The 365,138-nt window shown below is 33.6% G+C and carries 280 protein-coding genes, 55 pseudogenes and 4 riboswitches (1 of these 339 cut by a window edge); of the genes and pseudogenes, 162 read left to right on the top strand and 173 right to left on the bottom strand.

The annotated features are described in order from the left end of the window. Positions 1–49 precede the first annotated feature (49 nt). From MKY90_RS30250 to MKY90_RS30220, 6 genes are all read right to left on the bottom strand, one after another. Positions 50–1,162 carry an RNA-guided endonuclease TnpB family protein gene (locus MKY90_RS30250; RefSeq protein ID WP_341093809.1) on the bottom strand — a complete coding sequence of 371 codons (1,113 nt, stop codon included), beginning with the start codon at positions 1,160–1,162 and terminating at the stop codon, positions 50–52. Between the two features lie 11 nt (positions 1,163–1,173). Then, on the bottom strand, positions 1,174–1,572 hold the full coding sequence (gene tnpA / locus MKY90_RS30245; RefSeq protein WP_341093807.1) for an IS200/IS605 family transposase: 399 nt from the start codon (positions 1,570–1,572) through the stop codon (positions 1,174–1,176). Between the two features lie 218 nt (positions 1,573–1,790). Then, positions 1,791–2,438, bottom strand: a complete 648-nt coding sequence (locus MKY90_RS30240) for a lysozyme family protein (protein WP_341093804.1) — start codon at positions 2,436–2,438, stop codon at positions 1,791–1,793. A gap of 645 nt (positions 2,439–3,083) precedes the next feature. Further along, entirely contained in the window at positions 3,084–3,659 is a 576-nt protein-coding gene (locus MKY90_RS30230) for a replication-relaxation family protein (RefSeq protein WP_341093829.1), read from the bottom strand. Positions 3,660–3,681: 22 nt separating this feature from the next. Then, complete coding sequence (locus tag MKY90_RS30225) at positions 3,682–4,848, bottom strand: FtsK/SpoIIIE domain-containing protein (protein WP_341093802.1); 1,167 nt, start codon at positions 4,846–4,848, stop codon at positions 3,682–3,684. Between the two features lie 15 nt (positions 4,849–4,863). Next, positions 4,864–5,184, bottom strand: a complete 321-nt coding sequence (locus MKY90_RS30220) for a hypothetical protein (RefSeq protein WP_341093800.1) — start codon at positions 5,182–5,184, stop codon at positions 4,864–4,866. 303 nt (positions 5,185–5,487) lie between these two features. Here MKY90_RS30220 and MKY90_RS30215 point away from each other — a divergent pair, with 303 nt between their 5' ends. The 3 genes from MKY90_RS30215 to MKY90_RS30205 all read left to right on the top strand — a co-directional run bounded on the left by MKY90_RS30215 (position 5,488) and on the right by MKY90_RS30205 (position 7,432). Continuing rightward, positions 5,488–5,718 (top strand): helix-turn-helix domain-containing protein, encoded by a 231-nt coding sequence (locus MKY90_RS30215; protein WP_000498616.1) that lies wholly within the window; start codon positions 5,488–5,490, stop codon positions 5,716–5,718. 110 nt (positions 5,719–5,828) lie between these two features. Further along, on the top strand, positions 5,829–7,094 hold the full coding sequence (locus MKY90_RS30210) for a Y-family DNA polymerase (protein WP_341093799.1): 1,266 nt from the start codon (positions 5,829–5,831) through the stop codon (positions 7,092–7,094). Then, on the top strand, positions 7,091–7,432 hold the full coding sequence (locus MKY90_RS30205; protein WP_064472538.1) for a YolD-like family protein: 342 nt from the start codon (positions 7,091–7,093) through the stop codon (positions 7,430–7,432). The genes MKY90_RS30210 and MKY90_RS30205 overlap by 4 nt, the downstream gene beginning before the upstream one ends. Before the next feature lie 491 nt (positions 7,433–7,923). Here the strand turns inward: MKY90_RS30205 and MKY90_RS30200 are convergent, their stop codons facing one another. After that, on the bottom strand, positions 7,924–8,184 hold the full coding sequence (locus MKY90_RS30200) for a hypothetical protein (protein ID WP_016127851.1): 261 nt from the start codon (positions 8,182–8,184) through the stop codon (positions 7,924–7,926). A gap of 48 nt (positions 8,185–8,232) precedes the next feature. Further along, entirely contained in the window at positions 8,233–9,030 is a 798-nt protein-coding gene (locus MKY90_RS30195; protein WP_003193333.1) for a cell wall hydrolase, read from the bottom strand. Between the two features lie 451 nt (positions 9,031–9,481). Here MKY90_RS30195 and MKY90_RS30190 point away from each other — a divergent pair, with 451 nt between their 5' ends. Next, the gene (locus MKY90_RS30190; RefSeq protein WP_000789922.1) at positions 9,482–9,610 is read left to right on the top strand and encodes a hypothetical protein; all 129 of its coding nucleotides are present in this window, start codon (positions 9,482–9,484) and stop codon (positions 9,608–9,610) included. A gap of 160 nt (positions 9,611–9,770) precedes the next feature. Here MKY90_RS30190 and MKY90_RS30185 read toward each other — a convergent pair whose 3' ends face one another. The 4 genes from MKY90_RS30185 to MKY90_RS30170 all read right to left on the bottom strand — a co-directional run bounded on the left by MKY90_RS30185 (position 9,771) and on the right by MKY90_RS30170 (position 12,151). Beyond that, on the bottom strand, positions 9,771–10,655 hold the full coding sequence (locus tag MKY90_RS30185; protein ID WP_341093795.1) for an Rpn family recombination-promoting nuclease/putative transposase: 885 nt from the start codon (positions 10,653–10,655) through the stop codon (positions 9,771–9,773). A 302-nt stretch (positions 10,656–10,957) separates the two neighbouring features. Beyond that, positions 10,958–11,677, bottom strand: a complete 720-nt coding sequence (locus MKY90_RS30180; protein ID WP_341093793.1) for a hypothetical protein — start codon at positions 11,675–11,677, stop codon at positions 10,958–10,960. Positions 11,678–11,793: 116 nt separating this feature from the next. Beyond that, complete coding sequence (locus MKY90_RS30175; RefSeq protein ID WP_341093791.1) at positions 11,794–12,003, bottom strand: hypothetical protein; 210 nt, start codon at positions 12,001–12,003, stop codon at positions 11,794–11,796. Beyond that, positions 11,993–12,151: a hypothetical protein gene (locus MKY90_RS30170; RefSeq protein ID WP_341093828.1), complete on the bottom strand. Its 159-nt coding sequence runs from the start codon at positions 12,149–12,151 to the stop codon at positions 11,993–11,995. Before MKY90_RS30170 ends, MKY90_RS30175 begins: the two co-directional genes overlap by 11 nt. A 487-nt stretch (positions 12,152–12,638) precedes the next feature. Between MKY90_RS30170 and MKY90_RS30165 the strand changes: the two genes are divergently transcribed. After that, a complete protein-coding gene (locus tag MKY90_RS30165) occupies positions 12,639–13,538 on the top strand; it encodes a GIY-YIG nuclease family protein (RefSeq protein ID WP_341093789.1) in 900 nt (299 codons plus the stop codon). A gap of 120 nt (positions 13,539–13,658) precedes the next feature. Here MKY90_RS30165 and MKY90_RS30160 read toward each other — a convergent pair whose 3' ends face one another. The 8 genes and pseudogenes from MKY90_RS30160 to MKY90_RS30125 form a co-directional block, all read right to left on the bottom strand. Then, the gene (locus MKY90_RS30160) at positions 13,659–14,372 is read right to left on the bottom strand and encodes an endonuclease/exonuclease/phosphatase family protein (protein WP_341093787.1); all 714 of its coding nucleotides are present in this window, start codon (positions 14,370–14,372) and stop codon (positions 13,659–13,661) included. A 155-nt stretch (positions 14,373–14,527) separates the two neighbouring features. After that, positions 14,528–14,968 carry a hypothetical protein gene (locus tag MKY90_RS30155; protein WP_341093785.1) on the bottom strand — a complete coding sequence of 147 codons (441 nt, stop codon included), beginning with the start codon at positions 14,966–14,968 and terminating at the stop codon, positions 14,528–14,530. A 449-nt stretch (positions 14,969–15,417) separates the two neighbouring features. Then, the gene (locus tag MKY90_RS30150) at positions 15,418–16,071 is read right to left on the bottom strand and encodes a DUF2306 domain-containing protein (protein ID WP_341093784.1); all 654 of its coding nucleotides are present in this window, start codon (positions 16,069–16,071) and stop codon (positions 15,418–15,420) included. A 242-nt stretch (positions 16,072–16,313) separates the two neighbouring features. Next, a complete protein-coding gene (locus MKY90_RS30145) occupies positions 16,314–17,285 on the bottom strand; it encodes a hypothetical protein (protein ID WP_341093782.1) in 972 nt (323 codons plus the stop codon). Next, a pseudogene (locus MKY90_RS30140) lies at positions 17,285–18,154 on the bottom strand (RNA-binding protein). Before MKY90_RS30140 ends, MKY90_RS30145 begins: the two are co-directional and overlap by 1 nt. A gap of 423 nt (positions 18,155–18,577) precedes the next feature. Beyond that, complete coding sequence (locus tag MKY90_RS30135) at positions 18,578–18,841, bottom strand: DUF3937 family protein (RefSeq protein ID WP_080018263.1); 264 nt, start codon at positions 18,839–18,841, stop codon at positions 18,578–18,580. Between the two features lie 446 nt (positions 18,842–19,287). Then, positions 19,288–19,581, bottom strand: a complete 294-nt coding sequence (locus MKY90_RS30130) for a hypothetical protein (RefSeq protein WP_000964484.1) — start codon at positions 19,579–19,581, stop codon at positions 19,288–19,290. A gap of 5 nt (positions 19,582–19,586) precedes the next feature. Beyond that, complete coding sequence (locus tag MKY90_RS30125; protein WP_000903070.1) at positions 19,587–19,787, bottom strand: helix-turn-helix transcriptional regulator; 201 nt, start codon at positions 19,785–19,787, stop codon at positions 19,587–19,589. 544 nt (positions 19,788–20,331) lie between these two features. Between MKY90_RS30125 and tnpB (MKY90_RS30120) the strand changes: the two genes are divergently transcribed. Continuing rightward, positions 20,332–21,453: an IS200/IS605 family element RNA-guided endonuclease TnpB gene (tnpB, locus tag MKY90_RS30120; protein WP_341093777.1), complete on the top strand. Its 1,122-nt coding sequence runs from the start codon at positions 20,332–20,334 to the stop codon at positions 21,451–21,453. Between the two features lie 150 nt (positions 21,454–21,603). On the opposite strand, the gene MKY90_RS30115 is transcribed toward tnpB (MKY90_RS30120), so the two are convergent. The 10 genes from MKY90_RS30115 to MKY90_RS30070 form a co-directional block, all read right to left on the bottom strand. Then, positions 21,604–22,308, bottom strand: a complete 705-nt coding sequence (locus MKY90_RS30115; RefSeq protein ID WP_341093775.1) for an alpha/beta hydrolase — start codon at positions 22,306–22,308, stop codon at positions 21,604–21,606. A gap of 335 nt (positions 22,309–22,643) precedes the next feature. Next, a complete protein-coding gene (locus MKY90_RS30110) occupies positions 22,644–23,240 on the bottom strand; it encodes a hypothetical protein (RefSeq protein ID WP_000724391.1) in 597 nt (198 codons plus the stop codon). A gap of 51 nt (positions 23,241–23,291) precedes the next feature. Next, positions 23,292–24,530 (bottom strand): bifunctional lytic transglycosylase/C40 family peptidase, encoded by a 1,239-nt coding sequence (locus MKY90_RS30105; RefSeq protein ID WP_341093771.1) that lies wholly within the window; start codon positions 24,528–24,530, stop codon positions 23,292–23,294. A 27-nt stretch (positions 24,531–24,557) separates the two neighbouring features. Next, on the bottom strand, positions 24,558–27,116 hold the full coding sequence (locus MKY90_RS30100; protein ID WP_341093769.1) for a CD3337/EF1877 family mobilome membrane protein: 2,559 nt from the start codon (positions 27,114–27,116) through the stop codon (positions 24,558–24,560). A 32-nt stretch (positions 27,117–27,148) separates the two neighbouring features. After that, positions 27,149–27,631 carry a hypothetical protein gene (locus MKY90_RS30095; RefSeq protein WP_098319465.1) on the bottom strand — a complete coding sequence of 161 codons (483 nt, stop codon included), beginning with the start codon at positions 27,629–27,631 and terminating at the stop codon, positions 27,149–27,151. A 1-nt stretch (position 27,632) separates the two neighbouring features. Next, positions 27,633–30,173, bottom strand: coding sequence for an ATP-binding protein (locus MKY90_RS30090; RefSeq protein WP_341093766.1), 2,541 nt, complete (start codon positions 30,171–30,173; stop codon positions 27,633–27,635). Between the two features lie 59 nt (positions 30,174–30,232). After that, entirely contained in the window at positions 30,233–30,637 is a 405-nt protein-coding gene (locus tag MKY90_RS30085; RefSeq protein WP_341093764.1) for a TcpE family conjugal transfer membrane protein, read from the bottom strand. Positions 30,638–30,678: 41 nt separating this feature from the next. Continuing rightward, complete coding sequence (locus MKY90_RS30080; protein ID WP_000421388.1) at positions 30,679–30,969, bottom strand: hypothetical protein; 291 nt, start codon at positions 30,967–30,969, stop codon at positions 30,679–30,681. A gap of 2 nt (positions 30,970–30,971) precedes the next feature. Then, positions 30,972–32,078: a conjugal transfer protein gene (locus MKY90_RS30075; RefSeq protein ID WP_341093761.1), complete on the bottom strand. Its 1,107-nt coding sequence runs from the start codon at positions 32,076–32,078 to the stop codon at positions 30,972–30,974. 1,005 nt (positions 32,079–33,083) lie between these two features. Continuing rightward, positions 33,084–34,793: a hypothetical protein gene (locus MKY90_RS30070; RefSeq protein WP_341093759.1), complete on the bottom strand. Its 1,710-nt coding sequence runs from the start codon at positions 34,791–34,793 to the stop codon at positions 33,084–33,086. A gap of 2,085 nt (positions 34,794–36,878) precedes the next feature. Here MKY90_RS30070 and MKY90_RS30065 point away from each other — a divergent pair. Together MKY90_RS30065 and MKY90_RS30060 are read left to right on the top strand one after the other, a co-directional pair. Then, the gene (locus MKY90_RS30065; RefSeq protein WP_098169017.1) at positions 36,879–38,567 is read left to right on the top strand and encodes a helix-turn-helix domain-containing protein; all 1,689 of its coding nucleotides are present in this window, start codon (positions 36,879–36,881) and stop codon (positions 38,565–38,567) included. A gap of 570 nt (positions 38,568–39,137) precedes the next feature. Then, positions 39,138–39,791, top strand: a complete 654-nt coding sequence (locus tag MKY90_RS30060; protein WP_046960426.1) for a hypothetical protein — start codon at positions 39,138–39,140, stop codon at positions 39,789–39,791. 176 nt (positions 39,792–39,967) lie between these two features. Here MKY90_RS30060 and MKY90_RS30055 read toward each other — a convergent pair whose 3' ends face one another. The 3 genes from MKY90_RS30055 to MKY90_RS30045 form a co-directional block, all read right to left on the bottom strand. Then, a complete protein-coding gene (locus MKY90_RS30055; protein ID WP_098169015.1) occupies positions 39,968–40,558 on the bottom strand; it encodes an SUKH-4 family immunity protein in 591 nt (196 codons plus the stop codon). Between the two features lie 171 nt (positions 40,559–40,729). Continuing rightward, the gene (locus MKY90_RS30050) at positions 40,730–43,807 is read right to left on the bottom strand and encodes a type IV secretory system conjugative DNA transfer family protein (protein WP_341093756.1); all 3,078 of its coding nucleotides are present in this window, start codon (positions 43,805–43,807) and stop codon (positions 40,730–40,732) included. Beyond that, a complete protein-coding gene (locus MKY90_RS30045) occupies positions 43,779–45,329 on the bottom strand; it encodes a replication-relaxation family protein (protein WP_098169013.1) in 1,551 nt (516 codons plus the stop codon). The genes MKY90_RS30050 and MKY90_RS30045 overlap by 29 nt, the downstream gene beginning before the upstream one ends. A 538-nt stretch (positions 45,330–45,867) precedes the next feature. Here MKY90_RS30045 and MKY90_RS30040 point away from each other — a divergent pair. The 3 genes from MKY90_RS30040 (at position 45,868) to MKY90_RS30030 (ending at position 49,013) form a co-directional block, all read left to right on the top strand. Further along, positions 45,868–46,554, top strand: coding sequence for a hypothetical protein (locus MKY90_RS30040; protein WP_098169012.1), 687 nt, complete (start codon positions 45,868–45,870; stop codon positions 46,552–46,554). A 576-nt stretch (positions 46,555–47,130) separates the two neighbouring features. Further along, positions 47,131–47,565 carry a hypothetical protein gene (locus MKY90_RS30035; protein ID WP_098169011.1) on the top strand — a complete coding sequence of 145 codons (435 nt, stop codon included), beginning with the start codon at positions 47,131–47,133 and terminating at the stop codon, positions 47,563–47,565. Continuing rightward, a complete protein-coding gene (locus MKY90_RS30030) occupies positions 47,565–49,013 on the top strand; it encodes a cell division protein FtsZ (RefSeq protein ID WP_098169010.1) in 1,449 nt (482 codons plus the stop codon). Before MKY90_RS30035 ends, MKY90_RS30030 begins: the two co-directional genes overlap by 1 nt. 25 nt (positions 49,014–49,038) lie before the next feature. Here the strand turns inward: MKY90_RS30030 and MKY90_RS30025 are convergent, their stop codons facing one another. Beyond that, on the bottom strand, positions 49,039–49,788 hold the full coding sequence (locus MKY90_RS30025; protein WP_098169009.1) for a MerR family transcriptional regulator: 750 nt from the start codon (positions 49,786–49,788) through the stop codon (positions 49,039–49,041). A 2,996-nt stretch (positions 49,789–52,784) separates the two neighbouring features. Here MKY90_RS30025 and MKY90_RS30020 point away from each other — a divergent pair. From MKY90_RS30020 to MKY90_RS29990, 7 genes are all read left to right on the top strand, one after another. Next, on the top strand, positions 52,785–54,098 hold the full coding sequence (locus MKY90_RS30020; protein WP_098169007.1) for a DUF3854 domain-containing protein: 1,314 nt from the start codon (positions 52,785–52,787) through the stop codon (positions 54,096–54,098). A gap of 531 nt (positions 54,099–54,629) precedes the next feature. Beyond that, a complete protein-coding gene (locus MKY90_RS30015; protein ID WP_098169006.1) occupies positions 54,630–54,860 on the top strand; it encodes a hypothetical protein in 231 nt (76 codons plus the stop codon). 106 nt (positions 54,861–54,966) lie between these two features. Beyond that, on the top strand, positions 54,967–55,608 hold the full coding sequence (locus MKY90_RS30010) for an IS607 family transposase (RefSeq protein WP_098169005.1): 642 nt from the start codon (positions 54,967–54,969) through the stop codon (positions 55,606–55,608). Beyond that, on the top strand, positions 55,571–56,689 hold the full coding sequence (locus tag MKY90_RS30005) for an RNA-guided endonuclease InsQ/TnpB family protein (protein ID WP_098169004.1): 1,119 nt from the start codon (positions 55,571–55,573) through the stop codon (positions 56,687–56,689). Before MKY90_RS30010 ends, MKY90_RS30005 begins: the two co-directional genes overlap by 38 nt. 160 nt (positions 56,690–56,849) lie before the next feature. Continuing rightward, the gene (locus MKY90_RS30000) at positions 56,850–57,821 is read left to right on the top strand and encodes a sigma-70 family RNA polymerase sigma factor (protein WP_098169003.1); all 972 of its coding nucleotides are present in this window, start codon (positions 56,850–56,852) and stop codon (positions 57,819–57,821) included. Positions 57,822–58,135: 314 nt separating this feature from the next. Further along, on the top strand, positions 58,136–59,455 hold the full coding sequence (locus tag MKY90_RS29995) for a hypothetical protein (protein ID WP_098169002.1): 1,320 nt from the start codon (positions 58,136–58,138) through the stop codon (positions 59,453–59,455). A gap of 20 nt (positions 59,456–59,475) precedes the next feature. Next, positions 59,476–61,845 (top strand): adhesin, encoded by a 2,370-nt coding sequence (locus MKY90_RS29990; protein ID WP_341093748.1) that lies wholly within the window; start codon positions 59,476–59,478, stop codon positions 61,843–61,845. Positions 61,846–61,950: 105 nt separating this feature from the next. Here the strand turns inward: MKY90_RS29990 and MKY90_RS29985 are convergent, their stop codons facing one another. Both MKY90_RS29985 and MKY90_RS29980 read right to left on the bottom strand, forming a co-directional pair. Then, positions 61,951–62,487 (bottom strand): DUF4158 domain-containing protein, encoded by a 537-nt coding sequence (locus MKY90_RS29985; RefSeq protein WP_176523468.1) that lies wholly within the window; start codon positions 62,485–62,487, stop codon positions 61,951–61,953. A 36-nt stretch (positions 62,488–62,523) separates the two neighbouring features. Next, a complete protein-coding gene (locus MKY90_RS29980; RefSeq protein ID WP_098168982.1) occupies positions 62,524–62,862 on the bottom strand; it encodes a DUF4158 domain-containing protein in 339 nt (112 codons plus the stop codon). Positions 62,863–63,197: 335 nt separating this feature from the next. Between MKY90_RS29980 and MKY90_RS29975 the strand changes: the two genes are divergently transcribed. Together MKY90_RS29975 and MKY90_RS29970 are read left to right on the top strand one after the other, a co-directional pair. Continuing rightward, positions 63,198–63,428: a hypothetical protein gene (locus MKY90_RS29975; protein ID WP_098168983.1), complete on the top strand. Its 231-nt coding sequence runs from the start codon at positions 63,198–63,200 to the stop codon at positions 63,426–63,428. Between the two features lie 13 nt (positions 63,429–63,441). Then, the gene (locus MKY90_RS29970; protein WP_098168984.1) at positions 63,442–63,681 is read left to right on the top strand and encodes a hypothetical protein; all 240 of its coding nucleotides are present in this window, start codon (positions 63,442–63,444) and stop codon (positions 63,679–63,681) included. Between the two features lie 152 nt (positions 63,682–63,833). Here MKY90_RS29970 and MKY90_RS29965 read toward each other — a convergent pair whose 3' ends face one another. Continuing rightward, positions 63,834–64,304, bottom strand: coding sequence for a DUF5065 family protein (locus MKY90_RS29965; protein WP_012260090.1), 471 nt, complete (start codon positions 64,302–64,304; stop codon positions 63,834–63,836). A gap of 286 nt (positions 64,305–64,590) precedes the next feature. Between MKY90_RS29965 and MKY90_RS29960 the strand changes: the two are divergent. The 3 genes and pseudogenes from MKY90_RS29960 to MKY90_RS29950 all read left to right on the top strand — a co-directional run bounded on the left by MKY90_RS29960 (position 64,591) and on the right by MKY90_RS29950 (position 66,268). Further along, positions 64,591–64,780: pseudogene (locus tag MKY90_RS29960) on the top strand (hypothetical protein). A 68-nt stretch (positions 64,781–64,848) separates the two neighbouring features. Beyond that, entirely contained in the window at positions 64,849–65,193 is a 345-nt protein-coding gene (locus tag MKY90_RS29955; RefSeq protein ID WP_098168985.1) for a hypothetical protein, read from the top strand. Positions 65,194–65,842: 649 nt separating this feature from the next. Then, positions 65,843–66,268 carry a DUF4879 domain-containing protein gene (locus tag MKY90_RS29950; protein WP_002167259.1) on the top strand — a complete coding sequence of 142 codons (426 nt, stop codon included), beginning with the start codon at positions 65,843–65,845 and terminating at the stop codon, positions 66,266–66,268. A 192-nt stretch (positions 66,269–66,460) separates the two neighbouring features. Here the strand turns inward: MKY90_RS29950 and MKY90_RS29945 are convergent, their stop codons facing one another. Genes MKY90_RS29945 through MKY90_RS29935 form a run of 3 tightly spaced genes read right to left on the bottom strand, consistent with a single transcriptional unit; the run spans position 66,461 to position 68,466 of the window. Then, complete coding sequence (locus MKY90_RS29945; protein ID WP_098168986.1) at positions 66,461–67,615, bottom strand: FRG domain-containing protein; 1,155 nt, start codon at positions 67,613–67,615, stop codon at positions 66,461–66,463. 50 nt (positions 67,616–67,665) lie between these two features. After that, entirely contained in the window at positions 67,666–68,142 is a 477-nt protein-coding gene (locus tag MKY90_RS29940; RefSeq protein WP_098168987.1) for a stress protein, read from the bottom strand. Positions 68,143–68,160: 18 nt separating this feature from the next. After that, a complete protein-coding gene (locus MKY90_RS29935) occupies positions 68,161–68,466 on the bottom strand; it encodes a DUF4429 domain-containing protein (RefSeq protein ID WP_098168988.1) in 306 nt (101 codons plus the stop codon). 450 nt (positions 68,467–68,916) lie between these two features. On the opposite strand from MKY90_RS29935, the gene MKY90_RS29930 reads away from it, so the two are divergent. Next, positions 68,917–69,141: a Blp family class II bacteriocin gene (locus MKY90_RS29930; RefSeq protein ID WP_033728831.1), complete on the top strand. Its 225-nt coding sequence runs from the start codon at positions 68,917–68,919 to the stop codon at positions 69,139–69,141. 147 nt (positions 69,142–69,288) lie between these two features. Here MKY90_RS29930 and MKY90_RS29925 read toward each other — a convergent pair whose 3' ends face one another. Further along, positions 69,289–69,483 carry a hypothetical protein gene (locus MKY90_RS29925; RefSeq protein WP_033728830.1) on the bottom strand — a complete coding sequence of 65 codons (195 nt, stop codon included), beginning with the start codon at positions 69,481–69,483 and terminating at the stop codon, positions 69,289–69,291. A 235-nt stretch (positions 69,484–69,718) separates the two neighbouring features. Here MKY90_RS29925 and MKY90_RS29920 point away from each other — a divergent pair, with 235 nt between their 5' ends. The 4 genes from MKY90_RS29920 to MKY90_RS29905 are packed head-to-tail and all read left to right on the top strand — an operon-like array spanning position 69,719 to position 74,266. Next, positions 69,719–71,938 carry a peptidase domain-containing ABC transporter gene (locus tag MKY90_RS29920; RefSeq protein ID WP_033728829.1) on the top strand — a complete coding sequence of 740 codons (2,220 nt, stop codon included), beginning with the start codon at positions 69,719–69,721 and terminating at the stop codon, positions 71,936–71,938. Continuing rightward, on the top strand, positions 71,931–73,235 hold the full coding sequence (locus MKY90_RS29915) for an HlyD family efflux transporter periplasmic adaptor subunit (protein ID WP_098168989.1): 1,305 nt from the start codon (positions 71,931–71,933) through the stop codon (positions 73,233–73,235). Before MKY90_RS29920 ends, MKY90_RS29915 begins: the two co-directional genes overlap by 8 nt. Before the next feature lie 43 nt (positions 73,236–73,278). Continuing rightward, positions 73,279–73,962, top strand: coding sequence for an autotransporter (locus MKY90_RS29910; protein WP_098168990.1), 684 nt, complete (start codon positions 73,279–73,281; stop codon positions 73,960–73,962). Positions 73,963–73,987: 25 nt separating this feature from the next. Beyond that, complete coding sequence (locus MKY90_RS29905) at positions 73,988–74,266, top strand: hypothetical protein (RefSeq protein WP_033728824.1); 279 nt, start codon at positions 73,988–73,990, stop codon at positions 74,264–74,266. 1,221 nt (positions 74,267–75,487) lie between these two features. Here the strand turns inward: MKY90_RS29905 and MKY90_RS29900 are convergent. Further along, positions 75,488–75,724, bottom strand: a pseudogene (locus MKY90_RS29900) (NUDIX pyrophosphatase); the annotation flags it as partial. A gap of 391 nt (positions 75,725–76,115) precedes the next feature. Here MKY90_RS29900 and MKY90_RS29895 point away from each other — a divergent pair. Both MKY90_RS29895 and MKY90_RS29890 read left to right on the top strand, forming a co-directional pair. Beyond that, positions 76,116–76,676 carry a helix-turn-helix domain-containing protein gene (locus tag MKY90_RS29895; RefSeq protein WP_098168991.1) on the top strand — a complete coding sequence of 187 codons (561 nt, stop codon included), beginning with the start codon at positions 76,116–76,118 and terminating at the stop codon, positions 76,674–76,676. Between the two features lie 258 nt (positions 76,677–76,934). After that, complete coding sequence (locus tag MKY90_RS29890; protein WP_341093737.1) at positions 76,935–77,264, top strand: 6-aminohexanoate hydrolase; 330 nt, start codon at positions 76,935–76,937, stop codon at positions 77,262–77,264. Between the two features lie 169 nt (positions 77,265–77,433). Here MKY90_RS29890 and MKY90_RS29885 read toward each other — a convergent pair whose 3' ends face one another. The 6 genes from MKY90_RS29885 to MKY90_RS29860 all read right to left on the bottom strand — a co-directional run bounded on the left by MKY90_RS29885 (position 77,434) and on the right by MKY90_RS29860 (position 81,448). After that, positions 77,434–77,679, bottom strand: a complete 246-nt coding sequence (locus tag MKY90_RS29885; protein ID WP_098168994.1) for a cytoplasmic protein — start codon at positions 77,677–77,679, stop codon at positions 77,434–77,436. A 492-nt stretch (positions 77,680–78,171) separates the two neighbouring features. Then, positions 78,172–78,696, bottom strand: a complete 525-nt coding sequence (locus MKY90_RS29880) for a hypothetical protein (RefSeq protein ID WP_098168995.1) — start codon at positions 78,694–78,696, stop codon at positions 78,172–78,174. A gap of 122 nt (positions 78,697–78,818) precedes the next feature. Further along, positions 78,819–79,520 carry a class D sortase gene (locus tag MKY90_RS29875; protein ID WP_341093732.1) on the bottom strand — a complete coding sequence of 234 codons (702 nt, stop codon included), beginning with the start codon at positions 79,518–79,520 and terminating at the stop codon, positions 78,819–78,821. A 57-nt stretch (positions 79,521–79,577) separates the two neighbouring features. Then, positions 79,578–80,096 (bottom strand): excalibur calcium-binding domain-containing protein, encoded by a 519-nt coding sequence (locus MKY90_RS29870; protein ID WP_098168996.1) that lies wholly within the window; start codon positions 80,094–80,096, stop codon positions 79,578–79,580. A 488-nt stretch (positions 80,097–80,584) separates the two neighbouring features. Then, a complete protein-coding gene (locus MKY90_RS29865; RefSeq protein ID WP_012260097.1) occupies positions 80,585–81,007 on the bottom strand; it encodes an ImmA/IrrE family metallo-endopeptidase in 423 nt (140 codons plus the stop codon). A gap of 15 nt (positions 81,008–81,022) precedes the next feature. Beyond that, positions 81,023–81,448: a helix-turn-helix domain-containing protein gene (locus MKY90_RS29860; protein WP_012260098.1), complete on the bottom strand. Its 426-nt coding sequence runs from the start codon at positions 81,446–81,448 to the stop codon at positions 81,023–81,025. A 274-nt stretch (positions 81,449–81,722) separates the two neighbouring features. Here MKY90_RS29860 and MKY90_RS29855 point away from each other — a divergent pair, with 274 nt between their 5' ends. The 9 genes and pseudogenes from MKY90_RS29855 to MKY90_RS29815 all read left to right on the top strand — a co-directional run bounded on the left by MKY90_RS29855 (position 81,723) and on the right by MKY90_RS29815 (position 87,739). Further along, on the top strand, positions 81,723–81,908 hold the full coding sequence (locus tag MKY90_RS29855; protein WP_098168997.1) for a helix-turn-helix domain-containing protein: 186 nt from the start codon (positions 81,723–81,725) through the stop codon (positions 81,906–81,908). A 559-nt stretch (positions 81,909–82,467) separates the two neighbouring features. Further along, positions 82,468–84,000: an AAA family ATPase gene (locus MKY90_RS29850; RefSeq protein ID WP_098168998.1), complete on the top strand. Its 1,533-nt coding sequence runs from the start codon at positions 82,468–82,470 to the stop codon at positions 83,998–84,000. Then, entirely contained in the window at positions 83,993–84,934 is a 942-nt protein-coding gene (locus tag MKY90_RS29845; RefSeq protein WP_341093729.1) for a RecT family recombinase, read from the top strand. The genes MKY90_RS29850 and MKY90_RS29845 overlap by 8 nt, the downstream gene beginning before the upstream one ends. 167 nt (positions 84,935–85,101) lie before the next feature. Beyond that, positions 85,102–85,323: a hypothetical protein gene (locus MKY90_RS29840; RefSeq protein ID WP_088037665.1), complete on the top strand. Its 222-nt coding sequence runs from the start codon at positions 85,102–85,104 to the stop codon at positions 85,321–85,323. Further along, positions 85,324–86,085: a phage replisome organizer N-terminal domain-containing protein gene (locus MKY90_RS29835; protein ID WP_255256175.1), complete on the top strand. Its 762-nt coding sequence runs from the start codon at positions 85,324–85,326 to the stop codon at positions 86,083–86,085. A gap of 22 nt (positions 86,086–86,107) precedes the next feature. After that, positions 86,108–86,425 (top strand): annotated as a pseudogene (locus MKY90_RS29830) (conserved phage C-terminal domain-containing protein); the annotation flags it as partial. Next, a complete protein-coding gene (locus tag MKY90_RS29825) occupies positions 86,376–87,257 on the top strand; it encodes an NB-ARC domain-containing protein (protein WP_098169000.1) in 882 nt (293 codons plus the stop codon). The pseudogene MKY90_RS29830 and the gene MKY90_RS29825, both read left to right, overlap by 50 nt. A 12-nt stretch (positions 87,258–87,269) precedes the next feature. Beyond that, on the top strand, positions 87,270–87,461 hold the full coding sequence (locus MKY90_RS29820) for a hypothetical protein (RefSeq protein ID WP_341093723.1): 192 nt from the start codon (positions 87,270–87,272) through the stop codon (positions 87,459–87,461). Then, positions 87,458–87,739, top strand: a complete 282-nt coding sequence (locus MKY90_RS29815) for a hypothetical protein (protein WP_012260108.1) — start codon at positions 87,458–87,460, stop codon at positions 87,737–87,739. Before MKY90_RS29820 ends, MKY90_RS29815 begins: the two co-directional genes overlap by 4 nt. 405 nt (positions 87,740–88,144) lie before the next feature. Here the strand turns inward: MKY90_RS29815 and MKY90_RS29810 are convergent, their stop codons facing one another. Next, entirely contained in the window at positions 88,145–88,393 is a 249-nt protein-coding gene (locus tag MKY90_RS29810) for a hypothetical protein (protein ID WP_000141885.1), read from the bottom strand. Between the two features lie 1,315 nt (positions 88,394–89,708). Here MKY90_RS29810 and MKY90_RS29805 point away from each other — a divergent pair. The 6 genes and pseudogenes from MKY90_RS29805 to MKY90_RS29780 all read left to right on the top strand — a co-directional run bounded on the left by MKY90_RS29805 (position 89,709) and on the right by MKY90_RS29780 (position 93,118). Further along, on the top strand, positions 89,709–89,885 hold the full coding sequence (locus MKY90_RS29805) for a hypothetical protein (RefSeq protein ID WP_176523469.1): 177 nt from the start codon (positions 89,709–89,711) through the stop codon (positions 89,883–89,885). A gap of 2 nt (positions 89,886–89,887) precedes the next feature. After that, positions 89,888–90,517 (top strand): annotated as a pseudogene (locus tag MKY90_RS29800) (Holliday junction resolvase RecU). 137 nt (positions 90,518–90,654) lie between these two features. After that, positions 90,655–91,023, top strand: a complete 369-nt coding sequence (locus tag MKY90_RS29795; protein ID WP_341093718.1) for an ArpU family phage packaging/lysis transcriptional regulator — start codon at positions 90,655–90,657, stop codon at positions 91,021–91,023. 864 nt (positions 91,024–91,887) lie between these two features. Further along, positions 91,888–92,166 (top strand): hypothetical protein, encoded by a 279-nt coding sequence (locus MKY90_RS29790; protein WP_012260114.1) that lies wholly within the window; start codon positions 91,888–91,890, stop codon positions 92,164–92,166. Between the two features lie 482 nt (positions 92,167–92,648). After that, positions 92,649–92,873, top strand: coding sequence for a hypothetical protein (locus MKY90_RS29785; protein WP_000486589.1), 225 nt, complete (start codon positions 92,649–92,651; stop codon positions 92,871–92,873). Positions 92,874–92,947: 74 nt separating this feature from the next. Beyond that, entirely contained in the window at positions 92,948–93,118 is a 171-nt protein-coding gene (locus MKY90_RS29780; RefSeq protein ID WP_012260115.1) for a hypothetical protein, read from the top strand. A gap of 331 nt (positions 93,119–93,449) precedes the next feature. Here the strand turns inward: MKY90_RS29780 and MKY90_RS29775 are convergent, their stop codons facing one another. The 3 genes from MKY90_RS29775 to MKY90_RS29765 all read right to left on the bottom strand — a co-directional run bounded on the left by MKY90_RS29775 (position 93,450) and on the right by MKY90_RS29765 (position 95,038). Then, complete coding sequence (locus tag MKY90_RS29775; RefSeq protein ID WP_255256153.1) at positions 93,450–93,584, bottom strand: hypothetical protein; 135 nt, start codon at positions 93,582–93,584, stop codon at positions 93,450–93,452. A gap of 580 nt (positions 93,585–94,164) precedes the next feature. Beyond that, the gene (locus tag MKY90_RS29770) at positions 94,165–94,734 is read right to left on the bottom strand and encodes a DUF2812 domain-containing protein (RefSeq protein ID WP_098168692.1); all 570 of its coding nucleotides are present in this window, start codon (positions 94,732–94,734) and stop codon (positions 94,165–94,167) included. Then, positions 94,721–95,038 (bottom strand): PadR family transcriptional regulator, encoded by a 318-nt coding sequence (locus MKY90_RS29765; RefSeq protein ID WP_017151361.1) that lies wholly within the window; start codon positions 95,036–95,038, stop codon positions 94,721–94,723. The genes MKY90_RS29770 and MKY90_RS29765 overlap by 14 nt, the downstream gene beginning before the upstream one ends. A 227-nt stretch (positions 95,039–95,265) precedes the next feature. On the opposite strand from MKY90_RS29765, the gene MKY90_RS29760 reads away from it, so the two are divergent. The 3 genes and pseudogenes from MKY90_RS29760 to MKY90_RS29750 form a co-directional block, all read left to right on the top strand. Then, a complete protein-coding gene (locus MKY90_RS29760) occupies positions 95,266–95,625 on the top strand; it encodes a DUF3796 domain-containing protein (protein ID WP_098168693.1) in 360 nt (119 codons plus the stop codon). Then, a complete protein-coding gene (locus tag MKY90_RS29755; RefSeq protein WP_001128818.1) occupies positions 95,615–95,815 on the top strand; it encodes a helix-turn-helix transcriptional regulator in 201 nt (66 codons plus the stop codon). Before MKY90_RS29760 ends, MKY90_RS29755 begins: the two co-directional genes overlap by 11 nt. A 208-nt stretch (positions 95,816–96,023) precedes the next feature. Continuing rightward, positions 96,024–96,341 (top strand): annotated as a pseudogene (locus MKY90_RS29750) (hypothetical protein); the annotation flags it as partial. Positions 96,342–96,508: 167 nt separating this feature from the next. Here the strand turns inward: MKY90_RS29750 and MKY90_RS29745 are convergent. Then, entirely contained in the window at positions 96,509–96,829 is a 321-nt protein-coding gene (locus tag MKY90_RS29745) for a DUF960 family protein (RefSeq protein ID WP_341093709.1), read from the bottom strand. Beyond that, positions 96,826–97,236 (bottom strand): hypothetical protein, encoded by a 411-nt coding sequence (locus MKY90_RS29740; RefSeq protein ID WP_341093707.1) that lies wholly within the window; start codon positions 97,234–97,236, stop codon positions 96,826–96,828. The genes MKY90_RS29745 and MKY90_RS29740 overlap by 4 nt, the downstream gene beginning before the upstream one ends. Before the next feature lie 541 nt (positions 97,237–97,777). Here MKY90_RS29740 and MKY90_RS30535 point away from each other — a divergent pair. The 7 genes and pseudogenes from MKY90_RS30535 to MKY90_RS29710 all read left to right on the top strand — a co-directional run bounded on the left by MKY90_RS30535 (position 97,778) and on the right by MKY90_RS29710 (position 101,997). Further along, positions 97,778–98,044: a helix-turn-helix domain-containing protein gene (locus MKY90_RS30535; RefSeq protein WP_445661562.1), complete on the top strand. Its 267-nt coding sequence runs from the start codon at positions 97,778–97,780 to the stop codon at positions 98,042–98,044. Next, positions 97,948–98,166 (top strand): annotated as a pseudogene (locus MKY90_RS30530) (zinc ribbon domain-containing protein); the annotation flags it as partial. The gene MKY90_RS30535 and the pseudogene MKY90_RS30530, both read left to right, overlap by 97 nt. Before the next feature lie 212 nt (positions 98,167–98,378). Continuing rightward, complete coding sequence (locus MKY90_RS29730) at positions 98,379–98,978, top strand: hypothetical protein (protein WP_088081596.1); 600 nt, start codon at positions 98,379–98,381, stop codon at positions 98,976–98,978. A 63-nt stretch (positions 98,979–99,041) separates the two neighbouring features. Next, positions 99,042–99,497, top strand: a complete 456-nt coding sequence (locus MKY90_RS29725) for a hypothetical protein (protein ID WP_341093823.1) — start codon at positions 99,042–99,044, stop codon at positions 99,495–99,497. A gap of 186 nt (positions 99,498–99,683) precedes the next feature. Continuing rightward, positions 99,684–99,905 carry an aspartyl-phosphate phosphatase Spo0E family protein gene (locus MKY90_RS29720; RefSeq protein ID WP_078214643.1) on the top strand — a complete coding sequence of 74 codons (222 nt, stop codon included), beginning with the start codon at positions 99,684–99,686 and terminating at the stop codon, positions 99,903–99,905. A gap of 234 nt (positions 99,906–100,139) precedes the next feature. Continuing rightward, positions 100,140–100,655 (top strand): transposase, encoded by a 516-nt coding sequence (locus tag MKY90_RS29715; RefSeq protein ID WP_341093701.1) that lies wholly within the window; start codon positions 100,140–100,142, stop codon positions 100,653–100,655. Positions 100,656–101,238: 583 nt separating this feature from the next. Then, entirely contained in the window at positions 101,239–101,997 is a 759-nt protein-coding gene (locus MKY90_RS29710; protein WP_341093699.1) for a DUF975 family protein, read from the top strand. Between the two features lie 692 nt (positions 101,998–102,689). On the opposite strand, the pseudogene MKY90_RS29705 reads toward MKY90_RS29710, so the two are convergent. Both MKY90_RS29705 and MKY90_RS29700 read right to left on the bottom strand, forming a co-directional pair. Next, a pseudogene (locus MKY90_RS29705) lies at positions 102,690–103,567 on the bottom strand (LysR family transcriptional regulator). A gap of 119 nt (positions 103,568–103,686) precedes the next feature. Further along, a complete protein-coding gene (locus MKY90_RS29700) occupies positions 103,687–103,965 on the bottom strand; it encodes a hypothetical protein (protein WP_341093698.1) in 279 nt (92 codons plus the stop codon). A 451-nt stretch (positions 103,966–104,416) separates the two neighbouring features. Between MKY90_RS29700 and MKY90_RS29695 the strand changes: the two genes are divergently transcribed. The 5 genes and pseudogenes from MKY90_RS29695 (at position 104,417) to MKY90_RS29675 (ending at position 111,215) form a co-directional block, all read left to right on the top strand. Continuing rightward, the gene (locus MKY90_RS29695) at positions 104,417–105,796 is read left to right on the top strand and encodes an erythromycin esterase family protein (protein WP_341093697.1); all 1,380 of its coding nucleotides are present in this window, start codon (positions 104,417–104,419) and stop codon (positions 105,794–105,796) included. A 270-nt stretch (positions 105,797–106,066) separates the two neighbouring features. Further along, positions 106,067–108,883, top strand: coding sequence for an AAA domain-containing protein (locus MKY90_RS29690; RefSeq protein ID WP_341093694.1), 2,817 nt, complete (start codon positions 106,067–106,069; stop codon positions 108,881–108,883). Positions 108,884–109,117: 234 nt separating this feature from the next. Next, positions 109,118–109,306: a helix-turn-helix transcriptional regulator gene (locus MKY90_RS29685; RefSeq protein WP_002165486.1), complete on the top strand. Its 189-nt coding sequence runs from the start codon at positions 109,118–109,120 to the stop codon at positions 109,304–109,306. A gap of 23 nt (positions 109,307–109,329) precedes the next feature. Then, positions 109,330–109,716, top strand: coding sequence for a hypothetical protein (locus tag MKY90_RS29680; protein WP_201063577.1), 387 nt, complete (start codon positions 109,330–109,332; stop codon positions 109,714–109,716). Positions 109,717–109,784: 68 nt separating this feature from the next. Further along, positions 109,785–111,215: pseudogene (locus MKY90_RS29675) on the top strand (IS4 family transposase). 436 nt (positions 111,216–111,651) lie between these two features. Here the strand turns inward: MKY90_RS29675 and plsY are convergent. Beyond that, entirely contained in the window at positions 111,652–112,284 is a 633-nt protein-coding gene (gene plsY, locus MKY90_RS29670; RefSeq protein ID WP_070144491.1) for a glycerol-3-phosphate 1-O-acyltransferase PlsY, read from the bottom strand. Positions 112,285–112,401: 117 nt separating this feature from the next. Next, positions 112,402–112,593, bottom strand: a pseudogene (locus MKY90_RS29665) (3-hydroxyacyl-ACP dehydratase FabZ); the annotation flags it as partial. A gap of 146 nt (positions 112,594–112,739) precedes the next feature. Here MKY90_RS29665 and MKY90_RS29660 point away from each other — a divergent pair. The 5 genes from MKY90_RS29660 (at position 112,740) to MKY90_RS29640 (ending at position 119,091) form a co-directional block, all read left to right on the top strand. After that, on the top strand, positions 112,740–113,729 hold the full coding sequence (locus MKY90_RS29660) for a ketoacyl-ACP synthase III (RefSeq protein ID WP_070144492.1): 990 nt from the start codon (positions 112,740–112,742) through the stop codon (positions 113,727–113,729). 161 nt (positions 113,730–113,890) lie between these two features. Beyond that, positions 113,891–115,321 carry an IS4 family transposase gene (locus tag MKY90_RS29655; RefSeq protein WP_341093685.1) on the top strand — a complete coding sequence of 477 codons (1,431 nt, stop codon included), beginning with the start codon at positions 113,891–113,893 and terminating at the stop codon, positions 115,319–115,321. 503 nt (positions 115,322–115,824) lie between these two features. Next, positions 115,825–116,337, top strand: a complete 513-nt coding sequence (locus MKY90_RS29650) for a GNAT family N-acetyltransferase (RefSeq protein ID WP_199663589.1) — start codon at positions 115,825–115,827, stop codon at positions 116,335–116,337. A gap of 479 nt (positions 116,338–116,816) precedes the next feature. Then, positions 116,817–117,812, top strand: a complete 996-nt coding sequence (locus tag MKY90_RS29645; RefSeq protein ID WP_098167458.1) for an ETX/MTX2 family pore-forming toxin — start codon at positions 116,817–116,819, stop codon at positions 117,810–117,812. A 646-nt stretch (positions 117,813–118,458) separates the two neighbouring features. Further along, positions 118,459–119,091: a recombinase family protein gene (locus tag MKY90_RS29640; RefSeq protein WP_098167460.1), complete on the top strand. Its 633-nt coding sequence runs from the start codon at positions 118,459–118,461 to the stop codon at positions 119,089–119,091. Positions 119,092–119,150: 59 nt separating this feature from the next. Here MKY90_RS29640 and MKY90_RS29635 read toward each other — a convergent pair. Further along, a pseudogene (locus MKY90_RS29635) lies at positions 119,151–119,315 on the bottom strand (IS4 family transposase); the annotation flags it as partial. Between the two features lies 1 nt (position 119,316). Between MKY90_RS29635 and MKY90_RS29630 the strand changes: the two are divergent. From MKY90_RS29630 to vanY, 8 genes and pseudogenes are all read left to right on the top strand, one after another. Next, a pseudogene (locus tag MKY90_RS29630) lies at positions 119,317–119,502 on the top strand (ATP-binding protein); the annotation flags it as partial. 82 nt (positions 119,503–119,584) lie between these two features. Then, positions 119,585–119,856 (top strand): annotated as a pseudogene (locus MKY90_RS29625) (D-Ala-D-Ala carboxypeptidase VanY); the annotation flags it as partial. Between the two features lie 2 nt (positions 119,857–119,858). After that, positions 119,859–120,425, top strand: a pseudogene (locus MKY90_RS29620) (N-acetylmuramoyl-L-alanine amidase family protein); the annotation flags it as partial. Between the two features lie 107 nt (positions 120,426–120,532). Continuing rightward, positions 120,533–120,874, top strand: a complete 342-nt coding sequence (locus MKY90_RS30525; RefSeq protein WP_445661561.1) for a hypothetical protein — start codon at positions 120,533–120,535, stop codon at positions 120,872–120,874. A gap of 157 nt (positions 120,875–121,031) precedes the next feature. Further along, entirely contained in the window at positions 121,032–121,745 is a 714-nt protein-coding gene (locus MKY90_RS29610) for a M15 family metallopeptidase (protein WP_098167462.1), read from the top strand. Positions 121,746–122,610: 865 nt separating this feature from the next. After that, positions 122,611–123,309 carry a response regulator transcription factor gene (locus MKY90_RS29605; protein WP_098167463.1) on the top strand — a complete coding sequence of 233 codons (699 nt, stop codon included), beginning with the start codon at positions 122,611–122,613 and terminating at the stop codon, positions 123,307–123,309. Beyond that, positions 123,302–124,411, top strand: coding sequence for a sensor histidine kinase (locus MKY90_RS29600; protein WP_341093679.1), 1,110 nt, complete (start codon positions 123,302–123,304; stop codon positions 124,409–124,411). The genes MKY90_RS29605 and MKY90_RS29600 overlap by 8 nt, the downstream gene beginning before the upstream one ends. Before the next feature lie 82 nt (positions 124,412–124,493). Continuing rightward, a pseudogene (gene vanY / locus MKY90_RS29595) lies at positions 124,494–125,354 on the top strand (VanY-A/VanY-F/VanY-M family D-Ala-D-Ala carboxypeptidase). 691 nt (positions 125,355–126,045) lie between these two features. Here the strand turns inward: vanY and MKY90_RS29590 are convergent. Further along, positions 126,046–126,312 (bottom strand): hypothetical protein, encoded by a 267-nt coding sequence (locus MKY90_RS29590; protein ID WP_098167466.1) that lies wholly within the window; start codon positions 126,310–126,312, stop codon positions 126,046–126,048. A 573-nt stretch (positions 126,313–126,885) separates the two neighbouring features. Between MKY90_RS29590 and MKY90_RS29585 the strand changes: the two genes are divergently transcribed. The 3 genes from MKY90_RS29585 (at position 126,886) to MKY90_RS29575 (ending at position 129,878) form a co-directional block, all read left to right on the top strand. Next, a complete protein-coding gene (locus MKY90_RS29585) occupies positions 126,886–127,656 on the top strand; it encodes a hypothetical protein (RefSeq protein WP_098167467.1) in 771 nt (256 codons plus the stop codon). 640 nt (positions 127,657–128,296) lie between these two features. Further along, entirely contained in the window at positions 128,297–128,902 is a 606-nt protein-coding gene (locus tag MKY90_RS29580; protein WP_098167499.1) for a recombinase family protein, read from the top strand. A gap of 10 nt (positions 128,903–128,912) precedes the next feature. Beyond that, positions 128,913–129,878 carry a tyrosine-type recombinase/integrase gene (locus MKY90_RS29575; protein WP_078205372.1) on the top strand — a complete coding sequence of 322 codons (966 nt, stop codon included), beginning with the start codon at positions 128,913–128,915 and terminating at the stop codon, positions 129,876–129,878. Positions 129,879–130,410: 532 nt separating this feature from the next. Here MKY90_RS29575 and MKY90_RS29570 read toward each other — a convergent pair. After that, positions 130,411–130,530 (bottom strand): annotated as a pseudogene (locus MKY90_RS29570) (MFS transporter); the annotation flags it as partial. Positions 130,531–130,906: 376 nt separating this feature from the next. Between MKY90_RS29570 and hemA the strand changes: the two are divergent. The 12 genes and pseudogenes from hemA (at position 130,907) to MKY90_RS29510 (ending at position 145,431) form a co-directional block, all read left to right on the top strand. Next, the gene (gene hemA, locus MKY90_RS29565) at positions 130,907–132,139 is read left to right on the top strand and encodes a 5-aminolevulinate synthase (protein ID WP_078205370.1); all 1,233 of its coding nucleotides are present in this window, start codon (positions 130,907–130,909) and stop codon (positions 132,137–132,139) included. Continuing rightward, positions 132,136–133,050, top strand: a complete 915-nt coding sequence (locus MKY90_RS29560; RefSeq protein ID WP_341093674.1) for a DMT family transporter — start codon at positions 132,136–132,138, stop codon at positions 133,048–133,050. Before hemA ends, MKY90_RS29560 begins: the two co-directional genes overlap by 4 nt. Before the next feature lie 268 nt (positions 133,051–133,318). Then, positions 133,319–133,978, top strand: coding sequence for an L-serine ammonia-lyase, iron-sulfur-dependent subunit beta (gene sdaAB / locus MKY90_RS29555; protein WP_078205368.1), 660 nt, complete (start codon positions 133,319–133,321; stop codon positions 133,976–133,978). A gap of 703 nt (positions 133,979–134,681) precedes the next feature. Then, on the top strand, positions 134,682–134,894 hold the full coding sequence (locus MKY90_RS29550; RefSeq protein WP_341093671.1) for a hypothetical protein: 213 nt from the start codon (positions 134,682–134,684) through the stop codon (positions 134,892–134,894). 296 nt (positions 134,895–135,190) lie between these two features. Continuing rightward, positions 135,191–136,087 carry an Rpn family recombination-promoting nuclease/putative transposase gene (locus tag MKY90_RS29545; protein ID WP_215571649.1) on the top strand — a complete coding sequence of 299 codons (897 nt, stop codon included), beginning with the start codon at positions 135,191–135,193 and terminating at the stop codon, positions 136,085–136,087. A gap of 131 nt (positions 136,088–136,218) precedes the next feature. Further along, positions 136,219–136,714, top strand: a pseudogene (locus MKY90_RS29540) (Rpn family recombination-promoting nuclease/putative transposase); the annotation flags it as partial. A gap of 1,301 nt (positions 136,715–138,015) precedes the next feature. Continuing rightward, a complete protein-coding gene (cas6, locus tag MKY90_RS29535; RefSeq protein ID WP_215571648.1) occupies positions 138,016–138,735 on the top strand; it encodes a CRISPR-associated endoribonuclease Cas6 in 720 nt (239 codons plus the stop codon). Further along, a complete protein-coding gene (gene cas8a1, locus MKY90_RS29530; RefSeq protein ID WP_341093666.1) occupies positions 138,732–140,423 on the top strand; it encodes a type I-B CRISPR-associated protein Cas8b1/Cst1 in 1,692 nt (563 codons plus the stop codon). Before cas6 ends, cas8a1 begins: the two co-directional genes overlap by 4 nt. Further along, a complete protein-coding gene (gene cas7i, locus MKY90_RS29525) occupies positions 140,423–141,340 on the top strand; it encodes a type I-B CRISPR-associated protein Cas7/Cst2/DevR (protein ID WP_341093664.1) in 918 nt (305 codons plus the stop codon). Before cas8a1 ends, cas7i begins: the two co-directional genes overlap by 1 nt. Next, entirely contained in the window at positions 141,330–142,001 is a 672-nt protein-coding gene (gene cas5b, locus MKY90_RS29520) for a type I-B CRISPR-associated protein Cas5b (protein WP_098102422.1), read from the top strand. Before cas7i ends, cas5b begins: the two co-directional genes overlap by 11 nt. Positions 142,002–142,032: 31 nt before the next feature. Continuing rightward, entirely contained in the window at positions 142,033–144,228 is a 2,196-nt protein-coding gene (gene cas3, locus MKY90_RS29515) for a CRISPR-associated helicase Cas3' (protein WP_341093661.1), read from the top strand. Between the two features lie 693 nt (positions 144,229–144,921). Then, positions 144,922–145,431 carry a ClbS/DfsB family four-helix bundle protein gene (locus tag MKY90_RS29510; RefSeq protein WP_061674712.1) on the top strand — a complete coding sequence of 170 codons (510 nt, stop codon included), beginning with the start codon at positions 144,922–144,924 and terminating at the stop codon, positions 145,429–145,431. Positions 145,432–145,684: 253 nt separating this feature from the next. Here MKY90_RS29510 and MKY90_RS29505 read toward each other — a convergent pair whose 3' ends face one another. Continuing rightward, a complete protein-coding gene (locus MKY90_RS29505) occupies positions 145,685–146,542 on the bottom strand; it encodes a glycine betaine ABC transporter substrate-binding protein (RefSeq protein WP_061674713.1) in 858 nt (285 codons plus the stop codon). Between the two features lie 247 nt (positions 146,543–146,789). Here MKY90_RS29505 and MKY90_RS29500 point away from each other — a divergent pair, with 247 nt between their 5' ends. Both MKY90_RS29500 and MKY90_RS29495 read left to right on the top strand, forming a co-directional pair. Continuing rightward, the gene (locus MKY90_RS29500) at positions 146,790–147,995 is read left to right on the top strand and encodes a quaternary amine ABC transporter ATP-binding protein (protein WP_341093659.1); all 1,206 of its coding nucleotides are present in this window, start codon (positions 146,790–146,792) and stop codon (positions 147,993–147,995) included. After that, a complete protein-coding gene (locus tag MKY90_RS29495; protein WP_061674715.1) occupies positions 147,988–148,818 on the top strand; it encodes an ABC transporter permease in 831 nt (276 codons plus the stop codon). Before MKY90_RS29500 ends, MKY90_RS29495 begins: the two co-directional genes overlap by 8 nt. Positions 148,819–149,070: 252 nt before the next feature. Here MKY90_RS29495 and MKY90_RS29490 read toward each other — a convergent pair whose 3' ends face one another. Then, a complete protein-coding gene (locus tag MKY90_RS29490; RefSeq protein WP_002169661.1) occupies positions 149,071–149,301 on the bottom strand; it encodes a transposase in 231 nt (76 codons plus the stop codon). A gap of 62 nt (positions 149,302–149,363) precedes the next feature. After that, positions 149,364–149,559: pseudogene (locus MKY90_RS29485) on the bottom strand (IS3 family transposase); the annotation flags it as partial. Positions 149,560–150,224: 665 nt separating this feature from the next. Between MKY90_RS29485 and MKY90_RS29480 the strand changes: the two are divergent. Continuing rightward, entirely contained in the window at positions 150,225–151,190 is a 966-nt protein-coding gene (locus MKY90_RS29480) for a hypothetical protein (protein ID WP_002144228.1), read from the top strand. Positions 151,191–151,847: 657 nt separating this feature from the next. Here MKY90_RS29480 and MKY90_RS29475 read toward each other — a convergent pair. Then, positions 151,848–152,222, bottom strand: coding sequence for a hypothetical protein (locus tag MKY90_RS29475; protein ID WP_002187324.1), 375 nt, complete (start codon positions 152,220–152,222; stop codon positions 151,848–151,850). Between the two features lie 203 nt (positions 152,223–152,425). Here MKY90_RS29475 and MKY90_RS29470 point away from each other — a divergent pair. The 9 genes and pseudogenes from MKY90_RS29470 to MKY90_RS29430 all read left to right on the top strand — a co-directional run. After that, a pseudogene (locus tag MKY90_RS29470) lies at positions 152,426–152,983 on the top strand (recombinase family protein); the annotation flags it as partial. Between the two features lie 84 nt (positions 152,984–153,067). Further along, positions 153,068–153,309: pseudogene (locus tag MKY90_RS29465) on the top strand (Rpn family recombination-promoting nuclease/putative transposase); the annotation flags it as partial. A 596-nt stretch (positions 153,310–153,905) separates the two neighbouring features. After that, a pseudogene (gene ltrA / locus MKY90_RS29460) lies at positions 153,906–155,734 on the top strand (group II intron reverse transcriptase/maturase). Positions 155,735–155,807: 73 nt separating this feature from the next. Next, a pseudogene (locus MKY90_RS29455) lies at positions 155,808–156,452 on the top strand (Rpn family recombination-promoting nuclease/putative transposase); the annotation flags it as partial. Positions 156,453–156,975: 523 nt separating this feature from the next. Beyond that, positions 156,976–157,884, top strand: coding sequence for an acyl-ACP desaturase (locus MKY90_RS29450; RefSeq protein WP_002065481.1), 909 nt, complete (start codon positions 156,976–156,978; stop codon positions 157,882–157,884). 217 nt (positions 157,885–158,101) lie between these two features. Further along, entirely contained in the window at positions 158,102–158,563 is a 462-nt protein-coding gene (locus MKY90_RS29445) for a CarD family transcriptional regulator (protein ID WP_002130368.1), read from the top strand. A gap of 546 nt (positions 158,564–159,109) precedes the next feature. Continuing rightward, positions 159,110–159,256 carry a BC1881 family protein gene (locus MKY90_RS29440; protein ID WP_000738547.1) on the top strand — a complete coding sequence of 49 codons (147 nt, stop codon included), beginning with the start codon at positions 159,110–159,112 and terminating at the stop codon, positions 159,254–159,256. A gap of 294 nt (positions 159,257–159,550) precedes the next feature. After that, a complete protein-coding gene (locus MKY90_RS29435) occupies positions 159,551–159,784 on the top strand; it encodes a hypothetical protein (protein ID WP_002144216.1) in 234 nt (77 codons plus the stop codon). 238 nt (positions 159,785–160,022) lie between these two features. Then, a complete protein-coding gene (locus MKY90_RS29430) occupies positions 160,023–160,256 on the top strand; it encodes a YuzF family protein (RefSeq protein WP_002068860.1) in 234 nt (77 codons plus the stop codon). Between the two features lie 67 nt (positions 160,257–160,323). Here the strand turns inward: MKY90_RS29430 and MKY90_RS29425 are convergent, their stop codons facing one another. The 5 genes and pseudogenes from MKY90_RS29425 to MKY90_RS29405 all read right to left on the bottom strand — a co-directional run bounded on the left by MKY90_RS29425 (position 160,324) and on the right by MKY90_RS29405 (position 163,589). Then, positions 160,324–160,599, bottom strand: a complete 276-nt coding sequence (locus tag MKY90_RS29425; protein ID WP_002144215.1) for a hypothetical protein — start codon at positions 160,597–160,599, stop codon at positions 160,324–160,326. Positions 160,600–160,947: 348 nt separating this feature from the next. Next, positions 160,948–161,682, bottom strand: coding sequence for a Bax inhibitor-1/YccA family protein (locus tag MKY90_RS29420; protein WP_002169667.1), 735 nt, complete (start codon positions 161,680–161,682; stop codon positions 160,948–160,950). A 39-nt stretch (positions 161,683–161,721) separates the two neighbouring features. Next, the gene (locus MKY90_RS29415; RefSeq protein WP_341093655.1) at positions 161,722–162,516 is read right to left on the bottom strand and encodes an ABC transporter permease; all 795 of its coding nucleotides are present in this window, start codon (positions 162,514–162,516) and stop codon (positions 161,722–161,724) included. After that, positions 162,513–163,211, bottom strand: coding sequence for an ABC transporter ATP-binding protein (locus MKY90_RS29410; protein WP_002144211.1), 699 nt, complete (start codon positions 163,209–163,211; stop codon positions 162,513–162,515). The genes MKY90_RS29415 and MKY90_RS29410 overlap by 4 nt, the downstream gene beginning before the upstream one ends. After that, positions 163,208–163,589 (bottom strand): annotated as a pseudogene (locus MKY90_RS29405) (GntR family transcriptional regulator). The gene MKY90_RS29410 and the pseudogene MKY90_RS29405 overlap by 4 nt, the downstream one beginning before the upstream one ends. 784 nt (positions 163,590–164,373) lie before the next feature. On the opposite strand from MKY90_RS29405, the gene MKY90_RS29400 reads away from it, so the two are divergent. The 4 genes and pseudogenes from MKY90_RS29400 to MKY90_RS29385 form a co-directional block, all read left to right on the top strand. Beyond that, positions 164,374–166,356: a methyl-accepting chemotaxis protein gene (locus tag MKY90_RS29400; RefSeq protein WP_341093653.1), complete on the top strand. Its 1,983-nt coding sequence runs from the start codon at positions 164,374–164,376 to the stop codon at positions 166,354–166,356. Between the two features lie 437 nt (positions 166,357–166,793). Then, positions 166,794–167,483 (top strand): IS6 family transposase, encoded by a 690-nt coding sequence (locus MKY90_RS29395; RefSeq protein ID WP_061675864.1) that lies wholly within the window; start codon positions 166,794–166,796, stop codon positions 167,481–167,483. 494 nt (positions 167,484–167,977) lie between these two features. Beyond that, a complete protein-coding gene (locus tag MKY90_RS29390) occupies positions 167,978–168,199 on the top strand; it encodes a hypothetical protein (RefSeq protein ID WP_235706420.1) in 222 nt (73 codons plus the stop codon). A gap of 215 nt (positions 168,200–168,414) precedes the next feature. Then, a pseudogene (locus tag MKY90_RS29385) lies at positions 168,415–168,641 on the top strand (DinB family protein); the annotation flags it as partial. 644 nt (positions 168,642–169,285) lie between these two features. Here MKY90_RS29385 and MKY90_RS29380 read toward each other — a convergent pair. Continuing rightward, the gene (locus MKY90_RS29380) at positions 169,286–171,079 is read right to left on the bottom strand and encodes a hybrid sensor histidine kinase/response regulator transcription factor (protein ID WP_341093651.1); all 1,794 of its coding nucleotides are present in this window, start codon (positions 171,077–171,079) and stop codon (positions 169,286–169,288) included. A gap of 293 nt (positions 171,080–171,372) precedes the next feature. Here MKY90_RS29380 and MKY90_RS29375 point away from each other — a divergent pair, with 293 nt between their 5' ends. Beyond that, positions 171,373–172,563 (top strand): serine hydrolase domain-containing protein, encoded by a 1,191-nt coding sequence (locus MKY90_RS29375; RefSeq protein WP_215553235.1) that lies wholly within the window; start codon positions 171,373–171,375, stop codon positions 172,561–172,563. 326 nt (positions 172,564–172,889) lie between these two features. Here MKY90_RS29375 and MKY90_RS29370 read toward each other — a convergent pair. Together MKY90_RS29370 and MKY90_RS29365 are read right to left on the bottom strand one after the other, a co-directional pair. Continuing rightward, a pseudogene (locus tag MKY90_RS29370) lies at positions 172,890–173,171 on the bottom strand (IS6 family transposase); the annotation flags it as partial. 284 nt (positions 173,172–173,455) lie between these two features. Continuing rightward, positions 173,456–175,486, bottom strand: a complete 2,031-nt coding sequence (locus MKY90_RS29365) for a serine hydrolase (protein ID WP_341093648.1) — start codon at positions 175,484–175,486, stop codon at positions 173,456–173,458. Between the two features lie 281 nt (positions 175,487–175,767). Between MKY90_RS29365 and MKY90_RS29360 the strand changes: the two genes are divergently transcribed. The 6 genes and pseudogenes from MKY90_RS29360 to MKY90_RS29335 all read left to right on the top strand — a co-directional run bounded on the left by MKY90_RS29360 (position 175,768) and on the right by MKY90_RS29335 (position 182,727). Next, positions 175,768–175,911 (top strand): hypothetical protein, encoded by a 144-nt coding sequence (locus tag MKY90_RS29360; protein ID WP_002191445.1) that lies wholly within the window; start codon positions 175,768–175,770, stop codon positions 175,909–175,911. 152 nt (positions 175,912–176,063) lie between these two features. After that, positions 176,064–177,229: pseudogene (locus tag MKY90_RS29355) on the top strand (serine hydrolase domain-containing protein). A 233-nt stretch (positions 177,230–177,462) separates the two neighbouring features. Continuing rightward, a pseudogene (locus MKY90_RS29350) lies at positions 177,463–178,293 on the top strand (IS4 family transposase); the annotation flags it as partial. Between the two features lie 175 nt (positions 178,294–178,468). Continuing rightward, positions 178,469–179,059: a sensor domain-containing protein gene (locus MKY90_RS29345; protein WP_002191450.1), complete on the top strand. Its 591-nt coding sequence runs from the start codon at positions 178,469–178,471 to the stop codon at positions 179,057–179,059. A 4-nt stretch (positions 179,060–179,063) separates the two neighbouring features. Then, complete coding sequence (locus MKY90_RS29340; RefSeq protein ID WP_061675849.1) at positions 179,064–180,854, top strand: helix-turn-helix transcriptional regulator; 1,791 nt, start codon at positions 179,064–179,066, stop codon at positions 180,852–180,854. A gap of 817 nt (positions 180,855–181,671) precedes the next feature. After that, positions 181,672–182,727: a serine hydrolase domain-containing protein gene (locus MKY90_RS29335; RefSeq protein ID WP_341093821.1), complete on the top strand. Its 1,056-nt coding sequence runs from the start codon at positions 181,672–181,674 to the stop codon at positions 182,725–182,727. Positions 182,728–183,329: 602 nt separating this feature from the next. On the opposite strand, the gene MKY90_RS29330 is transcribed toward MKY90_RS29335, so the two are convergent. Continuing rightward, positions 183,330–184,235, bottom strand: coding sequence for a TetR/AcrR family transcriptional regulator (locus MKY90_RS29330; RefSeq protein ID WP_033728683.1), 906 nt, complete (start codon positions 184,233–184,235; stop codon positions 183,330–183,332). A gap of 185 nt (positions 184,236–184,420) precedes the next feature. On the opposite strand from MKY90_RS29330, the gene MKY90_RS29325 reads away from it, so the two are divergent. The 6 genes and pseudogenes from MKY90_RS29325 to MKY90_RS29300 all read left to right on the top strand — a co-directional run bounded on the left by MKY90_RS29325 (position 184,421) and on the right by MKY90_RS29300 (position 192,246). Continuing rightward, on the top strand, positions 184,421–185,920 hold the full coding sequence (locus MKY90_RS29325; RefSeq protein WP_098633309.1) for a DHA2 family efflux MFS transporter permease subunit: 1,500 nt from the start codon (positions 184,421–184,423) through the stop codon (positions 185,918–185,920). A 126-nt stretch (positions 185,921–186,046) separates the two neighbouring features. Further along, positions 186,047–186,658, top strand: coding sequence for a GTP pyrophosphokinase (locus MKY90_RS29320; RefSeq protein WP_033728681.1), 612 nt, complete (start codon positions 186,047–186,049; stop codon positions 186,656–186,658). 1,618 nt (positions 186,659–188,276) lie between these two features. Further along, positions 188,277–190,640 (top strand): putative mucin/carbohydrate-binding domain-containing protein, encoded by a 2,364-nt coding sequence (locus tag MKY90_RS29315; protein WP_113937277.1) that lies wholly within the window; start codon positions 188,277–188,279, stop codon positions 190,638–190,640. A 172-nt stretch (positions 190,641–190,812) separates the two neighbouring features. Then, positions 190,813–191,521, top strand: a pseudogene (locus MKY90_RS29310) (IS6 family transposase). 129 nt (positions 191,522–191,650) lie between these two features. Beyond that, a complete protein-coding gene (locus MKY90_RS29305; protein WP_098167474.1) occupies positions 191,651–192,013 on the top strand; it encodes a cell division protein SepF in 363 nt (120 codons plus the stop codon). 74 nt (positions 192,014–192,087) lie between these two features. Further along, positions 192,088–192,246, top strand: a complete 159-nt coding sequence (locus MKY90_RS29300; RefSeq protein ID WP_002204060.1) for a DUF3954 domain-containing protein — start codon at positions 192,088–192,090, stop codon at positions 192,244–192,246. Positions 192,247–192,684: 438 nt separating this feature from the next. Here MKY90_RS29300 and MKY90_RS29295 read toward each other — a convergent pair whose 3' ends face one another. Together MKY90_RS29295 and MKY90_RS29290 are read right to left on the bottom strand one after the other, a co-directional pair. Further along, on the bottom strand, positions 192,685–193,284 hold the full coding sequence (locus tag MKY90_RS29295) for an undecaprenyl-diphosphatase (protein ID WP_098167475.1): 600 nt from the start codon (positions 193,282–193,284) through the stop codon (positions 192,685–192,687). Between the two features lie 234 nt (positions 193,285–193,518). After that, positions 193,519–194,721: a collagen-like protein gene (locus tag MKY90_RS29290; protein ID WP_341093641.1), complete on the bottom strand. Its 1,203-nt coding sequence runs from the start codon at positions 194,719–194,721 to the stop codon at positions 193,519–193,521. A gap of 805 nt (positions 194,722–195,526) precedes the next feature. Between MKY90_RS29290 and MKY90_RS29285 the strand changes: the two genes are divergently transcribed. The 4 genes and pseudogenes from MKY90_RS29285 to MKY90_RS29270 all read left to right on the top strand — a co-directional run. Next, positions 195,527–195,679 carry a hypothetical protein gene (locus MKY90_RS29285; RefSeq protein WP_176523409.1) on the top strand — a complete coding sequence of 51 codons (153 nt, stop codon included), beginning with the start codon at positions 195,527–195,529 and terminating at the stop codon, positions 195,677–195,679. 425 nt (positions 195,680–196,104) lie between these two features. Beyond that, positions 196,105–196,314, top strand: a complete 210-nt coding sequence (locus tag MKY90_RS29280) for a hypothetical protein (RefSeq protein WP_002204055.1) — start codon at positions 196,105–196,107, stop codon at positions 196,312–196,314. Positions 196,315–196,703: 389 nt separating this feature from the next. Then, the gene (locus MKY90_RS29275) at positions 196,704–196,898 is read left to right on the top strand and encodes a hypothetical protein (RefSeq protein WP_235675284.1); all 195 of its coding nucleotides are present in this window, start codon (positions 196,704–196,706) and stop codon (positions 196,896–196,898) included. A gap of 380 nt (positions 196,899–197,278) precedes the next feature. Beyond that, positions 197,279–197,499: pseudogene (locus MKY90_RS29270) on the top strand (recombinase family protein); the annotation flags it as partial. A gap of 143 nt (positions 197,500–197,642) precedes the next feature. Here MKY90_RS29270 and MKY90_RS29265 read toward each other — a convergent pair. Continuing rightward, the gene (locus MKY90_RS29265; protein WP_016096711.1) at positions 197,643–197,837 is read right to left on the bottom strand and encodes a hypothetical protein; all 195 of its coding nucleotides are present in this window, start codon (positions 197,835–197,837) and stop codon (positions 197,643–197,645) included. Positions 197,838–198,653: 816 nt separating this feature from the next. Between MKY90_RS29265 and MKY90_RS29260 the strand changes: the two genes are divergently transcribed. Beyond that, a complete protein-coding gene (locus MKY90_RS29260; protein WP_154214060.1) occupies positions 198,654–198,821 on the top strand; it encodes a hypothetical protein in 168 nt (55 codons plus the stop codon). A gap of 135 nt (positions 198,822–198,956) precedes the next feature. Further along, positions 198,957–199,139 (top strand): hypothetical protein, encoded by a 183-nt coding sequence (locus MKY90_RS29255; protein ID WP_341093637.1) that lies wholly within the window; start codon positions 198,957–198,959, stop codon positions 199,137–199,139. Positions 199,140–200,595: 1,456 nt separating this feature from the next. On the opposite strand, the gene MKY90_RS29250 is transcribed toward MKY90_RS29255, so the two are convergent. Beyond that, entirely contained in the window at positions 200,596–201,303 is a 708-nt protein-coding gene (locus MKY90_RS29250) for an IS6 family transposase (protein WP_098167478.1), read from the bottom strand. A 569-nt stretch (positions 201,304–201,872) separates the two neighbouring features. On the opposite strand from MKY90_RS29250, the gene MKY90_RS29245 reads away from it, so the two are divergent. The 4 genes and pseudogenes from MKY90_RS29245 to xerS all read left to right on the top strand — a co-directional run bounded on the left by MKY90_RS29245 (position 201,873) and on the right by xerS (position 206,494). Then, entirely contained in the window at positions 201,873–202,241 is a 369-nt protein-coding gene (locus tag MKY90_RS29245) for a DUF898 family protein (protein WP_341093632.1), read from the top strand. A 734-nt stretch (positions 202,242–202,975) separates the two neighbouring features. After that, positions 202,976–204,097, top strand: coding sequence for an IS200/IS605 family element RNA-guided endonuclease TnpB (gene tnpB / locus MKY90_RS29240; RefSeq protein ID WP_098167481.1), 1,122 nt, complete (start codon positions 202,976–202,978; stop codon positions 204,095–204,097). A 151-nt stretch (positions 204,098–204,248) separates the two neighbouring features. Further along, positions 204,249–204,389, top strand: a pseudogene (locus MKY90_RS29235) (HNH endonuclease); the annotation flags it as partial. Positions 204,390–205,420: 1,031 nt separating this feature from the next. Further along, positions 205,421–206,494: a tyrosine recombinase XerS gene (gene xerS / locus MKY90_RS29230; RefSeq protein WP_016097047.1), complete on the top strand. Its 1,074-nt coding sequence runs from the start codon at positions 205,421–205,423 to the stop codon at positions 206,492–206,494. A gap of 745 nt (positions 206,495–207,239) precedes the next feature. Here xerS and MKY90_RS29225 read toward each other — a convergent pair. Then, positions 207,240–208,724, bottom strand: a complete 1,485-nt coding sequence (locus MKY90_RS29225; RefSeq protein ID WP_308027094.1) for a WD40/YVTN/BNR-like repeat-containing protein — start codon at positions 208,722–208,724, stop codon at positions 207,240–207,242. Between the two features lie 263 nt (positions 208,725–208,987). Here MKY90_RS29225 and MKY90_RS30520 point away from each other — a divergent pair. Further along, positions 208,988–209,074 (top strand): annotated as a pseudogene (locus MKY90_RS30520) (DUF4878 domain-containing protein); the annotation flags it as partial. 181 nt (positions 209,075–209,255) lie between these two features. On the opposite strand, the gene MKY90_RS29220 reads toward MKY90_RS30520, so the two are convergent. The 3 genes from MKY90_RS29220 to mgtE all read right to left on the bottom strand — a co-directional run bounded on the left by MKY90_RS29220 (position 209,256) and on the right by mgtE (position 213,590). Further along, positions 209,256–210,149 carry a cation diffusion facilitator family transporter gene (locus MKY90_RS29220; protein ID WP_016119303.1) on the bottom strand — a complete coding sequence of 298 codons (894 nt, stop codon included), beginning with the start codon at positions 210,147–210,149 and terminating at the stop codon, positions 209,256–209,258. An 854-nt stretch (positions 210,150–211,003) separates the two neighbouring features. After that, entirely contained in the window at positions 211,004–212,101 is a 1,098-nt protein-coding gene (locus MKY90_RS29215; protein ID WP_002169385.1) for a phosphodiester glycosidase family protein, read from the bottom strand. A 160-nt stretch (positions 212,102–212,261) separates the two neighbouring features. Continuing rightward, positions 212,262–213,590, bottom strand: coding sequence for a magnesium transporter (mgtE, locus tag MKY90_RS29210; RefSeq protein WP_016093729.1), 1,329 nt, complete (start codon positions 213,588–213,590; stop codon positions 212,262–212,264). Between the two features lie 277 nt (positions 213,591–213,867). Next, positions 213,868–214,035: riboswitch (M-box (ykoK) riboswitch) on the bottom strand. Between the two features lie 520 nt (positions 214,036–214,555). Then, positions 214,556–214,732: riboswitch (M-box (ykoK) riboswitch) on the top strand. Between the two features lie 188 nt (positions 214,733–214,920). Here mgtE and MKY90_RS29205 point away from each other — a divergent pair. After that, entirely contained in the window at positions 214,921–216,048 is a 1,128-nt protein-coding gene (locus MKY90_RS29205) for an FtsW/RodA/SpoVE family cell cycle protein (RefSeq protein WP_061675988.1), read from the top strand. Between the two features lie 236 nt (positions 216,049–216,284). Here the strand turns inward: MKY90_RS29205 and MKY90_RS29200 are convergent, their stop codons facing one another. From MKY90_RS29200 to MKY90_RS29175, 6 genes and pseudogenes are all read right to left on the bottom strand, one after another. Then, a complete protein-coding gene (locus MKY90_RS29200) occupies positions 216,285–217,322 on the bottom strand; it encodes a serine hydrolase domain-containing protein (RefSeq protein ID WP_215599825.1) in 1,038 nt (345 codons plus the stop codon). Between the two features lie 171 nt (positions 217,323–217,493). Then, positions 217,494–218,480 (bottom strand): choloylglycine hydrolase family protein, encoded by a 987-nt coding sequence (locus MKY90_RS29195; RefSeq protein ID WP_341093627.1) that lies wholly within the window; start codon positions 218,478–218,480, stop codon positions 217,494–217,496. A 107-nt stretch (positions 218,481–218,587) separates the two neighbouring features. Further along, positions 218,588–220,119, bottom strand: a pseudogene (locus MKY90_RS29190) (prolyl oligopeptidase family serine peptidase). A gap of 974 nt (positions 220,120–221,093) precedes the next feature. Then, a complete protein-coding gene (locus MKY90_RS29185; RefSeq protein ID WP_061675668.1) occupies positions 221,094–221,873 on the bottom strand; it encodes an alpha/beta fold hydrolase in 780 nt (259 codons plus the stop codon). A gap of 432 nt (positions 221,874–222,305) precedes the next feature. Continuing rightward, positions 222,306–222,797, bottom strand: coding sequence for an MgtC/SapB family protein (locus MKY90_RS29180; protein WP_016127973.1), 492 nt, complete (start codon positions 222,795–222,797; stop codon positions 222,306–222,308). Between the two features lie 25 nt (positions 222,798–222,822). Beyond that, a complete protein-coding gene (locus MKY90_RS29175) occupies positions 222,823–224,319 on the bottom strand; it encodes an amino acid permease (protein WP_080448148.1) in 1,497 nt (498 codons plus the stop codon). Between the two features lie 89 nt (positions 224,320–224,408). Next, positions 224,409–224,554, bottom strand: a riboswitch (cyclic di-AMP (ydaO/yuaA leader). A 197-nt stretch (positions 224,555–224,751) separates the two neighbouring features. Between MKY90_RS29175 and MKY90_RS29170 the strand changes: the two are divergent. From MKY90_RS29170 to MKY90_RS29160, 3 genes and pseudogenes are all read left to right on the top strand, one after another. After that, a pseudogene (locus tag MKY90_RS29170) lies at positions 224,752–225,201 on the top strand (LysE/ArgO family amino acid transporter); the annotation flags it as partial. Positions 225,202–225,342: 141 nt separating this feature from the next. Continuing rightward, a complete protein-coding gene (locus MKY90_RS29165; RefSeq protein WP_061675669.1) occupies positions 225,343–225,639 on the top strand; it encodes a hypothetical protein in 297 nt (98 codons plus the stop codon). 172 nt (positions 225,640–225,811) lie between these two features. Then, the gene (locus tag MKY90_RS29160) at positions 225,812–226,066 is read left to right on the top strand and encodes a DUF1093 domain-containing protein (RefSeq protein ID WP_341093625.1); all 255 of its coding nucleotides are present in this window, start codon (positions 225,812–225,814) and stop codon (positions 226,064–226,066) included. A 236-nt stretch (positions 226,067–226,302) separates the two neighbouring features. Here the strand turns inward: MKY90_RS29160 and MKY90_RS29155 are convergent, their stop codons facing one another. The 4 genes from MKY90_RS29155 to MKY90_RS29140 form a co-directional block, all read right to left on the bottom strand. Next, entirely contained in the window at positions 226,303–226,806 is a 504-nt protein-coding gene (locus tag MKY90_RS29155) for a DM13 domain-containing protein (RefSeq protein ID WP_061675672.1), read from the bottom strand. A gap of 76 nt (positions 226,807–226,882) precedes the next feature. Next, on the bottom strand, positions 226,883–227,962 hold the full coding sequence (locus MKY90_RS29150) for a sensor histidine kinase (protein ID WP_033728918.1): 1,080 nt from the start codon (positions 227,960–227,962) through the stop codon (positions 226,883–226,885). Next, complete coding sequence (locus MKY90_RS29145) at positions 227,959–228,672, bottom strand: response regulator transcription factor (RefSeq protein ID WP_341093624.1); 714 nt, start codon at positions 228,670–228,672, stop codon at positions 227,959–227,961. The genes MKY90_RS29150 and MKY90_RS29145 overlap by 4 nt, the downstream gene beginning before the upstream one ends. A 779-nt stretch (positions 228,673–229,451) precedes the next feature. Next, positions 229,452–231,707, bottom strand: a complete 2,256-nt coding sequence (locus tag MKY90_RS29140) for an N-acetylmuramoyl-L-alanine amidase family protein (protein WP_341093622.1) — start codon at positions 231,705–231,707, stop codon at positions 229,452–229,454. An 850-nt stretch (positions 231,708–232,557) separates the two neighbouring features. Between MKY90_RS29140 and MKY90_RS29135 the strand changes: the two genes are divergently transcribed. Next, a complete protein-coding gene (locus MKY90_RS29135; protein ID WP_033707526.1) occupies positions 232,558–233,151 on the top strand; it encodes a TasA family protein in 594 nt (197 codons plus the stop codon). A 371-nt stretch (positions 233,152–233,522) separates the two neighbouring features. Here the strand turns inward: MKY90_RS29135 and MKY90_RS29130 are convergent, their stop codons facing one another. The 7 genes and pseudogenes from MKY90_RS29130 to MKY90_RS29100 form a co-directional block, all read right to left on the bottom strand. Then, positions 233,523–233,777, bottom strand: coding sequence for a SunI/YnzG family protein (locus MKY90_RS29130; RefSeq protein ID WP_341093620.1), 255 nt, complete (start codon positions 233,775–233,777; stop codon positions 233,523–233,525). A 501-nt stretch (positions 233,778–234,278) separates the two neighbouring features. Further along, complete coding sequence (locus tag MKY90_RS29125; RefSeq protein ID WP_002144117.1) at positions 234,279–234,425, bottom strand: hypothetical protein; 147 nt, start codon at positions 234,423–234,425, stop codon at positions 234,279–234,281. Between the two features lie 283 nt (positions 234,426–234,708). Continuing rightward, positions 234,709–235,551 carry an arylamine N-acetyltransferase family protein gene (locus MKY90_RS29120; RefSeq protein WP_061676092.1) on the bottom strand — a complete coding sequence of 281 codons (843 nt, stop codon included), beginning with the start codon at positions 235,549–235,551 and terminating at the stop codon, positions 234,709–234,711. Positions 235,552–235,820: 269 nt separating this feature from the next. Next, positions 235,821–237,551: a methyl-accepting chemotaxis protein gene (locus tag MKY90_RS29115; RefSeq protein WP_078204014.1), complete on the bottom strand. Its 1,731-nt coding sequence runs from the start codon at positions 237,549–237,551 to the stop codon at positions 235,821–235,823. 438 nt (positions 237,552–237,989) lie between these two features. Then, complete coding sequence (locus tag MKY90_RS29110) at positions 237,990–238,811, bottom strand: peptidoglycan-N-acetylglucosamine deacetylase (protein WP_078204015.1); 822 nt, start codon at positions 238,809–238,811, stop codon at positions 237,990–237,992. A gap of 73 nt (positions 238,812–238,884) precedes the next feature. Continuing rightward, positions 238,885–239,391, bottom strand: coding sequence for a DUF3902 family protein (locus MKY90_RS29105; RefSeq protein ID WP_061676089.1), 507 nt, complete (start codon positions 239,389–239,391; stop codon positions 238,885–238,887). A 54-nt stretch (positions 239,392–239,445) separates the two neighbouring features. Then, positions 239,446–240,121 (bottom strand): annotated as a pseudogene (locus MKY90_RS29100) (D-serine ammonia-lyase); the annotation flags it as partial. A 197-nt stretch (positions 240,122–240,318) separates the two neighbouring features. Here MKY90_RS29100 and MKY90_RS29095 point away from each other — a divergent pair. After that, positions 240,319–240,873: a helix-turn-helix domain-containing protein gene (locus MKY90_RS29095; RefSeq protein ID WP_061676088.1), complete on the top strand. Its 555-nt coding sequence runs from the start codon at positions 240,319–240,321 to the stop codon at positions 240,871–240,873. Between the two features lie 149 nt (positions 240,874–241,022). Here MKY90_RS29095 and MKY90_RS29090 read toward each other — a convergent pair. Beyond that, positions 241,023–242,449, bottom strand: a pseudogene (locus MKY90_RS29090) (S-layer homology domain-containing protein). Between the two features lie 637 nt (positions 242,450–243,086). On the opposite strand from MKY90_RS29090, the gene MKY90_RS29085 reads away from it, so the two are divergent. Continuing rightward, the gene (locus MKY90_RS29085) at positions 243,087–244,736 is read left to right on the top strand and encodes an S-layer homology domain-containing protein (RefSeq protein WP_341093616.1); all 1,650 of its coding nucleotides are present in this window, start codon (positions 243,087–243,089) and stop codon (positions 244,734–244,736) included. 615 nt (positions 244,737–245,351) lie between these two features. Here MKY90_RS29085 and MKY90_RS29080 read toward each other — a convergent pair. Together MKY90_RS29080 and MKY90_RS29075 are read right to left on the bottom strand one after the other, a co-directional pair. Further along, complete coding sequence (locus MKY90_RS29080) at positions 245,352–245,561, bottom strand: hypothetical protein (protein ID WP_341093615.1); 210 nt, start codon at positions 245,559–245,561, stop codon at positions 245,352–245,354. A 640-nt stretch (positions 245,562–246,201) separates the two neighbouring features. Beyond that, positions 246,202–246,501: an ArsR/SmtB family transcription factor gene (locus tag MKY90_RS29075; RefSeq protein ID WP_061676085.1), complete on the bottom strand. Its 300-nt coding sequence runs from the start codon at positions 246,499–246,501 to the stop codon at positions 246,202–246,204. Between the two features lie 522 nt (positions 246,502–247,023). Between MKY90_RS29075 and MKY90_RS29070 the strand changes: the two genes are divergently transcribed. Continuing rightward, complete coding sequence (locus MKY90_RS29070) at positions 247,024–247,404, top strand: DUF4878 domain-containing protein (RefSeq protein WP_201053812.1); 381 nt, start codon at positions 247,024–247,026, stop codon at positions 247,402–247,404. A 37-nt stretch (positions 247,405–247,441) separates the two neighbouring features. Here MKY90_RS29070 and MKY90_RS29065 read toward each other — a convergent pair whose 3' ends face one another. From MKY90_RS29065 to MKY90_RS29050, 4 genes and pseudogenes are all read right to left on the bottom strand, one after another. Continuing rightward, a complete protein-coding gene (locus tag MKY90_RS29065) occupies positions 247,442–247,894 on the bottom strand; it encodes an SMI1/KNR4 family protein (RefSeq protein ID WP_215588181.1) in 453 nt (150 codons plus the stop codon). 14 nt (positions 247,895–247,908) lie between these two features. Beyond that, positions 247,909–248,100: pseudogene (locus tag MKY90_RS29060) on the bottom strand (HNH endonuclease); the annotation flags it as partial. A 536-nt stretch (positions 248,101–248,636) separates the two neighbouring features. Then, positions 248,637–249,149, bottom strand: a complete 513-nt coding sequence (locus MKY90_RS29055) for a helix-turn-helix domain-containing protein (protein WP_341093610.1) — start codon at positions 249,147–249,149, stop codon at positions 248,637–248,639. A gap of 21 nt (positions 249,150–249,170) precedes the next feature. Beyond that, positions 249,171–249,521, bottom strand: coding sequence for a transposase (locus MKY90_RS29050; protein WP_341093608.1), 351 nt, complete (start codon positions 249,519–249,521; stop codon positions 249,171–249,173). Between the two features lie 232 nt (positions 249,522–249,753). Here MKY90_RS29050 and MKY90_RS29045 point away from each other — a divergent pair, with 232 nt between their 5' ends. From MKY90_RS29045 to MKY90_RS30510, 3 genes and pseudogenes are all read left to right on the top strand, one after another. Beyond that, positions 249,754–250,797, top strand: a complete 1,044-nt coding sequence (locus tag MKY90_RS29045; RefSeq protein WP_016093774.1) for a tyrosine-type recombinase/integrase — start codon at positions 249,754–249,756, stop codon at positions 250,795–250,797. A 285-nt stretch (positions 250,798–251,082) separates the two neighbouring features. Further along, positions 251,083–251,145: pseudogene (locus MKY90_RS30515) on the top strand (XRE family transcriptional regulator); the annotation flags it as partial. Between the two features lie 6 nt (positions 251,146–251,151). Further along, complete coding sequence (locus tag MKY90_RS30510; protein WP_003193172.1) at positions 251,152–251,334, top strand: hypothetical protein; 183 nt, start codon at positions 251,152–251,154, stop codon at positions 251,332–251,334. A 239-nt stretch (positions 251,335–251,573) separates the two neighbouring features. Here MKY90_RS30510 and MKY90_RS29035 read toward each other — a convergent pair whose 3' ends face one another. From MKY90_RS29035 to MKY90_RS29015, 5 genes and pseudogenes are all read right to left on the bottom strand, one after another. Continuing rightward, on the bottom strand, positions 251,574–251,786 hold the full coding sequence (locus MKY90_RS29035; protein WP_002187131.1) for a hypothetical protein: 213 nt from the start codon (positions 251,784–251,786) through the stop codon (positions 251,574–251,576). Between the two features lie 57 nt (positions 251,787–251,843). Then, the gene (locus MKY90_RS29030) at positions 251,844–252,122 is read right to left on the bottom strand and encodes an AbrB/MazE/SpoVT family DNA-binding domain-containing protein (protein ID WP_002187129.1); all 279 of its coding nucleotides are present in this window, start codon (positions 252,120–252,122) and stop codon (positions 251,844–251,846) included. Positions 252,123–252,193: 71 nt separating this feature from the next. Then, positions 252,194–252,421: a hypothetical protein gene (locus MKY90_RS29025; RefSeq protein ID WP_002187128.1), complete on the bottom strand. Its 228-nt coding sequence runs from the start codon at positions 252,419–252,421 to the stop codon at positions 252,194–252,196. A 24-nt stretch (positions 252,422–252,445) separates the two neighbouring features. After that, entirely contained in the window at positions 252,446–252,886 is a 441-nt protein-coding gene (locus MKY90_RS29020; protein ID WP_061676080.1) for a hypothetical protein, read from the bottom strand. 544 nt (positions 252,887–253,430) lie between these two features. Further along, positions 253,431–253,607: pseudogene (locus MKY90_RS29015) on the bottom strand (zinc ribbon domain-containing protein); the annotation flags it as partial. Between the two features lie 125 nt (positions 253,608–253,732). Here MKY90_RS29015 and MKY90_RS29010 point away from each other — a divergent pair. Then, positions 253,733–254,444, top strand: a pseudogene (locus MKY90_RS29010) (IS6 family transposase). A gap of 103 nt (positions 254,445–254,547) precedes the next feature. On the opposite strand, the gene MKY90_RS29005 reads toward MKY90_RS29010, so the two are convergent. From MKY90_RS29005 to MKY90_RS28975, 7 genes and pseudogenes are all read right to left on the bottom strand, one after another. Continuing rightward, entirely contained in the window at positions 254,548–254,730 is a 183-nt protein-coding gene (locus MKY90_RS29005) for a hypothetical protein (protein WP_080448182.1), read from the bottom strand. A gap of 220 nt (positions 254,731–254,950) precedes the next feature. Further along, positions 254,951–255,226, bottom strand: coding sequence for a hypothetical protein (locus tag MKY90_RS29000; protein WP_003193761.1), 276 nt, complete (start codon positions 255,224–255,226; stop codon positions 254,951–254,953). Positions 255,227–255,605: 379 nt separating this feature from the next. Further along, positions 255,606–256,559: a nucleoside 2-deoxyribosyltransferase gene (locus MKY90_RS28995; RefSeq protein WP_016093785.1), complete on the bottom strand. Its 954-nt coding sequence runs from the start codon at positions 256,557–256,559 to the stop codon at positions 255,606–255,608. A gap of 277 nt (positions 256,560–256,836) precedes the next feature. Further along, complete coding sequence (locus MKY90_RS28990; RefSeq protein WP_016093786.1) at positions 256,837–257,331, bottom strand: DUF2716 domain-containing protein; 495 nt, start codon at positions 257,329–257,331, stop codon at positions 256,837–256,839. Positions 257,332–257,412: 81 nt separating this feature from the next. Beyond that, positions 257,413–257,487, bottom strand: a pseudogene (locus MKY90_RS28985) (site-specific integrase); the annotation flags it as partial. Next, positions 257,487–257,950: pseudogene (locus tag MKY90_RS28980) on the bottom strand (ArpU family phage packaging/lysis transcriptional regulator). The pseudogenes MKY90_RS28980 and MKY90_RS28985, both read right to left, overlap by 1 nt. Positions 257,951–258,152: 202 nt before the next feature. After that, positions 258,153–258,755 (bottom strand): DUF6944 family repetitive protein, encoded by a 603-nt coding sequence (locus MKY90_RS28975; protein WP_341093601.1) that lies wholly within the window; start codon positions 258,753–258,755, stop codon positions 258,153–258,155. A gap of 692 nt (positions 258,756–259,447) precedes the next feature. Between MKY90_RS28975 and MKY90_RS28970 the strand changes: the two genes are divergently transcribed. After that, positions 259,448–260,599 carry a BclA C-terminal domain-containing protein gene (locus MKY90_RS28970; RefSeq protein ID WP_341093599.1) on the top strand — a complete coding sequence of 384 codons (1,152 nt, stop codon included), beginning with the start codon at positions 259,448–259,450 and terminating at the stop codon, positions 260,597–260,599. 725 nt (positions 260,600–261,324) lie between these two features. Here the strand turns inward: MKY90_RS28970 and MKY90_RS28965 are convergent. Continuing rightward, positions 261,325–262,761 (bottom strand): IS4 family transposase, encoded by a 1,437-nt coding sequence (locus MKY90_RS28965; protein WP_061674704.1) that lies wholly within the window; start codon positions 262,759–262,761, stop codon positions 261,325–261,327. 210 nt (positions 262,762–262,971) lie between these two features. On the opposite strand from MKY90_RS28965, the gene MKY90_RS28960 reads away from it, so the two are divergent. Together MKY90_RS28960 and MKY90_RS28955 are read left to right on the top strand one after the other, a co-directional pair. Next, complete coding sequence (locus tag MKY90_RS28960; RefSeq protein ID WP_061674705.1) at positions 262,972–263,544, top strand: histidine phosphatase family protein; 573 nt, start codon at positions 262,972–262,974, stop codon at positions 263,542–263,544. Between the two features lie 185 nt (positions 263,545–263,729). Next, complete coding sequence (locus MKY90_RS28955; protein WP_061674706.1) at positions 263,730–264,113, top strand: hypothetical protein; 384 nt, start codon at positions 263,730–263,732, stop codon at positions 264,111–264,113. 286 nt (positions 264,114–264,399) lie between these two features. Here MKY90_RS28955 and MKY90_RS28950 read toward each other — a convergent pair whose 3' ends face one another. After that, on the bottom strand, positions 264,400–267,387 hold the full coding sequence (locus MKY90_RS28950) for a Tn3 family transposase (protein WP_341093595.1): 2,988 nt from the start codon (positions 267,385–267,387) through the stop codon (positions 264,400–264,402). Between the two features lie 201 nt (positions 267,388–267,588). On the opposite strand from MKY90_RS28950, the gene MKY90_RS28945 reads away from it, so the two are divergent. From MKY90_RS28945 to MKY90_RS28935, 3 genes and pseudogenes are all read left to right on the top strand, one after another. Next, positions 267,589–268,155, top strand: a complete 567-nt coding sequence (locus MKY90_RS28945) for a site-specific integrase (RefSeq protein ID WP_341093593.1) — start codon at positions 267,589–267,591, stop codon at positions 268,153–268,155. Between the two features lie 23 nt (positions 268,156–268,178). Then, complete coding sequence (locus MKY90_RS28940) at positions 268,179–268,931, top strand: GNAT family N-acetyltransferase (RefSeq protein WP_341093591.1); 753 nt, start codon at positions 268,179–268,181, stop codon at positions 268,929–268,931. A 224-nt stretch (positions 268,932–269,155) separates the two neighbouring features. Next, positions 269,156–269,311 (top strand): annotated as a pseudogene (locus MKY90_RS28935) (spore germination protein); the annotation flags it as partial. An 87-nt stretch (positions 269,312–269,398) separates the two neighbouring features. Here MKY90_RS28935 and MKY90_RS28930 read toward each other — a convergent pair. From MKY90_RS28930 to MKY90_RS30505, 10 genes and pseudogenes are all read right to left on the bottom strand, one after another. Beyond that, the gene (locus MKY90_RS28930) at positions 269,399–269,677 is read right to left on the bottom strand and encodes an AbrB/MazE/SpoVT family DNA-binding domain-containing protein (protein WP_016093792.1); all 279 of its coding nucleotides are present in this window, start codon (positions 269,675–269,677) and stop codon (positions 269,399–269,401) included. A gap of 357 nt (positions 269,678–270,034) precedes the next feature. Beyond that, positions 270,035–270,112, bottom strand: a pseudogene (locus tag MKY90_RS28925) (restriction endonuclease); the annotation flags it as partial. A gap of 172 nt (positions 270,113–270,284) precedes the next feature. Then, a complete protein-coding gene (locus MKY90_RS28920; protein ID WP_255256123.1) occupies positions 270,285–270,659 on the bottom strand; it encodes a putative mucin/carbohydrate-binding domain-containing protein in 375 nt (124 codons plus the stop codon). A 30-nt stretch (positions 270,660–270,689) separates the two neighbouring features. After that, complete coding sequence (locus tag MKY90_RS28915; protein ID WP_003192753.1) at positions 270,690–271,412, bottom strand: thioesterase II family protein; 723 nt, start codon at positions 271,410–271,412, stop codon at positions 270,690–270,692. A 16-nt stretch (positions 271,413–271,428) separates the two neighbouring features. Continuing rightward, entirely contained in the window at positions 271,429–272,103 is a 675-nt protein-coding gene (locus MKY90_RS28910) for a 4'-phosphopantetheinyl transferase family protein (RefSeq protein ID WP_003192751.1), read from the bottom strand. Positions 272,104–272,517: 414 nt separating this feature from the next. Then, positions 272,518–287,427 (bottom strand): non-ribosomal peptide synthetase, encoded by a 14,910-nt coding sequence (locus MKY90_RS28905; protein ID WP_341093588.1) that lies wholly within the window; start codon positions 287,425–287,427, stop codon positions 272,518–272,520. Then, positions 287,424–293,894: an amino acid adenylation domain-containing protein gene (locus MKY90_RS28900; protein WP_341093587.1), complete on the bottom strand. Its 6,471-nt coding sequence runs from the start codon at positions 293,892–293,894 to the stop codon at positions 287,424–287,426. Before MKY90_RS28900 ends, MKY90_RS28905 begins: the two co-directional genes overlap by 4 nt. 2 nt (positions 293,895–293,896) lie before the next feature. Further along, on the bottom strand, positions 293,897–298,453 hold the full coding sequence (locus MKY90_RS28895; RefSeq protein WP_341093584.1) for an amino acid adenylation domain-containing protein: 4,557 nt from the start codon (positions 298,451–298,453) through the stop codon (positions 293,897–293,899). A 14-nt stretch (positions 298,454–298,467) separates the two neighbouring features. Next, positions 298,468–299,730 (bottom strand): MFS transporter, encoded by a 1,263-nt coding sequence (locus MKY90_RS28890; protein ID WP_341093581.1) that lies wholly within the window; start codon positions 299,728–299,730, stop codon positions 298,468–298,470. Between the two features lie 22 nt (positions 299,731–299,752). Beyond that, positions 299,753–299,884 (bottom strand): DnaB-like helicase N-terminal domain-containing protein, encoded by a 132-nt coding sequence (locus MKY90_RS30505; RefSeq protein ID WP_003192741.1) that lies wholly within the window; start codon positions 299,882–299,884, stop codon positions 299,753–299,755. A gap of 550 nt (positions 299,885–300,434) precedes the next feature. Between MKY90_RS30505 and MKY90_RS28885 the strand changes: the two genes are divergently transcribed. Then, positions 300,435–301,604: a serine hydrolase domain-containing protein gene (locus tag MKY90_RS28885; protein WP_098167925.1), complete on the top strand. Its 1,170-nt coding sequence runs from the start codon at positions 300,435–300,437 to the stop codon at positions 301,602–301,604. Between the two features lie 1,300 nt (positions 301,605–302,904). Here the strand turns inward: MKY90_RS28885 and MKY90_RS28880 are convergent. The 3 genes from MKY90_RS28880 to MKY90_RS28870 form a co-directional block, all read right to left on the bottom strand. Continuing rightward, entirely contained in the window at positions 302,905–305,151 is a 2,247-nt protein-coding gene (locus MKY90_RS28880) for a putative mucin/carbohydrate-binding domain-containing protein (protein WP_098167924.1), read from the bottom strand. 238 nt (positions 305,152–305,389) lie between these two features. Next, positions 305,390–307,381: a DUF3472 domain-containing protein gene (locus MKY90_RS28875; RefSeq protein ID WP_341093578.1), complete on the bottom strand. Its 1,992-nt coding sequence runs from the start codon at positions 307,379–307,381 to the stop codon at positions 305,390–305,392. A 140-nt stretch (positions 307,382–307,521) separates the two neighbouring features. After that, a complete protein-coding gene (locus MKY90_RS28870; RefSeq protein ID WP_341093576.1) occupies positions 307,522–309,768 on the bottom strand; it encodes a M60 family metallopeptidase in 2,247 nt (748 codons plus the stop codon). A 486-nt stretch (positions 309,769–310,254) separates the two neighbouring features. Here MKY90_RS28870 and tnpA (MKY90_RS28865) point away from each other — a divergent pair, with 486 nt between their 5' ends. Together tnpA (MKY90_RS28865) and MKY90_RS28860 are read left to right on the top strand one after the other, a co-directional pair. Next, positions 310,255–310,653, top strand: a complete 399-nt coding sequence (tnpA, locus tag MKY90_RS28865; protein ID WP_016093708.1) for an IS200/IS605 family transposase — start codon at positions 310,255–310,257, stop codon at positions 310,651–310,653. 11 nt (positions 310,654–310,664) lie between these two features. Further along, the gene (locus MKY90_RS28860) at positions 310,665–311,777 is read left to right on the top strand and encodes an RNA-guided endonuclease TnpB family protein (protein ID WP_341093574.1); all 1,113 of its coding nucleotides are present in this window, start codon (positions 310,665–310,667) and stop codon (positions 311,775–311,777) included. A 619-nt stretch (positions 311,778–312,396) separates the two neighbouring features. Here MKY90_RS28860 and hfq read toward each other — a convergent pair. The 19 genes and pseudogenes from hfq to MKY90_RS28760 form a co-directional block, all read right to left on the bottom strand. After that, positions 312,397–312,585: an RNA chaperone Hfq gene (hfq, locus tag MKY90_RS28855; RefSeq protein ID WP_341093572.1), complete on the bottom strand. Its 189-nt coding sequence runs from the start codon at positions 312,583–312,585 to the stop codon at positions 312,397–312,399. Positions 312,586–312,624: 39 nt separating this feature from the next. Continuing rightward, positions 312,625–312,948, bottom strand: coding sequence for a hypothetical protein (locus tag MKY90_RS28850; protein ID WP_002069661.1), 324 nt, complete (start codon positions 312,946–312,948; stop codon positions 312,625–312,627). A 248-nt stretch (positions 312,949–313,196) separates the two neighbouring features. Next, a complete protein-coding gene (locus MKY90_RS28845; protein WP_002069660.1) occupies positions 313,197–313,475 on the bottom strand; it encodes an AbrB/MazE/SpoVT family DNA-binding domain-containing protein in 279 nt (92 codons plus the stop codon). A 1,235-nt stretch (positions 313,476–314,710) separates the two neighbouring features. Beyond that, on the bottom strand, positions 314,711–315,454 hold the full coding sequence (locus MKY90_RS28835; RefSeq protein WP_098168514.1) for a lipoprotein BA_5634 family protein: 744 nt from the start codon (positions 315,452–315,454) through the stop codon (positions 314,711–314,713). 23 nt (positions 315,455–315,477) lie between these two features. Beyond that, a complete protein-coding gene (locus MKY90_RS28830; protein WP_098168515.1) occupies positions 315,478–317,448 on the bottom strand; it encodes an FtsX-like permease family protein in 1,971 nt (656 codons plus the stop codon). Next, positions 317,423–318,193, bottom strand: a complete 771-nt coding sequence (locus MKY90_RS28825; protein ID WP_033729084.1) for an ABC transporter ATP-binding protein — start codon at positions 318,191–318,193, stop codon at positions 317,423–317,425. Before MKY90_RS28825 ends, MKY90_RS28830 begins: the two co-directional genes overlap by 26 nt. A 143-nt stretch (positions 318,194–318,336) precedes the next feature. Next, positions 318,337–318,438, bottom strand: a pseudogene (locus tag MKY90_RS28820) (sensor histidine kinase); the annotation flags it as partial. Beyond that, on the bottom strand, positions 318,434–319,435 hold the full coding sequence (locus MKY90_RS28815) for a DUF418 domain-containing protein (RefSeq protein WP_098168516.1): 1,002 nt from the start codon (positions 319,433–319,435) through the stop codon (positions 318,434–318,436). The pseudogene MKY90_RS28820 and the gene MKY90_RS28815, both read right to left, overlap by 5 nt. A 141-nt stretch (positions 319,436–319,576) precedes the next feature. Beyond that, a complete protein-coding gene (locus MKY90_RS28810) occupies positions 319,577–320,563 on the bottom strand; it encodes a sensor histidine kinase (protein ID WP_078179054.1) in 987 nt (328 codons plus the stop codon). Continuing rightward, positions 320,560–321,267: a response regulator transcription factor gene (locus MKY90_RS28805; protein ID WP_033729090.1), complete on the bottom strand. Its 708-nt coding sequence runs from the start codon at positions 321,265–321,267 to the stop codon at positions 320,560–320,562. The genes MKY90_RS28810 and MKY90_RS28805 overlap by 4 nt, the downstream gene beginning before the upstream one ends. Positions 321,268–321,940: 673 nt before the next feature. Next, positions 321,941–323,371 (bottom strand): annotated as a pseudogene (locus tag MKY90_RS28800) (IS4 family transposase). Positions 323,372–323,489: 118 nt separating this feature from the next. Beyond that, positions 323,490–323,879: a DUF3021 domain-containing protein gene (locus tag MKY90_RS28795; protein ID WP_002139696.1), complete on the bottom strand. Its 390-nt coding sequence runs from the start codon at positions 323,877–323,879 to the stop codon at positions 323,490–323,492. 23 nt (positions 323,880–323,902) lie between these two features. Next, the gene (locus MKY90_RS28790; RefSeq protein WP_002139695.1) at positions 323,903–324,421 is read right to left on the bottom strand and encodes a hypothetical protein; all 519 of its coding nucleotides are present in this window, start codon (positions 324,419–324,421) and stop codon (positions 323,903–323,905) included. Between the two features lie 94 nt (positions 324,422–324,515). Further along, positions 324,516–324,968, bottom strand: coding sequence for a LytTR family DNA-binding domain-containing protein (locus tag MKY90_RS28785; RefSeq protein WP_002139694.1), 453 nt, complete (start codon positions 324,966–324,968; stop codon positions 324,516–324,518). A 438-nt stretch (positions 324,969–325,406) separates the two neighbouring features. Beyond that, positions 325,407–325,569, bottom strand: a pseudogene (locus MKY90_RS28780) (DNA cytosine methyltransferase); the annotation flags it as partial. Between the two features lie 754 nt (positions 325,570–326,323). Beyond that, a pseudogene (locus tag MKY90_RS28775) lies at positions 326,324–327,157 on the bottom strand (anthrax toxin lethal factor-related metalloendopeptidase); the annotation flags it as partial. Positions 327,158–327,314: 157 nt separating this feature from the next. Further along, positions 327,315–327,668 (bottom strand): annotated as a pseudogene (locus tag MKY90_RS28770) (IS4 family transposase); the annotation flags it as partial. Between the two features lie 518 nt (positions 327,669–328,186). Further along, on the bottom strand, positions 328,187–329,308 hold the full coding sequence (gene tnpB, locus MKY90_RS28765) for an IS200/IS605 family element RNA-guided endonuclease TnpB (protein WP_149191235.1): 1,122 nt from the start codon (positions 329,306–329,308) through the stop codon (positions 328,187–328,189). 740 nt (positions 329,309–330,048) lie between these two features. Beyond that, a complete protein-coding gene (locus MKY90_RS28760) occupies positions 330,049–330,861 on the bottom strand; it encodes an S-layer homology domain-containing protein (protein ID WP_340853779.1) in 813 nt (270 codons plus the stop codon). A gap of 199 nt (positions 330,862–331,060) precedes the next feature. On the opposite strand from MKY90_RS28760, the gene MKY90_RS28755 reads away from it, so the two are divergent. From MKY90_RS28755 to MKY90_RS28745, 3 genes are all read left to right on the top strand, one after another. After that, entirely contained in the window at positions 331,061–331,294 is a 234-nt protein-coding gene (locus MKY90_RS28755; RefSeq protein WP_016127790.1) for a hypothetical protein, read from the top strand. A gap of 224 nt (positions 331,295–331,518) precedes the next feature. Next, positions 331,519–331,764 (top strand): hypothetical protein, encoded by a 246-nt coding sequence (locus tag MKY90_RS28750; protein WP_002169373.1) that lies wholly within the window; start codon positions 331,519–331,521, stop codon positions 331,762–331,764. A gap of 31 nt (positions 331,765–331,795) precedes the next feature. Continuing rightward, positions 331,796–332,773 (top strand): CgeB family protein, encoded by a 978-nt coding sequence (locus tag MKY90_RS28745; protein WP_003193071.1) that lies wholly within the window; start codon positions 331,796–331,798, stop codon positions 332,771–332,773. A gap of 124 nt (positions 332,774–332,897) precedes the next feature. Here the strand turns inward: MKY90_RS28745 and pseI are convergent, their stop codons facing one another. Genes pseI through MKY90_RS28700 form a run of 9 tightly spaced genes read right to left on the bottom strand, consistent with a single transcriptional unit; the run spans position 332,898 to position 342,036 of the window. Further along, entirely contained in the window at positions 332,898–333,947 is a 1,050-nt protein-coding gene (pseI, locus tag MKY90_RS28740) for a pseudaminic acid synthase (protein WP_002169371.1), read from the bottom strand. After that, positions 333,940–334,500, bottom strand: a complete 561-nt coding sequence (pseH, locus tag MKY90_RS28735; RefSeq protein ID WP_341093565.1) for a UDP-4-amino-4,6-dideoxy-N-acetyl-beta-L-altrosamine N-acetyltransferase — start codon at positions 334,498–334,500, stop codon at positions 333,940–333,942. Before pseH ends, pseI begins: the two co-directional genes overlap by 8 nt. Position 334,501: 1 nt before the next feature. After that, positions 334,502–335,602, bottom strand: coding sequence for a UDP-2,4-diacetamido-2,4,6-trideoxy-beta-L-altropyranose hydrolase (gene pseG / locus MKY90_RS28730; RefSeq protein ID WP_061675967.1), 1,101 nt, complete (start codon positions 335,600–335,602; stop codon positions 334,502–334,504). A 39-nt stretch (positions 335,603–335,641) separates the two neighbouring features. Continuing rightward, positions 335,642–336,637 (bottom strand): cytidylyltransferase domain-containing protein, encoded by a 996-nt coding sequence (locus MKY90_RS28725; RefSeq protein WP_098168519.1) that lies wholly within the window; start codon positions 336,635–336,637, stop codon positions 335,642–335,644. Then, the gene (gene pseC, locus MKY90_RS28720) at positions 336,638–337,843 is read right to left on the bottom strand and encodes a UDP-4-amino-4,6-dideoxy-N-acetyl-beta-L-altrosamine transaminase (protein WP_098168520.1); all 1,206 of its coding nucleotides are present in this window, start codon (positions 337,841–337,843) and stop codon (positions 336,638–336,640) included. After that, complete coding sequence (locus MKY90_RS28715) at positions 337,843–338,805, bottom strand: dTDP-glucose 4,6-dehydratase (protein ID WP_016127793.1); 963 nt, start codon at positions 338,803–338,805, stop codon at positions 337,843–337,845. Before MKY90_RS28715 ends, pseC begins: the two co-directional genes overlap by 1 nt. Continuing rightward, a complete protein-coding gene (locus MKY90_RS28710; protein ID WP_016127794.1) occupies positions 338,802–339,827 on the bottom strand; it encodes an SDR family NAD(P)-dependent oxidoreductase in 1,026 nt (341 codons plus the stop codon). Before MKY90_RS28710 ends, MKY90_RS28715 begins: the two co-directional genes overlap by 4 nt. Positions 339,828–339,860: 33 nt before the next feature. Next, positions 339,861–341,264, bottom strand: a complete 1,404-nt coding sequence (locus MKY90_RS28705) for a CDP-glycerol glycerophosphotransferase family protein (protein WP_341093561.1) — start codon at positions 341,262–341,264, stop codon at positions 339,861–339,863. A 4-nt stretch (positions 341,265–341,268) separates the two neighbouring features. Then, positions 341,269–342,036, bottom strand: coding sequence for a glycosyltransferase family 2 protein (locus MKY90_RS28700; RefSeq protein WP_016093944.1), 768 nt, complete (start codon positions 342,034–342,036; stop codon positions 341,269–341,271). A 307-nt stretch (positions 342,037–342,343) separates the two neighbouring features. On the opposite strand from MKY90_RS28700, the gene MKY90_RS28695 reads away from it, so the two are divergent. Continuing rightward, complete coding sequence (locus MKY90_RS28695) at positions 342,344–343,633, top strand: glycosyltransferase family 2 protein (RefSeq protein ID WP_098168522.1); 1,290 nt, start codon at positions 342,344–342,346, stop codon at positions 343,631–343,633. Between the two features lie 485 nt (positions 343,634–344,118). On the opposite strand, the pseudogene MKY90_RS28690 reads toward MKY90_RS28695, so the two are convergent. The 4 genes and pseudogenes from MKY90_RS28690 to MKY90_RS28675 form a co-directional block, all read right to left on the bottom strand. Continuing rightward, a pseudogene (locus tag MKY90_RS28690) lies at positions 344,119–344,832 on the bottom strand (IS6 family transposase). A gap of 32 nt (positions 344,833–344,864) precedes the next feature. Continuing rightward, the gene (locus MKY90_RS28685) at positions 344,865–345,029 is read right to left on the bottom strand and encodes a hypothetical protein (protein WP_003193050.1); all 165 of its coding nucleotides are present in this window, start codon (positions 345,027–345,029) and stop codon (positions 344,865–344,867) included. Positions 345,030–345,146: 117 nt separating this feature from the next. Then, complete coding sequence (locus MKY90_RS28680) at positions 345,147–345,380, bottom strand: hypothetical protein (RefSeq protein ID WP_098169172.1); 234 nt, start codon at positions 345,378–345,380, stop codon at positions 345,147–345,149. Positions 345,381–345,728: 348 nt separating this feature from the next. Further along, the gene (locus tag MKY90_RS28675; protein WP_002069589.1) at positions 345,729–345,926 is read right to left on the bottom strand and encodes a hypothetical protein; all 198 of its coding nucleotides are present in this window, start codon (positions 345,924–345,926) and stop codon (positions 345,729–345,731) included. Positions 345,927–346,567: 641 nt separating this feature from the next. On the opposite strand from MKY90_RS28675, the gene tnpA (MKY90_RS28670) reads away from it, so the two are divergent. Next, positions 346,568–346,864 (top strand): IS200/IS605 family transposase, encoded by a 297-nt coding sequence (tnpA, locus tag MKY90_RS28670; protein WP_098169173.1) that lies wholly within the window; start codon positions 346,568–346,570, stop codon positions 346,862–346,864. Positions 346,865–346,875: 11 nt separating this feature from the next. Continuing rightward, positions 346,876–347,988 (top strand): annotated as a pseudogene (locus tag MKY90_RS28665) (RNA-guided endonuclease TnpB family protein). A gap of 332 nt (positions 347,989–348,320) precedes the next feature. On the opposite strand, the pseudogene MKY90_RS28660 reads toward MKY90_RS28665, so the two are convergent. Further along, positions 348,321–348,830: pseudogene (locus tag MKY90_RS28660) on the bottom strand (DUF6944 family repetitive protein). Positions 348,831–350,564: 1,734 nt separating this feature from the next. Between MKY90_RS28660 and MKY90_RS28655 the strand changes: the two are divergent. From MKY90_RS28655 to MKY90_RS28640, 4 genes and pseudogenes are all read left to right on the top strand, one after another. Beyond that, positions 350,565–350,708 (top strand): annotated as a pseudogene (locus tag MKY90_RS28655) (IS6 family transposase); the annotation flags it as partial. 19 nt (positions 350,709–350,727) lie between these two features. Next, a pseudogene (locus MKY90_RS28650) lies at positions 350,728–351,138 on the top strand (DUF6998 domain-containing protein); the annotation flags it as partial. Between the two features lie 227 nt (positions 351,139–351,365). Further along, positions 351,366–352,031 carry a response regulator transcription factor gene (locus tag MKY90_RS28645; RefSeq protein ID WP_002090432.1) on the top strand — a complete coding sequence of 222 codons (666 nt, stop codon included), beginning with the start codon at positions 351,366–351,368 and terminating at the stop codon, positions 352,029–352,031. Next, on the top strand, positions 352,024–353,448 hold the full coding sequence (locus MKY90_RS28640) for a sensor histidine kinase (protein ID WP_098168883.1): 1,425 nt from the start codon (positions 352,024–352,026) through the stop codon (positions 353,446–353,448). Before MKY90_RS28645 ends, MKY90_RS28640 begins: the two co-directional genes overlap by 8 nt. 225 nt (positions 353,449–353,673) lie before the next feature. Here the strand turns inward: MKY90_RS28640 and MKY90_RS28635 are convergent. The 4 genes and pseudogenes from MKY90_RS28635 to mmuP all read right to left on the bottom strand — a co-directional run bounded on the left by MKY90_RS28635 (position 353,674) and on the right by mmuP (position 360,704). Then, a pseudogene (locus MKY90_RS28635) lies at positions 353,674–354,873 on the bottom strand (S1C family serine protease). 751 nt (positions 354,874–355,624) lie between these two features. Then, positions 355,625–357,226 (bottom strand): S-layer homology domain-containing protein, encoded by a 1,602-nt coding sequence (locus tag MKY90_RS28630; protein WP_012259800.1) that lies wholly within the window; start codon positions 357,224–357,226, stop codon positions 355,625–355,627. 1,116 nt (positions 357,227–358,342) lie between these two features. Beyond that, positions 358,343–359,320 carry a homocysteine S-methyltransferase gene (mmuM, locus tag MKY90_RS28625; protein WP_098168882.1) on the bottom strand — a complete coding sequence of 326 codons (978 nt, stop codon included), beginning with the start codon at positions 359,318–359,320 and terminating at the stop codon, positions 358,343–358,345. Beyond that, positions 359,295–360,704: an S-methylmethionine permease gene (gene mmuP, locus MKY90_RS28620; protein ID WP_002136377.1), complete on the bottom strand. Its 1,410-nt coding sequence runs from the start codon at positions 360,702–360,704 to the stop codon at positions 359,295–359,297. Before mmuP ends, mmuM begins: the two co-directional genes overlap by 26 nt. Positions 360,705–360,787: 83 nt before the next feature. Continuing rightward, positions 360,788–360,895, bottom strand: a riboswitch (SAM riboswitch). A 341-nt stretch (positions 360,896–361,236) separates the two neighbouring features. Between mmuP and MKY90_RS28615 the strand changes: the two are divergent. Further along, positions 361,237–361,401, top strand: a pseudogene (locus MKY90_RS28615) (IS4 family transposase); the annotation flags it as partial. A 50-nt stretch (positions 361,402–361,451) separates the two neighbouring features. Here the strand turns inward: MKY90_RS28615 and MKY90_RS28610 are convergent. Next, positions 361,452–361,784 carry a carboxymuconolactone decarboxylase family protein gene (locus MKY90_RS28610; RefSeq protein ID WP_012259796.1) on the bottom strand — a complete coding sequence of 111 codons (333 nt, stop codon included), beginning with the start codon at positions 361,782–361,784 and terminating at the stop codon, positions 361,452–361,454. Next, a complete protein-coding gene (locus tag MKY90_RS28605) occupies positions 361,777–362,196 on the bottom strand; it encodes a tautomerase family protein (protein ID WP_012259795.1) in 420 nt (139 codons plus the stop codon). Before MKY90_RS28605 ends, MKY90_RS28610 begins: the two co-directional genes overlap by 8 nt. Positions 362,197–362,305: 109 nt before the next feature. On the opposite strand from MKY90_RS28605, the gene MKY90_RS28600 reads away from it, so the two are divergent. Beyond that, on the top strand, positions 362,306–363,178 hold the full coding sequence (locus MKY90_RS28600) for a LysR family transcriptional regulator (RefSeq protein ID WP_341093552.1): 873 nt from the start codon (positions 362,306–362,308) through the stop codon (positions 363,176–363,178). A gap of 163 nt (positions 363,179–363,341) precedes the next feature. On the opposite strand, the gene MKY90_RS28595 is transcribed toward MKY90_RS28600, so the two are convergent. After that, positions 363,342–364,616, bottom strand: a complete 1,275-nt coding sequence (locus MKY90_RS28595; protein ID WP_341093550.1) for an alpha/beta hydrolase — start codon at positions 364,614–364,616, stop codon at positions 363,342–363,344. 247 nt (positions 364,617–364,863) lie between these two features. Here MKY90_RS28595 and MKY90_RS28590 point away from each other — a divergent pair, with 247 nt between their 5' ends. Continuing rightward, positions 364,864–365,138: the 5' portion of a MarR family winged helix-turn-helix transcriptional regulator gene (locus MKY90_RS28590; RefSeq protein ID WP_002090399.1), read on the top strand. 175 nt of this gene lie beyond the right edge of the window; only the first 275 of its 450 coding nucleotides appear in the window; its start codon is at positions 364,864–364,866; its stop codon lies beyond the right edge, outside the window.

Raw genomic sequence — 365,138 nt, 5'->3', positions numbered from 1 at the left:
TAAGACAGCCGAGCTAACTCCCTTGTTCCAAAGGTTATTTTATTGCTATTTATGCTAACGCTAATAGGCGTATTGCTTCATTTTTGATATTGATAGCTGCGTTATAATCTCTATCGAGATTTACACCGCATATACAAGAATAGACTCGTTCAGACAATGTCATATTTTTTACATTTCCACAACTGCTACATGCTTTTGTGGAAGGAAACCATTTGTCTATTTTCACAAGTTGTTTTCCTTGTTCGTTTAGTTTATAAGCTAAGAAAGAAGTGAACATACCCCACCCATTATCAGCAACACTTTTTCCAAAATGAAGTGCTTGCGACATTCCTTTCATGTTTAGGTCTTCAATAGCTACAATATCAAAATTAGCAGCTAACTTTTTAGACTCATGATGAAGGAAATTCTTACATTGGTTCGCTACTTTTTCATGTAACTTAGCTACACGGATACGTTGTTTATTCTGACGAATAGAACCTTTAGTTCTTCTTGATAATACTCGTTGTGCCTTTGCTAACCGGTCTAACATGTTACGATAGAACTTAGGATAATTGGCTTTCTCATCCTCAGAACTTACGTATAATCCATCCATCGCAAAGTCTAATCCAACAACTGTTTCTACTTCTTTTTGTACAATCTCTTTTTCGTATTCAGTCAAGATGGACACATAGTATTTACCGGTAGGTGTCATAGAAATCGTACATGACTTGATCATATAATCTTGTGGTATTTCTCTATGTTGTTTGATACGTACCATTTTCAGTTTTGGCAATTTGATATGACCATTAAGCAACATAATATTTCCGTTTACTACATTCGTTGTATAAGACTTTCTGTCCTTTTTACTTTTGAATGTTGGGAAGTCATTTTGACCACTAAAGAAATTCTTATAGGCAGTTTGCAAGTTTAGTTGAGCATTTGCCAAAGCTAATGAATCAACTTCTTTTAACCACTCAAATTCTGCTTTATATTTCGCAGGAGTTGGAAGCTTTTGTTTCTTTAGTTGTTCCTTATCATCTTTGTATTTTTCGTACGCTTCTTTTCGTTCAGCTAACATTTTATTATACACGAAACGTACACAACCGAAGGTTTTACGCATAAGATATGCTTGTTCTTCTGTTGGATACAAACGGAATTTATATGCTTTATTATGCTTTGTCATATCATTTCACCTCACTTTTCACCTTGATTTTCAATATATTTCTTTACTACGTCTATTGGCGAACCACCAGTTGTTAGTAAGCAAAAACTTCTTGACCAAAACATCTCTTTCCAAAGTTTCTTTTTCACTTGTGGAAAGTCTCTCTTGATTAGTCGAGAACTTGCACTTTTATAAGCATTAATAAATTTTGTCATTTCTGTATTCGGATGTGCCTTGAACAAAATATGAATATGGTCTACATCATGATTCCACTCTATCAGTGTTATGTTGTAATTCTCGGATAACCTGACAAACATGTCTTTTGCATAGTCTGATATATCATCATCGAACACATTTCTTCTGTATTTTACGACCAACACAAGATGATAATACAACAAGAACACTGAATGATTATTGCTATCTAATTTCATTCGTATACCAACCTTTATTCTTTATAAGACTGATTTTATCAGAGGCAAAATAAAAAGCAAAGCCTTTTGGCTACACCAAACCGAAATTCCTCTCCCACCTATCGTTGGGCTACGCCCTTCACACGCTTGAGGAAGGAGAATTCTTTCGGGGAATGCGTTAAAGTATAAGTTACATTCTAATATTTTATTGTCGATAACTGACGGTATCATTATACAGCTTATTTAGAAGATTCATGTACATTTCGAAGAAGTTCTTCAATAAGTATTGTTTTTTCATTCACCTTTGTGGCATATGTAAAATCACCATAACAATATGGATACCTAAAATTATTTTTATTTCCACCACAAGTGTACATCGCTGGATTTTGATCAACTTTCATCTTAGAAAACTTTTTGGCCGAATCTTCCGAGTGTTGTTTAACTTCTTGACTAGCAATAAAATCAATATACCCTGGCCCCATATTATAGCTTTGAATAATTGTATCCATGCTAACATCTTTTTCCGTTCCATATTTGTACATTTTAGCAAAGTGTTTTACCCCTTGTTTAATGCTCAAGCTTGTCTCTTGAATTTCATTTGGCTTTAATCCAAGTGATTCAGATGACTGCATAGGGTCGTTTCCCTCACCTCTACTCTCTTGGTACATAATTCCTAATAAAACTGCTGTTTTCCCTCCTAAATTATATTTTTCTAATTCTTTTTTCAAGGTAGGCTCATATTGCAATACACGTTTTTCGGTAGCGAGCGCTTTATTTTGTTGAATATTAGTTTTATGATTAAAATATAGTATTCCAAGCATTGTTCCTAAACCTAAAATACTAATAAACAATAATATAATAATTCGTATTTTACTCGTATTCTTCATATATTCCTCCTCGTATAAGAAATTCTATTTTTCAAAGGTAATTGGTTATTTACAAAATATGTAATAAACATCTATCTCCCGCTCCTTTTTAGACTCAAACATCAATACTTTAAGGTTTAAGGTTTAAAGTTTAATATAAAAATTTAAAGATAAGGTAAAGATAAGATAAAGATAAGATAAAGGGCCTTTTTTATGCGTACATTAAAAAGGTATTGGTACAAACGGATATGTGGGACAACTTGTTGATATGAATGGATTTAGTGATAATTGAGAGGTTATTGTACAAGTTATTAATTTTGGAGGTATCATTCCAGAAGAAGGTTTACCCTATCTTTTTAATATACTTTATATAGAAAACTAAGAGATAAAATATAATAAAAAACGGCTAACCCTCCACGTAAGAGAATCGGCCGTCACAAATAACTAATTATTTCATACTTGAGATATTATCACACTTAGCGCTATACAATGAGATATTCGCTTAACCATTGAAAATTATTGAAAGGATTACTTTCTTCATTTTTTTACTATTTCATAACTTGCTTCAAATTTACTCTTCGTATTTACCGCCTTCTAACAATCAGCATCACACATGGCTTAATACATTACTGAAAAGAAAAAAGCTCTGCACTATGCAGGCTTTCTTTATGATTTCACCGCTAAATTTTTCATAAAACTTTCTATAGAATTCGCCTGAAATATACGTAAATGGGGAGATTGAACGTCGTAATGTTTGTCAGTAATTATAAGGATTGAAGGAAAGAATTTAGAACCCTTCGGTTGCCAGGATTCATTGTGCCATTCTTGGCTATGGAAGTATAACTCGTATCTGTTTATCTTATCTTGCATTATTTTTTTACTGTACACTGACTTTTGAACTTCAATAAAGAATGGTGATCTACGCCATATAGTAAAAGCATCCGGCTCCATATATTCTTTCCCATACTTTGGTTCAACTTTGAATAGTTTAGGATTTTCATGATGAACGAGTTGTTTGTATACGTCCACAATACCAAGGAAATGAGGGGTTTTTTGACTTGTCTTTCTGATAGAACTCGGTTGCGGAAAATAAATGTATGGGTGCTGCGAAACATTAGCATCAACATGGCCATCTCTTCTTAATCGTTTCATAACCGTATTACAGCAAGTTACCGCATTCTTTAAGCCTTGAAAATGCAAGTCAATAATATCGTCACGGGACATGCATCTAAATCGCTTCAAATCATTCAAAATTCCTTTATCTCTACTCTTCATCCTCTAACACCCCAAATAACGGAATTTCTTCTTGCGATGAATTCTGGAGTATTTTCTCCTCTTTAGGCATGCGATATGGTTCAACAATTTGTTTCGCCTTACTTAATTCCAAATAAGGAGCTTGCACTTTCTTTAATCCATTTCGTTTCAAAATCATTTGGCCAGATTTCTCTAAATGCTCTGAACCAGGAGTGCCCATAATATTACTATTAATTGCACTATCACATTTAAAGCCGATTCTAACGGTCATATTTAGTTTTAACTTACCATCTAACACTTTCGCATCTGGCCGCTGCATACTAAGCATAAGAAAAACTCCAAGTGATCGACCGACTGCTGAAATCTTTTCAATTGTAGTCATACACTCTTTTTCATCTTTAAGCATAGCCACTTCATCGATAGCAAGTAGAATATATGGTTTTTGATAATCTGGATTTAATTTGTTGTACGCATCAATATGATCAACCTCATATTCTTCCATAAGTTTTCTTCGTTCTCTAATTTCCTTCCACACCTTTTGAAGCATTATTTTCATTTCAATTTCTTCCATACAAACTTCTTTTACATGCTTCACTCTTCGCAAGAAATGAAATTCAGAGTTTTTTAAATCTCCAAGATACAAATGCAACGTATCAGGAGACATATATTGAATGAGTGTGGATAGTACAACACGTACCATACTACTTTTCCCGCTTCCCGTTTCCCCTGCAATTAATAAGTGCGGTGAATTGGAGTCAATCATATCGTACGCAATCATTTTTCCGAATTGGTCCCTGCCAACCACAACAGGTAAACGGTAACCTTTTAATAGTGGCTGCCACTCTTTATAACAATAATTGTACGGTTTTAGCCCAGCATTTGAACGGAATACATGTAGGACGAATCTTTTCACATCACCTTCAATCGTAATATTCCGTCCTAATATTTGCTGAAAACAAAACCACTTCTTTTCAATCTTCTGTGGATCTAATCCGTTTGGTATGGTAAAAACATACCTCACGCTTTCTGCTGAAGAAGAAACAGTATGTACCTTTGGATAAATAGGCACTTTTCCCCCGCGTGTTTGATGTTCCGTATATAAACCTGCTTTTCCGAACACCTCCATAAGCTGATTCCTTAACCTTTGCGTACGAAGCCACTCCTTTATAATCCCCATTACTCCCTTCCCTCCTTAAAACATGATTACGATACGAACAAATACATATCCAATCAAGCAAACTCCACCAATTCGCGTTCCGTGATAAATACCTTCACTTACAAATTTAGCTGCTGATATATAGTCATGTCGCACCAAGTATTTTTCTAACATGACTGCTCCGATTAAAATCGTTCCCATAACTCCTAATGCAATGTAAGTATGTAATACCTGATCCGACATATGAAGGAATGCGAAAGGACTTAATGAATTGTATTTACGTATTTTTTTTTCTTTATCTTCGTATGACCGATCCATAAACTCGCGAAAAGGAATTGTTTCTTTACTAGCACGCATTTAAATGCCCCCTTTATAAACAGAATTTAGAATGTAGATATTACATAGCTTCATCTACTTAATACCGTGGTAGTTTTATCTTGGTAGATATCTTGGTAGATATCTTGATAAATACTGTGGTAATCATTCGCAACTTACTTTGGTAACCTCGTATTCTTCTACCTTAATAAATAACGTGGTAGCTGCTTTGATACATCATATTGTGGACAGCTTGTACATTATGTAAAAAACTTTTTCCGTCTATGCGAATAGTTTTTTACATTTATGTCCACAATGTTGAAAATAGGTTCAGGAGGGATTTAAGTGTTTTGGAAATTCGGAGGTAAAAACCGAACGAAATTAGGTAATTTTTTAGATCGGAATGGCTTCACCCAAAATGATTTAGAAAAGACCGCGAAATTAAGTCGTCCTACAGTTTCAAAGGCGTGCAATGATAAAGAATACATACCTAGTCCAACTGTAATGAAAAAGATTTTAAAAGTTATTAGGCAAATAAAACCCAACGTTAAATCCACCGACTTTTGGGATATGTAAAAACTGGATAACTAGAGTCAGTTTTATTTTTTTATAAAAAACCCTTTATAAAAGAACGTATATTCGCATATAATAAGAACGAATGTTCTGTTGTTTAAGGGGGAATAAAAGTGTATGACTACTCAATTTTGCCAAATCGAATTGTTTTATGTGTAGATCTTCGTAGCTTTTATGCAAGCGTGTCCTGTATCAAGATGGGCTTAGACCCACTGCATACCAAATTAGCTGTAGTAGGAGACGTAAACAGGAGTGGTTCCATTGTTTTAGCTGCAACACCACCACTAAAGGCATTAGGTGTTAAGAAAATGGCAAGGTTGTACGAAATACCACGACGCAAAGACATTCTTGTGGTAAACCCAATCATGGGCACTTATATAAAATGCTCAAATTACATAACAAAATTAGCTTTACAATACGTTCCGATTGAGGATTTCCACCAATACAGCATCGATGAATTCTTTATGGATATTACAAATAGTATCCATCTGTTTGCGAATGAGCCATATGAATTTGCGTTGAAATTCAAGCGTGAAATATATGAGAAAACAAGAATTGAATGCACGATTGGGATTGGGCCTAATCCTTTAATGAGTAAGATCGCTTTAGATGTGGAAGCGAAGAAGACAAAAGACTGCATCGCATATTGGAAGTACGAAGATGTACCCATAAAATTATGGCCGATACGACCACTTAGTAAGTTTTGGGGGATTTCGGGTAAAACAGAAGCAAAGTTAAATCGAAAAGGAATATATTCAATCGGAGATTTAGCGCAATACCCGCTCAAATACTTAAAACAAAGTTTTGGGGTTATTGGCGAAGAATTACACTTACATAGCAACGGCATTGATTTTAGCCGCATTGCAGAAAAATACATACCAGCAACAACTTCAATTGGTAAAAGCCAAATACTCATGCGTGATTACACAATAGAAGAATTTCCGATTATCCTTCTGGAACATATCGAGGAAGTTTGTTATCGGATGAGAAGACAAAACAAACTAGCTCAAACAATCCATTTTTCCATTGGTTACAGTAAAAATTACGCTGGTGGTTTCAGAAAAACTCACACTATGAACCGACCAACTAATTTAACAATGGATATCTATCATATTTGTACATATTTTTTACATAAGTTTTATACCGGGGAACCAATTAGATCTATCAATGTTTCTTTAACCAACTTAATCAATGAAGGTGAAGAACAAATATCTCTTTTTGACAATGTAATACAACGAGAAAAAGAAATGAAATTAACGAAGGTAATGGATGAAATACGCACTAAGTTTGGTAAGAACAGCATATTAAGAGGAATTTCTTATACAAATAGTGCTACAGCAAGATACAGAAACACATTGTTAGGAGGACACAAATCATGAACAACGCTAACATGCCAAAGGGAAGAGGAATGGTGAAATGGACGCCATTTGCTGCAATGACAGAACAATTTGATGGTATACGTGAGATTATTAAGGAAAAGAATAAAGTAGCACGTCCAATCTTAACTTCTGAAGAAAAAGAACTTATCGAGAACATGTTATTATGCTCATTACTATCTGAAGAAGAGGTGTTGATTACATATTACGAAGATGGCTATTTGCTTACTAACTATATGACCGTAACTGATATTGATCCATTGAATTGTTCTATACTATGTACAGATGCTTTTTATAACAGAATTAATCTTAAATTCATGGATATTATTGATGTAAAATAAAAGAATTCCATGCTAAGTATAAATGTTAAATGTGATGATTGCGCTCCCCCCTTGAAATAAATGAATTCGAAGCTAAGGATATGAAACTATATTTTAAAGATATAATAAATGAAACTTGAGTCAAAAATATCTTATAGTAAAAGAGACTCCATTATAGAGTCTCTTTTGCTAGTATACTCATATGGAAGTATCTACTTTAGAATGAAAATAAAGTTGTTTAATTTTTGATAAAAAATATTTCACCAAACGAAAAAATAACAATAAAGTCGTTGAAAATCTAAGTTTTATAGAAAACTAACTGTACAATAAGCAAAAGAATCCAATCCAAACGCATTTAAAATTATTTGGTCAATGAGATAAAGCATCGCATCATTTTTATAAACATCGCAACTTTGTTCAAAGCTTCACGTCTTTCTTACAAACATCGTGGATTTATTTCAAACCCACAGAAAGAACATTATCAGAGAGATTTTGATATAGATGTAAAACTACTATATTTCCAAAGAACGTGTATAAACTGTGACAAACAAAAGATATAGTGTTAATAGCAATAATATTAATACACAAGTAAAATATACGATAGAAATACGCTTTCTATTTACTTTCCAATTACGTATACTAGAAATCATAAAACTTACTATCACCATGCAACAAATCCCTACCAAAAACACCAATACATACTCGTGAATAATAACACCACAAATTAAAAATATAACTGCTAATATTGCTAATAGTGAATGAACTACACGCAAAAATAACCTCTCCTTATCTCATTGGAAACCTATTAATGTAATATTATTTTATTTAGCAAACAGATGGTTTCCAATTTGTGCAACGGTTTGACGTGTTGTAATCCATTTGTCAGTCGATGTTTGAGGATTATAGAAATAAAGCCATTCAGAATTTGTTCCTTTTGAAGTGAGAGCCTCTTCTACTGCCATTCTTGCTTCCTGTGTAGCAGGCTGATTAATTCTACCGTCTGTAACAGGAGTAAATGCATAACCATTTTTAATGGGTTCATAAATTACGTCTGTAATTGTATTTGGAAAACCATTTGCATTAGCCCGATTTAATACTACCTTTGCCACTGCAACCTTGCCTGCATACGGTTCCCCTCCTGCTTCTGCATTTACTAATCGTGCCATTAAGTCCACTTCTTGTAATGAAATACCAGTATCAATCTTTAAGTGTTGACCGACAAAAATTTGACTTCCGTCCACATTATTGGTTTGTTTAATAGACTGTATTGAAACCTTATATTGTTGTGAAATAGAACTTAATGTATCCCCGCTTTTCACTTGGTAAATTGCTTGATATGTATTAGTTGAATCTGTTGAATTATTTTTTTGAACATATTCGTTTGTAGTTGATGAACTTGGAATGGTTACGTTTTCTCCAATATTAATTTGATCATTAGCTTTGCTATTAGCTTGTTTAATTAATTGTACGGACACTCCATATTGTTTACTTATTGCTTCTAGAGTATCATTCTTTTGAACCGTATAATCTGTTGAAGCCGCAGCTCCTACTGGATTTGATACTATTGTAATCATTGCAGCAGATAATGGTAGCCAGGTTTTCACCTTACATAACTTCATTCAAAAAAGCCTCCTAAAAATTATTAAGTACTCTTAATATGTTTAAGTTAAAAACAAATCAAGCTATTTATAGCGTAACAAAACATTGAATTCAAGTCATTGAATTTGTATTTCTATATAATAATTGAGTTGCCTATGATATTGAAATTGAAATTGAATTATTATAGTTATGTTTCAAAAGAATCGGACAATCTAATTTTCAAACTAAATATGGTGAAAGTAGAGGCTTACTTCAATTGCTTAATAGTTTCTTTCCTAAGAACTGTTTCTATATGCTATACTGACTCCTAATTACGTGTAGAAGGAATGATAAAAATAAAGGTTTTGTTATCCATTATTTTGTTTAGTTCTCCTTCAATTAAGTATCTTTCTTTACATTATATTGACTGTCAATCATTATATTTGAGATAATAAATATAATGATATAAATAATGCCATGGAGGTTTACAACATGAAAAACATAATGGAACTCCTCAACAATCCATATATTAAATATCCATTAATTGTGATTTCAGCTATAGCTATAATAAAAACAGGTTATGATTTAGGTTCCTTTATTAAAAAGTTAAAATATTTTTAAATCGTAAAAAGGCAATTGACTTTTTTAACAAAAGATCAATTGCCTTAAATGATATAGAAAAAGCACTGCTGAAACCTTCAGCAATGCTTTCCCATTAACCGTACTATGATAATGAACGTCTAATTTTTTCTACTCATGAGTTCTGTATACTCACATATATTTATTTTAGATTTAAGATACGTTCTATTTCCTTCACACTCAACTTACTTGCTTTTGCAATAGTTTCAAGCGGTACACCAATTTCATACATCCCTCGAATCATCTGCATCTTACCTTGCTCAATTCCTTTTTCCATGCCCTCTTGTTCTGCATGCGCTAACTTAGCTTGTTCATCTAGAAGTAATTTCTCTCGAGCTTCATATGCTGTTCGGAAAGAAGAATCATGGCTCATATTTTCCCATTTATTTATTGCCTTTTGTAAAATTGGATCTTGATTCATCGCAATCTCCTCCAATGTTTGAGTTAAATGTTCATCTTCATGTGCTGGTAATAATAACATCCAACGAACAAATGTATTTTCCCATGGATTCACTTTTTCTTCACGCCATTGTTTTACCAATTTCGGTATCTCTACAAAATGGATTTCAATGTCGTCACTTAAGAGTTGCTGCATTTTAATATTCCATAATTGTCCGATGGTATGAAATGCATCATCCTGAGAAAATAAAATAAAATCTAGTAAGTTAATGGTAATAGTTTTCCGAAGTGAACGATATGGCATTCCTTCTTGCATTTGGGATGTATAAAGTTTACTCCAGTAATATAAAGATCGCTTTACCATATCATGTGTATTTCGAAGCTGAATTTCAATATTTACTTGCGTTCCATTATCTAGCGTTGCTAATAGGTCTAAAATCGATAACTTATCATCTTCATAAGATTTATGGAGATGTGGATCATCTAATTGTAGCGAAGTAATAGGTGCATCTAAAGATTCCTCTAAAATTGCATTTAGGAAACCCGTTAAAATTTCCTCATTTCCTTTTGTTCCAAATAACTGTTTAAAAGCAAAATCAATGCGTAAATTTACTAATTTAGTGGACATGGATTTCCTCTCCCTGTCTATATCATCTCTTATTACTATTGTACATAAAAAAAGGTAGCACATGCAAACAGGCTCTTATGTTATCAGCTTGCCTAAACCTATAAAAACTTGTAATTCCGACAAAAAGCGATTGCAAATAACATCGTTTTACGCCACAACCTTTATTATTCGTCTATTCCTTGATCACATTATTATCAAACTAAAAACCTGCCATGAATCTATACGGATTCGAGGTAAACTCGGAGAGTGTTTTTTTATGCCCCATTCATAGGGTTCCTTTAGCAATGATAATAGCATTTTTATTAATCAAAACTAATTTCATCATCTTTCTTTTCTAATTTCCCATTAAATATAACCAGTTGTAGTTGTTCATAAATTTTCTGTGTATCTGGTGTACTTTCAGCCTGTTTGCGCTCACGTTTTACCGTAGTACCATTTTCCACTAATACATCACCTTTAGTTTCTTCGACCATTTCTATTTGTTCAAGTACCATAATACGTTCTAATCCTTCCATTCCCTCTAACTCTTCAACATCATCTGCATCATCAATTATTTCTAGCTCTTCTGTTTTTCTAATTTCCTTCTGTTCTTTTTTCAGTTCAATTACTAGTCGCTCTTGTACTATGTTCTCTTTTTCAATATTAACTTCAGCAGCTTCAATTACCTCTAAAGGCTTATTTTTAGCATTTGCTATTTTATTTGCTTTTCCTATAGCACTCTTCACTTTTATCGCTCTTAAAGAAGAGGATATTTGATTTAGTTTTCTTCCTAACCCATAGAAACGAATTGCCTCAACTATAACACCCATTACAATTCCAAAAAACCATGAATTAGAAAAGTATCCAACTAAACCAAATGTTATAACTCCTGGTAAATATAAGCTAGCATAGGCTATTAAATTAGGTATAGCTTTTTCTACTGTTAATTTGAAGCTATATTTAATTATTAAGTATATGGCACTTAACCCCACTATTAAACCAGCCAAACTTAATAATAAATTTTTAAAAGTCTCACCTATCATTACAATTTCCTCCCTTAATTTTTTAATTTTTTTATTAAAACCTCCTTTACTTTCGCATTTTTCAAAAAACAAATGAATTAATCACTAATTAACCTTCTGCCATTTTCCGTTTCTTCTTAATTGTTTTTTTTCGTCTCAGTTACAATTTCGATATCTTCAAATTGTATATAGGCTGCCACATGATACAAATGCTCGTAAACATCTGAATCTGATAAAATAGTTGTACCAAATACGATTATTTCATCAATCACAAATTCTGTTTCTTCATATTCAAACCCTTTTACTTTATCTTTTAGTATTCGTTCTACTTTCTTCTTAATTTGCATTACAGCAGTAATCTAAAAATTCCATAGCAACTTTGCTTCGAGCCTTATCTACCTCAACTCCGTATGTTTTTATTAGATTTTTTTTACTATCTAGATGCTCTGCTATTTGCTTTAATATTCGCCCTTCGCCGCAAGTTGGATCAAATATGTTTATTTAGCCTTTTGGTTTATTAAATAGTTCAACTAGATATTTTCCTTATTGCTCCGGCGTCGCGAAAAAGCCACTTCTTAACTTGTTACCTATATTACTCATACTCACATCTCCCTTTAATATTTTTACTTTTTAATACCACAAAAAAGCGGTCTTCGGATAAAGATATTAAGCACATTAAGCTTAATTCTCAGTCCGAAAGACCGCTGATAATTGTGGATATAAAAATAAAATTAAAAAGTATACTTTTATTTTAACTATAAATCTAAAAAGATTCAATTTAATTAAGTATAAATCAACCCTTGATTCAAGTGTGATTTGGTATATTACGAACTACTACTAACAGAAGATGCTGCGCTGCAAATGAAGCGGCAATCGTTGTGCTATCATAGCCGCCTACTGCGCCTGTATAAGGACTTCTATCCATAAATATTATGATGTTTCTTTATCCAAATAATACTATCATATAAGTAGGAGGGGAATTATGCTTACAGTAGAGAAAATGTTAGAGAGTTATGGCTTAGATTTATCTAAAAACATTAAAATCTTTCGGCATAAAGATGAGGATAGAATTGATGTTGTTGATTTATATGAAAAAGGACAATTAGAGTTATACCAGAAACATCAAAAAGATGATGTATTTGGAGAATGTGAATATGTGGTTAGCTTCCTAGACTTTGAGGAAGGTAAAAAAGCTGTATTTATAGGTGTTTACAAGGTGTTAAGCAAATCCAATCCCAAAAAATTCATTACTGATAAACTTTATGATTGGATGAAACCTGAGTACAAAAAGGGTAATGAATACTATTATGAAATGGAAAAAGTCAAAGGATTTGAGGAACTAGAGGATCGGATAATCATTAATTGGTCAGAGCGAACATTTCACATGTGGTTTGCACCACTAAAAAAGGTAAAGGCAGCCAGAAAGAGAAAACAATTTGATATCATAGAAATTATTCAAAAAGGAGCAATTCGTAAGTTTCCAGGATTTCTAGATTTTACACTTACATACAACGATTTAAAAAAATTATACGATAACCCTGATGTTAACTCCACTTGGTGTAAAATGCTTTCCTCAGTAGCAGGAATCTATGCAATTTTAGATAGAGAAACAGGGAAATTATATGTAGGTAAAGCAAATGCATATGGTGGAATAGGAAAAGGCGGGATATGGGGAAGATGGGAATCTTACGCTAAAACTGGACATGGAGGTAATAAGCAATTAATTGAGCTATTAGAAAATAATCCAGAACGTAAACAAGATTTTCTTTTTTCGATATTACGTACTTTACCCAAAACAATTACTAATGATGAAATACTCGATATTGAAAATATTTATAAGGAAAAGTTGGGTACACGTGAATACGGGTATAATGCGAATTAGTAACTTTTAATATAAAAAAGATAATAGAAAATTATTTGTATTTAAAATTGGCAGAAAAAACACCTGTTTTTTTAATAGGTGGTTTTTCCAATTTAATTTAAGATACTATAAAATTATTTTTCACCTATTAAATTCAGCACTTATTGGCATATGATCACTGAACTCAATCCAATCTTCACGAGATCCTATATGAAAAGATTTTAGTTGATCCAGTAATATTTCTGAAGCGAACAGAAAATCAATATGAAATGGTCTCGCTTTTTCTTTTCTAAAATAATGGGTCGCTTTCGACTCTTCACCATGTTCTTCCTTAGAAAAATGATGATAGGCACTCTTAATCCCAAACCCTTCAAGAAATTTAACAACCTCAGAATGTGTCTTAACTCTTTTGATACGATCAAATAGCTTATTACTGTTCCAGTCACCTACAATAATACATGGCTCTTTTAACAAAGATGCATATTTCTCTAGCGCTAAATATATTTGACCTATGTAACTATTATAACGTTTTTCAACCTTTTGTGACCAAACTGCAAACATTATAAACTCCTGTTTACCAGCAGAGACTTTTAATGGAACAATATAGCGAAATGATTTATCATAATCAGGATGAATTTCAATTTGATACCTTTTATCAAAAGTAATTATTCCAATACCCTTGTTTGGATTATCCCCTTCCCATAAAAAATTATCGATACCTTTTTCATCAATAATCTGTCCCCATTTTTCCGGCTTTTCACACTCTGAAATTACTAATATATTTGCTTTAAGCGGTAATATTTTATCGACTTTCTTCCTAAATGCCATTCCTGCATTCCATGCAATTATTTTCATTTACCCAGCTCCTATATGTGATTACATAATATTATACAACCCATCAACAACTTTAATGTTTGTGTACATCCGAGGTAATTAATTCATACATATTCAAGTAAAAAGGTCATTGCAATTAATAACTGTTTCCTTTCATGTATTACGACATGAACTAACTATTCCTGTTTGTTTTTTGGTAAATTAAAAGCTTTAAAAACTTCTAAATGTAATTCTGTAATTTCCCTCTCTACAAAATCGATAAATTTATTAATCCCCATATCAGGTGTCTTTGAATTTAGATTGAAATCATAGGATACAATACCTTTAGCATCATCAATATCATAGTATGTTAAATTAAATTTCGGATGATTTTCTACTCCTTTGACTAGTTCATCAAAAAAGTCTTTAATTGAGAAACCATACACCTTTGGTCCTTCTCTCTCTTCAATCACTTCTACTTTAAGTTTCATATCTTCAATTTTAGTAATATTTATTTGAACCTTCTTCATAAGAGCAGTTTTTGGTTCACCATAATTTACAAGTGCATACGTAGTATTCATTTCAAGTTGTCTTAAATCCATGTTCACCGCTGCATCCCTGGATAAAAACACTCTCATAATTATATCCCCCTTCTAAAATATTTCACAAAATAAACACCGGATATATAAGCATGTTTGGCATAGCCAAAGACTTTTGATAAACTAGCTATTTGAAGTTCTTTGATAACTTGATATATGAGGTGGCAGGAAGAAAATAGAGTGCGAAAACCAAGCCATTTGGTTCCTGCGTAAAATATCAACTGTACTAAGAGAGCGTCCAAGCGTTGGACATCTAGGGGTGGAACACCCTGAAGTAACGCTTAGAGAGACGAAAGGTTACATTCGTCGTGGAGCTGAGAAGCTCCCACATCATGCTTTGCTAAGTGGCGGGTAGTTCACAGCTCCAATAATTCCTTTATTTTTCCGCTAACGTCACGATAGCTTACTGCATAATCTCAACGGGAAAAATTATAAAAAAACATTGAATTGCTGAGGAATTCTGTCCTCAACATTAATTTAGATTTGCATCAAAAATGTAAATCCTCATTTCCCTGGTATTGTCCTTTAATAAGTCTATGTCTTATAAATAATTCTGCAATAATTAAATTTGGTACCCACGCTAACCAAGCAATAACAGCGTAACTAAGCTCAAACTGCTCTAATCCAAACAGCAATACAAACAAAGGTAGCCAAATTCTTAATGTAACTGCCGCAAAGGTTAAGGAATAATTTCTGATCATCCAATTCCGATGGTCTTCAATTTTTTTATTCTTAGCTCTATTTAATGCTTGATATGCTGATGTTAGCCAAAACACGGCTAACAAACCGAAACCAATCTTTGCTACCAATCCCCCCATAGCGTAAAAGGATAAGTATAGTCCTGAAACGCCCCCTAATAATATACCAACCATATAGATTCTCCCAACTATTCGATGACGGTTGATATTTCTTCCTCTAAATTTTGTGGATAATGTAAACGGACCGATTACTAATGCTACTATACTAGTTGTAATATGTATAAATAACATAATGTACCAAAAACTACTTAATTTAGATACAAACATAAGCTTCGTTTTGACAAGCCCTGTTTGAAATCCATCCATAATAAAATATTGGACAACAACATAGCCAGCTACTAAAAGAGCAAAAAAAGTAAATACAAACCAGATTTTCCTGTTCAAATTTTACTGCCTCCTTGCTACATTTAGGGAAGTTAGATTATACATTACTGTTCATTCTAGGGAAAAATAGAAAAGCCTTCTTTAATTATTTATTCACCACATTCTTTTCATCAAAACAACTCTAATTGAAATCTATAAAAATGAAACTAGATATACCGCAAACAAAAGTTGAGTTATGAATATCGATTCATTGTTAAAGCAACAAAGAGCCGCTTCAGCATATTTACCTGAAGCAGCTCTTGTTATCTCAAAAATGGTAATGGTGCTTGCTGAATTCCGTTTTGAGTTGAAATATAAAAAGATTTTGCGAATCCCTCACTGTGAATACATTCGTCTATTACGAGCATGATAGGAATTTTACGTAAGTCTAACATTAGCTCCTCTCTAACATGTTCTGCTAAAGCGAGATTAGATATAGATAAAATAAAAATACCTGGTAAACTCTTCGTATTTTCGAAGTTCAATAAATTATTTGGTCCATTTTGAATTTGATCTTCCCAAATTTTCAATCGCGATTTTAAATGTTGTGCATATCGCTGCCCCTGTTGTACCCTTTCAAATATGAAGTTTTGATTTCCAATCGGAGTTTTAACTTCTCCAACAGCAATTGGATTATACCCAGTACCAGTACCTTGTAGCCTCGGATACCAGCACCAGTTTTTTAATATTTGTTGGCCTACTGCAAACTCATATTTTAATTGATTCATAGTGACAAATCTTTGTACCCCTGCTACTCCAAGTTTTAACCACTGTTCTGGCTTTAAAGAATAGCTTGTATTACGGTTATGATAAGCCCACATCATCAAATGACCGGCAGTATTTAAAGTGATTGGAGCAGAGGTTTTGGGCTGTTCCGGAAATAGCCCCGATTTTATCTCCCATCGACTAACAAATCCATACAGTACCAGTTTTTTCAGCGATTCTGAAACCTGTGACCTACTAATTTTAGATTCCACAAAATTTTTAATTTGAGCTTCAGTAATCGCTAATGAATCCCAAATAAGCTTTAGTATTAAATTGTCTTTTTCATTTATAAAACCTGAATTAATTCTGTCATATATACTACGTAAATCTGTGAGTGGTTTAAATTTATCTGGAAGAATTGGTCCCCCCTGTAAAGAGGGGTCATCCCAAAGTGATAACGATTCGTCCCTATTAAGCCAATATTGAACCGCCTTTCCATTCTCTTGTACGGAAACCTGCGGCGCACTCATTAGTTATATAAAAACGCCGTTGGATCGTTAACTTTTTTGCGTCCAAATGGAAACTTAAAGATAACCCCCGACCCTCTCTCTTTTTCCACATCCACACTTACAATTCTCATACTTACTACGTCATCCAATACTGGTTGTTCGATTGTTTTAGGGACAATTCATTTAATTGTGCAGCCTTGGTCCAATTCAACAAAAACTCCAAAACGCGGGTCAACATTTACAACCCTTCCTACAATTGTATCCCCTTCAGCTAATTCAGATAATAACTGATAAGGATTTTCCACGGCGGCTTTTCTAGAAACGTGGATTAGTCGCTGTTCTGGATTAAATTGTAGAACCTTAACTGGGATATGTTCTCCAATTGGTGCATAGCGATCCACAGCGTTTTTATACACTCTTCCATAGTTTAGTTCATGTAATTTCATGAAGCATTCTGCACCATTGATGCGTAAGAATATGGTTGGAACCTGAGCATTCATGTTATATCCAGTTACCTCAGCTTCGTAAGTAGGTTCCTGAAGTCTTTCATCTTGCTCCAATTCTATTAACTCACGAATTAAGGCATCTGCAGATCTCCTGCTTGCTTCTTTTACTGAAACCTGAACTTTATTTACATCCAGTTCATCAGAAATTTGAGTAATTACTACGTTAAAAATATTTCCTGTGAATTGTGTAATACTTCTAAAAGAGTAATCAGAGAAGTCCTCTTTTTTACAAATACCTATAATCTTACCGTTTTCAAGGGCAAACTCAGCATATTCAGTATCTGGATCGTCTTTATCTTGTCTTTTAACCGTTCTCAATACTGCTTGAATTGGCTCTTTATATCTACGTAGTGCCTGTAGCTTTTCATAAGTTTTTGAATCCATAAAAATATCTCCTCTCCCTCATTCAATATTTAAAAATCCCAAAATAATACTTCTACTAGAATTATTGTTACTTTTAACTGAGAAACTAAGTTTTTTAGAAATATTCTCTAAAATTTTTAATTGTTTTTCACTAGATCTGCACCTTACCTTATTCATAAAGATTAAAGAATGGACAACTTTTCGTATATGATTATATGGATGGACAGTATACAAAAAAATTAGCTTTAAAGGGCTAAAAAAGTAGATATAGATGGACTTGAGAAAAAAGCTTATTTGAAGGATTAGAAGATGAGCCTTTTACAACCGCTATTAGTGAATACATTATTAAAAAAACCTCTTTCTGCATTCTTATAGACAGAAAAGAGGTTTTATATTGTACTTTATAAGAGCCTTTAGAGTTTTACGAATTATAAAAAGGCGCATTTAGATTGATACGTTTTTTTGCGATGTCTCTTTTGTGAATTGATATAAGGCAATTGCACCTAACAGAACAAGTACGTCTTCAGGAGCATCAATCAAAATAAATCTCCAAATTTCAGGAACTACCCAATTAATCCCTGCTGCTGATTCAAGATATGTTTGAAAATAACTGATTGTAAAATCAATTATAGATAAACATATAAATAATGTTAGACCAAATCGAATTAATTTCTTATTTTTAAACATGTAACACCTCTCAATATTCATTAGATATTCTTATTTTGGTTCTTTATATTTTTACATCATTATATTTAATTTTAACATAAAAAAACCAAATAAATACAATATGCAGCATATTCTTTTGATGCCGTGTTAATTCATTATATTGATATGAAGTACTATTATTTTTTATAAAAGTGAATTTTGAGCTTACAAAATAATTGTTTAAACTCCCTTTCGTAATATATACTGCTTTGAGATGAAATTATAGAAAAAATCCACACACTTTGAAAAGGTTTAATCAAAATGTATAGATTTTAATTTTGGATTCCTTAAGCTTTTATAAAAAAGATTGTTTATTTTATGTAATTTACTTAAATGAATGCAGTTTTCAGTTTAATAATATTCCTTCATGATCAGCATATAAATTTCACTTTTTAAAGATACATTTTGTTCATTGGCCTAACAGAAAAAGTTAAAAATCCTAACCCATGTTAGTAATTTTTCCTGTTTCTGTTGATAAATATAAAAATACTGCCTAGTACACTTAATGAAAGCACGAAATATAACAATAAATCAGGTAGAAATTCTGAAGAAACTATATCTATTGATTGAAAAATATATATGGCAATGATACCTACAGATAAGATATTGTACAACACATTATTTGTTTTATATTGAATTTCTCTTCCTCTTTCGTCTTTTGCTTCATCACTGGACTGAAATTGTATTACGTACATCTGACTGATGAATATTACAACTAAAAATAAAATTTTTAACCACAACATATGACTCACTCCTCCTGATAATCGAACACGTCAGTTATTGGCTTTTCAAATTCATTTGCGATTTTAAAGGCAAGAATTAGAGAAGGGTTATATTTGTTTTTTTCAAGAGTAGCGATAGTTTGTCGACTAACACCCACCCTTTTTGCCAGTTCTTCTTGCGTCCAACCTTTTTCTGCTCGGCAAACTACAATTCTATTATGTAACAAAAGCAACACCTCTTAAGATAATTGTAATTTATTTCTTACAATTCGTAAAGTATTTTTGACAAAACGCTTTTTATAAACAGTTAATCTTCTTTCAAAATGGTTAAACTTTATTGCAAATCCACACTTTCTTTAAAACAGTACGACTTTATTTCAAAGTTACAGTAAACACTTAAAAACCCCTCTTATTAACAACGCTAAGAGGGGTTTTTCTATTGTAAATCGATAATATAGTTATTTAATTTTCTTATGAAAATATAAGAGCCTTGCTACAATCTAGTGTGTGGTAAGGATCCTTAAAGTTGTTTAATTCTTATTGAACTAAAGCACCTGTTTGTTTAAGTGATTACATTCACATTTATCATTTTAGCCAAGAAAACTCCTTCCTCAAGGAACGCGAAGTGAGTAGGTGGGAGATGAATTGGCTTCGAACAAGGGATGGCAGGAAGCCATCTTAATTGTTCGACATACAGAAGGTGTTACTTTACTATCTATCGAATATATGTTCTGTGTATAATAGTTATATACCGAAATGGAGGTGAATGAAATGATGTTCAATAAAGCCTATAAGTTTCGTATCTATCCAAATCAAGCACAAGCAATTCTAATAAACAAAACGATTGGTTGTTCCCGCTTTGTATTCAATCATTTTCTATCCTTATGGGATCACGCATACAAAGAGACAGGAAAAGGCTTGACCTATGGTACATGCTCTGCCAAACTTCCTGCCATGAAGAAAGAGTTTGTTTGGCTGAAAGCAGTGGATAGTATTGCGATTCAGTCGTCTGTTCGCAACCTTGCCGATGCTTATACACGCTTTTTCAAAAAACAAAACAGCGCACCGCGCTTTAAATCTAAGAAAAACAACGTACAATCTTATACCACAAAACAAACAAATGAAAATATTGCCGTTGTAGGAAACAAAATGAAGTTGCCAAAACTAGGTCTTGTTCGATTTGCCAAAAGTCGTGAAGTAAAAGGACGTATTTTAAATGCTACAGTTAGACGGAACCCTTCTGGCAGATACTTTGTGTCATTGTTAGTTGAAACAGAAGTGCAAGAACTTCCGAAAACAAATTCTTACATTGGAATGGATGTGGGACTAAAAGATTTCGCCATTTTGTCAGATGAAACAACCTATAAAAATCCGAAGTTTTTTCGATCATTAGAAGAGAAGTTGGCAAAAGCACAGCGTGTTCTTTCTAGAAGAATGAAAGGATCTTCTCGCTGGAATAAACAACGAGTAAAAGTAGCTAGAATTCATGAATACATGACGAATGCTAGAAAAGATTACTTGGACAAAGTCTCAACTGAAATCATCAAAAACCACGATGTTATTGGTATAGAGGATTTGCAAGTATCGAATATGTTAAAAAATCGTAAGTTAGCAAAAGCAATTAGTGAAGTATCTTGGTCACAGTTTCGAACCATGTTGGAATATAAAGCAAAATGGTATGGCAAACAAGTCATTGTCGTATCGAAAACATTTGCTTCCAGCCAATTATGTTCTTGTTGTGGATATCAAAACAAAGACGTTAAAAATCTAAACCTACGTAAATGGGACTGTCCTTCTTGTCGTACACACCATGATAGGGATATTAACGCAAGTATCAATATAAAGAATGAAGCAATAAGGCTTCTAACCGCAAGGACTGCGGGGTTAGCCTAATCAATTAGAGTTCGATAGAACTCTTTACTTAGGAATCCCCCACTTCTAAACGAAGTGAAAGTGGGGGTAGTTCAAAATATCTCTCAAATATAATATCAGTTTATATATTCACCATTCTTCTCTAACAGGTTCAAGATAAATTGTAATTTGTTAATCGATATGTTTGTTTAACCACTGTTTAAATATCTTTAACTGTTCTTCAGTATGAAAGTAATGTTCACCTGTCTCCATGACTTCTAATTCACAACGATGTTTTTTTGTAAAATAGTTAATAGTTTCAAATTCGCACAGTTCATCCTTGGCTCCATACATAATATATGTATCTGTATTCCATGTATTAATAGGATGTTCTTTTACATAGCATAAATAATCCCAATATAACTTTTGACCAATAGGTGTCTCTATAGTCATTTCTTTTTGCAAAAGCTCTGGTGTTATATTAAACCATTTCATCATATTTTCGATAATTCGTTCCATATTAACTACTGGTGATAATAATAATGCCTTTTTTAACACATCATTTTGATAAGCTAAAAGGCTAAAATAAGCTCCCATACTACATGCAAACACGCTTACTTCTTTCCAATGTTCTTTTGCGTAATTCATAATTATAGATAATTCACTAATACAAAACTGTACTTTGCAAGGAGTATTATCATTTTTTCTTTCTCCATGCTCAGGTAAATCAAAGCTTAATACTTGATAACCTTTTTGATTGGCTTCTTCAGCTAATATTTGAATAACTGCATCTTCCTTATTTGACATATTTCCATGTACTGCAATAAAAATTTTTTCACTCTTACCTCCCCATAAAACCGTGGGAATATTACTAATTTTAAAATTATCTTTAAGCATATTTCCTCCGTCGAATAAGACATATAAGAATTGGCCAAAAACTGCACACACTTTATAATCCTCTACTCAGTTTTAAACAAATCAAACTATTACTAATTTATCACAAATGAATTTCACTCTCCCTCTGCCTCTATATAACAGAGTCTATTTTGTATTTAAAATCTTTCTTTTTTTTATTTCTTCAGAAGCTATAAGTTCTTATTTTGATCCTTATTGAGCTAATCTACTCTGTTAGCGGAAGAAGGATTTTTAAACAATTATATTATTTTTTAAATGACTATATTATAAATTAAACAGCTTTATTATCTCTGCACCTCTATTACTGGTTACACCACTTAAGGCATACGATCTTTTAAATCTGCTAAAGGTATAAGCTTGTCGACAAGCCATAACTTCTTATTTCCATCATAGATAAGGTTTATTTGCATTAATGACATATTATCAGATGAAACACCATTAACTGTAATTTTGCTTTTCACTTTTGCTAATACATTTGCTTTTGTAGTATCCAAAAATGCATAATACAACTCGCCACCTGTGTATTCAGATTGAAATGAAACTTTCTTCTTTTCTTTCTCATCTCCAGCCCCAGGAGCAGATTGCGTCGGTCCACCTGGTGGTGTTAATTCTTTCTTTGCATTCGGTGTTATATATGCATCGATATTAGCAAGGTATGATTCGCCTTTACCCGTATCATAAGTACGGAAAGCTTTAAGAAATCGTTCTGCAGCTTCCTTTACTTGTTGTTGATTGTTACTCTTTAGAGCTGATAATTCCTTTTTCGTATCATTGTATTGTGCCTCCACCTTTTCCACTTTTTTCGTTAATTTTATATTATCAGTTTTAAGTTTCTCATTATCAGATTGATATTTTATTAAAAACCCTACACTAGCTATTAATAAAATTGCTATTATAATGGTAATTTTCTTCATCATTTACCTCCTTTTCGCAGTTTCATAAGTTGCTAGGTGTTACATGCATTATTATCTAACTACACGACCATATCCCGCAAAATGCTGTTGAAAATATGATTTACTTAAATCAGCATAGCCAATCGGATCGCCAGCATGATACATTGTATTATTTCCTACATAAATGCCAACATGCGTAATGTAGTTACTTGTAGCATAAGTACTATGGAAAAATACTAAATCTCCTGGCTTAGGATCTGTTATACGTTGGGTTTTATCCCATTGGGTTTGTGCAGTACCAAATAAATTAATACCAACTCTTGAATACGTATACTCAATAATTCCACTACAGTCGAATGACGTATTTGGTGTTCGCCCTCCAAAAACATATGGCCATCCTTGATACTTTAGTGCTTCTGCCATAATGGCTTGGAATACATCATCACCTAAAACGCTACCACCAGCAATTCCACCAGAACCACCAGGGGTTTGACCAGGTTGATAGTATCTCATAATATATGGGACATAATCTGGATCACCATAACACCAATTATTAGCTACTGCCTCCGCACTTCGCCATGATGCACATCTATAACCATTTTTAGCTGATTGCTCTGCAGAAAATGCCCTTGCATTCTCGTGAGTATATCCACCTTTCGAAACTGCATAGTTAGCGTAGCCAGTTCCGTAGTTATAACATTGTAATGTAGTATTTTGATCACCATTTGATTTTTTATGACAATCAGCAAAATGCATTAAACCATATTTAATACTTTCTTCTGGATCAGTAAAATACCCAGGAGGATACCCTTGTGATTCTGAACTTTGCATAACATCCAATTGCGTCCCAGAACTTTCTTGTTGAATAAGAGCTAATATTAATGGAGTCATTGCTTCTATGCCATGTTGCGCCGCATATTTCCTTACCAATGGCTCCCATCTCATTACTTCAGGACTGACACTTGCAGTACCTGGTGCAAAAGGACCACTAATTCCCCCAGGGCTGACTTCATCTTCACTCATTGTGGCAGTTAATAAAAATATCACAATTCCTAAACCTGCAACAACAGCTAGAATAACACCGGCTACTATTAATAATGGCTTTGCAACAGCAACTGTAGCTGCCTTCTGTGCTACTTTAACTGCTACTTTCTTACCTACTTGTGCAACTGCCTTACCCGCTAATTTTGATCCTTTACCAGCCGCCTTCCCTAAAGAATGGCCTGCCTTTTTCAAGGCAGGCTTAGCATTCCCTAGTTCAGCTTCAGGATGATGTTCATTTTCAAGCTCGCGATTTGGTTCCGCACTCAATGTATAAACCCTCCCTCATGAGCTGAATTATTTAGGTTTTTTGGTTTCTTTTGCTTTTACATTTTTTAAAGCTTCTTGTTGTGTTTGTGCTTTCGTGTCAACTTTTTTAATTGCTGCCCCTTCTTTTACCTGTTGCTGATTATTCACTTTAGGAACATCTTTAGTTTGTTGTGGATTAACCGGTTTTACCTCTACTTGTTTTTGTGGCGTACTTACATGTGAAGTAGTGACTGGTTTACTCTCAATCGGTTTCGGTTGTGTTGGTGTTGTTCCTGACTGTGGTGTTGTGATTGGCTTACTTTCCATCGGATTCGCTGGTGTTGGTGTTGTCCCTGACTGTGGTGTTGTGATTGGCTTACTTTCCATCGGATTCGCTGGTGTTGGTGTTGTTCCTGACTGTGGTGTTGTGATTGGCTTACTTTCCATCGGATTCGCTGGTGTTGGTGTTGTTCCTGACTGTGGTGTTGTGATTGGCTTACTTTCCATCGGATTCGCTGGTGTTGGTGTTGTTCCTGACTGTGGTGTTGTGATTGGTTTGCCATCCATCGGATTCGCTGGTGTTGGTGTTGTTCCTGGCTGTGGTGTTATGATCGGTTTGCCATCCATCGGATTCGCTGGTGTTGGTGTTGTTCCTGGCTGTGGTGTTGTGATCGGTTTGCCATCCATTGATTCTATTTGACCCGTTGGTGTTTTAATTGTTGCTACTGGTTTTGCTTCCGCCTTTACATCTTCTTGCTTATTCTCAAGTCCACCATTATTTTGACTTGCTACCGGTCTAACTTGAGCTTTTACATCTTCTTTATCTTTTAGTTCCTCATTTGATTGCACTACTGGTTTAACATCCGCTTTTACATCCTCTTCTTTATCTTTTAGTTCTGCTTGTTGTATTTCAGGATTATTATCTTCATGTTTCTCTCGTACTGCTAATTCTGGATTCTCTTTAGTTGCGGCTACTTCTTCCTTAACCCTTTCATGCTCCTGATCTCCTTTTCTATCGCGAACACCTAAATCTTCTTCTTTTTTCATTTGATTAATATTTTTTTCTTTTTCTGCTTGCATTTGTTCTTTTTCCTTGCGTTTACCATCTGCTACCTTTTCTTTTCTATCTGCATAGTTTTCTTTCAACTGTTTAAACTTACTGTAGCCTGATTTACCCACTTTTCCTGCCACCGCAGCACTTGCAACACCCGCGGCGCCAGCTACTGCTACACCCCTTCCAACTGTCTTAGATCCACGTCTAACATCACGATATTTCTGCCTAATATTACTCATAGCATCTGATGCGCGTGCAGCTCCGGCACTTGCTGGTACTGTAGTAATAGCATCGAAAATTGTTTTACGATATAACCAAACACCTAAAAACGAAAGTACTTGTAATGCAGCAACTACTAAATAACCATACTTATCAGTTGCGCTAAATAAGATCGAAGAAACCCAAAACATTAAAGTGATAAGAAAGCCAATTGCAACTTTCATAAGCAGTGTTCGGAACAATTCAGATAAAAATCTCTTTGCTGTCCCAGTCCATGCAGGTACTAAAGCCATCAATAACATTACTGGTGACATTAGCGCTACGATAATAAACATTAATTGGTAGAACAACATCGCCATACTACATAAGCCTAAGACAACCCATAAAGGTCCATTGATTAAGAAAAGTAGTAATACTAAAGCGCCACGCTCAAAAGTAGCATCCAAAGTTAATATCGTATTTTTCTTCTGTTCTACTTCCTCTTTTAATAGATCCTGCCTTTCATCTGCTCCTGTTGTTGTTAACATTTTCTTAATTCTTTCATCACCGATTTTCTTCATATCTGTTGTACCAAACTGCAGTAATGTATAAGGTTGTTTTATTAATAGAGTGTGTGTTAAATCAGTAATGGAATCGACACCGCTTGAATATCCTTGACTTGCTCCACTAATACTTTGAGTGGAATCAAGAACAGTTTTATTTACTTGTTCAGAGAAAGTGTTCAGTCCTTTGATAATATAACTTGAATTTGCGAAAAAACCTAAAGTAAAAACTAAGATACCTAATGCCTTTAACAATCCTCCTAGCATCTCTGACTGGCGTCGTTGTACAAAACCTACCCAGATAACCCAGCAGGCTAATAAAGCTAACATGAGTCCAATTAATTCACTATATATTCCATTACCCCAAGAACCATTGAATCCTGCTGCTTTAGATATTACATCGCCTAATTTATCTCCTACATCAGCTACAATATTGAGACTCATAGATTGGCCGACCATACTTGTAACAAAAGTACTAACTGCAAGATTAATGGTCCATCCAATACTTACAAGACTAAATAACACAGCAACCATTTGTTCTTTTACTTTGTCTCCCCATTTCCAAAACTTGAGAGATTCACCAAATCCCCCTTCTGGTGTATAAATGTCAATTCCATAGCTACTTGCAGGGTATTCTTCATATTTTAATTTTTCTTTATTCTTTGGAATGATATCATCTATAAGAGAAGGTCTGGGTTCTTCCTCTGCATATACTGGAGCAGCTTTAAAAAGTAAATTAAATGCTAAAAGCAAAGTACAAATTAATAACAATAGGGTAATAAACTTTTTCATTACATGTTACTCCCCCTTTTATGGGAAACCTATTAATCTTTCGAACTAAACTCATTTGTCGGTTTAGTATTTGCTACCTCATCAATTTCATTTCGTTGAGGGCCAGAATAACTTCGAACTTTAAATCCATCCTCTGTACGAACTACTCTTACCCATTTCACTGCTTTATCGATGTTTTTAGGGGGCTTCTTTGAAATAAAGTTATACATAATTGTATCCTTATCTACCACATACTCTTTTACTGTATAGTCTTTGTAAGATAAATTATTTTGTGGCCCTTGATTCGGATCTAAAATTTTATTTTTATCTCCATCGACGATAAGTTTTCTAATTGTTTTATTATCATGTTGTAAGTCGGCCTTTACAAAGTCCAACATCATTTCTCTAGGAGTGTGCCCCTGTTTATCTTTTTCTTCTCCTACATTTGTTTCGCTATTTCCACATGCTGCGCTCAAAATTAGAGCGCCAGCACATAGGCTAGAAAGTATTAATTTTTTTAGTTTAGTTTTTAACATATTAACTCACTCCTACGTTTATTTTTTCTCCCCCTTCCTCGACAAAGGTTGCATTAACTTCCTGCTTTTCATCATCATTTGACCTTCTATAATTCTTTCTCGCATTTGGTCTTGTATCAAATGCATCATATAAATCCTTAAACACTACATCCATTGTGACAACACCTGTTCTTCCTTGGATATCTTGGAATAAACATTGTCCTGTTTCTAAATTAGTAATAATCGCATGATTTTCTTCATTATCAGGTAATCCAAAGAAATCTAAGATTGAAGAAATTTCTTTACTGTCTGTATTACGGAATGAGAACTTCATACCGATATTATTTTTAAATGTCTCATCCCCAAGGTCACTTGCACTTTGAGTTGCAAAGTATACTGCAGAGTTTAAGGCACGACCTTCACGGACTAACTTACGAGCTAACTCTCGCCCTTGAGAAGTCCCCATTATTGCCCATGCTTCATCCAATAAAACAATTTTGAATTTAGTAGGATCCTTTTGAAAGAATTTTCTTGCAAAAGAAGATAGAGACATTAGCATACTAACCGATAAATTTTCTTGTAGGGTATAATCTTTCGGATCTTTTTGAATATCTGGCATGTCAAGATGCTGAATTTGTATGATATTTACTGCTGTATCAAGTTCAATATCTCTATTTGTTCCATCACCAAAGATTAAGTGTGCAAATGATAAATTCTCAAATGCTTGAATATGAGCGGCTAATTGTTGATCCACTTTATCCTCACTATCTTCAAGGTATTGAGATACAGCCGTTAAGCATGGCTCTTCCATTCCTGCAACAAATTCTACAGCAGAAGCCAAGCGCGGGAATTTTTCCGAGTTATCAGGTTTAATACCTGTAATGAAAGTAAGAATTGTCATCGCTAACTCAATTGCATCTTTTCGGCTATGTTTATGAATGATAAATGGGTCAAGTTTCCCTTCATCTCGTCTATCAGTCCCTAGTGTAATTACGTTTACTTTACCTTCTAAACCATGTAAATCTTCTGTCCAGTTCCCCCTCTCACCTTTCGGATCGACTATCAGTGTTTGTGCTCCTCCAAGAACAGCTAAGTAAACAATTAAGTTCGTTCCAAATGATTTACCAGAACCAGTACTTCCCGTTACTGCAACTGAAAGTGCGCTTGTTTTTTGATTTGCAACGGTATTTGTTGCTGCGAGAGAAGGTGTCATATAGACTGCTTTGTTTAAAATACCAGTTGTTCCAATATAAAACCCGATATTATCCCCTAAATCTTGTGTTGCTCCAAACATACCGGCCGCAAGTACTCCAGGTTCCATAAAGTGTATATAATCATTTACATACCTTCTTGCCCCAGGGATATGTTCATTAAACAGGAGGAACTGATCTCCATATGGTCTTACTAGTTCAATCATCATCTCTCTATAAATAGAAATGAGTGAATTTGTATTCCGACGCATTGTATCTAAATCTTCGGCACATATACAGAAAGATACTGATGTTTTTACTAACGGCATACGTGTCTTTTGTATGAGGGCTTGTAGCTCAGTAGCTTCCTGAACACCTTCATACACATTTAATCCAACAGTTTGTGCATTTTCCCTTGCATGCATTTCTTGATCTTCTAAATCCTTTTTCTTCTTATTTAGTTTAGATAGTGCTTTACGATGATTTATGTTTTCTGTACGGACACTTAATTCAATAGGGAAATCTATGTTTTGAATCATATACATCCACTCTTGGTCTGGAAACTCCATCTTATATGGGATTTTAGATGTAGATAAAAAGCTCATATATGCTGGATATTCTAACCCGTCGGTACCAATCTGGGACATTTCAATATGTCTTCCTTTAACATCAAATTCTGCTTCGGATAATCGTAATAAGCTTTCTTGATTTGGTATTATTGCAGAGTCGTCATTCTGTACGGGAGGTGTCCATCCAGCAGTTACTGGCGCCTCTAATGTGCGATAGAAGTTTCTTAATATAATCCATTGCGTTTCATTAGTTTCTAGAGCCCTTACAGCCAAATGTTTTCTTATTTTATTTTTAAAAGCGCTAGCTTCTCTTTTAAACATCTCCAAATCAGTTTTTAGTATTTTGGTATCACCAAGTAACCCAAACTGTTCTGCAGTGTTTTTAAAGGTATGAAATGCTGTGTACAACATTTCTTTAAACCCTTCTTGTATGTGTCTTACCTTTAATTTCACGCCAATAAAATATCGGTACTCTACTGCATTTTTACCAAATTTTCGTTCTAGCTCATGTACGACATCATCTGTATGATCAATTGCAAGTTCTTTTAATTCACCGCTTACTGTTTCTTTGAATTCATCTGCTTTTTCTTGGAAGTTCTGATAAACAGGAATCATTAAGAGGTGCTTTTCTTCATCAAAATTCCAAAACAAGCCAAGTTGACGCATGAATAAGGTATTTTTATCATCATCGCCTCGGAACTCGTATGGTATTCCGTATGCCTCATAATACGCCCAGCAAGAGCCATCTTGGTTAAAAATCAAATTTTCGTGAAAGTATTTGACTGGAAATTCAACCTGATTCATTTTACCCTCCTTAGAGAAGAATATGAGACTAAAATAATTCTTCCGTATAGATTAATTAATTACTTATTATTGATTGAATCATCCTTGAATCGTATTAAGGTTTTATATTGATAGTTTCCAATATTATCAGTTGTATCTTTATAGCGGCTAATCTTCTTATTTTCGAACATAAACACGAAAAATCGAAACAAAAATTTATGTGGGCTTTTTCCATCCAATTCTACATTGCCAAAGAAGTATGCTATTCCACCTGGTAGTATTAAATATTTTAAAAACACATTATTTCCTAAAGGTAAAAACTGATCTAGAATTAAAATTAAAAGTAAAGATCCAACAAAGAAGCCCAACTGTCTATAAGGAACTGGGAAAGGGAGGGTTAAGTCCCTTATCCCGTATAAACTCTTAGGAATATCCCATATCGAGTTGTATGTCCTAACTTCTTTACGAGTCGGCTTTTGAGTCATTTCTACCAACCCCTTTAATATTTTCAGAGATTTTTAATTTATCACTTGAATACTAAATTATATAATTTTGTACCAAGATCTTTGAAAACGTCTGGTGAGAATACAAAAACTGATAATAGTGCACAAACAATTATCCAACCAAGTAAACCAGCCATTTGTCGTTTAACTGCAAAGATAATTACTCCAATAAGTGCTACAACTAAAAAGATTGGACCTAATTGAGCTACTAACCAATTTTTAATATTTACTCCAAAATTAATATTACCTATTACAGCTGCATCTGTAATAGCAGGTAATTGGTGAGCTAACATATCTAATCCCAAAAGCTCCATAATTATTTACCCTCCACTTTCTCTAATGTGTTTTCAAATTTCTTCATAGAGCTAATTGAAAACTTGTTATCTTTATTTACAAGATTTAAATCATATGTGTATGTGTACTCTAAGCTGCTATCATTGTCTTTTAACTTGGCATCAACTAAGACTCTGTACCCTTTATCTCTATCTTCATAAATTCGTAGGTTTTCTAATTTGCTAAATGTCATAATACCTTTTAGTCCATTTGTTATATTACTTTTTTCAAAGTAGTAAGCAATTTCTTCTGGTGTTCCTTCTGTATACACTTTAAATACAGATTGTAAAAATTGTTCTACTTTTTTTATTTCTGCATCTGTATTAATTTCTCGTCCTTCTGATTTGAAAGTGGCTACTTTATAAGGAGCCTTTTCTCTCTCTCCATGAACGATCGTAGGATTGTTAGGGACTACCATCCTCCCTTTCTCCATTAAAATTGGAATAGAGAAGTACCTTGTAACTTCTTTTGGTTCTTTTGATGTGTCTGGAGCTTGTGTCGTCCCAGGAGCAGGATTATTTACAGGTTCTAGTTTCTGAATGATTTTCAATGTAACTTCTGCTTCATTTCCTTTTTGTCGGACCCCTACTGCTTCCGATTTAACTAAAGTACTAGAAGCGTTTTTTAAAGTATCTCTATTTAATCCACCTTGCTCATCGGATCCTTCAACTAGAAATTTCTCTAATCGTTTTTTTCGTTCTTCAGCTACATTCATATCAACTTTCCAATTAAAATAATTAGTGGCAAAACTATTCGCATATGCAATTAATTCTGCTTCTGACATTTTAATTTTTACGGGTTCCTCCTTCTTTTCCTGAACAGCTACTGCTCTAGGAGGACCAGCAAGTTGGATAAATGAAAGGGAGCTTCCGGCAAACACGAATCCCATCACACACCAAAATGTAACCTTACCTACTTTTCTTCCTGTTATCGCTGGAACTTTCTCCCTTGTTTTACGTTTCTTCTTTTCTTTAAGTGCTTCTGAATTTTCTTGTTGCATATCTAATATTTCAGTTGTTTTATTCTTTGCTTTTTTAAAGAATGTAAATTTCTTTTTTTCGGCGTTTTTCTGGGATTTCTTTTTTACCATGTCTTCACCTCTCTTTTTAAATGGTTCGGAGATTACAAAGTTCATTGTAATTTCCACTAATCAACTATCTACTTTAAGTATGATTTACTTTTTTCGGAAATCTAAGAGAAACAAAAAAAAATTATGTTTTATATCAAAAATTTTTTAGGACAATTAAAACTAAATATAATGTTTATTAAAGTACATAAAAAACCCAATTCCATTAAGAAATGAAATTGGGTTTACACAGGGTCTATTCTCTATAGTAAGTATTACACAATATAAAAACCTAATATAATATATATCTTTAATATATATATAAAGAAAAAAGATAATACTTTTATACAGAGGAAAAATCATGTTAAAACATTGCCGTGCTAGGGGTTCATACTTACTCTAGCCGCAAAAAATCATAAAAAGTAAATACTGGGAATGTACTTAATGAGCTGGATGAGGATTAAAAACTACAAAATATCGTAAAGTAGGTATATAAAAACTACATATAATCATCGTTAATTTGATGCAAGTAACGGAATAAATAATAAATGTAAATTCTGATGACTTACGAACAAACTTTCCACATTTATAAAAAAACTACACACAATTTATTAACAAATTGGTCAAAGTTAGGAACAGTATCCACTTTTTAAACAGAATTAACAGCTATTTTTCTGATTTTAAGTAGATTAAGAGATAGAACAGGATAAGAACAGTACTTATGGCTATATATTATACACATCAGATCAAATTTATTAAGATATCAACAGAAAAATAATAAATATTTCTGCTTTTTTGTAGATGAAATGATATAAAGAGAATGAATATTCAGATTTAAAATCTTAGAAATTGTGAATATCTCCTTTTGTTTCACGTGCAATGTATGGAATTGCATAAAAAATAGAGAGTAGTAATCATTTAAATTGAAAACTTTCTCTCTGTTTTGTTTGAAGTAATACACTCTATACGTTACCTCCAACACGAATAGCCCTCTACTTTTGTTTTTTTCAAAAATAGAGAGCTGTATCTTTACATTGCAGGAAGCAGCTGATCAACCGTATGTGGTATTTCACTTGTTGAACGGTAATATGCTTCTAAGGACTGTAGAAACTGAATTAAATCAAAGTCTTCAGGGACCTCAATTACACGAATCTTTTCCTTCGGCAATTTATCAATTTTTTCAATGAACAGTTCACGAATATCGCTAGGGATTTGATTTCCTTTATGCCCACTAGACTTTAAGAGTTCGCGAATTTCAATTTCTAATGCTGTATATGCGTTAATATTTACTCCTTGCTCATAAGCATATTTTCTAAATAGTGATTCCTCTTGATACTGCATGTAATTACGATGGTAAGTATCTATAGTTACAGGTACAGCATATTTCGCATGAAGCAGGTCATGCGCTTTACGGAATAGCTTTTGAACATTTCGTAAAGAGTATATAGCAAAATGAGTACCAAATTTAAAAATGGCCTCTTCTTGATCGTGTTTAGGTACATTGTGTGTAATCAAAGGATAAATTCCAGTTTTAGCAGCTGTGTCTAATACACGATATTGAGAAGATTGCTTTAATAATTTACTTAGCGTATAAACAAGCTTTTTCGGATATCCTTCTTGTCGATCAATCATTTCTCGTAAGCCACGAACTACTTGGCGAATCTGACGATGACAAGAGTATTTTAAAACGTTAATGAATTGGTTCATATCCTTGGCAAATTCAGCAATATTCATTTCAACTAACAAGTTTTCTATAAATTTAGCTTTACGCTTATATGTATCGCGTGGTGTAAATGGATCACGGTATTCTGCTCCTTCTTCTTTCGCGCATAAGAAATCAGGATGTACAGATAAATGCAATGTTGTGTATTGCTTTTTATTCTTCTTCCCTTTTTCTAACTTGCAAATTTTAAATAAAGGAGATCCGGTAGCAGAAAGTTTTGTTTCTAATTCCTCAAGTACAGCACGAATCTGATGTGGGTATTTCTTATGTAAGTAACGATACATACCACCAAAGTGTGTTGAGTTTCCTTGTTCATCAACTTTGAATAAAGAACGTTTCAGGGTAGTTTCGCGTTTCTGCTGCATTGCTACATCCATGAATAGTTTCTTAGCTGCAATGGATAACTCAAAGAATTCTTTGGTAAATACTATCGGGCTAATAAATGTATATGCATTTGCTTTATTCGTTTCCTTATTCATGAAATCAGTTAAGGTGATTTTATATTTACCACTGTACTCATTTTCAATTGTAATGATGTTATGGAAACTTAACTTCTTCAAAGCCACATAAAATTGTGAGTGGTGAATATGTGCAAATGCTTCTTTATAATTTTTATAATCTTCCCAAAGCATGTGGATTGATACATGTGAAAGCTCACCATATGTATTACATTTTTTATGAAGAAATAGAAATACTTCTAGATCAGCATTTGTAATACCATATAGCTTATGTTTTCTGCCTTCGTTTTTATCAAATCCACTTACTTTATCTACAATCTTTTTCATTTTCAGTGAAAAAGATGGCTTTGCTTGTTCAACAAATCCCTCTTCATCTGCAATTCGTTCTTCATAGGACATTGACTTCACAATGTCTTCTAGATAAGTATCTTTAAAACTGTAATACTTACCTTCTAAAGCATCTACTAATCTTTGCCATGATTTAATTGTTACAATTACTGGTGTTGTTGTTTCACCATTCAAACTACGTTTGTTCTTTATAACGAAAGGTTTTGCCATCTTTTTCACCTCCTTTTATTTTAAGTTGCAGTTTTCCCCACAATTAGGTATAGAATTACATTTTTGATTATATCAAATCGAATGCTGGTGAAATTTGTCCCTTTAAGAGGAAAAATAAAAAAATGAAACGTGCCTCAATCCCTTGTGCGACAAGGGGTTTGACGTTTCATGAAAAAAAGTTTGTTGCCACCATAGGTCTATGAAGTTTAGTAAATATGAAATGTGGTATAAATTGTGGTAAATCTTTATTAAGCATTGGTTTAATAGGGTTTTTCGCTGATTTCGTTTTACAGTTGTAGCCATCATATAGCTATAACGTTTCATGTTTTGGTTGAATAATAATATTTTGTAAATACCACATAAACGTTGTTATATAGGGATGTAGCTTTGCTTTTACTTGAAAAGTTGTAGCCATCATACCGCTATAAACGTTTCATTTCATTTCATATTTCCTGCCGTCATATAGCTATAGCGTTTCATGTTTTCAAAACAACTTAACTTATATAAAAAACCGATTTAACCTTTGGTATATAAGGATTTGTGTGAGTTTTTATGATGATAGTTGTAGCCATCATATAGCTATAATGGTTTAATCGAGTTTTCAATCATATTTTATGAAATGGCTTTATATCAACGTTTATCATAAAATCATATAGAATAAAATTTTTTTTAGAAGGATAATAATCAGGGCATGCTCGTTTCATTTTTTAAGAGTTGTAGCCATCATATAGCTATAACGTTTCATAAATTACTAAATTGTAGCCACAATAGAGCTATGTCTAATTAAAGATAAAGAGTTGCAGCCATGATAAGGCTATATAATTTCAAGTAAGGGAGTATCGCCATAATAAGGCCGTATAATTTCAAGTAAGAAGTTTATAGCCACAATAAGGCTGTAGGATTTCAAGTAAGAAGTTTATAGCCATAATGAAGCTGTAGGATTTCAAGTAAAGAGTTATAGCTACAATAAGGCTGTAGGATTTCAAGTAAGAAGTTTATAGCCACAATAAGGCTGTAGGATTTCAAGTAAGGAGTTATAGCCATGATAAGGCTGTAGGATTTCAAGTAAGGAGTTATAGCTACAATAAGGCTGTAGGATTTCAAGTAAGGAGTTATAGCCACAATAAGGCTGTAGGATTTCAAGTAAGGAGTTATAGCCATGATAAGGCTGTAGGATTCCAAGTAAAGAGTTATAGCCACAATAATAGGATTTCAAGTAAGGAGTTATAGCTACAATAAGGCTGTAGGATTTCAAGTAAGGAGTTATAGCCACAATAAGGCTGTAGGATTTCAAGTAAGAGTTATAGTTATAGCCATGATAAGGCTGTAGGATTTCAAGTAAGGAGTTATAGCCATGATAAGGCTGTAGGTCAAGTAAGGAGTTATAGCCACAATAAGGCTGTAGGATTTCAAGTAAGGAGTTATAGCCATGATAAGGCTGTAGGATTTCAAGTAAGGAGTTATAGCCATGATAAGGCTGTAGGATTCCAAGTAAAGAGTTATAGCCACAATAAGGCTGTAGGATTTCAAGTAAGGAGTTATAGCCATGATAAAGCTGTAGGATTCCAAGTAAAGAGTTATAGCCACAATAAGGCTGTAGGATTTCAAGTAAGAAGTTTATAGCCACAATAAAGCTGTAGGATTTCAAGTAAAGAGTTATAGCCACAATAAGGCTGTAGGATTTCAAGTAAGAAGTTTATAGCCACAATAAAGCTGTAGGATTTCAAGTAAAGAGTTATAGCCACAATAAGGCTGTAGGATTTCAAGTAAAGAGTTATAGCCACAATAAGGCAGTAAAATAATGTAGCAAGAAAATCAGAGTAAATAGCTAATTTACTTTTAAAAATTGAAACTGTATTGTAAAGTAGTAATTTTACAAATAGAAACAGTTTTATATAATAAAGACAAGCACAGAAGAAATTAAATGATTCCATAATTAGATTGTATAAGAAAGCTGACACCTGTAAGGACTATTCTGATAATATTTCAACTTCAAGGCTATGTAGCCATCATATAGCTATGACGTTTCATAGTGTTAGGATTTAAATTATATTTGTTATTAACATTGTTAGGAGGTACTTAAATATGGAAAAAGTATTAGTATTGTTCAGTGATGCCCTCCTACTTGCTGCTCCAATTTATGAAGAAAACAAGCAGTTATGGGCCAAATGGAATAAATACTATAAAGAAGTACAAGAGAATCACGATAAATTAGTAACATCAGCTAATATGTCCCCTTCCTTTTCAACACTTGTTTCTTGGTTAGGTCAGAAACAAGAGCAAGGAATATCGTTGTTGAACATTTATGCCAATCTGGATAAATATAAAATTGAGATTCAAAATGTACTAGATAAGATCATTGAACAAGAATTCGGAAAAAAAGTTGAAGCAGTTGAACCAACTCAAATTTCAATTTTTGAAGATAGTCAGGTAACAGAACATATAGAAGATATATCGGATGATTACTATCCTGTAACCAATGACGCAATGTATTATCAACTACGTGATGGAATAGCAAAAAATCATTTTGAGGAAGATGAAGCAGTAGCAAAACCGGTATTGCCATTAGAAACGAAAAATTCAAGTGGAGTTGCACAACTATCCTCACATAAGGATGAGGATTTGAGATTAGTGAATACAAACGAAGCAGAAAGATGGTCTATATTGGTTGATGGAGTAATTAGTAATATGGATGATCTTACAGCAGACTGTTTGGATACCATTACAATACAATGGTTAAATCAAGCTAAATCTCCAGATGAATTCATAGATTTTAGTTATGAAAATGTATTGGAATTATGTAATATGCCAAAAGCATCAGCAAACGGTGTAGAGTATTATCGTGCAGAAGATAAGATAAAGGTAGCGCAACGTATTGCAGCGCTGGCTAGTATCTTTATTTATTTGAATGATGATAATGAAGTCGTAGTACTGAATGATCAAGCAGAAACTGGCAAACAATTCGAAATGAAACGTGAAGTAATCAAAAGGCTGTTCGTACTTGATTCTGTAGTGCTATGGAGAGATAAGAATACTAATGAATACATGGGAATAGAATCCTGTAAGATTAAGCCAGGGAGTTTCTTATCAGGCTATTTGTATGGTTCTAATAGTACAACTGCTTTATTGTCAAAAAAAGCATTAGAGTATAATAGTTATAGACACAAGTTTCATAAACGTTTAATACGTTATTTATCCTGGCAGTGGCGAATTCGTCAACAATACAGTACTTTAAAAAGACCATACTCCATTGGTGGAGAAAAAGGTCTACTATCTGTAATAGGTATTAAAACAACGAAGGGTCGCCCAACTCGAATCCGAGAACAACTGGAAAATGTTTTAATTGACTTAGAAAAAGAAAATGTCATTTCACATTGGGCATATGCAGAAGAATTGGATGAAACAAAGATAGGAGAACGTAATTGGTTTAAGAATTACTATTCAAAATTAGGAATCATTATCTTACCACCAAAAGAATTGATGAATAATATAGATAGTATGGTAAAGAAAAAAGCAATAGGTATGCAAGAGAACCATTATATTCTAGATACAGTAAAACAAACTCCTGAAGGATCAGAAGATGTGATACGAGAAAAAATTATGTATCAGCATATGCATCAAAATAAAACAATGCGTGAGATAGCAGATGAAATAGGTCTATCCCCTGCTACGCTATCAAGATTCTGTAATAACAAAATGAAGCGTATTTCAAAAAGTGTTAATGAAAAACTAAACAAGTGGTATGAAAGACAAATAATTATAGAATCTATGTAAAAAGAAGCAGATACCTTTAAATTTATTATCAATACCTAAAACACAAAAAGTCATAAAAAATAAAGGGTGATACATATTAGTCATGTGTAATATGTATCACCCTTGTAATTTTTGTTCAACAATCGCGCCCGATTGTTGAAGATGCTTATTGAAGAAAAGCGCCCGTTTGTTTAAGTTTAATTGTTCACAAAGCATTAAAGGAATGCTTTGTCCGTTGTTGAAGAAAGAAAACACCTCAGTCATTTTTCTTCAGGGTAATAGCCATATGTATTCTTCCGTTCATCATGACGGGTAATTGAGAATCCATTGATAGTCTAAAAAGTTTCTAGCAGTAATAAAGTCCCCTTCTAAAAGACTATGTAGCAATAGACTATTCATATATCCAGATTCAAACACGTAGTACATTTATGCGTTTCTATACTTTACAGGCGAAATGCAAGTCAAGCGGATCGGAAATGAATTGAGCCTTGGTTTGTTTTTGCTAAAATTTTTAATTGATATGCGGCTTCCAATGTTTTATGCTAATTATGCTCTTTATTGCAAATATTTCACATAAAAGGACGGGTCAACTTGAGAAAATCGACAAAGCTAATCATTGCCGGAGTTGTAGCAGCAGTACTATTGCCCTTGGTTTATCTTCAATTAGAGACAGGAGCTGTAACAAAGAAAGCAAGCAATGTCATCTATGACAGCAAATATGGTAAGTGCGGGTTTCTTGACAAGGAATGGGACCAGTTGGAAGAAGCTGGGATCACAAACGCCAGCATAGATGAAATGGTTGCAAATGCTTCGAGTCCTGGGGTTGTGTGTGACGACCTGGAAGACATGCTGTATAACATTCAAAATCCAGAGTTAACAGAAGAAGAGGAAGCCGCTAAAGAAAAAAAATCTGCTAAGTTGGAGGAGGCAGCAAACCAGGCGATTGAGAAAGACAATAGGAGAATCGAAAAAGCAAGAACCTTCATAGATACTGACCTTAAAGCCATGATTGACCCCGTGTTGGTCGATGATTTCAATATGGAGTATAGGGTTGAGGCGGATGAACATTATGCAGGGAATATTAATGTGTTTGTAGATGCTGAGCAAGAAAGCAAGCAGGGAAAAAAATTGCGAAAAGCCTTTATTCAGAAATTTGGTGACGGAGATGTGGATGCCAATTATCAAATTTTGATTTTAACTGAAGACGAAAGTGTTATTGCAAGGGTTTCATTACCTGAATTATAAAAGGAAGGGGCAGTCTGTTGCCCTTCCTTTTTGTTATTGTCTTTTTAATTGAATTTAAACTAACCTGCCCCGTCTGTTTAAGTGAAAATCATCACAATTTTGATTTTACATTTTAACAAAATATCTCCCATAGTATTGAACACGTTCCTCCAGTAAGTATCTCAATTAAAGATAATCTATTTCTCGTCTGACTTTTCCAAAAGAAAGTTTAAATTGCCATGATATAAACAATTCCAAAAGTGTCTATTGTAGTTATCATCATTAATTAATATGTTATTATCAAGCTCCACTAATTTGTTCTTTAAATCATAAAAAGTCTTTGTTAGATTACAATCTTTGTAGTGCCCCTGCTCTATTAGCTGAACCCAATACTTTTTAAAGTAATTGAAGCAGGAATACATTTTCTCTATAGAAGAATTGACAAAATATCTTTCTACTCTTTCCGTAATTTCATGTTCTAGCTCATATATTTCTCCTGTGGGCTGATAGATAGCAATTAGATTACCTGAATCCATATTACTCCCAATAACAAGGTAGGGTTTAAACTTCTCTAAACTCGCTAAAAACGCTTCTGTATATTCTTTATCCAATATCGATAAAGAAAAATCATTTTGTTTTGTCCATTCCACTACATCTAAAAGAAAACCATTTGAATATGTGTAAAATTCTACATTAAGACATTCGAATTCATTTCCTTCAATTTGATGATTAAGTAAAAAGTGCATACTATCAATGGGCAAATTTAATTTGGCTATTTCCAATGTCATTCCTCCAACCCTAAATATTTAGTCTATTTTCTGCTTCTACACAAACTCAATTAAATTTTAGCATAAAGAAATGGTCTCCTTGCGGAAAGTGCAATATGAAATTATAAAAAGGTATGAGTATACAACCCACACCTTTTTACCGGTAGAAATATTCGTTATATGCTTAGTGCATCAATCATGATCAATGTCACCTTCGATATATTGACTGAGTTTATCCTTAATTGCTGCACTTTCTGGAGTGATCTCAGCCACTCTTCGATTATGAAGTCGAGAACCCTCTGCTGTCTTGTCTAGAGATAATGTATTATCATCATCTTGAGAAACAGTAGCGGCCATTTGTTGCTGTAACCATTGCATTGTTAAGTTAGATGTTGTATTTTTACCATTGATTTCTGCAGTTCGTTGAATTTCCTGTTCCTGCTGATTATGAGTTACATTCGATGTATAAGCTGGCTCCCTATATTGTGGTGTATGCTTCGTCCTTGGCACTTCTATAGGAGTTTCAGTAATTGCGGGTGCCTTTTTGTTAAAATCAATAGGCTCTCTATGTGTACCTGTATCTGGTACATTATCTTTTTGCGTATTAGCTACTTCATTAATTATTACATGCTCTAATGAATTGTTACCAGGAATTGACGCTATAGTTTCCCCTTTTTCAAGTCTTGGAGCAGATTTTCTTGAGTTATCTTGCACAGGTTGATTATTTGTTAATTCATCTTCATTGTCAGTATCATCTTCGTTATTGTAATAATCATAAGTATCAGGATTTAACTTCTGTAACCAACCTTCTATTGCAGTCGGCACTGTTGTAGGTGTACTCAATTCCTCAATTACATTTTCTTCACTATCAACATCTGTATCTGTGACATAATCATCATATTTAATTTCCGCATTCAATGACTCTTCTCGAATTTTCAACCAATAAGCAGCTGCTTCTGCATCAACTTGAATTTTAGCTGTTTTAAACTCAATAGAAGGAACAAAGTTTGCATTTACTTGTATTCCACCCTGTGGGGCGTTATCTTTTACAATTTTAGCAGCACACTGGAATGCTTTTTGAATCAATATATCATTTTCAGATAGAATGGGTACCTCTGTTTTCGAATAAGAGTAGGATGTTCTACGGGTACTTTGTGTTTTCGTTTCAGCTGTTACCATATCAATTTCTTGATCACCTTCACGTGCTTCATAAATTGTTTTCGTACCCATAAGTTTACTAAACAATTTAGCGTCTTCATTAGTAACATCACCATAAACAAGTTTATTACGAAATGTACCTAACAGGATATCCATGAATCTTGGGCCATGTTCAATTGCTAATTGACTAATGGTTTGTGCAATAACAATTAAAGGGGCTTTATATTTACGTGATTGAGCAGGAAAACTTTTAAATGCTTTATAAATGTAATCAGCAAACTCATCGACTAAAACAGGATGGTAAGGAGATACGTTAGGCTTACGACGGAAAACGGCATTCTGCACGGCATACAAACATAATTTACCGAATACATCAGATAAATCAGAAAGTTCCCCTTTCGCAGTATTGATTAAAAGGATGCCTCCAAATTCCAAATGCTTTTCAAAGTCAAAATCTGATGGACCACATAATACGCGACGAAGCAGAGGTTGAGCTGAAATATCATTTAATGTGTTTCGTAAACCACGAACGAAGGTTTCTTGTTTATCGATAATCTTTGGCTGCCCATAGTATTTCCCTTCAGTATGATAAATAACTTCCCCTCCTCCACGACCGCCAGAAATTTCAGGCACATAATTTAAATCAAACCATTCATCAACTTGCTTCAATATGCGCCAATGATTTCTCTCATCTCTATCAGGTATAGATTCAATATCATTTGGAAGTCGCCCTTTTAACTTAAGATGCATCTCAAAAACGAGGTTAGCATCATTATACATATCAATTAAATGTTCAAATCTAGCTTCAAATTTTGAATCATGGAGTTTTAACAAGTAAATATGTTGTTTAAGATGGGAACGCTCAGATTGAACGAAGAAAGGATTTCCTGCTCCATTATCAGAGAGCCCCGTTAATACTGAACATAACATCTCAGCAACTTTATCAACTGGACCACGTACGAAATTTATTGAAGGGGTATCAGGATTTGTTGGATCTAAATAGAAAATAACACTATCGGGAATCTTGTGTGCCAATACCAAGTTATATACCTTTTCGCAGAAGTCATTAGATGGCTCGATAACTGTAAGACCATTTACCTGCGTTCCTTTTACATCCTCTGAATGATAATCTTTTCTTGCATATAAGGTTTTAAAGTTATTAATCATTGAAGCCATATAGTCAAGAATTTGATTAGCAATTGGTAAACCTAGTGCAGCTGATTTACCTGTACCAATGTTACCGATGATCATTATATTAAGTGTTAAAGACTTGCCTTGTATTACTGCCATTTCCCGTGTAGCACTGTTAGGACCAAGAAAGATATCGGGTTCTGGCAATTTTGATGGATTTTTTTCAGTGAAAAATCTGTGTAATGAAGTAGCAAGTTTCCGTTGACAATCATCATTCAAAAAGGAAAGCATCCAACCAGGTATTTTAAATACGTATTCCCATTTTCCGAATTCATCTAAAAGCTCTTTTTTATGTTCATAAAAAATCTTAAAGAGCCATAAGAGCACGAGAATAATAATAATTACAGGTATAGCAAATACAAGGTGCATGATATTACTAAAATTTGAAAGTATAGTAGCCTCTAATCCTTTGTCATTTAGTGAAACTTCTCCAGCTTTCGAATGTAAGAATGGAATAAATATCTTAGCTAATGGAACACTAAATGCCCATAAGTACTGGGCAACTATACCAATTAACATCATCGAGAAAATAAACCATCTACGCTTTATCTCCTGATAGGTCTTAACCTTGGTTGATAGTTGCCAAGTATAAATTAAAATCCAAAAGCTAAAAAAGGTTTCAATGTAATAATTAGTTTCAAACGGATTACCCAAGATACTTAAAGTAGGTAATGGAGCCCCCATTTGTATTGACCAGAAAGAAACGTATTTATATATTCCTCTAAAAGCAAAATACCAAGCTAGCAGAAGTAGTAATGTCACAACATAGTAAGATGAGCGGGCTGCTAAACGATATTTCCAGCTTTTTGTAATGTCGATTGTAACTGTATAGGAATTTTTTTTGCTCTTTCCGGCTTTTGGATCCTCCCCATTACCTGGTGCATTATTGAGTTCAGCATTTTTTTGAACTGCATTCTCCAAATTCTTGTTTCACCCTCTCTTTTAACGAATAAAAAGCAGCGGTGAAATTAAGCAATTCAGCAGAAGTAGCCAATAATATATTCTCTGGTGCTATGGAATTGTGATACAAATCAGTAAAAATGGCTTGCTGCCCATGCTCTAATTCATCCGCTTCATATATCCCCAAAATCTTAATTGGGTTTAGTGTTCGGTGTTGATTTTGCATGGCCAACAATCCTGATAATTGTTGTAATTTAAAGTGTGTGTTAACCTCCCCTACCTTAAGTATTGTTAATAGACATAATATTTCTAAGTAATCTAAAGGTTTTTTTTCTTCATCAGGTGATTTTTTTCGTAATACCAAAATGTCATCTGTTAGCTCAAGTAGTTTAGAATGCTGAATCCCTTTCGCTTGCATTTCATTTTTATTAGATATCCACTCTACAGAATAAGGGAAAGAAGAATTTATATTTAAACGTGAAGTGATTTTTTTGAGCATATGACTTTTGCTTAAACTATTAACTTCGCGAATTTCTTGAAGAATATTATTTATTACAAGTGCCGATCCACCCATATTGCATACGTAGACATTTAGGTTATTCACTACACTTAAACGTGGTATATTGCTGAAAGCTTTTTTTAAATTTGTTACACGTGTAGTCCTTTTTTTGTAAGTAGAAATTGTGTGATAGGAGTCATCAATCACTGAAAATAACACGTAAAATTGTTTAGATGGGTTAGCAGCAGCGATATCGAGATATTTTTTTAGTTTGTTTTCTAAAAATGGAATGTTTTCTGATCCAGTATCAACTTCAATATTGATAATAGAATCTTTACAAGTAAGAACCCAATCAGGAATGATTAAAGGGTTTCCGTTTGAATCGGGATAAAACTCTTTAGATGGACGAAATGAATAAACGAGTTGAGGTAGATCTGGTTGGAAGGAAACGGGTTGAAGTTCTGGCTGAAACATTTCGCGATATTCTTCATCTTCGTATAAAAAGTAAACATTATTTGAATTGGAATACATTAGGTTGGGCAAATGTAAGTTTTGCTTCACAATTGAGTTTAGTGGAAAAAGATAATCGCCATTACCACCTACAATTGCACCGGTATGTTCATTTAGGGATTCTGCTTCAAGTAGATTTAGCACAAATTGTGTAATAGCTATATTGTGTTCATATTGCCTTTTGGTAACAAACGAGGTACTGCAATCAGTGATTAATTTTAAACGATATAATATTTCTGCTCCCTTTGAAGTGATAGAAACGAAATCCAATGTAAAGCCACGCTTTTTTCTCACACTTATATTTTCTTTTTTTATTAATTTCATTTTTGCCCATTTAGTTAACTTGGATGAAAATGTGGTTCGACTTATAGGCTCCCCACTTATCAATTCATAGAATTTTCGTAATTGAATTTGAGATACAGTTCGTTGTTCATATAAAAATAAAACTGTAAAAATATCAGAACGATTAAAATAAACACCACGATCATTCTCTCCGACGATATATTTAACGGCATGGTCAAATGATTTTTTCAATTTTAAACACTCCTTTGAAATGGAAAAAATATACGTAAAATTGCATAAAATCGAGTGCGATTATCATGAAATGAAAGTAATTAATGTTGGATAAATTAAGCAGTTCAGTACATAAAAATGATTAATGTATATTTTAACTGAAATTTGCAAAAAAGTAACCCGTTATCCCCCATGGACTCTTGGTTTAAAAACACCTATTATTTCGTCAGGTGTGAGTAATAAACTTCAATGTTATTAAGTAGAAATTTGCTATTAGAGTTCGTCTTATGTACTTCGACATAGATAAGAGAACATATGACGAACTCTAATGATGAAAAAAGGGTTCGTCATATGTATTCCGTCATATATGTGTAGAGTATCTAAAATAGATAAAATGTACAGTGAATATACTTTTGCATAGATGAAACTAAGTATTAAACAGAATTGCATTTAATTCTGTAGAGGTATTTGGTTATCAGAAGGAAAAATTACATCATAAAAGAAATAAGTAAATAAACATAATAAAGTAAATGAAAATTGTGTATATTTCATATTTTGCATGTTACAATCTGATTTAAGGGGTGAAAAAATGCGGAATTGGAACACAGAATATGGGTTAATAACAAAGATAATACAAATTGAATTTGAAACGGACCTTCTTTATACCAAAGTAATCAACACATTATGTAACGAACATGAGATAATCCCATTAAAGTTTGCAGCTCTAGATCCTTATAAAACGTATAATACCGCACAAGTCAGTAGAATTTTGAGGATAAAATCTAATCAATTAAGATTTCTAATCAACAAATACGGTGAATACATCCAATTAAGAAAAAAAAGAACTAAATATATTATTTCATTTAAAGCTGTATATAGGATATATTTAGTGCATCTATGCTTAACAAAGAAATTAATTAGTTCATCTGAATTTAATCGCTTCATGACCTTACATGTTAGTTATAGTGATTATATTGATATGAAATTGACAAGTTATACTGACAAGTTTGTAGAACTTAATTTCAAAGAGAATCAAATGAATGAAAATGAATCACAATTTTATGTGCTATTCCTACAAATCTCAGAAATAACTTCCGAATTAATAAAAGAAATAACTACATATAACATGACATTGACATCCCCTTTCCTTTCTGTAGACAACCAACAGAAAAGTGAGTTATTAAAAAAGAAGCGGGATCATAAAGATTTGTTTAATAAACTAAGTGTTTTATATAAAACTATATAGTTAAAAGAGTAATACTCAAGAAGTATTACTCTTTTTTTTAGGGGTATATACACGTCTTATTTATAAGTCTTTTATATAAGTCTTTCAAATATGACGTATGAAATTTCTTGGTAATATTTTATTGACATGAAATTAATATAAAAGTATATAAAACCTTTAATGATAAGTGTTTTTCTGTACATCTTATATGTAGTTCGTATATATAAGACGTATAAATCTAATGGCCATGATAATAGAATTTTATTTTAGAAGTATTATATATCGGAATTATAATTCTAGATAAAAATATACATAAATACTGCACCCATATTTATAATTTAATAGTTATTGTTAGTTATATGAAACCTGATATTAACATGTTTTGTTCACTGCTTATATGAACGACTTTCATGTACGTCTTATATAATTGTTGTTGGTATATAAGACATTAGTTCAATTTTACATTTTGTGAATCTTATATAAGCCTTATATATAACAACTTGATATAAGTCTTATATATAATGACTTGATATACGTCTTGCAATGATGTAATATATTTTTAGGAATAATTAACCAACGTTTTAAGGGGGGAACAACTTGAACGAGGTATTAAGTGAAAAATATAAACAAAACAAATTTACTGAAGAAGCTGTGGAAATGTTTGCAGACATTATTGAAGAAGACGAAATACTCTACAATGTATTTCATTACATAGGATCTCAAGTAAACAAACAATACCAAGAAACAAAATATATGAGAGGTATTTCAATAAATGAGATAGTAGAAAGTGTTGTTATTGATAGGAGAGTAAAGAAACCTAAGGGTAAATCCTATTCATTAGAACTTGAAAGAACTAACATTTCAAGAAGATCAGCGGAAGGTAGTGTTGCTACTTTAGCTTCAATGTCATTAATAACAGAAAAAATTATGCATCCGTATAAGTTTTTAATTTCAACTATTAGGGGGCAGCAAGTATTAGTTGAATTAAGCAAACGTAAGAAAAGTAATGAGAATAAGGGAGAGATAAAATAATGGCAAAAAACTTTCTGAAAAACGAAGTAGCAGTGAAAATGACTATGGTTGGTTTTGGTCAAGCTGGAACTAGAATGGTAGATAAGTTTGCTGAGTATAAGCATACAGACGGTACAGCAGTTTATAATTGCCTAGCATTGAATAGTAATGATGGGGATTTAGCAGAACTGAAAAACGTGCCAAAAAGCAACCAAGTTTCACTAAAATTAGGTGGTTTGGGTAAGAATCCTGAGCGTGCTGTAAAGGTGTTAGAATCTAATGAAGAAGCTAAGGACAAACTAAAAGAATTTATAACGCAACGTGTCAGACCAACTGATGAGTTAGTGCTATTTTTTGCAGGTTTAGGTGGTGGTACAGGTACATCTACAATTATTCAAGCAATTGAAGAATTCTCTGCTTTTCATAATAAACCTGTAATTGCTGAAGAACTTAAAAGTATGGCAATGAAAATTCCTAGAGAAGAATTAATCAAAAATCAACAAAAGTATGCAAGAATTGCTTTCAATAATGCAATTGAACGTAAAGATTTTATTAAAATGGGTATTGTGGTTACACTCCCAGTTAGAGCAGATGGGCCGGATGTACTAAGACAGGTGAATAAATTTTCACAAGAAATTTGGAAGTTAGCTAATGATCCAGCGAAAGGCGTTGCATTTGTTGTATTTGCAGATAACCAACACTTCTATGATGAGTTTAAGGGATTAAACGAAAATGAGAAAAAAGGCATTGGAAACTCACGAGATTATGCAAACCAACGCATTGGAGATATTATTCATGAGTTAAATACAGCTGCAAATGGTTCAGGAACATCAGTAATTCTAGATTCTCAGGACTTTAAACGAATTTTACTAGAAAGAACAGGCTGTTTAGTAATTAATAAGGTTTCACGTAATATGAATCAAATTGAAAACAGTGAAGAAATTGTAGATATGTTCTCAGAATCATTGAAAGGAAGCTCATTCCATCACCCTATTGACCTGATGAAGACAAATGAAAATGGAGATTTAGAGGCATCGAAGGTACATCATTTTGGTATGTTAGCAATTTTAGATGAACAGAAGAACATTGATGATTCATTTATGGATGATGCAAAAGTAGAAGTGACAAATAAACTACCAATCAATGGAACTGTTTTTAATGGTTATTTAGTGAGTAAAAATGACTTTATGGGCAGCGTGTATACTTTCTATAAGACAGATGCACTACCATCACGTTTATCTAAAGGATTAGTTGAGGAATATAACGAATTTAAGGAAAAACAGAGTCAAATTCAATATACAAAGTCACAAATTAATACTATTGAAGCGCAAGACTCGGACGATGACTTCAATATTAACTTTGGTGATTACTTTGAATTAGAACCAGTTAAAGATGAAGAACCACAAACGCAAGATGATGAAGAATTAGCTGCATTTATGGATCCCGATAAGATGTTTGGAACAAAATAAAAAATAAGCCTGGAATTTTCCAGGCTTATTTTTCTGTTCTCATTACATTTTTCATGTATTCAATCATGTTCTCATCAATATAGTTTTCTATGAAAAGTTGTTTTCTCGCAAGATCTTCCTCTTTTTTAAACCAGCCAACTTTTTTAATACGAGTTTCTTCTGGTTGTGAACTCCACTCTCTTTCAGCTTGTTTTCTTAATTCTGTACGCGCTCTATGTTGAATTATCATATTATCTAGTCTTTCTTGTCTTTGGCGCTCTTTTAACATTTCAGGGTCTTCTGGTTCAGGGAGCACTGCACGTATAGCATCTTCAAACTTTCCTTGATACTCTAATTCAATGTTTTGTAAATGCATTTGAATCTTTTGCTCGACTATTTTTTCAATAGTCGCTGCAGCTTCCTGCATGTTTAATTGGGTTGATACTTCACTGTTTTGATTTTCTGGAGAAACTGGTCTTAGTTCAAATTGATGTGGTAAAAGCTCAATAATTGCATCTAGCGACCACTTTTCATCCCTTTTTAGCTTGATAAATAAAGCTATGTCTAAATCCAGTGTGTTATATAGCTTTTCATTTGTATTATTGGTTCTTAATGTTCCGTGTAACCCCTTTTCCTCTAGGATATTGAACCAATTGTATACAGTGTTATGATGTCGGCCTACTAGTTTTGAAAACTCTGTTATTCGCCAAGCTTTTTCAAAAGTATCTTCATGACTAGAGTTTGTATTATTTGACTCCATATGTTCAGTTGTATTTTTGTTATCTTGTTCAATCATCGTTGTACCTCCTTGAAATATAATGGCCATAGCAAAATGGAATTAACATATAAAGTGAGATTGATATGTTAAGTGTCTTTCGACGATATAAACCTCAATACCTTTATCGATTGACATTCACATGAAATGTGTCATTGATATATAAAGCACCACTTGTTAACATGAAGTTGATAAATGAGGATTTAGAATTAACTATTGCTAATGTCCAGTTAATAATCCGTTAGTTATTAATGATTATTGTTGCTATGAAATTAACAAATTAGTCTACAATATATTAATGATAAGAAAATATTAGTGATTTGTAAATAAATTATAAGGATATAGCATTAAACTTAAAGACTTAAAAGCTAAAAAATATGTATAAATCTAAAGCGAAAAGCCCATACTAATAGTAAATAAAGGCCTATATTTATTGTAATTTATGATACTCGGTAGTAGAAAACCAAGAATGGTATAATTAATTGGTTTCAGTAGGTCTTTAGAATGCACGTGATGGCTATTATAGGTTATTGATGTACTTTTATGTGGTTTAATATAAACTCACTTTTTCTAGGGGGTATCGCCCTTTACAAGTGATTTCTATATAATCAAAATTGATTCATACAATTGCTACTTTTAAATCGGAAGTAATAAAAAGTAATTTATTGTTTTTGGCTACTATCAAAATACTTTCAAGAATGATATCTTCTCCGATTTATCCAGTGAATCTTGCTATAGAAAAAAGCCATTTAATAGATGTAGAATCTAAAGCTCTATTTGTATGTATATTCTCAACTTTATAATCAATGATTGTTAATGTTATATCAACACGTATGGGTGATAGTTGATATGACACTACTATTGATGGATAACTATCCCTATTAACATGTCAATCTCAGGTCACATATCAATTACAAATAAAGAGAAAACTGTTAATTTTGTTGTGTTACTAATAAGAAACTATCAATTGTATGGAGTTCTTGTTAGTTTCTAGCCACAATTATTGTTCTTTTAGGATGTTTTCTTTTTTTGATTTTCCAATAGAAACCTGTTGTGGTAGATAAATTTTTAACTAATGCAAATTCCGAAGAACCAAGATCTGCATCTATGCGTATTACAACTACATAATTGTTAATGTTATATCGATGTTTAATGCATATTGTTGATATGACATTAACAATATAGATAGCGTTTCTCTCTACGTATCGCTTTTAGACTATATACCAATGATAAACAAAGGCTGAAAAGCATTGAATTACTGTCATCATTTGTTATTGCGATTAAATTTTAACTATTTTTTGATAGTGTGAAAACAACTTCTAGGATAGATCATCACTAGATTTACTTCGAGCAAACTACCACAGAAGAAAAAAAACACCAATATAGATTTTGAAATCTTGAAAGCTATAAACACTTCTCCTTTTTGACACCTTATTGTTAATGTCATATCAATATTAATTAGAATGATATTGATTGCAAAAGAAAACAACTGCTTAACATGTCAATTTCAGGTTACATATCAATGATAAACAAAGGGAAAACTGTTGATTTTTTGGTGTCACTAATAAGAAACTATCAATTGTATGGAGTTCTTGTTAGTTTCTAAGTGCAATTATAGTTCTTTTAGAGTGTTTTTTGATTTTTCGTTAGAAATCTGTTGTAGTAAATAAATTTATAACTAATACAGATCTCGATGACCCAAGACATGTATTTATGCGTATTTCAACTACTTAATTGTTAATGTCATATTGATGTTAAATAAAAATTATTGATATGACATTAACAATATAGACAGTATTCCTTTCTATGTGTTGTTTTTAGACTGTATGTCAATGATAAATAAAGGGTAAAATGCTGTCATCATTTATTATCCCGATTAAATTTTTAACTATGTTTTGATGGTGTCGAGACATTTTCTAGGATAAATCGTCACTAGATTCACTTCGAGAAAACTGCCGCAGAAGAAAAATTTCAACCGATATAGATTTTGAAATCTTGAAAGCTATAAACGATTCTTCTTTTTTGACACCTTATTGTTAATGTTATGTCAATCTTATTCAAAATGATATCGATAACAAAAGAAAACAATTAGTTAACATGTTAATCTCGGTTGACATGTTAATAACAAATGAAAGATTAAAAATCAGTTATCTTTTCATCGGTATCAACATGAAATCGATAGTTTCAAGGTGTTTCTTTTTTTATGTCTTACTAGCATTGAAACATTTTCAAAGGTAGTTTATTAATCAACTTATTTCCGTGCAATCTGTTGCAATGGACTAATGTTCAACTAATATAGATCTTGAAGTTTAGATAGGTACAAACATTTTTGATAAGTAATCGCTTGTTAATGTTATGTTGATGTTAACCGGTGGATACTAGTGATAAAGTTGGTGCGCTTCGTTTGATATGTTAATCTCATTTGACATGTCAATGTCAAATTTGGGTGAGATGTATTGATTTTCTGTTGGTATCAACATGAGATTGATAATTATATGACTGTTTTATAGTCCTTATTCTAAAGTGTTTTTGAGTAGGATTAATTAATTTTGAACAAAATATAATGTTGTGATGATTGTTTACAAGAAATATATTATGGTCAACAAGATTACGCTTAATAGCGCAGTTAATTGGTTAGTAGAGAGTATACTGTACCAAAAAAAGTAAGCAGAAAAACATTAGTGAACGGTTAATAAGGGGGACCCTTATAGCTTAGTAAATATAGATTGCTAAAATAGTATCTAATTCCGAAGAAGTTCTCGCTTCAAAAGGTCCAAAAGGGGTTAAGCGGTGAGATGCCCATGTATAATTATAGTGTGGAGTTTTATAATATTAGAAGATTATTTGATTAAATAAAGAATTTTTGGTATATTCTTACTATAGATTGTTAATTTTTTTATTTTCTAGTGATTACATAAAGCCCTTCGGGTTACGGATTAAATTACACGTTTGTGTGGTATTTAACCTCCGTATTCCAAAGGGCTTTTTTATTTGATCAAGGGAAAAGGAGATATGTGATGTCAATTGAAAAGTTAGCAGCAAGTAGAATATTAAGGCCAGTGAGAAGCATGAATAAGGGGAGTAATGAGAGATGGTTTGAATATTATAGAACAACGTGCCCTATATGTGGTAAGCAAGGATGGTGCATGGTTAATAATTCTGAAACCAAAATAATATGTGGACGAATTCCATCAGAAACAGTATTCGGGGAAGCAGGCTATTTACATATAGTAGCTGAAGATCAAAAAAGGGGATATGACTTTTCTCAAGAACAGATGATTAAGGAACATAGGCGGAAAAATGATTACACTCTTGATATTATTTACACTTTATTCCTAGAATCTTTAGACGTGCGAGATGAACATATTAAAATGTTAATGGGATCAAAGCGTAGGATTACAAGAGAAGTAATAAGTGTTAGAAATTACAAAAGTTTTCCTATTAAACCTTGGGATACTACGAAAGAGCTAATAAAAAAAGTAGGGGGGAAAACAAGCTATGTTGTTGGAATTCCAGGATTTTATGCAAAAGGAACAAAGGATGGAAGATATTTTACATTTGCAGGAAGGAGAGATTCTTTATTAATACCTCAGAGAAATATATATAATCAGATATGCGGTTTTCAATGTAGAATTGATAATCCTGAATATATGACAGTTGTAAAAAATTATAAACCAAGCTTTAAGGCAGAAGTTATTGAGCAACCCAATACTATAGAGGTGACCTATGAAATTAATGGGAAGATAGAGTCTATATTTAAAGGTGAAATCGATGTTAAAGAATGGTATGAAATTAATTATGAAGGTGAAAAATTAGGTGAAGTACAATTAAAGTTAGAAAGTAAATATATTTGGGTTAGCTCAGGTGGGAGATTTCATGGCACGGGAGCAGGGAACCCATTGCCAATACATGTAGCAGTACCTAGTCGAGAGCTGAAAAATTGGGAACGTGGAGAATTAATAAAAAAGGATAATGTATGGATTTCAGAAGGTAGTCTAAAGTCTGATATTGCTGCAGAAAACTTAGACGAGCTTCTAACAAATGAGGAAAAAGTAATGTATGGTACCACAGTTGTATCAATACCTGGGGTTAAAGTATGGAGAATATTAATTGAACCATTAAAAAAAATGGGAGTTAAACAGGCGACGTTTGCTTTAGATATGGATATGATTACAAATTCAGATGTTCAGCGGTCGTTATTAGAATGTGCGCAAGCGTTTTATCAAGAAGGGATAAGTATTAATTATGCAAGTTGGGATATTAATCTTGGAAAGGGGCTAGATGATTTACTGTTAAACGATTATATTCCAGCAATAGAGAAAGTGAGATAAACGCTATTTTAATTGAAATAAGTTAAAAAACATATTAATAAGGGATAGAAATGATTAATTACTTTTCTATACCATAATTAGAATGAGTGTTTTTATAAAATCGAAATTTCTATGTTAATTATACAAAAATTACATATGAGGTTCGAGGAAATATAAATTTGGAAGCTTTAAAGGTAAATTTATTTTTTACTCTTTCTAAACGGATGTTTTGTATAGAAGAATATAAAACATCTATTATTTTATACGTGTTCTTGATAGTCATCAGGGTTTAAATTGTATATAAACCTTGATGATTATCAAGATTTATATAAATATAATTAGTTTAATCATAAGGAAATGATGGATATTTTAATATCTCGGTAATCTCTTGAAATTTTTAGAATAATTCATTTTACATTTTGTTATAATCCTATATCATATACATACAGGATAAATTTGGAAGAGTTTTAGGGCGAAGTTTCGTATCTATGTAATATCGATAGTAGTTTTTAATTACTAAATAATACTATTCATGTATACGAGGTGAAACAAATGGGGAGACGAGTAAGCGAGAAGAAAACGAAAGAGCAGTTTTTATATGAAAGAAGAAGACAATTAGAAATAATGGAAGGTATTAGTAGCATCTGCAAAGGATGTGATATTTATATAGAATTGAGAAAAACGAAAGCACATAAAGAAGTTGCCAATACATGCGCAAGGAATTGTAAGTTGATTAGTAACGTACAAAAGGAGACAAAGATGTTTTTAGAAACAATTCTATAAAATGAGAAGGGAGGGGAGTAACAGTTGAAATAAATCTATAAAACTTTATAAAAGACCCTCTAATTATTATAAAGTTTAAGTAATAATAATTAGAGAGGTGATATAGATGAAGTACTATTTCATAGGTGAATTTGCTAATTTAATAGGAAAGACAACTCAAACGTTAAGAAACTGGGATAAACAAAATGTTTTTAAACCACATCACGTAACGGATAGTGGTTATCGATATTACTCACAAGAACAACTTAATCACTTCTTGGGTATTAAAGGTGAAATGCAGTTAAACAAAATAGTGATAGGATACTGTAGAGTTAGCTCTCATAAACAGAAAGATGATTTGGAAAAACAAATTGATAACGTAAAAACGTATATGTTTGCTAAAGTCTATAAATTTGAAATCATCACTGATATAGGAAGTGGGATTAACTATAATAAAAAGGGATTAAATGAATTAATTGATAAGGTCACTAATTCGGAAGTAGAAAAGATTGTTATTCTATATAAAGATCGGTTAATTCGATTCGGGTATGAATTAATCGAAAACCTATGTAATAAATATGGAACGACTATTGAGGTCATTGACCATACAAAAAAGATCGAGGAACAAGAATTAGTAGAAGATTTAATTCAGATTGTCACTGTTTTCAGCTGTAGATTGCAAGGCAAAAGAGCCAATAAAGCCAAGAAGATGATTAAGGAGTTGATGGAAAATGATACTTGCGAGAAAAGTAAGAATAAGACCAAATAAAGAACAAGAACATCAACTTTGGAAATCCGTTGGAACAGCCCGATGGGCTTATAACTGGACATTAGGTAAACAAGAAGAAAATCACAAGCACGGTGGTAAATTTCTATCTGACGGCCTCCTTCGTAAAGAATTAACAGTTCTGAAACAAACAGAAGAATATGTATGGCTATACGAAGTATCCAATAACATTACAAAGCAAGCGATCAAAGATGCTTGTGAAGCATATAAGCGATTCTTCAAGGGACTGGCTAATAAACCATGTTTCAAAAGCAGAAGAAAATCCAAGCCGTCTTTTTACAACGATAATGTGAAATTGAAAGTTCGAAATAACGAAGTGTTGATTGAAAAAGTTGGATCGATGAAAATTTCAGAATCATTACCAGTCGATGTAAAGTATACGAATCCACGTATTCATTTCGACGGAAAGTATTGGTATTTGTCCGTTGGCGTAGAAAACGAGTGTCCCAAAATAGAATTAACAGATGTCTCACTAGGTATTGATGTTGGTGTGAAGGAACTGGCTGTTTGCTCGGATGGAGAGAAAAAGAAAAATATCAACAAAACACAAACAGTAAAAAAGGTAGAGAAACGCCTTCGTAGGTTGCAACGTCAAGTTTCTCGCAAATATGAAATAAATAAGGAGGGAAACCGTTTCATCAAAACCAGCAACATTATAAAAGTCGAAAAGAAAATACAACACTTGCATAGAAGGTTGACCAATATCAGAACAAATTATCTTCATCAAGTCACGAAAGATATCGTGAAAACCAAGCCATATCGAATCGTGATGGAAACCTTGAACATCAAAGGAATGATGAAGAATAAGCACTTGTCTAAAGCTATTGCAAAACAATGTTTATATGAGCTTAAGCGACAAATTCAATATAAAAGCGAAAAATACGGTATTGAATTTATTGAAGCTGATAAATGGTATCCATCTTCTAAGACGTGTTCAAGTTGTGGAAGCATCAAGAAAGATCTAAAGCTATCTGATCGCACATACAAATGTGCTTGTAGTCATGTCATAGATCGGGATTTGAATGCAGCCATCAACTTGTCACGTTATGAATTAGCCAATTAACACCTAAACGTTATGGCTAATATGTAGGATGCGTTGTATCCGAATTTACGCCCTCGGAGAGTTATATCAAACGGTAGTTGCTTTGGCAAAACCGGACTCGTAGAACAGGGAAATAAACAAACTTTATAGACTTTTATAAGGTTTTGGCAACGGAATAGGTATGAATCAATCATATAGCAGCTTGAATCGCGATGAGTCATTAAATAAAACTATAACACAAGGTTCTACTGCAAGAAGTATTAAGCCAATGGCTAATCCAGAAGAAAACACTTTTGAAATTAAGGGAATTGGGAATTATAAGGTACTATCAAAACAAGAAAGTTTAAAATTATTTCAGCGGTACAAACATGGTGAAAAGGATCTACGTGATTATTTGTTTCATGTGAATGTAGGACTAGTATTATCTATTGCAAGAAAGTACAAAAACAAGCACCCTGAAATAGAGTTTGATGATCTAGTTCAAGAAGGTAATGAGGGAATGTTACGGGCAATGGAAGATTTTAATCCGGCTTTAGGTTATTGCTTTTCCACGTACGCTTTTTGGTGGATACAAAAAAGTATGTTAGGAATTATATGTAAAAAAAAGTCTGGGCCTTTTAAAATCCCTAATTATGTGAATCAATTTAATTTAAGATATGTCGAGTTAGAAGATAAATATCTACAAATGTACAACAGGACCCCTTCAGTGGAAGAAGTAGTAAAAGAGTTAAATGTAACTAGCGAAACAGTCATTAAGCATAACGTATATTATAAGCGGGCTACTACTATGACTTTGGATATAGATACAATAAATGAAGATATAGGTATATCAAATCCATTCTATGATGATAGTTCAGCAATTCCGTCAACAAATGAGATGGTAATTGAGGACCTAAATTACGAGATATGGTTAATATTTGATGAAGTATTAAACCCAAAGCAAAAGATGGTACTAAATCTATGTTTTGGTCTTCTAGATAGTAAAGTATATTTGCATAAAGAAATTGCAAAAGCACTTATGATAACAACTGAAAGAGTGTCACAAATAAAGGATGAAGCAATTAAAAGATTGAAGAAATGTGACTATAAAGATGAAATTTTTGATCTACTACATGAAAAGTTGAGAGTAATGGATGAACTTAATATGGCGTGAAAATATATATTCTTATTTATCAGAATATACAGTGTAACGAGCGTGTTGTATCTTTTTTATCTGAAAATTGGAAACAAAGTGATGTATTAAGGGTATAACATGTACTAAAAACTCAATAGATGATAAATAAAAAGAAGGATAAATGGGTGCTACCTGTTTATCCTTCTTTTTATTTATCATGCTTAAAAAAATAATATTATCTTTATTTTTCCTTAGTTTTTCTATAGAAATATCTCATGATTAATTATGAAGGATAAATAATTTAATTACTCTCATTTATGAGGTACCAATAGAAAGGAGGCCATTGTTGTTATATGCAAAATAATAGAAAAAGAAACGTAATTAAAGAAAGAATTAGACAAGAAAAAGAACGAAGAGAACGATTACTAGCAGAGGAAGAAGAACAATATGGAGATTTCCATGAGGATCAAGTAAGTGAGCAATTCCAGCAAGAGCGTTCAGAACAACCACTGAAACAAAGTGAAGAAAGTGTAGTTTTAAATACACCTAAAAATGAAGCTTCAAAAAGTAATCCGGCTCTTGATTGGATTACAACAATTCAAAAACAGTCAAGCACTTCTGAAAGCGAATTTAATATAGAACAACCAGAAGCAGAAGAAGAAGCAAGAGAACGTGAAGAAGAGGAAGCGCGTAGAAGGGCCGAGAAAGAAACAAGGAAACGTGAAGAAGCAGAAGCATGTAGAAAAGCAGAGGAAGAAGCAAGGGAACGTAAAGAAGCGGCAGCACGTAGAAGGGCCGAGGAAGAAGCAAGGGAACAGGCAAAAGCACGACGGAAAGAAGAAGAGAAAAAACTTGAAGAAGTAAGAAAAAGAAGATTAGAGGAAGAAAAGAAAATAGAAGAAGCTCAAAAGAGACAAAAATTAGTTGTGGCTAAAAGGGAACCAGAAAGTGATGAAATTAATTTAAATAAGGAAAGAAATCTAGCAAATGTAACTAAATTTGAACAGGATGAGAAAGTAGTAATCGATAAAAAAGGAATCTTAAATAATATGAAAAAGTATAAGTACGCTATTATAGGAGTCGCATCAATTGTTTTATTAGTAGTAGCAGGTTTTGCCTTTAGCGATATGAAAAATTCACAGGCTGCATCTGCAAATAATGTAAATAGTTTAGAAGTTAATGCAAATTTAATAAATGGATTAAGGTTATCTGCAGTTCAAAAATATCAAGATGCTGCCTTGGAATTTGATAAAGTCGATTATAAAAAGTTAGGAAAAGAAGATAAAAAGGCAGTTTTATTTACGTATCTATTAAGTGGTAAAGCACAAAAGGCAATTGACTTAGAACAAGATTTTGCAGAATCAGTAGTTTCATATTATATAGCTGTAGATAATTTGAAAAAAGTAAAAGAATTAAAAACAAAAAATCCACTAATTAATTTTGAAATTTCTGCATTAGATAACAAACATGAAGAAGTTATCAAATTAAGAGATCAAGTGCCACTAGATGGCAGAAGAGAAGGAATCATTGTTAATAGTTATTTGAAATTAAATAAATCTGAGGAAGCTAAAAAGTTTGCTCAAAAGGTTGGGAATAAAGATTTACTTGAAAAAATCAACAATTCTGCACCTAATAGCTCTGCTACATCTGTAGCAATTATAAGTGCAGGCTAAGTAATAGGGAGGAATTGATTGTGCCTTTAGATTATTCAAAAATTTTAAAGAAAGTGTTACTGACGACTACTGTAACTACCTTAAGTGTTGGGGTAGTTACAGGCTGCTCGCTGTTCTCTTCAGAAAAAAAGAGCACTAAAACAGCAACAGTATCTAAAAAGAATAAGGAAAGTGAAAAAGAAAAGAAGAAAGATGAGAAAAAAGATGAAAGTAAGAATGAAACAACTGAAAATTTAAATGCTAATGATTTTGATGAAATCATTGATAATGCAAAACGTAGCTCTGATCAAAATTTAGCTGGTATCATTGAAAATAACAAAACTAAAAAGAAATTTGATGATTTAACGGATTCAATTGCAACCGCAGCTATAAATTCAGACCGAAACTTAGCATCAGTTATTGACGGTGATAAATCAAGTAATCGTTTTTCGGATTTAAATTCTTCTATAGCATCAGCAACAAATAATCCTTCTGTCTCGGATAATAAGGATAGTAAGAACTTTGTATTTGGTGGCGATCTAAATATCAATGATGGAGTGGCTATTGCAGATAACTCAATACCTCCAATTAATAATGATAAAAAACCACCAACTTCTGGTGACACAGGTGTCGGGGAAGTGAAACCGCCAACAGGTGGTGAAGGTAATAATGGTGGAGGAGGTACAAAACCACCAACAGGAGGAGATGGTAACGATGGTGGAGGAGGTACAAAACCACCAACAGGAGGAGATGGTAACGATGGTGGAGGAGGTACAGAACCACCAACAGGTGGGGATGGTAACGATGGTGGTACAACAAAACCAGAGAAACCTGAAAAAGATACAGTGGCACCAGTAATTACAGCAAAACAAGGTGTAACTGTTTATGTAGGAGATAGCTTAAATGCAGGAGATTTGGTAGAAGTTAAAGATAATAAAGATCCAAACCCAGTAGTAACAGTAGGAGCGTACGATACAAGTAAGGCAGGGGAAATTCAAGTAACAGTAACGGCAACAGATGAATCAGGAAATAGCTCAAGTACAACAGTAACCGTTAAAGTAGTAGAAAAGGATACAGAAGTACCAGTAATTACAGCGAAGCAAGGTGTGACAGTGCATGTAGGAGATAGTCTAAATGCAGGAGACTTAGTAGAAGTAAGAGATAATAAAGATCCGAATCCAGTAGTAACAGTGGGAACGTACGATACAAGTAAGGCAGGGGAAATTCAAGTAACAGTAACGGCAACAGATGAATCAGGAAATAGCTCAAGTACAACAGTAACTGTTAACGTAGTAGAAAAAGAAGAGGAAAAAGATACAGAAGCACCAGTAATTACAGCAAAACAGGGTGTAACAGTACATGTAGGAGATAGCTTAAATGCAGGAGATTTAGTAGAAGTAAAAGATAATAAAGATCCAAACCCAATAGTAACAGTAGGAACGTACGATACAAGTAAGGCAGGGGAAATTCAAGTAACAGTAACGGCAACAGATGAATCAGGAAATAGCTCAAGTACAACAGTAACCGTTAAAGTAGTAGAAAAGGAAGAGGAAAAAGATACAGAAGCACCAGTAATTACAGCGAAGCAAGGTGTGACAGTACATGTCGGGGATAGTCTAAATGCAGGAGATTTAGTAGAAGTAAAAGATAATAAAGACCCAAATCCAGTAGTAACAGTGGGGGCATATGATACAAGTAAAGTAGGAGAAATTCAAGTAACAGTAACAGCAACAGATGCATTAGGAAATAGCTCAAGTACAGCAGTAACAGTAAAAGTAGTAGAAAAAGAAGAGGAAAAAGATACAGAAGCACCAGTAATTGCAGCAAAACAAGGTGTAACCGTAAATGTGGGAGATAAATTAAGTCCAGAAAGTTTAGTAAGTGTAAAAGATAATAAAGATCCAAACCCAGTAGTAACAGTAGGAGCGTACGATACAAGTAAACCAGGCACAATATCAGTTCAAGTAACGGTAACAGATAATGCGGGTAACAGTTCAACTGCAACGGTAACAGTAAAAGTAATAGAAAAGGAAGAAGAGAAGGATACGGAAGCACCAGTAATAACAGCGAAGCAAGGTGTAACCGTACATGTAGGAGATAAATTAAGTCCAGGAAGTTTAGTGTGTGTAAAAGATAATAAAGATCCAAATCCAGTAGTAACAGTAGGAGCGTATGATACAAGTAAGCCAGGCGCAATATCAGTTCAAGTAACGGCAACCGATAAGGCAGGAAACAGCTCAACTGAAACAGTAAATGTGGTAGTGCTTGAGAAAGAAAAACCAGAACAGAAACCAGAACAAAAGCCAGAACAGAAACCAGAGCAAAAGCCAGAACAGAAAACTGCAGGAACAACTTCTAAAGAGCAGGGTAATGGATTACTTGCATCAAATTCTAATGATGTAGCTAAATAAGATTTTAGCGGAAAATTATAATAGTGAAGATTTTAGAAGGTTCATCTATAAGTTTTTGTATCAGTAAAACTTAACTAATCAAAATTATATTGTAAAAAGCTCCGACTATCCTACATTTGGAGCTTTTTTTATTAGCATTTCACCAATATTATCAAGTATTCTTGATGTTTGTACAGAAACTAAAGAGATGGCTAACGTATATCTTTTCTTCTTTTCTATTTCTGACATACGATAAGAATCTAGGGTTTTAGCTTCAGCAGCCATTTGTTTTATTTTGGTTGAAGAAAAGCTTTCAAGAAGGTGAACAGGTATTTTTTGATGTATTAACCAATCGTAATGCAGAATTAACTCTTTTAAATGAAATAAAGAGGCACGTTTGGCGTCTTCTTTGAGACGATTCCACGGGCTATAAAAAGTGTCAGGTCCTGTTTCAAATAAACAGTCTATTTGTTGTAAGTGTTGCTCTTGTAAGGATTCATATACTTGCTCATAAATTAAACGATACGATTTATGTCTTATTTCATTAGCGGCTTCTTTAAAAGTATTATAAACGGGTAATTCATATCTTTGATGTATTAATTCTTCAATAGCTGCATTAATTAAATCGGCTGGATCATCTTTGCTTCCAGCTACATGTTTCATTGTATCGAGCATAATTTGACGAGCATTATGATCAAATTATTGGATTTTTAGATACTGTCTTACAAAGTGATACTGTCTTTTTACAGTACGTGTTTTACCGTATGTTTCCCATTCAGTTTCAGTAGGAATAGGTAATTGAGCTGACTGAGCAATGTGTTTAATTATAATTGGAGGTATATCTGAAATACGTGTAAAAAAGCCAAGATTTTGTACAGTTTTCAGCAAAATTATTAGCGCTAGCTGCTGTAATGTTCCTTTTGTTTTCAAACTTGTCCATTCTATTTCACTTCTTGTTGGCGTATATACACTACTTAATTCTTCCGTACTTAAATTATGTTTGATTCTTGGATATATCGTATCTTGAATACTAGGCATAACTAATCCCCCTAGAATTTATATATGTTTCAATATTCAACCATCTTCATTGTAAAATAAAAACCTATCCGCAGATAGGTTTCTTGTTTATATTCATAGTATTTATTTGAATATTTTTCCAGAGTGGCCCCTCATACCCAGAATCGTTTCCGTACCCCTTTTAGAATATTAAATTGATATATTGACGAAAAAAGAAGCGGGATCGGGAAGATTCGCGATAAAAACCGATGCATTATATAGTTTTTTATGAGAATCCAAATTACACGTGACATGTAGCAGGGATTCTCAAATTTACGATAGGTGTAGTAAACTATCAATAAGAAAGGAGGAAACAAATGGGAGAAATCACAAGCGCAAAAATTTTAAATGAAAATAATGATACGTTTTTGGAACTAGAGGTAGTAATTGATGGCGTGACTTATAAAGATAAAATGCGTAGAGATACAATGACTATGCTAAAGCCTGCTCTTCAAAAACAACAAGATGAGATTATCGAGCGTATCGGAAGAAATAAGTTAAATGTGAAATGTAAGCATAAACAAGATTCATTGCTGTGGAATATTTAAAGGGGGAAAGGTAATGAGTAATATTGATTGGGCTGCTCCAATGGGAGTTATGTCAGATGGAGAAGAATTAACAATTGATATTGGTTTCGAAGGTGATAATGAAGATGCAGAAAGCTTCACTTTAAATCAGGATGGTATAGTAGGTTGTGATAATTCTTTCTCAAAAGAAATTTTAGAAAAAATTCAAAACCATCACTTATATAAGAATTATAAATATATGAAAAGCTTACGTTTGAAGGCTATATATTGGTAAAATAACTTAATATTTTCTGCGGCGAATACCGTTAGCACATGGGGAATAACCATGTGCTTTTTGTTATGAAAAAAGACACCCTAAGGTGCCTTCCTCCGACTTGAACCACTTTATTATTGTAATAAAGATGGTGTTTACAAGGATACTTGTTATTATTTATTAATTGTAAACCAATCACTTACGCCGTAACCTATTGAATCATTGACATGGTTTATAACAGCAATATAGCTACCAGGAGTATATACATCTGTAATCACAGTTGACCAAGTAGGGTTTTGGTAATTAGCATCAAATTGAGGATAAATTGTTCTATAGCGTACAGGTTTTTTTCCAGCTTCAACTTTAAAAATCTTCATAACAGCTCCTGGGCCATCTTTTATTGAGCTAAGAGAGTAATTTAAGATATCTCCAGTTCTATATGATTTTTTAATCATGTGTGCATTTGGAAATTGGGATAGATATTCAAAATTAGTTGGTGATACAAATCCCCAACTATCATTATATGGATCAGAATATGGTTCTTCATAAGCTGCTGCGGCTTGTGAAGTAGGTTTAATCATTTCTACTGCAGTAAATCCACCGAATGTTAATGCTCCAACTAATGCTAATTTTCCTAATTTCATTAAAAAATCCCCCTAAATATTTCTGGTTATACAATTCATTTCTATATAATGATATAACACTTTGTATAATATTTCAAATATTTTCTAAAAAAAGTTATAAATATAAAAAAAAGACACCCAAAGGTGCCTTCCTCCGACTTGAACTATCCTATCGTAATGTTGTATCGATTAATAAAGTAATTTATGCAAATAATTTGTTATACTTCCATCTGCCCTAGCTGATATAATGTATAAGGCAATTATTGGTTAATTAATAACGCACATATATTAGGGAGGTACATAAGCCATGTTAGAGGTAATTACGGCATTTTTTCTTACTAATTTTCAATTCCATTGTTTATCTCCTTTCAAGTGGAGAAACTAAGCAAATAGCAAAAGATCATATAAAAAAAATTGTTAATAGTCCTGATGGAGTAATAATATTAATCGTTGCTGCAGCACTTTTAATCGGGGGGATATATTTATTATCAGTATGATTTCAGATATCTTAGCTTAAAACGTATAAGGAAATTAATAGTACACATATAGTAGGGGGACATAAGTAATGGTATTTATAATTGTGCTATTTTTCATATTTATCATATCTATTATTTTTTCATTATTCTCAAAAGGTGAAACTCAGCAAGAATCAAAAGAAGTTGTAAACGATATTGTTACTGGTCCTAATGGGAAAATACTTTTAACGGTTGCTGTGGTATTAGGAATTGCAAGTATATTTTTTATTAATATGATTAATAATTTTGACTATGAACCACCTTCAAATCCAAGTGCGCGAAACGATCGTACACCTGGGAAGTGTGCTCATTATGGTGGCGAATGGGACACTGGTGGTCTTTTTGGAGAAGCTAAATGTGTCTATAATAAAACTGATGAATCGGATAATAAGTAGTATATATAAAGGCCTTACCATTTCCATAGGATGGTGAGGCTTTTTAATGTACAAAAGAAAAGACACCCTAAGGTGCCTTCCTCCGACTTGAACCATCTTAATTTTATTGTGTTGTTATCATATAAGAAGGTATTGTATTGCTTAAAAAACATAAAAAAATATAACAATCATCGAGTAAGCTTATTATAGCATCGATAAATAGGATTTCCTATATGTAATATTGCATATATGTAGATTTATTTATGTTTTATCTATATAGTTTAATTGACTGTTATTTGTTTTAATTCATTTACTTATATTATTTTTTGAGCGCTCCAGCAATGGAGCCTTTTTTTATGCAATAAAACATTTTCTTTACATTATTTAGTCGATCTATATTAGCTTTTCCTTCTTAAAAGATACCTATATTTTACCAAACTATTGTATAGACGACCATTCTTTTTATGAGAATTTAGTGAGTTAATAGTATTAAATTTGAAAATAGTTTTTATATCGAAAGTAGTGGATGGGTTATTCTGTATGTCAATCGATATGTTAAATTGCATATCGAAAAAAGTAGAATTTGTTAACGTTTTCAAAATAAGGAATATTCTTATAAATTTCTGCTAATATCAAACTTGTACTTATTATAAAACAAGGGGATGTTTATATGTTTAAAAAAGTTACATTAGGGATATCATCATTAGCGGTGGCAGCGGTAGTTGGGTTAGGAATGGCATCGGAGGCATCAGCAGGACCAGCAGCACCTCTAACTTCTTTAAGTGTAGTAAAAGTGGAATCACAATTGGGTGGAGTTGAATACATTACTCCTAATAGTTTTAGTACAACTAAAGATCATGGGGGAAGTTACTTATATGTTTACACAAAAGAAATAGGATATGGCCAATTTCCTTTTGCCAAAATGAATGGATTTGATGTGAAAAGTATTGGTTCACAAATAATTGGTGGTAATCCTATTGTAGGTTGGGAATATAAATGGGATGCATCAAATCATCAAGAAGGGACTTTTGAATATCAAAAGACTTCAATAAATTATCCAAGAGATACGTGGCGCACTTCGTTATATATTAAATAATCAGTTTTATATATTCGTAGCATGAAAATCCCTGTACCTTGTGTAGGGATTTTTTCATGAAAAAAGACACCCTAAGGTGCCTCCCTCCGACTTGAACCACTTTAATTTTAATAACATTGGACTCTCATCCAAATATAATTTTACCACGTTAAGTTATATTGGTGATTGAGAAATGCTGTTCAAATCTATATTTTATTTAAATTTGTTTCTTATGTAAGAAGCGATATGATCATAACCACCGTAGATAAATTTTTCGTTAATCCCCATAAAATCAAGTTCCTTAAGTATTTTTTCTTTGTTGTTAATAACAATTATTTTATTGGGCCAAACTCTTTGAAGTACTGCAACTGGGGTATTATATGTTTCCTCAATGTAATTCAAATATGTTTGATATATGAATAAGCCTTGTTGGTTACGTCCACGTTCAAAAGTTAATATAGGTGCATATTTAAAATCAGGCATTATGTGATTAAACCACCAAATTGTTGTGGTAAAACTTAGTATATTATTTAAAAACAATTGTAGGTAAGCAGTGTATAAAAAAACTGCAGGAGAAACATCTTCTAGTTGTCGATAAAAACCATTTAATTTCCGACTCTCTATGAGACTAGGAATATAATCAAATATTTTTAATTTATATGCTCCATTATTATATGGTTCAAGGTTTTCAGGGACATTATAATTAACGTAGTTGCTGAAATATTCGTGATGTTCTTGTATTAAGTTCTTAAAATGATTGTAAAATGCAATAGGATATTTTGATTCGTACTTTAAGAATAAATTGTACATGTCTATAAATATATCGTTTCGATCATAAGCGAATACTTCTAATATATTTTCATCTTCAAATTTAGCTAAAACATCCGTAATATCAACGAATTTATTTTCAAATGAGTATACAAATCCTTTATCCTCATCAAATTGATCGTTACCACCTTGTACGTTTTTGAAATTTTGACAAGCGAAATATAACGCTACTAATGGCGAAGTAGTTATATCAATAAGGTTTGTTGGAATCCCATGATGTTGGGAAAAAGCCGAAAAGTGCATTCGTTCGTCAGAAGATAACTTATACCAAACTTCTCTTTTAAATTCTTTTTTCATATTAAGGAATGGAACTTCTGTATTTGGTTCTATTTGCGCATTAAATCCTATATTAGACGCTACATCTCTTAAACCTGAAGATATTGTATTGTGGTAATTAGTAGGTTCGCCTCTAAAATAATTATTTGTAAATTCTCCATTGGAGAATAATTGAATATAACTTGATAAATCCTCTACAATAATTTCCTCAGGTGTAGGAAGACCTTTTAATTCTCGTTTTGAATATCTTTTAGAAATTCCCATAATAACCTCCAAAATTCAAATAATAAAAGCACTCCTTAGAGTGCCGTTACTTATTTCACTACTTTATCCATAATAATTTTATAATTATTAAACTCATCATCTTTCATTTGCCCGCTCATTTGTAATAGATATTTACCTTTAGCATATGTATGTGAGAAGAGTATTGGTGAAGAATTTCCTAATTCATCATAGTAACTCTTCGCTTTTTCTAGGTCTTCTTTATTTTTAAACTTATAAATACGTCCACCTTGATCTTTACCTAAATGCGGCACAAGAATTCTCTTGCCTTCCTCACGAATATTTCCAAATTCTTTCTGAGGTAAATCTGTAGGGTCTTTAGCATCTAATCCAGCATTATTGAATTCGGATATGATTTCATCGACTGTTATCGTTTTAAATACTGTAGCAGGCGCTTGGCCACCAACGAACCATAATAATGCAAAGAAAAGAGCAACAGAGCCAACAAGTATACCTAATCCCCAACTGATATACTCTATAATTTTCTTATTTCGCAAAGACTCTTCCATATATAAAATCCCCTTTTATTATAAATGACTTTCAATTAATTTCTTAGCTGCTTCTATATCCTTCATGTGTTTTTTAGTAAAGAAAACAGCATTTTCTTCTCTTGTTACTTCTAATTTAGTTCTTTTTGCACCTGATTTGCTAATTAATTCGAAACGAAGATAACCATTTGTTAATAGTTTAGGTTTCTCAAACTCTATTTTCTTAATATCCTCGTAATAAATTTCCATAATTCTTTTGGTAATGCCTAACACTTTTGAAGGTTTAATAGTAATTTTCTCGTCATCGACAATCAAAACACCGTTATAAGCCTTGAATTCCTTCATCTTCATATCCCCCAAATGTAATATTTACAGAAAGCATAACAAATCCAGTTACAACTATTTTGTTGTATCATGTCGAACGAAAATAAAAAAAGAGAGCTATAGCCCTCGATAATATCCATAAGAAAAGACACCCTAGGTGCCTTTCTCCGACTTGAACCACTTTAATTTTAATAATATGTATTGGACTCCCATCCAAATATTAAATTATGTTTTGAATGTATTCTTTTGTTGTCTACTTTGAGGACATTAGAAGAGTCGTTGAAGAGTCAATAAAATCTGAGAAATGAAAGTAAACTAATATCTAAAAGTTTACATTGGGGCATAAAAAAGAGACCTATTTATTTTTATTTTCTAAATAATATTTATTTTTCGTAAGATATGTATAATTACATATTTTTATATATGATTTGAATGTTATTATTGTTTTGTATTAACAAAGGAGGTAATAACATGGAAAACTTACAAATGTTAACTGAGAAAGAATTAATGGAAATTGAAGCTGGTGGCTGGTGGAACAGCTGGGGTAAATGTGTTGCTGGAACTGCAGGTGGAGCCATTGGTGGTGGATTAGCAGGCGCTGCAACAGGTTCAGCTGTTCCTGTTATTGGTACTGGTATTGGAGCTGCAGCAGGTGGAATTGGTGGCGGTTTAACAGGCGCTGCTTCTGCTTGCTAATACTATATAAATTAATCTTTTAATTTTTTATTTAATACTGTATAGATAATTAAATCTTTGGTGTTTTTATAAAAATTAAGACAAAATATATAGTAAAAAAAAGATAAAATAGGCCTTAAACCTATTTTATCTTTTTTTGTTATACATTTAGTTTTTAATTTGTTTCATTAGTGTTGTAGCTGCTATAAGTAACATGAAACTGCTGAGGACTAAACCTCCTAAATTTACATAAAAAAGATTTGTTTTTGTAAAATTGTATATGCCGGTTAATACAAAAACGGAAAAGATAAGTGTAGCTATTATGAGTGATACTGTTTTTTGTTTATTTGTGTATGTGTTCATCTTTATTCCTCCTTAAAATTATTTCTAAGGGGCAATAACTGGAAAATAAAATGTATTAACTTTTTTTAATGGATACCTATAATTATATAGAAAAAATTAATATATTCAAGCGTACTTATCTGATTAACATTTATTTAGCAATATAAATGCTTTTATAACTCATAAAACAGAAAACTACATTTAGATATATTAATATAAAATTTTTATTAAAATAAAAATATATAAGAGGTAATATATGATATCTAGAAAATTCACATGTATAAAACAAAACGATTTAAAAGATTGTGGGCCAGCTTGTCTTGCAATGATTTCACGTTACTATGGATTAACTATGCCTATTTCAAAAATTAGAGAAATAGCGGGTACAGATTTACAAGGTACAAATATACAGGGATTAATAAAAGCTGGAGAGAGATTGGGTTTTGAAGTAAAAGGTGTAAAGGCAACGAATAAAAATGCTTTAGAAGAAATTCAATTGCCTGCTATTGCTCATATAGTAGTAAATGGAGGTTTATTACATTATGTAGTGATTCATAAAATAAAAAAAAATAAAATTTATATTGCAGATCCAGAAAAAGGTTTAATGACGTATATGTTAGATGAATTTTGTCAAATATGGACTGGTATTTTGGTATTAATGAGCCCTAGTAAAAACTTTCAAAAGGGAAATGAATCTCAGAATACACTTTCTCGTTTTTTATTTTTATTGAAGGAACAAAAGAGTTTGCTTGTACCTTTATTTTTCACTTCTATCTTTTTTAATTTATTTGGTTTATTAGGAGCGTTTTATTTTAAGTTTTTGATTGATGATATTGTGACTAATCAGTTATTGCAAACACTTCATATTGTATCGATTGGGATTATTATGTTGTATGTTTTTAAAGTTCTTCTTTCTTATTTTCGTACACATTTAATTTTATATTTGAGTAGGAGGATAGATATTCAATTAATACTTGGATATTATCGTCATGTTATAGGTTTACCAATGAACTTTTTTGAAACAAGAAAAGTAGGAGAAATAATTTCTAGATTTATGGATGCTAGTAAAATAAGAGACGCTTTATCAACAGTAACAGTTACATTAATGATTGATACAGTAATGGTTACAGTGGGAGCGATTCTGTTATATATACATAGTCCAATTTTATTTGGTGTTACTTTATTATTAATACCTTTTTATATAAGTATTATTTTTGCTTTTCATAAACCTTATCAATCTATTAATCGAGAAGAGATGGAAAGTAATGCGAAATTAACTTCTTATTTAGTTGAGTCTTTAAATGGGATTTCAACAGTAAAGTCTTATAATGCTGAAAAAGAAGTGTTTTTTCAAACTGAAAGTCGATTTGTTAATTTATTAAAGAATGTATTTAAAAGAGGAATGTTATCTAATTTACAGGGATCTATTAAGATGGGACTTGAGTTAATTGGAGGTACGGTTATTCTTTGGGTTGGTGCTATGCAAGTGCTAAAAGGTAATATGACAATTGGTGAATTAATTACATATAATGCACTTTTAGCTTATTTTTTAAATCCAATTGAAAATTTAATTGGAATTCAACCTACTATGCAATCTGCATTAGTTGCTGGAGAACGATTAAATGAAATTTTTGATTTAGATGTTGAAAAAAGTGAAAAAGAATACAATAAAGTTTCTCCTAAACAGTTATCTGGAAAAATTGAATGTTCTAACGTTATATTCCGCTATGGAACACGTAAAAATGTTTTAAATAATATAAGTTTTTCTATTGAACCTGGAAGTCAAGTAGCTTTTGTAGGAGAAAGTGGTTCTGGAAAAACGACAATTTCAAAATTATTAATGCATTATTACGAGGCTCAAGAAGGTGACATATATTATGATGATTATCATATTAAAGAAATAAATCGTACTGCATTACGAAATCAGATTGCATATGTTTCTCAGGAATCATTTTTCTTTAGTGCGTCTATTTATGAGAATTTATGTTTTGGATTAGAGCGATCAGTTACATTAGAAGAGGTTATAGAAGTATGTAAACAGGTTTGTGTCCATGAGTTCGTTGGTGAATTACCGTTACGTTATGAAACGCATTTAGAAGAAAATGCTTCTAATTTATCGGGTGGACAAAGACAACGTTTAGCAATTGCGAGAGCATTATTGAAAAAACCGGATATTTTGATTTTAGATGAAGCAACAAGTAATTTAGATTCTACAACTGAAAAAAATATTACGGATATGTTAAAAGAATTAGGTTCGCAAGGAGTAACTGTTATTATGATTGCCCATCGATTAAGTACAATTCAACATGCAAATCAAATTTTTGTAATGGAAAAAGGAAATATCATAGAGCGAGGTTCTCATGAAGAACTATTATTTTATCAAGGAGAATATTATCGACTTTGGAAGAATCAAACGGTCCACGTAGAGCATATAGAGTCACAATTTTATAAAATGAGGGGTGGTCAATATGAGTAAGATTTATTCTTTTGATCAATTAACAGATAGTGTAGAGTTATTGGAACGAAAACCCCCTCGTTTTATTGCTGTATTAATATGTTTTTTATTTTTAAGCTTTATAGTTTTTATAATTTGGGCATTTGTTGGAAAGATAGATATTGTTAGTAAAGGAACAGCAACGATACAGGGAAAGTCAGATATAAGTATATCTCGTGTTCAGGTTACAGGTACTATAGATACTGTTTTTGTTAGATCAGGAGATGAAGTAAAAAAGGGAGATACTTTGATTCAATTAAAAAATCAGGAATTGATAGGTAAACAAAATCAATCGGATCAAATAGTTAAGCGTTTAGAATTACAAAAAGAGATGTTAGAACAATTAAAAAAGAGTATTCAGTCTCATAAAATATCTTTTTCAGATGATGTGGATAAGAAAATTATAGAAGAATATAAAGCATATGAGCAAGGCTATCAATCTTTGGATAATGAAAAAAAGAATGAGATAAAGACTATAGCCGAAAGTAAGATATCAGATGAACAAGATGAGATTTTACAAGGATTAATTGCTGAAAAAGAAAATATTGAAAGAGAAATAATTTCTATAAAAAAACAAATAACAAAAGAGAATATTTTAGAAGAACAAAAACAATTGTTAGATGATAAAGTAGATTCTTTGGAATCTCAAAAGAATGGTGTTGAAAAACGAATACAACAACGAATAGAGTCCTTAGAAAGTAATAGAAAAAAGGTTGATATAACTGAAAAAGGAAAACAAGAACAAAAGCAAGATTCTTTAAAGCAATATAAAGAAAATACTATTACTTCAGTTAATCAAAGGATTCAACCTTTAGAGCAAGAGATATTTGTGAAGAAACAAGAATTAGATGGATTACGTAGTCAAAGTGAAACAACAACTATAAAAGCAAATAAGGATGGAATTGTACAGTTTCCTGCTATTATACAGCCAGGTGATTTAATTGATTCTGGTCAAGAAATAGCTTCAATTATTCCAAAAGAAGATGAAAAAAAGGTTAGGGTTTTTTTATCAGCTCAAGAAATAAAGGGAGTTAAAAAGGGAGATAAAGTACAATACTCGTTTAAGTTACAGAAAACGGATAAACAAACAGGAGAGATACTATATGTATCTGCAAATCCTATATTTAATAAAGAATCTAAAAGTTATATGTATGAATTAGAAGCAACAATTAATACAAAGGAATTAAATGAATTACATACAGGAATGTTGGGTACAGCTTCTGTGGTAACAGGAGAAGAATCTATATGGAAGTTTATATCTAGAAAGTTTATGTCATAAAATGGTTAGAAATTATAAGATGTAGAGGAGATATTAGTCTGTTATGAAGAGATATAGATTTGTTTTATTGTTTTTTGTCTTATTAGGGATATTTAATCCTTTTAGTAATAATACTTATGCTGAAGTAAATAATTCAGTTTTAAATCAAGATAGTAAGGTTTTTAGTATTTTTAAGAATGAAGATAATGTTGAAGAGATTATTTCTAATATAAAAAGAAATAACTTGGTAGAATGGGATAATAAAGATTTAAATGAACTGTTAGATACAGTAGATAATATTGGTTTAAATATAATGGATAGAGCAACTTTAAAAAGAGAAATTATTAGAGAATCCGGATTTTTTAATTTTGACTTTAAAGGTACAAAATCTGATGTTTTTGCTTTTAAGGATTTAAGAATAGAAATTATAGAAATTGATGAACCTATTATGTTATATAGAAGAAGTAAAGTTGGGGAAGTAGAATCTAAATATGGTCTTGGATATTGGTGGGGAGATAAGAAGAGAAGTATTGATGAGACAAGAAATGAATTAGCAGTATTAGAAGCATGGGGAAATCCACTTAGTATGGAATATATTATACAAGTTCCTAAAGGAGTTAAGACGCTTCGGGGCGTTACTGCATCACAAATTCAATATCTTAATGGTACAAGTACTATTAAAGAATATAGGGAAGGTGGAGGAATACAATATTGGATTAATAAAGTTAGTACTAGCTGGTTAAAATAGATTATAGACTTGGTGTGAGAAACTAATGAAAAATGATCAAGAATTTATTAATCTTATTTTAGATTGTGAAAGTATTATAAAGCAAAAGATATGTAGTATTAGTGATTTGGATGATAATAGAAGATATAATTTAATGTTAGATGAGATTAAAGGTTTAATGATAACTATAAAACAAAAGAAATTGAATACTAAACAATATTATTTATTTATTACACAAATGCTTGATAAAAATGATCCAAATGATGTTATTGTTGCTATTTTAAGACTTAATGAATTTTATTGTAAGTATTATCAAAAACTATAGTTTTTGATAATACTTATTTTTTATATGTATTTATAGGGGGCTCGCCACATCGCCATCAAGTTAAGAAATGCATTGTCCCCCAAAACGAAAAAAATGAACTAAATTTCCACGGACAACTATAAAGAGATAAAATCTTCGTTTTGGGAATACTTCAAATTATTAGCTTGATAAGCATGTAAGGTGACCCCTATGTGCTCTTTTTTCTATAAAAAAAGACACCCAAAGGTGCCTTCCTCCGACTTGAACCACTTTAATTTTAATACTATGTATTGGACATTAAGTAAACACGTCCTATAAAACAGAATTATTTATTTTTACCAGATTGTTAGTGTATAAATACAAGAGAATCGAGATCGTTTGTTTGGCTAGATTAAAGCAACGCCACATCTATATGGTTGAGATGTGTTACGCCTTCTAATCGGAAAATCTGCTTTATAGAACGTGTCCACAAGTTATGTTTTATTACATGTAATATTAATTTGGTGTAATTTTATCGAATATGTATAATTGCATTAAGTTTACGAGAAAAAGAGAGTATACTTTGATATTGTGTAATAAAGATAAGGCACACCTACGGAAATGGGTGGGCTTTTTAACGCATAAAGAAAAGACACCCTAAGGTGCCATCATCGGACTTGAACCATCTTAATTTTAATAATATGTATTGGACGACTCCCATCCAAATAATATTTTACCATGTTAAGTAATGTTGGTCATTGAGAAAAAGAACAAGCCTTATATAGGGGGACCGCCACATGCCCATCAACCTATATTTGTACCATCTGAGGAACAAGGAACCATACAGGGTAATCCGAAAATCTTGAAAGGTATTGTGTATAGTATGTTTACCTCAGGTACAACAAAAGAGCCTTACCTCTGTAGGCAAGACTCCACTAGTGTAGTTGTATAGTATTTATATAACAACTAAGAAACTGAGAACATATAACACCAAGTAGCAGAACCCTAACATTCCGCCTACAGCTAGTACCTGTTTACCCCAGCTCTTGAGTTTCAGATTACTGTCAATCGCTTGCACTCTTTCCATATATCGTTTCCTCCTATTAAGGAGAACCTTTGAAGACTCTCACCTCGCTATGATACCATTAAGAGATGACTAATAGAGGTCTTAATGTATAAATATGCAATATTTCATATAGAAATGCATTATTATTATATATATATAAACGCTTACTATAATAAGGGGGTAAAGATTCACCACATCTTATAATTGAAGTGTTCTTTAGATAATTTAATATTTTTTGTAGGAACTTTAACTCCAAAAGAAAATTCTTTTATTACATAAACATCTTCTCCCCAAAGAAATCCACCAACTACATCCTCTATTGGTAGTGAAAACACAGAATCTAGTTTTATATATGGACATTCTCTTATAATACCAGCCTCTTCAAACGCTTCCCGTTTTGCTGATTCAATAGGAGTCTCACCATCTTCTCCACCCTCACAATAAAAAAAGTCGGTTCGTTTATCCTCACCTAAAAGGTAATGCTTTTTCTTTTTTTATTGTGCCCTTGCACAACTTTTTTCGGCTCGATATGCTTTTTTCGCTAAGCCGCCAACAAAACGCAAGATAATGGTTATCGACTTGGATTAACAAGTATACGAGCCGAACCGCTTATATCAATCGCTCGAAAATTATTCTTATTCAATATGTTGATACGTTTAATATGTGGGGGGTCGCCCCCACACGACGAGCCAGCACTCACACCCAAAAACAGGGGTGAATAGCATGATAAAATATTTTTACATCTTAAAATCACGTTATTATAAAGAAATTTGGTAGTCTTTAATTAGCCTTTAATTTAACTTCAAACTTAAGGGAGATGTATAAATGAACATTGGTAAACAGATACAATATTTTCGTAAAAGGGATAACATGTCCCAAGAGACGTTAGCAGAAAAAATTCATGTTTCCAGACAATCTATTTCGAATTGGGAAAATGAAAGAAACTATCCAGATATTCATAATTTACTAATGATGAGTATTCTTTTTAATGTCTCCCTGGATGATTTAGTTAAAGGAGATGTAAAGATCATGAAAGAAGAGCTTCAAAAGTCAACTTTCTTTAAGTGGAGTTGCATCATGTTAGCATCAATGATTATACTTCCTATTTCTATTGCACCTGTATTTCACTTTTTTGGTTATTATGGCCTTATAATACCTTTGGTACTTACGATTTTGCTTATGTTTTCATCACAGCAAGTTGAAAACATAAAAAAAGAGCATAATTTAAAAACTTATCGTCAAATAGTTGATTTTATAGAGGGAAAACCTGTAAGTGAAGTAAAGCCTAATATAAAAGATAAATTATTAAAAATAGGTTTGATGCTTGCAAGTGCTTTAATTAGTTATAGTTTGATTTATTTAGGATTGAGTGTATTTGGAAGATAACTTAGAAAACTATTAAAAGTCCTTCAGATTGTTTAACTGGAGGACTTTTGTCTTTACATAATTATCGTTCTTTCTCTTAATTCACTATATTTTCCAAAGAAAATAGGGAAAGGCAAGACGATGAATAAATTTATAAAATGACAAAACTGTAAGAATACACGAATGTTTGTAAGAAAGTTCGATGTTTTCCTTATTCTTTTTTTATTATAGTGAAAAAGAAGAACGAAATATTCTCTTATGTAGGAAAGGAAGATAATAATGATTGATCTATTAAATAAATGGATGTTAGAAAGTACAGGCAATTTCAATATCGTTGTAGGACTTACAGCACTTCTATTTTTGGGTTCAGTAATTGCACTTATTATTATTTACAAAAAAATTGGTAAACCAGATGAAAGAACAAATCCTATTTATTTTAAAATTATTTCTTGTATGTTTACTACTCAAATTCTAATGAATTGCATATTTATTTCTTTAGTTGGTAAAGATATCGAGAATTTCCGTCAAATCTTTATATTATTTGAAGCCTTTGTATTCTTCGTTGGAGCTATTTATTCGTTTAAATTATATAGAAAAGAATTTAAATAATTCACTTATAAGTATATCTATAAATATACTTGCAAGTGTACTTATAGGGGTACCGCCAGCATTTTGGAAAAAAACCACGCTAAGCAAAAACATATATAATAAGCTGTCCATATGGACAGCTTATTTACATAAAATTCGAAAGCGGAAGTTGATTCTGTTATTCATTTAACTAAAACCATCTTTTGTGCATTTCGTTTAAAAACATTTCTGTGATTTTAAATCCAGAATTTTCTCCTATAATAGAGTCAATCCCGCAATAAGGACAAACTGCTGTGTCATCATCATCCCACCACTCTGTAATTTCTTCTGGATTGAAAATTTTTAAACAATAAAAACAACCACATATAATATCCTTTTCTAAGGAGTTTCTATTACGAGAACAAAAACGATGTGCTTCCTCAAAATATTTTTCCATTGGCATCCCTCTTTCCGTAATTTTCTTCGATGCTTTATCTAGATTTTCCTTTGTATATTCCATACATTGATAGTTAACATAACGTCCTATTATCAGTAGCAAGAAAAAGGCGAATTCCTTGTAAGAGTAGGGGTCCGCCTATTTCTTTTTCTATGGATCTATGCATTTTTTTATACATTCCTATCCTGGCGCCGTTTTCGGATTCTTGTTTATTATTAGACTAGCCAAAAAAACTGTATAAAATCTTGCATACTCTTAGCCTGGTTTTTTTCCGAAATGTTGGCGGTACCCCATTTAGAAGACTAGTATGTGTTGCTAGTCTTTTTTTTATTAATTTACAAAATGAAATAATAAAAAAGACACCCAAAGGTGCCTTCCTCCGACTTGAACCACTTTAATTTTAATAATATGTATTGGACTCCCGTCCAAATAATATTTTACTATATTTATTCATATTTTCGATCAGGAAAAAATGAATAACATAGTATCTTGTTACTGCTTGTTCATAGCTTTTATCTGTTCTTCATACACATATTTAGTCGTCATGAAATCGTTAGGGAAGTCGTTAATCGCTTTCTTCATAACGTTTAGTTCTTCCTGGGATTTGAGTTCAATACCATTTAAATGATCAAACGCCTTAGATTGTCCATCTGCTACATAATTCTGTGTCATGTAATCATCTGGGAAGTCTTTCTTTGCTTTTTCTTTGACGGCATTCATAGCAGCTGTTTTATCGATATTTTTTATAGGATTTGTAAATCCCGATGCAGATTGTTGAACATCTTGTTTAGGGTGTTCTTTCTTTTCTGTTTGAGCTTGAATATCTTGTTTAGGCTGTTCCTTCTTTTCTGGTTGAACTTGAGCATCTTGTTTGGGTTGTTCTTGTTTTATTTCTTTTTTTGGTTCGGTTGGAGTTGTTGTAGCTTCTTCTTTGTTGTTTTTTCCGCCAACAACAACAATTACGACAACGGCAATGATAAACCAAAACCACCACTTTGTATAAAATGAGTTTTGCATGATTCGTTTCCTCCGATTATAGGGAATGTAGAATTTCTGATCCAAGCATAACAAATCCAGTTACAACTCTTTTGTTGTATCATGTCGACGAAAATAAAAAAAGAGAGCAATAGCTCTCACTCTCAATTAATAGCAACCAAAGATGCTTCAATGATGTATCGCTCAGGTGCATCCCCAATATAGTTAAATGGATAACATGTAGTTAGTGTTAATGTTGGTTTATCTTTTTCGATAATTACATTACGATCATTTGCATCTGTAATCCAGTGTTTTTGAATTTGATAAATGTATACTCTTTTATCATACTCAACTAATATATAATCATTTTCTTGTAAATCTCCTAATTTAGTAAATACCGTATCACGATGTCCACTTAAAACAGTATGTCCATTTCCAGAAGGAGTGGTTGTAATATCACTAACAAACATTCCTACCCCTTTTTTTAAAGTTTTAGCATCAGCACCCCAGTAAACTTGATATTTCTGCTTAGTTTTCGGTATAACCATGTAAGCGATTTGTTCTCCCATTTTATGTTGAACTTGAGAAGCTGGGATCTGTTTTGGTGATTCTGTTAATGGTTCACTAGTATTTTTAAGATTAGGTTCTTGATTTGGTAGAATATGTTGGGATTGTTCTTTGTTTGATTCATTTTTGACATTTTTTTTATCATTAGTGACAGGTTGTATACTTTTATATTGTTGAATTTCAGTACTTGTTAAGGCTTCAACAGTTTTTCTTGCGTCATACCAATCTATAAAGTAATAAACAAAAGCAAAGGAGCCTAAAGTAATTAATAAAACTCCCAACCAATCAAGTTTCTTCAAACTTATCACTCCACATTAAAAACGACAGGAATATTCCTGCCGTTTTTAGGTATTAGTTTAGGTATTCGTTTTTTTACGACGGAATACAAGAACTGAACCTGCTAATACTAAAGCAGCGCTTGCAAGCATCATTGTAACACCGTTTGATGCTGTATTAGGTAATTTTTCACCTTGTTTTTTTGTTTCAGCCTTTACAGCTGTTTGCTCTTGTTTATTGTTTGTTGCTTTATTGTTTTGTTGTGTATTTTCTTGTTTTACAGGTTCTTTTTTAGTATCTTCCTGTTTAACTTGTTCTTGTGGCTTGGTTTCATCCTTTTTAGTAGTTTGTTTGCTAGCTACAAATTGATCGTAGTCCCCTTTTTTCACTTCACAAGGTAAGCCGTCATTGTCACGATCTAAGTCATGAGGATCGTTAGTTGCACTGTATCCATTGCTGTGCCAGAATTCCATAACCTCTTGTTTGTTTTTAAAGTGACCACAATTCTTGTCATTTGGATTTTTTTCTGCAAATGCAGCGGAACTGTACCCCATTGTTAATAATGTAATCGCTGTTGCTGAAGCTAATAATTTTTTCATAATTTTCTCCATCTCCCTAAATGGTATGTATTTACATTGAAAAATTTTACATTTTAAAAATTAAAAATACAATAATAATTTGTGGATAAATGTAAGATTTCTAGATAATAATAGCAAACGAATTATTTGTATATTGTCATATTTTGTCGAATGAAAATAAAAAAAGAGAGCCTAAGCTCTCAATGGGTAAAATGGTGAAATTATGTAAAATTCATATCCTTATTTCGGAAAAAATTCCACAATCAAGCCAAATGCAATATTACATTTTTAAATATAAGGCGCTGCAACGCTGAATAGTTCGTTTCTTAATTAGTTATATGTTATATAAAATTAATAAAATGTATAAATTCACTTACATACCAAACTGAAGGGTGTAACGTTTACATGAAATGCATTTCAATTAAGTAAGTGTATTCAACTAAAAGATTTAATGCCTTCTTTTTGGGGTCAGTTTCTAAATCAGAAATCTGATGCGAATAACCCGCCACTTATAGAAATCTTTCCATTTCAAATGGTAGTCCGTAATACTGTAATAACCCGTATTTCGTTTGAATATATTCATTGTGACTACCATCTATGGTTAATTTAGTGGCAAAGTAATTCGCCTCAGCTTCTATGAATATCTCAGAGCAAAGGGTTTCCGCTGATAGTTTTGGAGTATTTTCATTTTTATGAAAGATGGCATGACCTAATTCATGACTGCAAGTAAATAGTTGTTCTGAATAAGATAAGTTATAGTTAATATGAATAAAGGGGATTCGACTCGATTTGTTGTAGTAACCGAATATATCCCCTAATTCTTCTTGAATAACTATAATACCTTTTTCTTTTGCTATCAGAAATGGATCTCTTGTATTATGCTTTTTAATTAGTTTGTCTATTTCTTCATTGATTTGCTGTTTCCTAATCAAGCAGATCCACTCCGATCATTCTACTTCGTTACGATATTTTTTAGGTGTGAATTTCTTTTTCGCCATTTCTTTTCCTAGCCTAAGTGAATTTTCCAAAGATATTATAAGGAGTTTTCTTGTTTCTTCTGACATTGGTTCAGATCCTTTAGAGAATGCAAGTGCATCAGAGTTGCTCATATCTTCTATTATTTCTTCTAACTTCTTTTGTATATCTTTTTCATCTTTTTCATTAAGTTCCCAGTATTTCTTTTCAGTTCTACCTAGCAGGTAGTCTGTTGAAACATCAAAGTATTGGGCTAGTACCTCTACTCTATCTATCGAAGGTTTTTGCTTTTTTAATTTATATAGAGCATTTGTGCTCAATCCTAAGTTTCTTTCTAATTCAGCTATTGATATTCCACGGCCATCAGCCAGTTCTTTAACTCTGTCAAATAAAGTCATATTCATCATCCTTTTTAACGCTGGAATATACCTTACCTAAAAGTTTGGTTTTCTAATTTACTTCTTACCTATAAGGTAGTAATATATGTCCATAAGCTACTTATTTAGCCTTTAAAGCGCTACCAAACAAAAGCCGAAAGTCACGTTCCCCAACGTATAAAGGCTATATTTATGTAGGTTTATTTAGCTATGAATTTATTTTAACTTATAGGTTAAATAGTGTCAACGATAAGCTAAATAATTAGCTTATTTTCCAGAGGATGAGATGAACATAATGGCAAATGAATTCGGTATGAAAGTGCGAGCAAAGCTATTTGCTAACAACATGCAGCAAAAAGAATTAGCTAATTTACTTGGAATATCAGGACCGTATTTATCGGATATTCTCCGAGATAAACGGAACGGAAAGAAGATTAGGGAAAATATCATAAAAATCTTAGATATGAAGGATGAACAGTGATGGATAGAGAGCAGCGTGATGAATACGAACGAAAGAAAATCTCGTGGATCATAAAGGATTTAAGAGCTAGAAGGGTACATAACAGCGCAGATAAGGTTGAGGAAATATACAAGTATATCACTCTAGCTAAATAAGAAAAAACCCTACAGGGGATGCAGGGTAATAACTAAGGGTATTGAGTTGTCGACTCCATAAGGACTTCTTGGAATGTACAAAGTGTAACACATAATTTATAAGAACTTTATATATAGATGTTACGAAATTATGAACATAGACAAGCCTTTGCTTGTCGGAATGTTCAGGAATCTAATGGTATCCCCCACCTTGCAAATGGGTTCCTGGATATTCCGATGCGTGAAAGCATCATAAAAAGCCCGTACAGAAGTACAGGCCGGTTGTTACACATATCGGTAATTAAATATTAACAGAATCATTCGTTAATTGATATTGAGAAAATAAAAAACCGCCCTACGCCTAGGACGGTTTGGAGAAAAGAAATGTAAATCGTTCTACTTACATTATACCAAATCTTTTCTCCTCAAAACAAGGAGGAAAAATAATGAAAATCAACTTTAAAGAATTACGTATTACTAATTTTAAGAATCATGACAGCCTTAATGTGGCATTTGGTGAAATAACAACGATTAGTGGCCCGAATGGCGCAGGTAAATCATCAATAGGTGAAGCAATTACATGGGTTTTATACGGTATTGATCCATACGGAACTAAAAACGAACCGAAACCTATTAATAATGAAGATGCAGAAACAAAAGTAGAGCTTCTTATCCAGGTAGACGACAAGGATATTTTAATTGGTAAAGCTCAAAAGAAAGCAGCGAAATACTTCATTAATGAGGTTCCAAAGAAAGCTAAGGAATTCGAATCATTTGTAGATGAATTATTTGATAAACAAGCATTTCTATCACTATTCAATCCTGGTTACTTCAGCTCACAACACTGGCAAACGCAACGTGAGCAACTACTTACATATGTGAGTGAGCCATTAAAGAAAGAAGTATTCGTTGAGTTACCAAAAATACAGGTTGAGTTATTAGAAGAAAACTTAAAGAAACTTTCAATAGAAGACTTAAATAAAGTTCATATAGAGCGTAAGAAAACGCATGAGAAATCATATGAACGTGCAAGCGAACGAGTTATTACATTAAAAGAACAACTCGAAAAACAAAAGACTGAAAGCACAGATGTTAATAAAGAAGAAATTGAATCGCAATTATCCGAATTACAAGCGAAACGTTCAGAAATCGATAAAACAATTAAGGACTCACAGAAAAAACAACAGCAATACAATCAAGCACAGTATCAAATTGAAGGTATGAAGCAACAAGTTTTAAAACAAAAAGAAGTCGTTCTTGGTATACGTGACGAGGAATTACAAGACGCTTGCCATACATGTGGACAAGCCTTGCAAAATGAAGCCGTTAAACAGGTTAAACAAAACAAAATTAATCGTTTTGAAGAAGCAAAACAAATTGGTTCAAACATGGTTAAAGAGCTAAAAGAACTAGAAGCTTCTATAAAAGAAATGTCTCTTGAAGAAGTGGATCTTAATCAGACAAGAGAAATCGATGAAAAGATTTACGAGTTAAACGGATTACTTAGACAGTCACAACAGCTAGAGCTACTACAGAAAGAAATTGATGAAGCAGCAGAAACGCAAGCGAAGATTCGCAAAGAGAAGAATGAATCAATTGCAATCATTGATGCCATTAAAGACTTCCGTACGAAGCGTTCTCAATTGATGGTAAGCAAGATTCAAAGTTTATTTACAAACATTGATGTACAGCTCTATGAAACTCTTAAAAACGGTGAAGAGAGAGCTACATTTGAAATTCTAATGGATGGTAAGCCTTACAGCAGACTTTCTACAGCAGAAAAGATTAAAGCGGGATTAGAACTTGTAGAAGTGTTAAGCAAGCAATCTCAATTAGTAGTGCCTACATTCGTAGATAATGCCGAAAGTATCCTACATTTCACGAAGCCAGCAGGACAATTAATCATTGCGAAGGTTGAAGATACAGAGTTCGCGATAAAAGCAGAAGGAATCCAAAAGGAGGAAGTAATCAATGGCTAATCAAGTAACAGCAGCACCTAATACAGAAAAGGTAATCGGTAACTTTACGAAAATGGAGCTAGACACAATCAAAAGCACTATCGCAACTGGTACAAGCAATGAGCAATTCGCTTTATTCGTACAAACTTGCGTTAACTCGGAACTTAATCCTTTCCTAAATCACATTTATTGCATCGTGTACGGCGGTAAGATGAGCATTCAAGTATCAGTGGAAGGTGTGCTGCACTTAGCGAGACAAAAGAACGGATATAAAGGTATTGATGTTCAAACAGTTCATGAAAATGATGAATTCGAAGCTGATCGTTCTCAAGAAGGTGAATGGATTATTAGAAAGCACCAGGTTAAATTCCCTCGCGGAAAAGTAATTGGTTGCTATGCAGTGGCCCAACGTGATGGCTTTAAAGATGTTGTAGTCATGATGGAAACAGATGAAGTAATTCATATGAAGAACGGCACGAACAAGCACATGTGGAACAACTGGTTCAACGATATGTTCAAGAAGCATGCAATGAAACGTGCAGCTAAATTACAGTACGGCATTGAAATTAACGAAGATGAAGCAGTTTCATCAAGTCCAGTAGATAGTGTTCCATCTTATGAACCTGAAAAACGTGTAGATATCACGCCAAATAAACCAAATCAGATTCAAGTTGAAGAAGGCGAAACAGTTGATCAAGAGGCTGAGTTAAAGAAAAAGCAAAGCGAAGTAATGGAAAAACTGAGCGAGTACAACATGACAAATGATGATTTACAAGAAATCGCACTTAAACATTTCAAAGTACCAGCAGCAGAGTTAAACCTTCAACAGCTTACAGGCCTTGTTAAATTCTTAGGTTTAGAACATAAGAAACGTGTGAAAGAGCAAGAGAAGGCGCAAGAACAACCAGAACAAGAAGAAATTGACTTCGAAAACATGGAAATGGAAATCGCATGATCAACACACAAAGTAAGGTACTCCTTCCGGCTTGGTGCTGGAAGGATGCCAAATCAACAGACGAAGTAAAACGAAATGTACTGAAATATATAAATCCGAAACGCTACCCAGGTTATAGGGTCCTGAAAGTATCGAAAGGATTTGCTATATGCGAGAGGGAGATGTAGATGATTCCGATTCGAGTAAAACGAGGCTCAATGAAAGAGATATTAAAAGCCGTACGTGAGTTAGAAAGACGAGGTTTTGATTATGTTACTCAAATTAAACCGGTTTATAAGACAACAAAAGATTTTGTGTATAACGAAAACAAAAACATCAAAGGTGGCTATAAGTTCTACGGAATGGAAGAATACGTCTCTTATGAATGTTGGATGAAGAAGGTGAACTAAATGGCAGATGTTAAATGGATAAAACTCTCTACTAGCATGTTTGAAGATGAAAAGATTCGATTGATTGAAAGCTTACCAGATGCAGACACACTACTAATCATTTGGATTAAATTGTTGTCTCAAGCGGGCAGAACAAATGCCAATGGTTACATTTTCTTGAGCGAAAACATTCCTTTTACAGAAGAAATGCTATCAACTCTTTTTAATAGACCGATAGCAACAGTAAGACTTGCTCTACAAACATTCAAACAGTTCGGGATGATTGATGTAACAGATGATCAGTACATATGCATATCGAACTGGGAGAAACATCAAAACGTTGACGGGTTAGATAAAATCCGTGAGCAAAACAGACTACGTAAGCAAAAACAAAGAGACAAAGAAAAACAGTTTCTATTAGGGAGTGACATGGGAACATGCGCTTATTGTGGAGACTCAGCTAACACGCTAGACCACCTTATTCCTAAATCGCATGGTGGATTAGACACTCAAGAAAATTGCGTATCGTGTTGCAAACGATGTAACGAAACGAAAACAAACCGTCCTTTAGAGGTCTTCCTTAATGAGTGTTTACTGCTAGGAACACCGGTGTTGGATCTAAAGGCGGTTTTAAATAACAAGAAAATCATGAGTTTAGTTGACTATCAAGACGGAAAGTTTTTACGTCACGTGACAGGTCACGGGACACGTCACGATGGTCACGCAACAGATATAGAAGAAGATAAAGAATTAGATAAAGATAAATACTACGTCCTCTTCTGACGAAGACGACAAGGAATCACCAATCCCTTATAAGGATATCGTTTCTTATCTTAATGAAAAAGCAGGTAAATCCTTTAAACATAAAACAGCCAAAACAAGAACCTTAATCAACGCTAGGTTTAAGGACGGCTTTACAATAGAAGATTTTAAACAGGTGATTGATATTAAAACAGCGCAATGGCTAACTGATTCGAATATGAACCAGTACTTGCGACCAGAAACATTGTTTGGAACTAAATTTGAAGGTTACTTAAATGAAAAAGGAGCGAATAAAAATGTCGGTAACAGCAATGCAAAGGGTAGCCAAATCCCTGGATTTAAAGGTGAACTTCCATTCTGATAAATGCATGAACCATTCTTATGAAATAGGCGGCCAAAAATTTGTTAAGCCTGTTCAGATGATTGAATTTAAAGGACAAGTTGTTTGCCCTCGATGTGTAGTTGAGGAAAACGATAAAGTGTTAAAAGAACAAGCTAATAACCATTACAAGAAAATCGGCAGATCTAAAAAAGCTAATATGCTTACAAAGCACAGCATCATTAGTAATGAGGAAATACTCGAAGCTACACTATCTAACTATAGAACTGAATGTAATGAGACTAGAACGAATAAAAAACTCGTAGAGGACATTGTAGAGAGTCTAAAAGCAGGAGAGGTTAAAAACGTATTTGTTGTAGGTGTACAAGGTGCAGGTAAAAGTCATTTAGCTTATTCGATTCTAAGGAAGCTAAGAGATCATTTCTACGAGTTATCAGATGGAGAAAAGCACGGTGACCTATTACTCTACAAAAATATGAAAAGCAGCTTATTCGTAGAGATTGAACAATTAATGCGACTTATCAAAGATTCCTTTAACAACAAAGATTCTAAGTATACGGAAGAGTATTGTGTGGAGCTTCTAACAAGTGTGGACTTCCTTGTACTGGATGATTTAGGAGCAGAAAGCGGATCTATGAACAGAACGGACGAAGCGAGTAATTTCATTCAACGTGTACTGTATGCAGTGACAAATGGAAGGCAAGGGAAAGTGACTATCACAACAACTAACTTATCGAGTGGAGACATATTCAAGAAATATGACAAAAAGCTTGGAAGTCGAATTTTAAATAAAGCTGAGGCAGTTGTATTTAAGGAAACAACAGATAAACGCATTGAACATTTAGGATTCTAAGGGGGAACTAAGATGTGTGCATGTAAAGGAACGGGAGTAATCAGAAACGACCAAGGGAACGGCTGTTATCAATTTGCCCCATGCATTTGCGCGGTAGGGAATCAAACACCTGAAAAAGTGAATAGAAAGCGTCATGCCGTTATGGCGGGGTTAATGGAAATGCATCGTATGCAGCAGGAAGAGAAACAAGGCGTTGTGGCATGAGAAGCGGTCAACTCTCTTTTGAGGATGTTATAGGAAGCTTTGACTATACAGCAACTAGTACTTCCGAACAATTTCTACGTAGTAATAGCCATAACGCTATAACGCCTACATTTGAAGTTCATTTTTACGATCAAGATGAGAAGCAAAAAATAGATTGGTTTGAAACAAAAAACGAAGAAGATGCAAAGAGCGATGCCATAGCAAAGCATGGAAGAATCCAAATTATAAAAACGGTGATAAGTACAAGGACGTTAGCGGAGATCATGGATTTGGATTAGGAGGCATAGCGTTATGACGCGTAACACAAGGTTAAGGATCGTTCTTGGAACTGTGGAAAGAGCACACAGTAAATGTGTACTCATACCAATCTAAATTATTTTAAGGACCATGATATATCATCAAGAGCTTTATAAATATAACTATACATGCGGTAAAAGAGATACTTTGGATTGTATTGTTGTTTCCATTTCATAAAAATCACCTCTCATACAAATAGTTTAATTATATTATACAGTTATTAATTTGAATGTTAAGAAAACTAGATGCGAATTAAGGTAAATTTAAACAAAATATCTATAAAAAAAAGACCTCTTACGGAAAGATAAAGGGTCATCAAAAAATGTTGTATTTGAAACTGTTCATGAAAAAAGAGCACTATCGAAAGTGCCCTTAGAAAATACATTTTATATTCTGTTTTGAGCTACTATTTTAATATTCTCTGGTGGAATGATATCTTGAATTTTTTCTTTTAAATCTACTTGGACCATTTCTTCAAGATGTTCAAGTGAAACTTCAAAGTTTATGCATTCCGCAGTTGCGATGTTTAATAAAGAATAATTTTCATTCTTTTTAACAACAAGATATTGTGATTGATCTGTTATTACTATACATCCTTGTTGAATTCCTAATTTACGATTATCTTCAAAAGTCATAAATAAATCTCCTAACATTTTTCTGATAGGAATTGTACTACATAAAAATGTTAGTGTCTAGTCGGTCTTATGTAAGAACTAAAGTCAAACAAAATCGTTATTTTAAAAACAAGAAGCCCTAGGGTTAGGGCTCTAGGGCTTCCTGTTTTGGTATATCTCACACGGTTTTATAAAAAGAAAAGAACGTACTGAAGATAACATATGAATGTTTCATAAATGTATCGAAAAAGTGAACAAAATTGCTATTGCAGAAGAAGCAGAAATGAAGTTTCTAATACGTAAGTGCGTAAAAGGTATTATTTTCAGTGAATAAAAGGCGCGTGGGGCACCTAATCATTACTTTATGGGAAGAAAAGAATATGTTATGAACTTGGTTGAATGAAAAAATGAAAATTTTACTTTTAGAGTGAAACTGAACAAAATTCTTATTTAACAACAAATAAAAAGAGCACATTTTTATATGCACTCTTAGTAAGGCAGGTAAATGTCTCATGAGATATAAAAAATTCAAAAAATCGTAATCAGATTTTCACGAGTGAATTTTTAATATTGTATGCCTTACTTGGAGTTATGGAGCATGTCACTAAAGAAAATGGTCAAGTGGAATCTAGAAGTAATTAAACAAAATCTTTATTTGAACGTAAAAAACCCTAGATGGGACTAGGGTCTTTTACATAATAAATCTTTCTGTTTTTAAAAGGACTTACTGAAGATAGCACATGAATGTTTCATAAATGTATCAAAAAATGAACGAAATCTTTATTTCATAACAAGCGAAAAAGAGCACACATATAAGTATGCTCTTCGACAAGAAAGGTAGTTTTCTATGAGTGGAGAGTCTCCATACAATAACATATGCTTGTCCAGTTAAAAGGTGAAAAATTTTTAACAAAATCGTTATTTGAATGAAAAGACAACAAACGGAGGGGTTTGCTGTCTTGATAAAAAGGAATGGCACTAAGTATATATTACAGAGGTAACTGGTTAGTAAAAGTATATGCATTATATATATAAATATCACCAAACAAAGGTGATAATTTTTTAAAAAAACGTTATAACATATGCTTGTTCAGTAAAAATGTGAAAAGAATTTTAACAAAAACGCTATTTTAGATGAGGGAGGAATTACACACTAAAAAATAAATATGCCCTAGTACGTAAGGCTAGGGCAAAAAAGTTAGTCGGTAAATATCTTCATAATAATATTATCACATTTAATGTTTTATATGTTTGGAATTATAGATATTTAGATGGCTTTTTAAAAACTTTATAAAAATTTCATTTTGTAGAAGAAATAGAAAGCGAGGTTAGGAGAATGGAAGGTAACGTAAAGCTATTAGGCACGGATGGCATGTGCGGAATGGAGTTTAAAGTGAATAAGGTCAATGTTTATAACGATGAAGGATATGTAATGGAAAGTATGACTACAAGGGATCATGTTCAAGAAGTTATTGATTTTCTTGAAGAGTGTAAGAAAGAAATGGAGGAATAAAAATGGGACAAGGTAACCGCGGAATGGCCTTTGAAAAGCTTATTAATCTATCGAATGAAATGTATTAACACGAGGGAGTGGCGCTTATAAACAAGTGTCCAACTCCTGTGAAGGTGTTAAAAAGTAAAGGCGGCCGTGTATTAAATGGATTCTATGAAGCTAAAAGTACAGTGGACTATGATGGCGTTTATAAGGGACGAGCTATTGCATTTGAAGCGAAGTCTACAGAGAATGCTACACGATTTGATTTAAAGAACATTGCGCAGCACCAATTGGATTACCTGGAGAAAGCAGAGAAGATGGGAGCAATTTGTTTCTTCCTTATAGAGTTCAGCAAGGATAAGTCAGTATTCGCAGTACCACTATCGATCATTCAATCGTATGTAAGGATGTCACAACAGTCAAAAGGTAAGAAGTCGATACCAAGAGCAGATTTTGATATTTCTGGGTACCTGGTAGATCAGTCGGAGCGAGCGCCAGTTGATTACTTAAAATACATTGATGAGCAAGGATTTACACCGGTAATAGATGGCATGATTCAATTTGATCAGGACCATAAAAAGGTAGCGAATAACATTGAAGTAGCAAAAGAGAAAATGGCCAACAAGAAACGCAAGTTATTAAAGGCTTAATGGATACTGGAAACATGCAGAGTGGATGGTGGGGGCTACTCGCTATGCATGGTTCCCTTATTCAATAATGAGATAGTAAAATTTCACGTACCTTATGTGATGTTAAAATTACAAATTCGAAATAGGGGGATTCCTTCATGGAACAATTAACTTTATTACCAGCAATCGATGACAAGAAAGTGCAAAAGGAAGTAGTCAGCATCTTAAAGGAATACCGTGCATTAAAGATGAGATTCAATAATGAAGTGGAACAAGAAGGAATCAGTTTGTTTCCAGAGATACGAAATTCAAGAAGAATAAGCGAATTAAAGGTGAAACAGATAGAGAAGACTTTGGACTATATCTTAGATAAGGAAGAAAGAGACATTATTACAATGAAGTTCTTAACGAATGAAAGAGTAAAAGATTCAGATGTTTATCATGATCTACTACTCAAAAAGACTTACTTCTATGAGAAGAAGAAAAGTGCCGTGAAATTGATTGCTACATCGTTAGGGATTATCTAAAAAACGCGAACAAACCGCGAACTTTTTGGGGGACTAAATAAAATGCGGAAAATTATAAGCTATTCCTATAAACAGTTCTTTGAAAAGAGAATACGTTTTGGGGATAGCGTTCCCATTATAATAACGTTACTCGGTGACGCGGAGGCTAGAGGGGATAAGAGCTTCCCGAAATTATTTATATTTTACTTCTCATTGAGTGTATAAACGTAACGCCTTTCGTTTGTAGGCTCATAGGTAGTAAAATCACACCTGTCATGTGAATTCTTGATTTCTATGTTAAAACTGGATCGTTTACCAAGTGGGATGATGGTTCGTTCGATTGAATGGGCCACGTTCCCGGATAGAAGGAATAACTTAATTTATTAGTAATTACTCACAATATTTACTAATGTAACGTAAGCTAGGTTCTTCTTAAACGATTAAACGAGCAGAGAGCTTCCGCTCTTTGTTTGAGCCAATACAGCTGAACCTTCCCCTCAGTCTTGTGTATTGGTTCAAACAAGGCGTAGGAAGAAACATATGCGTCTGGATATAATCACGTTGTGTAAACGTAATTGGCGAAAATGACATTAAGTAGCCGACTCTATGGAGTATAAACGAGAAGATTCTTAGTCTTCTCCCAGTCACCGAATTAACCAAATGTGAAGCGTGTAGCTAATATATAGTGTTGCGGTGACTTGGAGAAGGTTAAGAGTTATCTTGACCTTGGAAGAGGAACTTTTGCCATTTGTTTTTCTATTTCTCTCTATTAAATATGTGAACTATGGGGAGTTTCGTAAAACATAACTTTTGAATTATGTAATAAAAGTATATATAATTATACTGATATTAATATATTAACTAGTTAAAAATGGGGAAAGAAAAATGAAGATTAAATTTGATGTAGTTAAAGATGAAAATTTTGATTTTACTTTATTAGAAACAAAATTGCTGAAAACTTTTAAAGAAGTAGATAATGTAGCAATAATTGAAAAGGTTGAAGATAAAATTTTTGAAAAAGATGATGTGCAAACCCATTTAGCGGAGATTACTATTAATGTTACAGGAAAGAATATTGGATATAGATCAGCTTCAGCTAGTATATTCATTGTTCTAGAAAGTCTATCAATAGAGCTATTCAATATTAATATTAGTATACGTTAAGCATCCAAAACGGGTGCTTTTTTCTTTGTTATATAGAAATTACACATTAAAACAGTAAAACTTTGAATGAGACAAGCATATACTAATAACTGAACACGACGTATTCATTCTTTATAATCGTATCGGACGAGCACCTTATAGGGCTCTTTTTTTATTGCACATAAGGAATTCCCAAACATACAATATCGAGTCAATGCCAACCAACTTATTCCTTTTCCGAGAGCTATATATATTCCGCTATAAAGCTCTTTTATGTTGCGCCATTAGAACGGGCTGGGCATTGTCGTATATTTAATACTCAGAAGTTTAGGGCACTTTATAGTGTTCTTTTTTTATTGAACAAAATGGATATTTGAATAGATAATGCCTTCCTTAAAATAACCTTAATTAAAACATAGTTTTGATAATATATGGAAAATAAATGGTACAATTTTCTGGTATAACCTAAATAAAATTTATTTTAGAAAAGGGGTAGAAGGGAAATGTTCCAGAAGTTCAAGTTTTATTTAATGAGCATTTTAATTAGTTCAATGTTAGGCGGAATTATTATAGGTGCTAATTTCTTGGTCCATAACATATATAATTTAGTTGCAGGTAAAGAATATCATTTTAATATGTGGTCTTCTATTATTATATTTAGTGTTGTATTTATTTCGGGTTTCTCGTACGCGTTGAAGAAGGGGCCAGATATATTTGTTAATGATTAAACCAATAGCAATTATCGTAGGCGCTGCCGTGATCTTGGTGGCGTCTTATTTCATTTTAAAGAGGAAGTGATGGCATGACGTGGTTAATCTTCTTTATTGGATACTGTGTAGGAATGACAATTTGTTTGCTCATTATGATTCAGTCTATTAAGGCGAAGGAAGAGAATGAGTTGGATTATGACATCGACGAGTCAGTAGAGAAGGAAATGGAGCAGTTGAAGGCGTTAAGGGATGATAAGGGGTGAGAGGTTTTAGGATTTTTTTGAAAATAAAGACTTTCAACCTTTAAAATGGTATAATTTTCATAATATTGAAATTAAAAAGAAAATATATACAAATAAAGGGATGGGTTGATTTGAATGAGGGGTTCTGATCATAAAGAGACAAAAGCAATATTAAAGATATGGTTCATATATATACCACTTGCGTTTGGGGAACTCATTTTTTCGAATATTATAGGTTACTTCAGAAAAATAAAAATTAAGATTTTGCGTCAGAAAAACAATTAAACTATTTAATTGTTTTTTTATTTTCCCCTAACAAAACAAACGAACACAACGAAAAAAATACCTGAGACTATAGCCCCAGGTAAGATTGCATAAGTTCTTGTACAATTGTTCGGAAAGTTTCTTCGGTGACAATCCAGAATAGCCTCTCCTGTATACCGTTTAGACCGCTAATCTCAAGTTTAACTTTAAATTCTATTTTCATAGTAAAACCTCCTTATTTTCTCTTCAAATAGATAATTAGAGACTGTGTGACTTTTTGAAGAAAAATAGAGGTAGTTAACAAAGTGAAGTTTATGCAGGAAATAACGGTGGTTAGGTGCTGAAAACCCACTAAAATAGGTCGTGCATAAAATCATGCATAAATATATGGAACTATATGTAACGGGAAGTGAGTGATATCAACGATTTCCCATGATATCAACTTTAAACAACTGAGTATAACAAGAATTATGTAAATAAGCTGTTCATATGGACAGCTTATTTTATTTTTCCGCATAGCATAGATTATTTTGAAAAATGCTGACGGTACCCCATGCCCATCAACTTAAGTTTTTAATGTCCCCCCAAAACGATAAAAATAAACTTGGTTGCCATAAAAGACATCACGTTTTTATTCTGAAAGCATTATAAAATTTTAACCTTATGATTATATAGAAGGTACCGATTATTAGGGAAATTATACAATAAGATGTCCGGAGATAATATAGTTGTTTAATTTACATTATCACTCCTTTACTTCTTGCTCCACAATCGCACCCGATTCTGGAAAATTTAAAAAACGTTTATTTTTCTTTTAACATTGAATACTTTCGATAAGTTTTATAGAAATTGATACCCCAAAAAACAAACAGAAGTGTGGAAGACAACTTCAAAAGGACAAATGGAGTTTCAAATAAAAATGCCTTCCAAAATAATGAACCTTTCATACTCCAAAGACCTTCATGATATAATCCCGAATCCTTGTAAAACATATAAGAATAAGCTAAACACAGCATAACCAACCAAAATGAATAATTCATTAATTTTTTATAATGATTATCCTTTGATTGGCGATCCGAGAAGATTTCATTTTGATCATCATCTTCTTTTTGCCAATACCGTATTCCACTAAGCCAGGGCCCTTTTATATAGTTCCAACCGAAATCCTCATATATCCCTTTGTATTCAACCAACTTTTTCTTAGGTAAATAATCTTGATAATCAAGTCGTATAACATATCTCTTGTCAGTTTTTTCGAAAGTGTATATTCCTAATCCACTAATATTTGTACAACGATAGCCTTTTTGTAATTGCTCGTTCAGCCATTGCTCCTCTTTTTCAATATCAAAAAATATCTTACTAAATTTCTTCATTCGATTCACTTCCTTCGTACAGGGATAAAATATGCAATAACCTGTTTTGTTCCATTTTCAAAATAGCGCTTCCTTCTGCAGTTATCATATAAACTTTTCTCCGACCGGACTCTCCAACAGGTTCAATCCAACCATGCTTATTCAAGTTTTCAATCGCACCGTATAATGTACCAGCTGCTAAAATAACAGTACCGTTACTTATCTTTTCTATCTTCTGCATTACGGCATAGCCATGGAGTGGCTCACGCATGGCTAATAAAATATAATGCATGGTTTCAGACAATGGTAATAATTTATGTTTCATATACTCACCCTTTATTCAGTTTGACTATATAGTTCAACTTAATATAGTTCAACTGAATAGTCAACAACATTTTCAAAATTAGTGTAGGTTTGAAATAAAGTTTAACCGTTTTGAAAAAAGATTAACTGCTTATAAAAAAGTCGTACCGTTTTAAATCCTATTTATTTCCAAGTGAATGTGATATATTTATATCATAAAGAGCGAAATATATCACGCAGGAGGTTTATATGAAAAATAAATTAGCTTATTTAGGATTTCTCGGTTTTTTGGGTTTTTTAGGTCCGTTCTCATTTGTAGGTAATATTTCATGGGCATCTTATTTTTTCGGTTTCTTTTTCTTCTTCGCATATGCAAAAGTCGTACCAGATGAGCTTTTTATGCTACATGTTCGCCTCGCAGCTACAAGAGCCTTTTTCATAGCACTAGTATTAGGGAGTATACTACTCTTAAGTGTTTTTATTTTTGAAAATCTACATGTAATTCGGTTCTTTGTTATATTTTCGTTTTTCATACCTTTAGGTACATTCATAATTAATTTAGAAATATTTGAGCGTAGAGAAAAGAAAGGGATGCAAGATGCCACTTAAAACTCGAATGAAAGAATATAGGGTAAAGCTAAGTATGTCTCAAGAAGATTTAGCCAATGAAGTTGGTGTCAGAAGAGAAACAATTGGCAATCTCGAAAATGGAAAATATAATCCTTCATTCAAGCTTACTTATGATATTGCGAAGGTTTTGAAAGCACCTATTGAAGTTCTGTTTTGGTTTGAAGAATAGGTTAGGTATAAGTAAATTGTTGTAATAGATATGTCTATGAGTTTTGATTAATCTTTTTTATAAAAACTAGATTTGGATTTCTAACAAAAGACTCCATTTTGATTAATCTTTTTTCAAAATGGAGTCTTCTTATTTATCATATAATATGGATTTGTGGAGTTTTTTTGATTAAACTTTATTTCAAACCAACAATTAGTCAAATGAAAGATTTCTCCGACAATCTAAAGAAATAGACGGTATTGTAAAAAGTAGCAAGTCAATGAAGAAAAAGTCAGAGGAGTTAAAAGAATTATCTAAACCTTATTTAGAGTTAGTGGACAAAATAAGTAAGTTAGAGTATGAAGAAGATCACCCAGTACAACATAATGTAGGTTTAGCGATGATTCATGTAAAAGATGGGGTGGAAATCATACAAGAAGGTTTAGATAAGGGTAAAGAATATGAAGTTGATGGTGGGGTTGAAAGATTAGAGACTGCTTCTAAGTTAATTGATAAAGCAAACAAAGAATTGAAAAAATCTAAGTAACCTAACTATAGGGAGTGTATTATATCTATAGGGTATCCTATAATTAATGAATCCTAAAGCTTAATACATAATGAAAATACCGGTTCTAATAAGAACCGGTATTTTAAATGGTGTTATTTTGAAGCACTTATTTTACTTAGTAAAATAAGTGTATAGTCTAATTCCTATCAATAATCCGTAGGTAACATCATAATAAAACTTTTACCGTTATCAATAATCCATATACGGTGTGCTAATGGAAGTTTATCCACTTTTACATTCGTTTTGGAACGTATCTCAAAACCTGGACTTTCTGGTTGATAATTTAATACCAAATAATTATCTTCCAATTTTAAATCAAAGATGTGTTTATAGCTTAATAAAGAATTGTTTCTTAGAAGTATTTGTGTTTTAAAAAAATCCCAAATGCTTTTAGTTATTATTGAATGCAGAATTTTATCTATACTTTCAGTTACATAACTATGACGGTAAATATTACGTATTTTCATATTGTATCCTCCTTTTCAAAACCAAAGGAGGTTGAAACATTTAAGGATAAATCTAATGATGGTACATGTAAATTACCCCATGTATCTAATGGATCATGCCCATCTATAACATATCTTTCCTCAATTCTTGCTAAATAATAGTTTTCATTTCCAATGCAATTTAGCCAATAAAATAATAGTAAAATGGATTCGCTATTTTTAGTATCGTTTATATTTTCTCCTAGTTCCTCTGGCATATCCCACTTAAAATCCGTCCAATGCCATAACAGACCGTGTGGCAGTGTATTCTTTGTTTTTGCCTGATTCAGTAATTCGTGCACTTTTTCTACTGATTCAGAATTAGTTAATATTTCATTCATAGATCTTAATAAGTCTGAATGCCTTATAATTAACACAACATTTGCCATGTGCTTAATACCTCCTAAAGTGTACTTCATAAAATTTCAAGTATCATATGTTTAATATATTTTTAAAAATATGGTAATCAAGGGAATGCTGTCCTTGAAAGGACGGAAATATCATTTAGAATTTCACACGTATTTACGTAAAACATAATCACAATCGCTACATATATCCTTATATGATTTACCGTGTATGGTTTTCTTTTCAAATAGTTCAATTGTCTCGACATAATAGGAACAATTTGTACATTTTTTAAAGTGTAAATCCAGTTAATCGGTAGTTAGTTTATTTTTATACAGCCAAATAGCTACATCAAATTGTATTAGTTTTTGATTCTGGAAAATTTCATAGTAGGAGTTTGATAATTATAATTTATCATTTTAGGCAAGAAGACTCCTTCCTCAAGGAACGCGAAGTGAGTAGGTGGGAGATGAATTGGCTTCAGACAAGGGATGGCAGGAAGCCACCTTAATTGTTCGACATTCATAAACTGTTACTTCACTACATATCGAATGTATGTTTGTTGTATAATAGACACATATCGAAATGGGGGTGAAAGGAATAATGATCAATAAAGCATATAAATTTCGTATCTATCCAAATAAAGCACAAGCGACCCTAATCAATAAAACGATTGGTTGCTCTCGTTTTGTATTCAACCACTTCCTATCTCTATGGAATAATGCATACAAAGAAACAGGAAAAGGTTTAACATATGGTACGGCAAACAAATCATTGTCGTATCGAAAACATTTGCTTCAAGCCAATTATGTTCTTGTTGTGGATATCAAAACAAAGACGTTAAAAATCTAAACTTACGTAAATGGGACTGCCCTTCTTGTCTTACACACCATGATAGAGATATTAACGCAAGTATCAATCTAAAGAATGAAGCGATAAGGCTTCTAACCGCAAGGACTGTGGAGATAGCCTAATAAATTAGAGTTCGATAGAACTCTTTACTTAGGAATCCCCCTCTTCTAAACGAAGTGAAAGTGGGGGAGTTCAAAAGAAGTAAATATGAAAAAGTTAGAGAATTATCTTAGTTATTAAATAGATTCTGCCTATACTTTAAGTAGAGCCCAATTTATTAAATTTAAATAGTTTATATGTTCATATATAGAATTTTGAAGGGGGTAAATTGTAAATGATTCCAACGTCAACATATGTGGCTAAATGGGTATTAGATGACTTAACACTTGCATCAAGACCAAATCAGGGGATCAAACTAAGTACATTTAAAAAGTTAGAAAAACTTTATGTAGAATACAGAGAAATGATTGAGGGAGATACTAGCTTTGAAATTACGCATTATCTGCTAGAGTTTATCAATCCACATAATCTTTTTGTAGTAAGAGATGGTTACTATATATTTGATAATAAAACAATGAAATTTATTAAAGTATCGGACGATATTCATTTTTCAAATCAAAGCTTAGCGTATTGTAATAATGGCGTTGCAGTGGATTTAATAAACGGAAAAATGCATTTTTTAGAAGGGCAGTATTATAAAGTTAAGACCTCATATGTTGATTTATTAAAAGGTGAAACTATCCCTGTAATAGTACTAAGCCATTTAGATAATAATGTTGGAGTATCAGTACCTTTGACAATGTTTAATGAGGAAAGAACTTTTAAAATTTCAGAGAGTTATATAGTGGATCTTACCTCAAAGAATTGTAACAATGAGAGTGAATTTAGTGAAAAGGGGAACGTAATACGATTTCTAAAACCTTCTATTGTGTAGTTAAGTATATATGTTAATTAAATTCATAATGAATTTAAGAGGGTGAAAAAATTGTCTTTTGAAATGTGTACAGCCTTTCGAGGTAAAGTAATTATAAAGGATGAATATAAAGGAGTGGTGGAATTAACAAATACAGGAAGCTGGGAAGAAGCTGTTTTAAAGTTTCCGTTCGTTAAAGAATATCTAAAAGTTAATCATAGTAAAGACATTCCATTTACAAAGAAACAGATAAATGAAGCATTAGCAGAAGATGATTTTCTATATATGAGGTGGCACATAGGAAACTGGGAAGAAGAGAAAGAGTATTATACAAATTTAAAAAATAATGAATGGTCATTTATAGCCAATCTAAAGAACTACAGAGATACTGAACATAACGTGGCACCTATTACATTATTTATGGATGTGATTTTAAAAGAAGTAGCAGAACATATTATAAAGCTGGAAGCTTGGTATGGTGAAGCTGATGAACCAGAAGAATATGTTTTTATTAATAATGAATTTATTAAGAAGTTCTAGCAGTAATGAAATATTGCTGCTTTTTTATTTCTTAATACACTAAAATTATTGTTGTTGGCTTCATAAATATTCATTTATAATAGATTATGGAAAAATTCATAATGTAATAATATAGATTTTTAGTATACAAGGGCTGGGAGCAGCTCTTTTTATTTTGCTCAGGGGGAGTGTGAAAGAAAAAAGTTTATGTTAGTGGCGAAGTTAAATGATCTAATAGAAAATAAAAAATTAGAATTAGTAGAACTGGTAAATAAACATGGCTTTAGTCATAAAAAAGTCCTCTATTTAAGTCAGGAAATTGATAAATTAATTAATAAATATATGATTATAAAAAAGGAACCCTATAATAGTAGGGTTCAAAGGGAACAGATACATAAAATAAATAAAGAGAATAATTTAATTATATAGGAAATTTGATACTGTAATATTGAGAAAGTGTAAAACCTTAATTAATTATTTTCGTTTGAAAAGTGATGTGATTACTATTTTAAAATTAAGAAAAAAGTTTATAGATAAGACTGTTAAACTAATTGATATAAAAGAAGACAATATAGTTAGTAAACAGAGAGCCAAACTTACATTTAATTTATATAAAAAGTTACTAGAAATGAATGAACCTAGGCAATTTAGATGGTGTGATAATTGAACAAGTTAGAAAAACTCTCTAAAGTCTTTGTAATTTTTTTTATTTTGTATGTGATATTACTTATATTTTCTCCAAGTAGAATAGTAGGGAGGTCAGCTATCCAAAAAGATGACATAAAATTACACGTATACGCACAAGCCACTACGGGAGTACCTCAAAAAATAAGTAAAAGTGATTTAGCTATATTAAAAGAAAAAATTAAAGATACATATCCTAATGTAAAATCTACGGACATTGAGCTTGAAGGTGATACACCTTTCCTTCATGTCGATGATCCAGCTTATATTGGAGAATTTACTGTATACGGAAAAGTTATAGGTACAAAATTAAATGAAACATCGAGAGAAAATACAGTTGCAGTTTTAAAAGTTTCGTATTGGGATATGCCTATGATTCGATACTTGTTTTATGAAGACTCTGTCGTAAGGCTATCACTTATAATTTTGTTACCTATATTTTTTGTTGCACTTTGCATCCTTTGTTTATGTACTAAGAAAAGTAACCGCTCGTAATAGGCGGTCTTTTTACGTTTACACATAGAATTAGGGGATGCATAATATCTTCAAGGTTAAGTAAAACATATAAAGATTGCTTTTTTACTGTTCCACCAAAAAAATTCTGAATATTGTTTTTTTATTCAAACAAATTTATTATCTCTGTATAAATTCATATATTCAAATGTTTAGGGGACTGGATAAATTTGTGATATATTTTTAAAGTAGTGCACAAGTGCAAAATCACAAAAAAGATCACCTGTTAAATTTTATAGGTAGTCTTTTAATGTTTATTAAATAATCTTTTGATTGAAATAGTGCAGAGGTTTTTTACTTATTTTCAATAGATAAAACTACATGAAAATAAGTGAAAAAATGGAGAGTTATTTGTATGAATATATAGAATTTTTAACAAAAATTCATAATTATGTTATATAATGATGTTAACAAACCATATTTTAGGCATTACCCCCGATTGTGCAGAATAAATATTTTTTTGATGAGCTAAAGTATTTGGCTAAAAGAACTTGTAGCGGGGCCTGCTACAAGTTCTTTTATTTTTTCAGTAAAGGAAAATAATAAAAAAGGAGGGAATACAAGTATGACAAGAAATTTAAAGAAAGCAGCACTTAATTCGTTAGATGGTAAATGGGGGGGAGGTATAGGAGTATCAGCGTTAAACTATTTTGTACCTACTCTTAGTGCATCAGCAATCGCGACATTCATGTATTTAATAGTTGGCCTGTTTATTGGGGTAATTGGTTTGGATGTAATCTTTGTTTATTCAATTAGTGGGCAACCCCAAGTAGACCCTACTGCACTAGTTTTACTTATTCTAAGTTATATTTTTTTAGGACTTATTTGTTTCTTAATTTACAGTTCAATACAAGGCATCTTTAATTATGGATATTCTGCTTTCACCTTACATTTAGGGAAAAATGAAGACGCTAAAGTGGACGATGTATTTCTAGGGTTTAAGAAAAGCAATTTGTTTAGATCAGTAAAATTGGCCCTGTTGCAAGCTATTTTTCTTTTTTTATGGAGTCTCTTATTAATTGTTCCAGGTATTATTAAATATTTTTCTTATTCCATGTCGTATTACATATTAGTAGAGAATCCTGATTATACAGCAAGTGAAGCATTGAAAGAAAGTAAAAGGATAATGAAAGGACAAAAGTTAAAGTTATTTGTTCTTTGGTTATCATTTATTGGTTGGTTTTTATTAGCCGCATTTATAGGAATGTTTACATTTAATCTATCATTTATTTTCATTTCTCCTTATTACAATACAACTGTCTCACATTTTTACTTAGATTTAATTAAAAAACAGGATGTTGGAGAAGCGAAGGTGAGTATATAAATAGAAAGTAAGTATGTATAAGATCAAATATATACTTTCTTGATAGTGAATATGCAATTAAGCATATCCGATTTTTAATATCATATTAAAAATCGGATATATTACGTTTATTATGATTTAAGCAAGGGTACTGCAAACGTGTTTCAAGTTGAAGTGAATAAGGTAAGGATAATACAAAGACTGGAGTACGGCTTACTACGAACCGTTTTGATACAGAATTATATTGTAGATTTAAAATAAAGTTTAATCAATTTGATACTAATAATCTTGATAAACAATCATAGAAAAGGGCGTGTTTTGAAAAAGATTGATCAAAACACGTTCTTAATATTTTTATTTAGTTCATTCTTTCATAAAAAAATTTGAACATTTTCTGTCTGTGTTACTCCACAATCACGCCCTTTAATGGAAAATCGTTCAATAAGTTTCTGAGATATATGTCTACTTATGTTATGGAAAAAAAGCTCCAGTATGTTAAAAGTATTATTTCACTTCTTATTAATAATCTTTAAATTTATCAACTACTAAATAGAGACTACTAGTTAATTTATGTAAGAAGAGGTGTGATCATGTATGAATCCATCATTGGCCTGAAAGTTAAGAAAGGAGACAGTCAAGTTCAACCTTTTACCTTCGTTTCCTAATATTTAGAGCTTTAGGTTGATAAAGTTCGAATCTAAACTAAAGGTTTATTACTTCCTTAATTCAGTAAAGTTCTGGACAAAAAACTCCCGAAATTTACGTTCCGCCACGGACATATAACGGCCTTCAAGCCATGCGATTTGATAGGTACGCTGACAAATAGGATTATCAATATGCACTAAATGAAATGACGTCTCTATTTTTTCTATTAAGGTTTCTGGCATAAAAGCAATACCAATTCCCATACGGATGAAGTAACTTACTGCAGAATGTTCGTCAACTTCACATATAATATTCGGAGTAAATCCTGCTTTTTGACAAAATTTATCCGTCATTTCTCGGAATGGATTCCCTTGCTTTATACAAATAAAAGGATCATTAGCCACTTCTCTCAAGTCTATGTTGCTCCGATTAACAAATCGATGTGTATGAGGAACAGCTATTAAGATTTTTTCAGTGAGAAAAGACAATCCCTCTATCCCTGTCTGCTCAATAGGAGGGAAAGTGATGCAAAAATCGATATCTCCACTTCGGAGCTGTTGCACCTTTTCCCTCTCTGAAGCTTGAGTGATTTGAAGTTTGATATCAGGGTGCAAGGATATAAAAGTACCTATTACATCAGAAAAGCATTTATGAGTTGTTGTTGCTAAAGAAACACGCCCGCTTTCCATTGCCGCAAGATCTTCAACTTCTCTTCTGCCCTCTTCAAGCAACATGAGTGCCTTTTCTACTTTCTTTAGATACGCTTTTCCAAATGAGTTGAGTCGAATCTTCCTTGGCGATCAAATAATGGTACACCCAAATCCTCTTCCAACCTAGCAATGGTTTTGCTGAGAGCAGGCTGCGCGATGCGAAGCTCTTGCGCAGCCTGCGTCATATGCTCCAATTTAGCGAATTTTAGAAAATAATGCAGTTGCAGTAGTTCCACATTCATCACTCCCTTATTCATATACTCGAGTATATAAAGAGATATATTAAAATGTCTTTTTATTTATTAATAATCAATTATAGAATAAAACATGTAAGCAATATAAGCTTTCAAAGATTTTAATGAATTACACTGTTTTGATTATGAGTACTTTTGCCCCTATTATAATTAGGTAACTTTAATATAAGAACAGAAATCGCAGAAAAAATGCAAAATATAAACATTGCAATCAACCAAAGGTTAATGTCATAGTCATATAGCTTACTAAAATACTTTTTTTCATGAGTAATATAGCTTACATTACTGTCAATTGTTTCGAGGGTGTAGGGAATAACCCCAAAAGAACCAATTAACATAACAAATGTTCCAAGTATGAAACTGAGTATATGTTTTATCATGTTCTGTTCTCCTTTAAGTATGTTTAATTGATACGTTCATATAGTATATATGGTTTTGCTACAAAGTTTGTATTTATTTGAAGGAGTGATATAAATTTCTATTGGAATCTATATTTAAAAATGGTTTTTCACCGCAGCAGAAGAAAGCTAAGGTGAATAAATACATCAAAACTAGAAAATTAGTATCTCTAGAAGAAAAGGTACAGTTTTTTCTGGAGGTGAATAATTTTAAAAGCGTAGAAAGATTAAATTTCTACGCTTGTTCTTCTTAATGGGGTGCGACCTATATATAGAAGGTTTCTTCAATATATATGAAGTTTATTTTTTATTTTTTAGAATATTTATATTGTTCAGTATCTGTATATGTATTATTATAAATAATGGTATATTAGTTAATTTTTGATATTCATTCTATTCAATCTCTAAAAAAATGATTCTTGGAGGCGTTGTTGTGCGTAAAAAATGGAAACTTGGGCTAATGAGTACACTTCTAGCCTGTACAACCTTTACATCTGTCGCTTTTGCCGCAGAAAAACCAGTTGATCAACCAAAGTGGGAGGAATGGTTACATGAGCATGCAAAAAGATTACATGAACCCACTTCCCAAACAACAGAAGATTTATCATTTCTTAAAGAGGTGGTAAAAGACAAGCGTATTGTTGTACTTGGCGAGAGTACACATGGTGCGAAAGAAATTAATCAATCCAAAATACGAATGATTAAGTACTTACATGAGGAAATGAGATATGATGTGATTGCATTTGAATCAGGGTTGGCGGAAGCATCAGCTGTTCAGCAAAATTTTGACCGCTTAACCGCTACGGAAGCAATGAAGCAATCGTTAGAAGGTGTATGGCAAACAGAGGAAATTGAACAATTGTTTATCTATATGAAAGAACAAAAAGAAAAAGGAACGCCACTCACATTAGCTGGATTTGATATAAATCTGTTTTATCATTCACCCTTCTATCCTTATGCAAAAGAATGGTTGCAAAAACTAAGCCCTGAAGTGGCATCTGAATTTGATACAGCAGTAACAGAGTTGATTAGACTAGATAAGTATTACTATAATTTAAAGGGTACCTATCCCTATGATCAATATAAAAGAGACATACAGCCTGTAATCAACAAATTTGAAAGCGTAAGAACGTTTATTCAAAATCATAAAGCAGAATTGACTGAGGTTGCACCTCATCCTATGTATGATGTTAATTTCCTTGAAAAATCAATTAGTATACGAATTGATGCTATAAAAACGCATTTAGATGCCGATATGAAAGCTAGAGGCGGTATCATCTCACCTACTCTTACAGACTACTCTTTTTATATCCGGGATCAAAAAATGGCACAAAACTTAGCATGGCTCACTGAAATGCAGTATAAAAACAAAAAAATCATTGTATGGGGGCATAATTATCATATTCGAAAACAAAATTCGAAAATGTTATTAGATTTTATGAAGGTACAACAATACAATTATGTAGCCCCAAATATGATGGATTACCTTCCGCAGCGCATCAAAAATCAAATGTACACGATTGGCGTATTTGCCTATAGTGGAAGCAGTTGGGATTCTAACAATAAAGATATTATTACTGTATACAACGAACACGAAGAACAAAGTGTTGAAAAAATAATCAGCACGGTGGGAAGCCCCAATTTGTTTGTTAACCTAAAGGAAGAAAGTAACCGACCAGAAACGTCATGGATGTTTACTCCAACTGCAGCAAGTTATTGGGGGAAAAAAGATAAAGAAGAAATTATGATTCCTACCGAACAATATGATGGCATTCTATGGTTAGAAAAGACTTCACCTTCTGTTCTTAAGTAAAAAAGAGCATCCTTACTATATAAGGATGCTCTTTTTCTTGTCATGATTGCACGTAAACAACATTCGATTGGATGCATTCAAATACTAAGGATCAAACAATATATTCATTATAGGGGGAGCGCCACATCACTATCAGATTAAGAAATCATGATAAATAAAAAACTAGAGTTAGCTTCTTATAGGAAATTATTTGATTTAATCTGACTATATTTCAATAGATTGTTTGGTATAATTTAGGTAAAACTATATTTCTATCAAAGGAGATTAATAATGAATGGTTTAAAGAAAGTATTTTCTTTAATTTTTAATAGTAAAAAGAAAGAAATTAAGAATAAAGATCATAAAGAAGTAGCCTCAAAAGTAATGAATTATTTCATTGAACTAGAACATTTTAATTTTATGAATTGTGATAAAGAATCATTAAGCCTTATTAATTTTAAAAATTATTTTCATAGAGAACCTAACCTTGAGTACTTTGATTTTATAAGGCCCAATGGTTCACCTCAAAATTATATGCAAATGTTTCTACAAAAAAAGGGAGAAAGTGCAAAAGGTAAGTATTTAATGGATGCAAAAGCATCGTTATTCTATTTACCTGTTGCAAAAGAAGAAGTGCTAAGATACTTTTCTAATGAATTTGACAAGAAAATAAGCTTTACTGATTTTCAAGGATTCCCTAATAGTTTTCTTATTCATATTCAATTAGATCATATGCTAAAGCCAATAAAGGATACAACATTAGAATCCAGTGTGGTAGTTAGTCCTATAATTAAGTATTTTCTTCGCCCTGGAAAAAGTTTAAAAGATTTAGAGATGGATTTAATAAGTGCAATAACATCAGTAATTGAAAGTGAAAATTATAGTAAAATCAGTAATGATTTAGAATTTACTGAGTCTGAAGAACACGTAGAATTGGCTAAGAGTATAAAGTTTATACATGTTAGATATAAAAACTGGTTAGAACTTTCTCAAAACATTCAAAGCACATTGAAATCATACATAAAACATAGCCACTTCGATAAAGAAGGAGTTTTCCGATTTTCTAGTGATAAGGATTATGAGAAGAATATTCGACTTACATACAAAGAGTATGTTGGAGTAAATAGTTTCTATATTGAAGATTTGGAGAAAGTAAAGCATAACATTAAGTATGAAAAGATAGGTAAAGCATTAAAAACATATTTAGCCTTAGATAACTGGGAAACATTAAAAAATTCAGGAGAAAGAGTAGACTTTTTTAATAATGAGAGTATTAGCGAGATAAAAAGAATTTTACGAAATATCCCAATTACGAGATGGCCTTCAGGTTTTCCGCTAGGACTAATGCAGCAGGTAGCTTTAAATCTTATTATTGCAAATTCAAAGGAAAAAGAGGGTTTTATTTTTTCTGTAAACGGTCCTCCCGGTACTGGTAAAACTACATTGTTAAAAGATGTATTTGCAAATATTATTTTTGAAAAAGTAAAGTTTTTAAAGGAAACACAGGATTTATTTACAAAAATACAATTTTCTGAGGGACAAGAGGATTATTATTATTCTTTTCATTCAAAACTTAAAGAATATCGTATTTTAGTTACATCAAATAATAATGCTGCTGTTGAAAATATAAGTATGGATTTGCCTAAAGATGAGGATTTATTGAAAAACAATTACAAGTTTTTAGGATTTAGCAAGGATGAAAGTTGCTGGGGTAAAATATCAGCCGCAATGGGGAAATCAGCAAATATAAAACAATATTTTCAAAATATTTCAGATGAGCTTAATGATCTGTGTAATGTACATGAAAATGCTGAGTATTCCTTTGATAGTTTAGAAAAACAGATATCAAGTATGATTAAAACCGCACAAGTAATCGATGACTTTGATGATATAGATGATGAAAAATGGCAATCATCAAAAAAACAATTTGTTAATATTGATGGTGTTAATGAAGAATATCGTATAAATTGTGTTCGGAGTAGGCTATTCAAAACAATGATGGATGAGTATTGTACTTTCTTAATTAAAAACCAGGACAAAATAGAAAAAAATTTAACTTTAGCAAAGGCCTATTTTTTAGGAGGGAAAGAAAAAGTAAATCTTGATTCTCAAATTAATGAAAGGCAAAGGGAAGACTTCATCCAAGCGATGTTTGATACCATATTCCTACTTACACCTATAATTTCTTCAACATTTGCTTCTGTTTCAAGATTTTTAATGGATTTGAAAACGGAAGATATTGGTTGGTTGTTTATTGATGAGGCAGGTCAAGCTACACCACAATCTGCAATTGGAGCCATTTGGCGTTCTAGAAATGTTGTGGTGGTAGGTGATCCATTACAAATACCTCCGGTTGTAACGTTGACTGATGATCAGCTCAAATTAATAGCAAATGAAAGTGCTGGAATTACGAGTGAAAGCTCATTTTTCTATCATTTAACTAGAAGTGAAGTAAGTGTACAAGAATTTGCAGATCTTAATAACAAATTTGGCGGAACAATGAGTGATTCCAAAAATAACACAAAGTGGTTGGGGTCACCGCTTCGTGTTCATAGACGTTGTGAGAGCCCTATGTTTGAGATATGTAATAAAACAACATATCAAGACAAAATGTTACACGCGACTAAGACCGAAAATATGGTACAGGACCCAATGTACATGAGTCAATGGTTGAATATAGAAGGAAGAACTACTGGCTCAGGAAATCACTTTATTCCTGATCAAGGAAAAAAAGCAATTGAGATTGCCAATAAGTTTACGCAAGATAATCCAGGGGAAGATTGCTACATTATTTCACCTTTTGTAAGTGTTGTTCAAAAGTTAAAACAGTTAAACAAAAATTCAGTAGAAAACAAAAAAATAGAGATCGGAACGGTTCATACTTTCCAAGGAAAAGAAGCTCCATTAGTTATTTTAGTTTTGGGAGTAGATGATCAGCGAACAGGACCGTTAGATTGGGCATCCAGTACTCCAAATCTATTAAACGTTGCAGCAAGCAGAGCAAAAAAATATTTTGTTGTAATTGGTAATTCAGATACTTGGGGAAAAAAGGAATATTTTGATACAGCTTTTAAATATTTATCGATAGAAACTGTAAAGATAGAATAAGGGCGTTATCTAATTTTATTTTTAACATAGTAGGGGTACCGCCACATCACCATCAAGCTAACAAATAAAAATACCCCTAAAATGAAAAAAACGATATTCTTTCTATCTAAATTGTAGAAGGATTATCGTTTTTTTACTTATATAAATGTAAAAAACTTTTGACATTTATGGTGGATTTATATAAACTAGAAATGTAAAAAGTTTTTGACAAAATTAGAGGTGATGTTCATAAAAATGGAGAACATAATTCGTATTTTACGTAAAGAGCAAAAGCTTTCCCAAGAAGATTTAGCTAAATTATGTCGTGTTTCAAGACAAACGATTAATGCGATTGAGAATAACAAATATGATCCTACATTGGAACTTGCTTTTAATTTAGCTAAATCCCTTGGTGTAACAGTTGATCAATTATTTATTTATTAAAGCTAGATAAGGAGAAGAAACAAATGAAAAATGGAATTAATATCTTATTTACTTGTTTATACATTGTGATTATGGGTTTACTTGCTTTTGAATGGTATGAGAAGCAACAGCTCTCTATAACTTCGTTATTTGTAGCAACAATCATTTTGCAATCATTATTTATGAAGAGAATTTTGAAAGGGAAAAAAGAGAGTGAGAATTTTATTGATGAAATGTTTTTACATATCAGACAGAAAAGCTTATCAATTTGTTGTTTTGTAATGTATGTATTAACTTTAGGTACTTTATTTTTATCAGAAGGAACATGGAATTTTAACCATATGCATAATAAACCGTTAATCTTTCTGGTTTTCTTATATCCTATCGTTTACCAAATAAGTCATATATTCGTTTCAAGAAGCAACTCTTAATAGACTATTTAAAAGTAGAAAAAAACGCTATTCTTTCTGTAGAATCATAGGAAAGGATGGCGTTTTTTATGTCTGTTTCTGTGTCTGACGAATTACAACTGTTTGCTCAAGAAATTCAAAGCTTCTTATCTCCGAATTTCTTACGAGATCTTGCTAGAGATGTTGGTTTTGTACAACGAACCAGTAAGTGCCAAGCAAAAGACTTAGTCGCTTTATGTGTATGGATTAGTCAAAATGTCGCTAAAACCTCTTTAACTCAGTTATGTAGCTGTTTAGAAGCATCAACAGAAGTGCTCATCAGTCCTGAAGGACTGAATCAACGGTTTAATGAGGCGGCTGTCCAACTTTTACAACGCCTACTAGCCTGAACTACTAAACAAAAAAATGGACGCATCTATGCCGATTTCTTCGCCATACACTTCTGTTTTCAAGCGTATTCGTATTTTAGATTCAACTGCATTTCAACTCCCGGATGTATTTTCATCGGTTTATCCAGGTGCAGGAGGATGCAGCCATACAGCTGGGATAAAAATTCAACTTGAGTATGATTTGTTAAGTGGACAGTTCCTACATATTCATACAGGTCCAGGTAAGCAACATGATCGCACTTACGGCTCTCTGTGTGCCCCGACTGTGACAGCGAATGATTTATGTATCCGAGATTTAGGTTATTTTCATTTAAAAGACCTTCAATATATACAAGATAAAGAGGCCTACTATATCTTTCGTATCAAGTCGAACACACGTATTTATCAAAAAAATCCTAACTCTGATTATTTTCAAGACGGAAGAATTAAGAAAGGTACAGAGTATATACAGATAGATATGGAGACGTTAATGAACTCCCTTCAACCAGGACAAACATGTGAAATAGCTGATGCTTATGTAGGAATGATTGATAAAGTGCCAGCTCGTGTAATTGTTCATCGATTAACAAAACAACAGCAACAAAAACGATTATAAGATCAAGCTGTAAGAGAAAAAAGAAAGGAATGAAGTATTCTCCTCGTAGTAAACGACTCAGCGGTATCAATGTATATATGACAAACACCCCTACAGATATTGTCCCGATGGGACAGGTACATGACTGGTATTCTTTGCGTTGGCAAATCGAAATTTTATTTAAAACGTGGAAGTCATTCTTTCAAATTCATCATTGTAAAAAGATAAAACCAGAACGATTAGAGTGCCATGTATATGGTCAATTGATTGCTATTCTACTCTGTTCTTCTATCATGTTTCAAATGCGCCAATTGCTCCTCATGAAGAAAAAACGAGAGCTTAGTGAGTATAAAGCCATATATATGATTAAAGCCTATTTTCTTCTTCTATTCCAAACTATACAGAAAAACACCCAAGAGCTATCAAAGGTGTTACTTCGTCTGTTCAATCTTCTACAGCAAAACGGACGGAAATCTCATCGATATGAGAAAAAAACGGTCTTTGATATATTAGGTGTCGTTTACAATTGTACCATGTCTGATAATCAAGCCGCTTAATTCAAAAAAGTGAAACCCGTTAGGGTTTATTTCGTATGCAAATCTTTCAATCACCTACACTTGCCCTTTAGAAAAAAGAAACAATCTCGCCTAAAATTGACTTTGCATAAGCTTAGCTTGATAGCGATGTGGTGCTACCCCATCGCTATCAAGCTAACAAAACAAAATACCCCCTAAAATAAAAAATACGCTATTCTTTCTGTAGAATCATAGGAAAGGATAACGTATTTTTTATTTCTTCTATTCAATGTGTACGTTAATATTTACGCATGATGTGATGACTTATATTAACCCTTTATTGCTACTAAGGTAGGAGATATACCAAAAATAGGATTATAAAGTACATTTTTCTTGAGTGGCTCCAAAAGTAAAGAATCGTTGCCGTCCCCCTTAAACGGTTAACTAACCCCAATTTTTTTCTATTTTGACGACATGCTCAACGCCGTGGAAAAATAAGTTTATTTTCTGTACCTAAAAGCAGCCTTTGTATATTTTCCATATGCCTGAAAATAACCATAAACGCCATTAGGAATGCAAATATATAAAAATATAAGGTATTCCCAAAAACAGGAATAAATGAAATGACCGCAACAAGCAATGTAGCACATATTGTACCTAAAGAGACATAACGAGTTAAAGCTACTATTATCACAAAAAAGCCAAGGCATAAAAGGGCCATAACCCAGTCAACCATAAACAGTACAGCCACTGCTGTAAGTGCTCCTTTGCCTCCTTTAAACCCAAAATATACCGGCCAGTTATGCCCTATAACCGCCCCTGCGCCCGCCGCTAAAAGGCTTACGCAATCTTTAGCCTCTCCCGAATAAAAGTAAACGCTAAGGAACAAGCCTATATAACAGGCAATTACCCCTTTTAATATATCTCCCGCAAGAACAAACACCGCAGCAGATTTCCCAAGTACCCTCAGAGTATTGGTAAGCCCGGCGCTTTTGCTTCCATGGCTTCTTATGTCCTTGCCGTATATTTTCCCTACAATCACCGCTGTATTAAGGCTTCCTAAAAGGTATCCCAAAACTAAGGCCGCAAAAATCTTTAAAATATCAATCATCACTCTTCTCCCTTTACATTATTCTGAATTTCTTTTTTTCTACATCAATACAGGGTTTTAGCATTGTTCTTCTCCAGAAAATTTTCCAATAAACTTCTACTTATTTATTCATGTTAAAAGGGCATCTACAATAAGGACACCGGGTATAACTGAATAGTCAGAAAAATGACCGGTAAAAAACCCTTCATTTGTTACAACATTTTGGATCTAAACTGCACGCTTTCCTTCTTCTACTTCAATGATCCGATCAATTAATAAAAGGGGATAACGATGGGCAATAATTTCTTCAATTTGTTGAATATTGAGCATGAATGTCTCTCCTTTATACCATAGCTAGATATTTTATTTAGTTTAATTTCCAGAAATAAAATGTTAGAATATTGACAATAATTAGTACCTAGTACTATTATTTGATTATATAACTAAGTGTGAAAATAGTAAAGGGGGATAAATGTATGCAATCAAAAGCAAGAATTACAGCTATTGGTACCTATGTACCTGAAAAAAAGCTGACCAATGATGATTTAGAAAAATTAGTAGATACAAATGATGCATGGATTGTACAAAGAACTGGGATGAAGGAAAGAAGAATTACTGGTGATAACGAATATGCCTCTACATTAGCTTTTAAAGCTATTGAAAACTTAGTGGAACGCTATCATAAAAGTCTTGTAGACGTGGATTGTATTCTCGTTTCAACAACTACGCCTGACTACACTTTTCCAAGTGTAGCCTGCCAAATACAAGAGTATTTTAATATTCAACATACAGGTGCTGTTGATTTCAATGCGACTTGTGCTGGTTTTACATATGGATTACATCTGGCGAATGGTTTAATTACATCTGGCCTTCATCGCAAGATTTTAATTGTAACGACAGAAACCTTATCTAAGATTACAGACTATACAGATCGAACTACATGTATCTTATTTGGAGATGGAGCCGCAGCTGTTTTAGTAGAGAAAGATGAAGAAGAGTCTAGCTTTATAGCCACCCATATTGGGACAAATGGGGAAGGAGGCATGCATGTATATCGTAAAAATTTATCTACTACCATGTTTGGAAATCCTTTAAGAACACATGGGAAGATAGTTCAAAATGGAAGAGAAGTATATAAGTGGGCAGCACGGACACTACCAATTGGTATTAAAGAATTGTTATGTCAAGCAGAGTTACAACTGGAAGAGGTGAACTGGTTTGTTCCACATAGTGCTAATTTACGAATGATTGAATCTATATGTGAAAAATCAGGTTTCCCACTGGATAAAACGTTAACAAGTGTAACATACATGGGAAATACTTCTTCTGTCTCTATTCCATTAGCATTAGACATAGGTATGAATGAAGGAAAGGTGAAAAAAGGGGACACTCTCTTACTCTATGGGTTTGGAGGAGGTCTTACACACGCTGGACATATCATTAAATGGCATTTAGCAAAGGAATAGGAGATGAAATATCCAATAGTAACATAAACGTGTTTTATTACATTAAAAATCTTTATAGGGATTCTGTTCCATCGCTATAAAGCTAAGTTTTCGCACTACCTCTAAAGCAAAAAAGGCGTTATCCTTTCTGTAGAATCATAGGAAAGGATGGCGTTTTTTGTATGTCTATTTCTGTATCGGATGAATTACAACTATTTGCTCAAGAGATTCAAAACTTTTTATCTCCAAATTTCTTACGAGATCTTGCTAGAAATGTTGGTTTTGTACAAAGAACCAGTAAGTACCAAGCAAAAGATTTAGTCGCTTTATGTGTATGGATCAGTCAAAATGTCGCTAAAACCTCATTAACTCATTTATGTAGCTGTTTAGAAGCATCAACAGAAGTGCTCATCAGTCCTGAAGGACTGAATCAACGATTTAATGCCACAGCCGTGCAATTTCTACAACAAGTGTTAGCCGAACTTCTCAATCAAAAGTTATCTTCAACTAAGATGCTCACTTCTCCATACGCTTCTATTTTCAAGCGTATTCGTATCCTAGATTCAACTGCCTTTCAACTTCCCGATGTATTTTCATCTGTTTATCCAGGTGCAGGAGGATGCAGTCATACAGCTGGGATGAAGATTCAGCTTGAGTATGATTTATTAAGTGGGCAGTTCCTACATATTCATACAGGCCCAGGTAAACAACATGATCGAACCTATGGTTCTCTATGTGCCCCAACTGTGACAGCGAATGATTTATGTATCCGTGATTTAGGTTATTTTCACTTGAAAGATCTTCAACATATACAAGATAAAAAGGCATATTATATCTCACGTATCAAATCGAATACACGTATTTATCAAAAAAATCCTAACCCTGATTATTTTCAAGATGGCAGAATCAAGAAAGGTACAGAGTATATACAGATAGATATGGAAACGTTAATGAACTCTTTTCAGCCAGGACAAACATGTGAAATATTCAACGCTTATGTAGGAATGAATGATAAAGTCTCAACTCGTGTGATTGTTCATCGACTAACCAAAGAACAACAACAAAAACGATTACAAGATCAAGCTGTAAGAGAAAAAAAGAAAGGAATGAAGTATTCTTCTCGTAGTAAACGACTCAGTGGTATCAATGTATATATGACAAACACCCCTACAGATATTGTCCCGATGGGACAGGTACATGACTGGTATTCTTTGCGTTGGCAAATCGAAATTTTATTTAAAACGTGGAAGTCATTCTTTCAAATCCATCATTGTAAAAAGATAAAACCAGAACGATTGGAGTGCCATGTATATGGTCAATTGATTGCCATTCTACTCTGTTCTTCTATCATGTTTCAAATGCGCCAATTGCTCCTCATGAAGAAAAAACGAGAGCTTAGTGAGTATAAAGCAATATATATGATTAAAGACTATTTTCTTCTTCTATTCCAAACTATTCAAAAAGACACCCGAGAGCTATCAAAGGTGTTACTTCGCCTGTTCAATCTCCTACAGCAAAACGGGCGGAAATCTCATCGATATGAGAAAAAAACGGTCTTTGATATATTAGGTGTCGTTTACAATTGTACCATGTCTGATAATCAAACCGCTTAATTCAAAAAAGTGAAACCCATTAGGGTTTATTTCGTATGCAAATTTTTAAATTACCTACACTTGCCCTTTAGAAAAAAGAAACAATCTCGCCTAAAATTGACTTTGCATAAGCTTAGCTTGATAGCGATGGGGTACCGCCAGCATTTCGGAAAAAACCCACGCTAAGAGTATGCAAGATTTTATGCGAAAAATAGGGAGACATAGGGAAGCCTTTTTCTTACTACCGATAATGGGACGTTATGTTAACTGAGCGTGTATGAAATATACATCCGAAAATCTAAGCGAATCGGTTCTTTCAAATGGTACAATGAGGAAAAAAGAAGTGAATGAATCATGACAAAAAGAACAGGTTGGATCTATCTCCAAATATGGAGGGGTTTGCTACGAAGGGGAAATAACAGAGGCTTACAATAAATAATATTAGGCTAAATAGTAGGTTTATTACGGAAGTATTCTTTGTATTTAACTATTACGTAAAAAATAACATTGAATTGGTGGTAATGATGATGGATATTACAATTAAAAAATTACATGCCGTGGATTTTGAAAAATTATTTGAATTTGAACTTGAGAACAGAACTTATTTTGAGGAAATGGTACCGAGTCGCGGGGATGATTACTATAACTTCGAGACATTCAAAAAAAGGAATAAAGCCCTGTTGGATGAACAATCTCAAGGGTTATCATATTTTTATTTAATTAAGAATAAAGATGGTTTAATTCTTGGAAGAATGAACTTAGTAGATATTGAAAAATCCCAAGGTTTAGGTCATATTGGTTATAGAGTGGGAAAAGCATATATCGGAAGAGGGATTGCTAAAATAGCATTGAAACTCTTATTAGAAGCCACAAGTAACTTAGGAATAAAACAGATTTCGGCGAAAACTACAGTGAATAATATAGCTTCCCAAAAAGTTTTGGAAAAAAACGGCTTTAAGTATATAGCAACAAGTGATGAAGAATTTAGTATGAATGGACAAATTTTATCTTTTGTTTATTATAACTGGGTGAAATAACATATGTCTTTTCAATTAAAGAGCGCTTTAATGAAGGAAAGATCACAAAAATGATCAAACTTTATTTCAAAGCTATAGTTTCAAAAAGCAAAAGATTATGTGGATTCCTTATAAAAATAACTTCCAATAACGATCATTATGTAAATAAGCTGTCCATATGGACAGCTTATTGTATTTTTGTCTTAGCGTGGTTTTTTTCCGAAATGCTGGCGGTACGCCAGAAAGATAAACACATTTAAAAACATTGTAGAATTTATGACAATTAACAGTAGATTTCTTAATTTCTATATATCTTTTTATCTTAAATATGACATTAACAAAAAAAATTAACATATTTCTAGGTGCATATATGTAATAAAACATAAAAAACTAGTTAATTTTATCCGATAGTGACCGATTAAACGGAATGTTGAGTATTTTCTGTCAATTAGATATATTAATAGCATAATGCTAAACCTATTAAGAGAGGTGGAATATTGATGAAATCATATAAAAAAATGGCTGTAATGATGCCATTCGCATGTATGTTAAGTATAGGAGTAGTAAGTATGCCTACTACTTCTTTTGCAGATGCTACAAAAAGTACAATATTAAATGTTAATACAAAGAGTGATAATGTTTATAATGAAGATAAGTTTACACAAGATATAAAAGATAGAATGACTCCAGAAGGTACTGCAGCTAATCCAAATACTGCAACTAAATATGTATCTAAGCCCGAATATCATACTGATGTCAATAACTTAGATATAACAGCACATTTTGATAGTTGGGGACCTACACAACAAATAGAACTACTATCATACAAAAATGATGGATTAGTAGACCAAACATGGTATTCTCCTGAAAAAAGTATCAAAACAACAGAGTCTTTTACCTATTCAAACCAAGAAGGGGCTAAATTAGGAGTATCTTCAAAATCAACGTTAGCAGTTAAAATTCCTTTTGTTGCTGAAGGCGGTCAAGAGATCACACTTTCATCTGAATTTAATTATACTCATACAAGTTCTAACACATCTACTCATGAAGAACAAATTATATTTAAATCACAGCCTGTAATTTGTAAGGCTGGTTATACCACAACATATTTTGGTATAGTGAAAGCCGCTAATTTCTCAGGAACATTTAAAACAAAATCAAAAGTTCATGTTCCGAAACTATCCTACTATGATCAAAATGGATATGGATGGACGTGGCAGGAATCACGTCCTAATTTTTACAATTCAAAAGTGTATTCTTTACTTACGAATGGTTCAAAACCAACACCATCATATTTAAACTTTGAATCTTATGTACAACCAGATAATAAAAATATACAAATACCAGTAGTAGATATTCAATCTGAGTTTAGCGGTGAAGGTGGTCATTATTCTGAGATATATGTTAAAGCAACTCCAATAGATGCACCAAATAAATCTATTACACTACCCCTTAAAGAATATCAAAATAGAGTAGCCAAAGGATTACCATTATAATAAGAACTAAATTTATATATTTTTCTGTAAAGAGATATAAAAAAAGATTATTATTATGGAGTTTTAATTTATGTATGAAAAGTTTATTCAGAATACTCAATACGCAAAATATCTTTTACAAATATATAATGTAAATTCTCTTCTATCTCAATTATCTTGTGCACCAGAGCTACAATCGTTTATATTTTGTTATTTCCTGTTGCAGAATCCTTGTTATAAGGATTCTTTTTTTTGTATCAAAAATCTACAAAGAAAAAAGATAAGATCGGGAACACAATCTTATCTTTAGCACAAGGAGTAAACAAAGGGAATAACCATCATATTTTTATTATAATTTATTTTTTGTTAATTTTGAATATTATAACCATAATTAACAAGTATATCTATATTGAGAAATTTATTACAAAATTAGCTATAAATGATTCAAGAAGCGAAAGTAAACTTTTACCCATTAGTTTACTTTCAAATTCACTTAAGGTACAAATTTTCTCGTTTCAAAAACTTAATGTTTAAAAAGGTATACCTTTTTAAACGGTAGGTCCATATCTATGAAACATTGGAATATCAAGTTTATAAAGGTAGTATGAATAGTTTTATAAACGAAAATGATATAATTGAGATAACAAATGTAAGGAGAATACCAAACGTGGCAAATATTTATGGATATATACGTGTAAGTACAAAAGATCAAAATGAACAACGTCAATTACATAAGATGATGGAACGAGGGGTGGAAGCTCGACGTATTTTTGTAGATAAAGCCAGTGGACGACATTTTGATCGTCCTCAGTATCAATTATTACGAAAAATATTGAGTGCAGGTGATATTGTTTACATAGACGCCTTAGATCGAATGGGGCGTAATTATGATGAAGTAATTGCGGAGTGGAAATACATAACAAGGGAATTACAAGCAGATATTGTTGTTTTAGAAAATGAAACACTGTTTGACAGTCATAAATTCCGTGACATGGGTGACATGGGACGATTAATGGAAGATCAATTTTTATCTTTGTTGTCTTATGTTGCAGATCAAGAACGAAAAAAAATTCATCAAAGACAAGCTGAAGGGATTGCGGTAGCTAAATCTCAAGGAAAACACTTAGGGCGTCCTCAGGTAACTCTTTCGACCTTAAGCAAACAACAAATGAATATTATAGAAGAAACTCATTCAAAATGGAAGAGTGGAGAAATCACTGCTGTTATGTTTATGGAAATGTTAGAGCTAAAGAAAAACACGTTTTATAAAATAATGAAGGAATATGAAGAGGCAAAGTAGTATCTCTCCTATATGGAATGCTACTTTGCCCCTAGTTGTAAGAACGCTGGTACTACCCCTGTTAATCGATTAAAAATAACACGTGCAAACAGTTGTTGTTTATCACCAATATAAGCATGTTTTAATTCAAATGCTTCTCCGGGCTGTAGTTGGTTTAAAATCTGTTTCACATCAATTTTTATGTATTCCCATTGTTTCTTAATTGCACCATTATTAAAGCATTCGTATCTTTTCGATATGTTTTATACAGGTGATAAAGCTAGAACGGAGCAGAAAGGTGGTACAGGCCTTGGGTTATTTATTGCAAAAAATATTGTCGAGCAGCATAATGGGACAATCACTGCTGAAAGTAATGTAATTCGAACTGTATTTGAAGTGAGATTACCGAAAGAAGAGATTGTGGAAATTTAATAAAAATTTTAACTTTACCCCACTTTTTATTTAAATAGTTTTTTCTATCCTATACGTAAGTAAGGTTAAGGAGAAACTAGAAATGAAAAAGTGGGTATTTTTTTGCTTTTTATATTGTGCACAGTATGTGCTGGGATTTATATAGTACCATTATTCCAAAATGGCGTAGAGGTTAAGAGAGTGGAAAAAGATGATAAGGTAGCTTCTACGCATACCGAAAAGAAAGAAATTACAAAAAAGCAATTTTATAAAGGTGATCTATTACTAGTTAATCAAGATTATCCAGTTCAGAAAGATAGCATAAAATCCGATATTATAAATTTATTTCAAAATAAAGAGTTAGTAAGAGGCTATGGAAAACAATTGTAATTGACCCTGGTCATGGCGGGGAAGACAGAGGAACAAAGGGAAAGAAATATGGAACAATAGAAAAAGATCTTAATTTAAAAGTAGCCCAAAATATAAAAAAAGAGTTAGAAGAGAGAACGGATGCGAAAGTCATTTTGACACGTGAAAAGGATACTAGCTTATTATCAGAGACGAAGCAAAAAGAAGAATTACAAGCACGGGTAAATATAGCTAAAAATCATTCAGCAGATCTTTACATTATCATTCATCATGATGCTTTTGAAGATACGAGTGTGCAAGGAATAACAACTCATTATGGAGCGAATAAATGGTCAGATAAGAAATTAGCAAAGAGCATACAAAAAGCTATTTTCAATCAAGATGTAGATGCTCGAAATAGAGGCGTTAAAGGTAGTGATTATCTTATTTTAAGGGAGAATTCAACTCCAGCTGTTTTAATTGAGTTAGGATTTACTTCGAATGAAAGTGATGAGAAACGAATGAATTCAGAAGAATTCCAAACAAAATCAAAAAAAGGTATTGTTGATGGGATTATTGGATATTTTACAGCATGAACTTGTTTGTAATTAATCAATTAATGAAAAGATACAATTCTTTCAATAATATAAATAGAAAGAGTTGCATTCTTTAGAGTGAAAATCTTCCTCTTGTCTACAGGATAGTGTATTTCTTTATTATTTTCGACATCATCTGCATTTTATCTTTCTCTATTAATCTATTTATTGTAAAGGCAAGATTAAACATAATAAATCTATTAATCAAGCCTAAATATTTTAATGGTACAACTTTAAAAATCACAAATAAGATGCTCTATACATTTAGTAATAAGTTGCATTTTCAAGGAATCGATGGTTTAAAAACTGGATTTACAGATGAAGCAGGCTATTGTTTTACAGGAACAGCAAAACAAGGTGAAAGAAGAATGATTTCTGCTGTCATGGGAACCAGTGGAGGCCAAGCGATTTATAGAAATAAAAAAATTATTTTCATAGGGGTTTCATAAAGTTTATTTACCTTTTTTTGAATCTGTAAGATGTATTTTGAAATTATAATAAATAGTTAAAATGAAATTATATAAAAAACCTCCCGGCAATTTATTAGATTGTTACATCACGATACGAAACAGGTTATAAAAGTGGTATCTATAAGGAGTAGATAAAATGAATAGAAAATTAATAGGCGGCTTAGTAGGGGTGAATTTTTTACTTTTCCTGTGCATATGTAATTTTCTCCTAAGTACATTTGATATTGCTAAAAGTAAAGAGAACATTCAAAGTGGTGATGGGGGGGTTATAACTATTACCTTTCCAGATGCTGTGGATGTGGTAGTGAATAAGCATAGAAAACTTCCAAGTAATTATAGACCTAATGATTTAATTGTGCCCAATGTTAAGTTTTCATTTGATGAAATTCTAGAGAAAAATTATATGCGAAAAGAATCTGCTATTGCTCTGGAAAAATTATTTTTCTTAGCAAAACAAGATGGAATAGTATTACATGCCATATCTGGTTTTCGCTCTGAAAAATATCAACAAAGTGTCTATAGGCGAAATGTAGAGACGCAAGGTCAGTTACAAGCTGATAAAGTTTCTGCAAAGCCAGGGCATAGTGAACATCAAACAGGGTTAACGATGGATGTTTCTGCGGATAGTGTCAATAATACATTAGAAACTCAATTTGCTAACACAGCTGAAGGAACCTGGTTAAAAAATAATGCTCATCGTGCCGGTTTTATTATTCGTTATTTAAAAGGAAAAGAACACATTACGGGTTATTCATATGAACCATGGCATATTCGATATGTTGGTGAAATTGCTAAAGATATTTATGAAAAAAACATTACCTTAGAAGAATATCTGAACATAATAGATTAAACTGTTTATCCCCCTTACATAGGGGTTCGACCGAGATACATGTAATTTCGGGTCACATACTGTATCATATTTCCATTATCAGGATTTAGTTTAACAAAAAGGTATTTTATTAATAATGTTACGGATTATTTTTGATTTTGTTACAGCTAATTCAACGGTTAAGATATTTCATATTTTTAAATATAAAACGTAACAAAAACGACCGATTATGTTACAAATAACATCGAAAAACACTTATTGGTAAATGATGTATTTCTGTGACCTAGTTTTACACGTATCTCGGCTGAACCCCTAGATACATTCAGAATCTAATTTAAACTAGATTCTTTTTTATTTATGGAAGCGTCAAATATTCCCCACCTACTATTTGTAAATAACCCATAAGTTAATCTCCTTACATACTACATGTGGAGTCTTTTTTGCATAAACAGTTATATAACCGGGTTATAGAAGTTGTAGCGACATTTCGGTTCACTCATACACATAAGGCGACTAAATCTTTTACTTGCTACTTACTGGTCCGTTGCACAAAACTAATATTTCTAGCAAAATCTCGTCAGATATAGAAACAGACAGATAAAAAAATGCCATCCTTTCTAATTTAGCTTGTTTAGAAAAAATAAAGGTTTTTAAGTACTTTTGGGTATTAAAATAGCTTAAGCTAAAGGGCATGTATGATGAAATCACTAAACTGGAAGTTAGATTCCCTAGTACTATGATCTAGTTTTAAACGTATCTCAACTGAATCTCCCTATTATACAAGCAGAGTGGACTAGTATAAAATCGGGTGTATGAAAATATATAATGAGCAAATTTTTTAGAACGCCAATAGAATAGAAACGAAATGATATAGGAGTGGGGTAAAATGAATCGAATTTCAATTTTAATAACTGATGACGAAGCGGAAATTGCTGATTTAATTGCGATACATTTAGAAAAAGAAGGGTATCATGTTGTGAAAGCGGCTGATGGGGAAGAGGCGATTCGAGTTATTCAGTCTCAGTCAATCGACTTAGTTGTGTTAGATATTATGATGCCAAAAATGGATGGGTATGAAGTGACGAGGCAGATTCGTGCGAAACATCATATGCCAATCATTTTCTTAAGTGCGAAAACGTCTGATTTTGACAAAGTGACAGGTCTTGTACTAGGCGCGGACGATTATATGATGAAACCTTTCACCCCAATTGAATTAGTTGCGCGTGTAAATGCACAACTACGCCGATTTCTTACGTTAAATCAGCCGAAAGTAGTGGAGAATAAATCCGCTTTAGAAGTAGGCGGAGTTGTTATTGACCGTGAGCAAAGAACAGTAAATGTGTACGGAGAACAAATTGGGTTAACGCCAAAGGAATTTGATATTTTATCCTTATTAGCGAGTCATCCGAAGAAAGTGTGCAGTGTGGAAAATATATTTCAGCAAGTATGGGCAGATGATTATTATGAAGGTGGGAATACAGTTATGGTACACATTCGTACGTTGCGGAAGAAGCTTGGGGAAGATAAAAGAAAGAATAAGTTAATAAAAACAGTTTGGGGGGGAGGGTATACTTTCAATGGCTAAAAAGATGAGAGGTTTTCGTTCAGAGATGGTTATGCTATTTGCGTTAAGCATGATATTAGCTGCTGGCGTAACGTATATGATGTATGAGGGATTACGGCTCTATTATAATTCAGCAGTTCGTTATGCGGAGGATCCCTTAGCTCAATTTCGTTCAATGATAAGGCAAATTGGGGATATTAATTTCTTTTTAATTATATTTATCCCTCTATCCATTATGTTTTTCTTCTTCCTTACTAGACCGTATTTAAAATATTTTGATGAGATTTCCAATGGGATTCATCATCTTGCAAACGGTGATTTTACAAATCAAGTTCGTGTTTCATCCAATGATGAGTTTGGATATATCGCCCGCGAAATTAATGTAGCGAGTGAGAAATTAAAAGAAGCAGTTGAACGAGGAGATTTTGCGGAAAATAGTAAGGATCAGCTCATTGTTAACTTAGCTCACGATTTAAGAACGCCGTTAACATCCGTTTTAGGTTATTTAGATTTAATTCTCAAAGATGAGAATTTGACGAAGGAACAAATTAAACATTTTTCCAAAATTGCTTTTACGAAATCCGAAAGACTGGAAAATTTGATTGATGAATTATTTGAAATTACGAGAATGAATTATGGGATGTTGCAGCTTGAAAAAAGAACGATTGATATAAGTGAATTGATTATACAGTTAGATGAAGAATTGTATCCGTTATTAGAAAAAAAGGAGTTAGAGGCGAGATTGAATATGGATCCTCATTTACCTATTAACGGTGACGGGAAATTATTAGCCCGAGTATTTGAAAATCTTTTAACGAATGCGATTCGCTATGGGTATGATGGAAAGTTTGTTGATGTGAACGGATATATTGAGAGTGAAGAGGTAGTTATACAAATTATAAATTACGGAGATAGCATTCCAGAAGAGGATTTACCGTATCTTTTTGATGTGTTTTATACAGGTGATAAAGCTAGAACGGAGCAGAAAGGTGGTACAGGCCTTGGGTTATTTATAGCAAAAAATATTGTCGAGCAGCATAATGGTACTATTTCTGCTGAAAGCAATGTAATTAGAACAACATTTGAAGTGAGATTGCCAAAAGAAGAGAGCAAAGCAATTTAATAAAAATTTAAACTTTACCCCACTTTTTATTTTAATAGTTTGTTCTATTCTATACGTAAGTTACGTTAAGGAGGAACTAGAAATGAAAAAGTGGGTATTTATTTCTCTTTTTATATTATGTATAGTCTGCGTAGGCTTTTATATATCACCATTATTTCAAAAGGAAATCGATGTTAAAATTGCAGAAAAAGATGATAAGGAAAAATCTGCAAATACTAAAAAGATAGAGGTTACAGAAGAACAAATTTATAAAGGGGATTTATTATTAGTTAACAAAAATTATTCAGTTAAGAAAGATAGTGTTAGGTCTGATATTATAAATGTAGCTCAAAATAGTGAATTAGTAAGAGGCTATGGTGTATTGGATAGAAATATTCGCTTATCAAAGGATATTGTGAAAAAGTTTTTGAACGTTATAGATGCGGCAGGAAAAGAAAATGTTAATCATTTTTTGATTAGTAGTGGCTATCGGGATTTTCAAGAGCAAAGACAGTTATATGAAGAAATGGGCTCTGATTATGCACTCCCAGCAGGATATAGTGAACATAATTTAGGGTTATCACTGGACGTTGGATCAACTCAAACGAAAATGGAGAAAGCTCCTGAAGGAAAATGGATTGAAGAAAATGTGTGGAAGCACGGTTTTGTGTTACGCTACCCGAAAAATAAGAGTAACATTACAGGCATTCAATATGAGCCATGGCATATACGTTACGTCGGTTTACCTCATAGCGCAATCATGCAAGAAAAGAAATTTACTTTAGAATAATACTTAGATTTCCTGAAGGAAAAAAAGGAGATTTCAACTAATGTTGAGGGGAAAGAGTATAAAGTTTCTTATTATAAAGTTTCAAACAATACGACCATTAATGTCCCGATAAATCAGCATTATGAAATTTCAGGGAACAATATGGACGGAGTAATTGTGACGGTTCATCAATAGTAGTTTACACTTTATAAATTAAGCCCATATCATTAACTTTCAAACATTTGAGTGGTAAGGCTTTTTTATTTTATCTTTAGACATAAAAACTTTATGACGAAGTAGAGAGGATTCTTAAGTTGATGGGCATGGGGTCACCATATCAAAAAAAGAAAATTGTACGTTTAGACACAATTTATAGTAAGCAACAGCTAGTCTATAAACAAGCCATTTCTACAATTGCTACGCAATACATACTGGATTTATGTAAATATGTCCCGATATTATACTATTACTATATAAACTATAATATAAGTAATTCTTTTTATTGTTATATATCTGTCATTTCTTGTTAAAGAATCCTTATAATAAGGATTCTTTTTTTTGCATTAAATTTCTAAAAATAAAAAAAGATAAGATCGGAGAATACGATCTTATCTTTAGCACAAGGAGTAAACATAAGTGATAACCATCATATTTTTATTATACTTTAATTTTTGTTAATTTTGAATATTAAAACCATAATTCACAAGTATATCTATATTGAGAAATTTATTACAAATTTTGTTGTAAATGGTTCGAAAAACGAAAGTAAACTTTTGAATATTAGTTTACATTCAACTCCCCTAAAATATTGACTTCTTACCAAACCCCTTGATATCCTCAATTTATATAACAAAAGTATACATTCAAAAAACTATAAATAAAAGATCTATCCCAAAACAGTATTAATAATTAAAAATAGAAAAATATAAACTGTAAATCCTCTCAAAATCCAAACCATTATTCTTCTTACTTTTGTTTCGGGAGATAGTACTCCAAAAAACATAGTTCCTAATAACCCAAGCGATGGTGCAAATACTAAAATAACCTGATTCATTACACTATGTTCAAATCTAAATCCATTTACTAAACAAATAAAAGAACAAATTGATACTATTAAACATGTTAATGAAATATAGCCCCAAATTTGCTTCATCTAGCTTCTCCTTTAATACATTTTATTCCATATTAACATATTTAAACTAATTAACATTATATATCCTGCACATATAAAGTTACCATAACACCACTTATCAGTAGTCAATCTATCTAGAAACCTAGAAAAGTCCCTTTAGAAGATCTAAAGAGACTTTTTATTCATATAATTCTACCTATCGATAATTAAACAAGTAAGATTGACTAAATCTATTTTTTTTGTTTTATTTAATAAATTGTTTGGCTTAGCTTCATAAGATAAAAATGAAGAGAAAATTGCTACTCTATGTTTCTAACTAATATTTTTGCACCAGAACCCAAAAAACCCTCCTATGTCATAAAAAAATAGTTCATGGTAAACTCTTATTTCTTTAATAACAGTTTACCATGAACCTCAAAAAAATCCGTATATTTACACTTAATATTATTCTGAATATTATATATTATTTTTAGAAATATTGCTCTATTTACAATATAAAGAAAATATTGTATATTTTTGGTTATTCACCATTAAAAATAAGGAGAGGCAAAAGGGGCAAAAACAAAATATAGGGATAATTAGGGAGGATTTACTATGAAAATAGGAAAAAAACTTGCGACAAGTGTTCTCGCTCTATCATTATCAATTGGTACATTCGCATCTTCATCCTTTGCAAATGAAACAGACAGTCCAAAAAAAGAAATAAAATCTTTACAAATTGAAAAAGATTATCAAATTAAGGATATCAAAGAAAATTACAGTGATAAAAAAGTTCAAGAAAGATTGATAGAGAAGGTGAACAATGGTGAGGTCCTTGATAATATCAATCCAGAAAAAGAAAAGTTGGGAAAAAAAGAAAAATTGAATGATACAACTACACTTACAACATATCCAGATGGCTCAAAAGAATTATCGGGTATTGATCTTAGCGAGGCGAAATTTTTCGATGAAAAGGGAAATGAGGTTCAGCCTAAACCTCAGGATATAAAAGGAATTACTGGACCGCAAGGTAGTATTAGTGGCGGCACTTGGACAAGCGGTTCAGGTTATTCTTGCCTAACAGGAGCAACCGTGTTTCGCCAAAAATATAGTAATTTCAAAGCAAGTTTCAAAGCTGATTTCTGCAACCATCAAGGAGCGTATGACCAGATTAGTAGAATTTATGCGATCGACATAGATGCACCAGGTGGCGACTTCGATATACAGGGTGAAGGGATTTTCCGACAATGGGAAAACGCAACATACTCAGCATACGGAGGAGTTAATTTCAAATATTCTCGAACAGATGGTGGATCAAGTACCCAATATTTATACCTTCGTGTCGGTGGGGATAGATACTGGGAAGATTCAAATATAGTTAATTAATACAAACAAAGACAGAGAACCATGTATAATGTTCTCTGTCTTTGTTTGCATATTAATTTAACCATCCTTTTTTTCTGCATTTATTTTGCAGTGCAGATATTGTATAAGATATAAAGCTAATAATATTCCTATGAAATATAGAGAAAACTTAATAATCATATCGATAAATACCACCATTGTTGAGGTTGTTCCGAGATACCAATTGAATGGTATTACATTTAATAAACTTAAAATTAACGCTACCCATAAGATTTTTTTATTCATTTATTCCACCTTCCTTTATTTGAAATATAACTTTAGTTTACTACGTTTTAAATCCGCATACCATATTCCTCCTATTGAGAAAAATTGAAACTTATCTAAAATTATATGATTAGATATATAAAATACCCCATCTATTTTAAAAACCTCCCACCTTCCTTCGAAACATCGTAACTTCATTTTAAGTTTTAACCATTTAAATACCAATTACCACCATTTCAAAAGGTACACCTTTTTTAGCGCTGTAAACTCTACTGAATTTAGTGCTTCAAAAGGTTTAAAAACGCACTTTTGGAGTACTAAATAATTATTGATACCTTTTGAAGTGATATTTGTTATAATTTCATTAGAAACACTTTTGAAAGGATGTCTATTTATTTTGAATACAAGAAAATTCGGATATATAAGAGTTAGTAGTAGGGATCAAAATGAAGACCGGCAGCTTGAAGCAATGAAACAACTCATCACTGACGAACGAGATATTTTTATCGACAAACAAAGCGGAAAAGATTTTAACCGTGATCAATATCAACTCGTAAAACGCATGTTAAGAAAAGATGATATTTTATATATTCATTCCTTAGACCGTTTCGGCCGAAATAAAGAAGCTATCCTCCAGGAGTGGAAAGATATTACACAAAATATACAAGCTCATATTGTCGTATTAGATATGCCACTTCTAGATACAACTCAATACAAAGATAGTTTAGGAAATCTTATTACTGATTTGGTACTCCAAATCTTGTCCTGGCTTGCTGAAGAAGAACGAACAAAAATAAAAACTCGTCAACGCGAGGGTATTGAAGCTGCAAAGAAAAAGGGTAAGCATTTGGGAAGACCGAAAGCTGAAATCACTCAGGAATTTATCGATGCATATAACGATTGGAAACAAGGAAAGATCACAGCGCTATACGCCATGAAGAAGTGTAATATGACAAGTCCTACATTTTACAGGGTAGTCAAAAGGTATGAGGATAAGGAGTGAAACGTGTAGCATGACTACAAAAGAGACCCAAAACACAATGCAAGGTTTCTCTTCTTATTTATTAAATAAAGGAAGAAAGCCTTCAACAATTAAACGATATATCTATGATATAGAAAGTTTCATTCAATGGCTGCACCAATCAGAAAAAATTACTGAAAACAATCTTTTTGGCTCACTCTATAAAAAAGATTTTGAAGCCTTTTTCAAATATTTAAAGGAAGATCGGCAGTACTCCGAAAAAACGATATACCGCATATATATTGTTTTGAATAGGTTATACGAATACTTAGATTTACCAAGCCCCATTGAAGGGGTTATTCATATAGATCCACCTAATCGCGCATTACGTAAGGAGGATTTCGTTTCTTTCCAGGAAGGGAAACACTTAAAAGAAGTTATTTCTTCACTAGAAGGCCTTACAGAAAAACAACGATCAACACGCCCGATGATCTTAGAGCGGAATATTTCTATCGTTACATTACTCCTGGATTATGGATTATCTTTAAAAGAGCTTGTTTCTTTACGAATGATACACGTTCATTTCGAAAATGATACTTTATCCATTCTTGAAGGATCAAAAATAAACAGGAGCATTCATTTGAAGGAAGAAGATAAATTACACCTATACAATTATTATAAAATTATCCCTGAACCTGTACGCCCTAAATATCACAGTAATGATCCACTATTTGTTGCTTTTGATTTTACCCGGGGGACATATCACTGGAGCTATGAGAATGATGCACCAAAATTTTTAACCGAAATCTCAATACAAAAAATGATTCGTTTAGAAGTGAAACGCGCTAATCTTCGAAAGGGAATTTCTGCTCAACACTTTCGAAATACCTATATTTTAAGAAGTATTCAAGGGAACAATGCCCCTGAACAAATCATGCTACAAATAGGATTTAAGTCACACTTATCCTTAAAAAGATATTCCGATTACTATAAGAAAACCAAAGTGAATACAGATTAGAAACGAGTACTTAATGTGTAATTTTTATGCACCTACAGATTTACAGGTATTAAAAGGATGAATAGGGGATTTACAATGAAAAATAACGAGGAATTCTAGGCATAAAAGACAGTGACATTTTTCAAATTCAAATGATAAAAAGTAACATAGCGCTATTACGTTTTTGTTGTAAAGATAAAATAAAAGAGAATATAGCGCATAAATTTCGTTTGCACCAAAAACAGAAAAATAAATAGAAAGAGAAGAGCCCACCAGTGCTCTTCTCTTTCTATTTGCAATTAGGGTTTCCATATCCGTAGATATGAATAATAATAAATTAATGGATAAATAATTTATTATTAAAATTATAACATAACAAACAAGCCCTTTTATATGCAATATTTCATATAAAAGGGTTATTTTTAAAAACTCATAATTTATGAACTAGCATCATGTTTCATTTAATTGTTATTTTTCGGAACATAACACAAAAAATAAAAAGCAACTCGGATTGGGGTCGAGTTGCTTTTTAGTGATGCTTATATATGCATTATAACATATTAGAAGCCTTCCCCGCTGGAATTTCTCCTGATAAAACCATTTGAGACATATATGTTTCTAATCTTTGCGCAGATAAGAATAATATAATTGAAAATGTCCCTTTGATGACGTATTTACTACGCTGGATTACCATTACTAGCTTTCCAATTATCACAATTTTATGGTCCGCATATTTTTTCTTATTTATCTTTCTTAGCAATTTATCCCTCTCGTTACAATACTTTCACATACTTCTTCAACGCACAGTCTGTTACATCTAAACATATCTAAACATCACTAGTATCATTTACATATACTATACCTCTTGTATAATATTAGTCTGATAGAAATAAAAATATGCAAATATACATATTATTAACTATTTTTGTAATTTATTGCTATAATGAAAAAGTAATTTTTAGAATTTTTTTACATATTAATATTTTTTTTATAGAAAGAATATAATGACAAAACGGCTCAGACCGTGAAATTTTCTTGGAGGTAAGTCTATGTATACAGAAATTATTAGCAATAAGCTACAATCTTTAAAAGAAAGTGGACAATATCGCGAGTTTGTTACAATTAATCGAATTCGAGGTCAATATCCGTTGGCACACTTAAATGGTCAGAAAGATACAGAACCTGTTGTCGTTTGGTGCAGTAATGACTATTTAGGAATGTCACAACACCCCGTAGTTACTGAAGCAATGCACGATGCTATTCGAGCATTTGGTGCGGGTTCAGGTGGATCCCGTAACATAGGTGGTACACATTATCATTATGCTGCACTTGAATCATCACTTGCTGAATGGCATGGTAAGGAAGCGGCTTTAGTTTTCCCTACAGGATATGGTTCTAATGATGCGACATTACAATGTTTACTTCGTTTATTTCCAAATTGTATGGTATTCTCTGACGAACGCAATCACGCTTCAATTATTAATGGTATACGTAGTACAAAAGTCGAACGAGCGGTATTCAGACATAATGATGTTGAACACTTGGAGGAATTGCTTGCAGCTCAACCACATGATCGAGCTAAAATTATTGTTTTTGAATCCGTTTACTCAATGGATGGCGATATTTCACCAATTGAAAAAATTATAGATCTTGCTGAACAATATAATGCTTTAACTTTTATTGATGAAGTGCATGCAATCGGAATGTATGGCCCACGTGGTGCAGGAATAGCTGCTGAACTAGGTCTTGTGGATCGTTTAGACTTTATTCAAGGAACGATGGCAAAGGGGATTGGAGTAATAGGAGGATATATTGCAGCCTCATCATTATTAATTGATGCTGTACGTTCTTTTGCATCTGGTTTCATTTTTACGACTTCATTACCACCAGCAATTGTCGCAGCTTGTCATGCTAGTGTTGAACACTTAAAATCTTCAGACAGTGAACGAAATGCTCTACATCAAAAGACTAGTATGTTAAGAGAATCGCTGGCTCAAGCAAATATTCCTATCATGGATTCAAGTGAGACACATATTCTTCCTGTACTGATTGGTGATGCTAAAAAATGTAAAGCTGCTGCTCAACGTTTACTTGAACAACATCATGTCTATTTACAACCTATTAACTCACCAACTGTTGCTGTGGGTACGGAACGTTTCAGAGTTAACGTCACACCAAATCATACCGAGGAACAAATCATGCAACTAGCTGGTGCACTAACAGAAGTATTTAATTATTTTGATATTCCTTTTGCACAGGTTACTGAGGTAGCATTTGCATGACAGTTTTAATGTACATATTTTGCTTAATAGTATGGGGATTGAACTTTATTATAGTGAAAATCCAAGGTACACCAGTAAGTCTTGAACTATCATTAACTTATCGTTTGGTGGGGGCTGCACTCATGTTTCTTGTTCTTGCATGCGTGTTACGTCCAGATGGTAAGCCTTCTCGTGAAGACGCTTTACCTCTCATTACTTTTGGGGTATGCAACTTAGCTATTAGTTATTTGTGTTTATACTATGCTACGATTTGGATTTCTGCTGCATTAGTAACGCTACTGTTTTCGCTGAAAACAGTTTTGACACCGATTGCACTTCGTGTATTTTTAGGTGAGCGTCTTCATCCCCGAATTCTAGTTGGTGGAATAGTTGGTATTGCAGGAGTTTCTATATTAGTTTATCCATTACTAACGACTGGATTTTCTAATACAAGTGATTTAAAAGGGATAGGACTTGCATTGTTAGGAACAGTCCTTACAGCTATTGGGGATGCCGCTTCTGCCCGAAATGCACGACGTGGTATTAATGCTGTTTATTCAAATAGTGTTGGTTTTATTGTAGCTTCTATACTTTTACTTGCTGTTTGTGTTTTCCAGCAACAAACCTTTACAATACCAACATCCGTTTCTTACCTAGGAGCTTTAGCATTTTTAACTGTATTTGCTTCCTTTGGTGCATGGATGTTTTACCTTAAGTTAGTAGAGCGTATTGGTGCATCAGTAAGTAGTTATATGGTTGCACTTTTCCCTGCAATTGGAGGCGTTGCTTCTGTTGCAATTGGAGAATCATCACCCACGCTCTACTTATTATTTGGCTGTTTATTTAGTTGTGCCGGAGCCGCAATCGCACTAGGATTCCGTTTACCATATAGAAACCGAATTACCATGAAAAATGAAAGCCCAGGGAATTAAAAATTCCTGTGGGCTTTATTCATAGTAAAGTCTATCTATACTTTACACATATTTGAAGGAAGCATTTTATAACTGTAGTTCACATATGTTTTCTTAACTTTTTAAACAGAATTTCCCGAATTATCAAGTGGAATATACATTAATTAATTCTTCTATTATGAACATATGTTAAATATCTCAATAATTCTTGTTTTATTTAATAATATTTCGAAAAATAAATCTGATCGTCTATAACTTTCATTAACAATGTTAAGGGGAACCAACTTTTATGAACTATAGATCTGTATTTGATATCATCGGTCCTATTACAATTGGAACATCCAATACTTTTGGGACTGACGCCGTAAAAATAGGATACATTATCCGGAAGCTATTTTCACATGAACCAGACAGAATTGATATTTCTTTATATGGAGGATTTAAAAAGACGAATCATCATTTTGGTGCAGATGTAGCAATTATTGGTGGGATTTTAGGTTTCAAAATAGATGATTCACTAATTATTAATGCACTTACAATCGCAAAAGAACGAGGAATTACAATTAATTGTATAGAAGAGGTTGCAAAACCAGTACATTCTCATACAGCAAAAATTTGCTTATATAAAGGTAAAGATAAAATTGAAATGATTGCTTGCTCTCTCAGAGGGGGAAGAGTAAAAATCATTTCAATTAATGGTTTTGAACTAAAATTACGCGAGACAAACCCTGCTCTTCTTATTATGAATAATAATCACTTTAGCACGATTTCCTCTGTAATCGCTATCTTATCAAGATGTAAAATCAATATTAATAAAGTAAGAATTTCACGAAAAGAAACCGGGAAATTATCTATATTAATAATTGAAACTGAGAAACCATTAGTTCCAGAATTAATTGGGGAAATTAAAAAATTATCAGGAATTCATCAAGCATTGATTTTAGATTAAAATCTCCCATTTACCTGGGACAATCATAAAATTATCTCTATTTATATTTCAATCATGTGAACGGGTAAATATTATAACTCAGAATACCTTAAACATATTAGATGGAATTCCAATACGTTTAAAAAATTTATTAAATCGAGAAAGGGCACTCAATTGAGTGTCTTTTTTTAACAGGATTCAGGTTCATATAAGCCATATAACTGTCCATCTCTTATAACAGGGGTACCGCCAACAGGCAAAATACCGTCCACATTTTTGATAAGAAATATATTAAAAACACCTTATTTGCATTAAGGTGTTTTTGACATATTAATATTATTCATATACTGGGGTAACTTTTAGAGCTTTAGATAGTTTTTTCGTTTTTAAGATTATTTGATTTTTTATAGGAATAACATAGAATGTTGGCTCTATTGTAGTTTTATCCTTATTGAAAGGAGCGGTTATTAGGTTATTACCACTATTGCTAATTACAATTTGTTCTTGATTGTTTTGATTGAAAATTAAATATCTCCTTTACTTCTCTTCATTTATAGGAAGCAAAAGATATCTCTTTACAAGTATTCTTAATTGTAGATCATTGAAATCATCTAATTAAGAAAAGTTCTGTATGTACTACAAAATGCGTATACATCTACAAAAGCTAAAAACTTGGTAATAAACAAGGATGAGTTGTAAGGAAAACAAAGGGAGTGAAGAAACCATGATACATCGATATGAAATAAAATTTTTAGTTATGTATGGTGGCAAAGTAACAAACTTACAATCTACAATCATTCCAGCACGCTCTTTAGAAGAAGTAAATGAAAAATTACATTCAGAAGTAAAACGACGATTAGGTACATGTCGCGTAAAAATTGATACTGCAAGTTTATGTAGTGCAGAGGATAATCGATATATAATTGAACCAAAATGAAGAGAAAAGTCTTGTGATAAACAAGACTTTTTATTTTTTGCTTAAAAATTTGAAACGGGGTTTTCTATTCATTATGTATTTTCTAACAATAGATTTATTTCACTAACAGGCCCTTTGAAATTTACATTTAGTACATATGAAAAATAGGGAGTAGTTCAAAAAAGTACAAATTGTTACATCCCTAAAAAATTATTGAAACCCTTATGTATATTGAAATAAGAGCTTGTTTGCATGTGCATCACTCTTTTATGTACAATAAAAGAAAAATATCTTATGAGGTGGGGAGAGGAAAACCCATGACCAACCAACAATTAGTAAATTTACGCATTGATTTTGCTTTTAAGCAATTATTTGGTACAAGTGGAAATGAGGATATTCTAATTGCGTTTTTAAATGCAATGTTACAAGGTTCTTTAGAATCTCCTATTGTTTCTTTGCAATTAGAAGACCCACACTTGCATCGAGAACATGAAGAGGATAAATTATCAATTTTAGATATTTCCGCAACATTAGATACGGGAACAAAGGTAAATGTAGAAATACAGCTAAATAATAATCATGATATGATTAAGAGAAGTTTATATTACTGGGGAAGGCTATACACATCCCAACTTCAAAAAGGAATGCCATATAGTTCGCTCCATAAAACAATTACAATTAATTTGTTAAATTTCATTATGTTTTCTGAATACGAGGCATTCCATACAACAGGAATTCTATGGAATCAACAACAACAGAAGATATTAAGTGATGATATAGAAATTCATATTGTAGAGATTCCAAAACTCATGCAGCAGTGGCGTAATGAACAAGTAAATCCCTGGGAAGATTCGTTTGTTCGTTGGTTATTACTTCTACCAGCGAATGAAGATGAACACTTAACCCAAACATTGGAGGATATTGCGATGAACCAAGACCCAATTTTACAAAAAGCAATGGATAAATGGGAACGTATGAGTCAAGATTCTTCTTTCCGACAAGCGTATGAAGCAAGGGAAAAAGCTCTCATGGATGAGGCCGCTAAGTTCGCTCATGCAGAGCAACAAGGGATTAAAAAAGGAATGGAAAAAGGAATAGAAGAAGGGAAAATGCAACTTATTCGTGGTATGCACAAAAATGGAATGCCAATAGAAGATATTGCAAGGTTTACAAATTTACGTATTGAGGAAATACAAGAAATTTTACAATCATAAAAAATTAACAAATAACACCAACGGATATATCTGTTGGTGTTATTTGTTAATGACCACAATACTTTTCAATTGCATATTTCCATCCTACACCTGATACATAAATACAATAACCAGTGTTTCCATCTCCGTATTTATTAAACTTCATGATGTTTAATAAATACAAAACATTTCACACAACAAGAATCTTATGGACTCAGCAAAAGGTTTTAAGTGATGACATAGAAAGAAATTCATATTGTAGAGATTCCGAAGTTAATACAACAATAGCGTAACGAACAAATTAATCCTTGGAAAGATTCTTTTGTTCGTTGGTTATTATTACTTACAGCGAATGAGGATAAACATTTACCCCAAACATTGGAGGACATTGCTATGAATCAAGATCCAATTTTACGAAAAGCAAGGGATAAGTGGGAACATATGAGCCTAGATTCTTCTTTCCGAACAGCTTATGGAGCCCGTGAAAAGTTACTTCTAGATGAGCAAGCTAAGTTAGCACATGCTCGTGAAGAAGGAATTGAGCAAGGAAAAGTTCATTTAATCCGTGGCATGCATAAGAATGGTATGCCATTAGAAGTCATTGCTAAATTCACAGGCCTTAGTACCGTAGAGATACAAAAACTTTAATATAGTTTGTTTTATACTTTCTGCTCTTGTTGCTTATACCCTATATAGCTTAGATAATACAGATCGAAGCAAGAGAGAGTTGAAACGCTGTGTGTACTTTATATCCCACATGGTTCCGATAAAACAAAAATAGGAGTGATTAGAATGAGTTGGCTTATTTCATTTAAATCCCACTACTTTTAAATAAACCCTCAATGTTGAAAAGATAGTTGGTGATATTGGCTAGTTTATATCCACTTAGTTCAGATAAAACGATATGAATGGAGCGTATGCGTTTTATATTTTTCTTAACTTTAAATCCCACTTAGTCTAGATAAAACCTAAAGTACAAGATCATAGTAAAATTCTTTTTGTTTCTTTAAATCCCATATGGTTCAGATAAGACACAGCAAATTACGTTACTTTGAATTAATCCAGAGCTCTTTATATCCCATTTAGTTCAGATAAAAATACTACTGAAACAATCGGTCCAAAATATGCTCCGATTTTTACATCCCACATAGTTTAGATAAAACTTAGCGCAAGGTATGTTCGGTACAACAACTCAAATCTTTATATCCCATGAAGTTCAGATAAAACTCTAAATGCTCATATAACCGATTTAATAATAAGTTGCTTTATATCCCATATAGTTTTGATAAAACGTCAAAATTTGGTGGTGCGCTTGCAGCCCATACGTACTTTATATCCCACTAGGTTTAGATAAGACTCAAAATTGAATATCATACGTCCTTTGGCTGTCTTGTTTATATCCCATATCGTTCAGATAAAACACGAGAATCTACGTTTTAATAAGGATAGTTTCTTTCCATTTATATCCCATACAGTTCAGATGAAAATAATCCCAGCTTGTGTTTTAGCTACAAGTATTCTAGTCTTTATATCCCACCACGTTTTGATAAAACATACCGAGACAGACACCCTCGAGTAGTAATGGTAGCATTTATATCCCACATAGTTCAGATACAACCCGATCTATATACGGATGATACACCTTATGATAGCAACATTATAACAGGTGTATCAACCAGTATGTTGCAGCGAATCATCGATCTTGTTTTGTCTTCTCTTATAAAAGGCTGAAAAACCTTGTCATTTCAAGAATTTCTATATGTTTGTAAAAACGGGGTTCACTTCAAAATTACAAAAGTATCACAGGGTTTCTATCTTTACTATATGGGATCAAGAAAAAATCATTATTTGCACAAAAAGATTTTTCCCATTTATTTCTACGTATTTATTGAATCTTAATTTTCCGATAACTTATAATGGTTTTATATTGAAGATCAAGGAGGAAGATGATGAGATTGAAAGTAAGCTTTACTTGTAAAGTAATTCCTCTCTCGTATCGATTTATGTTTGTGAGCTTTATCAAAGAAGCTCTAAAAACATCAAACGCATTATATGCAGAGAACCTATATATCTTTGAGAATAAACCGAATAAAAAAAGCAAGAATTTTACGTTTTCTGTTTATCTTAAAGACTATATTTTAGAAAATGATGAATTCCTCCTTCAGAACGGATTGGACTGGATTATTAGTTCACCTGATCCTGAATTCATTTCTTACTTAGTAGATGGTTTAAACGAAATTAAAGAATTTCAGTACAAAGGATACAAACTACAGAAGAAGAACATATTTATACTACCGGAAATCAAAGTGAAAAGCGATACGGTAGTATTCCGCACCCTTTCCCCTATTTTTATTAAAGACCGAGCTGGGAAACCTCTTGCTCCAACGGAAGAAGGTTATGAAGAGAGTTTCAATTATATTTGTGATATGACTTTACTTAATTATCATGGAGAAGGCTTGAAAAGACCTTTGCAATTTATACCTATGAATTTAACAAAACAAGTTGTAAAAGAAAAATTTGATAATACCCCTAATCATCAGCACTTTGAAGCTTATAAAGGTACATTCTTGTTAAAAGGAGACCAAAAGGACTTAGAAATCCTTCGTCAAATTGGTACATCCTTCAAAAAGTCACAAGGGTACGGCTGCGTGTCCGTGGAGTACCAATGATTCGATTATATTTAGAAGATTGGGCTACGAACACTGGTATTTTGGGGTTTTATCGTATTTTAGAGCATGCTGAAAAAGATTTATTTGAAAGCGAAGAGACATATATAGATTTTGATCCAATATTGCTTCACGATTTTCCGAAATGGTTTTTCAATTATGCCTTTGATATGTTTTCTGTTGCAAATGAAAAAGAAAATAAGATGAATAATTATCTAACATCCGCTACATCCAATTTTAAACGCTCTAAAGACTCTATCTTTACTGATATTAAAGGTACAGAAAATAAGTTGAATAAGCGTTTGCCAATTGAAGCTAGAGCTTTAAAGGAACTGTTTAGCAGCAAAAAAGATGTATCAACTATTGAAGAATTAAAGACAATCACAAAAGATTACTTGAAGTTGTTAAAGCAAGATCAAGTAAATGAAGTACTGACATTAAATATGATTCGGTTTCGTTTAGGAGAATTGCATGGTCAAACAAGTTTTTTACAGAGATCACGCAATACCCTTAATCGTTCAGAATATGAAGAATTTCTTGCAAGAGACTTCGTTCAACCAATTTTACTAGAACAAGAGGTTCTTTCTGTTCTTCGTTCTTCTAACAGCACTATCGAAGCAATAGAAGACTTAAACAAAATGATACAGCAATCTGATGATGAAGATATTAAAAAGTTAGCGAAACAAACAATCACGAAACTGAAGAAGGATGAATTACTGTATTGTCCTGTTATTGAGGGACAATTTGCTCTTACAGATTACACTGAAGCGGTATTTCTCCCGAATGCAGTCAGTTTAGCAAATGCAACGAATTACACGTGGAATAATCAAAAAACGTTTCCTATATCCAATCTGTACCGGTTGATTATGTTTTGTTCTGTTTTTGGACTTTACAAAGATGGGGAAACCTATTCATTCATTCAAACAGACGAAGATTTCGATGCGCTAGCAGAAGTAAATGATTTATTTGTTACCAATAAAAAGCAAAACAATCCTTTTGAAGTGTTTTTATACGACACATTAAAAGAAGCTAAAGATAAAGCAAAGTGGATCTCTAAAAATATGCTAATTGTTGAATTCCAAAATAGCGGAAAAAAGACGACCCTTACACAGAATTTTTTATCAGAACATGCCATTCAATACCTTCAAGAGCGTGGAGGAAGAGAGATCGATCATATTAAATATCCACAGTTTCGGAACGTAATCCTACGTAAATTATTAAATGGAGAGCATTTTTTTCGTGATATCACTATTCAATTGAGGAAAAACGTAGATAACAATTATTCCAGTTATGATACGTATGCGGCCACTTTGGCTATGTTTCATTTAAATAGGATAAAGGAGTGTTATGGCATGTCTAACGAAACACGAGAAGCGCAATATGAATCTATGCAAAAGAGAATCCATTATGCGCTAATGGATGGACGCGAAGTACGTAGAAGGCTTACTGAACGTAGAATGGAGAATAAGATTCCAGGCATTACTTACCGTCTGTTAAATGCCTTAACTACCAATAACCGTCAACAATTCTTTGAAACATTATTCCGCACCTTTTTATTAGTGGAAAAGAACACTTCTATGTATGTGGATGCTACAAGGGAACATAGTAGTGAATTTGAAGGTATTGCAAGTGCTTTACTATCCGGATTAAATGACAAACCCTATAAAAAAGAAGGGGAGGAAACAAACTAATGGCTGGATTAACATTAACAATCGTGTCTCAAGGAGATTCATTAAATTATGGAGAAGGGATCGGTAACGTCTCCGAATTAAAGAAATTTAATCGTGGAAATGGAGATATTCATACATTTGCTTCACGGCAAGCTATTCGATACGATATGGTTCGTTTAGGCGCCGAACGTTATGGTTGGAACTTAGATACAGTTGGCCGTGACAAAGGGGAGGGCGAAGGAAAAAGCAAAAGCGTAGTTCAATATTCTCCTAGCGCTACCATTCTAGAATCAGAAGAAATGGATTTATTTGGTTACATGAAAACTGTAAAAGGTGATATGGGGAACAAACGCCCAGCTAGCGTTCGTTTGTCTCATGCTGTTTCTCTTGAACCGTACCGAGGAGACTTAGAATTTTTAACAAATTTAGGACATGCTTCACGTATCAGAGAAAACCCAAATATCGCAACACTTGAGCGGCATACAAGTTTATATTCATATACCATTACTATTGATTTACATAGAATTGGTGTAGATGGAGAAATTGAATTATCACCTGAAGAAAAGGCAAGACGAATCAAAGAATTCTTAGAAATTGTATTTTCCTTAAATCGTAATATCCGAGGGCGACAAGAAGATTTATCCCCTTTGTTTGTAATTGGTGGTCTGTATGCTATTAATCAACCATATTTCTTAGGACGTACACAATTAGTTCCGACAAAACGTGAATACCATTTAAATTCTATTATGCTACAAGAAATTTTAGAACGTCGTAGTATGGGACGAACTGTTCAAGAACAAACGCATGTAGGTCTATTATCTGGTGTTTTCGTGAATGAAGGGGAGTTACGAAATCTTGTTTCAAGCGAATCAACCCATACAATTCAAGGTATGCTTGATTATCTATTGCAACAAGTGGAGAATTATTATGTCGGCTAGTGCAGCATTACGAGTAAAGTTGTACCAACAAACCGCTTGTTATAAGAAACCAATGGCGCAAAAAGCAAAGGAAACCTATCCTCTTCCACCTTACAGTACGGTAAAGGGATTCCTTCACTGTGTATTAGGTGCAAATGAATTAATTCCAATGGAAATCAGCATCCAAGGTACTCACGAAGGAAAGCTGTTTGATTTGCAAACACACCATTTTTACAAGTCAAAAGAAGTTACAACAATGCCTATGCATGTTCATATGCTAAAAGAAATCTCCCTTATTTTCCATGTACGTGCCGAACAAGATGTATTGGAACAATTACAAATAGCATTAGAAAATATCAATGAAGCACCTAGTCTTGGCCGTCGTGAAGATTTGGCTGTCATTGAAGACGTGAAATTGGTAACGTTGAACAAAAAGCATACAAAAGAGATCATCTCACTCAAAAATGATTTTTATATACCACGTCATTGCATTGTTGATCGCCTTGATTATATGAATTATAAAGGGATCTCCTATCGTTTAAATACGGTATATCAAGTGAAACAAGGAATTCGTACTTGGGAGACGGTTCAAACGCAGTTATTCCGTAAAGGAGAAGGGTTAAATTCACCACAGTATACGGAAGATGAAGATGGTTATATTGTATTTTTCCATGCCTTATAAGCAGGCATGGATTTTTTTCAGGAGGGGAAACATGGACGATGTCATTTATGCAAAGTGGGATCAACAAACAGGAAATTTTGAAACATTACAAGAACACACAGAACAGGTATTAGAAAATTTATCTTTACTAAAATACTCGTATGGATCTTTGTTGTCAGAAGAGATTTGGCAACTTGCACAAGTAGCTGTCCAATACCATGATACAGGAAAGATTTATGAGGGATTCCAACAAATTATTAAACTTAATATGGGGTTATCTCCTTTAACAAAGCAAGAAATTGAAAAAAAGTATCCTAATGTTCCTCATGCTTTTATCTCCTTACTTTGTGTCCCATTTTTAGAATTACATTATTCAAAAAGTACAGAACGAGTTGTGAAGGAGGCGATTGCACATCATCACGTACGAAACGTAATGTTTGATGCCCAAATACTAAATGCAGTTTTACCAGATTTAAAAGAGAAAATAGACCGTTTGGAGCAAGAATTGTGCTGTTCTATTAATAAAGATCTTGATACTACAGCTATAGGTTGGAAGCCAATTAAGAAAAAAGATAAAGAATATCCTCTTCTTGTGCTTGTAAAGGGACTTTTAAATCGTGTAGATCATGCAGCTTCTGCAGGAGAACTTGTAGAATGTCATGCGGACAAAGGAGTTGGGACTTATGTCGATAAATTCCTAAAAAAGAATGGCCATAAACCACGCAATCTACAACTCTTTTCTTTTGAGAATCGAAATAAGAATATTGTGGCTGTTGCACAAACTGGTATGGGAAAAACAGAGGCTTCTTTATTTTGGATTGATGAAGCTAAAGGTTTTATTACACTCCCAATCCGTGTAAGTTTAAATGCCCTGTATGAGCGTATAACAAATGGAATGAGATATATAGATGAAGAAGGACAAGCAATTGCTGGGTTGCTACACAGTGGTAGCGTGGATTTTCTACAGACATTAAAAAATGATTACGAAACCAATGAGCTTATCTATGAGCAGTCTCGTTTATTGAGTAAAAAGTTAACATTTAGCACAATTGATCAGATTTTAAAGTTTCCATTTTTATTTCGAGGATATGAGAAATACTTGGCCACAATGGCGTACTCTAAGATAGTTTTAGATGAAATACAAGGTTATTCTCCGAAAATCTTAGCTGTCTTACTCAAAGCATTGGAAATGATTCACCAGATAGGCGGCAAATTTATGATTATGACCGCTACACTTCCTACTGTTTTTATGGAAACAATGGAGAAACGAGGCAAAATCAAGGTAAGTGATTTAGTAAAAAAGAAATTCTATAATGACTTAATTCGTCACCGCATATCTATACGAAAAACAATGATTGACGAAGATTTAGAGCATATTCGTGAAGCTGGGCGAAATAAACGTGTATTAGTTATTGCTAATACAGTAAAAGAGGCAAAACGTATATATGGGTTGTTTAATAATGAAAATGTAAGACTGTTACACACGCAATTTATTCAAAAGGATCGTGCTGTTTTAGAAGAGGAAATTAAGAAATTCGCACCAAATGATAAAAACCGCGAAGAACAAAGTGGGATTTGGATTGCCACACAGCTTGTAGAAGCTTCATTAGATATTGATTTTGATTTATTATTTACTGAAATCTCTACATTAGATAGCTTATTTCAGCGTTTAGGTCGTTGTTATCGTGGAAGAGCCTATGAAGGTACAGAACCTAATGTCTTTGTTTATACAGAAGCACAAGGGATAGGGTTCGTTTACGATGAGGATATTGTCCATAACGGTTTAAAACTTTTAGAATCTTTTAACGAACAAAAACTACATGAGAAAACAAAAATGGAGCTTGTCGAAACATTATATAAAACAGAAAATCTAAGCAAAAAATACTTAGATGAATTCTACCAAGCTTTAAAGGTGCTGGATACACTTTCACTAAACGATATGAGAAATACAGAGGCACAAAGGTTGCTGCGTGATATTGATAATTATCAAGTTATTCCCTGTTCTATATATCTAGAGAATCGTGAGCTATTTACTACATTTAAACAGGAAAAAGATTCAAAACAGCGAAAAGTATTACGAATGCAAATCGAAAAGCTTACAACCTCTATTTCTAGAAAACAAGTTCAACGATACGGAATCGAAACAAAAGAAATTGATATTCCTGGACTTCAATACATTCACACTTTAAATTGTAAGTACGATTTTGATAAAGAAAAGATAACGGGAACAGGAATTATAATCCCTTAGTTTTACAGTAAACCCCATTTTTCCAAACATATAGAAATTCTTGGAATGACAAGGTCTTTCAGCATGTTTTAAGAGAGTACAGAAACATGATTGATGATTCGTTTCAAAATATGGATAGATACACCTGTTAAAATGTTGCTATCATAAGGTGTATCATCCGTATATAGATAGCATTTTATCTAAACTATGTGGGTTTTAAATTACGACGGCTATCCTTATGGTTGGGCAGGAAGAACTTTTTATCTGAACTGTGTGGGATTTAAAGGAGTAAAACTCACCGAGTACTTCATTGTGGAACGTATCTTATCTGCACTATATGGGATTTAAATTCAATGTAAAAACCGTCGCCGCATCGTTTTATCTGAACTATGTGGGATTTAAAATAACCTTTACCTACAATAACTGCTGCTTTGTTAAGTGTTTTACCTGAACCATATGGGATATAAAGATGGAACTAACGGAAGTAATTATAAAACTAGGAAAAAGTTTCATCTATACTATATGGGATTTAAAGTCTATTCCGTGATGTCTCACAAGCTGGATAAAGTGGGTTTTACCTGAACTGTGTGGGATTTAAACGACGGGCGTGACCTCTTTGAGGGAAGTTGCAAGGAAGTTTTATCTGAACTACGCGGGATATCTCGGCTGTACCCCCTATACTGAAGGTATCAAAAATAAAGGTGTGAAAGTATTATGAAACAGTACTCTAATGTTGAAGAATTAATTGAATCAATCGATAAATCCTATAAGAAATTTATTGAAGAATTTAAGGTGATTCCTGAAGAGTTGAGAGATAAACATATCTCTGAAGTGGATAAATCTCCTTCTGAAATACTTTCTTATCAATTGGGGTGGATCAACTTGTTGTTATCGTGGGAAAAAGACGAACAATGTGGAGTTGACGTACAAACGCCAACTCCAGACTACAAATGGAATAACTTAGGTAAACTTTATCAATCTTTTTATGAGCAGTACGGTGTTTTAACCTTAAAACAGCAGGAGGAAGAATTGACAAAGTTAGTTCGAAAGTTAGTCGATTGGATAAATGATCTTTCTGAAAAAGAATTATTCCAATCAGAACAAAGAAAATGGGCCACAACAAAAGCAATGTGGCCTGTTTGGAAATGGGTGCATATCAATACAGTTGCTCCATTTACGAATTTCAGAACTAAAATTCGCAAATGGAAAAAAATAGTTTTATAAGTAATTTAAGAGAAGTAAGTATCCAGAAAGTTAGAAAAAAGAAAATAAAGTCCATTTCTTATACACTAAAAGAAATGGACTTTATTTATTTGAATTTTCTTAGTGTACGAAATTCGCGCTTTGTTGAAGGAACCTCATCGCTATCAAGCTAATCAAAAGAAAGAGAAATGATTATATGAAAACATCACTTCTCTTTCTTTGTATTTACGAGTGGTTCCAAAAAGAAGGAATGGTTGCCGTACCCCATAAATGATTACTTTTTCATCCATGCATCTACTAATTTTTTATTCTTTTTTATCCATTTTTCAGCGGCCTGTTCAGGGTCATTCGATTCATTAATCATGGTCATCAACGTTCCGAGTTGCTCATCGGTCATGTTCCAGTTATCAAAATACTTTATAAGCTCTGGATAATCTTTTTCAAATCCTTTACGAACAGAGTAATAAATATCATCTTTTTCTCCATACACCTTTTTAGGATCTTTTAAATATTTAAGATCAAACTCTGAAAAAGCCCAATGTGGATTCCATAATGTTACTGCAATGGGTTTCTTTTGATTATATGCTTTTTTTAATTCACTCATCATAGCGGCTTCTGAAGATTGAACAAGATTTAGCTCTATCCCATATTTGTTTATCGCTTTATCTGTTAAGCCCATTAAACTGCTGCCAGGTTCAATACCAATGATTTTATTGTTGAATTTATCCTTATTTATATTCAAATCCTCAATACTATTGATATCTGTCATGTATGAAGGAACAACTAAACCAAGACCAGTGCCTTTATACCACGCTGATTTTATTTCAACATCATCCTTATATTTTTCATATAATGGCTTATCAGTAATTGGTAACCAGACCTCTAAGTTGGCATCCACATCTCCTCGTGCTACTCCGGTCCAAACGGCTGCCTTTTCTAAATATAACAATTCAACTTTATAACCCTTTTGCTCAAGTAATACTTTCCACATATTTGCGGTAGCTATGTTTTCTTTCCAACTCGTTACACCAATTTTGATTTTGCCCTTTGCATTACTGTTCAAACCACTACAAGAAGTAGTAATTATACTAATTAATAATAGTATGCACAGAAGCCATATTTTTTTCTTCATCAAGCTCCTCCTAGTCTCTATGATTAGATATTTCTTCTTTAACTAACGCGGAAAATCATTTCAGTAAAGCTAAATATTTTATTTTTATAAATAAATATTTTATAATTATAACTATGAATAATATAAACTAACTATTAATAGCTTAACAAAAAAACAAAAAAAAGTCTTTGATGAACTATTGGAATGTACTATTTGGTTTAGAAATCGTTACAGTATTTGTATAGAATCAAAGAAAAGGAGTGAAAGAATGAAAGAAACGAAATTACGTGTTGAAAACGTTACAAAAGTATTTGGAAAAAATCCTTCTAAAGGAATCGCTTTACTAGAAGAGGGAAAAAGCAAAGCTGCTATATTAAAGGAAACTGGTATGAATATTGGCGTGAACCAGGCAAAATTTGATGTTTATGCTGGTGAAATATTTGTGATTATGGGATTATCCGGTAGTGGGAAATCTACACTTGTTCGTATGTTAAATCAGTTAATCAAACCGACTTCTGGCCATATATATATTGATGGTGAAGATATTGCAACAATGGGAAAAGAATCTCTTCGAAAAGTAAGAAGAAACAAAATGAGTATGGTATTTCAAAAATTCGCCTTATTCCCTCATCGAACGGTTTTACAAAATGTTGCATATGGTTTAGAAATACAAAAAGTATCAAAAGAAGAACGAGAAACAAAAGCGTTAGAATCTCTAAAATTAGTAGGTCTAGAAAACAATAAAGACAGTTATCCGGAACAACTTAGCGGTGGTATGCAGCAGCGTGTTGGTATCGCAAGAGCACTAACAAATAATCCAGATGTCCTACTGATGGATGAATCATTTAGTGCGTTAGATCCGATTATTCGAAAAGAAATGCAAAATGAATTATTAGAACTGCAAGATAAAATGAAAAAAACGATTATTTTTATTACACACGATCTAGATGAAGCACTCCGAATTGGTGATCGTATTGCTTTAATGAAAGACGGAGAAATTGTTCAAATTGGAACACCAGAAGAAATTATGGTGAGCCCTGCAAATGAATTTGTAGAGCAATTTGTTGCTGATGTAAATTTAGGAAAAGTTTTAACCTCTGAATCCATTATGAAAAGACCGGAAACCTTATTAATTGATCGCGGTCCACGTGTTGCACTCCAAATCATGAAAAATGCTAGTGTTTCTAGCGTATATGTAGTGAATAAGAAACAGGAGTTTTTAGGTGTCTTAACTGCTGATGATGCTAGTAAAGCTATTAAAAGACAGGTTCCGATAGCGGATTTATTAGTAACAGACATTCCTCCTGTTTATTTAGATACTCTATTAGAAGAAATGTATATAAAAATGGTTAAGACAAAGTTACCTCTTCCTGTTATAGATGATAAACATAGATTACGAGGGATAATAAAGCGTGAAAGTATTATTCAAGCTTTAGCAGGAAATGTAGAGGAAGAGGTGAATGATAATGAATAGTATTCCACGTATTCCTTTAGGAGAATGGGTCGACACACTTGTTACAAGTGTGTATCAGCATTTCGAAGGGTTTTTCAAAGGATTTTCTTTTATTATCGGGGGATTTGTTGATTTATTAACAAATCTATTAATATTTATCCCAGCCATTATTTTTATTACAATCACATGCCTATTAGTTTGGTACACCTCCCGTAAAATTTCACTTATAGTATTTTCTTTAATTGGATTTCTGTTTATCCTTAACGTTAACTATTGGGAACAGACTATGCAAACACTAGCGCTTGTCTTGACGTCTGTTATTATCTCTATCATTATCGGTATACCAATTGGGATTTTGGCATCTCAGAACGAAAGGTTTTCCAAATTTTTAAAACCAACTCTTGATTTTATGCAAACAATGCCTGCATTTGTTTATCTTATTCCGGCAATTACATTCTTTGGTGTTGGAGTAGTACCAGGTATTATTGCATCTGTTATTTTTGCAATGCCACCTACTATTCGCTTTACTGAGTTAGGGATTAGGCAAGTACCAGAAGATTTAATTGAAGCAGCTAATGCCTTTGGTTCAACATCGTCACAGAAACTATTCAAAGTACAGCTTCCACTTGCAACTGGAACAATCATGGCTGGTGTAAATCAGAGTATTATGCTTTCTCTATCAATGGTTGTCACTGCATCTCTTGTCGGTGCACCAGGTCTTGGCGTAGACGTTTATCGGTCGGTTACACAAGTTAATATAGGTATGGGCTTTGAAGCAGGCCTTGCTATTGTAGTAATTGCAATTATATTAGATCGAATTACACAAGGTTTTCATAAAAAATAATTATAATGTACATACTAAAAGTTATCATTTGAAACCGCGAGAAATTTATTGCTTAAAGCTGGTGCAAGTAAGGTAATATTAGTTGGTATTATCCCTTTTAAGTAGACAGTGTAAAAAGACTACATTCTTAATGTGGAATGTTATACTATACTTGAAGGGATATTTTAATGGCAAAAAAAGAACAACATTTCAAAAATATGCAGAGACATTTAAATTGAAAGCTGTACATTTGTATAAAAATGATGGACGGAGCTATGATGCGATTGCTAAAGAACTAAGAATGCCAATTGCTACTCCATTGAAAATGTGGGTAAAACAAATTCCCAATGGTAACGCACTTTCTCCATATTCACTTATCCAATGATAAAGAGTATTCGAATGGATAGATAATTCTTTTGAAACCTCTTTCACAAACATATTCTCTTCCAATAGTAATTGGACTGCAGCCAATTTAAATTGACGATTATAGACTTTTCTACTCATAAACTGAATCACCTTTTTCTTTTAACTTAGTGTGCAATTTATTGTAGCATCTCCAATCCTTTTTAATTCCAGTGATATCTATAATGATTAAGGTATGTCATATATTTCTTTATCTCTTGTTTCAACTCAGTAAAACACTCGTAAGGTTTTATATATGCTTTATCTTTCAGATAGCCCAAAAACGATTCTTGTGGTGCTTTATCCCAACAGTTTCCTCTTTTTTACTAATTTCTGGTAGGTAGGACTTGTGTAGTGAGAATCTTAATCAGATTACCATATTCATGAACAGATACATCCAATTATTAATATCTTAATGAATACGAGATAGACGAAGAGTAATTTCAATTTCTATTAATGTTTCATGAAGTACTGGATATCTAACCACATTAGTATGGCGAGGGTTTAGTTTTTTAAAAACTTTCCCCTAATAAAGTTTTGTGTGATATGAACCATAAGTTTGCCGCTTCGGCAAGCTTATGGTTCTTTTTGTTTGCGGCAAACTTATGCTTCCAGGATTTGAAGAATATTTTTAATGTCGCTTTTAAATAAAGTCACGGTGTTTATTTAAAAGACGCGATGTTTTGTCCCTTTGGATCTGTTTATCTAAGGGGATGTTTTTATAGTGAAAAGAAAATCTGAACTGAAAGGCGGATTAAGGAACTGTTGAGCGGCAATAAAGTTACTCCACTAAAAGGCCATCTAATGGAATTAAGGAAAGGTTTATTCAAAGGGAAATCGAAGTTAAGTTATGGCATTTTATTCGATAATCTAGAGTAACTATCTTATGTAAGGAAGGCACAAATATGAGTCTTGGAAATATAAGTACTTGAAAGTTGTACAAAGAAGGTTTAAAGGCATTAGGATAGTTGTGAATATATAATTATGAAACAAAGTGAGTTAGAACTTGTAGAGGAGATGAGAAGATGGCAATTAGTGCAGAGAGGAAGGCCTTAAGATTGATGAGGTTGCGTAGAATCTGCGGTTATAGTGCGGCAATAGCAGTAACACCTTACCTGCTGATCAAAATTGTATGGACTTTTGGTTTCTTCCTTCCAACCGAGCAAATGGGTGACGCCAGCTGGCGCATTATAAACGCAGTAACCGCCGTTCTCGCTGCGATTGGCATCCTTCTTGCAATGGCGTTTTGCAGGCCATGGGGGGAGCGGCTACCTGCGTGGTTGGTCGCTCTACCCATTTGGGTTGGTACCGGTTTGCTCGTTCCCATTTTGTTGATTGCACCGATTCTGGGCCCTGCAGCTATGATTCGGGATCAAGAAGCAGGTGCCGCCGACTTCTGGGTATACGAGCAGATCTTCGTCATGATCTCACTTTTCGGGATTGGCATCTTCCTGCCGCTTGCATTAGCGGGGTATGCAATGGCACGTTGGCCAGAGGCGCTGAGTGGCACAACCGACTACAAGGAGTTGCCGGGCAATACTTTACAACTACAGATCATCTTAGCTAGGATTGTCGCTGCCGGTTGCATTCTGCTCGGTGTCATCAAGGTGTTTTGGGCAGTTGGTGGCTCTTTTGGCATCGACCAGGCAACTATGGAGGGACGCGATGTATGGTGGTACCTGCTGTCATTGAGTACAGGTGTGTGGTCCTTTGCTGGTGCGTGGGGCATACTGGTGGTATCATCCCGCCGTGGATCAAGGTGGTTTCTACCTCCTATGGCAGCGACATGGATTTCATCGGGAGCGTTGTTCTCCAACAACCTCTATTCCGCCTTATCTTCAGTTCGACTCGATGCGCCACCCTCCCCAGAGTACCCATTGGCATGGTTGTTGACCACACAGGCCGGCATCGTCTTAGGTGTAATAATGGGGATGATTATCCTGCTGGTGCTGCACGAACGCCGTCGAGCCCTTCGAGATGAGTCCAACTGAAGTTGATTACACAGAACCACGGACTATTAAAATTGTGCAAGAGCTCATTTCGCGTGGAGAAGAGTTAGTGTACTTTACAATCGAAGATTTTCGAGAGCAAAAATAATTAGTGGTTTATTCGATTAAAGGGCGCGATTGTGGAGCAAACACAGGTAGAAAAATGATTAAACTTTTTATAAAAAATTATTCACTAGCAACAAATAACCCAAGCATTTTGATCAAACTTTTTTCAAAATGTTTGGGTTTCTTCTGTTGAAAAATCAATTTTTGTAGCATGCTTTTGATCAAACTTTATTACAAACCAACAGCATTCACGGCAAGCTTATGGGTTAATAATTTATCCACGGCAAAGATATGCTTCCTTTTCCCTCGAACAATCAACTAAATCTCCTCAAAAACATGTAATTTCCGGCAAGGATATGCTTCCTTTAGCGGCAACTTTATGGGTAAAGTCACAGAAAGAGTTGTCTCAGTATTCTCCATGTTGTAAATATGCCAAGAAAAGAGAATCCATTTGGGTTCTCTTTTTCTTTTAAATTTGAGTCCTTAACCTCAAATTTAAAAGACTTATTAATAATTGTTATAATTTAACAGAAAAATCACCTTAACATACAGCAAATACAAAAAAGACCGGATATAATATCTGGTCTTTACTTATTATTGATTAACTGGATTTTCACAATATTTCTTTGCAATTGCACTTGCCATATCAATTGCCCTTTGTAGAGTAGCGTGTTTAGAACTAAAATCATAAGGCTCAAATCCAAATTCTTCATAAATTTCAAAGGAGATGCTTGTTACAAGTCTATACTTTGAAGGGATAGCTTCATTATCAATTGTTAAATGGAAATCATAACGATCGTCAAAACATAATAGTTCAACTTTGAATGTATTATGTGTGCTTGCTTGGCGAAATTGATAATACTCAACTGGATATAAATAATCACCTTCATTTTTGTAGTTAAAGTCTTTAAAAAAAATCTTAATCAACGCCCCTCGTGTGTTTTTTGGGATATTTCCTATTTTTATCATAAACTCTTACCTATTACAAAGTACATAATTATTAGATTTATTATTTATAAGCGTTTCAAAAACGATGTTTTTTGATAAATGTAAAATGAACAAAATTTAATCTTTATAAATCGCTTAACTGTGTTATCAAAACTATTGTCAAAATCAAATTAACTTTAACTACCCTTTATGATAAAATTATCTTGTAAAGGTTAGGTGATTTCATGAATTCATACATTTATGGCTACGCAAGGGTAAGTACTCAACGACAAGATTTGATTCTTCAACTAGACATGCTTCAAAATTATAACTGTACTGAAATTTTAACTGAAAAAGTAACAGGTACGAAAAGTGATCGTCCAGAGCTTGCTCGATTAAAAGATAAAATTAGACCAGGTGATACATTAGTTGTTGAAAGCTTTTCTAGATTAGGAAGAAGTACCAAAGATTTAATTGAACTTGTTGATTTTTTTGAGAATAAGGGAGTTAAGCTAATTAGTATCAAAGAGCAATTTGATACTAATACACCTCAAGGAAAATTGATGTTAACAGTATTTCAAGCATTCAGCCAGTTTGAAAGAGACTTAATTTCTCAACGTACTCAAGAGGGACTTGAAAGTGCAAGAGCAAGGGGGAGAGTCGGTGGACGTCCTCGTGTTAAGGATAGCTTCATTCAAAGGGCATTAAAGTTATATGATTCTAAAGAATATAGCATACAAGAAATTGTAAACATGACAGGTATTAGTCAGGCTACGCTTTACCGATACATACGAAAAAATAAATAAACTGAAAAAGATGAATTTGCTTATATAAAGAATTACATTATAAAATAGTAAGAAGAATAGAAAGACAGGGAGAGGAAACCCATGTCCACAAAATTAGTAAATTTACGTATTGATTTCGCTTTTAAACAGTTATTCGGAACGAAGAGATTTTAACTGGATTTCTAAACGCTATCCTAGAAGAATCTTTAGATGTACCTATTGTATCTCTACAACTAGAAGATCCACATCTTCATAAATCTTATGAAGATGATAAGTTATCCATATTAGACTTATTAGCAACATTAGACAATGGCACGCAAGTGAATATAGAGATACAGGCGCGACAAGAAGTCGCTTCATAATAGTGCGTATCCATAGGGATACGCTATTCTAGTTGTCAAGAATATTTCCACCCGAAACAGCGTTGCTAGTAATGGCAGGGTTGGTTGCATGAGGGGATGCATAAGGAAGCGATGAACGTACATTCAATCCGTGCTAGGGAAAGCTGAGAAAGGTAAACGACAGTGAATTTTCTTAAGCTTCGTTACTATGAACCTAATGAAAGACGTTGATACATTGGGATTGCGGATGAGAAAAGTGGACTTTGTATGCCGCTGAGGGACAACCTACATATCCGCCGGAGTAGTAGAAGATACCTTCCCTCATCGTATCTATTAGAAGTGGAACTTGGTAAGCCCTATATAATCTGTACGTTGTACAGTAAGGATGTCGTAAGGCAGAATGACGTTATAGAGGGTATGGGATGTTGGAAAAAGCGAAAGTCGCAAAGGCGAAAGATAACAGGAACTCATAACTGTGCGAATAGCATTCAAGGAAAAAAAACCTTAATGATGCAACCCGAAAGGGTGCAGACTTCCAACAGGTCTTCAACACGAAAAAAAGCGGAAAGAAACTTTTGCGGAAAGGAAGGGATCTAGTTATGGATACAGCTCACAAGGCGTCGGCTATTCCTTCACTTACAGATTGGTTTACAATCCAGTGGAAAGAAATCGAAAGGTATGTAAGGAAGTTACGACAACGAATTTTTCGTGCCAAACACCAAAATCAAAGTAGAAGAGTGAGAAAATTACAACGCCTTATACTTCGAAGCAAAGCGAATCTATTGTTATCAATTAAAAGAGTTACACAAATAAACCGTGGGAAGCGCACAGCGGGTATCGATGGAGAACGTATATTGACACCTAGGTCTAGGATGGCATTGTTTCAGAAAATGAGCCACCAAAATATTTCATCACATCGTCCAAGAGCAGTAAAGCGCATACACATTCCAAAGAAAAATGGGAAATTACGCCCGTTGGGCATTCCAACAGTTAAGGATAGAATTTGGCAAAATATCGCCAAAAACGCTCTGGAACCAGAGTGGGAGGCAGAATTCGAATCCATTTCGTACGGATTCCGTCCGAAGCGTAGTGCACATGATGCCATAGCGAATGTCTTTAACAAACTAAACTCCAAAAGTAAAAAAGTTTGGGTATTTGAAGGAGATTTTGCCGGATGTTTCGATAATTTAAACCATGACCATATCTTAGAGAAAATTCAAAACTTCCCAGCAAAAGAGGTTGTTAGAAGATGGTTAACATCCGGGTATGTAGATAATGAAGTGTTTCATCCTACAACATCGGGTTCTCCTCAAGGAGGAGTGATTTCACCTCTCTTGGCTAATATCGCTTTACATGGTATGGAGAAAGAGCTCGGTATTAAATACAGTAAGAGTAACACAAAAAGACAAGGTACTACCTATAATATTCATGTCAAATGCACAAAGGCAATGGTTCGTTACGCAGATGATTTTATCATCACTTGTCAAACAAAAGAAGAAGCGGAAGCTTTGTATCAAGAATTAGTACCATATCTTGAGAAACGCGGAATTACATTAGCAACAGATAAAACCCGTGTTACTCACATTACTGAAGGTTTTGATTTTCTAGGTTTTCACATTAAACAATATGTGCAAGACAAGAATAAATTGTTAATTAAACCGTCAAAAACAAGTATTCAAAAAGCCAAAAAGAAAATAAAAACAACTTTCCAAAAATTGAAAGGAAAATCTGTTTATACGCTATTAACAAACCTAAATTCAGTAATCCGGGGGTATGTGTATTACTGGAGGCATGTAGTATCGAAAAGGGTGTTCTCATCCATGGACTACTTTATATGGGGAAATGTTGTACGACATGTAAAACATTTCCCCATATAAAGAAAAGTTGGAAATGGATTGTAAAACAATATTTTCGAAAGCCCAAACATGGAGGACATGATAAGTGGGTTCTCACCTGTCCAAAGACACAGTATCAAATCTATAAAATGATTTGGACTCCTATTGCAAGACATATTGGAATAAAATATAAGAACAGCCCAGACAATCCCGAACTCTCTGACTATTTTGCTAAACGAGATAAAAAAGATTTTGATAACAATAATACGCTAACTCGAATTAAAATCGCAAAGAAACAGAAATATATCTGTTCAATGTGTAAAGAGGCTTTACAAAACGGAGAAGCATTAGAAGTACATCATAAAGTTCCTAAAGCTTCTGGGGGGACAAATGAATATAGTAATCTTCAACTTCTACATACATCTTGTCATATTCAACTCCATCAAAAGCATCCTATCTGCCGAGAGAGAGCATATATTTACAAGAAAGTGAACAAGCATATTTCATTAACGCCTCGAGAAAGAATTCAGGTAATAGAATGGCGTATGATGGATGACGAACGACTAGCTGTTTGGAATAAAAAGAAGGCTTGAGCCGGATGTTTGGAAACGGACAAGTCCGGTTCTTAGGGGAGAAAGAGTCCGTGAGGACTCCGACTTACCCGACCTTCGAAATACACATGAAATGGTGAAGCGATCTTTATATTACTGGAGTAAACTCTATACGTCCCAAATGCAAGAAGGGATGCCGTATCGTTCGCTTCGCAAAACAATTACCATTAACTTATTAGATTTTATATTATTCTCGCAGGATGATTCATTTCATACCGTAGGACAATTATGGAATCCCAAAAAGAAACAGATACTAAGTGATGATATTGAAATTCATTTTGTAGAAATTCCAAAATTGGTCAAACAATGGCATGAAGAAAAAGTAAATCCATGGGAAAATGCATTTGTTCGCTGGATGTTACTATTACCAGCACATGAAGATGAACATTTAACTCAAACATTGGAGGAGATTGCGATGAATCAAGATCCAATTTTACAAAAGGCAATGAATAAATGGGAAAATATGAGCCATGACTCTTCTTTCCGAACAGCTTATGAAGCTCGTGAAAAGTTACTTCTAGATGAGCAAGCTAAGTTAGCACATGCTCGAGAAGAGGGCTTAGAGGAAGGCATTGAAAAAGGTATTGAGAAAGGGAAAATTCAATTAATTCGTGGTATGCATAAAAATGGTATGCCATTAGAAGACATTGCAAAATTCACAGGTCTAAGTACAGAAGAAATACGAAAATTACTATTATAATACGTATTATTACAAGAACTTTACGAAAAATATCGCAAAGTTTTTTATTTAATTCTTTAAACATCAACTCCTTAAAATGTTTTTTCCTTTTTTAGACAGTTTAATTTTAATTTATATTAGTGTGATTTTAGAAGTAAGTTGTACCGTTTGTAAAAAGTTTGATTAAAAATCCTATATAAGGCCTCACCATACATGTCCATCAACTTAAGAAATGTATACACCCCAATGTTGATTTGAAATAAAGTCGTACCGTTTATATGAAAAATCCAACTTTTCCCTAGCTGTAAGAATCCTGGGATTTTTGCACCAGAACAGTATTATATATCGAGAAAAATAAAAGACAACTCTAATTAAGAGCTGTCTTTTTGTGTAATAAATTTTAAAAAATCCGAATATATACAAACGACTATAATACGTTATGGTTATTATTATAACATGAAGGAAAGTAATATTTATTTGTAGAAAATTTTTAAGGGTAAAAATAGAATGACTATTTATGATAAGAAAAGGGGGGCACTTATATATGCTAACAAATGATTTAGATTTCCGATTAGAACCACGTTTAAAAGAACTGTATGAACAACATAAAATAAGAGCGCAGAAGATAGACTGGGGTTATCATGAGTTTTTACCATGGGATAAGGGAATGGACTTTAAAAGAGTTCCTTGGGATGAAAGTCAAGTTACTCTTCCTTCTGGTGTAATTACGGCCATTGAAACAGCTTTATTAACAGAAGTGAATTTACCATGGTTTACAACGTATTTATCTGCGACTTTTAAAGGGTCCCTTTCTGTTATTACAGACTTTATTCATACTTGGACTTCAGAAGAGGATCAACATTCGAATTTATTGGAGACATATTTACTACTCACTCGAAGTGTGAACCCTAAACGATTACATGAATTAAGAAAGTCAGTCGTTGAGGGTGGATTTGAGCCCGATTTTCACACACCAATCGAAGCAATGACATATACGACGCTACAAGAACTTGCAACGATGGTGTTTTACAATAATGTAGCTAAGGTTGCAAGTAAGCATGATCCAGATCTTGCTACATTATTACGCCGTCTTGCAAAAGATGAAACTCTTCATTATGCGTTTTATCGAGACGTCATTCGAACACATTTGGAATTGGAACCTAATTATTGCTATCATATTGCCAATGTGATTAGGAATTTTAAAATGCCAGGTGCTGTCATGCCTGATTTTGAAAATAGAATGACTGTAATTGCAAAAGAAGCTAACTATGGGCCGCTGCAATATTTTGATCAAGTACTTGATGTAGTAGTTGATTATTGGGGGTTAAAAGACTTACGACCCATTGCACCTCTAGCTGAAAAAGCAAGAATTGAGATTTTGGAGTACCACATAAGATTGAAAAAAATACGGGATCGATTTGGTCGTTTTCAAGGGAAAACTGATCTATGTTAATTAATCGATATTTTAGGATGTATATGGGCAAATTGACCGTCCCTTTATTGAGAATCTGACACACTCCCTATTGTTTTGGGAGTGTTTTTTACTTAATTTAATTTTTAACAAAAAAGTAGTTGACTCCAAAAATAAATTTGTGATATTATAAAATATTTGATAAAAAATCACATATATGTTAAGGTTAAGAAGGTTACCATATATGGAGGTGGATTATATGTTTCAAATTGGCGATAACATTGTTTATCCAATGCACGGAGCAGGTATAATTGAAGCCATAGAAGAAAAAGAATTCTCAGGGAAAAAACAACAGTATTTTGTTATAAAAATGTCAATCAGTAATATGCAAGTCATGATTCCTATGGGTAAAATATTAAGTTCGAGTATACGCCCAGTTACTGATATACTTGCATTAAAACACATTATACACATTTTTCAGCATGGAGAATCAGATAAATTATTGCCGTGGAAACAAAGGTATAAAGTGAACACGGACAAAATAAAAACGGGTGAAATACAAGAAGGTGCTGAAGTTGTACGTGATTTAATGCGTATGAAGAAAGAAAAGGCACTTAATACAAGCGAAAAAAAAATGTTGGATAACGCACATGAATTTTTGATTAGTGAACTGGGTTTAATTAAAGGGATCACTGAAAATCAATTAAAAAGTTTCTGTTAAGGTTCATTATAGATAATGTATTACATCCCCCGAAAATATCCTGAATTTTTCGGGAATATGATTATTATTAAAAGTAAATCATTTCAAAGACATTCAACTTCTTCAACTCACTTTTAGAGTAGGAACCTCTTTTGTTATTACTTCAATCTAATCCATTTTTATTTTTACATTTCTTTTACGAACGTTCGAAGTTTCATCAAATAACTCGATTAAATAGTCACTTGATTTTTGCAACCCTGATTCACACTGGCACGGACAAGGAGCCGTAAGGATGAAAGAGAGGTAGGGCTTTCATTGTTTTAGGTAATATACTATCTAAGTCATTATTTCTAGAAGAAAATACAATCAATCTCACCGCTATCTTTCAGAGTTCCTTACATCTACTGAGACAGTGAATAGTAATTGTTTATCTTCTTTACGTAAAATTGATAAACGAACTGGTAACACCATATGGTCAACTACAAAAAATGGTTTCCAGACCAGGAAACCATTTTTAATTTTATTTACATAACAATAGTAAATTAAGCAGTAAGAAGGAGTGCACACATGAAAAAAATGTTAACAAAAGAATTAAGTAATGAATTAAAGAAGCGAGAAGGAATCATTTCTATTACAGTTGAGCCTTATGAAAAAATCGAAGTTGGTGGAATTCGTGTAGATGGACCAGCTGTTATTCTAATTAATCAAGAATAGCTAAAAATAGTTGTATGAACGAAGAAAAGGATCAGCCTTTACGAGAAGGGAAGATCCTTTTTGTTTGCTGCAGCTAATATGGGATATACATAACTTTTATCTAATGTATTGGGGTTAAAAGGAAGGAGAGGGTCGGGATTATCATAGTGGTAAGCTTAATATTGGTAGGATTTCTTTTTATGTTATATAAATTAGTTGCTTAAAAAAACTAATTATTTGAACCGATAGATTGTTTTCTTTTTAAGGGCGAGATTTATTTTATAGGAAAATTGATAATTTTAAGGAGGAATTTAGATGGATGCAAGGAAACAACGCATAAAATACGAGAAGATGTCAAAGAACTATGAACGTATTTCTTTAGTTTCGTTACTCCTATTAATTGTACTTGTTTGTAGTAGTGTGATTATCATAGGAGCTACAGGGGGGGAATATGGAGTGTTTTTGTTGTTAGCAATTTTACTTAACGCACGTATTACTAAAGAATCTCAAAAAAAGTATGAGCAGTATTCTAATAAAGGGCGTATTTAAAATGATACATATCTTGAAAGGAACAACCTGGATGTACATGCAAAGTATCCCGATATCATCACCTATTAACTAGAAAAAGTGACCTTATATAAATAATTTTTTAGCAATTTAGAAATAGAAAACGTACCTTATTAAAATGTTATTTTCGTTCACATAATGATTTATCCTTCTAGCATATTTATAAGATTTATATCATATATTAAGAGAAAGAATGTAAGTTAGAAAGGAGTCTTATAGAATGAGTTATTTGGAGGGAAATGACTTTAGTGAACAAAATATGGTAAGTGTACCTAATCCCTACGTATATCAGACATTACAATCGGTAATTGGTAAACATGTGGTTATTGAAACTGTAAGAGGTAATGTAAGAGGAAAGTTAAAGGATGTGAAACCCGATCATTTGCTCATTGAAGATACGGTACCGTATATTGTACGCATTCAACAAATTGTATGGATTATGCCAAAACAATAATCAAATTACATCTAATTAGATTTATAACAGATTAGCGTCATAGACGACCAAGTAAAAACACAGGGTTTTATCTCTGTGTTTCTTCAAATTTTCGTTTTTGAATATATGCTTGAGCATGAATAATTTCTTCCTGAAGCTCTTTTAATTCTTTCATAGATTCTGATTCAATAGCCATGTAAGTAGTAACTAAACTGATCATCATATCCATTTTCTCTACTATATTTTGAATGACCTGTTCAGATTGCTCTTTTTTAGGGTGTTGTATTGCCTTTAATACATTTTCCATATAATTGTTCTTTCTTTGCTGGATATCATAAATAAACTGTTTTGTGTTTGAGTTCATTTGTTGTTCCTCCGTTTTGGATATATTTCCATTCTATCATATTTGAATAGAAAATATTGGATTCCCCTAAATTCACACCTGTCTTGTACATCTCCTCAAATATACAAACTAATTCCTTAACGTACAGCAAACACCTTAAAATGTGTCCAAGTTGTGTCTAAACGTACAATTTTCTTTTTTGGTATGGTGACCCTATACCTATCAAGCTAAGAAAAGTAAGTACCCCAAAATGAGAAAATTGGCATCCTCAGGTGAAAATGTACATTTTTTGTTTTGGGGGTACTTCAAAATTTTAGGTTGATGGGCATTCAAAAACATCCTGCATGTTTGAAGCATGCAGGATGTTTTCTAGTCTTTGTTTTTCATAATGTAAGAAACCAGACGAAGGATCTCCAAGTATAACCATACTAATGTCATCATAAGCCCTACTGCGCTGTACCATTCCATATACTTTGGCGCTCCACTATGAGTACCATTTTCAATTGAATCAAAATCTAGTAATAAATCTAATGCAGCAACAACAATTACAATTGTACTTATGATGATACTAATTGTCCCACCTTGGTGAATATATGGAACAGTCACCCCTAAGATGCTCAATAAGAAAACAATAAAATACATAATAAAAATTCCAAGTGTTGCAACCATTACAACCGCGCGAAACTTTTTAGTTACTTTTACTATTCGAGTTGCGTATAAAACTAACATGGCAAATAAAATTGAAATCGTTAGTAATACGGCAGTTAAAGCGATAGAATTACCAAAACGCATTGTATAATATGCTGAAATACTTCCTAATAAAATCCCTTGTAATACTGCATAAATCGGTGCGCAAATTGGGGATATGCGCGGAATGAATATAACTACAAATGCGACAATTAGAGTAACTATTATAATTCCAACTAACACAGGTATTTTCATTGTTCCTTGTGTCATCTGTACGTATGAATAGACAGACGCTGCAAGAAGTAAGATAAGCAAAATGAATGTTTTTGCTATCGTTCCGCCAATAGTCATCGTAGAAGCATTAGTATTCTCTTTATGAAATTTTTCTTTTTTTAATATTGGATTAGTTGTTCTCATTTTTTCCTCCTAAATACACTCTACCTTTGAAGCAGATCTTTATATTTCTAATTTTTTATCAATGATACGACCTGTAATAGCTGTTAGGACAATTATGAATAAGCAAGTGAAACAAATATCTAAAATAGTGAACCCTTCACTCGGATACAGTGATGTGTCAATAAAACCATTGTTATCTATGAACCCCTTACTCTTTATGGTGATTACATATTTCTCTAATTTACTTAAAACGTCCAGTATGAATGTTTGGATTATTAAGAATAAAGAAAGGAAAATAACTGATAAAACCATCTTACTCATTGATGACTTTATAGGAATCAGCTTTGTAATTACCATGGTGAAATAGCAGAAGATTAATATACTCATGAAATCGATTCCCCATAATAAAACAGAAAGTATGTGATGAAGAAATCCATATGCAAATAACTTATGAAATTCTTGTTGGTATCCCCCGACCACTTTTCCTCCGTAGGTACTTTGGGAGAAATAGTATAGAAAAATTAAGCCTATTACTAGTAAAAGAATAAACATTAACGTGAAAAAGAATAAATTTGCATATATATATTTTTTTCCTGAGATGGCTGTATAACGTATCATAGTATTTTTTAGCATTTTATTAAAAGAAGGCAAAGCTATTAAAAGCAATAAAAATGCAGTGATACCTATAATTAATACATATATACCTAATGTTATATCCTTTGTAAGCTGATTTGTTAGCTTTGATAGTCCCTTCATATTAAATAAAAAAAGTAATGAAATAGTTATAAATCCAAAATAAAGGATGGCTATCTTTTTTCTATTACAATTAAATAAATAGCGAAAAAGTGGATTCATTTCTCAAAAACCTCCTTAAATAACTCATGTACTGCTTTTCCATGGTGAAAACGAATTTCTTCTACATTTTCATGCAATACAATACTCCCGTCTTTTAAAAAGATTACCTCATCAAATATATTTTCAATTTCCTCTATTAAATGAGTCGAAATAAGAATGGTACTATCTTCACGATAAAAGCTAAGAATTAAATCTACTATATGCTTTCTAGAAACAAGATCAATTCCACCTAATGGCTCGTCTAATACATATACCGTTGCTTTTCTTGAAAAAGTTAATATTAGCTGTAATATCCCTGTTTTCCCTTTTGATAAGATGCTTATATTCTCCTCTAGCGGGATCTTAAAGTTAGCTATTAAATCTATTGCTTGTTGTAGATTAAAATCAGCATACATATCTCGATAGAACAACAAAGCATCTTTTACGGTCATCCATTTTTCAAAAACAGGACTATCAGGCATAAATGAAACGATTTTTTTCGTTTCTAATCCCACCTTTTTATCTTTAATTGTAATACTTCCTTTAGAAGGAAAACGTAAACCCGAAATCATTTTTAATAATGTCGTTTTTCCACTACCATTTTCACCAACAAGACCGATAATTTTTCCTTCTGAGATTGTTAGGCTTACATCTTGAATCACTGTTTTTAAATCATATCTTTTCGACAGATTTTCAACTTTCAATAATTCTTTCATTCATTTCCCTCCTTTTTCTTTTCCAAAGAAGAACGGAGTATTGAGAGAACCTCTTCTTCCATAAATCCTAAGTTATTCATTCCATTTATAAAATTATCAAGCAACTCTTTTGCCATTTCTTTGCGTAGCTCTGTAATTTTTTCTTCATTCATTGTTACAAATCTTCCTGTTCCTCTACGTGTCTCAGCAATACCTTCCCGTTCTAGCTCTTGAAACGTACGTTGAATTGTATTTGGATTAACTTGTAATTCACCCGCTAATTCACGTACAGCAGGAATTTTTTCACCTGGCGCCAAACGTCCTGTTACAATTTTTTTTTTTGATATATTCCATTACCTGAACATAAATAGGGGTATTAGGAGAAAACTCAGTTTTCATTTCTTTCCTCCTCTGTATTAGTGTACTAGACAAATAGTACACTAATGTAAATTATATGTAAATAGTTATTTTGAAAACCATAACAAATGGAAGGTGATATATTTAGTGAATTCATGTAAACACCCAGGTGCCAAAAATGACCGTTTATGGGACTTTATTTATTTCTATCCAAATAGAGAAATCTACTAGTCAAATTCAGTTTCAAAAACCCTTACCAAATATTTTTTCATTTTAATATTTAAAACTTATGTATACATGTTACAATATAGTCCTCCAATTTATTTTATTCTTCTATTTAGAATTTATGGTTCAGTAATCCAATAAAAAAGCGGCTGTAGTAACTAAATTTGTTAATGAAGTGAAGAATTTAGAGTAGTTTAAAAAGCCATTGAGTAGAATTATCCAGGGGATATATTCACTTAGTTAAGTTTTAGAGAATTTCTTATGGTAAGGATTTCATACAATTTAATTAGGCCTAAATTAAACCTTTTATCCAATCAAAACTAAAAACCATTTTAATAGAGTGAAGTATATATTTAATACGGTTTATTTGGAATAATTCTTATTTTTATATTTGCTTAAAATAGAAAAATAACATACTTGAAAGGGGGGATAAATAAAACTCCGCTTGTGAAAGCTATATCGCTATCTATGAAGATGCATGTAAAAGAATATAGTAGTAATTTCATTTCAAATGATACCATAAATAATTGTAGAAAAAGATAAAGGAGTAAACATTTAAATAAATAATATGAGTTGTAAGAATGAAAAGGAGAAGTAAATCGTGTTTAATATAAAAAAAAAATTGGAACAAATAAAGCTAAAAACGAAGTTGTCTATGGCATTTATTGCAATATTAATTATACCTAGTCTTATCGTAGGAATAACATCTTATGATGAGGCGAAAACAGATCTTAATGAAACAATTCTACAAACAGCAAAAGATAATGTAAGTATTTTAGATAAGATTGTTGATGATGAATTAGAAAATAAATATATAGATGTAACTTATTTTGCAAAATTAATCACACAAGGCAATTATAATCCTGATCAATTACAAAATGTACAGAGTAAATTTGAACAATATATACAGTTACATCCAGAGATAGAAACAATTTATTCCGCATCCAGTAACAATCAATTTATTCATGCGCCTGTTGGAGAAATACCAGAAGGATTTAATCCGTTAGAAAGTAGTTGGTATAAGGATGCTGTAAAAGCGAATGGAGAAATTATTGTTTCATCTCCGTATAAATCAAAAGCTACAGGAAATATGGTAATAGCGATTGCCAAACAAAATGCAGATAAAAGTGGTGTCATTGGTATGGACTTAAATATTGATGATATCGTAAAAACATCTAAAATGATAAAGATAGGAAAGCAAGGTTTTGTAGCTATAGTGGGTCAAGATAAAACTATAGTTGTTCATCCAACATTAAAACCTGGTGAAAAATTAGATAAATCTTTAGCAGATGAACTTTATAAGAAAGAAGATGGAGAGATTACGTATAGCCTCAATGGTGAGGACCGCAACATAAGCTTTAAGACAAATAAAAAAACAGGTTGGAAAATAGCTGGTGTAATGCCTACGAAAGAAATTGAAGAAGCTACCAATCCTATTTTTTATAAAACATTTGCTATAATAGGAGCTTCATTATTATTAGGTGGAATAATAATTTTCTTCGTTCTTAGATCTATTATTAATCCACTAAGACAATTAGTTATTTCAGCTCAAAGAATTAGTCGAGGAGATTTAACGGAGAAAATTGATATTCGTTCAAAGGATGAACTTGGTCAATTGGGTTATAGTTTCAATGCTATGGCAGAGTCTTTACGCAATATTATTTCACAAATTAACACATCTGCAGGACATGTAGCAGCTTCTTCTGAGGAACTAACTGCTAGTGTAGAGCAAGCAAGTGTTGCAACAGAACAAATTACAAAAGAAATGGAAGAAATCTCACATAGTGCAGAAGTTCAAAATAATGAAGTTGAGTCTGGAGCTAAATTAATAGGTGAGGTAACACGAAATATTCAATGTGTAGCTGATAATGCTTCTGAAGTATCGAGCTCATCTTTATATACAAAACAAAAAGCAAATGAGGGGGAACAATTAGTAGAACAAACTGTAACACAAATGCAGTCTATACATAATTCTGTTTCCCAATCCGATAATGTAATTAAATTATTAGATAAGAAATCGCAGCAAATAGGCACTATATTAGAAGCGATTCAAAATATTGCTGAACAAACAAATCTACTAGCACTAAATGCGGCGATTGAGGCGGCTAGGGCAGGAGAACAGGGACGTGGATTTGCAATTGTTGCGGATGAAGTTGGGAAATTAGCGGAACAATCAGGACAATCTTCAATGGAAATTGGAAAATTAATTAAGGAAATACAATTAGATGTACATGAGACTGTTAAAGCTATGAATGAAGTAGGAATAGAAGTACAGTCGGGAATTAAGGTAGCGAATGATACAAAACAAAGTTTTTATAAAATTTCAAATTCAGCGAATGATATCGTTTCCAAAATACATGGTATGGTGGACCTATCAAATAAGATGACATCTGATGCAATGCAAGTCGATACATCTATTAATCAAATAGCAGTAGCTGCAAAAGAGAACACCACAAGTATGCAAACTATAGCTGGTTCATCCGAAGAACAACATGCTTCCATGGAAGAGATAAATTCTTCAGCAACTCAATTGGCACAAATGGCAGAAGAACTTCAAGAGTTGATTGGAGGGTTTAAGGTATAAGTGAGCATTTTAAAATATAATTGTGTGAAGTGTTATAAGTCATAGCAAGTAAATGCTAATTATGACACTTGTAAATGAGGACCAACTACTTTAAAAGGTAGTTGGCCTCTTTTCTTGGAGGGAAATTTATTAAATCTATTTAAATGAAAAGTTTAAATAGATTTAATAAAAATTGAGAAAATGACAATATATCCTTTTTTAAAAAGATACAAAGAAAGAGGACGGAAAATCCGTCTTCTTCATCTAATTTCAAATAATATCTGATGATTTGTAAGCCCAGTCAAGGTATGCAGGTTTACCGCCACTACTAAATGATAGTTCAAAATCACCAGCCTTAAAGCCTTGCGGGAAACCTTCTTTATTACTTTTCCAGGTTCTGTTGCAAAGTTTTTAAAAGTAAGCTAAACTTTTTCAAAATAGAGTGAGGAGAATCACAAATGAGATATTTTAAAGGAAAACAATTTAAGAAAGATATTATTTTAGTAGCCATCGGCTACTATTGTCGTTTTTCTTTAAGCTATCGCGATGTATCTGAACTTTTGAGAGAGCGTGGCATATCGGTTCATCCAACAACTATTATGCGTTGGGTCCATGAATATGGAAATTTGATCTATCAAATCTGGAAAAAGAAAAACAAAAAGGTACAATCATCGTGGAAATTAGATGAAACTTATATAAAAGTGAAAGGAAAATGGCGTTATTTATATCGTGCGATTGATAAGGATGGATATACATTGGATATTCAACTTCGAAAAACAAGAGATCATCAGGCAGCATATGCCTTTATGAAAAGATTGGTGAAGGCTTTTGGAGAACCAACGGTTCTTACAACGGACAAAGCCCCAGCGCTACTTTGCGCGTTTAACAAATTAAAAGAACAAGGTTTTTATAGACGTACAACTCATTGTACAGTCAAACATTTGAACAATCTCATTGAACAAGACCATAGACATGTAAAAAGGCGTTTTGCCAAATCCACAGGATTTCAAAGCCTTCGTCATGCTTCACGTACTTTGAAAGGTATTGAAACCGTTCATGCTCTATATAAACGAAAACGAAGTTTGCAACAACCAAACTTCGTTTTTTCGACGTATAATGAATTACAACAATTACTAATGATTGAATAAGACCCATCTGCAATCATACCAACTTTTTCTCTGTTAAGAAACTTTGCAACAGAACCTTCCATAGTTATACATAGGTACATTAACATAATAAGGATATGGATACATAAAAGGAATATAGTACATTTTTCTCAACCCTTCACGATTTTATAAAATTATCCTATGCACTGGTTAAGTGAATGTACTTAGATTAAAGGTAACTTTTGTAAAGAAGGCTTTTTAGCCTAAAAGGGGTACGGAAACAATTATGGATTTCAGGGGCTAATCTAGGATTAAATTCAACAATTTAATTTTGATAAATCCATTTTAGAGCTTCTAAAGCCTTTAAAATAAACAACTTGCTATATTATTAATAGAGTATGCTCTATTGATAATGCTTGATATGACTAGGTTTATCTCAATATCGTTATAAATCTGCATAATCCTGACGTGACCCCGTTTAGTTTTTAGACATATAATATAAATGTTTATTTAATTATTAACTGAGGTGAATTATTATGATAAATCCTTACTGTATTAAAAACAGGGCAATAGGCGGAGTCTATACAACCCATGGAGCTCAAGCAACAATGCATGCAGTATATCATGCAATGCAGCATATGCCATACTATCAACATCCAGCTATACCTTATTATGAAACCATACAATATTATCCCTTTATAGAATATACACCTCAAAGTATATATCCTACTATTTTTACAACAATTCCACTTTATTAACCATCCTCTTGTTTTTAATTGCTTTTAAACTGTACAGACAAACCCCCCCACCCCCCTCACTTTTTGATTATAGCTACACTCTCCATTCGCGCCTATTTTCCAATTACTCCGTTTTGTAATCTAATTCAGACCATTGTAAGAATCAGAATCATAACTGATCAAGAGCTTTGTTAAATGCTCAACATGGTATTTCTCATCACGGCTGATAACACTGAAAACTAGCTTCACAGTATGAAGAATGGATGAATAGCCAAAAAGATTTAGAACAAAAAATTAATTTGAATAATCCTTGGTCAGGTGCTAGAGAGACTGCATACTCAGAAATTTTATTTCATGTTGCTAACCATGGTACCTATCAGCGAGTAACATAACAGCCATGCTAAGACAACAGGGGCACGCTTCAACAATGAATGACCTAGCATTATATTGGTATCAGAGTTAGGGCAAATAGTACTTGTAAATTAATGATGGTTCATATGAGAATCCAATAAAATATTCATCTGTTTTCTATAATAAATGTCCTTTAATTAAACTAACGGGGGCATTAGCTTAATAAACCAAATTAAAAAAATCGGCTCCTTTACGTAAAGGAATCGATTTTTTTGCTACAGTTTTCTTAACGCTGTAAATCCGCATTTCCCTAACGTTACTCCTGGTAGGGGTAGCACCACATGCCCATCAACTTAAGAATTTTATAACGCCCCAAAAACAAAAAAAATGTACATTTTCACCTAAAGATGCCAATTTTCTCGTTTTAGAGTATTTGTTTTTTGGGGGGGTGATGGGCATGGGGGATAACAATGATTCGTTCTTTTTCGGACCACTTGTAAAAAACTTTGAAAGGTATGATAAAACAATGACTTTAAGGTAATTAAATTTGAAGTTTTCAAGAAGATTTTCTTTAAATGTATTCCGTCCACTTATTTTCCAGCAATATTTACAGGTGTTCTGTAAACAAATTTTGTTAAATTCATTCCAAAAGTTAACGGAACTCTAATTCTGTTACTTAAAATAATGAGTGGCCCAAAAAATAGTAATCGTTGCCGTGCCCCGAATACGGAAAAATGATTATATCTTGAGTACCATCTACACAATATTTTCCTTTCGGGCCCTTTTTATTGCTTCTTCGCGGTTGTTGACGCTGAGCTTCGAGTAGAGAGTCGAGCAATAATTGCGGATCGTTCCCTCCGATAAAAATAATTTGGCGGCGATCGACTTATAACGCAGTCCACCTGACAGATGCTCCAGAATCTCCATTTCACGTTTCGTAAGCCCGTACGGGAAGTTTTCCTGACTTGAACCGATCTTCTCCAATTGCTCGCGTTGACTTTTCATCTCTTCGAAAATTCGCGTAGCGACCGATTGATCGATCCAGATTCCTCCGTTATAAATTAGTTTCAAGGCTTCCTTCATCTCTCGCGGATGAATCGACTTCAGCATGTAGCCCTCCGCCCCGTGCTCCAATGCAGTTGCTGCCTGCAAGGAATCCTCAAACGTTGTCATGAACACAACCTTCATATCAGGCCATCGTTGTTTCATCTCAAGTAAAGTTTCAATCCCGCTCATTCCCTGCATACTAATATCCATTAGCACGATATCCGGTTGGGACCGCTCACAATGTTCTAATGCTTCGCCACCGTCCCTGGCTGTACCAACTACGTTAAAATCAGTATGCTGATCCAAAATTTGCTTCAAACTGTCGGTAATGATCACCTGGTCGTTAACGAGCAGCAGGCGGATTGTATCATGTGCAGGCTCTGTCTGCAACGGAATATTACATATGACGAAAGTTCCTTGTTCTGGCTCGGAATGCACGGACACCGTGCCGTGAAATAGCTTAAGTCGTTCCTTCATCCCATTAAGTTCAAATCCAAATTGGATTTCTTCCATTCCGATGCCGTTATCTTCGATCTGTAACCTGAGATGCTGACTCTCGAAATACAACTGAACGGATATCAAGCTCGCCGAACCGTGCCGAACTGCGTTGTTCAGAGACTCTTGAAGGCAACGATATAGACAAAAGTTTATTTTTTGCATAACGAGAGTCTCGCTGCCAATCACATGGAATTTGACCATTATACCTGTTGACTTCATAAAATCTTCGGTAAATTGCCGTAGAGATGCACTTAACGAATGGTTCAATGGAGTATGAGAGAGCTGATGCAGATGTTTTCGGATATCAACCAGACTGTGTTGGGCGATTCCGACAAGCGAATCGATCCTCTCTATCTGTGAATTCGGTACGGACGATCGCAGCGATTCGACGCCGACGATGAGTGAGGTAAGCGTATGGCCAATCGTGTCATGCAGCTCATGTGACAGCCGGCTGCGCTCCTCCATCAGCGTAAGTTCCTCAATCCGCTCAATATGCTGCTCCAGCAATAGCTTTTGCTCATGAATAATTAGGGCTTGCTTATGGGACTGAATTAATATATTAAACGTGAAGCCGATGGCGAATCCAAAACCGTTGCTAACGATAAATTCATACGGGAGACGACCAGCGATCCAACTGTTCAATGCCGGCAATATGATTCCACAGAGGATACCTGTCCATACATAGGTTCTTTGATTGCTGGCCAAGCCGATATTCATCACAAGTAAAACGAAAGACCAAAGTAACTCCGGTGCTGTATAGGCTAAATAAAGATGAAAAACCCCCGCTGCCATGACGTCGACTGCAAGATACCAATCTGCATTTCTACACCAGGCGATTAATGGAACGAGATAAACGACGAAAGCAAAAGAAAATAAGACCCAAAAAGACGCATCGATTAATGACGGTTTGATAAAACTAGCGCTTATGATAATGACCATCCAAAGCGTTCGTATGGCCACAAATATCCAATCATACCAGAACCATTTTTTTATTATAGAGAACACGGATTATGCACACCTACTTGTATTTTTTAAAATAAATTCTGAATAAATCAAACCTATCATGCACCATAAACTTCTGATCCGTCAAGCGAAAGAGAGGGTAAACAGTTAGAATTTACTGTAACAAGCACGTCACATGAGATATTTGACAGTTTGTCATATGGTATATGTGACAAGTCCAATTCCGAGTGTCAACAAAAGTTTGGCGGTTTCATCACTATCCGATTTAACAATTTTGGGGATAAGGTGAGGATGTAAAGCAACACAACATTCCAAAATAATAGGAGCGATACGTTATGAAATTACTCAAGATTCAAAAAGGAGCTGTACTTGCATTAACAGCTATATCGGCGAGTACACTGGTATTTTCTGCTTATGGGTCTGTAAACCCGGTACAGACTAAAGGCGCGGTACAAGTGGAGACAGAGAAGGAAAAGAAAAGCAAGCATCGGGATGAAGTCAAACGCGTCATTGATGAGGTGGTAACCATCAAAGGAGTCCCAAGTGTCATAGCTGGCGGGTTACAGAACGGGAAACGCTGGTCTTACGCTACAGGTACAGCCAGTTATGAAGTACCACACCCGGTGGAGTCCAATTTTTCATTCCGTATTGGAAGTATTTCAAAGACTTTCACAGCGTCCGTTGTATTACAGTTGGCTGACGAGAAAAAATTGAATCTGGATGATTCGATTGAAAAATGGCTGCCAGGTGTCATAAAAGGTGAAGGGTATGATGGCAACAAAATTACGATCCGTCAGTTATTGAATCATACAAGTGGGCTTGCTAGCTATACAGATTTGGATTTCCGAGATATTACTTTGCCTCAAAATCCATACCGTTACTATTCCGTCGATGAGCTTATCGACCTTGGACTTTCAAAGCCACCTGTATTTGCACCAGGGAAGGGCTGGAATTATTCCAATATGAATACTGTACTAGCCGGTCAAATTATTCAAAAGGTAACAGGAGAAACGTATGCGGAGCAGATCAGGAAACGGTTTATCATACCGCTTGGAATGAAAGGGACATTTGTGATGGGAAATAGTCACGAAATTCCGGGTAAGCATGCCACAGGATATAATATGGATAGATCGGGTCATTTGTATGATTTAACAGAAATGAATCAATCATGGGCAAATGCGGCGGGAGATATAGTCTCAACAGTTAATGATTTGACTACCTTCTTCAGTGCGTTGTTGGGCGGGAAGCTTCTGACTCCAGAGATGATGGACCAGATGCACACAACAGTAGATGGACCTTTTGGTAAAGTCGGACTAGGGATTTATGAATTTAAAACAGCGGACGGGCAATCTTACTGGGGGCATGCCGGAGGTACTTTCGGATATGAATCGAGAGCCGTCGGATCTCTAGACGGGAAGCATATTCTGGTAACGTGCATCAACTCGGTAGGTCCACAAGTAGCGCCAGCTCACGATAAAATAATCAATAAGGAATTTAGCCATTACGCAAGTCTAAACAGACAGTGAATTATATATGTTTGACCTGCTTGGAAAACGAAAACATACCGATCTATACATGGTTACGAGTGCCGGATCATATCTATCACTCCTCATTTGATTTATACACAAAAGGACCGTCAAGATGTTTTCCTAGCGGTTTTTCTTATGAGATGGATGTATATTGTATTCATAGAAGTTAACATAAAGTCCTATTATGGGTAGAAAGAAAAAGGCGGATCCTTACTCTCACAAGGGAACCTCCTTTTTTTGTTCTACGGATCTATGCATTTTTTTATACATTCCTATCCTGGCGCGGTTTTAGGGTTCTTGTTTGTTACTGGATTAGCCGAAAAACGGTACAGGTACATCCATTGCCCTTTAACTTTTATATATGTTTCATCAACTCTCCAAGAGTCATTGGTTTGCTTGAGGTGACGACGAATTCGTTTGTCCAATTCAGGACCATACTGATGAACCCAACGCATAATCGTGGTATGAGAAATAGATAAGCCCCGTTCCTTCATCATTTCCACCAAATCACAAAAACTGAGGTTATACCGTAGGTACCATCTTACCGTTAACAAAATTAAATCAGGCTGATAATGCTTCCATTTGAATAAATTTTCCTTTTTCATACTGATCACACACCTTTTCTAGAGTAGTAATATCAGTATGCCCAAGTTTTATAGATTTTTTGCACCAGAACTTGATTCCCCCTAAATAACAAAATAGGAACCTATCATATTTCATAATAGGTTCCTTCTTTAAATGCAAAAACTTAAGATGTATCGTATTATCTTTAGAATCTTTTCTGTTTTCATAAAGATCTTACAAAGTAGAATTTTTTGTATTATTTTAGCCGGATGTTTGTTTCTCATCAGCATCCAATTTTTTCATGATTCAATCTAAGATAAAATATCTACTGCCGTTTGTTAGGTAGTGCATAATAGCCAAAAGCTAAATCCAGCAAGGCACTTGCTTCTTGACGTAGTAACAGATGTTTCGGACGGAACATAAAGGATCCGTCAGCATTGATGGAAGTATCAGGGTCAAGAATTCCTTGGGAGGCAAGTGCCTGAATCGATTGGACTGCCCAGTCATCTGCGGCATCAAGTAATTTAACTTTAATAGCTTTATCAGGTTGAATCGTTTTCAAGTCTTGAATTTGCTTTACGTTTTGAATCATGGTTGCTGCGACCTGTCGGGTAATCGGAGTAGCACGGTTATACTCTGGAATTCCATTCATGATTTTTTCCCTTGCCTCCTTGGATTCGTCTGGAAAACCGTTCCATCCATGAGCAAGTAACAACGTATCCGCAAATTCTCCTTGTGTCATGGTGTCCATCGGATTGAATAGATTACCTGTTTTAGCACCCATAATATTTAGGGCATGAAGATTATCAATGTGACTTCTATATTTACTCTTTTGTGGAACGTCATCAAAAGGTGGTTTGTTGTTAATTCTCTGGGCATCTGCTATAAAATCAAGGCTTTTAGGAGAGTTGTAGTGAAAATATGCGATTTCTCCAGCCGAATTCTTTTTGAAAGCAACTTTGTTGCCTTCCGAATCTTCAAATAACAACGGATGAATCATTTTGAGAACTTGTTTTCCCGTTGTACCACCCTCTATAACCAAATTCCCATTTTCATAAGTAAAATGAGTGCGAATTGCAGCGAAACGCGTATTTTGGAATAAGCCCAAGTATTTATGAGCTTCTTTTTCCTCTAACGGGGGATAACTTGTTTTTACTTCATTCTTCTTAGCAGGGAAATAGTGATCCATGAGAGCTTCATACATGTCTATACTCATCATTGAATCATTATTGTAAGACATGAAGAATGCTGTTTTTTGTTCAGGCACTAAAATCATCAGTGATTGATGTCCAGGCATACTTCCCCCTTTTATTACAACGTGTTGACCGTTAGCAAATTCATTAAAAGGCGTTTCAAATCCAATTGTCGCAACAGGAATCGTCTTATCATCAAAAACTTGATAGGCATGCATCATATCTATGCTTTTTTTACTTACAATTTCTTTGTCTTTAAACTTTCCTTTCTGTAGTTGCATAATCATGTATTTTGACATGTCTTCCGCAGTAGATAAAATGCCTCCTTGTGGTGTATCCCTTAAACCGCTCCCACTTGTTGGAATCGGATCGCCAGTGGGACCATAATGTGTAGCCATTCTTTCGAGAAGATCAGGCGTAAAGCTCATACTTGTAGATTTCATATCTAATGGTTTGAAAATATTCTTTTCCATATATTTCGAGAAAGGGGTGTTAGTAACATTCTCTACTGCAAACCCTGCGAGCGCATATGCGACGTTGTCATACGTATAAACTTCACCCGGTGGCCGTACCACAGTTGGCATATGTTTAGAGAAAAATTCTTTCATTGGTATACTATTATTAATATATTCAGGTCCGGTTATGTTTGTGAGATCAGGAAAATCTACCCCGCTGGTATAAGTGAGCATATCAAACAGGGTAAGAGGTTTCCCTGTTTGATTAGGTATTTGTAATCCACCAAGATATTTTTGTACGTCTTGATCTAGTTTAAGCTTTCCTTTATCGACTTGCTGCATCACAGCCAAAGCAGTAAAAGTTTTCGAGACGGAAGCGATTTGAAAGACCGTGTCCTTAGTGACGGGGATTTTCTTTTCTTTATCAGCATATCCATATCCTTTATTGACAACGACCTTTCCATCATGAACGACGACAAAACTAGAACCGTTCACATTGTACTTCTTCATTTTTTCTTCAAATAATGGATCAGCAAAAGATTCTATTTCTTTTTTATTATTAGGTCCTTTCGTCATTTGGATATTAGTCGTGGATGCCGATGGTTTTGATTTTCCTGCTTCTAACGATTGTTGGGAACACGCAGAAATCATGGTTGAAGAAGAAAGAAGAATTGCAACGATCCCCAGTTTGTTAATTGCTTGTTTCATTTTTGTACGCTCCTTTATTTGATTGAAATTTTTTGTTAGCACAACGAGTTAGCGGCTCGTTAGTGTATGAACAGAGTTTAGCAAGTGGCGAGTCATAGTCGATAGTGAACTTTTGTCATATTTATAAAGAACAACAAAAATTGAGTGGGATACGGCTGTATTAATAGCTATGTCATAGAAATCATGACATTTTGACACTACCGTATGTGACAGAAAAACACTTAGAATCAAAGAGCAGTTTTTAACGCATTAACAATAAATGAGGAGGGGAGATTTTCATTGTGTATGATAAAAATATAAAGAGGCGTGAAAGGGGAAACAGGTATGACCTATTTATGAAAAACAAACCAGTAACAAGAGTGTTTCAAGGAAAAGAAGTAATTTCTAGGGTTAACATACATATGGAAAAAGAGGGACTTACTTAGGACAGAATGGCGCTTGTAAAAATAATAATTATGAATATGATTACGAATTCAATTTTGACCTTTTGTCATTGGTGGAGATAATAGCTGTGTGGTTAATACGAAACAGCAAGCAACTAACTATACAATATAAATAGAGAAGAGGAATATACCTTATGAAAACACGTAGCCAAATTACATTTGCAAGTCTTGCCCTTTTAATAGCTGGAAGTTCCCTGTTATACACAACGCCAACCTCAATTGTAAAAGCAGAGCCTACTCAAAGTGTATCTAGTTCGTTACAAACAAGTACTCAACGAGATCGTACTGCCGTCAAGCAATACGGGATACATTGCAACTTGGATTCCCGGGGATACTTGCTAAAACTTCTGAGGGTGGAAAAACGTGGGGTTATGCCGCTGGGGTAGCGGATCTTAGCACCAAGAAACCAATGAAAACAGATTTTCGCTTTCGCATTGGTAGTGTGACGAAGACGTTCATCGCGACGGTTTTACTTCAATTAGCTGGAGAGAACCGCCTGAATCTAGACGACTCCATTGAAAAATGGTTACCTGGTATCATTCAAGGAAATGGATATGATGCTAAACAGATTACTATCCGTCAGATGTTGAACCATACAAGTGGTATCGCTGAATACTCAGGATCAAAAGAAGCTGATTTTACGCATACAAAAAGATTGTATACCGCTGAAGAGCTAGTGAAGATTGGACTTTCGATGCCGCCAAACTTTGCCCCAGGAAAGGGCTGGTCTTATTCAAACACAGGATACGTATTACTAGGTATCCTTATTGAAAAAGTAACCGGAAACAGCTATGCGGAGGAGATTGAAAATAGGATTATTGAACCACTTGAATTGTCGAATACATTCCTACCTGGTAATTCAAGCGTTATTCCAGGCACTAAGCATGCCCATGGATATGTCCAACCAGACGAAGCAAATGAGCTAAAAGACGTTACTTATTTTAATCCAAGTATAGGTAGCTCGGCTGGAGAGATGATTTCTACTGCTGACGACTTAAACAAATTCTTTTCTTACTTGCTCGGTGGCAAATTAATGAAAGAACAGCAGCTAAAACAAATGCTTACTACAGTTCCTACAGGAAGAGCTGAAATCGGGAGATATGGTCTTGGAATCTATGAAACTAAGCTTCAAAGCGGTGTCACGATATGGGGACACTCAGGTGACATTCCAGGATTTAGCACTTTTGCTGGAGGTACACTTGGCGGTAAGCATACGTTGGCCGTCAGTTTGAACAGTATGCGTAGTGCTAACAGTCCTGATCCTTATAAAAATATTTTACTTGCTGAATTTAGCAAGTAGGCAAAAAGGAAAACCGGATAAATTTTGTCATAGTTTTTATAGTTAAAAATATACCTTTCTGGTTCAAAAAAACAATTTACTCTGAAAAAAATTTTGGGGGTAAAGCAAGTTCTTAATTTGATGGACATGCGGCAGTACCCTATCGCTATCAAGTTAATAAAAAGAAATGCCCCCCTATAATGAAAAAATACGCTATTCTTTCTGTAGAATCATAGGAAAGGATGGTGTTTTTTATGTCTGTTTCTGTGTCTGACGAATTACAACTATTTGCTCAAGAGATTCAAAGTTTTTTATCTTCAAATACCTTACGGAATCTTGCTAGAGATGTTGGTTTTGTACAACGAACCAGTAAGTATCAGGCAAAAGATTTAGTCGCTTTATGTGTATGGTTGAGCCAAAATATAGCTATGACTTCTTTAACTCAGTTATCTAGCTGTTTAGAAGCATCAACAGAAGTACTTATCAGTCCTGAGGGACTGAATCAACGATTTAATGAGGCGACCGTCCAACTCTTACAACGCCTACTAGCCGAACTACTAAACAAAAAATTGGCCACATCTATGCCGATTTCTTCTCCATACACTTCTGTTTTCAAGCGTATTCGTACTTTAGATTCAACTGCATTTCAACTCCCGGATGTATTTTCATCGGTTTATCCAGGTGCAGGAGGATGCAGCCATACAGCTGGGATAAAAATTCAACTTGAGTATGATTTGTTAAGTGGGCAGTTCCTACATATTCATACAGGTCCAGGTAAACGACATGATCGCACTTACGTCTCTCTGTGTGCCCAAACTGTGACAGCGAATGATTTATGTATCCAAGATTTAGGTTATTTTCATTTAAAAGACCTTCAATATATACAAGATAAGGAGGCCTACTATATCTCTCGTATCAAGTCGAATACACGTATTTATCAAAAAAATCCTAACCCTGACTATTTTCAAGATGGAAGAATTAAGAAAGGTACAGAGTATATACGGATAGATATGGAGACGTTAATGAACTCCCTTCAACCAGGACAAACATGTGAAATAGCTGATGCTTATGTAGGAATGATTGATAATGAACTTTTGTCATATTTATAAAGGATAACAAAAATTGAGTGGGCTAAGGCTGTATTGATAGTTATGTCATACAAACCATGACACTTTGACACTACCGTATGTGACAGAAAAATACTTAGAATCAAAAAGTAGCTTTTAACGCATTAGCAATGAATGAGGAGGAGAGATTTTAATGACGAAAGCATCAGCTCAAAAAACTTTGCAAGATTTTTATTTCTTGCTATTTACCTTTGTATCCGGATTCTTTTACTTTTGTTTCTATCTGGTCAGCATTACATTTGCATTAGTAATGACGATTATCTTTTTGGGTATTCCCTTGTTGGCTTGGGTGCTACAAACAACTCACACGTTTGTTCAGTATGAACGTATTCAGACGAAGGTTTATGCAGATATATCGATAGAGTTATTCGAACCAAGAAAAAAAGAGGAGGGAGATAAATGGATTAAAGCGAGAGATACAATCCTTAATAATAGCAACTGGAGGGCTATTTTTTGGCTCATGCAGAAATTTTTTGTCGGAATAATGAGCCTTATATGTGCTGTTTTACTGTATGTAATGCCGCTAGTATGTATCGTTACACCCTTACTTTTTCGATATTTTAATATATACTTATTGGGCATTGCTGTGAATTCATGGGAGACAGCAATTTTTGTCATGATTGTTGGTTTCATTTTCATCTGGATACATAATCTTATTGGAAACTGCTTAGTTCGAATTATTGGAATGTACACGCATTCCATGTTTAAAGCTATAAAGGAGTGATAATTTGTTTAAGACTTTGAAACTATGGTTCTGGTATGATTGGGCCTTACTTTGTATACGTTTTATTATTTGGCTATCATTGATATCAACGACTATCCAACGACAAGATCATTTGACAGTACCACTTTGGATCATAATTCTTTGGGAAATCGTTTCATTTTCAGTACCTTGGATTTGTTTAATGTTCAGTTATCGCTATTATTTGTTTACTGAAATAATATTATTTGGCGGAGTGTGTTTCTATTTAACTTTATTATTTCCGTCAGCGTATCTTACTTTTTTAATGCCAACTTTTATGATTGCGGCAAATAGCGCTCATAAATCTTACCGCTGGTCGGGTCCTATCACAATTATTTTGTTCCCGTTGCTCATTTCGATATTTTCCAAAGTAACAGATTTATGGGTAATCATCCTACAACTCAGTTTAGCTTTTGCTATGGGCTCTTTCTTTCGTTTACTGGCTATTAATTACCGTCAAAGTGAAACTATTCGGAACCAGAAACATGTATTGGAACAATACGTATCCCAAGTTGAGCGGATTACATTACTCGAGGAACGTGATAGGCTCTCAAAAGACTTACACGATACGATGGGGCATTCCTATACCTCAATTATTATGGGGATGGAAACATTACGTATGGAATTAAAGTCTAAAGAAGGAGAGCAACAGCTCGATTCATTATTACAATTGGCCCGTAACAGTATGGAAGAAGTAAGACTGCATTTACATAAATTGGATTTATCGCAAGAATCGCTTCCCTTAGCTGTCACATTACAACAATTGACAGAGGAATTTAAGAAACATGCAAAAGTAAATGTACGTACTCGAATAATAGGGGAAGAGTATATGGCCTCCAAACAATCAAAAATGACACTATATCGGAGCTTGCAGGAATCACTAACAAATGCTGTTCGCCATGGGTATTCCACAGAAATCATTGTGTCACTTCACTTTGAACCACAACAGATAAGATTGGATGTACAGGATAATGGCTGTGGGGTAGAAGAGTGGAAGGATGGCTTTGGATTAACTGCAATGAAAGAGCGCGTGAGTCAGTCTCAAGGAAGAGTCATTGTTTATTCCAAAAAGGGGGAAGGGACGTTAATTTCATGTGTTTTACCGAAACAAGCACAACTGTCTAATGAACAAATCCGCATGTGTATTGTCGATGATCATTCATTTATTCGAGAAAGTCTTCATACAATTTTGGATGGACAGGAGGATTTACAAGTAGTGGGAATGGCTGAAGATGGAGAACGGGCTATGGAATTGTGTGAAAGACTAAAACCAGATGTAGTATTAATGGATTTAGAGATGCCTAATTTGGATGGAATTCATGCGACTAAAATGATTAAGGAAAAATGGCCGGACATTCGTGTACTCATTCTGTCAACCTTTCAGAATACAGAAAGGGCAAAAGAAATCATACGAAATGGTGCGGATGGATATTTATTGAAGTCCATAGATTCGCGTGAACTAGCTGAATCAATTCGTCTAGTCTATCGAGGAGGCACGATGATTAATCATGACTTGTTCCATAGAATGTGGGGAAAAAATGAAGAAACAGGATCATTTGAATCACGATCAGATGGAAAAGAGTATGGATTAACGAAACGAGAACTAGAGATTTTGGAACTATTATCACAAGGAAGCCGTTATAAAACAATAGCTTCGAAACTTTACTTGTCAAACGGAACGGTAAGAAATTACGCCTCCAATCTCTATGAGAAGCTAGGAGTTAAAAATCGAGAAGAAGCCGTACAAAAGGCAAAAGATACAGGATTACTTTCTTGACACTCTCACTTGAACTAGTTAGCTGAAGTCAAGGGGGAACTTACAGATAATGCAGGGCATCACTACCCAATACTACATTTGAAACTACAATGAAAAATAAAGAGTTGGAAACCACCTGCTTTTTTGTGAATATAGTCTAATATAATTTAGTTGTTTAAAATGGGTATTCGGATTTTTATATCGAAAAGGTAAAACACTATGGAATAAGATGTCGATGACTATAAAAATTGTAGACTATAACCGAAATCGGGAAAAGGTATAAGGTATAAGGGAGTTGAATATTTTATTAAAACCTATCTTCACAGAGGACTGGTAAATAGTTTTCATATTCGCTAGTACATCGGTCCTAAATCTGAAAGTAAAATAGAGATTTTGGTCAATAACATCTGTGATTTAGATGCTATTTCCCTCATTTCGAAAATATCTATTACGTTGCCATGAGTGGTTTTGGGATTGAAAGAGGTACTTCCGTAAAGTCGGGCATAATAGCACTCACTAAATTTAAGCCCTCTAAAAAGAGAAGAATTTAGAAACTAAAGAAATTAGTGTGATGATGCTTTATTGTAGTCAAATATAAAATATGTCGTTTTGAGTTGAAGTGAAATGTGGAACCTAATTCTAAAATTTAAAATATATTGGAATGATGCAAAAGATAGTCCAAAACTGAAGTATCCAAGTAGGTCTGCGCAACCAGCCTGAAGATGGTCATCCCATTGTTGGATTTCATAATCCGATACGGAGTCCAATTGGATTAAATATGAGAAAGATAACAGGTTAATATATTGCTAATCATTTAAAGGAAGGGTATGTGATTGAGATGAATAATACATATAATGAAAAGACACATACATCGATTAAACAATTATTTAACAAGTTTTCGCCAAAAGCTCCTGGCTTTGCATATATTGCTAGTTTCGATAGCGGAGTAACTTATAAAGGTGCAGTTGGCTTAGCTTCTATAGAGGGGAATATACCCATAAATACCAAAATTATTTTTAATATTGCTTCAGTTTCTAAACAATTTACAGCATTTTCTATATTACTTTTAGAACAAGAGGGGAAATTGAATTTAGATGATTCAATTGTAAAGTTTGTCCCTTCTATAGGAGCATATGCTGAACCTGTAACATTGAGACACCTAATTCATCACACTGGTGGACTAGTTGATTATATGGAATTGGCTGAAGCAGCAAATATTAAATATACTGATACATTAACTGTGGAAGAATCGCTAGAACACCTTAAAAGTCATCAAATTGCAAGGTTCCCAGTTGGAACAAAATTTGAGTATAGCAATACAGGATATTTTTTATTATCACAAGTGATAGAGAAAGTAAGTGGCAAGTCTCTATGTCAGTTTAAAAAGGAGCGTATTTTTGACCCTTTAAATATGAGGGCCACAACAATTGTGGATTACTACCCAACTACTATATCAATTGCTAGTGGATATTTGAAGAATGAACAAGGAATATATGAAATCTATGAAAGCCCTTGGGAACATACAGGGGATGGGGCAGTTCATACAACTGTTGAAGATCTGGTAAGATGGGGAGAAAATTTAACTACAGGTACCATTGGTGGAAAAGACCTTGTTAAAAGAATGAGCGAAATAGGTCCGAAAATTTCTCCAACTGGAGAGACGATTATTAACAATGAAGATTATGCTTTTGGGCTAAGGGTTGCAGAGGGTTTTAATTGTCGATATTTGGAACATTCAGGAGGCTGGGCAGGTTTTAATTCACACTTCATGCGGTTCCCAGAAGAGCGTTTGTCTGTTGCGGTATTAAGTAACTATGACGAATTTGACTCTAAAAAATATGCTAATGAAATATCGGAAATTGTTTTAGAAAAAGTACAAAACAAGAGAGCGTAGATTTGAATGACACTCTTACATTAGTTGTAAATGCAGTTAATGGCATTGAAGATAGACTACTTCTAGCCACAGTCCAAAACAGAGCTCCATCGGTTGGTATTACTTGTTGGACCCCTTCATGGTAAAAATAAGTCTAAAGTATAGGAAGTGAACATAATGACAAATGTATCAAGTCGAGTAGCAAGTATGCCTTTGTTTTCACAAACGATTGTGGATTTGAAATAAAGTCACGATGTTTGTAAGAAAGACGCGAAGTTTTGAATAAAGTTGCGACGTTTCTAAAAAAGATGCGATGCTTTATCTTTTCAATCAAAGAATTCTAAATGCGTTTTAATCAAACATTTTTATAAAACTAAATGTTCATTCAAAAAGAAACGAATCCATTTTGAGCAATCCCTTTTCAAAATAGATTCGTTTTATTTATCGTACAATATAAGTTTGCAAAGTATTTTTAATCGAACTTTTTTATAAAGCTTCACAACGATTAAATATGATGATAAAAAAATATATTGGAAGACCCTATACATACAGGATATAGAATCTTTTCATTATAAGAATACCTTTAAATTTGTGTATATAGTTTAGGTTGAAGAAAATGAAATTTATGAAATCGGAAAATAGTTCATTTTCCCTAAAATTTGTTCATATTGTATATATTCCTGAGTGGTATTGATTTCTGGACTATTTTTTAAAGTTGTTAAAGCGCTCTCGATTAAAAATTTTCTTGAATCTGCTTTATTATACATAATCTCTTCTTGAATAAAGTACAACAGGTTTAAACATGTTGTCATTTTCTGCTTTTCGAAACCATTTTTTTTCTCAATCACTTTTTTTAAGTGTAGCGTAGCAATTGAAAATTCATTGTTAAAAAAATCATTATAATCTGATTGAGGTAAAAATTCATTTATATATGCGGGTGTAAATAATTGAATGCTTTTTTCACTAATATCTTCCAAAATGATAATTATCCGATCCATACAATAAGTAACAATTTGCTTTATGGTAATTGTTTGATTCCATGCATTACTGGTATGAAGAATATTCTGCATCATACCTATGAAAATAACCGCACAATCCACTAAATAATTTGATTTATCCTCGGGGAAAATATTTGTAAAGCGTTTATACACCCAACTTAAAAATAAGTATTTAGACTGCTTAATAAATTGTATGAGATCTGGATCGTTTGATACAAGCACATCTTCAATTAATTGCATTAACTTGTTTTTTTTATTAAGTTCCATCATGAGGCTGACTTGTTCTATATAGATAGCAATATCTTTACAATCTTCTCCAATAAGTAATTTGTCTCTTTCCACTTGCATCTCTTCTTGGATAAGTTTAAATACAGCTTTGAATAGTTCGCCTTTGGAAGAAAAATAATTATAAAAAGAACCTTTGGAAATATTGCTATGATTTAAAATATCTTGAATAGATGTCGCGTGATATCCCTGTTCTATAAATAGCTCATGTGCTTTATCTAAAACGTCTCTTTTCTTCTTATTCATATTCTAAGCTCCTTTAGAGGTAATGCTCTTATATTAATAAATATATTGTAACAAAGAAAATACAACTAGTACAATTTTGGACAACCGGTACATTTTTGTTGATAATTAATTGCTAATGAGATATCATTAACCTTGTTGGACTCGAGGTATAAAAATAAACCGATAGTACAGAAGGGGGCATATACATGAAAGAAAAACAAACAAAAGCTTCTTTTAGCTTATTAGCGATTTTAATGATAGGAGCATTTGTAGCGTTATTAAGTAATACATTGCTCAATATAGCTTTACCATCTATCATGAAGGATTTTGATGTGAGTGCTTCAACCGTACAATGGTTATCGACAGGATATATGCTAGTAAATGGAATTTTAATTCCCACTACTGCATTTTTAATAAAAAAATATACGGCTAGACGATTATTTTTAACCTCTATGGGGTTGTTTACAATTGGTACATTAATAGGTGGATTTGCACCAAGTTTTTCAGTCTTACTTTCGGCTCGTATGATTCAAGCTTCAGGAGCGGCTTTAATTATGCCACTACTAATGAATGTTTTATATACAACATTTCCACCTGAAAAACGTGGCTCAGCAATGGGAATTTTTGGTTTAGTAATGATTTTTGCACCTGCTATTGGACCAACATTATCGGGGTGGGTTATCCAACATTATGATTGGCCGGTACTTTTCTTAATGATGGCTCCTATAATGGCTTTAGTCTGGATTTTGGGATACTTTAAATTACATGATCACAAAGAAAAAAGCAATGACAATATTGATGGATTATCTGTTGTCTTATCAGCCTTGGCTTTTGGTGGTATTTTATATGGATTCAGCTCTGCTGGTAACAGTGGATGGAGTGCACCTAATGTTTATTTAACCATTATTATTGGACTAGCATCGTTGGTAGGGTTAATTGTTCGTCAATTTAATCTTGAGGAGCCTATGCTCGACTTTAGAGTATATAAATACCCAATGTTTGCTTTATCGTCAATTATTTCAGTGGCTTTAAACATGGCGATGTTCTCTGCCATGCTGTTATTACCGATTTATTTACAAAATATCCGTGGTATTTCCGCAATGGATTCTGGTTTACTAATGTTACCTGGCGCATTAATCATGGGGATTATGATGCCTATTACAGGAAAATTATTCGATAAATATGGTCCGAAATTGTTGGCGTTTATTGGCTTAGCTATTGTAATCGTTACAACATTTTTATTTAGTCAACTAACGGGATCCACTGAGTATACACATTTAGTTGTGTTATATGCAACTCGTATGCTTGGTATCTCAATGGTTATGATGCCGATTATGACGAATGGTTTAAATCAATTACCACCAGAATTCACACCACACGGAACAGCAATGAATAGTACGATTCAACAGGTTTCAGGAGCAATTGGTGGTAGCCTACTCGTTACAATTATGTCTAATCGAACAGCAATACATGTAGAAGAAATGATGTCTAATGCTATAAATAAGCTAACAAATGCACCTACTGGTGAAGCCTTAGCAAAAATACAGCAGCACATCTCCATGGAAGCAACTATTTCAGGAATCAATGATGCATTTTTAGTATCAGCTGTTATTGCTGGTGTAGCATTTATTCTATCGTTCTTTCTTAAAAGAACAACAGTTCCAATTTCAAATCAAGTAGATGATCGACTTGAGAACATAAATTAGTTGTTTAAAAAATGAAGAATTTTTAGAGTTAAGGCATCTTCTTTCTGTCTATCTGATGAACGTTTTTAATGTGATTGATTCAATTGAACAATACATGTGAAAAGTTGAAATAAGAGGGGGATTAACATGGAAGATGTAAGAAAATGGGGTCAATTTTTACTACCATATAAGTTTGCTTTAGATGAAATGACAACCAAAATTAATATAATAGCTGAAGAAGCAAAGTATTTAAAAAACCATAATCAAATTGAGCATATTAAGACGAGACTTAAATCATTCGAAAGTATTCAACTAAAACTTGATAGAAAAGGAATTTCTCCTACAATGTCAAACTCAAGAGAAAAGTTGTATGATATTGCAGGTATGAGAATCATTTGTTCTTTTGTAAATGACATTTATGATATATATTCTCAGCTATCCAAACGAAATGATATTAAAATTGTACAGGTGAAAGACTATATTGAAAATCCAAAATCAAATGGGTATCAGAGTTTACATGTAATTGTACAAATACCTGTAACACTATCCCAAAAAGTAGAGACTGTTTATGTTGAAATACAGCTTCGAACCTTAGCGATGGATTTTTGGGCTAGCCTAGAACATAAAATTTATTATAAGTATGACAAAAAAATCCCTTTCTATCTGGAGCAAGAGCTTATTGACGCGGCCAAAACTGCAAAATCTTTGGATGAAAAGATGAGGGACATTCATGTAAGAGTGGAAGGTTTGAAAGGTTAAAGAGGCATGTTAAGAATAAATAGGATCGCATGAAACAACTTGTTATATAAAAAGGACGCATATGCTTGATTGCAGCTGAAGAAATAAAGATTCAACACCAATGATTATCAATAATTGAAATACTAATGATTAAAATAAAAAAGAACCTTCAGTAGGTTCTTTTTTATAGTTGGTAAATATGTGATCAACAATAGATAGTAATTTAGATGCTTTTTATTAATTGGCTCAGTTTTCTTAGGGAAGAAATCATTTTTTCATGACTTATTACTAGATATAACCAGACATTTCATTTATTAATTTGGGTGGGTGATTTAGTTTTTTGGGTTTACCACGCTAAAATGTAAATTTTGCTTAGGGACAAAATGTTAAAGTTCTACATTCTGAATTAACAGAAAATTTAGGTGGTAAAAATCCCTTTGAATATTTTATCAGGTAGTTCATATTTCTTTGACCATAATTTCATGTTGTTACCGAACGTTTATATGTGTCTAATGGAAAGAAATATTTTAAGTTTGTTACCATCTATTGTTTGATTAAGATGGTAACACGAAAATAAAACGTTTACAACAAAAAGATAAAGAAAAAATATGAAAATTCGACTTTTTTCGACAAAATGATTGAGAGAGAAAAAATCTAAATTAAGTAAATCTTATATGTAGAGAGATTCTTTATCTCATAAATAACAGTTATAACATATGTAAATGTTCTATAAGTAATTAAAACGTCGAAGATAAAATTATATTGTGACAATTATAAACAAAACATACTTAATAATTCATACTTAGACTAACAAATCAATTCATAATAAGTTAAATACGCTATATTTAATAGAGTATAATATGGAATATTTAACTATAATATTCCATATTATATATAATTATAAATCATTTAACATATTAGTTGCGGGAAATTTTGACATAAGATATTTTAAATATTAAGCACAGAAACATTTTAAAGAAAAAGAGCTATTTTAAAATGTACCCTAAAAACGTTTTCCCTAAAAAGTAGTAAGAATTTTTAAATTGTTCCTGTGCCTAATTAGATGAAAATAATACAATAAATTGTTTAAAAAAGATAAAAGCAAGTTACTTTTACGGAGAAATATACATTCCATACCATTAGAATTATGTCAGATCGTAGCATACAAATTACATTCTTCTATCTCACAAACTGCACAACTACCATTATAGGTAGCTTGTCTTAGTTTTAACATCACATTCATCATTTTTTTGTCCAATAAGATTAATATGGTTAGAAAAACGTGCCGCCATCTACTATGAAAATATTAGCAATTAGAAAGAATTATTTATAAAGTAATATAGAAATAAAATTATCCGGTTGTTTATAAGTGAATTTTTAATATTTTTGGCGTTTTTCAAAGGGCTTTCACTTATATTTCATATCATGAGGACAATTGTTGTGTTGTTTGAAGGGAAGGGTATAGGTGTTAACAGTTCATTTGTATATAAAAAATAAACAACCTGTTGCGTGTATAATAAAAGATTTTTTAAAATAATTTATGAATACACACAAGTGATGTTGAGTTATTTATTCAAAGTAGAACCTTTAAAAAATCTGTAAATTGTTATATAAAGAAATAAGAATAGGGGTATTCATTATGAAATTTATAAAAGGGATATTCGTTTCTACGATTGCACTTACGGCCTTTACAGGATTAGAGCTAATTAAATTTCATGAAAATCCCAATGTAGTGTATGCAGATTCGAAAGGTCCTGTAAAAAATATAAGTCAATCTGAGGCAGATATTAAAGAAGAAGATCAAATTATTGTAAAGTTTAAAAGTGAAGTGAATTTCCCGTATAAGGATGGACTTGAGAAACAAATAAAAAACGAAGATAGCGATCTGGAATTAGTAAAAATCTTTTCTGAATTTCCACAGCTAACATTAAAACGTTTATTTACATCTGTGGACCCAAAAGAGATTGAAAATATTGATAAAGATACGAGGGAAACTGAAAAAAAATCATCTTCTAATTTACTAGATTATTATATTGTAGAAGTACCTAATAAAGTAACAGCTGAAACATTGATGGACAAGTTTAAGAAATCTTATCTTGTTGAAGAAGTATATATGCAAGAAAAACCAACTCTTTTACCAGAAGTACAATTACCTACTGTATCGCTTAACCCTTACGACGATCCAAGATTTTTAAACCAGGGATATCTTAAGGAAGCACCATATGGGATTAATGCATCTTATGCATGGAGCATTAAAGGTGGAGATGGAAAAGGAACTACTTTTGTAGATATGGAGTATGGGTGGTTATTAGACCATGAAGATTTAGTAAATCAAAAAGTTGAGCTTATATCTGGTAGAAATATAGATCAACACGTTGGTCATGGAACATCTGTTCTTGGGATTGTTTCTGCTGAAGATAATGAGATTGGTAATATAGGAATTGCACCAAAGGCTAAGGTCAAAGTAGTATCCCAAATAAGAGGTGATGGGTCTTATAATACGGCTGATGCGATAATAAATGCTGTACATAATTTACAAGCTGGGGATATTTTATTATTAGAGGCACAAGCTTCATATGATGGATATGGAGATAAATATTTACCTGTTGAAGTACAGCCAGATATCTTTGATGCAATACGAGCTGGAACGGATAAAGGAATTATTGTGATAGAAGCCGGGGCAAATGGTTCTAATGACCTTGATCAATTTAGAGATCGGAATGGAAAACAGGTATTAAATCGCAATAGTCCGGACTTTAAAGATTCAGGAGCTATAATGATTGGAGCCGCATCGTCAACTGTTCCTCATAAACGTTTATGGTTTTCAAATTATGGTAGTAGAATTGATGTTTATGGTTGGGGAGAAAACGTAGATACAACTCGTGCTGAGCCTAATAGGATTACTAAAAATCTCTATACAACAGGCTTTAGTGGTACATCTAGTGCTTCTCCAATTATTGCTGGAGCAGCGACTTCAATACAAGGTGTGGCTAAAGAACATTTAGGTCGTCCATATAAACCAGCTGAATTAAGAAATATACTAAGTAATCAAAATACAGGTACCAAATCCCAAAATCCGTTAACAGATAAAATCGGTGTTTTGCCAGATTTAAAGTCAATCCTGTCAAATTTGGGATATAGTCCAGATATATCAAATAATGTTTTAGAGGGAAACCAATTTGTATGGTCAATGAAAGGAATAGGAGATTTTGAGTTTGCAAAATTGGATTTTAATAAGACAAAAGAAGAAATGCAAATTCAATTAAAAGCAGGTGTACCACATCATTACTTTGATAGTACATATGCGAGTGTGAAAGTCCAAAATTCATCCGGAAAAGTGGTATATAATAAAGATATTTATGGAAACAGGCAACAAAATGCTGAAACACAAAAAATTCCGATGAAAGTCGGAGACTATATTGAGTTTACACATTTAGAGGGTGGAAACCGGGCGACTCTTATAAATGTGGATAAAAATATACAGGAGAGCTTTGGTAAGAAGATAGTGTATCAAGTTACAGTTAATGGTCTTAAGAAAGTTGATCAAATTATTAACCCTAGCCCAGATACGGAAGCTCCTACACGGCCTGAAGGATTACAAGCAGCCAACATTACTACAAATAGCGTAGAGTTAAAATGGAATTCATCAACAGATAACGTAGGTGTGAAAGAATATCAAATATTACGTGACGGAAGATTCATTCAAACGGTACAGGGAACCACATTTACTGATAGTAAACTGACTGCTAACATGGAATACAAATATACTGTGAAGGCTATAGATGCAGCTGGAAATCAGTCTATTCAAAGTAGTGTTCTTAGTATAAAAACAAAAGAGCAAAATACCTCTTATGAAAAATGGGATCCGAGGAAAGCATATACAAAAGGGGATAGAGTAGAGTATCAAGGGAAAATCTATGAAGCTGTTCAAAGTTACCAAGGAAATGGAGATTCGAATTGGATATTCTCGTTGTCCTTATGGAAAACAATTTCAATAAGTTGATGATATCGTCTATTTGAGAGAATAATTATTTCATAACTAGCTAAATAATTTTTATCTCATAAGAAGAAGGCACCTTTTAGGTGCCTTTTTCTGGTTCTGGTGCGAAAACTTCAAGTAATCTCTAAATCTTGGACATACTGATACGATTACTCTAAAAAGGTGCGTGATCAGTATGGAAAAGCGAAATTTATTCAAGTGGAAGCATTATCATCATGATATTATTTTGCAAACAGTAAGATGGTACCTACGGTACAACTTGAGATTTCGCGATTTGGTGGAAATGATGGAGGAACGGGGCTTATCCGTTGCTCATACAACGATTATGCGTTGGGTTCATCAGTATGGTCCTGAATTAGACAAAAGAATCCGTCGTCATCTCAAGCAAACCAATGACTCTTGGAGAGTTGATGAAACATATATCAAATTAAAAAGTCAATGGATGTTACCTGTATCGTGCTGTCGATTCGAAAGGAAATACCATCGATTTTTACCTAAGCAAAGCAAGAAACCACAAGACTGCAAAGCGATTCTTCAAGAAAGCTTTGCAGTCTTTTCATATTTCTGAGCCTCGTGTCGTGACAGTTGATAAGAATCCAGCTTATCCTATAACAGTTGAAGAATTGAGAAAAGAAAAAAAGATGCCATTAGGCATCCAACTAAGGCATGTAAAATATCTCAATAATATAGTGGAACAAGATCATCGATTTATTAAAAAGCGAGTTCGTTCGATGATAGGATTGAAATCCTTTCGCACAGCTACAGCCATTATTTCTTGAATAGAAGCTATGCATATGGTAAAAAAAGGGCAACTTATTTTACTGGACAAGTCTGTCCAAAATCAAGTGGAGTTCATCCATCAACTATTTGGAATTGTTGCTTAAGACTAGATTCCACTAGGAAACTTTTCGCCTCTTTATATCTTTCCTAAGTATTTGCACCAGAACCGCTAACGTTAACGCAGCTTGAAGGAATCTTAATTGCAAGCTTGCATGTATTGGAGGGGAAAAGCAATGCCAAAGCAGTTAACAATCTTTGATGTTGAACCAGTTGTGTCATTTGATTTTAAGAAGGCTCATGATCATCGATTAAATTCTAAACTACGTTTTGCCGACGTTGTTGTACAAATACCACGTCAAGCCAAAGCGATTGATGAATTAAAACCAACGACAGCGCCTGATGAGCGTTATGAGTTATTTGAAGATTACACAATTGGAATTTGGCGTTATAAGCGAGTGGAGGGTAAACAATTTGATTGGGAAGAAGCAGAGGAAATGTGTAAGCGAGCACGGGATGAAAAAAAGCCTATTCCAATACGGCTTCATTTATCACTTGAACAATCATTTGTTTCAGAAAATGTTGTGCGATATTTGTAGACAAACAAAAAAGCCGAGATTGCTCTCGACATAATTATTCGACAAATTAATTATAACATATGGGAGTGATCTTGGTGGGAATTAGAAAAGAAAATCTTGTAGAAATGACAGCTGAAATAGATTTGAAAATAAACGGAATATATGTTGTTAAAAATGGTCAGGTCCAACTAATACAACCACCTCAAAGTGGAAAAGTAATCCGTATGGAAGAACGAAAAACACAGTTACTTTAATCAAATTTGAATTTTATTAAGAAATTGGACTGAAAGCATCGATAATTAGATGGGATAAAGAGCATCATCACTGAAATGAAAAAGCCCTGCACACAGGGCATCTAAAAAGATACCTTAGCTATAACAACGATTAGGGGGAGGTATTAGCTAAGGTATCTGGATGGATGATTGCATACTAAGTATGCAATCAAGAGCATTGTTGAATGTATTGGGTTATTCAACAAGTTCAGAATAACACGAAATTTCCGCTAATTCACCCGGTAAATTTGTCCAAAAAAGGTGTTTCTATAAAAGTTTTTCACCTAAGAAATGGATTCATAGATTTTAATCAAAGCGTTATTTTAAAATTAAAGAGCGCCCAAGGGAGCGCTCTTCGATCAAGACAATATTGAAAAATACTCGGTAATATATGTAATCTTTTTAGCTTTGTGAGATTAATCAAAAGTTTTTCGACTTGTTTTTGGAGGGTATTACATTTTGTTCTATTTTTTCGTAAAGATTAAGTAATTGTTTGATGAATGTAATTTTCGGTGTTAACCAATATGAAAATAGTGCTGAAATAATTCCTATTAAAGCTCCTGTTATGACATCAAAAGGATAATGAACTCCTACCCAAATACGAGAAATAGCTACGCAGAATGCAAGTACAAGCCATAACCATCTAGCCTTTTTACGAACAAGCCAGAATGAAAAACAAATTGAAAAAAATAGAATCGTATGGTCGCTAGGAAATGAATTATCTACTGCATGATCGACAAGTTTATTAACATTAGGTAATACTGCAAATGGTTGATAATTCAAATGCAAACTCCCTGCTAATTTTCCAATTATTTCAGCAGTTACGAAAGCAACTATTGCTTGAATAATCATCATTTTGTTTTTTCTAGATTGAGTAAACCAATAAGCAATAATAATTAAACCTAAAAAATACACCATATATTCCGCTAAAAATACCATAGTGGAGTTTAGGGATGAATATTGCTTCCCTAAATTATTGATAGCTCGAAAAGCATCAATATTTAATTCAGAAAAAAACATTTTTAAATCGCTCCTTATTGTTTGTGTATAAGGAAAATTATAGTAAAGAGTTTATAGTGAAAAAATTGATTTTAGTGACAGTAGTCTTACAAAACTGTAAGGATTAGCTCATTAAAGATTTTTAATAAAATAGTTATTTTAATTAAAGTAAGAAGGTTAAAAGTTATCTTAATCTACGTGATTCATAAAGGTTAAGTAGAGTCGCTTTATGAATCACGTTTCTAACCTAATTAATCATCCTACCTGAAAAACACTTACATTTGCAGATACATTTGTTAAAGAGCCACCATCACTATTTGAGAGAGTGATAGTACCCGCTGAAGAAGTATTATTTATTAAAGTTAATGTTGAAGGAACAACTGTTACTGTAAAAGCAACAGTACCTTGATTTAAGGAATGGGGTGACCCTGTCCCAAACCGTCCGCCTGGAATTGGTGTACCGTTTAGTGCAAAGGAAAATTGGTTTTCACGAGAAGATTCTAATTGAAATTCTGCTACATATGTTCCTAGTGTATTAATTATAATATTTCCAGTACTTGCTATGTGGGTAAGGGCGGTTCCTATTATAGGTCCATTTGTATTAAAAGTAACATTACCTCCTACTACAATTGACTGGTTGGTAGTATCAAAAGCATATAGATAGTTTGTTAATCCTACGCCAGAGGGTCCAGTCGATCCGGTAGCACCAGTCGGTCCGGTAGCACCAGTCGATCCTGTAACACCAGTTGGCCCAGTAACACCAGTTGGTCCGGTAGCACCAGTCGATCCGGTAACACCAGTTGGTCCGGTAACACCAGTTGGTCCGGTAACACCAGTCGATCCAGTAGCACCAGTCGATCCAGTAACACCAGTTGGTCCGGTAACACCAGTCGATCCAGTAACACCAGTCGATCCAGTAGCACCAGTCAATCCAGTAACACCAGTCAATCCAGTAGCACCAGTTGGTCCGGTAGCACCAGTCGATCCGGTAGCACCAGTCGATCCTGTAACACCAGTTGGTCCAGTAACACCAATTGGTCCGGTAGCACCAGTCGATCCTGTAACACCAATTGGTCCGGTAGCACCAGTCGATCCAGTAACACCAGTTGGTCCGGTAACACCAGTCGATCCAGTAGCACCAGTTGGTCCGGTAGCACCAGTCGATCCTGTAACACCAGTTGGTCCAGTAACACCAATTGGTCCGGTAGCACCAGTCGATCCTGTAACACCAATTGGTCCGGTAGCACCAGTCGATCCAGTAACACCAGTTGGTCCGGTAACACCAGTCGATCCAGTAGCACCAGTTGGTCCGGTAGCACCAGTCGGTCCAGTAACACCAGTTGGTCCGGTAACACCAGTCGATCCAGTAGCACCAGTTGGATAATGTGGGAGAATAATATGGTTAATATCCATAAGCGGAAATTTATTGAATATATCTTTGTTTTTGTAATCTATCAAAATCACCTCACTTGTGTGTTTAGAAAAATAGTAAATTTAATTTTTTATTAATACCTCATTTTTATACTATTAATTCAATTTATTTTGGAAACAGCGAATAACTACTATAGGGCATTAGTTATTAGTTTAAATCTCAATAAAATCGTTATTTTATCTTAAATAAAAAAAAGCACACTTATATGTGTGCTCTCAAATGAGAAAGATAGAATGCTATGAATGGAAAGCTTCCATACAATAACATATGCTTGTCCGGTTTAAATGTGAGAAGTTTTTAATAAAAACGCTATTTTATAAAAAAAGAACCCGCTAACTGCAACGAGTTCTAAAAAGGAGTTTAACTCAACTCTCAGGGAGTATTTCTTTTCTATAATGGTACAGACCTGATATCGATCCGAAAAGAAGTGAAATGGAAATTATCATGATGAGATACTGTCTTAAATAGATAGTATTTGTAGGCATCCATAGAATAAATATGGCTAATAAGACAAGTAGTGAAGTGCACATTGTATAAGATATTTGGTGCTTGAGTTTTAGTCTTTCTGTATCATTGGTACCTATTTTCTTAAACGTTATAGAAAATAAGATAACAGACGCTAGAGAGAGAAGGGTTGTCATACCTACAAATAAATTAAAATGAAGAATATCACTAGATAGCCATGATTCTAGCCATTGGAAAATAACCATTTTATCATCCTTTCTTAAATGTCTAAAAAATCATTGTTGTTAATCTATGTATATATTAACATATTGTGGGTTTTGGAGGGGGGATAACAAAAATTTCATTTTGTAGAAAAGGGGAATGGATATGAACATCAAAACGCAATTAGAAAATATCGTTTGGCACATCCAAACAAACAGGGATGTCATAGGGGATAAACAAACACTGGAAGATGTATTGATCTCCTTAAAGAGAATGGTAAGGGATGAAGAAAGTAAAAGAGCAGCTAGCAAAAGCTAACTGCTCACCCAAGGAAAACAAAGAAAGGATAACCATGTGTCTACAGTATTAACGTAATATTTAGTTTTATTCAGGGTTGGTTCCAAAAAAGTGACATACCGCCAAAATATAAAATTATTAAAAGGACAATTACTATGAAAGCAATTAAAGAGATTTTCTTCCAGGGATTTTTCATTAGTAGACCTCCTTTATGAAGAATATTAACACTTTACCAGAATCTGAACAAAATAATCCTTTGAATAGAAAGTGAGGTTATGAAAATGGAAGATAACGTAAAGCTATTAGGCGTAGGCGCAGACGGAATGTGTGGAATGGAGTTTACAGAGAATAAGGTCAATGTTCGGAGATGGCTTTTTGTTTTATTCAGATAAAAGGATGATAAGGTCTTTTGTCGAATAGATAGATTTGGAGAGGAGGGGGCATATATGCTGATTTCTTTTAAAGACGAAACAAAAAAACTAAAAGCTTCAATAGACAGCCATGATCTAGCAGGATTAATAGCAGTGCTAGAAAAAAATAAAAAAGTAAAAATAGGACATGATCGTTATGAAGTTGTCGAAGTGAGTTTAGAAATCAACAAGTACACAAATAGTGATGATTTAGCAGAGGTTATAGTAACTGTGAAAGAGGCTTAAAGTAGCAAATAAATCAGAAATAGCATCCATAACGGGTGCTTTTTTCTTTGTTATATAGAAATTATATATTAAACTAGTAAAACTTTGAATGAGACAAGCATATACTAATAACTGACTGACACGACGTATTCATTCTTTATAATCGTATCGGACGAGTACCTTATAGGGCTCTTTTTTTATTGCACATAAGGAATTCCCAAACATACAATATCGAGTCAATGCCAACCAACTTATTCCTTTTCCGATAGCTATATATATTCCGCTATAAAGTTCTTTTATGTTGCGCCATTAGAACGGGCAGGGCATTGTCGTATATTTAATACTCAGAAGCTTAGGGCACTTTATAGTGTTCTTTTTTTATTGAACAAAATGGATATTTGGATAGGAGGATGAAGAAGTTAATGGAAACAATTAATAAATTTACAGACTATATGAAACGTCTTGGTGAAAATAAAAAGGTAGTCGTTGAGGAAGAGGATGTAAAAGATATTACTGAAGATATCGAAGCGTATTTAAGTAATAACGGCCATACTTATTCTTATAGTGTGAATATGGCAGGACAAGTGTTAATCATTGTTCATTAAACCAATAGCAATTATCGTAGGCGTTGCCGTGATTTTGGTTTAGCGTCTTGTTTGTTGTTAAGGGGTGAGGGCATGGAAGTTATTTACGAACATCCTTGGTTAACTACATGGTTTATTTTATGATTTGTATTTGTGCATCTAGTGTTGTATCTATGGAAAAGAAGTAACAAAACAAACGAACACAACGAACGAAAATAGAGGATAAAACGTCCGATATGGGTGTACTTATTTTGAATTATGTTTGTTCACAAATTAGACATATTTAGAACCCTTATTTTCCAACAACCTATTTGTTCGGTTTACATGTACGGAAATTAAATGCTGTTATTAAGCTATAGTTAATTTACGGACACTTAAACGGACAAAAGGGGAGAAACGGAATGATTCTCGGATATGCTCGTGTACCAACACAAGATCAGAACTTAGCAAGGTAACTCAAACAATTGAGTGATTATGGATGTGATTATGTGTTTGAAAAAAAGTTAGTGGAGCTACAACAGACGGACCAGAGTTATTACGCATGTTAGAGAATCTGCGTGAAGGTGATGTAATTGTAGTTACTGAATTAGCACGTATTACAAGAAGTACACAGGACTTATTTAATTAAGCTCGTTTCTAATCAAGACATAAAATACTCATTAAAAAATCGATTTCTTAACGTACAGGAAATCGACTTTTTATTTATAATCCCTTCATCCAATTCTTTCTACATTTTAGGCATCTTTGCAGCAGGACCATCTAGAATTAGAGTGTAAAAAATGTATCTTGAATAGTAGAACGAAAAGATTGGCAACGAATTTGTTTTGCCCAAAATGCCGTTTCTGCTTCTCTTTCTTGTAATGTCATGTTAGTTCTAAAGGGAGAAGGAAGAATAAGAGCAGTTACAGCTGGTATTGAATGAAAAGTTATATTATCTAGCTTTAGAAATTTTCGCCACATATTAAGATCACTCCACACATCCTCTGGTCCAGGGCTCCATCCTTCAAGAAGACGATGGTAGGTATCTATGCGGTGTCCAGCAATCGTAGGACTAAAATTTATATGACTCTTTCAACATACGATCGCGAGTCTCAAGTTCCTCCAATGATCCCTGAATGGCCATCATTTGTTACTTATTCACAAAAGCCATATAGCGGCTATGTACAAAATCTGCTTTGGATAAAGCTTGCTCCATGTATTGTAAGTGATCAGGAAACCATGAATCATCGTCACTCAGATAACATACAAATTTTCCTTTTGCCAATTGTAATGCCTCATGTCGATAAATTTCTCCGTTCCTTGCACTTGAGCCTATAAAAACAGAGAAGAAATCTTTAATCAAGCTCCTGCTTTTCAGCATGAAATACACCAAAACAATTACTTGAAATATTATTCATTTATTAATCTGAGTATGCTTTTTTAACTTTGCAACAGCAACCATAAATGCTCCTCATAATAAATATAAGGTTATTTTATATATACATAGATTTTATTCATCGTAAGCCTACTGAAAATAAGAAAAGACGTAAAAAGACAGTGGCTTATATTGTCATGCAATTTAAACTTTTAAAAGGGTGAATGGGGTATCGAAAGCTGTACAGTTATCTTTTAAACAAAGGAGTCAAAGTTACTCTGTCTCAAGTAAGACACGCCTTATGTAAGGTCAGCTCAAAGTGAAAAATTGTCACTTATTATAAGAAACAAAAGCAAGAACTCAATACGTTTCCGAATATATTAGAACGCTCTTTTATACCTAGTACGAAGGAAAGACCAACAGTGGTTGAGGAAATACAAATTATATTAGGTAGATTGGCAATAAATAGTGATTTATCACAGCTAACAGAGGAAGAAAAGCGGCAATATTATCATTTTGTATGCAGAAAATATGGACTAGATCCATTTACAGAGTCGTTTGCTTTTATTCGGTTTAAGGGAAGTAAGTGAACTACAGCTATAGGTGCAGTTCCTATTAGTACAGAAATTGGAAGAAAACTTAGTCCCGCTCAGTTAGCTCATACACTGATGACTTGTGCAACCAAAGTAAAGAGACGAGCGACAGTATCACTGTGTTGTTTAGCTATGATGGATGAAACAGAAGTAGGTATACTTTTTGGTGTAAAACGATTTGATATACAATCCGTCATCGAAAATAAAGATTTACCTCTACAATCCAAACAATCTTATGGCGGTTATACATTTATGGTAAAAGAATCAATGGGAAAATCAAAACTATTTGAGAAAGAAAAAATAAAAAAGAAGTGACTGTTTTGACAGAATTGAGAGATTCATAATGGTACATCAAAAACTTCATGAATAGAAGAAGTGCACCTATTATCATATAGAATTTGTTGTGAAAGATGAAAGAAACAAGCAAGCATACAATAATGATGAAGTATGGCATTATATATATTTCTTATATTAGCACTTATTTATTTGTCAATTCTCCTTTGTGTGAAAGTAGAGTGCACGAAAATGAAAGCGGAACGAATCTTGAGATTACTATCGAAGAGGGTGTGCTTATTTATTGAGTTGTAGTGCATAGATACTATAAGAGAGTATAGGATACACATATTTTTAGAGGAATTATGTAATAAGTGACATATGAAGAAGACAATGTTGCAAATATGAGAGGTTGAAAAGAAAGCTCACAAACCAATGTAGTTTTAAGAATAGTAGTAAATAAAAAACTGTATCTAGCCTGAAAAATACATCGAAGGGATAGCAACGGTATTTAAAGTATCTGGGGATATATTGTAAGGAAGGCAGATGTTCAATGAGTATATGCTTATAAAAAATACTGTAAAAAAACTATTGTATGTTAAAAATTTATATGTTACATTGATGTTACAAAAATATTACTTTATGTGACTTTTGTTTCATTTTGTTTTCTTGTTATTTATTTTTTGTTACAAACCATATACTAGAAGCGTTATTTCTATGTGCGTAAGAGTCTGTGTAGTAAGAAGTCTGAGTTAGAACTTCATACATTATATTAAAAATCCTTTCTGTCTTAAAAGAAGAAGAATACCAACTATATAGGGGTTTTTAGGTAATGAGATTATATAAAATGTACTTCCTTCCCCACACAATTTAGTACATATTTAAGGTTCAGTCTAATTGCTGCACAGCTACTTTTACATATGAGTGTATCGAAATAAATGAAGAGATTGGTAATTATAAACAGCATTAAAAAATTAATCTCGAGATGGATTTAAATAGAGTGATTGAGGTATATAAAGTGAAAAATTCTTATAAAGTGTTTATATGTATTTGGATAATTATTTTGTTGTTTTTTGTAATTTATTTTGGATACAAAATGACATCTGATAATAATCAGGTATCAATACAAGAAAAACAGGTAAAACAAGAAGTTCAAAAAATGTCAGAATAATCAAATGAGAGAGAAATAGAATCCTTTGAAATATTCTAAAAGAAATCAGTAATAAAAAGAGGGCAGTTACGTACTAGCGGGTTCCCTTTTGAGGTGCAAACATTGCAAATCACATCACATTTTTGTCACTAATATCAATGGGATTCTCTAATTAAGTAACAATAATAAATGCAGAGGAGGGATAGCTTAATAGCTATCCCTTCATCATAATATCATTTAAATAAATCTTCTATTATATTAGCAGGGGATAGTGATAGAAAAGTGGGTTCTGGTGCAAAGATTGTATTTATTTGAAAGAGGTATATAGATTCCTAATGGAATCTATTCTTATGCAACCATTCCGAATAGTTGATGAATAAACTTCACTTCATTTTTGACAGACTTGTCCCGTAAAATAAGTTGGCCTTTTTTAATGATATGCATCGCTTCTATTCCTGAAAGAATAGATTTAGCTGTACGAAAAGATTTCAATCCTAGCATTGAACGAACTCTCTTTTTAATAAAACGATGATCTTGCTCTACAATGTTATTAAGGTATTTTACCTGCCTTATTTGGATGCCCACAGGCATCTTTTTCTCTGTCTTCAACTCTTCAATCGCTATAGGAAAGGCCGGATTTTTGTCCACTGTAATCACACGGGGCTTTGAAACATGAAAAGACTGCAAAGCTTTATTGAAAAAACGCTTTGCAGCCCTATGATCTCTTGTTTTACTTAAATGAAAATCAATTGTATATCCTTTTGAATCAACAGCACGATATAGGTACATCCATTGACCTTTGACTTTCACATACGTCTCATCGACTCGCCAAGAATCATTGGTTGACTTAAGATGACGTCGTACTCGCTTATCTAATTCGTGACCATATTGATGAACCCATCGCATGATAGTTGTATGAGCCAGGGATAGCCCGCGTTCTTCCATCATTTCGACTAAATCACGAAAACTGAGGTTGTACCGTAGGTACCATCTCACGGTTAATAAAATAACATCCGGTTGATAATGTTTCCACTTGAATAGATTTTTCTTTTCCATACCAATCACATCCTTTTTTAGAGTAATAGTATCAGTATGTCCAAGTCTGAAAGACTTTTTTTAGATATTTTGAAGTTTTTCCACCAGAACCTCGTAGCTGCCATTCTGGCCGCTATTGCAATGGAGGCCATGTTGTTTGTGAAACCAGGGCAGCAGACTAAGTCTGAAAGTTTATTTAACTGGAGAAATAAGGGAGAGTTAGAGGAACCTCGTGCTAATATTTGAATGAGTAAAGTAAGGTAAGGTATAAAAAACGAGTTGTATGTAAAACTCGTTTTTTATTTGTCTGAAACGTATGTCTTCTATAGTAAAATGAAATTTAAGTGGGAAGAAATAAATGAATTGCTTAATATATCTAGCAAAGAGAGAAACAGAATCAAAGCTATTATTCTAGCTGTTTTCTTAGACCGTAGCGGTATTGAGTGGAGTTTTTGAGTTTATTGGTATAAATGAAATAACTAAACGTTTAAAAAATTTATGGGAGTAACATTTTTGTGCTAAAATATGTAAGGTTATATTGAATAAAATACGTGCGCTAATCACGATAAACTGGCAAAGGAGTGTGTTTTATGGCAGAAAATATTAACATAAACGTTAATGCAGGAAGTAACTATGGACCAGAATCAAAATGGGGGCGTCAGTCTTTCTTTGATGGTGGACTTTTAAGCTTCATTGGTTGGAGTATCTTGGGAGCGCTTATTACAGTGTTCACGCTTGGTATTTGCTATCCGTGGGCGTTGTGTATGGTTTATGGTTGGAAAATTAACCATACTGTGGTTGATGGGCATAGAATGAAATTTAACGGTTCAGCAGTTGGCTTGTTTAGTAACTGGATTAAATGGCTAATTCTAACAGTTATTACACTAGGTATCTATGGTTTTTGGGTTAGCATTAAACTTGAAGACTGGAAAGTAAAAAATACAACCTTCGTTAATTAAGTGGATATTTTGATTCAGTACCTTAAGGGATGCATTATGAAATTACGTACATTAAAAATAATTCAATTAGTGTTATATAGCGTTGTTTTAATTCTTATGATTGATTATAGTAATCATTAAAATATTTATGTAAGAGTTCATGACTTTAATTTCTCTATTAAGTGAGTGCAATAATTTTCATAAATTACTATTTTTAAATAATATAGAGAAATGGTTTTTGAGTTGTCAGAGCTCTATCAGAAAGCAAGCCTGTTCCAGCAGAATTGCTTTTTTTGCTATTTATTAAGTATGCAAAAAATGCCAACGTACCAGTTAGTTATCCTGAAGGGAGCGCGACCTATTGGAGTTAGTTATAGCGTTTTTTACGGTGTTTATAATTATCTGGGCGATTATCAAGCCATTTGCTAAAAATAGAAGACACAACACTAACCACGAGTGGAAAAACAAAATTGGTCAAAGTTTATCCACGTTTCTAAGTCCAATGAATAGACTGAAGGCATCTAATAATGTGATAGAAAAGACTGCTTGTTTTGTATCATTAGTATTTATCATTTTAGCCAAGAAGACTCCTTCCTCAAGGAACGCGAAGTGAGTAGGTGGGAGATGAATTGGCTTCGGGCAAGGGATGGCAGGAAGCCATCTTAATTGTTCGACATACATAAACTGTTACTTCACTACCTATCGAATGTATGTTTGTTGTATAATAGACACATATCGAAATGGAGGTGAAACGAATGATGATCAATAAAGCATATAAATTTCGTATCTATCCAAATAAAGCACAAGCGATCCTAATCAATAAAACGATTGGCTGTTCTCGTTTTGTATTCAATCACTTCCTATCTTTATGGGGTAATGCATATAAAGAAACAGGAAAGGGTTTGACATATGGTACATGCTCTGCCAAACTTCCAGCCATGAAGAAAGAGTTTGTTTGGCTAAAAGAAGTGGATAGTATTGCGATTCAGTCGTCTGTTCGCAACCTTGCGGATGCTTATACACGCTTTTTCAAAAAACAAAACAGTGCCCCGCGTTTCAAATCTAAGAAGAACAACGTACAATCTTACACCACAAAACAAACAAATGAAAACATTGCCGTTGTAGGAAACAAAATGAAATTACCAAAAGTCGGTCTTGTTCGATTTGCCAAAAGTCGTGAAGTAAAGGGACGTATTTTAAATGCTACAGTTAGACGGAACCCTTCTGGCAGATACTTTGTGTCATTGTTAGTTGAAACAGAAGTGCAAGAACTTCCGAAAACAAATTCCTACATTGGAATGGATGTGGGACTAAAAGATTTCGCCATTTTGTCAGATGGAACAACCTATAAAAATCCGAAGTTTTTTCGATCATTAGAAGAGAAGTTGGCAAAAGCACAGCGTGTTCTTTCTAGAAGAATGAAAGGATCTTCTCGCTGGAATAAACAACGAGTAAAAATAGCTAGAATTCATGAATACATGACGAATGCTAGAAAAGATTACTTGGACAAAGTCTCAACTGAAATCATCAAAAACCACGATGTTATTGGTATAGAGGATTTGCAAGTATCTAATATGTTACAGAATCATAAGTTAGCAAAAGCAATTAGTGAGGTATCATGGTCACAGTTTCGAACTATGTTGGAATATAAGGCAAAATGGTACGGCAAACAAGTCATTGTCGTATCGAAAACATTTGCTTCAAGCCAATTATGTTCTTGTTGTGGATATCAAAACAAAGACGTTAAAAATCTAAACCTACGTAAATGGGACTGTCCTTCTTGTCGTGCACACCATGATAGGGATATTAACGCAAGTATCAATCTAAAGAATGAAGCGATAAGGCTTCTAACTGCAAGGACTGTGGAGATAGCCTAATAAATTAGAGTTCGATAGAACTCTTTACTTAGGAATCCCCCTCTTCTAAACGAAGTGAAAGTGGGGGTAGTTCAAGGATTATCATTCTAACATTTGATATTGCTTAGTTGGAGGGGAAAGCTTCATGAATGAATACAAAGCCAAACAACAGAAGCATAAGAAGATGCAACTCGTTATCCATCATATAAAAGAACTCGAACATCATTCAACACTTGTATTAGATATGGATAATCTAGAAACAATCTGTGTGGATTACCACAATAGAAAACATGGAAGCACATTCAAAAAGAAAAATTACTTACTTATATTTAGTTTACATAAGAGATATTATAGATATTTGAAAAAAAGGAGTAAAATCCGTCTCAAAATGAAAAGAATTCTTATCTTATTGAGACGGAAGGAGAAATTGCAAAGTTATATTTTAAAATCTGTATTAGAATTAAAAATCACTGTATGTTCACATAAACAAAGTACAATATAGAAAACTTTTTACAGGACTATAGGAAACATTCTCTTTCAATATAAAAACAATTAAGTTTTGGGTAAAGCACAACCTATTTAGTCTTAAGTGGTTAAAGTTACCCGTATTGCATTGAAATTTTTTTAACATGTATTTATATGCTAGCTATACCCTATAAGCAACCATGTAATCAATATTAAAATGTATAGGTGAATGTATCTGCAACTAAAAGATATTCATACTGATGAAAGGTGCATGATGTATTTTGTTGGATGAACATAAAAGAATTATAAAAAGGGGGAAAGATAAACATCCTACAACTTCGCACGAAATACCGATTTTACGCAGAATAATACGATTATATAAAAATCAAATACAGTATCTAGGGATTTCAAGCCCAAGTGCATGAATCTTAGTATATTGGTATACGCCATATAATTGATATTTTATATAAGAAAAATCAAATGCTGAATTACTCATAAACAATTTTTATAGTGAATTACATTTTAATTTATAAGAGCTTTTCTTGTGTTGATCTAACTAACTCCTGATTAACCTTGATTAAATTAACCAATTCACATTTTATAATGATTTTTAAACTGTGTTCATGTATTCATTTTGTTAGAACTTATATTTGAAAATCGTTTTATTTTATATACATATATAATTTTTATCGCCAAATATGAATTTATCACTTGGTTATCTATAACTTTTATTAGAATAATTACACTTTCCCATTCAATTTCGAGTGAATCTTAGTATTACATAATTTAATTATGTAAATAAGTTCGTGTAAAAATTGAATTTAATGCGAACTTGTGTTCGTGTATCTTTTCTGTTATAGTGTATATGAGGTGATTTTTATGGAATACAGCAAGCAACGTCAAAAATCCGTACATCGTAAGAAATTATACAAGAATTTAAATGAAATGCCCTTTTACATAGAAGAATTTGTGGAGTACAAAGAATTGCATGATGCCTCTCCCTCCACCCTACTGAATTATGTATATGATTTTAGAGTCTTCTTTAATTGGCTATTATCTGAACAAATTATTGAATTTAAGCCGATTAAAGACATATCCTTCTCTGATTTGGAAAATTTAAAGAAAAAAGATGTTGAGAACTTTATGAGGTTTCTAAAACTACAACAAAACATGCAGAATTCCTCTGTTAACAGAAAAATTTCAGCCTTAAAGTCTTTATTTAAGTACCTTACCTCCCTATCAGAAAATGAAGATGGAGAATGTTATTTTTATAGAAATGTAATGGCTAAAATAGAAATACATAAAGATAAAGAAACATTAAATGCTCGTGCAAAACGTATGAGATCTAAAATATTCCATAATGATGACGATCAAGAATTTTTGAATTACGTTAAGTACGAACATGAAAAATCTTTAACAAAACATCAGTTATTCTATTTCCTAAGAGATAAAGATCGTGATGTAGCTATCCTTTCCCTTTTTCTTGGTAGCGGTATTCGTGTAAGTGAATTGGCCGATCTTCGTATGGAAGATATAAACTTAAAAGAAAGACTAATTGATGTAATCCGAAAAGGAAACAAAGAAGATTCTGTATGGATTACACCAATTGCATTGAATGATTTAGAAAAGTATATGGAAATTAGAGATAACAAATATGCTCCAGGGAAAGAATTAAAAAATGTATTTTTATCGAAATATAAACATACTGCACAGCCTCTTTCAGTTAGAGCTATCCAAGATATTGTAGAAAAATATACTAAAGCATATGGAAAAAGAATGTCTCCCCATAAATTAAGACATACATTAGCGAATAAATTATATATGGAAGAAAAAGACTCGTTACAAGTGATGCAACAACTTGGGCATACCAGCCAAGATACGGCCTTATTATACACACAGCTTGGAGAAACAACTATTAAAGATAGCTTAGGCAGAATAGGAAAAAATAAATAATAAAAGTTCAGCAATGCAAAATTGCTGAACTTTTATTATTTTCCCTGCTAGAGTTAGTGGTTTTAAATGTCATGCATTATTCATTACATATTTAATTTTATTATATAAAAAATACATAGTTAAAATTCTACTTTAATTGGTATATAAAAACTCTCTCTTGTTAGATTAGATAAATGAAAATTTTAGATTCCTACAATTGTTGTTTACGTTAAATGTGAATTTCACGGACACTTGGGAAAATGGGAGTTACCCCCTTCCCCCATCTGTTGTAGAAAGACATGAAACTCCAAACTATTTAAACAAGAAAGTTTAAACTAAAATTTTTTAGATTTACAGAACTAAACTCATCAAAAGTCAGCTCTTTTTTCATTTTTTTGGTGATTACTCTTTTAAGTTGATAGCGATGTGGTGATACCCGTTTAGAACGATATCTTTGCCCTAAAAAAAATCGAACCATAAATTTGCCGGCAAGCTTATGGTTCGATTTAAATTATTTACTTTTAGTAACTACTCAGCCCCTCTATGAAAAAAAGCCAGAAAAGCATCTTTTTAAATGGGCGAGAGGGACTGGCCATGCATAGAAGCGGTCAGGGCCTTTTCCTGCCACGCGCAAAGCTTTAAAACAAAGAAAGGCAGCGAGGTGTAGGTCCATTTTATCTTCATCGCTGGAATTATACCCCTTACCAAACTTCTAAATGAAATGTATAGCTGAGTAGTTACCTTATTTTTTGAAAAAACATTCTGACTATTTTTTTTTCACTTCTTCTACAAATTCCCATGTCTCTCCGTTATCTTTTGATTGATAAAGTGCACTACTATCGCCATTGTAGTCTCCATCTGCCCCTTGTCCAACTAACATATTAAAAACCCCATCTTTCTCATATGGCATACTAGGAGAATCAAAAGGACTTATTGTGGACTGTGTATGATCTAATTTCACTTCATGCGGCGGATATTCTACCTTTTTGAAAGATACCCCCCCATCATCTGTGCGATATAACTCTCCCTCATTACCAGAAGGTCTAACTGCTCCTAAAAACCCAAGTTTATCATTTATAAAAGTGATCCCTGATACACTACCAATCCCCCTATTAAATGGGTCTGGATTGATAACCTCCCATGTTTCCCCTTCATCACTAGTCCTGCTTAATGAATAAAAGGCGCTCCCTAATGCTTTATCTGTCATATTTAGTTTATAACCAACTTCTTTTGATAGGAAAAACTGTTCTTTTTCATTCTTTAAATCTTGTTGTTTCTTCTCTTTAAACCTATCTTCATTTGGAGGCGTCTTTGATTTACTCCAACTTGCGTCACATATTAAATTATATCTAGCAGGGACTAGCTCTTTCTCTTTTCCAGGGACATATATAGATACAGTATATCCAATGATATCAGAAGCTGCTTCTTTAAGACTCTGCCCCTTACCATCCTCAGTAATATTAATAATTCCCTCTGTATTGGATCCCCAATTTCTTTTTCCATAATAAATCAACCCATACTTACTTTCATTCCACTTTCTAACCGTTTGCTTAACTGGAATCGCCTTAACCGTTTTAATTAAAGGTTCTACTAATTTATCATCATCATAATCAGGCTTTGCATATCCGTCTCGTATTATAGTAATATCTTCTGATTTCTTCTCATTATAAGAGATTAAATAAGTTTCTTCTTTCCCATCAACATTTTTCCCATAAACAAATGTATCAAACGCTGTGATTGTTCCATCTGAATGAAATGTAAGATCAAAATCAGTTGCCATATACAATTTCTTTGGCAAAGGATATTTTTTATTTATATCTTCAAAAATACCTTCTACTCCAGATTCATATATATTATTATGTTTAAGTTTAACTGACCTTTCATGTTTTAACCTTTCTATAAACCATGCCAATTTGCCATTGTAATTTATTGCACTTTTATAAATCTGCATCCCATAAAATGATGTAATTGCAACAATAATGATAATAGAAATGGATCTCCATGCTATTGAATTAGTTAATTTTTTAGTTTCATATTCTCTATTTTTTATCACCCGCATTGTAGTAAATGTAGTCATGGATATAAAAAGTACTATACATAATAACAAAATATAAATATTATAATTCATCCTTCCGTACTTACAGTATAAGGCTAATTCATAACAAAAAATCCCGTATACAATTATTAGTATTGGATTTGTTACTAATGACAGAAGTATCCTTTTTGCATTTTCCTTAAATATAGAAATCACTCCTAATTACATGAATTACTGATATTAAGTATACTTTATTGTAAAGTAACAAAAAAGCTATTTAATCTTGCCGCCAAAAATACAATAGACATCTGTCTATGTAAATGGCAGATGTCTATTAAAGCCGTTTAAAAATCTAGTTGTTTCATAGACAATGGATTTTTGAGTGAATACTAAAATTGCTTCATTTGAGAGACAAATATTGAAAATGAACCCTCATATATTAATTCATTCCCCTCAATGATATTTATCTTTCAGATTTTGTTGATGCTTTGTATAAAAAAGATTCAAAGGTAATTGTAATTGAATTAGAGAAAATACGCGAAGGTTGGGAAATTAGTAAATCATAGATAAAAGCGTCCTATATTTTAATAGGACGTTTTTTCTTCTATAAATAATGTATTTGAGATGTATTGTACTCATAACTATAAATGTTTTTTAATTATGGACATTATACAAGTCGACCAATTCTCCAATATCTAAAAAGGACGGTTTAACTACTTACTTATATCTATCTATAATTCAATAAACCTACTTCTCCTCATACCATGGGTTTAAATGAATTAGTACTTCATATATTTCTGGGTTCTGATTTATAATAGTAGTTTTTATATCCCTACAAATATCATGTCCTTGCTGGATGCTTAAATGTGCCGGAACACTAATTCTAATATCAATTAATACATAGTGACCATGATCACGTGCGCGCATTCTATCAATTCTTTTTACAAAAGGATGGGCCTGAATTATTCTCTTATATTCACTACATTTCTCGGTAGGAATACCACCTTCCATTAATATATATATTGATTCTTTCCCCATACTAATCGCTAACTTTAATACGAAAAAGGAAACGATAATACCAGCTAAAGGATCCCCATATGCTGCATATGGAATGGAATAGATATTGTTTATCAAAGCAATACCAATTCCAATTACAGCTGCAATTGAGGCATAAACATCAGCAAGATGATCATAAGCAGTTGCTATAAGCCCTTTGCTGCTTGTTTTTCGACCTATTCGTATTGTGTATACATATAAAATTTGCTTCCATATTAATGAAATAATCGCTGCTATAAAAGCAATTATATGGGGTTCTGTCGCTGGTTCAAATAATGACTTTATTGATTCATAAGCCATAAATAAAGCCGCTAAAATTAAAATCACAGCTACAATTCCTGATGATATAACTTCTGCTTTACCATGTCCATAAGGATGATCTTCATCAGCTGGCTGGTTTGAAATTTTCATTGATCCCAATGAGGCTACGGATGCTACAACATCGGCAGCATTATGAATCCCGTCGGCTAATAATACCTGACTTTTGAAAAGTAAACCGACTATAATTTTGATGAGAGTCAGAAATATATTGCTAATTACACTAATCCATGCTGCCAATAAGGACGTTTTTTGGTTAGCATTCATAGTTATCCCCACCTTAACTTTACTCTTGTTTCAAAATATTATTGTTTAATTCAATTGTGTAGTTATAAGTCTATGTCTCATCATTTTAATTTCTTTCATACATTACCCAATAATAAGTGTGTGGGTCTATACAAACATTTTCTCCTATCAGTAAAGGTTTAAAGCATAACTTACTTTGTTCTTTTATCCTTATTTGTTATGAAGTGTAAAAAGAGTGACACAAAATGCCATGCTTTTTTATTCCTTTTACGTTTAGTATTGGAGTTACTTTAACATCCTTAAAATAGTAATTATGATTGAATAAAAAGACGAGAGTTGGAAATTAGGAAATCATAGAAAAAACGATCTATAAGATGTAATACTGAACCTAAAATAATTAAAGATAAATAAGATATACTACACGACGACGCATGTTGTTTAACAATGTAGTTTTAAGGTGTATTATCCCTTTGCTTGATACACCTATTGTTTATGTTTTTTATCACCCTTTTATCATTACAAACATCAAAGCGACTAATGTGTTGCTTTGATGTTTGATGAAATGTTTTCAGGTATGATTACTAATTCATTCTGCGCATTAATCTTTACTCATCTGATCACAACAATTATTTTTACAGGTTGTCCATTTCACATAGCTGTAGCAAATACTATAAGATTAAAAGCATATAATTGAATATGAGTGTAAACTGTATACATTATTTATCCTTCTTTTAACTTCTTGGAGATTTTCCATATGATTGAGTATCTCTATACGCTTTTCTTTAATGAATATTAAATGATAAAACTTTCAATTTTATGACGCTCTTTGTATGTTAGTTTTTAAACTTTAATTAATCCTTCATTTATTTAAGAATTCATAAATCAGTTGAAATATTTGCATCAAATTCATCTGATTTTTTAGTATCTATTTTTTTCCCATCTATTGTCACCCTTATTTCTTGTTTTTGGTTTGCTGTTACCATCCAAGCATTCGGTAAATAACGATCTTCATGGGATAATGTAGAAGGTGAATTTATAACCTTTCCTCCTAAATATAGCGTAGCAGAAGAACCTCCATCCATGGCCATTGCATTTATTGCTCCTTTTTCATATAGAATATCTTGACACTCTTTTAACGTGGCTCCTATGCTATGTGTTTGTCTACCATCTATCACTAGAAACATTATTGTGCCATCTTCTTTTTGAGCCATAATACTTCGTGGAGCAGAACCCCAACCACCGTCTCCTTCTGTGATCATTTTTTCTCCATTTACAATTAACTGTGGCATAAATCCTGCTGCTGAAACGACTTGTTTATCCAAAAGTTGTTGGGTAGAATAATTTCCTGTTATCATTTGTCCAAACTTTGTTAAACCGGTAATAATTGTAGGGGTATTTTTATCTATATTTGTATCAATAGCTTTTCCATTTTCTATTACTATTCCAGTTGCAACATTTCCTCCACCTCTTCCTGTCTCATCAGCAAATCCACTTGCATTCACAGCAACAAGTGCATGATTACGTTTTGCCATTACACTAATTTTTTCTCCCCTGTTAGCTCCTTGTGTTCCTTGATGGCTAACAAGTTTAACATTGAAGGGATTGCTAATGGTAATTAACTTTCCTTCGAAAAGAAAACGACTATCTTTATTACTTTTAATTGTTTCTACATCAATTTCTAATGGCTGATTTTTTAATTCTTCTAATCTTTTTCCTGCTATTTTTTTATAAATAGCCTCATCACTATTTGACCATTTTGGATGATTAATTCTATCTTGCAGTTTATCTAGTTCCTTTTGGGATAGGAATGTATATTTCGCATATTGTGGATGCTGAGAAGTTAGTATACTTCCAGCAATTGTTACACGAAGATCTCGGCCATAGTTAGTACCAAATAATATTCCTATGCCAATAAGCATGAAAATAGAAAAAAGAAGCAAAATTCGTTTGAAGATTTTTCTTAGATGTTTCATAGGTTTCTCCTCCGGCATTAATTACATTCAATGAATCCTTTAAAATATTATTTGCCTAAAGACAAAAGTGTTTGTTTCCCTCATTCCCGAGTTCCCCACTATGTCTTGGCAAGTAAAGGAAAATACTTATTCTACATTTCGTATTTATTTCAGTGTATATTTACAAATTTAATAACGTTTTTGCAACCATGAAATAAATTACTAATCCTGTTCCGTCAACAAATGTTGTAATAAATGGACCAGAAACGACTGCAGGATCTAATTTTAATTTTCTCAGAATCAAAGGTAAAACAGCTGCAACAAGAGAGGCCCAAATAACAATAAATAATAAAGTGATTGCTACAACTTGTGCAACTTCTGTTCCAACTCCTAACATATAAGCACGAGTGAGCCCAGCTACCCCAAGTGCAAGTCCAAGAAGCATGCCAATTGCAAATTCCTTTTTCATTACACGGAAAATGTCTTTAAATTTCACCTCTCCAATACCGATTGCACGAGTAATTGTTGCTACAACCTGTGTTCCTGTATTTCCTCCAGTACCTACTAATAACGGTACAAAGAAAGCTAAGGCAACTACTGTTTCAATTTCGTCTTCAAAATACTTTAGTACTGTACCTGTATATGCTTCAGCAACAAAAAGAAGCAATAACCATGGTAGACGTTTGAAGAAAATGCTCCAAATACTAGATTCAAAGTAAGATTGATTTAACGGTTCACTTCCGCCTAACTTTTGGATATCTTCTGTAGCTTCTGCTTCCATAACATTCATTACGTCATCAAATGTTATAATACCAATCATTTCATTATTTGCTGTTGTTACGGGTAATGCTGCTAAATTATAATTCAGTAGCTTTTTTACAACTTCTTGCTGATCAACTTCAGCGTGTACTGAAATTACCTCTTGAATCATGATAGTAGATAATATTTCTTCATCTGCTGCTAGTAATAACTCATGTATGGAAACGATTCCCTTAAGATAACCATGACTATCAAGAACATAGATATAAGATATTGATTCTACATTTTCAGAATGCTCCCTAATGTACTTCAATGTCATTTTTACTGACCAATTCCCTCTAACTGCAACAAAATCACTTGTGACAAGACTTCCTGCCGTTTCAGGTTTGAAAGCCATTAATTTTTTTACATTATGTTTTGTAATTTTATTTAAATACGCCATTAATTTAGCTTGTTTTTCCGGATGAACCGCTAGAAGTAGATCTACTGTTTCATCAATCGGTTGTAAATCTAGTAACTTTTTAGCTTTGTTTTCAGATAAGTGAATTAAGATATTATATTTTTCTTCTGTACTCAAATGTTGAAGAATTTTTGAGCTTTTTAATACAGGAATCTTATCTAGTAATATGACTTGATCTTCAATTGAAAACCGTTTTACTTCTTGTGCAACATCATACGACGGATGACGTAAAACTTTCTCTGCATCCAAATTATTTTGGGTTACAAGTAATTCATTTAATAATTTCTTCATGTTAACTCCTCCTTATATTGCTAAGGGAGACTCTAGAGTTTCATGAGTGGTTTTGTGTTATTTTATCTGTCTAAAATTTTTATTAGAGCATTAATAGTTACATTGCAATCAATTTATTATTTAGAACTACCTCCTTTTTGAATATAGACAAGATAAAAATAAATAACATTAAACAAAAAAACCTTTACTCAAAAAGGAGTAAAGGTTTTTTACAATACAAATAAATGATTATTAAGACAGCTCTGCAAAAATCCCAGAGGTGCCTTTCTATCAAATCGTATACCACTCCCTCGTTGAGTTTTAGCACTGTATAGCATAGGTTTTTATAACCAGCTACATTAAAAAGGGCCTTAATCCGACCGTTCCTGTTGACCCATTGGCGTCTCTCGACATTTTTGGGCAGCAGCGTTTCTCTATACAGGAGCCTCACCTAACAAAGATTATTGAATTACTTCAAAATTTAAACCAAAATTTAATATTTGTCAACTAACTTTCGATTCGATTCATAATAAATTCTTTTTTAGAGAAATGTAATTCGATTCTATTGTAAATTTGAAATTCAACTTAAAAGATATAAAATTTATATACAATTAGTTCGAAGAAACGTTATAAAATATATGAAATTTCGTATAGGAAACTTATTGTTTATGATCAATTTGTAACTTTATAGCAGGAGTTGAATTATTAGTCATACCGTACTTCAAAAGAACATTCTTCAAAAATCTTATTTTATGATTAAAATCTTCTTTACTGTTTATCAAATTTATATGGTTAAACTACTTAATCAAATTATACACTACAGGCCGAAAATAAGTATCTATACGAGATGATTAAATACATTTTCTTGCATTATTTCTCAAAATTCATAAAACAATAAAGAATATAAAATTAGCAATATGCTTACTTGACAAGCAAAAAAAAAGTATTTATGCTGGCTACACGAAACAAATACATAAAATTTATATTGCTAAACCTGTTAGGTGAGGCTCCTATACAAACACAGGCTATTGCCCAAAAATGTCGAAAGACGCCAATGGGTAGAACAGGAATTGTCGGATTAAGGCTCTTCTTAAGATAGCTAAGTAATCAATTTCCATTACTTTACGTTGTATAGTGCCAAAGCTCTACTAGGGGGAGGAAAGCTTTATTTAGTCATGCCAATTTAAATCCCCCCTAGTATGTAACTAGGGGGGATTTTTGCGTAAGAAAACAGGGTGTAAGCTATAGAATCTTTCAAAACAAAAATACTATTTAGTAGTTGATGAGAACAAGATTCTACTCATTAGCAAATGTAATATTAAGTGTTAATGTAAATCAGGAGGATATTAAAATGAAAAAAATATTAAAACTCGATTATCTATTGCTCCTCCCTCTATTCATAACATGTACTTTAGGTATTATCATGATGTATAGCGCGAGCTCCATTGTTGCTGTTCAACATTACGGTTATAACAGTAGGCATTTTGTTGATTCTCAATTAACAAAGCTATTTTTAGGAACAATAGGGTTAATAGTTTGCGCTATTCTCCCATATGAAATATGGAAAAAACGAATAGTCTCTATCTGTATTATGGTTGGGGGAATTTTTTTATTAATTATGGTTTTGTGGAAAGGAAAAGTGGTAAATAATGCTCAATCATGGATCTTTGGAATACAGCCAGCTGAATTTCTTAAATTAGGAACAATACTTGTAACAGCCCGTTTTTTTGCATTACGACAAGAACAAGCTAAAAATATTTGGAGTGGTAGCGGAAAACTTTTATTTTTTTTAGCTGCAATTTTTTTCCTAATCTATAAACAGCCAAACTTAGGATCTGCACTTTTAATATTAGGTATAGGTTTTAGCATATTTCTTTGCTCAGGAATAAATATAAATCTATTAATCAAAAGAACTATAATCGGTTCTATTTTGTGGTTACCTATTTTATATCTTTTGATTCAATATAGTTTGTCAGAAGTTCAAAAGACACGTATTACTACGATTTTCAATCCCTTTGTTGATGCGCAAGGAAATGGATACCAGCTTGTAAATTCTTTTATTGCCATTGGCTCTGGAGGAATTACTGGTCGTGGATTCGGAAATAGTATTCAAAAAACCGGTTATCTTCCAGAACCACATACTGATTTTATAATGGCAATAGTTTCTGAAGAACTAGGATTTTTTGGTGTATTTATAATACTGGCTGGAGTTGCGACTATAGTACTTCGCTCCTTAAAAATTGCACAATTATGTGAAGATCCATTCGGCAGTTTTATAGCAATTGGTATAGGTTGTATGATTGGTATGCAATCTGTTGTTAATTTAGGGGGTATTACAGGACTATTTCCTCTTACAGGTACACCATTTCCATTTGTGAGTTTTGGAGGAAGTTCTTTAATGGTTAACTTAATAGCAATAGGAATATTACTTAATATTTCAATTTTCAATAAAATCAAGTTTATTAATTATGATATATAATTTTTCATATGTAATTCTATTTTTTATAATTATTTTTTTAAAATTATAAAATTCAACCTCATTGAGCAATCTATATTCAAAGAATTTCTAATTAAGTTTTTAACTGTATGAATATTCATATTCATTTTAATATAAAAAAAGGCAGGCATTAATATGTGCTTGCCTTCCGTTCTCAAAATCAATTACACCTACAACAACGTGGGGTAAACCAAATCCTGACTTCTACGCTCTATTTTTTACTTTTCTAAAACAATTTCTGCTATTTCATTAGCATATTTTTTAGAGTCAAATGCATCATAATTACTTAGTACCACAACAGACAAATATTCTTTTGGAAACCGCATGAAGTGTGAACGATAACCTGCCCAGCTTCCTGAATGTTCCAAGTATCGATAGTTAAAGTCTTCTGCAAGCCTTAGCCCAAAAGCATAATCTTCATTGTGAATAATCGTTTCCCCAGTTGGAGAAATTTTCGGACCTATTTCGTTCATTCTTGTAACAAGTTCTTTTCCACCAACGGTACCTGTAGTTAAATTCTCTCCCCACTTTACCAGGTCTTCAACTGTTGAATGCACTGCCCCATCCCCTGTATGTTCCCAAGGGCTTTCATAGATTTTAAATGTTCCTTGCTCATTCTTCGAATATCCACTAGTAATTGGTGTAGTAGTTGGGTAGTAATCTACAATTGTTGTGTCCCTCATATATAAAGGGTCAAAAATACGCTCCTTTGTAAACTGACGTAGAGACTTGCCACTTACCTTCTCTACCACTTGTGATAATAAAAAATACCCTGTATTGCTATACTCAAATTTTGTTCCAACTGGGAACCTTGCAATTTGATGACCACTAAGGTGTTCTAGCGATTCTTCCACAGTTAATGTATCAGTAAATTTAATATTTGCTGCTTCAGCCAATTCTATATAATCAACTAGTCCACCAGTGTGGTGAATTAGGTGTCTCAATGTTACAGGTTCAGCATATGCTCCTATAGAAGGGACAAACTTTACAATTGAATCATCTAAACTCAATTTCTCCTCTTGTTCTAAGAGTAATATAGAAAACGCTGTAAATTGTTTAGAAACCGAGGCAATATTAAAAACATTTTTAGTGGTTATGGTTATATTTTCCTCTATAGAAGCTATGCCAACTGCACCTTTATAAGTTACTCCGCTATCGAAACTAGCGATATATGCAAAGCCAGGGGCTTTTGATGAAAATTTGTTAAATAATTGTTTAATGGATATATGTGTCTTTTCATTATATGTATTATTCATCTCAATCACGTACCCTTCGCTTAAAATGATTAGAAATATAATAAAAAATACTATATATAAAAAAATATCAGCGTGAATGTAAGTGTTTAAAAGTCATAGCATGAGTCGTATCGTCTATTATAAAAAGCAAACTTAATTAAGTTTGCTTTTTTAATGTTATTCCAAATCTAATTAGTTTTGATAAAATATCTTTTGTTTACGCTGAAATGGATATGTTTTAATTTCATCTGTATCTAAATTTTCATGAAATAGATGTATGGCTATAATTTGTCTACAATCATAGGTATGGTAATAATATGTACCAGACTCCATACACATTGCGCTTGTATAAATGGTATTATCTAATGTACCTTCTTCCGTTATTACTCCACCTTTTGGAACCTCACAATTTGATAAGATATGAAAAATGGCCGATATACCCTCTTCTTCGTTATCTATACCTTGAATATTTTGTTTGCCATATGCTGCCCGAACAAACCTTGATGGTGGGGTGAAATCCCCAGGGAGTCCCATCGAACCTGAACCTTGTCCAAAAGCACTTAATGGTACATCCCCCCATTGGGTTGGCGCATATGGCTGCGATTTAAGACCTATATATTGTCTTGAATTTTGTAAATGCCAGTTAAACTCAGGACTATTGGTCATTACCCCAAGAGGATTATCATATATTTTTAGTCCTTCAGTTGTCGGCTCTAATACAATACATTCTCCCCTTTTATCCGCTAAAATCCAATGTAGCGGTGGAGTAACTCCTAAAACAGGTAATGGTACATCCAAAAAGGAAATACTATCTACAGATTTCTTTAACTCTTCGACAGAATTGAATTGTGTGAGACTCCATGCCACAAAATCAAATGGAGCCAGATTCGTTTTATTGTCGTCTATACTGTTACTATAAGTAGCGAATCCTGGAAAATAGAGTGTTGCACATGTCATACCTGATTCATTTACTCCGTCCGCCAGAATAATCCTTCCTTGATGGTTAATCCCCATCCCGACAACAGCTTGTTTCGCCTCGATGGTTTCACTAGTTATATTGTTCCATTGATAACTTCGAGGAACTATTATTACTTCTTGATTGAAATCTAATGTGAAATCCATCGTTCTTGCAAAAAGATGCTGACCGCTTTTTGTCTGTAATGTCAAACTGGTACACATAAAGAACACCCCTTTATTTAGTTTATTTGAACAAAAACCATTTAATTTCTATCCTTAAGTTAATAGGCATGTATCGTGACCTCTATTAAAAAATATGGTTGCTAATTTTATTTCGATCTTCCTTGCACCCAAGCAGCAATATCATTTATAACATACTCAGGGATATTAGCAGGACTATAATATTCATCCGGTTTACTTAACTCCCCATCTCCTTCTGTAAAGAAGTGATTTAACTTTGGATATAGTCGATAATCAACGTTATCTCGCTCTTTTAATTGTTCTTTCCAAAGAGGAATTTCGATTTTTGATTGAACTTGATAGTCTCTTTCTCCTTGAATAATAAGAAGCGGTGTCTTTTGTTCTTTTGACATTTCTGCTGCTTTAATTTTCCGGATAGAATCCCAAAATACTGCTGATCCTAAATAAAAATCTTTTGGAGGATTCTGACTAGAGAAATTGGGATCATTTAATAATTCAAATTGCGATTTGTAAAATTTATATTCATCGGGTTTCATTGCTCCAATGGAAAAAAGATACTCAAATTGATCTAAAACAACATCTTGGATCGTACGGGCTGGTCCGCCCATCACGATTGCCCCAGCAATATTTTGATTTTGGTCTTTTCCAATCATTTTCGGAAGCATCATTCCACCTTGACTATGACCAAGAATATAAATTTGATTCTTATCTATCATAGGTTCATTTTGAAGAAAATGAGTCACAAGAAGAGCATCATCTGTTGTCTCTTTATCAACTGTATAAAAAGGACTGTATTGTGTTTTCAATCCATGTTCATAAGTTCGTTTATTATAGCGAAGGACAGCAATTCCTTTCGAGGCAAGACCTTCAGCTAAATCGCGAAATGGTTTTAAAGCAAACGCTGTTTCATCCTGATCGGTTGCTCCAGATCCTTGCACAAGAATAACCGCTGGGAAAGGATCCTTACCTTTTGGAACAGACAATGTTCCTGGTAATGGAAATGCACCACTTCCAACTACTACTTCTTTATCAACAAATGATTCAGGCTTACTATATGATGGACGCTCTGCAACAGGACTAAACGACATGCTGAGTTGAAAATCGTCTATTTTTCCAGATGGATCTAGTTTAATTAGTAAAGGTACAGTAAATTGTTCAAAAACTAATTTAACTTCTACATTCGCATGCACGGAATTTGTCTCTTTTTGTATTACCTCTCCAATTCCTAGAAAAGAACCTGCTTGTAATTGCAATGGGAGTCCCTCCCAATAGCTCTTCAGCCATTCTTCGGATATTATTTTCTGTAATGACCTTGAGGTTAAATCAAATGCAGATTTATAATCTTCACTATTCATATGGCGAATAAATGAAAGAGTAGTAGATATAATAGGATTTTCATCATCAATATTGTCTACTTTTTTTATTGTGTGTTTGTTTCCTTTAATGTCGGAATAAATTGATGGTTAAACGGATTATTATATGTATTGGGATATACACTTGTTTTCAATACATCCATATTCCGTTCCTCATACAGACTTGAAGCAATCGCGAAATTTTTAGGTACAGTTACTTCCTCCGCATATGAAACTGAAGGAATCGTTATTGTACAAATTGCACTGACAAGTAATAACTTATTACCTATTCTTTTTTTCTTGCCCATATTTATTGATTCTCCCTTCAAAATTTAAAATTTTTAATACAGTATGCCAAATACTATAAGGGAAATAAAAATTATCAAAGAGATTAATAATCTACTTTACGATTCCCCCTAACAAATTAAAAAACTATTATAAACAAACTTCAATAAAAAATGCCTTCCCCCTCTTTTTATAACTCGATTTTTTGATTAGATGGATGTTATCTAAAACAGAATTATTTATTGCATGTGCTTCGTGCTGATTAAATCTATAGTCGATCGTCAGCAGACAATCGACTATAGATTCTTATAATTATTGTGTTCGCTAAATGAGAATTTAACGAACACTTGGGTGATATGAGTTAATCCCCCTTTCTATCTCAGATGTAAATGTAAAAGGACATGAAACTCCAAACTATTTAGACAAGAAAGTCTAAACTTTCGCTTTTAGATATTGGTTGGGACAAGAAACTCTAAAACTAAATTTTATAGATTTACAGAACTAACGCCATTTAATCTTGTTTAAGATGCTCCCATTCTTACCTAATGACTTATACCATCATTCTTGTTAATTCATTCATATAAATGTAATGATTCAAATGGATTATGGGAATTACATTATCTTGAAGGAAAACTTTTCCCCCCCAACAATTCATATATGATTCAAAAGGTCTATGTATTTTTGAAGTCCTTCAAAATGTTATCTTGATCATTTCGACACATTGATTTTTATAGAAATATACCTACTTCAAAAGGCGTATTGTAGCATATAAAAAGAAGAATCCAAAATGGACTCTTCTTTTATAAATTTAAATGGGTAAGATTTAGATATGTCAGAGCATTCCTCAAATCATTCTGTAAGTAAGTCCCAGAGTGGCACCTCATTCCCTAAATCGTTTCCGTAACCCAATTACAGCAAATATTTTACTGTCCGTAAAGCGTACTCGATTATTACGCTATCGTCCCTCCGTTTTTTTGAATTTAGGTCAAAGTTTTAACTAAATAAATTGTGCCAATAGTTGGTTAAATTTCTCGCGTTCTTCCCAGAAAAGGCCATGACCACTATATTGAAACGGAACAAGCTGTGAATTTCTTATTTTTTCATTTAGTTCTTGAGCTTGTGCAAAGGGAATAACTTTGTCATGAATGCCATGAACGATTAAAGTAGGAACATTAATTTTCGGAAGATCCGCATGTAGCTGCTCATCTCTTAATGTAGTTATAATAGCAGCTGTCGACCAACTTGCTGCTTGTAGTCCCATTTGCAAAAACCAGTCCGAAAATGGTTTAGTTATATACTGAAAGAAAAAGCCATCTGTTACGTCCTGCATCATTTTAGGTCGATCATTTAAGGTTTCTTTAAGATAGTTATTAGCAGTTTCTGCGGTAAATCCAGTTGGAGCGGCCGCATCAATAAGAACAAGCTTTGATACCCTAAAACCATTGTGACGAGACATATATCGAATTGCGATAGACCCACCGGTAGAGTGACCAACAAGAGTAAAATTGTTTATTTGAAGTGTACCAACTACTGTGCGGATATCATCTGCAAGTCTGTTAAAAGTATAGCCGTTCATTGGTTTATCCGAATTGCCAAATCCCCTCCAGTCTATACCAATACAGCGATAGCCCATAGTAGGAAGAATATTAAACTGATATTCAAACTGTTTATGGCTTAACGGCCAGCCATGTAAAAATACGAGGGTCTTATTTCCCCCAGGGTTAATATCTTCTACATATAAATTCACACCTGACTCTACGGTAACAAAGTATCCCATGAAGATTCCTCCCTAGTTAATATAGTTACAACAATAGATATTCATTTTGGTTAACATAAATGAGTACCAATTCAAGTTATAGGCCAGGGAATCGAAACGGGACGGGCTTTATTGAACTAAACGTGTGTTCGAAAAGGTTTACCTTTTGAAAGGAATAAAACAAAAAGGAACCGGCTATGGTTCCTTTTTGTTTTGCATAATTTTTTATGAAATAACTCATTTTCTTAAAAAATATTTTTCAACGTCTTTGAAAATTGAAATTAGATCTTGAAATTGGCTTGATGACTGTAATTGTTCTTTGATTACTTTGTAGAAAGTATTTTTCATCAGTTCAAATATTGAATAAATTGCCCACTAATTATTTCTCTATTTGCCCATCTGGAATAGGTCTCTTTTATTATTATTGATAACGTTCTTAAAATTAGCTTCTCTTTAACAATCTTTTTTCTCTGATGATTTATGTTTTACTCTATAAGAGAGAGCGGTAACTTGTTGGGAATATTTAAAACCTTTTTCAGATTTTTCGGAAACCCATTTTGAAACAGGTCTTAGTAAACTATTTATGCTGACAATAAGAATGGTTCCTGTTATAGCTATAAGTAAATAGCCGCTACCTGCTAATGTTCCTACAGCCGCAGAACACCATAAGGTTGCTGCGGTATCCAGTCCTCGAACTGTCAATCCATCTTTCATAATAACTCCAGCACCTAAAAAACCAATCCCGCTTACAATTTGAGAAGCTATTCTTGTAGGTGTATTATCAGTTGGAGTGAGTACACTTAATAGTACAAAAAGTGCAGCACCAACGGAAACAAGTACATTTGTACGTAATCCAGCAATGCAATTGTGCCATTGACGTTCTAAACCAATTATTGCTCCAACAAGTATTGCTACAAGTAACCTGAGTAGAATATCTAGTTCCATATTTCTGTCTCCTTAATTTCCATCCTTAATGATCATCATGCTCTAAATTGACTTGTTGTAATGGAATCACCTTTGTTTTTTTTATAATTTTATAGCCGAACCAAAATACAAGAAACAGCAGTAAACCAATATAAGTAGCAAGTACTTCATACCAATCGACATGTGACCCTATAATGACTGAATAATTCTGTCCTAAAATAATAATAGTACATATTACAAAAGCTAAAATAGGACCGATAGGATACCACTTTGCTTGATACGGGAGCTTATTTAAATTCTTTCCTTGATGTAAAAAAGCCTGTCGAAAACGATAATGGCTTATAGCAATCCCTAACCATGCAATAAATCCACAAAGTCCCGAAGCATTCAAAAGCCATATAAACGCTTGCCCTTCTCCAAATAAAGAAGCTGCAAACGCTACGATTGCCACAGCCGTTGTCATAAGTAATGCATTAATAGGAACACCTTGTTTATTTACTTTTTTTAAACACTTTGGAGCTTTCCCTTCTCTTGCCATTACCCATAACATTCGGGTTGCAACATACATTCCAGAATTACCAGCTGATAGAACTGATACCAAGATAACTGCATTCATAATAGAAGCTGCAAATGCGAATCCAATTTTCTCAAATACTAGTGTGAAGGGACTCATTGTAATATTACTAATATCATTGTTAACTAGATTCGGATCTGTGTAGGGAACTATGACTCCAATTACGCAAATGGTAAGTATGTAAAATAAGAGAATTCTCCAAAAGATTTGCCGCACAGCTTTTGGAATATGCTTTTCAGGAGCTTTACTTTCTCCAGCTACAATTCCGACCATTTCTGTACCTTGAAAGGAAAACCCCGCAATCATAAACACACTAAAAATAGAAAGAAAACCTCCATGAAAGGGTGCATCTCCAATTGTTAGATTGTGAAATCCAATGGGATTTCCTTTGAAAATTCCAAATATAGTGGCTATTCCTAACATAATAAACACGACTATAGTAATAACTTTTACAAGTGAAAGCCAAAACTCCATTTCTCCATAATGTTTCACTGAAAGAATATTAATTCCAAACATAAACAGGATGAATAACGCACTCCAAAGAATAGATGGACTGTATGGAAACCAATATTTCATAAGAATAGCTCCTGATGAAATTTCAACTGCAAGAGTAATAGTCCAGCTAAACCAGTAATTCCAACCAATCGCAAAACCAAATGCAGGATCTACAAATTTAGAAGCATACGTACTAAAAGAACCAGATGTAGGCATATACGCTGCCATCTCTCCCAAGCTGGTCATCAACAGGTAAACAATACACCCCATCAACAAATAAGCTATAATTGCTCCACCAGGTCCTGCTGTATGAATCGTATTTCCGCTTGCTATAAATAACCCAGTCCCAATGCTTCCACCTATAGAAATCATTGTTAAATGTCTCATCCCTAATTCTCTTCTTAATTCAGAAGGCTGGGAATTAGAAGGGAAAGAAAAAAGTGGATTTTTCGTTTTTATGGGTGTCTCTTTCAAGTGCCTCATCCTTTTTTTGAATTATTTTCCAGAAAAAGAGTATAAAAAAAGACACCAAAGTTCACCCAGTGTTTTTAAAAGTCACCATAGTATCCCCTCTCGAAACGCTTACGAGGTTAGCTGTCGGATTCGGGCCTTGAGAGTAGCCCTACCTTCATTTAAGAAAGATTCACCCCAAGTGCAATCGCACAAAATTTGGTTCCCCCGCTCCATATGGATTCAGCGAATAGTGATATGAATTTATGTACAATATATTACTCCTATGCCCTCTTGTTTGTAAACAAGAAAATAAACGTTTTTTCAGGGGTGGATTTTTCGCGCTGTACACTTTATTTATAATTTGAATTCTTAAATTAAGTTACATACTTTAAAAAAAGTGAGAATTACAAGTATAGTAATGCATGAAGAAGAGTTTGAATTAAATAAAAATACTGTGCCACATTTTTATTGAGTCTATTATCTACTATCGTTTTACAATTTGAATGGCTACGACTTAGCCTAATGATTACTGGAATTTTGTTTTTACTTTACATGGGATACGTTATTTGGAGGTCTGAGTCAACTACAAATAAAACGAATAAAGCATTACCAATCCGTCAACAAATCATCTTTGCTTTATCGGTTTCTTTATTAAACCCACATGCCCTCTTAGATATAGTTGGTGTTATCGGGACAAGTGCATTAAAATATGTCGGAACGGAACAAGTTATTTTTACAATCACATGTATTACAGTATCTTGGATTTGGTTCTTTGGATTAACGCTCGCAGGTACAGTCATGAAGAAACTAGATGGTACAGGAGGTTTAATGAACATATTCAACAAATGCTCCGCCCTATTTATCTGGGGAACTGCCATTTATCTTTTTATTGGATTAACATAACGTACAGGGAACCGGTTAAAGTGTTTGGCCTTATAGTATAAAATACGATTCCGCTAGGAATCTACTAGTATCCGTGTTCTTCTTCATATATTTGGGCCAGAACCATAAATATATATGATTTTAATTAAAAAAGAGGGTATTATGGTGGGGAAAAATAGGATAGGTACATTTATATCGATTTTAATACCGGTTTTATTGATTGTATTCAATGTTAACTTTATATACAAACTTACTCTAACTGTACTTCCAGGACTCTCTATTTTTTTACCTATATTTCTTTGTCCAATTGGATTTCTCTTAGCCATTTTGTCTCATATAGTAGATAAAAATACTGGAGCAAAGATCGGGATAATATTAAATGTGGTAGTATTTTTGATTCCTTTTATTTGGATGATATATTGCTCATACGACCATCATGCGCTAGATTCATCAGTATAGTCTTGAATTAAATGAGAGAGTATGGCGTCAGTTTAAACCAACCAATGATTCTTGGTGAGTTGATGAGACGTATGTGAAAGTTAGAGGTCAATGGATGTAAATAGATACTTTCGTTTTAGTATCAGTAATAGTATATAAAATATCAAAACTGAAAGAATGTTAAAGGTGAAAAATGAAAAAAATAATAGCAATCTTATCGATTTTTTTGGTGGGAATTATTGCGTGGAGTATTGCTGATAAAGAAGATTCATTTGGTATTAAAAGCTGGATGACATCAGAATATTATGTTCAAATTAATGGAGATGGGCAAGAAAAAACGACTGAAGTTGATGATGGTACAAAAGTTAAAGACACTTGGTATACATTGAAAGCGTATAATGCATATGGGAATGAAAAAATTACGGGTGAATGCATATCTCCGTGTTGAAGTAGGTGGGAAATATAAAGATGAAGCTTATTATGGAATTGATAGATATGAAGAAGTAAAACCTGAAGATATACCTAAAAAAGCAAAAGAAAAGTTGGATAAAAAAAACTAATTACATAGAGGTCATCATACAGTGGTCTGCCCCCCATTTGTCAATCCAAATGGGGCAGACCTATTTTTTTCGTTAGCTTGATAGCGATGGGGCATGTACACACCCCACATTTTTATGTTCTTTCTTACTTTTCAAAATAAGCCGCACCAAAGTTTTCATTAAATCTCTTACACCATATAGAAACCGAACCATATGTACTTATATCTATCCCTTCAGGAATTTCATAGTTTTGGTCTCCTTTGTTTCCCTTTAACTTTCCTAATTCAATATACCGATGGTTGTTAACGTCTTCATTATCTTTCAAACGATTCGTAGGAACTAATACAACTCGAACATCTGGCCCGTTAGAAGTTGAAAAATTGGAAAGTCGTAAAATACGTTTTCCATTCGCTAATTGATGGATTGTTGCTGTTCCAGTTGTTTCATGGACACCATTTTGAAACTGACCTTCACTTATTACTCGTTCTTGTTCTTGTTGTTGTTTTGTTTCGTTTGATTGTATTTCTGTTTGTGGCAATGCTTCATTCACTTGCTTATCAATAAATAATTTCTCGGGGCGGAACAAAGACCATAAAATTCCTCCGACAATTATAAAACCTCCTATAATCAATACATGTTTTCTTTTCATAAAATAAAAAACCTCCTGTAACATACTGTATAGTAGTATGTTAACAAGGAAGTCTTTCATTTCTATAATATAAGTATTACAAAAGTCTTTCAGCGGTCTTATTTTTTTCTGATGTGATGGGAAGAGTAAACCAAAATTCACTTCCCTGTTTGCCATCTAAGCGATTTCTCACACCAATTTCTCCTTTATGCATTTCAATCAATGATTTTGCAATGGCTAATCCGAGTCCGGATCCACCAGATTGTGAACTTCTTGATTTATCCGTTCTAAAAAAACGCTCAAATATGCGTAATTGGTCATTTGGAGTAATTCCTTCTCCTTCATCACGCAAAATGAATTGGACTTGTTGCTTTTTTTTATTTTCCTTTACAATCAATTCGATTGTTCCAGAAACAGGGGAATACCGAATCGCATTATCTAACAAATTACTGATGACCCGTGCTATTTTACACGGCATAATTAAAAGTCGAGGTAATGTATCAGGAACCTGCAATTGTAAATCGATCTGTTTGTTTGCTAATAAGAAAGAATGTGACTCTAGTACATCTAAAAGAATTTTGTCCATATGTGTAAAACTTGGATGAAAATCTACTTGTCCAATTTCTAACTTTGAAAGGTCAAATAAGTCATTAATTAATCCACTTAATCGATTTATTTCTTTTAAGGTCGTCTCTAAGTACTGCTTTCTCGTTTCAGGATCTTCAATTAAGTTATCTTGTAATGCTTCTATCATCAATTGTATGCTAGCCATAGGCGTTCGTAAGTCGTGTGAAATATTCGTAATCAGCTCCTTACGTGCCTTTTCCCCTTCTTCTAACTTAGTAAACCCTTCTTCTAAATTTTTAGCCATCCGTTGAAAGGCTGTTGTTAATTCTTTAAACTCCCGTGGTTCTTTTCCAATTATGTACATCGTTTCAAATTGTCTATCGCTAAATTGTTTCGTTAGTTCAATTAAATTTTGAATGGACCTCATGATAGGGCGTGTCATTAACCAGTAAATAAACGTTGAAATAATCAGTCCGACAACCGCAATTACTGTTAATAGCCGTGTTTGTTCTGGTTCAAGTAACATTTGCGTTTCACTATACCATATAGCAATTACCAAGATACTGGTACTTAATAAATTCATCAATAACAATTGAATACGTAAACTCATGTTTCATTTCCTCCATTTGGCTCAAAGCGATATCCTATTCCCCAAACCGTATGAATCCAACGATTCTTTGTCGTATGCTTTTCCAGCTTGTCACGTAAACGACTCACTAACACGGTTACTGTGTTTGTACCCCCATCATGTTCAAAATCCCAAATAAGTTCAAGAAGTTGCGAACGGGAAAACACTTGTTTTGGATGCTGTGCCATGACATAAAGTACCTCGAATTCTTTCACAGTTAATTCCACGTTATTTTCACAAACGAGTACACACCTTGTCTTTGGATAAATTTTTAAATCTGGAAATTCTATCACTTCTGATAGATATTCTTTTGCTTGTATCGTTACCTGGCTGCCTCTTCTTAATATAATTTGAACCCTTAATACTAATTCACGAGGTGAAAATGGTTTTGTTACATAATCATCTGCACCCATTGTTAAGCCTAAAATTCGATTTCTTTCCTCTCCCTTAGCAGTTAACATAATAATAGGAACATTTGATTGTTGACGAATTTCCTCGCATAATTCCCATCCATCTTTTTTGGGCATCATCAAATCTAAAATAATCAAATCTGGTTGATATTGATGAAATACATCCCAGCCTTCCATTCCATTGATAGCTGTATATACTTCATATCCTTCTCTCTCTAGGTACCGTTTGCATACTTCTCGAATGTTTTCTTCATCTTCTACGATTAAAATTCTTTTTTTCATATATAATCCTCTCTTCTTTTTTACCAATCACAAAAGAAATGTTTCTCTTATTTACTTTAATCTAATAAATCTATGGAATCTGGATATACAGTTGCTATAACTGACAGTACTGCTAAGTTAGAATCCATTGCCCTGGTCTTATATTCACTAAAAATTATTAAAAGTGATTCTATAATACAGATGGTCATTTTAACATTTTGCTACTTGTATGACTAGATAAGTTCTGTTTATGTACCATCCTAAAAGAATAATTACGGGGGGGTGTTTAGTTTGTGGCGCATGGAATAGAGGTAACAATTGTATAGAAAGATTTGCTACATTAGAAATCTATATAGGTACCCCCTCTCCATACGGACAGGGGGTACCATATATAGCATCATTCTTTACTTAATACTTTCTAACTCCCATTTGTGGTTATCACCTGTGAGGTTGTATTCTCAGGTTTTAAAATAAACTCACTAGAAGCTACAACTGGGGCGCTACCATTATTTGCAACAGTACTAGCCCATTATTAACTAACTTTTCACCTTGTAATATCCATTACTATCAAAGACGAAGGTCCTACGGCCATTCTCGACTTGTTGTTTCATGGACATTAGAAATGTACTTCTTCACATGATTAAATTCTTAAAAGAATATCAACGCCCACTCTTTAACCCATTTTCTCATTCACTGATTGGAAGCCTTGTTTTTAGTTTTTCAGAGTTATATGATCCAGTTAGGTTGAGGGATCTCATTTAGAGAGTCATATTTATAAAAAACAGACTCTTTTTGGATTATTAATAACCTTTGTGTCCATGACTGTCAAATTTATAAGTCTTCCAAACACCTTTCCCATTATCAAGTTCAACAGTGGTGTTTTGATAAATTGAACCATCTTCTTTGGCATAATAAGTAAAGTACCCGTAATAAGGGAAATGGTATCCACCACCAACAGAGAACCATCCTATCTTAGCTGCTCCAGAATCATCGAAGTAATACCATTTACCATCGATTTCTTGCCACCCTTTTTGCATTACGCCTTTATTATCGAAGTGGTATATTTTACTATTTTCTTTTTTAAACCCTGTCAACATAGCTTGTCCGTCATTATTAAAATAATATTTTTTTCCGTCAATATTTTCATAACCATCAAAAGTGTAGTGCTTACCATCTTTAAAATAATAATTCTTTCCATCAATTATCTTCCAACCCGAATAGGAAGCTCCATCCTCTAAGCTATAATAGTGCATTGTGACTTTTTCAGTTCCATCTGATTGGAGGAAAGGTCTCTTTCCAGTGAGTCCTGGCTTTCTAACAGAACCGTCTTTCTCAAAGACTACGTGTTTCCCGTTAAGAGTAACAGTAGTAGTACTAGCTAATGCTTTCCCATTCAGATCTGAAGCCCTCTCAAGCACGCCTTTGTTGGAAAAGTGAAGAATGACATGTTGGTCTTCTAGACGCATTTCATTCTTTGTAACTGCGAAATCTTTAAAATAGTAAATTTTACCTTCTATTTCTTTCAGACCCTCTTTAACAAACGCTCCAGAAGCATCAGAATATTGCTCATCTTTCCAGGCTGATCGCTGCAGAACACCAGAATCCTTGAAATGATAGACCTTACCCTCAATCTGTGCATCAGATGAGTTTGACGACATTACCAGGGAGTTAGAATGCGGAGCAAAATAATACGTATTAGCCTTAATTTCCTGCCAACCCTTCAAAAGAACTCCAGAAGCATCTGCATAATGATATGATCCATCTCGTTCTATCCAACTATTCGTTATTAATTTTCCAGAAGAATCGTATGCAGTCCATATAGAGCCATCACTTTTATCATTAGCTTTGAACTCTACTCTTCCATCATACTTCTGTCTATCATGTTCTTTACCAGGGTACCAGTCTATTAACCAGTTGTGAACTTCATCATTCGTTTTTGCAGTGAAACTAATTCCAGATCTGAAAGAATTAGCACCATCGTTTTCCTTCAAGAAGCCTTGAATGTATGGATTACTAGTCAGACGTACTCCATTCTTGTTTACCAAATCAAACTGCCATTTATTAAGAAAAGCGGGGGCTGAGACAAGTTCAAACAATTCATCGTCACCAATCGAATCGGAATATTGAAGAACATTTCCTTCTTTCCCTGAAAGATATTTTGAACCTGCTTTTACCAATACTTTATTGCTTCCTTTTTTATAGGGGATAATTTGATAGGATTCACCGTGATTTAGTGAGCCATATGCTGCTTTAATAGGTGTCTCTAGGGTATTGGTGATCTCTGCGAATACATTACTTGACCGGTTATTAAAATCTGCTTGAGCTGTAGGGTTATTCGTAACATAATTAGAAAGAACTTCTCTACCTACTGGATGTGAAGTCAATGTTGCTACCTTCTTTTGTTCATCTGTTAAGTAAGAAAAGCGGTCCACCCCTAATCCTTTAAAACCGTCAAGAGAATCTGCTCCAAATTTCTTCTTATAAAATTCGTCAACAAGTACTTTATTTTCACCGGATGTTTTTTCTACGTATATGGTGATACCTTGATTAAGCGCAACCCCGGTTTTTCCTTCATCCAATTGCGCCTTTGTAATGTAAAGAAGATCGTGCTCTGATACAGATTCTGCAAAGGGTTTCAAATCTACAATTGTACCGGGTTCTGTAATCTTAAGCTGTTGCCCCGATTTTAAGTCTTTCATCTCACTTTTTCCATCTGGATAAAGTACTTTAATCGTTCTAGTGAAATTGGAATCTCCTTTCGTATGATGCATAGAAATATTAAATTCCCCAGATTTAAAGTTAGGAGCTCTGTAAGACACATTCTCTGCATAGGGGCCAGTGTAATTAGATAAGTCAGGCTCCCCTACAGATATCCCAAGCTTTTCATAAATATCAGCTACAATACCTAATGAAGTAATAGTCACATCCAACACCGTGGCTAAACCTGCGCTAGCTTTGTTCTCTGTAACAGGGGCTAAAGAAAAAAGAATACCTAATGCCGCTGTGGCAGGAATTAATTTCTTACCAATTCTAATTGTTTTAAAGTTTTTTTTCATTTTTGTTTTCCTCTCTTAATAGAATTTAGTTCAGATTGCTTTAACACAATGCTGTTCCTCACTCTCTACTTGTACTTTTTATTAACGACTGATATAACATCAATATCAGTAAGTTCATCTTAGTTTAAAAATCTTTCATTTCTCTTTCACAAATGTTACAAAAGTCTTTCATAAATCTTTTTTTATTTTATGTATATTATGTTGCTTTTATGGGGGGGAGTTTGAGTGAAACTAATTGGGGTCTTATCAACAAAATGCGGTCGTACAAGTACATGAAGCTCCAAACCATTTGAGAAGAAAGTCTAAACTTTCACTTTTAGATATTGGTTGGGACAAGAAAGTCTAAACTAAATTTTTATAGATTTAAAGAACTATACCCATTTAATCTTGAGTGAAAAACTCCCATTCTTACCTAATAACCTATACCATCATGCTTACTAATTTATTCATATAAAGATAATGATTTTAAGTGGATTATGGGAGTTACATTAGTTTGAGGGAAAGCTTTTTTCCCGACAATTCATATATGATTCAAAAGGTCTATGTATTTTTGAAGTCCTTCAAAATGTTATCTCGAACCTTTCGACACATTGATTTTTATAGAAATTCTAATCATAAAGGGCAGTTAATATTAATTTGTTTTTGGCAGAGGTTTTGATAATTATAAATCCAACTTTTCTATTTTTGGGACGTTTAATTTACAGAAGATAGATAATAACATAATTTTCTCAATAAGGAATTTTCTGCTTTAAATATAATTTTTTCACAATTTATGGTATATCTGTATTAAGGGGACCTTTTCGGTTGATTAGGGAGAAAGATTATAAAAATGATATGGGAGGAACAAAAAATGTCATTGAAAAAGAAATTAGGTGTTGGAGTGGTTTCAGCCGCTCTTGGTTTATCTTTAATTGGTGGGGGAACATATGCATATTTTAGCGATCAAGTGGTGACAAATAATTCATTTGCTGCAGGTACATTGGATTTAGCTATGCAACCAACTACTTCACTTAACTTAGAAAATTTAAAACCAGGGGACAAAATATTAAAGAAATTCAATTTAAAAAATAGTGGTACATTAGATATTAAAGATATCATGATGAAAATAGACTATACTGTAAACGATTTAAAACAAAATAACACTACAGAAGATTTCGGTAAACATATTAAAGTACAATTTCTTTGGGATTGGGATCCTGCAAAAAGCCCTGCATACGAGACAACCCTTGCAGAACTAAAATCACAAAGCCCAGAGATTGCCTCCAAAAAAGTATTTCATTCTAAGTGGACTGAAACAGGAGGATTAAAACCTGGGAAAATGGATTGGTTTTGGATTAAGTTTATATTTGAAGACAACGGAACAGATCAAAACGTGTTCCAAGGAGATAGTATTGCTCTAAAAATGGAATTCCAAGCCAATCAAACAGATGGACAAGAAAGATAAAGTATTTATATTCAGGATTAACTTATATCTTTTGTTATTTATGAAGAATTGAATTTTAACTTCACATTTAATTAGTATTTGCTATTTTTACAAAGTACCCACTTTGGTGTCTTAGTTTAAAAAAGTACCCATTTTCTTGTCTCGATATATGGACAAGAAAATGGGTACTAAATGAAATGTATCTGTAGATAATTCAGCATTTTACACTTTAAAATCAGTTCCTACTTTCATGACTTTTTACAAACGACATGAATCTCTAAACTATTTCGAGAAGAAAGTACAAAATTTATTTACTGTCTATTTATCAACGTTTGTTAATGAGATTTTAGTTTAGACTTACATGCCGTTCTACACTTCTTATTAGAACTGTATTACTCAATATTAATTTCTTCTAAGATTATAGATGGATTAACAACAAATATAATGAAGTTTAAGTTTGTAGTATGTACTAGTATTCTATTCTTCGAGGAAGATGGAGTTCCAATATAAACAACATGATCGAGCTTATTATAAGGAACGTCATTCGTAGATATAGTAATTATATCTTTTAAAGGGATGGTAATCTCTGCTGATTGCCATGCAATCATTATACTATCTTGGGGCTTTGTTATGCTAATTATTGACATTTTATATCAATCCTTTATTAATTTTAGATAAATAATTAACCAATTACCTAAATTATTTTAAATTAAACCATCTATCATGATATAAGAATTTTAAGAATTTGTGCTTATATATGCAAAATTACATGTACAAACTCCTTATTTTCATAAAAATACACTATATTAAAAACGATTTGACTACTATTAATCAATTTCGTTTCTTTTCAATTTAACAGTAATTAATTGAAAAAAAGCTGCTATTCTATTAGCGAATCAAATTAGGCATAAATTGATGAAAACAAAATCTTTGTAGACAATAGTGTGGGATTTTTTGACACATCTGCTCAATGAAAATAAAAAAGACCATTGTATTTTATAAAAGTTACAATAGTCTTTTTTTAAAATCTTATATCATCATATTTGATATTTATTATTTCTCTTTTCCTTTTTCCTCAATAATAAATTTTGAAACTAATTTCGATAAAGCTTCTACTTTTTATTTTGTTAGATTGATTCGATATCTCCTCAATTGATACTTAAGCCTATTATTACATTTATACCTTCTACTTTAAGAGTCTTACTTAGATTATCAATAAATATAGCATAAATGGAAAATAAGATACCCATAATTCCACCAGTAAGCCCTAATATGTATTCTGTTGTTCTTCTCAAGATTAACACTCCTTAAAATACAATATTATTCTATTAAAAGTAAAATACAAATCAGTTACTTTTATAGCTATATTGATTTATAATTTTATGAACGAAAAAAGCACTCTTTCGAGTGCTTTTTCTAATACTGCATAAAAAATTATGCTTTTCCACTCTTAAAACATATTGTAAATAAAGTATACTAACTATCTCAATTGAAATTATATAAAGGTATAAAAATGTAATTTTATTTAAACAAATCTATTTTTAAACGACAAAGAAATTTTATATGAGTTAGTTTAAGCTAGCCTCTTTCTAAAATTTTATCGAGGTATTTATCTAGAGAAATATTAAATACTTCTTTAAGAATCTGCTGATATTCTTCTTCATTTATAGTTCGTTTACTTTTTTGACCTTTTCTTGTTTCTGTAAAACTTTTTTTAGTAAGTGAAATATGTCCATCTTCAATTAATTTGCAGACAATGTATCCTTTGTTAAAAGGTGATTCGGGGTGCTCTACAATAATATTTTGTATAGCATTTACTTTGTTTGTATCTATTTCATCTAATGAAAATGCAAACCCAGTGCACCATGTATTAGTAGGTTCAGAATTAAGGAATTGGGCACTCTCCCCATTTTCTCCTTTTTTCATTTCTAGTAGGTAAGTTCCTTTTTCAGTATTCTGTTTACGAATACGATATTTTCCCGTTTGAGATGAGATCACTTCACCGCTAAATGGAACTGGGTGTAATGGAAGATGTGAGGCAAGTCCCCCATCTATGATGTATTTTTGATTATTATAATTTAAAATAATAATCACATGTCCATCGTCAGGCTTCCACTTATCACCACCTAAATCGTAGACCGTACCAGATATGCGATAGACATCAAATCCACAATCAAGTAAAAAATAATATAATACGGTATTGAGCTCGTAACATAGTCCTCCGCGTTGAGTTAATAGTAATTTTTCTTGAACATTTTTTCTAGTAATTTTCCGGATATTTTTGTTCATAACGTCTAAATTTTCATAAGGTATTACATATGCCATTTGCTGAAGAATTTCATGTAAATTTTCAAAGCTTACATCTTCTTTCGGAGATATCTGTAACCGTGAGAAAAAACTTTTTTGTAATTCAGTTAACACTGTGCATCAACTTCCATTTATAGAAAATTTAACCATTATCTATAATGGTACACTAAATAAATATATAATCAAGTGTAATAAAATAAAATCAAGTTCTTTATGGTATGTTTTTATATAAGACATAACATAAAGCTATTTATTATATGAAAATTTATCCAAAAACAAATTTCACGTTCCTTGAGGAAGGAGTCTTCTTGGCTAAAATGATAAAAAAGTACAGGCCTTTAATTGATTAAGGACCTGTACTTTTTTGTCATATTTGATATATTTTATTTCTCGTTTTTTTGCTCTTCAATAATAAATTTTGAAACTAATGCTGACAATGCTTCTACTTTTTCTTTTATTTTGTTAGATTGATTCGATATCTCCTCTATTGATGCTGCTTGTGATTGGATTGAATGTACAGTTTGAGTTGTTTCCTTAGCTACTTGTGTTGCAGTTTCAGAAACACTCGACATAGAGGCATTTACTTCTTCTGTACCGGCAGACATTTCTTCTGTCGCTGCAGATACTTCTTGAATTTGGCTAGTGATTTTATTAATAGCCACCATAATAGATGAGAATGCTTGATCTGCTTTATTAGCAGTTTCTTTTCCTTCCGAAGCTTTTTGTTGGCCTTTTTGCATTGCATCAACTGTATCTTTTGTATCTCTTTGAATTAATTGTATTAAATTATTGATTTCATTTGCGGATTTTTTAGACTTCTCAGCTAAATCCCCCACTTCTGCTGCCACCACCGCAAATCCTTTTCCATTTTCTCCAGCACGTGCAGCTTCAATTGAGGCGTTTAAGGCAAGAAGGTTTGTTTGTTCAGCAATATTAGTGATAGCATCCAGAGCTTTATCAATTTGCTGCGTACGTGTAACAAGCCTATCTATTACTTTGGATGTTTCTTCAACAACCTCATGAATACTATTCATTTGAAGTATAGATTGTTTTATCACTTCACTACCAGAATTGACTTGTTCTGTTGTTGTGACAGCCACTTCTGTAACCATTGCTGAAGATTCAGCTACTGTTTGAACTCCATTCGCAATTTCTTCCATTGATGATGAACTTTCTTGGATACTAGTAACTTGTCCTTCTATTTTTTCATCGACCTCAGATATAGTTTGAACAACCTCTCTTGATATATGAGATGCTCGTTTAGTATCTTGCAACATCCCATTGGTAGAAGAAATAACCTCTTGTGTTGTGATTTTTACTTCTCCAATTAATTGTTGCAAGTTATCCAGCATACTATTAAAAGACTTCACAATGCTTCCCAATTCATTATTTGATTTATAAGAAGTGCGTATTGTTAAGTCACCTTCAGATACTCGCTCCATATCTCTTTCTAATAATACAATTGGTTGTTTGATTGCACTTTTAATGATATAACCAATAAAAATGACTATTGCAATTGCTATAATGGAGATACTAATAAACAGCATCATGGTATTTGTTGCACTGTCAGTATTATTTTTTTGTAATTGATCTGCATTATTATTATTAAATTGGATAAGTTCACGAATTGCCTGAATTGACTTTTTCATATTAGGATCAACCTCTTTTAGGTAATAAGCATATGCTTCTTCATTATTAGATTGTCCCAAATCTTGTACTTTCTTCAGTTGTGTTCTTAATTCTTTAAATGTTGTATAAAATGTTGTATACAATTCTTTTTCTTTATTAGAACTAACTCTAGTCTCAAACTTCTTTAATAACTGATCAGTTTCTGTACGAGCTACATCTATTTCTGTCAAAAGCTCTTTTATTCTTTTTTCATCTTTTGATAGAATAGTTTCCTTTACATTCATATTGATAAGATAATAATTAGACTCTATTGCTCCTATCCACTGAATTGGTAATAAACTATCTTCATACATAGTAGTAGAAGCATACTCACCTTTTTTTAGACCCCAAAATCCTAGTATAGATAATATTATACAAGCAACACTTGCTATAACTACCAATACGTTTAATGTTGTGCCAATTTTACTGTTTTTTAAAAACGACAATTAAATCCTCCTAATTGTTATATATTGATTAAATGATAATTATATAAAAATAAACGACAAAATGCGACATTTAATTATTTATATCCATTGGAAAATCCGTAAAAGCTTTTCTAAAATAACGTAACTATTTATTTTAGAATTGATACATGTTTTAGGTTTAATCAATTTCTGTAGTGATAATGTAGTAGTTAAATCTGAATTTAACTACTATTTGCAAGGTGTAAGTTAATCTCCCCTCCAAGTAATAGTGTAACATCCATGTGTATACATGGTCTTTTTCACACTGTCTACCTAAAGGGGATAATATCAACTTAAATTAAATTAATAAAAAAATAGCCAGTTAAAAGAGCGTGTTTTCATTTATTAACTAAACACGCTCTTACATATATTTAAACCCTATATCATTTATTCCATTCTATAATTAATACATATTCTTTTTTATATCCGGTTATCATGCCAGAAGTTTATTGGAAAATGATTATTCTCATCATAAGCTTCAAATTCATAACCTTTTTCTTTTAATCCTTTTATAATTGCTGGAACTGCCGCGACAGATTGTGGATGAATATCATGCATTAAAACAATTTCTTTTGAAGACGTCGCACCTGCTAATACATTTTGAACAGTTTTTGCAGCTGCTACATCAACGGGTAATTTATTGTATTTCCAATCTAAAGAATCAATTGTCCAATCCCAAACTTTTAAATTATTCACGACCACTTCATTTCGAAGTAATTCATTTAAGCCAGGCATTGATCCATATGGTGGGCGTGTTAATTTCGGTGCGTTTCCAATAACATTTCTAATTAAAGATTGATCCTCTTTCATTTCCTTAACATATTCCTTATTGGTGTATAACTTTTTAAAATCATGTGTCATGCTATGCATGCCAACATAATGGTTCTCTACATGCTCTCGTTTCACTAAATCTGGGAACCTTTTCACATTATCACCAATTAAAAAGAATGTTGCTTTTACATTATTTTTCTTTAATACATCTAATAGGTTAGCTGTATATTTTCCTGGTCCATCATCAAAAGTTAAATATACAACTTTTCTTTCTTTACCATCAAAACGACTAGGTATCGATTTTTTTAATTCATTTTTAGGTAGACTGCTCACTTGTTGAACACTGTTTACCTCTTTCGCATTTACCAGCTTAGGGTTCGTAATAGATTGAAACATGTAATAACCTATTGATACTAATATAATGGCAAATAATACACTTATAATTCGCTTTTTCTTAAGCTTAATTCTCATTCTATAATTCTTCTTTCTAATTTATTAACTGAGTTCATGTTGGATTATCTACTTTTATACTATTTAAATGCTACTACCATCCTGCACTTGCATTCATACCAGTTGCCATAAAAGTAATAAATAACGGCCAAAATAACGGCCATAACGTAAGAAGTATATTTAGAAGTATAAGTATACTATATACCCCAGGGAAATTATGATTTTTACGATTTACAAATACTAAAATCACTAATAATATTATGGGTATTAAATATAAAAATAGCATTAGAAACCAATACCATGTCATTAAAGTAAGACTCAATGGTCCTAATATCTCGTGTACAACTCCGAATGATATTCCTAATACTCCAAAACTAAAGGTTGTAATTATTGTTTTTAGAAGCACTTTAGCGAATTTTGAGTCGTACGTTTTTCTGCTATATAGACCTATCACAATATACAATGATAGATATGCCATTAATACACCTATCCAAATCAATAGCCAGTCTGCATCTAACATAAAGAAGACAAACAGCGACCAACACACCCCTACTATTGAAAAAACAAGGGAAATAATTATATTTTTTAAAACTGGTTTCATGTTCATTTCACATCCTTTAAAAACTTAAGAATACATTATTAGCTTGTATTCTTCTTTTTCTACCGCTTTACTATAGTCTGTTGTATATTCAATAACAGTAATGCCTTTACTTCTAAGTAGATTCTTTTTCCACGTTTTCGCATCAGTTGACATATGGACAGTTACATTGAATCCTAACTTTACACTCATAATTCCAATGCTTAACCCTAAATTTCCGGTCGAACCTACTGCAATTGAATAATTTGAAAAGAATGTTCTAAACCTGTCACTATCTAATACGGAATAATCATCTTGTTTAGTTAATAAATGATGTTTCAAAGCTAAATCTTCGGCGTGTTTTAATACCTCATATACTCCGCCTCTTGCTTTAATAGATCCTGAAATGGGAAGATGACTATTACATTTTAGTAATAATTGTCCTGGTATTTCCTCTTTATATTCTTCTTGCAGATATTGTTTCATGGAATTAATATTTACTAGTGGCGATTCAATAATGCCATTCGCCTCTTGTGTTTCAGGAAAAACTTTTGCATTATTATGGAGCAAATCGTTTTAATCGATCTTCTGCATCTATAACATCCACTCTAGTTAAAGTACTAGCTAGAATAAAAGATTCAAAATCTGTCTTACTTGGGTTAAGCAAAAAAACTTCCTCGGTTTCAATTAATTTTTGAAAAAATGGATACTTCTTTCTCAAATTCTCTTTTGTTTCATTTGCAATTTCTCTCAGTCATAAACCCCCTTGTAAATATAATCAATCCATTTCAATCACTTCACGTCTTATTTAATATTCTTACAACGATATAAATGTTTGAAAATTAATCATAATTTATTATAATTAAGTATATATTAACAATGTATTAAGTATAAGTAAATAAAATTAATTTTGATTTAATAAATTTCAATCATTTAAAGGGGATTATGTATATGAACAATATTAATGTTGGTCAAAAAATTATGGGATTTAGAAAAGGTGCAGGATTAACTAGTAAACGTTTAGCTGAATTAGCTGATATAACACCTTCCATGTTAAGTCAGATTGAGAAAGGGATCACGAATCCATCATTACAAACACTAAAATTAATTTCTGTTGCATTAAATATTCCTTTATTTAATTTTTTCTTGGAAGATACCAATACAGAAGAATTAGTTGTAAGAGCGGAACAAAGAAAACAAATAACCTTCCCTGAAAGCGGTAATGTTTCGTATGAGTTATTATCTCCTAATTTAGATGGATCACTGGAATTGGCTTTAATGAATCTGCTACCTCAAACCGCTTCATCTATGGAGCCTGTGGCACATAAAGGTGAAGAAATAGCATTTATTATGGAAGGACAAGTAAAACTATATCTAAATGATGAGGTTCTACTTCTTAATCCAGGTGATAGTGTTAAAATCCCACCATACGCAAAACATAAATGGGAAAACACTTCTTTACACAAAGTCACGGTTATATTTGGAGTAACCCCACCATCTTTTTAATTTTAAATACTAGCGCATAAAAGTTAGAGGAAATAATTCTCTAACTTTTTTGTATACATAACTATATTTAAAAAAAGTAAAAAACTTGTCTCATAATTATATGGGATTATAATCTAAACGATTAAGAGTAGTGAGAGAGACCTTTCTAATTACATACTTAAATTACTTTTTAATGCCCAGTATTTTTCTCCATTAGTTTCAAAAGAGAATTCTATCCATCCATTTGGATCTTCACGATAAATAAAGATGTTTGTTCCAGGAGTTACTGTACCAACTTTATTTTCATCGACTGTTACATCTGATTTACTTTTAATTTTTAAATGAAATGGATAAGGTACATGATAGTAAGCGGCTGATGATACAATATTTGCGCTCGAACCATCTTCATACATTTTATACGGTATTTCATTAGATAACGCTTCGACATCTAATGTTTCAGGGTTCTTCGGTAATTTTTTTGCATGTGTATAGTCTTTTGCACGGAACGGTTTAATACGCCCCATAATACCTGCAATTTTGTTAGCCCATCCTTTATCTGATGCATATTTCACGTTCATACCAGCTAACGTTGGTCCGTTATAATGCATACCATCTTCTTCTAAATATCTTTCTCGCACATAATTAGCATTATAAGCAATACTGTCGCTGTAGGTTGGTAAATATTTTGCATATTTAAACGGATCTCCATCATATGCACGTAATCCGAATAGATTATGTTTTTGATATGCAATTTCTGATTTTCCATATCCAGATTCTAAAATTGCATGAGCGGCTAAATATAGAGCATTTACACCATATTTATTTTGTGCGTTGATAAAGTCTTTCCCATGTCCAACTAATGGACTATCTGAATGGTATTGTGCAATAAAACTATCAATTTCTTGGGCAGTAATATTAGAAGCCACTGTTAAGTTTAAATCTTCATATGATGTAGCAGTAATGATTTCTTTGTCTTCTAAACCATTGTTTTGATTTTGTTGCAACATATCAGTTTTAGCAGTAAGTTGAGCGGCTTCAGCTCGTGTTATGAATCTATTTGGTTGCCAACCATTATCAGTCCCAACTGAGATTTTTAAGTTAATTAAAATATTGGCGAATTTTTCACCCCAATGTCCTTTTAAATCCTCAAATTTACTTTGGCCATTATCATTTGTTGTACTCTGTAGTTTATAAGCATTTACTAGCATTGTCGCCATAGCAGCACGTGTAACTTTTCCAGTTGGATTGAAGATGCCATTCCCTTCACCTTTAATAATGCCAGCTTTTTCAGCAGCAGCAATATAGGGAGTAGCCCAATGGTTTTGGGTATCTGTAAAGGAAGGTTTTGCATTGAAGTCAATTTTCGTACCCAAAACTCTTGTCATAATAGTCGCCGCAGAAGCTCTGTCTAATGAATCATTTGACCCAAAAATCCCACCTGGGTAGCCACTTAATACTTGTTTATCTACTAAATAATTTACAGATTCCTCTGCCCACTTTGGAACATCAGGAAATTTTTGAGTATCTGCAAATATATTAGATGAGTAGGATAGTGACTTCCTGCAATAATTCCTGTAGCAATTAACTTGGATTTCATAAAATATTCTCCTTCTAAATCTTAATTTCTATCCATTCTCATGCATTTAATTTACATTATTCCCTTATTAAGAAATAAGAATAAAAAATTGCAATGAATGTTGGTTTGTTTATTGAATAATTAACCATATTTTTAATGGAAAATATATATAAGGAATTGTGTAAACAAAAGCTCTTTATTCAACAGAGTATATAGAGAAAAAGTTCTCTATCAATATACATCTCTTAAAATTTTATAAGCGTAACATACATTTAGTTCAATGATTGTAGTTATTTACATATAAGTGTCAATGAATAAATATAAGTTTATATTCAACTTTTTTATTAAATTCAAGTTGGTTTTGTATTCTTGTTAAACTAGTAAATACACTTGAGAATTAATATCAATTCATTATAGTTAAGTATACATTAATAAGTCAATACATTATTAAATTTTAGTAAATAAAATTAATTTATATTGATTCTTTATGTAAATGTTATACATTTATGTTAAAGTTATTCATTGACACTCGTGCATATAAGTAACTATAATCGTTACACCAAATTGAATAGATGTCAGCATCATCACAAACATATAAATATAAAAATAAAAAAACTCAATTTGGTAATACAATAGATTGGTAGAGGTGTATATTTTTATGAAGCGAAAATTAATCACAACAGGTCTCCTCGCGGGGGCTATATTATCCTATTCTTCTAGTATTTTTGCGGATACTCAAAAGTTTCCTGATGTTCCAAAGTGGGCAGAGGAATCTGTAAATTATTTAGTAGATAAACAAGCTATATCAGGTTTACCAGATGGTACCTTTGGCTCAAACGCTACGTTAGATCGAGCTTCCGCCGCAACAATTATAACAAAAGCCTTAGGGATAAAAATTGATACAAAAGCCAAACCTTCTTTTACAGATACCCAAGACCACTGGGCTACTCCCTATATTGCTGCTGCTGAAAAAACTGGCATTATTAAAGGTGAAGGGAATGGACTCTTCAATCCATCCGGAAAAGTTACTCGTGCTGCCATGGCTACTATGCTAGTAAATGCTTATAAACTACAGAGTACAACAAATGATAATGGCCAAAGTAAATTTGAAGATCTAAAAGGACATTGGGGAGAAAAATATGCCAATATTTTGATTGACTTAAAAATTTCCGCTGGTACTGATAATGGTTGGCAACCAAATAGAGTGATAACACGTGTTGAAGCTGTTCAACTTACTGCTAAAACTGATATGTTGTCTAGAGAGATGAATAGTGAATTAAAAGAAAAAGACTATACAAATACTAATACTCTTCTAAATCAGCATCAAAAGCGTTCGGGTAAAGTAATTGAAAAAACAGAAGAAGGTTTAGTGGTTTCTGGTGAAAATTCAAGTGTATACGCTATCGTTTCTTCCCTTGAGGTCCTTAGAGATATTCAGATTGGGGATACCGTTACCATTTATGCACCTATTTTTATAGGATCAATACCAGGTCAACCAGATACAGCTAAATATGCAATTGTTCAAAAAGAAAATGAAGAAAACGTGCTAAAAAAACAATATAAAATGCACACTGGAAATGTAATCAATAAATCAAATGACGCTATTGAAATTTCTAGTGAAGATTCGACTGTTAGTGCTATCGTTTCTCCTGAAATCTTACAAGATATAAATATTGGAGATACCATTACTATTTATGGGGCATATTTTATGAATAATATGGCAACTGGTGGATTGTCTGCTAAAGCTCCAATCATCGAAAAGTTGGCAAGTAAGACAGTGACTCCTAATACAAGTGTAGATAAATCGAATTCTATATCAGAATTCGATAAAAAAGAACAAAATGCTCTGAATCAACACCAAAAACGTTCTGGTAAAGTAATTGAAAAAAAAGAAGACGGATTGGTGGTTTCCGGTGAAAACTCAAGTGTATATGCTATCGTTTCTTCCCCTGGGATACTTAAAGATATTCAGATTGGGGATACCGTTACCATTTATGCTCCTGTTTTTATAGGATCAATACCAGGTCAACCAGCAATAGCTAAATATGCAATTGTTCAAAAAGAAAATAAAGAAAAAGTGTTAAAAAACCAATATATAATGCACACTGGAAATGTAATCAATAAAACAAAGGACACTATCCAAATTTCTAGTGAAGGCCTGACCGTTACTGCTGTTGTTTCTTCGGAAGTGCTTGAGAATATTCAAGTTGGGGATACGGTTACTATGTATGGTGCAGATTTTATGAGAAATCTATCAAATGATGAATTATCTGCTAAAGCTCCAATCATTGAAAAGTTGGCAAAATAAATATTAGGTTTCCAATGGGAAAATCCCCATACTAATAAGTATATAGATGCTATTTCTCTAATATCTATGGTTGTGTTAGTTATTTAAAATTGATATAAATTTGCTTTGTCTAAAGCTAAAAATAAGAGGCTTCTTACAATTAAGAAGCTTCTTGTCTTTTGTATAAGTGAATGGGATTTATAATTATTAAAATGGAACATTTTATCCCCTATAAATCTATTTATTTAGAATAATTTCATGGATATTTTATTATAAGCTAAGTATTTTAAGGTTTCTTGTCCCTAGTTCAAAAAGTTTAGACTTTCATGTCACATTATTGAGACATGAAAGTACCTACAAAATTTATGATAATGGCTATTTATCAACGATTGTTCATGAGATTTTAGTTTAGAGTTTTATGTCTTTCTACAACAAGGATGTACAAAGACATGAAAGTGGGAACTATTTAGACAAGAAAGTCTAAACTTTCATTTTTGGAATTTGATTGGGACAAGAAAATCCAAACTAAAATTTTATAGATTTACATAACTAAATACATGTAATTTTGTGTGAACGTATAGGTTTAAATACTACGTTACTTTTATTTATAAAGAAAAGACACCCTAAGATGCCTTTCTACTCTGTAACAAATTTAAATACACAGTACATAAAAAATAGACAAGATAGATATGCTAGTCTGCCAGCGATCGATTCTCTCATAAATTTCATAAGTATGACTTTGACAAGCAATGATAAGAATAACGGTATAAACAGTACCATAGCAAGTTTGATCGCTATTTCATTTATTGTTGGATTAAATGGTTCGAAATTAATTATAATATTCACTTACCTTTCCTTTAACTATTTATTTATATACTACAATTATATAAATAAATAGTTAAAGGATACCATAAGGTTCCTTCCTACAACTGAACCATCTTAATTTTAAGCGGTTCTGGTGCAAATATAGGACACATTTCAAGGAACAATCAGGATTCCTACCGGAATTGTTCTTTTTTATCATATGCATGGCTTCTACTCCTATATGATATTACCCTATATAACAAAAAAAGCACCGCTATGGATGCTTTAGCCTACATATTCTTCAATTTTACTAAAGATACAATTAATAGCAGGTACTACGCATGCAGATGCTACAATTGCAGAAATAAGTTTAACAAAAAATAAGCTTACAGTCATATTAACACCCCCTGCTCTAATAATAAGCAGGAAACATTACATGAATTTTAAAATCTTATTATATTAATATTTTTTGTTTATCTTTGTTACAAAGATAAACACGTTCATTAAAGAGCGTGTTTTAATACTGCTACTAACTCATTTATACTTTTCATTTCTTCAATGAAGTCTTCATGTCTTGAATATAGCCAAGATGTTATACTATAACGTTTTTATGTTTTTTATAAAATAAAAAATAGGTGAATTGTAATCCCTGTTTGGGTGTACATCCACCTATTTTTTCAATTTAATTAGCATGACCCAGTATTTGTATGATTTTATCAGCTTTGGAGCTTTGAATATAATAGTACATCTCTAACCCTTTTCTTTCAGCTTTCAGTGCTTTCCCTTTCATTTTGGATAAATGTTGCGATACTGTTGATTGTGGAATATCCAAAATATTAGTTAATTGTGTTACATTTAATTTCTTGCTCTTAGCCAATTCACTAACAATTTGTAGACGTATTGGATGAGCCATAACTTTTAATAGTTCAACATTTTCTTCAGAAACTAAACCTTGTACATTATCATTATTAAATTTGTTCATAATACAACCTCGCATTCAATTTATATTTTATTCAAATTTTCAATGTATATTCCTAATATTATTATATTAAAATCCCCTGTGCGTTTAACTATGAATTAATTATATAATTTCAACTTGTGCTATGTGCGGAGTTAATATGTGTTTGTCGTGAAGTTTTTTAGATGTGTTTAGTAATTAAAAAAGCTACAAAGAAATTTTATCTCTTTGTAGCTTTGAATTAATGAATTATGCAGTATAAAAATACTAGTGCCATCAATATACCCATTTTTAAAGTAAAGATAAGTGAATCCGATTTTATGATTTTAAAAATGAATGTGTCTGTTATACTAGTGTATATAATTGAAATCAAAATTATAGTAATAGGTAGATTTCCCCTACTTCCCTTCACTTTTAATACCTTTAATATCATAAAAATAATATCTAAAAATATATAGTTTTACAGTTTTGATTATTATATACTTATACAAGTAATTTAGCCCTTTTTAAGAGTTAAAATTACGTTATATATAAGGAGTGGTTTGAATGAAGAACAAATTTACACGTATGATCATGTTAATGGTGGTAATGGCCTTATCAGTTACAGCACTTGCAGCATGTGGAAATAATCGTGATCCTGAAGAAGTTGCTACAGCGTATTTCGAAGATGCAAAAGAAGGAAATGTAAAAGATTTTGGAGAGTTATTCACTCCTGAAGCGAAGAAAATCGTTGCTTTTGTGGGCGGAAATGCAGAACTAATCAAATCCGTTAGCAAGGATCTTAAAAGCTATAAAATTCGAAAAATCGAAGAGAAAAATGAAATTGCTACAGTAACTGTTGATGCTGTATATAAAGGTAATCCTAAAAAAGTAATCGTAATTGAACTAGAGAAAACGGATGATGGTTGGAAAATTAGTAAATCATAAAAAACGGTCTAGAATTCTAGGCCGTTTTTTAGTTTCCTCAATCTTCTTCTTCGAAATCACGTAGACTAGCAAGTAATTCTGTAAGTGTTGAGCAAACAGGATATATTGCTTCCTCTATGTCTTCTTCCTCATGATCCCAGAATACGATTGTTGGTGAATCAGTGTTGTTTCGATAATCAAAGCATAGAAGATTGCCGAATGGATCTCTAGCAAAAGGATATATTTTGTCAGGTAATCTATCTTTCGTATTATTATATGTTTCTAGAAATGAATATTTTCTATCAGAATCTAAGGTTAAAAGATTATTAAGTGAATTTTCATCTTGATTTGGAATATTAAATGTATCTGGCGTTGGATATCCACCATCATATTCTTGTACACACTCAAGAAAATCATTAGGAAATTTAATATTTAAGTATTGTTCTAATTGTTTAATTTGGTCATCTGTTACTCTTTTTTCATTTATATTAATCCATGTAATGTGACTCATGGCTAAGTACCTCCCTATTTATCGCTATCTTTTCCCAAAATTTTATATCCACCTGTATGACCAGTATCATGATGAGTCTGATAATCTACAAGTTGCATCATTCCAGTGTCTTGATGATGATGCCATGTATAATGCTCTGGAGTTTTTCCTATTTTAAATAATTGAATTTCTTCATCCGTAAATTTTAAAGCCAATTCAGTCTTTTCATAATCTATTAGTTTAGGATTTTGAAAAGATTTTAGTTTACTATAATCTAAATATGTATACTATATTTCTTGTTTTTTCATAATTTATTATAGTTTGATATGCTGTTTTTTATTATGTAAATTTCAAATAAAGCTTGTATGCTTTTTGATGTATTCCGCGATATATGTCTGCCCGAACTCTCTAGCATTCTCATAGGCCTACCAAGTTCCAAATGAAGTCTTTGTATTTATAATCCTGGGATCCTTACCTCTCATTTCTTTCTTTACACTTTTTTCAACTTAAATAAAACGCTCTTAAAATTATTTGTTATCTTTCCCTCTATTTTCTATATTATATATATAAACCCTTTTTTGTAATTACAATGAATTTTTTCCGGAACGGACCCAAAAAAAACGACCTCTCAAATTCATCTGTAAACAACATTGTCATCTTAGGTAATGTATTTAGACCTGATAGTTAAAAAATCTCTTAAAAATAAAAATAGACCACTTAGAACGTTTTTGTGTTTTTTAGAGGTCTATTCTCACTAGAATTTCTATTCTTCTATGTCTTCTTTTACTTCTGCGGATAAAATGTCTTCAGCAAACTTCTTGTAGCCATTATATCCTTTCTTTGCAGCCTTTTTCTTTATTGCTTCTACTACCTTTTCATCAAGATATAGACTTAAATGCTGCTTTTTTTCTTTCGACTCCTCTTTTGATCTATTTTCAATTCTTTCTTTGAAAATTTCCAGATCGTTTTTTAAGTACAATCGTTTAGTAGATTTCCCTTTAGCAATCTCTTTAAAGGGCAATATCCCATCTTTAGCTGCATTATGAACGTAAGTCTTAGATTTATTTAGAAATTCAGCCGCTTCTTTTAATGTTAAAGAGTCTTTGTATAATTCCTCTAACCTTTTTACATCTTCTTGCTCAAAACGATATCCACCATCTGCTTTCCAGGTATCCAGATTGATAGGTTCGATGTGTTTATACTTAATTAAATAGCCTAATTGATTTTTTGTTAAACCTACCCTATCGCATAACTCTTCTAAAGATAAATAGTCCATTTCTCACCTCATCCGAAACTTTCATTCTAGCTGTTGTTTAAATTTTCTTAGTTGATACTTTGTTAAACCTGTTTCTTTTACTACATCTGTGATTGAGTACTCCTTATACTGCAGATACTTAAATGGATTTTCCATATAACGTTCTCGTACCTTATTAAATGTACTCTTTTTCGATAAAGAATTCAATTTCTCTCCTTTCTCTCGGATGTAATCGAAAATGGGACAACCTTTGCAATGTTTATAGTTTCTTTGTTTTGCCTGTTCTTGCTCATCTGTACAATTCACTGATAGGTTGTTCAGAGGGCAAATTGAACAATGGGTATCTTCTAAATTATAGATTTCATGTAAAATTTTCCGACGAAGATTAGTCAAAAAAATCTCCTCCTACCGCACTTGGATTGAAATGTACAAAAAAAAAAATTAAACATTTCCATTATACATCATCTAAACAGAAACGTTAAATATTAAGGTAAAAATATATATTTAAACATTTCATTTTATACCACAATAAATAATGCATTTATTGTGGTATAATTAGAATCATAAAAATTTATATAAAAATTATTTGTTTAATATTTCATTCTACTAAAGGTTGTGTTTAAATTTGAATATTATAAATTACGAACATAGTAACCAACTTGTAAAATCAAAATCAGATTTTTTTGATAGCAGTCATTTTGAAAAAATTATGGGTATGGGCATCAGGAATATTGACTATTCTAAATTAAGTGAAGAATCATTGGTTTATTTATTTCTACACGATGAACCTTCTTTAACGAAAAAAAGAAGTGAACGAACAAAAAAGATTTATCTGCATGATCTGTCTCATTTTCTTCGCTACATAAAAGAAACAATCGGAACCATTCACGATTTATCCCATAATGAGATGGAAATCTATTTCTATCAACTAAGTAAGAAGTATGCTGCCACTACATTACGTCGAAAGAAAACGGTAGTCCAGCAGTTTCTAAAATACGTTTATGATAACACGGGTCTCTCAGATGACTATAGTAGTCGTCTCAAAAAAGTATCTGTAAAAAAAGAAGATCTGGTCAATCGTGACCTCTTTCCTGAAGAAGTAAATGAAATACTAGATGCACTGAAGAAAACAAGTTTCTTTATGTATACATTGTTTTTCCTTCTTACGACTACTGGACTCCGGATTGAGGAAGTTGCAAACGCAAAATGGGCAGATCTTGTATTCCATTCCTCATTAAATGCTTATCTCTTGCGTGTAGTTGGGAAAGGGAATAAAGCCAGGGAAGTTCGTATTTTTGAAGATGTACTCGACGATATCTGTCGCCTTCGTCAATTGCGTAAACAAACTAGTGAATTGGACGCCTCTAGTACATCTGCTTTTCTACCTAAAGCCGATGGCTCTTACTATAGGGCCGACTACTTATCAAAATATGTAGCAGAAAAGATTGAAGAAACAAACTTACCATTTTTACGTTACCGAAAGGATAGAATTACCCCCCATACCTGCAGACATTTCTTTGCGAATCATTTGATGGGAAAAGGTGTCGAACTTAAGAAAATACGTGACTATTTAGGACACGAATCTATTATGACGACGGAACGCTATTTAAGGGAACGTACAAGACGTCAAAACTTGGCCACAATAGATATAGGAAATTCATTGTTTTAGTAAACATATATAATAGGAAGATTCTCGATTTGATGTATCGATTTCTTCCTATTTTTTCGCGTATAGAATTATAAATGGCTTTCTATTATCACAACATCAAGACTAACTATTACAAATAAAAATAATTTATGACTTATTATAAGTCATAAGGATGCAATTTAACTTTTCTGTTTTACACTAACGTTATAAATCAGAAAGGAAATGTGATGATATGTCTCAACTAAGTAAGTGACTTGCTGAGTTGAGAAAAAACAGGGATATACTCAATTCGATGTAGCATATCGCCTGAATATCGCACGTACCACATATGCCAATTGGGAATATGGAAAAACTGACCCAGAAGCAGATTCAATCATGAGTATTGCAGACTTATACAATGTATCCATTGATGAATTGTTTGGACGAAACGCACCTCTAGAAAGTAAATTAGAATCAATTAAAGTAGCAGCGTCAGATCTATCCCCTCAAAAACAACAGGAAGTTTTTGATGTTCTTATTGATTATACTAATTTCATTAAAAAACATTTCACTAAATGAATTTAAGTTTTTCGTATAGCACCTTTTATATGACTTGTGAACTTTTATTTTATTTAAATTTATTTATAACGAAAATATGATTTATTATGTTAGAATGATTGTGATATGAAAGATTGCTGATATATTTGTTATTGTGAAAGTAATGTTAGTAAAGTTATGGTGGTTCAAGTTGAAGAAAAAAGACATCTTATCGTTAAAGATGTCTTTTTTCTTTTTGTGGATGAATATATATAATTAGGTTAAATAAAATTTTTAATGTAATTAGCTATGTCACTAGAAAACAATGCCATAAATGTAACGACTATATACATAGGTAATAAAGATTTTGCTTTTTTTCTCTCATCTGCTTCTTCTTTATGAAGAGTGATATTGTAAAGAGATGTAAATATAGTTCCGATAAAGACAAATACCAGGATTATTTTCTGAAGTAAGAAAGATTGTTCTTCAGCCATTTTTATGAGAGTTCCAACGTCAGCTTTTAATATGGTTTAGTGCTAAGTAAAATGATCTTATTTCACTAAGTGTTGCTGAATCTCCTTAATTAAAAGTTCAGCCCCTTCAGGACTAAGAACAATTTGTCCATTACCTAATGAAATATTCTTTTCTGAAATATCACCAGTTATTGTACAAGCATCATATGACTTGTATTTTTGTAATATTATCATCTCACCGTCAACAAATATTTCTATAGGATCTTTTTCTGCAATTCCTAATGTTCTTCTTAACTCTTTCGGAAGAACAATACGCCCTAATTCATCTATTTTACGTGTAACACCTGTTGATTTCATGTTATACCACCCTTTTAATTGTTTTTCTAAATCATTCAATTCTTTTAATAAATTTTCATGTTAGCTATAAATCACATATGGACAGATGGACTAAATGATGTATGTTTGTTATCATTTGCGTTTAATACTACAATTTTATCTACAAGATTAATAGCTTTATCCAACGAAATATTTTTTTCATAACATTTATAGCCTAGTTCCAAAGTTAAAACCGTAGCCTCACTTAACAGATATTGTTTTTGAATTTCATCAATTTCTTTCCCTGTTTTACGAATATTTATATACTGTTCTATCGACATATTTTTATACTCCTCTCACTACAATTATATATCTAAATTGCTATTATCATCTTTTATTTCGTTTTCTCTTTCTTTAGCTTCTAACATAAATTTAGCGTAAATCATTATCTTTTCTAGTTCATCTTTCTTCACATTATAATCTGTGATATAACGTTCTTTTCTTCCTGGACTCATATATTTATTTTTTTTCATTTCGTTTATTGTTTCTATATTTAAGATTTTTTCTTTTCCTTTTAGCTCATGTATGAGTTTTAAATTTATAGCTAGACCGATGCTCCATAGGGTTAAACCGATAATGAAAGAAAGTAATAGATATACTGAGAGAGAATTATTAATGAACATGAAATAGAGAAAATAAATAATTGAGATTACCCACAAAAATGGATTGTAGTATTTTTGTATATTTTTATATTTTTGTATTTTTATTTCGTGTTGCTTTTTTCTCATTTCAAGAGTCTCTAACATGTATAATCTCCTTTTAAATAGTTTACAAAGGTCCATTTGCTAAATGCTCGTTTTCATACGTTACCTTACTATGCTAGTACGCCACAATTTCGCCTAACAACGTATTAAATTTATTTATGGCCTAATCACTTTAACAATAGCAAACACCAGAAATAATCAAATAAACTTAAAACTATTACATGCAACGAGACCCCTGTATACTGACTAAATATTTCAGTGAATTTGTTATAAGTGACTTCGAATTTATTCTTAAAAATAAGTAAAATTACAGAACTAATTAAACATATAATTGCGCAGGTTAATCTTATGATGTCGGGAGTATAAAGCTGGTTAGTTTTTAACCATAAGACAATACTCATCACTATGACATTTGTAGAAAAGATGAGGATAGACATGATAAGAGGTAAAATTCCGATAGTCACAGCATCTTCATTTTATAGTAATAGTTCTTATACATCAATATCAAAAACCTTATATATAAATTTATAGAAATTAATTAAGGTTATTATATAACTATGAATAAGTTAGAGGGTGTTCAATATGACTAAAAAGAAACAGTTTGAACTACCTCCACATTCACTTCGTTTAGAAGTGGGAGATTCCTTACGGTTAGAAGCCTTATCGCTTCATTCTTTAAATTAATACTTGCGTTAATATCCCTATCATGATGTGTACGATAAGAAGGGCAGTCCCATTTACGTAGATTCAGATTTTTAACATTTATATAAAATAAAATTTGCTTAATTGTTAATAAGGTTCTGGTGCAAAAACTTAAGGACAATTGCAATGAATCTATAAATCTTGGACATACTGTTACTATTACTTTAGAAAGGGTTCGTGATTGGTATGGAAAAGGAAAATGTATTCAAATGGAAGCATTATCAGCCTGATATTATTTTGTTAACGGTAAGATGGTACCTACGTTACAACCTTAGTTTTCGTGATTTGGTAGAAATGCTAGAAGAACGGGGTTTATCCATTTCTCATACAACGATTATGCGTTGGGTTCATCAGTATGGTCCTGAATTGGACAAACGAATCCGTCGTCACCTCAAACAAACAAACAAATGACTCTTGGAGAGTCGATGAAACATATATCAAAGTAAAAGGTCAATGGTTGTATTTGTATCGTGCTGTTGATTCGAAAGGAAGCACAATTGATTTTTTCCTAAACAAAACAAGAGGCCAGAAGGCTGCAAAGCGCTTTTTCAAGAAAACCTTGCGGTCTTTTCATGTTTCAAAGCCACTTGTTATAACAGTCGATAAGAACCCGGCTTATCCTATAGCAATTGAACAGTTGAAAAAAGAAAAAAGCATACCTGATGGTATGCAACTTAGACAAAAAAAGTACTTGAATAACATAGTAGAACAAGATGATCGCTTTATAAAGAAGCGAATCCGTTCTATGCTAGGGTTCAAATGTTTTGACACAGCTACATCCATTCTTTCTGGAGTAGAAGCCATGCATATGATTAAAAAAGAACAGCTTGATTTACGGGACAAGTCTGTCCAAAATCAGAAAGAATTCATCCATCAATTGTTTGGACTTGCAGCATAAGATACGATTACGTTAGGAATATATGCGCGTTATTCTCTTTTATTTTATTTTTGCACCAGAACCAAAAAGAGTGCTGTAAAGAAGCACTCTCATTCAAAGGACTTTACCAATCTCGACGATTATCACGATCATGATTACGTCTGCGACGACATTCATCACAATCGCAGTCACGGTCACGTCTACAACGACGGTCATCACAATCTCTATGTCTGCGTCTGCAAAACATTAAATCATCCCAAAATCTATTACAATCTCTGCAATGTCTGAAATTACAATTACATCCCATAAATATGATTACCTCCTCTTAACAATAGAATTCCTCATATTCTATGATTAAAAGTTAAAAACAGCTTGTTTATTAGTCTACTTTCTGCATTTTAAAGTAATAATATTATTATCTAATCTTCAAATTGCAAGTCTATTTCAGCCCTTATCATCCCTTAACAACAAACAAGACGCCACCCAGATCACGGCAGCGCCTACGATAATTGCTATTGGTTTAATCATTATTCCGCTAATAATCCTAATTCGTGTTGAATCCCTGAGAACGAATAGCCATATGCAAATCCAACAATACGAATACCTGGAGCGTATCTATATTCTAAATCCTCGTTGTACGTTTTCCTATAATACTCTAACTTAGTATCAATATTTTGCTTATGATTAATAATTACTTCATCACTAGGGAATCCGTCCATTTCGATTTGAACAGCTAAATACTCTGCACCTTCATTTACAGCCTCATTAAAACACCGCTCTAATCCATCTAATGTTAAATCCATTATTCATCCTCCTCCAAAATAAAAAGCACCCGAATGGATGCTTTTATAGCAATTATTGATTTGTGTTTTAATTACGGTAAATGAAGTTTTATTCTTCTTCCAATCACCAAATGTCGCTACACTATTCCAACAATATTAAGTAACTGGAAGAAGAGCAAAAGCTCTCCTTAATAACGGTATCATTCATTCAATCACTACCATCTGCTGGTTTCGGATTTTATGTGCCGTCATTATGAAACCGTTTAGACAACATATAGATTATAAAGGAATCTTTATGAGTTGTGTTTTAAGCCACTTCTCACAATACAAATATATCACGTTAACTCCAAAACAACCGGCACATTTACTGCCAAAAAGCGGTCACGACTCTGCCATGTTTTTAATTAATTGTTGCTTTAATTCTGTTTAATAATTTTTGGTATAATTCGTTTTCTGTTGACCACTTAATATGACTAAATTGTCTAGTATCAAAATGAATATCTTTAAAATCGTCATCTTTACATGTCCATATAACAGTCTTACCTAGTCCCATCGCATAACCAGCTTCGAAATAAACTCCACCTCTGTGTCCGGTAAAATCTGCAATTACAAATTTACTTTGTCTTATTTTGACTATAATTTCATCAGTTATGTCATTATTATGTTCCGCTTCTTCAATTCTGATAGGCTGGTATCCTGCCTCTTTTATAGCTTTTGTGATTGCATTCTTATATGGACCATCCATTTTTGGACTAAACGACATTGCGACAAATGCCTGCTTATTATCCGCTTCTCTTCCTTTTTCTAATTCTGCAATACGATTCCACCCTTTCGCTGTAACTGTAATATGTGCAGGGAAATCTGCTGCCGATAGCTTAGATATCTCAATCAGTTCGTCCTGAAATAGTTGGGTCGCTATATATTTCATTTCCAACAAGTGAACACTCTGTACAAAAAATAGAGATTTATCTGATTCACGAATATATACTGGGTCACCTGGAAATTTGGACAATTTAGCTAAGTTTATTAATGACTCATCCAACCTATCAGAAGCACTATCTGGATATTCACTTAATAGATCCTCTAAAAGATAAATAGGATACGGAAATTCTGAAAGATTTTTATCTGGTCGATTAAGAAAAATCATTATTTTCCCCATCCCTCTAATGGTTCTCTTTCTTAAAATTGCAGAAAGTTTTCTCTTCTGCTCTACATTTAATTCAAATCTCGCTTCTTCAGCCATAGAAAATGTACCACAATTCTCACATTTATATTGCTCTACACGTCCTCCTCCCACTCCCACTAATTGTTGTTCCTCAATAGAGTTTTGACAAACCGGACATCTTTCACTCATCACAATCACTACTTTCTTTTTTATAGTATAATCTTAACATATAAATAATCGACTTACCCATATCTTAAATTGTGTGTAACTGCCCCCTTCGCTAAATCCCTTGATATCATTGATTTCATTTAACTTTCTCTTTTGGGTTACACAGTACGAAAATTATGAGTAACTGTATAGGGATACCACCAACATTTTGTAAAATAACCTACGCTATGCGGAAAAATAAAATAAGCTGCCCATGTGGACAACTTATTTACATAATTATCGATATGGGAAGTGAAATTTATACTTTTTCATTGGTCTTTTTTAATCTACTAGCCCTTAATTCTTTGAAATTCTTGATTAATTCTTCTCCGAAAATATAAATAACTTTTTCCCATGGATGCCCTAAATAACCCCACTTAAAGTCTTTTTGCAAAAAGAAATAATAATCTCCATCCGGAAAAAATGGGATTTTCCATTGATGATCCTTTTCGTTTAGATTTAAATTTAAACTAGGATTCATCCAGTAGCTATCATGATGCCAATCTAACGCATATATATATTCATGTTTCTCGGTACATAAAATAAGAGCTTTCAATAATATATGATCAAAAATATAATCATCGTCATCAGTCCATTTTCCTTCAAAATAATTAGGTAAATCATAAGTAATATATGGACAAGAAAATTTAAATGACTGTTCACCATCTATATTAGGATTAAAAGCAAATTCATCATAAAATCTATCCCAAACATTCTCATATTCTTGTTCATTTAACAAAATCCATTCTTTCAAACTCCGTACCTACTTTCTAATATTATTATATAATTAAAATACCACGATGAAATTGTATATTCTATTCATTGCTAATTTACATAACACATTTTCCTTAAAATACTCTTTTAGCTGTTGTATTCGCTCTGGATCACGTATTGGCTGAACAAAATTCATTATTCATTACCTCCAGATTCTTCAGTCTCATAAACTTCTAATCTAAGAGCAAATGCTAATTTATAAAAAGCATTAGATTTATTTCTTCTATATGTACGTTCACTCATACCAATATCGTTATAAACCATATAATCAAAGACTTCCTCATCTTCCAAATATCGTTTTACAATGATATCTCGTTGATTTTTGCTAAATCGACTTAATGTTTATCAATTTGAAAAGATAAACATTGTAATTTTAATTCTCTTTCACTCATTGCAACATTTGCTAAAGCAATATCTTCAGCTGGCTTGCCTACCATGTTTGTTGGGCCATGATATCTTACCTCGCAAGAAGCTGTGACCTTCATCTCATTTCTAATCATCCCAAATTTTCTATAAATACGAACATTTTCAAGAATCTCTTCTAAACGAACTTGTGTTGCTTTACGATCAATTTTAGGTAAGAAAGTTAATTGCGTCATATATAAAAACACTCCTTATCTATTTTATTAATAAAAAAACAAAAAGCGGACACCAAACCATAGAGCACTATCACTTATGCTCTTTATGGTTTGATGTCCGCTGGTTCTTCCAGTAGGACTAAATATTTAATTGGTATTATTATATCATTTTCTCATATTTTAGTAACTTTGTTATTAGAAAAGGATTATTTTATTAAGTCCTCTATGAAATACTTTCTTCTATCTCTTGGCTTTCTTCTCTTATTTGACCGATTAATGAAACTACTGAACCGACCGCTTGGACCCAACTCCCCGTAATCACTATAAGCTGCCCATCCTCCTCATCGTCTTCCGAAATTCCCTCCACTTTATCCCGACTAGCTTTCAATTCATCTATTCCACCTATTGCCTGTAATGAATTACCAGTCGCTTGTAACACATTCCCGATAATGATATACGATTCATTCATATTGGAACTATCTTCTATTTCCCCACCTATTGATGTAACACCACCTAATGCTTGTATCCAATTTCCTGCAATTACTAATTTTTTTTTTGTTTCATCTTCAAATTCTATAATGAGTCCTGTTAGAACCGTTACATTACCAATTGATTGGATTTCGTTCCCAATCAATTCAAGGGATATTTCTCCTTGTCCATCAGCTTCCAGACCATTCCCCGTTGCTTGTAATACATTCCCCCATACGCTCAAATCTTTTCTTAATTCGCTGTTCAATCTTTTTAAAGGTGTACTCCCAATCGCAGCAATAATTGTCCCTAATGCAACAAACCATGCGCCAACTATCTCCTTAATCGGATCATCCATTCTCAATCTACCCCGTCATTAATTTACTACTTGCAAGATATGTATTGGAGCATCTTCATGTTAATGGCCTACTTCTCTCCCTCCTGAATAAAGCTCAATATTTCGTAAATACTATACATACATCTAGAGTTACATCACTGTTTGGAGCAGTTAGCTACTTCAGCTAGCTGCTTTGTTGTGCCAAATTAATTTTGGGTTCAAATAATTCACACCTTTTGAAAAATACACATCCGATATTATGTATTCTTTTACAGTAATGGTACTGGTCATAAGAGCATCCTCAAAGGTTGCTCTTTTAAATTTAATCTTCTCTTTAATCTGTTCACAATTTTATGCGGTAGACATATTATTAACAACACAAGACATAGTTTATATATAGTGGTGCACAAAAAACTTTGTGCACCATTTTTCATCTCGATAACTTAGTATTTAAATAGCTTTTTTGTTCAAATACTTCACGCCCATGAAAAAATTTCATTTGGTATCACGTACTCTTTTACACTAAGAGCTTTGATACGAAGAGCACTTATATATAGTGCTCTTTTTGGTATGGAATGCGAAATAAAGGCTTGCTCTTAAAACCTTTTATGTAATTATTATAGGTTTCTTCCTTACACCCGTGTGTCTGTTTACTCATAAGTTGTTAAAGTATAAATATAAATTGGTAGTTAATTTATAAGGGAGGTGTAAAAATGAGTAAATTTAAAAAGAATTGTCACATACCCTTTCCATGTTCCTTTCCTTTGCCTCAAATAGGGCCTACTGGAATAACTGGAGCTACTGGACCTTCTGGGCCAACCGGCATAACCGGAGCTACTGGACCTTCTGGTGGACCTCCGGGGCCTACTGGACCTACTGGAATAACTGGAGCAACCGGACCTTCTGGTGGACCTCCAGGGCCTACTGGACCTTCTGGAATAACTGGAGCAACCGGACCTTCTGGTGGACCTCCAGGGCCTACTGGACCTACTGGAATAACTGGAGTAACCGGACCTTCTGGTGGACCTCCGGGGCCTACTGGACCTACTGGAATAACTGGAGCAACCGGACCTTCTGGTGGACCTCCGGGGCCTACTGGACCTACTGGAATAACTGGAGTAACCGGACCTTCTGGTGGACCTCCGGGGCCTACTGGACCTACTGGAATAACTGGAGCAACCGGACCTTCTGGTGGACCTCCAGGGCCTACTGGACCTACTGGAATAACTGGAGCAACCGGACCTTCTGGTGGACCTCCGGGGCCTACTGGACCTACTGGAATAACTGGAGTAACCGGACCTTCTGGTGGACCTCCGGGGCCTACTGGACCTACTGGAATAACTGGAGTAACCGGACCTTCTGGTGGACCTCCGGGGCCTACTGGAATAACTGGAGCAACCGGACCTTCTGGTGGACCTCCGGGGCCTACTGGACCTACCGGACTTACAGTATCTGGGTTATCTCATTATGCTTATGTTTTCAATACAGCAGCTCAAGTTGTTGCCTTAGAAGCACCTATTCTTTTTAATTCACATGGTAGAATGACACCTGGTTTTACTCATACGCTTGGAACTTCTCAATTGATGGTTCTTAATGCAGGAGATTATAAAATTTCTTTTTCTATATCAGGAGTTGAGCCTAATCAATTCACACTTTTTTTAAATGGTGCTCCGGTTACCAGCGCAGTTTATGGATCAGGTGCAGGAACTCAACCAAACAACGGCCAAACAATCCTCACTTTAGCTGCAGGTGATATTATTACCCTTAATAATCATACTTCCGCTGCTGCAGTTACTTTGCAGACTTTGGCAGGTGGAACACAAACTAACATAAATGCTTCGATTGTAATTGAAAAATTAAATTAATTTAATCATTTATTTCTTGAAACTCTGGCAGTAAATAACCTAGAGTGGATTCTTTTTTTAACAAGCAGTTAGCTTTTGCTAGCTGCTCTTTTAATTAAAATAACGATTTTGTTTTAAAACTACACAAAGCGAAAGAAATACGCATACAATGTCGCGGATTCTTTTTCAATGTAAGTTTGGGTAGAAGAGCACCTTGGTAAGCGCTCTTTAATTTCTACTGTATATTTTTATACGCAATTCATATACTTTAAATAATCTGTTATGTCTTCAACAAATATTTTAGTGACATTCCACTTTTTTGAGACAACAAGCCCTCCGGTTGTTGTCTTTTTTTTCTATTCAAATAAGGATTTTGTTTTAAAATTGCACCTACCTAAATAGCACGTATACAATATCGTGTGTATTCATATTCAATATAAATTTTAGTCAGAGAGCTCTTTTCAAAGAGCTCTCTATTTTTCAAATCAGGACCTTGTTCTATTTTTTATTTAAAACGTATAAATCAAAATGGTGGTAAGTAATTATCTTGACAATTGAATAATTCTAATTTCGGCACCTATACGAAGTGCTCTTTTTTGATTATTGGGGTACAGCCACATGCCCATCAACTTAAGATTATAAACAAACTGAACTTTCGTTTAGCTGGATTAAAACATTCTTAAAATAGAAGTATATTCTTAAAAATGCGCATACCAAATAAGCCCTAACGGGTTTCACTTTTTTAATTATGCAATTTTCATTTGTTTTCTCAATCCATTATACTCATAGACAACTCCCATAATATCAAATACAGTCTTCTTCTCATATCTGTGAGATTTTCGTCCATTCTTTTGTAGAAGATGGAACAGGCGGATTAAAATCTTTGTTATTTCTCGGGTGTTTTGCTGTGTGGCTTGATAAAGAATGTATAGATGGTCTTGAATCATTCCAATGGCTTTATATTCGCTTAATTCTCTTTTCTTCTTTTGTAAAATTAATTGTCGCATCTTAAACATAGTAGAAGAACATAGAAAAATAGCGATAAGTTTTCCGTAAATGTGGCATTCTAATCGCTCTCGTTTGATATTGTGCCAATCATGGATTTGAAATAAGGATTTCCAAGTTTTAAAGATAATTTCAATCTGCCAGCGAAGGGAATAAAAATCATGTATTTGTTCCATCGGAACCCATTCCAAAGGTGTATTGGTAACATAAATGTTCATACCAGCTAATCGTTTGCTTTTCTCTGAGTACGTAATACCCTTTTTATTTTCCGTATACACTTGTTTTTTCTTACGTTCTCGAAGTTGTTTTTCAGTTAAACGATATATAATAACTCGTGTAAATAGTTTTTTATCCTTTCCAATATAAGCATCTGTTATTTCATAGACCTGTCCTGGTTTTAAGGTATTCATAATGTGTTCTAAATCAACTTTGATGTACTGAGACTGTTTTTTTACTGTCCCATTTCGAAAGTATTCAGGAAACTCATTTTTGATATATACCATATTATTTAGTTTAAGCCGCGATATATAATACACGCCACGTTGGTCTATTTGATCTAAATCGTCCAGTGAATAATAGCCTAAATCCCGAATACATAGATCGCCAGGCCGTAAGGTCGCTAAACATTCTGTTCCAAAGGTCTTATCATTATTCTTCGCCGGTCCAACTTGAAAATTTAAAAACTGTCCGCTATGTAAATCATATTCTAATTGAATCTTTATACCCGCTGTTTGTGCACAACCACCTGACCCAGGATACACACTAGTTAAATGTTTTGGCACTTGAAAAATCGTTGCATCTAAAATGCGAATCCGTTGAAAATAGGTAATTGAAGAGCTTGGAATCACTGATGTTTCACAAATTCTATTTTTTAATAATATGGAGAAAATATGTTTTAAAAAGCAAACAGCCTTCTTATTGAAACGTTTATTTAGTCCTTCTGGACTCATAAGAGTTCCTGTTACAGCATGAAGTTGACTACACAATCGCACTAAAGAATCACTCGCTACCCGTTGACTTATCCAGACACAGATAGTAGCTAAATCACGACCTGAAAACTTACGCTTTCGTTGTACAAAGTCTAGTTCTCTAGCAAGCTTCTCTAAAAATGAAGGACTAAGATGTTGATGTAATTCTTCAGCAAATAATTGTAGTTCACTTTGAATCGGGAGATTCATAAAAAACGTCATCCTTTCTAATCTAGCTTGTTTAGAAAGAATAACGTTTTTTTATACCTGAGGATAGTGAAAACTTCGAGTTTTTCTTACAAATATCGTGAATTCATTTCAAATTCGCGCATTTTTCTGTTAATTCAAAGAGACAAATTTGGATATATATGCTAATATCAGGGAGGAATTATAAAGAAAACTGGAAAAATGGAGGCAATTATGAAAACTTTCATATATATGGTGAGACACGGGGATTCACCGAAATTTGGAAAAGAAGAGACAAGAGGATTAACTGAAAAAGGAAAATTAGATGTTCAACGAATAACAGATGCATTACAAGGTGAGGAAATCGACGTTGTTATCTCGAGTCCATACAAACGCTCAATTCTAACTGTTCAGCAGTTAGCGAAGCAAATAGGACAAGAAGTTATAGTATTTGAGGACTTAAAAGAGAGAATTTTTATTGTTGAAGAGGAACGAATGTCGGATAAAGAATTATTCCCTTTGATAGAAAAGTCATTCATAGACCCCGACTTTGCTTTAATGGGAGGAGAGTCGAATGCCGACTGTCAGAAACGTGCTATAAAAGTTTTAAAAGAATTATTAAACACCTATCGAGGAAAGAAAGTAGTATTAGGTACTCATGGAGCTGTAATGACTTTGATGATGGGATATTATGACAGTAAGTATGATTTTAATTTTTTATTACAGACATCAAAACCAGATATATATAGAATGGAATTCAATGGGCAGGAATTGGTGGAAGTTAAAAGATTGTGGGAAATTTCATAGATTGACTTTATTCATCCATAGCTTACCTAAATGACGTGTATTATAAGAAAAAGGGTTACTGCGGTAACCCTTTTTCTTATGACATTGACGGGGATTGAGTTCAACAATATAAAAATTCGGTTTCTTAGCGTACAAAACTCACGTTTTGTTCTTGCTATCCCGAGGTGAAATGGGAGGGAATGTTTTTGGGCAGGATATTTTTAAAGTTATTTTTTAAATCAATCCTATTTGTTTTCTTATGCGGTATTGTTGTTTTCTCTATATTTCAGATTATTTTTGTCTGGAGTGTTTCGACAGGATTAGGAAGAGATGATATAGTCGGGTTTTCTGATAATAAATATGTAATTGGTCGTCCACCTGTTAGCTATAATTTATATAAAAAAAATAGTGGGGAAACTATATTAGATAATGTTATTGGTTATAAAAAAGGAAAAACTAAAAGCTATATTCGGAATGAAATTGAGTTTGTAGTGATAAATGAGACAAAGGGTAGCTATGAATTGTATGAAATAGAAAAGGCTTCAGAAAAGGATATAGAACGGCTGAAAGAAATGAAGAAATTAGAATAAAAGAGACTATCTGAAAGATAAAAATGTACACTAGTTATGGTTAGATCTAAAAAATGGTTTAGACTGATAACTGGGATTTATTTTATGAAAAGAATTATTATTAAAATAAAGCATTAGGGGTTCAGTCCCATGCTCTCAAGTTAATATTTTGAAGTGTCCTCAAAACGAAAATTTTCTTCGTTTTGGGGAACTATCAATTTCTTAAGTTGATGGGCATGGGGTACAGCCAACATTTTAACGAAAATATACGCTAAGACAATATTTTGAACATAAAAGCCGGTTTTCCTTACGCTAAGGGTAAACCGGCTTTAGTTATGTTCAATGAAGGTAAAGAGTGTAAACTAGTTTTAGTAATGGAATCAAACTTATATTCACCAAGGAAATTAATATGTTCCCATGCTAGAGGTGATACATGAGGTAACAAGTTTTCATCTAATTCCTCATTTTGTTTTAATTGATTAGTGGCTTCTGTGAGATAAACTGTATTCCAAAGACTAATAGCATTAATAATAATGTTCAAAGCGCTTGCCCTTTGCAGTTGATCTTGTAATGATCGTTCTCGCAACTCACCATGTTTTCCAAAGAAGATTGCTCTGGCTAAGGCATTCATGGCCTCTCCTTTATTTAGTCCTCGTTGTACACGCCGACGCAGCGATTCATTTAAAACGTAATCTAGTATAAATATAGTTTTTTCTATTCTTCCAATTTCTCTAAGTGTCATTGAAATCTTGTTCTGCCTTGCATAAGATCCAAGTTTACCCATAATAAGGGATCCAGAAACTGTACCCTCCCGTATAGAATGTGCTAACCGTAATACATCATCAAAATTATCTCGAATGATCTTGGCATTAATCTTCCCTCGAAAAAGAGTATGTATTTCTTGGAAGTTTCCCATTACATCTAGGGTGTATAGTTTGGAATCGGTTAAGTCCCTGAGTCGTGGAGCAAAACGAAATCCTAGTAAATGACTCAATCCAAATACTGAGTCTGTATAGCCAGCTGTATCTGTAAAATGCTCTTCAATATTCAAATCTGTCTCATGATGAAGTAACCCATCAATGACGTGCACAGCATCCCGAGCATTGGTATTAATGACTTTAGTATAAAAGCTTGAAAATTGATCACTGGTGAATCTATAAATGGTAGCTCCTTTTCCAGAACCATAATGGGGATTCGCATCGGCATGTAAAGAAGAAACACCCACTTGTACACGCATTCCATCAGAGGATGATGTACTTCCATCGCCCCAAAATGAAGATAAAGACATTTTATGATGGAAATTGACAAGGGTAGCTTGTGCTCGATTTAGAGCATCTTCATCCATTCGCCATTGAGCAACGTTTGCCATTTGTCGATAGGTGATCCCTGGTGTTGCTTCAGCCATTTTCGTGAGTCCAATATTTGTCCCCATACCCATTAATGCTGCCAGTATCATGGGTTTTTCTTCTGGATGCGGAGGTTTTCCAGTAGACGTGTGAATGAATTCCTTATCAAATCCTGTCCAATTGGAGACTTCCATCAATAAATTCGTTAACTTTATGTGTGGAAGCATACGATAAAGGGATGCACTGAATGGTCGGGCTTTTTCCGGAACATCTTTTTCAAGCCTGTGGATGTGAAGTTTTCCGTTAGCGAAATTGACTCCTTCTAAATCATGAATATTTTCTTTTATGAGTTGAAGGCGTTTTAATAAAGAATTTTTTCGTTCTTCAAGATAATTGTCTACAGACAAATTAACCGCAAGCCTTGTTGCGCCCGTTGTAGAGGCACTATCCCATTCTTTTTTAGAAACTAGATAATCCTCAAAATCTTTGTGTTGTCGACTCCCGACAATGGAAATATCCCCTGACCTTACATGATTACGCAACTCAGTTAATGCTGCCATTTCATAGTAATGCCTATTAATGGTCCCATCTTCTTCGTATATGTGCTTTTGCCACCGATTAGATACAAAATCCAAAGGAGCACCTTCTGGTACTTTTCGTTTATTAGATTCATTCATTTCACGAATGGTATCTAATGCTTTCATTAATGGCTGTGTAGATTTGGTCGAACGGAATTCAAGTGCCTTTAATAGAGTCGGTGTATATTTCCGAAGATAGAAAAAACGATTCTCTAAGAGGTCTAAATAATCATAATTCATCGGTCTAGATAAATCCTTAGCTTCCTCAATGGAAGTAATAAACTTTTCCCATGGCATGATGGTTTCTAAGGTTGTAAAAGGATCCAACCCTTCTTCGCGTGCTTTTATAAGAGCTTCACCTAAGCGAGCATAATGGATGACCTTCTCATTCACTGATTTCCCATTTTTCTTTTGCAGTTCATCTTGAGCTCTTCGCCCTTTCGCTTGAAGAGTCATGATTTGTCTGTCGTGAATTTCAAATGCTTGATCAATTAAGTCTTGGCTCAGATGGAGTAAATAAGCTACTAATATGGCATATCTCTTTTCTTTAATGAATCGTCGGAAGGAATGGGGTTCATATCTAGCACCTATTTTAGATAGTTGTCGCAAACGGTTGGGGTGTATGGTCTCAGTTGCTACATTAAGTTGAAGTGTTTTAATGTATTCTAATCGCTCAATCACTTTTAAAAATGCCTCTGGAGATGATTGCCCTGGAATCTCTCTTAACCATGATAAGTATGTTTTTCCACTATTATCAGGCATTGGCAATAGTAAACGATCCAGTTTTTCAAGTTGAAATGACGTTAGGGAGGAGTTAAAGTGTTGAAAAATTTGTTGTTCTGTTCGTTTACGTGTTTCCCAGACTACTCTTTCAATGGTGGCCATACCCGGTAGAATGACTTTCCACTTACGCAATATCTGGATTGCAGTTTGGATAAGATGTGTAGGGTTTCCATTAGCCATAGCATCATCGAACCGAATTCTAGCAAGTTGGCGATATTCTGAAGATGTAAATGTTCGATATCCATACTCTTTACGGATTTCTACCAAATGTTCATATTTCGTAGCTTCTCGTTTTGAGTACATTAAAAACTCATTTGGATCCACTTTAATTTGCTTGGCAATATAAGAAATGGCTGTTGAAGGAATTTCATCCATATCAGATAAGGTCCATCCTGAAAATCGGATAATGCAGAGTTGTACTGCAAAACCCAAACGATTATAGTCTCTTCTATGGCGAAGAGTAACATCCAAATCATGTTGGCTAAGCGTGAAGTATGTACCTAATGTCCATTCATCCAATTCATTAGGAATCGACATATACGTTTTACGTTCCTCTGAAGTTAGTAATTCTCTTACTCGGGCGTACATAATATAAGAGCTCCTTTCTTGAGAAAAATGGTTATTCCGAATGATACATAACTATCTTTTGTATCATTCGGAATAAAGCGAACACCCTTGATAAATAAGGGTTTACAAGTTTTTTTTTAATCTTGCATTTTTCCTCAGCTTTTTAATCATACATAACATATAATATTATACATTAAGGATCATAGTTATGGAGGGATCATTTTGGAATATGTTCAACCCATTCGGAACAGAAAACAAATCGATGCGATGAAGAAAATTTTAAAGGCTACTAATCTAAGAGACTATTGTCTTTTTAATGTAGGAATTAATTCAGGACTTCGGATCAGCGATTTACTACAACTAAGAATTCGTGATGTCATTGATGAAAAGCACAATATTATGGATCGAATTTCCCTTCGGGAAGTAAAAACAGGAAAGACAAAAGATTTTCCTATTGGTGATACGTCAAAAAAAGCAATCAAAGAGTACTTAATGACAAGAAATTATGAGGAGAACGAACCTTTATTTCGCTCTAGGAAAGGGAAAGAAGCATTAAAGCGACAACAAGCCTACAGAATTATTAACGAAGCAGCAAGAGCCATAGGAATAAAAGAAAGAATTGGGACTCATACCTTAAGAAAGACCTTTGGCTATCACGCTTATCAATCCGGAGTTGATCTCTCTATTCTCCAAAAATTGTTTAATCATTCTGCACCAAGCGTAACTCTTGCCTATATTGGCATGACACAAGATGATCTTGATAACGTGTATTTAAATTTAAATCTATGAGAATTGTAAGGGGGACAATATGAATGTTACATTCGTTTGATAGTAAAGTAATAAATGGCTCTCCACACTACTTTATAATAGAGGAAATAGGAGATTTGAAAGGAATCGAAGATTTTAAAACACTATTAGCGGAGACAATGAAAACTGTTTCAAATGAAAATATCAAAACAGTATCCGTTGTTTTAAATCAACAGGAATCTTTAAATTCGAGTTATATTAAATATCTTAAGGACTTAAAATTTGTTCAACACGAAATTCAGTATTTTTATCATCTGGATTTAACAAGTATCCATGATTTTAATGATCATTCGTCATTTACATTAAAATCACTTGAGCATACGAGCGAGGATTTATTTAAAGAGGTATGGCAACAATCCATGGCCTTATCGTTAAACGCACCTTCCCAAACAACAATAGGTCAACAATTTGAGGGGATGAAATCTGAGATTGGGGATAATTATGCTAAAAGTTGTTTAATTGTGTTTAAAGAAAATGAACCAATCGGCGTCACCATGCCCCATATTGAACAAGGTACAGTGGATGAAGGACGACTTTTTTATTTGGGGTTCATTCCAGAGTATAGGGGAAAAGGTCATGGAGCTTTAATCCATAGACAATCACTGGGATACCTTAAGCAAATTGGAGCAAAGCATTATATTGGAGCAACTGGACACAAAAACCTTCCGATGCAGAAAATTTTTAATACAAACAATTGTCACCTTTTTGATAAGAGGGTAACTTATAGACATTTAATTAAGTCAGATTCAATTAAGTAGTAAAAGCTTGTTTATCCTTAGTGTAGGATAAACAAGCTTTTATATTGCAAATTAAGTCTTAGCGTATATTTTCGTTAAAATGTTGGCTGTACCCCTTATTACAAAATAACTATTTTATTAAAATCTTCACGAGCAATAACTTCGAATTCTTAGATCAAAATGAACCTCTAGATGATTACAACATATGCTAATTTAAATACTTTCTAGGAAATTAGGTGCGTACTATGCCCTCAGTTGTAGCAAACCTTGTCGCACAAAATAGTACTGGTTCTTTCAACTTAGACGATTTTTATAATGTTTCTCCAAAAGAGAATACAAAATCTTATAATGGTTCAGGATCATCAAATGTTGGTTTTGTTATCAATACCTTTAGCGGTGTTAGGTTCGTTGTGTTATTATTTTTTATAATAAATACGGTACATGAAATTATTTTATTGATTTTTAAAAAAGCCCCTTGTAAGGGCCACTTATTTTACAAGGTACTGTTTTACTTCTTTTATTAATAGTTCCGCACCTTCTGGATTTAATGTTATCTTACCATTTGCTAATACTATGTTACGATTTGACACCTCTTCTGTTAATGCACAAACACCACCAGGCTGATACTTCTGTAAAACAATGTCTTCACCTTCTACAAAGATCTCTAATGGTGATTTTTCTTTCATACCTAGCGTATTTCTAAGTTCCTTTGGAATTACCACACGCCCTAACTCATCTACTTTTCTAGTTACTCCGGTTGCTTTCATCTAATATCTTTCCCCATACATGAAAATTTAGTTTCATTTACAAAAGAACAAGTAAAATAAATAGAGGATTTTTGGCACGATAACAAGATAAGTAATTGAAATGAAGCAATTCGTCAGCTAGTAGAAAAGGGTTAAGTCTTAAATAATGACTAGCCTTTTTATTCCCCCTAAAAACCCAAAAAACACATTTAAAGTCCTTATCTGTCTTTACATATGTTTTTAAAATGAACAAGACCTATTTTAACTTGTCCATCGAAACGCAAAATAAACAAACCTGAAAAGTAGTTTTTAAATTAAACTTCCTTTTTTTAATACACTCTTTAAAAAATTGAAAAAGAGCTGAATTTTTATCACAGCTCATGTATTTATTAGCTCTGTATGCGTACATGTAGAGTGTTGAGAACATCCAAAAATCTTGCTTCCTGTTTTATTTGATGTACAAAATCAGTCTTTCCTAAATCAGAAAGATTTCATTCACAGAATTTTTGGACTTATAGTATAAAATACGATTCCGTTAAAAATCTACTATCGTTCCTCTTCATATATTGGCACCAGAACCTCCTTTTTAACCAAAAAAGTTGAGGATTCCCCCAACTTTTTGATTCATCTATTGTCTTATTAGTCCTGTAGATGTAACCTGATATATTCTCTTCTTACCCATATATTCCTGTTTGCCATTCTCAAGGTTAGTTAAAGTAGCTCGTATCTTTTCCTTTTCTGATTCCCCTTCTATATGGGTAAGTTCAATGTAATCCCCAACTTTTACAGGAACGGTTTGGGTTTCAGCAGTTCGTTGTCTATTTCCCACAATTTCTTTATTGTACACAACGCTACCCGATGAGTTCTGTACTTTTATACTTGCATACGTACTATTAAAGTAGGAATGTGGTATACCAGCTTCTAATTGTATCTGCATTTTTTCTATCTCTTTATTCAATGATGTTTCAACAGAACCTGTATTTTTCACCTTTAATATTTTTATTTTTCAACCATAAGTATACATAGAAATATTCTAAAAACTAGTTGAAAATCTTTTAGATTCTAACTTTCTTATAATACCACTTGCTATTTCTTCAATATTTTCATTTAGAAAGAAATGATTACCTTCAAATGAATTGAAGGTACACGATTTACTTGTGTATTGTTTCCATTTTTTCACCTCATCATATGTAGTTAATTCATCTTTTTTTCCGTTCAATACAAGAAAATCAATGTCACATGCTCGTATATTGTTGTTATGGATATATGTCTCTACAATTTTAAAATCTGCTCTTAGAATGGGGAGAAAAATTCCCATTAATTCTTCTGATTGTAGTACCTCGGTTGATGTTCCCCCCATTGCAATAACTTCATTTTTGAATTGTTCATCGGGTAGGTTATGTCGAATATTTTTTATCTTACTATTAGGATGATTTCTACCGGATAAAACAAGAAATTCAGGCAATACATTATTAGAATCCTGTATTTTTCTAGCTAATTCATAGGCAATCAAGCTTCCCATGCTATGCCCATATAAAATATAGGGCGAATTATCTAGTTGCTTGACTATACTATTGTAGACATCATTTACAGCCTCTTCCATACTCTGGTACAGGCTTTCTTCAATTCTATATCCTCTACCGGCTAACTCTATTGGAACTACTTCAATATGTGGATTAAAGTAATTTTTCCATTTTGAGTAACTAAACGCAGAGCCACCAGCATGTGGAAAGCAAAAAAGTTTAGTCTTATTCATAGATTTTCTCCTTACTTTAAAATTTGTTTATATTTTGGCCAATTGTATAAAAGTCTTTAATTATTATCTCATTCGGTAATTCATCACGTGTTGCACAAGCAGATATCTTATAATTTGGATCAATATTATATTGTCTAAAGTAAAAGTTTTGAGGTATATTCGTGTATGAAATTAAAGTTCGTGACTCTTTTTTTACAGAGAATGAATTTAACGGGATATAAAGTCCTTTACCAATCATTTTTATATGGCTTTCTTTTAATGTCCATAAATCAAAAAAATAATTGATTTGTTCATCAGAATTCATATTAGATAAATCATAAAATTCTTCCTCTGAAAAAAATTCATTTGCTAATTTAAGAGCCTCTATGTCTGAAACTCTTTCAATATCAATACCTACATTAGAATTAGCAGTGGCACAGACCACCCATTCTCCTGAATGCGAAATATTAAAGTGAAAGTCAGAAAAATTTTGAACAAAAGGTTTTCCGTACTCATTATATATAAATTTAATTTCTTCATTATTCATTTTATATTTTTGGCAAACTAGGGAACGGATTAATAAATCTCCTATCAAAGTCCTATTAATATCACATAAATTTAATAAACGCTTCATTCGTTCTCTCTTCTCATTTGAAATCAAGTTACTAAATTGATTAAACAAATGATTTTCAATATTTTTTGGTATTTTCACAGCATGAATTTGTATGATAAATCACTTCCTTTTTAAAAGGATTTCTTCCTATGTATACGTTATAGAAATTCAATTTCATTTTCTAACTTGCATTTATTCAAGTGCAAATATAATAGAAAAGGTGCATATTTACATATCAATGAAAATATACACCTTTCCTCAGCAATATCATCAAAGCATTCGCTTCTGGTACAAAAACTTCAGAGAATTTACAGCATACTATGAACAACTCATATATGTTTCTATGTCCCTATCAAGCAAGCCCCTTAAAAAGTAATGCTCTTGATATATATACATAATCTCCTACACTTGATGTGCAGTTATTGGACTGCTCTCTTTATTTACACTACTACTCACAAATAACAACTTTAATAATAACAATTTTTGTTTATAAAGTTGCCTCTTTTGTGCTCTCTACTTTTCCGTTAGCGAAAGGGATGTCTCTTTTATTCCTTCTAATTCATTTAGTAGATACTTAGCTAACTTTTCAACTGCGGGGGAAGCTACTATTTCTTCGTGTGATCCAGGGACCGAATACATATTCACTCTTCCTTTTAATAAAGGCTTCCAATCCGTAAACAATTCTTTACCTTCCTCAGCACTAAAGTAAATAACTTCCCCAAAATATGGTGTTAAATCATGCTCTGCCATTAAGTTCAGACATTTCCTGTGAGCATTGATAATTTGCTTCAAATTCGTAAGATTTGCATCAGGCGGGAGCACTCCTTCCACAATTAATTGTTCAACAAGCATGTCCTGTTGATGAACAAGCTCTTCTTCCTGGTCCACTAGCTCTATATGGATGAAATGCTCCAATATATAAGATAGCATTTCATCCTCTGTCTTGTAATCCCGTTCTGAAGGCACCTTGGTATCCAATAGTACCAACACCTCAACTTCTTCTCCCTGGTTCCGTAGCATAGTTGCGATTTCATAGGCGATGGCACCGCCCAGAGACCATCCTCCCAGACGATACGGCCCCTCTGGCTGAGCCCGCTTCATTTCCTCGATGTAGAGTTGCACTACTTCCGATAAAATCAACCCGTTCATTCCTTCTTTCTCTACGAGAGGATTCTGTAGACCATAAAATGAGCAGTGATCCTTGAGTAACCTTGCTAGCTGAATGTAACAGAGTACATTACCCATAAATGGGTGAACACAGAAGAAAGGTCTTTTCTCTGATTCTTGTAATGGAACCAGAACCGATAATGATTCTTCCATACGATGATTCTCACGGATGAGACAAGCGATTCCTTCCACTGTCGGATTCTTAATTAGTGCGGGCACCTTAATCTCTTTTCCAAATTTCTCTCTGACCTTTGAAATCAATTTAATTACAAGGAGAGAGTGACCTCCTATATTGAAGAAATCATCGTTTACATGGATATCTTCTAACTGTAGCAAATCCTGCCAGATTGTAATCAGCTGATACTCGATTTCATCCCGTGGGATGATTGGTGTAGAAAAGGTACTTTCTCTTTGAATCGTTAAGCTGTTCAGTGCCTTTCGATCAACCTTCCCATTTGTTGTAAGCGGAATCGCATCCACCTCAATAAAGTGTGCAGGAATCATATAATTCGGTACTTGCCTCTTGAGATGCTCACGCCATTCATGCATACTTCCTTCACCCACCACATAGGCAACCATTCTCCGATCTCCTGGTTGGTCCTCTCTTATCAAGACTATAGCCTCTTTCACCGATGGATGACTTTCTAAATTCGCTTCAATCTCTCCAAGCTCAATCCGGAATCCTCGAATTTTCACTTGATTATCGATTCTTCCCAGATAATCCAAATGGCCATCAGCTAAATAGCGGACTAGATCTCCCGTCCGGTATAACCGTTCCCCTTCATTAAATGGATGAGGAATAAAACGTTCTAACGTTAACTCTGGACGATTCAAGTATCCTCTCGCTAGGCCTGCTCCACCGATATAAAGTTCACCCGTTACACCAACTGGAACAGGTAACAACTTCTCATCCAATACATAGGCTTGAACATTTGGCAACGGACGCCCAATGGTTACTCTCTTACTATCTTTTTTGATACGATAGCATGTCGCATCAACCGTACATTCCGTAGGACCATATACATTATAAAAATGGATATGGTCATTCTCTACTAGTTGTTCCCACAGTGATGGCATAATCGCTTCTCCACCGACCAGTACCTTGCTTGGAACATGAACACTATCGTTTTTTTCTAACAACCCCTCATCTATGAGTAATTGGAGTAGTGAAGGTGTTATATCAAACATTTCCAACTTATTCTCCCGAATATAAGATACAAACTTTTGAGGATCACTGCGAACTTCTGTTGAAATAATATATAAACTAGAACCATACAAAAGCATTTGTAATTGTTTAACGGATGAATCAAAGGCGATTGAGGCATTTAGACCAACGCGCATGTTATCATGTGCCCGATGTGAAAAAACCTCTTTCTGTAAACCATAGGATAGATTTAATACCGAATGATGCTGCACCATAACCCCTTTTGGATTCCCGGTCGAACCTGAAGTGTAGATAACATACGCCAAGTTTTCTCCTGTTACTTTACATATTGGTGAAAGGGTGTTTTCTTGCGAAATCATTGCTTGATCTCGGTCCAAACAAACTGTTTCAACTTCTTCAGGTATCCAACCTTGTGATACTTTGTTCGTAACCAATATTTGAATTCCTGTGTCCTCCAGAATATATCGTAGGTGACTTTCTGGATACGATGGATCCAGCGGAACATAGGCTGATCCAGCTTTCAAGATTCCCATGAGACCTACAATCATCTCAACTGAACGTTGGAAACAAAGTCCGACCAATGACTCCGTCCCAATCCCACATTTCTGAAGATAATGGGCCAATTGGTTTGCTTTCTCATTCAGCTCTCGATACGTCAACTGCTGATTTTCATCTACCACTGCCACCGCATCAGGTGTACGATCCACTTGATCTTCAAACAGTTTGTGGATCACACTCTCACGTGGATACGCTGCTGCATTATCATTCCATTCTTCCAGTAGTTGTTTCTGTTCTATTTCCGTAACATACACCAGCTCCGACAGAGTTTGATCAACGTTCTCGATCATTTGCTTAAACACCTGGCTTAAATGCCCCAGCATCCGTTCAATAGTGAGACCATTAAACTTGCTACGATCATACTTCAACTTTAACAACAACTGGCTTTCTGGGACAACTGTCAATCCTAATGGATAATGAGTTTGCTCTACTCCTTCCAACTCACCAATTTCTAGATTTCCTGAGGACTCCTCTTTCACTGGGTAGTTTTCAAACACATACAAGCTATGGAACAGCGGGGTTCCTCTAGGAACTTCACTCCATCCTTGAATCTCTGTCAAAGAAGCATATTCATATTGTCTTCTTTCTATCTCTTCCTCTTGTATCTTCTGCAACCAATCCATTATTTTTATATTATCTATCAACTGAATTCGCGTCGGTGATGTGGCAATAAAAGGACCTACAATGTTTTCAACATCAATAATCTCAGTAGGGCGTCCTGAGCTAGTTACACCATAGACAATGTCATCTTCTCCACTATACCGGCCCATGAGATACGCCCACGCACCTTGAATTACCGTATTCAAAGTGAGCCTATTGCGCTTCGCCCAGTTTTGTAACGCTTGGGTTTGCTCTTCTGATAAATAAGTTACCTTCTCTGTGTAACCTTTTTCTTGCTCTTTACTTTCTAAACCCAGCAGAGTTGGAGCTGTAAAACCTTTAAGTTTCTCTCTCCAGAATTGCTCCGCCTGATCCTGATTCTGCTCTCTTAGCCATTGAATATATTTCTTGTATGGCGATGACTTAGGTAAATGCACGGCTTCTCCATTCATTCTCTTCTGGTACACTGTAAGCAATTCGTTAAAGACCAGTGGTAGGCTCCATCCATCCAACAGAATATGGTGATGTGTCCAAACAATCCGATATTCTTCCTCACCTTCTTGAATGACAGTCACCCGCATCAATGGCGCTTCATCAAAAAGAAAGGCTTGTTTTCGATCCAATGCCAAAAAGGCTTTTCTTTTCTCCTCTTTTTCTTCAGCAGTCAGCGTACGCCAATCTTCTACATTCACCTTAAATGGAACACTCTCATACACCACTTGTAAAGGCTCTTCAACTTCATCCCAAAGGAAAGATGAGCGAAAAATTTCATGCTGCTGAATTACCGATTTCCACGCCTGTTCGAAAGTTACAATATCCAATTCTCCTCTAATCATGAAACTTAATTGCACTATATACGGCGCTACATGTTCATCCCCTTGGTCATGCAATGTATGGAAAATCATACCTTCTTGCAAAGGCGATAGTGGATATAAATCGATAATCTGATAATTATTTCCACGATTCATCTTGGATAATACTTTTGTCAAACTGGCTTGGTCAAGATTAGCCATCACAAAATCTGAAACGGTCAGTGCAGATTCTCCATCCGCAGATTGAATCAATTTACTTAGTTGATGGAGCATATTCTCTGCAATACTTTTTATCGTTGATTTCGCGAATTGTCCTACATTGTATACCCAAGTGAACTGAAGTTTCCCATCCGTTACAATTCCAATTACATCGATTAAATGCAAGCGCTTGGAACCAGAAGCATGATCTAAGCGCTTAAATCCGTTCTCCGGAATAAGCATTGCATCGTTAGAAAACATTTGGTCAAATTGTCCAAGATAGTTAAAACTAATAGACGGTGTATGTTGAGACCCCCATTTCTCACACATTGTTGTGTTCAGATACCGCAAAATTCCATGGTCAACACCCTTATTAGGAATTTTACGCACTTGTTCTTTAACTAATTTTAATGCTGCAATTGGCGTGTCGGCACCGGTAATATTTAAGTGAACAGGATAAATACTTGTAAACCACCCCACAGTTCTAGATAGGTCAACGTCTTCGATAATCTCTTCCCGACCATGCCCCTCCAAATCCACGGTCAGCGCCGGATGACCTGTCCATGCTGCCGTAGCCTGTACCAATGCTGTCAATAGTACCTCATTGATTTGGACACGATGAGTGCTTGAAATTTCTTTCAATAACGTACGGGTCTCTTTCTCATCCAGCACCACGGTAATCTCCTCGGTTCCTGTGTTTGCTGGAACTTCGAGGGTGGTATCCACTGGTAGCATAGCCACTTCTTGTTCGGATTGCTGCTCCCAATAATCACGCACTTCTTGCACAATCCCAGCTTCAGCGTAATGATGCAATTTCTCCGACCACGCTTTAAAGGATGTACTCTTTGTAGGTAATTGGATCATCTGATCCTGGCTCGCTTGATTATACGCCGTTTGCAGATCCTCTAGTAAAATCCGCCAAGAAACACCATCCACTGCTAAGTGATGAATCACCCAGAATAATCGGCCGGCTCTTTTCTCACCTTCATCAAAATACACCATTCTCATTAGCGGCCCTGCGTGTAAGTGCAAGCTTGCTTGTGCAGTGTCAATCTCCGTTTGAATCACTTGATGCCATTCTGCTTGCGGCACTTCTTCTAATGAAATAACGGTCAGCGTCGATTGTTCTTCGATTCCTTCGTTCCGCTGTTTCCAAGCTCCATTCGGTAACCGTTCATATCTTAAACGCAAGGCATCATGATGGATTAGAAGGGTACGCACAGCTTTCTCCAGTAATACTATATCCAGTCGCTCTTTTGTTCTAAAAAACATGGATTGATTCCAATGGTGTGGGTTTGGATGATCTTGTGCAAAAAACCATTGCTGGATTGGTGTAAGGATCAGTTCTCCAGTTACAACTCCCTGCTCTGCTTGTACACCCCGTTCTTCATTGACTACTTGCGCCAACTCAGCAATCGTTTGGTGTTCAAACATTTGCTTTGGCGACAATTGCAAACCTGCTTGCTTCGCACGAGAGACAATCTGAATGCTGAGAATCGAGTCTCCACCAATTTCAAAGAAGTTATCATGGATTCCCACCTTTTTAATCCCTAATACTTGCTTCCAAATGGTGGCCAGTGTTTCTTCGTTACCATTCCGCGTGGCAACACATTCACTTTCGATTTTCCTCTCCTCTGGTACAGGTAAGGCCTTACGATCAACTTTTCCGTTAGCAGTTAGTGGAATGGCTTCCATCATCACAAATCCTGAAGGAACCATATGGCTTGGTAGTTCCGCCTTGAGATAATCTCTCCACTCGCCTACATTCCCATCACCCACGACATATGCCACCAACCGTTTATCACCCGGCTGATCTTCTCGAACAATTACAACAGCCTCTTTTATGGAGACATGTGCGTTTAAAGCAGATTCAATTTCTCCGAGCTCAATTCGGAAACCACGGATTTTCACCTGGTGATCAATCCGCCCAAGATAATCCAGATCTCCATCAGGTAAGTATCTCGCTAAGTCTCCTGTCCGATATAATCGCGCTCCTGGGTCACTACTGAATGGATGAGGAATGAAACGCTCTGCAGTCAATTCGGGTCTGTTTAAATATCCACGTGCAAGTCCTGCTCCACCAATATATAGTTCGCCAGCTACGCCAATAGGCACAGGTTGTTGACAAGCGTCTAGTACATACACTTCTAAATCTGGAATCTGTTTTCCTATATTACTTCTTGAAGCATACTGCACATCATCTTGAGTAATTGGATAATACGTAACATGAACGGTAGTTTCTGTAATTCCATACATATTAATTAACTGTGGTTTCTGCCCTCCATACCTTTGAAACCATGGTACCAAGCTGGTAGGATCGAGTGCTTCCCCACCAAATATGACATAGCGCAGATGCAAGTCTTTCTTCTCATCTTCTTGTTCACACACTTGTATCAATTGTCGAAATGCGGATGGTGTCTGATTAAGAACCGTAACCTTTTCCTTTACTAACAGTTGATAGAAATCCTTGGGCGATCGACTAATCCAGTAAGGAACAACAATCAATCTTCCGCCATGGAGTAATGCCCCCCAAATCTCCCATACCGAGAAGTCAAACGCATAAGAATGGAAAAGCGTCCAAGTATCTTTTTCATCAAACTGATACCAACATTCCGTCGATTTAAATAAACGAATCACATTGTGATGCTCTACCATAACTCCCTTTGGATTCCCTGTTGATCCCGAAGTATAGATTACATACGCCAAGTTTTCTCCTGTCACTTCACATATTGGTGAAAGGGTGCTTTCTCGCGAAATCATCGCTTTATCCCGATCCAAACAAACTGTTTTGATTTCTTCAGTTATCCAACCTTCTAATGCTTCGTTCGTGACCAATACTTGAATCCCTGTGTCCTCCAGAATATATCGTAGGCGACTTTCTGGATACGATGGATCCAATGGAACATAGGCTGCCCCAGCTTTCAAGATCCCCATGAGACCGACAATCATCTCAACTGAACGCTGGAAGCAGAGACCAACCAATGACTCGCTCCCAATCCCACATTTCTGGAGATAATGTGCCAATTGGTTTGCTTTTTCATTCAGCTCTCGATAGGTTAACTGCTGTTTTTCATCTACCACTGCCACCGCGTCAGGTGTACGATTTACTTGCTCTTCATACAGCTGATGAATCCCAAATTCCTGTGGATATGCTACAGCATTATTATTCCACTCTTCTAACTGTTTTTGCTGTAATCCTGACAGTATCGGCAACTTAGCTAATGATTTATCAGGATGTTCCACGATTAAATTCAACCAGTTTCCAAAATTTTCGGCTATGGATTCAATAGTTAAACTGTCAAATAAATCAGTCCTATAAACAAAAGTAAGCAATAAGCCCTCTTCCACTTCTGCGGCAGTTAAACTTAAATCAAATTTGGCGATTGAAGCGTGGCTGTCCATTACTTCTATATTTCGTCCATGTAGCTGTGGTAGCTCTTGTCCCGTATTTTGCAAAGTAAACATGGTTTGGAAAATCGGAGAATGACTTGTACTTCGTTCAGGTTGGATAACCTCCACAATTTTCTCAAACGGAACATCTTGGTACTCATATGCCTTCAATGCTTTTATCCGCACTTGAGACAACAACTCTTTAAATGCCGGTGCGCCACTTAAATCAGCCCGATAGACTAACGTATTGACAAAGAAACCAATCAATCCTTCAATCTCTCGATAATTTCGATTCGCAATTGGGCTTCCAACAAGAATATCTGATTGTCCTGTATAACGGGCAAGGAAACTTTGATAAGATGCCAATAAGGTCATGAAAAGCGTTGCCCCTTCTTGACGACTAAGTTCGTTTAATTTATCCAGTAATGAGCGTGACAACAACACATTATGAGTTAATCCATGGTGGGTTTGTACCGGAGGACGGGGACGATCCATCGGCAACATTAAGACTGGTAACTCACCAGACAGTTCTTCCTTCCAATATGCAAGCTGTTGATTTAGTACTTCCTCTTTTAACCAATCCCTTTGCCATTGAGCAAAATCGGCATATTGAACTGGTAATGGTGCGAGCTCTGCTGGTTTTTCGCCAATCGCCTCCTCATAAAATACCATCCATTCTTGGAGCAAGATTTCCATCGACCATCCATCCGAGATAATATGATGCATATTACACAGAAGAACCCATTCTTCTTCTGAAATTTTCACGATTTGTCCACGGAACAATGGCCCTTGCTCTAAGTCAAATGGGGATTCCACTTCAGTTTGAATCCATTGCTCCACTTCTCTTTCTCTCTCTTCTGGAGAAATCTTAGTTAAATCAATTTGTGGAAGGGAACGGAAAGTATACGGTTGAATCTTCTGCACAGGATGACCGTCCACTTCATGAAATACTGTCCGCAATGATTCATGACGCTCTATCAACTGATTCCATCCCAACTCCAATGCTTCTAGTAACCAATTTCCTGTAAGACGGCATACCATCGGCATATTATAAAGTGCACTATTAGGTGTAAATTGATCGATAAACCATAAGCGCTGTTGAGCATAAGAAAGTGGAATGGCATTTCCTCGTTCCATCGGCATCAATGGTGGAGTTTCTCGTTTTTTGCCTCCCTTACGTAACTGATCTAATCGCTTCGCCAGTGCCTCCACCGTTGAATACTCGAACAGTTCACGCACCAGTAGTTTTATTTGAAAGACTTCTTGTAAACGTGAAACCACTTGAGTAGCAAGTAGAGAATGACCACCAAGTTCAAAGAAAGAATCCTGAACACCTATATTTTCTATTCCTAGCACTTGACTCCACACTGAAGCGATAAGTTCTTCTAGCGGAGTTCGTGCGTGAACGGTATTTTCAGTAGATAATTTGCTAGGTATTGGCAATGCCTTTAAATCAAGTTTTCCATTCGGTGTAAGTGGTAAAAATTCCATCTCAATAAAGTTTGTTGGGACCATATAATTTGGTAAATGTGTTTGTAGATGCTCTCGCCATTCTTGGACACTTCCTTCACCAACTACATAAGCTACTAATCTCTTGTCGCCTGGATCATCCTCTCGTACCAATACAACCGCTTCTTTCACAGAAGAATGTGCCTGCAAAACTGCTTCTATTTCTCCCAATTCAATCCGGAAACCACGAATTTTCACTTGGTCATCTATACGACCATGGAACTGGAGAGCACCATCAGAAAGATAACTTGCTTTGTCTCCGGTGTAATAGAGACGCTCTCCTGACTTGAATGGATGCAAAATAAATTTTTCCTTTGTAAGGTCCGGACGATTAGCATATCCACGAGCAAGACTCTTCCCTCCAATATAGAGATCTCCAATCACACCACTTGGTACTAGCTGAAGATGAGAATCTAACACATAAACTTCTGTATTCGCAATCGGTCGACCAATCGATGGCGTACCTGTTGTCACTCCTACAGGTACATAACAATCCGTGGTAACAACGGTATTTTCCGATGGACCATACTGATTGATTACCGCAAAAGGAATATCGTTAGATGGATACTGCGTTAATTGATCCCCGCCGGTAATGATAAAACGAAGATCCGTTTTACCTGGCCAAGATAATTTCAAGAGTCTTTCCAGAATAGGCGTAGGTGCAAAACTAGCTGTTATTCGCGAATCAATGAGCCAGTCTCTTAGTGCTTCTGGATTAATTCTCAGTTCCTCTGTTGACAAGTAGAGTGCTGCACCAGCAGTTAGATACGGCCAAATCTCCTGGACAGCCGAATCAAAAGCAATCCCTGCAATCTGAGTCGCACGATCCTCTGCTGTAATACGATAAACTTCTTGATGCCAAGAAACCATATTCATTAATGAGCGATATTCAATCATGACACCCTTTGGCTTTCCTGTAGAACCAGAGGTATAGACAATGTAAGCTAAGTTCTCTGGATTTATCTGCCGTGTAGGTGCGATTACGCTTTCCACTGTTAACTCTTCTAACCTCACCATTTCGACCTGTTCGAAAAGGCCTTCTTGTCCTTCCGCCGTCACTACAAATTGAATTCCTGCATCTTCAATCATGTATTCTAACCTTGATTTTGGATACAACGGATCTAAAACGACATAAGCTCCACCAGCTTTTAATATACCTAGTAAACTTACCATGAGCTCAGCCGACCTCGGAAGATAAACTCCCACGACTGACTCTGGAGCAACTCCTTTTCGCTGTAAAACATTTGCCAACTGATTTGCTTGTGCATCCAGTTCACCGTAAGTCCAATCTTTTGTTTGATCAACTACCGCAATCGCTTCAGGACGCTTTGCTACTTGTTCCTCAAATCTGTCGCAAATAAGACCCTGTGGGGGCATTTCCATTACAGTGTCATTCCATGTTTCTAATAACAAAGTACGCTCAGGTTCCGATAGCATGCTCAGACTATGCAACGGATTTTGCGGGTAATGGGAAACTTCGTGTAGCCATTTCTCAAAGTGCCCTGCCATCCGTTCAATAGTTGTGGCATTGAATAAATCCTTATTGTATTCAAAAGTAAAAAGTAATCCCTCTTCCGTCTCAGCTACCATTACGCTTAAATCAAACTTTGCGATTGGACTATGGCTTTCTATCATTTCAATACTTCTACCAGATAACACCGGGAACTCTTGTTTCATATTTTGCAAGATGAACATAGTCTGGAAGATTGGCGAATGACTTGTACTCCGCTCTGGTTGTACAACTTCCACAATTTTTTCAAAAGGGATATCTTGATACTCGTACGCCTTCAATGCTTTTTGACGAACCTGAGACAGAACATCCTGAAATGTCGGTCTACCACTTAGATTAGCCCGATATACCAAGGTGTTGACGAAGAAACCAATAAGTCCTTCAATTTCTCTATAATTTCGATTAGCAATTGGACTTCCGACCAGAATATCTTCTTGTCCCGTATAGCGGGATAGAAAACTTTGATATGCAGCTAACAGGGTCATGAAGAGTGTAGCCCCTTCTTGACGACTAAATTCATTTAATTTGTCATGTAGCGTGCTTGGCAGAACCAGGGTGTATGTCGACCCGTGATGAGTTTGTATTGCGGGACGCGGGCGATCCATAGGAAGTTGGAGTACAGGAAGCTCCCCAGACAATTCTTCCCTCCAATATTGGAGTTGTTGATCAAGCACTTCCGCCTTCAGCCATCCTTTTTGCCACTGAGCGAAGTCGGCATATTGAACCGGTAATGGTTCAAGTTCTGCTATCTTTCCATCCGTAGCTTTCTCATAGAATGCCATCCATTCTTCAAGTAGGACTCCCATTGACCATCCATCTGAAATGATATGATGTAAAGTACAAAGGAGAATCCATTCTTCCTCTCCCACTTGCAAAATACTTGTCCTGATTAGTGGGCCCTCTGTTAAATCAAATGGCACTTCTGTTTCTTGTTGAATCAAACGTTTAACTTCTTCTTCTCGGTCTTCTGGAGAAAGCATAGTTAAATCCGTTTTCGGAATTGATCGAAAAGCATACGGTTCAATTTGCTGCACGGGCTGACCGTTCACTTCATGAAAGACCGTCCGCAATGATTCATGACGCTCTATGAGCTGATTCCATCCCTTTTCCAATGTCTCAGGTAGCCAGCTCCCTGTAAGGCGGCATACCATTGGCATATTGTAAAGGGCGCTATTAGGTGTAAATTGATCGATAAACCATAAGCGCTGTTGGGCATAAGAGAGCGGAATAGTTTCCCCTCTTTCCATCGGCATTAGTGGCGGAATCTCTCGTTTTCTATCTCCTTTACGTAACTGATCTAATCGCTTTGCCAGTGACTCCACCGTTGCATACTCAAATAGTTCACGTACCGGTAATTCGATTTGAAAGATTTTTTGTAAGCGTGAAACTACTTGAGTAGCTAGCAGCGAGTGACCACCAATCTCAAAAAAAGAATCCTGAACACTTATATTTTTTATACCTAACACTTGGCCCCATACGGAAACAATGAGCTCCTCTACTGGTGTTCGTGATGAAGTAGTAATATCTTCACTTATGAACTGTGCCTCCAATTCCAATAAAGCTTTCCGATTCACCTTACCATTTGGAGTGAGTGGCATCCCTTCAACTTGGAAGAAGTATGCCGGAACCATATAATGTGGCAATTGCTTCTTAAGATATTCACGCCACTCTCCAGTATCCCCTTCACCCACTACATAGGCTACTAACTGCTTATCTCCTGGTCGATCTTCCTTCACCAACACGACAGCCTCTTTTACAGATGAGTGATCATGTAAAGCTGCTTCGATTTCTCCCAGTTCAATTCGGAATCCTCTGATTTTGACTTGGTTATCTATTCTTCCAATATACTCCAAGTTACGATCATTCATATATCTCACCAGGTCACCCGTTCGATATAATCGTTCCCCTTCCTTAAAGGGATGCGGAATAAAACGCTCAGTAGTTAACTCTGGTCGATTGAAGTAGCCACGTGCCAATCCTACTCCTCCAAGGTAAAGTTCCCCCGCCACACCAATCGGTACCACCTGTTGATGTTGATCTAACACATACAACTCTGTATTATCAATTGGACGACCAATTGGAATAAGCATAGGTTCTTTTTCTAAATCACAATTATAATAAGTCACATCCACAGTCGCTTCGGTAGGACCATACAAGTTAATTAACTTTGTTTGCTGAACATCGTAAAATACCCCCTTAAAGCGGCGAACCTGTTCAGTATTTAATGCTTCTCCACTAGTAAAAACCTGATTTAAAGACGCTACATCCCTTTTCGAATTATATTGTTCCATATAATCCAAGAAAGTAGATAACATCGACGGAACAAAGTGAATGGTGTTCACACGATATCGTTCGATATACTCCTCAATCACCGCAGGATCTTTCTCTCCTCCTGGTGGAAGCAAACAAACACGTGCTCCTACAAATGACCACCAAAATAATTCCCAGACAGAAACATCAAACGAAAACGGTGTCTTTTGTAGAATTGTATCCTCCTCAGATAATGGATATTTTTTCTGCATCCACTGTAGGCGGTTGATAACCGAATGGTGTTCAATCATTACTCCCTTCGGATTTCCCGTCGAACCCGAAGTGTATATGATATAGGCTAAGTTATTTGCAGTTACTCCACTTACCGGAGCCAAATTACTCTCTTTAGAAATCATTACTTGATCCCGGTCTAAACAAATTGCTTGAATATCTTTAGGTAACCAGTCCTGTAGTGCCTCGTTTGTTAACAGCACTTGAATTTGTGAATTCTCTAAAATGTATCTCAGGCGGTTTTCGGGATAACTTGGGTCCAGTGGGACATAAGCCCCTCCTGCTTTCAAAATCCCAAAGAGACCAATAATCATATCAGGAGAGCGTTCAACACATATACCAACCAATGATTCAGGTCCTATACCTTGTTTTTGTAGATAATGTGCCAATTGGTTCGATTTTTCATTGAGTTCTTGATACGTTAACTTTCCACCCTCATAAACTACCGCCACTGCATCAGGTGTACGTGCCACTTGCTGCTCAAATAGCTCATGAATCATACACTCATGACCATAAACTATGTCAGTATCATTCCATTCTTCTAGGAGTTGTTTCTGCTCTGTGTCCGATAACATTGACAGCTTTGTATATGATTCATCTGGATGATACGCGATTTCATTTAACCAGTTCTCAAAATGGCCTGCCATACGTGCAACGGTACTACTATCAAATAAATCCGTGTTGTATTCAAATGAGACAAATAGACCTTCTTCCACTTCGTAGGCAGTTAAACTCAGATCAAATTTTACAATAGACATATTACTTTCTACCATTTCGATACTTCTACCAGACAAATCTAGTCGTTCTTGTTTTATATTCTGTAGTGTAAACATGGTCTGAAAGATAGGAGAATGACTCATACTTCGTTCAGGTTGCACAGCTTCTACCACTTTTTCAAATGGTATATCTTGATATTCGTAAGCTTTTAACGCCTTTTTCTTTGTTTGGTTCAAAATCTCCCGAAAAGTAGGGGTGCCACTCAAATCTGATCGGTAAACCAACGTATTAACAAAGAAACCGATTAATCCTTCTACTCCCTTATGATTCCGATTTGCAATCGGACTTCCGACTAGAATATCTTTTTGCCCCGTATAACGAGCAAGAAAGCTCTGGTATGCAGCCATTAAAGTCATAAATAAGGTAGATCCTTCTTGTCGACTTATATCCTTTAATTGATTGAGTAATCTATAAGGAAAAATCACGTGATGCGTATCCCCAGAGTAAGTTTGCGTAACCGGTCGAGGTCGGTCCACTGGCAGTTGTAATATAGGAAGCTCCCCAGACAATTCTTCCTCCCAATACGTGAGTTGACGATTTAACACATCACCTTGCAACCACTCCTTTTGCCACTTCGCAAAGTCTGCATATTGAATGGATAGTGAACTTAATTTAGCAGGATTCCCGCCCGTTTCTTCTTCATAGAAAGTAAGTAATTCATTCATGAGTATACCGATGGACCAAGCATCAGAAATAATATGATGCATCGTACATAGTAATAACCATTCATCCTTTCCTAATTGAACAAGCTGATTACGAATTAAAGGGCCATTCATTAAATCAAATGGTTCTTGCGCTTCTCTCGCAATTAAACTATCTACCTCTTTTTCTTTTACTTCTAGAGGAAGTTGCGAGTAATCCCTTACGGGTAATGCTCTAGGAAGGAATTCGACAATTTGTTGTACAGGTTGTTCTCCTACTTCTTTAAAAACGGTTCGTAATGATTCATGACGTTCAATGAGTCGATTGAATCCCTTTTCTAATGCTTCAGGAATCCAATTTCCTTTTAGATGCCATACAGTTGGAATATTATATAAAGAACTGTTTGGGTTAAATCTGTCCATAAACCACAAACGTTGTTGTGCATAAGACAACGGAAGTGCTTCTTTATTCTCCTTTTTTTGCATTTTCTTCTGAAGCCAAGCTCTTTTCTCAGGAGAAAGTGAACTCAGCTTTGCATGTAAATCACTTCTCATTTTTTTACCCCTTCCTCAACTAAATTACTCTCGAATATTCCTTGTGCTTCTTCCTCTGATAGCTCTTCTAATTGCTTAAGTAGTTCAAGTAATTCTTCATCATTACTCACTTCTGCTTCTTTTTGAATATAGTCTTGAAGACTTACATTCTCCTTACTATCATTCTGTATTTCTTGATTTTTGTTATAGAACAATTGATCAATCTGTTTTGCCAATTGTTGCACCGTATGAAACGTAAATAGATCATGCAATGGTAACTCGATTCCAAAAGCCTCTTTAAGATTGGAAACAGCTTGTGTAGCAAGTAATGAATGCCCACCTATTTCAAAAAACGAATCCTGCACTCCAATATTTTCTACTCCTAAAACTTGATGCCATATTGAAACGATTGTTTTTTCCGTAGGTGTACGGGGAGCAATATACCCCCTCACTATCTCCTGTCTCTCTGGTACTGGTAAGGCCTTCCTATCAATCTTTCCATTTGGAGTGAGTGGAAATGCATTCAATCCGACAAAATAGGCTGGAATCATGTAATTTGGTAGCTGGTCCTTGAGATAATCACGCCACTTATGAGCATCCCCATCTCCCACAACATAGGCAATCAAACGTGGATCACCAAGATAATCTTCCCGCACCATCACAAGAACTTCGTTAACTAATGTATGCTTTTGCAATGTCGCTTCAATTTCTCCTAGTTCAATCCGGAACCCACGAATTTTTACCTGATGATCGATTCGGCCAAGATACTCCAAATTTCCATCTGGCAGATACCTTACTAGGTCTCCAGTCCGGTATACTCGCTCTCCTTCTTTAAACGGATGCGGTATAAAACAATCTTGCGTTAAGTCAGGACGGTTTAAGTATCCACGTGCTAATCCTGATCCACCAATGTAAAGCTCACCAACTACACCAATTGGAACCATTTTTTGTTCAGCACTCAGTACATATACTTCTGCATTGAAGACTGGTTTACCAATTGGTGGTACCCTATACATGACACCCTTTTCTAATTCCATATATGTGGAATACGTAGTATCTTCGGACGGTCCATATAAGTTGTACACCTTCTCAACCGTACTTCTCTCGTATAAATCTTGAACGAGTGAATATGGTAATGGTTCTCCAGCCAAATTCATCACCTTTACCGAAGAAGGAATTGTTTTTGCGCGAACCAGTTCCTTCGCTGCCGATGGCACAGTATTGACCAAAGTCACACCCTTGGTAGACAACTTGTCTAGATGTAGAGCATTTTCAGCGACAATCACCTTACCACCCATCGTTAAGGGAACAAACACTTCAAAAACGGATAGATCAAAGGATAGCGAAGTTGAAGCTAATACTCCCGCTAATTCCTTTTGGGAATATGTGTGATGCGCCCAATGAATCATTGTTACTGTATTCCTGTGCTCAATCATTACCCCCTTTGGATTTCCAGTGGAACCTGAAGTATAGATAATATAGGCTAAATTATCGCCCGTCACTTCACTGGTACACACTGTAGTTACTTCTTGTTCTATTTCTTCTCGATCACGATCAATACAAATCACGGCAACGGATTTAGTTATAACCATTTTTTGTTGTAACTTTTCCTGTGTCACCAGTACCTTTATTTGAGCATCCTCTAAAATGTATTGCAGTCGACTTTCCGGATACGCTGGATCAATTGGGACATATGCTCCTCCTGCCTTCATAATTCCTAAGAGGCCGACAATCATCTCGGATGAACGTGTAACGCAAATCCCAACCAATGATTCGCATGCAACACCATTTTTCTGTAAATAATGTGCCAGCTGATTCGAGCGTTCGTCCAACTCTCGATATGTTAGTTCTTCATCTTCGCACACTACTGCAATTGCTTCTGGTGTTTTTTTCACTTGTTCTTCAAACAATGTATGAATCGTGCTTTCTTGTATATCTACAACACCTGATTCATTCCATTCCTCTAGTAATTGCTTATATTCTGCTTTCGATAACATATTCAGTTCAGATAATAAATATTTTGGATGAGAGACAATTTGATTTAACCAATGTTCAAAATGACTTGCCATGCGTTCAATGGTTGTATCATTAAACAAATCAGTATTGTATTCAAAGGTTAGCGATAATCCTTCTTCCGTCTCAGAAGCAAATAAACTCAAATCAAATTTCGCAACAGAAGCATGACTTTCCATGAGTTCCATGTTTCTTTCAGATAGCTGAGGAAACGCTTGTTTCGTATTCTGTAAAGTAAACATGGTTTGAAATATCGGTGAATGACTTGTATTCCGTTCCGGTTTTACAGATTCCACCACTTTCTCAAATGGAATGTCCTGATACTCGTAGGCTTTTAGTGCTTTTTTTCGTACCTGCGACAAAAGTTCTTGGAACGTCGGATTTTCACTGAAATCTGCTCGATAAACCAACGTATTTGCAAAGAAACCTATTAATCCCTCAATCTCTTTAACATTTCGATTTGCAATTGGGCTTCCAACCAAGATGTCGTCTTGTCCTGTATAACGAGAAAGGAAGCTTTGATACGCTGCCATCAATGTCATAAATAAAGTGCATCCTTCTTGCAGACTTAAATCTTTGAGCTTTTCCTGTAGGGAATTCGCCACCGTTAAGGACTGACTTGCACCACGGTGGGTTTGAACCGCAGGTCGAGGACGATCCATCGGTAATTGTAAAACCGGTAGCTCCCCAGATAATTCTTCCTTCCAATATTGAAGGTGCTGATCCAAATTCTCTTCTTTTTGCCATTCCTTCTGCCACATGACAAAGTCTGCATATTGGATAGATAACTCCTTCAATTCGACCGGTTTTCCGCTTAGTGCTCCTTCATAAAAAGCCATCCATTCTTCAAGTAAGATTCCCATTGACCATCCATCTGAAATAATATGATGCATCGTACAAAGGAGAACCCATTCTTCCCTGTCCACTTTCAATATTCGTGCTCGAATTAGAGGACCTTGTCCAAAATGAAATGGTTCCTCCGCTTCGTTTTGAATGAGCCGTTTCATTTCTCTTTCCCTATCTTCTAAAGAGAGATCTGTTAGATCCGTTTGAGAGATATGTCTGAATACATGAGATTGAACCTGTTGAAAAGGTTCACCCTCTTGTTTTAGAATTATCGTTCGTAATGATTCATGACGCTCAAACAACTGATTCCATCCGGATTCCAATGCTTCAATTGACCATTTACCTGTTAAGCGACACGCTGCATGAATATTGTACATCGCACTATTTGGCATTAATTGTTCAATAAACCATAGACGTTTCTGCGCATAGGAAAGTGGAATAGATTCTTCTCGTGTCATAGGTACAAGGGGTGGAACCTCTCGTTTTTTATCTTCTTTGCGCAACTGATCTACTCGTTTCGCTAATGCTTCCACTGTATCGTGCTTGAAAAGTTCACGTAATGGGATTTTGATTTGGAACAATTCTTGCAATCGAGAGACGATTTGAGTAGCAAGTAGTGAGTGCCCACCACTTTCAAAGAAGGAATCCTGAATACCAATATTTTCTGTCCCTAACACTTGACCCCAAACCGAGGCAATAAGCTCTTCCGATGGCGTCCGAGGTAGAACATTTAAATCTCCAATAGCTTGCTCATCAGGTGCTGGCAAGGCCTTTCGGTCAATTTTCCCATTCGGAGTAAGCGGGAAGTGTTCTAACTCTACAAAGTGAGCTGGAATCATATGATTCGGTAATTGGTTTTGTAAATACTCTCTCCACTCTTGGGTATTTCCATCGCTTATTACATATGCAACCAATCGTTGATCACCTGGACGGTCTTCTCTAACTAATACGACAGCCTCTTTAATAAACGAACATTTTTCTAAAGTCGCTTCAATTTCTCCTAATTCAATCCTAAAACCGCGCATTTTTACTTGATGGTCCATTCTACCTATAAATTCTATATTTCCATCAGTTAGATATCTTACTGAATCTCCTGTTCGATATAGTCGTTCCCCCAATCGAAATGGATGCGAAACGAATTTTTCAGCAGTAAGATTCGGACGATTTAAGTATCCACGTGCTAAACCAGCACCACCAATATATAACTCAGCCTCAATTCCTATTGATTGCAAGCGTTGATTTTGGTCTAATACATATAATTGCGTGTTCTGTATTGGCTGCCCAATAGAAACAAATTCTTGATTAGGCTGAATATCAAATGCATTTACATAAATAGTGGCTTCAGTTGGTCCATAAAAGTTGGTTAATTTCACTTGTCCACTATAATTCCATTTCTGTTGAAATCGTCTAACTAACCCTGAACTTAGTTCTTCTCCACCAGAAAATACATGGCGTACGGACGAACAATTCATGTTCAATTCAATATGATTGAATTGATCTAAGAAAACAGATAACATCGAAGGTACAAATTGAACTATAGTAACCTGATGTTTTTTAATCACTTCAGCTATAATAGAAGGATCTTTTTCTCCACCTCGAGGTAGGAAAGATACACTTGCTCCAACGTGAATACCCCAAAATAACTCCCAAACAGATACATCAAATGAGAATGGGGTTTTCTGCAAGACCACATCCTTTTCAGAAAGTGGATATTTATGTTGCATCCATTCTAGGTAATTGATTACTGAATGATGCTCAATCATCACTCCCTTTGGATTACCTGTAGATCCTGAAGTATACATAACATACGCTAAACTTCTCCCTGTTACACCACTTATACATGGGATTGATTCTTCTTTTTTAATTGCAGTATAATCTTTATTCATACAAATCGTTTCAATATATTCAGATATATATAAATTTTTTGAATTTTCTTCCGTCACTAGTACTTCGATTCCAGCATCCTCTAATATATAACGAAGCCGACTCTCTGGATAAGTAGGATCAAGTGGAACATACGCCCCTCCTGATTTTAGAATACCTAATAACGCTATCATCATTTGTAATGAACGTTCCATATATACCCCGACTAGAGACTCTGAACCTACACCACGCTTTTGTAAATAATGTGCTAGCTGATTCGCACGCTCATCCAACTCTCTATAGGTAATTTGTTCATTTTCGTACATTGCTGCGATTGCTTCTGGATTTTTCTTGACTTGCTCCTCAAACACCGTATGAATCATGCCTTCAGCTGAATATTTTACTTGAGTATTATTCCATTCCTCTAGTAACTGTGTCTGCTCTTCCACTGTTAAATGAGTAATTTCAAAGAGTTTTGAATCTAAGCTCTTCGTCATCTGAATTAATATTTGCAATAAGTGACCCTGAATCCGATTTATTGTTTTTTCATTAAAATAGCTTCGATCATACATCAACTTTAAAGTAATTTTCTTACCGGGCATTACAATGAGTGTTAAAGGATAATTTGTTTGTTCCGCGCTTTTAACATCTAGTAATCTTAAATCATCATTTCTCTTACCTTGAATTGGATAATTTTCAAACACATACAAGGTATGAAATAAGGAACTATTCCGCGGAACCTCACTCCACCCTTGAATATCAACCAACGAATTATGCTCATATTGTCTTCGTTCCATTTCTTTCATCTGTATTTTACGAAGCCAATCTACTACTGATGTATCATCCGTTAATTGAATTCTCGTAGGTAATGTGTTAATAAATAGACCTACCATATTCTCTGCTCCTATCAAATCAGTAGGACGTCCAGAGCTAGTTATGCCAAATACGATGTCACTTTCACCGCTATACCTACTCATCAAATAGGCCCATGCGCCTTGTACTAACGTATTCAATGTTAATCGACTATTTCGTACCCACTCTTGTAAATTCTCAGTGAGTTCCTCAGATATCTGATAAACACACTCTCCATAGCCCTTCTCCTGTTCTTGATCCTTTCTTTCCATCGCTAATGGCGTAGGTGCATAAAACCCCTTTAATTCTTCTGTCCAAAATTCCTCTGCTTGACTTTGATCTTGTTTATTTATCCACTGGATATATTTTTTATAAGGAAGAGATTTAGGAAGATTCAACAATTCTCCCTTTATCATCTTGAGATAAACTTCCATCACTTCACTAAAGACCAATGACACACTCCACCCATCTAGCAAAATATGATGATGTGTCCAAATGATTCTCGTTTCCTCTTCTGCTTCTTTAATCGCAGTGACTCTCATCAACGGTGCTTCATCCAATAAAAATCCTTTTCTACGATCTGCAGTCAAAAACTGGTGTAATTTCTTCTCCCTCTCCTCATGCGAATGGGCACTCCAATCCTCTTGATGAATAGTAAAAGGAAGACGTTGGTAAACTGCTTGCAGAGGTTTTTCTACTTCCTCCCACACAAATACTGAGCGTAGAACTTCATGTCGATGAATAACATATTCCCAAGCCTTTTCAAAAGTAGCAACATCCAATTGCCCCCCGAGCAAGAAGCCTACTTGTACAATGTAGGAAAAAGAATGTTCATCATCTTGATCGTATAAAGTATGAAACAATATTCCTTTTTGCAAAGGTGATAATCCATATATATCTATAACGTCTCCCATCTTTACACCCTCTTCTTTGTTAATTTAAGTAATACTTTGCTCAAGCTTTCTTCCGTAAGATCCTCAGCATCAGCAAAATCTGATACTGTAAAAGCTGACTCTGTTGTTGGTTTATTAATAAGTTGAAGAAGATGCCTAAACATACCATCTGCTATCGCTTGAATTTTTAATCTAGAAAACTGTTCTCTACTATATATCCAAACAAAATGTAACTTCTCATCTTTTACCATACCGATAACCTCAATTAGATGAGATGGCTTGGAATCTGGAGCATGATCTAAAAATGTAAACCCTGTCTCTTGCATAAACAAAGATTCTTTTGAAAACACTTGATCAAATTGGCCCAAATAGTTAAAGCTTATTGAAGGCTTTTGCTGATAAAACGGAAGTAATTCTTTTTTCAAGTAACGTAAAATACCATAATCAACTCCGCGATTCGGAATTTGACGCAATTGATCTTTTACAGCCTTTAATCCTTCAATAGGTGTTTTAGTTCCTTGAAAATTCAGATGAACAGGATAAATACTCGTGAACCAGCCCACTGTCCGTGATAGATCAATACCTTCAACCATCTCTTCTCTCCCGTGTCCTTCTAGATGAATAGAAACCGTTTGCTGATTTGTAAAATCGACGATAGCTTGTCCTAATGCCGCCAATAGTACCTCATTTATCCTTGTCTTATGAGTCACTGGAACTTCTTGTAACAATGCATGTGTTTCTTCTACTCCTAAAGTCCTCGTCACTTGATCAATCGATTCTTCTGTTGTTTCTTGCATTGGATAGTCCATTGGAATTTTCATCGTTTCTTTTTCTACCCGTTCATTCCAATAATCTTGTACTTCTTTTGAAACACCCGAATCACTGTATGCCTGCAGGCGTTCCGACCACTCTTTAAAAGATGTACTTTTCGCAGGTAGGCGAACTCCTTGACCTTGTTTCATCTGGTTATATACCACCTGTAAATCTTCCAATAGAATTCTCCACGATACTCCATCTACTACTAAATGATGAATCACCCAGAATATTCGATCATTTCCAGACAAGGTGTCCTCAAAGTAAACTACTCTCATTAACGGACCTGTAACTAAATTGAAACTAGTTTGAGTAATGTTCATCTCTTCTTGTATTACTTTATTCCACGCTTGTTCATTAGCTTTGTTCCGTTTTACCACATGAAGTACAGAATGCTCATCAGTCCTTTCATTTCTCTGCCTCCACGTTCCATTTGGTAACTGTTCGTACCGGAAACGTAAAGCATCATGATGTTTTAGTAAGTTTAAGATCGATCCTTCTAGTAACTTCACGTCCAATCTCTCTTTTACTCTTAAAAGCATTGATTGATTCCAATGCTCCGGACGTGAATGTTCTTGCTCGAAGAACCAGTACTGAATTGGAGTAAGGGGCACTTCTCCTGTCACAATTCCCTGCTCCGCTTGCACTCCCTGCGTTTCTATAGCCACTTGTGCCAACTCGGCAATGGTTGGGCATTCAAACATTTGCTTTGGAGTAAGTTTTAACCCCACTTGACTTGCTTGAGATATGATTTGAATACTGAGAATCGAGTCACCACCAATTTCAAAGAAATTATCATAGATTCCCACCTTTTTAACACCTAACACATGCTTCCAAATGGTAGCCAGTATCTGTTCGTTACTATTCCGAGGGGCAACAGCTTCACTTTTAATCTGCTTTTCCTCCGGCACAGGTAAGGCCTCACGATCAACTTTACCGTTAGCTGTAAGTGGAATAGCTTCCATCGTCACAAATCCCGAAGGGACCATATAGCTCGGTAGTTTCGCTTTAAGGTACTCTCTCCACGCACCTACATTTCCATCTCCTACAACATATGCTACTAATCGTTTATCACCCGGTTGATCTTCTCTTACAATTACAACTGCCTCTTTTATAGATGCATATGCATTTAAAGTAGACTCAATCTCCCCAATCTCAATTCGGAAACCACGTATTTTAACCTGATGATCAATTCTTCCACGATAATCCAGATTCCCATCCGGCAAATACCTCGCTAAGTCTCCTGTCCGGTATAATCTTGCTTTCGAATCACTACTAAATGGATGAGATATAAAGCGCTCTGCTGTTAATTCAGGTCTATTTAAATACCCACGTGCAAGCCCTGCCCCGCCAATATAAAGCTCACCATCTACACCTATAGGAACAGGTTGTTGATAGGCGTCTAGTATATACACTTCTAAATCTGGAATTCGTTTTCCGATATTACTTCTTGAAGCATGTTGCACATCATCTAGAGTAATCGGATAATATGTAACATGAACTGTAGTTTCTGTAATTCCATACATGTTAATTAACTGCGGTTCTTTCTCACCATATCTTTGAAACCATGGTAACAAGCTAATAGGTTCTAACGCTTCTCCACCAAATATCACATAACGCAGCTGCAAGTTTTTATTCTCATCTTCTTGTTCACACACCTGTATTAATTGTCGAAATGCGGAAGGCGTCTGATTTAGAACCGTGACTTCTTCCTCTACCAATAGTTGATAGAAATCCTTAGGCGATCGACTAATCCAGTAAGGAACAACAACCAGTTTTCCACCATACAATAATGCTCCCCAAATTTCCCATACTGAGAAATCAAATGCATAAGAATGAAAAAGCGTCCAAGTATCTTTTTCATTAAACTGATACCAACATTCCGTTGATTTAAATAAACGAATAACATTGTGATGCTCTACCATGACGCCCTTCGGATTCCCTGTTGATCCCGAAGTATAGATTACGTAAGCTAGGTGTTGAGGATTTACATTAGAAATCGGTAAAGTCTTACTTTCTTGCTCAATCTCATCACGATCACGATCAAGACAAATCGATTTTATATTTTCTGGTAACCATTTCAATCCTTTTAAACTTTCTTGCGTTACAACTAATTGAATGCTAGCATCTTCTAAAATATACTGAAGTCGCTGCTCTGGATATGTTGGATCAAGTGGAACATAAGCTCCACCAGCCTTCAAAATCCCCAAAATGCCTATAATCATTCCCAGAGAACGTTCAACACAAAGGCCCACCAAAGAATCGGGTCCTATTCCTTTTTTCTGTAGATAATATGCTAACTGATTTGCACGTTCATTTAGCTCTCTATAGGTAATCCTCTCCTTTTCATACATAACTGCAATAGCATTTGGATAAATCATCGCTTGCTGTTCAAACAATTCATGAATGGTTGCATGATATGGAAAGTCAAGCTTTGGTTCATTGAACTCTACTAAACTTTTTCTTTTATCTTCTTCTGAAATAATTTCAATCTCAAAAACTTTTTGCTTTGGGTTTTTAAATGTATTTTCTATTATTGCTAACATGGTTTTAAAAAAGCGGTTTATCTCTTCTTTAGAAAATAGCTCTTTACGATAGTCAATATGTACTTGTAAAGAGTCTATATCAGTCAAATTCTCAATATGTACTGCAAAATCTTGCATTTCTTCACCATTTGGAATCCAAAGTGAGTCACCACTTTCATCACGATCTCTATAATCAATCGTAGTTCCGAAAAGTCTAACATTGCTGTTGTTCTCTTTATTAATCTGCTTTAATAACAAATCAAATGGAAATTTCTGATGTCGTAATGATTTACTTTGTTTTCTGGACACTCGACCAATAAATGAAAGCACTTCTTCTTCAGGGGCGATATCCATTCTTAGAGGAACTGTACTCACCATCATTCCAATTAATTCCCGCTCCATTTTAGTCATACGATTGCCATAAGCCATTCCTAATGCAATATCAAGCGACGAGGTCCACCGATAAATCGACAACGAAAACGCAGCAACAAAAAGAGAATATACACTTAATTTATAATCTTCAGAAAATAACTCTATCTTTTTCTTCAAATGCTCCGATAATATAAACGTTTCACGTGATGCTTTGGTACTAACTTGGTACGTATTATAAGGCTTCAATCCCGTCACAGATGGAATTGTTTTAAATTCCTCTAACCAGAATTTTTGATCTTTTTGAAAGCGAATACTATTCAAGTATGTTTGTTCATTGGCCAGAAATTGAACATATGAATTTCTAATTTCGCCTTCCTCAGTCTCGTTATGCATCTCATAATAATATTTTGCAATCTGACTGGTAAATATTTGGATTGATAAACCATCCATGATAATATGATGAACATTCCCAAAGACTGCACATTCATTATCGTTTAATTTTATTAAAGCGAAATAGTATAAATCTGAATTAAATAATGTAAACGTTTCTTTTGTTTTCTGCTCAATCCATTTCTCAAGCAAATCTGAATCCTCCACGGAACTGAAATCGAAAAACTCAAATTCTTGTTCTTCATGTTTAATAACATATTGTTCAGGTTCCTGAAGCCCATTTTCTTTTAATCTGATGCAAAGACCATCATTTTCACTAATAACACGATTCACAACTCGATTTAATTTTGAATAATCCATTTTTCTATGAAGTTTAAACAAAAACCTTAAATTACATATCCCTTTACCGGAATGAATAACTTCTGTATACCATATTCTCCTCTGTGGATGACTTAACGGATAACATTCCTCATTGGCCATAAAAAATCTTCCCTTCAAAAATTATTTACTCTTACAGGTTCTTGTTTATGTGTAACCCATAAATATTTCTGTAGTGCAACCCCAATTACTGCAATGATGATGAGCCCAATACCCACATAAAAATAGAGTTCAATTACTCCGAAAAAGTGAACCAGTGGACCGCTCATAGCAGGAGAAATAATGAGGGCTGCATTTGCTAAACTGCTTTGAATCCCAAATACTCTTCCGACCTGTTCTTGATGAGATTCTATTTGTAGAATGACTTGATTGGATACAAACATAAGTCCACTTCCAATACCAGCTATAAAACTGATCAGATAGGCAAAAATGAGGGATGCATCAGGACTTATCAGAGTTATCAGACTTATTCCTCCAAAGCCAATTCCCATTAAAGCAATACCTCCACATATTACCCAACCATATTGAAAATGTTTTAATTTCTGAGTTAAGAATGCGCCAATTATTCCCCCAAGACCAATAATAGAAATGATGTATCCCATTTTACTCTTATCATTTGGGAACAAGCTCTTAAATAAAGTAGGGAACTGTGAGTCTACTAATTGTAATACTGCCATAGCTATTGTAAAGAAAATCATGGTTGATAATATCATCCGATTGGATAATACATAACCCCAGCCTTGTAACCAAGCAGTCCAAGTACTTTGCTGTTTCTTTTCTATATGTTCTCTTGACAGAGATTCCTGTAACCTTATTGTGGGCAACAGAACCAAAGCAGCTAGTAAACAGCATATTGCCCTTATAATCAGACAAAACTCTGGCTGAAACCAGCTCATTAACATTCCTCCTATAAGTGGGCCCAGTATCTTGGTTCCTTGCTCAACTATCCCATTGATACTTACTGCTTTGGTAAGCAGATCAGGAGAAACAATCTGTCGTGTTAGTGTTTGCTGTGCAGGATAGTAAAAAACGGTGAAAATGGAACGAACCATTAATGCTAACAAAAGCCAATGAATATTTTGGACAAATAAAAGAACAATTGTTAATAAACCAACCATTAGATTACAAAACATCATAATTGGAATTTTTCTAAAGCGATCAGCAATCACGCCTGCCCATGAACTAAATATAATCCCAGGAAGTGCATACGCAACAGGAATTAATCCAATCATGGTGGGGTCTACTTCCCATTCAAAACTAACAATGGTCATAATGGCTAACATGTCAATAAATACTCCGAGCATAAGCAGTGAATACGCAGAGAAAACTTGTAAATAAATTGTATTTCCCCATAGACTTTTTGATTCGGTAATTTTCATAAAAACGAGCTCCTTAAGTTTACTAAATAGGGACGATAGAAACTAATTGGGTGGAATAAGAGACTTCTCCCGCCTCTTCAACCCTATTCTTTTTTTGCAGTTCGTTTGTGATGGTAATGAAATCAATAGCTTGCTTTGACTTTCTCAAAGACACTAACGCTCTAAAAGTGAGATATTGACTAACAATTAAATCATAACACTCCTATTAATGGGATTATTTTCTAAAAATAATATAGAAAACAATGAATATTCCGATTATTATTTTCTGAAAACCAGAAATATTTCTATAAAACAACTAAATTAAGATTAAATCGTATCGCAGATTTTAAATAATATTAATAAATAGAATCTATTTTAAACGTAAGAAATTTGTAAGGAATGGGTAAGGAAAAAGAGAGTTTCATTGTATAGGATAAAAATATTACGAGGCGTGAAAGGCGGAACAGATATGACTTATATATGAAAAACAAACTAGTAACAAAAGTGTTTCAAGGAAAAGAAGTAATTTCTGTGGTTTACAAACATGTGAAAAAAGAGAGATTTACCGTTTGTTAGGGCAGAATGGCGTTGATAAAATAATACTTATGAAGATGATTACAAATTCAATGTTGACCTTTTGTAATCGGTGAAGATGATAGCTGTGTGGTTAGTATGAAACAGCAAGCAACCACCTATACAATATGAATAGAGGAGAGGAATGCCTTATGAAAACACGTAGTCAAATTACATGTGCAAGTCTGGCCCTTTTAATAGCTGGAAGTTCTCTATTATATACAACACCAACCTCAATTGTAAAAGCAGAGCCCACTCAGAATGTATCTAGTTCGTTACAAACAAATACTCAACGAGATCGTACTTCCGTCAAGCAAGCAATGCGGGATACATTGCAACTTGGATACCCGGGGATACTTGCTAAAACTTCTGAGGGTGGAAAAACGTGGGGGTATGCCGCTGGGATAGCGAATCTAAGCACCAAGCAATCAATGAAAACAGATTTTCGCTTTCGCATTGGCAGCGTGACGAAGACGTTCACCGCAACGGTTGTACTTCAATTAGCTGGAGAGAACCGCTTGAATCTAGACGACTACATCGAAAAATGGTTGCCTGGTGTCATTCAAGGAAACGGATATGATGGTAACCAGATTACTATCCGGCAGATATTGAACCATACAAGTGGTATCGCTGAATACTCAAGGTCAAAAGACGCTGATTTTATGGATACAAAAAAATCGTATATGGCTGAAGAGTTAGTGAAGATGGGGATTTCTCTGCCCCCAGACTTTGCCCCAGGAAAGGGTTGGTCTTATTCAAACACAGGATACGTATTACTGGGTATTCTTATTGAAAAAGTAACCGGAAACAGCTATGCGGAAGAGATTGAAAATCGGATTATTGAACCGCTTGAATTATCGAATACATTCCTACCTGGCAATTCAAGCGTTATTCCAGGCATCAATCATGCCCGTGGATATGTCCAACCAGACGGAACAAGTGAGCTAAAAGACGTTACTTATTATAACCCAAGTGTAGCTAGCTCAGCTGGAGATATGATTTCTACTGCTGACGACTTAAATAAATTCTTCTCTTACTTGCTCAGTGGCAAATTACTGAAAGACCAGCAACTAAAACAAATGCTTACTACAGTTCCTACAGGAAAAGAAGGAATCGATGGATATGGTCTTGGAATCTATGAAACTAAGCTTCCAAGCGGTGTCTCGATATGGGGACACACAGGTGGCATTCTAGGGTTTACTACTCTTGTTGGAGGTACACTTGGAGGCAAGCATACGTTGGTCGTCAATTGGAATAGTTTGGGTAGAACTGACAGTCCTAATCCTTTTAAAAATATTTTACTTGCTGAATTTAGCAAGTAGGAAAAAAGGAAAAATTTATCGTAGTTTTCATAGTTAAAAATATACTTTTCTGGTTCAAGAGCCCCAATTTATTTTCAAGAAAAATTTGGGACTTTTTTTGTTTTGGTGGCGTTTATTCTTCTTAAGTTGATGGATGTACGGTGCTACCCCATGCCCATCAACTTAAGAAGTTGGTTGTTCCCCAAAATGAAAAAATGAATTGAACTTTCATAAATAACTGTAGGGATATAAAATTTTCGTTTTCTTTCTTTTTTGGTGTAAAAAGTGTTTTATTACATGATAAAAAGCACCCTACACAAGGATGCTCTTAATGTGATAAGGAGTTAGATATGAGTGAATAAGGAACAACGCAGGGTTGTACCTATACTTGTCCTTATCAAAAGGTGACATAATAACAGCACCCGTTTCCACGAGTACTTTGGTAAAAAAGGGATTAGATGAAATATAACTTGTTTTATACTATATGCTTGTCTCTTTTAAAGTGTGAAAATGAAAAAGAGCACTCTCCTTAAGTGCTCTCTCGCAAAGAGTATCGGTAATTATATTTGCAACCGTTCTATATAAGTGTATGCTTCTCAATTATCTTTATGTCTGAAATTGTTATTATATAATCCATTACGGTATGTCATATTTCGTATAAAAAAGAGTAACCATACATCACTTGCTCTCATATTGTTTACTTTTAATATATATTATTATATTTTAGTAAGCATAACTACTAAAGGAGGAAATCTATGATTAACGCAATAGGTATAGCTTTCATTATTTCCTACGATTTGGCTAATACAGATAGTTTTTAAATCGAACAAAGTAATGCGCTTATTGAATCCATCAGTTCTCGAAAAATGATAAATAATGAAGGAAAGCCTGTATTAGAAATAACATGTAAATATAACATTCTAATGAATGAAGATACTGAATGCATAACTATTAATAATTACACAGGAAAGATATCACCTTTTCTTCGTTCAATAGTAGGACCAGGTCTTGTCATAACTGAAAATTATTATTTAAACCATGTTGATAAGCCCACTAAGCATATAAAAGAAATTATAAAGGAACTTTTAGAATAATAAGGGCAACCATGCATTCGTTGCCCTTTCGTCAAATGTCTATGTTATTACTATAAATCATTTTTTCAATAGGTAACATTCACGGAACCCAACATTGGAAAACCACTTTATTTTATTGGCTGTAATTTCCGTTTTGTAGGCACTTCAAAATGTTAGCTTAATGGGAATGAGGGAAACCCCATAATTGCCATCAACATTTTGGCGTAGTTTCAATATATATTAGACCCCTATGTTAGTGGCTTCCATAATGCCAAAGCGAATATCCAATTTGGGTCACCATTTCCTTGATGATTTTGAACAGCTTCATACACTTTCCCTTGATGCTCTACTTTGTCCCCCTTTGTATATGCCTTCCTCGGATCCCATTTTTCATAAGATACATTTTGATCTTTTGTTTTTATCAGAAGAATGTTACTTTGATTTGATGTATTTCCAGCTGCATCTACAGCCTTCACTGCATATTTATATTCCTTACTAACTTTTAGGTTTTGATCAGTAAACGTCGTTCCTTGTACCGTTTGAATCAATTGTCCATCACGTAATACCTGATATTCTTTTACACCTACATTATCTGAAGAAGGATTCCATTTTAGCTCTACACTGTTAGAAGTAACATTGCTTGCATATAATCCTTGTGGCTGTGTTGGAGCCTCTGTATCTGGCTTAGGATTAACAATTTGATTTACTTTCTTCAGGCCATCCTTTGTAACCTCATACATTACCTTTTTATCAAAGCTTTCGTGCTTATTATTATCTAAATTTATTAACGTTGCTCTCTCTTCACCTTCTAGGTGTGTAAGTTCAATAAAATCGCCCACTTTTACTGGGACTGTTTTTGATTCAGCATTTTGCTGTTTATTCCCATAAACCTCTTTGTTATAGACCAATTTACCTGATGTGTTTTGCACTTTAATACTTGCATATGTGCCATCAAAGTAATGGTGTGGTACACCTGCTTTTAGGTCAATTTGCATTTCTTCTGTTGATTTATTTAAATTTACTTTTGCAAATTCAAAATCTCCAATCCCTTTCAGTGACCATGAAAACTGTTTTCCTTCCAAGATATCATCTGTATTTGGTACATGGCTTTTTATTTGAGTAAGAAGATCCATCATCGGTCGCGGTTCATTCGCAAAAACAGAAATGATACTGTTATTTAATTCTTTCCACTCAGCATCTGTTACATTTGGATTTTGTAACATAAGAGAAACGTAATCTTTCCATACTAAAAAATTGATTGGTAAAATATTGGTGGATATTTTATAAATTGCAATTTTATTATCTGCTGAAGTGATCGCTTTCGCTAACCAGCGTAATCGCTCTGATTGATCTAGTTTTACTGGGTCACGTTCAGCATTTTCAAATAGTAGCATATACGGTACTTGATTTGTCGGGCTATTATCTGACCAAGGAATAACAGTTGCATCATGACGGCTCGATTCACCCCATCCGGATATATCATTTCCTAAATTCCAAGAAGATGGTTTGTTATTCCATATGAGTGCACAATGTCCAGGTTGTCCAACAGGCATAGCTGCCACTCCAAAGGCTTGGCTTACTTGCGTACCAAACTTCGAAATATTACCGCATACCCCGCCAAATCTGTAAATGGAAGAAAGATTCCAACCTAAACCGTAGAATGCATCATTTCCAGCGTGAATGCTAACTCCATCTTTGTTATGGGTTGTATATTTAATCAAATATGCACTTTCCCCTACCTTATCTTGACTTTTAAGTTCTGGATGTTCCGTATTAATCATATTTCTTGCCCAAGTTAAATCTTCTTCTGGTGACCAAGTATTCACTACTAATCTTAAATGCCAAACATCATATGTTCTAAAGCAAGGAAGTAACTCGTTATTTTGATCTGCTGATTTATAATGTTGGTATCTTGTTAATGGATTAATAGGTTTATTGTTTGTCCAATATTTTATAGGTTCAGCATGAGCTAACGATGTGGATATCGCTAATTTTAAATACAATCCTTTGTGAGAATCTGCATCCGCATTCCAAATTGTATGCCATATCTCAAGTGCATTTACAGGGTTTTTTCCAGTTGGACTACCACCTTCAAGATAGGTATTCATCACATCTGTATTTTTCATAGCCCAGCTAAGAAATTTTTGATGGTCAGCATCTTTTTTAGCAAATGCATCCATTGTTGCAGCACCTGTTTGTGATATGAATTGCCACTGAGCCAAAGCTGCTGCAAATACTGGGTCTGCAAGCTTCTTTTTCAAGTTCTCTTCAGTCATACCCCCAACATTTCCATTCAAATATGCTGTGAGATTATTCAAATGAGCTTCAAAATTACCATTTGTAATTGCTTGATCCGTCTGTTGGTTCAATGTTTCTAAAGTGAATGTTTCTTGATTGAATGATATTGTTTCAGCTGAAACCTTTGTATGCGGAATCGTAGCAATACTTCCTAAAATAATCGGCATTGTTAATAATAAAGATGAAATCCTTTTCAAAATAATTCCCCCTTTTTTGTTTTTGACCTTTGACTGCTGCATGATTCTCGTTTATATAAAATAATTTCCATACTTAAAGGCATGAGGAATTAAACAGCCAACATGAATATAATTTGGTAGTTTCCTAACCTTTCGCAACTGGCTGACATAGTGGAATGCACCTTAGTCCCTATAACTTTCACTAATTTTACCTTTATCGAATTTCATTTTATAACGTGGTATTCCCACGCCCATCAACTTAAAAATTCAAAGTAAGTGGTTTCCATAACGATAAGGCAAATATCCAATTCGGATCACCATTTCCTTGATGATTTTGAACAGCTTCATACACTTTCCCTTGATGTTCTACTTTGTCGCCCTTTGTATATGCCTTCCTCGGATCCCATTTTTCATAAGATACATTTTGATCTTTTGTTTTTATCAGAAGAATGTTACTTTGATTTGATGTATTCCCAGCTGCATCTAAAGCCTTCACTGCATATTTATATTCCTTGTTAGCTGTTAAGTTTTGATCAGTAAACATCGTTCCTTGTACCGTTTGAATTAGTTGTCCATCACGTAATACCTGATATTCTTTTACACCTACATTATCTGTAGAAGAATTCCATTTTAGCTCTACACTGTTAGAAGTAACGTTACTTGCATATAATCCTTGTGGTTGTGTGGGAGCTTCTGTATCTGGTTTCGGATTAACAATTTTATCTACTTTCTTCAATCCCTCTTTTGTAATCTCATAGACCGCTTTATTCCCAAAACTTTCCTGAATGTTCTTTTCCATATTTGTAATAGTAGCTCGGTTCGCTCCTTCTAAATGTGTGAATTCGATAAAATCGCCTACTTTTACCGGAACTTTGGCTTGCTCAGCATTTTGTTGCTTATTTCCATAAATCTCTTTGTTATATACTACTTTACCTGATGTGTTTTGCACTTTAATACTTGCATATGTACTATCAAAGTAGTTATGTGGTACACCTGCTTTTAAATCAATTTGCATTTCTTCTGTTGATTTATTTAAATTTACTTTCGCAAATTCAAAATCTCCAATCCCTTTTAGCGACCATGCAAATTCGTTACCTTCTAAAATGTTTGGAGATTCATTTTTGATTTGTACCTTTTTCTCAACAGTTTGATCAAATAAATCTGTTAATATAATTTTTGCATAAGCATTTGTAGATAATAGTATAGATTGACTAATCTCACTTTGATAAGATTTAATATTATCAATTATCTCGATTGGTTGTCCTGTCATATTTTCATCATTATAAATTTCAATTTTACCTTTAAATTGTGGTGTGCTATTTTCTTTTAGTTTCCAAGATACATTTAATTTTTCATTTTCATAATATATAGATTGTATATCAAAATCTAGTTTTCCTATTTCAGGTTGAGTAGGTTGATTTAGTGTGAATATTTTTCCTGTTCCAATGGTAGATTGAGTATTACCTCCTGCTTTGACCCATACATATTCTGAAGTCGCTCCTCCATCATATTGATAAGAAGTATCATGCTGTCCAGAAATACTTTGATTATTCCAAGAATTCCATTGTTTATCTAATAACTTTCGACTATAACCATTTTTTAGGCGTGCTTCTCGAACATCCTGTCCATTACCAGCCCAGTCTTCTTGAAACATTCCTAATCCATGATTAAATGCAACATTAGCAACCGGAAAGTCCATAATTGCAATTAGATGCCATTTATTCTTTGTTACATCTTTCATCCATTGTCCAAATTTAGTATGACCATTTTCTTGCCATGAACGCATTGTCATTCTGTACCAATTGTGGTCTTTCCAACCATAAGTTGTTTGAACCTTCAGTCCTGTTCCTTCTCCTCCAAAGAGTCCAGCTTGTGAATTCGGAGATAAGTATTCGGCCTTTATTGCTTCTTTAGAGGCAATTGGATCCCATAAGGCAAAATGTAAAGTACGTTTTCCATTTTCATCAAACCCACTTTGTTGTTGAAAACCAGCATATCCTCCAGCTTTACCACCTGCATTCCAGTTGTGTACAGCCCAATACGTATAAGGTGCAGTCTGAACTGGTGACCAGTCTATACTAATAATATCTGAGGAAGCTGTATTTTGTGGACTCACATAAACTGAAGGAGCAGCTGAACGTGTTACTGCTTTAGTGTGCGAAATAGACGTTCCAAACATAGAAAACATGCTACATGCTGCGGTAATTATAATAACTTTATTAAATCTTTTTTTCGTTTTCTGACTAATCACTAATCTACTTCCTTTTCTAATTTTTATTTTTAAATAATAACTTAGTAGAGAAATCTATCAAAATTCAAGCAACATCCAGTAATTCTTTAAAATACTGACCCAATCTATGATGTTCTATATTCACATCTGATTCTTACATATTAATTGATTGTAAGTGGTTTCCATAAAGATAACGCAAATATCCAATTCGGGTCACCATTTCCTTGATGATTTTGAACAGCCTCATACACCTTCCCTTGATGTTCTACTTTGTCTCCCTTTGTATATGCCTTCTTCGGATTCCATTTTTCATAAGATACATTTTGATCTTTTGTTTTTATCGGAAGAATGTTACTTTGAATTGATGTATTTCCAGCTGCATCTACAGCCTTCACTGCGTATTTATATTCCTTGTTAGCTGTTAAGTTTTGATCAGTAAACGTCGTTCCTTGTACCGTTTGAATTAGTTGTCCATCACGTAATACCTGATATTCTTTTACACCTACATTATCTGTAGAAGAATTCCATTTTAGCTCTACACTGTTAGAAGTAACGTTACTTGCATATAATCCTTGTGGCTGTGTGGGAGCTTCTGTATCTGGTTTCGGATTAACAATGTTATCTACTTTCTTCAATCCCTCTTTTGTAATCTCATAGACCGCTTTATTCCCAAAACTTTCCTGCATGTTTTTTTCCATATTTGTAATAGTAGCTCTGTTCGCACCTTCTAAATGTGTGAATTCAATAAAATTGCCTACTTTTACCGGAACTTTTGCTTGCTCAGCATTTTGTTGCTTATTTCCATAAATCTCTTTGTTATATACCACTTTACCTGATGTGTTTTGCACTTTAATACTTGCATATGTACTATCAAAGTAGTTATGTGGTACACCTGCTTTTAGATTAATTTGCATTTCTTCTGTTGATTTATTTAAATTTACTTTCACAAATTCAAAATCACCAATCCCTTTCATCGACCATGCAAACTGGTTTCCTTCTAAAATATTCGAAAAATTCGGTGTATCCGGTTTAACCGGATTAGAATCTGTACTTTTCCAAATTTCAGCCGTTAAATTTGGATACCCTAGTGCCGCTACTTTTTGGATTGTCTCATTATTTGGGCGTAATCCCCATTTCTCAAAAAACGGAATTAAATTTTGTTTTGCTGCCTTTGATGCTGAAATCATAAATAATTGTTTTTTCGTTTCATCAGTTTGTGGAATCTCATTTGAAGGCATGTCTCTATACAGCTGATGCAACTTAGGATAGAAGTCTTCTCCGTACGCTAGTTGTAATTGCCAAAGCATTACAACTTTAACAAAAAGGTCACTAATGTCATCATAATTTTTATTAGGTTGTTCTAAGTATTGAAATGCCTTAGTATAAGCGCCCTCTTGTTGCAATCTAAAAGGTTGATTAGATGTAAATGCTTTTTCTACAGCAAGGCTGTAAAGATTGACTTGTACCTCTGTCATATTTTTAAAGTTCCAAGGCGTTTGTTGTCTCATATGTCCTGCCTCATGCCAAGGTCCCCATCCATCATTTGTAAATTTATTAATGTCTAATACATGTTGGATTGCATCTCCTACATATGCAGTTCTGTGAGGATATGCATACATATAATAATCCAGAGAATGGTTATCCTCCACATAATGCAGATAATGTTTATCTACTTGTTCTTCAGATAATCCAGATATTTTATCTTGAATTCTAGTAGCCTCATCCATTTTTTTTAAGAGTTGTACAGGATCTGTGTTAGAGTCTATCAAATATTTTTTAACACGAACTGGGCTAGCAGTAATCAATACGCGCTCCCCTTTTAATTCCACCGCATGTGCATTTGGATATTGATTGAGCATATTTATTAAATCTTGTTTCGTATGCTTTCCAAGTTCAAAGAGAGGAGTAGCCGTTCCGCCTGTTATTACTGTTGTTTGAATGGTACCACCTTGTTGTTTATTATAAAAATAAATCATTCCTCCATTTGGAGATTGAATTGTGTTTGTACCTGGATTTAAAGTAAATAATTTAATTTTGGAATCTTCCCTCCAAGAAGCATCGAACGAGAAAGTTCCAATATATGCTTGTATACTTTGATTTCCTTGTACCTGAATTGTTATTTGTTCATTTGGCTTAGCATATAACCCTGTTGGCTCGTATGCACTAAAATTTCTTTCCCTTCTTTCAATATTTTGAAGTTGGGAGACATCTCCTTTTCCTGGAACTGCAAATACTCGATTTTCCACATTAACAGAATTTTCATTCTGTAACGTTTTAGATACTTTCTTTTGCTGTGCTTGTTCTTCCGCAAAGACTTCTAATGAAGGCGTTATTCCAGTAGCAAACATAGATAATGTGGCAGTTATCATCACTAAATTTTTTGTTTTTTGTTGCTGTCCCCTTTTCATAATATCCCTCCGCTATATTTCCAAATACTTATAATATGAATATATAAGTAATAGATATTACTTATATATTCATATTATCTATTGACACATATTTACACAATTTAACATAAATATACTCATTTATATAAGATAATGAACATATTTCAATTCACTTGATAAGAAGAATAATCAAATGAATGTATGAGAAAAAGAAGGATTTTAATACGTTTATTATTAAAAACGTATTAAAATCTTTAAAAATGTCAAAATATTAATACATTATGTTTTGGTACAAAAACTTCCAAGCAGTTGTAACTAATCACCTAAACCGGATATACCAGTACTTTTAACGAATTCCTCGAAAGAATTCTCCTTCCTCAAGCGCGTGAAGGGCGTAGCCCAGCGGTAGGTGGGTGATGAATTTCGGTTTGGCGTAGCCAAAAGGCTTTGCTTTTTATTTTGCCTCTGATATAATCAGTCTTATAAAGTATAAGGGTTGGTATATCAATGAAATTAGATAGCAATAATCATTCAGTGTTCTTATTGTATTATCATCTGGTGTTGGTCGTAAAATACAGAAGAAATGTGTTTGATGATGATATGTCAGATTATGCAAAAGACATGTTTATCAGGTTATCCGAGAATTACAACATAACACTGGTAGAGTGGCATTATGATGTTGACCATGTACATATCTTGTTCAAGGCACATCCGAATACAGAAATGACAAAATTCATTAATGCTTATAAAAGTGCAAGTTCTCGACTAATCAAGAGAGACTTTCCACAAGTGAAAAAGAAACTCTGGAAAGAAATGTTTTGGTCAAGAAGTTTTTGTTTACTAACTACTGGTGGTTCGCCAATAGACGTAGTAAAGGAATATATTGAAAATCAAGGTGAAAAGTGAGGTGAAATGATATGACAAAGCATAATAAAGCATATAAATTCCGTTTGTATCCAACAGAAGAACAAGCATATCTTATGCGTAAAACCTTCGGTTGTGTACGTTTCGTGTATAACAGAATGTTAGCTGAACGGAAAGAAGCGTACGAAAAATACAAAGATGATAAGGAACAACTAAAGAAACAAAAGCTTCCAACTCCTGCGAAATATAAAACAGAATTTGAGTGGTTAAAAGAAGTTGATTCATTAGCTTTGGCAAATGCTCAATTAAACTTGCAAACTGCCTATAAGAATTTTTTTAGTGGTCAAAATGACTTCCCAACATTCAAAAGTAAAAAAGACAGAAAGTCTTATACAACGAATGTAGTAAACGGAAATATTATGTTGCTTAATGGTCATATCAAATTGCCAAAACTGAAAATGGTACGTTTCAAACAGCATAGAGAAATACCACAAGACCATATTATCAAGTCATGTACGATTTCTATGACACCTACTGGTAAATACTATGTGTCCATCTTGACTGAATACGAAAAAGAGATTGTACAAAAAGAAGTAGAAACAGTTGTTGGATTAGACTTTGCGATGGATGGATTATATGTTAGTTCTGAGAGTGAGAAAGCCAATTATCCTAAGTTCTATCGTAAAATGTTAGACCGATTAGCAAAGGCACAACGAGTATTAGCAAGACGCAATAAAGGTTCTGAGCGTTGGAATAAACAACGTATTCGTGTAGCTAAGTTACATGAGAAGGTAGCTAACCAACGTAAGAATTTCCTTCATCATGAGTCTAAAGAGTTGGCTACTCATTTTGATGTTGTAGCTATTGAAGACCTAAACATGAAAGGAATGTCGCAAGCACTTCATTTTGGAAAAAGTGTCGCTGACAATAGTTGGGGAATGTTCACTTCTTTTTTAGCTTATAAACTATACGAACAAGGAAAACAACTTATGAAAATAGACAGATGGTTTCCTTCCACAAAAGCATGTAGTAGTTGTGGAAATGTGAAAAATATGACATTGTCTGAACGAGTATATTCTTGCATATGCGGTGTAAATCTCGATAGAGATTATAACGCAGCTATCAATATCAAAAATGAAGCAATACGCCTATTAGCGTTAGCATAAATAGCAATAAAATAACCTTTGGAACAAGGGAGTTAGCTCGGCTGTCTTAAGACGAATTCGTTAGCTATCAAAAGTAACGACTAACCGAGAAGCCCCCACTTCAAACAGTCCGTTAGGACGTTAAGTGGCGGGTAGTTCACAAGAACGTAATCCTAATTGGGGTCACCATATCATTTCGATAAATTTGTACGCTAAGAAATTTATAAAGGTTGTAGATGTTTAATAAACGTTTAAAAATATTTTATAACACATCTTTAAACATGATAATCCTTGACTATATAAGTAATGTCTTTAAAGGTATACTTCTATAAAAATTTTTGAGGGAAATGAATAAGTTGTGATAAACCTAATTAAATAAATGATTTGAAAGTAAACTAAACGGCTAAAAGTTTACTTTCATTTTTATTAAAAAAAGAACATGTAGAAATTACTACATGTTCTTTTTGAGTTGATGGTAATATTACAACTTGTTTATATTAGTTTGCTACTTTCATACTTTTGTAAAACTCGTTTTCACTATATGGTGCCCCTAATATCCTGTTTACATTTGTACATATTAACAGATTGGTATTGCATAGATCGTAAAATTTGCCTAGGTAGAGCTAAATACTTTATGGTATTACTTAATGATTGTAGAGATGGCTTGTCTGTATACCAGTTGTTGTTTACCATGAACCATCATTAAGACAGTAAATTTATCTGTTGCAAGGATCTGCCCACGTACTGGAACGCCATTCTTTAAAAATACAGTAACTTCCCCTTTTTTCTCTTTCAATTGTTCATACATATCTTCTTGTAAATTAAACATGAAATGCGCCCCCTGGTTTGTTTGTATTTACTTTTCTTCTCATACCTGCTGCTTTTCACTGTTGGATATATGTGATTCCCATTCACTTTCTATTTTTCTAAACCATTTTCCTATTTTGCTTAGATAATATCTTTTTACTTCACCATAAAGAATCCAAATTTCACGTTCCTGCATTTGAATCATCACTTCATGAAGAATCTCATCATGTTCATACTTTCTAGGTTTTCTATGATGTGTTTTTAAAAACTGTGTATATTCTCTACGTAACCAGTTAGAAATATGTTCTTTTTGTTTTCGCTTGAGATGTGACCATTTTTTATTTGTTTGAAGGATTTTTCCATTTACTTTTTTGTGGTTTTTCATCGAAACTCATCTCCTTTTACTAGCAAAACGAATATATAACTATCGTATCACATTTAAATTGAAATACTGCTTTAGGGACATATTTCGCAAGAAATCTATGCAAAATAAACAATACATGATCCATTTAGCGGATTAATTCAACATAAAAGTAAATGTAGACTATTTGTGTGGTGTTTTATCTTTTATTAATTATTACAGTACGTGAAATTATAATGTTAAACCTAAAAAAGCCCCTTGAAAGGAGCTTCTTATTTTACAAGGTATTGTTCTATTTCTTTTATTAATAATTCTGCACCTTCTGGACTTAATGCTATCTTACCATTTGCTAATGATATGTTACGATTTGACACTTCTTCTGTTAACGCACAAACACCACCAGGCTGATACCTCTGTAAAATAATGTCTTCACCTTCTACAAAGATCTCTAATGGTGATTTTTCTTTCATACCTAGCGTATTTCTAAGTTCCTTTGGAATTACCACACGCCCTAATTCATCTATTTTTCTAGTTACTCCGGTTGCTTTCATCTAATATCTTTCCCCATTTCATTATCAATTGTACCCAAGTTATTCTTTACTATTGTAACAAGCTTTTCCCATACATGAAAATTTATTTGCATTTACAAAAGAACAAGTAAAATAAATAGAGGATTTTTGGCACGATAACAAGATAAGTAATTGAAATGAAGCAGTTCGTCAGCTCGTAGAGAAAGCGTTAAGTCTTAAAGTAAGGGAATTGTGAGCTGTTCCTCACCTCTTTGTACTATATCTAATGTTTATAATAGTGAGTTCTTGAATTACTCGTCTAATTTAATGGTTCTTGTTAGCATAATCATAATGAAAAGAATGTAAAAAACGATTCTTTTGATGTTAAAAAGAATCGACTTCTAATTTTTCGAATAAAATGTTCCCCGCAGTTTTATCACTATAATGAATATTCGTCTCCGCAATTTCCCCCAAGAGTCATACCGGTATCCACTTGATTCTCTGTAATTGGTGAACACTTGACTAAATCATATTTTGTATAAGTGAAAATATCGCCTAATTTGTCAATTGGATATTGTAGTAACAATGCCCCTGCAATCAGAGCCTTAAAGGTAGATGCGTAAACAAACCGTTCGTTAGGTGATCGATAGGTAACTGCCCAGTTTGTACCAGCGTCGATTGGATAGACACTCAGTCAAGCGTCAAACTTTTCTCAAGTTGCGTGAATGCTCAATGAGGCGCATGATTTGCATATTTATTTTTCTCTACTTTTTCTTTTGCTTCCATCTAAAATGGTTCACCTTTAAAAAGTTTTACACTTGCAAGACTTAAACTTAATACTCCAACACACATCCCTATTTTTAACATCCTTGTACTTTTCAAGATAATCAGTCCTTTCGTGTTTTGCAGTACTTAAAATAGATGTCAAACCTGACTCAATGTATCAAGTTTGGGCACTAAGTTTTTAGGATTACATTTAATAGACAATTTAAGTAATAAATTTGTTCCACTTTGATATGAGGAAAAAATTTGAGTTTGTATAGTAACAGAACCGAAACGTTAATAGGGGTACAACAACGAGAAATGGAATTTTATAGAAAATCCAATCTTAGCTTGATAGACATGTAATACCATCAGCGTTTTAGAACATTATCATGCTAAGCAAAAAAACCTCACTTTTCATCTTTTTTCAGATAAGAAGTGAGATTTTTCGTTTTGGTGTATTTATTTTTCTTAACTTGATGGTGACCAGTTTTTACCCATATAGACGTAATTTTTTACTTTTCTGTAATATTTACAAAATTGACGGCTCTCATTTCCTTATTTCCCAAAACCGTATTTACTTTATCTATTTCATTTGTTAATTCTGGTGCTTTCCCTTTATTGACTAAATTAAGATTCCCAAAAGATTTATTAAAAGATAGAATCTGTCTAGTTTTTTCTTTCCCATTTATTTCTTTAAATAATGTATCATCTACAATTAATAGGATTTCTTTGGATCCACCACGATATGGAGATAGCCATACATCCCCTTTATATTGAACATTCATTTTTTTCTCATCAAATGGTAGTTCTTTCAAGTCTTTATATTCTTTATTTGCAAATATGATAGTTTCATCTTTTTCTATTTTTGGTAACGAATCAAGAGGGACTGAAGATAGGAGCCCCTCGTTATTATCCCTTTCACGAATAAGTCCCTTTTTATTCATTTTTTCAGCAGTTGTTCTACTAATAAATAGTAAATTACTAGTAGCAGTATCCATAGAATCCCCAAATTTAGTCGGTAGCTTTATGTCAAGCTTATTATTATCTATAGTCCCTTCTTTTAATTGATATAGGTCTTGTGAGGTTGTTATATCTTTGTATGAGTCAATTATAGAGTTTCTTGTTTGTTCGTTTATCGTTCCTACTTCTATTGAAATTCCATTTGCTGGAGAGTCTTTTGTACCAAATAATGAACATGCTCCTAACATGGTAATCGAAATACTAGCTACTATTAATAATCCAATTCTTTTTTTCATCCTATATTCTCCTTCTTTTTAAATTAAAAAATTGTTTTATACATTTTTTTCAAATATTGAGCACGAACAAAGTAAAAGTATATAATTTGCATAACTAAGAAACAAATCAATACCATAACGGAACTACCCAAGACTGAAAAATTGGCTAACTTTTGTAAGGCCATAAAAGCAACTGTACTATGTGTAATCGCTATTGCAATTGGTAAAAAGAATAACAATGCAAGTTGATGTGACACAATTTTCTTTAATTCAGGTTTACTTAAACCAACTTTTGCTATCATTTTATATTGCTGCTGATTTCGTTCTAAGTCTGTATATAATCGGAAATATAAAAAGCTTGCAGCAAAAGTAAAGAAAACAATACCTATTAATACACTCATGATAGATGCAAGTCCAAAACCTTGTTTCATCACTATCCATGTAAAAATTAAAGACGAAAATGTATATTGTTCGTTGTATACTTCAAGTTCACTAATACCCTGATTATCTTTCTGTAAAGTAGTCACGATTTTTTCAGCAACCTTTTTTGTTTGATCCCAATTTTTCACAATAAAACCATTGATAGTAAATTGCCCATATTGATTCTCTGGGTTTACAATCATTTGATTATATAAAACGTCTGGTACAATAATTATCGTGACGGTTGTATCTTGTAGTTCTTTCGGAGTTAGTATTTTATCTACATGCATATCTTTTTTTATATTTTCATGCAACAATTGAAAGTCATTTTGATTAGATTTTGTATTAGCGACTTTTTTTGAAGGAATGACAAAACTACTATTTTGATCTTTTAAGCTTTCTTTTTCAAAATCAAATGACTCTGCTAACCTATTGTAATCACTTATTTTTATAACGCTTAATAATACATTACTGTTATAAAGGGTATCTGGAATTTGTTTTATTGAATAAGCTACTTGTTTGAATTTAAACCCACCATTATTGAGTTCGCTTTCTATTTTTTTTAGATGCTCTTTTTCTAAAGGATTATTATTATAAGACTTATAAGAAAATGCGAAGGGACTATTTGATTCAGCCATGGATGAGTTACCTAATCCCATACAAGTTCCCACTGCAGTGAAGGCAACGGCAGATATAATAGTGACCATAAAAAACATTTTTGCATTATCTTTTAATTGATACACTAAATCTGAAATGGTGAGTATGTTTGTTTTCTTAAAGAAAATATTTTCCCTTTTCTTTAATACACGTAACACATACACACTGAGCTGTGTAAATAAGAAGTACGTTCCAAGTACAACAAAGCTCACCCCTGTCGCCATCATGAATAATACATATTTCATATCCTTGTAATGAATTGCGTGAACACTATGGAAAACAGCCGTATATCCTAATCCAATACAAATAAGTGCGAATAAAGATAGCCCAAATGATGCTTTTGGTTCAGGCTTTGGCTTTTCTTCTGCTTTTATCAATTCTACTAATTGCTCTACATTTACTAGTCGAGAAGTGAAAAGTGAAATAAATAAAAACAGTAATAAGAATGCTCCAAATGTTATCCCAATTGCTTTAAATGGCATGTAAAATGGGAGTCCTTTATCAATCATTAGCAGATTGTTGCTCATAATTAAGATAAACTTAGAGAACGCCATTCCAATTGTAATTCCTGTTAAAATAGAAGCGATTCCAATTATTATATTTTCAATAAATACTAATTTATTCAACTGTGAACGTGACATCCCATGTAGCATTAGAATTCCAAAATCTTTTTTTCTTGTTTTTAAAAATGCACTTACAGAATATAGGATAAAGAAGAATGAGAAGAAAAATATTAACCCCTGCGATATCTGTAATCCTGATTTTGCAAATGTATTGATTGTTACACTGGCAGCAAGATCGCCTTGTAAATTAGGATGAAATGCAAGTAATGCATACGTAAAGAAAATCATAATGGCAAACGTACTACTTAAAAAATGAGCCAAATATGTTCGTTTACTTCGAATGACGTTATTAAATGCGAATTGTCGAAAAGTCATGTGCATTTCCTCCTAATAATGCTAAAACCTCTAGAATTTTTTGATAGAATACTTTGCGATTATCTCCACAATAAATCTCATTGTATAACTGTCCATCTTTGATAAACACAATTCGATCACAATAACTTGCAGCCATTGCATCATGTGTCACTAACATCATCGTTGTGCTATTTTCTTTATTAAGCGTTGTCAATAATTCCATCACATCACTAGCAGATTTTGAATCCAGATTTCCTGTAGGCTCATCCGCAAGTAATAATTTCGGATTATGAATAGTAGCTCGTGCGATTGCTGTTCTTTGTGCCTGCCCACCAGAAATTTCATACGTACGTTTATCTAATATTTCAGTTATCCCCAGTTTTTCAGCAATAGCTTCCACTTTCCCTTCCATTTCTCTAGGGCTTACACCATCAAGCGTAAGTGGAAGAACAATATTTTCTTTCACTGTCAATGTATTAAGGAGATTAAATGATTGAAAAACAAACCCTAATTCACGTCTTCGAAATAAAGACAACTGATCTGGAGATAACAGATATGGATTTTCTCCATGAATTAATACTTCTCCTGATGTTGGAGCATCTATAGTAGAAACCATATTTAATAGCGTTGTTTTACCACTCCCAGATGGTCCCATAATTCCTACAAATTCACCTTTGTTTATTTTTAAATCAATATGGGATAATGCTGTATAAGAAATTTTCCCAGGATAAACTTTCCCTAAATCTGAAACATGTAGTATCTCCACAAGTATTTCACCCTCCATTTCTCTTTTCTATACATGAAGTGTAGCCTATATATAGTATGTCTCATATCGATTTCCCTAACATTTATCTAACAAGTTTGTAAGATTCAAAAGAAAAAACCGATGAAAAGTTTACCTTTCATCGGTTAACGAGATGCATATGGGAATACGATTTTAACTTGTGTTCCCTTACCTACCTCAGATTCTAGCTCAATCTTAAGATTTAATTTTTCACATACTTCTTTAACAGGTTTTGTTTTCTTTAAAGTTAGAATCTTTCTCGAATTGATCTACAATTCTAACTTTCTTCCAATATATCCCCATACGCCATATCCATTCTAAAGGTCCCATTCTGAAGTACTTTAACCATATGTTACTATAAATAATTTGTATAACAATAATGGATAGACCGATACCTAAATAGGTTAAGAATGAGAACTTTTCATTTTCTAAATAGTCAAAAACAATCGATGTGTGCACAATAAAGTTTGACATAGACATTCGGCCAAATGCGATTAAACATGAGAACATACTTCTTACCATGGGAATCATACTTAAAATGGTAAAGCCAACAATATAAAATAGGGGCAGTACGAAAGAACTAAAATTATTCATCCAGCCAAAAGAGTAGTATGTTAAAAAGAATAGGAGGACTAAACCTGTTACAAGTAATACCTTACATCTTTGTAGGTGATTGAAAAAAGATACCTGTCCTAAAAATATCCCTAAAATAACCATTGAAAGCCCGCTAAACATGCTTACTAAAGATACAATTTGATTATTAGTTGATTCACCTTCAATTAAAACCATGTCACGTGTGAACCAAATCAATATTGCAATAGCGATAAAAACGACAATGTTAATCATCGGTGGTATATACTGAAATACAAATCCTATTAGCCCATAAATTGCATACATAATAAATAATCCACCGGCAGGGACCCCTACAAATGTACATGTAACACCAATTAATAACAGGATACTAAAACGCCGGATATATATTAAATTTGCCCTTTCACCCCTCTTCTTTAAATTTGACATTAATAATGCAGAAGATAAGCCTAGAAGGAACATAAATATATAAATAAATTTGGATACCATGAAAGTGTAAATGAAAGAGCTAAAATAAGGATGGGCATCAGTGCTCACCATACTCGTATTTTGAAATATATTTGTAAAAGTAATGCCTATAAGCGCAAATCCCCGTAAATAATCAACTATTTCAATACGTTGCTTTTGTATCATAATTCCTTTCTCCTTTCAGTTTTGATTCTACATACAATGTACATATTGCATAGGATTTTTCCTATCGATTTCCCTAACATTTATCTAACAAGTTTGTAAGATTCAAAAGAAAAAACCGATGAATAATCTTTCTTTCATCGGTTAACGAGAGGCATACGGGAATACGATTCTAACTTTCGTTCCCTTACCTACCTCAGATTCTAGCTCAATCTTATGATTTAATTTTTCACATACTTCTTTAACAAGATATAATCCCATTCCCGTAGACTCTTTAAATTTCCTACCATTTTCTCCAGTATAAAATGGATGGAAAACACGTGGTAAATCAGCAGTAGGAATACCAACTCCATAATCCCTTACTTCTAAAATAACTGCGCGTCCCTTTGAATACGCTGATATTATTACTTTCTCTTTCTTACTTGATGAATATTTTATTGCGTTTGACAGCACTTGATTGAGTATAAATCGAAACCATTTCTTATCTGTTTCTACAGTAAGGAGCGAACCCACTTTTACTTCTGGATACACATAACTACGTATAAACAGACGCTTATTTTCATGAATAACAGAATCAATCATTTCTAATAATGGTACTCTATCTACATGAAAATCCTGTTCAAATGTTTCCAATCGGGCAGCATATAACACCATCTCTAATCCTTTTTTGATTCGTTCTGTTTCTTCGTTAATACTGTCAAATCGAGGATCTTCGGCATCTTGTGTAATTAATTCGATGACAGAAAGAGGTGTTTTCATTTGATGAACCCATTGATTCATAAAAATCATTTGTTCTTGTTGTTTTCGTTCCCATTTTTTTAATTGGTTCTGATAATATTGATATTGGGTTTGTAATAATTTATCTAGGGCCATTGATAATGGAGTCAAATCGCTATCCTGGATTGACTCATTTAGCGTTTCCATCGGTGTTGATAGACGCTTGTAGAATGAACGATGACTATAATAACGATATATTAAATAACCTATTAATAAAAAAATGCCCAAAAATACTGAATATAATGCAGTCAAAATATGTGGATACCCATCAAACCAATATATAAAAAGGATAATAAGCAATTGGCCGAATGTATAACAAATAAGTGGGATATGTTCTCGTAAGAATAATTTCATTTATCCTTTCCTTCCTTCTCCCAAATAACATGCAGTCGATATCCTGCACCACGAACTGTTTCGAGGGCATTTTCGATACCTAATTCTTGTAACTTCTTTCTAATTCTACCTATATTTACACTCAATGTATTCTCATCTATATACGAACTATCCCACAATTGTTCTAAAATTACTTCGCGTTTTACAAGAAGTGGAGATTTTGTTATCAATATTTCTAATAAAATTGTTTCTTTTTTGGTAAGCAAAACTGTCTTATCATCTAGTTGAAGCTCCATCCTTTCTGGAAACAGGAGTAATCCTGTTTCCTCAACTATTCGTTCTTTTACTTTTGGAGCATACTCACCGTATGCTCTTCTGAGTTGACTACGGATTTTAGACATTACAACTTCATAATAAAAAGGTTTCGTAATGTAGTCATCACCACCATTTTCTAAAGCCATAACCTGATCCATCTCTCCACTCCTTGCAGATAGAAATATAATTGGACAAGTAGAAATAGCTCGTATTTGGCGGCACCAATAATAACCGTCAAAATTAGGCAGATTTACATCTAATAGCACTAAATCTGGTTTAATCTTTTGAAATGTAGCTAAGATATTTTCAAAATCCTCTATAATAACACTTTGATATCCGTATTTTTTAATATGAGTTCCCAGTAATTCAGCGATTTTTATATCATCTTCTACAATCATGATTGTATTCATATCGTACTCTCCTCTAATTTAAGTGTGATTTTTAAAGTTTGTTTGGCTTTTTATATTTAGTTTTTAAGTTAATTTATTTAAAAGAAATAATATCTTACATACGCCCTAAAATGCAATTAATATCAAATAAAGCTTATATCTGTTGTTTTTTTATTAATAAAAATTTTAACAGTAAATGGGTTGGGATTTTTCAGAATATAGATAAGTTTTATTAATAAAATGAATTGATGTTAGTAAGGGTATTTGAATAGGTAAGAACTCAATATATTCATTAATATTTTTTATCCAATTTACTTTTCTGACTTTTAATTAACATATATTACTGTACTATGTGTCCAGAAAATTGTCGTTTATGGAGCTCTATTTATTTCTACTAAATTAGAATGAAATACGATTAAAAATCAGTTCCAAAACTCATTACCAAAAACAAAGTACCATAACAAACATGAAATATCGTTTATAGAACTTCCTTAACGTACGGTAAAACCAAGTTTTTTAAATAAAAAATTCCTTAGCGTACGAAATTCGCGAAATGTTGGCGGGACCCCATGTCCATCAAGCTAAGATTAAGTAAAAGTCCGTCAACTAGATTTTTTCTATTTTCTAAAGAGTTGATATCAGCTTTCTAAAAATCTGCATACCAAATAAACCCTAACGGGTTTCATTTTTTTAATTAAGCTCCATGATTGTGAGTAACGAAATAATTGTACACGGCACCCAATATATCAAAGACTGTTTTCTTCTCATATCGATGAGACTTCCGTCCATTTTTATGCAAGAGATTGAACAAACGAAGGAAGGTCTTTGATAGTTCCTGGGTGTTTTGTTGTAGAGATTGATATATAAGTAGGTAGTAATCTTTAATGATATAGACCGCTTTATATTCACTTAATTCTCGTTTCTTTTTGCCGAGGAGTAAGTGACGCATTTGAAACATAGTGGAGGAACAAAGAAGGATATTAATTAATTGCCCATATAAATGACACTCTAGCCGTTCTAATTTTACAGAATTACAATGATGAATACGAAAAAATGATTTCCATGTTTTAAATATCAATTCAATTTGCCATCGTAAGGAGTAAAAATCGTATACTTGTTCCTTCGGTAGATATTCCGAAGGGATATTCGTAATGTAAAAGTTTATTGCACTAAGTCGCTTACTGCGTTCTTTATAGGTGATTTGTTTCTTATGTTCTTTAGATGCTAAATCTTTTTGCCTACGTTTCATTTGTGTTTCAGTTAATTTATATAAGATAAGTCTTGCAGGAAGTTTTTGATACATTCCGATATAAATCTCAGGAATCTCATATGTTTCACCAGACTGTAATTGGTCAATAAATTGCTCCATATCTAGTTGAATGTACTCAGAATGCTTTTTTATTGTTCCATTGTGAAAGTATTCAGGGTCCCTATTCTTTTGATATATACGAGTATTGAGCTTTAATCGTGAAATAAAATAAGCATCACACTCGCTTATAATATGTAGATCTTTTAAGTCGAAGTATCCTAAATCACGTATACATACATCGTGTGGTTGAAGAGACGTTAGGCAAGTGGATCCGTACGTTTTATCATTGTGTTTTCCCGATCCTACATGAACATGTAGAAACTGACCACTTAGTAAATCGTACTCTAATTGAATTTTCACACCAGCACTTTGACCACTACCTCCTGAACCTTGATATGTAGAGGCAAATTAATCTGGAACCTGAAAATGTGTAGAATCCAATACACGAATCCGACGAAAATAGTTTGTATACGATGTTGGAATTTGGCTAGATAAACAAAATTGTTGATGGAGTAAAGAGGCTAATATTTGTTGTAACAACTGTACAGCTTGGGAATTAAAGCGTTGATTGAGTCCTTCTGGACTCATAGAAATACCTGTGTTAACTTCTAATCGGCTACATAGTTGTGTCAATGAAGTATTTGCTATGTTTTCGCTTAACCAAACACATAAAGCTACTAAATCTTGTGCACGATATTTACTTTTTCGCTGAACAAACCCTATATCTCTAGCTAATTTCTCTAGAGCATGCGGTGACATATATCGTTGCAACTCTTTAGAAAATAATTCTAGTTCATCAAAAATCGATAAGTTCATATCAAAAACGCCATCCTTTCCTATGATTCTACAGAAAGAATAGCGTATTTTTAAATTTTAGGGAAATTTTGTTTTGCTAACTTAATATCGATGCAGCAGCCCCCTATAGAAGGACACTTTAAATGTTCTTCTTATTTTTTAGTAACATATTTAATTCTTTAGCATCTTTTTTTGTGTTTAAAAATGATATTAACCAAGAAAATGCATATATCAAAACTATACTTTCAAGAAAATCAGCAGTTGGGAATATTTCTATCCAATGGTTATATGTAGATATAAGAAAGACAACTATAATCATCATGAGAAAATGGATTACTAAGGCGAACAAATAGCTGATTCTTTCAATATCAAAAATGAATGTGAAAATGCCTGCGCAAGCTGAGATTATAAGAACACTTATAATCTCAGCCTGTGTAATAGATATATTATTGTTTCTGGATAGTAAAACTATCATATATATAAATGAACCAGTTCCTAAACCTGTATACAGTCGATTTTTTAATTTCAATAAAGTCTTTCCCTTCGTATTTTTTATGATTTTAAGATAAGATTATTTAATTTTGATTGTATATAAAATGTGTAGAAGATTCCTCCAAAAAATAAACCTACAGATAGTCCGCTTATGGCAGAATAAATTATATTAAACGAAATATTATTATAAAATGATGCAGAAATTCCTAAAGTTACATTTAAGAGATATTTTACAAAGAAATTAATCAAGATAATTATTAATGGAAGATAGCATTTCTTCCTGAAAGTAACCGTCTCTTGCTTGAAAAAAATTTGATATTTTGCATATAACAAATATCCAATTAAAATGCCTGGAAGAATGAAAATCGTATAGCTTGTTAAACAATATCCTAAGTAAGAAAAATTAGTGATAATTTTATCCAAACCCCATATCATAAAAATCATGGGAACAAGGAACATTTTAGATAAATTAATTGGTCTTTCTTGAGAAATAGCAATACCTCTTTTTATTAAAATGAATAATAATATCCATACCCATAATGGAGTTCTTATAAATACTTCTTTAATCATAGTATACATTGTATATCCTCCTTTGTTTTTATTAATATTTACATCAAAGGAGATATAAAGAAATACTTTTAAACATAAGTGGTAAAAATCAATACATAAGTGGTTATTTGGAATGTTTTTTTAGCTGGTTTTTTAATGAAGAAACATATTTTCTTGACACAATTACTTTTTCCCCGTTTGAAAGTAGTGCTTCTAGATTTCCGTTTGCTTTAACGGAGAATTTGTTTAAAAAATGAATGTTGATAATTATAGTTTTTGAAATTCTAATGAAGTTATCTGGAAGTTCATGTTGTAATTTATATAAAGGACTTTTTATCTCGAATATATTTTCTTTTGTATAAACAAATATTTTCCTTTCAAGATATTCCAAATAAATAATAGTTGAACAAGAAATTTTTTCTTGTTCACTTTTGTGAGTAGAATTTACTATTAAATAGTTATCAGAACTATTCTCTAGTGTTGATACCATATCTAGAATAAAAGATGTTACTTTGTGAATGTAAAAGGTACAAGATTCTTCTTTAAGGTTTTCAATAATTTTAATGTTTGCTTTCATTTGCTACCCTATTTCCCTTTCTTTAAAATAGATTTTAATGTTAGTTTGAAACAAAGTTTAATCAAAGTCAAAATAGTATTTTATATGAATATTATTAAAAAATCTATCAACATATTTCATCGCATCTTTTTTATAAACATCGTAACATTATTTTTAAAACACAACCTGCCATATTGCCATCAATTTAAGAAATGTATTCTTCTCTAAAATGAAAAATCGAGCTGAGCTCCTATGGACAACTATGAAAGGATGAAATTTTCGTTTTGGGGATACTTCAGAAGTTTAGGTTGATGGGTATGTGGCGGGACCCTATCACCATCAAGTTAATTAATTTATTGCTCCATAAAATTTTCTTTATGGAGTTACTTTGAAATCCTAGGTCGATGGGCATTTGTTTTTCTTAGCTTGATAGCGGTGTGGTAGGATCCCTTGTTAATCAGCCTGATTACAAGCAGTATCTAATGTCTGAGCAACACCTTTCCCTCCTCTTCCCCTTCTAGTTTTACTCCCTGGAACAGAATAATTAACACTATCCCCCACTTCAGCTACTGCATATCCTTTTTTTTGTAGCTTCTTTAATATGGATTTTATAGCTTTTCATCATTTACACTCTCCATTTAATTCATTTCTAATTAAGCTGCCTTTTTATTAGGAAGTAAAACCCTGGGATCATCTTTTCATGTAATCGTAGGGGATATCCCCATAGGATTACACATCTCTCCACCCCTTCTCCAACCACTAGAATTAATATTTCCTATTATTTAAATACGATTTTGTCCAATTTTTCTTCTGATAGGAAATACTTTTCTTGTACATTTTTTTCGAGAATGTCTAATAATAGCATCCTTTAACGAATTCCCCGAAAGAATTCTCCTTCCTCAAGCGTGTGAAGGGCGTAGCCCAACGGTAAGTGGGAGATGAATTTCGGTTTGGCATAGCCAAAAACTTTTGATAAACTAGCTATATGAAGTTCTTTGATAACTTGATATATGAGGTTGCAGGAAGAAAATAGAGTGCGAAAAACAAGCCATTCGGTTCCTGCGTAAAATATCAACCGTACCAAAAGAGCGTCCAAGCGTTGGACATCTAGGGATGGAACACCCCGAAGTAACGCTCAGGGAGACGAAAGGTTGCTTTCATCGTGGAACTGAGAAACTCCCACTTCAAGCCTTGCTAAGTGGCGAGTGTTCACAGGAATAACTTATTGCCACACAACAGTTCCCTAGTCTATCCTTCAATTCAGATGTTCTTTTCCTTTTTAGTATAAAAATACCCCCTTTAGATAACCACCTAAAGGGGTAGAGCATCGTATCTTTTTTATAAACATCGCGACTTTATTTTAAAGCCATAGTTAACTCTGCCTTCTTGTTATAATCTACTTTTGCGAATTCTCGATCACTATATCCTTTTAAAGACCAAGCAAATTGATTTCCGTCTAATAGTTCATTAATAGGTTCTGTTGAATTGGAATCCCCTTGAACAGTTTTAATTAATAAATCTATGCATCTATAAGTCAATGGAGCCTTATCTTTTAGCTCTTGCTTAGATGATTCGCTAAAATAATAATATGTAAAACATTCCGCAAAATATTCTTCCTTATTTTCGTAATATTTATCCGGGAAAACTTTCTGTCTCTCTTGACTGAAAGGAACATCAAACAAATCAGTATGACTTATATTAAAAAAAACCACTCGATCAATTGCATGCGCTATTTCATGAAGTTCTAAATTAATGGAACCATGCCCCTTTCCTCTTTCACTAAAACCTATTCTAGCCATTACAGGTTTTCCACCAATATCAGATCCCACACCTGGTACATCATCCCAGGTCAATTGTTTTCCTTCGGCATTGGTTTGCCCTTCCCATCCTCGTGGAATTAATCCTTTTAGGTCCCTGTATTCGTCAGACTCAGTGATAGGATAATTAACAAGTTTTACATATGTTCCGTCTGCCACTAATTTATCAAGTATGCCGCTTTTTATTTTTTTTATTCTATCAACCATATGTTGTGCCTCTTGATATTCTTCCACATTATTTCCTCTTATATCAATATGAATAAGCCTTTCATTTTTAGTCTGTTGTTCTTTTATAAACTCAAGGTTGTTTAAAGTTTCGGCTGCAAGGGGATGGTTTGTAAGGGAAATAGACAGAATAAATATCAATAATATCAAAATTGTATTTTTTTTCATATAAATCCTCCCGTTATATGATTTTTAATAACCCTTTGATTAAATAGGGATATTTCAAAAACAAAATTGATAGTGATTGAAGAAATAAGCATTCCTTTTAAAAGCCTCATTTCATGATTCCAATAATTCTGGGTTAATTTTATTTTCCATACTGGCTTGCCTTTTTATATTGTATGTATTGAAGGTCTTTTAAATGAAAACAACCTAAATCTCGGATACATAAATCATTTGCTGTTACAGTTGGGACACACAGAGAGCCGTAAGTGCGATCATGTTGTTTACCTGGACCTGTATGAATATGTAGGAACTGTCCACCTGGATAAACCGATGAAAATACATCTGGGAGTTGAAATGCAGTTGAATCTAAAATACGAGTTTGCTTGAAAACAGAAGTGTATGGAGAAGAAATCGGCATAGATGCGGCCAATTTTTTGCTTAGTAGTTCTGCTAGTAGGGGGTGTAAAAGTAGGACGGCCGCCTTATTAAACCGTTGATTCAGTCCCTCAGGACTTGATGAGTGCTTCGATTGATGCGACTTACTTTAAAAACGGACTCAAGTTCATTTAGTGAATAATTACCATCCTCCCATTCTTTCAATATGTTAAATTTATCCTCCGCAGAGTAAACTTTTTTAGACATTAACAAAACTCTCCTTCAAGCAAACAGATTTTTATTTTTTATCTGTCTACCTAAAGGAGAGCATATCAGTTTAGAAAGAATAACGTTTTCTTGGTACTTAGGGGTATTGTTGATGGGCATGTATGGTGCTCCTATCAGTATATCCAAGTTTGATAAACCATTTTTATATGTTTCAAAGTTTTTACATCAGAACCCATATTAGTTTAGCTTTTTTTTGCACCTATAACTTGGACATCATCAAATAATACATTAGATGTTCCATTTGACGTTAGAATCCCAACATGAGTGTTTGCTAAATCCCTACTTGTATTGAACTACCCCCACTTTCACTTCGTTTAGAAGTGAAAGTGGGGGATTCCTAAGTAAAGAGTTCTATCGAACTCTAATTTATTAGGCTATCTCCGCAGTCCTTGCGGTTAGAAGTCTTATCGCTTCATTCTTTAGATTGATACTTGCGTTAATATCCCTATCATGATGTGTACTACAAGAAGGGCATTCCCATTTACGTAGGTTTAGATTTTTAACGTCTTTGTTTTGATATCCACAACAAGAACATAATTGGCTTGAAGCAAATGTTTTCGATACGACAATGACTTGTTTGCCGTACCATTTTGCTTTATATTCCAACATGGTTCGAAACTGTGACCATGATACCTCACTAATTGCTTTTGCTAACTTATGATTTTTTAACATATTCGATACTTGCAAATCTTCTATACCGATAACATCGTGGTTTTTGATGATTTCAGTTGAGATTTTGTCCAAATAATCTTTTCTAGAATTCATTATATATTCATGAATTCTAGCTACCTTAATTCTTTGTTTATTCCAGCGAGAAGATCCTTTCATTCTTCTAGAAAGAACACGCTGTACTTTTGCCAACTTCTCTTCTAACGATCGAAAAAACTTCGGGTTTTTATAGGTTGTTCCATCTGACAAAATCGCGAAGTCTTTTAGCCCTACATCCATTCCAATGTAAGAAAGTGTTTTCAGGAATTCTTGCACTTCTGTTTCCACTAACAATGACACAAAGTATCTACCAGAAGGGTTCCTTCTAACCGTAGCATTTAAAATACGTCCCTTTACTTCACGACTTTTGGCAAATCGAACAAGACCTAGTTTTGGCAATTTCATTTTGTTGCCTACAACGGCAATGTTTTCATTTGTTTGTTTTGTGGTATAAGATTGTACGTTGTTCTTCTTAGATTTGAAACACGGGGAGCTGTTTTGTTTTTTGAAAAAGCGTGTATAAGCATCCGCAAGGTTGCGAACGGACGACTGAATCGCAATACTATCCACTTCTTTTAGCCAAACAAACTCTTTCTTCATGGCAGGGAGTTTGGCAGAGCATGTACCATATGTCAAACCTTTTCCTGTTTCCTTGTATGCATTATCCCATAGAGATAGGAAATGATTGAATACAAAACGAGAACAACCAATCGTTTTATTGATTAGAGTTGCTTGTGCTTTATTTGGATATATACGAAATTTATATGCTTTATTGATAATCATAAGTTTCACCTCCATTTCAATATATATCTATTATACACCGAACGTACATTCGACATATAATAAAATGATCATGACAATTTGTCAAGTAACACTTTACTACCTGTCGAACAATTAAGAGGGCTCTTGCCATCCCTTGTCCGAAGCCAATTCATCTCCCACCTACTCACTAGGCTGTGGCCCTTCACGTTCCTTGAGGAAGGAGTCTTCTTGGCTAAAATGATAAAGTTTGATTCAAAACATATTAATAAGTTGTTTGTATTAAAAGAGACCCTTCATACTTTGAAAAAAGATTGATTAAAAATAGAATTACTCTTGTGAACTAATACACAATTTTTATAAAAAAGTTTGATTGAAATTCATCATAAATCCTGCTACAACAACATTTCTTTTAAAATGTATTCTTTAAAACGGTTAAACTTTTTTCAAAACGGTACGACTTTATTTCAAATCCACACTTAGAAATTGTTTTTTAATTTTCAACACCTTATATACCGTCTTAGTGCTTGTATTTTAAAAATAGACTATAAAAAATGCACCTCTAATTGTCAATTATGTGACTAACAATTAGGGTGCATTTTTTGATCGAATTAGTTAGTTTTTTCAAAACCTATAACTTTGATTAGAGAAAAGATGAATTGTGTTGATATAAACTTTTTTACACTCAAAATGATGAGTCAATTTCAAAACAAACTGGTACGAAGCCTATATAGGCTTCGTATTAAAACCATCTTATTATAAGATTAAATAGGCTTTGGTACAAAATTTAGATTTAAGTTGATTGCTCTATATAAAAATACAGCCATTTCTGCTCTTGAAACATTCGCTCCTGAATTAAAATTTTTATTTCCTGTACCACTTGCAATCCCATTGCTATATAAAGCTTTTACATATTCATTCACCCAATGATCTTTCATATCATTGAATTCATAATTAGCTTTGATTTTCAAGTTAAATGCTTTTGTTAACACTACTGCAATTTCAGCCCTTGTCGCAGTGTTTTTTGGATTAAATGTCTTTTCCCCATTTACTGAAAAAATACCGCTCTTCGTTAAGGACAAAATTTCTTTTTTAAATGGGCTATCATTTATATCTGTAAAAGGATTATCACTTGTATCCGGCAGTGATAAAGATTTATATAAGACGGCTGCTAATTGTTCACGTGTAAGATTATCATTTGCTCCAAAGTAACCATTCCCATATCCATTTATAATTTTATTTCCTGCCATATATGATATTTGGTCATACCCCCAATGACTTTCTGGAACATCTAAAAATACATTAGGAACTTTAATGCCATTTTCATTAAAATAATACCATTTATTATCTACGTCTTTCCAATCTGTAACCATAGTACCATTTTCGTTAAAATAATATACTTGTCTCTTAATAGTTTGTAAGCCTGTTTGCATAACACCATCTTCATTAAAGTAGTATTTGTATCCATTAATAGATTGTAGGCCTTTAACCAGAGGGCCCTCTTTATCACGATAATACCAGTTTCCATCTTTTTGAAACCATTTAACCCAAGGATATTTCTCACTAACTTCTTTTATATTAAAATATTATATTTTTAAAAACAAATAACATCCAGGCTAACTAAAAAAGATAGATGTAAGTTAATATACTACTTTTACATTTTTATATAATTCTAGTTTTTTTATTAGTCCAAACATTTCATATTGTTACCACATACAATATAAAATGTTTGGATTGTATTATATTAATCAACACTTAAAGTTAGGAGGGCTTAATATGGCAGAATGCAAAGGTTTAGCTTGTTTTTTATTCTCTTCGTGGCCAACAGGAACGGTTGTTACAATTACCACTAAATCAGGACAAATTATTGGACCTGCTACTTTTTCATTGTTCTTTCCGACTATTTGTGCGGTTGTATTAGTTGAAGAAGATGTGATAACCCCCTCTTCTACCAATACCATATTCATAAGTTGTGAAGATATAGAAAGTGTTACTTTAACCACCCCTTAAGATGCTTCAGGTGGTTAAAGTTCAATCCATAGTTAAGACATTCTAATGAATGTCTTAACTATGGATAATCTACTCAAAATGCTCCAAAATGTATTATTCCATTGTATCTATCATTTCAATAAGTTGCTTTAAACTGAATTTTTTCCCTTCTAAAGGTTACTTGTCTACACATCCCTCTACATACTTTCATATGATATAGTATATTGTTTAAAGGAGGGATAAATTTGTTCTTATGTAATTTATTTCGTTGTTCAGGTGGAGTATGTAGTATTTTTAAAAATTTACAACCAGGCGAAGTCGTTACTGTGACTGGTAAATCTGGAAATATTATTGGACCTGCTATTTTTACAAATTTTAACCCTAATACTTGTATCGTCACATTAGAAGAGGAAAATTCAGTTACTCCTCCTACTACAAGTATTACTAAGATCAGTTGTAAAGAAATAGAAAGTGTTACATTTATCTCATAATATATTTTAAACCTAAAGCAGGGATTGAAATATGAAACTCTTATACATTACTTCTGGTTACTCAAAAATCTATCAATATCTAGATCAAAGCATACAGAGAACACTTATCGATCAAAATTTCGAATGGTTAGCAGTACAGCCGAGTGAATTAATAGAGCAATTGGATTTCATTACAACAACGTTTCATCCTGATATTGTTTTCACCTTATTAGGTAATCATCTACCACAAAAAGCAATTCAATATTTTAAAAAAAGGAACATTAAATTAGCTGTCTGGTTAACAGAGGACCCATTTTATATAGATACCTCTCTTCTTCTATTAAAGAACTTTGATTTTATATTTACTATTGATAGTGAAGCACTTAAATATTATTCAGGTTTAGGATATACCAATGTATACCACTTACCATTAGCAACTAATATAGATGTATTTAAGCCTGGTCTAAGAAATTCGAAATATAAAAGTGAAATATTGTTCATTGGATATCCTTATCCAACCCGAGTAAAATTGATGCAGTTTCTTTTGGAAAAAACCCCTTATCACTATACCGTTATTGGTCAACACTGGAGAAATAAGTTAATTAAAAAATGGAAAAATCACCGGAGAATTAAAATTATAGAAGAATGGATTCCACCTCAAGAAGTTGCACTCTATTATAATAACGCTAGTCTTATATTAAACCCTCATCGTAGTCATCTATTTTCACAGAATAAAAATAAAAATAAAGTAAAAAATAATACCATTAATAATCGTACGTTTGATATTGCAGCTTGCCAAGGCTTTCAAATTATTGAAGAAAAATCTGACCTTTCATCTTTCTTCAATAAAGATGAAATTATATCCTATAATAGCTTTGAGGACTGTTTAAATAAAGTATCTTTTCATTTGAATGATACGATTTCGAAAAGATTAATGGTCGAAAAAATTCATACAAAAGTTATTACACAGCATACTTTTCATGAGAGAATCCATTTTATTACGACTATTTTACAATCACAACTTTATTAGGTTATTAAATTAAAAATATCTTTTTTCTATAATCATTCTGAATAAATTAAAATGCCTTTTCATTAAATTGAAAAGGCATTTTAATTTATTCAACGAATTCCTAGTAGTATCTAATTGTACCCTATCAAATAAGATCCCACGAAACAGGCGTTCCTTTTTCAATGTCCTTATTCGCTTTCTTTCCGATAATTTTGGATAGGTGTTTTGGTAATAAGCCATTACCTGGTCTAATAGCTTTAATATTTTCTATCGTGAAAGCCTCTCCCGCTTTTATGTTTTCTACAACATATAATGACCTTCTAAATTTTAAAGAATCTTTTTCTAAATCAGTAGGGCCATAATATACTTTCCCCAAAGATTCCCATGCTTTTTCAGTTTCGCTTACTAATAATTTAAATTCAGCAGGTTCCATTGAAAAATCAGCGTCAACTCCTCCATCCGATCTCGAAAGCGTTAAATGCTTCTCTATTACTGTGGCTCCCAAGGCGACACTCGCTACAGATACTCCTACACCAAGTGTATGATCAGACAAACCTACTTCACATTTAAATAACTCCTTCATATGAGGTATCGTAGCTATATTTGTAGATTTCGGAGATGCAGGATACGTACTTGTACATTTTAATAGAATTAATTCTTTACATCCCTCTTCTCTCGCAGCTCTTACTGTTTCATCTAATTCAGCAATAGAAGCCATACCTGTCGAAATGATTATTGGTTTTCCTGTCGTTGCTACTTTACGTATGAGGGGAATATCAGTATTTTCAAAAGATGCGATTTTATAACAAGAAACATTCAATGATTCTAGAAAATCTACAGCAGTTTCATCAAATGGAGTACTAAATGGTATCATTCCTAATTCTATACAGCGATCAAAAATGGGTTTATGCCACTCCCATGGTGTATATGCTTCTTTATATAAATGATAAAGTGTTTTACCTTTCCATAAGCTTTTCGTATCCTGAATTAAAAAATCACCATTTTCTATATTTAAAGTCATTGTATCTGGTGTATATGTTTGAATTTTAAATCCTTGTGCTCCAGCCTCTGCTGCTGCCTCTACAATTTGCAAGGCTCTATCTAATGATTGATTATGATTCCCTGACATTTCTGCAATAATAAATGGTGGCGAGCTATTGCCAATCTCTCTACCCCCGATATATAAATTACTCATATTTTTCACCTTCAATTTCTGCTTTTATAGCTTCTTTCCTTTCCATCCATTGTTCATAAAAAAGGGTCATTGTAATAACGTCGATAAATACATTATCCCTGAAAATATGGTTCACATATCTTCCATCTTCCTGGAAGCCGAGTTTCTGATGAAAGTTTAAACTAATACGATTTGATTCTAATATTTCTGCACATACTTTTTGTATGCCATTTGTTTCAAAAATATAGTCTAATGCTACTATACCTAATACAGTTCCAGCACGCCTTACACTCTGTTTGTCTCCTATATAAAATCCCCAATTACAAGTTCGATCTATTTTATTTATTTTTGTAAAATTAACAAATCCAATTGGCTTTTCTTTATATATTAGTAATCTTGCAATCATTGTTTCATCATATTTTAGTTTTTCAAACCATTTATAGTGTTCGTCTATTGTTATTTTATGATCTTCGTACATAACAGAACGAATTTCTTCTGTATTCCTCCACTTTAAAATAAGATTTAAATCTTTCTTTTCTATACATTTCAAATGGAATTTTTCAATGTTTAACATACTATCCTCCTAAAATAATTTTTGTTATTTCATCCGAATTACTGGCACACTTTATGGCAAGAGCTTTATTAGACATTTCTCTCACTTTATCTGAATCTGTTAAAAGTTTGTTTAGACATTTCGTAATGGTTTCATCTGAAACACTTTCAGCTGTACCGATATTCCATGTAGCTCCGGCCTCCGCAACAGCTTTGGTTACTTCTATTTGATTTTGTGCAGTTGTAATTGTTATAGATGGTAATCCAAGAAAACAGCGCTCCCATGTTGTTGTGCCCCCAGCTCCTATCCCTAAATCCGCTCGTATCATAAACTCTTCAATATTCTCTATTTGACAATAAAATGAAGCGTTTGAAATGCTCTTGCAATAATTTTGAATATCTTTCTTATGAGGATTTTGGCTTCCTACCACTACATCTATTTTTAAAGTATCACTATTAATATTTTGTATAGCTCTTAACGTTTTTAATGTCTCATTCGTTACATCGTGCCCACCAAAAAATATAAAAATATGTTCAACCGCACCCGTTCTTTTTTGTAAAAATTTCTTAGCAGAATGGAACTCTGGCCGTAATATGGCATATTTAGGTCCTAATTTTATTAAAGAGTGCTCTGGTATTAATTCTTTATAGCGTTCATTAAGACTCTCGTATAGATTTTGATCTAATAACAATTCACAATCATGTACTCGATCTGCAAGATCATCGATTACCATAATCTTTTTTACAGTTTTTCTTAAAGCAGTTTCCCACTTTTCATCTAATCCATAATGATCAACAATTAACCAATCAAAATTGGGAAGTTGCGACAAAATATCATTGGTCTGTCGTGCATCAACAAACCAATGACATTTTAGCCAATCCAAATAACTCCCGTGTACTGTACTTAAGAAATTCGTATTTTCACCATCTGCATCTAACAAAAATACATGAAATCCCTTATTTAAAATATATTGCTGCAAATCACCTTGCAGCTTACGACAAATGAAATAAACTTGAGCACCTTTATTCCGTAACTCATGGGCCAGTGTTAAGCAACGCATAATATGACCGGTACCTATTTCAATAGATGCGTCGGCGCGAAAGGCAATTTTTTTCTCAAGCAAGTTACTCCCTCCTCACTAAAAGCACTACAATTTATTAATTTATAATTTCGTTTCTCTATTTAACTCATCCACTAATGATTGTTGATTTGCCCATTTCAATTTCACATGACTATTGATTTGAATAAGTTCAGGATTTCGAAGGATATAATCTTTTATTTGATGAAAAAATAAAGGTTTAGATTTTACATTCAGACTTTTATAAAGTTCATTGAACATATCTAAATCTGGTTGTTCATCTAATGTTAACCTCCAAGTAGGGTAACAAAATGGCGGAGGGAGTTTTACTATATTGACCCGGAATAAATGTGGATTATTAATAAAATAAAACGGAAGGTATTCTGCATAGGTTAAAGTTTTTGGGGTTTGTAGCAAACGTTCAATTGCTTCTAATGTGAAAATATCGCCTGCTGTTCCGACAGGTAACGTACTTAGCTGTGCTTGTGTATAATCTGCTCCACTTTTCAAATGTTGCTCTAGTAAATAATTATTGATTTCTGGTGATACAACTGGGCAATCTCCTGTAATCCGCATAACAATGTTTGCTTTTTCTTGTTTTGCAGCTTGGAGTATGCGATCTGCGGTATTTTCTGGATCACCTCTGAAAATTTTAACCTTCCCACCTAGATCAAATTTTTCTAAAGGATCATCTTGTGCTACATCTGAAGTAGCAAGTATGACTTGGTGTCCCCCAGGAATAGCTAATGCATTTATAAGACAGCGTTCAATAGAAGGGATTCCATGTATTGGCAATATTGCTTTTAAAGGCAACCTAGTAGATTTTAATCTACAAAGTACAATAATTACTACTTTAGGAGGTTCAATAACCTCATTCGTTAATGGAGTTCCTGCTTGCAAATTATATAAAGCTACTTGAGGTAATAATTCCTCAAACTGAAGCTGGTTCAGTGCATTTTCAACGATACCTAGTTCCATATCAACTTTATTAGCTGTAATGATTTCTCCTTTTTTTATATCAACTTTTGTTACTGCTCTTAACAACTTTTTGTTTCGCAATTCTAATAACACCCCTTTCATTTAATGTTTAGCAACTCTATAAAACGAAAGAACTTTTCTTACTGCTTTTATTACATCCCATACATCATCCTCTGCCATTTTAGGAAATAGAGGAAGAGTAATAATTTCCTCGTATAAATTTTCTGCTTCTGGACAAAGGCCCTTTCCATAACCTAAATTTTGATAAAACGGTTGTAAATGAACCGGTATATAGTGCACATTCACACCAATATTTTCTTTTTGTAATGCCTCATAAATTTCTTTTCGATTACCCTTTAATAATTTAGTATTTAACCGAATGATATAAAGGTGCCAACTTGAGTGGGTTTGGGGCAATTGCTTTGGTATGATGATTTCAGGTAAACTATTAAATTCTTTATTATAAATGTCTACATATTTCTTTCTAATCTTAATAAAAGAATCTAATTTACTTAACTGTGATAAGCCAAGAGCAGCCTGTATATCAGTCATCCTGTAGTTGTAACCCAAAAATTGCATTTCATAATACCAAGGCCCATGATTATCAAGAAGTTTTTGAGGATTCCTTTCAATTCCATGTGTACGAAATTGAACAAGCTTTTCATAAAGCAAAGTATTATTTGTAGTAATTACTCCACCCTCTCCTGTTGTAATATGTTTCACAGGATGAAAGCTAAACATTGTCATATCACCAATTGAACCAATCTTTTGGTTTTTATAAGTGGCTCCTAATGCATGTGCTGCATCTTCAATGATAATCAAGTTATTCTCATTTGCTATTTTTTTTATTTTATCTAATTCTACAGGCTGCCCAGTAAAGTGTACGGGAATAATAGCCTTTGTTTTGTTTGTAATCTTTTCCTCTATAGACTTAGTACTGATATTGTATGTTTCATAGTCTATATCAGCGAAAACTGGCTTTCCACCCTCGTATAAAATACAATTTGCACTTGCTACAAATGTCATTGAGGTTGTAATTACTTCGTCTCCCTCTTTGATTCCAGCTGCATAGCAGGCAGCATGCAAAGCAGCTGTACCACTTGAAAAAGAAACAGCGTATTTTGCCCCAACGTATTTTGCTATAGCCTCCTCAAACTGTTGAATCGTTGGTCCTGTCGTTAAAAAGTCTCCTTTTAATATATCTATAACTGCCTGAATATCATGGTCATCAATTTGTTGTTGACCATAAGGCAAATATGTTCCTCTAACAGGATTTCCCCCATGTATACCGAGAATTTCCCTGGCCATTATTCTTTCTCCTTAGGGTTAATTTTTAAAGATTTAATCCACTCTTCTGTTTTAATAACTCCATCTTCTAAAGAAACTTTCGGTTCCCAATTTAATATTGTTTTTGCTTTTTCATAGTTACATAATAATTTTTGAATTTCACTTTGTGGATGGATATGAGTTACATGTTGAATACTTACTTTATTTCCCGAAATCAATTCTGCTAATTTATTAATTGATATATCTTGTCCTGTTCCTGCGTTGATAATATGACCATTTGCTTTAGAAGAATAGCCTGCTTTCACAACGAAATCTGCACAATCTTCAACATATAGAAGGTCTCTCGTTTGTTTCCCATCTCCATAAATATTTACTGGTATTTTATCTAATTTATTATTTATAAAAATGGCAACAACCCCACCTTCACCTCCAGTTTTCTGGAATGGTCCGTACGTATTAAATGGACGAATTACCACAACTGGAAGCTTATAAGCATAATAGTAAGATAAAACCATATTTTCAGCAGCTATTTTTGATCCAGCATATGGAGAAGCTGGTTTAATGGGGTCTAATTCTGATATTCCTTGTGTATTAGTAGCTTTATCATATACCATACAAGTACTCATAAAGACCATTTTGACATTATGCTTATGACATTGTTCTAACAAATTAAAAGTACCTATTGTATCATTTTCAAAAGTCGTTCTAGCATCATCTATACTATCTTGAACATTAATACTTGCTGCTAAATGATAACAAAGGTCAAATGAATGATTTTTAAATAATTGGTCAACCAATTTTTTATCTTTAATATCTCCTTGTATACATTGCTTCAAGTTTAAATCATGAACGAACTCGATAATATTTGCTGTAGTTGAATTGGCTAAATTGTCTAATATCCATACTTCATGCTTATCTTGCAATAATCGCTTTACAACCCACCTACCAATAAATCCTGCACCACCAGTTACTAATATTTTCATAATTTCTCCCCTCCTGCTAGTAGTTGCTGGTTTATAATCAAATTTCTAAGCTCTTCTTTTGAAATCGCATCTTGATAATCAGAACGATAAAATCCTGGCTTCGCTCTATTGGCATTTTCATATTGAGCACCCTTTTTTAGTGGACTTGGTATGATAAACATATCCGGTAATTCAAAAGCCTGTAAAGATTCATCATGTGTCATAAGTTCTTCATACATTTTTTCACCAGGTTTTAATCCAATTTCTTCAATCTTAATATTATCCTTGGACAAACTATACAACTTTGTAACTTCTTCTATCATCACTTCACTTAAATCTTTTAATGAAATAACTGGCATTTTCAATATGAAAGTTTCACCGCCCTTTGCTATTTTCATTGCTTCAATGGTTAACATCGTTGCTTGTTTCAGTGTCATCATAAATCTGCTCATACTAAGATCAGTTACAGTTATTTTGTGATTTTCTTTAATTTGATTTTCAAATAAGGGAATAACAGAACCTCTCGATCCCATAACATTTCCGAAACGTACACTTGCAAATATTGTTTCACTAGATCCTTTTGAATATTCCGCTGATGTTATCAATCTTTCAGCTGTTAGTTTTGTTGCACCGTAATTATTTGTTGGTGAAATTGCTTTATCAGAGCTTGTGAAAATCACCTTTTTTACTTTCTGGGCAATTGCTGCTTTTATTACATTTTGTGTTCCAAAAATGTTGGTCAATACCGCTTCAAACGGATTATATTCACAAAATGAAACATGCTTCATCGCCGCAACATGGAACACATAATCAATATTTTCCATTGCGCTATATAGGCGATCATAATTTCGAATATCCCCAATTAAATAGCGAATATTTTGATTTTCACCCCTAAACTCTTCTTGTAATAAAAATTGATTATATTCACTTCTACTAAAAATTCTTATAACTTTTGGCTTTCCCTCTAAAACATTAGAAAGAATGCTTTTTCCAATTGTTCCTGTTCCACCAATAATTAAAACGTTTTTATTTTTAAAAAACATAGATATGAATACCTCCTCTTTTTAAAATAATGTTTATCCTTGTGCGCTTTGAATTAAGCCTTGCAACTTTTTGGTGCTTACTTCTTGTGGATAATTTTCACTAATAAATTGTTGTCTTAATTCTTTTGCTAGATTTGACTGCAAAGAATCGTTTAGGACCTTTTCAATCGTGCTCACCATATCTTCAATAGAGTGATTTACAAGCCAATCTAATTTATCATAATACTTATAATCTCTATCCTCTAATAACGATTTATAAACAACTACAGGTATATCTAATAACATTGCCTCTAACCCTACTGTTGAATTAGAAATAACCACAAGATTCGCATGTAAAATAACATCATACATGTTCACTTCATTTGTTATATATTTAACATTAGGATATACGTTACTTAACCGAACATATTCTCCCACTAGGTTACGCCCTTTTTCCCAAGGATGAGGCTTTATAATAACTGTGATATTTTTGTCTTTAACTAATTTTTCTGTCAATTCTATATAAAATGAAGTTTTAAATGGCTGGGTTGCAATAAAAACCACTTTTGTAGAGGGGTCTATTTTTAATTGTTTAAAAAGATTCTTTTTATCCATATATACCCTATCGAAGATATCATCATATCTGGGATGCCCTATAATCTCAATTTGAGATTCACTGACCCCTTTTTGAAGGTACCAATCTCGTTCATATCTTCCATATACAACCTGTTTTGTAGCGAAAACTGGAAAGTATGCTTCTTCACCCATTATCGCACCATGCTGAAGACAATAACTCGGTATCCCTTCACTTTTAGATAGAAAAGTAAGAGCTCTGCTTGCTATATCCTCCGTTGTGCCAACAATCACACCAGAAATAACTTGTTCTTTAAAAATGAAATATGCCATATTAAGTTTCTCAATCATAATAGGGAGGTCGCTGAGTAATTTTTTTTGAAAAAACATGTTTGAAAATAGTGGATGTTTATTAAACTTTGAATAGATTTTTTTAGCCTTTTCGATAAAAACATGTGCAGTATTAGGGACTTTATTTATATAATCTGGTGCACAAATTGTAGGAAGACCATAAAGTTCTGTCTTTTTTGATCTAGTTAATATCTTTGTATGATTTGGATTAAAGTGAGTAAAATTACTTACTGAAAAACGGAGATAATCTGAATTCAGGAGAATCACTCCATTTTGATTTATTCTTTTTATCTTTGATTGAAATGAAGACATTCTTTTTTCAAACTCTAACTGCAACTGTGTTTCCTCTATAGGTTCAATTGACAGTTGTTTATAAAAATCTTTTTCTTTCATTTTATTTTTTACATCTTCGTCCAAATATTGATAGAAATTACTCAGTAATGGTAAAGGAACATTATAATGCTTTAATTCAGAAAAAACATTTATATATTCTAGATTTAATAACCAGTAATTTTTCAAATAGATGTCACTCAATATTTCACCCTCTTTTTTTTCTTAAGTCTTCTCTTAATTCTTTACATGTTCTTTGTGATGGTAATAATTGTACAAATTCATTTTTTTCTTCCGCAAATAACTGCGCATGTATTGAATGTGAAGTAATATAATTGATATCTAAAATTTCATCTAAAGGATAAAAATCCCAATAATGATTTAATCTCCAAAAAAAGCGTGCATCTCCTATACGATAAAACTGAGGGTCTTCATCCCAGTAAGTACTCCACCTTTTTTCAAGAATCGGCAAAACAGATGCTCTATGCATTATAGAACAATGATCAATTGCGCATGGCGCATTATTAGTGACTTTTTTTGCAGGCCTTTCAACAGTTTTGATAGGTAAATCTGATTCATCTAGATGGATCGTTTTTGATGCAGAATATACAATTTGAACATCTTTATTCTCATCAAGATAACTAGACATCATTTTAAGTCGCTCTTTTTCGTATTGATTATCATCTGTAATATAAGTAATATACTCCCCTTTTGCATGTTTAAGTGCCTCGTTAATTAAAGCAGCATATCTGACTTTTTTTGTTCGTTCAGAAATATGGGCTACATTACTTTTATAAAAGTGTACATTTTTCTTGTTTATGAATGGTTGAATCACTTTCTGAGTCAGTTCGTTAGAATCATCATCCATAATAAAAAGTTCAAAATCTTGGAAAGTTTGGTTTAATACACTTAATATCGATTTTTCTACAAATGTGGGCTTATTATAACTCGTCATAATAACTGTAATTTTAGGCAAATATTACTCTCCTCCTTATCATTAAATAAAAAATAGTTACGTTATTATATAAAGAGAAAGGACGAACCGTTCCGATAATTTTAAAAAAGATTTATATATGTAATAAAATGATAAAGTAGCTATTTTATTTGCCCATGCATCTTTTTTATAATCCGCTATAGTCTATACCATATCTATGAACAAGTAATAAACTATTTAAGTACAAAAAAGAAAATATCAATAGTTAGAAACAACTAACTCCAAAGATTCAATTAATATTCACCTGAAAATATTAAGCTATCCAAAATTCTCACAAGAGGTGACAACTTTGAAACCCCTAATTTCAATTATCCTCACTAGCTATAATAAACCTTCTTTAATTAATCAAGTTATTGAAAGTGTTCAGATGCAAACTTTTAAAGAATGGGAACTTTTTATTATGGATGATAACTCTTATCCAGATACTATAAATATCATAAAAAAGTATTTAGATGACCCTCGAATTTATTATAAGAATAGTTTTATACAAGGTAATGAAAGATATAAAACCACAAGATATGCAACGCTCATTAATGAGGCGCTTCCATTAACATGCGGAGATTATATTTGCTATTTAACCGATGATACTATGTACGTTCCAAATAGATTAGCTGAAATGTTATCTTTCTTACAAAAAAGTCCTGAAATAGATGTGGTGTATTCTTCTCAGCACGTAAAATGTGTTGATTATAATCTACAACCTACTCATGAATATGTAAGAAAAGCCTCGGAAATTTTATATACAGCTGCAAATGTTGTGGATCACTGTTCAGTTATGCATACAAGAAGAATTTTATTAAAGGTTTATCAAAAATACAGTAATTATTGGGAGACCGATTCTCTATATTGGTTTAACGGAGATGCAATGTTTTGGAAACGTCTAAATACATTCCAACCTTTCTATCCTATTAACAAAGTGCTCGATATTACTTTCAAAACACCTTTTTCCTTCCAAAATCTATATGCCAACCTCCCATCTAAAGATTTAAATGGTATATTGCTTAGAAATTCACAAGGTGACGTATTTTTAGTTGATAATTATAAACGTAGGCCCATATCAAAAGAAATGCTTTCTTACTTCAAATATAATCAAAATCAAATTGTCCCAATACCTGAACCATTTATTTACAAATACACAGAAGGACCACCTATATCTCTTACAGAACCCATTCCAAATTTACGTGTTGTAAAAAATGAAAAAGGAGAATTATTTTATATAGAAAATAATCAAAAACGTCCATTTATTAACACTACAGCATTTCGCAAGTTTAAATTTTCAGCTCAAGAAATTATTAAAGTTTCGCAACGTAATTTAGATGAATTTTCAGATGGACCACCTATTTACCCGAAATTATCTAATTACACGATTCTACCTGAAGGGAAAGTGTTTATCTATCATCACAATTATTTCATTATGACAGATCGCATGCTTCACCCAATAGATAAAGACATGTTACAAAAACTGTATCTATTAAAGAACTGTATACCGATTTCAAAAACTAGCTTATCCTACTTTAAAATTGGTCCTCCTATTTCATCATATCCATCTCACTTAGCTGAAGAGTACCAAGAAGACTGACAAACGAGATTGTGCCAAGAAGTACTATCCCCATGCCCATCAACTTAAGAAAAGTAAGCACCCCAAAACAAAAAAATGAGCTGTTTTCTCAAAATATCTACCTGTAGAGAAAGAAAGTTTTCATTTAGGGGGTACTTCAAAACCTTAGCTTGCTAGTAGGGGTCACCATCTATCAATATTAGTAATGCAGATAACATCATCCTATCGAATAATAAGAAATATATATAATGCCATACTTCATCATTATTGCATGCTTGTTTCTTTCATCTTTCACAACAAATTCTATATGATAATAGGTGCACTTCTTCTCTTCATGAAGTTTTGATGTACCATTATGACTCTCTCAATTCTGTCAAAACAGTCACTTCTTTTTTTTATTTTTTCTTTCTCAAATAGTTCTGATTTTCCCATTGATTCTTTTAGGTTCTGGTGCAAAAATAAAGTAAAAGAGAATAAAGCATATATATTCCTAACAGAATCGTATCTTATGCTACAAGTCCAAACAATTGATGGACGAATTCTTTCTGATTTTGGATAGACTGGTTCCGTAAATTAATCTGTTCTTTTTTAATCATATGCATGGCTTCTACTCCAGAAAGAATGGATATAGCTGTGTCAAAAGATTTGAGCCCTAGCATAGAACGGATACGCTTCTTTATAAAGCGATGATCTTGTTCTACTATATTATTCAAGTACTTTTGTTGTCTAAGTTGCATACCATCAGGTATGCTTTTTTCTTTTTTCAACAGTTCAATTTCTATTGGATAAGCCGGATTCTTATCGACTGTTATCACACGTGGCTTTGATACATGAAAAGACCGCAAAGCTTTCTTGAAAAAGCGCTTTGCAGCCTTTCGGTCTCTTGTTTTGCTTAGACAAAAACCGATTGTGTTTCCTTTCGAATCAACAGCACGGTACAGGTACATCCATTGCCCTTTAACTTTTATATATGTTTCATCAACTCTCCAAGAGTCATTGGTTTGCTTAAGGTGACGACGAATTCGTTTGTCCAATTCCGGGCCATACTGATGAACCCAACGCATAATCGTGGTATGAGAAATAGATAAGCCCCGTTCCTTCATCATTTCCACCAAATCACGAAAACTGAGGTTATACCGTAGGTACCATCACCATCTTACCGTTAACAAAATTATATCAGGCTGATAATGCTTCCATTTGAACAAATTTTCCTTTTTCATACTGATCAAACACCTTTTCTAGAGTAGTAATATCAGTATGTCCAAGTTTTATAGATTTTTTGCACCAGAACCAGCCAACCCGTTCCTAATCCAAGTGAAAATACTGGAATCCCTATAGGAAGTAGTGCTTTGAAAAACTCCCACTTGTAGTACCAAATAATCTCTAAAACATCCTTAAAACTTGTTGGACCCCACATTCCCCTCACCCCTTATCATCTCCTTAACAACAAACAAGACGGCAGCGCCTACGATAATTGCTATTGGTTTCATCACTACTTCACCAACAATCCTAATTCACGTAGGATTCCTGAGAACTAATAACCATACGCAAAACCTACAATACAAATTCCTGGAGTGTATCTATGTTCTAAATCTTCATTGTACGTTTTCTTATAATAAGCTAGTTTAGAATCAATGTTATGTTTGTCGCTAATAATTACTTCCTCGCTAGGAAATCCATCCATTTCAATCTGAACAACTACATACTCTGCTTCTTCATTTACAGCTTCATTAAAACACTTTTCTAATTCCTCTAATGTTACACCCACCATTAACCTTCTATTTAAATGTACATTTTGCTCAATAAAAAAGAGCACCCACGTCAGTAGATGCTAAAATATGTGAATGGACTTCTCGATGAGCATTGAATAGGATATAAGCGGTTAACTTGTCCTACACTATACTATATGATTTCTTTATCAAAATAGTTCATCAAAAAGGCACCTTATCCAGGTGCCCTTTCGTGAACATAGAGGTAACACTAAAACGCAGCAATAAACTTGATATCGTGGTGTGTCATCATTCTATGCTCGATATTCCCTAATATGCTTAATGGTTAATGTGTAATTTCTATATAACAAAGAAAAAAGCACCCTTTTTGGATGCTTTTTTTGTATTTAATCCTTCTTCTCTTTTACCACTAAAGAGAATACATTGTCCAAATTAACCATACGATCTCCAAATCTGAAGAATCTAGCTTCTCTTGCTTGTATAGAATTTTCTATAGCAGCAACTGTTACTGTCTTTTTATACTCAATTTCAAATTCGTGTTGTTTACCATCGACTGCTTCTATGCTTATTATAAATTTTTTCATTTACTTATTCCCCACCTCTCCCAATCTATCTATTCGACAGAAAAGAAGAATATCCTACAAAACAAAAAGCCATCACCGAAGTGACAGCTCCTGAAGGGGAAGAGAGAGAACAAATGGCAATAAGTATCTCTTCAAGCCTCTGCTATTCTAGATACTCTCAGTCTTCTCGTTTATACTCCGTAGAGTCGGCTACTTAATGTCATTTTCGCCAATGTCGAATTATAAAAGATTTATATCCAAACGCATATGTTTCTTCCTATGCCTTGTTTGAACCAACACATAAAACTGAGGGGAATGTTCAGCTGTATTGGCTCAAACAAAGAGCGGAAGCTCTCTGCTCGGTTAATCGTTTAAGAAGAACAGCCTGACTTATATCAGTGATTGTCGGTAGCAATTACTAATATAATTTAGACTTTCCTTCTTTTATGACATGCAGTTCATTCAATCAAACCATCATATCCAATTGGTGCCGATCTAGTTTTAACGAATTCCTTGAAAGAATTCTCCTTCCTCAAGCGCGTGAAGGGCGTAGCCCAGCGGTAGGTGGGAGATGAATTTCGGTTTGGCGTAGCCAAAAGGCTTTGCTTTTTATTTTGCCTCTGATATAATCAGTCTTATAAAGTACAAAGGTTGGTATATCAATGAAATTATACAGCAATAATCATTCAGTGTTCTTGTTGTATTATCATCTTGTGTTGGTCGTAAAATACAGAAGAAATGTGTTTGATGATGTTCATATTTTGTTCAAGGCACATCCGAATACAGAAATGACAAAATTCATCAATGCTTATAAGAGTGCAAGTTCTCGAATAATCAAGAGAGACTTTCCACAAGTGAAAAAGAAACTTTGGAAAGAGTTGTTTTGGTCAAGAAGTTTTTGCTTACTAACTACTGGTGGTTCTCCAATAGATGTAGTAAAGAAATATATTGAAAAGTGAGGTGAAATGATATGACAAAGCATAATAAAGCATATAAATTCCGTTTGTATCCAACAGAAGAACAAGCATATCTTATGCGTAAAACCTTCGGTTGTGTACGTTTCGTGTATAACAGAATGTTAGCTGAACGGAAAGAAGCGTACGAAAAATACAAAGATGATAAGGAACAACTAAAGAAACAAAAGCTTCCAACTCCTGCGAAATATAAAGCAGAATTTGAGTGGTTAAAAGAAGTTGATTCATTAGCTTTGGCAAATGCTCAACTACACTTGCAAACTGCCTATAAGAATTTCTTTAGTGGTCAAAATGACTTCCCAACATTCAAAAGTAAAAAAGACAGAAAGTCTTATACAACGAATGTAGTAAACGGAAATATTATGTTGCTTAATGGTCATATCAAATTGCCAAAACTGAAAATGGTACGTATCAAACAGCATAGAGAGATACCACAAGATTATATGATCAAGTCATGTACGATTTCTATGACACCTACTGGTAAATACTATGTGTCCATCTTGACTGAATACGAAAAAGAGGTTGTACAAAAAGAAGTAGAAACAGTTGTTGGATTAGACTTTGCGATGGATGGATTATATGTTAGTTCTGAGGGTGAGAAAGCCAATTATCCTAAGTTCTATCGTAACATGTTAGACCGATTAGCAAAGGCACAACGAGTATTAGCAAGACGCAATAAAGGGTCTGAGCGTTGGAATAAACAACGTATTCGTGTAGCTAAGTTACATGAGAAAGTAGCTAACCAACGTAAGAATTTCCTTCATCATGAGTCTAAAGAGTTGGCTACTCATTTTGATGTTGTAGCTATTGAAGATCTAAACATGAAAGGAATGTCGCAAGCACTTCATTTTGGAAAAAGTGTCGCTGACAATAGTTGAGGAATGTTCACTTCTTTTTTAGCTTATAAACTATACGAACAAGGAAAACAACTTATGAAAATAGACAAATGGTTTCCTTCCCCAAAAACATGTAGCAGTTGTGGAAATGTAAAAAACATGTCATTGTCTGAACGAGTATATTCTTGTATATGCGGTGTAAATCTCGATAGAGATTATAACGCAGCTATCAATATCAAAAATGAAGCAATACGTCTATTAGTGTTAGCGTAAATAGCAATAAAATAACCTTTGGAACAAGGGAGTTAGCTCGGCTGTCTTAGGACGAATTCGTTAGCTATCAAAAGTAACGACTAACCGAGAAGCCCCCACTTCAAACAGTCCGTTAGGACGTTAAGTGGCGGGTAGTTCACGTACATGTAATACTCCGACTCAGTTTTAGAATCAAACTATATACCATCAATCGTGATTGGCTTGCTCTTAATCTTCGGTTTCCTCTTTTTCTGTACTTTCACTTTTTGTTTATTTTTAAGAGGTTTAGTCTTTTTCTTTTTAATCAACTGCTAATCTCACTTTCTAATAAAAGGATTATTTTATTAAGTTCTCTATGAATTATTTTCTTCTATCTCTTGGCTTTCTTCTCTTATTTGACCAATTAATGAAACTACTGAACCGACTGCTTGGACCCAACTCCCCGTAATCACTATAAGTTGTCCATCCTCCTCATCACCTTCCGAAATTTCCTCCACTTTATCCCGACTAGCTTTCAATTCCTATATCCCACCTATTGATGTAACACCACCTAATGCTTGTATCCAATTCCCTGCAATTACTAATTTTTTTTGTGTTTCATCTTCAAATTCTATAATGAGTCCTGTTAGAACCGTTACATTACCAATTGATTGGATTTCGTTACCAATCAATTCAAGGGATATTTCTCCTTGTCCATCAGCTTCCAGACCGTTCCCCGTTGCCTGTAATACATTCCCCCATATGTTCAAGTCTTTTCTTAATTCGCTGTTCAATCTTTTTAAAGGTGTACTCCCAATCGCAGCAATAATTGTCCCTACTGCAACAAACCAAGCGCCAACTATCTCCTTAATCGGATCATCCATTCTCAATCTACCCCGTCATTAATTTATTACTTACAGGATATGAATTTGCGCATATCCATGTTAATATCCTACTTCTCTCCCCTTGAATAAAACTAAATATTACGTCAATAATATAGATGACATTAGATTTTTCTCCTTGTTCCCCCTTGGAGATGAGCAGTTAGTTTTTGCTAACTGCTCTTATATTTATAACAAATATAAGATTCTTTAGAATGATTCTTCTTTATTTCTCAATATAAGGATCCTTGGATTTTCATTAAAACTCCTGTAGTATATGAACAAAGAGTAAGGTAAGAGTTACTCTTTTCCATTTTAGGAGAGGTTCTGTTGGAGACAACAGGACCTTTTTTCGTAAAGAGATGGTTTTGTTTAATTTTTCACCACTAACCACAAAAATATCTTATAATCGTTATATACTGAATTAAATTAAAAGATTAGGAGTAGATCAAATGCCAGTTACACTAGAACTTATTCTTTTCATTCTTATAGCAATTAGTGCTGTTGGCTATTTAATAAAAAAATTTCAAAAAACTAGGAAAAGAAGACTTGGAATTTCAATAGAATTTTTGGTTCTTTTCTGGTCAATATGGAGAATATCGACTATCATAATCTAATTTGTAAAATATAATCTCCCCTGAATAAAACTTAATATTCCGTCAATACTACAGATAGGCTGTTAAACAGCCGGAAATCTCTTGTGTGTAACCTTACTAATCGAGACTTCCTTCAAGACTGAGCAGTTAGCTTTTGCTAGCTGTTTTTCATTTGAAATCAAATAGTGTTTTTGTTCAAAATGATGCCCCATTCATTTGGACACATTTACCACTATTTTTACCAAAAAATTCATGATATGGTTAATTAGTCGAGTACGTCATTACTTGACGATTGCCCTTAGAATCCCCGCAGACAAACGGGGTTTCTTTTATTTAAATAGCTTTTTGGTTAAAAGCCTTTCACACTTAAACTAGACAAGCATATGTTATTGTATGGAGACCTTCCAAGCATAGCAATCTACCTTTCAAGGAGCATACTTATTAGTGTGCTCTTTTCATTTGCTACTAAATAACGATTTTGTTAAATTTTTTCGCCTTTTAACTGGACAAGCATATGTTATTGTATGGAGACTTTCCACTCATAGAAATCTACCTTTCTTGTCAAAGAGCATACTTATATGTGTGCTCTTTTTCGCTTGTTATGAAATAAAGATTTTGTTCATTTTTTTGATACATTTATGAAACATTCATGTGTTATCTTCAGTAAGTCCTTTTAAAAACAGAAAAATTTATTATGTAAAAGACCCTAGTCCCCTCTAGGGCTTTTTACGTTCAAATAAGGATTTTATTAAAAAACTGCACATACATTAATCATGATAGGCTTTTCGATATGAGTCTTGGTCATAGGGCGCCTTAAAAAGCGCTCTTTATTTTTATAGTGACAGGCTCAATAACTCCAAGTAACAAATACAATATAAAAAATTCACTCATGAAAATCTGATTACGATTTTTTGAATTTTTTATATCTCATGAGACATTCACCTATCTTACTAAGAGTGCATATAAAAATGTGCTCTTTTTATTTGTTGTTAAATAAGAATTTTGTTTAATTTCCATTAACCGTTTTATCCACTTTACATATAGTAATATCACATGGAATTTCATAGGTTTCTCTGGACCAGTTACCTTGTATTCCTTGTGAATCTTGTGGAAAGAATCCGTTTATGACTAACGGATTCTTTTATTTATTTTTCATACAACGATTATGCGTTGGGTTCATCAGTATGGTCCTGAATTGGACAAACGAATCCGTCGTCACCTCAAACAAACAAATAACTCTTGGAGAGTCGATGAAACATATATCAAAGTAAAAGGTCAATGGATAACTTATTCCTTACAATGGTAAAAGTGCTATAGGAATCTCGCAAATCCAAAAGTTATATGAATCATATTTTGAAGTTTTACCATATGAAATAAATGTCCTTGGATGGAAAGCAACCGAATTAAGACATCTTATAGGTCGTCTAGGTGAATTCTTTTGTGTTCTTTATACGAATGACGAGCTATCCAAAGTGACTAATCAGCATGGATATGATGTCATCAAAGATGGGAGAAGAATAAGTGTTAAAACAACTGCCCAAGGAAAAGGTTTTATCACGATCAATCAAAATACATTCTACCAATTCGATGATTTCTTCGTAGTTCAGTACAAAGATGATGATTTGAAACTATTATTTTACGGGCCAAAGGAAGAAATTCCATCGCTTAGACCATATGGGAATAATTATGAGGTCAATATAAGTTCTTTAAAATGATAGATCATCCACAATTTTATATCTAATAAAGAAAGAATTATGTCTGTTTCAAGTGACATTTTGCTTACCTCCTTCTTTCTTAAGTGTTATGTATACATAATATCTCTTAAATCTGGAGCTGATTTGAAATATATATAGTTTTCCTGTGAAGTCTTTATATTGTTTTCTAGTAATTCTCCATACAAACTCCAGATAGTAAAGTTATAATGGCTACTAGAGGTGATATAATGATCAACCATCATATTCTTGTAATAGAAGACGACCAAGAAATTCAGGAATTAATTAAACAATTTTTATTGACACAACAGTATACAGTTGAAGTTGCATCAGATGGATTAGAAGGAATGATACAATTTAATAAGCAATCCTTTGATTTGATTCTTTTGGATGTGATGATGCCAAACCTTAACGGATTTGAAGTTGCGAAAATGATTCGAAGTCAATCAAATGTGCCAGTTATTATGCTGACTGCGTTAGAAGAAGAACAAGATCAAATGAAAGGATTTGATCTTGGAATCGATGATTATATTACAAAACCATTCTCTTTTCATGTTTTGATTAGACGAGTCGAAGCAGTACTAAGAAGAAGCAATGATAAAAGCTTAGATAATCATTTCGTCTTTAAAGAATTGCGTGTCGATGTCGACGCCTATAAAGTATATGTAAATGAAGTTGAAATCTCCTTAACAACGAAAGAATTCGAAATTCTGCAACTACTACTTCAAAATGAGAAAAGAGTACTCCCAAGAGAAAGCATCGTAGAAAAAGTTTGGGGATACGATTATATTGGAGAATCACGAATAATTGATACACATATGAAAAACATACGAAAAAAATTAGATATCCCATACATTAAAACAATAAAAGGCATTGGTTATAAAATCGATGAATAGGATCGTAAAAATCATGAAAATGAAGCGAATTACTTATAAACTTTTTATGACTACATCCCTCATTTTGTTAGCCTTTGCAGTCATGATTTATTTAACTTTATACTTTTTTCTTCCTACATTTTATGAACAATATAAAACAGAGCAGCTTGAAAACGGAATGGAAGAAATAATTGATAAATCTAAGAATCTTACTTTTCAAAATGCACAACCGCTTTTTGAGGAGTATATGCAAAAAAATAATGCAATACTCAGATTTCCAGATTACGAAAGAGTAAACGTTTATTCTACTCCTTATACATTTATTCAAGGAAGTGTTACTCAAGCAGCACGAATAGGGGGTTCAAATAGCCTGAACAAATCATATGATATTCCATTTCAGGATGGTAACCAAACCGTCATAGTATACGCAACATTTCAACCTATTGATGAGGCTTCCAAAGTTTTGGTACGTTTCCTTCCCTATATCAGTATTATTGTAGTTGTTATTGGGATAGGAAGTGCTTATTTATTTTCAAGGTTCATTACAAAGCCACTCATTTATATTAATCGAGGGGCACAAAAAATGGCGGACTTAGACTTTTCCGAAAAAATTGAGATTCGTTCTATGGATGAATTAGGGGAACTATCTAATAGCTTGAATGATATGTCCATTAATTTACAACAAACTATGTTTGATTTACAAAAAGCAAATCAGCAATTAAAAAGTGATATTGAAAAAGAAAGAGAAATAGAAACAAAACGCAGAGAATTTTTTGCAACTGTATCACATGAATTAAAAACCCCTCTCACTATTATGAAAGGATACTTAGAGGGGATGATATATAATATTGGTCCTTATCAAGATCGTGACCAATACTTAAAGAAAAACCACCAAATTATCGAAAAGATGGAAGATCTAGTTCGTGAGATTTTAAGTATGTCTAAATTAGAACAACATACATTTAAACTACAATTAAAAGAAATAAATCTCTCCGAGTTAATGGATATAATCACAAAAGATCTCAGTTTTTTTGCTTCTCAAAAAGACATTCAAATCATAAAACAGATTGATTCTAACCTTTCTGTCTATACAGATCGGGCTCTTTTAGAAAAAGCCTGTAAAAATATTATTCATAATGCAATTATGTATTCTCCGAATAGCGAGAATGTATATATACAGCTAACTCAGGACTCAAAACAAAAATGTATCTTAATTCAAATTATCAATACAGGTGTACAAATTAAAGAAAATGATATACAACATGTCTTTGAACCATTTTATCGAATTGAAAAGTCAAGAAATCGAAATACTGGTGGGAGTGGCTTAGGATTATATATTGTAAAACAAATTTTTGAAGCACTAGGTATAGAGTACTGTATTAATAATGTAGAACAAGGTGTACAATTTGTTGTTAGTATTCCAATATCTGAACAATAAACAACCTCCCCTAACAATTGGGGAGGTTGTTTATTATTGCTTTTTAAAATACCCTTATACAATACTTACCCAATATTAGATGTATCCAACCTACAAACCAAGCTAAAGGTTTTGACTTTACCAGTTCCAGATGAGCCTAAAATAGTTTGAACTAGAATTGAATTTGTGTGTATATGATCAAAAAAAGTTAAATCAATTTACAGGAGTGATCTGTTCAAAATCAGACTACTTTTGCTCTGTTAATTTCACCATTTTTGTTATTTTTTCACCATTGCGGTAAACTGTCACTTTAATTGTATCCCCCGATTTTTTCTTTTCATATAAATACTTGCGGAATTGAACAACGTTTTCTATTTTTTGTTCATCCAATGCAATCACAACATCATGCTGCTGTAATCCTCCTTTTTCTGCTGGTGATTGGTTTGAGATATTTCCCAATACTGCACCATTTGATATCTCTTTTGGTAATTTTAATTGATTACGTGCAGAATCTGTCATTTTCTCTACATCTAATAACTGTACACCCATCATTGGACGTTTAACTGTTCCATCTTTCTCAAGAAACCCTAGGGTTGTTTTGGCTATATTAATTGGGATTGCAAATCCAATTCCTTCAACTGCTTGTTGTGCAATTTTACTCGAATTAATTCCAATGACTTCACCCTGTTCATTAAACAAAGCTCCTCCGCTATTCCCAGGATTAATAGCTGCATCTGTTTGAATTACCTGTGCTTGCCAATCCACTTGTTGATTTCCAAGTGTACTAACAGGTATTTCTCGTTCTTTGCTACTAATAATCCCCTTTGTTACACTTCCTTCTAGCCCCAATGGATTCCCAATAGCTATTACCGTTTCCCCTGTACGATTTTTATCTGAGTCTCCAAGTGTTGCGACTCTTTTTACATCAGTTCCGTCAATTTCTAATACCGCTAAATCTAATAATGAATCTGTCCCTACTACTTTAGCGGGAACCTTTTTACCGTTATTCAATTTCACTTCTACTTTATTCGCAACGTCTATCACATGATTATTTGTAACAATGAAAGCCTTATTGCCGTTTTATATATATATGACCCCTGATCCCGAACCAGCTTCTTCTGATTGGTCTTGCGTATTAAATGAATCTGCATTTTGTTTATAGTTAATGACACCTACTACAACTTCTTTTGCATCTTCAATCATATTTTGAAGACTATTCACACCTTCTGGTTTGTGCGAGATAGGAGTAACCTGATTCACCTCGTTATTTTTAGCGGATTGACCTGTACTTCCTTTGATCTCATCTATATATAGAGTGGTCAAGCCAATAGTAATTGACCCGATCATTGCACCAATTATTCCAATAAAAAAATAACCAGTTTTTTTACCGTCTCTACTTTTGTTCTTTCTTGTTTGTTTTGTATCATAGTGTCCCATTATAAACACTCCTTTCTCCTTTTATGTCACCTGGATATTCCCAACTTAATATTTTCACTATAAGCCCTAAATCTGGAGTGTACATGGAGATAATCAGTAGTTTATCAAGAGTTGTAAATCTAGTTCTGGTGCAAAAGCTTCAAAATATCTAAAAAAATGAAACCCGTTAGGGTTTATTTGGTATGCGTATGATTAAAAGTATGCTTATATTTTAGGAATGCTTTACCCCCACAAAATGAAAGTACATTTTGTTTCCATTCTTAAGTTGATGGGCAGCATGGTGTAGCACCACATCGCTATCAAGATAAGAAAAGCAAATACCCCCAAACGAGAAAATTGACATTTCCAGATGAAAATGTCAATTTTTTGTTTTAGGGGCGTTATAAATTTTTTAAGTTAATGTGGTGATACCCCATCGCTATCAAGCTAAAATTTTATAGTACCCCCAGAACGAAATTTTGTGCTAACTTGTAACAAAAAAGCCCATTTTTTCGTTTTGAGGTATTTCAAAATATGAGTTGGATAGGCATGTACGGTGATCCCTACTTAATTATTAGAAAAACATTAGTGTTTAAATTGTATACACGGTGATTTTTCGATGCAACCCATCATAATGAATCTCTCCTTTTCCTCTTTTTATCAGTATTGGTAGGTAAAGAGGGGGCCAGACACAAAAACAGGTTGTGAAGAAGACTTTCTCCACAACCTGAGATTAAGTTATATATCCAAATATGACCTGTTCTTTTAACTATTTAGTCTTTTATAATCTGTTATAGTCGATATAACTAGAGTCATAATAAATCCACTGACCTGTTCCAATTCTTAGCCAACCATTCTTTTCTTCATATACTGTAACTTTTTCGCCTTTACTTGTCTTTCTAACAATAGAATAGTTTGTACCTGATCCGCTTCGAACATTTACCCCAATACCATTAATTTGAGCCGTTCCAATTACCTTTTCAACACTACCATTTTCAATTACTTGTAGCATATTTAGAATGAATGTTGCTGTTTCACCACGAGTTGTTGTTCCTTTAGGGTCGTATTGATTGTCACCCTTACCTCTTACAATACCTAGGCCATACAATCTTTGTACGTCTTCTTTATAGCTAATTTGGTCTTTGTCTGAGAATGGTAGGTTTACAACTGGTCCCCATATACCTTTATACTGTAAAGCCTTGTTTACAATAATTGCTGATTCTTCTCTTGTAATAGGTGTGTTTGGGTCAAAATAACCATCACCTCTACCTAGAATAATACCTGCACTTGCAGCACGTTTAATACCATCTCGTAAAGTTGAGTTTGCATCGTTTAGGTCTTTAAATGAAGCATCTCCAGCTGGCAGGTTTAGAGATTTAGAGATTAATTGAGCAAATTCGGCTCTTGTTATCGCTCTATTAGGTGCGAAAACTCCGTTTCCTTCCCCTATCATAATACCCCTTCTATTTAACTCTCGTATAGCTTCTTCATACCAACCTCCAGTAATGTCATCTTTTGGTTGATAAAGATTATTATAATACCCACCAACACCATTTACGAATGCATCCCATTGTCCATTATTAATCATATTAGCAGGACATATTTTACCACTCCATCTTTGGTGTTTTACAATGTTATTTAACGGTACACCAGTTTCTTTCATTAAATAAGCTACAAGTTTCTTAGCATTATCTACCGCTTTACTATAATTACCGTCACTGTTAACTGCGATTTCAATTGCAATAGATTCTCTATTACCTGGACCATCACCGTCTCCTGCGTGCCATCCGTTCTCGTTTAATGGTAGATGTTGATAAATCTCTTTATCGTCTACTGTAAAATGCCACGATGCAGCTCGGTCTGTGTTGCCTACTGCTTGGTTATATAGGTATTGGGCGTGGTTTCTAGCACCTGCTCCTACACTTGTATTATCAGTCTCATGAATTGTAATGTACTTTGGACTCATATAGTTTTGAGGACGAATATTATCGTTACCTGCTGGAACAATCCATTCAGTGAATGGAACACCATTTATTGTACTAGAGGTGCTAGGTGATATGGGAGACAGACTACGTTTTGTTCTGTTTGAATTGTTAGGAACAGTTAGTGTACCTGTTTCTTCATGAATACCTTCTGAACGTTGAAGACTATCTACTTTCTTATTGTCGACAGTACCTCCACCACGTCCGTCTACCTCTTCAAAACTAGCTTCAATACTTTTTAAAGCCTGTTCATCTGATGTTGTTTTACTTTGTTCCTGAACGTTTGTAGGTTGCTTATTGTTTACTAATTGTTGTTCCTCTGCAAACGATACCAATGGTGAAGATAATACCGTTAATCCTGCCGTGAATGCTACTACTTTTTTATTAAATCTAATGTTCATTTCTAATTTGGTATACCTCACTATTTTAATAGATATACCTTCCTCCTTGTACTTCTTTTAGTGTGAATGTTAGTTTAAATAACGATAGCCTGAACCCTCAAAATAACAGATTGATTTTACATTTCATATGTCATACCGACATCTATAAGTCCTACATGAAATGTTAGTACTTTAGAAGTATAACACAGCACCGTTGCAATACTTCCAAGACTCTTGCAAGTAATCTCCTAATCTTGGATATACTAATAGTATGACTCTAAAAAAGGGCATGATCACATCGCTATCAAGTTAAAAAAATCTGTTGTTCTCCAAAACGATAAAAATAAACTTCGGTGCTATAATAACACAAAATTTCCATTTAGGGGGTACTTTAAAATCTTAGCTTGATGGGCATGTGGTGCTACCCCACATCTATCAACATAAGAATTTGGTAGTTCCTCAAAACGAAGAAATTTTTTATTTCGGAGACACTTTAAAATATTAGCTTGATAGACATGTGGTGATACCCATCAACTTAAGAATGGAAATAAAGTGTACTTTCATTTTGTGGGGTAAAGCATTCCTAAAATAGAAGCATACTCTTAATAATACGCATACCAAATAAACCCTATCGTTTTATTAAAAGTCAAGGAAATAGTAATGAAATCCTATATTTATGCGATTGAATATAATGTCACACATTTTATAAGGTAAAAAGGAAAGGATAGATGAACAGGAGAGTATACCTGGTTACATCTATCCTTTTTTACAACAATATGACCACATTTACTACTACAACAAATTTTCATATAGTTATTGAACTATTTTTTGAATAACTAAATTAACCTCTTCGTTAACTTTAATTACGAATAAATGGTCCCCTTCACCTTCAATTGGATCAACTACATCTTCATTAAAAGATTCAGCGTGTTGTCTACCATATCTATTAAACTAGCGGTTTTTATTTTCCCTGATTCCTTTCCATACCTAAGGTACCCAAAAGTCCACTGGATTCCCGAGGCTACCATCCACATTTGTGTCTCTGAAAAGACATTTTGTGCCACTAGACGTAACTGTAGATTCCTGAACAAGCAAAATCATGAAAATACACACAAAGTTAGATTATCATCCATTACATTACTGTTTTGCTTCGTTCGAATAGAAAAACTCGGAAGAACGCCACTTGTTCGATATCTCCTCAATGTGATAAGGTGTCGTTCTGCAGCATCCACCTATTAAACGTGCACCTGCTTGGTACCATTCTTCAGATTGAATATCCAACGCGTTACATTGTTCATGACCATGCCATGTTTTTGTTTCTGGATTATAAGTTTCACCAGAGTTTGGATAAACAATAATCGGTTTTTTGGTGTTTGCCCTCAACTCTTGGATTGCACCAGTCACAACGGTTACTGGCGCACAATTGATGCCTATCGCTACAATTTGTTCACTTTTCTCAAAAACTCGTGCACACTCCACGAGTTTCATACCTTCACTAATCTCTTTCTCATTTTTTAGCGAAAAGGAAAGCCACGCATATGTTGCTGGAAATTCACGCAATAATGTTTCTAATACTCTTGCTTCTTGCAGGGAAGGGATCGTTTCAAATGCCAATAGATCTGCACCTGCTTCGATTAACGCAGACATTCTCGAACGGTGAAAGTCTGCTAATGTTTTATCTGTCACACCATAGTTGCCTACATACTCTGAACCATCTGCAAGGTAAGCCCCGTACGGTCCAACTGATGCAACAACCAATGGTTTAGGCCTATTCGTTTGCGTATTTTCCTTCCAAAAATCATCTCTTGCCCTTCTTGCAAGTAACACCGTTTTCTTAATTAATTCCAAAGCTTCCTGTTCTTGTATTCCACGCGCGGAAAAACCACTAATAGTAGCTTGATAGCTTGCTGTTATGGCACAGTCCGCTCCAGCACGAAAATAGTCCGAATGAACCTGATAGATTAGTTCCGGATTTTCTAGTAACACACGTGCCGACCAAAGGGGATCGTCCAAATTACATCCATGCGCCTCCAATTCAGTAGCTAATGCTCCGTCAAGAAGCATAATGGAATGTTGGGATAAAATAGCATCAATTGGGTTGATTTTGTTCGACATAATCTACGCCCCTCTTTTTTAGATTTTTTGTTAGATAATAACTTCCATAGCAAAATAAAATAAACGGTATGCCGCAATATAAGGCAATTCTCTGTGTTGGATCGAATGCAATTCCAATACACGATGCCAGACAAAGGATAAAAGAAGCAATTGGTACTAATGGATATAGTGGTGTGCGATAAATCAAGTCCTTTTCAGAATTTCCTTCTTTCAAAAATTGTCTGCGAAATAGGAACTGGGAAGCACTAATACTCATCCAAACTATAACTACTGCTAGACCGGAAATGGAAACAAGTACGATATAGACAGTATCCGGTGCCACAATACTTGAGAGCAAAGCCAACGCTCCACCCACCATGCTGAAAATGACGGCGTTGATTGGAACACCTTGCTTCGTCATTTTCCCAAAAATCGGGGATATCGTATTCTTATTAGCAAGCGACCAAAGCATTCTAGAAGAGGCATAAAGGCCTGAGTTTGCCGCAGATAAAATGGCTGTTAAGATAACGAAATTCATTATGTCAGCTGAATATGGCACCCCAATTCGTTCTAGAACTGCAACAAAAGGGCTCTCTAATACCCCTGCATCGGAAATAGGCAATAACGCAGATAAAACAACAATCGTTCCTACAAAAAAGATGATTAATCTCCACAGAGTAATTCGAATGGCCTTCGGTATCATTTTTTCCGGGTTCGCTGTTTCTCCAGCTGCAATGCCTATTAATTCTGTTCCCGAAAAAGCAAAATTAACCGCAAGCATGGTCATCATAATGGCCGTAGCACCATGAGGAAATAAACCTCCACTTGTAAAATTAGAAAAGAATGGTGCTGCTTTTGAATGAGTCATCGGAAGAAACCCTAGCATTGCCGCTACTCCTAAAACAATAAAAAACACAATAGCTATAACCTTTATCGATGAAAACCAAAATTCGGATTCGGCGAAAAATTTAACAGTCAGGACATTTAATACAAAGATCAAAATGGCAAAAAGAGCACTCCATACCCAAACATTAACTGATGGAAACCATCGCTTCATAAGTAATCCTGCGGCCGTAAATTCAGAACCTAAAGCAACAGTCCAAGTTAACCAATACAACCAGGCTACTGTATACCCTGTACCTGGTCCAATGTATTTAACTGCATAACTATGAAATGCGCCCGTTTCAGGCATATGTACGGAAAGCTCTCCTAAACATAGCATAACTAGATAAACCACTAGCGCACCAATCAGATAAGATAGAATTGTTCCAAACGGGCCAGCTTGTTGAATAGTGTAACCCGAGCTTAAGAATAAGCCAGTTCCAATCACCCCACCAAGTGATAGCATCACTAAATGACGTGCTTGCATTTTCCTTTGAAATTCTCGCCCATTTTTGTTCTCCATTTCTACTCTCCTTTAGTTACTATCCAGAAAAAACAAAAACGCACTCTAAAAAAGAGGGCGCTACTGACAAATAAAAACGGAAGCTCTCATCTATCAGGGTTATCACCCGCTGGAATTAGCACAGTGTCTACTTAAGCAGACCTGTTGCTGAGGTTTCATAAGGCCAGTCCCTCCACCTCTCTGGATAAGAAATATTTTTTATAACCTTATCAACCCATTCAATAACTGTCAAGATAATTCTGTTTTTTTTAAAAATTATCTATTATAGAAATACAAAAATAGAGTATTACTATAACTGCAACCCACTCCTTCTTGGGTATTATTTAAAAATCGAACATACAAAACCTCATTTATTTATGATACGGTTCACAAGCACTTCCTCAAAATTTAATGCACTTCTAAATATCTTCTTACTTCTTTGGCTATGGGGTCACCATACATAACCATCAACTCAGGAGATTTTAATACCCTCCAATATCAAAAAACGTTATCCTTTCTAAACAAGCTAAATTAGAAAGGATGATGTTTTCTTATGAATCTCTCGATTCAAGATGAATTATTACCATTTGCAGAAGAATTACAACGATATGTTACACCTGTATTCTTAGAAGAACTTGCAAGAGAAATAGAATTTATAAAGCGAAAACGTAAGTTTTCTGGATCAGAATTAGCTGCGATTTGCATTTGGATTAGTCAAACTAGTTTCTTATCTAGCAGATTTCATTTTTGTTTTTTATAGAAGATTGATTATTTAGATACCGTATTCTCATTTTTGTTCAATATCATGTTTAGCGTTGCAGCCGCTTTAGGCCATCCAACGTAAAAGGCCATATGTGTTATCAAAGCAATAATTTCCGTTTCGTTAATTCCATTCTTTTCAGCTAATTGTAGATGAAATGGTAGTTGCTCAGTATTACCGATACTAATTAGAGCAGATAGTGTACATAAACTTCTTTCTCTGGATGTTAAAATAGGATCTCTCCATACTTTTTCGAATAATATGTTTTCACTATAATCAACAAAATCGGGAGCCATATCTCTCATTTTCTTTCGTATATTGGACTCGATACGATCATTCACTATTTTTCCACTCCCTTATATTAACCATTTGTGCTATACCTTGACCAAATGACCAGTTTTCAACAGATGTCTCGTTTAATGTAATAAAAATATCTGTTGTAGAGATGTTTAAATGATTAGAAATAGTTTTCGATATGGATTGATACAAACTCTTTTTCTGATTTATTGTTCTTCCTGGCCCACATGTAATAGAAACATGCATTATTTTTTCTGTTCTCTTTTCCTCTCCTTCTAAGAGATAATGCGGATCGTAATAAAATTGATTAGGAGGATAAGGTAAAAACAATTGAAAGTAATCATTTTCTGGGATTTTAAAATGTTCAATCAATGAATGATGAATACTATTACTTACCGTTTTTAGCTCTTCTTTATTCAATTGACCATCTGGATAATAAACATTAACAAACGGCATATTTTCACTCCCTTTCTTATGACCTTATTTTACTTCCATTACCTCGATTTATATAATTGAAAATATATCGTATAATTATCAATAAAATTGATGAAGATGGGGTGTGAATATGGAAATAAAAGAGTTAAATACATTTAAGATGATTGTCGAAGAAGGTACTTTTTCACTGGCAGCAAAAAAATTAAACTATGCTCAATCAACTGTAACAACACATATAAAAAAGCTGGAGAATGAACTTGGCTTCCTTCTATTTGAACGAGGGTGGGATGCGCGATTAACAGAGGAAGGTACTTTATTTGCAAAGGAGGTAGATAACTTATTAATGCATTGGGATTATTCAATATCTCAAGCACAGCGCATAAGTAATGAGGAAAAAGGGAGAGTAAGAATAGGACTAACAGAATCTGTTGCAAAAAAGTTAATGCCATCTATATTAAACTATTTAGACAATGAGAAACCATATATACATTGTGATTTTGTTGTAGGGAATACAGCACTTTTATCACAACTATTAGAACAAAATAAAATTGATTTTGCTGTTTGCGGAAACAACAAAAATAGTTCCAATATGAACTTCACTCCACTTTACAATGAACAAATTGAATTTATTGTCAATAACCCTCACCATCCAATATTACACAAAGAGTCAATTGAAGTATTCGATATCGTTAATTATCCTATTTTAATTGGAGAGAATAGTTGTTATTATTATCAATCTGTGAATACCTTTTTATCAGAAAATAATTTATCTTTTAAAAGAATTTACAATTGTAGTGCATTACATCTTATTCCACAAATGGTTTTTGGAAATGCAATAGGTATTATTCCTAAGGGAACTATTTTAAACAAAGGTAATATATCATTTAAGGTTAAAGGATTTGATCCCCAAATGCCTATAGGATTATTAATTTCTTCTAAAAACAGAAATTATTTGAGCCAGACAAAACAACGACTTATGAAATTAATTGAATCGTTATTGTGATAAATAATGATTTCTCTTAATAATTATCTATATTTGTTTGATTAATTTTTCAAAACAGCTTTTAAAGCCGGAAAATAATTAAAACAGCAATTAAATAATAGATACACAACAAAAAAGGATCTGCTACTTACTGCAGATCTTTTTTTGAATCGGTGTACATTTGTTAACTCTTACAAGCGTTTAATGTGTTACATTTTTTACGTGCTTTAATTTCAGCCGGCTGAGCACCAAGCCAATAAGTTGGAAATGCAGTCCCCTCAGTGACACCGCCATCACGATGCATGTAATAACGTTCATCATAGTCATTTTTAAAGTTCCCTTCAAGTGCAAGTTCTACCCATTCTGCACCAAAACGGAAAATTTCTGCAGCTACTCCACCAAGCGGATGGAATTCATTCTCGTAGACGCGCAGCTCCTTTGGTGCTTCTACAAGCTCATAAAGACTTAATGCTTCTTCCAAACGGGTTAGTTCATCAAATTCTCCTATACCCATGAAGACTGGACAAGTAATCTTTGGAGCCAATTTCCATAGGTTCATCTGGCTACTCAGCTCGTTTTCAAAGGCAACCTCATCAGTGTAGCCAGACATGTACATAAAGTTTGCTTTGAAACTCGGCTGTGCTCGGTTGAAGATGGTATCAAATTCGCCATATACACCTTCAAAGGTCGCTATAGCGTTTATACGATTATCACTCGCAGCAGCGCGCATCCCCCAATACCCACTCATACTGATACCAAAAAATCCAATCCGATTGGGATCAACCTCAGGTCGTTTTGATAGAAAATCGATATAACAACTAACGGCGCGTTCGTAATTAGTCAAATCAACTTTTAGACCTCCTGATACAGATTCACCTTGACCTGGTCCTTCAATTGATAGAGCTACGATACCACGAGACGTATAATAGCGTTGCGCAATCTGTATATAGTCTTCCTTAATCATATCCATACCTGGGCCTAATATTACTGCTGGTGCATTACGAATTTCACCTAAAGGTAAATGAAGTAGTGCATATATCTGTTTGCCTTCAAATTCTAATACTATACGTTGTACCGTTCCCCCTCCAAGTGACGAAATAGCTGCCACACATTCATTACAACGCTCTCGAAACGCTAATTTTCGTGGATCATCATTAAAATATGAATATTGAGCACGTCCCCACATAACAGCAGCTCGCTGATACAAATCACGGGCAGTAACTGTAAATCCTTTTTGTTCATAATGTTTTGCTCGTTCTTGAGCTTGAGCAGCAACCGTGGCCCATGCTTTTGGTATCATTGCTCCACTCTTTACTTGAGAAAATACTTTATCAAAATCAGTGTGGTCGTGTCCTAACTGTTCCATAGTTGCCTTTGCTTCAGGGTGCAAAGCATCAAACCCACCAAGTGCAAGAGCTATATCTAAAGCCCATCCTTGAGATTGTGAACGTTGAGTCATAATAATCATCCTTTACAATATAATTAAGTACTTAATGATTAAGTACTTAATTAATATGATGAAGTATACTATCTACTTTTGTCAAGTCTATAAACTAAGTCGTTTTATTTAGGATTCAAAATAAGTAGATATACTATTGCTTGGAAAAGAACAGCAAATCTATACTTAATTTGACTCTACTCTTTTCCATATGTTAATGTTAACTCCATATAATTAAGTACTTAGTTAATAAGAAAATGGTGATATTATGACAAATTCTATAAATAAGATAAATGCAATAGACGAACTTAGTCAGGCTATATATAGTCTGACTGCAGCCGATGGACGTTTAAGAGGGCGAGCTACTCGTACATTAGGAGCAGTTTCAATGGTCCATGCTCGAACTCTTAAAGTATTAGCTGAAGAAGGCGAATTATCAGTCAAAGAATTAGCTGATCGAGCAGAAACTACCGCCGCTGGTATTACTCAATTAATCAATGGATTACAACAAGCAGGCTACGTTGAGCGTGTTCGTTCAAATAA

Source organism: Bacillus sp. FSL P2-0099 (assembly GCF_038007445.1).
Taxonomy (GTDB): domain Bacteria; phylum Bacillota; class Bacilli; order Bacillales; family Bacillaceae_G; genus Bacillus_A; species Bacillus_A mycoides.
This window is presented reverse-complemented; position numbering and strand designations above follow the sequence as displayed.

Coding starts and splice junctions, on each gene's coding strand:
- MKY90_RS30250 (WP_341093809.1), bottom strand. CDS start 1,162: ATGACAAAGCATAATAAAGCATATAAATTCCGTTTGTATCCAACAGAA.
- tnpA (WP_341093807.1), bottom strand. CDS start 1,572: ATGAAATTAGATAGCAATAATCATTCAGTGTTCTTGTTGTATTATCAT.
- MKY90_RS30240 (WP_341093804.1), bottom strand. CDS start 2,438: ATGAAGAATACGAGTAAAATACGAATTATTATATTATTGTTTATTAGT.
- MKY90_RS30225 (WP_341093802.1), bottom strand. CDS start 4,848: ATGGGGATTATAAAGGAGTGGCTTCGTACGCAAAGGTTAAGGAATCAG.
- MKY90_RS30220 (WP_341093800.1), bottom strand. CDS start 5,184: ATGCGTGCTAGTAAAGAAACAATTCCTTTTCGCGAGTTTATGGATCGG.
- MKY90_RS30205 (WP_064472538.1), top strand. CDS start 7,091: ATGAACAACGCTAACATGCCAAAGGGAAGAGGAATGGTGAAATGGACG.
- MKY90_RS30195 (WP_003193333.1), bottom strand. CDS start 9,030: ATGAAGTTATGTAAGGTGAAAACCTGGCTACCATTATCTGCTGCAATG.
- MKY90_RS30190 (WP_000789922.1), top strand. CDS start 9,482: ATGAAAAACATAATGGAACTCCTCAACAATCCATATATTAAATATCCA.
- MKY90_RS30185 (WP_341093795.1), bottom strand. CDS start 10,655: ATGTCCACTAAATTAGTAAATTTACGCATTGATTTTGCTTTTAAACAG.
- MKY90_RS30180 (WP_341093793.1), bottom strand. CDS start 11,677: ATGATAGGTGAGACTTTTAAAAATTTATTATTAAGTTTGGCTGGTTTA.
- MKY90_RS30175 (WP_341093791.1), bottom strand. CDS start 12,003: ATGCAAATTAAGAAGAAAGTAGAACGAATACTAAAAGATAAAGTAAAA.
- MKY90_RS30165 (WP_341093789.1), top strand. CDS start 12,639: ATGCTTACAGTAGAGAAAATGTTAGAGAGTTATGGCTTAGATTTATCT.
- MKY90_RS30160 (WP_341093787.1), bottom strand. CDS start 14,372: ATGAAAATAATTGCATGGAATGCAGGAATGGCATTTAGGAAGAAAGTC.
- MKY90_RS30155 (WP_341093785.1), bottom strand. CDS start 14,968: ATGAGAGTGTTTTTATCCAGGGATGCAGCGGTGAACATGGATTTAAGA.
- MKY90_RS30145 (WP_341093782.1), bottom strand. CDS start 17,285: ATGAGTGCGCCGCAGGTTTCCGTACAAGAGAATGGAAAGGCGGTTCAA.
- MKY90_RS30135 (WP_080018263.1), bottom strand. CDS start 18,841: ATGAATATTGAGAGGTGTTACATGTTTAAAAATAAGAAATTAATTCGA.
- MKY90_RS30130 (WP_000964484.1), bottom strand. CDS start 19,581: ATGTTGTGGTTAAAAATTTTATTTTTAGTTGTAATATTCATCAGTCAG.
- tnpB (WP_341093777.1), top strand. CDS start 20,332: ATGATGTTCAATAAAGCCTATAAGTTTCGTATCTATCCAAATCAAGCA.
- MKY90_RS30115 (WP_341093775.1), bottom strand. CDS start 22,308: ATGCTTAAAGATAATTTTAAAATTAGTAATATTCCCACGGTTTTATGG.
- MKY90_RS30110 (WP_000724391.1), bottom strand. CDS start 23,240: ATGAAGAAAATTACCATTATAATAGCAATTTTATTAATAGCTAGTGTA.
- MKY90_RS30100 (WP_341093769.1), bottom strand. CDS start 27,116: ATGAAAAAGTTTATTACCCTATTGTTATTAATTTGTACTTTGCTTTTA.
- MKY90_RS30095 (WP_098319465.1), bottom strand. CDS start 27,631: ATGTTAAAAACTAAACTAAAAAAATTAATACTTTCTAGCCTATGTGCT.
- MKY90_RS30090 (WP_341093766.1), bottom strand. CDS start 30,173: ATGAATCAGGTTGAATTTCCAGTCAAATACTTTCACGAAAATTTGATT.
- MKY90_RS30085 (WP_341093764.1), bottom strand. CDS start 30,637: ATGACTCAAAAGCCGACTCGTAAAGAAGTTAGGACATACAACTCGATA.
- MKY90_RS30080 (WP_000421388.1), bottom strand. CDS start 30,969: ATGGAGCTTTTGGGATTAGATATGTTAGCTCACCAATTACCTGCTATT.
- MKY90_RS30075 (WP_341093761.1), bottom strand. CDS start 32,078: ATGGTAAAAAAGAAATCCCAGAAAAACGCCGAAAAAAAGAAATTTACA.
- MKY90_RS30070 (WP_341093759.1), bottom strand. CDS start 34,793: ATGGCAAAACCTTTCGTTATAAAGAACAAACGTAGTTTGAATGGTGAA.
- MKY90_RS30065 (WP_098169017.1), top strand. CDS start 36,879: ATGGAAAAAGTATTAGTATTGTTCAGTGATGCCCTCCTACTTGCTGCT.
- MKY90_RS30055 (WP_098169015.1), bottom strand. CDS start 40,558: ATGACATTGGAAATAGCCAAATTAAATTTGCCCATTGATAGTATGCAC.
- MKY90_RS30040 (WP_098169012.1), top strand. CDS start 45,868: ATGTTACAATCTGATTTAAGGGGTGAAAAAATGCGGAATTGGAACACA.
- MKY90_RS30030 (WP_098169010.1), top strand. CDS start 47,565: ATGGCAAAAAACTTTCTGAAAAACGAAGTAGCAGTGAAAATGACTATG.
- MKY90_RS30025 (WP_098169009.1), bottom strand. CDS start 49,788: ATGATTGAACAAGATAACAAAAATACAACTGAACATATGGAGTCAAAT.
- MKY90_RS30020 (WP_098169007.1), top strand. CDS start 52,785: ATGTCAATTGAAAAGTTAGCAGCAAGTAGAATATTAAGGCCAGTGAGA.
- MKY90_RS30015 (WP_098169006.1), top strand. CDS start 54,630: ATGGGGAGACGAGTAAGCGAGAAGAAAACGAAAGAGCAGTTTTTATAT.
- MKY90_RS30010 (WP_098169005.1), top strand. CDS start 54,967: ATGAAGTACTATTTCATAGGTGAATTTGCTAATTTAATAGGAAAGACA.
- MKY90_RS30005 (WP_098169004.1), top strand. CDS start 55,571: ATGATACTTGCGAGAAAAGTAAGAATAAGACCAAATAAAGAACAAGAA.
- MKY90_RS30000 (WP_098169003.1), top strand. CDS start 56,850: ATGAATCAATCATATAGCAGCTTGAATCGCGATGAGTCATTAAATAAA.
- MKY90_RS29995 (WP_098169002.1), top strand. CDS start 58,136: ATGCAAAATAATAGAAAAAGAAACGTAATTAAAGAAAGAATTAGACAA.
- MKY90_RS29985 (WP_176523468.1), bottom strand. CDS start 62,487: ATGAAACATGTAGCTGGAAGCAAAGATGATCCAGCCGATTTAATTAAT.
- MKY90_RS29980 (WP_098168982.1), bottom strand. CDS start 62,862: ATGCCTAGTATTCAAGATACGATATATCCAAGAATCAAACATAATTTA.
- MKY90_RS29975 (WP_098168983.1), top strand. CDS start 63,198: ATGGGAGAAATCACAAGCGCAAAAATTTTAAATGAAAATAATGATACG.
- MKY90_RS29970 (WP_098168984.1), top strand. CDS start 63,442: ATGAGTAATATTGATTGGGCTGCTCCAATGGGAGTTATGTCAGATGGA.
- MKY90_RS29965 (WP_012260090.1), bottom strand. CDS start 64,304: ATGAAATTAGGAAAATTAGCATTAGTTGGAGCATTAACATTCGGTGGA.
- MKY90_RS29955 (WP_098168985.1), top strand. CDS start 64,849: ATGGTATTTATAATTGTGCTATTTTTCATATTTATCATATCTATTATT.
- MKY90_RS29950 (WP_002167259.1), top strand. CDS start 65,843: ATGTTTAAAAAAGTTACATTAGGGATATCATCATTAGCGGTGGCAGCG.
- MKY90_RS29945 (WP_098168986.1), bottom strand. CDS start 67,615: ATGGGAATTTCTAAAAGATATTCAAAACGAGAATTAAAAGGTCTTCCT.
- MKY90_RS29940 (WP_098168987.1), bottom strand. CDS start 68,142: ATGGAAGAGTCTTTGCGAAATAAGAAAATTATAGAGTATATCAGTTGG.
- MKY90_RS29935 (WP_098168988.1), bottom strand. CDS start 68,466: ATGAAGGAATTCAAGGCTTATAACGGTGTTTTGATTGTCGATGACGAG.
- MKY90_RS29930 (WP_033728831.1), top strand. CDS start 68,917: ATGGAAAACTTACAAATGTTAACTGAGAAAGAATTAATGGAAATTGAA.
- MKY90_RS29925 (WP_033728830.1), bottom strand. CDS start 69,483: ATGAACACATACACAAATAAACAAAAAACAGTATCACTCATAATAGCT.
- MKY90_RS29920 (WP_033728829.1), top strand. CDS start 69,719: ATGATATCTAGAAAATTCACATGTATAAAACAAAACGATTTAAAAGAT.
- MKY90_RS29915 (WP_098168989.1), top strand. CDS start 71,931: ATGAGTAAGATTTATTCTTTTGATCAATTAACAGATAGTGTAGAGTTA.
- MKY90_RS29910 (WP_098168990.1), top strand. CDS start 73,279: ATGAAGAGATATAGATTTGTTTTATTGTTTTTTGTCTTATTAGGGATA.
- MKY90_RS29905 (WP_033728824.1), top strand. CDS start 73,988: ATGAAAAATGATCAAGAATTTATTAATCTTATTTTAGATTGTGAAAGT.
- MKY90_RS29895 (WP_098168991.1), top strand. CDS start 76,116: ATGAACATTGGTAAACAGATACAATATTTTCGTAAAAGGGATAACATG.
- MKY90_RS29890 (WP_341093737.1), top strand. CDS start 76,935: ATGATTGATCTATTAAATAAATGGATGTTAGAAAGTACAGGCAATTTC.
- MKY90_RS29885 (WP_098168994.1), bottom strand. CDS start 77,679: ATGGAAAAATATTTTGAGGAAGCACATCGTTTTTGTTCTCGTAATAGA.
- MKY90_RS29880 (WP_098168995.1), bottom strand. CDS start 78,696: ATGCAAAACTCATTTTATACAAAGTGGTGGTTTTGGTTTATCATTGCC.
- MKY90_RS29870 (WP_098168996.1), bottom strand. CDS start 80,096: ATGAAAAAATTATTAGCTTCAGCAACAGCGATTACATTATTAACAATG.
- MKY90_RS29860 (WP_012260098.1), bottom strand. CDS start 81,448: ATGACTTTATTTGACAGAGTTAAAGAACTGGCTGATGGCCGTGGAATA.
- MKY90_RS29855 (WP_098168997.1), top strand. CDS start 81,723: ATGGCAAATGAATTCGGTATGAAAGTGCGAGCAAAGCTATTTGCTAAC.
- MKY90_RS29850 (WP_098168998.1), top strand. CDS start 82,468: ATGAAAATCAACTTTAAAGAATTACGTATTACTAATTTTAAGAATCAT.
- MKY90_RS29845 (WP_341093729.1), top strand. CDS start 83,993: ATGGCTAATCAAGTAACAGCAGCACCTAATACAGAAAAGGTAATCGGT.
- MKY90_RS29840 (WP_088037665.1), top strand. CDS start 85,102: ATGATTCCGATTCGAGTAAAACGAGGCTCAATGAAAGAGATATTAAAA.
- MKY90_RS29835 (WP_255256175.1), top strand. CDS start 85,324: ATGGCAGATGTTAAATGGATAAAACTCTCTACTAGCATGTTTGAAGAT.
- MKY90_RS29825 (WP_098169000.1), top strand. CDS start 86,376: ATGCAAAGGGTAGCCAAATCCCTGGATTTAAAGGTGAACTTCCATTCT.
- MKY90_RS29820 (WP_341093723.1), top strand. CDS start 87,270: ATGTGTGCATGTAAAGGAACGGGAGTAATCAGAAACGACCAAGGGAAC.
- MKY90_RS29815 (WP_012260108.1), top strand. CDS start 87,458: ATGAGAAGCGGTCAACTCTCTTTTGAGGATGTTATAGGAAGCTTTGAC.
- MKY90_RS29810 (WP_000141885.1), bottom strand. CDS start 88,393: ATGACTTTTGAAGATAATCGTAAATTAGGAATTCAACAAGGATGTATA.
- MKY90_RS29805 (WP_176523469.1), top strand. CDS start 89,709: ATGGAAGGTAACGTAAAGCTATTAGGCACGGATGGCATGTGCGGAATG.
- MKY90_RS29795 (WP_341093718.1), top strand. CDS start 90,655: ATGGAACAATTAACTTTATTACCAGCAATCGATGACAAGAAAGTGCAA.
- MKY90_RS29790 (WP_012260114.1), top strand. CDS start 91,888: ATGAAGATTAAATTTGATGTAGTTAAAGATGAAAATTTTGATTTTACT.
- MKY90_RS29785 (WP_000486589.1), top strand. CDS start 92,649: ATGTTCCAGAAGTTCAAGTTTTATTTAATGAGCATTTTAATTAGTTCA.
- MKY90_RS29780 (WP_012260115.1), top strand. CDS start 92,948: ATGACGTGGTTAATCTTCTTTATTGGATACTGTGTAGGAATGACAATT.
- MKY90_RS29775 (WP_255256153.1), bottom strand. CDS start 93,584: ATGAAAATAGAATTTAAAGTTAAACTTGAGATTAGCGGTCTAAACGGT.
- MKY90_RS29770 (WP_098168692.1), bottom strand. CDS start 94,734: ATGAAGAAATTTAGTAAGATATTTTTTGATATTGAAAAAGAGGAGCAA.
- MKY90_RS29765 (WP_017151361.1), bottom strand. CDS start 95,038: ATGAAACATAAATTATTACCATTGTCTGAAACCATGCATTATATTTTA.
- MKY90_RS29760 (WP_098168693.1), top strand. CDS start 95,266: ATGAAAAATAAATTAGCTTATTTAGGATTTCTCGGTTTTTTGGGTTTT.
- MKY90_RS29755 (WP_001128818.1), top strand. CDS start 95,615: ATGCCACTTAAAACTCGAATGAAAGAATATAGGGTAAAGCTAAGTATG.
- MKY90_RS29745 (WP_341093709.1), bottom strand. CDS start 96,829: ATGAAAATACGTAATATTTACCGTCATAGTTATGTAACTGAAAGTATA.
- MKY90_RS29740 (WP_341093707.1), bottom strand. CDS start 97,236: ATGGCAAATGTTGTGTTAATTATAAGGCATTCAGACTTATTAAGATCT.
- MKY90_RS30535 (WP_445661562.1), top strand. CDS start 97,778: ATGGGGGTGAAAGGAATAATGATCAATAAAGCATATAAATTTCGTATC.
- MKY90_RS29730 (WP_088081596.1), top strand. CDS start 98,379: ATGATTCCAACGTCAACATATGTGGCTAAATGGGTATTAGATGACTTA.
- MKY90_RS29725 (WP_341093823.1), top strand. CDS start 99,042: ATGTGTACAGCCTTTCGAGGTAAAGTAATTATAAAGGATGAATATAAA.
- MKY90_RS29720 (WP_078214643.1), top strand. CDS start 99,684: ATGTTAGTGGCGAAGTTAAATGATCTAATAGAAAATAAAAAATTAGAA.
- MKY90_RS29710 (WP_341093699.1), top strand. CDS start 101,239: ATGACAAGAAATTTAAAGAAAGCAGCACTTAATTCGTTAGATGGTAAA.
- MKY90_RS29700 (WP_341093698.1), bottom strand. CDS start 103,965: ATGATAAAACATATACTCAGTTTCATACTTGGAACATTTGTTATGTTA.
- MKY90_RS29690 (WP_341093694.1), top strand. CDS start 106,067: ATGAATGGTTTAAAGAAAGTATTTTCTTTAATTTTTAATAGTAAAAAG.
- MKY90_RS29685 (WP_002165486.1), top strand. CDS start 109,118: ATGGAGAACATAATTCGTATTTTACGTAAAGAGCAAAAGCTTTCCCAA.
- MKY90_RS29680 (WP_201063577.1), top strand. CDS start 109,330: ATGAAAAATGGAATTAATATCTTATTTACTTGTTTATACATTGTGATT.
- plsY (WP_070144491.1), bottom strand. CDS start 112,284: ATGATTGATATTTTAAAGATTTTTGCGGCCTTAGTTTTGGGATACCTT.
- MKY90_RS29660 (WP_070144492.1), top strand. CDS start 112,740: ATGCAATCAAAAGCAAGAATTACAGCTATTGGTACCTATGTACCTGAA.
- MKY90_RS29655 (WP_341093685.1), top strand. CDS start 113,891: ATGTCTATTTCTGTATCGGATGAATTACAACTATTTGCTCAAGAGATT.
- MKY90_RS29650 (WP_199663589.1), top strand. CDS start 115,825: ATGATGGATATTACAATTAAAAAATTACATGCCGTGGATTTTGAAAAA.
- MKY90_RS29645 (WP_098167458.1), top strand. CDS start 116,817: ATGAAATCATATAAAAAAATGGCTGTAATGATGCCATTCGCATGTATG.
- MKY90_RS29610 (WP_098167462.1), top strand. CDS start 121,032: ATGAATAGAAAATTAATAGGCGGCTTAGTAGGGGTGAATTTTTTACTT.
- MKY90_RS29605 (WP_098167463.1), top strand. CDS start 122,611: ATGAATCGAATTTCAATTTTAATAACTGATGACGAAGCGGAAATTGCT.
- MKY90_RS29600 (WP_341093679.1), top strand. CDS start 123,302: ATGGCTAAAAAGATGAGAGGTTTTCGTTCAGAGATGGTTATGCTATTT.
- MKY90_RS29590 (WP_098167466.1), bottom strand. CDS start 126,312: ATGAAGCAAATTTGGGGCTATATTTCATTAACATGTTTAATAGTATCA.
- MKY90_RS29585 (WP_098167467.1), top strand. CDS start 126,886: ATGAAAATAGGAAAAAAACTTGCGACAAGTGTTCTCGCTCTATCATTA.
- MKY90_RS29575 (WP_078205372.1), top strand. CDS start 128,913: ATGACTACAAAAGAGACCCAAAACACAATGCAAGGTTTCTCTTCTTAT.
- hemA (WP_078205370.1), top strand. CDS start 130,907: ATGTATACAGAAATTATTAGCAATAAGCTACAATCTTTAAAAGAAAGT.
- MKY90_RS29560 (WP_341093674.1), top strand. CDS start 132,136: ATGACAGTTTTAATGTACATATTTTGCTTAATAGTATGGGGATTGAAC.
- sdaAB (WP_078205368.1), top strand. CDS start 133,319: ATGAACTATAGATCTGTATTTGATATCATCGGTCCTATTACAATTGGA.
- MKY90_RS29550 (WP_341093671.1), top strand. CDS start 134,682: ATGATACATCGATATGAAATAAAATTTTTAGTTATGTATGGTGGCAAA.
- MKY90_RS29545 (WP_215571649.1), top strand. CDS start 135,191: ATGACCAACCAACAATTAGTAAATTTACGCATTGATTTTGCTTTTAAG.
- cas6 (WP_215571648.1), top strand. CDS start 138,016: ATGAGATTGAAAGTAAGCTTTACTTGTAAAGTAATTCCTCTCTCGTAT.
- cas8a1 (WP_341093666.1), top strand. CDS start 138,732: ATGATTCGATTATATTTAGAAGATTGGGCTACGAACACTGGTATTTTG.
- cas7i (WP_341093664.1), top strand. CDS start 140,423: ATGGCTGGATTAACATTAACAATCGTGTCTCAAGGAGATTCATTAAAT.
- cas5b (WP_098102422.1), top strand. CDS start 141,330: ATGTCGGCTAGTGCAGCATTACGAGTAAAGTTGTACCAACAAACCGCT.
- cas3 (WP_341093661.1), top strand. CDS start 142,033: ATGGACGATGTCATTTATGCAAAGTGGGATCAACAAACAGGAAATTTT.
- MKY90_RS29510 (WP_061674712.1), top strand. CDS start 144,922: ATGAAACAGTACTCTAATGTTGAAGAATTAATTGAATCAATCGATAAA.
- MKY90_RS29505 (WP_061674713.1), bottom strand. CDS start 146,542: ATGAAGAAAAAAATATGGCTTCTGTGCATACTATTATTAATTAGTATA.
- MKY90_RS29500 (WP_341093659.1), top strand. CDS start 146,790: ATGAAAGAAACGAAATTACGTGTTGAAAACGTTACAAAAGTATTTGGA.
- MKY90_RS29495 (WP_061674715.1), top strand. CDS start 147,988: ATGAATAGTATTCCACGTATTCCTTTAGGAGAATGGGTCGACACACTT.
- MKY90_RS29490 (WP_002169661.1), bottom strand. CDS start 149,301: ATGAGTAGAAAAGTCTATAATCGTCAATTTAAATTGGCTGCAGTCCAA.
- MKY90_RS29480 (WP_002144228.1), top strand. CDS start 150,225: ATGGCAATTAGTGCAGAGAGGAAGGCCTTAAGATTGATGAGGTTGCGT.
- MKY90_RS29475 (WP_002187324.1), bottom strand. CDS start 152,222: ATGATAAAAATAGGAAATATCCCAAAAAACACACGAGGGGCGTTGATT.
- MKY90_RS29450 (WP_002065481.1), top strand. CDS start 156,976: ATGCTAACAAATGATTTAGATTTCCGATTAGAACCACGTTTAAAAGAA.
- MKY90_RS29445 (WP_002130368.1), top strand. CDS start 158,102: ATGTTTCAAATTGGCGATAACATTGTTTATCCAATGCACGGAGCAGGT.
- MKY90_RS29440 (WP_000738547.1), top strand. CDS start 159,110: ATGAAAAAAATGTTAACAAAAGAATTAAGTAATGAATTAAAGAAGCGA.
- MKY90_RS29435 (WP_002144216.1), top strand. CDS start 159,551: ATGGATGCAAGGAAACAACGCATAAAATACGAGAAGATGTCAAAGAAC.
- MKY90_RS29430 (WP_002068860.1), top strand. CDS start 160,023: ATGAGTTATTTGGAGGGAAATGACTTTAGTGAACAAAATATGGTAAGT.
- MKY90_RS29425 (WP_002144215.1), bottom strand. CDS start 160,599: ATGAACTCAAACACAAAACAGTTTATTTATGATATCCAGCAAAGAAAG.
- MKY90_RS29420 (WP_002169667.1), bottom strand. CDS start 161,682: ATGAGAACAACTAATCCAATATTAAAAAAAGAAAAATTTCATAAAGAG.
- MKY90_RS29415 (WP_341093655.1), bottom strand. CDS start 162,516: ATGAATCCACTTTTTCGCTATTTATTTAATTGTAATAGAAAAAAGATA.
- MKY90_RS29410 (WP_002144211.1), bottom strand. CDS start 163,211: ATGAAAGAATTATTGAAAGTTGAAAATCTGTCGAAAAGATATGATTTA.
- MKY90_RS29395 (WP_061675864.1), top strand. CDS start 166,794: ATGAGATATTTTAAAGGAAAACAATTTAAGAAAGATATTATTTTAGTA.
- MKY90_RS29390 (WP_235706420.1), top strand. CDS start 167,978: ATGATAAATCCTTACTGTATTAAAAACAGGGCAATAGGCGGAGTCTAT.
- MKY90_RS29375 (WP_215553235.1), top strand. CDS start 171,373: ATGAAATTACTCAAGATTCAAAAAGGAGCTGTACTTGCATTAACAGCT.
- MKY90_RS29365 (WP_341093648.1), bottom strand. CDS start 175,486: ATGAAACAAGCAATTAACAAACTGGGGATCGTTGCAATTCTTCTTTCT.
- MKY90_RS29345 (WP_002191450.1), top strand. CDS start 178,469: ATGACGAAAGCATCAGCTCAAAAAACTTTGCAAGATTTTTATTTCTTG.
- MKY90_RS29335 (WP_341093821.1), top strand. CDS start 181,672: ATGAATAATACATATAATGAAAAGACACATACATCGATTAAACAATTA.
- MKY90_RS29330 (WP_033728683.1), bottom strand. CDS start 184,235: ATGAATAAGAAGAAAAGAGACGTTTTAGATAAAGCACATGAGCTATTT.
- MKY90_RS29325 (WP_098633309.1), top strand. CDS start 184,421: ATGAAAGAAAAACAAACAAAAGCTTCTTTTAGCTTATTAGCGATTTTA.
- MKY90_RS29320 (WP_033728681.1), top strand. CDS start 186,047: ATGGAAGATGTAAGAAAATGGGGTCAATTTTTACTACCATATAAGTTT.
- MKY90_RS29315 (WP_113937277.1), top strand. CDS start 188,277: ATGAAATTTATAAAAGGGATATTCGTTTCTACGATTGCACTTACGGCC.
- MKY90_RS29305 (WP_098167474.1), top strand. CDS start 191,651: ATGCCAAAGCAGTTAACAATCTTTGATGTTGAACCAGTTGTGTCATTT.
- MKY90_RS29295 (WP_098167475.1), bottom strand. CDS start 193,284: ATGTTTTTTTCTGAATTAAATATTGATGCTTTTCGAGCTATCAATAAT.
- MKY90_RS29285 (WP_176523409.1), top strand. CDS start 195,527: ATGAACATCAAAACGCAATTAGAAAATATCGTTTGGCACATCCAAACA.
- MKY90_RS29280 (WP_002204055.1), top strand. CDS start 196,105: ATGCTGATTTCTTTTAAAGACGAAACAAAAAAACTAAAAGCTTCAATA.
- MKY90_RS29275 (WP_235675284.1), top strand. CDS start 196,704: ATGAAGAAGTTAATGGAAACAATTAATAAATTTACAGACTATATGAAA.
- MKY90_RS29265 (WP_016096711.1), bottom strand. CDS start 197,837: ATGTGGCGAAAATTTCTAAAGCTAGATAATATAACTTTTCATTCAATA.
- MKY90_RS29255 (WP_341093637.1), top strand. CDS start 198,957: ATGATGGATGAAACAGAAGTAGGTATACTTTTTGGTGTAAAACGATTT.
- MKY90_RS29250 (WP_098167478.1), bottom strand. CDS start 201,303: ATGGAAAAGAAAAATCTATTCAAGTGGAAACATTATCAACCGGATGTT.
- MKY90_RS29245 (WP_341093632.1), top strand. CDS start 201,873: ATGGCAGAAAATATTAACATAAACGTTAATGCAGGAAGTAACTATGGA.
- tnpB (WP_098167481.1), top strand. CDS start 202,976: ATGATGATCAATAAAGCATATAAATTTCGTATCTATCCAAATAAAGCA.
- xerS (WP_016097047.1), top strand. CDS start 205,421: ATGGAATACAGCAAGCAACGTCAAAAATCCGTACATCGTAAGAAATTA.
- MKY90_RS29220 (WP_016119303.1), bottom strand. CDS start 210,149: ATGAATGCTAACCAAAAAACGTCCTTATTGGCAGCATGGATTAGTGTA.
- MKY90_RS29215 (WP_002169385.1), bottom strand. CDS start 212,101: ATGAAACATCTAAGAAAAATCTTCAAACGAATTTTGCTTCTTTTTTCT.
- mgtE (WP_016093729.1), bottom strand. CDS start 213,590: ATGAAGAAATTATTAAATGAATTACTTGTAACCCAAAATAATTTGGAT.
- MKY90_RS29205 (WP_061675988.1), top strand. CDS start 214,921: ATGAAAAAAATATTAAAACTCGATTATCTATTGCTCCTCCCTCTATTC.
- MKY90_RS29200 (WP_215599825.1), bottom strand. CDS start 217,322: ATGAATAATACATATAATGAAAAGACACATATATCCATTAAACAATTA.
- MKY90_RS29195 (WP_341093627.1), bottom strand. CDS start 218,480: ATGTGTACCAGTTTGACATTACAGACAAAAAGCGGTCAGCATCTTTTT.
- MKY90_RS29185 (WP_061675668.1), bottom strand. CDS start 221,873: ATGGGATACTTTGTTACCGTAGAGTCAGGTGTGAATTTATATGTAGAA.
- MKY90_RS29180 (WP_016127973.1), bottom strand. CDS start 222,797: ATGGAACTAGATATTCTACTCAGGTTACTTGTAGCAATACTTGTTGGA.
- MKY90_RS29165 (WP_061675669.1), top strand. CDS start 225,343: ATGGTGGGGAAAAATAGGATAGGTACATTTATATCGATTTTAATACCG.
- MKY90_RS29160 (WP_341093625.1), top strand. CDS start 225,812: ATGAAAAAAATAATAGCAATCTTATCGATTTTTTTGGTGGGAATTATT.
- MKY90_RS29155 (WP_061675672.1), bottom strand. CDS start 226,806: ATGAAAAGAAAACATGTATTGATTATAGGAGGTTTTATAATTGTCGGA.
- MKY90_RS29150 (WP_033728918.1), bottom strand. CDS start 227,962: ATGAGTTTACGTATTCAATTGTTATTGATGAATTTATTAAGTACCAGT.
- MKY90_RS29145 (WP_341093624.1), bottom strand. CDS start 228,672: ATGAAAAAAAGAATTTTAATCGTAGAAGATGAAGAAAACATTCGAGAA.
- MKY90_RS29140 (WP_341093622.1), bottom strand. CDS start 231,707: ATGAAAAAAAACTTTAAAACAATTAGAATTGGTAAGAAATTAATTCCT.
- MKY90_RS29135 (WP_033707526.1), top strand. CDS start 232,558: ATGTCATTGAAAAAGAAATTAGGTGTTGGAGTGGTTTCAGCCGCTCTT.
- MKY90_RS29130 (WP_341093620.1), bottom strand. CDS start 233,777: ATGTCAATAATTAGCATAACAAAGCCCCAAGATAGTATAATGATTGCA.
- MKY90_RS29110 (WP_078204015.1), bottom strand. CDS start 238,811: ATGAGAATTAAGCTTAAGAAAAAGCGAATTATAAGTGTATTATTTGCC.
- MKY90_RS29105 (WP_061676089.1), bottom strand. CDS start 239,391: ATGAAACCAGTTTTAAAAAATATAATTATTTCCCTTGTTTTTTCAATA.
- MKY90_RS29095 (WP_061676088.1), top strand. CDS start 240,319: ATGAACAATATTAATGTTGGTCAAAAAATTATGGGATTTAGAAAAGGT.
- MKY90_RS29085 (WP_341093616.1), top strand. CDS start 243,087: ATGAAGCGAAAATTAATCACAACAGGTCTCCTCGCGGGGGCTATATTA.
- MKY90_RS29075 (WP_061676085.1), bottom strand. CDS start 246,501: ATGAACAAATTTAATAATGATAATGTACAAGGTTTAGTTTCTGAAGAA.
- MKY90_RS29070 (WP_201053812.1), top strand. CDS start 247,024: ATGAAGAACAAATTTACACGTATGATCATGTTAATGGTGGTAATGGCC.
- MKY90_RS29065 (WP_215588181.1), bottom strand. CDS start 247,894: ATGAGTCACATTACATGGATTAATATAAATGAAAAAAGAGTAACAGAT.
- MKY90_RS29055 (WP_341093610.1), bottom strand. CDS start 249,149: ATGGACTATTTATCTTTAGAAGAGTTATGCGATAGGGTAGGTTTAACA.
- MKY90_RS30510 (WP_003193172.1), top strand. CDS start 251,152: ATGAGTATTGCAGACTTATACAATGTATCCATTGATGAATTGTTTGGA.
- MKY90_RS29035 (WP_002187131.1), bottom strand. CDS start 251,786: ATGGCTGAAGAACAATCTTTCTTACTTCAGAAAATAATCCTGGTATTT.
- MKY90_RS29030 (WP_002187129.1), bottom strand. CDS start 252,122: ATGAAATCAACAGGTGTTACACGTAAAATAGATGAATTAGGGCGTATT.
- MKY90_RS29025 (WP_002187128.1), bottom strand. CDS start 252,421: ATGTCGATAGAACAGTATATAAATATTCGTAAAACAGGGAAAGAAATT.
- MKY90_RS29020 (WP_061676080.1), bottom strand. CDS start 252,886: ATGTTAGAGACTCTTGAAATGAGAAAAAAGCAACACGAAATAAAAATA.
- MKY90_RS29005 (WP_080448182.1), bottom strand. CDS start 254,730: ATGGGATGTAATTGTAATTTCAGACATTGCAGAGATTGTAATAGATTT.
- MKY90_RS29000 (WP_003193761.1), bottom strand. CDS start 255,226: ATGGATTTAACATTAGATGGATTAGAGCGGTGTTTTAATGAGGCTGTA.
- MKY90_RS28995 (WP_016093785.1), bottom strand. CDS start 256,559: ATGAGTGAAAGATGTCCGGTTTGTCAAAACTCTATTGAGGAACAACAA.
- MKY90_RS28975 (WP_341093601.1), bottom strand. CDS start 258,755: ATGGATGATCCGATTAAGGAGATAGTTGGCGCATGGTTTGTTGCATTA.
- MKY90_RS28970 (WP_341093599.1), top strand. CDS start 259,448: ATGAGTAAATTTAAAAAGAATTGTCACATACCCTTTCCATGTTCCTTT.
- MKY90_RS28965 (WP_061674704.1), bottom strand. CDS start 262,761: ATGAATCTCCCGATTCAAAGTGAACTACAATTATTTGCTGAAGAATTA.
- MKY90_RS28960 (WP_061674705.1), top strand. CDS start 262,972: ATGAAAACTTTCATATATATGGTGAGACACGGGGATTCACCGAAATTT.
- MKY90_RS28950 (WP_341093595.1), bottom strand. CDS start 267,387: ATGTACGCCCGAGTAAGAGAATTACTAACTTCAGAGGAACGTAAAACG.
- MKY90_RS28940 (WP_341093591.1), top strand. CDS start 268,179: ATGTTACATTCGTTTGATAGTAAAGTAATAAATGGCTCTCCACACTAC.
- MKY90_RS28930 (WP_016093792.1), bottom strand. CDS start 269,677: ATGAAAGCAACCGGAGTAACTAGAAAAGTAGATGAGTTAGGGCGTGTG.
- MKY90_RS28915 (WP_003192753.1), bottom strand. CDS start 271,412: ATGAATAAGACTAAACTTTTTTGCTTTCCACATGCTGGTGGCTCTGCG.
- MKY90_RS28905 (WP_341093588.1), bottom strand. CDS start 287,427: ATGAGAAGTGATTTACATGCAAAGCTGAGTTCACTTTCTCCTGAGAAA.
- MKY90_RS28900 (WP_341093587.1), bottom strand. CDS start 293,894: ATGGGAGACGTTATAGATATATATGGATTATCACCTTTGCAAAAAGGA.
- MKY90_RS28895 (WP_341093584.1), bottom strand. CDS start 298,453: ATGGCCAATGAGGAATGTTATCCGTTAAGTCATCCACAGAGGAGAATA.
- MKY90_RS28890 (WP_341093581.1), bottom strand. CDS start 299,730: ATGAAAATTACCGAATCAAAAAGTCTATGGGGAAATACAATTTATTTA.
- MKY90_RS28885 (WP_098167925.1), top strand. CDS start 300,435: ATGAAAACACGTAGTCAAATTACATGTGCAAGTCTGGCCCTTTTAATA.
- MKY90_RS28870 (WP_341093576.1), bottom strand. CDS start 309,768: ATGAAAAGGGGACAGCAACAAAAAACAAAAAATTTAGTGATGATAACT.
- tnpA (WP_016093708.1), top strand. CDS start 310,255: ATGAAATTAGATAGCAATAATCATTCAGTGTTCTTATTGTATTATCAT.
- MKY90_RS28860 (WP_341093574.1), top strand. CDS start 310,665: ATGACAAAGCATAATAAAGCATATAAATTCCGTTTGTATCCAACAGAA.
- hfq (WP_341093572.1), bottom strand. CDS start 312,585: ATGTTTAATTTACAAGAAGATATGTATGAACAATTGAAAGAGAAAAAA.
- MKY90_RS28850 (WP_002069661.1), bottom strand. CDS start 312,948: ATGAAAAACCACAAAAAAGTAAATGGAAAAATCCTTCAAACAAATAAA.
- MKY90_RS28845 (WP_002069660.1), bottom strand. CDS start 313,475: ATGAAAGCAACCGGAGTAACTAGAAAAATAGATGAATTAGGGCGTGTG.
- MKY90_RS28835 (WP_098168514.1), bottom strand. CDS start 315,454: ATGAAAAAAAGAATTGGATTATTAATAGTAGCTAGTATTTCGATTACC.
- MKY90_RS28830 (WP_098168515.1), bottom strand. CDS start 317,448: ATGACTTTTCGACAATTCGCATTTAATAACGTCATTCGAAGTAAACGA.
- MKY90_RS28815 (WP_098168516.1), bottom strand. CDS start 319,435: ATGATACAAAAGCAACGTATTGAAATAGTTGATTATTTACGGGGATTT.
- MKY90_RS28810 (WP_078179054.1), bottom strand. CDS start 320,563: ATGAAATTATTCTTACGAGAACATATCCCACTTATTTGTTATACATTC.
- MKY90_RS28805 (WP_033729090.1), bottom strand. CDS start 321,267: ATGAATACAATCATGATTGTAGAAGATGATATAAAAATCGCTGAATTA.
- MKY90_RS28790 (WP_002139695.1), bottom strand. CDS start 324,421: ATGTATACTATGATTAAAGAAGTATTTATAAGAACTCCATTATGGGTA.
- MKY90_RS28785 (WP_002139694.1), bottom strand. CDS start 324,968: ATGAAAGCAAACATTAAAATTATTGAAAACCTTAAAGAAGAATCTTGT.
- tnpB (WP_149191235.1), bottom strand. CDS start 329,308: ATGATTATCAATAAAGCATATAAATTTCGTATATATCCAAATAAAGCA.
- MKY90_RS28755 (WP_016127790.1), top strand. CDS start 331,061: ATGGCAGAATGCAAAGGTTTAGCTTGTTTTTTATTCTCTTCGTGGCCA.
- MKY90_RS28745 (WP_003193071.1), top strand. CDS start 331,796: ATGAAACTCTTATACATTACTTCTGGTTACTCAAAAATCTATCAATAT.
- pseI (WP_002169371.1), bottom strand. CDS start 333,947: ATGAGTAATTTATATATCGGGGGTAGAGAGATTGGCAATAGCTCGCCA.
- pseH (WP_341093565.1), bottom strand. CDS start 334,500: ATGTTAAACATTGAAAAATTCCATTTGAAATGTATAGAAAAGAAAGAT.
- MKY90_RS28725 (WP_098168519.1), bottom strand. CDS start 336,637: ATGAAAGGGGTGTTATTAGAATTGCGAAACAAAAAGTTGTTAAGAGCA.
- pseC (WP_098168520.1), bottom strand. CDS start 337,843: ATGGCCAGGGAAATTCTCGGTATACATGGGGGAAATCCTGTTAGAGGA.
- MKY90_RS28715 (WP_016127793.1), bottom strand. CDS start 338,805: ATGAAAATATTAGTAACTGGTGGTGCAGGATTTATTGGTAGGTGGGTT.
- MKY90_RS28710 (WP_016127794.1), bottom strand. CDS start 339,827: ATGTTTTTTAAAAATAAAAACGTTTTAATTATTGGTGGAACAGGAACA.
- MKY90_RS28685 (WP_003193050.1), bottom strand. CDS start 345,029: ATGTGGGGTCCAACAAGTTTTAAGGATGTTTTAGAGATTATTTGGTAC.
- MKY90_RS28675 (WP_002069589.1), bottom strand. CDS start 345,926: ATGAAAAAATTTATAATAAGCATAGAAGCAGTCGATGGTAAACAACAC.
- tnpA (WP_098169173.1), top strand. CDS start 346,568: ATGAAATTATACAGCAATAATCATTCAGTGTTCTTGTTGTATTATCAT.
- MKY90_RS28645 (WP_002090432.1), top strand. CDS start 351,366: ATGATCAACCATCATATTCTTGTAATAGAAGACGACCAAGAAATTCAG.
- MKY90_RS28640 (WP_098168883.1), top strand. CDS start 352,024: ATGAATAGGATCGTAAAAATCATGAAAATGAAGCGAATTACTTATAAA.
- MKY90_RS28630 (WP_012259800.1), bottom strand. CDS start 357,226: ATGAACATTAGATTTAATAAAAAAGTAGTAGCATTCACGGCAGGATTA.
- mmuM (WP_098168882.1), bottom strand. CDS start 359,320: ATGTCGAACAAAATCAACCCAATTGATGCTATTTTATCCCAACATTCC.
- mmuP (WP_002136377.1), bottom strand. CDS start 360,704: ATGGAGAACAAAAATGGGCGAGAATTTCAAAGGAAAATGCAAGCACGT.
- MKY90_RS28605 (WP_012259795.1), bottom strand. CDS start 362,196: ATGCCGTTTGTTAATGTTTATTATCCAGATGGTCAATTGAATAAAGAA.
- MKY90_RS28600 (WP_341093552.1), top strand. CDS start 362,306: ATGGAAATAAAAGAGTTAAATACATTTAAGATGATTGTCGAAGAAGGT.
- MKY90_RS28595 (WP_341093550.1), bottom strand. CDS start 364,616: ATGACTCAACGTTCACAATCTCAAGGATGGGCTTTAGATATAGCTCTT.